Annotated in this window: 417 protein-coding genes, 9 tRNA genes, 1 other RNA gene, 19 pseudogenes and 1 CRISPR repeat array (1 of these 447 only partly in view); of the genes and pseudogenes, 212 read left to right on the top strand and 234 right to left on the bottom strand. The window is 70.6% G+C overall.

Annotated features, from left to right (window positions below; translation table 11 throughout):
- Positions 1-438 carry the 3' portion of a hydroxymethylbilane synthase gene (gene hemC, locus HUT19_RS22830; protein WP_368661702.1) on the top strand. It extends 255 nt beyond the left edge of the window, so 438 of the gene's 693 nt are visible here — the last part of the coding sequence; its start codon lies beyond the left edge, outside the window; the stop codon is at positions 436-438.
- Here hemC and HUT19_RS22825 read toward each other — a convergent pair.
- Entirely contained in the window at positions 435-1217 is a 783-nt protein-coding gene (locus tag HUT19_RS22825; protein WP_176182241.1) for a porphobilinogen synthase, read from the bottom strand. The genes hemC and HUT19_RS22825 overlap by 4 nt on opposite strands.
- A gap of 35 nt (positions 1218-1252) precedes the next feature.
- On the opposite strand from HUT19_RS22825, the gene HUT19_RS22820 reads away from it, so the two are divergent.
- The 11 genes and pseudogenes from HUT19_RS22820 to HUT19_RS22770 all read left to right on the top strand — a co-directional run bounded on the left by HUT19_RS22820 (position 1253) and on the right by HUT19_RS22770 (position 7860).
- A complete protein-coding gene (locus HUT19_RS22820; protein WP_254885723.1) occupies positions 1253-1495 on the top strand; it encodes a hypothetical protein in 243 nt (80 codons plus the stop codon).
- A 15-nt stretch (positions 1496-1510) separates the two neighbouring features.
- Positions 1511-2961, top strand: a pseudogene (locus tag HUT19_RS22815) (replication initiator).
- Positions 2954-3136 carry a helix-turn-helix domain-containing protein gene (locus HUT19_RS22810; RefSeq protein ID WP_176182240.1) on the top strand — a complete coding sequence of 61 codons (183 nt, stop codon included), beginning with the start codon at positions 2954-2956 and terminating at the stop codon, positions 3134-3136. Before HUT19_RS22815 ends, HUT19_RS22810 begins: the two are co-directional and overlap by 8 nt.
- Positions 3136-3957 (top strand): annotated as a pseudogene (gene xerC, locus HUT19_RS22805) (tyrosine recombinase XerC); the annotation flags it as partial. The gene HUT19_RS22810 and the pseudogene xerC (HUT19_RS22805), both read left to right, overlap by 1 nt.
- A gap of 401 nt (positions 3958-4358) precedes the next feature.
- Complete coding sequence (locus tag HUT19_RS22800) at positions 4359-5282, top strand: hypothetical protein (protein ID WP_176182238.1); 924 nt, start codon at positions 4359-4361, stop codon at positions 5280-5282.
- Positions 5279-5557: a hypothetical protein gene (locus tag HUT19_RS22795; RefSeq protein WP_176182237.1), complete on the top strand. Its 279-nt coding sequence runs from the start codon at positions 5279-5281 to the stop codon at positions 5555-5557. Before HUT19_RS22800 ends, HUT19_RS22795 begins: the two co-directional genes overlap by 4 nt.
- Entirely contained in the window at positions 5554-5937 is a 384-nt protein-coding gene (locus tag HUT19_RS22790) for a hypothetical protein (protein WP_176182236.1), read from the top strand. Before HUT19_RS22795 ends, HUT19_RS22790 begins: the two co-directional genes overlap by 4 nt.
- Positions 5934-6752: a hypothetical protein gene (locus HUT19_RS22785; protein WP_176182235.1), complete on the top strand. Its 819-nt coding sequence runs from the start codon at positions 5934-5936 to the stop codon at positions 6750-6752. The genes HUT19_RS22790 and HUT19_RS22785 overlap by 4 nt, the downstream gene beginning before the upstream one ends.
- A 15-nt stretch (positions 6753-6767) precedes the next feature.
- Complete coding sequence (locus HUT19_RS22780; protein ID WP_176182234.1) at positions 6768-6914, top strand: hypothetical protein; 147 nt, start codon at positions 6768-6770, stop codon at positions 6912-6914.
- Between the two features lie 8 nt (positions 6915-6922).
- On the top strand, positions 6923-7432 hold the full coding sequence (locus tag HUT19_RS22775; protein WP_176182233.1) for a hypothetical protein: 510 nt from the start codon (positions 6923-6925) through the stop codon (positions 7430-7432).
- Positions 7429-7860 (top strand): hypothetical protein, encoded by a 432-nt coding sequence (locus tag HUT19_RS22770; protein WP_176182232.1) that lies wholly within the window; start codon positions 7429-7431, stop codon positions 7858-7860. Before HUT19_RS22775 ends, HUT19_RS22770 begins: the two co-directional genes overlap by 4 nt.
- Before the next feature lie 277 nt (positions 7861-8137).
- A CRISPR array of direct repeats spans positions 8138-8348; the repeat unit is 28 nt; unit sequence CCACCGACCCTGTACGCGCGGGCGGCAC.
- 359 nt (positions 8349-8707) lie between these two features.
- Here HUT19_RS22770 and HUT19_RS22765 read toward each other — a convergent pair.
- From HUT19_RS22765 to HUT19_RS22705, 13 genes are all read right to left on the bottom strand, one after another.
- On the bottom strand, positions 8708-8914 hold the full coding sequence (locus tag HUT19_RS22765) for a DUF397 domain-containing protein (RefSeq protein ID WP_176182231.1): 207 nt from the start codon (positions 8912-8914) through the stop codon (positions 8708-8710).
- A 162-nt stretch (positions 8915-9076) separates the two neighbouring features.
- Entirely contained in the window at positions 9077-9244 is a 168-nt protein-coding gene (locus tag HUT19_RS22760; RefSeq protein ID WP_176182230.1) for a hypothetical protein, read from the bottom strand.
- A complete protein-coding gene (locus tag HUT19_RS22755; RefSeq protein ID WP_254885722.1) occupies positions 9241-9657 on the bottom strand; it encodes a hypothetical protein in 417 nt (138 codons plus the stop codon). The genes HUT19_RS22760 and HUT19_RS22755 overlap by 4 nt, the downstream gene beginning before the upstream one ends.
- A gap of 109 nt (positions 9658-9766) precedes the next feature.
- Entirely contained in the window at positions 9767-10969 is a 1203-nt protein-coding gene (locus HUT19_RS22750) for a helix-turn-helix domain-containing protein (RefSeq protein WP_254885721.1), read from the bottom strand.
- 113 nt (positions 10970-11082) lie between these two features.
- On the bottom strand, positions 11083-12285 hold the full coding sequence (locus tag HUT19_RS22745; protein WP_176182228.1) for a phage major capsid protein: 1203 nt from the start codon (positions 12283-12285) through the stop codon (positions 11083-11085).
- A 273-nt stretch (positions 12286-12558) separates the two neighbouring features.
- Positions 12559-12837 carry a hypothetical protein gene (locus HUT19_RS22740; protein ID WP_176182227.1) on the bottom strand — a complete coding sequence of 93 codons (279 nt, stop codon included), beginning with the start codon at positions 12835-12837 and terminating at the stop codon, positions 12559-12561.
- On the bottom strand, positions 12834-12998 hold the full coding sequence (locus HUT19_RS22735) for a hypothetical protein (protein ID WP_176182226.1): 165 nt from the start codon (positions 12996-12998) through the stop codon (positions 12834-12836). The genes HUT19_RS22740 and HUT19_RS22735 overlap by 4 nt, the downstream gene beginning before the upstream one ends.
- Before the next feature lie 10 nt (positions 12999-13008).
- Positions 13009-13485, bottom strand: coding sequence for a phage terminase small subunit P27 family (locus tag HUT19_RS22730; RefSeq protein WP_176182225.1), 477 nt, complete (start codon positions 13483-13485; stop codon positions 13009-13011).
- Positions 13486-13559: 74 nt separating this feature from the next.
- The gene (locus tag HUT19_RS22725) at positions 13560-14165 is read right to left on the bottom strand and encodes a hypothetical protein (protein WP_176182224.1); all 606 of its coding nucleotides are present in this window, start codon (positions 14163-14165) and stop codon (positions 13560-13562) included.
- Positions 14162-14365 (bottom strand): hypothetical protein, encoded by a 204-nt coding sequence (locus tag HUT19_RS22720; RefSeq protein ID WP_176182223.1) that lies wholly within the window; start codon positions 14363-14365, stop codon positions 14162-14164. The genes HUT19_RS22725 and HUT19_RS22720 overlap by 4 nt, the downstream gene beginning before the upstream one ends.
- Positions 14366-14375: 10 nt before the next feature.
- On the bottom strand, positions 14376-16190 hold the full coding sequence (locus HUT19_RS22715; RefSeq protein WP_217712277.1) for an ATP-binding protein: 1815 nt from the start codon (positions 16188-16190) through the stop codon (positions 14376-14378).
- The gene (locus HUT19_RS22710) at positions 16187-17152 is read right to left on the bottom strand and encodes a bifunctional DNA primase/polymerase (protein ID WP_254885720.1); all 966 of its coding nucleotides are present in this window, start codon (positions 17150-17152) and stop codon (positions 16187-16189) included. Before HUT19_RS22710 ends, HUT19_RS22715 begins: the two co-directional genes overlap by 4 nt.
- Entirely contained in the window at positions 17149-17355 is a 207-nt protein-coding gene (locus tag HUT19_RS22705) for an AlpA family transcriptional regulator (protein WP_176182222.1), read from the bottom strand. Before HUT19_RS22705 ends, HUT19_RS22710 begins: the two co-directional genes overlap by 4 nt.
- Positions 17356-17489: 134 nt before the next feature.
- Here HUT19_RS22705 and HUT19_RS22700 point away from each other — a divergent pair, with 134 nt between their 5' ends.
- Together HUT19_RS22700 and HUT19_RS22695 are read left to right on the top strand one after the other, a co-directional pair.
- A complete protein-coding gene (locus HUT19_RS22700) occupies positions 17490-18047 on the top strand; it encodes a helix-turn-helix domain-containing protein (protein WP_176182221.1) in 558 nt (185 codons plus the stop codon).
- Positions 17989-19236, top strand: coding sequence for a tyrosine-type recombinase/integrase (locus tag HUT19_RS22695; RefSeq protein WP_254885719.1), 1248 nt, complete (start codon positions 17989-17991; stop codon positions 19234-19236). The genes HUT19_RS22700 and HUT19_RS22695 overlap by 59 nt, the downstream gene beginning before the upstream one ends.
- 99 nt (positions 19237-19335) lie before the next feature.
- Here HUT19_RS22695 and HUT19_RS22690 read toward each other — a convergent pair.
- A tRNA-Thr gene (locus tag HUT19_RS22690) sits at positions 19336-19408 on the bottom strand.
- Between the two features lie 175 nt (positions 19409-19583).
- Here HUT19_RS22690 and HUT19_RS22685 point away from each other — a divergent pair.
- The 4 genes from HUT19_RS22685 (at position 19584) to HUT19_RS44005 (ending at position 22690) form a co-directional block, all read left to right on the top strand.
- Positions 19584-20720, top strand: coding sequence for an ABC transporter ATP-binding protein (locus tag HUT19_RS22685; RefSeq protein WP_176182220.1), 1137 nt, complete (start codon positions 19584-19586; stop codon positions 20718-20720).
- 286 nt (positions 20721-21006) lie between these two features.
- Positions 21007-21426 (top strand): hypothetical protein, encoded by a 420-nt coding sequence (locus HUT19_RS22680; RefSeq protein WP_176182219.1) that lies wholly within the window; start codon positions 21007-21009, stop codon positions 21424-21426.
- Between the two features lie 59 nt (positions 21427-21485).
- Positions 21486-22289 (top strand): nucleotidyltransferase family protein, encoded by an 804-nt coding sequence (locus HUT19_RS22675; protein WP_176182218.1) that lies wholly within the window; start codon positions 21486-21488, stop codon positions 22287-22289.
- Entirely contained in the window at positions 22172-22690 is a 519-nt protein-coding gene (locus HUT19_RS44005) for a zinc-binding dehydrogenase (protein ID WP_303332598.1), read from the top strand. The genes HUT19_RS22675 and HUT19_RS44005 overlap by 118 nt, the downstream gene beginning before the upstream one ends.
- Positions 22691-22798: 108 nt before the next feature.
- On the opposite strand, the gene HUT19_RS22665 is transcribed toward HUT19_RS44005, so the two are convergent.
- The 7 genes from HUT19_RS22665 to HUT19_RS22635 all read right to left on the bottom strand — a co-directional run bounded on the left by HUT19_RS22665 (position 22799) and on the right by HUT19_RS22635 (position 30049).
- The gene (locus tag HUT19_RS22665; RefSeq protein ID WP_176187161.1) at positions 22799-24367 is read right to left on the bottom strand and encodes a DoxX family protein; all 1569 of its coding nucleotides are present in this window, start codon (positions 24365-24367) and stop codon (positions 22799-22801) included.
- 302 nt (positions 24368-24669) lie between these two features.
- Positions 24670-25626 carry a 23S rRNA (guanosine(2251)-2'-O)-methyltransferase RlmB gene (gene rlmB, locus HUT19_RS22660; RefSeq protein WP_176182217.1) on the bottom strand — a complete coding sequence of 319 codons (957 nt, stop codon included), beginning with the start codon at positions 25624-25626 and terminating at the stop codon, positions 24670-24672.
- Between the two features lie 196 nt (positions 25627-25822).
- Complete coding sequence (gene cysS, locus HUT19_RS22655; protein WP_176182216.1) at positions 25823-27223, bottom strand: cysteine--tRNA ligase; 1401 nt, start codon at positions 27221-27223, stop codon at positions 25823-25825.
- A gap of 147 nt (positions 27224-27370) precedes the next feature.
- Positions 27371-27775: a PPOX class F420-dependent oxidoreductase gene (locus tag HUT19_RS22650; protein WP_176182215.1), complete on the bottom strand. Its 405-nt coding sequence runs from the start codon at positions 27773-27775 to the stop codon at positions 27371-27373.
- A gap of 114 nt (positions 27776-27889) precedes the next feature.
- Entirely contained in the window at positions 27890-28441 is a 552-nt protein-coding gene (gene ispF, locus HUT19_RS22645) for a 2-C-methyl-D-erythritol 2,4-cyclodiphosphate synthase (protein WP_176182214.1), read from the bottom strand.
- Positions 28431-29231, bottom strand: coding sequence for a 2-C-methyl-D-erythritol 4-phosphate cytidylyltransferase (gene ispD / locus HUT19_RS22640; protein ID WP_176187159.1), 801 nt, complete (start codon positions 29229-29231; stop codon positions 28431-28433). Before ispD ends, ispF begins: the two co-directional genes overlap by 11 nt.
- A gap of 335 nt (positions 29232-29566) precedes the next feature.
- Positions 29567-30049: a CarD family transcriptional regulator gene (locus HUT19_RS22635; RefSeq protein WP_009716930.1), complete on the bottom strand. Its 483-nt coding sequence runs from the start codon at positions 30047-30049 to the stop codon at positions 29567-29569.
- 535 nt (positions 30050-30584) lie between these two features.
- On the opposite strand from HUT19_RS22635, the gene HUT19_RS22630 reads away from it, so the two are divergent.
- Both HUT19_RS22630 and HUT19_RS22625 read left to right on the top strand, forming a co-directional pair.
- Positions 30585-31295 (top strand): DUF461 domain-containing protein, encoded by a 711-nt coding sequence (locus HUT19_RS22630; protein WP_176182213.1) that lies wholly within the window; start codon positions 30585-30587, stop codon positions 31293-31295.
- A 433-nt stretch (positions 31296-31728) separates the two neighbouring features.
- On the top strand, positions 31729-32769 hold the full coding sequence (locus HUT19_RS22625) for an IS30 family transposase (protein ID WP_176186644.1): 1041 nt from the start codon (positions 31729-31731) through the stop codon (positions 32767-32769).
- 75 nt (positions 32770-32844) lie between these two features.
- On the opposite strand, the gene HUT19_RS22620 is transcribed toward HUT19_RS22625, so the two are convergent.
- Both HUT19_RS22620 and HUT19_RS22615 read right to left on the bottom strand, forming a co-directional pair.
- Entirely contained in the window at positions 32845-33525 is a 681-nt protein-coding gene (locus tag HUT19_RS22620; RefSeq protein ID WP_176182212.1) for a response regulator transcription factor, read from the bottom strand.
- A complete protein-coding gene (locus HUT19_RS22615) occupies positions 33522-34802 on the bottom strand; it encodes a cell wall metabolism sensor histidine kinase WalK (RefSeq protein WP_176182211.1) in 1281 nt (426 codons plus the stop codon). The genes HUT19_RS22620 and HUT19_RS22615 overlap by 4 nt, the downstream gene beginning before the upstream one ends.
- A 410-nt stretch (positions 34803-35212) precedes the next feature.
- On the opposite strand from HUT19_RS22615, the gene phoU reads away from it, so the two are divergent.
- A complete protein-coding gene (gene phoU, locus HUT19_RS22610; RefSeq protein WP_176182210.1) occupies positions 35213-35893 on the top strand; it encodes a phosphate signaling complex protein PhoU in 681 nt (226 codons plus the stop codon).
- A gap of 670 nt (positions 35894-36563) precedes the next feature.
- Here phoU and HUT19_RS22605 read toward each other — a convergent pair.
- The 3 genes from HUT19_RS22605 to HUT19_RS22595 form a co-directional block, all read right to left on the bottom strand.
- Positions 36564-37535, bottom strand: a complete 972-nt coding sequence (locus HUT19_RS22605; protein ID WP_176182209.1) for a glycosyltransferase family A protein — start codon at positions 37533-37535, stop codon at positions 36564-36566.
- Between the two features lie 137 nt (positions 37536-37672).
- On the bottom strand, positions 37673-38143 hold the full coding sequence (locus HUT19_RS22600; protein ID WP_176182208.1) for a hypothetical protein: 471 nt from the start codon (positions 38141-38143) through the stop codon (positions 37673-37675).
- 109 nt (positions 38144-38252) lie between these two features.
- Positions 38253-40643, bottom strand: a complete 2391-nt coding sequence (locus HUT19_RS22595) for a glycosyltransferase (protein WP_254885717.1) — start codon at positions 40641-40643, stop codon at positions 38253-38255.
- Between the two features lie 310 nt (positions 40644-40953).
- Here HUT19_RS22595 and HUT19_RS22590 point away from each other — a divergent pair, with 310 nt between their 5' ends.
- From HUT19_RS22590 to HUT19_RS22570, 5 genes are all read left to right on the top strand, one after another.
- Positions 40954-42150, top strand: a complete 1197-nt coding sequence (locus HUT19_RS22590; protein ID WP_176182206.1) for a helix-turn-helix domain-containing protein — start codon at positions 40954-40956, stop codon at positions 42148-42150.
- A gap of 102 nt (positions 42151-42252) precedes the next feature.
- On the top strand, positions 42253-42669 hold the full coding sequence (locus HUT19_RS22585) for a hypothetical protein (protein WP_254885716.1): 417 nt from the start codon (positions 42253-42255) through the stop codon (positions 42667-42669).
- Positions 42670-42859: 190 nt separating this feature from the next.
- Entirely contained in the window at positions 42860-43081 is a 222-nt protein-coding gene (locus HUT19_RS22580; RefSeq protein ID WP_176182204.1) for a hypothetical protein, read from the top strand.
- 109 nt (positions 43082-43190) lie between these two features.
- A complete protein-coding gene (locus HUT19_RS22575; protein WP_176182203.1) occupies positions 43191-43646 on the top strand; it encodes a hypothetical protein in 456 nt (151 codons plus the stop codon).
- A gap of 34 nt (positions 43647-43680) precedes the next feature.
- Positions 43681-43827 (top strand): hypothetical protein, encoded by a 147-nt coding sequence (locus HUT19_RS22570; protein ID WP_176182202.1) that lies wholly within the window; start codon positions 43681-43683, stop codon positions 43825-43827.
- Between the two features lie 311 nt (positions 43828-44138).
- On the opposite strand, the gene HUT19_RS22565 is transcribed toward HUT19_RS22570, so the two are convergent.
- The gene (locus HUT19_RS22565) at positions 44139-44708 is read right to left on the bottom strand and encodes a GNAT family N-acetyltransferase (protein ID WP_176181369.1); all 570 of its coding nucleotides are present in this window, start codon (positions 44706-44708) and stop codon (positions 44139-44141) included.
- Positions 44705-45472, bottom strand: a complete 768-nt coding sequence (locus HUT19_RS22560; RefSeq protein WP_176181368.1) for a GntR family transcriptional regulator — start codon at positions 45470-45472, stop codon at positions 44705-44707. Before HUT19_RS22560 ends, HUT19_RS22565 begins: the two co-directional genes overlap by 4 nt.
- A gap of 578 nt (positions 45473-46050) precedes the next feature.
- Here HUT19_RS22560 and HUT19_RS22555 point away from each other — a divergent pair.
- The 10 genes from HUT19_RS22555 (at position 46051) to HUT19_RS22510 (ending at position 54941) form a co-directional block, all read left to right on the top strand.
- A complete protein-coding gene (locus tag HUT19_RS22555) occupies positions 46051-46308 on the top strand; it encodes a DUF6284 family protein (RefSeq protein WP_176181367.1) in 258 nt (85 codons plus the stop codon).
- Positions 46305-46601: a DUF6303 family protein gene (locus HUT19_RS22550; RefSeq protein WP_176181366.1), complete on the top strand. Its 297-nt coding sequence runs from the start codon at positions 46305-46307 to the stop codon at positions 46599-46601. The genes HUT19_RS22555 and HUT19_RS22550 overlap by 4 nt, the downstream gene beginning before the upstream one ends.
- On the top strand, positions 46598-47608 hold the full coding sequence (locus HUT19_RS22545) for a DUF2637 domain-containing protein (RefSeq protein WP_176181365.1): 1011 nt from the start codon (positions 46598-46600) through the stop codon (positions 47606-47608). Before HUT19_RS22550 ends, HUT19_RS22545 begins: the two co-directional genes overlap by 4 nt.
- Positions 47608-47949: an RRQRL motif-containing zinc-binding protein gene (locus HUT19_RS22540; RefSeq protein WP_176181364.1), complete on the top strand. Its 342-nt coding sequence runs from the start codon at positions 47608-47610 to the stop codon at positions 47947-47949. The genes HUT19_RS22545 and HUT19_RS22540 overlap by 1 nt, the downstream gene beginning before the upstream one ends.
- A 17-nt stretch (positions 47950-47966) precedes the next feature.
- The gene (locus HUT19_RS22535; RefSeq protein ID WP_176181363.1) at positions 47967-48275 is read left to right on the top strand and encodes a hypothetical protein; all 309 of its coding nucleotides are present in this window, start codon (positions 47967-47969) and stop codon (positions 48273-48275) included.
- A 371-nt stretch (positions 48276-48646) separates the two neighbouring features.
- Positions 48647-50491 carry an ATP-binding protein gene (locus HUT19_RS22530; protein WP_176181362.1) on the top strand — a complete coding sequence of 615 codons (1845 nt, stop codon included), beginning with the start codon at positions 48647-48649 and terminating at the stop codon, positions 50489-50491.
- A gap of 95 nt (positions 50492-50586) precedes the next feature.
- Positions 50587-51447, top strand: coding sequence for a bifunctional DNA primase/polymerase (locus HUT19_RS22525; RefSeq protein ID WP_176181361.1), 861 nt, complete (start codon positions 50587-50589; stop codon positions 51445-51447).
- 2 nt (positions 51448-51449) lie between these two features.
- Positions 51450-52925 carry an ATP-binding protein gene (locus HUT19_RS22520; RefSeq protein ID WP_176181360.1) on the top strand — a complete coding sequence of 492 codons (1476 nt, stop codon included), beginning with the start codon at positions 51450-51452 and terminating at the stop codon, positions 52923-52925.
- 458 nt (positions 52926-53383) lie between these two features.
- On the top strand, positions 53384-53629 hold the full coding sequence (locus HUT19_RS22515; RefSeq protein ID WP_176181359.1) for a helix-turn-helix domain-containing protein: 246 nt from the start codon (positions 53384-53386) through the stop codon (positions 53627-53629).
- Positions 53630-53705: 76 nt separating this feature from the next.
- Complete coding sequence (locus HUT19_RS22510; RefSeq protein WP_176181358.1) at positions 53706-54941, top strand: tyrosine-type recombinase/integrase; 1236 nt, start codon at positions 53706-53708, stop codon at positions 54939-54941.
- 78 nt (positions 54942-55019) lie between these two features.
- On the opposite strand, the gene HUT19_RS22505 is transcribed toward HUT19_RS22510, so the two are convergent.
- Positions 55020-55781, bottom strand: coding sequence for a phosphoglyceromutase (locus tag HUT19_RS22505; RefSeq protein ID WP_176182201.1), 762 nt, complete (start codon positions 55779-55781; stop codon positions 55020-55022).
- Positions 55782-55943: 162 nt separating this feature from the next.
- On the opposite strand from HUT19_RS22505, the gene HUT19_RS22500 reads away from it, so the two are divergent.
- Positions 55944-57323: an MFS transporter gene (locus tag HUT19_RS22500; protein ID WP_176182200.1), complete on the top strand. Its 1380-nt coding sequence runs from the start codon at positions 55944-55946 to the stop codon at positions 57321-57323.
- Positions 57324-57325: 2 nt separating this feature from the next.
- Here the strand turns inward: HUT19_RS22500 and HUT19_RS22495 are convergent, their stop codons facing one another.
- From HUT19_RS22495 to mshA, 5 genes are all read right to left on the bottom strand, one after another.
- Complete coding sequence (locus tag HUT19_RS22495) at positions 57326-59302, bottom strand: M48 family metallopeptidase (protein WP_254885715.1); 1977 nt, start codon at positions 59300-59302, stop codon at positions 57326-57328.
- Positions 59299-59994, bottom strand: coding sequence for an RNA polymerase sigma factor (locus HUT19_RS22490; protein ID WP_176182199.1), 696 nt, complete (start codon positions 59992-59994; stop codon positions 59299-59301). Before HUT19_RS22490 ends, HUT19_RS22495 begins: the two co-directional genes overlap by 4 nt.
- Positions 59991-60248 carry a hypothetical protein gene (locus tag HUT19_RS22485; protein ID WP_176182198.1) on the bottom strand — a complete coding sequence of 86 codons (258 nt, stop codon included), beginning with the start codon at positions 60246-60248 and terminating at the stop codon, positions 59991-59993. The genes HUT19_RS22490 and HUT19_RS22485 overlap by 4 nt, the downstream gene beginning before the upstream one ends.
- A 170-nt stretch (positions 60249-60418) precedes the next feature.
- Positions 60419-60967 (bottom strand): YbjN domain-containing protein, encoded by a 549-nt coding sequence (locus HUT19_RS22480; protein WP_176182197.1) that lies wholly within the window; start codon positions 60965-60967, stop codon positions 60419-60421.
- Complete coding sequence (gene mshA, locus HUT19_RS22475; protein WP_176182196.1) at positions 60960-62321, bottom strand: D-inositol-3-phosphate glycosyltransferase; 1362 nt, start codon at positions 62319-62321, stop codon at positions 60960-60962. The genes HUT19_RS22480 and mshA overlap by 8 nt, the downstream gene beginning before the upstream one ends.
- 172 nt (positions 62322-62493) lie before the next feature.
- Between mshA and HUT19_RS22470 the strand changes: the two genes are divergently transcribed.
- A complete protein-coding gene (locus HUT19_RS22470; protein ID WP_176182195.1) occupies positions 62494-63303 on the top strand; it encodes a class I SAM-dependent methyltransferase in 810 nt (269 codons plus the stop codon).
- 19 nt (positions 63304-63322) lie between these two features.
- On the opposite strand, the gene HUT19_RS22465 is transcribed toward HUT19_RS22470, so the two are convergent.
- The 4 genes from HUT19_RS22465 to mshD form a co-directional block, all read right to left on the bottom strand.
- Positions 63323-63784, bottom strand: a complete 462-nt coding sequence (locus HUT19_RS22465; RefSeq protein WP_176182194.1) for an NUDIX hydrolase — start codon at positions 63782-63784, stop codon at positions 63323-63325.
- An 85-nt stretch (positions 63785-63869) separates the two neighbouring features.
- Positions 63870-65486 (bottom strand): CHAD domain-containing protein, encoded by a 1617-nt coding sequence (locus tag HUT19_RS22460; protein WP_368661701.1) that lies wholly within the window; start codon positions 65484-65486, stop codon positions 63870-63872.
- Positions 65470-67713 (bottom strand): RNA degradosome polyphosphate kinase, encoded by a 2244-nt coding sequence (locus tag HUT19_RS22455; RefSeq protein WP_217712276.1) that lies wholly within the window; start codon positions 67711-67713, stop codon positions 65470-65472. Before HUT19_RS22455 ends, HUT19_RS22460 begins: the two co-directional genes overlap by 17 nt.
- A 313-nt stretch (positions 67714-68026) precedes the next feature.
- Positions 68027-68959, bottom strand: coding sequence for a mycothiol synthase (gene mshD, locus HUT19_RS22450; protein WP_176182192.1), 933 nt, complete (start codon positions 68957-68959; stop codon positions 68027-68029).
- Between the two features lie 234 nt (positions 68960-69193).
- On the opposite strand from mshD, the gene HUT19_RS22445 reads away from it, so the two are divergent.
- The 3 genes from HUT19_RS22445 to HUT19_RS22435 all read left to right on the top strand — a co-directional run bounded on the left by HUT19_RS22445 (position 69194) and on the right by HUT19_RS22435 (position 74197).
- Positions 69194-71011 carry a bifunctional UDP-sugar hydrolase/5'-nucleotidase gene (locus tag HUT19_RS22445; RefSeq protein ID WP_176182191.1) on the top strand — a complete coding sequence of 606 codons (1818 nt, stop codon included), beginning with the start codon at positions 69194-69196 and terminating at the stop codon, positions 71009-71011.
- Between the two features lie 105 nt (positions 71012-71116).
- Entirely contained in the window at positions 71117-71512 is a 396-nt protein-coding gene (locus tag HUT19_RS22440) for a GntR family transcriptional regulator (RefSeq protein WP_176182190.1), read from the top strand.
- A 165-nt stretch (positions 71513-71677) separates the two neighbouring features.
- The gene (locus tag HUT19_RS22435) at positions 71678-74197 is read left to right on the top strand and encodes an NACHT domain-containing NTPase (RefSeq protein ID WP_176182189.1); all 2520 of its coding nucleotides are present in this window, start codon (positions 71678-71680) and stop codon (positions 74195-74197) included.
- 145 nt (positions 74198-74342) lie between these two features.
- On the opposite strand, the gene HUT19_RS22430 is transcribed toward HUT19_RS22435, so the two are convergent.
- Positions 74343-76865, bottom strand: a complete 2523-nt coding sequence (locus HUT19_RS22430) for an ATP-dependent Clp protease ATP-binding subunit (RefSeq protein ID WP_009716899.1) — start codon at positions 76863-76865, stop codon at positions 74343-74345.
- A gap of 462 nt (positions 76866-77327) precedes the next feature.
- On the opposite strand from HUT19_RS22430, the gene HUT19_RS22425 reads away from it, so the two are divergent.
- The gene (locus HUT19_RS22425; RefSeq protein WP_254885714.1) at positions 77328-77945 is read left to right on the top strand and encodes an SCO3374 family protein; all 618 of its coding nucleotides are present in this window, start codon (positions 77328-77330) and stop codon (positions 77943-77945) included.
- 5 nt (positions 77946-77950) lie between these two features.
- On the opposite strand, the gene HUT19_RS22420 is transcribed toward HUT19_RS22425, so the two are convergent.
- The 10 genes from HUT19_RS22420 to HUT19_RS22375 all read right to left on the bottom strand — a co-directional run bounded on the left by HUT19_RS22420 (position 77951) and on the right by HUT19_RS22375 (position 86973).
- A complete protein-coding gene (locus HUT19_RS22420) occupies positions 77951-78286 on the bottom strand; it encodes an Lsr2 family protein (RefSeq protein WP_176182188.1) in 336 nt (111 codons plus the stop codon).
- Positions 78287-78506: 220 nt separating this feature from the next.
- Positions 78507-79028: an amino-acid N-acetyltransferase gene (locus HUT19_RS22415; protein ID WP_176182187.1), complete on the bottom strand. Its 522-nt coding sequence runs from the start codon at positions 79026-79028 to the stop codon at positions 78507-78509.
- Between the two features lie 22 nt (positions 79029-79050).
- Complete coding sequence (locus HUT19_RS22410) at positions 79051-79446, bottom strand: BlaI/MecI/CopY family transcriptional regulator (RefSeq protein ID WP_176182186.1); 396 nt, start codon at positions 79444-79446, stop codon at positions 79051-79053.
- Between the two features lie 136 nt (positions 79447-79582).
- Positions 79583-79762: a hypothetical protein gene (locus HUT19_RS22405; protein ID WP_176182185.1), complete on the bottom strand. Its 180-nt coding sequence runs from the start codon at positions 79760-79762 to the stop codon at positions 79583-79585.
- A gap of 123 nt (positions 79763-79885) precedes the next feature.
- Positions 79886-80674: a hypothetical protein gene (locus HUT19_RS22400; RefSeq protein WP_254885712.1), complete on the bottom strand. Its 789-nt coding sequence runs from the start codon at positions 80672-80674 to the stop codon at positions 79886-79888.
- Positions 80675-81143: 469 nt separating this feature from the next.
- The gene (locus tag HUT19_RS22395) at positions 81144-81941 is read right to left on the bottom strand and encodes a type III pantothenate kinase (protein WP_176182184.1); all 798 of its coding nucleotides are present in this window, start codon (positions 81939-81941) and stop codon (positions 81144-81146) included.
- Positions 81942-81944: 3 nt separating this feature from the next.
- Positions 81945-82952 carry a carboxylating nicotinate-nucleotide diphosphorylase gene (gene nadC / locus HUT19_RS22390; protein ID WP_254886204.1) on the bottom strand — a complete coding sequence of 336 codons (1008 nt, stop codon included), beginning with the start codon at positions 82950-82952 and terminating at the stop codon, positions 81945-81947.
- 29 nt (positions 82953-82981) lie between these two features.
- On the bottom strand, positions 82982-84790 hold the full coding sequence (locus tag HUT19_RS22385; protein ID WP_176182182.1) for an L-aspartate oxidase: 1809 nt from the start codon (positions 84788-84790) through the stop codon (positions 82982-82984).
- 141 nt (positions 84791-84931) lie between these two features.
- Positions 84932-85936 carry a pantoate--beta-alanine ligase gene (gene panC / locus HUT19_RS22380; protein ID WP_254886203.1) on the bottom strand — a complete coding sequence of 335 codons (1005 nt, stop codon included), beginning with the start codon at positions 85934-85936 and terminating at the stop codon, positions 84932-84934.
- A 95-nt stretch (positions 85937-86031) separates the two neighbouring features.
- Complete coding sequence (locus tag HUT19_RS22375; RefSeq protein WP_176182180.1) at positions 86032-86973, bottom strand: Rossmann-like and DUF2520 domain-containing protein; 942 nt, start codon at positions 86971-86973, stop codon at positions 86032-86034.
- A gap of 148 nt (positions 86974-87121) precedes the next feature.
- Here HUT19_RS22375 and HUT19_RS22370 point away from each other — a divergent pair.
- Positions 87122-88009: pseudogene (locus HUT19_RS22370) on the top strand (low specificity L-threonine aldolase); the annotation flags it as partial.
- A gap of 14 nt (positions 88010-88023) precedes the next feature.
- Positions 88024-88887: a DUF5937 family protein gene (locus tag HUT19_RS22365; protein ID WP_254886202.1), complete on the top strand. Its 864-nt coding sequence runs from the start codon at positions 88024-88026 to the stop codon at positions 88885-88887.
- A gap of 293 nt (positions 88888-89180) precedes the next feature.
- Here the strand turns inward: HUT19_RS22365 and HUT19_RS22360 are convergent.
- The 3 genes and pseudogenes from HUT19_RS22360 to HUT19_RS22350 form a co-directional block, all read right to left on the bottom strand.
- Positions 89181-89378 (bottom strand): annotated as a pseudogene (locus HUT19_RS22360) (quinone oxidoreductase); the annotation flags it as partial.
- A gap of 109 nt (positions 89379-89487) precedes the next feature.
- Positions 89488-89694: a DUF397 domain-containing protein gene (locus tag HUT19_RS22355; RefSeq protein WP_254885711.1), complete on the bottom strand. Its 207-nt coding sequence runs from the start codon at positions 89692-89694 to the stop codon at positions 89488-89490.
- Between the two features lie 15 nt (positions 89695-89709).
- Positions 89710-90573, bottom strand: a complete 864-nt coding sequence (locus HUT19_RS22350) for a helix-turn-helix transcriptional regulator (protein ID WP_176182177.1) — start codon at positions 90571-90573, stop codon at positions 89710-89712.
- Between the two features lie 211 nt (positions 90574-90784).
- Between HUT19_RS22350 and HUT19_RS22345 the strand changes: the two genes are divergently transcribed.
- The gene (locus HUT19_RS22345) at positions 90785-91237 is read left to right on the top strand and encodes an ATP-binding protein (RefSeq protein WP_176182176.1); all 453 of its coding nucleotides are present in this window, start codon (positions 90785-90787) and stop codon (positions 91235-91237) included.
- 112 nt (positions 91238-91349) lie between these two features.
- Here the strand turns inward: HUT19_RS22345 and HUT19_RS22340 are convergent, their stop codons facing one another.
- Complete coding sequence (locus HUT19_RS22340) at positions 91350-92645, bottom strand: helix-turn-helix domain-containing protein (RefSeq protein WP_176182175.1); 1296 nt, start codon at positions 92643-92645, stop codon at positions 91350-91352.
- Positions 92646-92836: 191 nt separating this feature from the next.
- Between HUT19_RS22340 and HUT19_RS22335 the strand changes: the two genes are divergently transcribed.
- Together HUT19_RS22335 and HUT19_RS22330 are read left to right on the top strand one after the other, a co-directional pair.
- Positions 92837-93277, top strand: a complete 441-nt coding sequence (locus tag HUT19_RS22335; RefSeq protein ID WP_176182174.1) for a hypothetical protein — start codon at positions 92837-92839, stop codon at positions 93275-93277.
- A gap of 156 nt (positions 93278-93433) precedes the next feature.
- Positions 93434-94108 carry a trans-aconitate 2-methyltransferase gene (locus HUT19_RS22330; RefSeq protein ID WP_176182173.1) on the top strand — a complete coding sequence of 225 codons (675 nt, stop codon included), beginning with the start codon at positions 93434-93436 and terminating at the stop codon, positions 94106-94108.
- 33 nt (positions 94109-94141) lie between these two features.
- On the opposite strand, the gene HUT19_RS22325 is transcribed toward HUT19_RS22330, so the two are convergent.
- The gene (locus HUT19_RS22325; protein WP_176182172.1) at positions 94142-95122 is read right to left on the bottom strand and encodes a zinc-binding dehydrogenase; all 981 of its coding nucleotides are present in this window, start codon (positions 95120-95122) and stop codon (positions 94142-94144) included.
- 117 nt (positions 95123-95239) lie between these two features.
- Here HUT19_RS22325 and HUT19_RS22320 point away from each other — a divergent pair, with 117 nt between their 5' ends.
- Complete coding sequence (locus HUT19_RS22320) at positions 95240-95602, top strand: helix-turn-helix transcriptional regulator (RefSeq protein ID WP_176182171.1); 363 nt, start codon at positions 95240-95242, stop codon at positions 95600-95602.
- Positions 95603-95620: 18 nt separating this feature from the next.
- Here HUT19_RS22320 and HUT19_RS22315 read toward each other — a convergent pair whose 3' ends face one another.
- Positions 95621-96322 carry a response regulator transcription factor gene (locus HUT19_RS22315; RefSeq protein ID WP_176182170.1) on the bottom strand — a complete coding sequence of 234 codons (702 nt, stop codon included), beginning with the start codon at positions 96320-96322 and terminating at the stop codon, positions 95621-95623.
- Between the two features lie 190 nt (positions 96323-96512).
- On the bottom strand, positions 96513-97709 hold the full coding sequence (locus tag HUT19_RS22310) for a sensor histidine kinase (protein ID WP_176182169.1): 1197 nt from the start codon (positions 97707-97709) through the stop codon (positions 96513-96515).
- A 133-nt stretch (positions 97710-97842) separates the two neighbouring features.
- Between HUT19_RS22310 and HUT19_RS22305 the strand changes: the two genes are divergently transcribed.
- A complete protein-coding gene (locus HUT19_RS22305) occupies positions 97843-98880 on the top strand; it encodes an SAM-dependent methyltransferase (RefSeq protein ID WP_254885710.1) in 1038 nt (345 codons plus the stop codon).
- A gap of 12 nt (positions 98881-98892) precedes the next feature.
- Positions 98893-100035: an NADH-quinone oxidoreductase subunit D gene (locus tag HUT19_RS22300; protein WP_176182168.1), complete on the top strand. Its 1143-nt coding sequence runs from the start codon at positions 98893-98895 to the stop codon at positions 100033-100035.
- Positions 100036-100101: 66 nt separating this feature from the next.
- Here HUT19_RS22300 and HUT19_RS22295 read toward each other — a convergent pair whose 3' ends face one another.
- The 4 genes from HUT19_RS22295 to HUT19_RS22280 all read right to left on the bottom strand — a co-directional run bounded on the left by HUT19_RS22295 (position 100102) and on the right by HUT19_RS22280 (position 103873).
- On the bottom strand, positions 100102-101268 hold the full coding sequence (locus HUT19_RS22295) for a hypothetical protein (protein WP_176182167.1): 1167 nt from the start codon (positions 101266-101268) through the stop codon (positions 100102-100104).
- Between the two features lie 138 nt (positions 101269-101406).
- On the bottom strand, positions 101407-102366 hold the full coding sequence (locus HUT19_RS22290) for an ABC transporter substrate-binding protein (protein WP_176182166.1): 960 nt from the start codon (positions 102364-102366) through the stop codon (positions 101407-101409).
- 86 nt (positions 102367-102452) lie between these two features.
- Positions 102453-103193, bottom strand: a complete 741-nt coding sequence (locus HUT19_RS22285; RefSeq protein WP_176182165.1) for an ABC transporter permease — start codon at positions 103191-103193, stop codon at positions 102453-102455.
- The gene (locus HUT19_RS22280; protein WP_176182164.1) at positions 103193-103873 is read right to left on the bottom strand and encodes an ABC transporter permease; all 681 of its coding nucleotides are present in this window, start codon (positions 103871-103873) and stop codon (positions 103193-103195) included. The genes HUT19_RS22285 and HUT19_RS22280 overlap by 1 nt, the downstream gene beginning before the upstream one ends.
- A 139-nt stretch (positions 103874-104012) precedes the next feature.
- On the opposite strand from HUT19_RS22280, the gene HUT19_RS22275 reads away from it, so the two are divergent.
- A complete protein-coding gene (locus tag HUT19_RS22275; RefSeq protein WP_176182163.1) occupies positions 104013-105170 on the top strand; it encodes a betaine/proline/choline family ABC transporter ATP-binding protein in 1158 nt (385 codons plus the stop codon).
- Positions 105171-105390: 220 nt separating this feature from the next.
- On the opposite strand, the gene HUT19_RS22270 is transcribed toward HUT19_RS22275, so the two are convergent.
- Complete coding sequence (locus HUT19_RS22270) at positions 105391-106521, bottom strand: esterase family protein (RefSeq protein ID WP_176182162.1); 1131 nt, start codon at positions 106519-106521, stop codon at positions 105391-105393.
- A gap of 168 nt (positions 106522-106689) precedes the next feature.
- Between HUT19_RS22270 and HUT19_RS22265 the strand changes: the two genes are divergently transcribed.
- The 6 genes from HUT19_RS22265 (at position 106690) to HUT19_RS22240 (ending at position 111676) form a co-directional block, all read left to right on the top strand.
- Positions 106690-108522: a phosphatidylglycerol lysyltransferase domain-containing protein gene (locus tag HUT19_RS22265; protein ID WP_176182161.1), complete on the top strand. Its 1833-nt coding sequence runs from the start codon at positions 106690-106692 to the stop codon at positions 108520-108522.
- 67 nt (positions 108523-108589) lie between these two features.
- Positions 108590-109468 carry a dihydropteroate synthase gene (gene folP / locus HUT19_RS22260; protein ID WP_176182160.1) on the top strand — a complete coding sequence of 293 codons (879 nt, stop codon included), beginning with the start codon at positions 108590-108592 and terminating at the stop codon, positions 109466-109468.
- The gene (locus HUT19_RS22255; RefSeq protein ID WP_176182159.1) at positions 109465-109953 is read left to right on the top strand and encodes a nuclear transport factor 2 family protein; all 489 of its coding nucleotides are present in this window, start codon (positions 109465-109467) and stop codon (positions 109951-109953) included. Before folP ends, HUT19_RS22255 begins: the two co-directional genes overlap by 4 nt.
- A 207-nt stretch (positions 109954-110160) precedes the next feature.
- Positions 110161-110520: a dihydroneopterin aldolase gene (folB, locus tag HUT19_RS22250; protein WP_368661700.1), complete on the top strand. Its 360-nt coding sequence runs from the start codon at positions 110161-110163 to the stop codon at positions 110518-110520.
- Complete coding sequence (folK, locus tag HUT19_RS22245) at positions 110517-111110, top strand: 2-amino-4-hydroxy-6-hydroxymethyldihydropteridine diphosphokinase (protein WP_176182157.1); 594 nt, start codon at positions 110517-110519, stop codon at positions 111108-111110. The genes folB and folK overlap by 4 nt, the downstream gene beginning before the upstream one ends.
- A gap of 62 nt (positions 111111-111172) precedes the next feature.
- The gene (locus HUT19_RS22240; RefSeq protein ID WP_176182156.1) at positions 111173-111676 is read left to right on the top strand and encodes a DUF3180 domain-containing protein; all 504 of its coding nucleotides are present in this window, start codon (positions 111173-111175) and stop codon (positions 111674-111676) included.
- Positions 111677-111880: 204 nt separating this feature from the next.
- On the opposite strand, the gene folE is transcribed toward HUT19_RS22240, so the two are convergent.
- The 6 genes from folE to dacB all read right to left on the bottom strand — a co-directional run bounded on the left by folE (position 111881) and on the right by dacB (position 119527).
- A complete protein-coding gene (gene folE, locus HUT19_RS22235; RefSeq protein ID WP_176182155.1) occupies positions 111881-112486 on the bottom strand; it encodes a GTP cyclohydrolase I FolE in 606 nt (201 codons plus the stop codon).
- 129 nt (positions 112487-112615) lie between these two features.
- Positions 112616-114658: an ATP-dependent zinc metalloprotease FtsH gene (ftsH, locus tag HUT19_RS22230; RefSeq protein WP_176182154.1), complete on the bottom strand. Its 2043-nt coding sequence runs from the start codon at positions 114656-114658 to the stop codon at positions 112616-112618.
- A 254-nt stretch (positions 114659-114912) separates the two neighbouring features.
- Positions 114913-115452, bottom strand: coding sequence for a hypoxanthine phosphoribosyltransferase (gene hpt, locus HUT19_RS22225; RefSeq protein WP_176187151.1), 540 nt, complete (start codon positions 115450-115452; stop codon positions 114913-114915).
- A 58-nt stretch (positions 115453-115510) separates the two neighbouring features.
- A complete protein-coding gene (gene tilS / locus HUT19_RS22220) occupies positions 115511-116590 on the bottom strand; it encodes a tRNA lysidine(34) synthetase TilS (protein WP_176182153.1) in 1080 nt (359 codons plus the stop codon).
- Positions 116591-116773: 183 nt separating this feature from the next.
- Complete coding sequence (locus HUT19_RS22215) at positions 116774-117907, bottom strand: zinc-dependent metalloprotease (RefSeq protein ID WP_176182152.1); 1134 nt, start codon at positions 117905-117907, stop codon at positions 116774-116776.
- Between the two features lie 93 nt (positions 117908-118000).
- The gene (dacB, locus tag HUT19_RS22210; RefSeq protein ID WP_176182151.1) at positions 118001-119527 is read right to left on the bottom strand and encodes a D-alanyl-D-alanine carboxypeptidase/D-alanyl-D-alanine-endopeptidase; all 1527 of its coding nucleotides are present in this window, start codon (positions 119525-119527) and stop codon (positions 118001-118003) included.
- 86 nt (positions 119528-119613) lie between these two features.
- Between dacB and HUT19_RS22205 the strand changes: the two genes are divergently transcribed.
- Positions 119614-120105, top strand: a complete 492-nt coding sequence (locus HUT19_RS22205; RefSeq protein WP_009716864.1) for an inorganic diphosphatase — start codon at positions 119614-119616, stop codon at positions 120103-120105.
- Between the two features lie 99 nt (positions 120106-120204).
- Here HUT19_RS22205 and HUT19_RS22200 read toward each other — a convergent pair whose 3' ends face one another.
- From HUT19_RS22200 to HUT19_RS22190, 3 genes are all read right to left on the bottom strand, one after another.
- Positions 120205-121914, bottom strand: coding sequence for a threonine/serine exporter ThrE family protein (locus HUT19_RS22200; protein WP_254885709.1), 1710 nt, complete (start codon positions 121912-121914; stop codon positions 120205-120207).
- A 208-nt stretch (positions 121915-122122) separates the two neighbouring features.
- The gene (locus HUT19_RS22195) at positions 122123-122848 is read right to left on the bottom strand and encodes a DedA family protein (RefSeq protein WP_176182150.1); all 726 of its coding nucleotides are present in this window, start codon (positions 122846-122848) and stop codon (positions 122123-122125) included.
- Positions 122849-123037: 189 nt separating this feature from the next.
- Positions 123038-123808, bottom strand: coding sequence for a MerR family transcriptional regulator (locus HUT19_RS22190; protein WP_176182149.1), 771 nt, complete (start codon positions 123806-123808; stop codon positions 123038-123040).
- Positions 123809-123949: 141 nt separating this feature from the next.
- On the opposite strand from HUT19_RS22190, the gene leuE reads away from it, so the two are divergent.
- A complete protein-coding gene (gene leuE / locus HUT19_RS22185; protein ID WP_176182148.1) occupies positions 123950-124630 on the top strand; it encodes a leucine efflux protein LeuE in 681 nt (226 codons plus the stop codon).
- Between the two features lie 85 nt (positions 124631-124715).
- Entirely contained in the window at positions 124716-126137 is a 1422-nt protein-coding gene (locus tag HUT19_RS22180; RefSeq protein WP_176182147.1) for a glutamate decarboxylase, read from the top strand.
- Between the two features lie 154 nt (positions 126138-126291).
- Here HUT19_RS22180 and HUT19_RS22175 read toward each other — a convergent pair whose 3' ends face one another.
- From HUT19_RS22175 to HUT19_RS22145, 7 genes are all read right to left on the bottom strand, one after another.
- Complete coding sequence (locus tag HUT19_RS22175; RefSeq protein WP_176182146.1) at positions 126292-127581, bottom strand: hypothetical protein; 1290 nt, start codon at positions 127579-127581, stop codon at positions 126292-126294.
- Between the two features lie 76 nt (positions 127582-127657).
- Entirely contained in the window at positions 127658-128482 is an 825-nt protein-coding gene (locus HUT19_RS22170) for an ABC transporter permease (RefSeq protein ID WP_176182145.1), read from the bottom strand.
- A complete protein-coding gene (locus HUT19_RS22165; protein ID WP_176182144.1) occupies positions 128479-129513 on the bottom strand; it encodes an ATP-binding cassette domain-containing protein in 1035 nt (344 codons plus the stop codon). The genes HUT19_RS22170 and HUT19_RS22165 overlap by 4 nt, the downstream gene beginning before the upstream one ends.
- Before the next feature lie 97 nt (positions 129514-129610).
- Positions 129611-130300: a PadR family transcriptional regulator gene (locus HUT19_RS22160; RefSeq protein ID WP_176182143.1), complete on the bottom strand. Its 690-nt coding sequence runs from the start codon at positions 130298-130300 to the stop codon at positions 129611-129613.
- A gap of 97 nt (positions 130301-130397) precedes the next feature.
- Positions 130398-130949, bottom strand: a complete 552-nt coding sequence (locus tag HUT19_RS22155; protein WP_176182142.1) for a DinB family protein — start codon at positions 130947-130949, stop codon at positions 130398-130400.
- Positions 130950-131089: 140 nt separating this feature from the next.
- Positions 131090-132547 carry an aldehyde dehydrogenase family protein gene (locus HUT19_RS22150; protein WP_176182141.1) on the bottom strand — a complete coding sequence of 486 codons (1458 nt, stop codon included), beginning with the start codon at positions 132545-132547 and terminating at the stop codon, positions 131090-131092.
- Positions 132548-132638: 91 nt separating this feature from the next.
- Positions 132639-133502, bottom strand: a complete 864-nt coding sequence (locus HUT19_RS22145) for a helix-turn-helix transcriptional regulator (RefSeq protein ID WP_176182140.1) — start codon at positions 133500-133502, stop codon at positions 132639-132641.
- Positions 133503-133805: 303 nt separating this feature from the next.
- Here HUT19_RS22145 and HUT19_RS22140 point away from each other — a divergent pair, with 303 nt between their 5' ends.
- Positions 133806-134306 (top strand): ATP-binding protein, encoded by a 501-nt coding sequence (locus tag HUT19_RS22140; protein ID WP_176182139.1) that lies wholly within the window; start codon positions 133806-133808, stop codon positions 134304-134306.
- Between the two features lie 59 nt (positions 134307-134365).
- Here HUT19_RS22140 and HUT19_RS22135 read toward each other — a convergent pair whose 3' ends face one another.
- Together HUT19_RS22135 and HUT19_RS22130 are read right to left on the bottom strand one after the other, a co-directional pair.
- Positions 134366-135517, bottom strand: a complete 1152-nt coding sequence (locus tag HUT19_RS22135) for a site-2 protease family protein (protein ID WP_176182138.1) — start codon at positions 135515-135517, stop codon at positions 134366-134368.
- A gap of 88 nt (positions 135518-135605) precedes the next feature.
- A complete protein-coding gene (locus tag HUT19_RS22130) occupies positions 135606-135839 on the bottom strand; it encodes a DUF397 domain-containing protein (RefSeq protein ID WP_176187147.1) in 234 nt (77 codons plus the stop codon).
- Between the two features lie 338 nt (positions 135840-136177).
- Here HUT19_RS22130 and HUT19_RS22125 point away from each other — a divergent pair, with 338 nt between their 5' ends.
- The 6 genes and pseudogenes from HUT19_RS22125 to HUT19_RS44335 all read left to right on the top strand — a co-directional run.
- The gene (locus HUT19_RS22125; protein ID WP_176182137.1) at positions 136178-137878 is read left to right on the top strand and encodes a bifunctional 3'-5' exonuclease/DNA polymerase; all 1701 of its coding nucleotides are present in this window, start codon (positions 136178-136180) and stop codon (positions 137876-137878) included.
- Between the two features lie 148 nt (positions 137879-138026).
- Positions 138027-139067: a rod shape-determining protein gene (locus tag HUT19_RS22120; protein ID WP_176182136.1), complete on the top strand. Its 1041-nt coding sequence runs from the start codon at positions 138027-138029 to the stop codon at positions 139065-139067.
- Positions 139068-139254: 187 nt separating this feature from the next.
- On the top strand, positions 139255-139851 hold the full coding sequence (locus HUT19_RS22115) for a sigma-70 family RNA polymerase sigma factor (protein WP_176182135.1): 597 nt from the start codon (positions 139255-139257) through the stop codon (positions 139849-139851).
- Entirely contained in the window at positions 139848-140663 is an 816-nt protein-coding gene (locus HUT19_RS22110; protein ID WP_176182134.1) for a zf-HC2 domain-containing protein, read from the top strand. Before HUT19_RS22115 ends, HUT19_RS22110 begins: the two co-directional genes overlap by 4 nt.
- A gap of 143 nt (positions 140664-140806) precedes the next feature.
- Positions 140807-141352 carry an RNA polymerase sigma factor gene (locus HUT19_RS22105; protein WP_176182133.1) on the top strand — a complete coding sequence of 182 codons (546 nt, stop codon included), beginning with the start codon at positions 140807-140809 and terminating at the stop codon, positions 141350-141352.
- Positions 141349-141492 (top strand): annotated as a pseudogene (locus HUT19_RS44335) (zf-HC2 domain-containing protein); the annotation flags it as partial. The gene HUT19_RS22105 and the pseudogene HUT19_RS44335, both read left to right, overlap by 4 nt.
- A gap of 37 nt (positions 141493-141529) precedes the next feature.
- On the opposite strand, the gene HUT19_RS22100 reads toward HUT19_RS44335, so the two are convergent.
- From HUT19_RS22100 to HUT19_RS22080, 5 genes are all read right to left on the bottom strand, one after another.
- Positions 141530-142312 carry a signal peptidase II gene (locus HUT19_RS22100; protein ID WP_176182132.1) on the bottom strand — a complete coding sequence of 261 codons (783 nt, stop codon included), beginning with the start codon at positions 142310-142312 and terminating at the stop codon, positions 141530-141532.
- A gap of 223 nt (positions 142313-142535) precedes the next feature.
- The gene (locus HUT19_RS22095) at positions 142536-143810 is read right to left on the bottom strand and encodes a glycoside hydrolase family 5 protein (RefSeq protein WP_254885708.1); all 1275 of its coding nucleotides are present in this window, start codon (positions 143808-143810) and stop codon (positions 142536-142538) included.
- 8 nt (positions 143811-143818) lie between these two features.
- Positions 143819-144166 (bottom strand): DNA-binding response regulator, encoded by a 348-nt coding sequence (locus HUT19_RS22090; RefSeq protein ID WP_176182130.1) that lies wholly within the window; start codon positions 144164-144166, stop codon positions 143819-143821.
- Positions 144167-144532: 366 nt separating this feature from the next.
- Positions 144533-145528, bottom strand: coding sequence for a glycoside hydrolase family 6 protein (locus HUT19_RS22085; protein WP_254885707.1), 996 nt, complete (start codon positions 145526-145528; stop codon positions 144533-144535).
- Between the two features lie 96 nt (positions 145529-145624).
- Positions 145625-146785 carry a S8 family serine peptidase gene (locus HUT19_RS22080; protein ID WP_254885706.1) on the bottom strand — a complete coding sequence of 387 codons (1161 nt, stop codon included), beginning with the start codon at positions 146783-146785 and terminating at the stop codon, positions 145625-145627.
- Between the two features lie 294 nt (positions 146786-147079).
- Between HUT19_RS22080 and HUT19_RS22075 the strand changes: the two genes are divergently transcribed.
- From HUT19_RS22075 to HUT19_RS22030, 10 genes and pseudogenes are all read left to right on the top strand, one after another.
- Entirely contained in the window at positions 147080-147580 is a 501-nt protein-coding gene (locus tag HUT19_RS22075; protein WP_176182127.1) for a GtrA family protein, read from the top strand.
- The gene (locus tag HUT19_RS22070) at positions 147577-148872 is read left to right on the top strand and encodes a glycosyltransferase (protein WP_176182126.1); all 1296 of its coding nucleotides are present in this window, start codon (positions 147577-147579) and stop codon (positions 148870-148872) included. The genes HUT19_RS22075 and HUT19_RS22070 overlap by 4 nt, the downstream gene beginning before the upstream one ends.
- Complete coding sequence (locus tag HUT19_RS22065) at positions 148862-150550, top strand: glycosyltransferase family 39 protein (RefSeq protein ID WP_254885705.1); 1689 nt, start codon at positions 148862-148864, stop codon at positions 150548-150550. The genes HUT19_RS22070 and HUT19_RS22065 overlap by 11 nt, the downstream gene beginning before the upstream one ends.
- Positions 150551-150574: 24 nt before the next feature.
- Positions 150575-152008 carry a hypothetical protein gene (locus HUT19_RS22060; protein ID WP_254885704.1) on the top strand — a complete coding sequence of 478 codons (1434 nt, stop codon included), beginning with the start codon at positions 150575-150577 and terminating at the stop codon, positions 152006-152008.
- Positions 152009-152165: 157 nt separating this feature from the next.
- Complete coding sequence (locus tag HUT19_RS22055) at positions 152166-152597, top strand: hypothetical protein (RefSeq protein WP_176182124.1); 432 nt, start codon at positions 152166-152168, stop codon at positions 152595-152597.
- Positions 152598-152599: 2 nt separating this feature from the next.
- Entirely contained in the window at positions 152600-154507 is a 1908-nt protein-coding gene (locus HUT19_RS22050; protein ID WP_176182123.1) for a PAS domain S-box protein, read from the top strand.
- Positions 154504-155196 (top strand): response regulator transcription factor, encoded by a 693-nt coding sequence (locus tag HUT19_RS22045; protein WP_176182122.1) that lies wholly within the window; start codon positions 154504-154506, stop codon positions 155194-155196. Before HUT19_RS22050 ends, HUT19_RS22045 begins: the two co-directional genes overlap by 4 nt.
- A 231-nt stretch (positions 155197-155427) precedes the next feature.
- Positions 155428-156120, top strand: coding sequence for a response regulator transcription factor (locus tag HUT19_RS22040; RefSeq protein WP_176182121.1), 693 nt, complete (start codon positions 155428-155430; stop codon positions 156118-156120).
- Positions 156108-157709: a histidine kinase gene (locus HUT19_RS22035; RefSeq protein ID WP_176182120.1), complete on the top strand. Its 1602-nt coding sequence runs from the start codon at positions 156108-156110 to the stop codon at positions 157707-157709. Before HUT19_RS22040 ends, HUT19_RS22035 begins: the two co-directional genes overlap by 13 nt.
- A 37-nt stretch (positions 157710-157746) precedes the next feature.
- Positions 157747-158756 (top strand): annotated as a pseudogene (locus tag HUT19_RS22030) (polyprenyl synthetase family protein).
- Positions 158757-158848: 92 nt separating this feature from the next.
- Here HUT19_RS22030 and HUT19_RS22025 read toward each other — a convergent pair.
- From HUT19_RS22025 to HUT19_RS22005, 5 genes are all read right to left on the bottom strand, one after another.
- Entirely contained in the window at positions 158849-159028 is a 180-nt protein-coding gene (locus HUT19_RS22025; RefSeq protein ID WP_176182119.1) for a hypothetical protein, read from the bottom strand.
- Positions 159029-159213: 185 nt separating this feature from the next.
- The gene (locus tag HUT19_RS22020) at positions 159214-160377 is read right to left on the bottom strand and encodes a glycosyl hydrolase family 8 (protein ID WP_176182118.1); all 1164 of its coding nucleotides are present in this window, start codon (positions 160375-160377) and stop codon (positions 159214-159216) included.
- Entirely contained in the window at positions 160374-160544 is a 171-nt protein-coding gene (locus HUT19_RS22015) for a hypothetical protein (RefSeq protein WP_176182117.1), read from the bottom strand. The genes HUT19_RS22020 and HUT19_RS22015 overlap by 4 nt, the downstream gene beginning before the upstream one ends.
- A gap of 41 nt (positions 160545-160585) precedes the next feature.
- A complete protein-coding gene (locus HUT19_RS22010; protein WP_176182116.1) occupies positions 160586-160939 on the bottom strand; it encodes a PRC-barrel domain-containing protein in 354 nt (117 codons plus the stop codon).
- A 212-nt stretch (positions 160940-161151) separates the two neighbouring features.
- A complete protein-coding gene (locus HUT19_RS22005; protein ID WP_176187143.1) occupies positions 161152-162000 on the bottom strand; it encodes an RNA polymerase sigma factor SigF in 849 nt (282 codons plus the stop codon).
- A gap of 390 nt (positions 162001-162390) precedes the next feature.
- Between HUT19_RS22005 and HUT19_RS22000 the strand changes: the two genes are divergently transcribed.
- The 9 genes from HUT19_RS22000 to HUT19_RS21960 all read left to right on the top strand — a co-directional run bounded on the left by HUT19_RS22000 (position 162391) and on the right by HUT19_RS21960 (position 177035).
- Positions 162391-166797, top strand: a complete 4407-nt coding sequence (locus tag HUT19_RS22000; protein WP_176182115.1) for a DUF6531 domain-containing protein — start codon at positions 162391-162393, stop codon at positions 166795-166797.
- A 2-nt stretch (positions 166798-166799) separates the two neighbouring features.
- Positions 166800-167552: a barstar family protein gene (locus tag HUT19_RS21995; RefSeq protein WP_176182114.1), complete on the top strand. Its 753-nt coding sequence runs from the start codon at positions 166800-166802 to the stop codon at positions 167550-167552.
- 142 nt (positions 167553-167694) lie between these two features.
- Positions 167695-168027: a hypothetical protein gene (locus HUT19_RS21990; RefSeq protein WP_176182113.1), complete on the top strand. Its 333-nt coding sequence runs from the start codon at positions 167695-167697 to the stop codon at positions 168025-168027.
- Between the two features lie 53 nt (positions 168028-168080).
- Positions 168081-168392 carry a pore-forming ESAT-6 family protein gene (locus HUT19_RS21985; protein WP_176182112.1) on the top strand — a complete coding sequence of 104 codons (312 nt, stop codon included), beginning with the start codon at positions 168081-168083 and terminating at the stop codon, positions 168390-168392.
- Positions 168393-168564: 172 nt separating this feature from the next.
- Positions 168565-168879 (top strand): hypothetical protein, encoded by a 315-nt coding sequence (locus HUT19_RS21980; RefSeq protein WP_176182111.1) that lies wholly within the window; start codon positions 168565-168567, stop codon positions 168877-168879.
- Positions 168880-168933: 54 nt separating this feature from the next.
- Entirely contained in the window at positions 168934-170289 is a 1356-nt protein-coding gene (eccD, locus tag HUT19_RS21975; RefSeq protein ID WP_176182110.1) for a type VII secretion integral membrane protein EccD, read from the top strand.
- 50 nt (positions 170290-170339) lie between these two features.
- Positions 170340-171488 carry a MinD/ParA family protein gene (locus HUT19_RS21970; RefSeq protein WP_176182109.1) on the top strand — a complete coding sequence of 383 codons (1149 nt, stop codon included), beginning with the start codon at positions 170340-170342 and terminating at the stop codon, positions 171486-171488.
- Positions 171489-171506: 18 nt separating this feature from the next.
- The gene (gene eccCa, locus HUT19_RS21965) at positions 171507-175493 is read left to right on the top strand and encodes a type VII secretion protein EccCa (RefSeq protein ID WP_176182108.1); all 3987 of its coding nucleotides are present in this window, start codon (positions 171507-171509) and stop codon (positions 175491-175493) included.
- Between the two features lie 123 nt (positions 175494-175616).
- Entirely contained in the window at positions 175617-177035 is a 1419-nt protein-coding gene (locus HUT19_RS21960; protein WP_176182107.1) for a DUF6177 family protein, read from the top strand.
- 15 nt (positions 177036-177050) lie between these two features.
- Here HUT19_RS21960 and HUT19_RS21955 read toward each other — a convergent pair whose 3' ends face one another.
- The 3 genes from HUT19_RS21955 to HUT19_RS21945 all read right to left on the bottom strand — a co-directional run bounded on the left by HUT19_RS21955 (position 177051) and on the right by HUT19_RS21945 (position 178003).
- Positions 177051-177293: a hypothetical protein gene (locus HUT19_RS21955; RefSeq protein ID WP_176182106.1), complete on the bottom strand. Its 243-nt coding sequence runs from the start codon at positions 177291-177293 to the stop codon at positions 177051-177053.
- A 66-nt stretch (positions 177294-177359) separates the two neighbouring features.
- Positions 177360-177752 carry a DNA-binding protein gene (locus tag HUT19_RS21950; protein WP_176182105.1) on the bottom strand — a complete coding sequence of 131 codons (393 nt, stop codon included), beginning with the start codon at positions 177750-177752 and terminating at the stop codon, positions 177360-177362.
- A complete protein-coding gene (locus HUT19_RS21945; protein ID WP_176182104.1) occupies positions 177752-178003 on the bottom strand; it encodes a hypothetical protein in 252 nt (83 codons plus the stop codon). The genes HUT19_RS21950 and HUT19_RS21945 overlap by 1 nt, the downstream gene beginning before the upstream one ends.
- Before the next feature lie 109 nt (positions 178004-178112).
- Between HUT19_RS21945 and HUT19_RS21940 the strand changes: the two genes are divergently transcribed.
- From HUT19_RS21940 to HUT19_RS21925, 4 genes are read left to right on the top strand one after another with little or no spacing between them, the layout of a single operon-like run.
- On the top strand, positions 178113-179801 hold the full coding sequence (locus HUT19_RS21940) for a TIGR02677 family protein (protein ID WP_254885703.1): 1689 nt from the start codon (positions 178113-178115) through the stop codon (positions 179799-179801).
- Complete coding sequence (locus tag HUT19_RS21935) at positions 179798-180988, top strand: TIGR02678 family protein (protein ID WP_176182102.1); 1191 nt, start codon at positions 179798-179800, stop codon at positions 180986-180988. Before HUT19_RS21940 ends, HUT19_RS21935 begins: the two co-directional genes overlap by 4 nt.
- Complete coding sequence (locus HUT19_RS21930; RefSeq protein WP_176182101.1) at positions 180985-185133, top strand: TIGR02680 family protein; 4149 nt, start codon at positions 180985-180987, stop codon at positions 185131-185133. The genes HUT19_RS21935 and HUT19_RS21930 overlap by 4 nt, the downstream gene beginning before the upstream one ends.
- Before the next feature lie 2 nt (positions 185134-185135).
- The gene (locus tag HUT19_RS21925) at positions 185136-186404 is read left to right on the top strand and encodes a TIGR02679 family protein (protein ID WP_254885702.1); all 1269 of its coding nucleotides are present in this window, start codon (positions 185136-185138) and stop codon (positions 186402-186404) included.
- 783 nt (positions 186405-187187) lie between these two features.
- On the opposite strand, the gene HUT19_RS21920 is transcribed toward HUT19_RS21925, so the two are convergent.
- The 13 genes and pseudogenes from HUT19_RS21920 to bldG all read right to left on the bottom strand — a co-directional run bounded on the left by HUT19_RS21920 (position 187188) and on the right by bldG (position 206081).
- Positions 187188-188237 carry an N-6 DNA methylase gene (locus HUT19_RS21920; RefSeq protein ID WP_254885701.1) on the bottom strand — a complete coding sequence of 350 codons (1050 nt, stop codon included), beginning with the start codon at positions 188235-188237 and terminating at the stop codon, positions 187188-187190.
- A pseudogene (locus HUT19_RS44330) lies at positions 188191-188832 on the bottom strand (N-6 DNA methylase); the annotation flags it as partial. The pseudogene HUT19_RS44330 and the gene HUT19_RS21920, both read right to left, overlap by 47 nt.
- Before the next feature lie 252 nt (positions 188833-189084).
- Positions 189085-189158: transfer RNA gene (locus HUT19_RS21910), tRNA-Thr, on the bottom strand.
- Between the two features lie 107 nt (positions 189159-189265).
- Positions 189266-190798, bottom strand: coding sequence for an alpha/beta hydrolase (locus HUT19_RS21905; RefSeq protein WP_176182099.1), 1533 nt, complete (start codon positions 190796-190798; stop codon positions 189266-189268).
- 202 nt (positions 190799-191000) lie between these two features.
- Positions 191001-192224 carry a DNA polymerase III subunit delta' gene (locus HUT19_RS21900; RefSeq protein ID WP_176182098.1) on the bottom strand — a complete coding sequence of 408 codons (1224 nt, stop codon included), beginning with the start codon at positions 192222-192224 and terminating at the stop codon, positions 191001-191003.
- A gap of 169 nt (positions 192225-192393) precedes the next feature.
- On the bottom strand, positions 192394-195660 hold the full coding sequence (tmk, locus tag HUT19_RS21895; RefSeq protein WP_176182097.1) for a dTMP kinase: 3267 nt from the start codon (positions 195658-195660) through the stop codon (positions 192394-192396).
- A 90-nt stretch (positions 195661-195750) separates the two neighbouring features.
- Positions 195751-198591, bottom strand: a complete 2841-nt coding sequence (topA, locus tag HUT19_RS21890) for a type I DNA topoisomerase (protein WP_176182096.1) — start codon at positions 198589-198591, stop codon at positions 195751-195753.
- A 211-nt stretch (positions 198592-198802) separates the two neighbouring features.
- A complete protein-coding gene (locus tag HUT19_RS21885) occupies positions 198803-199000 on the bottom strand; it encodes a hypothetical protein (RefSeq protein WP_176182095.1) in 198 nt (65 codons plus the stop codon).
- 300 nt (positions 199001-199300) lie between these two features.
- Entirely contained in the window at positions 199301-200923 is a 1623-nt protein-coding gene (locus tag HUT19_RS21880; protein WP_176182094.1) for a class I SAM-dependent methyltransferase, read from the bottom strand.
- A 227-nt stretch (positions 200924-201150) separates the two neighbouring features.
- Positions 201151-201732 carry a small secreted protein gene (locus HUT19_RS21875; protein ID WP_254885700.1) on the bottom strand — a complete coding sequence of 194 codons (582 nt, stop codon included), beginning with the start codon at positions 201730-201732 and terminating at the stop codon, positions 201151-201153.
- A 238-nt stretch (positions 201733-201970) separates the two neighbouring features.
- Entirely contained in the window at positions 201971-204418 is a 2448-nt protein-coding gene (locus HUT19_RS21870) for a sodium-translocating pyrophosphatase (RefSeq protein ID WP_176182092.1), read from the bottom strand.
- Positions 204419-205216: 798 nt separating this feature from the next.
- Positions 205217-205648, bottom strand: coding sequence for an ATP-binding protein (locus HUT19_RS21865; protein ID WP_176182091.1), 432 nt, complete (start codon positions 205646-205648; stop codon positions 205217-205219).
- A 91-nt stretch (positions 205649-205739) separates the two neighbouring features.
- Positions 205740-206081: an anti-sigma factor antagonist BldG gene (bldG, locus tag HUT19_RS21860; protein WP_009716787.1), complete on the bottom strand. Its 342-nt coding sequence runs from the start codon at positions 206079-206081 to the stop codon at positions 205740-205742.
- Positions 206082-206135: 54 nt separating this feature from the next.
- Here bldG and HUT19_RS21855 point away from each other — a divergent pair, with 54 nt between their 5' ends.
- Positions 206136-208589, top strand: a complete 2454-nt coding sequence (locus HUT19_RS21855; protein WP_176182090.1) for a DEAD/DEAH box helicase — start codon at positions 206136-206138, stop codon at positions 208587-208589.
- A gap of 84 nt (positions 208590-208673) precedes the next feature.
- Here HUT19_RS21855 and HUT19_RS21850 read toward each other — a convergent pair.
- The 7 genes and pseudogenes from HUT19_RS21850 to ssd form a co-directional block, all read right to left on the bottom strand.
- Positions 208674-209000: pseudogene (locus tag HUT19_RS21850) on the bottom strand (Rv3654c family TadE-like protein); the annotation flags it as partial.
- On the bottom strand, positions 208997-209404 hold the full coding sequence (locus tag HUT19_RS21845) for a TadE family type IV pilus minor pilin (protein ID WP_176182089.1): 408 nt from the start codon (positions 209402-209404) through the stop codon (positions 208997-208999). The gene HUT19_RS21845 and the pseudogene HUT19_RS21850, both read right to left, overlap by 4 nt.
- A gap of 52 nt (positions 209405-209456) precedes the next feature.
- Entirely contained in the window at positions 209457-209654 is a 198-nt protein-coding gene (locus HUT19_RS21840; protein ID WP_176182088.1) for a DUF4244 domain-containing protein, read from the bottom strand.
- A 139-nt stretch (positions 209655-209793) separates the two neighbouring features.
- Entirely contained in the window at positions 209794-210609 is an 816-nt protein-coding gene (locus tag HUT19_RS21835) for a type II secretion system F family protein (protein ID WP_176182087.1), read from the bottom strand.
- On the bottom strand, positions 210599-211543 hold the full coding sequence (locus HUT19_RS21830; protein WP_176182086.1) for a type II secretion system F family protein: 945 nt from the start codon (positions 211541-211543) through the stop codon (positions 210599-210601). The genes HUT19_RS21835 and HUT19_RS21830 overlap by 11 nt, the downstream gene beginning before the upstream one ends.
- On the bottom strand, positions 211540-212706 hold the full coding sequence (locus HUT19_RS21825; protein WP_176182085.1) for a TadA family conjugal transfer-associated ATPase: 1167 nt from the start codon (positions 212704-212706) through the stop codon (positions 211540-211542). The genes HUT19_RS21830 and HUT19_RS21825 overlap by 4 nt, the downstream gene beginning before the upstream one ends.
- Positions 212703-213812, bottom strand: coding sequence for a septum site-determining protein Ssd (gene ssd, locus HUT19_RS21820; RefSeq protein WP_176182084.1), 1110 nt, complete (start codon positions 213810-213812; stop codon positions 212703-212705). Before ssd ends, HUT19_RS21825 begins: the two co-directional genes overlap by 4 nt.
- 457 nt (positions 213813-214269) lie before the next feature.
- Here ssd and HUT19_RS21815 point away from each other — a divergent pair, with 457 nt between their 5' ends.
- Positions 214270-215106, top strand: a complete 837-nt coding sequence (locus tag HUT19_RS21815; RefSeq protein WP_176182083.1) for an HAD family phosphatase — start codon at positions 214270-214272, stop codon at positions 215104-215106.
- Positions 215107-215449: 343 nt separating this feature from the next.
- Here the strand turns inward: HUT19_RS21815 and HUT19_RS21810 are convergent, their stop codons facing one another.
- Positions 215450-216268, bottom strand: coding sequence for an oxidoreductase (locus HUT19_RS21810; protein WP_176182082.1), 819 nt, complete (start codon positions 216266-216268; stop codon positions 215450-215452).
- 102 nt (positions 216269-216370) lie between these two features.
- Here HUT19_RS21810 and HUT19_RS21805 point away from each other — a divergent pair, with 102 nt between their 5' ends.
- Entirely contained in the window at positions 216371-217372 is a 1002-nt protein-coding gene (locus tag HUT19_RS21805) for an ATP-binding protein (RefSeq protein WP_176182081.1), read from the top strand.
- Positions 217373-217877: 505 nt separating this feature from the next.
- On the opposite strand, the pseudogene HUT19_RS21800 reads toward HUT19_RS21805, so the two are convergent.
- Positions 217878-219137, bottom strand: a pseudogene (locus tag HUT19_RS21800) (hypothetical protein); the annotation flags it as partial.
- A gap of 590 nt (positions 219138-219727) precedes the next feature.
- Here HUT19_RS21800 and HUT19_RS21795 point away from each other — a divergent pair.
- The 7 genes and pseudogenes from HUT19_RS21795 to HUT19_RS21770 all read left to right on the top strand — a co-directional run.
- A pseudogene (locus HUT19_RS21795) lies at positions 219728-220885 on the top strand (carbonic anhydrase); the annotation flags it as partial.
- A 118-nt stretch (positions 220886-221003) separates the two neighbouring features.
- Positions 221004-222968 (top strand): acetate--CoA ligase, encoded by a 1965-nt coding sequence (gene acs, locus HUT19_RS21790; protein WP_176182080.1) that lies wholly within the window; start codon positions 221004-221006, stop codon positions 222966-222968.
- A gap of 185 nt (positions 222969-223153) precedes the next feature.
- The gene (gene nhaA, locus HUT19_RS21785; RefSeq protein WP_176182079.1) at positions 223154-224545 is read left to right on the top strand and encodes a Na+/H+ antiporter NhaA; all 1392 of its coding nucleotides are present in this window, start codon (positions 223154-223156) and stop codon (positions 224543-224545) included.
- Positions 224546-224649: 104 nt separating this feature from the next.
- Positions 224650-225141, top strand: a complete 492-nt coding sequence (locus tag HUT19_RS21780; RefSeq protein WP_176182078.1) for a phage holin family protein — start codon at positions 224650-224652, stop codon at positions 225139-225141.
- A complete protein-coding gene (locus HUT19_RS21775) occupies positions 225138-226064 on the top strand; it encodes an alpha/beta fold hydrolase (RefSeq protein ID WP_176182077.1) in 927 nt (308 codons plus the stop codon). Before HUT19_RS21780 ends, HUT19_RS21775 begins: the two co-directional genes overlap by 4 nt.
- A gap of 198 nt (positions 226065-226262) precedes the next feature.
- Positions 226263-226466, top strand: coding sequence for a hypothetical protein (locus HUT19_RS43135; RefSeq protein ID WP_254885699.1), 204 nt, complete (start codon positions 226263-226265; stop codon positions 226464-226466).
- A complete protein-coding gene (locus HUT19_RS21770; protein ID WP_176182076.1) occupies positions 226420-226626 on the top strand; it encodes a hypothetical protein in 207 nt (68 codons plus the stop codon). Before HUT19_RS43135 ends, HUT19_RS21770 begins: the two co-directional genes overlap by 47 nt.
- Positions 226627-226824: 198 nt before the next feature.
- Here HUT19_RS21770 and HUT19_RS21765 read toward each other — a convergent pair whose 3' ends face one another.
- From HUT19_RS21765 to nth, 3 genes are read right to left on the bottom strand one after another with little or no spacing between them, the layout of a single operon-like run.
- A complete protein-coding gene (locus HUT19_RS21765; protein WP_176182075.1) occupies positions 226825-228024 on the bottom strand; it encodes a MarP family serine protease in 1200 nt (399 codons plus the stop codon).
- 12 nt (positions 228025-228036) lie between these two features.
- Complete coding sequence (locus tag HUT19_RS21760; protein WP_176182074.1) at positions 228037-228720, bottom strand: CoA pyrophosphatase; 684 nt, start codon at positions 228718-228720, stop codon at positions 228037-228039.
- Complete coding sequence (nth, locus tag HUT19_RS21755; protein ID WP_176182073.1) at positions 228717-229655, bottom strand: endonuclease III; 939 nt, start codon at positions 229653-229655, stop codon at positions 228717-228719. Before nth ends, HUT19_RS21760 begins: the two co-directional genes overlap by 4 nt.
- Before the next feature lie 225 nt (positions 229656-229880).
- On the opposite strand from nth, the gene HUT19_RS21750 reads away from it, so the two are divergent.
- Positions 229881-230555 carry a Crp/Fnr family transcriptional regulator gene (locus HUT19_RS21750; protein ID WP_014061749.1) on the top strand — a complete coding sequence of 225 codons (675 nt, stop codon included), beginning with the start codon at positions 229881-229883 and terminating at the stop codon, positions 230553-230555.
- 95 nt (positions 230556-230650) lie between these two features.
- Here the strand turns inward: HUT19_RS21750 and HUT19_RS21745 are convergent, their stop codons facing one another.
- From HUT19_RS21745 to HUT19_RS21725, 5 genes are all read right to left on the bottom strand, one after another.
- Positions 230651-231865: an IS30 family transposase gene (locus tag HUT19_RS21745; RefSeq protein WP_254885586.1), complete on the bottom strand. Its 1215-nt coding sequence runs from the start codon at positions 231863-231865 to the stop codon at positions 230651-230653.
- A 318-nt stretch (positions 231866-232183) separates the two neighbouring features.
- On the bottom strand, positions 232184-233014 hold the full coding sequence (locus HUT19_RS21740) for an MBL fold metallo-hydrolase (RefSeq protein ID WP_176182072.1): 831 nt from the start codon (positions 233012-233014) through the stop codon (positions 232184-232186).
- Positions 233011-234108 carry an NUDIX hydrolase gene (locus HUT19_RS21735; RefSeq protein ID WP_176182071.1) on the bottom strand — a complete coding sequence of 366 codons (1098 nt, stop codon included), beginning with the start codon at positions 234106-234108 and terminating at the stop codon, positions 233011-233013. The genes HUT19_RS21740 and HUT19_RS21735 overlap by 4 nt, the downstream gene beginning before the upstream one ends.
- A gap of 94 nt (positions 234109-234202) precedes the next feature.
- On the bottom strand, positions 234203-234667 hold the full coding sequence (locus tag HUT19_RS21730) for a RidA family protein (protein WP_176182070.1): 465 nt from the start codon (positions 234665-234667) through the stop codon (positions 234203-234205).
- Complete coding sequence (locus tag HUT19_RS21725; protein WP_003967454.1) at positions 234664-234822, bottom strand: DUF4177 domain-containing protein; 159 nt, start codon at positions 234820-234822, stop codon at positions 234664-234666. The genes HUT19_RS21730 and HUT19_RS21725 overlap by 4 nt, the downstream gene beginning before the upstream one ends.
- A 71-nt stretch (positions 234823-234893) precedes the next feature.
- On the opposite strand from HUT19_RS21725, the gene HUT19_RS21720 reads away from it, so the two are divergent.
- Positions 234894-235871 carry an ArsA-related P-loop ATPase gene (locus tag HUT19_RS21720; RefSeq protein ID WP_176182069.1) on the top strand — a complete coding sequence of 326 codons (978 nt, stop codon included), beginning with the start codon at positions 234894-234896 and terminating at the stop codon, positions 235869-235871.
- Between the two features lie 190 nt (positions 235872-236061).
- The gene (locus tag HUT19_RS21715) at positions 236062-237489 is read left to right on the top strand and encodes an ArsA family ATPase (RefSeq protein WP_176182068.1); all 1428 of its coding nucleotides are present in this window, start codon (positions 236062-236064) and stop codon (positions 237487-237489) included.
- Between the two features lie 410 nt (positions 237490-237899).
- Here the strand turns inward: HUT19_RS21715 and HUT19_RS21710 are convergent, their stop codons facing one another.
- Positions 237900-238235 carry a WhiB family transcriptional regulator gene (locus tag HUT19_RS21710; RefSeq protein ID WP_030829787.1) on the bottom strand — a complete coding sequence of 112 codons (336 nt, stop codon included), beginning with the start codon at positions 238233-238235 and terminating at the stop codon, positions 237900-237902.
- A gap of 386 nt (positions 238236-238621) precedes the next feature.
- Here HUT19_RS21710 and HUT19_RS21705 point away from each other — a divergent pair, with 386 nt between their 5' ends.
- Positions 238622-240847 (top strand): transglycosylase domain-containing protein, encoded by a 2226-nt coding sequence (locus HUT19_RS21705; protein WP_176182067.1) that lies wholly within the window; start codon positions 238622-238624, stop codon positions 240845-240847.
- A 130-nt stretch (positions 240848-240977) separates the two neighbouring features.
- On the opposite strand, the gene HUT19_RS21700 is transcribed toward HUT19_RS21705, so the two are convergent.
- Positions 240978-241445, bottom strand: a complete 468-nt coding sequence (locus HUT19_RS21700; protein WP_176182066.1) for a GatB/YqeY domain-containing protein — start codon at positions 241443-241445, stop codon at positions 240978-240980.
- A gap of 77 nt (positions 241446-241522) precedes the next feature.
- Between HUT19_RS21700 and HUT19_RS21695 the strand changes: the two genes are divergently transcribed.
- Both HUT19_RS21695 and HUT19_RS21690 read left to right on the top strand, forming a co-directional pair.
- Entirely contained in the window at positions 241523-242452 is a 930-nt protein-coding gene (locus tag HUT19_RS21695) for a metallophosphoesterase (protein WP_176182065.1), read from the top strand.
- 88 nt (positions 242453-242540) lie between these two features.
- Positions 242541-242614: transfer RNA gene (locus tag HUT19_RS21690), tRNA-Pro, on the top strand.
- 83 nt (positions 242615-242697) lie between these two features.
- Here the strand turns inward: HUT19_RS21690 and xerC (HUT19_RS21685) are convergent.
- From xerC (HUT19_RS21685) to HUT19_RS21635, 11 genes are all read right to left on the bottom strand, one after another.
- Positions 242698-243903: a tyrosine recombinase XerC gene (xerC, locus tag HUT19_RS21685; protein ID WP_176182064.1), complete on the bottom strand. Its 1206-nt coding sequence runs from the start codon at positions 243901-243903 to the stop codon at positions 242698-242700.
- Positions 243904-243977: 74 nt separating this feature from the next.
- A complete protein-coding gene (locus HUT19_RS21680) occupies positions 243978-244190 on the bottom strand; it encodes a helix-turn-helix domain-containing protein (protein ID WP_176182063.1) in 213 nt (70 codons plus the stop codon).
- Between the two features lie 455 nt (positions 244191-244645).
- Positions 244646-246118 (bottom strand): ATP-binding protein, encoded by a 1473-nt coding sequence (locus HUT19_RS21675; RefSeq protein WP_176182062.1) that lies wholly within the window; start codon positions 246116-246118, stop codon positions 244646-244648.
- Positions 246119-246120: 2 nt separating this feature from the next.
- Complete coding sequence (locus tag HUT19_RS21670; RefSeq protein ID WP_176182061.1) at positions 246121-246969, bottom strand: bifunctional DNA primase/polymerase; 849 nt, start codon at positions 246967-246969, stop codon at positions 246121-246123.
- A 91-nt stretch (positions 246970-247060) separates the two neighbouring features.
- Positions 247061-247522 carry a hypothetical protein gene (locus HUT19_RS21665; protein ID WP_176182060.1) on the bottom strand — a complete coding sequence of 154 codons (462 nt, stop codon included), beginning with the start codon at positions 247520-247522 and terminating at the stop codon, positions 247061-247063.
- Positions 247523-247537: 15 nt separating this feature from the next.
- Complete coding sequence (locus tag HUT19_RS21660) at positions 247538-247732, bottom strand: hypothetical protein (RefSeq protein WP_176182059.1); 195 nt, start codon at positions 247730-247732, stop codon at positions 247538-247540.
- Positions 247733-247746: 14 nt separating this feature from the next.
- Positions 247747-248004: a hypothetical protein gene (locus HUT19_RS21655; protein WP_176182058.1), complete on the bottom strand. Its 258-nt coding sequence runs from the start codon at positions 248002-248004 to the stop codon at positions 247747-247749.
- A gap of 141 nt (positions 248005-248145) precedes the next feature.
- Positions 248146-250371: a cell division protein FtsK gene (locus HUT19_RS21650; RefSeq protein WP_176182057.1), complete on the bottom strand. Its 2226-nt coding sequence runs from the start codon at positions 250369-250371 to the stop codon at positions 248146-248148.
- A gap of 184 nt (positions 250372-250555) precedes the next feature.
- A complete protein-coding gene (locus HUT19_RS21645) occupies positions 250556-251410 on the bottom strand; it encodes a protein spdB (RefSeq protein WP_176182056.1) in 855 nt (284 codons plus the stop codon).
- A complete protein-coding gene (locus HUT19_RS43130) occupies positions 251407-252174 on the bottom strand; it encodes a hypothetical protein (RefSeq protein ID WP_254885698.1) in 768 nt (255 codons plus the stop codon). Before HUT19_RS43130 ends, HUT19_RS21645 begins: the two co-directional genes overlap by 4 nt.
- A complete protein-coding gene (locus HUT19_RS21635; protein ID WP_176182055.1) occupies positions 252171-252440 on the bottom strand; it encodes a DUF6284 family protein in 270 nt (89 codons plus the stop codon). Before HUT19_RS21635 ends, HUT19_RS43130 begins: the two co-directional genes overlap by 4 nt.
- A gap of 648 nt (positions 252441-253088) precedes the next feature.
- On the opposite strand from HUT19_RS21635, the gene HUT19_RS21630 reads away from it, so the two are divergent.
- From HUT19_RS21630 to HUT19_RS21615, 4 genes are all read left to right on the top strand, one after another.
- Positions 253089-253445: a winged helix-turn-helix domain-containing protein gene (locus HUT19_RS21630; protein WP_254886201.1), complete on the top strand. Its 357-nt coding sequence runs from the start codon at positions 253089-253091 to the stop codon at positions 253443-253445.
- A gap of 233 nt (positions 253446-253678) precedes the next feature.
- Positions 253679-254695, top strand: coding sequence for an AAA family ATPase (locus HUT19_RS21625; RefSeq protein ID WP_176182053.1), 1017 nt, complete (start codon positions 253679-253681; stop codon positions 254693-254695).
- Positions 254695-255279, top strand: coding sequence for a guanylate kinase (locus HUT19_RS21620; protein WP_176182052.1), 585 nt, complete (start codon positions 254695-254697; stop codon positions 255277-255279). The genes HUT19_RS21625 and HUT19_RS21620 overlap by 1 nt, the downstream gene beginning before the upstream one ends.
- The gene (locus HUT19_RS21615) at positions 255276-256127 is read left to right on the top strand and encodes an NAD(P)-dependent oxidoreductase (RefSeq protein WP_176182051.1); all 852 of its coding nucleotides are present in this window, start codon (positions 255276-255278) and stop codon (positions 256125-256127) included. Before HUT19_RS21620 ends, HUT19_RS21615 begins: the two co-directional genes overlap by 4 nt.
- Here HUT19_RS21615 and HUT19_RS21610 read toward each other — a convergent pair.
- The 4 genes from HUT19_RS21610 to HUT19_RS21595 form a co-directional block, all read right to left on the bottom strand.
- Positions 256124-256768, bottom strand: a complete 645-nt coding sequence (locus HUT19_RS21610) for an HAD family hydrolase (RefSeq protein ID WP_176182050.1) — start codon at positions 256766-256768, stop codon at positions 256124-256126. The genes HUT19_RS21615 and HUT19_RS21610 overlap by 4 nt on opposite strands.
- Positions 256769-258308: 1540 nt before the next feature.
- On the bottom strand, positions 258309-260399 hold the full coding sequence (locus HUT19_RS21605; protein WP_176182049.1) for a nuclease-related domain-containing DEAD/DEAH box helicase: 2091 nt from the start codon (positions 260397-260399) through the stop codon (positions 258309-258311).
- A gap of 104 nt (positions 260400-260503) precedes the next feature.
- A complete protein-coding gene (locus HUT19_RS21600; RefSeq protein ID WP_176182048.1) occupies positions 260504-261994 on the bottom strand; it encodes a membrane-associated oxidoreductase in 1491 nt (496 codons plus the stop codon).
- Between the two features lie 102 nt (positions 261995-262096).
- On the bottom strand, positions 262097-262510 hold the full coding sequence (locus HUT19_RS21595) for a hypothetical protein (protein ID WP_176182047.1): 414 nt from the start codon (positions 262508-262510) through the stop codon (positions 262097-262099).
- 254 nt (positions 262511-262764) lie between these two features.
- On the opposite strand from HUT19_RS21595, the gene HUT19_RS21590 reads away from it, so the two are divergent.
- Positions 262765-263178, top strand: coding sequence for a hypothetical protein (locus HUT19_RS21590; RefSeq protein WP_254885696.1), 414 nt, complete (start codon positions 262765-262767; stop codon positions 263176-263178).
- 13 nt (positions 263179-263191) lie between these two features.
- Here the strand turns inward: HUT19_RS21590 and HUT19_RS21585 are convergent, their stop codons facing one another.
- Positions 263192-263596, bottom strand: a complete 405-nt coding sequence (locus HUT19_RS21585; protein WP_176182046.1) for a MazG nucleotide pyrophosphohydrolase domain-containing protein — start codon at positions 263594-263596, stop codon at positions 263192-263194.
- A gap of 501 nt (positions 263597-264097) precedes the next feature.
- Between HUT19_RS21585 and HUT19_RS21580 the strand changes: the two genes are divergently transcribed.
- The 3 genes from HUT19_RS21580 (at position 264098) to HUT19_RS21570 (ending at position 265853) form a co-directional block, all read left to right on the top strand.
- Positions 264098-264508, top strand: a complete 411-nt coding sequence (locus HUT19_RS21580) for a hypothetical protein (RefSeq protein WP_176182045.1) — start codon at positions 264098-264100, stop codon at positions 264506-264508.
- Positions 264509-264884: 376 nt separating this feature from the next.
- Entirely contained in the window at positions 264885-265307 is a 423-nt protein-coding gene (locus HUT19_RS21575) for a molybdopterin-binding protein (RefSeq protein WP_176182044.1), read from the top strand.
- A gap of 111 nt (positions 265308-265418) precedes the next feature.
- The gene (locus tag HUT19_RS21570) at positions 265419-265853 is read left to right on the top strand and encodes a DUF1992 domain-containing protein (RefSeq protein WP_176182043.1); all 435 of its coding nucleotides are present in this window, start codon (positions 265419-265421) and stop codon (positions 265851-265853) included.
- 60 nt (positions 265854-265913) lie between these two features.
- Here the strand turns inward: HUT19_RS21570 and HUT19_RS21565 are convergent, their stop codons facing one another.
- Complete coding sequence (locus HUT19_RS21565; RefSeq protein WP_176182042.1) at positions 265914-266300, bottom strand: VOC family protein; 387 nt, start codon at positions 266298-266300, stop codon at positions 265914-265916.
- 285 nt (positions 266301-266585) lie between these two features.
- Here HUT19_RS21565 and HUT19_RS21560 point away from each other — a divergent pair, with 285 nt between their 5' ends.
- Both HUT19_RS21560 and HUT19_RS21555 read left to right on the top strand, forming a co-directional pair.
- Positions 266586-267563 carry an ATP-binding cassette domain-containing protein gene (locus tag HUT19_RS21560; protein ID WP_176182041.1) on the top strand — a complete coding sequence of 326 codons (978 nt, stop codon included), beginning with the start codon at positions 266586-266588 and terminating at the stop codon, positions 267561-267563.
- A complete protein-coding gene (locus HUT19_RS21555; RefSeq protein WP_176182040.1) occupies positions 267560-268459 on the top strand; it encodes an ABC transporter permease in 900 nt (299 codons plus the stop codon). Before HUT19_RS21560 ends, HUT19_RS21555 begins: the two co-directional genes overlap by 4 nt.
- Before the next feature lie 81 nt (positions 268460-268540).
- Here HUT19_RS21555 and HUT19_RS21550 read toward each other — a convergent pair whose 3' ends face one another.
- The gene (locus HUT19_RS21550) at positions 268541-269287 is read right to left on the bottom strand and encodes a VOC family protein (protein ID WP_176182039.1); all 747 of its coding nucleotides are present in this window, start codon (positions 269285-269287) and stop codon (positions 268541-268543) included.
- 303 nt (positions 269288-269590) lie between these two features.
- Here HUT19_RS21550 and HUT19_RS21545 point away from each other — a divergent pair, with 303 nt between their 5' ends.
- Entirely contained in the window at positions 269591-270868 is a 1278-nt protein-coding gene (locus HUT19_RS21545; RefSeq protein ID WP_176182038.1) for a cytochrome P450, read from the top strand.
- Between the two features lie 106 nt (positions 270869-270974).
- Here the strand turns inward: HUT19_RS21545 and HUT19_RS21540 are convergent, their stop codons facing one another.
- The gene (locus HUT19_RS21540) at positions 270975-271349 is read right to left on the bottom strand and encodes a nuclear transport factor 2 family protein (protein WP_176182037.1); all 375 of its coding nucleotides are present in this window, start codon (positions 271347-271349) and stop codon (positions 270975-270977) included.
- Between the two features lie 127 nt (positions 271350-271476).
- Between HUT19_RS21540 and HUT19_RS21535 the strand changes: the two genes are divergently transcribed.
- Positions 271477-273471, top strand: coding sequence for a prolyl oligopeptidase family serine peptidase (locus HUT19_RS21535; protein WP_368661747.1), 1995 nt, complete (start codon positions 271477-271479; stop codon positions 273469-273471).
- Here the strand turns inward: HUT19_RS21535 and HUT19_RS21530 are convergent.
- The 10 genes and pseudogenes from HUT19_RS21530 to ffs form a co-directional block, all read right to left on the bottom strand.
- Positions 273464-274237 (bottom strand): annotated as a pseudogene (locus HUT19_RS21530) (SURF1 family protein); the annotation flags it as partial. The gene HUT19_RS21535 and the pseudogene HUT19_RS21530 sit on opposite strands and share 8 nt — an antisense overlap.
- Before the next feature lie 196 nt (positions 274238-274433).
- Entirely contained in the window at positions 274434-275699 is a 1266-nt protein-coding gene (locus tag HUT19_RS21525; RefSeq protein WP_176182035.1) for a hypothetical protein, read from the bottom strand.
- The gene (locus tag HUT19_RS21520; RefSeq protein WP_254885695.1) at positions 275696-276271 is read right to left on the bottom strand and encodes a SigE family RNA polymerase sigma factor; all 576 of its coding nucleotides are present in this window, start codon (positions 276269-276271) and stop codon (positions 275696-275698) included. The genes HUT19_RS21525 and HUT19_RS21520 overlap by 4 nt, the downstream gene beginning before the upstream one ends.
- A 441-nt stretch (positions 276272-276712) precedes the next feature.
- Positions 276713-277792, bottom strand: a complete 1080-nt coding sequence (locus HUT19_RS21515; RefSeq protein WP_176182034.1) for an aspartate-semialdehyde dehydrogenase — start codon at positions 277790-277792, stop codon at positions 276713-276715.
- Complete coding sequence (locus tag HUT19_RS21510) at positions 277789-279069, bottom strand: aspartate kinase (protein ID WP_176182033.1); 1281 nt, start codon at positions 279067-279069, stop codon at positions 277789-277791. Before HUT19_RS21510 ends, HUT19_RS21515 begins: the two co-directional genes overlap by 4 nt.
- Before the next feature lie 330 nt (positions 279070-279399).
- Entirely contained in the window at positions 279400-280068 is a 669-nt protein-coding gene (locus HUT19_RS21505) for a DUF5063 domain-containing protein (protein WP_176182032.1), read from the bottom strand.
- Entirely contained in the window at positions 280061-280660 is a 600-nt protein-coding gene (gene recR, locus HUT19_RS21500; protein ID WP_176182031.1) for a recombination mediator RecR, read from the bottom strand. The genes HUT19_RS21505 and recR overlap by 8 nt, the downstream gene beginning before the upstream one ends.
- A gap of 142 nt (positions 280661-280802) precedes the next feature.
- Complete coding sequence (locus HUT19_RS21495; protein WP_176182030.1) at positions 280803-281138, bottom strand: YbaB/EbfC family nucleoid-associated protein; 336 nt, start codon at positions 281136-281138, stop codon at positions 280803-280805.
- A gap of 265 nt (positions 281139-281403) precedes the next feature.
- Positions 281404-283830, bottom strand: coding sequence for a DNA polymerase III subunit gamma and tau (locus HUT19_RS21490; protein ID WP_176182029.1), 2427 nt, complete (start codon positions 283828-283830; stop codon positions 281404-281406).
- A gap of 60 nt (positions 283831-283890) precedes the next feature.
- Positions 283891-283987, bottom strand: an RNA gene (ffs, locus tag HUT19_RS21485) — signal recognition particle sRNA small type.
- A 73-nt stretch (positions 283988-284060) separates the two neighbouring features.
- On the opposite strand from ffs, the gene HUT19_RS21480 reads away from it, so the two are divergent.
- Positions 284061-284145, top strand: a tRNA-Ser gene (locus HUT19_RS21480).
- A gap of 80 nt (positions 284146-284225) precedes the next feature.
- Here HUT19_RS21480 and HUT19_RS21475 read toward each other — a convergent pair.
- The 13 genes from HUT19_RS21475 to HUT19_RS21415 form a co-directional block, all read right to left on the bottom strand.
- Positions 284226-285485, bottom strand: coding sequence for a site-specific integrase (locus tag HUT19_RS21475; protein ID WP_176182028.1), 1260 nt, complete (start codon positions 285483-285485; stop codon positions 284226-284228).
- Between the two features lie 8 nt (positions 285486-285493).
- On the bottom strand, positions 285494-285760 hold the full coding sequence (locus HUT19_RS21470) for a helix-turn-helix domain-containing protein (protein WP_176182027.1): 267 nt from the start codon (positions 285758-285760) through the stop codon (positions 285494-285496).
- Between the two features lie 173 nt (positions 285761-285933).
- Positions 285934-287181, bottom strand: coding sequence for a DUF3631 domain-containing protein (locus tag HUT19_RS21465; protein WP_176182026.1), 1248 nt, complete (start codon positions 287179-287181; stop codon positions 285934-285936).
- Between the two features lie 366 nt (positions 287182-287547).
- A complete protein-coding gene (locus HUT19_RS21460) occupies positions 287548-288450 on the bottom strand; it encodes a bifunctional DNA primase/polymerase (RefSeq protein ID WP_176182025.1) in 903 nt (300 codons plus the stop codon).
- 88 nt (positions 288451-288538) lie between these two features.
- Positions 288539-289300 (bottom strand): hypothetical protein, encoded by a 762-nt coding sequence (locus HUT19_RS21455; protein WP_254885694.1) that lies wholly within the window; start codon positions 289298-289300, stop codon positions 288539-288541.
- Between the two features lie 50 nt (positions 289301-289350).
- Positions 289351-289662: a hypothetical protein gene (locus HUT19_RS21450; protein WP_176182023.1), complete on the bottom strand. Its 312-nt coding sequence runs from the start codon at positions 289660-289662 to the stop codon at positions 289351-289353.
- Positions 289663-289883: 221 nt separating this feature from the next.
- A complete protein-coding gene (locus HUT19_RS21445) occupies positions 289884-292040 on the bottom strand; it encodes an FtsK/SpoIIIE domain-containing protein (RefSeq protein ID WP_176182022.1) in 2157 nt (718 codons plus the stop codon).
- 1 nt (position 292041) lies between these two features.
- Complete coding sequence (locus HUT19_RS21440; protein WP_176182021.1) at positions 292042-293646, bottom strand: hypothetical protein; 1605 nt, start codon at positions 293644-293646, stop codon at positions 292042-292044.
- Between the two features lie 103 nt (positions 293647-293749).
- On the bottom strand, positions 293750-294004 hold the full coding sequence (locus HUT19_RS21435; protein ID WP_176182020.1) for a hypothetical protein: 255 nt from the start codon (positions 294002-294004) through the stop codon (positions 293750-293752).
- Between the two features lie 28 nt (positions 294005-294032).
- Positions 294033-294368, bottom strand: a complete 336-nt coding sequence (locus HUT19_RS21430; protein WP_176182019.1) for an RRQRL motif-containing zinc-binding protein — start codon at positions 294366-294368, stop codon at positions 294033-294035.
- 61 nt (positions 294369-294429) lie between these two features.
- Entirely contained in the window at positions 294430-295452 is a 1023-nt protein-coding gene (locus HUT19_RS21425; protein ID WP_176182018.1) for a DUF2637 domain-containing protein, read from the bottom strand.
- Positions 295449-295736 carry a DUF6303 family protein gene (locus HUT19_RS21420; RefSeq protein WP_176182017.1) on the bottom strand — a complete coding sequence of 96 codons (288 nt, stop codon included), beginning with the start codon at positions 295734-295736 and terminating at the stop codon, positions 295449-295451. Before HUT19_RS21420 ends, HUT19_RS21425 begins: the two co-directional genes overlap by 4 nt.
- On the bottom strand, positions 295736-295999 hold the full coding sequence (locus HUT19_RS21415) for a DUF6284 family protein (RefSeq protein WP_176182016.1): 264 nt from the start codon (positions 295997-295999) through the stop codon (positions 295736-295738). Before HUT19_RS21415 ends, HUT19_RS21420 begins: the two co-directional genes overlap by 1 nt.
- Before the next feature lie 454 nt (positions 296000-296453).
- Between HUT19_RS21415 and HUT19_RS21410 the strand changes: the two genes are divergently transcribed.
- The 3 genes from HUT19_RS21410 to HUT19_RS21400 all read left to right on the top strand — a co-directional run bounded on the left by HUT19_RS21410 (position 296454) and on the right by HUT19_RS21400 (position 298765).
- Positions 296454-296837 (top strand): GntR family transcriptional regulator, encoded by a 384-nt coding sequence (locus tag HUT19_RS21410; RefSeq protein ID WP_176182015.1) that lies wholly within the window; start codon positions 296454-296456, stop codon positions 296835-296837.
- 153 nt (positions 296838-296990) lie between these two features.
- Positions 296991-297776, top strand: coding sequence for an aminotransferase class IV family protein (locus HUT19_RS21405; RefSeq protein WP_176182014.1), 786 nt, complete (start codon positions 296991-296993; stop codon positions 297774-297776).
- Positions 297777-297826: 50 nt separating this feature from the next.
- Complete coding sequence (locus tag HUT19_RS21400) at positions 297827-298765, top strand: SUMF1/EgtB/PvdO family nonheme iron enzyme (RefSeq protein WP_176182013.1); 939 nt, start codon at positions 297827-297829, stop codon at positions 298763-298765.
- Between the two features lie 758 nt (positions 298766-299523).
- On the opposite strand, the gene HUT19_RS21395 is transcribed toward HUT19_RS21400, so the two are convergent.
- Positions 299524-300555, bottom strand: a complete 1032-nt coding sequence (locus HUT19_RS21395) for a DNA-directed RNA polymerase subunit alpha (RefSeq protein WP_176182012.1) — start codon at positions 300553-300555, stop codon at positions 299524-299526.
- Between the two features lie 217 nt (positions 300556-300772).
- Between HUT19_RS21395 and HUT19_RS21390 the strand changes: the two genes are divergently transcribed.
- Entirely contained in the window at positions 300773-300994 is a 222-nt protein-coding gene (locus HUT19_RS21390) for a hypothetical protein (RefSeq protein ID WP_176182011.1), read from the top strand.
- 636 nt (positions 300995-301630) lie between these two features.
- On the top strand, positions 301631-305098 hold the full coding sequence (locus HUT19_RS21385; RefSeq protein ID WP_217712274.1) for a glycosyltransferase: 3468 nt from the start codon (positions 301631-301633) through the stop codon (positions 305096-305098).
- A gap of 136 nt (positions 305099-305234) precedes the next feature.
- Here HUT19_RS21385 and HUT19_RS21380 read toward each other — a convergent pair whose 3' ends face one another.
- The 3 genes from HUT19_RS21380 to HUT19_RS21370 all read right to left on the bottom strand — a co-directional run bounded on the left by HUT19_RS21380 (position 305235) and on the right by HUT19_RS21370 (position 308630).
- Positions 305235-305951 (bottom strand): hypothetical protein, encoded by a 717-nt coding sequence (locus tag HUT19_RS21380; RefSeq protein WP_176182009.1) that lies wholly within the window; start codon positions 305949-305951, stop codon positions 305235-305237.
- A gap of 129 nt (positions 305952-306080) precedes the next feature.
- A complete protein-coding gene (locus HUT19_RS21375; RefSeq protein ID WP_176182008.1) occupies positions 306081-307034 on the bottom strand; it encodes a hypothetical protein in 954 nt (317 codons plus the stop codon).
- A 93-nt stretch (positions 307035-307127) separates the two neighbouring features.
- Positions 307128-308630 carry an amino acid permease gene (locus HUT19_RS21370; protein WP_176182007.1) on the bottom strand — a complete coding sequence of 501 codons (1503 nt, stop codon included), beginning with the start codon at positions 308628-308630 and terminating at the stop codon, positions 307128-307130.
- A 523-nt stretch (positions 308631-309153) separates the two neighbouring features.
- On the opposite strand from HUT19_RS21370, the gene HUT19_RS21365 reads away from it, so the two are divergent.
- Positions 309154-310566 carry an NAD(P)-binding protein gene (locus HUT19_RS21365; RefSeq protein ID WP_254885692.1) on the top strand — a complete coding sequence of 471 codons (1413 nt, stop codon included), beginning with the start codon at positions 309154-309156 and terminating at the stop codon, positions 310564-310566.
- Positions 310567-310955: 389 nt separating this feature from the next.
- Here HUT19_RS21365 and HUT19_RS21360 read toward each other — a convergent pair whose 3' ends face one another.
- Positions 310956-312596, bottom strand: a complete 1641-nt coding sequence (locus HUT19_RS21360) for a CdaR family transcriptional regulator (protein ID WP_254885691.1) — start codon at positions 312594-312596, stop codon at positions 310956-310958.
- 532 nt (positions 312597-313128) lie between these two features.
- Between HUT19_RS21360 and HUT19_RS21355 the strand changes: the two genes are divergently transcribed.
- Positions 313129-315456, top strand: a complete 2328-nt coding sequence (locus tag HUT19_RS21355; protein WP_176182006.1) for a hypothetical protein — start codon at positions 313129-313131, stop codon at positions 315454-315456.
- A gap of 35 nt (positions 315457-315491) precedes the next feature.
- Here HUT19_RS21355 and HUT19_RS21350 read toward each other — a convergent pair whose 3' ends face one another.
- Positions 315492-316685, bottom strand: coding sequence for an IS110 family transposase (locus HUT19_RS21350; protein ID WP_176179786.1), 1194 nt, complete (start codon positions 316683-316685; stop codon positions 315492-315494).
- A 233-nt stretch (positions 316686-316918) separates the two neighbouring features.
- On the opposite strand from HUT19_RS21350, the gene HUT19_RS21345 reads away from it, so the two are divergent.
- The 4 genes and pseudogenes from HUT19_RS21345 to HUT19_RS21330 form a co-directional block, all read left to right on the top strand.
- Positions 316919-318067, top strand: a complete 1149-nt coding sequence (locus HUT19_RS21345; RefSeq protein WP_176182005.1) for a hypothetical protein — start codon at positions 316919-316921, stop codon at positions 318065-318067.
- A gap of 21 nt (positions 318068-318088) precedes the next feature.
- Positions 318089-318934 (top strand): hypothetical protein, encoded by an 846-nt coding sequence (locus tag HUT19_RS21340; protein ID WP_176182004.1) that lies wholly within the window; start codon positions 318089-318091, stop codon positions 318932-318934.
- Positions 318910-319377 carry a hypothetical protein gene (locus HUT19_RS21335; RefSeq protein WP_176182003.1) on the top strand — a complete coding sequence of 156 codons (468 nt, stop codon included), beginning with the start codon at positions 318910-318912 and terminating at the stop codon, positions 319375-319377. The genes HUT19_RS21340 and HUT19_RS21335 overlap by 25 nt, the downstream gene beginning before the upstream one ends.
- A 122-nt stretch (positions 319378-319499) precedes the next feature.
- Positions 319500-319844, top strand: a pseudogene (locus HUT19_RS21330) (LuxR C-terminal-related transcriptional regulator); the annotation flags it as partial.
- A 22-nt stretch (positions 319845-319866) separates the two neighbouring features.
- Here HUT19_RS21330 and HUT19_RS21325 read toward each other — a convergent pair.
- The 4 genes from HUT19_RS21325 to HUT19_RS21310 form a co-directional block, all read right to left on the bottom strand.
- On the bottom strand, positions 319867-320982 hold the full coding sequence (locus HUT19_RS21325; RefSeq protein ID WP_176182002.1) for a PP2C family protein-serine/threonine phosphatase: 1116 nt from the start codon (positions 320980-320982) through the stop codon (positions 319867-319869).
- Between the two features lie 116 nt (positions 320983-321098).
- Entirely contained in the window at positions 321099-321881 is a 783-nt protein-coding gene (locus tag HUT19_RS21320; protein ID WP_176182001.1) for an IclR family transcriptional regulator, read from the bottom strand.
- Between the two features lie 75 nt (positions 321882-321956).
- The gene (locus HUT19_RS21315) at positions 321957-324221 is read right to left on the bottom strand and encodes a family 2 encapsulin nanocompartment cargo protein terpene cyclase (RefSeq protein ID WP_176182000.1); all 2265 of its coding nucleotides are present in this window, start codon (positions 324219-324221) and stop codon (positions 321957-321959) included.
- 115 nt (positions 324222-324336) lie between these two features.
- A complete protein-coding gene (locus HUT19_RS21310) occupies positions 324337-325551 on the bottom strand; it encodes an acyltransferase family protein (protein WP_254885690.1) in 1215 nt (404 codons plus the stop codon).
- A gap of 186 nt (positions 325552-325737) precedes the next feature.
- Between HUT19_RS21310 and HUT19_RS21305 the strand changes: the two genes are divergently transcribed.
- On the top strand, positions 325738-326193 hold the full coding sequence (locus HUT19_RS21305) for a tellurite resistance TerB family protein (RefSeq protein ID WP_176181998.1): 456 nt from the start codon (positions 325738-325740) through the stop codon (positions 326191-326193).
- 310 nt (positions 326194-326503) lie between these two features.
- Here the strand turns inward: HUT19_RS21305 and HUT19_RS21300 are convergent, their stop codons facing one another.
- On the bottom strand, positions 326504-326926 hold the full coding sequence (locus HUT19_RS21300) for a BlaI/MecI/CopY family transcriptional regulator (protein ID WP_176181997.1): 423 nt from the start codon (positions 326924-326926) through the stop codon (positions 326504-326506).
- 229 nt (positions 326927-327155) lie between these two features.
- Between HUT19_RS21300 and HUT19_RS21295 the strand changes: the two genes are divergently transcribed.
- Genes HUT19_RS21295 through HUT19_RS21285 form a run of 3 tightly spaced genes read left to right on the top strand, consistent with a single transcriptional unit; the run spans position 327156 to position 330065 of the window.
- Positions 327156-327410 carry a ferredoxin gene (locus tag HUT19_RS21295; protein ID WP_176181996.1) on the top strand — a complete coding sequence of 85 codons (255 nt, stop codon included), beginning with the start codon at positions 327156-327158 and terminating at the stop codon, positions 327408-327410.
- Positions 327400-328794: an NAD(P)/FAD-dependent oxidoreductase gene (locus HUT19_RS21290; RefSeq protein WP_176181995.1), complete on the top strand. Its 1395-nt coding sequence runs from the start codon at positions 327400-327402 to the stop codon at positions 328792-328794. Before HUT19_RS21295 ends, HUT19_RS21290 begins: the two co-directional genes overlap by 11 nt.
- Before the next feature lie 29 nt (positions 328795-328823).
- Positions 328824-330065 (top strand): cytochrome P450, encoded by a 1242-nt coding sequence (locus HUT19_RS21285; protein WP_176181994.1) that lies wholly within the window; start codon positions 328824-328826, stop codon positions 330063-330065.
- A gap of 115 nt (positions 330066-330180) precedes the next feature.
- Here HUT19_RS21285 and HUT19_RS21280 read toward each other — a convergent pair whose 3' ends face one another.
- A complete protein-coding gene (locus HUT19_RS21280; RefSeq protein WP_176181993.1) occupies positions 330181-331665 on the bottom strand; it encodes an SDR family oxidoreductase in 1485 nt (494 codons plus the stop codon).
- A 396-nt stretch (positions 331666-332061) separates the two neighbouring features.
- Between HUT19_RS21280 and HUT19_RS21275 the strand changes: the two genes are divergently transcribed.
- Entirely contained in the window at positions 332062-332358 is a 297-nt protein-coding gene (locus HUT19_RS21275) for a type II toxin-antitoxin system VapB family antitoxin (protein WP_003986294.1), read from the top strand.
- A 135-nt stretch (positions 332359-332493) separates the two neighbouring features.
- Positions 332494-333147: a LytR C-terminal domain-containing protein gene (locus tag HUT19_RS21270; RefSeq protein ID WP_254885689.1), complete on the top strand. Its 654-nt coding sequence runs from the start codon at positions 332494-332496 to the stop codon at positions 333145-333147.
- Between the two features lie 208 nt (positions 333148-333355).
- Here HUT19_RS21270 and upp read toward each other — a convergent pair whose 3' ends face one another.
- Positions 333356-333991, bottom strand: coding sequence for a uracil phosphoribosyltransferase (gene upp, locus HUT19_RS21265; RefSeq protein ID WP_176181992.1), 636 nt, complete (start codon positions 333989-333991; stop codon positions 333356-333358).
- 199 nt (positions 333992-334190) lie between these two features.
- Between upp and HUT19_RS21260 the strand changes: the two genes are divergently transcribed.
- From HUT19_RS21260 to HUT19_RS21245, 4 genes are all read left to right on the top strand, one after another.
- Positions 334191-334397, top strand: a complete 207-nt coding sequence (locus HUT19_RS21260; RefSeq protein ID WP_176181991.1) for a hypothetical protein — start codon at positions 334191-334193, stop codon at positions 334395-334397.
- A gap of 203 nt (positions 334398-334600) precedes the next feature.
- The gene (locus HUT19_RS21255; RefSeq protein WP_176187125.1) at positions 334601-335119 is read left to right on the top strand and encodes a hypothetical protein; all 519 of its coding nucleotides are present in this window, start codon (positions 334601-334603) and stop codon (positions 335117-335119) included.
- 52 nt (positions 335120-335171) lie between these two features.
- Positions 335172-335672 (top strand): tRNA adenosine(34) deaminase TadA, encoded by a 501-nt coding sequence (gene tadA, locus HUT19_RS21250; RefSeq protein WP_176181990.1) that lies wholly within the window; start codon positions 335172-335174, stop codon positions 335670-335672.
- A gap of 70 nt (positions 335673-335742) precedes the next feature.
- A tRNA-Ser gene (locus HUT19_RS21245) sits at positions 335743-335829 on the top strand.
- Positions 335830-335891: 62 nt separating this feature from the next.
- Here HUT19_RS21245 and HUT19_RS21240 read toward each other — a convergent pair.
- From HUT19_RS21240 to HUT19_RS21165, 16 genes are all read right to left on the bottom strand, one after another.
- Positions 335892-337187, bottom strand: a complete 1296-nt coding sequence (locus tag HUT19_RS21240) for a site-specific integrase (RefSeq protein ID WP_176181989.1) — start codon at positions 337185-337187, stop codon at positions 335892-335894.
- An 11-nt stretch (positions 337188-337198) separates the two neighbouring features.
- Positions 337199-337438 carry an excisionase family DNA-binding protein gene (locus tag HUT19_RS21235; protein WP_254886199.1) on the bottom strand — a complete coding sequence of 80 codons (240 nt, stop codon included), beginning with the start codon at positions 337436-337438 and terminating at the stop codon, positions 337199-337201.
- Positions 337439-337521: 83 nt separating this feature from the next.
- Positions 337522-338547, bottom strand: a complete 1026-nt coding sequence (locus HUT19_RS21230; RefSeq protein ID WP_176181987.1) for an AAA family ATPase — start codon at positions 338545-338547, stop codon at positions 337522-337524.
- Positions 338544-339428, bottom strand: a complete 885-nt coding sequence (locus tag HUT19_RS21225) for a bifunctional DNA primase/polymerase (RefSeq protein ID WP_176181986.1) — start codon at positions 339426-339428, stop codon at positions 338544-338546. Before HUT19_RS21225 ends, HUT19_RS21230 begins: the two co-directional genes overlap by 4 nt.
- A gap of 90 nt (positions 339429-339518) precedes the next feature.
- The gene (locus HUT19_RS21220) at positions 339519-339881 is read right to left on the bottom strand and encodes a hypothetical protein (protein WP_176181985.1); all 363 of its coding nucleotides are present in this window, start codon (positions 339879-339881) and stop codon (positions 339519-339521) included.
- Between the two features lie 24 nt (positions 339882-339905).
- Entirely contained in the window at positions 339906-340163 is a 258-nt protein-coding gene (locus HUT19_RS21215; RefSeq protein ID WP_176181984.1) for a hypothetical protein, read from the bottom strand.
- A complete protein-coding gene (locus HUT19_RS21210; protein ID WP_176181983.1) occupies positions 340160-340360 on the bottom strand; it encodes a hypothetical protein in 201 nt (66 codons plus the stop codon). The genes HUT19_RS21215 and HUT19_RS21210 overlap by 4 nt, the downstream gene beginning before the upstream one ends.
- A 20-nt stretch (positions 340361-340380) precedes the next feature.
- Positions 340381-340575 carry a hypothetical protein gene (locus HUT19_RS21205; protein WP_176181982.1) on the bottom strand — a complete coding sequence of 65 codons (195 nt, stop codon included), beginning with the start codon at positions 340573-340575 and terminating at the stop codon, positions 340381-340383.
- 27 nt (positions 340576-340602) lie between these two features.
- The gene (locus tag HUT19_RS21200; RefSeq protein WP_176181981.1) at positions 340603-340854 is read right to left on the bottom strand and encodes a hypothetical protein; all 252 of its coding nucleotides are present in this window, start codon (positions 340852-340854) and stop codon (positions 340603-340605) included.
- 141 nt (positions 340855-340995) lie between these two features.
- On the bottom strand, positions 340996-343278 hold the full coding sequence (locus tag HUT19_RS21195; protein ID WP_176181980.1) for a cell division protein FtsK: 2283 nt from the start codon (positions 343276-343278) through the stop codon (positions 340996-340998).
- A gap of 79 nt (positions 343279-343357) precedes the next feature.
- Positions 343358-343726, bottom strand: a complete 369-nt coding sequence (locus HUT19_RS21190) for an RRQRL motif-containing zinc-binding protein (protein WP_176181979.1) — start codon at positions 343724-343726, stop codon at positions 343358-343360.
- Complete coding sequence (locus HUT19_RS21185) at positions 343723-344751, bottom strand: DUF2637 domain-containing protein (RefSeq protein ID WP_254885688.1); 1029 nt, start codon at positions 344749-344751, stop codon at positions 343723-343725. Before HUT19_RS21185 ends, HUT19_RS21190 begins: the two co-directional genes overlap by 4 nt.
- On the bottom strand, positions 344751-345395 hold the full coding sequence (locus HUT19_RS21180) for a GGDEF domain-containing protein (protein WP_176181978.1): 645 nt from the start codon (positions 345393-345395) through the stop codon (positions 344751-344753). The genes HUT19_RS21185 and HUT19_RS21180 overlap by 1 nt, the downstream gene beginning before the upstream one ends.
- Positions 345392-345688, bottom strand: a complete 297-nt coding sequence (locus tag HUT19_RS21175; RefSeq protein WP_176181977.1) for a hypothetical protein — start codon at positions 345686-345688, stop codon at positions 345392-345394. The genes HUT19_RS21180 and HUT19_RS21175 overlap by 4 nt, the downstream gene beginning before the upstream one ends.
- A 115-nt stretch (positions 345689-345803) precedes the next feature.
- Entirely contained in the window at positions 345804-345989 is a 186-nt protein-coding gene (locus HUT19_RS21170) for a hypothetical protein (RefSeq protein WP_176181976.1), read from the bottom strand.
- Between the two features lie 137 nt (positions 345990-346126).
- Positions 346127-346312, bottom strand: coding sequence for a hypothetical protein (locus HUT19_RS21165; protein ID WP_176181975.1), 186 nt, complete (start codon positions 346310-346312; stop codon positions 346127-346129).
- A 393-nt stretch (positions 346313-346705) separates the two neighbouring features.
- On the opposite strand from HUT19_RS21165, the gene HUT19_RS21160 reads away from it, so the two are divergent.
- The 3 genes from HUT19_RS21160 to HUT19_RS21150 all read left to right on the top strand — a co-directional run bounded on the left by HUT19_RS21160 (position 346706) and on the right by HUT19_RS21150 (position 348984).
- Complete coding sequence (locus HUT19_RS21160; protein ID WP_176181974.1) at positions 346706-347041, top strand: winged helix-turn-helix domain-containing protein; 336 nt, start codon at positions 346706-346708, stop codon at positions 347039-347041.
- 235 nt (positions 347042-347276) lie between these two features.
- Positions 347277-348494: a helix-turn-helix domain-containing protein gene (locus tag HUT19_RS21155; protein WP_176181973.1), complete on the top strand. Its 1218-nt coding sequence runs from the start codon at positions 347277-347279 to the stop codon at positions 348492-348494.
- Positions 348495-348513: 19 nt separating this feature from the next.
- On the top strand, positions 348514-348984 hold the full coding sequence (locus HUT19_RS21150; protein WP_217712273.1) for an NUDIX hydrolase: 471 nt from the start codon (positions 348514-348516) through the stop codon (positions 348982-348984).
- A 441-nt stretch (positions 348985-349425) separates the two neighbouring features.
- On the opposite strand, the gene HUT19_RS21145 is transcribed toward HUT19_RS21150, so the two are convergent.
- On the bottom strand, positions 349426-349938 hold the full coding sequence (locus HUT19_RS21145) for a potassium channel family protein (RefSeq protein ID WP_303332595.1): 513 nt from the start codon (positions 349936-349938) through the stop codon (positions 349426-349428).
- Between the two features lie 135 nt (positions 349939-350073).
- Entirely contained in the window at positions 350074-351318 is a 1245-nt protein-coding gene (locus tag HUT19_RS21140) for a DUF6777 domain-containing protein (protein WP_176181972.1), read from the bottom strand.
- 453 nt (positions 351319-351771) lie between these two features.
- Between HUT19_RS21140 and HUT19_RS21135 the strand changes: the two genes are divergently transcribed.
- On the top strand, positions 351772-352650 hold the full coding sequence (locus HUT19_RS21135; protein ID WP_176181971.1) for a universal stress protein: 879 nt from the start codon (positions 351772-351774) through the stop codon (positions 352648-352650).
- A 43-nt stretch (positions 352651-352693) separates the two neighbouring features.
- On the opposite strand, the gene HUT19_RS21130 is transcribed toward HUT19_RS21135, so the two are convergent.
- Positions 352694-353719, bottom strand: a complete 1026-nt coding sequence (locus HUT19_RS21130) for a 6-phosphofructokinase (protein ID WP_176181970.1) — start codon at positions 353717-353719, stop codon at positions 352694-352696.
- A 208-nt stretch (positions 353720-353927) separates the two neighbouring features.
- Here HUT19_RS21130 and HUT19_RS21125 point away from each other — a divergent pair, with 208 nt between their 5' ends.
- The 5 genes from HUT19_RS21125 (at position 353928) to HUT19_RS21105 (ending at position 357490) form a co-directional block, all read left to right on the top strand.
- Entirely contained in the window at positions 353928-354092 is a 165-nt protein-coding gene (locus HUT19_RS21125) for a hypothetical protein (RefSeq protein ID WP_176181969.1), read from the top strand.
- Positions 354093-354115: 23 nt separating this feature from the next.
- Entirely contained in the window at positions 354116-354409 is a 294-nt protein-coding gene (locus HUT19_RS21120; protein ID WP_176181968.1) for a Dabb family protein, read from the top strand.
- Positions 354410-354645: 236 nt separating this feature from the next.
- The gene (locus HUT19_RS21115) at positions 354646-355479 is read left to right on the top strand and encodes an RNA polymerase sigma factor SigF (protein ID WP_176181967.1); all 834 of its coding nucleotides are present in this window, start codon (positions 354646-354648) and stop codon (positions 355477-355479) included.
- 190 nt (positions 355480-355669) lie between these two features.
- Positions 355670-356500: an RNA polymerase sigma factor SigF gene (locus HUT19_RS21110; RefSeq protein WP_176181966.1), complete on the top strand. Its 831-nt coding sequence runs from the start codon at positions 355670-355672 to the stop codon at positions 356498-356500.
- A gap of 102 nt (positions 356501-356602) precedes the next feature.
- The gene (locus tag HUT19_RS21105; protein ID WP_176181965.1) at positions 356603-357490 is read left to right on the top strand and encodes a hypothetical protein; all 888 of its coding nucleotides are present in this window, start codon (positions 356603-356605) and stop codon (positions 357488-357490) included.
- A gap of 13 nt (positions 357491-357503) precedes the next feature.
- On the opposite strand, the gene HUT19_RS21100 is transcribed toward HUT19_RS21105, so the two are convergent.
- Entirely contained in the window at positions 357504-357704 is a 201-nt protein-coding gene (locus HUT19_RS21100; protein WP_176181964.1) for a hypothetical protein, read from the bottom strand.
- A gap of 251 nt (positions 357705-357955) precedes the next feature.
- Between HUT19_RS21100 and HUT19_RS21095 the strand changes: the two genes are divergently transcribed.
- The 3 genes from HUT19_RS21095 to HUT19_RS21085 all read left to right on the top strand — a co-directional run bounded on the left by HUT19_RS21095 (position 357956) and on the right by HUT19_RS21085 (position 362210).
- Entirely contained in the window at positions 357956-358441 is a 486-nt protein-coding gene (locus HUT19_RS21095; RefSeq protein WP_176181963.1) for a MarR family winged helix-turn-helix transcriptional regulator, read from the top strand.
- A gap of 8 nt (positions 358442-358449) precedes the next feature.
- Entirely contained in the window at positions 358450-361116 is a 2667-nt protein-coding gene (locus HUT19_RS21090) for an MFS transporter (protein WP_176181962.1), read from the top strand.
- 242 nt (positions 361117-361358) lie between these two features.
- The gene (locus tag HUT19_RS21085) at positions 361359-362210 is read left to right on the top strand and encodes a YceI family protein (protein ID WP_176181961.1); all 852 of its coding nucleotides are present in this window, start codon (positions 361359-361361) and stop codon (positions 362208-362210) included.
- Positions 362211-362279: 69 nt separating this feature from the next.
- Here HUT19_RS21085 and HUT19_RS21080 read toward each other — a convergent pair whose 3' ends face one another.
- From HUT19_RS21080 to HUT19_RS21055, 6 genes are all read right to left on the bottom strand, one after another.
- Positions 362280-363206, bottom strand: a complete 927-nt coding sequence (locus HUT19_RS21080) for a TetR/AcrR family transcriptional regulator (RefSeq protein WP_176181960.1) — start codon at positions 363204-363206, stop codon at positions 362280-362282.
- An 80-nt stretch (positions 363207-363286) separates the two neighbouring features.
- A complete protein-coding gene (locus HUT19_RS21075; protein WP_176181959.1) occupies positions 363287-364813 on the bottom strand; it encodes an MFS transporter in 1527 nt (508 codons plus the stop codon).
- A 118-nt stretch (positions 364814-364931) separates the two neighbouring features.
- Positions 364932-367136 (bottom strand): glycosyltransferase family 39 protein, encoded by a 2205-nt coding sequence (locus HUT19_RS21070; protein WP_254885687.1) that lies wholly within the window; start codon positions 367134-367136, stop codon positions 364932-364934.
- Positions 367137-367240: 104 nt separating this feature from the next.
- The gene (locus HUT19_RS21065; protein WP_176181957.1) at positions 367241-368557 is read right to left on the bottom strand and encodes a bifunctional glycosyltransferase family 2/GtrA family protein; all 1317 of its coding nucleotides are present in this window, start codon (positions 368555-368557) and stop codon (positions 367241-367243) included.
- A 157-nt stretch (positions 368558-368714) separates the two neighbouring features.
- Entirely contained in the window at positions 368715-370274 is a 1560-nt protein-coding gene (locus tag HUT19_RS21060) for a HAMP domain-containing sensor histidine kinase (protein ID WP_217712272.1), read from the bottom strand.
- A gap of 4 nt (positions 370275-370278) precedes the next feature.
- Positions 370279-371016: a response regulator transcription factor gene (locus HUT19_RS21055; protein ID WP_254885685.1), complete on the bottom strand. Its 738-nt coding sequence runs from the start codon at positions 371014-371016 to the stop codon at positions 370279-370281.
- A 151-nt stretch (positions 371017-371167) separates the two neighbouring features.
- Between HUT19_RS21055 and HUT19_RS21050 the strand changes: the two genes are divergently transcribed.
- The gene (locus HUT19_RS21050; RefSeq protein WP_176181956.1) at positions 371168-372043 is read left to right on the top strand and encodes an LLM class F420-dependent oxidoreductase; all 876 of its coding nucleotides are present in this window, start codon (positions 371168-371170) and stop codon (positions 372041-372043) included.
- A gap of 94 nt (positions 372044-372137) precedes the next feature.
- On the opposite strand, the gene HUT19_RS21045 is transcribed toward HUT19_RS21050, so the two are convergent.
- Positions 372138-373016 carry an amidohydrolase family protein gene (locus HUT19_RS21045; protein WP_176181955.1) on the bottom strand — a complete coding sequence of 293 codons (879 nt, stop codon included), beginning with the start codon at positions 373014-373016 and terminating at the stop codon, positions 372138-372140.
- Positions 373017-373364: 348 nt separating this feature from the next.
- Here HUT19_RS21045 and HUT19_RS21040 point away from each other — a divergent pair, with 348 nt between their 5' ends.
- On the top strand, positions 373365-374009 hold the full coding sequence (locus tag HUT19_RS21040; RefSeq protein WP_176181954.1) for a hypothetical protein: 645 nt from the start codon (positions 373365-373367) through the stop codon (positions 374007-374009).
- A 75-nt stretch (positions 374010-374084) separates the two neighbouring features.
- Here HUT19_RS21040 and HUT19_RS21035 read toward each other — a convergent pair.
- Positions 374085-374158: transfer RNA gene (locus HUT19_RS21035), tRNA-Met, on the bottom strand.
- 216 nt (positions 374159-374374) lie between these two features.
- Between HUT19_RS21035 and HUT19_RS21030 the strand changes: the two genes are divergently transcribed.
- Complete coding sequence (locus HUT19_RS21030; RefSeq protein WP_176181953.1) at positions 374375-375079, top strand: hypothetical protein; 705 nt, start codon at positions 374375-374377, stop codon at positions 375077-375079.
- A gap of 58 nt (positions 375080-375137) precedes the next feature.
- Here HUT19_RS21030 and HUT19_RS21025 read toward each other — a convergent pair whose 3' ends face one another.
- Complete coding sequence (locus HUT19_RS21025; protein WP_176181952.1) at positions 375138-375527, bottom strand: hypothetical protein; 390 nt, start codon at positions 375525-375527, stop codon at positions 375138-375140.
- Between the two features lie 88 nt (positions 375528-375615).
- Between HUT19_RS21025 and HUT19_RS21020 the strand changes: the two genes are divergently transcribed.
- Together HUT19_RS21020 and HUT19_RS21015 are read left to right on the top strand one after the other, a co-directional pair.
- The gene (locus tag HUT19_RS21020) at positions 375616-376338 is read left to right on the top strand and encodes an alpha/beta fold hydrolase (protein ID WP_176181951.1); all 723 of its coding nucleotides are present in this window, start codon (positions 375616-375618) and stop codon (positions 376336-376338) included.
- Between the two features lie 63 nt (positions 376339-376401).
- Positions 376402-377091, top strand: a complete 690-nt coding sequence (locus HUT19_RS21015; protein ID WP_176181950.1) for a class I SAM-dependent methyltransferase — start codon at positions 376402-376404, stop codon at positions 377089-377091.
- Positions 377092-378144: 1053 nt separating this feature from the next.
- Here the strand turns inward: HUT19_RS21015 and HUT19_RS21010 are convergent.
- A pseudogene (locus tag HUT19_RS21010) lies at positions 378145-378532 on the bottom strand (NUDIX hydrolase).
- A 398-nt stretch (positions 378533-378930) separates the two neighbouring features.
- Between HUT19_RS21010 and HUT19_RS43115 the strand changes: the two are divergent.
- Positions 378931-379098 (top strand): annotated as a pseudogene (locus HUT19_RS43115) (site-specific integrase); the annotation flags it as partial.
- A gap of 86 nt (positions 379099-379184) precedes the next feature.
- Here HUT19_RS43115 and HUT19_RS21005 read toward each other — a convergent pair.
- Positions 379185-380450: an IS701 family transposase gene (locus tag HUT19_RS21005; RefSeq protein ID WP_254885683.1), complete on the bottom strand. Its 1266-nt coding sequence runs from the start codon at positions 380448-380450 to the stop codon at positions 379185-379187.
- Between the two features lie 203 nt (positions 380451-380653).
- On the opposite strand from HUT19_RS21005, the gene HUT19_RS21000 reads away from it, so the two are divergent.
- The 4 genes from HUT19_RS21000 to HUT19_RS20985 all read left to right on the top strand — a co-directional run bounded on the left by HUT19_RS21000 (position 380654) and on the right by HUT19_RS20985 (position 384251).
- Entirely contained in the window at positions 380654-381148 is a 495-nt protein-coding gene (locus tag HUT19_RS21000) for a winged helix-turn-helix domain-containing protein (protein ID WP_176178559.1), read from the top strand.
- A gap of 41 nt (positions 381149-381189) precedes the next feature.
- The gene (locus tag HUT19_RS20995; RefSeq protein WP_254886098.1) at positions 381190-381720 is read left to right on the top strand and encodes a transposase; all 531 of its coding nucleotides are present in this window, start codon (positions 381190-381192) and stop codon (positions 381718-381720) included.
- 171 nt (positions 381721-381891) lie between these two features.
- Entirely contained in the window at positions 381892-383262 is a 1371-nt protein-coding gene (locus tag HUT19_RS20990; protein ID WP_254885339.1) for an IS701 family transposase, read from the top strand.
- A 455-nt stretch (positions 383263-383717) separates the two neighbouring features.
- Positions 383718-384251, top strand: coding sequence for an NUDIX hydrolase (locus HUT19_RS20985; protein ID WP_176181949.1), 534 nt, complete (start codon positions 383718-383720; stop codon positions 384249-384251).
- On the opposite strand, the pseudogene HUT19_RS20980 reads toward HUT19_RS20985, so the two are convergent.
- Positions 384193-385589, bottom strand: a pseudogene (locus HUT19_RS20980) (hypothetical protein). The gene HUT19_RS20985 and the pseudogene HUT19_RS20980 sit on opposite strands and share 59 nt — an antisense overlap.
- Before the next feature lie 107 nt (positions 385590-385696).
- On the opposite strand from HUT19_RS20980, the gene HUT19_RS20975 reads away from it, so the two are divergent.
- Entirely contained in the window at positions 385697-386134 is a 438-nt protein-coding gene (locus HUT19_RS20975; protein WP_254885681.1) for a DUF6415 family natural product biosynthesis protein, read from the top strand.
- 326 nt (positions 386135-386460) lie between these two features.
- Complete coding sequence (locus tag HUT19_RS20970) at positions 386461-387636, top strand: methyltransferase domain-containing protein (RefSeq protein WP_176187111.1); 1176 nt, start codon at positions 386461-386463, stop codon at positions 387634-387636.
- Between the two features lie 1704 nt (positions 387637-389340).
- Here HUT19_RS20970 and HUT19_RS20965 read toward each other — a convergent pair.
- Positions 389341-389826: a GntR family transcriptional regulator gene (locus HUT19_RS20965; RefSeq protein WP_176181948.1), complete on the bottom strand. Its 486-nt coding sequence runs from the start codon at positions 389824-389826 to the stop codon at positions 389341-389343.
- A gap of 173 nt (positions 389827-389999) precedes the next feature.
- Between HUT19_RS20965 and HUT19_RS20960 the strand changes: the two genes are divergently transcribed.
- The 7 genes from HUT19_RS20960 (at position 390000) to xerC (HUT19_RS20930) (ending at position 395688) form a co-directional block, all read left to right on the top strand.
- Positions 390000-390347, top strand: a complete 348-nt coding sequence (locus HUT19_RS20960) for a hypothetical protein (protein WP_176181947.1) — start codon at positions 390000-390002, stop codon at positions 390345-390347.
- The gene (locus HUT19_RS20955) at positions 390344-390541 is read left to right on the top strand and encodes a hypothetical protein (protein ID WP_176181946.1); all 198 of its coding nucleotides are present in this window, start codon (positions 390344-390346) and stop codon (positions 390539-390541) included. The genes HUT19_RS20960 and HUT19_RS20955 overlap by 4 nt, the downstream gene beginning before the upstream one ends.
- A complete protein-coding gene (locus HUT19_RS20950; protein WP_254885680.1) occupies positions 390538-391929 on the top strand; it encodes a cell division protein FtsK in 1392 nt (463 codons plus the stop codon). The genes HUT19_RS20955 and HUT19_RS20950 overlap by 4 nt, the downstream gene beginning before the upstream one ends.
- 45 nt (positions 391930-391974) lie before the next feature.
- A complete protein-coding gene (locus tag HUT19_RS20945) occupies positions 391975-392649 on the top strand; it encodes a DUF2637 domain-containing protein (RefSeq protein ID WP_176181945.1) in 675 nt (224 codons plus the stop codon).
- Positions 392650-392783: 134 nt separating this feature from the next.
- A complete protein-coding gene (locus tag HUT19_RS20940; protein WP_176181944.1) occupies positions 392784-394235 on the top strand; it encodes a replication initiator in 1452 nt (483 codons plus the stop codon).
- The gene (locus HUT19_RS20935; RefSeq protein WP_176181943.1) at positions 394232-394414 is read left to right on the top strand and encodes a helix-turn-helix domain-containing protein; all 183 of its coding nucleotides are present in this window, start codon (positions 394232-394234) and stop codon (positions 394412-394414) included. Before HUT19_RS20940 ends, HUT19_RS20935 begins: the two co-directional genes overlap by 4 nt.
- Complete coding sequence (gene xerC, locus HUT19_RS20930; protein ID WP_176181942.1) at positions 394414-395688, top strand: tyrosine recombinase XerC; 1275 nt, start codon at positions 394414-394416, stop codon at positions 395686-395688. The genes HUT19_RS20935 and xerC (HUT19_RS20930) overlap by 1 nt, the downstream gene beginning before the upstream one ends.
- Before the next feature lie 91 nt (positions 395689-395779).
- On the opposite strand, the gene HUT19_RS20925 is transcribed toward xerC (HUT19_RS20930), so the two are convergent.
- A tRNA-Arg gene (locus tag HUT19_RS20925) sits at positions 395780-395852 on the bottom strand.
- Between the two features lie 310 nt (positions 395853-396162).
- Positions 396163-396253 (bottom strand) — tRNA-Ser (locus HUT19_RS20920).
- Between the two features lie 212 nt (positions 396254-396465).
- On the opposite strand from HUT19_RS20920, the gene HUT19_RS20915 reads away from it, so the two are divergent.
- Both HUT19_RS20915 and HUT19_RS20910 read left to right on the top strand, forming a co-directional pair.
- Positions 396466-396915: an SSI family serine proteinase inhibitor gene (locus HUT19_RS20915; protein ID WP_176181941.1), complete on the top strand. Its 450-nt coding sequence runs from the start codon at positions 396466-396468 to the stop codon at positions 396913-396915.
- Between the two features lie 234 nt (positions 396916-397149).
- Entirely contained in the window at positions 397150-401454 is a 4305-nt protein-coding gene (locus HUT19_RS20910; protein WP_176181940.1) for a PAS domain-containing protein, read from the top strand.
- A gap of 148 nt (positions 401455-401602) precedes the next feature.
- Here HUT19_RS20910 and HUT19_RS20905 read toward each other — a convergent pair whose 3' ends face one another.
- The 6 genes from HUT19_RS20905 to HUT19_RS20880 all read right to left on the bottom strand — a co-directional run bounded on the left by HUT19_RS20905 (position 401603) and on the right by HUT19_RS20880 (position 407715).
- Entirely contained in the window at positions 401603-403255 is a 1653-nt protein-coding gene (locus HUT19_RS20905) for a long-chain fatty acid--CoA ligase (RefSeq protein WP_176181939.1), read from the bottom strand.
- A gap of 126 nt (positions 403256-403381) precedes the next feature.
- A complete protein-coding gene (locus HUT19_RS20900; protein ID WP_176181938.1) occupies positions 403382-403912 on the bottom strand; it encodes a SigE family RNA polymerase sigma factor in 531 nt (176 codons plus the stop codon).
- 203 nt (positions 403913-404115) lie between these two features.
- Positions 404116-405015, bottom strand: coding sequence for a DUF1906 domain-containing protein (locus HUT19_RS20895; RefSeq protein WP_176181937.1), 900 nt, complete (start codon positions 405013-405015; stop codon positions 404116-404118).
- A 53-nt stretch (positions 405016-405068) separates the two neighbouring features.
- On the bottom strand, positions 405069-406262 hold the full coding sequence (locus HUT19_RS20890) for a lipid-transfer protein (RefSeq protein ID WP_176181936.1): 1194 nt from the start codon (positions 406260-406262) through the stop codon (positions 405069-405071).
- On the bottom strand, positions 406259-406693 hold the full coding sequence (locus HUT19_RS20885) for a MaoC family dehydratase (protein WP_176181935.1): 435 nt from the start codon (positions 406691-406693) through the stop codon (positions 406259-406261). Before HUT19_RS20885 ends, HUT19_RS20890 begins: the two co-directional genes overlap by 4 nt.
- Positions 406690-407715: a bifunctional MaoC family dehydratase N-terminal/OB-fold nucleic acid binding domain-containing protein gene (locus tag HUT19_RS20880; protein WP_176181934.1), complete on the bottom strand. Its 1026-nt coding sequence runs from the start codon at positions 407713-407715 to the stop codon at positions 406690-406692. The genes HUT19_RS20885 and HUT19_RS20880 overlap by 4 nt, the downstream gene beginning before the upstream one ends.
- A gap of 611 nt (positions 407716-408326) precedes the next feature.
- On the opposite strand from HUT19_RS20880, the gene HUT19_RS20875 reads away from it, so the two are divergent.
- A complete protein-coding gene (locus HUT19_RS20875; RefSeq protein ID WP_254885679.1) occupies positions 408327-409388 on the top strand; it encodes a bifunctional DNA primase/polymerase in 1062 nt (353 codons plus the stop codon).
- Between the two features lie 259 nt (positions 409389-409647).
- Entirely contained in the window at positions 409648-410445 is a 798-nt protein-coding gene (locus HUT19_RS20870; protein ID WP_176181932.1) for a hypothetical protein, read from the top strand.
- Positions 410446-410584: 139 nt separating this feature from the next.
- On the opposite strand, the gene HUT19_RS20865 is transcribed toward HUT19_RS20870, so the two are convergent.
- Entirely contained in the window at positions 410585-410959 is a 375-nt protein-coding gene (locus HUT19_RS20865; RefSeq protein WP_254885678.1) for a helix-turn-helix domain-containing protein, read from the bottom strand.
- Positions 410960-411429: 470 nt separating this feature from the next.
- Here HUT19_RS20865 and HUT19_RS20860 point away from each other — a divergent pair, with 470 nt between their 5' ends.
- Complete coding sequence (locus HUT19_RS20860) at positions 411430-411879, top strand: hypothetical protein (protein ID WP_176181931.1); 450 nt, start codon at positions 411430-411432, stop codon at positions 411877-411879.
- A 126-nt stretch (positions 411880-412005) separates the two neighbouring features.
- Positions 412006-412287 (top strand): hypothetical protein, encoded by a 282-nt coding sequence (locus HUT19_RS20855; protein ID WP_176181930.1) that lies wholly within the window; start codon positions 412006-412008, stop codon positions 412285-412287.
- Between the two features lie 64 nt (positions 412288-412351).
- Here HUT19_RS20855 and HUT19_RS20850 read toward each other — a convergent pair whose 3' ends face one another.
- Positions 412352-412822, bottom strand: a complete 471-nt coding sequence (locus HUT19_RS20850; RefSeq protein WP_176181929.1) for a hypothetical protein — start codon at positions 412820-412822, stop codon at positions 412352-412354.
- A 412-nt stretch (positions 412823-413234) separates the two neighbouring features.
- Here HUT19_RS20850 and HUT19_RS20845 point away from each other — a divergent pair, with 412 nt between their 5' ends.
- Both HUT19_RS20845 and HUT19_RS20840 read left to right on the top strand, forming a co-directional pair.
- Entirely contained in the window at positions 413235-413381 is a 147-nt protein-coding gene (locus HUT19_RS20845) for a hypothetical protein (protein WP_176181928.1), read from the top strand.
- A 68-nt stretch (positions 413382-413449) separates the two neighbouring features.
- Positions 413450-413662 (top strand): hypothetical protein, encoded by a 213-nt coding sequence (locus HUT19_RS20840; RefSeq protein ID WP_254885677.1) that lies wholly within the window; start codon positions 413450-413452, stop codon positions 413660-413662.
- Between the two features lie 100 nt (positions 413663-413762).
- Here HUT19_RS20840 and HUT19_RS20835 read toward each other — a convergent pair whose 3' ends face one another.
- A complete protein-coding gene (locus HUT19_RS20835; protein WP_176181926.1) occupies positions 413763-414236 on the bottom strand; it encodes an ArsI/CadI family heavy metal resistance metalloenzyme in 474 nt (157 codons plus the stop codon).
- Positions 414237-414314: 78 nt separating this feature from the next.
- On the opposite strand from HUT19_RS20835, the gene HUT19_RS20830 reads away from it, so the two are divergent.
- The 4 genes and pseudogenes from HUT19_RS20830 to HUT19_RS20815 all read left to right on the top strand — a co-directional run.
- Positions 414315-414719, top strand: coding sequence for a helix-turn-helix transcriptional regulator (locus HUT19_RS20830; RefSeq protein WP_176181925.1), 405 nt, complete (start codon positions 414315-414317; stop codon positions 414717-414719).
- Positions 414716-415840, top strand: coding sequence for an ACR3 family arsenite efflux transporter (arsB, locus tag HUT19_RS20825; RefSeq protein WP_176181924.1), 1125 nt, complete (start codon positions 414716-414718; stop codon positions 415838-415840). Before HUT19_RS20830 ends, arsB begins: the two co-directional genes overlap by 4 nt.
- A complete protein-coding gene (locus tag HUT19_RS20820; protein WP_217712271.1) occupies positions 415833-416252 on the top strand; it encodes an arsenate reductase ArsC in 420 nt (139 codons plus the stop codon). The genes arsB and HUT19_RS20820 overlap by 8 nt, the downstream gene beginning before the upstream one ends.
- Positions 416249-416368, top strand: a pseudogene (locus HUT19_RS20815) (N-acetyltransferase); the annotation flags it as partial. The gene HUT19_RS20820 and the pseudogene HUT19_RS20815, both read left to right, overlap by 4 nt.
- A 599-nt stretch (positions 416369-416967) precedes the next feature.
- Here HUT19_RS20815 and HUT19_RS43110 read toward each other — a convergent pair.
- The 3 genes and pseudogenes from HUT19_RS43110 to HUT19_RS20805 form a co-directional block, all read right to left on the bottom strand.
- Positions 416968-417257: pseudogene (locus HUT19_RS43110) on the bottom strand (hypothetical protein).
- A 268-nt stretch (positions 417258-417525) separates the two neighbouring features.
- Positions 417526-417837, bottom strand: coding sequence for a hypothetical protein (locus HUT19_RS20810; protein WP_176181923.1), 312 nt, complete (start codon positions 417835-417837; stop codon positions 417526-417528).
- Between the two features lie 13 nt (positions 417838-417850).
- Entirely contained in the window at positions 417851-418129 is a 279-nt protein-coding gene (locus HUT19_RS20805; RefSeq protein WP_176181922.1) for a hypothetical protein, read from the bottom strand.
- Between the two features lie 78 nt (positions 418130-418207).
- Between HUT19_RS20805 and HUT19_RS20800 the strand changes: the two genes are divergently transcribed.
- Together HUT19_RS20800 and HUT19_RS20795 are read left to right on the top strand one after the other, a co-directional pair.
- The gene (locus HUT19_RS20800) at positions 418208-418963 is read left to right on the top strand and encodes a GntR family transcriptional regulator (RefSeq protein ID WP_176181921.1); all 756 of its coding nucleotides are present in this window, start codon (positions 418208-418210) and stop codon (positions 418961-418963) included.
- A 695-nt stretch (positions 418964-419658) separates the two neighbouring features.
- A complete protein-coding gene (locus tag HUT19_RS20795; RefSeq protein WP_176181920.1) occupies positions 419659-420492 on the top strand; it encodes a serine protease in 834 nt (277 codons plus the stop codon).
- 96 nt (positions 420493-420588) lie between these two features.
- Here the strand turns inward: HUT19_RS20795 and HUT19_RS20790 are convergent.
- From HUT19_RS20790 to HUT19_RS20780, 3 genes and pseudogenes are all read right to left on the bottom strand, one after another.
- Positions 420589-420942, bottom strand: a pseudogene (locus tag HUT19_RS20790) (transposase); the annotation flags it as partial.
- Positions 420943-420999: 57 nt separating this feature from the next.
- Positions 421000-421359 carry a ComF family protein gene (locus tag HUT19_RS44325; protein WP_368661746.1) on the bottom strand — a complete coding sequence of 120 codons (360 nt, stop codon included), beginning with the start codon at positions 421357-421359 and terminating at the stop codon, positions 421000-421002.
- A 523-nt stretch (positions 421360-421882) separates the two neighbouring features.
- Positions 421883-422842: a DNA-processing protein DprA gene (locus tag HUT19_RS20780; RefSeq protein ID WP_176181918.1), complete on the bottom strand. Its 960-nt coding sequence runs from the start codon at positions 422840-422842 to the stop codon at positions 421883-421885.
- Positions 422843-423205: 363 nt separating this feature from the next.
- Here HUT19_RS20780 and HUT19_RS20775 point away from each other — a divergent pair, with 363 nt between their 5' ends.
- The 3 genes from HUT19_RS20775 (at position 423206) to HUT19_RS20765 (ending at position 425244) form a co-directional block, all read left to right on the top strand.
- Positions 423206-423772: an HD domain-containing protein gene (locus tag HUT19_RS20775; RefSeq protein ID WP_176181917.1), complete on the top strand. Its 567-nt coding sequence runs from the start codon at positions 423206-423208 to the stop codon at positions 423770-423772.
- 117 nt (positions 423773-423889) lie between these two features.
- On the top strand, positions 423890-424345 hold the full coding sequence (locus HUT19_RS20770; protein ID WP_176181916.1) for a GntR family transcriptional regulator: 456 nt from the start codon (positions 423890-423892) through the stop codon (positions 424343-424345).
- Positions 424342-425244, top strand: coding sequence for a phosphotransferase enzyme family protein (locus HUT19_RS20765; RefSeq protein WP_176181915.1), 903 nt, complete (start codon positions 424342-424344; stop codon positions 425242-425244). Before HUT19_RS20770 ends, HUT19_RS20765 begins: the two co-directional genes overlap by 4 nt.
- Here HUT19_RS20765 and HUT19_RS20760 read toward each other — a convergent pair.
- The gene (locus tag HUT19_RS20760) at positions 425241-426617 is read right to left on the bottom strand and encodes a hypothetical protein (protein WP_176181914.1); all 1377 of its coding nucleotides are present in this window, start codon (positions 426615-426617) and stop codon (positions 425241-425243) included. The two genes, HUT19_RS20765 and HUT19_RS20760, sit on opposite strands and share 4 nt — an antisense overlap.
- Before the next feature lie 751 nt (positions 426618-427368).
- On the opposite strand from HUT19_RS20760, the gene HUT19_RS44000 reads away from it, so the two are divergent.
- The 20 genes from HUT19_RS44000 to HUT19_RS20665 all read left to right on the top strand — a co-directional run bounded on the left by HUT19_RS44000 (position 427369) and on the right by HUT19_RS20665 (position 443734).
- Positions 427369-427497 (top strand): hypothetical protein, encoded by a 129-nt coding sequence (locus HUT19_RS44000; protein ID WP_303331995.1) that lies wholly within the window; start codon positions 427369-427371, stop codon positions 427495-427497.
- Between the two features lie 236 nt (positions 427498-427733).
- Complete coding sequence (locus tag HUT19_RS20755) at positions 427734-428507, top strand: DUF4097 family beta strand repeat-containing protein (protein WP_176181913.1); 774 nt, start codon at positions 427734-427736, stop codon at positions 428505-428507.
- A 99-nt stretch (positions 428508-428606) separates the two neighbouring features.
- The gene (locus tag HUT19_RS20750; RefSeq protein WP_176181912.1) at positions 428607-428969 is read left to right on the top strand and encodes a hypothetical protein; all 363 of its coding nucleotides are present in this window, start codon (positions 428607-428609) and stop codon (positions 428967-428969) included.
- A gap of 90 nt (positions 428970-429059) precedes the next feature.
- Entirely contained in the window at positions 429060-429377 is a 318-nt protein-coding gene (locus HUT19_RS20745; protein ID WP_176181911.1) for a hypothetical protein, read from the top strand.
- Positions 429374-430033, top strand: coding sequence for a GGDEF domain-containing protein (locus HUT19_RS20740; protein WP_176181910.1), 660 nt, complete (start codon positions 429374-429376; stop codon positions 430031-430033). The genes HUT19_RS20745 and HUT19_RS20740 overlap by 4 nt, the downstream gene beginning before the upstream one ends.
- A complete protein-coding gene (locus HUT19_RS20735; RefSeq protein ID WP_176181909.1) occupies positions 430030-430524 on the top strand; it encodes a hypothetical protein in 495 nt (164 codons plus the stop codon). Before HUT19_RS20740 ends, HUT19_RS20735 begins: the two co-directional genes overlap by 4 nt.
- An 11-nt stretch (positions 430525-430535) precedes the next feature.
- Entirely contained in the window at positions 430536-431015 is a 480-nt protein-coding gene (locus HUT19_RS20730; protein WP_176181908.1) for a Pycsar system effector family protein, read from the top strand.
- Positions 431012-432658, top strand: a complete 1647-nt coding sequence (locus HUT19_RS20725) for a hypothetical protein (protein WP_176181907.1) — start codon at positions 431012-431014, stop codon at positions 432656-432658. Before HUT19_RS20730 ends, HUT19_RS20725 begins: the two co-directional genes overlap by 4 nt.
- Entirely contained in the window at positions 432655-432990 is a 336-nt protein-coding gene (locus tag HUT19_RS20720) for an RRQRL motif-containing zinc-binding protein (protein ID WP_176181906.1), read from the top strand. The genes HUT19_RS20725 and HUT19_RS20720 overlap by 4 nt, the downstream gene beginning before the upstream one ends.
- Before the next feature lie 49 nt (positions 432991-433039).
- A complete protein-coding gene (locus tag HUT19_RS20715) occupies positions 433040-433333 on the top strand; it encodes a hypothetical protein (protein WP_176181905.1) in 294 nt (97 codons plus the stop codon).
- Between the two features lie 42 nt (positions 433334-433375).
- Positions 433376-433579 carry a hypothetical protein gene (locus HUT19_RS20710; protein WP_176181904.1) on the top strand — a complete coding sequence of 68 codons (204 nt, stop codon included), beginning with the start codon at positions 433376-433378 and terminating at the stop codon, positions 433577-433579.
- A 75-nt stretch (positions 433580-433654) separates the two neighbouring features.
- Positions 433655-435379 carry a hypothetical protein gene (locus tag HUT19_RS20705; RefSeq protein WP_176181903.1) on the top strand — a complete coding sequence of 575 codons (1725 nt, stop codon included), beginning with the start codon at positions 433655-433657 and terminating at the stop codon, positions 435377-435379.
- 81 nt (positions 435380-435460) lie between these two features.
- The gene (locus HUT19_RS20700) at positions 435461-437773 is read left to right on the top strand and encodes a hypothetical protein (protein ID WP_176181902.1); all 2313 of its coding nucleotides are present in this window, start codon (positions 435461-435463) and stop codon (positions 437771-437773) included.
- A gap of 239 nt (positions 437774-438012) precedes the next feature.
- A complete protein-coding gene (locus HUT19_RS20695) occupies positions 438013-438204 on the top strand; it encodes a hypothetical protein (RefSeq protein WP_176181901.1) in 192 nt (63 codons plus the stop codon).
- A 42-nt stretch (positions 438205-438246) separates the two neighbouring features.
- Entirely contained in the window at positions 438247-438573 is a 327-nt protein-coding gene (locus HUT19_RS20690; RefSeq protein ID WP_176181900.1) for a hypothetical protein, read from the top strand.
- Positions 438574-438586: 13 nt separating this feature from the next.
- Entirely contained in the window at positions 438587-439069 is a 483-nt protein-coding gene (locus HUT19_RS20685; RefSeq protein ID WP_176181899.1) for an AAA family ATPase, read from the top strand.
- An 86-nt stretch (positions 439070-439155) separates the two neighbouring features.
- Complete coding sequence (locus tag HUT19_RS20680) at positions 439156-440049, top strand: bifunctional DNA primase/polymerase (protein ID WP_176181898.1); 894 nt, start codon at positions 439156-439158, stop codon at positions 440047-440049.
- A gap of 2 nt (positions 440050-440051) precedes the next feature.
- Entirely contained in the window at positions 440052-441524 is a 1473-nt protein-coding gene (locus HUT19_RS20675) for an ATP-binding protein (RefSeq protein ID WP_176187103.1), read from the top strand.
- Between the two features lie 506 nt (positions 441525-442030).
- The gene (locus HUT19_RS43105; protein ID WP_254885675.1) at positions 442031-442264 is read left to right on the top strand and encodes an AlpA family transcriptional regulator; all 234 of its coding nucleotides are present in this window, start codon (positions 442031-442033) and stop codon (positions 442262-442264) included.
- Between the two features lie 66 nt (positions 442265-442330).
- Complete coding sequence (locus HUT19_RS20665) at positions 442331-443734, top strand: site-specific integrase (protein ID WP_176181897.1); 1404 nt, start codon at positions 442331-442333, stop codon at positions 443732-443734.
- Positions 443735-443885: 151 nt separating this feature from the next.
- Here the strand turns inward: HUT19_RS20665 and HUT19_RS20660 are convergent.
- Positions 443886-443972 (bottom strand) — tRNA-Ser (locus HUT19_RS20660).
- A 41-nt stretch (positions 443973-444013) separates the two neighbouring features.
- Complete coding sequence (locus tag HUT19_RS20655; RefSeq protein ID WP_176181896.1) at positions 444014-445507, bottom strand: S1C family serine protease; 1494 nt, start codon at positions 445505-445507, stop codon at positions 444014-444016.
- Between the two features lie 217 nt (positions 445508-445724).
- Here HUT19_RS20655 and HUT19_RS20650 point away from each other — a divergent pair, with 217 nt between their 5' ends.
- The 3 genes and pseudogenes from HUT19_RS20650 to HUT19_RS20640 all read left to right on the top strand — a co-directional run bounded on the left by HUT19_RS20650 (position 445725) and on the right by HUT19_RS20640 (position 448508).
- Positions 445725-446558 (top strand): glycerophosphodiester phosphodiesterase, encoded by an 834-nt coding sequence (locus tag HUT19_RS20650; RefSeq protein WP_176181895.1) that lies wholly within the window; start codon positions 445725-445727, stop codon positions 446556-446558.
- A 140-nt stretch (positions 446559-446698) separates the two neighbouring features.
- Positions 446699-447118, top strand: a pseudogene (locus tag HUT19_RS43100) (ATP-binding protein); the annotation flags it as partial.
- 421 nt (positions 447119-447539) lie between these two features.
- The gene (locus HUT19_RS20640) at positions 447540-448508 is read left to right on the top strand and encodes a DUF5926 family protein (RefSeq protein ID WP_176181894.1); all 969 of its coding nucleotides are present in this window, start codon (positions 447540-447542) and stop codon (positions 448506-448508) included.
- 522 nt (positions 448509-449030) lie between these two features.
- Here HUT19_RS20640 and HUT19_RS20635 read toward each other — a convergent pair.
- Complete coding sequence (locus HUT19_RS20635) at positions 449031-449705, bottom strand: bifunctional DNA primase/polymerase (protein WP_176181893.1); 675 nt, start codon at positions 449703-449705, stop codon at positions 449031-449033.
- A gap of 579 nt (positions 449706-450284) precedes the next feature.
- Between HUT19_RS20635 and HUT19_RS20630 the strand changes: the two genes are divergently transcribed.
- The gene (locus HUT19_RS20630; RefSeq protein WP_176181892.1) at positions 450285-451913 is read left to right on the top strand and encodes a GAF domain-containing SpoIIE family protein phosphatase; all 1629 of its coding nucleotides are present in this window, start codon (positions 450285-450287) and stop codon (positions 451911-451913) included.
- Positions 451914-452058 lie beyond the last annotated feature (145 nt).

Genomic DNA, 452058 nt, shown 5'->3' with positions numbered 1-452058 from the left:
CTGGCGGTCGCGGGGCTTCGCCGTCTCGGGCTGGATGATGCTATCGGCGAGATTCTGCCAATCGATCTCTTCCCGCCGTCGCCGGGGCAAGGAGCGCTTGGTATTCAGGTGCGTGAGGACAGCACGGCGATTCAGGACATCCTTTCCACGTCGGGAGATCTCGCGGTTGACGCTCAAGTGCGGGCTGAGCGTGCATTGCTAGCCGAGTTGCACGGCGGATGCAGCGTGCCCGTGGGGGCATATGCGGAGGTCCGCTCGGATGGATCGCTTTCGCTTTATGCGCAGGTGACGTCGCTCGATGGGATCCGTCAGGTTTCCGGCTCGCTTTCTGGGCCGTTTGGCGATCCGGAGAAGCTCGGGGAGGCCCTGGCCGGAGAGCTGATCGGCCAGGACGCGCGTTCTATCCTCGGCGACATACGGGCCGAGGCTGCGGTTTAGCCGCTGAGCTGCCGGGCGATGTCCAGCGCCGCGTACGTGACGCTGGCGTCGGCTCCGGCTCGCTTCAGCATGGTGAAGAGTTCGATGAGCCTGCGCACGTCTCGTCGGCCGGTCCTGGCGTCGAGGGACGTGAGCGCGGTGTACTCGCCGGACACCGAGAACGGGAAGAGCGGCGCCCGGGTGTGCTGCTTCAGGCGGGTCAGCACGTCGACGGTGAACATGGCGGGCTCCAGCAGGAGCATGTCGGCGCCTTCTTGGACGAGCTGGAGGGCCGCGTCGATGAACTGCTCGGGCTTGCCCGGATTGATCTGGAACTCGCGGTCGACGCCTGCCTTGGGGGTGGCGCCCATGGTGCGTCGGAAGCCGTCGTACAGGCTGCTCCAGAAGATCACGTGCGGCATGACGGAGACGTTGCCGTGCCCCTGATCGTTCAGCGCGGTGCGGGCGCCTTGCGTGGTGCCGAGCACCATGGAGGCCGGACCCACGATGTCGGCGCCTGCCGCTGCGTGTGCGACGGCCTGCCGGGCGGTGACGTCGACCGTGGCGGGGATGTCCGGGCGGCCGTGTACGTCGGTGAGGTAGCAGAGTCCGGAGTCGGTGTATGAGCAGAGGCACGTCTCCGTCATGACTGCGAGGTCGGGTTCCGCGTCCTTCGCGGCGCGGACGGCCTGGGCCATGAGTGCGTCGGGCATGAGCGAGATCTCGCCTGTGGCGCCGCGTCGGGTGGACTCGGCGAAGATCTTGACCGATCGGATGCCGTGTAATCGGGCCTCGTGCATCGTACCCCGAGGCCCCCACGCTGCCCACCGTCCACGTGCCCGGCCCGACTGCCCCGGCGGCCCAGCACCACCACGCCCCGGCCTGCGCGTGCCAGAACACCCCCGCGCCCGCTCCCCGGACACCGCTGCTCGGGCTCAACGCCGGAACCGTCGGGGCCGTGGTCACGGTCGGCATCGTCCTGACCGCGCTCCTGGCCGCCGTCGCCGTCACGGCCATCTCCGTCACCGTGGCCGCCGTCGTCATGCGCTCGCTGCTCACCAGCCAGCGCCGCCGCTGACCCACACGAGCACGACTGCCGGGGCGGCCTCGATACCGCCAAGCATCCGCCGCCCCGGCAGCCCAACCCCTCCCGACCACAGCCGAAAGAGGTGTCCCCATCATCACCCGCACCACCCCGCCACCGCTGTCCCAGCTCGGCAACCTGGCGGCGCTCGGCAACCTGCCAGCCCTGCTCCGCCAACTCTCCGGACTCGGCGGCTGCACCCACCCCATCCGCCTCGACGGCCACCGCACCGAGCACGAGGTGAACCGGGAAACCGGCGAGATCGGCCGCGTCCTCCGTCACCTGGACTCCGCCGAGCTGCCCGCCGGGCATCTGCTGGTCCGCTGCAACAACCGCCGCATCACCCGCTGCCCGGCCTGCGCCGAGACCTACCGCCGCGACACCTTCCACCTGATCACCGCCGGACTACGCGGCGGCAAAGGCACCCCGGAAGGCGTCGCCACGCACCGCGCGTCTTCGCCACCTTCACCGCGCCCAGCTTCGGCCCCGTCCACAACCGCCCCACCGGCCCCGCCGGTACCCACCGCCCATGCCGCTGCGGCACACGCCACGACCAGGAAGACGATGAGGTCGGCACCCCGCTCAACCCAGCCACCTACGACTACGAAGCCGCGGTTCTCTGGAACGCCCACGCGGGGCTGCTGTGGCGGCGGTTCTCGATCTACCTGCGGCGGGAGGTCGCCAAGCGGGTCGGGCTCACCCAACGCACGTTCCGTGACCACGCTCGGCTGTCCTTCGCCAAGGTCGCCGAGTACCAGAAGCGCGGTGCCGTCCACTTCCACGCCGTGATCCGCCTCGACGGTCCCGACGGCGGCGGCACCCCGCCCCCGGCCTGGGCCACGGCCGAGTTGCTGACCGACGCGATCCGCGCCGCCGCGACCGACACCACGACCAGGGCACAGATCACTGGCCCGGTCATCGATGGCCGGGCCCACACCTTCGCCTTCGGGGACCAGCTCGACGTACGACCCATCCGGGGCGCCGACTTCAACGGTGGCCAGGAGCTGACCGATCGGGCCGTTGCCGCGTACATCGCCAAGTACGCGACCAAGGGCGCCGAGACCGCCACCGGTGCCCTGGACAGGCCGATACGGCTCATCGCCGAGATCGCCCAGCTCGACATCACCGACCACGCCCGCCGCCTCATCCGCACCGCCTGGGCCCTCGGCGCCCGCAAGGACCTGGAACACCTCCGGCTCCGTGCCTGGGCTCACATGCTCGGCTTCCGGGGCCACTTCTCAACCAAGTCCCGTCGCTACTCCACCACCCTCGGCGCCCTCCGCGACGCCCGCGCCACTTGGCGACGTGCCCAAGCAGCCACCGAGCTGGAGAACGAGGAGACCACTCTCGTCCTCGCCCACTGGGTCTACGCAGGAACCGGCCTCACCGCCGCCGAGGAATGGCTCACCGCCACCATCACCCCCGCCCCCGGAACGGAAGGAGATCCAACACATGCATGAAGACGAGCTGTTGACCGTGCGCGAAGTGATGGCTCGGCTGCGACTCGGCCGCTCCACCGTCTACGACCTCATCCGTTCCCGCCGCCTGCCCTCACTCACCATCGGCCGCTGCCGCCGCATCCCGGCTCGGGCCGTCCGCGACTACATCGCCAACGAACTGGAGGCGGCCGCCTGATGTCTACGCAGCGCAAGCGCAATCCCAATGGCGCTGGCACGATCACTAAGCGCAAGGACGGCCGGTACCAGTGCGCGGTGTACGTGCTCCAGCCGGACGGCACCCGTGCCCGGAAGTTCGCGTACGGCAAGACCTGGACCGAGTGCGACAACAAGCGCCGGGAGCTGCTGGCCAAGGGCGACGGCGGCATCCCCGTGCCGACCCGTTCCGCCAAGCTCTCCGAATGGCTGCCGTACTGGCTGGACAACGTGATTAGGCCGAACCGGAAGCGGACCACGTACAGCAAGTACGCGATGCATATACGGCTGTACCTGCTGCCCATGCTCGGGGCCAAACGGCTGGAGTCCCTCAGTGTTCGACACCTCCGGACGTTCCTCGCCGAACTGGCGCGCAAGACGACGGCCGCCACGGCCAAGGAAGCTCACCGCGTGCTGCGTACCGCCCTCACCGCCGCCTGTCGTGAAGAACTCGTCACCCGCAACGTCGCGTCCCTCGTGGAGGCCCCGAAGGTGAACAGCCGCGAGACAACACCGTGGTCTCTGGACGAGACACTGCGGTTCCTGGAAAAGGCGCGCCGCGACCCGCTGTACGCGGCCTTCGTGCTCGCTATCGCGATGGGGCTGCGGCGCGGGGAGGTGCTGGGGCTGCGGTGGTCTGACGTGGACCTGGACAAGCGGGTGATCCGTGTTGGGAACCAGGTGCAGCGCATCGGCGGTGAGCTGTACCAGGACACCACCAAGACGGGGAAGATCCGGCCGGTGCCCCTCCCCCTGATCTGCCTGGCCGCGCTGCGCTGGCACCGGCTCCGTCTGGCCGTCGCCCCCGCGCCCAACGCGCTCGTCTCATCGGTCGCCTTGTGGCCTTGCCGCTCACCACCCCAGGGCGGCAGCTCTCTCTCGCGTTGATGTCACTTGTAGATGTCAAAAGCCCCGGACGAAAGATCGTCCGGGGCTTCGTCCCTGCTCAGACACAGAGCCGACTGTCGGGTTCGAACCGACGACCTTCGCTTTACAAGAGCGTCAGGGGTGGCTGAGCTACCAGCGGAAAGACCCTCACAGGCCGGTTGACCTGGGATTTCGCGTCCCGACGCATCCCGAGTCATCCCGGCTTATCCCGCTCTCATATGTACGGCATGTGTACGAGAACGGGGCGGCCCCGGAAGGTGGGCAAACACCTGATCCGGGGCCTACGGCCGGACCCTTCCAAGCAAGGAGTCCGCACCATGAGCATCACCGTACAGACCCCCACGCACTGCACCGCTCTGGCCCCGGCCGTGCCGCTCGGCGAACTGCTCGCCGACGCCGACGCCCGCAGGCTGTTTCCGACTCTGACCGGCTCGGCTGCGCTCGCCGACTCCCGCCAGCTCAACGCCGAGGCTGCCGAGCGGGAGACCGTGCGCCGGTCCGTTGACGCGCAGTTCCCGGTCATCGCCCAGTTCCTCGCCGACACCCCCGCCAGGGTGGAGAGCAGCCCGGTCCGGATCACCGCGCCCGGTGCCCGTGAACCCCTGATCACCGCCGAGCTGTTCACCAACGACGACCCCACCCCGCGCACGGTCGCGGCGGTCTACGCCTCGGCCAACTCAGACGTTGACACCAACTCGGCCGGGCTCCGGCAGCTCGCTTCCCGCATGCGTCACGGGGCATGCGGATTCGATCGGCTCGCCGATCAGCTCGCTGCCATCGAGCAGGGCGCGCCCGCTGCCCCGCAGCCCGCCGCGCCGCCCACCTGGACGATGCGCACGCACGACGGCGACGAGCACACGGAGACCTGCCCCACCTGGTGCACCACGACAGAGATCCACCAGCGGGAGACGGAAAGCACTATCCACCCGTCCGACATCTGGCACCAGAGCGACCACGTCGCCATGCCCCTGGTCCTCACCGAGAGCCGCGAGACGTATGAGGACCTGGTCCTCATCGCCGACGTCGCCGTGATCCCCCACGCCGACGAGGCCGAGCAGCGCATCCCGCACGTCAACATGCAGATGATCGGGGACCAGGACTTCTGGACCGGCCCCATGGGCCCGGACGAGTTCGGTGCGGTCATCGACAAGCTCGCCGCACACGTCGACCAGCTGCGTGCCGTCCACGCCCAGCTCGTCCAGGCCCGCGCCGACTGGCAGGCGAACGGTGGTGCCCAGTGAGCCACAACATCCCCGAGCCCGCGGCCGAGTTGCTGCGCGCCGTCCTCGAAGCGCTCGACATCCCGGCCCCGGCCACGGTTGGCGACGCCGAGATCCACGACCGACTGATGGCCAACCGGGCCATGCACGCGACGATCGCCCTCCGCGGCGTCCTCCAGCGCGGCGACGACCCCGGATGGTCCGCCGACTACCTGCGCGCTCGCCTCGCCGAGCACCCGCCCACCGGCTACCGCGCCTTTGGCCAGTCGCGCACCAACGCCGAGGGCCAGCAGTGAGCGCGCCCCGCACGGTCACCGTGCAGACCCGCGATCACGGCGCCGTCACCCTCACCTGCCCGCCCTGGTGCACCGCCCGCCACGAGGACGGTGGGTACCGCGTCGACCTCTTCCACGAGGGCCCCGAGACCGGCCTCACCCTCGGCACCAGCCGCGGCACGGTCTACCTCATGCCCGCCTTCCTGGAGCAGCGGCCGTTCACCGAGCAGCGGGAGCCCGGCCGCCGGCCGTTCGTCAACGTCGGGCTGGACGGCGACTTCTACCCGTCCGATCCTGCGCAGCTGCACGGCATCGCCGAGTCCCTGATCCGGCACGGCGCCCAGCTCCACGCGCTCGCCGGTCATCTCGCCGCACTTCTCCGCGAGGAGGGAGGCCGGTGAGGAACCGCCAGGGGGACCGTGACTTCCTCGGCTGGATCGCCATGGCCGCGTGCATCGCCATCTCCGCGCACGGGGAATGGTTCCTCGCCCAACGCTGCGGCTACGCCGATTTGGTGGCCGCGGGCCTGCCCGTCGCCATCGATGCGTACGCGCTGCGGGCCATGGACGTGGGCCGGGAGGTGTTCCCTCCGGTGCTACTGATGGTCGCTACGAACGCTGCGGCGCACCTGATGCAGGGCGGCATGCTCGCGGTGTCGCCGTGGCTGGTGGTGGCTGTCTCGGCGATCGCTCCGGTGGTTCTGTGGCGGGTGCACGCGCTCCGGGCGGGCCGCGGTCCGAGCGAGGTGTCCAGTTCTGGACCCCTGCCGGAACCGGTAGCGGAACCGATCTACGTCCCGCCCGTTCCGGCGGAACCGGTGCCGGAACCGATCAAGGCCCGGCCAGTTCCGGCGGCGGTCGAGACGACCCCGAGCGTGCCCGTGCTCGGCCCGTTCGTCGCCCTCGCCGAGCTGGAGCGGAACCACGGCGGAACCAGCACCGGAACCGACGCTGACCAGCCGAAGCAGCACCCCGAGGCCGAGCCGGACGAGACACCGGAACCGGCGGGCGGAACCGGCGGAACCGAGCGCGGTTCCGATCGGTCCGACGAGCCCGCCGAGGACACCGACGCGGGCCGATTCGCTCGCCACGTGCAGACCGCTCGCGGCTGGCTGGCCACGGAACCGGAACTGACCGGAACCGCCATCGGCAAGCGGCTCGACGCGTCCGACTCCTACGGCCGGCGCGTACGCCGCGCCGCCCTCGCACCCACCTGACGGAAGGCACCCGTCGTGCTGCTCGCGCTCTTCGCGGGCGGCGCGGCGGTCGCCCTCGGCCTCCTGGCCGCCGTCGACCGCCGCGCCCTGGTGCCCGTGCTCGGCACCACCGCTCTCGTTCTCTCCCTCGCCGCGGCCAGCTTCGCCGCGCTCTCGCACTGAGGAACATCATGAACTTCACGCACAACGTCGTCAGCCTCGGCGGCGTCACGGTCGGTCTGTCCATCGCCGCATGGAACGTCACCCGCTGGTGGACCGGCCACAAGAAGCGCAACCTCGCCGCGCTCAAGGACCTCGTCCCGTTCTTCATCACCGCGCTCTACGGGGTGCTGCTCATCCTGTCCGCCGGGGGAATCCTCGGCCGCGGGGCCGACGTCGGTCTGTGGGGCTCCTCCGCGATCGGCGACGCCGCACTTAAGCACGGTGTGGGCGGCGATTCCCCGAACGTCACCCGGCACTCCAACCTCGTCCTGAGCGACGGTGGGCACGCGGTGGTCATCATCGCCACGGTGGTGCTGGTGGCCGTGTGGACCCGCAAGCGCGGCTTCCGCTGGGACATCTTCTTCAACCTCGTCTGCGGCATCTCGCTGGGCCTGTCGTCCGGTGTCGCCGGAGCCGCAGGGTTCGTCCTCTCGCCAGTCGTCTCCGCGGCCGGTGACTGGACGGTGGGGCTGCTGTGAACGCCCGCGAGATGGCGGCGGCCGCGGTCGAGTGGTCCCGTACGGCCGGGCAGCGGCTCGCGCTCGGCACCGGGCTGCTACTCCACGGGGCGGGCGGCTGGCTCGCCCCCGAGGACTCCGGGAAGCGGTTCGTCGCCCGCTCGGGCGGGGCGTTGGTGGGGGTGGCGTTCTACGGCCAGCTGCTCGGCCGGGCGCCGTACTTCGTCGCCGCTGTGCCGGTCGTGTGGGCGGTCGCCGCGTGGCGCATGTCCGATTCGTCCGCCACTCCCCCACCGGACCCCGATACCCCTCTCGGCCACGAAGAGGCTGGTCAAGAGGGTGAGAGGTGGTACCCCTCTCCGATCGTAGAAGGGGTCGCGTGGTCCATACAGCCACCCGTGCAGCGGGTCGAGAAGGCACGGAAGGGAGCCTGCGATGAACGGCCATGAGTATTGCGACAAGTGCGGCTGGTGGACCAAACCGAACTGCGGCCACTGACCTCGTACGCGCGGGCGGTGCGAGTGTCTGGAATTCCAGACACGACCTCGGCGGCTCTCATCCTCGCGCACGGGCGTGCGACTGAGTCATATGACTCAGTAGCCCGTGCGACAGCTCTCGTCCCCGCGCGGGCGGTGCGAGCGCGATAGGTGGTTTTCCCAGGAAAACCACCTATCGCTTCTCACGTGCCACGGCGGCGAAGTCGGGTTTCCCAGGAAGACCGACTTGGCACTCACCCCGTGCACGTGTGCGGCACTCGTGTGAAAAATTTTGCACACCGGCGGACGCTCCACCGACCCTGTACGCGCGGGCGGCACGTCCACAATTGTTGACACCGCACTCCCCCCACCCCACCGACCCTGTACGCGCGGGCGGCACACCGGCTGGATCTTCGTCTGCCATAGCCATGTTCCACCGACCCTGTACGCGCGGGCGGCACCCTTCACCACCAGCAGCACAACGGCCCCGGAACGCGGTTCCCGCGCGCGTCCCGGGGCCGTTCGCGCGCCCGCTGCCGAGCGCGGCGGGCGGCTGGGCGGCCGAGTCCAGAGACGGCAAGGGCCCCGTCCGCGTGCCACCTGGGCGACACGCGGACGGGGCCGGTAAGCCTCCCGCTCAGTGCTCGCGCCGCCGCCATGGGGCACGGGTCACCGTATCGCGGCGCGACCACAGCCCCTTGCACTCAGGCGGCTTGAGCCCGAAGTACTCCCCGCAGCGAGCGCACCACGGCAAACCGCTCTCAGGGTCCGTAGGGCACTCATCGGAACAGCGGGGGCACTTCTCCACAGGGTCCTGCTCTCAGGCGGTCAGGTCGTACTCGCCCGCCTTGACGGCGTTGGTGAGCAGCCGCCAGGCGTCGGGCGTCATGGTAACGATCGCGTCGGGTCGCTCGCTGTCCCGGACGGCAACGACGCCGGGGACGTTGAGAGCGACCTGCGGGCAGTTGCCCACCTTCTTGTCGCGGCAGAACGCTGTGCTCACGAACTCGAACGACTGTCCGGTCATGATGCATATCCCTTCACAGTGCTACGGGGAGTCGGTCCCCGTGCCGCCTTGCAACCCATCCGGCCGTCGACCGTCACGTAAACGGCCGGATGGGGGTCGGGGAGGGCGGGCCGCCGCAGGTGCGTCCGGTACGGGGGCCCGGATCGGCAGCGGCCCGCCCGGTCATGGGGCCGCGGCGCGCGCTTCGCGCCGGACGGCGTCGTGCAGCTCGTTCCCAGCCATGCACCGTTGACTGTCGCGGCAGTCAGCGCAGCCCTCGGCGTGGCCGAGGAACCGCGCCCACGCGGTCGGCTGGTCGGGGTGGACGGCCGACTCCTGGCCGGCGGTCACCGAGCCTCCCCCTCACCGGTGTCCGGCTCGGTGAGCACGGCGTGAGCCAGGGCCTTGTACAGCCGCCACGCGTCGGTGAGGTACCAGTCCTGCGTGAACGGCACCCGCCAGAACGTCCCGGGCCGGGCCAGTCGACGAACGGGGGGCACGCCGAGGTAGGTGGCCACGCCCTCGGCATGGGAGAGGACATGGACGTTCCGAAGATTCCATGACACCGCGGCACCGGGGGTGATGAGCCAGTAGAGGGTGTTGCAACGGTCCTGGATGACGGCGCCGGAGTGGCTGCCGAGGAACGCGAGGGCTCGCTCGCCGATGGGCTCCTCCACACGGACGGCGTCCCACCACTTGCCCGCCGGTAACGCCTCGGGGCACTCCCCGGTCGGTGGTGTCCACTGCTCGGCTCTGGTCGTCATGGTCGGCTCCATGTAGCGGCGTGTTGACCGTCACATCTTGTCGACCGGACAAGCCCCTGATGTCCGCTCGTTGCGGACATCAGGGGCTTGACTCTGGGTGAGCGAGAAGCTACACGCCGCTCCACAAGGCGTACTCGCGCAGTTCTCGCGACGGCCGCGGCCGAGCCCGCAGCAGCGTGCCGACTGTCTCCCGCGTCGTCGGGTGATAGCGCGTCTGCTGCGGCGTCACCTTCCGCGCCTCCTGGAGGGAGGTGAGCGCATCATCAGGCCGAGCCGTCAGCGCCTGCGATCGTGCACGGTCCACCAAGAACTGCCCCGCCCGCAACGGCGAATAGCCCTCGGGGATGCGGACTGCCGAGGCCCGCTCCAGCGCGAGCCCGTGTTCGTCCCTGTCGCCCGCCGCTGCCACGCCGTGCTGGCCGACGTTGGTCGGGCCGAACACCATGCCGTAGTGATCGGTCTCGCCGAGGTCGCGCGCGAGCCCGTGCGCCTCCGTCAGCCAAGTGTCGGACTCGTCGCCGCGGCCTACCAGGGCGTGCAGCTGGACGCCCTTCAGCATGAGGCCACCGCGGACCGCGCGGGTCTCCGCTGTGTGGTCGTCGTCCAGATCCTCAAGGGCGCGGTTGACCAGCCGCAGACCCATCTCTATGGCCGGTCCGTTGGCGGACAACTGAGCGCGCTTCAGCCGCTCAACAGCCACTTGCCGCGGGTCCCCCGAATGTGCAGCCGCGGCCGCCATCCGAGCCAGCGCCAAGCGTGCGAGATCCAGATAGCCGAGCTTGTAGGCGACGCTGAACCCGCCGAGGGCCGCCTCAGATTGCAGCCAACAGAACCGCTCACGATCCCCGGGGCGCGCGTCGAGGACCGCGTATGACAGCTCGGCCAGCGTGCCGGGCAGCATCCGCGCCAGGTCGCCGAACCGCCCCTTGGAGCGGAGTTTGTAGACACGTTTGATCGTCGCCTCGATCTCCGTCAGCGGCCGTGGCGGCGGCACGTCACCGGCGGGCGGGATGTCCCAGTCGTCAAGGGCGTTCGACAGCGGGGCAATGAGCTGGTCGAGCTGATCCTTGCGCAGCTGCTCGATGAAGGGCTGCCCGTGGATGACGGGTACCGATACGTTTAACGCCTTGGCGACCGCGGCGATGACCTGCTCGCTCGGATGGCGTTCCCCGCGTTCGACGTCGGACAGCATGCTCTTGGAGACGTGGGCTCGTTGGGCGAGTTCCCGCAGGGAGTAGTTGCGCAGGGCGCGCAGTTCGTGGATGCGCGCGCCAACTCCCTCGGGTCGCCCGTCAGTGGCTTGTGCCATCATGGGCTCCGTTCTGCTTCGACACCAGAACGGTACCCCCGGTCGGCTCCGGGGTACGTCGATCGGCCCCCACTCAGTGGGGGCCGTCGTGCTGTTCAGGCGCAGTCGAGAGACCGCTACGACGCGGTCAGATCCACCTCCACGATCGCCGAGGGGCGCAGGATCTCGAGACCGAACCGGCCCTCGAACCGGAAGCGCAGCATGTTCCGTTCGAAGTCCGAGGCGCCGCTGCCGGCGCCCAGGGCGTTCGGGTCGTAGACGTTCTCCGACCAGTCGAGCATGCCCTCCTGGCGCACCTGGAGTTGCATCTGTGAGAAGTCGGCCAGGTACGCGGTGCCGGTTGTCGCGGACTCGGAGACGACCACCGGGGCGCCCCACAGTCGGCGGGCCGCGGGGTTCACGCTGGCCTGCGGGCCGCCGTAGTAGAACCGGGCCTCGTTGTCCGCCAGGAGTTCGATGGCCTCCCAGTCGTCCGGGGTCATCACGAACGCGGCGTTCGTCATGTAGCCGTACCGCTCCAGCTTGGTCACGGCCTTACGGGTCGTGACCAGCAGGTCCGTGGTGAACGCCTGCGCCTGCGACCCGGACACGTTCCCGATGCCGGTCATGTTCTCGCCGGTGCCGTCCCCGTTCAGGATCTGTGCCTCCAAAGCCAGATCCAGACCGAGACGCATCTCCTGGTCGATGAACTGCCGCAGCATCGCCACGTCGTCCAGATCCTGCTTCGCGATCGGCTCCGACAGGTGCGCGATCGTCCGCACCCGGTCATCGACGCGCGACAGGGTGTAGACGGAAGTCGGCTTCTTCGCGCCCGGAGCGACCGCGGCCGCGTTGTTCGTACGGGTCGTCTGACGCAGGTACGCAAAGCGGCCCGTCGTGTTGGCGACGTTCGGCATGAGCTGCCGCAGCGACAGCACCGGCACGTCCATGCGGACCGGCTCCGGGTCGAGAGGCACGCTCACCGCGATGGTCCCGCCCGCGAGGATGCCCTTGTAGCCCTGCGGGCCGCCCAGCGTCTTCAGCATGGTGTCGGCCCAGTCGGTGCCGCCGGACGCCTTCACGCGCGGGTGCACGTCCGCCTTCCGCGACGTCGGGGCCGCGATCGAGTCGCCGAGTTCAGCGAGCGTCTTGCGGAGGCTTTCCCCTTCCTGCGCGGTCTTGATCTGTGTGGTGAGCGGCTGTGCCTCGTCCAGGATCGCCCGCAGCTCCGTTGCCTCCTCCGCGGTGAAGTCGCGCTTCTCCGCGTCCGCCTTGGCCTTGATGCCCGTGGCCTTCGCGGCGAGCAGCTTGAGGCGGGCACGCATCGTTTCGAGATCCATCTCAGTCCTTCGGGAAGTCGTGGTGTCTTCCCGGCACGGCCGGAGGCACGGCCCCGCTGACGCGGTAGGCGGGCCTGCAACGGTGGGTCCCGGGCGGCGCCGAACTGAGCGGGCCGGAGAGCTGGCGGCGCCATTCCGCGGGGGTCTGCTCGGGACGGGCGACTTGGCGGCCGGACTGGCTACCGGTGGCCGCCGCCGCGCCCCTCGCATCCGCGCTCACGGAATGGTCGCTCGCGGTCCCTACTGCTGGCCGTCGATCAACCTGCGTTGATTCTACCGAGCCGGGCCGACTTCGCGGGAGATCTCGCGGCCGTCCCTGTAGGTCGTCAACTCCGCGCAGCCACACCGGCACGGCAGGAACCGGAGCCGCTGCACCGCGCGGCCGCCGTCCTCGATGAACCAGACGTCGCCCTCGGCGTCCATCAGCCGTCCCTGGGACGCCTCCGACGTCCACGCCCCCGGCGGCAACGCGGCCAGCTCCGCATGCTGCACGACGACCGCGAGCAGCCGCGCCCCGGCGGCGCGCCGTCCGTCCACCGGTTTCACCCTCATGTCCGCCTCCACAGCCTGTAGTCCCAGTCCTGCACGTCGATCGGGTCGCCCTCGGCGAACTCCTGCTGCCCGTCCACACGCGCCGGCCCCATCGGCACCCGCGCCGCTCGCGGCCGGTGCCAGTCCTGCTCGGCGGCGGGCGCCTGGTCGTCCTCGTCCATGCCTCTCTCCTCACGCAAACGGGTTGTCGTCGTCCTGGCCCTGGTCGTCGGTATCCGCCAGGCCGATCCGGACCCGGGCGTCCGTCGTCAGACCCAGTTCGCGCGCCCAGTACCGGAGCTGCTGCGACGCCTCCCGCATCGCCACCGTGGCCGGGTTCTTCACCATCCGCCCGCGGTCCATGTCAGACCGGCCCTCAACCACCGGCCCCCGATCCCGTACGTCCGCCGCGGCCGAAGCGAACGCCGACCACCACGAGCAGTAGGCCACCAACGCGGCCCGCTCGCCCTCGCGGAACCGGGTGGCGTCCATGGCGTACACCTCGGCCAACCGGTCCCACTCCGTCAGCCCGGCCTCGTCCAGCACTCCAGGGCGGTTCGACCAGTCCAACCCCAAGCCACCGATCTCGGCTTCCTTCGCGACGCGCAGCGCAGGCTTACGCTCGATGAGCTTCAACCCCTTCGGGGGGTCCGTTCGTCGTGCGGGCATGAGCCTTCCTCTCCAAAAGCGGTTCTGAACGCCGTTGGCGTGTGCCGAGTTGACCGCGGCGGGCCCCCGGGCGATCAGGGTGGTGATGCCGACACCTCTCCCCCCTGGTGGTCGCTGTGGTCGGAGCTGATTTCGTCAAGCCAGGCAAGGCCCGTGGTCTGGCCGACGCAGACAGCAGCGTGCGGGTACCAGCGGGCGACGGTGGGCGCGAGGCGGGCCAGGTGGGCGCTGAGGTGCAGCACCGCGCCGACGCTCGCGCGTTGGGCCCGGAAGGTTCCGGGCGGGTCGTCCCAGGGGCAGGCGTCTTCGATACGGCCGGCGGTGACGACCTGGCCGATGACGTCGGGGACGTACAGGACACCGTGGTGGGCACGGTCGGCGTGGTACGCGGTGCCTCCGATGACGCGCCATGCCTGAGGTGTGATGCCAGTTCGAGCAGGATGCTTTCGGATGCCGTCCAGGAGGTGCGACAGGTTGGGCATGACGCGGATGCCGCACTCACAGTCGGGCCATGGGGCGTCGTGGGGTCCGTGGTCGGTACGGCCGTGGTTGCAGACGGCGGTGACGTAGGACTGACGGGGCCAGGGCTGGCGGGCGTACGGGGTGTGGAACCCGCTGAGGCGGCCGTCGTCGGTGAGCTGCCACCATCGCCAGCCGACCGGGGTGGAAGTGTCGTTCACGGTGTCTCCTCGGGGTCGGGAGCCGGGCAGAGGGGGAGCGGCGTGCTCTGCCGCCATCCGGTCGTGCTGATGGCGGTGGAGAGCAACCGGGCGGCTTCGGAGCGGGTGATGGGCGTAAGGTCGTCGGCCCACTGCTCGGCAAGGGCGTGAGCCCGGGCGAGGGGACGTTCGTAAAGCCGGGCGTTCCGGGCGTCGTTCACGGTCGTCTCCTCAGCATCCGGGGTGTGTGGTCTGGCCGGGCTCGTAGGGGGTGAAGGGTTCACCGCACGCAACACAGGTGAGGTCATCAGAGAGTGGGCGCATTTCAGCGTCCCCAGCGTCCCCAGCGTCCCCCTCACGCCGTTCTCCCTGGTCAGGGGTGGCGCCTCGGGGGGACGCTGCGAAGAGCGCAGTGTCCCCCTCAGCGTTCCCCAGCGTCCCCCCGGTCGGCGGGGGGACGCTAGCGTCCCCCTCCCAGCGTCCCCCCTGTTCCCGCAGGCCAGCCCTGGTTTCGAGGGTGTTGGGGAACGCTGGGGACGCTGCTTCGTACCTTCTCTCTGCTGATGCCGTGAGCGTGTACAGCCGCTGCTTCTTCGGCTTGGGTCCGCGCTTGCTGTCGTCCACATCGATGCCGATGGTGCGCAGCGCCGGAGCGAGCCGCTTGAGCTGGCCACCCGCCCTCGTGGGGTCCTTCGGCCACTTCTTGGGCAGCCGGTCCGGGGTAGGAACGCGCTCCAGCAACTCCGAGGCGGTGAGGGTCAGGCCCTCGGCTCCCGCACGGTCCACGAGTGCGACGACGGCCTGAGCGAACGGCTCGCCGTCGAGCACGTCGGCCACCGCGTCCCGGGCGCTGGCCCGGTAGCTGTCCATGGTCGTCCAGCCCTGCACCTGGTCGACAGCGGCGAGGACGCGCGCGAAGTCGGCCATGCGGGGGCGTTCCGTCAGCTGGACCTCGGGGAGCACCTTGAGTACCTGGGCGAGCAGGTCGAACAGCGAGGCGAGGATGGCGGCGTGGGCGTCGGCGTACGCCGCGTCCATCTCGGCCTCTTCCCGCCGCTTGCTGTCCGGGATGGTGTGCAGCTCGATCATCAGCAGTCGCTCGGCCAGGTCCCCAGCGAGGGCCCCAGCGTCGATCGTCGTCATGGCCAGCACCCGCCGGAACTCCAGCACCACCACGTCGTCGTCGGTGTACAGGGCGCGGTCCACGATGCCGTCGCCGGTCACGGCCCGGCACAGCGCGTCGGACAGCCAGTCGGGGATGATCGAGACGTTGTCCAGGCACAGCGCCCAGGAGTTGAACGCCTGTGTGGCCCACGACTTGATGTCGCGCGGCGCGGTGCGCTTCGGGGCGCCGGAGGGATCAACGAGGCCGATCACCATCTTCGCGCTGTAGGACTTGCCGGTGCCCTGCTCGCCGCGGAACGTCAGGATCGGGTGTGGCAGGTCCGGGATGAACGCGGCGACCAGCCATGCGACGAGCAGGTGGAATCCCTCGTCGCTCATGTTCAGCAGGTCCCGCAGCTTGGCCAGCCCGTCGCCGTCGCTGACGGGAGCGGGCAGGGGCTTCATCGCCCCGGAGCGACGGAACAGCACCGGGGACCGGCTCTCGCGCCGCCAGCCGTCCGGGCCGACGACGACGCACCGGCCGTCCGACGTCGCCAGGTCGACCACGATGGTGTCGCCGTCACGGGCGACGCGCATGTGAGGCACGCGCGGGTCCTCGGCCTGGGCGGCGCCCTCCAACACGGTCATGGCGTCGGCGAGCGCGGATTGCGAGGGGGCGTTCCCGCCGTTGGCGTCGGTGTAGATCAAGGACAGCTCGGACCGCAGTCCAGCTTTGCCCCGGAGCGGACGAGCGATGTTGGGCCCGTCGCGCTTCACACCGTACGGGCGTCCGTCCTCGGACATGAACAGTTCGTAGCGCTCCCGGGCGAGGGCAACGAGCTGCGATGCCTGCGAAGGCCCGCGGCCCTTGCCCTCTTCGGCGAGCCCGGCCCGGCTCAGGATCTCCCGGGCCTGCTCGTCGAAGTCGTTCTCGTCGCTCATGCGCGGTTCCTCACGGGGGCGTTGCGGGCGCTTTTCACGGTGCGTTCGGCCGCTCGCTCGGGGTGGCCGAGGGAGACGGCCGCGTCGACCAGGGCGCGGCCGAACGCCTCGGCGTCGGCACCGGTCTCGTAACCGCGGCAGGCAGCCCAGTACAGGCGGTTGTTGAGTTCGCCCTCGGGGGCCTGGAGCACGAACTTGACCAGGCCGAGCAGCGCGGCCGAGCGGCGCGGGCCTGGCAGCGCAGGCGGCTCCGGGCGGGGGCGCCGGACCGGCGGCGGGGGCAGCATCAACGACAGCAGGGGGTCCGGCAGTTCGGCGACGTCGCGCAGCTCGGCGACGCGGTATACGCCCCTCGCGGTCCACGACCCGGGACCCACGAGGTAGCCGCCATATCCGCGGACGTCGATCCCGGGGCCGAGCTTGCTCGCGCTGTTGTGGACCGGGGCGCCGGCCGGACCCGTGAACCACAGATGCAGACCACCCGAGGGGGTGGCGATCACCATGGTGTCGGGCACGGTGAACGTGTGCTGCCTGGCGAGCGCGTCGAGGGAGACCACGCCGTCCACGCCGTTCTTCCGGTCAAGGTCGATGCCGAGCAGGGGATACGCCCCGCGCCCGCACGCAATGCCGTAGCCGGTGGCGTGCGGCGCAGCGGCGAAGAGCGCTGCGAGACGCTGAGCGTCTGTGGTGGCGTCGTGGACGCCGTGCCCGGGGCGCCCGCACGCCCCGCGGCACTGCGGGATACCGCGCGGGTCGTCGCGATGCGGGGACCGGATGGCGGGCAGCTTGGCCCGACCGATCGGAAAGACGTGCAGACCACGCCGCGCCGCGCTGGTGGCCGCGTGGAGCGCCTGCCGCCATGCGAGGCCGTGTGGCACGATGTCGACAGACCCGCCGCCCTGCTGGTCGTGTTGCGCCCCCGCCCGTGCCACCGGGTCGGGGGCGTTCTGCATGTCGGTCATGCCGCCGTGCCCCCGGTCTGAACCGTCCGGGCATCGAGCCACCGATCGATCGCGGATCGGCGGTAGTGCACTCGTGCCGACCTCGCTGGACTGGTCTTGATGTAGTCGGGCCCCATGCCCATCCACCGCCAGTTGGCGAGCGTCTGCGCATCGATGCCGTATTCGGCTTCCACGTCCTTGGGGGTCAGGAGCGGGTCGGTCATGTCTCGCGCACCTCTTGTTTCCCGGAACATGTGTTGCACGTTAGCACCATCTGTTGTTAGATAGAGCCATGAGTCAGATGGTAGTGCACACAAGCGGAATAACAAGGCGAGCCTTGTTGCATACGCTGGTGCCCATGACTGAGCAGCAGCGCGGGCGCCGCGCGATCGAGATCGGGCCCACCGGCAAGACCGTCGCGGCGAACCTTTCGCGTCTCCGCGAACGCCGCGGCATCACAACCCGACAGCTCTCCGGGATGCTGGAACGAGCTGGGCGCTCCATCCCGGCCTCGGGCATCACGCGCATGGAGAAGGGTGAGCGGGTCGTGACGAGCGACGACCTCGCCGCCCTGGCGGTAGTTCTCGGTGTGTCGCCTGCCGCGCTGCTCCTCCCCCTGACCGACTCCGACCAAGAGTCGGTTGAGGTAACGGGCATGGGCCCCACACCCGCATCGGACGCTTGGGCATGGGCCAGCACGCGCCGCCCACTGAAGATGGCCCCGGGGAACGAGCAGACCGAACTGCTGGAGTACCAGCTGTACGGCCTCCCGCCCTGGCTGCGGGACCTATGGGGGCAGATGGCGAAGGCGGGGGACGTCACCGGGCTCCCGCCGCGTCGGCTCCGCGAGCTGCTGGATGGGCTCGCCGAGGACGTCGACCGACTACGTGATCAGGCGGGGGGAGAGGATGGCTAGGGTCTGGATTGAGGACCGCGCCGGCCACGCCGACTACCAGGCAGCCATGGAGAAGTGGCAGGCCGCGAAGAAGGCGGGCAGCAAGCGGCAGCCGCCGGGCAGGTGGCGGGTGCGCTGGTACGGGCCGGATGGCAAGCCGAAAGCCAAGACGTTCCAGAAGTTGCCGCAGGCCGAGGCGGAGAAGCAGACGCTGACCGGGCGACTCGACAAGGGTTCGTACCGTGACCCGCAGTCGGGCAAGGCTGCCGTGACGGTTGTGGCCGAGGAGTGGTTCGGCAAGCTGCGCAAGCAGGGCCGCCGCACCAAAGCGGACTACCGGGAGATCCTGGACAGCTACGTCCTCCCCTACTGGGGATCGTGGCAGGTTGCGGCGATCGCCTGGGACGACGTCTCGACGTGGGTTGACGAGCTGTGCGAGAAGCCCGGCAAGTCCGGACGGAAGCTCGGCGCGGCCCGCGTGGTGAAGATCTATCGGGTGTTCTCCGCGGTGTTGAAGCACGCGGTGAAGTCGCACCGGATCGCGGCCAGTCCGGCGACGGAACACGACCTGCCGCGCCGCGATGACGACGACGATCACGTATACCTCTCGCACGAGCAGCTTGAGGCCCTGGCCAACGCGGCGGGTGAGTACCGGCTGCTGGTGCTGACGCTCGGCTACTGCGGCATCCGGTGGGGCGAGGCGATCGCGGCCAAGGGCCGGCGGCTCAACGTCGACACGCGACGGCTGCGCATCGTCCAGGCGTACAGCGACGTCAAGGGCAAGCTCGAACTCGGGCCGGTGAAGACGCACGAGAAGCGTTCGGTGCCGCTCCCCCGGTCGTTCGCCGAGGAACTGCGGCCGATAGGGGACGCGGCGGGGGCGGACGGGCTCTTGTACACCGCGCCGGAAGGCGGACCGCTCCGATACTCGAACTTCCGGGGCAGGATCTTCGACCCTGCGGTGAAGGCGGCCGGGCTCACCGAACTCGGGATCACGCCGCACAAGCTGAGGCACACCGCGGCGTCGCTCGCCATCGCGGCCGGCGCTGACGTCAAGGTGGTTCAGCTCATGCTCGGACACAAGTCCGCGGCGATGACGCTGGACGTGTACGGGCACCTGTGGCCGGATCGGCTGGACGAGGTCGCCGACGCACTCGACATCGGGCGGAATGCCGCTCTCGAAAAGCTGCGTGCGCAGCTCGCCGCCTAGGGGGCGCTGAATCCGTGTGTACAGAATGCGTACTGCGCTCACGGGCGCCCCCTGGCGGGGAAGCGTCCAACCGGTCTGTGACCAGGGTCTTCCGCTCAGAGCCGACTGTCGGGTTCGAACCGACGACCTTCGCTTTACAAGAGCGGTGCTCTACCAGCTGAGCTAAGTCGGCGTCCCCAGCAGTGTACCCATCTCCCGAGGGTGATCCGTTCGAAAATTCTCACCCTTCACCTAGAGACAGATCACCCCTCCCCGGGATAGCGTCACGCCAATCCACTTCAGTGGACTAGACCCACCTTTACTCGGATCGTCCGGCACGTTCCTGCCGGTGAAGGGATCAGATCGCCATGGCCACGGTCACGTACGACAAGGCAACCCGGGTGTACCCGGGCACCGAGAAGCCCGCCGTCGATCAACTCGACATCGCCATCGAGGACGGTGAATTCCTCGTCCTCGTCGGACCGTCCGGCTGTGGGAAGTCCACCTCGCTGCGGATGCTCGCCGGGCTCGAGGACGTCAACGGGGGCGCCATCCGGATCGGTGACCGGGATGTCACCCACCTGCCGCCGAAGGACCGGGACATCGCCATGGTGTTCCAGAACTACGCGCTGTACCCGCACATGACCGTCGCGCAGAACATGGGCTTCGCGCTCAAGATCGCGGGCGTCAACAAGACCGAGATCCGGCAGAAGGTCGAGGACGCGGCGAAGATCCTCGACCTCACCGAGTACCTGGAGCGCAAGCCCAAGGCGCTCTCCGGTGGTCAGCGGCAGCGGGTGGCGATGGGCCGCGCGATCGTGCGGGAGCCGCAGGTGTTCCTCATGGACGAGCCGCTGTCCAACCTGGACGCCAAGCTGCGTGTGCAGACCCGTACGCAGATCGCGAGCCTCCAGCGGCGCCTCGGGATCACCACCGTTTACGTCACCCACGACCAGGTCGAGGCCATGACGATGGGCGACCGGGTGGCCGTGCTGAAGGACGGGCTGCTCCAGCAGGTCGACTCGCCGCGCCACATGTACGACCGCCCCGCCAACCTCTTCGTCGCGGGCTTCATCGGCTCCCCGGCGATGAACCTGATCGAGGTGCCGATCACCGACGGCGGGGTGAAGTTCGGCAACAGCGTGGTCCCGGTCAGCCGGGAGGCGCTCAGCGCCGCCGCCGACAAGGGCGACCGTACGGTCACCGTGGGTGTCCGGCCCGAGCACTTCGACGTGGTCGAGCAGAACGGCGCCGCCGCCAAGGCCCTGACCAAGCAGTCCGAGGACGCCCCGGCCGGGCTCGCCGTCACCGTCAACGTGGTCGAGGAGCTCGGCGCCGACGGTTACGTCTACGGCACCGCCGAGGTCGGCGGCGAGGTCAGGGACCTGGTCGTGCGCGTCAACGGCCGCCAGGTGCCGGAGAAGGGCGCCCAGCTGCACGTCGTGCCGCGGCCGGGTGAGATCCACGTCTTCTCGACCTCCACCGGTGAGCGGCTCAGCGACTGAGCCCGCCCCTGAGGGAGTTCACGGCGCCGTTCGTCCGCTCGCGCGGGCGGGCGGCGCCCTTGTTGTTCTGCCGGGGTGGGCTGGGGGACGCGGCGCTCCGGGTGACGTCATCACGTTGTCGATAAATTCCCCGACAATTGCGGCATTTTGGACAGCAACGTCAACGCATCCGCCCTCAAAGGTGGCATTCCATCACCCACCTCAGTGACTGAATGTCGCCAAATCGTCGCTCCTCGCTACGATCACCGCGTACCGCAGTCCCGATCGACCCGCGAGGAACACCCCCGTGAACACCGCAGCCCGCCGCATCGGCAGAACTCTCGCCCTCGTCCTCCCCGTCGTCCTCGTCCTCTCCGGGACGCTCGCGGTCACCCGCGTCCCGTGGGCCTCGCCGAGTGCCGAGTCGCAGATCCTCACCGCGTCCGCCAACAGGGCGTCCACCCAGGCCACCCATCGCGCCCCGCACGAGCTGCTGCGCGACCGACTGCTCGCCGAGCTCCAGGAGAAGGACCCGGCGGTGGCCCTCACCCACCTCCAGGTGGCGGCCAACGAGCGGCCCTCCCTCGCCAAGCACTGTGCGTCCATCGCCCGTGCGCTCGGCCGCGCCGCGGTCGCCAAGTACGGCGGTGCGGCCCGTGCCCAGGCGTACGCTCGCCCCGTGTGCGACACCTCGTTCGCCTCCGGCATCACCCAGGCGTACCGCTGACCGCGCCCCCTCATCCAGCTCCGCCTGCGGCGGTCCCGGCACCGCATATGGTGCGGTCCATGACCGATGACGACGACCGCAGGCACGGGCACCACCCACAGGCCGCGCGCCCCACCCAAGCCGTCGTCCTGGCCGGAGGCCAGGGCTCGCGGCTGCGCCCGTACACCGACGACCGCCCCAAGCCGATGGTCGAGATCCCGGGCACCGGGACCCCGATCATCGGCCACCAGCTCGCCTGGCTGGCCGCCGAAGGCGTCACCGACGCCGTCGTCTCCTGCGGCCACCTCGCCGCCGTCCTCCAGGACTGGCTGACGTCGGCGGAGCTGCCGCTGCGGGTGACGACGGTCGTCGAGAAGGAGCCGCTGGGCCGCGGCGGCGGTCTGAAGTTCGCCGCCGCCTCGCTTCCCCACCCCGACCGGCCCTGGTACGCCACCAACGGCGACATCTGGACCCGCTTCTCGCTCCGCGACATGGCGGACTTCCACCACGAGCGCGGCGCGGTCGCCACCCTCGCGCTGGCGCGCCCGCGCATCCCGTGGGGCGTGGTGGAGACGGACGAGTTCGGTCATGTCCTCGACTTCATCGAGGCGCCGCCGTCCCCGTACCTCATCAACGCGGGGGTGTACGTCTTCGCCGCCGACTTCACGTCGCTGCTGCCGAACCGCGGCGACCACGAGCGCACCACCTTCCCGCGCCTCGCGCGCGAACGCCGTCTGGCGGGCTTTCCGCTTCCTCACGGGGCGTACTGGCGGGCGATCGACACCGCCAAGGACCTCACCGAGGCCGCCAAGGAACTGGCCGCGGGCCCGGCCCCGCACGGCCACGGTCCCCTCACCGCCACCCCGCCCGTCCCCCACACCTGAGTTCACGGCTGAGATCACGGCTGAGATCACGCCTGAGCTCGGTCCTGCGGCGGCCCGGCCGCGAGCGGGGCGCGGCCGGGCGGCGGCCCGGCACCCCGGCCGCCTCACGGCAGCGCGCCGCATCCGGCGCGGGGGTCCTCGCCGACTCCGTCGCGCCGGCCGGTGATGCGGACAAGGTCATCACCATTGCCGACCCGTCCTTCGCCGAGCACGGCGTGCGGTTCACCGGTATGGACCCGGCCGATCGCTTCCCCGAGGCCCTGCCCGTGCCGGCCGCACTGATCGCCGCCGGCACGCTGGACGTCCCCGTCTGGCGGACCTATCCGCTCGCCGAGGCCGCCCGGGCCCACGCCGATATCGAAGCCGACCGCGACCAGGGCAAGGTCGTCCTCCTGCCCTGACCCGGGCTGCCCTGCCCCTGAGACCCGGGCCACCGCCTCGCCCAACCACCGGGCGGGACCCCGGCGTTGCGCGTCGCGCGCCGCGTCCGCGCCGCGGACCGGCGGGCGTCAGCCGAGGAGGCCGCCCAGAGCGGCTTCCTCGCCGCCGCTCTCGCTGTAGCCGCCGTACCCGCCGTCCTCCTCCGCCGGGGCTTCCTCCGGGCCGCCGCCGGTCACCCCGCCTCCGGCGCCGTCGCCGAGGGACGGCGGGCTCATCGTCGTCCTCGGGGCGACGGGAGCCCGGCGCGGGGACTGCGGGGTGGTGCCGAGGCCGGGCTGCGACTGGCTCGGTCGGCCGGACCCGTCCAGCGGCCCCGTCGCGCTCGGCTGCCCCGGGACGGAGGACGACGCCGACGCGGACGGGCTCGGGCTCGTCCGCGGGCGCTCGCTCGGGGACGGGGCGCCGCTGGTGCCCACCGGGCCGCGCGTCCCGCCGCGCGGGCTCTCCATGGACTTCCGCGGCAGCGGCGAGCCCGGCACGCTGTTCGTCGGCACATCCCTCGGCTCCGGCGCCCGCACCGTCTCCGCGGACCGAACGGCACCGCCCAGCGTCGAGCCGACCAGCAGGGTCAGCCCGGCCACCACCATCGCCATCACGGTGCCCCGGCGCAGCACCCGGCGCCGCAGGTCCCACAGCTCGGCGCGCGGGCCGAGCCGCCGCCACGCCTCGCCCGCGAGGCGGGCGTCGGCCGAGTACACCGGCGCGCCCGCGATCAACAGGGGGCTCCATGCGGCGAGGTAGATGATGTCGGGGGCGTCGTAGACCGGCACCGTACGCCAGCTCACGGTGAGGATCAGCGCGGCGGACAGCAGCGCCCCGAACGCCGCCGCCAGCCGCTGCCACAGCCCCAGGACGGTGAGTACGCCGACCACGATCTGGAGGAACGCGACCGTCAGCCCGGCGCCCACCGGGTGCTCGAGCGCGAGGTCCCGCAGCGGTTCGGCGATCGGCCAGGGGTGCAGCGACCGCAGCCAGGTGACCATCGAGCCGCGTTCGCCGCCGTCGAAGTAGACGGGGTCGGAGAGCTTGCCCATCCCGGCGTAGACGGAGATGAAGCCGAGGAAGATGCGGAGCGGGAGGAGGACGATGCCCAGGTTCATCCGCCGCCCGGGGTAATAGGCCTGGCGTACGGAGTCGGAGTGGCGGCGCGGGCGCGGGACGGCGGCCTGGTGGGGCGCGCCCGGCTCCTCGTACCGGCCCTGGTCCCAGCCCTGGTCCCGGTCCCGGTCACGGTCGGGCAACTCCCCCGCTCGCGGCGGGCGTTGTCCGGGCCCGGACCGCGGTACCGTCTCGGTGCGCGGGCTGCGCGGCCCGATGACGGTGGGCTGGCCCTCGTCGATCGCGATCCGTGGCAGCACCTGGGTGGCGCCCACATCGTCGGCTCGCTCGCCGAGGCCGTCGGCCACGCCCTCCTCGGAGTACCGCACGGCCTGGAGGAGCCGGGTCGCCGCCGTGTCACCGCCGGGCCGGGTGCGGCCGCTCCACACCACGGGCGGGCGGCGCCGGGCCGGGGCCGGGACGCGGGCGAACCGGGCCGTGTCCGCCAGCGCGCTGCTCACGACCGGGGCGCTGAGCTGCACCCGGAAGCTCGGGGCGTTGACGGCGACCTGCGCCGGATCGCATGGCACCTTGGCCATGGTCAGCTGCGGCTCGTCGTCGAATCCCGGCGCGCGTCCCGCCAAGGGCGTGCGGGCTTTTCTGGTCTCCACACTCAACTAACCGAGTGACTGGCGGGAAAGACACTGGCCGTGACCGTCTTGTGCTGTCCGAGGCCCGTCAAGTCAAGATCGTCGAGCGGAACGCACCGCACAGCGCGGCGCCCGCGTTCAGGGACTCCGCGCCGCCCCGGCCCACCGCGCCCCTCCGCGGCCGGGCACGCCCGCCGACGCGCCCGCCCCTGCGCCGCGCGCCCCCGCCGGGGCGCGCGCCGTGCACGCCGCTATCCGCGCCGACGCGCCGCCTCGTACAGGACGACGCCCGCCGCGACACCCGCGTTCAGGGACTCCGCACCGCCCGGCATCGGGATCCGGACGCGCACATCGCAGGTCTCGCCGACCAGCCGCGACAGGCCCTTGCCCTCGCTGCCGACGACGATCACGACCGGGCCGTCCAGCACCTCCAGGTCCTGGAGCTCGACCTCGCCGTCGGCGGCCAGGCCGATCACGGTGAGCCCGGCCTTCTGGTAGGACTCCAGCGCACGGGTGAGGTTGGTCGCCCGGGCGACCGGAGTGCGGGCGGCGGCGCCCGCGGAGGTCTTCCAGGCGCCCGCGGTCATCCCGGCCGCGCGCCGCTCCGGCACCACCACACCATGGCCGCCGAAGGCGGACACCGAACGCACCACCGCGCCGAGGTTCCGCGGGTCGGTGACCCCGTCGAGGGCGACGATCAGCGGGTCCTCGCCCTCGTCGAAGGCGGCGGCGCTCAGGTCCTCGGGGTGGGCGTACTCGTACGGCGGGACCTGGAGCACCAGGCCCTGGTGGTTGAGTCCGTTGGTCATCCGGTCCAGCTCGGGGCGCGGGGCCTCCATCAGGTGGATGCCACCGCGGTCGGCGGCCAGCTTCAGCGCCTCGCGCACCCGGTCGTCGCTGTCGATGAACTGCTGGACGTACAGCGTGGTCGCCGGAACGCCCTCGCGCAGCGCCTCGACCACCGGGTTACGGCCCACCACCAGCTCGTTGGTGCCCTTACCGGCGCCCCGGCGCGGGGCCGGGCGCCCCGTGGCTGCCTTGCGGGCGCGGGCGTTGGCCGCGCGCTGCTTGACATGCCCCTTGCGCATCTCGGCGGGCGGCGTGGGGCCCTTGCCCTCCAGCGCCCGGCGCCGCTTGCCGCCACTGCCGACCGTCGCGCCCTTCTTGTTGGCGGTGCGGCGGTTCCTGCGCTGGCTGTTGCCGGCCATGAATGTCACCTGTCTCTTGACTGCTCAGCGCTGCTCGGCAAGCGGGCAAACGTAACGGGAAAGCGTATGCGGAAACGTAGGGGGAGCGAAAATGTGGGGAGAGACGTAGCGGGAAACGTATGTACGGTCATCAGTGTGCCGCCCGGCGGGCCGGGCGGCACAAAGACGGAGGTCAGGGAGAGGCCGGAGCGGCGCCTCAGCGGCTGCCCAGCTCCCATCGCGGCCCCGACGGAGTGTCCTCGATCACCAGACCCGACTGCTGGAGCTGATCGCGGATCGCGTCCGCCGTCGCGTAGTCCTTGCGGGTCCGCGCGGCCTGCCGCTGCTCCAGGACCAGCCGGACGAGCGAGTCGACCACACCGTGCAGATCCTCGCCCCGGTCCGAGCCGCCCGACCAGTGCTCGTCGAGCGGGTCCAGGCCCAGGACGCCCAGCATGGCCCGCACCTCGGCCAGCCGCGCGACCGCCGACTCCTTGTCGTCGGCGGTCAGGGCGGAGTTGCCCTGCCGGACGGCGGTGTGGATGACCGCGAGCGCCTGCGGCACGCCGAGGTCGTCGTCCATCGCCTCGGCGAACGCCGGCGGCACCTCGGCGGCGGGAGCGACCGCCTTCCCCGCCTTTTCTGTCACCCGCTGGACGAAGCCCTCGATCCGGGCGAACGCGGACTCCGCCTCGCGCAGGGCCTCCTCGCTGTACTCGATCGTGGACCGGTAGTGCGGGGTGCCCAGGTAGTAGCGGAGCACGATGGGGCGCCAGCGCTTGACCATCTCGGAGACCAGCACCGAGTTGCCGAGCGACTTGCTCATCTTCTCGCCGCTCATGGTCACCCACGCGTTGTGCGCCCAGTACTCGGCGAAGTCGTCGCCGAACGCCTTGGCCTGCGCGATCTCGTTCTCATGGTGCGGAAAGATCAGATCGATACCGCCGCCGTGGATGTCGAAGACCCGGCCGAGGTACTTGTGGGCCATCGCCGAGCACTCCAGGTGCCAGCCCGGCCGGCCACGGCCCCAGGGGGTCTCCCAGCTGGGCTCCCCCGGCTTCGCCGCCTTCCACATGGCGAAGTCGCGGTGGTCGCGCTTACCGGTCTCGCCCTCGCCGGAGGGCTGGCGCAGCCCGTCCAGCTCCTGGTTGGAGAGCCGGAGGTACTCCGGGAACGAGCGCACGTCGAAATAGACATTGCCCTCGGCGACATAGGCGTGGCCCCGGTCGATCAGGGTCCGCATCATCTCGATCATCTCGGGGATGTGGCCCGTGGCCCGCGGCTCGTAGGTGGCGGGCAGGCAGCCGAGGGTGTCGTACGCGCTGTTGAAGGCGCGCTCGTTCTCGTAGCCGATCGCCCACCACGGCCGGTTCTGCTCGACCGACTTGGCGATGATCTTGTCGTCGATGTCCGTGACATTGCGGATGAGGGTCACGTCGTAGCCGCGGTGCAGAAACCAGCGGCGCATGATGTCGAAGTTCAGATTGGACCGGACGTGCCCGATGTGCGGAGCGGCCTGCACGGTCGCGCCACACAGGTAGATCGAGACGCAGCCCGGCGTGAGCGGGATGAAGTCACGGATCTGCCGGGCGCTGGTGTCGTACAGCCGAATAGTCACGCATCAAGGGTAGTGGGAAGGCGGCAGTGCCCCGCGCCCGATCCGGCCGAGGGACACATAAGCGTGACACTTGGGGCGCCTCGGTCAGTCCTCCGGTCAGCCCTCCGGCGTCCTGGCCGCTCGGGGAGCGGCCAGGACGCCGGTCGCTCAGAGGGAGCCGACGATCCTCTTCGGTGTGATCCGCACCACAATCCGCTCGCTGTCCTGCGCGGACGCCGGGTTGAACTCGGCGTACTTCTTGCCCGCGTACTTCAGCGACAGCTCGTCGATCAGCGCGTTGCCGCCCTCGGTGGTGTACGACGCGGTACCGCGGATCTCGGCGTACGTGTACGGGGAGTCGGCGGGCTGGACCAGGACCGACACCCGCGCATCCCGGTCGATGTTCCGCTGCTTCTGTCGCCCCATCGTGGTCGAGAACAGCAGCTCGTCCCCGTCACGCTTCACCCACACCGGTGACATCTGCGGGCTGCCGTCGGCCTGGACGGTGCCGACGACGATGAAGACGGGGCTGTCGAGGAGGCGCTTGAGGTTCTCGGAGAGTGCGGTGGCCACGGCGGATCCTTCCCTCACGACGGGTCGTTCACGGTGGGCTGAGCTCCGCCTGGGCCGGCGAAGCGTACGGAAGCGGGTCGCGGGTACCCGTTTCCGTACGTACCCAACGCACCGTCAGAGGTCAGCACCCTCGCGGGGAACAGGGCCCGTACGGACCACGAGCGCCGTGGCGACCGCCGCCAGCCCCTCGGCCCGGCCGGTCAGCCCGAGGCCGTCCGTCGTGGTGCCGGAGACCGAGACGGGCGCGCCGACCGCGGCCGACAGCGCCTTGACCGCCTCCTCCCGGCGCTTGCCGATCTTGGGGCGGACGCCGATCACCTGGATCGCCACATTGCCGATCCCGAACCCCGCGGCGCGTACGATCCGGGCCGCCTCGGCGAGCAGGGTGACCCCGGCGGCGCCGGACCACTCGGGGCGGTCGGTGCCGAAATGGGCGCCGAGGTCGCCGAGCCCGGCGGCGGAGAAGAGCGCGTCACAGGCCGCGTGGGCGGCGACATCGCCGTCGGAGTGCCCGGCCAGGCCGTACCCCCCGTACTCCTCGGCGTCCCACAGCAGACCCGCGCACCACAGCTCGCGGCCCTGCTCGAAGGCGTGCACATCCGTGCCGATGCCCACCAGGGGCAGCGGGGGCACCTCGGCGGCGGGGCGGGGCGTCTCAGAAGCCATCGTTGGCCCTCCTGCGCGCGAGAACCGCCTCCGCCAGCACCAGGTCCAGCGGCCGGGTCACCTTGAACGCCTCCTCATGGCCGGGTACGACCACGACCTCGACGCCGAGCCGCTCGACCATCCCCGCGTCGTCCGTGGCCCCGTCGCCCTCCAGGACGATCTTCTCGTGGGCCTCGACCAGCGTGGCGCGGTCGAAGCCCTGCGGCGTCTGGACGGCGCGCAGCCGGGCGCGCTCGGGGGTGCCGACGACCGGCTCGGGCTCACCGGCCCGCTCGCCGGTGCGCGGCTCGACCTGCTTGACGGTGTCGGCCAGCGGCAGCGCGGGGACGACGGCGGGCGCCCCGTCCCGTACGGCGGCGATCACCGCGTCCACCGTGTCCTCGGGGACCAGCGGACGCGCGGCGTCGTGGACCAGCACGGTGGAGACGTCCTCGGGTACGGCGGCCAGGCCCAGCCGGACGGACTCCTGACGGGTCTCCCCGCCGGGGACGACCACCACATCGGCGCCGCGGCCGGTCAGCGGGTAGGCGTCCAGCAGCCGCTGGACCTCGTCGGCGCCGTCCGGCGGGGCGACCACGACCACAAGGGAGACGGAGCGGGATCCGGCCATCGCCCGGACGGCGTGAACCAGCATCGGCGTACCGCTCAGCGGACGCAGCGCCTTGGGCGCACCGGGGCCCAGCCGCACGCCACGGCCCGCGGCCGGGATCACGGCGGCGGTACGGGCGGGGCGCTCGGGCGCGCCGGAGCCGCCAGGACTCGTGGTTACGGACTTTGAGTTGGCGTTCAGGTTTGCTTCCTCGACCGAAATGGGTATGGCCACAGCGTGCCGGGCGCGATGCGCCGACCAGCCCCTTCCGTGACGACTGGTCGAGCCAGTGCCCAGGGCCCGGCACACCTTTCGCTCCATCTGTACCGCGATCCATCCGCACGGCGACCGCGACATCCGCACACGGCGACACCGGCACGCAGCGGCACCGGTGCGACGCCGATACGCACTGGTCCGGCACACGGTGCGGTGGACCGGGACCCCAGGGTCCCGGTACGCGCACATGCCGCAGCGCCCGGCGACAGACGGCTTAGAACAGCAAGTCTGAGTCACTCGGGCACCGCGGCAGTGATGTGTCAGGACGCGAGAACCTCATCAAGCAGGGCCTCGGCCTTGTCCTCATTGGTGCTCTCGGCGAGGGCCAGCTCGCTCACCAGAATCTGGCGGGCCTTGGCGAGCATGCGCTTCTCACCGGCGGAGAGTCCGCGCTCACGCTCTCGGCGCCACAGGTCGCGCACAACCTCGGCGACCTTGATCACGTCGCCGGAGGCGAGCTTCTCGAGATTTGCCTTGTAGCGACGGGACCAGTTAGTCGGCTCTTCCGCATAAGGTGCTCGCAGCACCTCGAAGACCCGGTCCAGCCCGTCCTGGCCAACCACATCACGCACACCGACGAACTCCGCATTGTCCGCCGGCACACGAACCGTCAGGTCACCCTGAGCGACCTTCAGCACCAAGTAGGTCTTGTCCACGCCTTTGATCTGGCGAGTTTCGATGGCCTCGATCAGCGCGGCCCCGTGATGGGGATAGACCACGGTGTCGCCAACCTTGAACGTCATGTGACAGGTACCCCTTCCGTGGCTATCCAGGGTAACACGGGAACGCCTTCTTCTGAATGGCGTTTTCGCAGGTCAGGGCATATCTCGGGGCTTGACAACAGCGGCCGGAACGTGCTGGGAGAGGTAGGCGGAACCGGGTATTCGCAGGTGGGAGCCGCTGTGAAGGCGGGCTGAAACCCGCGCGCCACCCGTCCCGAGAAGGTGCCACGAGCGGCCGTACGTCCCGTTTTGCCGGAGTCCAGTCGATGGACTTCCGCTACTCCGTTCGGGCCAGGAGGCGTCAGATCCGGCCCCGATTCACGAATTGATCACGAGAGGACCGGATCACTCCTGTGATCAATTCCAGGACATCCACGGATTCCTTACCGATAATCTCCGGGCCGGGCCGCCGAACCGATATTCAGGACGGCTCCGGAAGGGCCCCGCGGGCCCGTGCCGCGTCCAGGAGGCGGGTCGGGTGCGGCTCCAAGAGGGCGGATCGGTAACCTAAGGCCGCTGATCCAACTTTTACCTCGTCCTAGGAGATGCCGCCGCCGTGAGCAGCAGCCTTCGACGCGGCGTCCTCGCCGCCGCCGCCATCGTGGTCTCGGTCGCCCCGCTCTCCGCCTGCGCGGCCGGGAACGACGCGCAGACGCAGGAGATCAAGCCGGACAACGCCGCGACGTCCGTCGGCACCATCAAGATCCAGAACGTCAACGTGGTGACCCAGCCGGACCGCAAGGCCAAGGGCCCGGCCGTGGTCACGGGCAAGATCTTCAACAACGGTGCGCGGAACGAGACGCTCAAGGCCATCACCCTTCCGGGCACCGGCGCCCGCGCGAAGCTCTCCCCGGCCAAGAAGGGCTCGGGCCCGATCGTGGTGCCGGCCGGTGGCTCGGTGATCCTCGGCGGCAAGGGCAACCCCTCCGCGGTCCTCGCCAACGGGCGGGAGGCCGCGCGGGACGGGGACGCACAGCGCGTCGTCTTCGACCTCAACCGGACCGGCGACATCCCGATCACCGCCTTCGTCGTCCCGGCGCACAGCTACTTCAAGGGCTGGGGCCCGTCCGAGGTGCCGACCGCCACACCGGGCAAGCCGACCGGAACGCCGACCGGCACCCCGTCCGGCTCGGCGAGCCAGGACACCCGTCCAGGCGCCACCAGGCCCGGCGAGAAGCCGTCCGGTTCGGCCACCGCCAAGCCCGGTGGCACCACCAAGCCCGGCAACGGCATCGCCCCCGGCGAGCCGACGCCGAACGCCCACTGAGGCACGGACGAGGGCCCCGGAAGCAGTCCTTGGGTTCTAACGGTCCTCGCAACACCCGCGATCTGTGGGAGTTGCGAGGACCGTGGCCGTTGGACGGGATGATCTTGCGGGGTTGAGGGAGCGTTTCCTTGCGCGGCTGGATGCCGTGGGGAACGTGACCGTGGTGGCGCGTGAGCTGGGGGTGAACCGGAACACTGCCTTCGGCTGGGCCCGAAAGGCCGGACGGACCTCGGTGCGCCTGCCTCGGCGGCACCCCGGGCGCGACGAGTACGAGCGGCTTCGGGCCGCCGGTGTCGCACCTCGGGTGGCGGCCCTGCAGGTCGGGGTGAACGAGCGCACGGCCAAGGACTGGGACTGGGGCGTCAAGAAGACCGGCACCACGCGCACTTACGCTGACGGCCGCCGTGTCGACTACAGCACCGGGACCGTCACGATGTGCGGTGTGACCACGGCACCGGTGGGCCTGACGGCCCTGGAGAAGCAGCTTCACCCGCGGTTCCTAGCGCTCGCCGAGCGCGAGAAGATCCGCGATCTGCGCGCGGCGGGGCAGTCGCTGAGGGCGATCGGACGGGTCCTGGGACGGCCGGCGAGCACCATCAAGCGGGAGATCGACGCGAACTCGGGCAGCGAGGGCTACCAGCCCTACGCCGCCCACCGGGCAGCGGCAGCGCGCAGACCCCGGCCCAAGGAGCGCAAACTGCTGCGCGAGGGACGGCTGCGCCGCTTCGTCCGGGACGGACTGCGCCAGCGGTGGTCACCGGCACAGATCTGCCACGCTCTACGGAGAGAGCATCCCGACGACGAGAGCATGCGGGTGAGCGTGGAGACGGTCTACCAGGCACTGTATTTCCAGGCCCGCGGCGGCCTGAAGCGGGAAGTGCAGGCCGCCATCCGTTCCGGCCGGACCCGCCGCAAACCGCGCCGGGACTCCCAGCGGCGCACGCCCCGGTTCATCGACCCGATGGTGATGATCAGCGACCGTCCCGCCGACGTCGAGGACCGGGCCGTGCCCGGTCACTGGGAAGGCGACCTGATCATCGGCGCGGGCGGGCGCTCCGCGATCGCCACCCTGGTCGAGCGCAGCACCCGTTACACCCTGCTGGTCCATCTGCCGGGCGGGGCCCACGACGCCGAGACCGTCCGCGACGGCCTCGTTGCCACGATCCAGACCCTGCCCGCCCACCTGCGCGGCTCCCTCACCTGGGACCAGGGCAGCGAGATGGCACGCCACAAGCAGTTCAGCATGGCCACCGGCATGCCCGTCTACTTCTGCGACCCCGCCAGCCCCTGGCAACGCGGCTCGAACGAGAACACCAACGGCCTCCTGCGCCAGTACTTCCCGAAAGGCACCGACCTCAGCGTCCACAGTCCCGAAGACCTCGAACACGTCGCCCAGGAACTCAACGGCCGCCCACGCAAGACGCTCGGCTGGGATACCCCAGCCGAGCGTCTACGTGATCTACTCACCACCTGAAACCAAGTGGTGTTGCGACGACCCCTTGAATCCAAGGTCTTCCGGGGCCCTCGTCGCCTTCGGCCGCGCTCCGGCTTACGGCTCGAACTTGTAGCCCAGACCGCGCACGGTGACCAGGTACCGCGGCGTCCCCGGGTCCGGCTCGATCTTGGCGCGCAGCCGCTTCACATGGACATCCAGGGTCTTGGTGTCGCCCACGTAGTCCGCGCCCCAGACGCGGTCGATCAGCTGCATCCGGGTCAGCACCCGGCCCGCGTTCCGCAGCAACATCTCCAGCAGGTCGAACTCCTTCAGCGGCAGGTCCACCTTGCCGCCGTCGACCGTGACCACATGCCGGTCCACATCCATCCGGACCGGTCCGGCCTCCAGGGCCGCGGGGGTGACCTCCTCGGGCTCGCCGCGGCGGCGCAGCACGGCTCTGATCCGGGCGACCAGCTCGCGGGAGGAAAAAGGCTTGGTCACATAGTCATCGGCACCTATCTCCAGCCCGACGACCTTGTCGATCTCACTGTCCTTGGCGGTGACCATGATCACCGGAACGTTGGAGCGGCCGCGCAGCTGCCGGCACACCTCCGTACCGGGCAGTCCCGGCAGCATCAGGTCGAGCAGCACCAGATCGGCGCCGTTCCGCTCGAACTCATCGAGCCCCTCGGGTCCCGTAGCCGCGATCGCGACCTCGAATCCCTCCTTGCGAAGCATGTACGACAACGCGTCGCTGAACGATTCCTCGTCCTCGACGACCAGAACTCGGGTCACGGAAGGACCTCCGGGGCTGAAAGTGGTTCGTTGGAGAAGGTCTCGTACGGCCGGTCCGCTTCCTCGCCATCGAGGTCGGCCCCGGTCTCGTACGACTCGCTCGACGAGCGGTCCCGGTCCCGCGCCGCACCGGCTTCCGGGAGTCTCAGGGTGAAGGTGGAGCCTTGTCCCTCGGCGCTCCACACCGTGACCTCCCCGCCGTGCGAGGCGGCCACGTGCTTGACGATGGCGAGACCGAGCCCGGTCCCGCCGGTCTGCCGCGAGCGGGCGGGATCGACGCGGTAGAACCGCTCGAAGATCCGCTCACGGTCCTTCTCGGATATGCCGATGCCCTGGTCCGTGACGGCGATCTCGATCAGATCGCCTCCGGTCGCGGGGATACGGCGGGCGGCGATGCCGACGCGGGTCCGGGCCGGGCTGTAGTTCACCGCGTTCTCGACGAGGTTGCCGAGCGCGGCGGCCAGCTGGCCGCGGTTGCCCCAGACGTGCAGTTCGGCGGTGCCGCCGGTGGCCATGGTGATCTGTTTGGTGCCCGCCTGGTGGCGGCAGCGGTCGATGGCCTCGGCGACCAGCTCGTCGACCCGGACCGGCTCGGCGTCCTCCAGCGGGTCGTCGTTCTGCACCCGGGAGAGATCGATCAGCTCCTGGACCAGGCTGGTCAGCCGGGTCGCCTCGACCTGCATCCGCCCGGCGAAGCGGGTGACCGCCTCCGGGTCGTCGGACGCGTCCATCACGGCCTCGGACAGCAGCGACAGCGCGCCGACCGGGGTCTTGAGCTCATGGCTGACATTCGCCACGAAGTCGCGCCGGACCGCCTCGATCCGGCGGGCCTCGGTGAGGTCCTCCACCAGCAGCAGTACCAGCCGGGAGCCGAGCGGGGCCACTCTGGCCGATACGGCGAGGGCGTCGCCGCCCCGGCCGCTGCCGCGTCGCGCCAGATCGAGCTCGATCTGCCGGATCTCGCCGTCCCGCCGGGTCTCGCGGGCCATCGCCAGCATCGGCTCGACCGCCAGCTTGCCGCCGCGCACCAGGCCCAGCGCATACGCCGCCGAGCTGGCCTTCACGACCGCGTCCGCCTCGTCGAGGACGACCGCCGAGGACCGCAGGACCGAGAGAACGGTGTCCACGCCGGGCGGCAGTACCGCATCGGTGTGCAGCGAGGAGCGCGTAGGCTTCGCCTGTTCGCGCTCGCTCCAGCGGAACGCCAGCATGGCGATCACACCGGTGCAGAGCCCGGCGAGCGCCGCCACTGCGGCGATCGCCGCGTTCACGTTCATGCGTCCAGGTTATGCGGGGCACCGGACCCCTCCACAGCCCCGCAGCGATCCCCTCGAACAGACGTTGCCGAGAGTTCACCGAGGGGTCGGCACCGGTTCACTCCCGACCGTCCGCCGCGGGGGTCGGGCACGGCGACGCGAGGGGCATGTTGCCGAGAGTTCACCGAGGGGTCGGGTGTGGTTCACCCCCGATGCCGGAGCAGGACGCGTTCCGGCCGGAACGTGGGAGTGTGGGGCGCGGGCGCGAGTCCACGCCGACCGGCCGGGGAACCGGTACCGGGCGGAGATCGATCGAGATCGGTCAGAGATCAATAGAGATCAATAGAGATCTATCGAGAACGATCTGTTGAGAACGATCTGTTGAGATCCACAGAGATCCGTCAGCGAGAGTCAGTGAGAGAAGGTCAGTGATGCGGGACGCGTACCACGAGGAGCTGGATTCGATCGGGGAGGGCCTGGTCGACATGGCCCGGCTGGTCGGTTCGGCCATCGGCCGTGCCACCACCGCCATTCTGGACGCGGATCTCAAGCTCGCCGAGAGCGTCATCGCCGCCGACGAGAAGGTCGACGATCTCCAGCGCGAGCTCGAGAGCCGTGCGATAGCCCTGCTGGCCCGGCAGCAGCCGGTCGCCACCGATCTGCGGATCGTCGTCACCAGCCTGCGGATGAGCGCCGACCTCGAGCGCTCCGGCGACCTCGCCCAGCACGTCGCCAAGCTGGCCCGGCTGCGCTTCCCGAACTCCGCCGTCCCCCGCGATCTGCACGCCACCATCCTGGAGATGGGCCAGCTCGCCCAGCGGCTGATGGCCAAAGCCGGCGAGGTCATCATCACCAAGGACGTCGACCTCGCGCTCCAGCTGGAGCAGGACGACGACGCGATGGACCTGCTCCACCGCACCCTCTTCCAGCACCTGATGGACGACCGCTGGAAGCACGGCATCGAGACCGCCGTCGATGTGACCCTGCTGGGCCGCTACTACGAGCGGTTCGCCGACCACGCGGTGTCGGTCGCCAAGCGCGTCGTCTACCTGGTCACCGGTGAGCACGCGGACGAGATCGTCCAGCAGCAGGACACCGTCGAAGGGGCGTGACGCCGCCCTGCGGGTATGCCTCCGCGCGCCGTCCGTGCGCCCCTGCGCACGGACGGCGGATCGGCACCATGAGCAGCAGGTGACCCTTCTCGAGGAGGCGACACATGGCGGACCTCGCCAAGCCCAGGCCCATGCCCACCCCCGCCACCCGCCCGGCCGACCGGCGCCCCCCGCTCCCCCCGCTCGCCGCCTGCGGCTGCGGCTCGGGCTGTGGCTGCGGCTGCCAGTCCGGCGGGCCCTGCCAGTGCGGCGGCTGCTGCTGACGTAGGCGTACGTCAGCAGGGCCCGGGACCGGTGCGGTCCCGGGCCCTGCTGCGTTCAGCCGCGGCCCTGTCCGGTTCCGGTTGACGGGGATCCCGGCCGGGTGCGGCTGGTGTCCCGTTGGGCCTGGACCGCCGTGGGATCGTCAAGCCGGGCGCGGACGGCCGGATGGACATCCGTCACCTGGCGGATGACCCACGGTTACAGGAGACGTCGGGAACGCACAGCGCCCCCTGCCTGGCGGGGAAACCGCGGACAGGGGGCTTCAAGCGGGTGGGCAGCGGCCTCGGACGGCCCGGCGACGGCCCGGACGTCGCCCACCGTTTCACCTCGCCCAGTCCCATATGACCCGGCGGTGACGCCGGCCTGGTGGATCCGCCCTGCACCTCGACCGGAGCCGGCCACCGCGCTACACGGTGGACACCGCCGTCGGGGCCGGGGCCTTCTCCTGGGCGGGAGAGCCGGCCGTGCGGCGGTGGGCCGCCAGCTCCTTCGTCAGCCGCTGGATGTGGTAGTGCTGAACCCGCGCCGTGCGCTGTAGCGCCATCACCGCGGTGAGGAAATGATCCATCTCGGCGGCCCGGGTGAGGATGTCGTCGGGCACGTGTTCGTCCCGCAGGCAGGCTTCCGCGTCCTGGCCGAGCACGGCCCGCGCCCAGCCACGGGTGATCGGCTTGAACAGGCTCGGGTGATTGGCGACGATCCGCGCCCGGATGGCCAGGTCGTTCTCGGCGGCCTCCACGTGCAGTCCCGTGTCCTTGTTGCGCGCCCCGAACAGCGGCTCATGGATGTGGTGGGCATCGAAGCCGTGCTCGACGCAGCCGACCCAGAAGTCCCAGTCCTCTCCGGCCCGCATGCTCTCGTCATAGCCGCCCACGGTCCGCCACACCTCCCGGCGGTACAGCGAGCAGTAGAACATGATCAGCCTCTGGAGCATCAGTTCCCGGCTGTAGGCCGGGAGGGACATCGCCTGCGGGGGCAGATCGTCTTCGGTGAAGGTGAACACATCAGTGGAGGCGATCGCGATGTCGGGGCTGCCGTCCAGGACCGCGACGGTCTTCTCGAGCATCGTGGGAGCGATCACGTCGTCGGCGTCCAGCGGAAGGACGTAGCGGCCGGTGGCTGCCTCGATCCCGGTGTTGCGGGCGGCCGAGACGCCGCCGTTCGCCCGCTGGACGAGCCTGATGCGCCGGTCGGGGTGGCGGGCGATCAGGGACCGGGCCACCTCGGCGGTGTCGTCGGTGCTGCCGTCGTCGACGATGAGGATCTCCCAGTCCTGGAAGGTCTGGGCGAGGATGCTGGACACGGCCTCGGGCAGATAGCGGGCGTAGTCATGGCAGGGGATGACCACCGAGACCACAGGGGCGGGAGTGTGTGGCATGCGCGGTCTTTCGGTTCGGGGCGGGGGTGGGGGTGGGAGTGGGAATCGGGCGGGCCGGAAGCCGGTGTTCCGGGCACCGGCCGTCCCCCGGGGCCACTTCCGCGGGCCCACGGCCGGGCACTGCCACGGATCCTGCGCTAGCTGTGCTCGTGCTCCGCACGCTGAGGGGCGTAGGCCCCGTCCGCGTACTCGCGGTAGTGGCCGAACCCGAGCTCGCGTCCGCGGTCGTCATCGACCTCGCAGAACCACCCGTAGTCGGCGATGGTCATGTTGTTCACCGGCGGGCAGCAGTGCCCGTAGTCGGTGATGGTCATGTTGTTCACCGGCGGGCAGCAGTGCCCGTAGTCGGTGATCGTCATGTTGTTCACCGGCGGGCAGCAGTGCCCGTAGTCGGTGATGGTGACGTTGCCGATCGGCTCGCAGGGGTGACTGGTCCCGGGCGTGAGGGTCACGTCGCCGCTCATCGGCTGTCCTGGGTACCCGTACGTCGCCGTCCGCGTCTGCGTGTCCGGAGCGATGGCGGCGTAGGCCGCCTCCGCGGTGCCGAGCAGTCCGGCCGTGGCCAGCGCGGCAGGCAGGGCCAGTGAGGTCATGACACGGGATTTCACGGTGGCACCTTTCCTTTGGGTGCGGGGGAGCTGCCCCGGAATGCCGGTGTACTTCGTGGCGCGGGCAGTAAAGCCACCGTAAGTTTGGTCACTCAATGCGTCAAAACGATTACTCACTGTGTGTGACGGCCAGGGTGGCGGGTTCCGGCCGCGGTGCGCCGTGGTGCGGATGCACCACCTCCAGATCGGGCAGAGCCCAGCATGCGGTTCCCATGTCCAGGGCCATCGCGGCCAGCCCCTCGGTCTCGATGAACTGCCGGTAGGGGAAGGACGGGAAGGTGAGGCCGTCGCGGTGCAACTCCGCACGGACCAGCAACGCGGTTCCGCCGACCGAGTCGACGCGGACGAGTCCGCGGCCGCGCAATTCGTCGAGGTACGTCCGGCCGAATCCCCTGGGAGGCTGAAGGATGCCGTCGCGCAGCCACTGGGCCCAGTTGAGCGTGCCGGCTCCGGGCTTGAGGACGAAGGTGTTGAGGTCGTACGTCGGCCCGCCGGGTGCGGTGGCGCAGTGCGGGACGACGATGTCCTTGCGGGCGCCGAGCAGGCGCTGGACGAGGTCCGCCGGATAGCCGGTGACATCGACGTCGAGCCACAGCACCCATTCCTCGTCGGCCAGGGCCCGGGCGAGGAGATGGTTGCGCACCTTGGCCAGCACCGAGCGGCGCCGGCGCTGGATGCCCTGCTCCCAGCGGGGTCCGGCCAGCTGGAGGCCGAAGTCACGGTGGACGAGGGTCACCCGCCGGAACTCCCCCTCGATGCCGGGCAGGACCTGCCGGAGCAGTTCCGGGGTCGAGTCCCTGCTGTCGCCCTCCAGCAGGCCCAGCGAGATCGCCTCGCGCGGGTAGTCCAGCGTGCGCAGGCGGTCCAGATAGCCGGGCAGGAACGCGGCCGCGTCCTTGAGGGGCGTGAGCACCAGCACCGGGGGCCGCTCGCTCGCCGGTGCCGGGGCGGGCTCGGGTTCCGGTTGCGGCTTCCGCTCGTAGCTGCGCGCGGCGCCCGCGGCGGCGGTGTCGGCGTGCGCGATGTCCCCCGGTTCGAGCGGCAGCCGGGCCGCCATGGCGAGCAACTGCTCGGCGTAGGCTCCGGGTTCGGCCCACACCTGGGTCGCCACCTCGAAGTGTTCCGCGAAATGCGACGCGTCGAAGGTGTTGTTCCCGTGGCACACGTAGGTGTACAGGTCGGGCGCGTCCACCGAGACGACCCGGCAGCTTCGGACCAGCTCCTCGGCCACCGGGGTGTCCTCGCCACGGCGCTCGGCCGGATAGCGCGGGAGCCGGCCCTTCGCGCACACCATCGACCCTTCCCAGACCCGCGCGCAGGAGATGGCCAGCTTGCGGCGGGCGGGCCACCACAGCCGCTCACGGGCGAGGAAGCACGCGTCGGCACCGAGCGCCAGGATCGCCGCCATCTGGGTCTCCACCCGCTCCGGGTCGTACAGGTCGTCGTCGTCCCACTGGCACACGTACGGCCCGGTGGCCCGGTCCACCGCCTCGTTGCGCAGTTCCCCCAAGGTCCGTCGCTCCGGGGGGAGGCGGTGATGGTGGATCCGCGGGTCGTCCAGGTCACGGATGTGCCGCTCGAGCGCGTCATCGGTGCCGTCCTCCACCACGACCAGCTCCAGGTTCGGGTAGGTCTGAGCGGTGAAGCACCTGATCGCGCGGCATGCCGTCGCCGAGCGGTCCTTGGTCACCATCAGGCAGGACACGGTCGGCGCCGGCGCGCCCGAGGCCCAACGGCGGCGCTGTGCCTCCAGGTTGAGCAGGCCGTCGGCGACCGGCTGCCGCTCCTGACTGGCCCAGAACGGGAACCGTCTGCCCGCCGAGACCCTCGGCGCGGTCGCGGTGTCACAGGCCCAGCTGCCCGACCAGTGGTGCACGGCGTAGGCATGCTCGTAGTCGGCCTCCTGCGGGCCGAACAGCTCTGTCGCGTGCGGGCTCACCTCCGGGTACAGGACCTCCGGGCCGACCACCGTGATCGAGTCCGGCTCCGGGGCACTGTCGACCGCTCTGGTGAGGAAGAACGGGCCGGTCGTGTCGAGCGTGGCCGGCAGCTTGTGGGCGCCGACCAGTCGGCGGTGCACATGGGCCGCCCAGAAGGGGTGACCCGGCCGTGACGCGATGAACGCGTTGCCGACGATGCGGGTGAATCCGCGCTGCCGGGCCAGCAACAAGCGGGTGTGCGCCTCGGGTTCGCAGCCGAGGACGAGTTCGCGCCCGTCAAGGAGGTCGGAGACCGGCTTCAGGCACTCGAAATCCAGATCCACGTAGAGGCCGCCGAAATGGTCGAGCAGGAAATAGCGGATCGCGTCGGCCCGCATGATCGGTTCGGGATAGCCGTCGTAGACCGGCAGGAACCACGGATAGTGCTCCTGGAGGAAGGCGCGGTTGTCCGCATCCGTCCACAACCGATAGCCCCAGCCGGGGTGGTGCAGCCGCCAGGACTCGGCCCACTTCTGCCATGCCGGAGGGAGGTCGGCGTCTTTCCATGTCTGGTGAATCAAGGGGGGAATTGTCTTTTGTGCAGTCATTCGCACAGTATGTCGGGTTGTTTTGGCAGGCCGGATATCCGGTGATACCCGCCGCCGGAGCAATCACCCGAACGGTGGGCTCAGGGCATCGCCGGTGCGGCCCGGGACGACTGGCCCGCCGCGTGGACCGGGCGAGCTACGTGCGGGCCTCGTACCCCCACGGGGGGACGATTCGTGGGCGGCAGGACCGCGCGACGGCCCCATCAAAATGGGGTCGTCCAGCCGTACTGCCAGGTCGGCCACGGGTACCGTTCTGAGTGTCCAGGGCAGAACGGAGTTCAGCATGCCGCAGAGCAATGAGGAACATACCGGTGCACGGATCGCCCGTACTCGTCGTGAGCGTGCTCTGACCCAGCAGGGTCTGGCGATGCGCGCCAACGTCTCGAAGTCCCTGCTGTCCAAGGTCGAATGCGGTCAGAAGCCCGCCTCGCCATCGCTGGTCGCCGCCTGCGCACGGGCGCTGAGCGTCACCACCGCGGACCTTCTCGGCCAGCCCTATACCCAGGAACTGCGACGCGAGCGGCTGGATGAGGTGATACAGCCCATCCGGGTCAGCATGGAGAACTGGGACATCCCCCTCAACTGGCAGGTGCCGGCCCGTCCCGTCGCGCTGATCCGGGCCGACATGGAAAAGGTCCTGACCCAGCGGCGGCAGGCCGAGTATCTGCCGATGGCCGTCGATCTCCCCGCGCTCATCGACGAGTGCGTGCAGGCCATCCACACCACCAGCGGTGAGGAGCGGCGGCAGGGGCATGAGTGTCTGGCTTGGGCGTTCCGGTGTGTGTTCACACTGGCTTGGTCCTTCGGGTACGTGGACCTGGCCACCGTCGCCCTGCAACGTCTGGCGTGGGCGGCGCCCCGGGCCGATGAGCCGGGGCTGGCTGCCATGTACGGGTATCTGCGTGCCCAGACCACTCTGTCTTCCAGCCGGTACGACCTGGGGATGCGGGTGGTGGATGGCACGTTGCGGGACATGGCCGGACAGGACTCCCGGAACGCGACGGGTCTGGTCGCGATGACGGGCGTGCTTCAGCTGCGGGCGGCGGTGATCGCCGGACGGATGGGGGACGCCGACGCAGTGGACGCTCGCGTGTCCGAGGCCCGCGCGCTCGCTCAGCGGACCGGGGAGACCGCGGCCTATGGCGTCGGGTGGGGTCCGACCAACGTGGGAGTGCACGCTGTCGCGATCGCCTGCGATCTGGACGAGTACGGACAGGCTGTCGATCTGGCGCAGGGCGTTCGGTTCCCCAAGGGCTGGGATCGGTCCCGGGCCGGGCATCACTGGTTGGACCTGGGCAGGGCCAACGTGTGGACGGAGGACGCGGATGAGGCGCTGCGCTGTCTTCAGCGGGCTCGTCGTACTGCCCCTCAGCAGACGCGCTATCACCCCACCGTGCGGGAGGCCGTGGTGACGCTGCGGTCGCGTGACCGGTCGCGTAGCTGTGAGCTTGCCGAGTTCGCGCAGTGGATCGGCCTGTAGCAGTCGCGGTGATGGTCGGGTTGCACTGTTCTGTGCAACCCGACGCTCAGCACGGTCGACACGATGTGACGGTCAGTGAACCGTCCGTGCATGGAGTCGACCATGACGAGCAGAGCCGAGCAGTGGACCCCGCCGAACGGGCCCGATCCCGAGGCCTTACCGGCAGGCCGATGGTGGGACGCGGTCCGGGCGGCGGAGGACATCGGTGAACGCGCCCTCGGCATCCTCGGCGAGCAGTCCGGCGCCGTCATCAAAGACCGCTGCAACACCCTCTACTGGCTCATCGCGCCCGGCACGACCACGTCCTGGAATCTGCGCGGAGTCACCGTCCTCACCGAAACCGAAGGCGTCGCCACCTACCTCGGCGTGCCCCCGGCGGACCGGTTGACCCAACCCGGCTCGTATTGGCGGGTCCCGTTCACACGTCGCCGGTACCTCACCGATTCGCACCTGTCGCACAAGGCGCTGATTTGCGCCCTGCTCGCCGAAGCCGGTGAAGCTCAGGAGGGCGACCGGTGATGCCTCAGGTCTGCGCCCGCTGCCAAACGACGACCAGGCAGCCGGTCGTGGTCGCGATCGGGCACGGTGCGAGCGCTGGCGGCGGCACCATCTACGCCTGTCCGGGCCAGTGCGCCGAAAGCCTCCCGGAGCAGCGCGACCCCTTCGAGCAGACCCTCCCCGCCCGCCACGCCCCCGTCAGGTGGCAGGGATGACGGCCGCGGCCGACTACGGGACGACCCGGACGACGTACGAGACCTGGGTGTGCGAGCCCGCCTGCGGCGTACCCACCGCCCCGTCCGAGCCGACGCCCTGGGGACGGTTCCTCGACCACGCCATGGGCTGTGCCGACTGCCGGGCGGGCCAGCGGTGCGCCACCGGGCACAGGTTGCTCCACGCGGTGCGGGAGGCCCTCACCGCGGCCGCCCCATGACCGGCGGGGCTGCCACTGCCGCGACACAAAGCCCCGCCCCGGTCGCGCGCTTGGACGGCTGGCGACCGGGACGGAAACCGTGCACCACCCCATCGAGAGAGGAAGGCACATGCGAGACGTTACTGCGTTACTCGACCGGCCACAGCGGGCCGAGGTCATCGGGACCGTCCTGCGCAGCAACCCCGGCATGGACGAGGACATGGCAGGCCGGATCGTCGACGAGGCGGTGAAGTTCGTCGCCGCAGCGGCGGGGACGGCCCAGCCGCTCGCTCCATCCCGGGTCGTGGACGAAGGCTGGCACGCCCTGATCCTGCACACCCACACGTACCGCCAACTGTGCGAGGGCCTCGGCGCCTTCGTCCACCACGTCCCGGAGGCACCCGACCCACAGTGGCGAGACCCCGAGGCTCTGACGCGGACCCGACAGCGCATGGCCGAGGCGGGATTCCCCGTGGACGACGCCCTGTGGCTGGCGCCCACCGACCAGAGCATCCCGGTCGCGGCCAGTTGCCAGCACTCGGATGACAGCGGGCCGATCGTCATCATTCCCAAGCCCAAGGGCTGACCCGCGTAGGCTGCGGGCCGGAAGGAGGACACCGATGGAGTGGATCGACCCGAAGTACGCCGAGCTGGTCGCGACCATGCGACGGGCCGAGGCGGACGCCTCCGAACAGGACCCGTCCGAGGACCGGCCGGTCCGGGGGTTCATCGTCCCTGACGCCAGTCCCGGCCCGCTGCCGCGCTGAGCCGAACCCCGCCCGGTGCCGTGCGGCGCTGGGCAGGCAGACCTCTTCGCTGCCATCTTCGACGCGGCCGAAGACGGCCCCAGCTCAGCAACAAGCCCCCTACCCGCGAAGAAACCGCAGGCAGGGGGCTTGATCAGTCGGGCTTACTTCTTCTTGCCCTGGGTCTGGCGGGCCCGTTTTTCGCCCCTGGTCAGCGGGCCGCACACCTCGGCTGACCAGCGGTTGGGCCGTCGTTGTTGGTCGTTGTTGGTCGTCGGCGGTCGACCTCGGAGGGCCCAGAGAGGGCCCGGCGGTCTCGCCCCGGGCCTCACTCACGAAGAAGAGCAGCCCCCTCCCGGCTTGGGGGTGTCGTCCGTGAAACCGTGCTCAGCAGGACGTGTTGGGCGCTGAGCAAGCCAGCCAGACACCCGAGGGCCGCCGTTCACGGCCACTCCCTCAAGGACTGTCCGAACATGCTCGAAGCCTTGCCGAAGGTAGTACGCCTGAAGCCCCTCGTTAGTCGTCCACGCGTCCAGACGGAGCCACTTGGCTCCGGCCTCATAGGCCCGATCCCCCGCCCAATCGAGCAGGCGCCCCCCGACGTTCGCCCCGGCATGCGTGCGCGCCACAGTGAGCTTGTTGATGAACAGAGAGGGCTCCGCGAGTTCCTGCTCTGTCCAGAGCCCCGCTTCTGCGTCGGGAGTCAGAGTGATGGTCGCGACCGTCGCATCGCCGTCCACAACCATGAAGACAGTCCCTGCCTCGATGGTCTCCAGCAGCTTGTCAGCGGGATAGGGGCGTCGCCACTGGTCGGTGCCGAGACGGGCAAGCCAAGCTGCGGCCTCCTCCCGGAAGGCCAGCAGCTTGGCCACGTCGTGCGGCTCCGCGAGAGAGATGATCACGCGTTCTCGATTCGGGCGGACAGTTCGCCGATCTCGTAGTTCATCCGGTTCAGGTCGCCCCGAAACGTCGTGATCGTGCATCGGATGGGGCGATCCGGCGAGTAGCCCGTTCGGGTCCAGAGCATGACCGGCACACCGGCTCCAATCTCCAGTAGGCGAGCCTCCTCAGGCGTGGGCATTCGAGCCGCGATCTCGTCGAAGTACCCGACCTGTTCGATACCCCGGGAAGCGAGATAGCGTGTCGTGCCCTCAGCGATGTCGCCCGGCTCAGCCAGTCGCGGCGACTCGTCTACCAGCCACGATGGATAGTAGGTCGCTTGTGTGGACCATGGAACGTCGTCCACATAGCGATGACAGAACCGCAATACCGTCTTCGTACTCGGCTCGATCTTCAGTCGCTCAGCGATCTCCTGCGACGCAGGCAGCATCTCGACACGGAACGTCTGGTGCGGGCGGCGCCCCGCGTTCGTCACGTCCGTGTTGTACGCGTCGCCGTTCTGCGGAAATGTCAGGTTCTCGAAGCGAGACGCGTTGAGCTCGAACACCTCATGCGACTTGACCTCGTATCCGAGTCCCTGACTGGACGAGATCAGCCCCTCACTGACCAACAGACTCAGCCCATTGCGGATGGTGTTCCGCGACGCGTCGAAGCGCTGCTGTAGGTCGTTCTCAGAGGGCAGCCGCGATCCAGGCGCATGGGTGCCGTTGACGATCTCGCGGCGTAGGACGTCGGCCACTTGCCGGTACTTCGGCTGCTTGTTCATGGCCCCATCATGACGCACTCGCGCAACTTGTTGGTACATGCAGTCCCTAACCCCTTGACGCATCACTGTCCGTCGGTGCAGCATCACTGCATCGGCTTGTACCAACAAGCTGAGCAGGTGGTGTAACACCTCCAAGTGTGCCCGCCTGCGCCGAAAACTCAACAGCGTGATCCGCCACAGACACGACGGCCGTGACCAAACCAGCCGAGGTGAGCGGAGACCAGTCGGTCATCTCCCGTCAGGGACACGTGCCGACTCAAAAGAACGGATCTGCCCAAGGGCACCCACGCCGTGCGAAGAGACCGGGATGCGATTCCTCGGAGGAGCGGGACTGAGGCACAGATCCATATCGCGCAGTACGGGCCGTCACCTCCCGCAAAAGGTGTCCAGCGCGGCTCAGGCCCGCGCATCTCTGACTTCCGCCGCATCCGTGCGGCGGCCGGTTGCCTCCGCTGCTCGTCTCGTACGAGCAGCGCTGAGGGGAGCCGGATCTACCGACTTCAACGGCGCGCGGCCCCGGTGCTGGAACACCGGGGCCGCTGTTCGGGCCGTTCACCTGTGGAAGGACACACGACCCAATGGAACACATCGTTACTGTTCAGGACGCTGTTACCGCGTTCGCCGACTTCATGGAGCCGACGAACGCCGAGCTGGACGCGATCGAGGAGGAGATGCCCGCGATCCTCGCGGATGTCGACCTGTTGGACGCGCAGATCATCACCCTCGACCGCACGCCGACGGAGCTGGATATCCGGCGTATCCGCCGGGCCCGCCGCCGACTGCTCACCGCGCTGGTGAACCAGGCCACGGACGCGCACTGGGGTGGCGCGGCGTGAGCGGACAGAAGAGCGCGCGGGAGTTCACCGCGCAGATGTCCGTCCGACAGGGCCGCTGGCGTCTGTACGTGGCGCTGCTGAACACGACCGAGCAGTGGCCCGAGCATCGGTTCGGGCGCTCGGTCCCGACGTTCACGGACCGTACGGACGCGCTCAGCCTGCTCGGGTTCGAGCCGGTAGCGGGCGCTGAGTGGACGTGGACCGAGGACAGCGAGATCCCCAATGACCCCGCTTCCCCGGTCGTGCTGATCGCTGCGATCCGGGTCCGTTCACTGCCGGAGGTGAGCGCGTGAACGCCGTTCAGATCCGTTCAGCCGAGCGCGCGCTGTCGGTCGGCACGTGGTTGATCGTGGCGGGCGCGATGCTCTACTCGATCCTCACCGTCACCCCGCTCGCCGCCGCGCACACCCCCGAACGGTGGGACTGGACCGCGCCCATCCTGCCGCTTGTCGTGGATGCCGCCGTGGTCATCGTGGTCCGCCTGGACGCGGTGCTGGCCCGCCTCGGGGGCAACGGCGGACGGTGGCCCATCGTCCTGCGGTGGATGACTGGATGCATGACCCTGGCCCTGAACGTCGCGGACTCCGCGCTGCAAAAGGACCTGGTGGGCGTGGCCGTGCACGCGGTCGCGCCGCTGCTGCTGATCGTCACGGCAGAGACCGGACTCGCCTACCGGCGAGCGATCACCGCCGCCGTGCTGGCGCTGGAAGCCAAGCAGCAAACCGACCGGGACGCCCGCGAGCGGGCCGCCGCCGAGCGGCGTGACGAGGCTGCGCGGCGGGCCCGTGAGGAACGCGAGCACACGGCGGCGCTGGCCCGTGAACAGCGTGAGCACGAAGCCCGCATGGCCCGTGAACAGGCCGACCGGGAAGCCGCCGCGCGGCGTGAGGAACGCGACCGCGAGCAGGCCCGTGAGCGTGCCGAGCACGAGGAGCGTGAACGCCTTGAGCGTGAGCGTGAACAGATTCAGCGGGAGCGTGAACGCCGTGAGCGGGAAGCCGCCGAACGCGCGGAGCGGGAGCGGGCCGAGCGTCTGGAGCGTGAGCGCCGTGAACAGGCGGAGCGGGAGGAGCGGGCCGCGCGTGAACGCGCTGCTCTGCTGTCCGGCGGCCCCGCCTCGGACAAGCTGCCCGAGGACGACGCGCGCGCCATCGTGGCCGCCGCGCATGCCGAGGGCCTGTCGGTGCGGACCGCAGCCGAGCTGTGCGGCTGGTCGGTCGGGTGGGTCTCTTCCCGATATGCCGAGCTGCGCGGGCCGGTCAACGGCGTTCCGGTTGACCTGGCTAGCACGGGCCGCTGATGACCACCGCATCGGCCAGTGGCTCGCTGCCTGTGTACCGGTGGCGGCTCGCCCCGGACGGATTGGCCACCCGTCGGCAGCTCCGTGCGCTGGGGCTGCGTCCGGGTGGTCAGGACGTGGCCGCCGAACTCCAGCGCCCGCGCCGAGCGCGGGGGCCGCTGGTCGCCTATCTCTACCGCATCGACGGAGCGAAGGCCGTCCGGCCGATGACACCGGCCCGCCGGGCGGCCCTCGCCAGGGCCAACCGTGCCCGGCGGACCTGCCCCCTGTGCCGACGTGATGCCGGATACGTCATCCCCGCCGCGCTCGGGGCGTGCGTGCCCTGCGCAGCCCCCAACTGATCTGAGGGAGAGCCCTGATGGCCCACCGTGACCCGCCGGGGATCATCGCCCCGCACATACCCGCCGACGCCTACCGCCGCGCCGAAGCCACCGGGCAACCGGTTGTCATCGTCGTGCACACCACCGACCAGACCGGGCGCCCCCTGCGTCACTACCTGTTCCCCATCATCGTCGCAGGTGCGGGCGTCGTGGGGGTGTTCGGTCTAGTGGCGATGTTCGTGGCGCTGCTCGACTTCGCCGTGCACACGGCCGTCGCCATCGGCAGCGTGGCCGGACCCGTCGGCATCGGCGGGATCACCCTCCGCCTCGCACGCCCCAAGAACTGAGTCGGCAGAGCCCGCACCGTCGGCCTACGGCCCCCGCCTTCCCTGGAAAGGGGCGGAGGCCGTAGACGGCCCGCAGCGCGTCCGGCCCCCCTTCTGTGGGGGTGGAGACCCCCCGGGCCGTGAACGGCCCTTCAGGGCCCCGCGAGGGGGGTTGCACAACCAGTTATTCCGCCGCTCTACGCGCGCGTGCGCGTAGGGCCCCCACCCCTCCCCACCGCTCAACTCTGCAACGTCGCAGATCAGATGTGGTTGCAGGGGTTCAACCGGTGCTGTCGACGCAACCGACAGCACCGACCGCTGCAACTCGGGCGGGCCGGTCACGCCACGCAACGGCGCACCGGCCCTCATCCACGGTCTTGGAGGACCCTTTCGTGGACTGGAAGCAAGCATGGTCGACCACCACCAACACCACCAACGCGGCACTGGACTCGCTCGCCCCGGTGTGCGTGCCGTTCGCGGCCCGCTGGGACCTTGAGGCAGACCGGCGTGACAAGCTGCGCACCCCAGAACACCTCAAGGCGCTCATGGCGGCGCAGAAGGAGCACAACGCCGCGCGTTCCACGCACGCCACCGCCAAGTCGCAGCAACTCAGCGCGCGCGCCGCGTCGAAGAATCCGTTCGCGGCCGGTCGCCGCGCCGCACGTGTCGCGAGCAAGGCAGCCTTGAGGCACGAGCGGGACACCCGCGCCAAGCTCAAGGCCGCGCGGGTGAACTACCCCAGCACCCTCAAGGCTCGCGCGATCCAGGCGCACTCGGTGCACGCCATGCCGAGTGCTGTCGCGTCCGCGCTCATGTCCACCTCGCACCTGACCGTCTGGCCGGTCGCCACCTCGGCTGTGCTGATCGGGGCGAATGTCGCTGGTCTCGCGCTCGGGCGGCGCAGGCTGCGGGTGCCGGTGGATGAGTCGCTGTCGCTGGAAGAGCGTCAGCTCATGGAGCGGCTCGACCCGTCGTACTGGGTCGAGCACGCCCCCGACCGTGGCCTGTCGGGCACGGTCACCACGCCTCCCGCCATGGAGCCGGGCGGCATCCGGTGTGAGATCCGGCTGGATGGCACGTGGACGGTCAAGACGCTCGCGGACAAGGCCGACTCGGTCCGGGCGCTGCTGGGTGCCCGCACCGCGCTGCGCATACGGATCACCTCCGCCTCGCGCGGCGGGTGGGCCGTTCTGACCCTGGCCACCCGGTCGGCAGCCGCGGGCGTCTCCTCGCTGTGGACTCCGGACCGCATCCCGTCCGACCTGATGATGATGAGCCTCGGTCTGGACACCGAGACCGGTGATGAGGTCCTGATCCCGTTCGATGAGCGGCTGTTGGTCTCCGGCGCCTCCGGCACCGGCAAGTCCTGGTCGTTCCGTCCGCTCATGGCCACCGCCCACCTGCGCGGTGACCTGCTGCTCATCGACGGCAAGGGCGAAGAGGCCAACATCTGGGAGTCCGCGTGCCGCGTCGCCGTGGAACGCGACGACATCACGGACGCGGTGGACGAGGCGCACGCGGAGATGACCCGCCGCAAAGTCGACATGAAGAAGCGCGGCATCAGCGTGTGGGACGGCCGTCAGCTCACCGTCGTCGTGGACGAGGGACAGGTGATCCTGGCCCTGATCACCAAGGACAAGGACCGGCTACAGCGTTTGATCGAGCTGTCTTCTCTGGGTCGCTCGCGCGGTGTCGTTTTGTGGTGGGCGACGCAGTACCCGTTGACCGATGGTGGTGCGCCGGGTGTGCACAAGCTGATCGCGCCGAACCTCCTGACGCGGTTCTCGCTGCGGGTGGCCGGTACGACTCAGGCCCAGGTCGCGCTGGATGACTGCGCGCACTACGCGCCGCACCAGATCCCCGACGGCCGCGAGTACCGGGGGCACGGCTACCTCAAGGGCTACGGGCCGCGCATGCTGCGCACCTGGACCCTGGACGACGCGGGCGTGCGCGCCCTGCCCAAGTCCATCTGGACCCCCAAGCAGACCCCGGGCGATTCGTCGCCGCGAACGCCGCTGCACCTGGTCAAGGAGACGGCCGCACCGTCTGGGGCGGCGACCAACCGGGACAAGGTGCTGGCAGCCGTGCAGTCCGGTGCCCGCACCGCCAAAGACATCGCCGAGGCGACCGGCCTCAACAAGGGCACCGTCTCCCGGGAGATCAAGGCACTCACCGCTGGCGGGGCTCTGCATCGGACCGCCGACGGCCGTCTCCTGCCTGGTCAGCAGGCTGCCTGACGACTCCACGTGAACGACAACGGCGGCCCCCACTCCGCCAAGAACCGGGGCCGCCGCCAATCCAGCACGCCACTCACGAACTGGAGACCTCCAGCATGACCCAACCGACCACCATTCGGGCAGAGCACCTGCATACCGCTCTCTCTCTGGCAGCCTCCGGCGTGCCCGTGCTGCCGTTACGAGCCGGGAAGGTGCCGTTCGGTAACTGCACGCGCTGCGCGAACAACGCCTGTGGCGGCCGACCCAACATGAAGACCCCCGGCCCCTGCGCCTGCCCGGCGCCCTGCCACGCGTGGTCCGCCGCGACCACCGACCCAAACGTCGTCGGTTCTGGCGTCTGGCGGCGCGCCTGGCGGTGCGCGAGTGCGGTCGCCTACCACCCGGGCGGGGCGGGGTTGACGGTCGTGGACCTGGACGACGCCGACGCGATCGCGTGGGCCCGCGCGAACCTGCCCGCCACGCAGACCGTGCCCACCACGCGCGGCGAGCACTGGCTCTACTTCGGTGCCATGCAGTCCGCGAACGCGGTCCGGCCGGGCGTGGACATCAAGTCCACGATGGCCTACGCCCGGTGGCTCGGATTCGGCTCCGGCACGATGGCCCACCTGCCGGACGCCGTGCGCGCCCTGGCCGTCCAGAAACCCGCCACACCCCGGTCCGCGCCGCAGCCCCTCACGGTGCCCACACGGGCCAGGGGCGGGGAGTGCCCTCACCGCACGCCCACGTACCTGGACCGTGGCATCGCCATGGCGGAACAGCGCATCGCCCAGGCCACCAGTGCGGTGCACGCCACCGTCTACCGCACGTTCCTCGCCGTGCTGTCCACGCACGGCCGGTGCGGCTGCCTCACCGAAGCGCACACCGCGCGGCTCTTCACCGCCGCACAGGCCAAGGGCGAGACCGCCCGGCACTGCACCGACGCGTGGACCAACGCCCTGACCAGGTTGGGACTGTAGCCATGTCCGACGACGACAAGACCCCGGCCCGCGAGATCATCACCGACTACGCACAGGCGCACTTCCGGTACTTCCGCACCCCCGACGGCACCGTGTACGCGCAGAAGAACGGTCACCCCGTGGCCCGTCCGATCCGCTCCCAGGGCACCACGGGCAGCCACCGCCAGGAACTCATGGTCGGCCTGTTCAAGGACGGGCGCGGCGTGTTCAACGGGACCGCGTTGAAGGAGGCGTTGGACCTGATCGAAGCGCTCGCGCTGTCTGAGGACGTGCAGCCCGTCCACATCCGCGTCGCCCCCGGATTCGACGGGGCGACGTGGCTGGACCTGGGCCGCGATGACGGGAAGTCCGTCCGCATCCACCCCACCGGCTGGGACATCCTCACTCCCGACCCGCGCGAGGTGTGCTGGCGGCGCACCCAGCTCACTGGGGAACTGCCCCTGCCCGCCAAGGACACCGACGGCAAGGGCATCGACCTCCTGCTCCGCCTGTGCAACTTCGCCAACGCAGAGACCGAGTGCCTGGCTATCGCCTGGCTGGTCGGTTGCCTCGGGCCGTCCGTGCCCGTTCCCGCGCCGTTCCTCACCGGACCGCAGGGCGCGGGGAAGTCCACCGGCGGCCGGATGCTCGTGCGGATCATCGAGGGCATGAGCGGTGACCTGCGCCGCGCGCCGAAGGACGAGGAGAACCTGATCGCGGCGGTGGCGGCCGGATGGGTCACCGCCCTGGACAACCTCTCCCACATGACGCCGGACCTGTCCGACGCCATGTGCTGCATCGTCACCGGCGCCGAGAACGTCAAGCGCGCCCTCTTCACCGACGGGGACGTGTTCCGCGCTCGCTACCGCCGCCCCCTGCTCCTGACCGGGATCGATGTGGGAGTCATCCGGCCCGACCTGGCGGAACGGCTCCTGCCGCTGCGACTGGAGCGGCCCCGCGTCCGGCGCACCGAGGCAGAACTCTGGACGGAGTACGCGGAAGTTCTGCCCGTCGTTCTCGGCTCTCTCCTTGACCTCACTGTCAAGATCCGCGCGGTTGAGGCGGAAACCCCCACCGACCTGCGGATGGCAGACTTCGCGCACCTGTGCGCGCAGCTCGATGCGGCAACCGGCCTGGGGGCGCTCACCGCCTACCGGGCCAGTCTGGACGACCTGAACGACGACGTGATCGAGGGCGATCTCCTCGCGCAGACCGTTCTCAGGCATGCCGACACCATCGAGCCGGGCGGCGAGCAGCGGATGACGTCTACCGAGTGGCTGCACTGCCTCAGTCGCCTCTACAGCGGCGATGAACTGCGTGCCCTGCCCAAGGGCTGGCCGACCACGGGCAAAGTCCTCTCCGACCGGCTCAAGCGCCTCCAGCCGACGCTTGCCGCTCGTGGTGTCCTCATCGACACCGGCCGCACCAGCGAGGGCCGCTACCTCGAAATGACCCGCCCGGCCACCCCGCCCCCACACGAGCAGAAGCGGCTGGCCTGACCCGCGAACGCCGCTCGCCTGGACAAGCAAGAAGAGCACCAGGGCCGAGGCGTGCTCCTCTTGCTGTTCGGCGGAACGCCGCCCAAGGGTCGCGCCGCGAAGCGGCTCCTTCTTCACGCTTTGAGGCGCCACCGAACTACAACAGACACCCCCTCTTTTGTCCTAAGAGGGAAGACGCTGCGTCATCTGCGTCATGCGGACGAGAAAACGGCCCCTGACCTGCGGCAAGAGGCATGACGCAGACGGCGGCCTCTGCGTCATCCTGCGTCATCTGCGTCATGCGATGACACAGCTCATGACGCGCCGATGACGCACCCCCTAGCCGCTGCGTCACACAAAACCGCAGGTCAAAAGCATGAATGACGCTGATGACGCAATGACGCAGAAATCCGCACCTCGGACACACGCGGAGTCCGAGACACCCCCGAAGCCAACGCGACTCAACCTCTGAGGACCCCATGAGCCGAACCCGTTCCGCTCAACCCGACCCCCGCGCCACCCTCCGCAGCGGTGTCCTCGACCGGTACCTCACTCCCGACGACATCGCCGAGATCTTCGGCGTCCCCCTCGAAACCGTCTACCAGTGGCGCAGGAAGCGCACCGGTCCTCCCGGCTTCCGCGTCGGTAAGCACGTTCGCTACGACCCCGCCGAAGTAGGGGCCTACGTCACTCAGCTCAAGAACGTCGACCGCGTCGCGGCCTGACGCAACCTCACACACCGTCAGGGGCAGCCGTTCAACGGCTGCCCCTGCTCCATGCTGGGAAAGGACCCCGCCTCTCATGGCAGGCAGCATCCAAGACCGCTGGCTCAAGACCGAGACCAACGCCGACGGCAAGACCGTCCGAGTCAAGACCGCTCGCTACGGCCAGGGGCTGCGTTACAGGGCCCGCTACTTCGCGCCTGACGGGAAACGCAAGAGCAAGTCGTTCGCCGACGGACAGAAGCGCCTCGCCGAGCAGTGGCTGAGCAAGATGGCTGCGGACGTGGCTCGCGGTGACTACATCGACCCGAACGCGTCCCGGACGTCCTTTCAGGAGTTCGCGGAGGAGTGGCTTGCGAGCCAGAGCGGAGACCCGAACACCCGAGCGTCGATGCAGTCCCAACTCAGGCTGCACGCCTTTCCCCGCATCGGGTCACGTCCGCTCGGGTCGTTCCAGCCGAGCCACATCCGCGAGTTCGTAACGCAGCTCGAAGCGTCCGGCATGTCCGGCGCGTACGCCCGTGTGATCTTCTCCAACGTCCGCGCCGCTCTCAGCGCGGCCGTCGAGGACGGCTACCTTCGCCGGAATCCCTGCAACTCGCGCACGGTGACGCTCCCCGAGATGGGCATGCGCCGTGTCGTCCCGTGGCAGCCGGAACGCGTCTTCACCGTGCGGGCCGCCATGGTCGAGCGCTTCCGCACCATGGTCGACATGGGCGCTGGCTGCGGCCTGCGACAGGGCGAGATCCTCGGCTTGTGCGTCGATGAGCTGGACTTCGACACCAACACCCTGCACGTGGTGCAGCAACTCAAGCTGAGCCTGAGCAAGGCCGTGTTCGCGCCTCCGAAGGGCGGCAAGCTCCGTGACGTGCCTCTGCCCGATCCCGTGGCGGAGGCGCTGAAGAAGCACATCGAGCGCTTCCCGCCCGTCGAGGTCACGTTGCCGTGGATGCGGGCGAACGGCCAGCCTGTGACCAAACGCCTGATCTTCAGTGGGCCCAACGGCGGGCACGTCTGGCGTACGTCGCTGAACGAGGACCATTGGAAGCCCGCCCTCGCGAAGGTCGGCGTCATCCCGAAGGCCAAGAGCCGCGAGCACGCCGCCGCTCGCGAACACGGCATGCACGCCCTGCGGCACTTCTACGCGTCCGTTCTCTTGGACGCGGGGGAGAGCATCAAGGCCGTGAGCGAGTATCTCGGGCACTCCGACCCGGGCCTGACCCTGAAGGTGTACGCGCACCTCATGCCGAGTAGCCGGGACCGCGCCCGGAAGGCTCTCGGGCTGGCGCTCCGGCCGCAAGGCTCGGGGGACTGAGGGCCCACAGTGGGCCCGGGCCGTGAAAACGCCCCCGATCCGCGCCGTAGGCGCAGGTCGGGGGCGTGATCGCAAAGGCTACTTCTTCTTGCCCTGGTTCTTCACGGCCTCGATCGCGGCCTTCGCGGCCTCCGGGTCGAGGTAGGTGCCGCCCGGGGTGAGGGGGCGGAAGTCGGCGTCGAGCTCGTAGGAGAGCGGGATGCCGGTGGGGATGTTCAGGCCCGCGATGTCGGCGTCGGAGATGCCGTCGAGGTGCTTGACCAGGGCACGCAGGGAGTTGCCGTGGGCGGCGACCAGGACGGTGCGGCCGGTGAGGAGGTCCGGGACGATGCCGTCGAACCAGTACGGGAGCATGCGGACGACGACGTCCTTCAGGCACTCCGTCTGCGGGCGCAGCTCCGGCGGGAGCGTGGCGTAGCGCGGGTCGGAGAACTGGGAGTACTCGGCGTCGCGGGGCAGCGGGGGCGGCGGGGTGTCGTAGGAGCGGCGCCAGAGCATGAACTGCTCCTCGCCGAACTCGGCGAGGGTCTGGGCCTTGTCCTTGCCCTGGAGGGCGCCGTAGTGGCGCTCGTTGAGGCGCCAGCTGCGGTGGACCGGGATCCAGAGGCGGTCGGCCGCTTCCAGGGCGAGCTGCGCGGTGCGGATGGCGCGCTTCTGGAGGGACGTGTGGACCACGTCGGGGAGCAGGCCGGCGTCCTTCAGCAGCTCACCGCCGCGGACTGCCTCCTTCTCGCCCTTCTCGTTCAGGTTGACGTCCACCCAGCCGGTGAACAGGTTCTTCGCGTTCCACTCGCTCTCGCCGTGGCGGAGGAGGATCAGCTTGTACGGTGCGTCGGCCATGCGCTCGAGCCTACTGGACCCGTCGGAGGGGGTCAGTGGACGACCAAAGGGCGGACTCCGGTAATCCGGTAGCGGCCCGGGGAGGGGAGCTGTAAGGTGCGTTTTTCAGCAGAGCTACTTACATTGCGTGGTTGATACGCGTTGATCCACGGGGGGTCGCCGATGTCGCCGAAGGCCGTCGTCAGGCTGCGGCGGGCAGCGAAGGAGAGCGTATCGGGGCTGCCCCGGGCGTTCTGGTGGCTGTGGACCTCCACGCTGGTGAACCGGTTGGGCGGATTCGTCGCCACCTTCCTTGCCATGTACCTGACCGTCGAACGCGGCTACTCGGCGACCTTCGCCGGACTGGTCGGTGCGCTGCACGGGCTGGGCGGGGCGGTGTCGGCGGTGGTGGCCGGGGTGCTGACCGACCGGCTGGGGCGGCGGCCCACGCTGCTGGTGTCCCAGGTCTCGACGGCCGTCACGGTCGCCGTGCTCGGCTTCGTCCAGGACCCGGTCGCCATCGCGGTCGTGGCCTGCCTGGTGGGTATGACGAGCAACGCCTCCCGGCCCGCCGTGCAGGCGATGATGGCCGACATCGTGGCGCCCGAGGACCGGGTGCGGGCCTTCGCCCTCAACTACTGGGCGATCAACCTCGGCTTCGCCTTCTCGGCGATGGCGGCCGGGCTGATCGCCCGGCACGGCTATCTGACCCTGTTCCTGAGCGACGCGGCGATGACCCTGCTCTGCGCGGTCATCGTCTTCGTCAAGCTGCCGGAGTCCCGGCCGGAGCGGAGCGCCGACGGGCCCGCCACGGACGAGCCGGAGATCGGGCTCGGCACGGCGCTGCGCGACCGGCGGTTCATGGCCGTGGTCGCGCTGTCGTACCTGCTGGCGGTCCTCTTCCTCCAGGGATTCGTGGCGCTGCCGGTGGCGATGGGCGCGGACGGGCTGTCCAGCTCCGACTTCGGACTGGCCATCGCGACCAACGGCGTACTGATCGTGGCCGTGCAGATCCCGGTGACGCGCTTCATCGAGCACCGTGATCCGGCGCCGCTGCTGGTCGTCTCCGCGCTGCTCACCGGATGCGGTTTCGGGCTCACCGCCTTCGCCGGGTCGGTGGGCCTGTACGCGCTGGCCGTCGCCGTCTGGACGCTCGGCGAGATCATCAACTCCCCGACCCAGATGGGGCTGGTGGCCCGGCTCTCCCCCACCCATGGCCGCGGCCGCTACCAGGGGATGTACGTACTGTCCTGGTCCCTCGCCTCGCTGACCGGCCCGCTGGTGGGCGGAGCGGTCATCGATCGCTTCGGCGCCGACGCACTGTGGGCGGGGAGCGCCGTGGTCGGCGTCGTGGCGGCCGCGGGGTACGCGGCGCTGGGGCGCAGACTGCGGGCCCGGCCCGCCGCGGATGACGTGAACGCGGTGAACGACGTGGACGACGTGCGCGACGTGGACGACGTGCGCGACGTGGACGACGTGCGCGACGTGGACGACGTGCGCGACGTCGTCGTCGGGGAGGGCGGGACGACGCCGGTCGTTCGGGACGCCGACACCGTCGGCTGACGTTACGGCGTGCGCCGCGGCACGAGCGACTCGATATCGATGCTCGGCAGCGGCAGCGACGGCAGCGGCCGACTCGTCGGGAGCCCCGTGGGCAGCGGCCGCCCCGTCGGGAGTCCCGTCGGGAGTCCCGACGGCAGGTCGTAGGTCGGGACCGCGCCGGGGGCCGGGTCGGAGCCGTAGGGGCCGCCGGGCTGCTGGGTCCAGCGGGGCACCGGGCCCCCCGGGTACGTCGGCTCGCCCCGGTCGCTCCACAGCGCGTACCCCAGCCCCGTCAACCCCAGCAGCACCGTGAGCGCCAGCGCCCGTACCGCGCCGATCCGCCGACGGGCGGGCTCGGACACCTGGGGCGCGATGCTGACGTTCCGCACCTCGTCCCCGGGCGCGCCGTCGGACGTACCGGCCTCGGCCCGGTCCGGCAGCGGGCTGCGTTCGTCCACGCCGAGGGCGGCCAGATGCAGCCCCAGCCGCTGGGTCTGGCCGGGGAGTCGTACGGCGGTGTCGGCCCAGGCACGGATCGTCTCGGGCGCGAGGCCGTCGGGCGGGACGAGGGTGCTCGGTCCGGTCCAGTGCATCGCCCAGTACGCGCTGCCGCCCGCCACCAACTGCGCCCCGATCAGCACGGACAGCGCGGCGGCCAGCGGTTCCAGCGGCTCCCGCCCCGCCGGCCCGGCGGCGGCCAGCCGGGAGTTGAGGGCTCGGGCGAGCGGCATCCGGCGGCCGCTGTCCACCAGCCGCAGCACCCGGTGGATGGTCAGGGGGCCGGGCCGCTCCCCGCCCGCCTCCTCGTGCTCGACCGTACGCACCGCCTCCGCCAGCGGGGTCAGGATCCGGGTCGCGCGCTCGGCGGCCAGCAGCGCGAGCCAGTCGCGCCACGGCACCGTGTCCCTCGCCCCGGAGAACAGCGACCGGCCCGCCTCGGCGGCGTAGCGGGCGGGTACGCAGAGGGGTTCGAGGTCGGCGGGGTCCGGTGCGGCCGGGCCCGGGGGCATACGGAGGCGGGCCAGCCGGCGGAGGCGGACGGCCAGACCCGGGTGCGGGTCGTCGGGGTCGGCGGGCCGCCGCACCGCGTCCTCGAGCACCTCGGCCATCAGCTCCCGCAGCTCGGGCGCCTCGACCAGATCGGCGAAGATCCGGAACGGGTCGTCGGGCACACATCCGTGCGCCCGGCGCATCGGGGTGAGGAACTCCGCGATGAACTCCGGCCACAGCTGTTCCAGCACGGCCGTGGAGCGCAGCGCGCCGGCCACCGTGTCCGCCCCGGCCACCCGGGCGGCCTCGCGGTCCGCCTCCAGCTCCTGCCGCCGCCGCACCGGCCGGGTGAGCCGGCGGAAGACCCGTGCGTACAGCCCGACCAGCGCCTGCGGCCCGCCCGCGTACATCCGCACCAGGTCATTGGCGGCCGACGCGTCCCGGATCGCCTGCCGGGCGGCGTCGAGACCGGCCGAACCGCGGTGGGCGAGGGCGCCGAAGCGGTTGTGGCGGCGGGAGTAGTGGCCCAGCTCATGGGCGAGGACGGCGCGCAACTCGGCGGGCGGCAGGCCCGCCAGCAGGGGCAGCCCCAGATAGAGGGTGCGGGAGCCGGGCACCAGGCCCAGGAACGAGGCGTCCTCGGTGACGGAGGCGTTGACCTCGCTGGTCAGCCGGATGTGGTCCGGCCGCCGGGTGCCCACGGCGCGAGCAAGCTCCTCGACCACGGCCCATAACGCGGGCGCCCCGCGCCTGCTCACCCACACCGTGCCCGCGGGCGGTCCGGCGGGCCGGGCGGTACGGACCACCGCCCACACCATTCCGGCGATCACCGGGGCGAACGCGGCGCACAGCAGGAAGATGCTGGTCGGGGGCGTGGTGGCGGTCGGCTGTCCGGAGCTCCATAACGCCACCACCAGGAAGCCCACCCACAACAGCACCATCACCGCGACCAGCACGTAGAACCCCGCGAGCAGGGCCACGGCCAGCAGGGCGCGGACGGCGGCGATCACCGGTTCCCCCGGCCGTGCCCCCGGCCGTGCCCCCGGCCGGAGTCGTTCCCGGAGCCGCGCCCCGGCTCGCGTCCGCGCTGCTCCGCGCACAGCCCGTCCAGCAGCCAGGCGGCCGCGGCCGACAGCACCGCGTACAGCGGGTCGCGCGGGCTGGGGCTCATCAGCCGCTCGCCTTCGCGGTCGAAACCGGGCGGGATGCTCAGCAGCAGGGTGAGCCGGGCGCGGGCCTTGTGCAGATTGCTGCCCACACCCCGGGTGGTGATCCCGAGTTCGGCGGATATCTCCTGGTAGCTCATGCCCGAGGTGGCCATGACGATCACCTCGCGCTGCCGCGGCGGCAGGGTGGTGAGGGCGCGCAGGGTGGCCAGCGCCTCCGAGGTCTCCTCCACGGTGGCGGTCGGGGAGGCCGGAACGGTCAGCTCCACCGGCTTCCAGCGGTTCCGCCAGCGCCGTCCGTCACGCACCAGCTTGTGCCGCATGGTGGTGAGGACCCAGCCCTCCGGCGAGGGGCAGGCGCGCACCTTCGGCCAGCGCTTCATCGCCTCGATGTACGCCTCCTGGAGGGCGTCCTCGACGCCCTGCCGGTCGCGGCCGAACCGCATCAGGGCATGGGCGGTGAGCCGGCGGTTGGTGCGGGCGTAGAACGCGTCGAACTCCTCGTCGCGCGTGGTCTCCTCGGCCGTGTCGCTCATACCGGGCCCCCGCCCCGCGCGTCCGCTCCGCCCCGGCCGCTCTCCGCCTCGGGGCGGCGGATGGTCAGCGCCGCGCCGTCCGCCCGGTGGTCGGTGAGCACCGTGCCCGGGCCCGAGCCGCGTACCAGCTCCATCAGCAGCCGCGCCCGGGCCCGTTCGCCCGAGCGCGCCGCCAGCCAGCGAATGACGTCCCCCATCAGGCGCAGCACCCCCACCGTCACGACCGTTGCCACCGTGAGCCACGGATTGTCCATGAGCACCGTTGTGTCTCCCCTTCATGGTTCCCGGCTGAAGCCGGTTCACCATGAAGAGCCCGCACAGAACGGTTTTCTTCACCGCGGTATCGGAGAAATTTCGCGGCGGGCGGGGCAGTTCGCGGGCGGGGCGGGGGGTGGGGCGGTCCGGGGGCGGGGCGGCCCGGGGGTCAGCCCGCGGCGTCGCGCGTCAGGTTGGTGAACGCCTCGAGGTTCCGGGTGGACTCACCGCGCGCCGTACGCCATGCGTACTCCTTGCGGATCGCGGTGGCGAAGCCCATCTCCAGCAGGGTGTTGAAGCTGCCGTCCGCGTTCTCCAGGACGGTGCCGAGCAGCCGGTCCAGTTCGTCCGGGGTGACGGCGGCCAGCGGCAGCCGCCCGACCAGATAGATGTCGCCCAGCGGGTCGATGGCGTAACTCACCCCGTACAGCCGGGTGTTGCGCTCCAGCAGCCAGCGGTGGACGGTGTCGTGGTTCTCGTCCGGGTGGCGGATGACAAAGGCGTTGATCGAGAGGGAGTGCCTGCCGACGCGGAGCGAGCAGGTGGTCGAGAGCTTGCGGGTGCCCGGGAGCGTGACCACGTACGTCCCCTCGGACGGGCTCTCCCACTCCAGCTCGGCGTCGCGCAGCGTCCGCTCGATCACGGTCCCGGCGCTCGCTGCGCTGTCGGCGTCGGCTCCGTTACCGGACCTGTCGGCGTTGGTGTTGGCGTCACCCATGGGCCGATCGTAGGCGACGCCGCTCGCGCATCGCCTCCATGTAGACCTCCGCAGTCGCCGCGGCGGCCGTGCCCCAGCCGAAGGACTGAGCGTGCCGGGCCGCCGCCGCGCCCATCCGGTCCACGCGCCCCGCCTCGTCCGCGAAGGGCCGCAGGGCGCGGGCGTAGTCGGCCGGGTCGTGGCCGCCGACCAGGGTGCCGCTGACACCGTCCCGCACGGCCACCGGCAGGCCGCCCACCGAGGCCGCCACCACCGGGGTGCCGCATGCCTGCGCCTCGACCGCCACCAGTCCGAACGATTCGCTGTACGACGGCATGACCAGCACCGACGCCGCTCGGTACCAGTCGGCCAGCTCGTCCTGGACGACCGGGGGCCGGAACCGGACCACGTCGCAGATCCCCAGCCGCGCCGCCAGCTTGTGCAGCCGCTCCGGCTTGGCGAGCCCGCTGCCGCTCGGCCCGCCGACCACCGGCACCACGAGCCGTTCGCGCAGCGACGGGTCTTCCTCCAGGAGGTGGGCCACCGCGCGCAGCAGGATGTCGGGTGCCTTCAGCGGCTGTATGCGCCCGGCGAAGAGCGGTATCAGCGCGTCGGGCGGCAGTCCGAGCCGGGCGCGGGCCGCCGCCCGGCCGTCCGCCGGACGGAACCGCTCCAGGTTCACCCCCGGATGCACGACCGCCAGCCGGTCGCGCGCCGCGTCGTAGTGGCGCACCAGCTCGTCCGCCTCCTCGGCGGTGTTGGCGATCAGCCGGTCGGCGGCGCTGACGATCTGCTGCTCGCCGATGACGCGGGCCGCGGGCTCGGGGGTGTCACCGGCCGCGAGGGCGGCGTTCTTGACCTTGGCCATGGTGTGCATGGCGTGCACCAGCGGTACGCCCCAGCGCTGGGCGGCCAGCCAGCCGACGTGGCCGGAGAGCCAGTAGTGGGAGTGGACCAGGTCGTAGTAGCCGGGGCGGTGGCCCGCCCACTGCTGCATCACCCCGTGGGTGAACGCGCACAGCTGCGCCGGGAGGTCCTCCTTGGCCAGCCCCTCGTACGGGCCCGCGGCCACGTGCCGCACCAGCACCCCGGGCGCCAGCTCGACGGAGGGCGGGAGCACGCCGGTGGTCGCCCGGGTGAAGATCTCCACCTCGATGTCGAGGTCGGCCAGCCGCCGGGCGAGCTCGACGATATAGACGTTCATCCCGCCCGCGTCGCCGGTGCCGGGCTGGTGCAGGGGGGAGGTGTGCACGCTGAGCATCGCGATCCGCCGGGGCCGCCGCGGCACGCGCCGGAAGCGCGCGTGGGGGTGGCCGCCGAACGGCACATGGGATCGGCCTCGCAGACCGCCGAGGCGGGACGCGTGCTGGCTCACCGCGCGATACCTCCTAGCCGGGGGCGGGCTGCCCCTCCGAACCGTCAACACCGGAATCGCTCCTTCCCATTTCCGCTTTGCCAAAGTGTGACGTTCGGGGAGTGGGACGGACGCGCCGTGTGACGGCCGACCGGACGGCCGCCCCGCCCGAGGCACCCCATAAGCTCTGGCCATGCCCGCCCGCGTACCGCCGCCGACCCGCCCGGTCGGTTCGGCGACCCGCGGGACCACCCATCCGAACCGGCTTCGCCGCATGGACCGCTGGATCGCCGCCGCCCACGGACCCGCCCTGCGCCGGGCCGAGGCCCCCGTGGCGGTCGACCTGGGCTACGGGGCCGCGCCCTGGACCGCCGTCGAACTGCTGACCCGGCTGCGCACCGTACGGCCCGGGGCCCGGGTGGTCGGGGTGGAGATCGACCCGGTGCGGGTCGCCGCCGCGCGGCCGTACGAACGCGAGGGGCTCGCCTTCGCCCACGGCGGCTTCGAGGTCCCGCTGCCGGACGGCGCCCGGCCCGCGCTCATCCGGGCCGCCAATGTGCTGCGGCAGTACGAGGAGGACGAAGTCGCCGAGGTGTGGCGGCGGCTGTGCGCCCGGCTGGCCCCGGGCGGCCTGCTGGTCGAAGGGACCTGCGACGAGATCGGACGGCGGCACGTATGGGTCGCCCTCGCCCCGGACGGTCCGCGCACCGTGACCTTCGCGACCCGGCTCGGCTCCCTGGAACGCCCCTCCGACCTGGCCGAACGGCTGCCGAAGGCGCTCATCCACCGCAATGTGCCGGGCGAACCGGTGCACACCTTCCTGCGCGACTTCGACCGCGCCTGGGCGGCCGCCGCCCCGTACGCGGCGCTCAGCGCCCGGCAGCGCTGGATACGCAGCGCCCAGACGCTCCGCGCCGCGGGCTGGCCGCTCGTGGACGGGCCCCGGCGCTGGCGGCAGGGCGAACTCACGGTCCGCTGGGACGCGCTGGCGCCCCGGCCCTGACGCCCGGCGCCGCACCGCCCTACGACGGGGACACCGCGTCCAGCAGCGCGTCGATCAGCCCGCGGTCGTGGTCGTACGTCAGCCGCAGCCGGGCCGCTGAGGGCGGCAGCCAGACCAGCCGGTCGACCTCGCGGTTGGGGACGAAGGGCTCGTCGTGGACCGCCTCCGCCGCCCAGTAGCGGACCTCCTTGGGACGGCCCTTGGCCACATAGCGGAGGGTGGGCAGCGGGGCGCCGGGGGCGCATCCCATACCGGTCTCCTCCGCGACCTCCCGCACCGCGCCGCGCAGCGCGTCCTCACCGCGCTTGAGCTTGCCCTTCGGATGCGACCAGTCGTCGTAGCGGGGGCGGTGGACCACCGCGACCTCCAGCCGCCCGCCGTCGGGGGCGCGCCGCCAGAGCACACAGCCCGCCGCGAGGACGGGTCCGGTGGGCGCGCCCGCGCCGCCGTCGCCCGAGCCCTGGGAATTCCGCTGAGCCATCTGCCGTCCCGCCTCCCCGGTCGCCGCGGATCGCTGGTGCCCGCTGATGTCCGCCCGTGTGGTCTTCAGGTCGCTCTGGTGGTCTTCAGGTCGCTCTGGTCGCGATGCGCCGCCAGATCCGGCCGAACGCGAAGCGGGCCGCCTCCACCTCATGGCGCTGATCGGCGTGGAGCACACCGAGCGCGTACGCCGTGGCCGGGGCGATCCGCGGGGTGCGGGCCGCGGCCGCCGCGGCGGCCGCGGCCTCGGACGCGTCGCGGTGGCGCTCCAGCGCCTGGGCGGCGGCCAGCAGCCGTACGGACTGCGGGGGCTCCACCGGGCCGTTCACCGGGCCGTTCACCGCCCCGGCCCCGTGCCCCTCGTCCGCAGCCCTGGGCACCGTCGGCGCCTCCGCCATCTCCAACACCTCCAGTGCGTAGCGGCGCATGCGCAGCAGATGGCGCACCTGGTGCCAGGGCGCGTCCTGCTGTTCGCTGGCGGGCGGGGCGTCGGCGGCGGGGGTCGCGGCGAGCCCGTGGATCAGGGCCTCGGCGTTGTACGGATGTTCGGCGCGGCCCAGTGGCAGTACGTCGACCGCCTCGACCAGCCGCCGGTACGCCGTCTCGGCGAGCGGGATCAGCACCTGCTCGGCGGGGCGCTGGGCGGCGGGCTCCTCGAGCGGCACCTCGGAGGCGAGCAGCGCCACGGTGTCGGCGACCGCGTGGAAGCGGGAGGAGCCGAGCGCCTGGAGGGCGGCGGTGTGGGCGCGGGTCCGGGCCAGGGTGAGCTGGCGCTCCAGCAAGGCCCCGGCGCGGGCTGCCCCCACGGTCAGCCCGGCGCCCCGGCCCCCGTCCGCACCACCGGCCCGCTGGGGGGCGGTGGCCGGATGTCCTGTCGCGTCCGGTCCGTCGGCGTGCTGACCGGTGCGCTGATCCACTCGCTGGTCGGCTCGCTGGTCGGCTCGCGGGTCGGCTCGCTGGTCGGCCGCCCGTTTCCCGGACCGTTTGCCGCCGGCCGGCGCGGAGGTCTCCTCGGCCCCGTGCGCCGCCTCCGCCGGGTCCGCGCCGTCCACGGGGGCCCTGCGCGGGGCGGGCGGGGCGGGCGCCGGGTCCGGGGTGCCGGTGGCGAGGGAGACGCTGCGGCGGGCGGCCCGTGCGGGCCGGGCCGGGGCGGCCGCGCTCCCGCCGCCTCCCGCCGTCTCGCCCGCCGCCGCCCCCACGGCCGCGGCCTCCTCCGCCGCGGGCCGGTCCGGCGGCCCGCCGGTACCGGAGAGGCGGTGGAGGGCGTCACGCAGCCGGGACAGCCGCTCGGTGTACGCGTGCTCCAGGGCCAGCGTGCCCGACAGCCAGGCCAGCTCGGCGCGGAGCTCATCGGACCAGGCGGTGTCGGTGAGCGGGCGGTAGACGGACAGCGCGCCGCTGATCCGGCGGGCGGCCCGGCGCAGCAGCCGGGCGGCCTCCGCGGACTCCTCGGCGTCGGAGCCGCTCTCGCGGTGCAGCCGCAGACTCCGCAGGAAGTCTCCGGCCTGCGCGTTCAGATAGGACGCGAGCACGTCCCCGGCCGTGGGCGGGGACGCGGCAGGGGCCGGGTCCGCGATGCGCTCCGCCGTGCCGTACCCCCCGGGCCCCCCAGGGCCGCCCGGACCGGCGCCACGGGGCGGGGTGCCGGGCGGCTGACCGGTACCCGTCATCCCGACCAGCGGCAGGTCATGTCGTTGAACCACGCCGTCGCCTCCGGGCGTCTATGAGCATTTCCTGTACGTTCCGCAGCGGCTGTCCGTCCGGGTCCGTGGCGTGCCGCGTCCACTCGCCGTCCGGGCCCAGGTGCCAGGAGGCGGTGGTGTCGGACATACCGCTCTCCAGCAGGCGGTTGAGCGCCGCGCGGTGAGCGGGGTCGGTGACCCGCACCAGCGCCTCTATCCGGCGGTCCAGATTCCGGTGCATCATGTCGGCGCTGCCGAGCCACACCTCGGGCTCACCGCCGTTCCCGAACGCGAAGACGCGCGAATGCTCCAGGAAGCGCCCCAGGATGGAGCGGACCCGGATGTTCTCCGAGAGCCCGGGAACGCCCGGCCGCAGCGCACAGATGCCGCGCACCCAGACGTCGACCGGCACTCCGGCCCGCGCCGCCCCGTAGAGGGCGTCGATCACGGCCTCGTCGACCATCGAGTTGACCTTGATCCGCACCGAGGCGGGGCGGCCCGCCCGGTGGTGGGTGATCTCCTTGTTGATGCGGGTGACCAGCCCGTCGCGCAGTGACTTGGGCGCGACCAGCAGCCGCCGGTAGGTCTCCCGGCGGGAGTAGCCGCTCAACCGGTTGAACAGGTCGGACAGATCCGCGCCGACCTTGGGGTCGGCCGTGAGCAGCCCCAGGTCCTCGTAGAGCCGTGCCGTCTTGGGGTGGTAGTTGCCGGTACCGACGTGGGAGTAGCGGCGCAGGGTGTCGCCCTCCTGGCGGACCACCAGCGACAGCTTGCAGTGGGTCTTCAGCCCCACCAGGCCGTAGACCACATGGCAGCCGGCCTCCTCCAGCTTGCGCGCCCACTTGATGTTGGCCTGCTCGTCGAACCGGGCCTTGATCTCGACCAGCACCAGCACCTGCTTGCCGGACTCGGCGGCGTCGATGAGCGCGTCGACGATCGGCGACTTGCCCGAGGTGCGGTAGAGCGTCTGCTTGATCGCGAGCACGTCCGGATCGGCCGCGGCCTGCTCCAGGAACGCCTGCACGGAGGTGGAGAAGGAGTCGTACGGGTGGTGCAGCAGGACGTCCCGCTCGCGCAGCGCGGCGAAGATGTCGGGGGCCGAGGCGGACTCCACCTCGGCCAGGTCGCGATGGGTGCCCGCCACGAACTTGGCGTACTTCAGCTCCGGCCGGTCCAGCGCCGCTATCCCGAAGAGCCCGGTGAGGTCGAGCGGGCCGGGCAGCGGGTAGACCTCCGCGTCGGAGATCTTCAGCTCGCGCACCAGCAGGTCCAGGACGTACGGGTCGATGGACTCCTCGACCTCCAGCCGCACCGGGGGCCCGAAGCGGCGGCGCAGCAGCTCCTTCTCCAGGGCCTGGAGCAGGTTCTCCGTGTCGTCCTCCTCGACCTCCAGGTCCTCGTTGCGGGTCACCCGGAACATATGGTGCGCGAGCACCTCCATCCCCGGGAACAGCTCCTCCAGATGCGCCGCTATGACGTCCTCCAGCGGCACATAGCGCTGCGGCGACGCCTCCAGGAACCGGGAGAGCAGCGGCGGAACCTTCACCCGTGCGAAGTGGTCATGGCCGCTCACCGGGTTGCGCACCACGACGGCGAGGTTGAGCGAGAGCCCCGAGATGTACGGGAAGGGGTGCGCCGGGTCCACGGCCAGCGGAGTCAGCACGGGGAAGATCTGCTGCCGGAAGAGGGTGAAGAGGCGGGACTGCTCCTTCTCGGTGAGATCCGGCCAGCGGATCAGATGGATGCCCTCCTCGGCCAGCGCCGGGGCGACGTCCTGCTGGTAGCAGGCGGCGTGCCGGGCCATGAGTTCCCGGGACCGGGTCCAGATCTGCTCCAGCACCTCACGGGGCTGGAGCCCGGAGGCGGAGCGGGTGGCCACACCGGTGGCGATGCGCCGCTTCAGACCCGCGACCCGGACCATGAAGAACTCGTCCAGGTTGCCGGCGAAGATCGCGAGGAAGTTGGCCCGCTCCAGCAGCGGGGTCGCGGGGTCCTCGGCGAGCTCCAGCACCCGCTCGTTGAACCCCAGCCAGCTGCGCTCACGGTCCAGGAACCGCCCCTGGGGCAGTTCGCCGTTCTCCGCGTCCGGACCGGAGCCCTCCTCGTAGATGTCCGGATCGGCGTCGAGGTCGGGGTCGAGCGACCGCACCGGCGGAACGGCGACGGCATGCGGCCTGTGCGCCGCGATCGAACCGACCGAGGGCTGGGGCTGCGGGTGGACCGGTGCCTGACCGCTGGAGTGGCTCATGACCTCATTGTTCCGCGCCGGGACGGAAGACGGCGTGGCGGAAGCGTGTGCGACGGCGGCACGGAGTCTCCGGTTCGACGGATTCGGCACAGCGGACTGCATTCAGTGATGCTTGCAACCGAGATTGAATCGTCGGTAACGAAGACATGGCGCGTAGGAAATCGGGACCCGACCCGCAGGCGTTCCGTCCCGGCCCCGGGTCCCGGCCCCAGGTCCCGGCCCCGGCTCCGGCCCGCCGCGGCCCGGACCCTACCCCGGTCCCGGCTTCCGTAAAGCCCAGGGCCCGGCCCAGGGCCCGGCTCCCGTCTCGGGCTCAGGTCTCCGTGCGGTACATCAGGTCCGTCTCGTGCGTGACGAAGCCCAGCCGGTCGTAGACGGAGACGGCCGCGAGGTTGTCCGCGTCCACGTACAGCATCGCGGTCGGCAGCCCCTGCGCGGCCAGGTGGCGCAGGCCGATCGCGGTCAGCGCCCGGCCGAGGCCGCCGCCCTGGGCGTCCGGCCGCACGCCCACCACGTACACCTCGCCCAGCCGCTCCTCGCCGTGCACCTTGGTCCAGTGGAAGCCGACGATCTCGCCCGCGCGCTCGGCGAGGAAGAAGCCTTGCGGGTCGAACCAGACCTCCCCCATGCGGTCGTCCAGATCACGCTGGGTGAGTGAGCCCTGCTCGGGGTGGTGGGCGAAGGCCGCGGCGTTGGCCGCCAGCCAGGCGGCGTCGTCCTCACCGGGCCTGAAGGTCCGTACGGTGATCCCCTCCGGCAGCGCGGGCTCGTCGATGCCCAGCTCCGCGGGCGATCCCAGGGGCCGCCGCATCTGACGCAGCTCGCGGAACAGGGTCAGCCCCAGTACCTGGGCGAGATGGCGGGCGGAGGCATGGCCGCCGTGCGCCCACACCCGCAGCCGCTTGCCGGACTCCTTCAGCAGGGTCACCCCCAGCGCCCGGCCGTGCCCCTGGCCGCGGTGGGCCGGGTGGACGACCAGTTCGGCGGCCGGGGCCTCCACCGGATCGGTGTCCTCCAGCTGTGCGTAGCCGACCAGCTCCCCGCTCGGCTCGCGCAGCACCAGATGCCGTACCCCCGGTCGCTGCCCCCGCAGTTGCAGCCGCCCCTGCTCGGACACCGCCTGCTGACCGTCGGTGCGCGCGGATTCCGCGATCAGGCGCAGCACATCCTGGACCACAGCGGGCGTGAGCTCCTCGAGGACCTCGATACGCCGGGCGCCGGCCGTCTCGTTCACCACGTCATTCATGGTGCCGAGCCTACGACTCGGCCGCGGCGCACCGGCGTTCCCCGGCAGGGGACATTTCCCCCCAATGGGCCAACCAGCGGGTGACGGCCGGCCGCCGGCAACCAGCTCGTAACCTCATCCCCCTGCCTCGCTACGCGCGTTGACCGTATGCTTCGGCCCACCGAGCACCACGGGCACATCCGCTCGAACGCACCTGACCACGGATTCGGACCACCACGGGCAAAAGGGGACGACATGGCAGCGAGACCTCAACGGCGCGGAGCGGCCCGCCGGTTGGCCACGGGGGTCGCGGTCCTCGCGGCCACCGCCGGTGTCCTGTCCGCCGCGGACCCCGCGGGCGCGGACACCACGGCCGCGCCGGGGCACCGGCCGGACCGCACCGTCGACGTACAGCTGCTCTCCTTCAACGACCTGCACGGCAACCTGGAACCGCCGCAGGGCTCCTCGGGCAACGTCACCGAGACCCAGGCGGACGGCACCACCAAGTCCGTCCCGGCGGGCGGTGTCGAATACCTCGCCACCTCCCTGCGCAAGGCCCGCGCGGGCCATCCGTACTCGGTCACCGCGGCCGGTGGCGACATGATCGGCGCCAGCCCGCTGCTGTCCGGTCTCTTCCACGACGAGCCGACCATCGAGGCGCTCAACACGCTGGATCTGGACGTCACCTCGGTCGGCAACCACGAGTTCGACGAGGGCCGCGCCGAGCTGACGCGGATGCAGAAGGGCGGCTGCCACCCCAAGGACGGCTGCTACGAGAAGGGCAAGAAGTTCCAGGGCGCCGACTTCCCGTACCTCGCGGCCAACGTCACCGACGAGAAGACCGGCAAGCCGCTGCTCAAGCCCTACACGGTCTGGAAGCACAAGGGCGTGAAGATCGGCTTCATCGGCGTCACGCTGGAGGGCACGCCGGACGTCGTCACCGCCGACGGCGTCAAGGGACTGACGTTCCACGACGAGGTCAAGACGGTCAACAAGTACGCCAGGGAGCTGTACCGCAAGGGCGTGAAGTCGATCGTCGCGCTCATCCACGAGGGCGGGATGCCCGCCTCCTCCTCGTACAACTACGACTGCGACAGCCCGGGTGCGGGCGACGGGGTCTCCGGTCCGATCGTCGACATCGCCAAGCACCTCAGCCCGAAGGTCGACGCCCTGGTCACCGGCCACACCCACCAGGCGTACGCGTGCACCATCCCGGACCCGTCCGGCACCCCGCGCACGGTGACCTCGGCCGCCTCCTTCGGACGGCTCTACACGGACACCACGCTCACTTACGACCGCCGCACCGGCGACATCGTCCGGACGTCCGTGAAGGGCGCCGACTCGGCCAACCACGTCGTCAACCGTGAGCAGCCCAAGGCCCCGGACATGACCTCGCTGATCGGGCGCTGGAACAAGCTGGCCGCACCGATCGCGAACAAGCCGGTCGGCTATGTCTCCGCGGAGATCCCCGGACGCGGCTCCACCGCCTACGAGACCCCGCTCGGCGATGTCATCACCGACGGCCAGCTGGAGGCGCTCTCCCCCGCCGACAAGGGCGGTGCGCAGCTCACGCTGATGAACCCGGGCGGTATCCGCTCCGACCTCGCGTACAAGGCGTCGGGCAGTGAGGGGGACGGGGTCGTCACCTATGGCGAGGCGTTCACCGTGCAGCCCTTCACCAACATGATGAACGTGCTCGACCTGACCGGCGCCCAGCTGATCACCGCGCTCCAGCAGCAGGTCAGCGGGGCCAATGAGAACAGCCCGAAGATCCTCCAGGTGTCCAAGGGCTTTACCTACACCCTGGACCTCACCAAGTCCGGCAAGGACCGGATCGACACCGGCTCGGTGAAGCTGAACGGTGAGCCGATCGACCCCGCCAAGACCTACCGCGTGGCGATGAACGAGTTCCTCGCGGGCGGCGGCGACGGCTTCCCGGTCTTCAAGGAGGGCAGGAACAAGCTGGTCGGCGCCTCCGACCTGGAGGCGTTCACCGCCTACCTGGGCGCCCACTCCTCGGCGTCCTCCCCGCTGGCCCCGCCGGCCGCGGACCGCATCACCGTCAAGAATTGACCCCGGCGCGACGGCCCGGCCCCCCGGAGGACGGGGGCCGGGCCGTCGCCGTCTCCCGTCCCGCTTCTCGGTCCCCGTCTCCGACGGCGTCGATAGATTCGCCGTATGGAGCACATGCGCAGGACGCTGCGGTCCGACGACGTCGAGGCAAGGATCCGCGACGACATCGACGCGGGGACGTACCGGCCGGGCGACCGGCTGCCCGCCCCCGAGGAACTCGCCACCGAGCTGCGGAAGCTCACCAAGGCGGTGGACTCCGCCTACCGGCGGCTCGTCGAGGACGGAGTACTGGTGGAGGGGCTGCTCGAACCCGGCTTCTTCGTCGCCGATCCCGCGACCGACCCCACCGTGCGCACCCTCCTCCAAGCGGTGCGCGGCACCCAACTCCGGCTGGAGCGGCTCGAACAGCGGCTCGCTGAGCTCACCGAGCGGGTGGCCTCCGTGGAGCGCGGACTGCGGTCGGCCCGCCGTGAAGGCGGCGGCTACGACCAGCAGTTCTGACCACGGCCTCACCCCTTGGGCCACCGGTGAAACCCCCGTACAGGCGCACACACCCGTCCGCCCATGCCTCCGCCCGCCCCGTGAACCCCCCGCGCCGGACCCCCGGCCCGTCCTACCCTGGAGGCTTCGAAACGGCCGACACCGCCACGGGGGGACCGGGGCCCTATGGATCCCGCAGCGAACAGCGTCCGGCTCGCGCCGGACGTCGTCGTACCGCTGATCACACGACTCTTCGCGGCCGAGGGGCCCGGTGCGCCACCGGCCGACCGGCCGGTGCGGATATCCGCCCTGGTCGCCTTCCAGGGCGACCGGCGGACCCTCACCGAGCGCGATCTCACCCGGATCGCCGCCGCGCTGGTCGCCGAGGCACTCCGGGAAGCCGCTCCCGCCGGGGCACGGGTGGGCCACGGCGGTGAGGCGGAGCGGGCCGTCACCGACGCGCTCGCCCGCAGCCTGCACGCGCTCGGCACCGTCGACATGGACGACGTACGGGCGGTGCGGCTCGGACCCGAGGCGTTCGCCCGGCATCTGGCGGTCGCCGCGCCGGACGCCGACCGCGAACTGCCGCCCGGCGCCGCCCGGCTGCACACCGCCGTACTGCACGCGGTCTGCGACCAGATCCTGCGCTTCCTCGTCCGGCGGTCGGCGTTCGTCGCCCGCGGCCTCGCCGAGCGGGCGGCCGACACGGACGCCGCGTTCGAGGAGATCTACGCCCGCGCGATCATCGCGAGCCACGACCATCTGACGATCTACGGCATCGATCTGGCCCACTCCCCCGACACCTGGCCCCTGGACACCGCTTACCTCAGTCTGGAGACCGAGACCGACGCGGGTCCCACCGCCCCCGCGGAGCAGGCACTCGCCGGGAGCGACCGGGTGTTGCTGTGGGGTGTGGCGGGCTCGGGCAAGACCACGCTGGTGCAGTGGCTGGCGGTCTCCGTGGCCCGTGGACGGCTGCCCGGCCAGCTGGCCCGGCTGCGCGGCCGGGTGCCGTTCGTACTGCCGGTGCGGCGGTTCCGGCACGGCGGCTTCCCCCCGCCCGACCGCTTTCTGTCCGCCGTCCGCCACCCCCAGGCCGACGCCCAGCCCGACGGATGGGCCGAGCGGGTGCTGTCCGCGGGTCGCGGGCTGCTGCTGGTGGACGGCATCGACGAGGCGCCCGAGGGCGACCGTGAACAGCTGCGGGAGGCGCTGCGCGAACTTCCGGCACGCTATCCGGGGAACGTCTGGCTGGTCACTTCCCGCCCCTCCGCCGTCCGCGAGAACTGGCTGTCCTCCGAGCGCTTCGCGGAACTGAAGCTGGCCCCGCTCAGCCGCGAGGGGGTCACCGCCTTCATTCAGCGCTGGCACGCCGCGGCGCGCGAGGACGGCACCGATCTGGACCGGCTGGGCTCCTACGAGGAAACGCTGCTGGACGCCGTGCGGATAACGCGTGAACTGGGACGGCTGGCCACCAATCCGCTGATGTGCGGACTGATCTGCGCCCTGCACCGGGACCGCCGCGGCTATCTGCCGCGCGGCCGCAAAGCCCTCTATGACGCGGCCCTTTCCATGCTGCTGGAACGCCGTGACCGCGAGCGCGCCATGGTGCCGCCCGATGGAATCGACCTCCCGCAGGAACCGAAGATCAGGCTGCTCCAGAAGCTGGCGCACTGGATGCTGGTCAACGGACGGTCCGAAATGGACCGGACAGTGGCCCTCGAGACCTTCGCCCAGCACCTTCCGTCCATTCCCCATGCCTCGCGGCAGGGCGGACCGGAGGAGATCTACCGGCATCTGCTCCACCGCACCGGACTATTGCGTGAGCCCACCCCGGGGTCGGTCGATTTCGTCCACCGCACCTTCCAGGACTATCTGAGCGCGAGAGCGGTGGTGGAACGACACGATTTCGACTTCCTCATCGACCACGCCCACCTGGACGACTGGGAAGAAGTGATCAGAATGTCGGTCGCTCTCGCCCGCCCCGATGAATGCGCTTACCTCCTGGAAGGACTGCTGGCCGCCCGAAAGGGCACCCGCCCGGTCCATGCCCGCCATCGCAAACTCCTGGCGGCCGCGTGTCTGGAACACGCGACGGAGCTGGACCCCGCGGTGCGTTCCCGGGTGCACCGCTATACCCGGGATCTGGTCCGGCCGACCTCCCTGGAGGCGGCCCGGGCGCTGGGCTGGATCGGCCCTATCGCACTGGAAATGCTGCCCGATCCCACCGGCGTATCCGATGAGGAGGCCCATCGTCTGGCCGTCACCGCCAGCTCGATAGCCGACGACCGCGCCATCGACTATCTGGCCCGGCTGCGGGACCGTACGTCCTGGGCGGTGCGCTCACAGCTCGCACGGGCCTGGCGGCGCTATGACACCGACCGCTACGCGGAGGAAATCATCGCGCATCTCGATGAACGCGAACTCGACTTTCCGGTGTCCGACGCGGCCGAGCTCGGCGCGCTGCGCAGACTCGGCGGCCGCCCCTGTGTCCAGATCGCCGGGGCCTTCACCCCGGAGCAGCTCACCGAGGGCCTGGTCGCCGAGCGGCTGACCGAGCTGTGGCTCTCCTACGACCTGGGGGACGGCCTGGACCTGAGCTGGCTGTCCGCCTTCCCCCGGCTGCACACCCTGCGGCTGAGCCCCCGCAACGCGGAGGTCACCGGGGTGCCCGAGGGCGTCCAGGTCATAGTGACGGGCAGCTGAGGGCCCCGGGCAGCCCGTACGGGCGCCTGAGTGCCCGTACGGGCACCGGAACGGGCGGAACGAGCAAAGGGGCCGTGGCACCGTCCTGGACGGTGCCACGGCCCCTTTGCGAGCCCTGGAAAGGGATCTCAGGTGCCTGGAGCGCTTACGCGTCCTTGCTCAGGTTCGGGCCTCCGCCGGCGGCGGACTCGATCGGCGGGGTGTCGGGCAGCGCCGACTTCTCCTCGCCACGGAAGGTGAACTTCTTCTCCTCACCCTCGCCCTCGGTGTCCACGACCACGATGTGGCCCGGACGCAGCTCGCCGAAGAGGATCTTCTCCGACAGCACGTCCTCGATCTCGCGCTGGATGGTCCGGCGCAGCGGCCGGGCGCCCAGAACGGGGTCGTACCCGCGCTTGGCCAGCAGCTTCTTGGCGACGCCGCTGAGCTCGATGCCCATGTCGCGGTCCTTGAGCCGCTCGTCCACCTTGGTGATCATGAGGTCGACGATCTGGATGATGTCTTCCTCGGTGAGCTGGTGGAAGACGACCGTGTCATCGACACGGTTCAGGAACTCGGGCCGGAAGTGCTGCTTCAGCTCCTCGTTGACCTTGTTCTTCATCCGCTCGTAGCCGGTCTTCACATCGCCCTGGGCGGCGAAGCCCAGGTTGAAGCCCTTGGAGATGTCCCGGGTGCCGAGGTTGGTGGTCATGATGATCACCGTGTTCTTGAAGTCCACGACCCGGCCCTGGGAGTCGGTCAGCCGACCGTCCTCCAGGATCTGGAGCAGCGAGTTGAAGATGTCCGGGTGGGCCTTCTCGACCTCGTCGAAGAGGACCACGGAGAACGGCTTGCGGCGCACCTTCTCGGTGAGCTGGCCGCCCTCCTCGTAGCCCACGTATCCGGGCGGGGAGCCGAAGAGCCGCGAGACGGTGTGCTTCTCGCTGAACTCCGACATGTCGAGCGAGATCATCGCGTCCTCGTCGCCGAAGAGGAACTCGGCGAGGGTCTTGCTGAGCTCGGTCTTACCGACACCGGACGGGCCCGCGAAGATGAAGGAGCCGCCGGGGCGCTTGGGGTCCTTGAGGCCCGCACGCGTACGCCGGATGGCCTGGGAGAGCGCCTTGATGGCGTCCTTCTGGCCGATGACGCGCTTGTGCAGCTCGTCCTCCATGCGCAGCAGCCGGGAGGACTCCTCCTCGGTGAGCTTGAAGACCGGGATGCCGGTGGCCGTGGCCAGGACCTCGGCGATCAGCTCCTCGTCGACCTCGGCGACGACGTCCATGTCGCCGGCCTTCCACTCCTTCTCCCGCTTCGCCTTCGCGGCCAGGAGCTGCTTCTCCTTGTCGCGCAGGCCCGCGGCCATCTCGAAGTCCTGCGAGTCGATCGCGGACTCCTTCTCCCGGCGCACATCGGCGATCTTCTCGTCGAATTCGCGCAGGTCCGGCGGTGCGGTCATCCGGCGGATCCGCATCCGGGAACCGGCCTCGTCGATCAGGTCGATCGCCTTGTCCGGCAGGAAGCGGTCCGAGATGTAGCGGTCGGCCAGGGTGGCGGCGGCGACCAGGGCCGAGTCCGTGATCGAGACGCGGTGGTGCGCCTCGTAGCGGTCCCGCAGGCCCTTGAGGATCTCGATGGTGTGCGGCAGCGACGGCTCGGCGACCTGGATGGGCTGGAAGCGCCGCTCCAGGGCGGCGTCCTTCTCCAGGTACTTGCGGTACTCATCGAGCGTGGTCGCGCCGATGGTCTGGAGCTCACCGCGGGCCAGCATCGGCTTGAGGATGCTGGCGGCGTCGATCGCGCCCTCGGCGGCACCCGCACCCACCAGGGTGTGGAGCTCGTCGATGAACAGGATGATGTCGCCGCGGGTGCGGATCTCCTTGAGCACCTTCTTCAGGCGCTCCTCGAAGTCACCGCGGTAGCGGGAGCCGGCGACCAGGGCACCCAGGTCGAGGGTGTAGAGGTGCTTGTCCTTGAGGGTCTCGGGCACCTCGCCCTTGACGATGGCCTGGGCCAGGCCCTCGACGACCGCCGTCTTGCCGACGCCGGGCTCGCCGATGAGGACCGGGTTGTTCTTGGTGCGGCGCGAGAGCACCTGCATGACCCGCTCGATCTCCTTCTCGCGCCCGATGACCGGGTCGAGCTTGGATTCGCGGGCGGCCTGCGTGAGGTTGCGGCCGAACTGGTCCAGGACGAGCGAGGTGGAGGGAGTGCCCTCCGCCGGGCCGCCCGCGGTGGCGGCCTCCTTGCCCTGGTAGCCGGAGAGCAGCTGGATGACCTGCTGCCGCACCCGGTTCAGATCGGCGCCCAGCTTCACGAGGACCTGGGCGGCGACGCCCTCGCCCTCGCGGATCAGGCCGAGCAGGATGTGCTCCGTGCCGATGTAGTTGTGGCCGAGCTGAAGGGCCTCGCGGAGCGACAGCTCCAGGACCTTCTTGGCACGGGGGGTGAAGGGGATGTGACCGGACGGGGCCTGCTGCCCCTGGCCGATGATCTCCTCCACCTGCTGGCGGACCGCCTCGAGCGAAATCCCGAGGCTCTCCAGGGCCTTAGCGGCGACACCCTCACCCTCGTGGATCAGGCCCAGGAGGATGTGTTCGGTGCCGATGTAGTTGTGGTTGAGCATCCGGGCTTCTTCCTGAGCCAGGACGACAACCCGCCGCGCGCGGTCGGTGAACCTCTCGAACATCGTTAATCGCTCCTCAGAGCGGTCAGAAAGATCGGGGACGATCCCCTCCCTGTCCTTCCGCATGCTAGTCCCGCAACCCGGGACAGCTCATTCCAACTGCCGACAACCGTCCGGATCACCCCCGCTCGAGCGGGGCGAACAGCCACTAACGTCCTGCCCGAACAGCCGACAACTGCTCCAACCCGATGGTGCGAGACGATGTTCCCGCAGGCCAAGCCTCTACGCCCACCGCCAGTACGCCGATGGCGAACGCCGCTTCCGCCCGACACGCGGACCGCCCCTCCCACTAGGGATGTCTTACCCGCAAGGACGCGCACTCCATGCCGCGCGGGCTGGTTCCATCCGCTACGGGCGAACAACCTTGCGCCCCTTCGCCGGCCCCGCACCCCCCGGACCGCACACACAGCGCATTCGAGCACCCACGGAACGTAACCTTCATGAGGGCGGGCAGTTGCTCTGGGCATGATCTTCACCGCCAGGACCCCAGCGGTCCCGTCCGCCGCCCCGGCCACCGCCACCGCGCTCGGCCGTCCGGCCGCCCGGTCCCGGTGGTACGAGCGCGAGCTGGGCTGGCCGACGACCGGCAGCGAACCCGTCGAACTGCTCACGGGGGTGGCGTTCGACGTGCTGGAGCTGCCGGTCGCGGCCGGTTTCGCAATGCTGCGACGGGTACCGCGGACCGGTCCGGTCGCGGTGGAGGGCCCCTGGATGCGGCTGCTGGTGGCCGCGGGCAGCGCCGACGAACTGCCAGGGCTGCTCGACTGGCTGGAGTGGGGCGGGGTTCCCCTGGATCTGACCGCGCTCGGTGCGGGCGGCCGGATCACCGCTCCGTGGCCCACCTCTTCCTGGTCCCCGCCCGCGGCGCCGGGAGAACGGCGCCCGCAGGAGGCCGCCGTATGGCTGCGGCCTCCCGAGCCGGGGGGCGAAGTGGAGCCGACCCTGCCGAGGACAGGCTTCGGGGGCGATGGGGGCGCCCCCGATCTCGTGCGGCTCGTGGGTGCGGCGGCCACGGAGTGCCACCGTGCCCGGTTGCTGCGCGCCCGGCCGCTGCCCAGGCAGCGACGAGCCGGGGAAGGATGACGCGCTCAGGCGTTGGCCTTCTCGTATGCCTCGCGCACGGTCGCCGGAACGCGGCCGCGGTCGTTGACCTCGTAGCCGTTCTCCTTGGCCCAGGCGCGGATCTTCGCGGTGTCCTGACTGCCGCCGGCCGCCGCACGCGCCTTTCCGCGGCCACCGGAGGTCCGGCCACCAGTACGGCGGCCGCCCTTGGTGAACGGCTCCAGGGCGTCCCGGAGCCGGTCGGCGTTCGCGGTGGTGAGATCGATCTCGTAGCTCTTGCCGTCCAACGCGAACGTCACGGTCTCGTCCGCCTCGCCGCCGTCGAGATCGTCGACAAGAAGGACCTGAACCTTCTGTGCCATGAGGTTCCTTTCAGGGAAAGCGGGGGGTTCGGGGTGCGGCGTTGGCCGCTGATGTCTCACCCCCCAGGTAATTACACTACGAGGGAATAGCAAACCGCTTTTCCCGGAAAAACACAAACCCCCCGGGAAGGTTCGACCGATCCCACAAGCGGGAAGCCTGTAGGAAGCCGATGTTCCGGAGCTATGTGATAGGGGAGCGATTCGGACATAGGGCCCGCGATCACAGTTGCAGAAGCATCCGGCTGTTGCCAAGGGTGTTCGGCTTCACCCGTTCGAGACCCAGGAACTCGGCGACGCCCTCGTCATAGGAACGGAGGAGCTCGGTGTAGACATCCCCGTCGACCGGCGTCTCGCCGATCTCCACGAAGCCGTGGTTGGTGAAGAAGTCGACTTCGAAGGTGAGGCAGAAAATGCGCCGCACCCCCAGCCAGCGCGCTGTCTGCAACAGCTTGTCGAGCAGCAGGTGGCCTACACCACTGCCCTTGAGAGCGGGATGCACCGCGAGAGTGCGAACCTCCGCGAGGTCTTCCCACATGACGTGGAGTGCGCCGCAGCCAATGACCTCCGCGTCCTCGTCCCGCTCCGCGACCCAGAACTCCTGGATGTCCTCGTAAAGCGTCACGGTCGCTTTGTCGAGCAGGATGCGATCGTCCACGTAGGAGTCGATGAGGCGGCGCACGGCCCGCACATCGCTGGTCCGGGCTCGGCGGACGGTGACTACTTTTGATAGTGCGGAGGACATGCCCGGACGCTATCGCCCCGTGTCATCGCCCCGACTCACCGGGGCTCTCCCCGGGCTCCCCGAGTTGTGCGACGCGCATGGCGTCGCGCAGTGCATCTCGCTGCTCTTCGGACATCATCCCGAAGAACGCGACGAGGGCGGCCGCCGGGTTGTCACTGGCCGACCACGCCTCGTTCATCAGTGCGGCCGAGTAGGCGGCCCGGGTGGAGACGGCCGCATATCGATAGGCACGACCTTGAACCTCCCTGCGGAGCCAGCCCTTCTGATGGAGGTTGTCCATTACCGTCATGACCGTCGTGTAGGCGATCGAGCGTTCCCGTTGAAGGTCTTCCAGGACTTCCCGCACGGTGACCGGGCGGTTCCACTTCCACACCCGGGTCATGACCGCGTCTTCGAGCTCTCCCAATGGCCGAGGCACACCGTGAATAATAGTGGGAGATGTCCTGGATGTCGGGAGAGCCGCGCAGCAAAAGACGCACGTCCCGGGACGCGGTGCGTCCCGGGACGTGCAGGTCAGCCGTTGTGTGCGGGGTGTGGCCGCGGACCGGGTACGGTCAGGGCGCCTCGGACCCCGCGGCCCGGCGGTCCGCCTCGGCGCGCGCCAGCACCGCGTCCACCGCGGCGTCCTCCTTGGCCTTGTTGGCGCCGCCCTGGCTCTTCACCATCGTCACGATCAACGCGATGAAGGCCACGGCCATCACCACGGACGGGACCAGTGCGGAGATGTAATCCATGGCTCCCGGCCTCCTTCTGCTCGAGACCCCCAGATTACGCGGCGCGCCGCGGCCGCCCGGAGCCGGGGCGGCCGCGGCGGGGCCACGGGCGGAGGTGGATCAGCACCGGGGCTTCGGGGGCGGTCAGGCGGAAAGCACGGCGGCCGCGGGTCCGCCCTCCGCCCCGGCGACGGGTTCGGCGTCGGCGAGGAGCCGTGAGTCCTGCTCCGGCGGCGGTGAGGGGCGGCGCCGCTTGGGCGGGAAGACCTCCGCGGGCGTCGGCACGGGGCGTCCCGGACGCGGGGTGCCGCGGCCCGGCTCCTCACGTTCGGGCCCCTCGCGGTCGCCGCGGTCCGGCTCCGCGGGCTTCTTGCGCGGCTCCCGCTTGGGCTCGTCGGCGCTCCGCGCCGCGACCCCGCCCGGCAGGGCGCGCAGCCTCGCCGCCACGGGGCGGGGGCGGGGCCGCAGGGCGGTCACCGAACGCTCCGCGAGCCGGGCCCGCACACCCCGCTCGGCGACCCGCTCGCAGTGGCCCAGAAGCGCCCGCCGGCGCTCGGCCTCATCACCTCCGGCGGTCGTTCCGCACAGCGCGCGGAGGGCGGCCAGGTCCTCCGGGAGCGGCTCGTAACCGGCCGCCAGGGCGCCCTGGAGCTGCTCCAGATATCCGGCGGCGGCGCCGGGGAGGGCGGCGCGGTAGCGGGCGAGCTCGTCGAGCAGGAACGCTCGCAGCCGCCCGCCCTCGCGGACCGCTTCGTCCACTGCCTCGGCGAGGCGGAGACAGTCCTGGATCTCCTCCGTCCGGTCCGCGCCGAGGGGTCCGGGAGAGGGAGTGACGGGGTGGGGTTGGAGGGCGATGGCGAGGGCGCGTCGGAGCACACGCAGCTCATCCGCGCTGAACGCCATTCCGCCGCGAGATCCGTATGGCGTGGGCATGGGGCGACTTTAAGTGCTAAGCGGACAATTTTCGCGAAGCGCAGGGACATGCGGCGCGTTGCGGATCCGGTCCGTACCCCGGTGCGGACGATGCCGCAGGTGGGAGCGGGTACGGCACGGGGCGCGGGCCGGGGGCGCGTCCGGCGCGAGAAGGCGCGCGGCGGTGGACGGGGCCGGGAGCGGGCCCGGGATCCGGCGCCGGAGCGCGCCGGGGGACGGGCCGGGACACCCCGCGCCGGACCCTTCCGCGGGTTCCGCTTGTCAATACGGAATTCGAAGAGTTGTGTTTCCGCCGATCGTCGCTCGACGGATGGCCGAGAGCCATCGAAGCCCCGGAGAATTCGCCGGAGAGGTGCCGGACGGAGCCGGAATTCGGAATGACTCCGAGTTCGCAGGCGGCGACCGTGACGACCTATTCCACGGGCCGCCGCTCCCGGACCGGAGCCGGGGAGCGGCGCCCGTTTAGCGCTCAGCTCCGGGAGATGTTGCGCTCATAGACCAGCCTCAGGCCGATCAGAGTCAGCCAGGGCTCATGCTCGTCGATCACCGACGATTCACCGAGCACCATGGGGGCCAGCCCGCCGGTGGCGATGACCGTCACCTCCTCCGGGTCCTCCGCGAGCTCCCTCGCCATCCGCCGGACGATCCCGTCGACCTGGCCCGCGAAGCCGTAGAGGATGCCGGACTGCATCGCCTCGACCGTGTTCTTCCCGATCACGCTGCGCGGCCGGGCCAGCTCGATCTTGCGCAGCTGGGCGCCGCGCACCCCCAGCGCCTCGACCGAGATCTCGATACCCGGGGCGATCACCCCGCCCACGTACTCCCCGCGCGAGCTGACCGCGTCGAACGTGGTGGCGGTGCCGAAGTCGACCACCACGCAGGGGCCTTCGTACAGCTCGACGGCGGCCAGCGCGTTGATGATCCGGTCGGCGCCGACCTCCTTGGGGTTGTCCATCAGGATCGGCACACCGGTCTTCACCCCCGGCTCGACCAGGACGGACGGCACATCCCCGTAATAACGGCGGGTGACCTCGCGCAGTTCGTGCAGCACCGAGGGGACGGTGGCGCAGATCGAGATGCCCTCGATGCCGTCGCCCAGTTCCTCGCCCAGCAACGGATGCATCCCCATCAGGCCCTGGAGGAGCACGGCCAGTTCATCCGCGGTGCGGCGGGCATCGGTGGAGATCCGCCAGTGCTCGACGATCTCGTCACCGTCGAACAGCCCCAGCACGGTATGGGTGTTTCCGACGTCGATGGTCAGCAGCATGGGTCAGTGCACCTCGGCCTCGCGCAGGTCCAGGCCGATGTCGAGGATCGGGGACGAGTGGGTGAGCGCGCCGACCGCCAGATAGTCGACACCGGTCTCGGCGTACGTACGGGCGTTGGCGAGCGTCAGCCGGCCGGAGGACTCCAGGGCGGCGCGCCCCGCGACCAGCTCGACGGCCTGACGGGTCTGCTCCGGTGTGAAGTTGTCGAGCAGGATCAGATCCGCGCCCGCGTCGAGGACCGGCGGGATCTGGTCGAGGGTGTCGACCTCCACCTCGATCGGCAGCTCCGGGAACTCGGTGCGCACCGCGGTGAACGCCTGCGCCACCCCACCGGCGGCGACCACGTGGTTGTCCTTGACCAGCGCCGCGTCCGACAGCGACATACGGTGGTTGACCCCGCCGCCGCAGCGCACCGCGTACTTCTCCAGCGCGCGCAGCCCCGGCGTGGTCTTGCGGGTGTCGCGCACCTTCGTCTCCGTACCCTCCAGGGCGTCCGCCCAGGCGCGGGTCGCGGTCGCGACACCGGACAGACGGCACAGCAGGTTGAGCGCGCTGCGCTCGCCGGTGAGCAGATCGCGGGTACGGGTGCGCACGCTCAGCAGCTTCTGCCCGGCCTCGACCCGGTCGCCGTCCTCGACGTGCCGCTCGACCTCGAACGCGTCGGTGCAGACGACCGAGAGGATCGCCTCGGCGATCCGCAGCCCGGCGACGGTGCCCGCCTCCCGGGCGGTGAAGTCACCGGTGGCGACGGCGTCCTCGGGGATGGTGGCCACGGTCGTCACGTCCACGCCCTGGTCGAGGTCCTCCTCGATGGCCATATGGGCGATGTCCTCGACCTGGACCGGGTCGAGCCCGGCGAGGCTCAGCAGCGCGGTGAGATCGGGGTCGAGGCCGCACTCCATCGGGCCCAGCCCGTCGCGCTCGGCGGTGGCACCGTCACAGCCGCACGCGTCACCGCAGCCGGCCGCGTCCTCGTTGGCCAGGTGGAGCGGTAGCGGCGGGAGGGGCACTGGCTGTCGGCGGTCGTCGGAGGTGCTGCTCACGGCTGGGACTCCGTCTCGGTTCGAGGGGTGGGTGGGGCGACCGCGGGGCGGGCGGGAACGGGGAACGACGCGGAGTCCGTCGTACGGACGTCGAGGGAGCCGCCGGGCCGCAGGGTGACCAGCAGATGGCGGCGCCAGGCGACGTCGTCCCGCTCGGGCCGGTCCTCACGCCAGTGGCAGCCGCGGGTCTCCTCCCGGCGCAGGGCGGCGGCGACGAGTACCCGGGCGACGAGGAGGAGGTTGGTGGCCTCCCAGGTCTCGACGCCGGGCTCGGCCGTCTTGCCGTCGCGCCGCAGCTCGTCCGCGGCCTCGTCCCGGATCCGGTCCAGCCGCTCGGCGGCACGGGCCAGACTCTCGGCGGAACGGATCACCCCGGCCCCGGTGGTCATGATCCGCTGAATCGCGTACCGCGCCTCGGAGGGCAGCAGCGGCGAGGCGGTGTCCGCGGCCGGCCGCGCGGAGGCGTGCGGCCCGGACACGGTCGGCTCGGGTGGCGCGGCCGGTACGGCGGTGATGTCCGCCGCGATGCGCTCGGCGAAGACCAGGCCCTCCAGCAGGGAGTTGGAGGCCAGCCGGTTCGCGCCGTGCACTCCGGTGCAGGCGACTTCACCGCAGGCGTAGAGCCCCGGTACCGAGGTGCGCCCGCGCAGATCGGTGCGCACGCCGCCGCTCGCGTAGTGCGCGGCGGGGGCGACCGGAATGGGCTCGGTCAACGGGTCGATGCCGTGCGCGCGGCAGGCGGCGAGGATGGTCGGGAAGCGCCGCTCCCACATCCGCGCCCCGAAGTGGCGGGCGTCCAGGTACATGTGCTCGGCGCCCTGCTCGAGCATGCGCCGCAGAATGCCCTTGGCCACGATGTCGCGCGGGGCCAGCTCGGCCAGCTCGTGCTGACCGCGCATGAAGCGCACCCCGTCGGCGTCGACGAGATGCGCGCCCTCGCCCCGCACCGCCTCCGAGACCAGCGGCTGCTGGCCCTCGGCCTCCGGGCCCAGCCACAGCACCGTGGGGTGGAACTGCACGAACTCCAGGTCGGAGATCTCCGCCCCGGCCCGCAGCGCCAGCGCCACCCCGTCGCCGGTGGACACCGCCGGGTTGGTGGTCGCGGCGAAGACCTGGCCCATCCCGCCGGTCGCGAGGACGACCGCGGCCGCGCGCACCGCGCCCACGCCGTCCCGCTGGCCCTCGCCCATGACATGCAGGGTGACACCGGACGCCCGGCCGGACGCGTCCTTCAGCAGATCCAGCACCAGGGCGTTCTCGACGGTGTCGATCCCCGCCGCGCGCACCGCGTCGACCAGGGCCCGGGAGATCTCCGCACCGGTCGCGTCGCCGCCCGCGTGGGCGATCCGGGAGCGGTGGTGGCCGCCCTCGCGGGTCAGCAGGATCTCGCCGGTGCTCTCGTCGGCGTCGAAGCGGGCGCCGGTGGCGATGAGCCGGCGCACCGCGTCGGGGCCCTCGGTGACCAGGGCCCGGACCGCCTGCTCGTCGCAGAGCCCGGCGCCCGCGACGAGGGTGTCGTCGAGGTGCTGCTCGGGGGTGTCCCCCTCGCCCAGCGCCGCCGCTATGCCTCCCTGGGCCCAGCGGGTGGAGCCGTCGTCGAGCCGGGCCTTGGTGACCACGGTGACCTTCGCCCCGGCGGCGGCGCAGCGCAGTGCGACGGTCAGCCCGGCGACCCCGGAGCCGACCACCACCACATCGGCCTCGGTGGCCCAGCCGGGGGCGGGGGCGCGCAGTGCGGCGACGGACGCGGGGGCGGGGGCGCCGGGCCGCGGCGGCTCGTCGTGTCGTATGGCATCGGGCGTCATCGGGCGCTCCATGGGGCCGCGAGGACTCCGCCCGGGCACACACCGGGCGGACTCGGGCAGACAGCGGGCGGAGGGGACATCGGGCACATCATCAGGCTTGCCTCGCTGGGTCGTTCGGTACGCATCCCCCGAGCCGCCGCCTCATCGGGCGGCTCCGAACCACAGGCGGATGTTGTCGATCAGACGGGTGGTGCCGATCCTGGCGGCGACGGCCAGGACCGCTTCGCCGGTGTGGTCGTCGGGGACCTCGGAGAAGTCCACCGGGTCGATGAGCCCGACGTAGTCGAGCACGAGGGGCGGTTCGAAGCCGCTCGCCTCGTCGAGCACCGCGCGCGCCGCGGCCCGCACCGCCGCGGGCGAGGTGACAGCCGTGAGCCCGTCCGGCACGCCCGCGTACGCGGGGGCAACGGACCGCCCGGGTGCCCACGGCCCGCGCGGCCGCCGCGGAGCGCCCGGCGCATCCGGCGTCGGCGGACAGTCCTGCGCGCCGTCGGCCGCCGGAGCTTCGGTGGCCGGCGCCTCGGCGCCCGCGCCGCGGCCCGCCGCCGGCACACCCGCGTCCCGCCCGGCGAACAGCGCCCGCGACAGAGCCAGCGCGGTGCGCCGCTCCTCCGCCGAGAGGTAGCGGTTGCGGCTGGAGAGGGCGAGGCCGTCGGCCTCCCGGACGGTCGGCACACCGACCACCTCGACCGGGAAGTTGAGATCGTCCACCATCCGGCGGATCAGCGCGAGCTGCTGTGCGTCCTTCTCGCCGAAGAACGCCACATCCGGGCGGGTGAGATGGAGCAGCTTGGCGACGACGGTCAGCATCCCGTCGAAGTGGCCGGGGCGGGACGCGCCCTCGTACCGCTCGCCCAGCGGCCCCGCGGCGAGCCGGATCAGCGGCTCACCGCCCGGATACACCTCGTCCAGGCGCGGGGCGAAGACGATGTCGGCGCCCGCCGCGGCCGCGACCTCCAGATCCGCGTCGAGGGTGCGCGGATAGCGGTCGAGGTCCTCGCCCGCGCCGAACTGCAGCGGGTTCACAAAGACGGTGACGGTCACCAGGCCCTTGGAGCCGACCCGGGCGCGGGCGGCGCGGATCAGCGAGGCGTGGCCGTCGTGCAGCGCGCCCATGGTCATCACCACGGCGGTCCGCCCCGCCACGGCGAAGTGGGCGAACGCGACGTCGTAGTCGGAGCGGCGGGTGTACAGCTCGACGTCCGGCTCACCGGGTCCGGCCTTGGTCCACAGCCTCGGGCTCACGATCCCGTCCCTCCCCGGCCCGGCCCCGGTACGTCCGAGACATCCGACAGAACGCCCAGCAGGTCTTCCGCCAGCTCCGGCTTGAGCAGGCCGTGGGCGAGCGCGCGGTCCGCCGTCGTACGGGCCATCGCCAGATATCCGGCGACCGCCTGGGGGGCGTGCCGCCGCAGCTCGGCGACATGGGCCGCGACCGTGCCCGCGTCGCCGCGCGCGACCGGGCCGGTGAGTGCGGCGTCCCCGCTGCGCAGGGCGTTGTCCAGCGCGGCGCCGAGCAGCGGGCCGAGCATCCGGTCGGGGGCGCCGACCCCCGCGCCGCGCAGCAGCTCCATGGCCTGGGCGACCAGCGTGGTCAGGTGGTTGGCGCCGATGGCCAGCGCCGCGTGGTAGAGCGGGCGGGACTCCTCCTCGATCCACTCGGGCTCGCCGCCCATCTCGATCACCAGCGCCTCGGCCGCCAGCCGCAGCTCCTCGGGGGCGGTGACGCCGAAGGAGCACCCCGCGAGGCGCTGGACGTCGACCGAGGTGCCGGTGAAGGTCATCACGGGGTGCAGCGCGAGCGGCAGCGCTCCGGCCCGCAGCGCGGGCTCCAGCACCCCGACGCCGTACCGCCCCGAGGTGTGCACCAGCAGCTGGCCGGGGCGCACCGCGCCGGTCTCGGCCAGCCCGGCGACCAGCTCGGGCAGGGCGTCGTCGGGGACGGTGAGCAGCACCAGCTCGGCCCGCGCCAGCACTTCGGCGGGCGGTACGACGGGCACTCCGGGAAGCAGATCGGCGGCCCGGCGCACGGAGGCGTCGGAGACACCGGAGGCGGCGACGGGGCGGTGCCCGGCCAGGCGCAGCGAGGCGGCGAGGGCCGGGCCGACGCGGCCCGCGCCGACGACCCCTACGGTGAGCCGTGCAGGGCGGTCCTGCGGCTCGGGAAGTGGTTGTGCGTTCACGCGACAGCGGCCTTCCGTTCCAGTCCTCAGGGGGTACCGGACGATTCCCCGCCATGCTACGCGAGTGTTTCCACGCGGCCCGGCCGCGTCCCCAGCCCTGTGGAAAACCGTGTGGTCCCGGGGACGCCGGCTGCGCCATCATCGGCCCATGGCGGAGAGCGCGCGGGACGACGGCGGTGACGACGGCGGGACGGAGCGGGACGGGAGCGGCGCGGAGCGGGACACCAGCGGCGCCGAGGGGGCCGAGCGGGCGGCCCGGGACCGCAGGCGCACGGCCTGGCGCGCGTCGGAGCGGACCCTCGCCCGCGGTGCGGCGGAGGCCCGGATCGGTGAGGGGCTGGCCCGGCTGACGGCCGAGCCGCCCGCCGGATACGACCCGGACGCCTGGGTGGACCTCTACGGCGACGGGATCGTGGAGGAGCTGGAGCGGCGGGTCGCCGGAGTGCTCGGCACGGAGTCCGCGGCGTTCTTCCCCACCGGCACCATGGCCCAGCAGATCGCGCTGCGCTGCTGGGCGGGGCGCACCGGCAACCCCCTGGTGGCGGTGCATCCGCTGGCGCATCTGGAGGTGCACGAGCGGGACGCGTATCTCACCGTGAGCGGACTGCGCGCGGTGCGTCCGACGACCGAGCCGCGGCTGCCCACCGCCGAGGAGATCCGCGACCTCGACGAGCCCTTCGGCACCCTCGCCCTCGAACTGCCGCTGCGCGACGCGGGCTTCGTACTGCCCTCGTGGGACGAGCTGGTGGCCGTCGTGGAAGCCGCCCGGGAGCGGGACGCGGTGGTGCACTTCGACGGGGCCCGGCTGTGGGAGTCCACCGTCCACTTCGGCCGTACGCTGCCGGAGATCGCGGCCCTGGCGGACACGGTGTACGTGTCCTTCTACAAGTCGCTCGACGGCATCTCGGGGGCCGCGCTGGCGGGGCCCGAGAGCCTGATCGCGGAGGCGAAGGCATGGCGGCACCGGTACGGCGGCACGCTGTTCCAGCAGTGGCCCGCCGTGCTCAGCGCGCTGGCCGGGCTGGACCGCGAGGTCCGGCCCGCTGCGACCTGCTGCTCCCGGCCCGTCCCGGGGCCACGCTCGACGAGGAGCTGGACGCGCTGGACCGGATCGACGACGAGACGTATCTGACGGCGGTCTTCGAGATCACCTGCTCCAGCTCGTACACCCGGTGCAGGCAGTCGCCGCTGGTCGACGCCGGCGAACGGGCGCGGGTCCGCGAGATGGCCGCGGCCCGTGGCCCCCGGCAGGCGGCGTTCGCCGACCGGATGCTGGACGACCCGGACGGGCTGCGGGTCTGGCTGCGACGGCTGCTGGAGGACTGCCGGCAGGCGTTCTTCGCCGACACCTGGCAGCGGGTGGGGATCCAACTGGCCGCCGACGCCCGCCACAAGTCCGAGCTGCTCCAGCGCAAGGGCCTGGCGGAGGCGCTGACCGCGGCGTCGGCCGCGCTGTCGCTGTCCGAGGACGGCGACCGTGTCCTGGTCGACAAGCTGGCCGCCGGGCGGACGACGGCTTCGGACGACGGCCTCACCCTCATCCCGACCGCCTTCGGCTGGCCGCATGTGACCGTTGTGTACGCACCCGGCTGGCATCCGGTGATCCAGTACCCGGTCGCCTCGCCCGAACTCCCCGCGCCCGCGGCCCTGGAGCTCGTCCAGCGCCGGATGGAGGCCCTGTCCCACCCGATGCGGATGCGGCTGTGCCGCACCCTCGCGCGTGGACCGCACACCACCGGTGAGCTGTCCGAGGCGTACGGCATCACGCCCCCGGAGGTCTCCCGCCACATCGGCGTCCTCAAGAAGGCCGGTCTGCTCACCACCCGCCGCCGCGGCCGCTACGTCCTCCACCAACTGGAACTGACGGCGGTGTCCCGCCTGGGCACCGACTTCCTGGAATCGGTCCTCCGCTGAGGGATGCCGGAACCCGGCCGGTGGCCGGGGACGTCCGTACACGCTGACGCACACGTGTCCGCGCACGGCGGAAACAGCCCGCCGCGCGGACCAGCACCAGCCCGCAGACGCGGCGCCGCTCGCGGGCCGCCCACTACCCGTACCCCCGTGCGGGCATCCGCGCGGGGAGCATCCCCTCCCCCGGGCTGGAGCCGGGTGGCCCTGGGCACCCGCCCGAAGGCGGAGCCAAGACGCTCCCGGCACGAGCCGTCGCCACCCCACGGGGGCCGGCGCGCCCCGTTCGCCGCCCGGGGTCAGGCGTCCGCGACGCGGAGCAGGAGCTTGCCCGTGGTGGTGCGGGTTTCGATGAGGCGGTGCGCCTCGGACGCCTCGGCCAGGGGGAATTCGGCGGTGACGAGGCGGCCGAAGACGGTGAGAGCGTCCAGGGTGCGGCGGAGCGCGTCACCGCCAGCCCGGTCGAGCGCGAGGCCCACCCCGCGTCCGCCGGTGGCCGGTGGGGCATTGGCCGCGTCCGGATACCCCGCACGAGCCCCCGGCCACGAAGCGAGCTCCGGGGGCTACACCTCACGACCTTGACGTGGGGGCCGGGTAGTAATCACCTCAGGCTGAGGGGAGTTCGCCGACCTTCAGCGCCCTTATGAACGAGGCCCACGCATCCGCCTCGAACACAAGGCAGGGGCCAGCAGATGCCTTGCTGTCACGAACGGGCACAACGTCCGCGACTCCGTCGGCGACTTCGACGCACTGACCGTTGGCACTGCTGTAACTGCTCTTCCGCCACACAACCTCGGAGAAGTCGTACTGCACTACGAACACCTCCTCTCAATCTCTCATACCTGCAACCTTAGCCAGCAGATCAGCACTTTCGTTCGGTCCCACCGCCACGGCTTGCAGGTGCTCGAACATGGACTTGTAGCGCCGGATCTCCGTCTCAGACTCCAGGAAGAGATCGCCTGCTGGAGTGTCCACGTAGACCAACTCCGGGTCCGCAGGGTCCGGGAAGTCCATGTGCACGAAGCTGCCGGGCATACCTGCATGCGCTCCCTTGTCGAACGGGATCACCTGAAACGTGACATGGGGCTCTTCCATGAGCCGGAGCAGGTGCCGCGTCTGCTCCTGCATCACCTTGCGGCCGCCGACCGTGCGCCGGATGGCCGCCTCATCGACGATTGCCCAGAGTTGGAGCGGGTGCTCCTTGCTGAGCAACGCCTGTCGTTCCATCCGAGCCTGGACTCGCTGCTCCACCTGCTTGTGGCTGGCCGCCGCCCAAACACCTTTGACCACCGCGCGGGCGTAGGGCTCTGTCTGGGCAAGGCCGGGAATGAACAGCGACTCATAGTTGCGCACCGTCCGGGCCTCGGCCTCGAACCCGATGTAGGCAGCGTATTCCTCAGGCAACTCCGAGTGATACGGGCGCAGCCAGCCCTGGTCGTTGGACCCGCTCTGTACGGCCAGGAGGTCTGACCGCTGCGCCTCGGTTGCCTCATAGAGGTCCAGTAGGGCAAGCAATGTCCGCTTCTGCGGTCGGGCACGCGCCTTCTCGATGCGATACAGCGTCGCTGCGTTGATCCCCTTCTTCTCCGTGACCTCGTCGCGCGTCAGCCCGGCGGCAGAACGAAGTCGGCGCAGCTCAGCGGCCAGCCGTCGAAGTCTGACGGTTGGCGGATGGTGTCGCTTGTCCGACACGTGCGGTCCCTTCAGTGGCTCGGTGGTATCCGCGAGTGTGAGTGACCCTCAGGCCACAACTCAACCCAGTTCGAACACACGGCAGTAGTTCGCAATGCTTGCGTTCTCATGGTCTGCAAGAGCATGCTATGCCTACTACCGCTGAGCGTTCCACTTTGGTTACAGAGTGCAGCTCTTGGCTCTCCGTCATCTGAGCCCGAGGAGATGAGCCATGCCCACAAACGCCTTACCAGCAGGAACAGCGCCGCTCGCATCCACGCAGACCGTGACGCATCAGCTCCCTCGACACCGCCGCAGCGTCGGCCGCGCCCGCGAAGCTCTCCGCCATCAGCTCGCGAACTGGCACATCGGTGCCGACATCACGGAAAGCGCAACCTTGTTGCTTTCCGAGCTCACGACCAACGCCATCAACGCGAAGACGACGCGCGGCCGAGAGATCGGAGTCCGGTTCGTACTGACCGGCCTGGAGTTGCGCATTGAGGTCTCAGACACGAACGACGAGCAGCCAACCTTGAAGCACGCCGAGGACGATGATGAATCCGGCCGGGGGCTGGCTCTCGTGGACTCATTGGCCGACCGCTGGGGCGTTGAACCGCGCGATGCGGTGGGCAAAGTCGTGTGGGCTCTCTTGGTGCTGCCGGAGGGGGATACGTCACATCGATGACGCAGGAGACTCCGCTTGGAATTGCACGAGGCCGACGTGCAGGCGAAGCACCTGGCTGACCAGTTGCCCCTAGAGGAGCGCTCTCCAGCCTGGTTTCAAGAGGCAGTCGGCGTCAACTGCGACTTTGGGTCGCCGCGGCAAGCTCACGCACGCCGCTCACTCGTGAGTGTCGTGTGGATAGGTCATGGACGATCCGCCGAATGGCCGGGCGATCGCGAACTTCCCCGGGGCAGACGCGCAGGGCGGAATGCAAGGCGTTGGCCGTCTGCTCCGGCTTGCCCCACTGCCACCATGCACGGCCGAGATCGGTATACATCCGCCCCTTGCGCTCAGCAGTGGGGAACTGGTCCGGGTGCAGCGCCTGGCCTGCCTGGATGGCGGAACCAGCGTCTCCCAGCGCCCAATGAACGCTGACCTCGTAGAGGGCGACGATTGCGGGTGTGATGGGGAACAGATGTCCCGCCGGGACATGCTGGGGGAGTCCGCGCGCGGCTCGCGACGCCTCCCGGATCATGGTCAGTGCCTGATCTCGTTCACCGCCCCGCGCCGCCGTGTACGAGGTGGTACAGAGCATCTGAGCGTAGGCCGCCGACTGACTCGTCGCCGTCAGCCCCGTGGCCTCGACCCGGGCGGCAGCGCTAAGGATCAAGCGTTGCGCGGCGCCGGGCTGCTCCTGGTGACGCAGGACGATACTGAGTTCCCGCGTGGCAGCAGCGGCGGCCAGCGGGGAGCCGGAGAGTTCCGCATAGACCACGGCTCGGTCCGCGGTGAGGCGGGCCCGGTCGTAGCAACCGATCTTGATGAGGAGCTGGGCGGCCAGGCTGTAGCACGATGAGAGCTGGGCATGCGCCAAGTCCGTCCGAGCCCGGGAGACGTCATGAGCGTCGCCGAGAAGCCCTGGCAGCGCTGCCAGAAGGTCGGTGTGCCTGCCCGCGTCGAAGAGAGACCGCGCCCGCGCAAGACGGGCGTCGAGCGGTACCGCCGAGCCAGTCGGGGCTGGCGTGATCGCTAAGGCATCGTCCACGCCGGTGAGGAACTGGGCGGGGGCCACCAGCCCGGCGGCCGCGAGCAGTGTCCGGCGGCGCATGGGGTCCTCCTTGGCGCAACGTGGACCATCGGCCGCCACTCTAGTGGCTTGGAGCAGGTTCAATCCGAGCGCCGCACCCAAGACGTGCGGCGGCATGCCCACCTCTTGGGCAGCTCGTTGTAGGAGCCGTAAGTCAGCAGCGTTTCTGCCGCGTTGTTCCATCCGGGAAACCGTGGAAGCCGAGCAGCCGAGACGCGCCCCGAGGTCGGCTTGCCGCCATCCCCGAGCGACTCGGCCCACACGGATGAGCCCTCCGGGGTCGCGATGGTTGATGAGCGTTCGGGCCATGGTAGAAGTCCATAGCGGGTCCATAGTGCGCATCGCGCCTCCCACCGGCTAGGGCCGGACCGATCCACGTTAGCGAGCACTCGGAGGGGTGTCGACGGCGCATGCAGGACCTGCAAAGGGCGTGCGTCGACGGGTAGTTGATCCCTGCTCACGGTCTCCCGATGGTGTCCTCCGAGTGCGACCCGCTCTCGGCAGCAGGGCCCGAAGACACCATGGAGGCAGGCATGACAGCACCGGCGGAAACCAGGGTCCGAGACCCTAGGGACTATGTGAAGCGCGAGGTGTGGGACCGAGAGATCCAACTGCTGATGCGGGACCACCCCGTGGATGAGCTGATGGCCAACCGGCTGTTCGGTGCGGCGGTCTCATATCTGATCACGGCTATGGAGAAGTGGGGCCAGGGACTGGAGATGTGCTGCGGCCGCCTGGTCGACCTCGCAGTCCACGTCTTCATCCTGGACACCAAGAACTACCGCGAGTTCTGCGCGGACAATTTCGGCGGCAGGTTCCTGGAGCACATCCCGGAGATCGAGTTCAAGTACGACGGCTCGGTTGAGCGCACCGCACAGATCATCGCGGACGCAGGCTTCGACGTGGACTGGAAGCTCTGGGAGCGGGACTACGGCAAGTGTGGTCCATGCAGTCCGGGGGCGAACTGCCACTGATCCGACTCGGTTGGGCCCGGGGGCGTCACGGACGCTCCCGGGTCTCCTCGTGTGCCATCCGGGTGAAGTGGTGCCATCCGCCAACGCGCTGGAGCGGGCCTCGATACGGTGTCCGGCTTGAGGAACACCGGTCACTTCACCCTCCCGAGGAGCCTCATGCCCCATGCGCCGATGACAAGGGCCGAGTACTGGGACAAGTACAAGCCCTGCAAGTCCGAGGGCACCCAACCCGCGCCGCGGGCGGACCGGTTCGACTGGACGCAGTACCCCGGACACGGGCCGGGGGCCGAAGTCCTCGAAGACCCCCACCGCGCATTGGAGCTGGGTCCGGCGGAGGGCAAGGAAGCCGCCCATCTGGCCCGTCAGGGCGTCGATGTGACCGGCATCGACTTCTCCCTTGTCCAGGTCGCGCGGGCCCGGGCCTGGTGGCACGACACCCCTGGGCTGTCCTTCGTCCACGCCGAAGCCTGCGCCTACCTCGCGTCGACCCCTGCGGAGTACGACGCCATCTATTCGGTATGGGGGGCCGTATGGTTCACGGACCCGGAGGACCTGTTTCCGTACGTCTTGAAGCGATTGGCTCCCGGCGGCGTCTTCGCGTTCTCACACGCCGAACCTGTCACCGGTTCCTACGGTCCGCAGCAGATGCGCGGCAAGTGGCTTGAAGGGCGGGAGCGCGAGCTGACGGTCCTCCGCTGGCAGTACGCCCCGGAGATGTGGGCCGACATCCTCAAGCGGCACGGCTTCACCGACATCGACGCCCACGTCCTCAAGGCTCCGGAACCGGGGAGCCTGGGCACGCTCATGGTCCGTGCCCACGTTCCCGCGTAACGAGGCTCGGGACGACATCGCCCGCCCCCGGGCTCAGACGCCCGCCGCGCGGAGCAGCAGCTTGCCCGTGGTGGTGCGGGTTTCGATCAGGCGGTGGGCCTCGGGCGCCTCGGACAGGGGGAATTCGGCCGTGACGGGCAGTTCGACCTTGCCCTCCGCCACCGGGCGGAAGGCGCGCTCCGCCAGGGTGCGCAGGGCCCGCGGGTTCTCGGCCGCGAGGTTGAGGATGGACAAGCCGGAGACCGTACGGGCGCCCGTGTACAGCTCGCCCGGACCGGCCTGCCAGGGCGCCTCACCGCTCGCGTTGCCGAACGACACCAGGCGGCCGAAGACCGCGAGGGCGTCCAGGGTGCGGCGGAGGGTCTCGCCGCCGACCGGGTCGAGGGCGAGGTCCACCCCGCGCCCGTCCGTGGCCCGGCGGACATCCTCGGGGAAGCCGTCGCCGACGAACACCTCGTCGTAGCCGTACTTCAGCGCCTCCTCGGCCTTCTCCCGCCGGGAGACCACACCGTAGACCCGCCCGGCCCCGGCCAGCCGGGCCAGCTGTCCGGCCACCGTGCCGACGCCGCCCGCCGCGCCCTGGACGAGGACGGTCTCGCCCTCGCGGATCCGCCCCACCTCGTGCAGCAGGGCGTGGGCGGTGGGCACCACGGTCGGCAGGGTGGCCGCGGTGCGCAGCGAGACGCCGTCCGGCAGGGGGAATACGGTCTCGGCGGGTACGGCCACGACCTCGGCGTACGCCCCCGACTTCATGAACGCGGCGACCTCCTGGCCGACCCGCAGCCCGGTGACGCCCTCCCCCACCGCGCGGATCCGGCCGGACGCGTCGAGGCCCGGGGTGAAGGGGAAGCCGGAGACGCGGTAGCCGACGGAGCGGGCCTTGATGTCCGCGAAGTTGATGCCCGCGTAGGCGACCTCGACGGTCACCTCGCCGGGCGCGGGCGACGGTTCCGCCACCTCGACGAGGCGCAGCACCTCCGGCCCGCCGAGCTCCTCCACCACGACCGCACGCATGTCGGACCCCTCTTCCGCCTAGACTGTTCAATCAATAGCGAACAACCGAGAGTGTACGCATTTCATCGAACACTCGGCAAGGGCGCTCGCGGGAGCAGGAGACGGCAGAGGAGAGCGATGAGCCAGCGGAGCCACCGGGCCGCGCCCGAGCACACCCACCCCGACGACGTCCCCGTGCTGACCGCGCTCGCGGCGCTCGCCGATCCGGTGCGGATCCAGCTGGTCCGCGAACTGGCCGGGGCGGCCGACTGGGAGCGCACCTGCGGCACCTTCGACGTACCGGTGGGCAAGGCAGCGCTCAGCCACCACTTCTCGGTGCTGCGCGCGGCCGGGCTGATCGAGCAGCGCGACGCGGGACCGAAGCGGGTCAACCGGCTGCGGCGGCCGGAGTTCGACAAGCGCTTCCCGGGCCTGCTGGACCTGGTTCTGCGCGACCAAGCGCCCGGCCAGGCGCCCGACCGCGCGTCAGGGCCCGCCTGACCGGCGGGGAGGGCTCCGTCACGCCCGCGGGCCGCCCGCCCGGATCAGCCCCGACTCGTACGCCATCACCACCACCTGCACCCGGTCGCGCAGCTCCAGCTTGGTCAGGATGCGGCCCACATGGGTCTTCACGGTGGCCTCGGACAGCACCAGCCGCGCCGCGATCTCCCCGTTCGACAGCCCCTGCGCGACCAGCATCATCACCTCGCGCTCGCGCTCGGTCAGCCGCCCCAGCTCCGGCCGGGCCGCACCGCCCGCCCCGCCGCGTCCGCCGCCCGCGTCCCCCGCGCCCGGCAGCATCGGCGCGAAGCGGTCCAGCAGCCGCCGGGTGGTGCTGGGCGCCACGACCGCGTCCCCGCTGTGCACCGCGCGGATCGCCGCGAGCAGTTCGCCCGGCGGTACGTCTTTGAGCATGAAGCCCCCGGCCCCCGCCTTGAGCGCGGAGAAGGCGTACTCGTCGAGGTCGAAGGTGGTCAGGATGAGCACCTTCGGGGCGTCGTCCCGCTCACATATGCGCCGGGTCGCCTCCACCCCGTCCAGCTTCGGCATCCGGACGTCCATGAGGACAACGTCCACCTCCGTGGAGCGCAGCGCCTCCAGGGCCTCCACACCGTCGCCCGCCTCGGCGACGACCTCCATATCGGGCTGGGCCGCGAGCACCATCCGGAAGCCGGTGCGCAGCAGCACTTGGTCATCGACGAGCATGACGCGGATCGACATCTCCGGTCGGTCCCTTCCCTCGGGCCTGTGACACGGCACCAGCTGGTCCCGCACGGGCGAATCTATGCCGATGTGTGGTGGGTGTTCGCCTGGTCCGGCGTTCCGGCGTTCCGGCGTTGCGGCGGACCGCCCCGCGGACCGACGGCGTTCCGTGGACCCGGCCCCGGACCGTCGCCGCCCGGCGGCCCGCTCAGCCGGTCGGCTTCAGCGGCAGCAACGCGCTGACCCGGAAGCCGCCGCCCGGCCGCGGACCCGCGTCGAGCGTGCCGCCCACCATGCCGACGCGCTCCCGCATTCCGATCAGCCCGTGCCCCCGGCCGTCGGCCCCGCCGTCCTCGTACATCTCGCGCTGCGAGCCCCGTCCGTCGTCCTCGACCAGCAGACCGAGCCCGTCGTCGAAGTAGGTGATGCGCACACTCGCGCCGACGTCGGGGCCGCCGTGCTTGCGGGTGTTGGTCAGCGCCTCCTGGACGATGCGGTACGCGGTCAGCTCCACACCGCTGGGCAGCTGGCGCGGGCTGCCCACGACCTTGAAGTCCACCGGCAGCCCGGCGCCCCGCACCTGCTCCACCAGCTCGTCGATCTGCTCGACGTCCGGCTGCGGCACATAGTCGCTCTCCTCGCCCGGCTCCCCGGTGCGCAGCACCCCCAGCAGCCGCCGCATCTCGGCGAGCGCCTGGCGGCCGGTGCCCGAGATCGTCTCCAGTGCCTGCCGGGCCTGCTCGGGCGAGGCGTCGAGGACGTACGCGGCGCCGTCCGCCTGGACCACCATCACCGACACGTTGTGCGCGACGACATCGTGCAGCTCCCGGGCGATCCGGGCCCGCTCGGCGGCCACCGCCACCTTCGCCTGCGCCTCCCGCTCCTTCTCCAGCCGGGCGGCGCGCTCCTCCAGCTGGGCCCAGTAGGCGCGGCGGGTGCGCATCGAGTCGCCGAGCACCCAGGCCAGCACGAACGGAATGGTGACGAAGATCGTCGAGACGAGGGCCTGCCCTCCGGTCTGCCGCTCGTCGGGCCAGCGCAGGGCCGCCAGGGCCGTCGCGCTGAACGCCCCGGCGAGGGCGAAGCGGGAGAAGCCGCGCGACGCGTTGGCCGCCGCGTTGTAGACGATCAGCAGCAGGGCGAGATTGGCCGGGTTCGGCCCGAGGTCCAGCAGGAGCTGGACGACCCCGCAGGCGGTGGCCAGCACCAGCATCTTCTCGGGGGCGCGGCGGCGCAGCGCCACGGTCGTGCACAGGGCCAGGATCACCGGCACCCCGGCCATCCGGGGCTCGGTCCCCAGGGACGCCTCCGCGTACCAGAGCATGCCGACGCCGAAGAGGAGGACCGCCCAGAAGGTGTCCACCCCTGTCGGGTGACGGCGGAGAAAATCGTAGAGGCGCTGCACGTCACCCAGCGTAGGCACGGTGGATACCCTGACGGGTCAGACCGACGGGCGATCCGTGCCGCCGCCTCCTACTCCGGAAGGTGGACACGGCTCCGTTTCGGACTCCGTCCAGCGTGGCGTCTAGCGTGACGGTGTGGCGAACGACATGGGCGAATGGCGGGGGTGGCGCGTCGCGGCCGAAGCGGCCCTGTACGGAGCGAAAGGCTTCTTCCGGCGTGCGGAAGGACCGGCCGGGCACTTCCGGACCTCGGTGCATGCCTCGCCCCTGTACGCGCGGGCCGTCGCGGAGCTGCTGGGCCGGGTCGACGAGGCGCTGGGGCGGCCGGAGGAACTGGCGCTGGTGGACATGGGCGCGGGCCGCGGCGAGCTGCTGACCGCCGTCCTCGCCCTGGCGCCCGGGATGCCGCACGGGCGGGCGGCGCGGCTGCGGCTCTACGCGGTGGAGCGGGCGGCGCGTCCCGCCGGGCTCGACGGCCGGATCGCGTGGCACGACACCCCTCCGGAGGGGGCGACGGGGCTGCTCTTCGCCAATGAATGGCTGGACAACGTCCCGGTGGACATCGCCGAGACCGACGCCGACGGGGTACCGCGCCGGGTCGAGGTCAGCGTGGCGGACGGCACCGAACGGCTCGGCCCGCCGGTGCGCGGCGCCGACGCCGACTGGCTGGCCCGCTGGTGGCCCCTGGACGGCGCCGAACCGGGCAGCCGCGCCGAGCTCGGCCGCCCGCGCGACGAGGCGTGGGCGCGGGCCGTGGCCTCCCTGCGGGCGGGGCTCGCGGTCGCCGTCGACTACGCCCACGAACGCGCGGCCCGTCCGCCCTTCGGCACCCTCACCGGGTTCCGCGACGGCCGCGAGGTGCGGCCCGTCCCCGACGGCTCGTGCGATCTCACGGCACACGTCGCGCTGGACGCGTGCGCGGCCGCGGCGGGCGGGGAGCCGCCCCCGCGGCTGCTGTCGCAGCGGGAGGCGCTGCGCGCCCTGGGCGTCGACGGCGGCCGGCCCCCGCTCTCCCTGGCCTCCCGGGACCCGACGGCGTACGTCCGGGCGCTCAGCGCCGCGGGCGAGGCGGCGGAGCTGACCGATCCGGCGGGGCTGGGCGCCTTCGGCTGGCTGCTCCAGCCCGTGGGCCCCGCGTGCGCGGGCCCCGGCGGGCCGCTCGGGGCGAGCTGACAGACTGGTCCCATGACGGAGACGACAGTCGGCATCGGCGGCGCCGCGGAGAGCACCGACATGGTGCTCAACATCGGCCCTCAGCACCCCTCCACCCACGGAGTGCTACGGCTGCGGCTCGTCCTGGACGGGGAGCGCATCGAGCACGCCGAACCGGTGATCGGCTATATGCACCGCGGCGCCGAGAAGCTCTTCGAGGCGCGCGACTACCGCCAGATCATCATGCTCGCCAACCGCCACGACTGGCTCTCCGCCTTCTCCAACGAGCTGGGCGTCGTCCTCGCCGTGGAGCGGATGCTCGGCATGGAGGTCCCCGAGCGCGCGGTGTGGACCCGCACGCTGCTCGCCGAGCTGAACCGGATGCTCAACCATCTGATGTTCCTCGGCTCGTACCCGCTGGAGCTGGGCGGGATCACCCCGATCTTCCACGCGTTCCGGGAGCGCGAGGACCTCCAGCACGTCATGGAGGAGATCTCCGGCGGCCGGATGCACTACATGTTCAACCGGGTCGGCGGCCTCAAGGAGGACCTCCCGGCGGGCTGGCTCGGCCGGGCCCGACAGGCCGTGGCCGAGGTGCGTTCGCGGATGGACGTCTACGACCGGCTGGTGCTCGGAAATGAGATCTTCCGCGGCCGCACCCGCGGGATCGGCACCCTGAGCCGTGAGGCGGTCCACGCCTACGGGGTCAGCGGACCGATCGCGCGCGGCTCGGGCGTCGACTTCGATCTGCGGCGCGACGAGCCGTACCTGGCCTACGGGGAGCTCCAGGACACCCTGAAGGTGGTCACGCGCCAGGAGGGCGACTGCCTCGCCCGCTTCGAATGCCTGCTGGAGCAGACCCACAACTCCCTGGAGCTGGCCGACGTCTGTCTGGACCGGCTCGCCGAGCTGCCGCCGGGGCCCATCAACCAGCGGCTGCCCAAGGTGCTCAAGGCGCCCGAGGGCCACACCTACGCCTGGACCGAGAACCCGCTCGGCCTCAACGGCTACTACCTCGTCTCCAAGGGCGAGAAGACGCCGTACCGGCTGAAGCTCCGCTCGGCCTCGTACAACAACATCCAGGCTCTGACGGAGCTGCTGCCGGGCACGCTGGTCGCCGACATGGTGGCGATCCTGGGCTCGATGTTCTTCGTCGTCGGCGACATCGACAAGTAGCGGGCACGTAGCGGGCGGCCGAGGAGCGGCGCGGCCGCCACGGAGGCGGCCGCCGCCCCTCACGGATCACGAGATCGCGCTGCGCAGCTCCGCGATCTCGATCTGCTCGGTCTCGTCGTGCGCCGTCAGGTCGATGACCTCGCCCTCGGCGTCCTTCTCGGTCTCGGCCATCGTCTCCGCGCCGATCACATCGGCGAGGTCCTCCTCGTCCGCCGCGCCGGCGGCGGACGCGGCGGAGGCGGATGCGGCGGCCTCCGGCCCGGACTTCTGGGACCGCTGCTTCTTCGGGTGCTTCTTCTGGGTGCCGAAGTAGTCGAAGCCGGACTCGGTACGGGCCGCGGCCCGGCGGGCGGCGGCGTAGGGCACCACCGCCGAGGCGACCGTACGGGCGTGGCTGCGCGGCTCCGGCGGGCCGTCACGCTCGTCGGCCGCCGGGGACTTCCCCGGCGCGGCGGCACCGTCCTTGTCCCGGTTCTCGCCCCGGTCGCCCGGGCCGTCCCCGGCCCCGTCCCGCTCCGCGGTGTCCTGGTCGGCGGACGACCGCTGCCGCTCCCGCTCCTCCTGCTGGCGCCGCGCGTTGGGCACCAGCCTGCCCAGCGCCTCGTCGGCCTTGGCGTACGCCTCGGCGGTGGGCGCGGCGGTGGCGGGGGATGCGGCGGCGTCGGACGACTCGGCCGCCGCGGCCGTCTCGGCACCGCCGGACTCCGCGGACTCGCCGGACTCGCCGGAGTCGACAGGCTCGGAGGACGGTCCCGCCGCCAGCTCCGGCGCCGGGGTCGCCGCCTCCAGCGCGAGCCGTCGGCGGCCCTCCAGGGCGCTGGCGCGCTCGGTCTCGGCCGTGGCGTACCGGCGCAGCAGCTCGGCGTGCTCATTGCGCAGCCGGGCCAGTTCGGCCCGCTTGGCCCGCAACTTGGTGTTGAGCGCGGTACGGAGCTCGGCCGACTTCTCGGCGTCCGCCTCGAGGTCCGCGATCCGCTCCTCGTACTTCAGCTCCTGGCGTGCGGTCTCGCTCGCGGCCTCCGCGACCCGCCGACCGGCCGCGCGGTCCCAGCGGCGCATCAGCACCGCTCCGACGACCGCCGCGGCCGCCGCGGTCGCGACGAGCCCACGGATCACGACCGTATCGCCGACCAGCCAGGCACCGCCGGCGCAGGTTATCGAGGCGCCTGCGACCGACAGCGGAGTGAGGAGCCTGTGCAGCGGTGGGGATTGGCGGTGGCGTCCACGTGGCATGGCCCGAAACTTACCTTGCGGAGGGGTCGCTTGGGTGCCCGCCGGGCCAGATCTGTTGTCAATCCGTTGACAAATACGGCCGGACCGCCGGGCTGGGCCCGCCCGGGCGGGGGCGGCAACTCCCCGGCGGTTGTACTCCTACTTCACCAGCCCCTTGTCCTTGAGGTAGTCGTCGGCGACCTCCCCCGGCTTGAGCCGCTCGGCGTCGACCTTCTTGTTGAGTGCGGTGAGATCGGCGGTCGTCAGTACGGCGCTCAACTTGTTCAGCGTGTCGGCGATCTTCTTCGATCCCGCGGACTTCGCATTCACCACCGGAAGCACGTTGTCGGCGTTCTGGAGATTCTTGTCGTCGTCCAGCAGGACCAGACCGAACTGGTCGAGGGTGGCGTCCGTGGTGGTGGTCAGGAGCATCTCGTCCTTGCCGTCCTTGACCGCCTGCTTGGCCTGGACGCTGCCGATGTCCAACGGGTCGATACCGGCGACATCGATGCCGTAGGTCTTCTCCAGACCCGGCTGGCAGAACGGCCGCTTCGGACATTCGTCGCCCGCCGCCAGCGTCACCTTCTGCTTGGACTTCCCCAGGTCGGAAAGGGTTTTGAGATGGTGCTTCCTGGCGAAGTCCGCGGTGACGGCGAACGCGTTCTGGTCCACCGCCTTACCGGGCTCGAGCACCTTCAGCCCGCGCGGTTCGGCCAGCTTCGTCAGCGCCGCCACCGTGTCGTCGACGTCCGAGGAGGCCACCGGCTTCGCATTCGGCCCGTTCTTCTTCTGGTTGAGGAATTCGGCGAGCGTCGCCGCGTACTCCGGGACCACATCCATCTGGCCCTTCTCCAGGGCCGGTTCATAGAGCTCGCGGGTGTCGACCGTCTTGATCGTGGTGGAATACCCCGCGTCCTCCAGAAGTCCCGCGTACAACGCGGCGAGGACCTTCGATTCGGCGAACGCGGCGGTTCCGATCACCAGTGAGCCCTTGCCCGGTTTCCCGGAGCTGTCACCGCCGCCGGACTTCTCCAGGCTGTCGCCGCCGCAGGCGGTCAGACCGGCCGCCAGCGCCATGACACCCGCCGCGGCTCCCACCACCCGATAGATCTTGCTCATGGGTTCCCCATCCATTGTTTTCCGGACGTTCTCCGTCGTGGGACACCATCGGCCCACCACTGCTGCTATAGCGCCCCGGCGCGCTCTCAGCGCGTCTTGAGGACCGGCGACTTCGGCGCCTGGTCGGCGGGCGGGCGGTAGGTGGCCGGAGACGGCCGCCCCGTCCTGCGCCGCATCGGGTCCAGCACCAGCCCCAGCAGCACGAACACCCCTTCGACCAGCAGGGCGAGGGCCGCGACCAGCACCGCCCCGGCCACCACCTGAGGGGTGTCGGTGAGCCGGAAACCCGCCGTGATGATCCGGCCCAGACCGCCGCCGCCCGGCAGCGCCGCCAGCGTCGCGGTGGCCACGACCTGCACCGCCGCGGTCCGTACGCCCGTCATGATCAGCGGGAAGGCGAGCGGCAGCTCGACCCGGAGGATCAGCTGGCCGCCGGTCATCCCCATCCCCCGGGCGGCCTCGACGACCTCCCGGTCCGCCTCGCTCACCCCTACATAGGCGTTGGTGAGCACCGGCGGGATGGCGAACAGCACCAAAGCGATGATCGTGGGCCACTGGCCGTGCGTCCCCAGCGGGCTGAGCAGGAGCAGCACCAGCACCGCGAAGGTGGGCACGGCGCGGCCCGCGTTGGAGATGTTGACCGCGACCGCCCCGCCCTTGCCGAGGTGCCCGAGCAGCACGGCGACCGGCAGCGCGACGGCGCAGGCGATCGCCAGACAGACGAACGTCAGATACAGATGCTGGCCCAGCCGGTGCCACACCCCGTCGGCGCCCGACCAGTGCGACCCGGTGGCCAGCCAGGTCCACGCCTCGCCCACAACCCCCATCAGGCGGCCCTCCTCCTCTTGCGGGCCCAGGGCGTCAGCAGCCGCTGGACGCCGAGCAGGGCCACGTCCGCCACGACCGCCAGCGCCACGCACAGCACCGAGGCGGTGAGCACCTGCGCCTTGAAGAAGCTGCGCATCCCCTCGTAGATGAGGTTGCCGAGCCCGCCGTAGCCGATGATCGCGCCGACCGTGGTCAGCGAGACCGTGGAGACGGTGGTGATCCTCAGCCCCGCCATCAGCGCGGGCAGCGCGAGGGGCAGTTCGACGCCGAACAGCAGCCGCAGCGGTCCGTAGCCCATACCGCGGGCCGCCTCCCGGGCCTCCTCGGGCACCGAGGCGAGCCCGGCCATGATGTTGCGCACCAGGATGGTCAGCGAATAGAGCACCAGACCGGTGATCACGACCGCGACGGACACCCCGAACACGGGCAGCAGCAGGGAGAACATCGCCAGCGACGGCACCGTGTAGAGGATCGTGGTCATCCCCAGCACCGGCCCCGCCACCACCCGCCAGCGGCGGGCCAGCAACGCGAGCGGAAAGGCCACCAGCAGTCCGATCGCGACCGACGCGAGGGTGATCCAGACGTGCTGGAGCGTCGCGTCCGTCAGCTCCTGGCCGCGTGTGCGCACATACTCGCCGCATATCCAGTCGTTGCTGATCAGACAGTTCCGGTCCGCCATACGCTCACCTCCCCCATCAGGCCACAGCCACCTGGTCGTCACAATTCCTGGTGACCCTAACCCCGGGAGATGACAATCTCGTCCGATCGCCACACAACAGCAACAATGTCTGCCACGAATGCGGCAACAATGGGGAGCCATGATCCGTTTCGAGCATGTCACCAAGCGCTACGCCGACGGCACGACGGCCGTGGACGACCTGTCCTTCGAGGTCGCGGAGGGCGAGCTGGTCACGCTCGTCGGGCCCTCGGGCTGCGGCAAGACCACCACCATGAAGATGGTCAACCGGCTCATCGAACCGACCTCGGGCCGGATTCTGGTGGAGGACGGGGACATCGCCGAGACGGATCCGGTCCGGCTGCGCCGGCGTATCGGCTACGTCATTCAGCAGGTCGGTCTGTTTCCGCACAAGACCGTACTGGAGAACACCGCAACCGTTCCCCATCTGCTGGGCTGGCAGCGCAGGAAGGGCCGTGACCGCGCCGCCGAACTGCTCGACCTGGTCGGGCTCGACCCGTCCGTCTACGGCGACCGCTACCCCGACCAGCTCTCCGGCGGCCAGCGGCAGCGGGTCGGGGTGGCCCGGGCGCTCGCCGCGGATCCGCCGGTGCTGCTCATGGACGAACCGTTCGGAGCCGTGGACCCGGTCGTCCGCGAACACCTCCAGACCGAATTCCTTCGGCTCCAGTCACAGGTGCGTAAGACCGTGCTCTTTGTGACCCATGACATCGAGGAGGCGGTCCGGCTCGGTGATCGGATCGCGGTCTACGGCTCCGGGCGGATCGAGCAGTTCGACACCCCGGCCTCGGTGCTGGGCGCGCCCGCCACCCCGTATGTGGCCGACTTCGTCGGTGCGGACCGCGGGCTGAAGCGGCTCTCGGTCACCCCCATCGAACCCGGTGACCTGGAACAGCCCCCGGTGGTCCACCTCGACGACCCGCTGCCCAAGGCCGCCGCCCGGCTGGGCGCGGACGGGGCGCGCTGGGCCGTGGTGCTGGACGACGCCGACCGGCTGCACGGCTGGATCCCGGCGGACGCGGCCGACGGCGCCGAGGGGACCGTCCGGGACCACGCCCGCCGCATGGAGGCGTGGCTTCCGGTGGGGGCGCCGCTGAAGCAGGCGTTCAGCCAGATGCTCCAGCACGACGCGGGCTGGGTCGCGGTCCTCGACGGCGAGCGCTTCCTCGGCGTGCTCACCCCGGCCCGGTTGCACGAAGCGCTGCGCCGCTCGATCGACGCGGACGCGGGCGGGATCGCCCGCGGTGACGTGAACCTCCAGACGGTCGCGGACGCCTGAGCGCTCCGCGGGAAGTGCCGCGAGATGCCGTCCTTCGTCCGCGGCTGCGTCGTGGCCGGTCGCGCCCACGCGGCGGAGCCGCACACGACACAGCCCCGCGCCCTTCGGGGTGCGCCCCAAGGGCACCGGACGTCAGCGAGTCCGCTGGGGAGGTCCAGGAGCCGGGCGCGTACGGTGCCGGGCGCCCGGGCGGAGCCGTACGCCCCGCCCGGACCCCGGTTCACCGGTCGCTGAGCCGGCCGCCCAGCCACTCCAGCGCGGCCGGGACCTCACGCCGCCAGGTGTTGAAGTTGTGGCCGCCGGTCTCCAGGATCATCGATGAGATCCGGGTCGGCTTCCCGCGCCGGTTCAGCGTCTGCACCTTGTTCACGAACCGCATGGTGTCCTTGTAGTTCTTCTCACCGTGCTCACTGCTGGAGACCAGCAGCGAAACCGGCGGCGCGGGCTTGTGGTCCAGCCGCCACATCAGGTCGTTCTCGCGCTCCAGCTTCGTGCTGCCGCCGAACAGATCGCCCGTGGTCGCGTCGATCGGCGCCCTGTACGACGGCGAGAGGCCCACCGCGGCCGAGAACGCGTCGGGATGACGCATCGCCATCTTCAGCGCGCAGTAACCACCGGTGGAATTGCCGATGACACCCCAGTTACGGGCCTCCCGGCCCACCCGGTAGTGCTCGGACACCGCCTTCGGCAGGTCCTTGGTGAAGAACGTCTCGGCCTGCGGGCCGTGGGGAACGTCCACGCACTCGGTGTCCCGGGGCGGGGCCACCGTCGGCCGCGTCATCACCAGGATGGTCGGCTGCATCCGACCGCTCTTGACCAACTTATGGGCGTTCTGTGGGTATTTCAGACCATTGATCAGCGCTTCGGTGGTACCCGGGTAGCCGGTCAGCACCAGGGCGGCGGGAAACCTCCGCTTGGCGTACTCCGGCTTGAAGTACTCCGGCGGCAGGTAGATGTACGCGGGGCCGGCGATCCGTGACACCGGACCCTGGATGTTCACCTTCTCGATGCGTCCGGCGACCTTCGGCGACGAGCCCTCGTCCACTTTCATATGACGGGTCTCGGTGACCCGGACCCGGGTGCCCGGGGTGTCATGGTTCACCACCACACCCGGTTCGTCCTCGTTTCCGAGCAGATCCGACCAGGAACCGTAGAACCCGAAGGACTGATTGGCGAACAAACCGAAAGCCGCAAACACCGTGAACTGGGTTGCCAGTAGCATGCCGACCCGGCCGAGCACGGCGGTCACCCCGCGCCCGGCCAGCCGCGGCCACAGCCATATCGTGGCCGCGAACAGCAGCACCGCGGCGATCACAGAAATGATCACGATGTTGTTGCTCGTGAGACCCATCACTATCTTTCTGCCGGGCGGCCGGTCCCCCGTGCCGCTGGGGGCACCTCCCAGCGGTAGCTGGGGGCGGAACCCCGCCACCTCGAACTGCATCTAGAAAGATGCAAATCGTGCAGATGCTGCGTCAGAGAACCAAAGACCCTCTTGACCGAAGCGACGGGAATGCAAATGTCTGACAGCCAAGATGCCGAAACGTCCGGAGGGGTTCCCGGCCGGATACGGCGAGTGCTGCGCGGGCCAAGGCCGGAGGCGGTGCCGACCGTCGTCGGCACCGCGTGCACGCTGATCGGGCTGCTGGACCTCGTCTTCCCGCGGCTGCGCTACACCCGGGTGCACGCCTTCGCCGAGGTCCTGCCGGGGGCGGTCAGCTCCCTGGCCGCGGCGGCGTCCATCGTGGTCGGTTTGCTCCTGCTCATGCTGGCGCACGGGCTGAAGCGGCGGAAGCGACGGGCCTGGGTCGCGGCCGTGGGGCTGCTGCCCGTCGGCGCCGCCGCCCAGCTGCTCTACCGTCACTCGATCTGCGGCGCCGTTCTCTCGCTCGTCCTGCTGGGCGTGCTGCTGCGCTACCGCCGGGAGTTCGCGGCACTCCCCGACCCGCGCAGCCGCTGGCGGGCCCTGGCCAACTTCGTGGTCATGGGCGGGGTCAGCGTCGGTCTCGGACTGCTCATCGTCCGGTCGCATCCGGACACGGTCGTAGGAAAGCCGTCCTTCGGCGAACAGTTGGAGCATGTGCTGTGGGGGCTGTTCGGCTTCGAGGGGCCGGTCGGCTACCGCGAAGGGGCCGACTACACCGTCGGCTACTCCCTCGGCGCGCTCGGCCTGCTGACCGTCGCCACCACCGCCTACCTGGCCTTCCGCCCCGAGCACCCGGCCGCCCGGCTGACCGCCGACGACGAGGAGCGGCTGCGCGCCCTGCTCGCCACCCACGGCGGCCGTGACTCCCTCGGCCACTTCGCGCTCCGCCGCGACAAGGGCGCGGTCTTCTCGCCCAGCGGCAAGGCCGCCGTCTGCTACCGCGTGGTCTCCGGAGTGATGCTCGCCAGCGGTGACCCGGTCGGCGACGTCGAGGCATGGCCCGGCGCCATCGCCTGCTTCATGGACGAGGCCCGCGCCCACTCCTGGACCCCCGCCGTGATGGGGTGCAGCGAGACCGGCGGCGAGGTGTGGACCCGCGAAACCGGACTGGACGCGCTGGAGCTCGGCGACGAGGCCATCGTCGACGTCGCCGACTTCACCCTCTCCGGCCGCGCCATGCGCAACGTCCGCCAGATGGTCAAGCGCATCGAACGGGCCGGATACGAGACCCGGGTGCGCCGCGCCGCCGACCTGGACCCGGAGGAGCTGGCGACCATCCGGCGCGCCGCCGCGGACTGGCGCGGCACCGACACCGAGCGCGGCTTCTCCATGGCGCTGGGCCGGATCGGCGACCCGGCCGACAGCGACGCGGTCATCGCCACCGCCCACAAGGCCGCCGAAGAGGGCGCCGAGGACGGCCCGTACGGGGACCTCAAGGCCGTACTGCACTTCGTGCCCTGGGGCGCGGACGGGATGTCGCTGGAGCTCATGCGCCGCGACCGCAGCGCCGATCCGGGGATGAACGAGCTGCTGATCGTCGCCTCCCTCCAGGCCGCCCCGCAGCTGGGCGTGAAGCGCGTCTCGCTGAACTTCGCGATGTTCCGCTCGGCGCTCGCGCGCGGCGAGAAGCTGGGCGCGGGCCCGGTGCTGCGCGGCTGGCGCGCGCTGCTGGTGTTCCTCTCCCGCTGGTTCCAGATCGAGTCGCTGTACAAGTTCAACGCCAAGTTCCAGCCGCGCTGGGAGCCGCGCTTCGTGGTCTTCCGCAACACCCGCGATCTGCCGCGGATCGGACTGGCCGCGATGCAGGCCGAGGGCTTCGTCTCGCTGGCGCTCCCCCGGCTGCTGCGCCGCGGACGCCGCCCCGAGCGCCGGCCCTGCGCCCACCAGCACGCCGGCCGCGGCCGGGAGCTGGAGCAAGCCGCCTGAGCACGCCCCGGATGCCCGGCCCGCCCGCGTCCCCCGTCCGCCCTCCGGCTCCGTCTAGCCTGGGGTCATGACGACGTTGCGTGGGCGGGGCCGGGTGGCCGGACTTCCGGAATGGGACCGGTGTGCGGTGATGGGCGTGGTGAACGTCACGCCCGACTCCTTCTCCGACGGCGGCCAGTGGTTCGACACCGAACTGGCCGTCAAGCGCGGCCGCGACCTCATCGCCGCCGGGGCCGATCTGGTGGACGTCGGGGGCGAGTCGACCCGGCCGGGCGCGGCGCGCGTCGACGAGGCCGAGGAACTGCGCCGGGTGGTCCCGGTGGTCCGCGAGCTGGCCGCGGCCGGCGCCCTGGTCAGCGTGGACACCATGCGGGCCACGGTCGCCGAGCGGGCCGTGGAGGCCGGGGCCCGGCTGGTCAACGATGTGAGCGCCGGGGGCGCCGATCCGGCGATGGTGCCCACGGTGGCCGCGGCCGGAGTGCCCTTCGTGGTGATGCACTGGCGCGGCCAGTCGATCGACATGAACAACCGGGCGGTCTACCGGGATGTCGTCGGCGAGGTCCTCGCCGAGCTGCGCACCGGCCTGGAGCGGGCGGTCGCGGGCGGTATCGACCCGGAGCGGATCGTGATCGACCCGGGTCTCGGCTTCGCCAAGGAGGCCGAGCACGACCTGACACTGGTGGCGCATCTGTCCGCACTGCGCGAGCTGGGCCGCCCACTGCTGGTGGCGGCCTCCCGGAAGCGGTTCCTGGGGCGCGTCCTGGCCGCCGACGGCGGCACCCCGCCGCCCGCCCGGGAGCGGGACGCCGCCACCGCCGCGGTCACCGCGATCGCGGCCCACGAGGGCGCCTGGGCGGTGCGGGTCCACGAGGTACGGGCGAGCGCGGACGCGGTGCGGGTGGCGCGGGCCATCGAGGCGGCCGGGGACGCGGCGGGAGCGTTGTGACTTCCCTTACGGACAGCGAGCGCGTGGCCCAGGCGAACACCGCACTGTACGAAGCCATGGAGCAGGGGGACCACGAGGCGCTGGAGCGGCTGTGGCTGGACGCGCCGGACACCGAGGTGTCCTGTGTGCACCCCGGCTGGCCGGTGCTGCGCGGCCGGGGCGAGGTGCTGCGCTCCTATGCGCTGATCATGGCGAACACCGACTACATCCAGTTCTTCCTGACCGATGTCGAGGTGTCGGTGGTGGCCGACACCGCGCTGGTGACCTGCACCGAGAACATCCTCAGCGGCGCCCCGGCGGAGCAGGAGGGCGAGCTCGGCCCGCTGGTGGGACAGCTGGTGGTGGCCACGAACGTGTTCCGCCGGACGGACGACGGCTGGAAGGTGTGGTCACACCACGGGTCCCCGGTGCTGGCGGAGAGTGACGAGAACGGCCCCGAGGGGCCGGAGGGACCGGACGACGACGGACGGCTGATGCCGGACTGACGGTCCCCGTTCGAGCCCCGCGAGGTGCGGGTAGGGGTCTGTGGCGCGGGGAGGCGGAGCGAGCACGCCGCGACCCCGTGAGCGAGTGCCGCCGGCACCCGCAGGTAGATTCGAGGGAGGTACCCCGGCGGACGGCTGGGGACGGGTGGTGCGTACCGGGCGCGTCCGGACGTGCCCGCGTACCGACGACCAGCAGGAGTGATTCGGGTGGATCGTGTCGCGCTGCGCGGCCTGCGGGCTCGCGGACACCACGGGGTGTTCCCCCAGGAGCGCGAAGAGGGCCAGACGTTTGTCGTGGACCTGGTGCTCGGCCTGGACACTCGGCCCGCCGCGGCCGACGACGACCTGACCAAGACCATCCACTACGGGGAGATCGCGGAAGAGGTCGTGGACGTGGTGCGGGGTGAGCCGGTCGATCTGATCGAAACGCTCGCCGAGCGGATCGCGGACCGTTGCCTCGAGCACGACGTGGTACGGGAGGTCGAGGTGGTGGTGCACAAGCCACAGGCCCCGATCACCGTGCCCTTCGACGACGTGACCATCACCATCACCCGGAGCCGAGTATGAGCAGCAGCGACCCGACCGTGCAGCCCGTTCCCACCTCCGTGGTGGAGCGGGTGGACGCCGCCGATGTGACGTTGAGCAACCCCAAACGGGCGGTGATCTCGCTCGGCAGCAATCTGGGCAACCGCCTGGAGACCCTCCAGGGCGCCATCGACGCGCTGGAGGACACCCCGGGGCTGCGAGTCAAGGCCGTGTCGCCGGTGTACGAGACGGACCCGTGGGGCGTGGAGCCCGGCACCCAGTCCACGTATTTCAACGCGGTGGTGCTGGTGAAGACGACGCTGCCGCCCTCCTCGCTGCTGGAGCGCGGCCACGCCATCGAAGAGGCGTTCGAGCGGGTGCGGGACGAGCGCTGGGGCCCGCGCACCCTGGACGTGGACATCGTGTCCTACCAGGACGTGGTCTCCGACGACCCGACGCTCACCCTTCCCCACCCGCGGGCGCACCAGCGCGCCTTTGTGCTGGTGCCGTGGAACGACGTGGACCCGCAGGCCGAGTTCCCGGGCCGGGGCACGGTCTCCGGGCTGCTGACCGAGGTGGGGCAGGACGGGGTCCGGGTCCGTACGGACCTGGAACTGCGCCTGCCCGAATAGACGTTGATCTCCCGGTAGGTTCGGGAGATGTTGGCACGTACGAGGTGAGGGGCGACCGGTCGGTGAGGAATCTTCGGATCGGGGTGCTGGTCGGGCTGTTCGTCGTGGCCGGTGTGGTGTCGTGGGCGGGGGCCCGGCTGTGGGACACGCTGGGCTCGCTGCCGAGCGTGCCGGTGGCCGCGCCGATCGTGCTGGCCCTGATCGCGGTCGTCCTGACCGCGACCGCGCTGGCCCTGCGCGGCCGGCTGCGCGCCCAGCGTGAGCGCCGGCCCGGCGCCAAGGGCGTGGACCCGCTGGTGGCCGCCCGCGCGGTCGTCTTCGGCCAGGCCAGCGCCCTGGTCGCGGCGCTCGTCGCGGGCATGTACGGCGGTGTCGGCGTCTTTCTGGCAATGGAGCAGCTCGATGTCCCGGCCCGCCGGGACCAGGCCCTCTATGCCGGGTTCTCGGTCCTGGCGGGCGCGGGTGTGATCGCCGCCGCGTTCTTCCTGGAGCGCGTCTGCAAGCTGCCCGAGGACGACGACGAGAACCACAACGGCAACGGTCCCAGCGCCGCCGCCCGCGCCTGAGACGAGGGCACCGCCACGGGCACAGCGGGGCGGGCCCGGCTAGGCCCTGTCCGGTGGATCTTATCGGGCCCGCGGCGTCTGGCACGCACGCTCGCTGCGTTGTCGGGATCACCCGAGTAGGCCCACTACGAGGGCGACCCTCCGCCTTGCGATCGCACGCACCAGACGCCGCGGGCTGATCCTCAAAGATCCACCGGGCAGGGCCTAACGGGCCATGATCAGGCTCATCGCCTCGGCCCGGGTGGCGGGGTCGCGCAGCTGACCGCGGACGGCCGAGGTCAGGGTCTTGGCGCCGGGCTTGCGGACTCCGCGCATGGTCATGCACATGTGCTCGCACTCCACCACGACGATCACGCCGCGCGGTTCGAGTATCCGCATCAGGGAGTCGGCTATCTGCGTGGTCAGCCGCTCCTGGACCTGGGGGCGGCGGGCGAACACATCCACCAGCCGGGCCAGCTTGGACAGCCCGGTGATCTTGCCGTCGTGGGAGGGGATGTAGCCGACGTGGGCGACGCCCACGAAGGGGACCAGGTGGTGCTCGCACGACGACATCACTTCGATGTCCTTCACCAGCACCATTTCGTCATGGCCCAGGTCGAACGTGGTGGTGAGCACGTCCTCCGGCTGCTGGCGCAGCCCCGCGAAGATCTCCTTGTAGGCACGGGCCACCCGCCCGGGGGTCTCCCGGAGCCCTTCCCGGTCCGGGTCCTCGCCGACGGCGATGAGAAGCTCACGGATCGCGTTCTCGGCGCGCTTCTCGTCGAACTCGCCGATGCGGCCCTCGCCGTCCAGCGTCACCGGGTCGGTCATGGATTGCCTCGTTCCTTGCACACACAAAGCACACACATGCGGAATGCCGCGTCAACAGGCTAGAACCTGGCTGACACGGCATTCATTCCGGGGCCGACCAGGGGCCCGATGGGCCCCTGGCGGCCGGGATCAGTGCTCCGAGCCGGAACCCGTCTCCTCGGGACGCTCCGGGGTCTCCTCCGGGGCGGTGGCCTTCGCGAGGGAGGCCGCCGAGGTGGACTGGGCGCCGTTGGCCGGGGCCAGCTCCTTGGGGGAGAGCACCGGCGGACGGGTGGAGGGGGTACGCCGCGAGGAACCGGTCCACGCCGGACGGGCCGGACGCTTGACGATCGGGGCGAAGATCTCGGCGATCTCCTCCTTGTTCAGCGTCTCCTTCTCCAGCAGCGCCAGCACGAGGTTGTCCAGGACGTCGCGGTTCTCGACGAGGATCTCCCACGCCTCGTTGTGCGCGGCCTCGATGAGCTTCTTGACCTCCTCGTCCACCAGTGCGGCGACCTCTTCCGAGTAGTCACGCTGGTGAGCCATCTCACGCCCCAGGAACGGCTCGGAGTTGTCGGAGCCGAACTTGATCGCGCCGAGACGCTCGGTCATGCCGTACTGGGTGACCATCGCGCGGGCCGTGGCTGTCGCCTTCTCGATGTCGTTGGAGGCGCCGGTGGTCGGGTCGTGGAAGACCAGCTCCTCGGCCGCCCGGCCGCCCATCATGTAGGCGAGCTGGTCGAGCATCTCGTTGCGCGTGGTCGAGTACTTGTCCTCGTCCGGCAGGACCATGGTGTAGCCCAGGGCCCGGCCGCGGGAGAGGATCGTGACCTTGTGCACCGGGTCGCTGTTCGGAGACGCCGCCGCGACCAGGGCGTGACCGCCCTCGTGGTACGCGGTGATCTTCTTCTCCTTGTCGCTCATGATCCGGGTCCGCTTCTGCGGTCCGGCCACGACACGGTCGATCGCCTCGTCCAGGAAGTGGTTGTCGATCAGCTTCTTGTCGCTGCGGGCCGTCAGCAGGGCGGCCTCGTTCAGCACGTTCGACAGATCGGCACCGGTGAAGCCGGGGGTACGGCGGGCGACGGCCGACAGGTCGACGTCCGGCGCGACCGGCTTGCCCTTCTGGTGGACCTTGAGGATCTCCAGACGGCCCTGCATGTCCGGACGGTCGACGGCGATCTGCCGGTCGAAGCGGCCCGGGCGCAGCAGCGCCGGGTCCAGGATGTCCGGCCGGTTGGTGGCGGCGATCAGGATGACGCCGCCCTTCACGTCGAAGCCGTCCATCTCGACCAGCAACTGGTTCAGCGTCTGCTCGCGCTCGTCGTGACCGCCGCCCATGCCCGCACCGCGGTGCCGGCCGACGGCGTCGATCTCGTCGACGAAGACGATGGCCGGGGCGTTGGTCTTGGCCTGCTCGAACAGATCACGGACCCGGGAGGCACCCACACCCACGAACATCTCGACGAAGTCGGAGCCGGAGATCGAGTAGAACGGGACGCCCGCCTCGCCCGCGACGGCGCGCGCGAGCAGCGTCTTACCCGTACCGGGCGGGCCGTAGAGCAACACACCCTTGGGGATCTTGGCACCCACGGCCTGGAACTTCGCGGGCTCCTGGAGGAACTCCTTGATCTCCTGGAGTTCCTCGACCGCCTCGTCGGACCCCGCCACATCGGAGAAGGTCGTCTTCGGGGTGTCCTTGGTGATCAGCTTGGCCTTCGACTTCCCGAAGTTCATCACCCGGGAGCCGCCGCCCTGCATCTGGTTCATCAGGAACAGGAAGACCACGACGATCAGCACGAACGGGAGCAGCGAGAGCAGGATCCCGACGAAGGGGTTCTGCTTCGACGTCGAGACGTTGTACCCGTCGGGGATCCCGTTGTCCTTCTGGGCATTGGCCTGAAGAGTCCTGGCGACGTCGAGCCCCTGGTCACCGATGTAGGTGGCCTGGAGCTTGTCGCTGCCCGAGATCTTCGCGACGTTGTCCTTGAGCTTGATCTTGATCTTGTGCTCGTCGCCGGTCGTCAGTTCGGCGGACTGGACCTGGTTCCGGTTGATCGCCTTGACGACCTGGCTGGTGTCCACCGACTTGTAGCCGCCGGACGAGCCGACGACCTGCATCAACACGACCACGGCGAGGACGGCCAGCACGATCCACATGACCGGCCCACGGAAGTAGCGCTTCACGTCCATCCATACGGGGCGAAGCCGCCCCGTCCCTCCTGCCACAGTGAGGCACGGCAGCCCTGGAGGGGCGCCTGTGCGTGCGGTGTATTGCGGTGTATTTGTGGTGTATGAGCTGTGTGATCCTCAGTCTCGAAAAAGACTGACCTTCGGACGGTACCCCAGCATTGTCACCCGACGCCGCCGTGGACTGTTAACAAAACCGCCTTCCCCTGCTCCAACGGCGGGAAACCGCGACAGGTTCCCGCCGGGCGCGCCGCGGCTCAGCCGCCGTAGACGTGGGGCGCCAGGGTGCCGACGAAGCGCAGGTTGCGGTATTTCTCGGCGTAGTCCAGGCCGTATCCCACGACAAACTCGTTCGGGATGTCGAAGCCGACCCACTTCACATCGATGGCGACCTTGGCCGCCTCCGGCTTGCGCAGCAGGGTGCATACGTTCAGCGAGGCGGGCTCGCGCGAGCCGAGGTTCGACAGCAGCCAGGACAGCGTCAGACCGGAGTCGATGATGTCCTCGACGATCAGGACGTGACGGCCCTTGATGTCGGTGTCCAGGTCCTTGAGGATCCGCACCACGCCGGAGGACTGGGTACCCGCGCCGTAGGACGACACGGCCATCCAGTCCATGGTGACCGGAGAGGACAAGGCGCGCGCCAGGTCCGCCATCACCATCACCGCGCCCTTGAGGACACCGATGATGAGCAGGTCCTTGCCCGCGTATTCCGCGTCGATCTCGGCGGCCAGCTCAGCCAGCTTCGCGTTGATCTCTTCCTCGGTGATGAGGACCGACTTCAGGTCGGTGCCCATGTCCTTGTCGTCCACCCGCGCCACTCTCGTTCGGCAATCCGGCAATTCGGCGGGCGGCTCAGCCCTGCCGGATGACCAGTCTGCCACCCTCCCGGCGGACCTCTACGCGCCCGGGGAGGTTGATGGCCCGCTGGCCCCGCCAGCCGGTGATCAGCCGGTCCACCTCTTCGATGTGGCGGGCGAAGAGCGAACCGGCCGGAGCGCCCGCGGCGATGGCGGCGCGGCGCAGCACCCGGCGGCGGACGGCGGTGGGCAGCCCGTGCAGCCCCACGGTGTCCAGCTCGACCGTGCCGCCGCCCTCGGCGGGCACCTCCGCGGCGGTCACCACGTCGGCCTCGGCGCGGGCGGCCCAGGCGTCCAGGGCGTCGGCGTCGTCACGGGAGAGCTGGGCGGTGCGGGCGAGCGCCTCGACGACCCCCTTGCCGAGGGCCTTCTCCAGCACCGGCAGCGCCTCGTGACGGACGCGGGAGCGGGTGTAGCTGGGGTCCACGTTGTGCGGGTCGTCCCAGACGGGCAGCGACTGGGCCAGACATGCCTTGCGGACGGTGTGCCGGTCGAGCTGGAGGAAGGGGCGGCGGTAGCGGCCGCCCGCCCCGGAGACCCGGGCCATACCGGACAGCGAACGGATGCCGGAGCCGCGGGCGAGACCGAGCAGAACCGTCTCGGCCTGGTCGTCACGGGTGTGGCCGAGCAGGACGGCGGCGGCGCCGTGGCGCTCGGCCGCGGCGTCCAGGGCGGCGTAGCGGGCGTCGCGGGCGGCGGCCTCGGGACCTCCGTCCCGGCCGACGGCGACCGCGATCGACTCGACCGGCGCGAGGCCGAGCTCGCGCATCCGCTCGGCGACCTCGGCCGCGCGGACCTCGGAGCCCGGCTGGAGGCCGTGGTCGACGGTGATGCCGCCGGCCCGCACGCCCAGCCGGGGGGCCTCGAAGGCCAGTGCGGAGGCGAGCGCCATGGAGTCGGCGCCGCCGGAGCAGGCGGCGAGCACCAGCGGCCCGTCGCCGCGCACCGGCCGGGTGCGCAGGGCGGGGGCCGGGCGGGAGGAGGGCGGAGTCGGGGCCGAGGAGGCGACGAGAACGTCGTGGAGGACGCGGCGCACCGCCAGGCGTATCGCGGCGACCGCTGGATGGGGACCCATGTCCGTTTCCCATCTGTCAAGCGAGGGGGTGCCTCGGGGGGCGTATCGAGATTTCGTCACGCAGAGTATGTCGATGGTGACAGAAGCGAGCTGTTCCCCGAGCATCGCACGCCTACCCGTGGCTCACGGTCCCTCGGACGAGTGATTAAGGGGGGCATTCCGCCGCCGCCGAGTGTGCCGGTTCTACGACTCCGCCCTACGGTGCACCCGCGCGACCCAATCCGCCGGTTTGTTGATCTCCGACTTGGTCGGGAGCGTATTCGGGGACGTCCAGACCCGGTTGAAGCCGTCCATGCCGACCTGGTCCACCACGGCCCGTACGAACCGCTCACCGTCACGGTACTGCCGCAGCTTGGCGTCGAGCCCCAGCAGTTTGCGCAGTGCCTGGTCGAGCCGTCCGGCGCCGCTGGCGCGGCGCTTCTGGAACTTCTCCCGGATCTCCGCGACGGAGGGCACGACCTCCGGGCCCACCCCGTCCATCACATAGTCCGCATGGCCCTCCAGCAGCGACATCACCGCGGTCAGCCGGGCCAGGATCTCCCGCTGGACCGGGGTCTGGACCAGCTCGATGATGCTGGCCGCGCCGCGGTCCCCGTCGGCCTCCCGCTCGGTCCGGCCGCCGCCGAGGGACTGGACGGCCTCGCGCAGCCGCTCCAGCAGGGTGGCGGGGTCCACTTCGGTCTCGCCCAGGAACGCCTGGATCTCGGACTCGATGTGGTCGCGCAGCCAGGGCACGGCGGTGAACTGGGTGCGGTGGGTCTCCTCGTGCAGCGCCACCCACAGCCGGAAGTCGTGCGGGTGGACGTCCAGCTCGCGCTCCACATGGACGATGTTGGGGGCCACCAGCAGCAGCCGGCCGCCGCCCGCGGTCCCGGGCAGCTCACGGCCGGGGGGCGCGAAGGTCTCGTACTGGCCGAGCACCCGGGAGGCGAGGAAGGACAGCAGCATCCCCAGCTCCACACCGGTCACCTTGCCGCCGACCGTGCCCAGCACGGCCCCGCCGGGCAGTCCGCCGCGCCGGTCCTGCATCTTGCCGAGCAGCGGCGCCAGGATCTGGCGGAAGCCCGCCACGTTCGCCTTGATCCAGCCCGCGCGGTCCACCACCAGCACCGGGGTGTCGGCGTCCGGACCGCCGGACACGGCCATCCGGGTGAACGCCCGTACGTGCTCCTCCGAGGACTTGGCGTGCCGGCGCAGCTCGGCCACGACGGCGCGCGCCTCTTCCCGGCTCACCTCGGGCCCCGGGCGGACCAGCCGGGTCGCGGTCGCGACCGCGAGGTTCCAGTCGACCATCTCCACACCACCGATGCTCGTCATGGCTTCACGGTACGTGGCCCGGGTCGCATCCGGGAGGAGACGGCGGCCCGCACACGCGGTCGCCGGGGTCCGCCGTCACCTCCGCCGGCTCCGTCAGCGGCAGCCGCAATTGGCCAGGGCCGACGCCATCCGGTCCAGGGCGCGCTGGGCGCCGTCGGCGTCGGTGGTGCCGTTGGTGATGAAGGTGAAGACCAGCAGCCGTCCGTCGGCGTCGACCACCGTGCCCGCGAGGGTGTTGATCCCGGTCAGGGTGCCGGTCTTGGCGCGGACCACCCCGCGGCCCACCGAGTCCTTGGCGTAGCGGGTGCGCAGGGTGCCGTTGAATCCGGCCACCGGCAGTCCGGTGAGCACCGACCGCAGTTCGGGGCGGTCGCGGTCGGCGGAGCGCACCAGCGCCTGGGCGAGCAGGGCCGCGGAGACCCGGTCGGCGCGGTCCAGCCCGCTGCCGTCGGCGATGCGGACGCCGTCCATCGGCAACTTCAGCTTCCTCAGCCGGTCGGTCACCGCCCGCGCGCCGCCCGCGAAGCTGGCGGGCCGCCCGGCGGCGACGGCGGTCTGCCGGGCCAGGGCCTCGCCGAGGTCGTTGTCGCTGTTGGTCAGCATCCGCTCGACGAGCGCGGACAGCGGCTGGGAGCGTACGGCGGCCAGCGCCTCGGGGGTCTTCCCGGCCTCCTGGGCGCGCGGTTCTCCCCTCACCTCGATCCCGCGGTCGCGCAGCATCGACGCGAAGGAGTCGGCCGCGTCGGCGGCCGGGTCCTGGGCGCGCGGGGCCGGGCCGTGGTCGCTGTCGTCCTGCCGTCCCTCGTCGACCATGAGCGGGCTCACCGGCGCGATGTTCTCGTTGACGCCGATCGGGTGCAGCTGGGGGCCCGAGTAGAGCGAGGTGTCGTAGCCGAGCCGGACCGTGCGGGTGTCGCGCTTCTTCAGCGCGCGGGCGGTGTCGTCGGCCAGCCGTCGCAGGGAGGCGGGCTGGTCCGGGCCCTTCACCGGGCGGGCGGTGAGCGTCGGATCGCCGCCGCCGACGAGCACGATGCCGTCCTTCCCGGCCCCGACGACGGTGGTCTTGATCCGGTAGTCGGGGCCGAGCGCGGAGAGCGCGGCGGCACCGGTGGCCACCTTGATGATGGAGGCGGGCACCGCGACGCTGTCCGCCTTCGCCCCGTACACCTGCCGTCCGGTGGCCACGTCCATGACGGACACCGAGCGCCGGTCGCCCAGGGCCGGGTCGTCCAGCAGCGGTTCGAGGGTGTCGGCGAGCCCGGCGCCGGTGGGCGGCGGCACCGCGTCCTCGCCGGTGTCCGGTGTCGGCTCGGCGGTGGGCGCACCGAGGGCGGCCAGCACCGGGGAGGCGCTGGGCGCGGGCTCGTCCGCGCCGTGACGGTCGCCACCTGCCGCCGGTCCCCCGGCGGCGCGGGCGCGTTCGGCCGTACGCTGCCCGGAGTCCCACGGCCCGGCCACCAGCACCGAGCCGATCGCGACCGCGAGGCCCACCGTTGCGGAGACCACCGTCAGCCGCACGGTCTGCCGCTGTTCGCACGTGGCTTGCCGCCACTGGTTCCGCACTTCGCTCCGCGCGCGGCTCAGCCACTCCCTGACCTGCCACGATCTGGCTTCAGGCACGACCGACCAGCCCCTTTCGCCACCACACACCTGCGTGGGGGACACTTAATCACCAGACGTATGTGTTGATCATGGAGGAGCCACCCGTGGAGTTCGACGTCACCATCGAGATCCCGAAGGGTTCGCGGAACAAGTACGAGGTGGACCACGAGACGGGGCGCATCCGTCTCGACCGTCGGCTCTTCACTTCGACCAGTTACCCCGCGGACTACGGCTTCGTCGAGAACACCCTCGGCGAGGACGGTGACCCGCTGGACGCCCTGGTCATTCTCGACGAGCCGACCTTCCCCGGCTGCCTGATCAAGTGCCGTGCCATCGGCATGTTCAGGATGACCGACGAGGCGGGCGGCGACGACAAGCTGCTCTGTGTCCCGGCCTCCGACCCGCGGGTGGAGCACCTGCGTGACATTCACCACGTTTCGGAGTTCGACCGCCTGGAGATTCAGCACTTCTTCGAGGTCTACAAGGACCTGGAGCCCGGCAAGTCGGTCGAAGGGGCCAACTGGGTGGGACGCGCCGAGGCCGAGGCCGAGGTCGAGGCGTCCATCAAGCGCCTCGAGGCGTCCGGCGGCCACTGAGCCCGAACACCGCGGACGGGCCGGAGCAGATCCGGCCCGTCCGCTGTTTTTCGCTGTATTCCCGCTGTATTCCGGGGAGATCGAGCGGGCGGTCCGGGGCTAGAAGCCGCGGGTGCGCTTGGCGGCGCGGCGGCCGCCCGGCTCGATGGCGGCGCCCGGCATCTTGAGGAAGAGCCGTGCGGACTCGTTCCCCAGGTTCACTCCTATGGCAATCGCCAGGGCCAGTGCGGCCGCTTGGGTGAGATGGGCGACCCCGCGGTCCAGATTGCCCTGGGCCAGGGCGAGCAGTCCGAAGTAGGTCGCGCTACCGGGCAGCAGTGGGCCGATCGCCGCCGTGACGTACGGCAGCGCGGAGGCGAAGCGATAGCGGGACTGGAGCTGGCCGAAGAGGCCGACCAGCCCGGCGGCCACGGTGGTGGCGGCCACCGGCGGTACATCGGCGGTGTCGGCGAGCGCCGCGTAGACCACCCAGGCCACCGCGCCGTTGAGCGTGGCGAACAGCACGGTGTGACGTTCCTGCTGGAGCAGGATCGAGAACGTCAGGGCGAGCAGCATCGCCGCCAGTATCTGGATGTACGGCCGCTCCACATGGCGCAGCGCCGCCTCCGGGTTGAGCTTGGCGTCCAGCTGGAGGCCGCCGTACAGCACCGTGAGCACCCCGCACACGATGCCGACGATGAGGTAGCCGACTTCCAGGAGCCGGGCAGCGGCGGTGATGTAATAGCCGGTCAGCCCGTCCTGGACACCCGCCACCAGCGCCTGTCCCGGGATCAGGGCGAACAGTCCACCGGTGATCACCGCGGACGCCTGGAGTCCGGAGTCGGCGAGGCTGAGCCCGACGCCCATCGCGGCGGGCGGCATCGCCGCGGCCACGAACTGGTAGAACTCCGGCAGTCCGCGCCCGGAGGCCAGCCATGCCAGCCGGTCGCCGAGCATCGCGCCGACGGCCGCCGCGAAGAACACCGGCCATTCACCGCCGACCAGCATGCTCGCCGCCCCGGCCAGCCCGCCGCCCGCGACGGTGAGCGCCCAGCCGGGGTAGGGGTGGCGGTTACGGCGTATCTCGGCCAGCCGCCGGTACGCCTCCTCCAGGGTGATGTCCTCGTGCGTGGTGATGTCGTCGACCAGCCGGAAGACCGCGGAGAGCCGGGTGTAGTCGGTGCCCCGGCGGCGCACGGTGCGGCTGGCGGTGACCGGGTCGTCCACCAGCGAGGCCTGGTAGCTGACCGACAGCAGGGTGAAGGTCACCGTCGGCTCGCAGCGGTCGAGCCCGTAGGCATGGGCCACGCCGAACATGGCCGCCTCCACGTCCTCGGCCCCCTCGCCGCCCGCGAGCAGCAGCTCGCCGATGCGGAGGGTGAGGTCGAGCACACGGGGCACGGCGGGGCCGGTGTCACCCTCCGACCGTTCGACGCGCTCGGGGAGCGGGCGCTCCCCGAGCGGCATCCGCAGCATGGTGCGCATGCGGTCCTGCCAGGGCGCGTCCTTGGTCAGCCGGACGACGGGGATACCGCCGGGCGGGGTGAAGGCGGGGAAGCCGCCCGTGGTCTGGTTGCCGTTCTGCGAGGTCTTCATCCCGGCGGGCGGGGCGAAGGCGGAGCCCTCCGGCTCGGCGGCGGGCTCGGCGGCAAGCCCCTCCGGGACGGCGAACTCCGACGTCGGATGCTCGTCCTCGGGGGGCGGCGGCAGTGGTAGCCCCAGGGGCGGAGTGAAGGCGCTGTGAGCCTCGTCGGACTGCGGCTTGCCGTTCGCCGCCACGTCCGTCTCCGCGGCCCCGCCGCGCTGTCCCTGCTGTCGGTCCGACCCCACGTCTCCTCGCTCCTCGCCGGCCTCCTCGTGCATTTCCGGGCGGCCGCGCGAACCAGCGACGGCGGCCACCGCTGCCCATTGTGCGGGGCGGTGACCAGCGAACGGGAGCGGGGGCGGTGGTGGGGCCGATGTGAAGCCGGGGGAAGCGAGGCGAAAACGGGTGAAGGGGGTGTGACCGGCGCGGACGGTGGCCCTGGGGCCCCGGGGGTCAGCGCTTGGCGTGGCGTCCGCGCGGGGCCTGCGGCGGAGCTCCGGCGCCCGGCTGCCCCCCGGCCGCGTCCGAGGTGCCCCGCTCGCCGGCGGCCGCGCTCTTCTTGGCCTTGCCGCGGGCCCGCAGGAACTCGATCGCGATCGGGACGACCGACAGCAGCACGATGCCGAGCAGCATCAGCTCGATGTGCGCATGGACGAAGTCGACCTTGCCGAGCACCGCGCCCAGCAGGGTGACCCCGGTCCCCCACAGCACACCGCCGAGCACATTGAAGATGATGAAGGAGCGGTAGTTCATCCGGCTCACGCCCGCGATGATCGGCGTGAAGGTGCGGACGATGGGCACGAAGCGGGCCAGCACCAGCGACTTGGGCCCGTACTTCTCGAAGAACTCATGGGCCTTCTCCACGTTCTCCTGCTTGAAGAACTTGGAGTCGGGGCGGCGGAACAGCGACGGGCCGACCTTCCGGCCGAACAGATAGCCGACCTGGTCGCCGATGACGGCGGCGACGGTGATACCCAGGCACACCAGCCACAGATCCTGCTTGATCACATCGGTGGTGACCAGCAGACCGGTGGTGAACAGCAGGGCGTCGCCCGGCAGGAAGAAGCCGATGAGCAGGCCGGACTCCGCGAAGACGATGGCGAGGACACCGAGCAGACCGAAGGTCTCGATCAGATAGTCCGGGTCCAGCCACTGGGGGCCGAGCGCGAGGGTGGTCACGGGTGACAGGCTCCTGGGTCGAGGGGTGCAGGCTCGTGCGAGGCCCGGCCGCAGGTCGGGGCGGACTGGATGCGGTGTTCTTCGCAGTGTGCCGCCCAAAGCTATCAACGCCGGGTGCCTGTCCTTGGTTCCCACCGGCCCGGGGGTGCCCGGCGGGCCCGGAGGGGGTCTCCGGACCCGTCGGGCGGATCAGGCGCCGCGGTACCCCGCGCGGTGCGCGTTGGCGAGGATCGCGGTGCGGAGATAGGCGGCCAGACCCGGCTTCACCGCGTCGTAGGTCGCGGTGAAGCGCTCGTCCGCCACATACATCTCGCCCAGACAGGTGTGGATCTCGTAGGTGCAGTCGTAGAACCAGCCGACGATATGGTCCCGGTGCTCCTCGGCGAGGTCCATCGCGGCCTCGGACTCGGGGTCGGTCCCGGCCTCCAGGAGGGCTGCGAGGCGTGCGTTGAGGTCATCCGCCTCAGCCTTGATCCGCAGATAGTCGTCCTTGGTGTACGAGGCGGTCCGGCGCACCGACTCCCGGTACGCCTCGGTGTGGCCCCAGCGCCGCTCGACCTCCTCCGCGTAATCCTCGGGGTCTGTGTCGCCAAAGACCTCGAACTTCTCCTCCGGGGTGAGGTTGATGCCCATGCGCTGTGCCTCCATGGCGTGTTCGACGGCGGCGGCCATCTGCCGCAGCTTCTCGATCCGGCCGGTCAGCAGCTTGTGCTGACGCCGCAGATGGACTTGCGGGTCCGCGTCCGGGTCGTCGAGCAGGACCGCCACCTCGTCGAGCGGAAAGCCGAGCTCCCGGTAGAACAGGATCCGCTGGAGCCGGTCGAGGTCGGCGTCGTCGTACCGCCGGTGCCCGGCCGGGCTGCGGGCGCCGGGGCGCAGCAGCCCGATCTCGTCGTAGTGGTGCAGGGTGCGCACGGTCACACCCGCGAAACCCGCGACCTGTCCCACGGAATAGCTCATGGTTCGCTTCCGCTCTCCTGGTGTCGGTACCGGTCGTGCTCGGTACGGGTTCCACGGTGCGCCCTCACGCCGCGTGAGGTGCAAGTCCGGATGGCGGAACCCGGATGAGCCGCCTTTTCGGCCACTGGCATCCTGCCGATTGTGCTCGGGATAACGGATCTTTCGACCTATCTGGTGGGACTGGCGCTGATCATCCTTCTGCCAGGGCCGAATTCGCTCTATGTGGTGTCGGTCGCGGCCCGCCGCGGCCCTCGTGTCGCCTACCGGGCGGCGGCGGGTGTGGTGTGCGGGGACGCGGTGCTGATGGCGCTGTCGGCGGGCGGGGTGGCCTCGCTGCTGCATGCGAGCCCGCTGGTGTTCGACGTGGTGAAGTTCGCGGGCGCGGGCTATCTGACCTGGCTCGCGGTGGGCATGCTGCGCGGGGCACGGGCGCTGTGGCGGCGCGGTCCGGGGGCCGTTGGGGCGGCCGGCGGCGGCGCGGACGGCACGGGTACGGCGGGCGCCGAGGGGACGGCGGCGGAGCGGCCGTACCGCCGGGCGCTGGTCATCAGCCTGCTGAACCCCAAGGCGATCCTCTTCTTCATCTCCTTCTTCGTGCAGTTCGTGGACCCCGAGTACGCCCATCCCGCGCTGTCGTTCGTGGCGCTGGGCGCCTGGGCGCAGTTGTTCAGCATCACCTATCTGTCGGTGCTGATCTTCGGCGGCACGTACCTGGCGGCCACCTTCCGGCGGCGCAGGCGGCTGACCGCTGGTCTGTCGGCGGGTGCGGGCACGGCGTTCCTCGGCTTCGCGGCGAAGCTGTCCCTGAGCAGCGGGGCGTAGCGGCGGGGGAGCGGCGCGGGGGAGTGACACCGGGGAGCGGCGCGGGACCGAGCCTTATGCCAGATATGCCCGTATTTTCGGGAAGATGGCACTTCATCGAGGCTCCACCAGCAGGCACGGCGGAGAAGAGCGGCCCGCCTTCTCCGTCAACCCCTTCTACGGCGAGGCCGACCCGGTCAGCGGCATGGCCGCCGAACCACCGCGCCGCCGCCTCCCGGACGGGCCGATGGCGCCCGCCGCCGCGTATCAGTTCGTCCATGACGAGCTGATGCTGGACGGCAACGCCCGGCTGAACCTCGCCACCTTCGTCACCACGTGGATGGAGCCGCAGGCGGGCAGGCTGATGTCCGACTGCCGCGACAAGAACATGATCGACAAGGATGAGTACCCGCGCACGGCCGAGCTGGAGCGGCGCTGTGTGGCGATGCTCGCCCATCTGTGGCACGCCCCGGACCCGGATTCGGTCATGGGCTGCTCCACCACCGGGTCCAGTGAGGCGTGCATGCTCGCCGGGCTGGCCCTCAAACGGCGCTGGGCGAAGCGGAATCCGGTGCGCTACCCGGCCACCGCCCGGCCCAACCTGGTCATGGGCTGCAACGTCCAGGTGTGCTGGGACAAGTTCTGCAACTTCTGGGAGGTCGAGGCGCGGCAGGTGCCCATGGAGGGCGACCGCTTCCACCTCGACCCCCAGGCCGCCGCCGACCTCTGCGACGAGAACACCATCGGCGTCGTCACCGTGCTCGGCTCGACCTTCGACGGGTCCTACGAGCCGGTGGCCGAGGTGTGCGGGGCGCTGGACGACCTCCAGGAGCGCACCGGGCTGGACGTACCGGTCCATGTGGACGGGGCCTCCGGCGCGATGGTGGCACCGTTCCTCGACACCGACCTGGTGTGGGACTTCCGGCTGCCGCGCGTTTCCTCCATCAACACCTCGGGCCACAAGTACGGCCTGGTCTACCCGGGGGTGGGCTGGGCGCTGTGGCGCACCACCGAGGACCTGCCCGAGGAGCTGGTCTTCCGGGTCAACTACCTCGGCGGCGACATGCCCACCTTCGCACTCAACTTCTCCCGGCCCGGGGCCCAGGTGGCCGCCCAGTACTACACCTTCCTGCGGCTGGGGCGGGACGGCTTCCGCGCGGTCCAGCAGAACTCCCGCGACGTGGCCTGCTCGCTGGCCGACCGGATCGAGGCGCTCGGCGACTTCACCCTGCTGACCCGCGGCGACCAGCTGCCGGTCTTCGCCCTCACCACGGCGGACGGGGTGGAGAACTTCACCGTGTTCGACGTCTCACGGAGGCTGCGGGAGTGCGGCTGGCTGGTGCCCGCGTACACCTTCCCGCCCCACCGCGAGGATCTGTCGGTGCTGCGGGTGGTATGCCGCAACGGCTTCTCGATGGATCTGTCCGACCTGTTCATGGACGATCTGCGGAGCGTGATGCCGGAGCTGCGGGCACAGACGAAACCGCTGGGGCGGCCGGAGTCCGTCGCCACCGCCTTCCACCACTGACCGCTCCGCGGGAGGTGCCGCGAGGTGCCGTCATGCGTCCGCGGACGCGTCGTGGCCGGTCGCGCCCGCGCGGCGGAGCCGCACATCGACACAGCCCGCGCCCCTTGGGAGCACCCCCGACCACACCGGGCTTCAGCGAGGCCGCTTCATCTTCTCAGCCCGGCTGGGACGCGGTGTCGAGCAGCAGCTCGGCTCTGCGCCGTACCGCCTCCAGGGCCCCGGGTCTGCGGCCGGGCACCCGGCCGCGCAGCTCGATCAGCTGCGGGGCGAGGGCGCTGGCCCTGGTCCGGTCCCGGATGAACTGCCACTGGTGGTGCGCCCGGTCCACGGCCCCCTCCACCTCGGGATGCCCGGCCGGTTCCCCGTTGCCCAGCCGGGCGTCCGCCACCGCGAGCCACAGCTCACAGGCGCGGGCCGGATCGTCGGCCAGCCGGGCGAGATCGGCGCGGACCTCCAGCCAGTGGATCGCTTCGGCGGAGCGCGGACCGGCCGCGCGCAGCGCCTCCCGCTCCCACGCCGCCGCCATGGAGGCGGCCTCGCCGTGCCGTCCGTGGTGCGCGGCCTCGAAGATGGCGGCGTGCGGATCCGGCACCGGAGCGGACCCGGGAGAGGGCGGCGGCGGAGCCTGGGGCGGTGTGTCCTGGGGTGCCGTGGCGCGTACGGCGGGGTCGCGGACGCACAACGCGTCCGGCACCGCGTCCACCGGGCGCGGAGACGTTTCCCCTGACCCGTCCAGCAGCAGGGCGGGCCCACCGCCGAGCCCCGCCTCCGCGGCGGCCCGCTCGTGCAGCCGGACGTACGGCAGCGTGGCGGCGCCACCGCTCGCGGTGCCGCCCGTCGTACCGGCGGCCGCCGCACCGCGCAGCACATCGGCCAGCGCCCGGCTGTAGACCGGCGCCGCGAGCTGCCGCTTGGGCGGGGCCGGGGCCACCGCGCCGTACAGCGTCAGCCCGGACGCGAGCCGACCGGGGCCGCCCGCGGCCCCGGACAGCCCCGGCCACGCCGTCTCGTCGGCCACCAGATCGGCCAGCACCGTGGCGCTGCCGGGCGGCCGTTGGGCCAGCTCGGCCGCCAGCCAGTGCCACGGCAGCGCCGTGTACCGGGCCGTCCGCGGGGTGGTGCGCGCCAACGCCAGATGCGGTAAACGCTGTTTGGCGTCGACGGTGAGCTGGCCCGCGAGATAGATCAGCACCGGGCCCGGATGGGCGGCCGCCGTCCGCAGATGGGTCAGCACGGTCTGCGGATCGGCGGGGTCGACGAGTTGGACGACGCTGGCACCGCCGGGCGTGCCCAGCAGCGCCGCCGGAGGCACGGCGGCGAGCTGTGGCAGAGCGGCGGCCGCGTCCATCAGCCGCTGCTTCCCGGCCGGGGCGGCCGCGATCAGCAGGGCGTATCCCGGCCCCCCGGCCGTGGCCGCCCCCGTGCCCACGCTGTCGTTCCCCATACCTGCACCGTATCCGCAACCACCCACCACCGGTGACGATGTGACCGAGGCGGCATCCGGGCCCCGGGCACACCCGTCAGCGGCTGAGCCCCCGGTAACGGCCGACGGCGAGCGGGAAGAAGACCGCCACCAGAAGCAGCGGCCAGCCGACGGCGAGGAGTTGGGCGTGGTCGGCGGCCCAGGAGCCGCGCCCGGCACCCGGGATCCCGAACAGATCGCGGACCGCGGTGGCCGTCGCCGACATCGGGTTCCACTCCGCGACCGTGCCCAGCCACGCGGGCATGTTCTCGGGCGCGGTGAACGCGTTGGAGAGGAACCCGACCGGCCAGACCAGGATCTGCACGGCCTGGACGAGTTCGGGACGTCCGGCCACCATGCCCAGGTGGATACCGATCCACAGCATCGCGAAGCGCAGCCAGAGCAGCAGCCCGGCCGCCAACAGCGCGTTTCCCAGGCCGTCGTGCCAGCGCCAGCCCATGGCCAGGGAGACCCCGATGAGGACGCACAGGCTCAGGCCGGACTGGAGCATGTCCAGGACGCTGCGCCCGACCAGCACCGCCGAAGAGGCCATGGGCATGGAGCGGAAGCGGTCGATGACGCCCTTGTTGAGGTCCTGGGTGACGGCGAGCATCGTCCCCTCCAGCCCGAAGGCCATGGTGAGGGCGAGCATCCCGGGCACCAGGTACTCCTTGTAGTCGCCGCCTCCGGGGACGGTCATCCCGCCGCCCAGGAAATACGCGAACATCAGCAGCATCATCACCGGGAAGACCAGGTTGATGACCACCTGGACGGGTTGGCGCGCCCAGTGGGCCAGTCCGCGCCGGGTCATGGTCCAGGAGTCGGCGAGGGCCCAGAGCGGGCCCCCCGAGGGCCTGGCGGCGATATCCGTCGCGGTGGTCATACGTCCGCCCCTTCCTTGGTGCTGTGGTCGGTGGTGTGGTCCGTGGTGGCGTTCAAGGCGCCCTCCGCCGCCGCGCCGTCCGCGGTGCTCCTCCCGGTGAGGTGGAGGAAGACCTCGTCGAGGGTGGGGCGGCGCAGCACGATGTCCTCCGCCTCGATCCCGGCCACGGCCAGGGCCCGTACGGTCTCGGTGAGCGCGGCGACCCGGTCCTCGACCCGGGCACCGACCCGCCGCCGGTCGGCGTCGGTCTCGACCTCACCGGCGCCGGTGGCCGGGCCCACGACCGCGGCGGCGGCGCCGAGTTGGCGGCCGTCCCGCAGCACGACCTCGATGCGGTCCCCGCCGATCCGGGCCTTGAGCTGGTCGGCGGTGCCGTCGGCGATGGCCCGCCCGTGGTCCACCACGCAGATCCGGTCGGCCAGTTGGTCGGCCTCCTCCAGGTACTGGGTGGTGAGCAGCACCGTGGTGCCGCCGCCGACCAGGGAACGGACCGCGTTCCACACCTCGTTGCGGCCGCGCGGGTCGAGCCCGGTGGTCGGCTCGTCCAGGAAGAGGACCTGGGGCCGCATGATGAGGCTCGCGGCCAGGTCCAGTCTGCGCCGCATGCCTCCGCTGTACTGCCCGACGGCCTTGTGGCCGGTGCCGGCGAGACCGAACCGCTCCAACAGCTCGTCCGCGCGGGCGCCCGCCCGGCGGCCGCCCAGGTGGTAGAGGCGGCCGAACATCTCCAGGTTCTGCCGTCCGCTCAGCTCCTCGTCGACCGCGGCGTGCTGGCCGAGCAGCCCGATGCGGTAGCGGACCTGGTCGGGATGGCGCCGTACGTCGTGTCCGGCGACCTCCGCACGGCCGCCGTCGTGCCGCAGCAGGGTGGCCAGGATCCGTACGCAGGTGGTCTTGCCCGCGCCGTTGGGACCGAGCACGGCGTGCACGGTGCCCTTCGGAACGGTCAGGTCGAGTCCGGCGAGGGCCGGTTTTCCGCCGTAGGTCTTCCGCAGTCCTTCGACCACGATCGCGGGATCGCTGTCGACCAAGGTCTTCTCCTCTCGAATTGCATTAGTCAAATTTGACTAGGCGCCTCCGGAAGGTACTCTCCGATCCGGGGTTAGTCAAACTTGATTAATAGATGGATCACCCAGGGCGGTGCCCACCTAGGGTGCGCCCGTCCGGGGTGCGCCCGTCCGGGGTGTGCCCGTCCGGGGCGTGCTCCTCACCGGGTGGTCGCGCCGTCTCCGTCCATACGTCCACCGAGCGCTTCCCCTCGCCCGCCATCACATAGGCCCCGCCCTCGAGGCGCTCGATCAGCCCGCGGGTCCACTCCGCCCCGCTGTCGGCGGAGTGCAGCCAGAACTTCATGATCTCGCCGATGTGGCCCCACTCGTCGGGGGCGTCCTCCGCGGGCATCCAGTGCCGGGTCACCTCCTCCCGCCACCCCTCGAGCGTCGCCACCCGCTGCTTGAGCAGATCGATGGCCTCGGCCCGGGTGAGATCCACGATGAACCCCACCCCGGCGGTCAGCTCGTCCAGCTTCTGACCGTGTTCCAGCAGGGCCTTCCGCAGCAGCCGGAAGTACTCCTCCTCCCCGTCCCCGGTCAGCTCGTACTCGGTGCGCGGCGGGCCGCCGGCCGTGCTCGGCGCGATGTCATGGGCGCGCAGCAGCCCTTGTTTCGCCATCTGTTTGAGGGCGTGGTAGATCGATCCGGGCTTGGCGTTGGACCACTCGTGCGCGCCCCAGAACTCCAGGTCGTTACGGACCTGATAGCCGTGCGCCCGCCCGTGCTGGCGCACCGCTCCCAGCACCAGCAGCCGGATCGCTGACATCTTCCGCTCTCTCCATCCTGCCGTCGGTCCCCGCGGCCTCTCGCTGCCGTCCAGGCTAGACGCGACGGGTCGGGCGGGATGGATCGGGCGAGACGGATCAGGAGGTGGCGGAGGCGGCGCCGGTCTCGTCGATGAGAACGAAGGCGGTCTTGCCGTCGATGGTCTCCCGGATGATGTCCGCGTGACCGGCGTGCCGGGCCATCTCCTGGATCAGGGTCAGCAGCAGGAAGCGCATCGACCGCTCACTGCCCGGAGGGAACCACGGGACGCGGGGCAGCGGGAAGGTGCCGTTCAGATCCGGCAGCGAGCGGATGAACTTCTCGGTGCGGACCGCCACATCGTCCCAGAAGGCGAGCACGCTCTCGACCGTCTGGCCCTCCTCCAGCTCATAGCTGAGGTGCCAGTTGTCGTGGTTGCGCTCGATGGTGTGCGGTACGCCCTTGGCGTCCTCGACCCAGCTCTGCTCGACCTCGGCGACATGCTTGAGCAGCCCCGCGAGCGACAGTTCGCTCGCGGACGGCTTGCTGCTCGCCTGCTCGGCGGTCAGACCGTGCAGGGTCCGGCGGATGGCGCCGCGCTGCGCATCCAGGAAGCCCAGCAGGGCGCCGGCCTCGTCACCGTGGGCTTCCTGACTCACGAGAGTGGGCATGGGGTCCGCCTTCCGTCGGTTCCGCCGACCGGGGTGTCCCGGTCTGTTCATGTCTCCGACAGTAGAGAGCGATGCGGTCAGCTTCTGTCCTCATCGATCGAGAGGACTAAAAAATCCAGCGGACCCCGAACCACCGCGGATCAGAAGGGGAACTGGCTCCGTCCGTGCTGGATGGAGATCCACTTGGTGGTGGTGAAGTCCTCGATCATCGACTCGCCGTTGAGCCGCCCCAGCCCCGAGTGCTTCTCCCCGCCGAACGGGACGATCGGCTCGTCGTGCACCGTGCTGTCGTTCACATGGATCATGCCGGTGTGGATGCGTTGGGCGAACCGCACTCCGCGCTCGATGTCGGCGGTGTGCACGGCCCCACTGAGCCCGTACTCCGTGTCATTGGCGATCCGGACGGCCTCCTCCTCGCCGTCGAAGGGGATCAGCAGCACCACCGGACCGAAGATCTCCTGCCTGAGGATGGCCGAGTCCTCCGGGACCCCGCCCAGCACGCTCGGCTCCATCAGCGTGCCCTCGGTGCGCCCCCGCACCAGCGCGGTGGCGCCCTCGGCTATGGTCTGGTCGACCAGGGCGCTGAGGGCCTCGGCCTGGCCCTCGTTGATCAGCGGGCCGATGTGGGTGGTCGGATCGCCGGGGTCGCCCACCTTCAGCGACTTCACCTTGGCCACGAACTTCTCGGTGAACTCCCGCTCCACCGCCCGGTCCACCAGCACTCTGTTGGCCGCCATACAGACCTGCCCCTGGTGGACGAAGCGGCTGAACACCGCCGCGTCCACCGCGTAGTCGAGGTCCGCGTCGTCCAGGACGACCAGCGCGCTGTTGCCGCCCAGCTCCAGGATCGACCGCTTGAAGTGGGAGGCGGCGACGGTGGCCACATGGCGGCCGACCTTGTCCGACCCGGTGAACGAGATCACCTTGGGCACCGGGTGCTCGATCAGCGCGTCACCGATCTCCGCGATGTCCGTGACCACCACATTGAGCAGTCCCGTGGGCAGCCCCGCCTCCTCGAAGACCTTGGCCACCAGACCGCCACCGCAGATCGGGGTGTTCTGGTGCGGTTTGAGGACCACGGCATTGCCCAGGGCCAGCGCCGGCGCCACCGACTTCAGCGAGAGCAGGAAGGGGAAGTTGAACGGGCTGATGACGCCCACGACCCCGACCGGCAGCCGGTAGAGGCGGTTCTCCTTGCCGTCGGCCGGGGACGGGATGATCCGGCCCTCGGGCCGCAGGGCCAGCTGGATCGCCTCCCGCAGGAACTCCTTGGCCAGATGGAGTTCGAAGCCCGCCTTCACCTGGGTGCCACCGCACTCCGCGGTGATCGTCTCGGCGAGCTCCTTCTCACGGCCCTCGATGATCCGCAGCGCGCGCTCGAAGACCTGCCGCCGGACATAGGGGTTGGTGGCCCCCCACTCCGGCTGCGCCCGCTCGGCGGCCCGGTAGGCGAGATCGATCTCCTCGACGGTGGCCACGGTGATGGACGCCAGCTTCTCCCCGCTGTAGGGGTCGAAGTCGACGATGTCCCAGGAACCGTTGCCGTCGCGCCACTCACCGTCGATGTACTGAAAAGCCAACTCGGAGAAGTAGGACATGCCATCCCTATCTGGAGGACGCGGTGCCCTTCACCGAGCACCCGCGCACGCGTGGGGGGTATTCCTGACGACACGTCAACCTACTGGTGCGTCATGTGTCGCGAAGGAGGTCTTCGAGCAGTTCCCGACTCTCCTGCGGCGACAGGCTGTCCGCGCCCAGCCGCTGCAACACCCGCTCGTACTGGGCCACTTCATCGCGCTTGTCCAGGTAGAGCGCGCTGGTGAGCTGTTCCAGATAGACCACGTCGGGCAGATCGGACTCCGGGAAGCGCAGCAGGGTGAACGCCCCGCTCTCCGCCGCGTGACCGCCGAAGGAGAACGGCATCACCTGCAACGTCACATTCGGCTGCTCGGAGACGGTGATCAGATGGCGCAGCTGGGCGCGCATCACCTCGGGCCCACCGTACGGTCGGCGCAGCGCCGCCTCGTCCAGCACCGCGTGGAAGGCCGGGGCACGCTCGGAGACCAGCAGCTTCTGCCGCTCCAGCCGCAGCGCCACCCGGCGGTCCACTTCGGCGGCGGGCGCCTGGGGCTGGCCGCGGGTCACCACGGCATGGGCATAGCCCTCGGTCTGGAGCAGCCCGTGGATGAACTGGACTTCGTAGCAGGCGATGTGGGAGGCCGAGCCCTCCAGGCCGACATAGGTCTGGAACCAGCCGGGCAGCACATCGCCGTAACTGTGCCACCAGCCGGTGAGATTGGCCTCGCGGGCCAGCCCGAGCAGCGCCGCGCGCTCCGCCTCGTCCGTGACGCCGTACAGCGTCAGCAGATCCTCGATGTCGCGCGCCTTGAAGCTCACCCGGCCCAACTCCATCCGGCTGATCTTGGATTCGGAGGCGCGGATCGAATAGCCCGCCGCCTCCCGCGTGATGCCGCGGGACTCGCGCAGCCGTCTGAGCTGAGAGCCCAGGAGGATGCGGCGCACCACCGATCCGCTCGACTCGCCTGCGGTCATCTGCGCGACCCTCCCTGTACGGAATTCACCCTTCCGAGGCGACCCCGCGGCCCCTGGGGCTGAAGTCTGCCACTTCCCAGGTTCCACGCTGTGCACATGCGGTCACTCAGCAGGGCCATGTACGCATCATTGCGTAGGAAGAAAGGCGTGTAAATGCGGTCACTGTCCCTCAAACAAGCTCCGTGCACGTGCATCTGCCCTTGCATCTGCTCTACGCATTCGGAACCATAGGGTTAGCGCACGTGCAAGCTCGTACGAGATCTGGCCAGGAGTCGTCACGGCCACGGATGCAGGAGTGCTCGCATGGGGAGCGAAGGATCCACTCTGCTGGAGCCCTTGTGGCGAGGGCTCCCGCCGATCGACCCCTCCGCCGTCTCCGGTTCCGTCTCCTGCCCCTTGCCCTCCCGCTTCGAAGCGGTCCGCGGCGCCCGGCAGTTCACCGGTTCCACCCTGCGCCAATGGGGTCTGCCCGAGCTGTTCGACGACGTGGCCCTGGTCGTCTCCGAGCTGGTGACCAACGCCCTGCGGCACGGGGTGCCCGGCGGCCTCACCGGCGGCCGGGGCGACGCCGAGGCCGATCCCCAGGTGCGGCTCCATTTGATGCACTGTCCCTCCCGGCTGGTGTGCGCGGTCCGCGACCTCAGCGCGGACGGCCCGGTGGCGGGTGAGGCGGACTGGGCGGAGGAGTCCGGGCGCGGGCTCCATCTGGTGGAGTCCTTCACCGACGGCTGGGGCTGGCATCCGCTGGCCGGGACGCTGCGGGGCAAGGTCGTCTGGGCCCTGTTCCAGCTACCCCGCCCCTGACCGGGACTCAGCGGCGGCCCTCGGCGAAGACCCTCGTCACACGGGCCCCGTGACGGAACTCAGTGGTGGGCGGACTCCGGCGGCGCCGCGGTGATGCCCAGGGCGTGCAGCTGGAAGAACCGGGTCACATCGTGCATCGTGACGATCCCCTCCAGATGACCGTGGTCCACCACCAGCACCGGCATTCCGCCGCCACCCGGCCGCGCCCGCTCCAGCACCTCGGTCAGCAGCTCGTCCGACGTGGCCACCGTGCACCGTGACAGCGGTACGGCCACATCGCGCACCCGGCGGGACTCCCGCTCCCCGGCCGGCACCGTCGCGAGGGCGCGCAGCTGCACCACCCCGCTGGGCCGTCCGTCGAAGTCGAGCAGGGGCAGTACGGAATGGCGGGAATGGGCCGCCACCTCGTCGATGAACCGCTCCACGGTCAGCCAGTCGGCCCCGGTGGCCACCGGCGTGGACATCGCGTCGCCCGACCGCACACCGCGCAGCGCCGTGGCGAACCCGGCCCGCTGCCGCTCGGCGTTGGCGATGACGACCATGAACAGTCCGATCAGCGAGAGCCACAGACCGCCGCCGTTCCCGCGCAGGAAGGAGATCCAGCCGAAGGCGATGAGCAGCACGCCGAAGACCTGACCGCTGCGCCCCGCCGCCCGGTCGGCGCGCTCCCGGTCACCGGTGCGCCACCACAGCACCGCCTGCACCACCCGTCCCCCGTCCAGCGGGGCCGCGGGCAGCAGATTGAACACACCCAGCAGCAGATTGGCCCAGCCCAGCCAGACCAGGAGAGCCGCGGGCACCCCCCATCCGGCCAGCGCGTTCACCCCGATCCCCACGCCGACGGCGATCCCGCCGAGGAGCAGGCTGGTGAGCGGACCGCTGACGGCCACCAGCAGGGCGACCCCGGCGGTGCGCGGCCGTCCCATCTGGGTGACTCCACCCAGCGCCCACAACGTCACGTCCTCGACCGAGACGCCCTTGCGGAGGGCGGCCACCGCATGGGCGGCCTCGTGCAGTAGCAGGCTGACCATCAGCAGCAGCGCACCCACGAGGCTGGCGACGACGTACACCGCGGTCGTCCGCCCGGGGGTCCACGCGGGCAGTGTCTCGCGGCCGAGACCGTAGGCGAGCAGGGCGACCAGTACCGGGACGCTCCAGTGCATCCGCAGTGGCACCCCGAGTACATGTCCGACCCGGATCGAGCCCTTCATCGCCGTCGTCTCACATCAGCTGGGTCCCCCGATGTCACTACCAGTGTCGCTCACCGGCGTGGCTTCGGCGCCGCGCCCACCGGGACGGTCAGCCGAGACCGGCCGGGTCCTGTGCCAGGTGGTCGAATTCGCCGTCCTTGGCCCCGAGCAGCATCGCCTCGACCTCGGCCGGGGTGTAGATCAGCGCCGGGCCGTCCGGGAAACGGGAGTTGCGCACGGCAACGTCACCGCCGGGCAGCTTGGCGAACTCCACGCACGCCCCCTGGGAATTGCTGTGTCTGCTCTTCTGCCAGACGACCCCCTGAAGGTCCGCGGCCGCCATGCCGTTGTACGGGTGGTCGCGCACAGGGCTCTCCACTGTTCGTGCAGCTGACAACTGCCCGGATCATAGCCGCGTTCTCTTGCGAATGCATGAGCGAATACATGAGCGAATGCACTCGCGTTTGCACAGGTAGATGCATGAGCAGATGCACGTGCACCAAGCGTATCGGCCTGATCACCCGGCAATCGCGTCTCCTGCCCCGGGCAGAGCAGAACACTCGTCATCTCTTCCGCTGTGACGTAAGACGTCAGGGAGGCGTCCCGGGTTGGCCGCTCCCGCCGGGTCTCCGGACCGCCGGCCGGGGGCCGTTGTCAGTGCCCCCTGCCAGACTCACGGTCATGCGGTGGGCAGTGGCGGAGACGGACGACGGGGGTGTTCGTCTCTGCCCGCTGAACGCCGAAGGGGGAGCCGCCGGGCCGGCAGTGGAGGTCACGGCGGCTCAGGGCGGGATCGCCGAGGCGGTGCGGTCCCGCCCCGAGGCCGACCGCTGGGTGTGGCGGTCCACCGCCGAGATCCATCCGCGGCTGCTCGCCGCCGGGGTGCGGGTCGAGCGGTGCTGGGACACCGAAGCGGCCGAGGCACTGCTGCTCGGCCACGAGGGGCGTTCGGGCGCACCGCGCTCCCTGGCCGCCGCCTGGGCCCGGCTGCGCGGGCTGCCGGTGCCGCCCGATCCACCGCCGCGGACGGCGCAGAGCCAGCCGTCCCTGTTCGAGCCCGGCCCGCCGCCGCTGCCGCCGGGCACCGATCCGCTCGCCGCCCTGCTCGCGGTGTACGCGCACCAGTTGACCCGTGCCGAGGCGGCCGAGCACCCCGACCGGATGCGGCTGCTGATCACCGCCGAGTCCGCGGGCACGCTGGTCGCCGCCGAGATGAACCGCGCCGGGGTGCCCTGGCGCGCCGACCGCCACCGGGCGCTGCTGGACGAGCTGCTCGGCGAGCGCTATCCGGGCGGTCTGGAGCCCCGGCGGCTGGCCGAGCTGGCCGACGAGGTCTCGCGCGCCTTCGGCGGCGTGCGAGTGCGGCCCGATCTGCCCGCCGAGGTGGTCAAGGCGTTCGCCCGGGCGGGGATCGCACTCGGCTCGGCCCGCGCCTGGGAGCTGGAGCGGATCGACCACCCCGCCGTGGAGCCGCTGCTGCGCTACAAGAAGCTCTACCGGCTGCACACCGCCCACGGCTGGGCCTGGCTCCAGTCCTGGGTGCGCGACGGCCGCTTCCGCCCCGAGTATCTGCCCGGCGGCACCGTCTCCGGCCGCTGGACCACCCACGGCGGCGGCGCGTTGCAGATCCCCAAGGTGGTGCGGCGGGCGGTGGTGGCCGACCCGGGCTGGCGGCTGGTGGTCGCCGACGCCGACCAGATGGAGCCGCGGGTGCTCGCCGCCATCTCCCGCGACCCCGGGCTGATGGAGGTCGCGGGCAGCGGCCGCGACCTGTACGCCACCCTGTCCGACCGCGCCTTCGCGGGCCGCCGCGACCAGGCCAAACTGGCGCTGCTGGGCGCGATCTACGGACAGACCTCGGGCGACGGCCTCAAGCATCTGGCCGCCCTGCGGCGCCGCTTCCCGGCGGCCGTTGCGTATGTGGACGACGCGGCCCGCGCGGGTGTGGAGGGCAGGCTGGTGCGCACCTGGCTGGGCCGCACCTGCCCGCCCGCCGCGGGCGCCGAGGGCGAGGAGTTCGCCGACGAGGCGGGTCTGCCGCGCGACCAGGACGAGGAGCCGTCGTACGGCAGCACCGCCGGCGCCCGCGCCCGCGGCCGGTTCACCCGGAACTTCGTGGTGCAGGGCAGCGCCGCGGACTGGGCCCTGCTGGTGCTCGCGGCGCTGCGGCGGTCCCTGGCCTCGGCCGGGCTCCGCGCGGAGCTGGTCTTCTTCCAGCACGACGAGGTCATCGTGCACTGCCCGGAGGAGGAGGCCGAAGCGGTACGGGAGGCGATCGCCGCGGCGGCGGACGCGGCGGGCCGGATCGCCTTCGGTGAGACCCCGGTGCGCTTTCCGTTCACCGTGGCGGCGGTGGAGTGCTACGCGGACGCGAAGGGCTGAGCAACCACCCTCCGGGCGCGTACGGATGAGGGGACGGCCCTCGCCCAGGCGGCGCAGCCCCGCAGGCGCCCGCCCTGATCGTCCGCACACGATGATCACAGGGCCGCCGGGGCGGCGGCCCGCCACGCCGCCCACAGGGAGACCTGCCATGACCATCAGCCTCGAGCGACTGCGCCGCTGCACCATCGCCGTGGACCTCGGCGCGGCCAGGACCCGGGTCTATCTCAAGCGCTCCGGGGTCATCGTGGACGAGCCGACCGTCGCCGCCGTGAACACCCGCACCGGCGGTCTGATCGCGGTCGGGAGCCTCGCCGAGCGCATGACGGGCCGTACGCCCGCCCACATCCGGGTGGTCCGCCCCGTCTCCGGCGGCACCGTCGTCGACATCGCCATGGCCCAGCGCATGCTCCGGCTGCTGCTCGGCAACAAACTGCGCCGCGCCTGGCGCCGCCGTCCGCTGATGAGCGCCGCCGTCTGCGTCCCGCACGACGCCGATCCGCTGGCCCAGCGCGCCGCCGTGGAGACCCTCACCGGCGTCGGCGCCCGCCGGGTCGAGCTGGTCGACACCCTGATCGCCGCCGCGGTCGGCTGCGGGCTCCCGGTGGAACGGCCCGAGGCGACGATGATCGTGGTGTGCGGCGCGGCCACCACCCAGGTCGCGGTGTTGTCGCTGGGCTCGATCGTGGCCGCCGAGCGGGTGCCGGTCGGCGGCGACACCGTCGACCACGCCCTCATCCAGCATCTGCGCAACGAACACGCGCTGATGCTGCCCAGCCAGGCGGTCCGCCCGCTGCATATGGTGCTCAACGACGAAGGCCCGCTCACGAAGGGCGCCGAGCGCGTCACCGAGGTGCACGGCCGGGACGTGGCCACCGGGCTGGCCCGTTCGGTGCGGGTGGACGTCGACGGCGTACGCACCGCCATGCGCACCCCGCTCACCGGGCTGCTGGACTCGATCGGCACGGTGCTCCGCCGCTGCCCGCCCGACCTGGTGGCCGACCTCGCCGACCGCGGGATCATGCTGGCGGGCGGCAGCGCGCTGCTCCCCGGGCTGGACTCGATGCTGCGCGAGGCCACCGGGATGCCGCTGAACATCGCCGACCGCCCCGATATCTGCGCGGTGGAGGGGCTGGGCGCGATGCTGGACGGCAAGGTGCAGCCCCTGGTGCTCGAGGCCATGGTCTCCTGAGCCGTCCCGGGGGCCTCCCCGCACACCTCACCTCGCATCCTCCCGCGTCCTTCCGCGCCCTGCCCTCCGAACCTGATCGGATTTTCTTCGCGACGCGTTGAGCGGCCGCCCCCTCCCGTGCGTAGTGATGGGGGAAGAGGCCGAACGGCCGCCCAACCCCCCCGGGGCTCAGACCGGGAGTCGCCAGATGTTGTCCAACTCAGGTCAGGTCCTGGAGGTTCGTGTGCAGGACGATGCCGCCGTGGCCGATGAGCGTCCGTCGAGATCCCATCGCGGGACACCGGACGAGCAGCTCATGCGCGCGCTCTACCAGGAGCACGCCGGGCCGTTGCTCGCGTTCGTACTGCGCCTGGTGGCGGGCGATCGGCACCGTGCGGAGGATGTCGTCCAGGAGACCCTGGTACGCGCCTGGCGGAACGCGGACCAGCTGTCCCGGGCCACCGGTTCGATCCGGCCCTGGCTGGTCACGGTCGCGCGGCGGATCGTCATCGACGGCCACCGCAGCCGGCAGGCCCGGCCCCAGGAGGTCGACCCCTCCCCGTTGGAACTCATGCCGGCGGAGGACGAGATCGACAGGGCGCTGCGGCTGATGACACTGTCCGACGCGATGCACGACCTCAGCGATGCCCATCGCGAGGTGCTGGTCGAGACGTATTTCAAGGGCCGGACGGTCAACGAGGCGGCGGAGACGCTAGGCATACCCAGCGGGACGGTTCGATCCCGGGTCTTCTACGCGCTGCGCTCCATGAAGCTCGCGCTTGAGGAGAGAGGAGTGACGGCATGACAGCGCAGGCGCACCACGCGGGACATGACGCCGTTGGGGCGTATGTGCTCGGCGTGCTCGACGAGGTAGAGGCCACCGCCTTCGAAGCCCATCTGGCCGGCTGCGGTCAGTGCGGACAGCAGCTCGACGAGCTGACCGGACTGGAACCCCTGCTGGCAGACCTGGCCGCGGACATCCCGGGGATCCACAGCTCCCCCGGCCGCACCGCGCTGACGGGCCACACCCCGCATGTGTTCACCGCCACTCCCACCGCCATCGACACCCTCACCGCACGCCCCGGCCCGGCCCTGCTGAACCGTATGGTCGCGCGGGTCGCCGCGGCCCGCAGCAAGCGGCGGCGGCGCGGCCTCTACCTGGTCGCGGCGGCGGTCGCGATGATCGTCGGGGGACCGCTCGGCACCATCGCCGTCACCTCGGACTCCGGTAAGGACACCACGGTCACGGCCAGCCCGAGCCCGAAGGCCGCGTTCGTCAAGATGCCGGTCAAGGTGCACGGCACCGACCCGGTCACCAAGGTGAACGCGTCGGTCGCCCTGGAGGACAAGATGTGGGGTACCGACGCCGTTCTCCAGCTGAAGAACGTCAAGGGCCCCTTGGACTGCAGCCTGATCGCGGTCTCCAAGGACGGCGATGAGCAGGTCATGACGACCTGGTCGGTGTCGGAGTGGGGCTACGGGATGAAGAACAGCCCCCACAAGGAGGCCAGAGATCCGCTCTGGGCCCACGGCGGCGCGGGCATGAAGCTCGCCGACATCGACCACTTCGAGGTCCGCACCACCGGCGGAAAGCGCCTGGTCTCCGTGAACGCGTAGCGCATCGTGAACCCGTAGGAGATCGACGCGTCAGACCACTCGGATTGCCGAACGTGCCGTGCGGCGCTGTGAGCGGGATGTTACACAGAGTGTGATATGTCGTCTTTCGCGTCCCCGGGGGGTCCGGATCCGAGGAGGCACCTGTGGCTGACCCGGACACCCATCAGCAACGCATGTTCGCCCAGTACGTCCTGCCCGAGATCGAGGTGCTGCTGCGCGTGGCGATGTCTCTGACCGCCCAGCGTGCGGACGCCGAGGATCTCGTGCAGGACACGTTACTACGGGCGTACCGAGCAGTCGGGCGTTTTGACGGGAGACATCCACGGGCCTGGCTGCTGACGATCATGCGACATGCGGAGGTGAGCCGGCGCCGCCAGCGCCGGCCCCGACTGCTCGACGACCCCGACACCGAGCTGGAACGGCTGACCCCGGCCCTCGACGCGACACCCGAGGAGCTGGTGGTCGACACGGCGTTCGACGAGGCCGTGGACGCCGCGTTCACGGCGCTGCCGCTCCGTGACCAGCAGGTGGTGCGGCTGGTGCATGTGGACGGGCTGTCCTACGCGGAGGCCGCACAGGTGCTGGACGTGCCGAAGGGCACGGTGATGAGCAGGCTGCACCGGGCGCGCAAGCGGATCCGCAACCGGCTGTTGGCCACGGGACTGGAATCACAGCGAGGTGGGGCATGAGCAGATGGACGTGGTGGCGGGATACCGAGCGGCGCCGGACCAGACAGTGCCCGGTGGACGCGTCGATGCTCCAGTCGTATCTGGACGGCGAACTCGACGCGGAGGACGCGGGCCGGGTGCGCTCGCATGTGGCGGAGTGTCATCGCTGCGCCCGTGAGCTCTCCGTGTACCAGCGGATCAGCCGCGCGCTGGCCGCCCGGGTGGAGGCGGGCACGGACGCAGCGACGCTCGGGCGGCTCCGGGAGTACGCGGACTCCGTCGCGGAGCGGGAGCGCCAGGAGCCGGGGACGGCGCCGGGCGCGGAGGCCGACGCGGGGCAGAGCGCAGTGCACAAGGCCGGAGGCTGACGACCCCGGCGCCGGGGTCCGGCGGTGGCCCGGGCCCGAGACCCGGCCCGCGGCCCTGATCCGCGGCCGGGCCCGGGATCCGGTCCGGGTCCGGTCCGGCGGCGGAGCGGACGGCGGTCCGTTCCCGCACGGTGCCGCGCAGCAGCGCCACCGCGGTCAGCAGGGTTCCGGCGACCAGCGCGACATCGGCGAGGTTGAACACCGGGCCGCGGCCGGCCACCGTGATCCAGTCGATGACGGCCCCGCGCAGCGGGCCCGGCGGTCGCAGGGCCCGGTCCGCGCCGTTCCCGATGGCGCCACCGGCGATCAGCCCCAGCCCCAGCGCGGCCCCGCGGCTGCGGGCCCGCAGCCCCGCCCCGGCGGCGGCCAGGGTGGCCGCGGCGCCCGCGAGGGTGATCAGGGTGATCAGGACCGGCCGCCCGTGCCCCAGCCCGAAGGCCACCCCCGTGTTGTGGACCAGGAGTGCGCGGAACGGCCCCAGGGCGGTCCGCGGTCCCGGCATACCGCCCCAGGCGGCCAGCGCCAGCGCCTTGGTCACCTGGTCGGCCACGATCACCGTGAGCACGGTGACCGGGAAGAGGATCCGACCGGTGGACGGACGGGGCAGTGTCATGGGAAGGAAACCCGGTCGGCGGACGCCTCGCTTCCCTTTTCGCGCCTTCCTCCTGTCTTCCCCTGCTTTCCCCTGCTTCTCCTGCTTCTCCTGCTTTCCCCTGCGACGACAGGTGACCGCGAGGGCACACGGCGCGACGGCCCCGGACACGATGGAGGGCCCGCAGGCGGTGCCTGCGGGCCCTCGCTGTCCTATCGCCGTGATGGCGTGGTACCAGCCGGGGTCACTCCGACTTGTTCCCCTTCTTCGCCTCCAGCAGAGGCGTCTGGTACTTGGACAGCATCTTCATCTTGTTCTTGTCGACGGTCTTCCAGTCGTTGTTCAGAACACCACCGGTGTCACCCGAGTTCGGGTTCCACGACCAGTACGTGTAGCTGATCTCGTGCTTCTTCAGGTAGTCCATCAGAGCGTTCTGCCAGATGGCTTCCTTGCTCTTACCGGCGGTCTTCTTACCACCGAACTCACCCAGAAGCACCGGACCGATGTTCTGCTTCTTGATGTAGGACCAGTGCTTCTCCCAGATGCCAGGCATGTTCTTGGGGAAGTTCTTCGCCATGAACCAGCCCTGCATGTAGACGCCCGGACCGTAGTCGTGCGCCGAGTAGACGACCTTGTTGCTCTCCTTGAGCTTCACCGGGTGCTTCTTCACACCCTGGAGGTCGCCACCCCACCAGAACTGCTCGTTCTTGTGGCGGTCGGTGCCCTCGACGAAGATCAGCCAGTCCTTGTTGACCTTGTGGATCGCGTCACCGGCCTTCTGGGCCGCCAGGCGCCAGTCGGTCTTCGGGTTGCCGTCGCCCCACGTGGCCTGGCCACGCGGCTCATTGTGGAGGTCGGCGCCGATCACCCGGTCGTTGTCCTTGTACCGCTTGGCCAGCTTGACCCAGTCGGAGAGCCACTTCTTCTCGGTCAGGCTCTGCGAGTACCACAGCTCACTCTGACCCTGCTGGTCCGGACGGTGCTGGTCCAGGATCACCCGGATACCACGGTCGGTGGCACCCTTGACGATCTTGTCCATGATCTGCTGCGGCTTGAGGCCCTTCAGCTCCGGGTTCAGCTTGTAGTTCACACCGGTCGGCTTGGCCTTGGCGTCGAACATGTCGTTCGCGTACGGCAGACGCAGGGTGTTGAAGCCCTTGTCGGCCATCTGGTCCAGCATGGACTCGTAGTTACGGGCCCACAGACCGTGCGGCGCGTAGCTGCCGGTCTCGAAGCCGAACCAGTTCACACCGGTCAGGACGACCTTCTTGCCCTCGGAGTCCACGATGTCACCCTTGTGGGTGGACAGCGGACCCTCGGAACCGGCACCGGCGACCTTCTTCGACGCGGCGCTGGTGCCGGTCGAGTCGTCGGAGTTCATGGCAAAGGCGGTGACAGTGCCACCCACGGCAGCGACAGCGACGACGGCCGTCGCGATACCCACACGCAGACGGTTGGGGCGCGGAATGCGCGACGTCTTGGTGGTCTCGCCGTTGGTCGGGGCGTTGTTCTGATCCATGGGGGAATTCATTCGCTGATGCTCCTGAGGAATTCGGGTACTGCGGTCTTGAGGACGCTGGTTGTTCTTGTCGGAGATTCCAGACATTCCATTTGCGGGTCGGAGACGGCGGTCAGCCGGACAATCCGAGCGCTCGGAAGGAGTGCGCCGATCTGGCGGTCCAGCCGTTGCGCTTGCCAACTCGGCTCGTCCACGTCGATCAGCACCACATCCGGTTGCATGTATCGGGCCAGAGAAATTGCTTCACGGGCCGACCCAGCTATTCCGGATAGCTCCAGTCCGGGCTCCTCGACTACGAGGTCTGCGAGAGCACTCAGCATTTGAGCGTGGTGCTCCACGACGAGAACTCTTTGCATCGATGGAGCTCCTTCGGTTTTGTCCTTTCGCTCAACGACATTAGGGAATGAACAAGGCCCGAAGCACCGTACGCACGATTGAAATTTGGCTACTTCAATTGCAGGAATTCAGGGCACGCCAAACGGCCGAATTCCGCCTACCTCAGTTGAGGTAGAGGAATTCGGCCGTTTCGTATGGGTTATGTCCGATTTGCGGGGCTGGTTCGGGGCGCACGAGGGCCGGGGAGGGGCCCGAGGGGCGGTGCGGAGGTGCCCGGGAGAGGTCCGGGAGAGCCCCGGGAGGAGGGCACAAAAAAGCCCGGCCGGGACTCCGGCCGGGCTTGTTGCCGCAGGTCAGCGACGGGTCAACCGGTCACGCAGGGCGCGTCAACCGGTCAGGCGGTACGCATAGCCGGGGACGAAGATGCCCGCACCGGCGACACAGCCGTCCGCCTGCCCCGGATGCTTCACCCACAGGAAGGCGTCGACCCCGGGCTGCCCCGTGGCGGTGGTGGGCGCGGTGCCCAGCTTGCGGCCCGGCGGATCGCAGAAGCGGTGGTGCCGGGTGGGCCCGGCCCCGTTGCGGCTGGTGTCCACCACCATGCCCAGCCCGGGGCGGCCCAGGTCCTGGACGACGGACCGGCCGTAGCGCACCTCGTCACGGGTTTCGTTGAAGTTGGAGACGTTGAGGGCGATGCCGTCCCCGTACCGGTCGGCCCCGGCGTGCCGCAGCCGCTCGGCCATGGTGCGGGCGGGCTGCCAGCCCGAGTTACCGGCGTCGTAGTAGACCCGGGCCCGCGGGGCCCGCCGCTGGAGCACCTGACCCGCGTAGGACAGCGCCTCGAACCGCTCCGCGCGCTGCCGCCGCTTGAGACAGCCCATGTGGGCGAGCGCGTCCGGTTCCAGGATCACCAGCGCGGGGGCGTCGCCGATCCCCCGGGTGAAGGCGTCCATCCAGCGCTGGTACGCCGCCACGTCCCCGATTCCGCCGGAGCTCAGCTGCTCGCAGTCGCGCAGGGGGATGGTGTAGGGGACGAGGACCGGCAGCCGCCCCTGGGCCGCGGCCCGCCGGACCAGGCCGTGGGCCCGCTCCTCGACCAGGGACTCATTGGTCTCGGTGAACCATGCGGCCTGCGGCTGGGCGGCTATCTGTCTGCGGATCGCCGCCGCCCGCCGGTCGCGCGGATGGTCGCGCACCCACTCGGCGGCCGGGTTGTGCGGGTCGGTGTAGAAGCGGGCCGTCGCCGGGAAGAACCCTTTGGCCACCGGGAGTGACCGCGGCGGCGGCCGATCGGGGGCGGAGCCGGGCGAGAGCAGGGACTGCATGATGGCCGCGGCCATCGCCGCCTCCACCACCAGCACCATGACCGCGAGCTGCACCATGCCCCGGACCGTCCACCTGGGCGTGCGCCGACGCGTCACCGGACGGTCCCCGCCGGCCCGGCCGCGTATCGTCGCGGGCATCGCACGGCCCGCCGGTCAGCCGTTGTGGGAGTTGTTGGGCGGGGGCCTGCGGCGGCTGATCAGCACCACCGCCAAAATCGCCAGCACCACCAGCACCGCTGCCACCACCCCTATCGTGATCAGGGCTGATTCGTCTCCCGCCGGTTCCTCGGCGGAGGCGGGCTTGGTGCGCGGATGGTGCCCGGCGGCCGAGAGATCGGTGGAGGCGGGCGGCGCGGCCCGGTCCGCGAGCGCCTTGGCCGGGGCGATCCGCCCGAAGCCGTGAGCCGGGGCATGGCCCGCCGATCCCTTGCGGTCAGCGGTGTCGATCAGCTTCTGGACCACCTGGCGGGAGTTCCAGCGGGGGTGCTCCGAGCGCAGCAGGGCGGCCCCGGCGGCGACCCAGGGGGCGGCGTAGCCGGTACCGTCACCGGTCCAGTAGTTGTTGTTACGTGCCGTGGTCAGGATGGCGACCCCGGGCGCGGCCAGGGTGAGCTTCCCGCCGCGGTGGGAGGAGGTCCACACCGCGCCCTTCTTGTCGGTGGCCACCACGGCGACCACCCCGGGCAGCGCGGCCGGGTAGGTGGGGCGGTTGCCCTCCTTGCCGTTGTCGCCCGCGCCCGCCACCACCACGGCGTCCTGAGCGATGGCGTACTTCACCGCGGACCGCAGCGCGGGGGTCGGGCGCTTGAAGGAGACGCCCACGTCGATGACGCGCACCCCATGGCTCGCGGCGTGCCGGATGGCCTTCGCGGTGGCGTCGGCCAGGGGTTTTCCATCGCGGTAGACACCCAGCGGCATCACCTGTGCCTCGGGGGCCAGGCCGTACACCCCGTCGCCGCGGTAGTTGCGGCCGGTGCCGACGATGATTCCGGCCGTATGGGTGCTCTGTTCCGCCGCGCGGCCGTCATCGCGATTGCCGAAGCCGCTGGCACCGTTCGCGAAATCCTTTCCGCGCACGATGCGCCCGCGCAGATCCGGATGGGTCGCGTCGACTCCGGTGCCGATGACCGCGACGGTCACTCCGGCACCCTTGCTGAATTTCCAGGCACGCTCGGCTTTGAGCGCGGTCAGCGCCCATTCGGAATCGTGGAGCGAGCCGCTGTCGGATTCACTTGCCGCGGCCGGCGTGGCCGTAGCGAGCGTCATCAGCACGATGAACGCTCCGGCCCGGCCGGCGCATCGATGGCGTGACATCACGTGACCTGACATTACGTCACCTACTCTCCTCGCACGGGACGCAAGGCCGTCGGGCCCATTTCATCTTGGGCATCCCCCGGGGGTACTGACACCCGCGGGAGAGGGAAGAGCGGGTCCCTTCTTTGGGGGACCGCCCCGAGCGACGCGGTCCCCGCACTCCCCAATACGGGGGAGAAGAGGGGTCCGCCGAAGGTGTACCACCCGCTCCCCCGACCGCGGGTACTACCTCCTTTTCGGGTGACGCACTCTTGGACTCACTGGCCGAAAGAGCCTCCTGTCGAGGGAGTCGCGATGCAGCGTTTCCGAACGTTCAGCGAGCGCACCAGCGAGCCGGACGAACGGGCGGAGGTCACCGTCCGGAGGCGGACTGGAATGTTCTCGCGGACCCTCTCGGTGCGGATTCCGCCGACGGGCCTGTCCGGTCTCGCCGTGCGCTTCGCACTCGTCGGCGGGGGCGGCGTACTGGTGAACACCGCGGTCCTCTATGTGCTCTATCACTGGGTCGGGCTTCCGCTGCTGGCGGCGTCGTCGATCGCGGTGGAACTCGCCGTGGTCCACAACTATCTGCTGAACGACCGGTGGACCTTCGCGGCTCGCGCCCGGTCCGCCGGACGGTTCGTCAAATTCAATGTATCCGTACTGGGCGGACTCGCGGTCAACGTGTTCATCGTCTGGTCGCTGGTCCGTGCGGGAATGCATCTGCTGCTGGCGAATTGCTTCGGCATCGGAGCCGCGTTCGCGGTCAATTTCGCCACCAGTACGGGCTGGGTCTGGGGGAGGCGAAGCCGATGATTGTCGCGATCATCTATTTCGTGCTGGTGTCGGTGTCCATCCTGCTCACCGTGCAGTCGACCCATGTCCTCTATCTCATGCTCTACACCTGGGACCGGTCGGACGCCGAACGGAAGGCCAGGGCACCGAAGTCGTTTCTGTCGCCCCATCTCTCGTTCAGTGTCCTGCTGCCCGCCCGGCATGAAGAGGACGTCATCCAGAGCACCATCGAGCGCGTGGTGCGGGCCGACTACCCGCCCGAGCTGCTGGAGGTCTTCGTGATCTGTTCACAGGACGACACCGGCACGGTGAAGAAGGCGGAGGAGAAGATCGACGAGCTGAACCGCGAAGGGCTGCACAACGTGCGCGTCGTGGTGTTCGGCGACAAGCCGATCAACAAACCGCATGGGCTCAACGCGGCTCTTCCGCACACCACCAAGGACGTGGTGACGATCTTCGACGCGGAAGACGACATCCACCCGAAAATCTTCAGCCTGGTCAACACGGTGATGGTCCAAGAGCAGGTCAGGGTGGTCCAGGCCGGGGTCCAGCTGATGAACTACCAGTCCAATTGGTACTCGACGCTGAACGTCCTGGAGTACTTCTTCTGGTTCAAGAGCCGGCTGCACTACCACGCCCACTACGGCTCCATCCCGCTCGGTGGCAACACCGTCTTCTTCGCCCGTGAGCTGCTGATGCGGCTCGGCGGCTGGGACGACCGCAACCTCACCGAGGACGCCGACATGGGGCTGCGGATCTCCGCCATGGGCGAGAAGGTGCGCGTGGTCTACGACGACCGGTACGTGACCAAGGAGGAGACCCCGCCGACGCTCGGCCACTTCATCCGGCAGCGCACCCGCTGGAGCCAGGGCTTCATGCAGACCCTGAAGAAGGGCACCTGGAAGGAGATGCCCACGCGCAAACAGCGCTGGCTCGCCTTCTACGTGCTGGCCTTCCCCCGCGGACAGGCGCTGCTGGGTCTGTATCTGCCGCTGTCGCTGGGGATGATCCTGATCCTCAAGGTGCCGGTCCTGATCGCGCTGTTCTCCTATCTGCCCGTGCTGCTGCTGGCCGCGCACTTCCTGGTCCAGGTGGTCGGTCTCTACGAATTCACCGGCGCGCACGGCCTCGAAGCCTCGCCGAAGACCGTCGTCCGGATGGCCATCGCCTGGTTCCCCTTCCAGCTGGTGCTGGCCTACGCCGCGCTGCGCGCCATGCGGCGGCAGCTGATCGGCCGCCATGACTGGGAGAAGACGCAGCACGTGGGCGCCCACCGGGCGACGACCGAGGAGGCGGAGTCGCGTGTCGGATAACACCAGGTCCCCGCAGCCGGTCGAGGTCGGCGACGCTCCCCGGCGCCCCGCGCGGCGCCGGCGCCCCCGCTTCTCCGTGGAGCGCGGCTGGTTTCCCCCGCTGGGCGGCAAGGGCCGGGCCGCCCTGGTCTTCGCCCTGCTCACCGGAGCCCTCACACACGGCTACCACCTGTTCCGCTATCCGCTGTACCTCACCGACGAGGGCATCTACATGCAGCGGGCGTGGTCGCTGGTGCGGGAGACCAGCCTGTCCCCGTACACCTATGACTACGACCACGCCCCGATGGGCTGGATCACGCTGGCCGGGTGGGTCTTCCCGCTGCCGAGCCAGTTCGAGACCTTTGGGAACGCGATCAACACCGGTCGCTTCCTGATGCTGCTGGTGCATCTCGCGAGCGCCTATCTGCTTTTCGAGATCACCCGGCGGCTGTCCGGCAGTGTGCTGGCCGCGACCGTGACCACGTTCTTCTTCAACGTCTCGCCGATCGCGGTCTACTTTCAGCGCCAGGTCCTGCTGGACAACCTCATGATGTTCTGGCTGCTGCTGAGCCTGTTCGCGCTGCTGCGGCGAGAGATCACCATCAGATCGGTGTTCGGCGGCGGGCTGGCCCTGGGGATCGCGCTGATCACCAAGGAGAACGCGATCTTCTTTGTGCCCAGCTTCATGTATCTGCTCTACCGGCGGATCAAGGGATCGCCCAGCAGCCGGTTCACCAGCAGCCTGTGGCCGTTCGCCGCGGCGGCCCCGATCGGCGCCTATGTGACCTACGCGCTGCTCAAGAACGAGCTGTTCCCGAGCAGTATCGACTTCGATCTGAACAATCCGCCCGCGGACCACGTCTCACTGCTCTACACCCTGTGGTGGCAGGTCAACCGCAACCAGGGCAACCTGCTCAGCCACAACGGGCTGCTGCACACCAGCTGGCTCGTCCGGGACAGCTTCCTGCTGATCGTCGGGATGGCCGCGATGGTGATCAGTCTGTGGTGGGGGCTGCGGGACCGCAAGCGCAACCTGGGATTTCTGATCGCCGGGACACTGGCCTTCGGGTACACGTTCTACCTGTTGCGCGGCAGTGTGGTGCTGGACTTCTACGTCACCCCGCTGATCCCGATGTTCGCGATGAATATCGGAATGGTCACCGACCGGATGCTGAGAGCCGCGTACTCCAGCCGGTTCATGCGGCGGGCGCATTCCACGGTGCGGGTCGCTCTGCCTGCACTGGTGGCCCTCGTACTGCTGGCCTCACCAGCGTCCGGATACCTCGTGCACACCAATACCGAGGGCCATGTGCAGATCGCGGACCAGTATCAGTCCCGGCTGAACCTCACCGGAATGCAGCACGCTCAGATCGCATGGGTGCGCAAGCACATTCCGCCCGACGCGCGAATCATCATGGACGACGACCTATGGGGCGAATTGCATGACGTACGTCCGTTCTATCCGTATGCGCATTCCCACTGGAATGCTTCCTCGGACCCCGATCTACGGGACAAGTTGTTCAAGAAGAGGTGGCAGAACATCGACTACATCATCATGTCCAACAAGATGCGCAAGTCCATCGCGGCAAACAACGCGGATGGCCGGGAGAACTGGATACTGCAAGCGCTGCGGAATTCCGACCAGGTCTGGTCGGACACCCAGGGCAATATCAAGCTGGAAATCTACCGTGTGCAATAGCCATGGGAAGAGGAGGTGAAGGCCATGCCTGAGTACGACGACGACTGGGATGTTCCGGAGGACGAGGACAGGGATGCTCCCGAGAACGAGGGAGATTCTCCGCGGAACAGGAACAAGAAGAAGATCACCTGGAAGACGGTCCTGCTCGCTCTCGTGGTCTTCGCGATCGTCGGATCGCTCGTCCAGGTCGTCGCGCGCGGCGGCTTCGGAGGCGCCCTGAACACCACCGGCAACGGAGGTGGCGGCTCCCCGAAGAAGGAGCGGTCCGAGCAGGAGGTGCGGCCGCCGAAGCAGCCCAAGACCATCCGGCTGGGCAACCAGCGCATCCCGCAGTCCTCCGGCCCGATCATCGTGATCAACCCGGGTCTGGTGACACCGGGCAGCAAGGCCGCGGTCGAGGGCGGTGGCTTCGACAAGAAGGCCACGGTGGACATCCTGCTGAAGGCCCGGAAGTCGGACACCAAGGGCCGTCCCATCGGCAGCGTCAAAACGGACCGCTACGGCTCGATCTACGCCCGGTTCACCCTGCCGGAGTCGGTCGGCACCCGGCCCACCACCCTCGTCGCCCAGCAGCGCGGCAGCACCAAGACCGCCCAGGCCCAAGTGATCACCGGTGGTGCGGTCGGCACCGCCAGGATCAACAAGATGGTCGGGCGGCCGGGTGATGTGGTCTCGGTCAGCGCCCACGGCTTCCGCCCCGGTGAGGCGATCGACGTGTTCTGGGGACGGACCACCGGCACCCCCGTGACCACGCTGCACACCGACAGCGGCGGCAGTGTGGGCCGCGCGGACATCAAGGTGGGCGTGGCCCCGACCGGCTCCAGCACCCTGGTCCTGGTGGGCAAGCGCAGCAAGACCACGGCCACCGCGCCGTTCCAGATGCTGGCGATGTACCCCTCGATCAAGTCCTCGCCGTACGCGCTCAAGGCCGGTCAGCGGCTGACGCTGTCCGCCAAGAAGTTCGCGCCCGGTGAGCGGGTGCTGGTGTACATCAACTCCACCGGCGGCCTCCCCGCCTTCACCGCCCAGGCGAACGAGATGGGGCAGATCCGCGACGTGGCGTTCAACGTGCCGTACGGCCTCAAGGGACGGCAGACGCTGATGGCGATCGGCGACCAGAGCCGGGCCGTGGTCCGCTCGGGCTTCACGGTGCTGCCGTACACCCCGTCCGCCGAGCCCAGCGCCTTCGGCGGCAGGGCGGGCACCACGCTCAGCTTCTACGTCTCCGGCTTCGCCCCGGGCGAGACGGTGAACGCCTACGCCGGATCCGCCGCCAACAACCAGCGGAAGATCGGGACCTTCCAGGTCGACAGCCGCGGCAAGGCGTCGGCGGTGGGCTCGTACAAGATCACGCCGGGCGATGAGAACGGTGTGTCCTTCCAGCTCATCGGCCAGAGGAGCGGCGGCGTGGCGAAGGCCAGCATCAATATGTCGTCCGGCCAGGGACAGGGTCACTAGGGACGGGAACCACACCCGAACGAGAACGTGGGCCGGGCCGGACCCGGGCCGGAGGGGGCGGGGCCCACGTTCGGGAAAGCGGTCGCACGAGGGCCGCGGGACGGCTCGTCGACGGGCCGAGAGTGCCGTAGATGTACCATGCGTCCTGGAGTGTCCTATGAGTGTTATTTTCGGCCCGAACTCGCGGAGAGTCCTGCAATTCCTGACCCATATCGAGGACCTCTCACCGGAGGAAATCGACCGGGTGGCCGACCTGTGGAAGCAGACCTCCAGCCAGACCCGTGCCGAGGGATGGGCGGAGGTCCACCGCACCACGACCGATGTGGAGCGGTACCGGATCCTCGTGGCCGCCTCGGTGGCCCGCCGGGCCGCCCTGGACAAGGCGCAGCACCACCACCGGCACGACTGGGCCTTCTGGGCCGCGGTGTGGGACGCGGCGGCGGCCGTCGCCGTGTGCGACCGCATCGGAAGCCACTACAACGTGCTGGTCGCGCCGCTGGCCGCGGTCATGCCGTCACTGGCGCACTGCCGCCGCGATGAACTCGAGCCCCGCGAGCTCCAGGGTGCCGTCCTCAAGGGAGGTGGGTAGCGATGGGCGACAACCGGATCGACGTTGTGGTGGCCGATGACGACCCGGCCGTCCGGGAGGCACTCGCGGACCTCATCGACTCCCACCCGGACCTGGAACTCGTCGGGCTGGCCATCAACCACGAGCAGGCCGTGCGCGCGGCGGTCGAGCACCGCCCCAAGGTCGTGATCATGGACGTACATATGCCCAAGGGCGACGCCCCGGGCAGTGTCCGCGCCATCCGCGACCAGGTCCCCGACGCCCGGGTGGTCGCGCTGTCCGCCCACGGCGACCGCGAGACCGTCCTCAACATGCTCGCCGTCGGAGCCAGCGGCTACCTGGTCAAGGGCACCCCGGCCGAGGAGATCCTCGAAGCGATCACCCGGGCCGCGCGCGACCAGTTCAGCATGTCCGCCGAACTGCTCGCCGACTGCGCCGAACCGATGCGCCGCGCCGACCGCGCCTCCTGGCGCTTCGAGGACCTGGTGAGCAGCCGCCTCGAGGAGTCCTACCTCGAACTCCTCGGCCACGCCCCGTGCGGTGTCCTGGTCCTCGGCTCCCGCGGCCGGATCGAGTACGCCAACGCCCACGTCCGGCACATGTTCGGCTACAGCTCGGCCGAACTGCGCGACAAGCGGCTGCGGGACCTGGTCCCCGAACGCTTCCGGGCCGCCTCCGAGCAGCTGATCGGCAGGGTCTTCACCGCACCGTCCGCGATGTCCGGCCGCCGCCGGGACGGCACCGAGTTCGCCGCCCAGTTCAGCGGGGGGCACCTCCAGGGCAAGCGGCCCCGGTGCGTCGTCTTCGTCTCCGACCTCAGCCAGCTGCGGGCCGCCGAGAGCCGGTTCCGCCAGCTCATCGAGTCCTCCCCGGACGCGATGGTGATCGTGGACTCCGCCGGGCGGATCCAGGCCGCCAACAACCGCACCGAATCCCTCTTCGGCTACGACCGCGACCATCTGATCGGCCGCGCCGTCGAGGCGCTCCTCCCCGACCAGCCGCTCACCATCTCGCTGCGCGAATGGGACGACACCCTCGAGCAGCCCGTCGGCCACAGCATGGAGCTGGTGGGCCGCCGCAGCGACGCCAAACAGTTCCCGGCCGACATCAGCATCAGCCCGCTGCGCACCGAGGAGGGGCTGCTGACCGTCCTCACCGTCCGGGACATCACCGAGGTGCAGCGCGCCCAATTCGTCCTGGAACGCAGCCTGGAGCTGCTGGAGGTCACCGACCGTGACCGCCAGGCGCTGCTCAGCCATCTGGTCCACGCCCAGGAGGCCGAGCGCGGGCGGATCGCCGCCGACATCCACGACGACACCATCCAGGTGATCACCGCGGCCAGCCTCCGGCTCCAGCAGCTGCGCCGTCGGCTGCGGGACCCCGAGGAGCAGCGGGTGATGGAGAAGCTGGACGAGACCCTCAAGCTCTCGCTCAGCCGGCTGCGGCAGCTGATCTTCGATCTCCGCCCCTCCAGCCTGGAGCACGGCTGTCTGGCCGGGGCGCTGCGCGGACTGCTGGAGCAGATACGCACCGAGACCGGGGTCACCTACCGGCTGGAGGACCGGCTCACCGTCAAGCCCCCGCCGGAGACGATGGCGCTGATCTACCGGACCGCGCAGGAAGCCCTGATGAACGTGCGCAAGCACGCCCGGGCGAAGACGGTCCACGTCCAGCTGCTCGGGCTCGACGAGGGCTGTCTGGTGCGGATCGTCGACGACGGCCAGGGCTACAACCCGCTGGAGGTGGAGTCCCGCCCGGGCCATCTCGGCCTCTCGCTGATCCAGGAGCGGGCCCAGATCGCGGGCGGCTGGTGCCGTATCGAGAGCGCGCCGGGCTCGGGCACCACCGTGGAGTTCTGGGTGCCACTCGGCGAGGTCCGGCCGCCCGCCCTCGACCCCCTGGGTCCCCCGGAAGGGGACATACAGCCGTGACCGCACCGGCGGAGCTGACCAAGGTGCTGATCGTCGAGGACCACCGGGTGGTCGCCGAGGGTCTGTGGGCCCTGCTGGCCGAGTACTCGGACCTGACGGTCGTCGGCTGGGCCGACTCGGTCGCCGAGACCGTTCCCATGGCCAAGGAGCTGGGGCCCGATGTGGCGCTGGTCGACTTCCGGCTGCCGGACGGCACCGGCGCCGACGCTGCCGCCAGCATCCGGGCCCACGATCCGTCGACCGCCATCGTGATCCTCAGCGCCGACGCCAGCGATTCGGCGCTGCTGGCCGCGGTGGAGGCGGGCGCCTGCGGCTATCTGCTCAAATCGGCGAGCGGCGACGAGATCGCCGCGGCCATCCGCTCGGCCGCCGAGGGCGAGACCCTCATCCCGGCCAGCACCCTGGTGGAGGTGCTGTCCCGGCACCGGGAGACCGCCCGGTCCTCCGCGGAGCAGACCGAGCGGCTGGAGTCCCTGACCAAGCGCGAGCAGGAGATCCTCACGCTGATGAGCCAGGGCCTGGACAACCGGGCCGTCGCGGAGCACCTGAGCATCAGCTACGCCACCGTGCGCACCCATGTGCGCAAGATCCTGGAGAAGCTGGAGGCGCGCTCCCAGCTGGAGGCGGTCGCCAAGGCCACCGAGTTCGGTTTCAAGCCCGCGCAGCCCGAACGGCCCGAGTCCGGCTGACCGGCCCTGCGGGCCACCTCCCCCCACGGGGCGGTGCCACACGGGGGCCGAATGGGGGACAAAGTCCCCCGTCAGATGGAATTCCGGGCACATCGAGCCGGGTTCCCTTCCCATGCGAATCCTTATGCGGATCCGACAGCCGCCGAGCCGGGGCTCCGTCCCCCGTCCGCCCCGACGATCACGTTCGCCGCGGCGATCGCGACCGTCCCGTCCCCCGGGCAGGTGAGCCAAGTGGCGCTTCGCGTTCTCATCGCCGACGACCATGCGGTGGTCCGCCAGGGCCTGCGCATGATCCTCGGGCTCGACAACGACATCAAGGTGGTCGGCGAGACGACCAACGGCCGGGAGGCCGTACGGCTGGCCCGGGAGCTGTGCCCCGACGTCGTGCTGATGGACCTGCTGATGCCGGTGATGGACGGGGTCTCGGCCACCGCGGAGATCCGCCAGGACCTGCCCGAGGTCGAGGTGGTGGCGCTGACCAGCTCGCTCGACGACGCCATGGTGATGGGCGCGGTGCGGGCCGGGGCCATCGGCTTCCTGCTGAAGAACGCCGAGGCCGATGACCTCAGAAGCGCGGTGAAGGCCGCCGCCGCGGGCCAGATCCATGTCTCCCCCGCCGCGATCTCCCGGCTGATGGGCCAGGTCAGGGACCCCAGCGGCCCGGAACAGCTCACCGAGCGGGAGACCGAGGTGCTGACCATGCTCGCCCGCGGCAAGGCCAACAAGGAGATCGCCCGCGATCTGCGGATCGGCCAGCAGACGGTGAAGACCTACGTCAGCCACATCCTGACCAAGCTGGGCGTGCACAGCCGGACCCAGGCCGCGGTCTACGCGGTGCAGTCGGGCCTGGTCCCGGCCGGTGAGATCAACCCGCCCGAGGCGCTGGAAGCGACGTCCACGAGGGAGCAGTGGTGGTCGGCGTGATCGGCACGTACCGGATCCGGATCGCCCGGCGGCGCCGCGCGGCGGCGGCACTCGCCGAGATCACCGAACGCCTCCTGGCGGGGGAGACCGGCGACGCGGTGCTGCGGCTGATCGCCCGCGGACTGCGCGGGGCGCTCGGCGCCGACATGGCCCGGGTGATGGTGCTGGAACCCGGCGACGTGCTCGCGGTACGGGTCACCGACGGCGCCCCGGCGGTCACCCCGAGCGGGCCGCTCACCCCCGGCGGCTCCGCCCCCGCCCGCCAGGCCATCCGCGCCGGACGGTCCACCCTGTCCGGCGGCGAACGGCGCCCGCCCCGCTACCGCCGGGTCCCCCACGACACGGCCCTGACCTCGGTGCTGGACGCGCCGCTGGTGGTGCGCGGCCAGCCGGTGGGGGTGATCGAGGTGGCCAGCCGGCCCGGCGGACGCCGGCTCACCCGCGGCGATGTGCGGACCGTCGAGCGGTTCGCCCCGGCCGCCGGGCACGCGGTCGCCCGGATCCGTCACCGGGACCATCTGCGCCGTCTGGCCTCGACCGCCGCCGGACACGGTTCGGTACGGCGCACCCTGGACTCCCTGGCCGCGGGCGCGGTGGCCCGTACCGGCGCCGCGAGCTGCACCGTCTATCTGCTGGAGCCGGGCCCGGGGGTGACGCTGCGGATGGCGGGCGGCGGCCACGGCCACACCCCGCCCTCGCGCCGACCCGCGCTGGAGGCGATCGCCGGAGCCGCGCCCGTGATCCACGGCGGCAGCGGCGGCACCGCCGGTGACGGCCCCGCCCGGGGCGCGGTGGCCGCCTGGCCGCTGCTGTGCGAGAGCACCGCGATCGGGGCGATGTGCTGCCACTTCCCCGCGGGCCGCGACCCCACCGACGCCGATCTCACCGTGCTGGAGGTGATCGCCGGGCACGCGGTGTGCGCGGTGGAGCGGGACCGGCTGCGCACGGCCACCCAGGAGAAGGTGGTGCGCGAGGAACGGCAGCGGATCTCACGCGAACTGCACGACTCGGTCTCCCAGGCGCTGTACGGCATCGCGCTCGGCGCCCGTACCGCCCGTGAGCTGCTGGAGCGCGATCTCGCGGGACCGGCCGGACCGGCCGAACTCGCCGAGCCGATCGATTACATCCGGCGGCTCGCTGACGTCGCCATCGCCGAGACCCGGTCGCTGCTGTGCGAGCTGCGGCCCGAGTCACTGGAGGCCGAGGGGCTGGTCGCCGCGCTCACCCGGCATGTGGAAGCGCTGCGCGACCGGTACGGCATCGCGGCCGAGGCCCGGCTCGGGGACGAACCGGAGACCACACCGGAGGCCAAGCACGCGCTGTTCCGGATCGCCCAGGAGTCCCTGCACAACGTCGCCAAGCACTCCCGCGCCCGGAACGTCACCCTCCATCTGCTCAGTGGTCCGGGGACCGTGACGTTGACGGTCGCCGACGACGGTGTCGGCTTCGACTGCCAGGGCTCCTTCCCCGGCCATCTGGGGCTGCTCTCCATGCGGGAGCGGGCCCGCGAGGTCGGCGGCACCCTGAACGTGGACAGCCGTCCGGGCCAGGGGAGCCGGATCCGGGCCACCGTCCCGACCGGTTCGTGAGCCCGCACTCCTGACGGCATATGAGACATTTCCGTCCATGCAGCCGACCGTGCGGGACCGCACGCTGGACGCCGGGCTCAGCGCCGGGCACACGGCGGTCGAGGAGTGCCTGTTGAGCGCCACCCAGAGCGATGTGCCGTTCATCACCGAGGCCGCGCGGCGGCTGCTGCGCTCGCACGGCCCGCGGTTCCGGCCGCTGCTGGTGCTGCTGGCCGCGCGGTTCGGCGATCCGGAGGCGCCCGGGGTGGTGCCCGCGGCCGTGGTCGTCGAGCTGACCCACCGGGCGACGCACTGCCGCGACGAGGTGCGGGACGAGGCGGGCGTACGCCGCCGGGCCCCCGGCGCCGCCCGCCCCGCCCCGGACGCCCACTGGACAACACGGTGGCCGTCCTCACCGGTGATGTCCTCTTCGCCCGGGCCTCGCATCTGCTGGCCGGTCTTGGCCCGCAGGCCGTACGGCTCCAGGCCGAAGCGTTCAAACGGCTGGTCACCGGCCAGATCCTGGAGACGACCGGGCCGCCGGACGGCCGTGATCCGGTCACCCACCACCTGGAGGTGCTGACCGGCCGGTGCGGTTCACTGACCGCCGTCTCCGGACGGCTCGGCGCGATGACCGCCGGGGCCGCCCCGGACATCGCGGACACCCTCGCCCGCTTCGGCGAACGGCTGGGCGTCGCCCGTCGGGTGGCAGCCGAGGCCGACACGGCCCTGGCCCCGGCCCTGGACCGCCGCCCCACCCTGCCGCTTGTGCTGCTGCGGTCACGGGGAACGGCGGCGGACGGGGCCTCGGGCGGCGGCGCGGACCGGGAGCTGTACGACCTGCTCACCGCCGGGCCCGCCGACCGGGAACCGGACGCGGAGGCGGTGGCCCGGCTGCGGGCCCACCCGGTGGTGGCCGACGTCCGCCGGGAGGCGGTCCGCCAGGCGGACGCGGCCCGCGCGGCCCTGTCACCGCTGCCCGACGGCCCGGCGAAGTCCGCGCTGGACGGGCTGTGCCGGGCGGTGATCGAGCGGGCCGGCCCACGGCCCGCCACGCACGGGGACTGAGCGGTCGCGGCCGGTCCGGCGCCCGGCGAGGCGGGGCGCGGACGTCACGGCGGCGCCCGCGCATCCCTGGTCCACCAAGCCCGTGGCACCGTTCACGACGGCTGGTCGCCGCGCAGCAGCGCCGCGCCGAAGCGGCGCAGCCGCGCGAGCGCGTCGGGGTCCAGCGGCTCCCGGCGCCGTACCAGCGCCCGCCTGATCTCGCGCTGCCCGCCCGCCGTACCGCATCGGCACCCCTTACCGACGCCCGCGGGCCGGGCCCTTCGTCGCCTCACAGCGTGGAAACCCGCCGGACGCGAACCAGAATTCCCCCGCGAAGCGCCGGGAGCGCACCGCCAAGGGCTGTCCGGTGAATGTTGGAGGGCCGGCCCGCGGCGTCCGGTGCGGGGGGCATTTCCCAGCGGTAGCCGGGGGCGCGGTGCCAGGCGTCGCGGGCCCGATGAGATCCGCCGGACAGGGCTCACGGCTGCCAGGCGTTGTGGCTGATCACCAGCATCGACTGGAGCTGCACCCCGGCGGCGTAGGCGCGGGCCGGGTCCGGTGGGGTCGTGCACAGCCGCTCCCACAGCGCGTCCAGCCACGCCTGCGCCCCCTCGTCGGTCAGCGCGGCGACCGCGAGGGGCGCGGCGAAGGCGGGCGACCAGCCCGCCCCGTAGACCGTGCCGTCCAGGTGGTAGCCATTGCCGAGCCGGGCCGGGTCGCCGTCGGCCGCCGTCCGCGCCCACCGGCTGATCCGGCGCGCGGCCACCCGCGACCGGGGGTCGCCGCCGAGCGCCGCGTCCGCGCCGAGGCGCCACGGGACCCGGCAGGCGTTCCAGTGGTAGTCGCCGTCGTGCGGGCTCTCCAGGACCCGCGACGGTGCGGGGCGGGGGCGGCCGGTGGTGGTGTCCACGACGAAGTCGGGGAGCAGCCCGGTGTCCGGCGCGTAGCGCCGCTGCACGGTGTCGGTCAGCGTCAGCTGCGCGTCCAGCACCTCGTCCCAGAAGGGGTCGCCGGTGGCGACCCGGAACGCCCTGAGGTGGCCGGGCATCCCGTCGGACGTCCGGGAGACGCCGTCCCAGTCGCCCGAGGACCAGTCCCCCAGCTTCATCAGCCGGGTGCCGGGGTGCACCTCGCTCTCCTTGACGGCCTGGACGCGCCGCAGCGCGAGGGCGGTGTAGTCGCCGCCCCACTGGCGTCCGGCGAGCAGCAGCCCGTAGGCGATGTCCAGGTCGCCGTCGGTCGCGGAGTCGCTACCGCCGACGTCCCGTCCGCCGCTGTCCTGCTGGGCGGCGTGCAGTTCCGGGTTGTTGACGGAGGGGTGGGCGCGCACATGTCGGAGGATGCCGTCGAAGAGGCTCCGGGCCTCGGGGTCGGCGCCCGCCATCAGCGCCGTGATCACCAGGCCGTAGCCCTGGGCCTCGGCGACGTACGGATGGGCGGCGTCGGGGGTGTACACCGCGCGGCAGCCGTCCTCGCCGCCGATCCCCCGCCGGAGGAAGCACGCCTTCCAGCGCAGGTAGTGGTCGAGGACCCGGCGGTCGGCCGCCGCCGGGTCACCGGAGGGCCGCAGGGTGCCCGGCGGATACGTCCGGGCGTGGCAGCCGAAGGGGACGGCCGTCGCGACGCCCTGTCCCGCCGTCATCGCAGCCGGCGCCGCCGGGTCCGCCGCGACCAGCTCAGCAGCGAGAAGATCACGTCGGCCACGAACAGCACCACGCCGATGACCAGCAGATAGCCCAGGCCGTGCACCACGGTGCCGATGATCCCGAGCGCCATGGCCACGATCACGAGGAACAGGAACAGAGCCACGGCGCGACGTCTCCTCGGGTCAGCGGCGGGCGGACCGCGGGTCAGCGGCGGGCGAGCCGCCGTTCACCGGCGGCGGCCTGGTAGGGCTTGCCGTAGTACTGGAAGATCGTTCCCTCCTGCTCCGCGGGCAGGATGTCGTCCGTCCCGATCGACGGAGCCTTCTTCACCAGCGACCGGTCGTACGAGACCTTGACGTACCCGGGCCCGACGATCGCGTCGTCGACGGGGACGAACACCAGCCGGTGCCGGGTCGGCACGCCGGTCCGGACGGTGGCCATGGCGGGCTCGTCATTGGTCGTGGCCACGTAGATCGCCTCGAGCGAACCGATCTTGCGGCCCTGGTCGTCCACAACGGCGCGGTCGCGCCACTCACGGATATCGGCTGACTGGATCATGACATATCACCCTCTGCCCTCTGTGCTTCAAGGCTGCCTCGCCTTTCCGCGGTACGCCACGCCATCCACCCACAGGGGGGACACACACCGAGGGGACACACACACCGAAGGGCCCGGCCGGAAGATTCCGGCCGGGCCCTTCGACATTCCCACCACATACCGACAGTGGCTCCGGTGCCGCCGCCCCCACGGCGGCGGCGACCGCTCGGCTCCTACTCCGCGAGCATCCCGCGGCGCAGCCGAGTGATCGCCTTCGTGAGCAGCCGTGACACATGCATCTGGGAGACACCCAGCTCGGCGCCGATCTCCGACTGCGTCATCTCGTCCCCGAACCGCATCTGGAGGATCCGCCGGTCCCGCTCCCCGAGCTGCTCCACCAGCGGCTTGAGGGCGTGCAGGTTCTCCACGTTCTCCATGGCCGGATCGAGTTCGCCGATGCGGTCGGCGAAGGTGGTCACCCGGGTGGTGCCGTTCTCATGGTCGGCGGGGGCGTCCAGCGAGGTGGTGAGATAGCCGTTGCTGGCCACCAGTCCGTCGAGGACCTCCTCCTCACTGAGCTTCAGGTGCTCCGCCAGCTCGGCGGTGGTCGGCGACCGGTCCAGCCGCTGGAAGAGCTCCTCGTTCGCCTTGGCCAGGTCGATCCGCAGCTCCTGGAGCCGCCGGGGCACATGCACCGCCCAGCTCGTGTCACGGAAGAAGCGCTTGATCTCCCCCACGATGTAGGGGACCGCGAAGGTGGTGAACTCCACCTCACGGGTCAGATCGAACCGGTCGATCGCCTTGATCAGACCGATCGTGCCGACCTGGACGACGTCCTCCATCTCCACCGAACGGTTCCGGAACCGTCGGGCGGCATACCGGACCAGCGACAGATTCAGCTCAATCAGGGTGTTCCGCACATATTGGTACTCGTGCGTCCCCTCCTCGAGCTCCGTCAGCCGGTCCAGGAAAGTCTTGGTCAGCGCCCTGGCATCCTTCGGCGCTACCTTCGACGGGTCCGTCACCGAGGGAAGGCCAGAGAGCTCAACTCCGCTGTCCTGCTCAGCTTCGGCTGCCGTCATATCTGACGAGACCACGGGTGCCGTGCCGTTCACGTCGCACTCCCTGTATCGGCTGCATGCATAGGCTGATTGAAGACGCGTGTACCCACCCTCTACACCTTCATTCCTGGAAATCCTGATGACGCCGGAACCGGCACGGGGACCTGGCGTCCGGCCCGGCCCTGAGCGGCCACGGCTGACACCCCGTCAGCGGGGACCCACCGCGCCGCACCACGGGTCCGGACCAGGACAAAGCACCTGGTCGGGGGTGTGCCGCGGACCACCATCAGCGACGAAACCGCTCAGCCGGTGGCAGGCGTCCTGTTCCGCGATGAGCTTGGAACAATAGAGCGGCCGGTGGGCGGGTGAGTCCGACGGCGCACAGGGGGAGCGGGGGAAGGGAACCATCGCATGACGCACAAGGACGCCATCGACGGCGGCGGGACCGAGCGGATACCCCAGGGGGCGAAGCCTTCCGAGGTGATTCCGGGGTCGCCGAAGACGGTGGAGGCGCTGGCGGTCAAGCTGCGGGCTTATGCCGGGGCGTTCAAGGACGGGGAGGACCAGCTGGGTGTCCTGTCGTTGATGAACTGGACCGGTGCGGCCAACGAGGGCTTCAAGGGCGCGACGGACACGTTGCCGTTGGAGCTGGAGTCGGCGGACAAGTACTTCACCTCCGCCGCCAGTGCGCTGGATGCGTATGCGGACAAGTTGCGCTCGGTGCAGAAGCGGGTCAAGCCGATCATCGACGATGCCGATGAGGCGCGGGCGGCGTCCAAGCACTACTGGGAGCGGGTGCGGAAGTACAACGAGGCGGTGGACCGCAAGGACGAGACGCTGCCGGAGCGCCCGCCGGAGGAGGATCCGGGGCTGGCGGCGCTGAACGACTGCTACGCGCGGCTGGACAAGCTGGAGCACGAGCTCGGGCTCACGGTCACGTCGGCGAAGAAGAAGCTCGACACCGCCGCGAAGGAGGCCCCGGACAAGCCTCCGGCCCCGTCGGGATGGGACAAGTTCAAAAAGGGTGCGGGGGACTTCTTCGGTGGTGCGGGGGACACCGTCGGCGGCTGGTACGACGACTTCGACGACCTCGTCAACGGCGGCGTCGGCGGCGCCGGTCTGCGGCTCGCGGGCATGGCCGACGGCGCCGCCTACGCCGCCGATCACCCCAAGGAGTTCGCCAAGGCCGTCGTCAACTGGGACGAATGGCAGCGCAACCCCGCCCGCGCCGCCGGTCAGCTCACCCCCGAACTCCTCCTGGCGCTGGCCTCCGGGGGCTCCGGCGCCGTCCGCCGCGGCGCCTCCACCGCCAAAAGCGCGGCACAACGTCTCCTCAACCGCGAACGGGCGCTGAGCCGGGACGGGCGGGCGCGCCGGCACACGGATGAGAACCCGGGACAGTCCTGCACCCCTGGTGACAAGAAGTGCACCACCGGCGAGCCGATCGATGTGGCCACCGGCGAGATGGTCATGTCGGACACGGATGTCAGCCTGCCCGGTGCCCTGCCGCTGGTGCTGGAGCGACACTATGTCTCCGGGCACCCCTGTGGTGGCTGGTTCGGCCGCACGTGGGCGGGCACGCTGGACCAGCGGCTGGAGATCGACGACGCGGGCGTGGTCTATGTCGCGGACGACGGCATGCTGCTCACCTACCCCGTACCGGAGCGCGATGTCCCCACGTATCCGACGTCGGGTCCCCGATGGCCGCTGTGCTGGGACGGCAAGCCGGACGGCACGTTCACCGTCACCGCAGCGGAACTGAACCGGACGCTGCACTTCGCACCGCTCCCGGCGGGTGGCCGGGAGCTGGCGCTGACGGCGATCACCGATCGCACCGGTGACGGCGACCGTGTCACCATCGGCTATGACGCGCAGGGCACCCCGGCCGAGATCAACCACTCCGGCGGCTACCGCATCGCGATCGACACCGATCCGAAGCTGCTGCGGATCACCGCGCTGCGCATGCTCCACGGCGAGGACCACCAGCACAGCACCACTCTGATCTCCTACGGCTACGACGAGGCGGGGAACCTGTCGGAGGTCGTCAACTCCACGGCCAGGCCACTGCGTTACCGGTATGACGACAAGCACCGGATGACGTCGTGGACGGACCGCAACGGCACCACCTACGCCTACGTCTACGACCACCGTGGCCGGGTACTCCGTGGCATCGGACCGGACGGGATCCTGTCGGGTCGGCTGCACTACGCAGCGGACGGCCGCACCACCCGCTACACCGACTCCCTCGGCCACACCACCACCTACGTCCACAACGACGCCTACAAGGTGATCGCGGAGACCGATCCGCTGGGCAACACCACCCGCACCGCATGGGACGAACACAACCGCCACCCCATCGCCGTCACCGATCCCCTCGGCCACACCACCCGCTACCGCTACGACGACGAGGGCCGTCCGACCGCGGTCGAGCGCCCCGACGGCAGCGTGACCGTGGCCGTCTACGACCGCCACGACCTGCCCACCGAGCTCCACGAACCCGACGGCACCGTCTGGCGCCACACCTACAACGACCGCGGGGACCGCACCTCCACCACCGACCCCACCGGCGCCACCACCCACTACACCTACAACACCCTCGGCCACCTCACCTCCATCACCGACGCCCTGGGCCACACCACCACCATCAGCCCCGACGCGTTGGGCCTCCCCGCCGCCATCAGCGACCCGTCGGGCGGCACCACCCACGTCCGCCGTGGCCCGCACGGCCAGATCACGGCCGTCACGGATCCGCTGGGCCGGACCACCCGGCACGGCTGGACCATCGAGGGCAGACCCTCCTGGCGCGAAACCCCCGACGGCGCCCGCGAGGTGTGGCAGTGGGACACCGAGAGCAATCTCGCCCTCCACACCGACCTGGCGGGGAACACCACACGGTTCAGCCACACCCACTTCGACCAGACCGCTTCCCGGACCGATCCCAACGGCGCCGATTACGCCTTCGCCTACGACAGCGAGCTGCGTCTGACCACGGTCACCAACCCCCAGGGCCTCCAGTGGCGGTACGAGTACGACGCCGCGGGCCGTCTGGTCGCGGAGACCGACTTCAACGGCGCCACCACCACCTACACCCGCGATGCCGCGGGCCGCCTCACCGCCCGGACCAACGCCCTCGGGGAGACCGTGCGCTTCACGCTCGACGCGGCCGGGCGCGTGGTCACCCAGCACGACGAGGCCACGGGAGAGGAGACGGTCTACTCCTACGACGCGACCGGATCACTCTGCCGCGCGACGAACGCCCAGGCGGATCTGATCCTGGAGCGTGACCCGATGGCCCGCGTGGTCGCCGAGACCGTCAACGGCCGCACCACCACCTACGGCTACGACGCGGTGGGCAACCGTACCCGGCGCACCACGCCCTCGGGTCTGACCTCCACCTGGAGCTACGACCCGATGGGTCTGCCGACCGCCCTCACCACGGCCGAGCAGACCCTGACGTTCGCCTATGACGCCACCGGCCGCGAAACACGACGCTCCACCGGCGCCGTCACCCTCGACCAGACCTGGGACCCCTCCGGCCGTCTGGCCACCCAGAGCCTCACCAGCTCACCCCACGACGACCTGCTCCAGCACCGCTCCTACAGCTACCGCCCCGACGGCCACCTCACCGGGATCCGCGAACTGACCACCGGAACCCGTCACTTCACTCTCGACCCCCAGGGCCGCGTCACCGGCGTCCAGGCCCACGGCTGGACCGAGAAATACGCCTACGACCGTGCGGGCAACCAGACCCACGCCACCGCCCCCGACCACCTCAGTACCGGCGACCGCAGCCACACCGGCACCCTCATCCAGCACGCCGGTCCCACCACCTACCACCACGACGCCGCCGGCCGGCTCATCCGCAAGACCCGCAAACTCCTCAACGGCCAGACCCGCACCTGGACCTACACCTGGAACACCCACGGCCACCTCACCACGACCACCACCCCCGACGGCGGCGAATGGACCTACACCTACGACCCCCTCGGCCGCCGCATCGGCAAGACCGGCCCCGGCAACACCACCTTCATCTTTGATTGGGACCACACCCGTCTCGCCGAACAGACCACCCACCACGGGCTGATCACCACCTGGGACTACGCCCCCGACACCCATCAACCCCTCACCCAGAGCGACCAGGAACCCGGCACCACCCGGTTCCACACGGTCGTCACCGACCCCACCGGCACCCCCACCGAACTCATCACCCCTGACGGCACCCTCGCCTGGCAGGCCCGCACCACTCTGTGGGGAACCCCCCTCACCGCACCCCCCGACGCCACGGCCTGCCCCCTCCGCTTCCCCGGCCAGTACGCCGACCCCGAAACCGGCCTCCACTACAACCACCACCGCTACTACGACCCCGAAACCGCCCGCTATCTCACCCCCGACCCGCTCGGCCTCGCACCGGCACCCAGCCCCCACACCTACGTCCCCAACCCCCACACCTGGCAGGACCCCCTCGGCCTCAAAGGCTGCAAGGACAAGGAGAAGAGGCAGCCGCGCCTGTCCGACCCGATGCCGACGGGGCTGCCGAAGCCGTTCGTCAGGGCGTACGACGACATCAGGGAAGGCAACGGAGTCCCGCGCCTGGACGACAACGGTGACCCGAAGATATTCAAGGGCAAGAGGGCGCATGAGCGCCCGTGGAAGGGTGCGACCGAGTACGAGGTCCCGGGCGCCAAGGTGCCCGACAAGGCGCGGATCCTCGTGAAGACCCTTCCCGACGGACGTAAGGTCATGGGGTGGAGCACCGATCACTACGACACCATTCACCCCTTCACCGCCCCGCATTTCCCGGATGACGGCTGGGGTTGATCATGAACATGTATCGATTCGTCGAAGACGAGACCCAGCGGGAAATCCTGACGGCGGATGATCTGCGTGGATTCTTCGCCGATCCCTCGACCGGGGAATCGGGCCCGGTCGTCGCCGTCGGAACATCACTCGAGCCGGAGAAACTTCCCCTTTCCTTCGGGGATGTGGAGTTCCAGGTGAGGGACGTCCGGGGAAAAGAGATCGGCTCGTATTACGTAGGGGCCATCGAGGTCATCGGCGCACGCGATACCGAAGGCGGTCATGGCCGCACCGATCTCACGATCTCCTTGGGTGGATACACCCTGCCGTACCCCTATGCGGGGGAGATCTGGCGCACCTGGTCCCATGGCCCACCCGTCGCCTCCGGAGCGTGGAAGGACCTTCCCGCCGAGGCACACAGAAGCTGGCTGCACGTCGTCCAGCAGGCGTGGTTCAGTGCGGGGCACCGGGCGAGGGTCTACGGCGACGCGGACACGTACGAGATCGCCGGAGCCGACCTCGCCACCATCGACAGCTTCTACTGTGCCCTCGGCGAGGCCGTCAACGGCCCGGGCGGCTACCTCGGATCCAACCCCAGCGCACTCGACGACTGTCTGAGCAACAGCGGTGGCGGGCGCCGGAGGCTCTTCCGCCTGGTGTGGCGGGACTTCGAGGTGTCACGGCGGAACATCGACGAGGACGAACTCTCCTGGGCCGTGGAGGCGTTGCGCGACGGCGGCGTGGAGATCGACATCTCTTCCGACGGAGATCAATAACTTGCGACGGAGCATGAGAGGTTCGACACTCCCGTCACGCCTGTGTCACGGCCTGCCGTTTGTCCGTTGCGGCGATTTTGCGGAGTTGGAAGGATGGACCTGGAAACGACCTTCATGCTTATCGCTCGGCGAGGGGGGCCGGATGAAGTTCGACATGGGAGCGCAGACGCTGTCGACGCTGCAGTCGAAGTCGCGTGGGTCAAGTGATGATCTCGGTGCGCTGATTCGCCAACTGGTGCAGGCCGCGGAGCCGTTGGAGGGAAGGTTCAATGGCTCGGGCAAGGCGGCGTTCGACTCGTTCAAGGCGCGGTCGGATGAGATCTCGCGGTCCCTGCACGGCGCGTTGTCCTCGATCCTGGGTGGTCAGTCGGGGATGGACTCGGCGTTCAGCTCGGGTGACCAGGAGCAGGGTGACAACGCGCGGACGCAGATGGGCGCGGCCAACTTCGACGCGGCCCGTTTCTCCGGCCGCTGATCCGGGGCCGCCGACCGCATTTTTCCTTCGAGCTCGATGGGGAGTGAGCTTTCATGGCTGCCGGCAGTGACCGCCGCTCGTACGACACGGGGGCTTCCGCGGACGCGCAGGGCAATATCCAGGCGGTGATCGCCCGTCTGGAGGAAGTGATCACCGCGCGTGATGCCCAGGTGAAGGCGGCGATGGCCGATTTCAGGGCGGATGGTGTGGCGGATGAGTACCACGGCAAGGAGCAGCGCTGGAACCGCTCCTCGCAGGAGGTCAAGAACATCATCCAGTTGCTGAAGACGACGCTGGAGAAGAACGACGGCACCGCGCAGCACACGCTGTCGCGTGCGAAGGCCGCGGTCGACAACATCGGCTGAGCCGCACCGGCTGAAGGCATCGTTGCGGGAGATCACCAGCGGAGGGAGCTGAACTCGGCGGGGCCACCGCGAGCCGCAATCCTCAGCTCCGGCACAGCCGACCCGGACTGTACGGCCCACACATGATGGCTTACGTTGCAGAGAGGCCGTGAGGAGGAGGACTCCCAGACCAGTGGCACGGGATTACGACAGCCAGCTCCTGGAGTCGGTCGCGGTACGCCGCCGCAGAATGCGGGACGCGCTGCTGTTCGGCGCTCAGCGTGCGCGGCGTACGGCGGATGAGCGGATCGGGAAGATGTTCGCCGGAATCGCGATCGCCGCCGTCCTCTGCGCGGGGTGCGTCGGATGGTCGTTCCTCCAGCACACCCTGCAGAAGCAGAAGGACGAGCAGGAGAAGCGGCAGCGCCAGGAACAGCAGTACCAGCAGCCACCTCGGACACCTGACCCCAAGAACTCCGGCACGTCCGAGAAATCCGATAAGGGTTGACATTGTGGCCGACCGCATTCACGCTCTCGACGTCGCGACGATAGGTTCCCCCACGTGGTGAACACAGCATCGACTTCCCGGGCACAGCTCAGCCGGGTGACGCTGATCGGCGAGCGCCGCCGGGCGGATATCGTCCTGCCCTCGGACGCTCCGATCGGGCAGTTGCTGCCGGACATCCTCCAGTTGCTGGACGACCGGGCCGCATCGCGGCCGATGACCCGGCAGTTGATCACAGCCGACGGCTCCGCGCTGCCGCACGACGCCACGCTCTCCTCGGCGGAGATAGCGGACGGAGCCGTCCTGCGGCTCGTACGGGCGCATGCGGCGCCGCCCGCGCCCGTGGTGCACGACGTGACCGATCTGGTCGCGGACGACCTCGACCTCCAGACGTGGCGCTGGCGCCCGGCCGCGCGCCGGATCGGCGCGGGCGTGGCCACCGTGGTCTTCGCGGTGCTCGCCGGGCTGCTCGCCCGCCGCGAGGTCGCGCTCGACACGCTCGCCACGGCCCTCGCCGTCGTCGCGCTCCTCCTCGCCGCGGCCGGTGCGGCCGCCGCCAAGGTCGGCCGGGGAAACCGCGGGCTCGCCACGGCCCTGCTGATCGCCTCCGGCGGACTCGGCGTCCTCACCGCGTGGACCGCCGCCGACGCCCACGGCTGGTCGGGGACCGCGCGGCTCGCCGCCGTCGCGGGTGCGGCCGCCCTGACACTGGCCCTGCTCGGCTACTTCTCGCCGCTCGGCCGCGGCGGCCTCGTCGGCGCCGGGGCCACCGTCGTCCTCGCCGTCGTATGGCTGGCCGTCGCGGCCGCACAGGACGACACGGCCCGGCTCGGCGCCGTGATGGCGGTCTTCTCCATCGTCCTCCTCGGACTGCTGCCGCGGCTCGCGCTCATGGCCTCCGGCCTCACCGCGCTCGACGACCGCCGCTCCGCCGGTACATCCGTCAGCCGCCACCAGGTGAGCAACGCGCTCGCGGCCACGCACCGCGGTCTCGCCCTCGCGACGATGGTCACCGCGGTCTCCGCGGTGTCCGGCGACTGGCTGCTGACCATGGGCGACGAACCGACCGTGTGGACGGTGTCGCTCTCCTCCGTGGTGGCCCTGGTGCTGCTCTCCCGGGCGCGCGCCTTCCCGCTGATCGCCGAGGTCGTCACGCTGTTCGCTGCCGCCGCGGTGCTCGTCGTCCGTCTGGTGGTCGTGTGGATGGGGCAGGGCGGGGGCGCCGGACCGCTCGCCGTGCTGGGCGCGGCGGCCCTCCTGCCGCTGCTGGCGCTGGCGGTGCAGCCGCCCGAGCATGTACGGGTCCGGCTGCGACGGATCGCCGATCTGACCGAATCCATCGGTGTCGTGGGGCTCTTCCCGCTCGCCGTCGGTGTGTTCGGCGTCTACGGACAACTGCTCAACAAGTTCTGAATCGACGCGCGGCCCTCCGGGCAGGGTGGCAGGTGGGAAAGAGGGCCGACATGGCGAACGCGGACAACTGGCAGGGCGAGGTGCTGCGGACCCTGCGGGACGACGGCAGCACTCCCGGGCAGGAGCCCCCGGTGGACAGTCCCGTGGGCAGTCCCGTGGGCAGTCCCGTGGGCACTCCCACGGACACCCCCGTGGCGGTCCCGCCCCCGCACCCGGACCAACAGCACGCGCCACGGCCCGGCGTGCGGCCCCACCCGGTCACACCTCCTCCCCCGCACACCCCCGACTCCCGCCCCGTGCTCGACCCCTCCCTCGCCGCCGCCGCGCACCGCCCGCGCCACGGCGAGCACCTGGCCTCGCGCGCCGTGCGAATCTTGCGCCGTACCGTCTCCTCCTCGGCCGCGCGCGAGGTCGCCGAGACCACCGCCATCGCCGAGACCCTCCAGCGGCCCGTGACCACCGGCCGCCAGATCGCCGTCACCTCCATCCGCGGCGGCGCCGGGAAGTCGACCGTGACGGCGCTGCTCGGCATGGCGTACGCGCACTACCGGCAGGATCCGGTGCTCCTCGTCGAGGCCGATCCGGCACTCGGCTCGCTGCCGTCGCGGCTCGGCGCCGAGTCCGTGCGCTGGACCACCGGCGATCTGGCGGGCATCGTCGAACCGCAGATGTCCCTGCTCGACGTCACCGGCTATCTCGTCCAGCTCCCGGGCAACGCCTGGCTGCTCCCCGGCAGCCAGGGCCAGATCGGCACGATGCTCGACACCAAGGCGTACGAGCGGGTCATGGTCTCGCTGCGCCGCTACTTCGGCGTGACCGTCGTCGACTGCGAGACGCTGCCCGCCGAGGTCGCCCGCGTCGCGCTCGCCGCCGCCCAGGCCCGGGTGCTGACCGCGCCCGCCACCCTGGAGGGCATCACCAGCACCCACGCGGTGCTCCAGTGGATGCGGGGGCTGCCCCGCCACATGATCACCGGAACCGTGGTGGCGCTCACCGAACTCGTCCCGCACTCCGGCATCGACCTCGACAAGGCGGCCCAGCGGCTCACCGAGACCGGCGCGAGCGTCCGGGCGCTGCCGTACGACCGGCACCTGGCGGCCGGCGGCCCGATCCGTACCGAACGTCTCGCCCACGCGACCAGGGAAGCCGCCGCCGCACTCGCCGCGGACGCGTTCCGGCTCTCCCAGCAGCGCCGCTGATCCCGAGGACGGACGCCGATGAGTACCCGACTGATCCACCGCCCGGCCCGGACCACCCGCCCCCCGGCCCCCTCCGAGGCGCGCACCATCGAGGCTCCGCCCAACCTCCCCGAGGGGAAGTCGGGCAACGTCGCGATGTCCATGCTGCCCGTCGCCGGTGTGCTGTCGTCCGTCGTGATGATGACGGTCGTCCGCAACAGCCAGTTCGCCGGGCTCGGCGCGATCATCGTCGTCGTCACGATCATCGGTTCCCTGGGTCTCGTCTTCTCCCAGCGCGGCAAGGCCCAGCGCACCCGGCGCACCCAGCGCGAGGCGTACCTGACCTATCTGGAAGACCTCCGCGAGGAACTGGCCGGTGAGGAGCGTGAGCGCCGGGAGCGGGCCGATGTGCTCAACCCGCCGCCGGACGCCCTGTACGACATCGTGCGCGACCCCGCCCGGCTGTGGGAACGCCGCCGTCTCGACGGGGACTTCCTGCGCGTGCGCGTGGGCACCGGCGAAATGCCCGTACGCGACCTCACCGTCGCCCAGCAGGGCTCGTCCGTCCTCACCCCGCCCGACCGCTTCATGCTCAACGAGGCGTCGGCGCTGATGGCCCGCTTCCGCACCGGCACCGAACTCCCGCTCACCGTGCCCCTGGACCGTGTCGGCAACATCAGCGTCATCGGCCCGCGCGAGGACGGTCTGCGCGTGGTGCGCGCCCTGCTCGTGCAGACCGCCGCCACCCACGCACCGGACGACGCGGCGATGGCGCTCGGCGTGCCGGGTGAGCGGATGGCCGACTGGGAGTGGGTGAAGTGGCTGCCGCATCTGCTCGACACCGAGCAGTTCGACGGCCCCGTCGCCGCCCGCCGCATCGCCCCCTCACTGCCCCAGCTCGCCCGGCAGATCGGGCCCGAGCTGCGCCGCCGCGCCTCGTACGCGGCCGAGGTGCGCCGGGGTCTGTCCGGTGTGGACGCGCTGTCCATGACGTCCCGGCTCCTCGTGGTGGCCGACGGGCACGGTGAGGACGCCGTCGACCTGCCGCGCCCCGACGATGCGGTGGGGCTGCGCGAGATGGGCGTCACCGTGCTCCATCTGCTGGAGCGGCGGGTCCAGGAGCCGGGGCAGGTGAGCGTCCGGATCACGGTCGACGGCGACCAGGTCGTCATCGAGGACCTGCGCGAGCAGGAGCCGATCAGCGCCCACGGGACGGTGGACGAGGTGGGTATCCCGTTCGCCGAAGGGCTGGCCCGGATGATCGCGCCGCTGCGGCTGTCCGCCGAATCGCTCGTCGACGCCCCGCTGTCCGGCCCCGTCGACTTCGCCGAACTGCTCGGCATCGACGACGTGGCCCGGCTGGACGTGCCACGCCTGTGGGCGCCGCGAAGTGAACGCGCCTTCCTGCGCGTGCCCATCGGCATCAGCGACTCCCACGACCCGGTGCTCCTCGACCTCAAGGAGTCCTCCGAACTCGGTATGGGCCCGCACGGGCTGTGCGTGGGCGCGACCGGTTCCGGAAAGTCGGAGCTGTTGCGCACCCTCGTGCTCGCGCTCGTCGCCACGCATCCCCCCGAGGACCTCGCCCTGGTCCTGGTCGACTACAAGGGCGGCGCGACCTTCGCCCCGTTCGCCGGACTGCCGCATGTCGCGGGTGTCATCACCAACCTGGAGAACCAGGCGGGACTGGTCGAGCGCGTCCACGCCTCGCTCGCGGGCGAGGTCAAGCGCCGTCAGCAGGTCCTCAAGGACGCGGGCAACGTCGCCGACATCGGTCACTACACCGCACTGCGCGCCGAGAAGCGGCCCGACCTGGAGCCGCTGCCGCATCTCTTCGTGGTCATCGACGAGTTCGGTGAACTCCTCACCGCCAAACCGGATTTCATCGACCTGTTCCTGTCCATCGGCCGCATCGGCCGCTCCATCGGGGTGCATCTGCTGCTGTCCAGCCAGCGCATCGAAAGCGGCAAGCTCAAGGGGCTCGACACCTACCTCTCCTACCGGCTGGGCCTGCGCACGTTCTCCGCCGACGAGTCCCGTACGGTCCTGGACACGACGGACGCCTTCCACCTGCCGCCGCTGCCCGGCTTCGGCTTCCTGAAGGTCGACACCAGCCACTACGAGCGCTTCAAGGCGAGTTACGTCTCCGGCGCCTACCGCGGGCCCGTCCAGCGCGGCGAGGAGGAGGAGGACACCGGTCCGCTCGCGCTGGAGTACCCGGCGTACAACACCCTCACCGAACCGGAGGGGCCGGGCGAGCAGGAGCCCGCGATGCGGCGCCGTGAGACCGGGCCGACCGAGCTGGGCGTCATGGTGGGGCAACTCGCGGACGCCGCCGCCCCGGTGCGCCGCATCTGGCTGCCCCCGCTGCCCGATGCCATCGCGCTGGACAAGGTCGCGGGCCCGCTGGACGTCGGCACGCGCGGTACGCAGCTCGCGGGGCGCCGCGGACAGCTCCAGGTACCGCTCGGGCTGCTCGACGACCCCACCAAGCAGTGGCAGGGCCGGTGGTACCTCGACCTCACGGTGGCGGGCGGCCACGCGGCCGTCATCGGCGGCCCGCAGTCCGGCAAGACGACGCTGCTGCGCACCCTCGCCCTCTCCCTCGCCCTGACCCACACCCCGCAGGAGGTCGGCGTCTACGCCCTCGACCTGGTGGGCGGGGGGCTCCAGGCGCTGTCCGGACTGCCGCATGTCGGTGGGGTCGCGGGGCGCGCCGACCGCGAGCGCGCCGGGCGCACCGTCGAAGAGGTGCGGACCATGCTCGCGACCCGCGAGGACCTCTTCCGCCGGCACGGCATCGACTCCGTCGAGCAGTTGCGCTCCCTGCACGCGGCCGGTCAGCTGCCGGAGCTCGCCTCCGCCGAGATCGTGCTCATGATCGACGGTTTCGGGGCGCTGCGCGACGACTTCGAGGAGCTGGACGACGCGGTCGTCGACATCCTCAAGCGGGGCGGCGGCTACGGGATCCATGTCGTCGCGGCCATGCTGCGCTGGAACGACGTCCGCATCGCCACCCAGTCCAACTTCGGCACCCGTGTCGAACTGCGTCTGAACGACCCGAGCGAGTCCAGCATCGACCGCAAGCTCGCGAAGACCCTGGCGCCCGACGAGCCCGGCCGCGTCCTCACCGACGGCAAGCTCTTCGCGCAGGTCGCGCTGGCCCGTACGGACGGGCTCGCCGACACCGCGGATCTGGGCGCCGTCCTGGAGCGCACGGCCCGCACCGTCCGCGCCACATGGAACGGTGAAGTCGCCCAGCCCGTACGGGTGCTGCCGCACATGCTGGAGCCCGCACTGCTGCCGGGCCCGGCCGCCGAGCCCACGCGGGTGCCGATCGGCCTGGACCAGTCCGCGCTGGCGCCCGTGACCCTCGATCTGTTCGAGCACGACCAGCATCTGCTGGTGCTCGGCGACAGCGAATGCGGCAAGACCAACCTCCTCATGACCATCGCGCACGGTCTCATCGAGCGCTACGGCGAGGACGACCTGGTCTTCGCGGTGATGGATCCGCGGCGCGGGCTGCGCGGCGCGATACCCGAGGAGTTCCGCGGCGGGTACGCGTACAACGCCCGGATGTGCGGGGGCCTGGCCGCCGGCATCGCCACCGAACTGGAGAAGCGGCTACCCGACGAAAACGCGGACGCCGCGGACACTGAGGACCTGGAGCCGGGCAGTTGGGGCAGCGGTCCGCGGATCGTGGTCCTGGTCGACGACTACGACGTGCTGACCACCGCGGGGCAGGCACCGCTCGCGCCCTTCCTGCCGTACGTCCCCTCGGCGGTCGACCTCGGCCTCCACTTCGTACTGACGCGCCGGGTCGCGGGCGCCTCGCGCGGGATGTACGAACCGCTGGTGATGGGTCTGCGTGAATCGGGGGCCTCGGCACTGGTGATGACGGGAGACCGCGGCGAAGGGCAGCTGTTCCCGGGCGTGTACGCCGCGAAGCAGCCCGCCGGGCGTGGGGTGTTGATCCGGCGGAGCCATCCGAACCGGCTGATCCAGACGGTGTACACGGACGGCTGACGCCGGACGCGCGCGCGAGCCGGCCAGGCGTACCCCAGGCATCCCAGCCACTCAGGCCCCCGGCCACCAGACCCCCAGGCCCCCAAGGACCCCAAGGACAACGAAGGATCGGACGGGAACCCCATGACCAAGGACGTCATCACCCTCACGCAGAAGATGCCCGACCCGTTGAGCGTGCTGGCGGGCCTGCTCTCCGGAGGCCCCGACAAGCTGATGGGCACCACGGGTGAGGACGCCGTTGTCCAGCTCTGCGACCCGGAGGGGCGGCCGCTGGTCTCCGTGGAGGCGCCGGTGCTCGTACAGGTGGCGGGCGAGGCCGAGCGGCTGCTCGGGGCCACTCCGCCTCCGGTGCCGTTCTGGTGGACCGAGGCCCGTGCCGCCACCGGGGTCGAGGAGGCGGAACGGCTCGCGGGCACCTTCGCGGCCCGGCTGGCGTCCCTGACCGGTGGCTCCGCCTGGCCGCCGGAGGCCGCGCGCTCCCTGACCGTGGTGGCCTCGGAGGGGGTGGGCGTGGCGCCCACGCCCGCGGCCGCGCAGCCCGCCGTCGACGTCCTCACCGACAAGGTCGCCGTTGTCATCCAGGACCGCCCGGTGGTCGCCATGACGGCCTGGCTCGCGGACGCGCGCCGCGCCACCGCCCGCGCCGAACTCGGCCTCCAGATCGTCACCTCCACCGACGCCCGGCTCTCCCCAGCCGTCCGCAACAGCCTCGGCGGCTGGCCCTCGCGCTGGGTCGTCCAGGACGAGAAGGAGGGCTACTACGACGGCCTCTCCGGCGCCGTACTGCGCTGGCAGAACGGCCTGTTCGCCCCGGTCGAGTCCGCCGACGCCACCCCGGACGATCCCCGCACCCCGGTGGCCACCGCCTATCAGGAGTTCGCCGACACCGGTGAACGCCAACTGGCCCTCACCTTCCGCACCGTTCACCCCGCCGACGACCGCCTCGTCCTCGGCGGCGCCCTGGAGTCGGTCTGGCGCGAACTGACCGGCGACCCCCCGGCCGGCTGGGGCACCGCCGAACCCGCCAATCTCCCCTGGTCCCTGCGCCAGTTGACGGATGTTGCCCGCGACCGGGCGCCCGAACCCACCTGGCTCGTGGTCGTCGGCAGCCCCGACCGCCCCGCCCTGGCCACGGTCCGCATCAGCCGCACGACGGGGGGCGTGGAGGAGGACATCACCCTGGCCTTCGGCTACGGCCCGGACGAGGAACCCCCGTTGGGCGTGCTCCCCCGGGTCGCGGAGATCCTGGCCACCCGCCATCACCTCCAGTCCATGCTCCTCCAGCTCCGCAAGGCCCGCCGCGACCTGATGGTCCCGCCCCGCTTCGAAGGTCCCGGCGTCCCGCTGGCCTTCGTCCTCGGAGCGGAGGAGGTCCGCGAGCTCCCCGGCGACCGGGCCCGCCGCACCCCCCTCGCCGAACCGCCCCTCCAGCTCGGCCCCACGACCCGCCCCGCCCTCTACTACCCCCTCCCGGGCGACCCGGCGGATCTGTCGGGCTGGCACGACTTCGAACGCCTGATGCGCCACCTGAAAGGCGCCTGACAACGCTTTCCGTGATCACGCGGCGGTCCCCCGGCCGGTCTCGCGCTGGACGGCGTCGGCCACGGCGTCACGTACGTCGTCATGGGTGGGGGTACGGCCGGATCCCGAGAAGGTGCGAGAAAACAGGGGCTCCTCCCACACACGGTTGGCCATGGCGGCGAGATGGATGCCCTGCCGGATGATCTCGGCCTCGCTGATACCCCGGCGCTTGGCTGCCTCCTTACGCCTGGGACAAGTCAGGAGCGCTGCACAAGCCACGGCCCCTCCAGGCCGTAGGCCACAACCATGGCCTGAGCAGTACGCGATGCCGTCGGCGCCTTGTGCTCAGACCTTGGTGACCACGACGGCAGGCCCGCACAGCAAGGTGATGTCCTCGGGATCGGAAGTGAGGATGGTGACGGGGGCCGGCGCGGCCCGTGCGATGGCGGCGAGAACGGCGTCGATCGCGTACTTGTGACCGTGGAGGTGGTGGCCGCGCAGCAGCACGGCAGCCTGGTCCGCCACGCTCTTCGTGACGTCATGGACGTCGATACGGGACAGCACCCACCGGATGCGGGCCGGATGCACGCGCTCGTAATCAGCCTCCAGGGTGGTCATCGCGGTCGTGGCCACCCGTATGCCCTCCTCCAGGGCCGCCTGTACGAGGGTCACGACGACGCGGTCTTTGAGGTAGAGCTTGGACAGGCCCTCGCTGTCCAGAAGCAGTGTGCCAGGCATCAGGCCGCGGTTCCGCCCACACCGCGGTGGTCATGCCGCAGCAGGGCGCGGGCCGCTTCGACCTCGTCCCGGGAGAGCGGGTCGTTGTCGGTCTGGAAGTCGGCGACGATCTCGCGGAGCTTGTCCATGGCCACCCTGTGCTCCAGGGCTTCGGCCACATAAGCGGAGAAGCCGCCTGGTCCGACATGAGCACGTACGGTCTCCGCGAGGTCCTCGGGGAGACTGATCGAGTACTTCTTACTACCGGCCATAATCCCTATGCTACCACTGGTAGTAATCCCACGGGATCGCCCACCGTTCCGAGTGGCCGGTTTCCGATTCACGCCCGCGTTGTCAGACCTGTCTGAGAGCCTGGGGTGCGTGTCCGGGAAGTCCAGTCCGAAGTTCGGCGAGAAGTCCAGCGCTTCGCCGCCTCAGCCCTTCGCTTACCTGCAAGCGCCGAACGCGGCCCTGTACGACCGAGTCCTGGACGTTTTCGCAGAAGCCAGGGAGCGGTTCATCGTTCATCTGCGGCCCGAGGACGTCGCCGCGGAGCTGCGGTCCGAGGCGGGCGGGGCGCCGGTGCCGATCGAGGCGGTCGGCGGCGCGCTGGACCAGCTGGTCGACTGGGGCAATCTCCGTGCGGACCCCGACACCGGCCGGGTGACCTCGGTGGAGGACTTCCACCGGGCGCGCTTCCTGTACCAGCTCACCCGTCACGGCCAGGCCGCGCTGCAAGCGGTTGCGGTCTACGACGAGGCGCTGGGCCGGCGCGGCCAGCTGCAGTCGGTGGCCCTGGCGGACATCGCCGAGCAGCTGGCTGCCCTGCTCGCACTCGCCCGACAGAAGGACCCTGATCCGGCCAAGGCGCATCTCGCGCTGCTGGCGCTCGCCGACCGGTTCGGCAGCCTCGCCGACAACGCCCAGGCGTTCATGGCCTCACTGCGCCGCACCATCGACTTCCAGGACGGCGACGAGGAGGCGTTCATCGCGTACAAAGACCGGCTGGTGGAATATATCGACCGCTTCATCGCTGACCTGGCCAACCGCGGTGCGCAGATTGCAGACTTGCTCACTCAGCTGAACACAGCAGGTGTGGACCGCCTGCTGCTGTCCGCCGCACAGCGGGAGGCCGGCGACGCCGTGCCGGAGGTGGGAGCGGACGGACAGGAAGCGGAACGGGCCCGGCTGGCTGCGTCGCAGGCCGCGCTGACTGCGTGGGAGAACCGCTGGCGCGGCCTGACCGACTGGTTTCTCAGCCGGTCCAACCGACAACCGTCGCAGGCGAAGCTGCTGCGCGGTGCGGCGGTCAGCGCGATCACCAGCCTGGTCAACACGGTGGCCGCGCTCAACGAACGGCGTGGCGGTCGCTCCGATCGGTCGGCCGACTTCCGGGCGCTTGCCCGCTTCTTCGCGCAAGCCCCGGATGACGACGCAGCGCACCGGCTGTGGCGGGCGGCCTTCGCCCTCGCCCCGGCCCGCCATCTGACGGTGGACGCCGAAACCGAGGCAGCATGGCAGGACGCGGATCTGCCGGGCACCACGCCATGGGCACAGGCTCCGCCACTCGAGATCAGCCCCAGACTGCGCGAGACGGGTTCGTACGAGCGCCGCGGGCGGCCGACCCGGGTTGCCGACCGGTCCGCGGCACGGCAGGTACTGGCCGAGCAGGTCGAGCGCGAGGCCGCCCAGACCGCCGCGGCCCGTGCCCGGCTCGCTACGGGCGGCCCGGTCCTGCTGTCCGAGCTGGCCGGCGACGACGGGCTCGACCCGCATGCGTTCCGGCTGTTCCTCGCGGTGCTCGGAGACGCGCTGTCCGCTCGGGTGCCAGGTGAGCATGAGTCCTCGGCAATCACTGGCGACGGCACCATGGAGGTCCGCCTGAAGCTGGTGGACCCCGACGCCGTGGTCCGGATCCCGACGGCGGACGGTGTGCTCTCCGGTCCTGAGCATGTGATCGAGATCGTCGACCTCGTGCACGAGAGCAGCGCCGGAGGGAGCGGGCCGGCCTCAGTACGTTCGATGACGCCTCCGCTCACGACCGACGCCGTGGGAGAGACGCGCCGATGAGCACTGCTCTCGTCACCGACGCACAGGCGGAGCGCCGCCGGGCGGCCCGCGCGCTGCTGGCCTCACCACTGCTGACCAGCGGCAGTGAGGAGTTCCGGCTGGTCCGTAAGCACGGGGGTGAGCTGGCGTCCTGGTTCACCCACGAGACCGGCTGGCGACTGGTGGTCGATGCCGAGACCGCCCGGCTGTACAAGACCCCCGCGCGGTTGGACGACGCGACCAGACCGGCCCGCGCGCCGCGCACCAGGGTGCCGTTCACCCGACGCCGCTACGTTCTGCTGTGCCTGGCACTGGCGACGCTGGAGCGGGCCGACGGACAGACCACCCTGGGCCGGCTCGCCGAGGGGGTGCTGACCGGGACCGCCGACCCGGTCATCGCGGACGCGGGAATCGTTTTCCGCATGGAGCGCCGGGAAGAGCGCTCCGACCTGGTGGCGGTCGTCCGGCTGCTGTTGGAGTGGGGCGTGCTGCACCGGGTCTCCGGCGATGAGGAGGCGTATCTGTCAGAGGCGTCCAACGACGTGCTCTACGACGTGCGCCGGCGTGTCCTGGCTGCGCTGCCGGCCGCCACCCGCGGCCCGTCCACCATCGAAGCGGCGGATCCGGATCCGGACCAGCGACTCGGCGCGCTCACCTCAGAAGTCGCCCCGGACACCGAGGAGTTGCGGCTGCGAGCGCTGCGCCACCGGCTCACTCGCAGACTGTTGGACGACCCTGTGCTGTACTACGCCGAGCTGCCCGAGGACGAGCGCGCCTATCTGGTTTCCCAGCGCTACGCGATCACGCGCAGGATCACCGAACTCACGGGTCTGGTGCCGGAGGCGCGGGCGGAAGGCATCGCGATGGTGGACCCGGACGACGAACTCACCGACCTCCGCATGCCCGAACAAGGCACCGACGGGCATGTCACGCTGCTGATCGCCACCCACCTGGCCGAGGCCGACGGCCCGCGCAACGAAGAGCAACTTGTTGCGCTCGTAAAAGAGTTGGCCATACGGCACCGCTCCTACTGGCGTAAGTCCGCCGCCGAGCCCGCGGCCGCCGCCGAGCTGGCGGCCCAGGCCCTGGACCGGCTCGCCGCTCTCGGCCTTGTCAGCCGGAACGGCGAGACCGTAACGGCCAAGCCCGCCCTGGTCCGCTACGCCCTGGCCGCACCGACCATCCGAAAGGCCCGCTCCCGCGCATGACCACCGCGCCATCCGCCGCTTCCACGCCCCTGCCCGAGCCCGCCCGTAGTCGCTGGCAGCCGCTGCGCGCGGGGCTGACCGACATCTTCTACTACGACGCCGAGGAGTTCCGCTTCCACGACGGGCGGCTGCTGTTGCGCGGCAACAACGGCACGGGCAAGTCCAAAGTCCTCGCGCTCACGCTGCCGTTCCTCCTCGACGGCGAACTCGCCGCCCACCGCGTCGAGCCGGACGGCGACCGCGCCAAGCGGATGGAGTGGAACCTGCTGCTGGGCGGCAGACACCCGCACGACGAACGCACCGGTTACACCTGGCTGGAATTCGGGCGGATCGGCGAGGACGGCCGGGCTCAGTACCGAACCGTCGGCTGCGGGCTGAAGGCGGTCAAGGGGCGAGGCATCGCCAAGCACTGGTTCTTCACCACCAGCCTGCGGATAGGTCCCGACCTGCCGCTGATGTCCGCCTCCCGGGTTCCCTTCACCCGGGAACGGCTACGTGAGGCGCTGCAGGGCCACGGACTCGTCCACGACACCGCCGCCGAATACCGCAGGACCGTGGACGAACAGCTCTTCGGCCTCGGCCAGGAGCGCTACGAGGCGCTGGTCAATCTGCTCATCCAGCTGCGTCAGCCGCAACTGTCGAAGCGGCCCGACGAGAAGCTGCTGTCCAAAGCACTCACCGAGTCACTGCCACCGCTTGATCCGGTTTTGATCGGGGAGGTCGCCGAGGCGTTCCGCGGTCTGGACGACGAACGACACACGCTCGGCGCGCTCACCGAGGCATCCACGGCCGCCACCGCCTTCCTCACCCACTACCGCCGTTACGCCGAGATCGCCGCCAAGCGGCAGGCCGCCGTCCTGCGCGTCGCCCACAGCCGGTACGAACACCTTGGCCGTGGTCTCACCGAGGCCGAGACCGAACACGCAGGGGCAGAAGAGCGGTTGGTATCGGCAGAAGCCCGGCTGGAAGAGCTGGAGGACACCCGGGTGGCGCTGACCGCCACCCGGGACGCACTGCATCGCAGCCCCGAGATGGACGCCGCCCGCGAGCTGGAACAAGCCGGCAAGACAGCCGAGGCGCTGCGCGCGGTCGCCGATGACCGCGCCTCCGCCGCCCGGACCGCCCAGCGGCTCGCCGGCGACTGGCGGCGCCGGGCCGCCGACGCGCAAGCTCGCAGGGATGCCGACCAGTCGGCGTTCGCCGAAGCCAACAAAGCGGCTCAACAAGCCGGCGAGGCTGCCGGAATCGATCATGCCCCGGTGGCCGCGTCGTTGGACGGCGAGGAACCCCCGTTTCCGGAGTCCCGTAGGACGGGCGAGCGCGCCATTGAGCGGCGCCGCCAGGCCGTCACCGGTCTGACCCGGCTGCTCACCGACGCCGAACGAGCCGACGAGCGGGTGCGTACGGCACAGACCGAAGCCGCCCGTGCGGCCGCGGATGCGGAAGCCGCGCAGGAGCGTGTAGCCGAAGCCCGGCAGGCCGTCGGTGAAGAGGCAGCCGGTCTCCTCGCGGTGTGGCGCGCGTGGGCTGCGGGAGCGGTCGAACTGCGCCTGGCTGATCCCGACCGGTACATCGCAGTCTTGGAAGCGTGGACGGACACCCTGGACGGCCCGAATCCGGCCGCCGACGCCGCCGCCGAGGCCTACCGCACGGCGGTCAGCGCGCTCACCCGGCAGGAGACGGAGCTCGACGCCGAGCTCGACGCCGCACGGCATGAACTCACGGGGGTTGACGAGGAGACCGCCCGCCTGGAGTCCGGCGGCCATGAAACCCCGCGCCCGGCGTACACCCGGGATCCGCGTGCCCGCGTCGACCGTCCCGGCGCGCCGCTGTGGCGGGCCGTCGACTTCGACGACGCCGTTCCGGAGTCCGATCGCGCCGGGATCGAGGCAGCCCTGGAGGCCGCCGGACTGCTGGACGCCTGGATCGCGCCCGACGGCACCCTGCTCGACGACCGCACCCACGACGCGCTGCTGCTGCCGGGCTCCGCTGCCGCCCCGGGCACCAGCCTGACCGCCGTACTTCGCCCTGCCGTGGACCGGGCAGACCCGCAGGCCGATGTGCTGGACGACGCTGCTGTGCTTGCCGTCCTGGCCGGGATCGGCCTCGGCGGGGGCCCGGACCACCACACCTGGGTCGCCGCTGACGGGAGCTATCGGATCGGCGCCCTCACCGGGCGCTGGGCCAAGCCGGCCGCCCGCTTCATCGGTGACGGCGCCCGGGAAGCGGCCCGCCGCGCCCGCCTCACCGAACTAGCCGCCAGGCGCACTGAACTCGGATCAGTGATCGACCAGTTGGACCAGCGGCGCCGCGCCCTGCGGGAACGGGCCACGACCCTCACCGCAGAACACCGTGCCCAGCCCTCCGACCAGGCGCTGCACGAGGCGCATACCCGCGTCGACCACGAGGCCGAGGCCGCCCGCCGCCTGGCGGAGCGTCGGGCGGAGGCCGAGCAGGACGCAGCCACGCGCCGGGAAGAAGCCGAGACAGCGCGCCACGAGGCCGAGGAGTACGCCTCGGACACCGGACTGGCCGCCACCCGCGAGGCACTGGACCGGATCCGCGACGCGATCTCCGGCTACGCGGCCGCCCTCGCCGCGCTCCTTCCGGCCGCCACCGCCCGGGCGCGTTCCGCCGCCTTCGCCGCCGACGCTGCCGCGGAGGCGGAGACCGCAGCGGCTGCACAGGCCCAGGCCGACGAGGCCGCCACTGTCGCCCGCCGCAGTGCCGACGCCGCCGCCGAGCGCCACCGGGTGCTGGACGACACCGTCGGGGCGAGCGTGGCGGAGCTCCACCGCCGACTGGCCGAAACCGACACGGCGATCGCCGCACGGGAGGCCGAGGAGAAGGCGACCCAGCGTGCTCGTGATGCCGCCTTGACCGCCCGGGCCCGGGCCGAGGGCCGCCGCAGCGAGATCCGTACCCGGATCGAGGAGGCGACCGACGAACGCGACCACGCGGTGACCGCCCTGCGCTCCTTCGCGGCCACCGGCCTGCTCGCCGCCGCGCTGCCCACCATCACCGTCCCGCCGCTGGACGAACCATGGGCACCGACACCCGCCGTCGCGCTGGCCCGCACCGTCAACACCGAACTCGCCGAAACGGACGAATCCGACCGCCGCTGGGAACTGATCCAGCAACGCATCTCCACCGAACACAAGGTGCTCACCGATGCCCTCGGCCGCCACGGCCACTCCGTCGGCATGACCCTGCACGACGGCATCGTGATCGTTGACGTGGTCTTCCAGGGGCGCACCCACGACGTTCCGGCCCTCGCCGACTCCCTGCGCGAGGAGGTCGACCAGCGCGACCGGCTGCTGTCCGCCAAGGAACGCGAACTGCTGGAGAACCACCTGGTCGGCGAGGTCGCCGGAGCCTTGCAGGAACTGATCGCCGCAGCCGAGGAGCAGGTGGCTGCGATGAACCGGGACCTGGCCGCCCGTCCCACGTCGACCGGCATGACCTTGCGCCTGCAGTGGCAGCCCGCCAAGGAAGCCCCCGAGGGTCTGGAGGCCGTACGGGCCAGGCTGCTGCGGCAGTCCTCCGATGCCTGGTCGCCGGCCGACCGTGCCCAGGTGGGCACGTTCCTGCAGGCCCGCATCGCCCAGGACCGCGAGGACCACCCCGGGGACTCCTGGGCCGACCAGCTCACCCGCGCCCTGGACTACCGCACCTGGCACGCTTTCACCATCCAGCGCCGGCAGGACGGCCAGTGGAAGCCGGCAACCGGCCCCGCTTCCGGTGGCGAGCGGGTGCTCGCCGCCTCGGTCCCGCTCTTCGCCGCGGCCTCCTCGCACTACTCCTCCGGCGGCCCGCACGCCCCGCGGCTGATCGCCCTGGACGAGGCGTTCGCCGGTGTGGACGACGACTCCCGCGCCAAGTGCCTTGGCCTGCTTGCCTCGTTCGACCTCGACGTGGTGATGACCAGCGAACGCGAGTGGGCCTGTTACCCCACCGTGCCCGGCATCGGAATCGCCCAGCTGAGCCGGCGCGAGGGTATCGACGCCATCCTGGTCACCCCCTGGTGCTGGGACGGCGTCGCCCGCACCCGCCACCAGCGCCCCGCCCCTTACATCCCCATCCCCGCCCAGGCAGCCATGACTGCCGAGGCACCCGCGCAGCCGCCTCTCTTGGAGGACGAGTAATCGTGCCGGAGACCGACCGGCCACGGCTGCGCCGCCTGCTTGGCACCCCCGAAACCGCCTGGCTGCTGGAACGCGTCCGAAGCCGGATGGCCGCCGGGCGCACACTGGACACCGCCGTCACGCTGAAGGCCGCCACAGCCGAACAGCGCCGCGCGATCGAGCTGCTGCTCGGGCGGCGTCTGCGCTCGGGCGCTTCGCTCACCGTGCCGCTGACCGAGGTCGACCGTACGCTGCGCGAGTCGCTGACCTGCCCGGACGGCCTCGCGGCAGCGGTGGTGACGCTGACCGGACCCGTGCCCGACCGGCGCGCTCAGCACGCCGCCGAGGCCGCCGCCTGGCAGCAGGCACTGGCCGAGCTTGACGTCCCAGCCATCACCGAGCGAGCCGACCTGGCATCCTGGCGAGCCGAGCTGGAAGCGACCGGTCTCCTCAAACGCCTCTCCGGGGGCGACCCCGTGCTGGCCCGCACACTGGCCGCCGAGGCGGTACAGGTACTCTCCCAGCTCCCGGCAACCCATAGCATCGGCCTGCCAGTCCTCGCCGCCCGCACCCTCGGGGACGCTCACGCACTGGACGAAGGCCGTCCGGTCGCCACGCTGGTCTTCTCCGCCGTCCGTTCGCTTGCCGCCCTGCCCGCGGGTGCGGCGTCCGACACCGAAGCCCGCCGGGCCGCCTGGTCGGCCGTAGGGGTGGCCTTGGACGAACTCTCCTCGCGCGTACTCGTCCTCGGCCTGCCCGGCTCTCCCCGCAGCACCACCGGCCGCATCCTCGCCGCCGCACACGAAGGGGGCGAACCCTGCCTCCTGACGCTACGCCAGCTCACCAGGGAACCATCTGACCTCGGAGTGGCGGGACGCACGATCCGGGTCTGCGAGAACCCCGCCGTACTCGCCGCGGCCGCTGACGGGCTGGACCCCGGCTGCTGCCCACCGCTCGTCTGCGTCGAGGGCAACCTGTCCCTCGCCTCACGCGCCCTGCTCACCCAACTCACCGACCGCGGCTGCCCGATCGCCTACCACGGCGACTTCGACTGGGGCGGCGTCCGCATCGCTGCAGCCGTCCTGCGCCTGCCCGGCGCAGCACCGTGGCGCTACAATGCCCCCGCCTATCTCGCCGCCGTCGAACGCGGCCTCGGCACACCGCTCACCTCCGGCGCCCCGGCCCCGACCCCTTGGAACCCGGCACTAGGTGAGGCCATCGCCGAGCACGGCATACGAGTCGAGGAGGAGCATCTGCTGGACCAGTTGCTCGCGGACCTCAGCTCGGGGTGAACGTGGGGTACACGGTGAACGTGGGGTCACGCAGCCTGTAGGTGCCGCCCAGTGACCGCACAACGCTGCCACCGAAGAGGTGCCCGTGGCTCGGCCGAGCAGCAGTCGGCCGCGATGAGCGCCATTGCCCTACAGCTGTCCACGCTCCTTCAAAACAGTCAGCCAAATGGTCATGGAGGCGACAAACGCCCCGCCTCCTACCTTGGCAGCGTCGACGAGCCTGTCTCCTCCCCAACTCATCACGATGCCCGTCGCCAGGGCGATGGTGAGAGAGCAGAACAGAGCCACCAACAGCCACGGGGAGCGGGCGCTGGAGGGATCCGGTGTGGGTTCTGTGCTCAACTTCCCTGTCCCATCCTCGTTGTCTCGGGCCGCACCACGGACGCCGCCTGCCACATGACGCACTCAGCGAGTGCAGTCCGCGAACGCTCGGCAGCTTGGGCAAAGTCGCGGTGCGCGACGATCTGCTGGTCATAGGACCTGAACTGATCTCCGATGCGGCACTGCTCGTCCCACACCGGAAGAGGTACCGGGAGCTGGCGAAGCGACGCGACAGGATGGAACCGATTGCCGTGGTGGCCGTTGAGCAGGTCCGGATCCATTCCTCGATGGCCGGCAGAGAAAGAAGAGCCAGCAGGTAGTCCGGCAAGACCTCCCGCACCGGATCGGCCAACGGACGGATACGGAGCAGATTGCCGCCGAGGATCCAGCCCTCTTGTGAGGCATCCACCAGCGCCGAAGGGCCGGTTGTCCCCGTCCGCACACACAGGATGTCGCCCGCCATCACGCGGTACTTCTCAGTGTCCCCTCGGCGTGCTCGTGCCGCACCGACATTTGATCCGGCACCACGATTCGGCGGTCCCGCAGATGAGTCGGCTGCACCACGGGCACAATGCCGTCGTCCGAACGGGTGCGCTTGATGAGGGAGGGGGAGGGACCTGCCTGCACCTCGCAGATCGCGCCCAGTGGCCACTCCTCCCAGTCAGTGAGCTCACGGACACCGACCAGAGCATGCAGAGAGTCCAGCTCCCGCTGCACCTTTGTCATCTGCTGGTCTGCCAAAACCATGACATGCCGTGCGCGGCGGAACATCGCCGCACTGGCCTCGAGCTCCGTTTGCAGGTCGTCGGCATCGCGCCCCGCGGACACAGATTGCGCCACATAATCGGCCGGGTTGAGTGAATAGTCCCGGTCACGGACGTCGTCCAACTCGGCCGTTCCACTCAGGCCTGTGGTTCCAGCGTGCGCAACCGAGCGCTCCCGGTCGAACTGCCATGACGCCACGGCCCGCACGACTGCCGACGTGTCGTCCTCCGTGAGCAACCGCCGGGTGCGCGACTCCATCACCCCCAAGTGCCGAGCGTCGACGAACAAGATCTGCCGGCTCCGGCTCGGTGCATTCCTGAGGATCCACACGGATACAGGGATGGCCGTATCGCGGAACAGCTTTGCAGGAAGCGTGATGATGCACTCCAGCGCTCCGCGCTCCACCAGGTTTCGGCGGATGTCACGGTCCTGCCGACTGGCCGACGCAAGAGCGTTGTTGGGCATGAGCACGGCCAAGCGGCCACCGGGGTTGAGCTTGCGGAGTGCGTCCTGCACCCAGGCGAAGTAGTCGCTCCCAGGGGGTGGGGGACCGTAGGGCCACTGCTCCGGCATGCTGGTGTGCAGAACGGATCCGCGCGCGTTGAACGGAGGATTGAGAAGAATCCGATCTGCGGTCACTGACAGCCGGTCCGGCTCGTTCCACGGCGCTGCGCTGCTGGTGCCGAGGCGTGCCCCGTACGCCGTGCAGCATGAGATGCATACCGGCGAGTCGAAGGGTGTCCTCATGCGAACCAGTGCCGCACACGGTCAGCGAAGCAGCAGAACACCCGGCACCGCGCACTGTATCGACGGCTGATGTGAGCAGCTCGCCGCCGCGGAGATACGGGTCACAAAGGGTGAGCTGCTCGTCCTCTTCACGTACCAGCAGCTCTGCCATCATCCGCGTCACAGCACGGGGAGTGAAAAACTCGCTGCTCGTCAGACCAGCGTGTTCCTCGTACTGCTCGAGCAGTAGCCGGAATGCCTCGGGCCCCAGGTCATGGGAGAGGCGGATGCCGTGCTGGAGGTCCGCATACGAGCCGGGCCTGAGGCGATCGAGGGAGCGCCCGAGACCTGGCAGGATTCCCAGGCTCCGCAGAGCGTCATCGGCAGCGTCACCGACGCGCCGGAGCAGCCGTCGGGCCTCTTCCGGGCTTTGACGGGGCGGTGTGGCGCGAAGCAGGCTCGTCCATACGGCCGGTGCGCATGCCCGCAGGAACGCGCCCCCTACTGGAACCTCCACGCGCTCATGCTCCTTGTCGGACTCCAACAAGCCCTGAGCAGCCGGAGAGCGCCCTCGTTGGCCTTTCAGCAGCACTTCCGACCACGGCTTCTGCACCATCGCTGCACCGATGCGCTCCCCTCGCGCTCCCCTGGCCTGAGCAGCGCCTGGTGCTTCACCTTGAAGCGTTCGCAGAAACCACAGCTCAGAGCCCGCTTCCCCCACCGGTGGAGGCGAATCCACCACGCAGTGTGAAACCCCAGACCTACGCATCCGAATACGTAGGCCATCAGGAGCGCTGGCACCGGCCTTCCATGGCCCATGGAACGATAAAACCCCAGGTCAGAAGCCTGACCTGGGGTTTCACCTCAGAGCCGCCTAAGGGAATCGAACCCTTGACCTACGCATTACGAGTGCGTCGCTCTGGCCGACTGAGCTAAGGCGGCAGGCCGCGGTGCCAGATTGGCATCAGCAGCGCCGCCAAGTCTACACAGTTTCGAGGGGTGCTCCGTACGGGGCCGGTCGGGGGCGGTGCGGGGGGTGTTCGGGCTGGTCAGCGGCAGCGCTGCTGGGCGGCGGGAGGGCGGCCGGAGACGAGGTAGGTGTTGATCGCGTCGTCGATGCAGCGGCTGCCTCGGCCGTAGGCGGTGTGCCCGTCGCCCTCGTAGGTGAGCAGGGTGGCGGAGGAGAGCTGGCGGGCGAGGGAGCGGGCCCAGGCGTAGGGGGTGGCCGGGTCGCGGGTGGTGCCGACGACCACGATGGGAGCCGCGCCCTTGGCGGTGAGGGCACGGGGCCGGCCGGTGGCGGGCACGGGCCAGTAGGCGCAGTTCAGGGCCGACCAGGCCAGGGCCCCGCCGAAGACGGGAGATGCCTTCCGGAAGGCGGGGAGGGACTTCTCCACCTCGGCCGGGGTGCGGAAGGCGGCGGGGAGATCGAGGCAGTTGACGGCGGGGTTGGCGTACATGAGGTTGGCGTAGGAGCCGTCGGCGTCGCGCTCGTAGTAGAGGTCGGCGAGGTTCAGCAGACCGCCGCCCTCGCCGCGCAGGGCCGCGCGGAGGGCGGTGCGCAGCTGGGGCCAGGCGCTCTCGTCGTACATCGCGGCCATCACGCCGGTGGTGGCCAGGGACTCGCCCAGCCGACGGGACCCGCCGGTGGCGACGGGGCGGGAGTCCAGGCGGGTGAAGAAGGAGCCGAGGCGGTCGCGGGCGTTTGCGACGGAGCGGGTGCCGAGGGGGCAGTTGTCGCGGCGGACACAGTCCTTGGCGAAGGCGGTGAAGGCGGTCTCGAAACCGGTGGTCTGGTCGAGGTTCATCCGGCGGGAGGACAGCGCCGGGTCGAGGGCGCCGTCGAGGACGAGACGGCCGACGCGGGAGGGGTAGAGATCGGCGTAGGTGGCGCCGAGGAAGGTGCCGTAGGAGGCGCCGACGTAGGTGAGCCGGTTGTCGCCGAGCGCGGCGCGCAGCAGGTCCATGTCGCGGGCCGCCTCGACGGTCGAGACATGGGCGAGGACCTTGCCGGAGCGGTCGGCGCAGCCGCGGGCGAACTTCTTGAAGGCGGCCACGAGCCGGTCCCGCTCGGCGGGGGCGTCGGGCGTCTGGTCGGTCTGGGTGTAGGCGTCCATCTGCTGGTCGGTCAGACAGCGGACGGGTTCACTGGCGGCGACACCGCGCGGGTCCATGGCCACCATGTCGTACCGGGCGCGCACCCGCGCCGGATAGCCGACCGCGGCGTAGCTCTGGAGGTAGCCGATCGCTGAGCCGCCGGGGCCGCCCGGGTTGACCAGCAGTGAGCCCAGCCGCTGACCGGATCCGGTGGCCTTCTTCCGGGAGACCGCCAGCTTCAGCTCGCGGCCGCCGGGCCGGGCGTAGTCGAGCGGGGCCCTGAGGGTGGCGCACTGGAAGCCCGCGCCGCCGCATCCGCGCCATTGCAGGGTCTGTTCGTAGTACGGCTTGAGGGCGGCCGGGACGCTGGGCGGCGGCTGCGCGGCGGCGCTCGTCGAGGAACCGGAGGAGCAGCCGGAGAACAGCAGGGCGGCGGCCGCGAACGCGGCGCCGAGCGTGCGGAGCGTACGGCGGCTGATGTCCATCGGCGGATCCCTCGGTTCGCGGTCGCGGAGCGCGGGGATCGCCCACGGCCGACGCGACGCGGGGTGCATGACGGCCGATTCCGGGATCCCTAACGGAGCGTATCCATTCGACTACGCTCCATGCGCGTCCCGCTGAACCCGTACGAGTGACGCGGCGCGCGCACGTCGGCACGGATGCGGATACGGACGCGGGCTTCGCGGTTCAGCCCGCGCGCAGCGCCATGGTCATCGCCTCGACCGCCAGCAGCGGCGCCACATTGCGGTCCAGCGCCTGGCGGCACGCCGTGACCGCCTCGATACGGCGCAGCGTCCGCTCCGCCTTCGAACCCGACGCCACCCGCTCCAGCGCGTCCCGCACGTCGGTGTTGGCCAGCGCGACCCGGGAGCCCATCTGGAGCGCCAGCACATCCCGGTAGAAGCCGGTGAGGTCGGTCAGCGCCTGGTCGAGGCTGTCCCGCTGGGTACGAGTGGCCCGGCGCTTCTGACGGTCCTGGAGCTCCTTCATGGCTCCGGCCGTGCCGCGCGGGAGCCGTCCGCCCGTACCGGCGGCGGCGCCCAGGGCGGCGCGCAGCTCCTCGGTCTCCTTGACGTCGACCTCCTCGGCGACCTGCTTGGCGTCCTCGGCCGCCGCGTCGATCAGCTCCTGCGCCGCCTTGAGGCAGCCGCCCACGTCGTCCACGCGCAGCGGCAGTTTGAGGACCGCGGCGCGGCGGGCGCGGGCCCGCTCGTCGGTGGCCAGACGGCGGGCGCGGTCGATATGGCCCTGGGTGGCGCGGGCGACGGAGGCGGCCCGCTCGGGGTCGATGCCGTCACGGCGGACGAGGATGTCCGCGACGGCGTCCACCGGGGGCGTACGGAGGGTCAGCAGGCGGCAGCGGGAGCGGATCGTGGGCAGCACGTCCTCCAGCGAGGGCGCGCACAGCAGCCACACGGTGCGCGGTGCGGGCTCCTCGACCGCCTTGAGCAGAACGTTGCCCGCGCCCTCGGTGAGCCGGTCGGCATCCTCCAGGACGATCACCTGCCACCGGCCGCCCGCGGGCGACAGCTGGGCCCGCCGGACCAGGTCCCGGGTCTCCTTGACGCCGATGGTGAGCATATCCGTGCGCACCACCTCCACATCGGCGTGGGTGCCGACCAGGGCGGTGTGGCAGCCGTCGCAGAAACCGCAGCCCGGGGCGCCGCCCAGGGCCCGGTCGGGGCTGACGCACTGGAGGGCGGCGGCGAAGGCGCGCGCGGCGGTGGCCCGGCCGGAGCCGGGCGGACCGGTGAACAGCCAGGCGTGGGTCATCTTGGACGACGCACCCGGCTCGGCGGCCGGGGCGCCGTCCGCCGCCTGCGCCGTGACCAGGGTGTCCGCATCGCGCGCGGCAGCCGTGAGCTGGGCCGCTACTCGGTCCTGCCCGACCAGGTCGTCCCACACCACCATGGCTGCCTCCGCCCCTTGTGCTTACGCCATCCCATTGTGGGCCACCGCTCGGACACCCGGATCCCTCGGCCACCCGGAGCCACGGCCGGAGCGACCTCGAGCGAGAGGCCCATGGGACGGCTCCGGCCGTCCCATGGGCCTCTCGAACGAAGCGGTCGGACCGCCGCCGTCAGCGGCGCCGTCTGCCGTCCTCGTCGTCGTGCGGGCCGAGCAGTTCGTCGGCCAGGCTCGGCAGATCGTCCAGCGGGGTCTCCTCCGCCCACTCCGGACGGCGGCGCTTACGGCGCGAAGCCGACGACCCGCCCTGGTCCTCGGGCTGCCCCTGCCGCCCCTGGGCATCGTTCCCGCCATAACCGTGGCCGTGACCGTGGCCGTACTGGGGCATCTCGCGGGTGCGCTCGTTCCCGTGGCCCTGGCCCTCCTCGGACCGGAACATCCACGGCGGAACCCGGTCCGCCGGATCGCCGGACCGCTCGTCCCGGACGGGCGGCAGCACGGCCGTCTCGTCGGCCGCGTTCGACGGCTCCGGCGCGGCGGGCGCCTGAGGAAGGACGGTCGTCTCCTCGGCGTCCGGCCCCTGCTGGGGACGGACCGGCGGCAGCACCGCCGTCTCGTCCGCGTCCCGGGGCGGGGTGCCCCGGTCGGCCGCCGTGGTCCGCGGGTCGACGCGCGGCGTCCGAACGGTCTCCGTCGCGTCGGGCCGGGCCGCCGTACCCGCCCCGCCCGAAGCGTTCTCCGCCTCGTCCCGGCCCGGACGGGCCGGGGGCGCGGGCGGTACCGGAGGTGCCGCGGGCGGCTGCGGCGCCGGACGGTCGGGACGGGCCGGAGCCTCGGTCTCCACCGTCGGCGCGTCGGCCCCCGGAGCGTCCATCGCCGTCCGGGCCCGCTCCGCCCGCAGCAGCGCCTCCTCCGCCTTGCGCTGCTCGTCCAGGCGGCGGGCCTCCGTCTCGGCACGCTGCTGGGCCTCCGCCTCCGCCTGGACGCGGCGCCGCTCCTCCTCGGCGGCGCGGGCGCGGTCCTCCGCCTCGATACGCCTGCGGTCCTCCTCGGCCCGGCGGCGCGCGTCCTCGGCCCGCTTGCGGGCCGCCTCCGCCTGCCGCTCGGCCTCGCGCTGCCGTGCCTCCTCCAGCTCGCGGCGCTTGCGCTCCTCCTCCTCGGCGCGCGCCTTGGCCAGCGCCTCCTGGCGCTCGCGCTCCAGCCGCTCCTCCTCCGCCTTGCGGGCGGCCTCTTCCTCGGCCTTGCGGCGGGCCTGCTCCTCGGCGGCCTTCCGGGCCTCCTCCTGGGCCTTCACCTCCGCCTCGGACAGCGGCATCATCCGGTCCAGGCGGTGGCGCACCACAGAGGTGATCGCCTCGGGCAGCTGCCCGGCGTCCACGACGAGGTAGCGGGCCGGGTCCGCGGCGGCGAGAGCCAGGAATCCGGACCGTACGCGCTGGTGGAACTCGGCGGGCTCGGACTCCAGCCGGTCCGGGGCCTCGGTGAAGCGCTCGCGCGCGGCCTCCGGCGAGACGTCCAGCAGCACCGTCAGATGCGGCACCAGGCCGTTGGTCGCCCAGCGCGAGATCCGGGCGATCTCGGTCGCGGAGAGATCGCGCCCGGCGCCCTGGTAGGCGACGGACGAGTCGATGTAGCGGTCGGAGATGACCACAGCGCCGCGCTCCAGCGCCGGGCGGACCACGGAGTCGACGTGTTCGGCGCGGTCCGCCGCGTACAGCAGCGCCTCCGCGCGGTGCGAGATCCCCGCGGACGAGACGTCGAGCAGGATCGAGCGCAGCCGCTTGCCGATGGCGGTCGCGCCCGGCTCGCGGGTGACCACCACCTCGTGGCCCTTGGCCCTGACCCACTCGGCCAGCGCCTCCACCTGCGTGGACTTCCCCGCTCCGTCACCGCCCTCGACGGCGATGAAGAAGCCGGTGGCGGCCGGGGCCTCGTCCGCGCCCCCGCCGCCGCGCAGCGCCTCGCGCAGATCGCGCCGCAGCGGCACGCCCTGCCGGTCGTCGGTGCGGCCGAGGACCAGCGCGGCGACGGGCAGCAGCAGCGCGCCGACCAGCATCAGCGTGAAGGCCGCGCCGCCGTGGGCGAAGACCCAGTCGCCGCTGCCGAGCCGGTGCGGCCCGATGACGGCGGCGAGCAGCGGGGCGGCGACCGCGCCGAGCCCGACGAAGACGCGGACGACGGCGTGCAGATGCTCGGTCATCCGGGGCCGGCGGGACTCCTCGGACTCCTGGTCCAGGAGGGCGTGGCCGGTGTACGCGGCGATTCCGGCCGACAGCCCGGCGATCAGGGTGATCAGCAGGACCGTGGTGGCGTCGTGCACCAGGCCCGCCGCGAGCAGCGCCAGCCCGGTCAGCGCGATCGACAGCGCGAGCAGCCGGCGCCGGGACAGCCCCGGGAGCACATGCGGCGCCCAGCGGATGCCGAGCGCGGGACCACCGCTGAGGGCCAGCACGAGCAGCGAGTAGCCGACCGGGCCACCGCCGAGGTCCACGGCCTGGAGCGCGGCGACGCCGACGGCCGCGGCGATCGCGGCCGCCACTCCGGCGCAGGACAGCACCAGCAGCGGTACGGCGCCGGTGCGGCCCTTGTCGGCACCGCTGCCGGACGCGGCGCGCGGGCGGCGCAGCCCTTCGAGCGGCGAGCGGGTGCGGGGCGTCTGCGCGGCGGGCAGCTCGACGAAGTAGAGGATCGAGACGGAGGCGGCGAAGAGCCCCGCGCCGACGTACGAGCCCAGCGCGGCCTGGTGGTCGTGGAACCACACCACGCCGGTGCCCAGCAGCCGTGCGAAGAGCGTGACGACGAGCAGCGCGGCGGCGGCGAGCGGCAGCGTCAGGAAGGTGGTGCGCAGCGAGAGCCTGCGCAGCGCGTCGAGGTGGTCGGGCAGCGGGCGCACGGCCGCGCCCTCGACGGGCGGGGCCGGGAGCAGCGCGGGGGCAGCGTCGTCCTTGGCGACGGTCCAGAAGCGCTCGGCGACGCCGACGACAAAGGTGGTGATGAGCAGCCAGGCGACGGCGTCGCCCGGGGTCCACTCGATCCACAGCGGGGCGATGAGCAGCAGGGCCAGCCGCACCCCATCCGCGCCGATCATGGTCCAGCGGCGGTCCAGCGGTCCTGAGGGGGCCAGCAGCGAGGAGACCGGGCCGAGCAGGACCGCACCGAAGAGCACGGTCGCCAGGAGCCGGACGGCCAGCACGACGGCGACGGCGAGGGCCGCACCGCGATAGCCGCCGCCGAAGGAGCCCGTGGCGACGGAGGCCTGCAACGACAGCAGGACAAGCACCAGCACGGCGAGCGCGTCTCCGGCGCCGCCGACGAGTTGGGCACTCCACAGCCGCCGCAGCGGCGGATAGCGCAGCAGGGCCCGTACGGCACGCTCACGGGAGTCCGCGGCCAGTGCGCCGGATGTGGTGGTCACGTCCGTTGGCTGCTCTCGCGTCATCCCGCAAGCCTATCCGGATCACGTAAATTCACGTGCCCCCGGCCGAACAAACAGGCGGGGGCGCGTGGGTTGCGGCGAAATGAGCCGTGGCTACTCGGCGTTGGCCGCCGACTTCTTGGCCGCCGTGGTCTTCTTCGCGGCGGTCTTCTTGGCCGTTGTGGTGGTCTTCTTCGCCGCCGTCTTCTTGGCGGCGGTCTTCTTCGCGGCCGTCTTCTTGGCCGCCGTCTTCTTCGCGGCGGTCTTCTTCGCGGCCTTCTTGGCCGGGCCCTTGGCGCGCTTCTCCGCGAGCAGCTCGAAGCCGCGCTCGGGCGTGATGGTCTCGACGTCGTCGTCCCGGCGCAGCGTCGCGTTGGTCTCGCCGTCGGTGACGTACGGGCCGAACCGGCCGTCCTTCACCACCACCGGCTTCTCGCTGACCGGGTCGGTGCCCAGCTCCTTCAGCGGCGGCTTGGCGGCGGCCCGGCCGCGCTGCTTGGGCTGGGCGTAGATCGCCAGCGCCTCGTCGAGGGTGATGTTGAAGATCTGGTCCTCGCTGTCGAGCGACCGCGAGTCCGTGCCCTTCTTCAGGTACGGGCCGTAGCGGCCGTTCTGCGCGGTGATCTCGGTGCCCTCGGGGTCGGCGCCGACGACACGCGGCAGCGACATCAGCTTGAGGGCGTCCGCCAGGGTCACCGTGTCCAGGGACATCGACTTGAAGAGCGAGGCGGTGCGCGGCTTGACCGCGTTCTTGCCGGTCTTCGGGGTGCCCTCGGGCAGCACCTCGGTGACGTACGGGCCGTAGCGGCCGTCCTTCGCCACGATCATGCGGCCGGTGTCCGGGTCGGGGCCCAGGTCGAAGTCACCGCTCGGCTTGGCGAGCAGCTCCTCGGCGTAGCCGACGGTCAGCTCGTCCGGCGGCAGGTCGTCGGGGACGTCCGCGCGGTGGCCGGTCTGGCCCTCGGTCTGCGAGGGGCGCTCCACATACGGGCCGTAGCGGCCGACGCGCAGCACGATGCCGTCGCCGACGGGGAACGAGGAGACCTCACGGGCGTCGATCGCGCCCAGGTCGGTGACCAGCTCCTTGAGGCCACCGAGGTGGTCGCCGTCGCCGTTCCCGGCTTCGGCGGCGGCACCCGCGCGGCCGTCGGCGGTCTCACCGAAGTAGAAGCGCTTGAGCCACGGCACGGCCTGGGCCTCACCGCGTGCGATGCGGTCGAGGTCGTCCTCCATCTTGGCGGTGAAGTCGTAGTCGACCAGCCGGCCGAAGTGCTTCTCCAGCAGGTTCACCACGGCGAAGCTCAGGAAGGACGGCACCAGCGCGGTGCCCTTCTTGAAGACGTAGCCGCGGTCGAGGATGGTGCCGATGATCGAGGCATAGGTCGAGGGGCGGCCGATCTCGCGCTCTTCGAGCTCCTTGACCAGCGACGCCTCGGTGTAGCGGGCCGGGGGCTTGGTGGCGTGGCCGTCGGCGGTGATCTCCTCGGCGGCGAGCCGGTCGCCCTCGGCGACCTGCGGCAGACGGCGCTCGCGGTCGTCGAGCTCGGCGTTCGGGTCGTCCGCGCCCTCCACGTAGGCCTTCATGAAGCCGTGGAAGGTGATCGTCTTGCCGGAGGCGGAGAATTCCGCGTCCCGGCCGTCGCTCGCCCGGCCGCCGATCTTGACGGTGACCGACTGGCCGACCGCGTCCTTCATCTGGGAGGCGACGGTCCGCTTCCAGATCAGCTCGTAGAGCCGGAACTGGTCGCCGGTGAGGCCGGTCTCCGCCGGAGTGCGGAAACGGTCCCCCGAGGGGCGGATCGCCTCGTGCGCCTCCTGGGCGTTCTTGACCTTGCCCGCGTAGGAGCGCGGCTTGTCCGGCAGGTAGTCCGCACCGTACAGCTGGGTGACCTGCGCCCGCGCCGCCGCCACCGCCGTGTCCGACAGGGTGGTGGAGTCGGTACGCATATAGGTGATGAAGCCGTTCTCGTACAGCTTCTGCGCCACCTGCATGGTGGCCTTGGCACCGAAGCCCAGCTTCCGGCTGGCCTCCTGCTGGAGGGTGGTGGTGCGGAACGGGGCGTACGGCGAGCGGCGGTACGGCTTGGACTCGACGGACCGCACCGTGAAGGCGGTGTCGGCGAGGGCCGCGGCCAGGGAGCGGGCGTTCTCCTCGTCCAGGTGCAGGACGTTCGCGCCGTCCTTGAGCTGCCCGGTCGAGGTGAAGTCACGGCCCTGGGCGACCCGGCGGCCGTCGACCGTGCTCAGCCGGGCGCCGAAGGTGCCCGGATCGGTGGCGTCACCGGTCCGGCCGGTGGCGAAGGTGCCGGTGAGGTCCCAGTACTCGGCGGAGCGGAAGGCGATGCGCTCACGCTCGCGCTCGACGACAAGCCGGGTGGCCACCGACTGCACACGGCCCGCGGACAGCCCGCGCATGACCTTCTTCCACAGGACCGGCGAGACCTCGTAGCCGTAGAGGCGGTCGAGGATCCGGCGGGTCTCCTGGGCGTCGACCAGGCGCTGGTTCAGCTCGCGCGGATTGGCCACGGCCTCGCGGATCGCGTCCTGGGTGATCTCGTGGAAGACCATCCGGCGGACCGGGACCTTGGGCTTGAGGACTTCCTGGAGGTGCCAGGCGATGGCCTCGCCCTCGCGGTCCTCATCGGTGGCGAGGAACAGTTCGTCCGATTCGGCGAGCAGCTCCTTGAGCTTCTTGACCTGGCTCTTCTTGTCCGCGTTGACGACGTAGACCGGCTGGAAGTCATGCTCGACGTCCACACCGAGACGGCGCACCTCGCCGGTGTACTTGTCGGGTACCTCGGCCGCACCGTTCGGCAGGTCCCGGATGTGCCCGACGCTGGCCTCGACCACGTATCCCGGGCCGAGGTAGCCCTTGATCGTCTTCGCCTTGGCAGGCGACTCGACGATGACGAGTCGGCGGCCGCCCTGCGCGGTCTCGCTGGTGGTCGGGGACAACTTCGCTCTTCTCTCCGGTCGACGCCTCGGTGAACGGGCACTGCAGCACGGGTAACGCGTACACGGCCACCACTTCGGTGACGCTGCGGAGTGTGACGGTACCTCCCGCCCCCATGTCAAACGGAAAAAGCCCGCAACGCCACTCGAACGGTAACCCGACAAGCGTCCTGTCTGCCGCCCGGAGCGGCACAAGCCACCGCGGAAGGCCCTGTCAGGCGTAACCCAGGCACCAGATCCCGCCGCCGAGTGCGGCGAGGCCGAAGAGAAGGGAGAGCGTCGCGGAAGCGACGGGGCTCACACCGTGCGCGACCGGCTGACGCAGCCGCATTCGCGCCACCGTCCACAGCAGCAGCGCTGTGCCGAACAACACGAATGCCGCTCCGGCGAAGATCGCAGGTCCGCTCTCCATGGCCGGATCGTGGCACGCGCGGAAGGCGTCCGCGCGAACCTGGGATGAACAGCGCGCGACCGGCCTTTTCGGCCATGTTCACGGGCCCCGCAAGCGGGATACGCCCTGGCGTGTCCCGGTACGGACCGGGAGGGCCCACGGGGCGGCCCGGCGTGCCACGCGGGTGGTCCATCCGGTCACGCACCGCCAGAGATTCCGTACATTCCGTATATCGGGGCCGCTCCGTGGCCCCGTACGGCAGGTTCCTGTCATAGGGGGCACGGGGTGCGGGGCGATCACACCGGCGCACGCCGGGCACGACTACGCCCCCTGAGGTCCTTCGGGGCCCTCGGCCCCACTCCCGCCCTCGGCGCGCTCGGCCTCCTCGGCCCCGACCGGCTCCAGAAAGCCCTGCCCGACCAGGAGCCGGATGGACTCCGGAGTGCGGTCGCGCAGCACCACCGGGTCCTCCCCGAGGAGCTGGGCGATGGCGTCCAGGATCCGGCCCGCGCTGAGTGTGCCGTCGCACACACCGGCGAAGCCCGCGCCGACCGTGTCCACCTTCGTGGCGCGCCGCATACCGCGGTTCTGCCGCAGCACCACATGCTCCGGGTCCTCCGCCCCGGGCAGCCCCACCTGCTCCTGCACGACCTCCTCCGCCAGCCGGAAGCGCCCGGCCAGCAGCGCCGCGTCGTCGTGCGTCCGCAGGAAGTCCTGCCGGGCGAAGTGGGCGGCGACCGCGTCCCCGAGCGGCTGCTCGACCGGATGCGGCCACTCCTCCACCGTCACCGACGGCCGGGCCGCACCGGACTTGCGCAGGGTGATCCAGCCGAAGCCCACGCCCTTGGTGCCGCGCGCCTCGAATTCGTCCAGCCATGCGTCGTAACGCGCCGCGTACACCTCCGGCCCGGCCAGATGCTCACCCGCGTCACGCAACCACAGCTCGGTGTACTGCGTGATGTCCTGCACCTCGCGCTGCACGATCCACGCGTCACAGCCGCTCGGCACCCAGGAGGCCAGCCGCTCGCGCCAGTCCTCCCCCTCGATGTGCTGCCAGTTGGCGAGCAGCTGGCACCAGCCGCCGTCGGTGAGGTGGTCGGCGGACTGCCGCACGAGGGTCCGGCACAGATCGTCCCCGGCCATCCCGCCGTCCCGGTAGACCAGCCGGGAGTCCTCCGGGGAGCGCGGGGAGATCACGAACGGCGGATTGGACACGATCAGGTCGTACCGCTCGCCGTCCACCGGCTCGAAGAGCGAGCCCTCGCGCAGATCGGGCTCCGGCGCACCGGACAGGGCGAGGGTCAGCCGGGCGATGGCCAGGGCGCGCGGATTGCGGTCGGTGGCGGTCACCCGGGTGGCGTGGCGGCTCGCGTGCAACGCCTGGACACCGGACCCGGTGCCGAGGTCGAGGGCACGGCCGACCGGGGTGCGCAGGGTGAGCCCGGCGAGCGTGGTGGAGGCGCCGCCGACCCCGACCCCGAGCACGAGCTGGGAGCGGTCCGCGGCGCTCCGCTCGCCGCCGGGGCCGCCGATACCGCCCGCGCCGCCGACCGCGCAGCCCAGGTCGGAGACGATCCACCAGTCCTGGCCCTCGGGCCCGCCGTACGGCCGTACGTCCACGGTCGCGCGCACCTCGTCGCCGTCCCGCACCAGCCAGCCGTCGGCGAGGCAGTCCTCGGCGGGCAGGGCCGCGGCCGCCCTCCCGTACGGCTCGGGGCGCTGCAACAGGAAGAGCCGCACCAGCGTCTCCAGCGGGGAGTCACCGCGGGTGGCGCGGAGCGCCGGAACGGTCTCGCTGCGGGCCAGGGCGGCATAGGCGGACGCGCCGAGCAGATCCAGCAGACCGTCGGCGGTGAAGGAGGCGGCCGACAGCGCGTCACGGAGACGAGCGGTGCGCCCGGGGTCGGCGGTGGGGAGACGGAACGGAGGCTGGTGCGTACTCACGCCCCCATTGTCGGGGCAATCACCGACGGCCCGCGACGACCGGCGGCAACGCGCGCCACGACGGCCGGGGCCGGGGTGGGGGGAGCGTGGACGACATCACGTCGTGGATGACATCACGTCACCGACGGGGCTGACGGGCCGACAACGGGGGCGTGGTGCGGGGGCTTGCCTTCCCGGCATCCACTGCTACGAATTCACTTAGTGGATGACCTGGCGCCGGGTTCCGTTCAGGACTGCGTGGCCGCGCCGCCGCTCGGGGCCTTCGGCTTCTGGCAGCCGGGCTGCTTGGCCATCGCCGTGCCGACCTCCCCCTCCTGCAGCTTCTGGAGGGCCTTGTCACCCGACTTGCTGAGCTTGTCGAGCTCGTCGGCGACGCCCTTGAGCCCCTCGGCGAACTTCGACTTGTCCGAGGTGTCGAGCTTGTCGACGCTCGTCTTCAGGTCCTTGTACGCCACGGAGGTGGAGTTGAGCTCCTTGACGGCCTGCTTCTGGGTCGTCTCACCGTTGTCGACCGGCGGTGGGCCCGCCTTCTGCACTGCCTTGGCCAGCGCCGCGTACGACTCGGAGATCTGCTGGAACGCCTTGGAGTCGGTCTGCTGGAGCTTCTTGGAGTCCTGCTCGTCGGCGGCTGCCTGAATGGAGGCGTTGGCTCCCTGAATCTTCTTCAGCTGCGGCTGCACCTCGTCGCAGACCGACTTGGCCCAGTCGTTGACCTTCTTGTCGCCCTCGTCGCCGTTGCCGCCGCAACCAGTCAGCGCCACGACGAGTGCCGCACCGCCGGACAGCGCTGCCACTAGCTTCTTGATCACCGGATTGGTCCCTTCCATGGCTCTCGGCCCCGGAACATACACGGCGATCCGGCGATGATCGTGGGGCGGGCATCCCGTATGGATGCTTTTGAAGCCATTTGCATCAAGCTCGCTGTGCTGTCCGCCTCACTCCACGGAGGGACGTCCGGTGGCATGCGTACGGGCGGACGGTGTGCCGGTGCACACCACCCGCCCGCACGTCGTGGGGGCCCTCACGGCCCCGTGACCGACCCCGGGGTCAGGACACCACCGCCGCGTCGGCCGACTTCGCCACGCGCTCGGAGTTGCCTTCGTCACCCACGGCGATTCCGCGCCGCTTGGAGATGTAGACCGCTCCCACGATGATCACGACGGCGGCCACCGCGATGACCGCGCGCAGCCCCGGACTGGCGTCGTCCCCGTACGAGAACTTCACCACCGCCGGGGCGATCAGCAGCGCCACCAGGTTCATGACCTTCAGCAGCGGGTTGATCGCCGGGCCCGCGGTGTCCTTGAACGGGTCGCCGACCGTGTCGCCGATCACCGTGGCGGCATGGGCCTCACTGCCCTTTCCGCCGTGGTGCCCGTCCTCGACCAGCTTCTTCGCGTTGTCCCAGGCGCCGCCGGAGTTCGCGAGGAAGACGGCCATCAGGGTGCCGGTGCCGATCGCCCCGGCCAGGAAGGAGCCGAGCGCGCCGACCCCGAAGGTGAAGCCGACGGCGATGGGCGAGAGGACGGCGAGCAGACCCGGAGTGGCCAGCTCGCGCAGGGCGTCCTTGGTGCAGATGTCGACGACCCGCCCGTACTCCGGCGTCTCGCTGTAGTCCATGATCCCGGGCTTCTCACGGAACTGCCGCCGCACCTCGAAGACCACCGCACCGGCCGACCGCGACACCGCGTTGATCGCCAGTCCCGAGAAGAGGAAGACGACGGCGGCGCCGAGGACGAGCCCGACGAGGTTGTTGGGCTGCGAGATGTCCAGGCTGAGATTCATCTCACCGGCCACGGTCGCGTGCACATCGTCGATGGCCTCGGCGATGGCGTCACGGTACGAGCCGAAGAGCGCGGCCGCGGCGAGCACCGCCGTCGCGATCGCGATGCCCTTGGTGATCGCCTTGGTGGTGTTGCCGACCGCGTCGAGGTCGGTGAGCACCTGCGCACCCGCGCCCTCGACATCGCCGGACATCTCGGCGATGCCCTGCGCGTTGTCGGAGACCGGGCCGAAGGTGTCCATCGCGACGATGACGCCGACGGTGGTCAGCAGACCGGTACCGGCAAGCGCGACCGCGAACAGCGCCAGCATGATCGAGCTGCCGCCGAGCAGGAACGCGCCGTAGACGCTGAGCCCGATCAGCACCGCCGAGTAGACCGCGGACTCCAGGCCGACCGAGATACCCGAGAGCACCACGGTGGCCGGGCCGGTCAGCGAGGTCTTGCCGATGTCCCGGACGGGACGCCGGGTGGTCTCGGTGAAGTAGCCGGTGAGCTGCTGGATGAGCGCGGCCAGCACGATGCCGACCGCGACGGCCACGAGCGCGAGGACCCGCGGGTCCCCGCTGTGGCCGAGGATCTCACGGTCGGTGACCCCGTCGAGATCGGCGTAGCTGGACGGCAGATACGCGAAGACCGCGGCCGCCACCAGCACCATCGAGATCACGGCGGAGATGACGAAGCCGCGGTTGATGGCGGTCATCCCGCTGCGGTCGGAGCGGCGCGGGGCCACCGCGAAGATCCCGATCATGGCGGTGACCACGCCGATGGCCGGAACGAGCAGCGGGAAGGCGAGACCGGAGTCGCCGAACGCGGCCTTGCCGAGGATCAGCGCGGCGACCAGGGTCACGGCGTAGGACTCGAAGAGGTCCGCGGCCATGCCCGCGCAGTCGCCGACGTTGTCACCCACGTTGTCCGCGATGGTCGCGGCGTTGCGCGGGTCGTCCTCGGGAATGCCCTTCTCGACCTTGCCGACGAGGTCGGCACCGACGTCGGCGGCCTTGGTGAAGATACCGCCGCCGACCCTCATGAACATCGCGATCAGGGCGGCACCGAGACCGAAGCCCTCCAGCACCTTGGGCGCGTCGGCGGCATAGACGAGCACCACGCAGGAGGCGCCCAGCAGGCCGAGGCCCACCGTGAACATGCCGACCACACCACCCGTCCGGAAGGCGATCTTCATCGCCTTGTGCGAGACGGCCGTCAGATCCACGCCCGGCTGACCGGGCGCGGAGGAGGCGGAGTCCCCATTGACGGATGTGCCGGGTGAGGCGGACGCGGCGGGGGTGGCTTCACGGGCCGCCGCGGCGACGCGCACATTGCTGCGCACCGCGAGCCACATCCCGATATAGCCGGTGGCCGCCGAGAATCCCGCGCCGATCAGAAAGAACACCGAACGCCCGATGCGCTGCGCCCAGTCGTCCGCAGGCAACAGCATGAGCAGGAAGAACACCACCACGGCGAATCCGCCGAGGGTGCGCAGCTGCCGGGCGAGATAGGCATTCGCGCCTTCCTGCACGGCCGCGGCGATCTTCTTCATGCTGTCCGTGCCCTCGCCGGCCGCGAGGACTTGTCGTACCAGCACCACCGCGACCGCGAGTGCCGCGATCGCGACGGCGGCGATCACCAGCACGATCACACGGTTGTCATCGGTCAGTTCCGCGGCGGCCAGGGTTGGGGTTAGGTCCAGCTGATGAGGGGTGAGAGGCCCCGCCATTCGTCCTCCTTGACGTTTGGCACATGGGCGCGCAGCAGTTCTGCGACCGCAGAAGAGCCGCCACGCTCAGGCGTCCTGAGCTCGAGATGTGGACGGATTGTAGGGAGCGTCACACGATCAAAACAGGGCGCCGGAATGGGAATTCGCCTGCATCAGTGAAGATCAATAGGTTTGCGGCCCGTGAATTCCTCCGGAAGAAGGGCGTTTGACAATTGGTTGACGGGTGTCAAATGATCTCCATAAATGATCTCGGTGCACTATGAAAAGTGCTGATCAGGGCTTACTTCACTGATGATCGCGAGGCACGATGGGCGGGTGATGCGGAAGATCGCGGAGAGGCCTGGGAGCGGCCGTGGAGGGGACGACGAGCCGTGTGAAGGCGGGGCCTGAAGGTCACCAAAGGTCGTCGAAGGTCATGCCGACCTGAAACCGGAATCGGCGGGAGCGGGGCTGCGGGGGCCGGGAGGAGCGACGGCCGGGGGCCGGGAGCGACGCCAGGAGCGGCGGGACGGGGCCGGGAGCGACGCCAGGAGCGGCGGGACGGGGCCGGGAGCAGCAGAGCGGCACGAGCGCATAGCCGGACTGGCAGGCCGGGAGACAGGGATCCAGGTGGGGCCGCCACGGCTCAGGCCACCGAAGGGCAGCCGGAATCACCAGCGGAGCCTTCACGACGGCCACGCCACCGCGAAGCGGCGAGGACGCGCACACCGAAGCACGGCCGCGCGGCACAGCGGTGCCACGGCCCGGCCGACCCGACACCATGCCGGGGCGGCTGCGACAGACAGCCGGGTCCGGCGGCTACGGCACCAGGGAGTCGGGAGAGGTCGGCCAGCTCATCCGGATCACTCCACCGGTCTCGCTGGTCGTCACCTCGACATCGTCGACAAGCCCCTTGATCACGGCCAGGCCCATTTCGTCCTCGCCCTCGGCCTCGGACTCCTCGTCGCCACCGGGGGCGCCGGGTGCCAGAGCGGCCGAGGTCGGGGACTCATCGCCGATCTCGATGGAGAACTTCTTCTCCTCCTCGGTCAGCGCCACCCGTACCGGGGCGTCCACCCCATTGCTCAGGTGGAGCCCCACCGCACGGGTACATGCCTCACCGACCGCGAGCCGCACCTCGTCCAGCACGGCCTCATCCACCCCGGCCCGGCGCGCCACGGCCGCAGCGACCAGTCGGGCGGTCCTGACGTGCTCGGGTAGCGCGCTGAAGCGGAGTTCGACGGTGGCCATGCCATCCCCCTCGGGCGTATGGGCGTGCATGTCGGGGGGACCGGGCGGTGACGCCCGGGTCCCCCTTCGGTGTCTTCCTGCGACGACCGGGTCAGTCGGTCGCCGCGACAGCGTCCTCGACCGAGGTGTGAATAGGGAACACCTTGGTCAGGCCGGTGATTCGGAAGATCTTCAGAATGCGCTCCTGGTTGCACACCAGGCGCAGTGAGCCCTCATGGGCACGTACGCGCTTCAGCCCGCCGACGAGCACGCCGAGCCCGGTGGAGTCGAGAAAGTCGACGCCCTCCATGTCGACGACCAGGTGGTAGCTACCGTCGTTGACAAGCTCGACCAGCTGCTCGCGCAGCTTGGGCGCGGTGTATACATCAATCTCGCCACCGACCTCGACGACCGTGCGGTCGCCAACGGTCCGAGTCGACAGGGACAGGTCCACGGATCCTCCAGCACCTTGCATCGAGCGGTCGCCCCCCATGGATCGGCAGCCGCGATGGCATTCAATCACTTACCAGCAGGCGTGCACGACGCCTTGAGCCCATTGTCCGTCAGACCAGTGACACACTCGATGTCGATGGCCCACAACCAACTCCCGCGGCAGGCGAGCATACGCCCCTCACCTCGGGCTGTCCTCGGTCGGCTCGGCACAGGGGCAGGCCGAGGCGCGCGCATCACTCATACGGAGCACTTGCCCCCGCGTCTCGGGAGCCATGCCGACTGGCCCTCGCCGATCCGGCCGGAAGTGATCGAGGCCATCCGGGCCGCCGGAATCGACCGTCCGTGGGCTCACCAGGCGCGTACGGCCGAGCACGCGCTGCGCGGGGAATCGGTGGTGGTCGCCACCGGAACCGCCTCCGGCAAATCCCTGGCCTATCTCGCCCCCGTCCTCAGCACTCTGCTGGACGGCTCCGAGGAGCCGAGCGGGCGGGGCGCGACCGCCCTGTATCTCTCGCCCACCAAGGCGCTGGCCGCCGATCAGCGCCGTGCGGTGGCCGATCTCACCGCCCCGCTGGGGACCGCCGTCCGCGCCGCGGTCTACGACGGCGACACGCCGGTCGAGGAACGCGAATGGGTGCGCCAGTACGCGAACTACGTCCTCACCAACCCCGACATGCTGCACCGGGGCATCCTGCCGGGCCACCCCCGGTGGTCCTCCTTCCTGCGCGCGCTGCGCTACGTGGTCATCGACGAGTGCCACACCTACCGGGGTGTCTTCGGCTCCCATGTCGCCCAAGTGCTGCGCCGGCTCCGGCGTGTCTGTGCCCGCTACGGCTCCTCGCCCGTCTTCCTGCTCGCCTCGGCCACGGCCGCCGACCCCGCCGTGGCGGCGACCAGGCTGACCGGTCTGCCGGTCCTGGAGATCACCGAGGACTCCTCGCCCCGCGGCGAGGTCGTCTTCGCCCTCTGGGAGCCGCCTCTGACCGAGCTGCACGGCGAGCAGGGAGCCCCGGTCCGCCGCACGGCCACCGCCGAGACCGCGGATCTGCTCACCGATCTGGCCGTCCAGGGCGTCCGCACGGTCGCTTTCGTGCGCTCCCGGCGGGGCGCCGAGCTGATCGCGCTGATCGCCCAGGAGCGGCTGGGAGAGGTGGACCGCTCGCTGCCGGACCGGGTGGCCGCGTATCGGGGCGGCTATCTCCCCGAGGAACGCCGGGCCCTGGAGCGCGCCCTGCACTCCGGTGAACTCCTGGGGCTCGCCGCCACCACCGCCCTCGAGCTCGGCATGGACGTTGCGGGTCTGGACGCCGTTGTCCTGGCGGGCTACCCCGGCACCCGCGCGTCCCTGTGGCAGCAGGCGGGGCGGGCCGGACGCAGCGGACAAGGAGCCCTCGCGATCCTCGTGGCCCGGGACGATCCGCTGGACACCTATCTCGTCCACCACCCGGAGGCGCTGTTCCGCCGGCCGGTCGAGTCCACCGTGCTCGACCCGGACAACCCCTACGTCCTGGCACCGCATCTGTGCGCGGCCGCCGCCGAGCTGCCGCTCACTCCGGCTGATCTGGAGCTGTTCGGCCCCGCCACCGAGGAACTGGTGCCGCAGCTGGAGCAGCGCAAGCTGCTCCGCCGCCGGGCGACCGCCTGGCACTGGACCCGCCGTGAGCGCGCCGCGGACCTCACCGACATCCGCGGGGAGGGCGGCAGCCCGGTCCAGGTCGTGGAGGCGGCGACCGGGCGGCTGCTGGGCACCGTGGACGCCTCGGCCGCCCACAGCACGGTTCACGAGGGTGCAGTCCACCTCCACCAGGGCCGGAGCTATCTGGTGAAGCAGCTCGACCTCGACGAGTCGGTCGCCCTGGTGGAGGAGGCCAGCCCGCCGTACTCCACCACCGCCCGCGACACCACGGCCATCTCCATCCTGGAGACCACCACCGAGATCCCGTGGGGGGACGCCCGGCTGTGCTTCGGCTCGGTGGAGGTCACCAACCAGGTCGTCTCCTTCCTGCGCCGCAAGCTGATCACCGGTGAAGTACTCGGGGAGTCCAAGCTCGATCTCCCGCCGCGCACGCTGCGCACCCGCGCCGTGTGGTGGACGGTCACCGAGGACCAGCTCGAGGACGCACGGGTGCACCCCCAGGCGCTCGGCGGTGCCCTGCACGCCGCGGAGCACGCCTCCATCGGCATCCTGCCGCTCTTCGCGACCTGCGACCGCTGGGACATCGGCGGGGTCTCGGTGCCGCTCCACCCCGACACCCTGCTGCCGACGGTTTTCGTCTACGACGGACACCCCGGCGGGGCGGGCTTCGCCGAGCGCGCCTTCCACACGGCCGCCCGCTGGCTGACCGCCACCCGCGAGGCGATCGCCGCCTGTGAGTGCGAGGCGGGGTGCCCGTCCTGCATCCAGTCCCCCAAGTGCGGCAACGGCAATGACCCGCTCGACAAGAGGGCCGCGATCCGCCTGCTGACGACCCTGCTCACCGGAGCCCCTGAGCAGACCGCCGCCGGATGACGCGCTCCGCGCCCCGGTCCGCGACCGCATCGCGGGGATCGGGTCCGGCCGCCGCTCGGCGCCCTCGGTGACGGGCGCGGTCACGGGCCCGGCCCGTGCCCTGGCCCGGAGGGTGAACGGCCCGGTGCGCACCTCGGCCGTGAGATCGGCGATCTCACCGGTCAGGGCGCACCGCACCACTTGGGCTCCCTGGGCGGAGGCGACCCGCCGGGCGAGGCGGCACGCCGCGCCTGTCCCCTCCAGTCCGTGATCGGCGGCCGCGAGGGCGGCCAAGTCGGCGGCGGCGCCCGCACGGTGGCGGGCCACCATGGCCTGCCCGGCGGCCAGCACGGCCGCGAACACCGCGCATACGGCCGTGGCGGCCACCACGGCCCAGACCGTCGCCGACCCGCGGTCCTCCGTCCTCCTCACGGCAGCGCCCCGCGTGCCCCGGCCGCCCCCGGCGAGGTACCGACGGCGTCCTCGGCGAGGGCCACCGCCTCGCCGCGCAGGCCCACCGCGAGCGGGCCGGGACCGGCCGAGCGGGCCTCGACCCGCACCCGCACCAGATCGCCCTCCCGCCACCACTCGATCCGGGCTCCGTGCGGTGCGGCCGACCGGGCGGCGGCCACTGCGGCCGCCTTCGGCTCCGAGCGCGCCGCCGCCCTCGCCCCGGCCCGTGCCGCGTCAACGCACTGCAACTGGGCCGCCGCGGCCATCAGGCCCCAGATCAGCATCAGCGAGAACAGCGCCAGTACCGGCAGGGCGATGGCGGCCTCCGCGGTGACATAGCCGCCGTCCCGCCCCGTGCGGGGCGGCCCGGAGGTGCCCCGCACGCCGCTTCCGGTGCGCGGGCCCCTCCGACCGGCCGCCTTCGGCCGCGGCCCCTCAGAACCGCGCATCGAGCGCCTGCCCGATCACCGACTCGAGCGCACCGCTGACGCCTCCACTCGTCACCACCTTGTAGAGCACCGCGGCGAAGGCGCATGCAGCGATCGTCCCCATCGCGTACTCGGCGGTCGTCATACCCGCCTCGGCCCTGGCGAACATCGCCACATACCGCCGTGTCCACCACTGCTTCACCATGTCCGTCCCCCTTGTGATCGTTTCCGTGATTGTTGTTGTGACCGTCGTCTGCGGTCGTCGGGTCGTGCTTGTGATCGCCGTCGGCTCATCTCGCCCGTTGTTCGCCTCCCGGTGCTCCACGGCGAATCCGGGACCGTGCTCAACCGCGGCCCATCAGCCCGCCGGCCAGGCCGACCATCACCGGAGCCAGGCCGACCAGCAGATACGCGGGCAGGAAGCACACCGTGAGGGGAGCGGTGGCCCGCACAGCGGTGCGGTCGGCCCGTTTCACCGCCTCCCGGGTCTGTTGGGCGCGGCATTCGGCGGCCACCCGGGAGACCGGCTCCACCGCCGGTGCGCCGGTCGTCCCAGCGCGCTCCAAGGCGCGGGCCAGTCCTCGCGCTCCGGACAGAGCACCCATCCGCCCCCAGACATCGGCCGGTTCACCTCCCAGCCGGAGCTCCGCCGCGGTGCGGGCCAGCCGCTCACCGACGGGGCCGCCCAACGACGCGCCCACCGCCTCCGCCGCCCTGCGCGGCCCCGCGCCGGCCGCCAGGCAGGCGGTCAGCAGATCGGCCGCCAGGGGAATCTGCCGTGCCGCGGCGGCCTCGATGCGGCGGTCACGGCCGGATGGGCCACCGAGGGCCTGGCGGCGCCGCTGCCAGCGCCGGACGCCATAGGCGGCGGCGAACCCCAGCACCCACCCCGCCGGACCCTCGACCACGACCGGACCGGCCAGCAGCGCGCCGAGGGAGGCCGTCCGGGCCAGGGCCGCGCCTTCACCGGCCGCGGTGCGCCATCGCCGCCACGGGCGGGGCCGCTTCGGCGGTCCGCCCTCGACGCCCGGCAGCAGAGCCGCCAGCCGACGCCGGACGGCCCTCTCCCGGCGGAACTCGAGCGCGGCCATGACCGTGCACAGGACGGCCGCCGCGGCGGGCAGCACGATCCCCAGCCTGTGGGCAACGTCAGCGCTCATCGGCCACGGCCCCGGAGGAGACGAGCGCCGACCGCACCAGCCGACCGGTCCAGAACAGTCCGGCCCACTCCAGCAGCCCGCCCAGCACCAGACAGCCGAGACCGGCCGGAGTGTGCAGCAGTACATGCAAGGGGTCGGCACCCAGCGCGCTGCCCAGGACCAGTCCGACGAGGGGGAGCCCGGCCAGGGCCATCGCGGTGGCCCTGGGCCCCGCCAGCTTGGCGCGCAGATCGTCCCGCTGGTCGCGCTCGGCGCGGAGCGCCACGGCCACCCGGTCGAGCCCGGCCGCGAGCCCCGCGCCCTCGTCGACCGCCACCTGCCAGCAGGCGGCCACCCCGGTCAGCCCCTCGGCTCCCGGCGTCCGGGCCGCTCTGCGCAGCGCTTCGGGCACATCACCACCGAACCGGGCGGCGGCCGCCACCAGCCCCCACCGCTCCCCGAGGTCTTTCGCGGACACGGCGAGCAGTGCTTCGCCCGGCTGCCGCCCGGCGCGCAGCTCCCCCGCCACCGCCGAACACAGCTCGATGACCCCGGCGGCGCGCAGCTCGCGGACCCGCCCGCGCTCCCGGCGCCGCAGCCACCGGCCCACGACCGGCACGGCCACCACCGCGAGGAGCAGCGGCAGGACCGACGCGCCCAACAGGGCGACCACGACCCCGGCCGGGAGGCAGAACAGCTCACGGCCCATCCGCCCGCCGTACCGGACGCGCCATCGCTCCCGCACCCCGGCGGCCGCCTCCGTCAGCCTCCGTACCGGGTCCGGTGCGCCCGGTGCGGTGGATGCCGCCGATGCGACGGGGCCGCCGCCCGCGAACAGCAGCCTGGCGCGGCGCAGCTCCCGGTCCCGCTTGGCGACCAGCCACACGGCCGCTCCCGCGCATAGCACCGCGGCGCACAGCGCCATCGCTCCGCGATCCGCTCCCGCGCCCGTCATACGGCACCTCCGGCCCGTTCGCAGAGGCTCCGGAGCCGCTGCCAGCCCTCGGCCCGTTCGAAGCCGTGCGGGCCCCACAGGGCCGCGGGAACGGTGGTGACGTAGCCCGCCCGGTCCCGGTCGAGCACATGCAGCTCGGCGATCCTGCGCCGCCCGCCGCGGTCCCGCACCAGATGGACCACGACCGACAGGGCGGCGGCCAGCTGGCTGTGGAGGGCGGCGCGGTCGAGGCCCGCGGTCGAGCCGAGCGCCTCCAGCCGGGCCGGAACGTCCCCGGCGGTATTGGCGTGGACGGTGCCGCAACCGCCTTCGTGGCCCGTGTTCAGCGCGCCGAGGAGATCGGTCACCTCGGGGCCCCTCACCTCCCCGACCACCAGCCGGTCCGGACGCATCCGCAGGGCCTGGCGCACCAGATCCCGCAGGGTGACCTGGCCGCGGCCCTCCTGGTTGGCGGGGCGGGTCTCCAGCCGGACCACATGCGGATGGTCGGGCCTCAGCTCGGCCGAATCCTCGGCGAGAACGATCCGCTCATCCGGTGCGACCAGCCCCAGCAGGGTGGTGAGCAAAGTGGTCTTACCCGAGCCGGTACCGCCGCTGACCAGGAACGACAGCCGGGCGTCCAGCATCGCCCGCAGCAGATCCGCACCGCCAGGCGGCACCGTCCGGGCCGCCACCAGCTCATCGAGGGAGAACGCCCGCGGGCGCACCACCCGCAGTGACAGACAGGTGGAGCCGACGGCCACCGGCGGAAGCACGGCGTGCAGCCGCGTCCCGTCGGGCAGCCGGGCGTCCACCCATGGCCGGGCGTCGTCCAGCCGCCGCCCGGCCACCGCGGCGAGCCGCTGGGCGAGCCTGCGCACGGCGGCCGCGTCGGCGAAGGTCACGGCGGTGCGCTCCAGCCCCGAACCCCGGTCCACCCACACCTCGTCGGGGGCGGTGACCAGGACGTCCGTGACATCGGGCGCGGCGAGCAGCGGCTCCAGGGGGCCGGTGCCGACCAGTTCGGATCGCAGGGCCGCGACCACCCCGAGCACTTCGGTGTCGCCGAGCAGCCGTCCCTCCTCCCGGAGGGCCGCCGCCACCCGGGCGGGCGTGGGCTCGGCTCCGCTTTCGGCGAGCCGCAGCCGTACCGCGTCCAACAGCTCTGCCGGTGCGGCGCTCATACGGGCACACCCCCTTCACCGGCCAGGGCGCGCGCCCAGAACTCGGTGCAGAACCGGCTGAGCGGTCCGCGCGCACTGCTCCCCGGGGGCTCCCCGCTGTCCAGGGCGGCCGACAGGTCCGGCTCCGGCGGCAGTTGGCCGGCAAGCGGCAGCCCGAGCAAGCCCGCGATCTCCTCGTCGTCGAGCTCGGGTCCACACGGCCCCCGCACCACCGCGCGCAGATCGCGCAGCACCATCCCCACCGTGGACGCCACCCGGTGGGCGGCGGCCACGGCGCGCAGCTCCGCGGGGACGACCAGCAGCCCGAGATCGATCTGGGCCAGGGCCTCGGCCGTGGCGTCGTCGATCCTGCGGGGCAGGTCCACCACCACAACTCCGCCCCGCCGCCGGGCCGCGGCCAGCACGGCGCGCATCGCGGAGTCGGGAATGACAACCGCGTCCCCGCGGTCCCAGCTGAGCACCCGCAGGGAATGCAGCTCGGGCAGCGACTCCTCCAGCGCGCTTCCGGCGACCCGGCCCCTCGATTCGGCGAAGGCGGGCCATCGCAGCCCGTCCGCGGCCTCACCGCCGAGCAGCACATCGAGACCGCCGCCCAGCGGATCGCCGTCGATGAGCATGGTGCGCCGGCCGGCGCGCGCGGCGGTGACGGCCAGGGCGCAGGCGAGGGTGGAGGCACCCGCGCCACCGCGCCCGCCGATGACCCCGACGGTCAGGGCCTGCCGCCCCACTCCCTCGGCGACATCGGCGATCCGGTCCACCAGCCATGTCTCGGCATCGGGCAGAAACGCGACGTGGTCCGCGCCGAGATCGACGGCCCTCCGCCAGATGCCGTGGTCGTCGAGGTCGCGCCCGATGAGCAGAACCCCTTCCCGGCGGGCGCGGCCGCACAGCCGGGCGGCGGAGTCGTCGCCGACGAGGACCAGCGGCGCGCCCTCCCAACTGCCTCTGCGCGTGGGCGTCCCATGCGCCACTTCCGGCTCGGCTCCGGCCGCCGCGCACAACCGCAGCAGATCGTCGAGAAGTTCCTCGTCCTCGGTGACGATCAGCGGTCCGCTCCGCTGTTCTTCGGCCGCCGCCGGTCGTTCCGGTGTGATGGATGCAGCCATGATCCCCTCCCCATAAATCGTTACGCGCTCTCACTCCCGCTAACGGCGAGCGCGAACTACTCGGAGAATCACGATGCGGCGATCCAGAAAATCTTGGGGATCTTGGTCCAAAACTGTGGAGAACTCATCAGTTGTGAATATCCCAGTCACCTAAACCAGTGACTTCCGGAGAGCAGCCTAGCGATTACGTACGGTCACCGTTCAGGCTGGTGGGGAGGAAGAGCAGCCAGGACCCGCGGAAGGGGGCCACGATCCGGTGAGACCACCGAAAAAGCGTCCGGACATGCGACGACCCCCGCCGGGGGGGAGAGCGGGGGTCGTCCCCACGGCCGACTCGGGGGGGGGAGGAGTCGGGCCGGGTTAGCACGGTCGCGAACGATCCGTGACTTCCATGGTGTACCCGAGAGCCTTCTCAGGCAAACCCACGCGCCTCAGCTTACGCCGAATGGTGGGCCCTATGCTCAGCGTCGTGGAAAACCACTCCTTGCCTCGGACAGCCGCCTTCTTTGACCTGGACAAGACGGTCATTGCGAAGTCAAGCACACTCACCTTCAGCAAGTCCTTCTACCAGGGTGGCCTGATCAACCGCCGCGGCGTACTGCGCACCGCCTATGCGCAGTTCGTCTTCCTCGCCGGCGGCGCCGATCACGAGCAGATGGAGCGGATGCGCGAGTACCTCTCGGCGCTGTGCCGCGGATGGAATGTCCAGCAGGTGAAGGAGATCGTCGCGGAGACCCTGCACGATCTGATCGACCCCATCATCTACGACGAGGCCGCCTCGCTCATCGAGGCACATCACACCGCCGGACGCGATGTGGTGATCGTCAGCACCTCGGGGGCCGAAGTCGTGGAGCCGATCGGCGAGCTGCTCGGAGCGGATCGCGTGGTGGCCACCCGCATGGTCGTCGAGGACGGGGTGTTCACCGGCGAGGTGGAGTACTACGCCTACGGCCCCACCAAGGCGGAGGCGATCGCCGAGCTCGCCGAGTCCGAGGGATACGACCTCTCGCGCTGCTACGCCTACAGCGATTCGGCCACCGATCTGCCGATGCTGGAGTCGGTCGGCCACCCCCACGCGGTGAACCCGGACCGTGCCCTGCGCCGCGAGGCGGCCACCCGCGGCTGGCCGGTGCTCTCCTTCAACCGGCCGGTCCGCCTGAAGCAGCGACTCCCCTCGCTCTCCATGCCGCCGCGTCCGGTGCTGGCCGTGGCCGCCGCGGTGGGCGCGGCCGCCGCCACCGCGGGTCTGGTCTGGTACGCCAACCGACGCCGCGCGCTGTATGCCCGGATTTGAGGGCAATAGCAAAGATCTGCGGTGGGGGGTTCCACTTGGCCACTCGCAGGAGTAGAAAGGACTTGACGGCCCGCGAGACCAGGGGATCCGGGAGGAAACCCCCAGACGCACCAAGGCCCCACGGACCGAGCACGAATGTCGGGCACCCACGCGACGCCGACCCGTCGATTACGGGCCAGCCGCACCAGGTAACGGGCAAAGATCCCGGCCTGATGGGCGAATATCTGTGCACGCATGGTAACCCGACGGACGTGCCAGCGGCGGTACCCCCGTGGTGCCGCCGCAACTCTGTGTCCGGACCCAACTCCGGCCCGCCCCAGGCCCTTCGGACCGCGTCCGGGAATCAGGCCGCCCCGCGCTGCAAGGCCTCGCACACCGCCGTGCTCTCCCGCACCCCGAGCTCAACCGCCCGCCCGCAGTGCGCGATCCAGGCCGCCATCCCCTCCGGTGTCCCGGACACATAGCCCTCCAGCGCCGCCACATACCTCGCGGCCCCCTGCTCGGCGTGCCCCACCTCCGCGGGACAGATCGACTTCGGGTCCAGCCCGCTGCCGACCAGCACGATCCGCTCGGCCGCACGCGCCACCAGGCCGTTGCAGGAGACAAAGGGCCGCAGTGCGAGCAGTTCGCCGTGCACCACGGCCGCCGTCACCAGCGCGGGGGCCTCGGTCCCCGCGAGCAGCAGCCGCGCCAGTCCGTCGAGCCGCCCCGCCACCTCGTCCGCGCCCGGCGGCTCCGGACCGATCAGCGCCTCGTCCACCCGCTCGCCCGCCTGGCGGGGCCGCCCCACGGCGTCGTCCACCCCGGTCCCCCCGGCCGCGACCAGATGCAGCCGGGCCAGCACCCGCAGCGGCGACTGACGCCACACGCTCAGCAGCTGTCCCGCCTCGGCGGTCAGCCGCAGCGCAGCGCCCACCAGATGCGGTTCACCCGCGGCCCCGAAGTCGGTGCGGCGGCGCACCTCTTCCAGCGCCCAGTCGGCTCCTGCCAGCGCGGCGGAGCCACGCGCTCCGCGCAGTGCGGCCTCGGAGGTGACCTCATTGCTGCGGCGGCGCATCACACGATGGCCGTAGACCCGGTCCACAGCCGTACGTACGGCGTCCACGGACTCGGCCACACCGGGCAGGGCGGCCAGGGCGGCGAGCGGATCTGTCGTACTCATGAGTACGACCCTACGCACCCGCTCCCGGGCGCCCCTCGTTGGAGTGGTCTTCTTCACGTAAATCCCTCATCGAGAAGGATCACTCACCTACGCTAGGTGAACATGAAGATCGCTTTCGTAGGCAAGGGTGGCAGCGGGAAGACAACGCTGTCGTCGCTGTTCATCCGCCATCTCGCCGCCACCCGCGCCCCCGTCGTCGCCGTTGACGCCGACATCAACCAGCACCTGGGGACGGCGCTCGGCCTCGACGAGACGGAGGCCGCCGCGCTGCCCGCCATGGGCGCCCATCTTCCGCTGATCAAGGACTACTTGCGCGGTGAGAACCCCCGGATCGCATCCGCCGACACCATGATCAAGACGACACCGCCGGGTGAGGGATCACGGCTGCTGCGGATCGGTGAGGACAACCCCGTCTACGAGGCATGTGCCCGGACCGTCCGGCTCGGCGACGGCGAGGTGCGGCTGATGGCGACCGGCCCCTTCACCGAGTCCGACCTCGGTGTCGCCTGCTACCACTCCAAGGTGGGCGCGGTCGAGCTGTGTCTCAACCATCTCGTCGACGGACGGGGGGAGTTCGTCGTCGTCGACATGACGGCGGGCAGCGACTCGTTCGCCTCCGGGCTCTTCACCCGCTTCGACATGACATTCCTGGTCGCCGAGCCCACCCGTAAGGGGATCGCCGTCTACCGCCAGTACAAGGAGTACGCCCGCGACTTCGACGTGGCGCTGCGCGTGGTGGGCAACAAGGTCCAAGGCCCCGACGACCTCGACTTCCTGCGCGCGGAGGTGGGCGATGACCTGCTGGTCACCCTCGGCCACTCCGACTGGGTCCGGGCGATGGAGAAGGGCCGCCCGCCCCGGTTCGAGGAGCTGGAGGAGCCGAACCGCGAGGCTCTGCGGGCCCTGCACACGGCGGTGGACGCCTCCTACGAGCGACGCGACTGGCAGCGCTACACCCGCCAGATGGTCCACTTCCACCTGAAGAACGCGCAGAGTTGGGGCAACGCGAAGACGGGGGCCGACCTGGCCGCCCAGGTGGACCCCGCCTTCGCGCTGGATGAGTTCGCGAGGGGCGCGGCGGCGACTAGTCCCGCTCCCGCCTAGCCGATTCGTCCTCTTCTGACGTCCGGTCTCCGCCGTCGCCCGAGTCCTGGTCGCTACGGGAACCCCCGTAGCGCTCGGACTCCCGGTAGCCTTCCGGCTCTTCGTTCCGGCCGGACTCCCGGTAGCGCTCGGGTTCCTCATCGCGCCCGGACATCCGCTCCCGGTCGGGGACAATGCTCCGCTCGGAGTCGTCCTCCCGGCCGGACCGCTCCCGGTCCGCGTCGAGCTCGCGTCCGGAGCCGTACTCCCGCTCCGCGTCCTCCCGTTCGCGCCCGTAGCCGTTCTCCCGGCCGGGATGGTCCTCCTTGCGAGGGCCGTTTTCCCGACGCGAGCCGTCCTCCCGACGCGAGCCGTCCTCCCGCCCGGGCTCGTCCTGCCGCCTGGGCTCGTCCTCCTGGTCGTGACCGCCCTTCCGTCCGTGATTGCCCTTCTGCCCGTGATCGCCGTCCCGTCCGTGATCGCCGTCCCGCTCCCGTTCGGCCGGGGCGGCGGAGCGCGGGAAGGTCGGCTCGGCGGCGAGGTAGCGCTTCCAGCCGCCCTCCGGTCGCTGTCCGACGTCCACCGACCGCAGTTTCTCGAGGACAAGGGGGTTCTGCGCGTCCAGCCAGTCGGCCAGTTGTTTGAACGACACGCAGTAGACGCCCTTGCGCGGGCAGACCTCCTTGATGACCTCCTCGACGGCGCGCATATAGGTTCCGCCGTTCCAGGACTCGAAGTGGTTGCCGACGAAGAGCGGTGCGCGGTTGCCCTCGTACGCCCGGTCGAAGGCGGCGAGCAGGCCGTCGCGCATCTGGCGGCCCCATGCGGCGCGCTTCGACTTCTTCCCGTTGGTCGATGAACCCGACTGATTGGCCAGGAAGTTGTAGTCCATCGAGAGGGTCTCGAACGAGCGGCCCGGCACCGGGATCTGCTGGAGCGGGAAGTCCCAGATGCCGTCGATCTTGCGAGGCCATACCTGGAGACCGCCGACGGAGCTCGCGTCGTAGCGCCAGCCCATCTTCTTCGCCGCTCGCAGGAGGTTCTTCTGCCCCTCCAGGCACGGGGCACGGCCGCCGACGAGCTCCTTGCCGTAGTCGAAGGGCAGCGGTTCCTCGTCCTCAAGGCCGGTGTTGGTCTTCCAGTTCTTCACGAACGACTCGGCCTGCCGAATCTCGCTCATCCACTCGCTCGGCGTCCAGCTGCCGACGCCGTCGCCGGAACCGCAGAAGTGGCCGTTGAAGTGGGTGCCGATCTCATTGCCGTCGAGCCAGGCGCCTCGGAGCTGTTCCACGGTGTCCCGGACGCCCTTGACGTCGTTGAAGCCGATGGCCGAGGTGCCGCGCGGATGCCTCGGCGGATCGTAGAGGTCCCGCCTTTCGGTGGGCAGCATGTAGACGCCGCTGAGGAAGTACGTCATCGTCGCGCCGTACTGCTTGCCGACCTCGCGGAAGTGGGAGAACAGCTTCTGCTCGTCCTGGCCGGCGCCGTCCCACGAGAACACGACGAACTGCGGTGGCTTCTTGCCGGGTTCGAGCGTGTCGGTCCTGAACTGATGGGGCTGCGGGCCGGTGTAGGCGGTCGAGCCGTCGCCGAGCAGCCGGAACGCCTTCCCGGCGTGGTTCGGGTTCTTCGGTACGGCGGGACCCTTCTGCGGACGTTCCCTGTCGTGCGAACCTCCGCTGCCGGCGGCGTTGTGCCCGTCACCGGAGTCTCGCGAGCAGTTGGCCAGCGCCGCCAGCGCCGCCATGACGGCGAGCCATGCAGTGACGTTTCTCCTGACCCTCATACCGCCACCTCGTCCCTCTTGTCTCCCTTGCCTCGGGAGCTCCGGCCGGATGGGAGCCAACCTCGCACGGACCGAGGAGAAGACAGAGCATGACAAGGCATTTCAAATGACTATTCACCTGATAGATGGAATATCATCACAGTTCGCCTCGAAATACCTCCCGCGGACTTTACTCAGAATTACCATTCATTTACCAACGCTTGGGAGTCGGCGGCGGGGCAGGCCGCCTGCCGCGACCGCGTTGTATCCGCGACCGCGAAGCCCTGGAGAGGACGGGAATGGTGAAAGTCTTGAACCGGTTCGAGGGGGCTCGACGCCGCACGGCTCTCTCCGCCTCGATCGCTGTCTTCCTGATCGCCGCCCCTCTCTCCCTGGGTATCGCACTGGTCGCCGGAGCCCCGCTCGAGGCCGGGCTGATGGCCGCCGCCGTCGCCGGGGGCGTCGCCGTGCTGCTCTCCGAGGTGCCACTGCGCCGGGTACGCGGCGGCGGGGCCACCGTCCACGACGCGACCGCCCACGACGCGACCGCCTGTGACGGATGGGCCAGCCATGATGGACAGATCGGCCGGAATGACCGGACCAGCCGGGATGGCCGGGTGGGGCGGCCGACCGCGGAGCCGTCCGGCGCCCAGGGCTGCCGACCATGGACGCCGTGGCGCCACCACCGGTGCACCCACACCGGCTCGACGGAGGGGCCTGGCGGCAGACACAGCGGCGGCCAACTGCTCGGCGGGGTGAGCGCGTTTCAGCGCAACACCGCACCGCTGGTGCGCGAGGAGCTGGCCCGGTTGGCGCGAGAGGGGCAGCGGCCCGGGCAGCTCTTCCTCACCTGCGCGGACTCGCGCCTGGTGACCAGCATGATCACTTCCAGTGGACCCGGCGATCTGTTCACCGTGCGCAATGTGGGCAATCTGGTGCCGCCACCGGGCACCGATGATTCCTGCGACTCGGTGGGCGCGGCGATCGAGTACGCGGTGGAGGTACTGAAGGTCGGCAGCATCACGGTGTGCGGTCACTCCGGATGCGGGGCGATGCAGGCCCTGCTCGGCTCGTCGGTCCCGGACCGGCCGTCGCCGGTGCCGGACGCGCCGGAGGCCACGGACCCGCCCGAAGTCACCGGCCCTCCCGGAGCCACTGCCCCACCCGAGGCCGCCGAACCGCCCGGAGCGGCCGACGTGCCTCAGCACAGTGGTCCACCCCAGCCCACCAATGCGCCCCAGCCGACTGGCCCACCCGAAGGCGCAGCCCTGCCCGAAGGCGCAGCCCTGCCCGAAGGCGCAGCCCTGCCCGACAGCTCGGCCTCGACCGAACGCTCAGCCCCGCCCCGGGCCGGGGCCCAGGTCGAGGGTGCCGATGGGCAGACTCCGCTGGTGCGCTGGCTGCGGCATGGCCGTCCCGGGCTGGCCCGGTTGGAGCGGATCGGGCGGCTGGGCCGCGGCGAAGTCGCTCTGTCCGATCGGCCGGTGGCCGACGATGTGGAGCGGCTGGCGCTGATCAATGTGGTGCAGCAGCTCGACCATCTCCGGGCGCATCCCTGTGTCGCCCGGCGGGCGGCCGAGGGCGAGCTGACCCTGCACGGGATGTACTTCCATGTGGCAGAGGCCCAGGCGTATGTCCTGGACGCCGGTTCGGGCCGGTTCCTGGCCGTCCGGCCGGGCGACGGTGCGCCGATGCCCACCACCTGTGTGCGTGCGAACACGGACGGGCCCCACATCGATGCCGTCCCGGAGACCCTGGGAGTGGGGTGATCAACAACGCGCACTATAGGTCTAAACCAATTTTCGTCAACAGCCCTTGTCAGGGTGTGCCGCGGGCTGATGAGCTATGGCCTGGGACACAACGGACACCCTGGGAATGGGAGATGTCGTGAGCAACGAAAGCCTGGCCAACCTTCTTCGGGAGGAGCGTCGCTTCGCGCCGCCCGCCGAGCTGGCCGCCGGCGCCAATGTCACTGCTGAGGCGTATGAGCGGGCAAAGGCGGACCGCCTGGGCTTCTGGGCCGAGCAGGCCCGTCGGCTGACCTGGGCGACCGAGCCGAACGAGACACTCGACTGGTCCAATCCGCCGTTCGCGAAGTGGTTCGCCGACGGCAAGATCAATGTCGCGTACAACTGCGTCGACCGTCATGTCGAGAACGGTCTGGGCGACCGCGTCGCGCTCCACTTCGAGGGGGAGCCCGGCGACACCCGCTCCCTGACCTACGCCGACCTGCAGCGCGAGGTCTCCCAAGCGGCGCACGCCCTCACCGAGTTGGGGGTCCAGGCGGGCGACCGGGTCGCCATCTACATGCCGATGATTCCGGAGACCGTGGTCGCGATGCTGGCGTGCGCCCGTATCGGCGCCCCGCACTCCGTGGTCTTCGGCGGCTTCTCGGCCGACGCTCTCGCCACCCGCATCCAGGACGCCGACGCCCGCGTCATCATCACCGCCGACGGCGGCTACCGCCGCGGCAAACCGTCCGCGCTCAAGCCCGCCGTCGACGAGGCCCTGACCCGCCCCGGCACGGAAAACGTGCGCAGCGTGCTGGTGGTCCGGCGCACCGGCCAGGAGGACGTGGCCTGGAGCGAGGGCCGCGATGTGTGGTGGCACGAGATCGTCGACCGCCAGCCGGAGCAGCACACGCCCGAGGCGTTCGACGCCGAGCACCCGCTGTTCATCCTCTACACCTCGGGCACGACCGGTAAGCCGAAGGGCATCCTGCACACCACCGGCGGCTATCTCACCCAGGTCTCCTACACCCACCACGCCGTCTTCGACCTCAAGCCGGAGTCGGACGTCTTCTGGTGCACCGCGGACGTCGGCTGGGTCACCGGTCACTCGTACATCGTCTACGGCCCGCTCTCGAACGGCGCCACGGAGGTGCTCTACGAGGGCACCCCGGACACTCCGCACCAGGGCCGCTGGTGGGAGATCGTCCAGAAGTACGGGGTCACCATCCTGTACACCGCCCCGACCGCGATCCGCGCCTGCATGAAGTGGGGTGACGACATCCCGGCCAAGTTCGATCTGTCGTCGCTGCGGATCCTCGGGTCGGTCGGCGAGCCGATCAACCCCGAGGCATGGATCTGGTACCGCAAGAACATCGGCGCGGACCGGACGCCCGTGGTCGACACCTGGTGGCAGACCGAGACCGGCGGCATCATGATCACGCCGCTGCCGGGCGTCACCGCCACCAAGCCCGGCTCGGCGCAGGTCCCGCTCCCGGGCATCGCCGCCACCGTCGTCGACGACGAGGCGAACGAGGTGCCCAAAGGCGCCGGCGGCTATCTGGTGCTCACCGAGCCGTGGCCGTCCATGCTCCGTACGATCTGGGGCGACGACCAGCGCTACCTGGACACCTACTGGTCCCGCTTCGAGAGCCGCTACTTCGCGGGCGACGGCGCCAAGAGGGACGACGACGGCGACATCTGGCTGCTCGGCCGGGTCGACGACGTGATGCTGGTGTCCGGCCACAACATCTCCACCACCGAGGTCGAGTCGGCGCTCGTCTCGCACCCCAAGGTGGCCGAGGCCGCGGTGGTCGGGGCGACCGACCCGCAGACCACCCAGGCCATCTGCGCCTTTGTCATCCTGCGCGGTGGCGCGGCCGAGGAGGAGGGCCTGGTCGAGGAGTTGCGGGCGCATGTCGCCAAGCAGCTCGGCCCGATCGCCAAGCCCAAGCGGATCCTGCCGGTGGCCGAGCTGCCCAAGACCCGCTCCGGCAAGATCATGCGCCGTCTGCTGCGCGATGTCGCCGAGAACCGCGCCCTGGGCGATGTCACCACTCTCACCGACTCCTCCGTCATGGAGCTGATCCAGAGCAAGCTGCCGTCCGCGCCCAGCGAGGACTGAACGCCCGCAACACCCGAGGCCACGGTTGAGGGGCGCCCCCGCCCGGCGGGGGCGCCCCTCACATATCCGGGTTAGAGTTGAGATCAGTCGCGTCAGGAACGCGACAAGATGATGAGGCGCGCCGGGAAGTCTGGTCGGCACACAGGACCTGTGTATCCGTTCCCCCGACCCCAGGAGGCCCCCACGTGGCCGCGCCGTCCCGCCGCACCTTCCTTGGACGCCCGTCGCTGCCCGAGCGGACGTTCGTCACTGACGCGCTGCGCACCGAGACCGTCGGCGGCGTCATTCTGCTCGTCGCCGCGATCGCCGCGCTGATCCTCGCGAACACCCCGCTCAGCGGCTTCTACAGTGACGTCAGGGACTTCTCCTTCGGCCCCGAGGCGCTGCATCTGCATCTGTCGGTCGCCTCCTGGGCCACCGACGGCCTGCTGACCGTCTTCTTCTTCGTGGCCGGGATCGAGCTCAAGCGCGAGCTGGTCGCCGGAGAGCTGCGCGACCCCAAGGCCGCGGCGCTGCCCGTGATCGCCGCCGTCTGCGGTATGGCTGTACCCGCGCTCGTCTATGTCGCCGTCTGCGCGACCGGAGGCGGCAGTTCCCAGGGCTGGGCGGTGCCGACCGCCACCGACATCGCCTTCGCGCTGGCCGTTCTCGCCGTCATCGGCACCGCGCTGCCCGCCGCCCTGCGGGCGTTCCTGCTCACCCTCGCGGTCGTCGACGACCTCGGCGCCATCCTGATCATCGCGATCTTCTTCACCAGGGAGATCCACCTCCTCCCCCTCGTGCTGTCCTTCGCCGGACTCGCGGTCTTCTGGCTGCTGCACCGCAAGGGCGTGCGCGGCAGCTACCTCTACGTACCGCTCGCCGTGGTGATCTGGGCCCTGATGCATGCCAGCGGGGTGCACGCCACCGTGGCGGGCGTCGCGATGGGCCTGATGCTGCGCTGCACCGTGCGCGAGGGCGAGGAGCACTCCCCGGCCGAGCGCGTCGAGCACCGGGTGCGCCCGTTGTCGGCCGGACTGGCCGTGCCGCTGTTCGCCCTCTTCGCCGCCGGTGTGCCCCTGTCCAGCAACGCGGTCACGGACGTCTTCACCCGCCCCGAGACGCTCGGCGTCGTCCTCGGGCTGCTCGTGGGCAAGACCGTCGGTGTCCTCGGCGGTTCCTGGCTGGCCGCCCGCTTCACCAAGGCCGAGCTCAACGAGGACCTGGCCTGGGCGGATGTGCTCGCGGTCGCCGCGCTCGCCGGAATCGGCTTCACCGTATCCCTCCTCATCGGCGAACTCGCCTTCTCCGACGACCCGGTGCTCACCGAGGAGATCAAGGCGGCGGTGCTCATCGGCTCGCTGTGCGCCGCGCTGGTCGCGGGCATCCTCCTCAAGCTGCGCAACAACAAGTACTGGCGGCTGTGTCAGGAGGAGGACCGGGACGACGACATGGACGGCATCCCCGACGTCTATGCACTCGACAGCCCGGAATACCACCTTCGGATGGCCGCGATCCACGAGGCGAAGGCCGCCGAGCACCGGCGGCTTGCCGAAGTGGCTGCCGCTGGGGACTCCGACGACGATGGTCCGGCATGATCTGAGAGGCTTGTCACCCGCGGAACCGCGCAGCAGAGGCAGCAGGCGCGCACAACGCGGCACACGCAGGAGCGGAAGACGCACAAGAGCAGAGGGAGATGGCGATGAGCGCAGCCGATGACAGCGGCAACCGCGGACTCGGCCAGGACGACGACGGCAACCGCAGCCTCGGCCGGCTGGTGGCCACGGCGACCACCGAACTGTCCGCGCTGGTGCACGACGAAATCGCGCTGGCCAAGGCCGAGCTCCGGGTGGGTGCCAAGCGCGCCGCGGTCGGCAGCAGTGCCGGTATGGCGGCCGGGGTGCTGCTGCTGTTCTCGCTGCCGGTGCTCAGCTTCGCCCTCGCCTACGGTATGCGCTCCTGGACCGGTCTCGGCCTCGCCTGGTGCTTCCTGATCGTGGGTGGTATCTACTGGCTGATCGCCGGAATCCTGGGCCTGCTGGCGATGGTGAAGTTCAAGAAGGTCAAGCCGCCCAAGCGGTCCATCGCCTCGTCCAAGGAGACGGCCGCGGTCCTGGGGAGCGTCAAGCCGCATCCTCGTGCGTCGAGCAACGGCGGACGCTCCGCCCGGGATGTGACACGCTCGTCGGCATGACCGTCCCTGATACCTACGCATCGGTCGTACGGCTCGACGGCCCCTGGACCCACCGGGACGTCGCGGCCAACGGCGCGCGCTTCCACATCGCCGAGCTCGGCGACGGCCCGCTGGTGATGCTGCTCCACGGCTTTCCGCAGTTCTGGTGGACCTGGCGGCACCAGCTGACGGCGCTCGCCGACGCCGGCTACCGCGCGGTCGCGATGGATCTGCGCGGAGTGGGCGGCAGCGACCGTACGCCCCGTGGCTACGACCCGGCCAACCTCGCGCTCGACATCACCGGGGTGGTGCGCTCCCTCGGTGAGCCGGACGCCGCGCTCGTCGGCCATGACCTGGGCGGATATCTGGCGTGGACGGCCGCGGTGATGCGGCCGAAGCTGGTCCGGCGGCTGGCGGTGGCCTCGATGCCGCATCCGCGCCGCTGGCGTTCGGCCATGCTCGCCGATGTCCGGCAGAGCGCCGCCGGCTCCCACATCTGGGGCTTCCAGCGGCCCTGGCTGCCCGAGCGTCGGCTTGCCGCGGACGACGCGGCGGCCGTGGGGCGGCTGATCCGGGACTGGTCCGGCCCCCGGCTGCCCGAGGACGAGGCGGTGGAGATCTACCGGCGGGCGATGTCCATCCCGTCCACCGCGCACTGCTCGATCGAGCCGTACCGCTGGATGGTGCGCTCGCTGGCGCGGCCGGACGGTATCCAGTTCAACCGGCGGATGAAGCGCCCGGTGCGCGTGCCGACGCTGCATCTGCACGGATCACTCGACCCGGTGATGCGCACCCGCAGCGCGGCGGGCTCCGGCGAGTACGTGGAGGCGCCCTACCGCTGGCGGCTCTTCGACGGGCTCGGTCACTTCCCCCATGAGGAGGACCCGACGGCCTTCTCCACCGAGCTGATCAACTGGCTGAAGGACCCGGAACCGGACCGCTGAGCTTTCCCTTGAGCATCGCCGTGGTGGTCCAACGACCCCCGCTGAGCACCGCTGAGTGCGGTCCGGTGTGCGGATAGCGACCACCCCGTGGCCGCCGTGCGAACAGGTGTCTTACGAACAGCCAATTGCCTGGCGCATAGGCCAATTGCCGCAGCCGCTGGCGATTACGGACCTTGGGCCAGGGGCAGACTCCGGCGTATGGGCTGGACGCACGACTACCGTGACGCACCAAGCGGCCGCGGCCCCGAAGCCGCCGCTGCTGCCAATGCCGCGCTGAGCGTTTCCGAGCGGGGCGGCTCCGGGCCTACCCAAGGCCATGACCCCGATATCGGGATTCCTCGCATCATCCGCCGCCGTGCCCGCTGGGTATCGGCGCGGCTGCGCCATCCACGCAGCCGCTAGCACCTCCGGCACCGCCACCACCTTCGGCATCGCCACCACCAGTACCGCCACCGTCGCCGACGGCAGCTCCGGCATGTCCGGCAGCACGGGCACCCTCATCGCCACCGCGCCCCCGCAGGGCCCGGGGCTCGGGGGCGCCCGCTGGAGGGCGCGCCCCTGACCGGCTTCCTAGTGCCGCGTCAGCCAAGGTGTGCCCGGTGGCGAGGCGTCCTGGTGCGTGCGATCGCAAGGCGGCCGGAGGCCCTCGTAGTGGGCCTCCTCGGGCTTTCGGCCACCGCGGCGAGAGGGGGCACCTCCCAGCGGTAGCCGGGGGAGCGTGCCAGGGCGGCGAACGGGCCGAACCTCGGCTGACGCGGCACTAGAGGGCGCACCCCTGGCTGTCCACCGGCTGCTCGGCCGTACGTCCCTCCGCGGCGTCCCCGGCCACCTCGTCCGCCGTCAGCGCGTACCCGGTGTCGGCGTCGTCGAGGGACTTGGCGAACACCACGCCGTACACCCGGCCCTGCGGGGTGAGCAGCGGGCCGCCGGAGTTGCCCTGGCGCACGGTCGCGTACAGCGAGTACACATCGCGGTTGACAGTGCCCCGGTGGTAGATGTCCGGGCCGTTGGCGTCGATGCGGTCGCGCACCCGGGCCGCGCGCACATCGAAGGCGCCGTTCTCCGGGAAACCGGCGACGATCGCGTCATCGCCGCTGTTCGCGTCCTCCTGGGCGAACTGGAGCGCCGGTGCGCGCAGCGTGGGAACGTCGAGGACCGCGATGTCGCGCTTCCAGTCGTAGAGCACGACCTTCGCGTCGTAGAGCCGGCCCTCGCCGCCTATCTGCACGGTCGGCTCGTCGACCCCGCCGACGACATGCGCGTTGGTCATCACCCGGTTCGGGGCGTAGACGAAGCCACTGCCCTCCAGGACCTTGCCGCAGCTGGGGGCGGTGCCGACCACCTTCACGATGCTCTGCTGGGCGCGGGTGGCCACCGGGGACCGCGCGAGCGCGGGGTCCGGCTGCGGCACCGAGGTGATCGGCTCATTGGCGAAGGGCGAGAAGACCTGCGGGAAGCCGCCCTGGGCCAGCACCGAGGAGAAGTCGGTGAACCAGGTGTTCGCCTCGTCCGGGACGACGCGGGAGACCCCGAGCAGCACCTTGGAGCTGCGGACCTCCTTGCCGAGGGTGGGCAGCGAGGTACCCGCGACGGCGGAGCCGATCAGCCAGGCGACCATCAGCATCGCCAGGACGTTCACCAGGGCGCCGCCCGTGGCGTCCAGGGCGCGCGCCGGTGACCAGGTGATGTACCGGCGCAGCTTGTTCCCCAGGTGGGTGGTGGCCGCCTGCCCGACCGAGGCGCAGACGATCACCAGGGCGACCGCCATGACGGCTGCGAACGTGCCGGGGGACGCTCTGTCGGTGGTGCCGTCCCAGACGACCGGCAGCAGATAGACCGCGACCAGACCACCACCGAGGAACCCCGTCACCGACAGCACACCGACGACGAAGCCCTGGCGGTAGCCGATGATCGCGAACCAAACGGCGGCGAGCAGCAGCAAGAAGTCCAGCACGTTCACCGAGACACCGTCTCATGCACGCCAGTCGAGTGGGACGCGCTTGGCGCGGTCCCAGGGCCGCTCCCACCCCGCGAAATGCAGGATGCGATCGATCACTCCGGCGGTGAAACCCCACACCAGAGCCCCTCCGACCAGGAACGCGGGCCCTGTGTGACCGCTCGGATGCGCTGTGGTCGCCCGATTCGCCGGATCCGTGAGATCGGCCACGGGAACGGTGAAGACCCGGGCCGTCTCGGCCGGATCCACCGGCCCGACCGGGCTCGGCCGGTGCCACCAGCCCAGCACCGGTGTGACCACGAAGCCGCTCACCGGGATGTAGAGCCGCGGCAGCACGCTGAAGATCTGGACCCCCGCGGGGTCGAGCCCGGTCTCCTCCTCGGCCTCGCGCAGCGCGGCGCGCAGCGGCCCCGCGCCATCCGGATTGCCGTCCTCCGGATCGAGCGCGCCCCCGGGGAACGAGGGCTGGCCGGCGTGCGAGCGCAGCGAACCGGACCGTTCCATCAGCAGCAGCTCGGGGCCGCGCGCCCCCTCCCCGAAGAGCACCAGTACGGCGGAGGGGCGGCCTCCGGCCCGCGGCGGCAGAAACCGGCTCAGCTGGGCCGGCTCGATCGTCTCGGCCGCGCGGGCCAGGGGCAGCAGCCACTCTGGCAGCCCCTGCGCGCTGACCCGCACCTCTCCGCCGTATGTGCTCGTCACTCGGCGGCTCCCAGCGGCGCCGCCGGACGGCCCGGGTAGTCGGACGGGGGACGCAGCCGCTGGCCGGGCTGACCGCCCATCTCGTATTTCAGCAGCTTCTTCGCCTTGTCCGGATCCGTCTCGCCCTCCCCGTACGACGGGCAGAGCGGGGCGATCGGGCAGGCGCCGCAGGCCGGCTTGCGGGCGTGGCAGACCCGGCGGCCGTGGAAGATGATGCGGTGCGAGAGCATCGTCCACTCGCTCTTCGGGAAGAGCGCGGCGATCTCCGCCTCGACCTTCTCCGGATCCTCCTGGTCGGTCCACTTCCAGCGCCGTACCAGCCGCCCGAAGTGGGTGTCCACGGTCAGACCCGGTACGCCGAAGGCATTGCCGAGCACCACATTGGCCGTCTTGCGGCCGACGCCAGGCAGGGTCACCAGGTCCTCCAGCCGACCCGGCACCTCACCGCCGAAGCTGTCACGCAGCGCTGCGGACAGGCCCAGCAGCGACTTGGCCTTGGCACGGAAGAAGCCGGTGGGCCGGATCAGCTGCTCCAGGACCTCGGGGTCGGCGGCCGCCATGTCCTCGGGGGTCGGATAGGCGGCGAAGAGCGCGGGGGTGGTCTGGTTGACCCGCAGATCGGTGGTCTGGGCGGACAGGACCGTGGCGACGAGGAGCTGGAACGGGCTGTCGAAGTCCAGCTCCGGGTGGGCGTACGGATACACCTCGGCCAGCTCGCGATTGATCCGCCGGGCCCGGCGGACGAGGGCGGTACGGGACTCGGTCCTGGCGCCACCGGACGACGGCCTGGCGGCGGTCGGTTTGGCGGAGGTCTTCTTGGCGGGCGCCTTCTCGGACGCGGTCCCGGACGTGGTGGTGGGTTTGCGCGGCTTCGCCGCTTTCGCCGCCTGCGCGGGCTGCTGTTCGCCCACAGCGGAATTACGAGGTGCGGTCACCCGTCCGGCCCCCTTGCCCTGTGCTCTCACCGGCGTATTGGACACCCGGCCAGCCTAAGCCCAGCCGCCGACATCCGGCCCGGCCAGAGCGGAGAGGCCGCCCAATCGGACCCCTGCCGTTCGGTCCGGAAGACCGGTGCGTCAAACTTGTGATTGATCGCACTGTTTTACCGTCCGGCATCATGGGGACGACGGTCCCCTGTGCATGTCGACAAGGAGAGACTCGTGGACGACGTTCTGCGGCGCGCCCCGCTCTTCGCGGCGCTCGATGACGAGCAGGCCGCTGAGCTGCGCGCCTCCATGGGAGAGGTCACCCTCGCGCGGGGTGACGCGCTCTTCCACGAAGGGGACCCCGGCGACCGCCTGTACGTGGTCACCGAGGGCAAGGTGAAGCTCCACCGCACCTCTCCCGACGGCCGCGAGAACATGCTGGCCGTGCTCGGCCCCGGCGAGCTGATCGGCGAGCTGTCGCTGTTCGACCCCGGCCCGCGCACCGCCACCGCCACCGCCCTCACCGAGGTCAAGCTGCTCGGCCTCGGCCACGGGGACCTCCAGCCGTGGCTGAACGCCCGGCCCGAGGTCGCCTCCGCGCTGCTGCGCGCCGTGGCCCGCCGACTGCGCAAGACCAACGACCAGATGTCCGACCTGGTCTTCTCCGATGTCCCCGGTCGCGTCGCCCGCGCCCTGCTGGACCTCTCGCGCCGCTTCGGCGTGCAGTCGGAGGAGGGTATCCACGTCGTCCACGACCTGACCCAGGAGGAACTGGCCCAGCTGGTCGGCGCCTCCCGCGAGACCGTCAACAAGGCGCTCGCCGACTTCGCGGGTCGTGGCTGGCTGCGGCTGGAGGCACGCGCCGTGATCCTGCTCGACGTCGAGCGCCTGGCGAAGCGCTCCCGCTGACCGAAGCGCTCTTTCGTAGCGCGGAAGACATAACCGAAGGGCCCCGACCGCGGATGGCGGTTTCTAGGGGTCGTTGCAACACGTGGTCGTGTTGATCAGGCCGCGAGCAGTTTATGCAGGCGCTCGGCTGGGGTTTCCCAGCCGAGCGTTTTGCGTGGGCGGCGGTTGAGCTGGTCGGCGACGGCGGCCAGGTGCTCGGGGCCGTGGGCGGACAGGTCGGTGCCCTTGGGGAAGTACTGACGGAGCAGTCCGTTGGTGTTCTCGTTCGAGCCGCGCTGCCAGGGGCTGGCGGGGTCGCAGAAGTAGACCGGGATGTCGGTGGCGAGGGTGAACTCGCCGTGGCGGGCCATCTCGCTGCCCTGGTCCCAGGTCAGGGACCGTTTCAGCTGGGCGGGCAGGGTCTGGACTGTGGTTGTCAGCGCTCCCAGGACGGCCTCGGCGCCGTGGTCGCCGGGCAGATGCAGGAGCATGGCGTAGCGGGTCGCGCGTTCCACCAGGGTGCCGATCGCGGACTTCCCGTCCTTGCCGATGATCAGGTCGCCTTCCCAGTGGCCGGGCAGGGCCCGGTCCTCGGCCTCGGCGGGCCGTTCGCTGATCATCACCATCGGGGTGGTGAACCGCGGCTGGCGGCAGTTGGCCTGCTTCTGCGGCTTGCGGCGGGCCCGCCCCGAGCGCAGGGTGCCGGCGAGCTCGCGCCGTAGCCGGCCTCTGCCCTGGACGTAAAGGGCCTGGTAGACGGTCTCGTGGACCACGTGCATCTCCGGCCGGTCGGGGAACTGTGCCCGCAGAGCGTGGCATACCTGCTCCGGGCTCCACTTCTCGTCCAGCATCGCCTGGACGGCGGCCCGCAGCTCGGGGTTCTCGCTGATCTTCCGGCGCTTGGGGCGGGGCCGGCGGGCATCCGCGCGGGCCTGGGCCGCGTAGGGCCGGTACTGACCGCTGCCCGGGTGCCGGTTGCGGCGGATCTCCCGGCTGATCGTGGACGGACTGCGGCCCAGCTCGGCCGCGATCGCCCGGACCGTCGCCTTCTCACGCAGCCGGTCGGCGATGTGGATCCGGTCGGCCTCGCACAGGTACCGCGACGGCGCAGAAGGCGGCCCCACCGAGTTGATCGGTGGGGCCGCCTTGTTGCTGCCGGACACGCCGCGTCCGTAGCGCCAGCGTTTCCCGGTCCGCCGGTTGATCCCGACAATCCGGCACGCTTCCGTGTTGCTCACGCCCTGCTGCATGAGCCGGAAGTATGCCTCCCGCTCACGAGTGAGCTTCCTGGGTCCCTGCGGCTGCCGGTCCTCACGGATCTCGAAGTCCATGCCACCCCTTGAGCTGGGGTGTTGCAACGACTCCTAGAACCCAAGCTCCCGGCCGGGGGCCTTCGGTCCTTCGGCCTTTCGGTTCGCTTCGGCTTGTTTTCGCTGGTCCGTGACAACGGGCTCGGGAGGTGCTCAGAGCGCCCCGGGGGCACTCCCGAGCGGCCGGAGTCCCGACCCGGCCCATGACCGCGCCCCGCACGCCCCCGGACGCCTTCGCGCGGGCGTGCACAGCTGCGCAGGGGGCGCGCAACCATCAGACAAGCGCCTGCCCGACGGCCTGCGCCCGCTCCGTACACCGCGCGCCGCGCCACCGCCCCCTCAGATCAGCCCGTGCTCCCGCAGATAGTCCAGCTGCGCCCGGACCGACAGCTCCGCCGCTGGCCACAGCGACCGGTCCACGTCCGCGTACACATGCGCCACGACCTCCCCAGGCGTGTGGTAGCCGTCCTCGACGGCCGTCTCCACCTGCGCCAGCCGGTTGGCCCGGTGCGCGAGGTAGTACTCCACCGCGCCCCGCGCGTCGTTCAGCACCGGCCCGTGGCCCGGCAGCACCGTGGACACCCCGTCGTCCACCGTCAGCGAGCGCAGCCTGCGCAGCGAGTCCAGATAGTCGCCGAGCCGCCCGTCCGGGTGCGCGACCACGGTCGTACCGCGTCCCAGCACCGTGTCGCCGGTGAGGACCGCGGCGTCGGCCGGGAGGTGGAAGCACAGCGAGTCGGCCGTATGGCCGGGCGTGGGCACCACCCGCAGCTCCAGCCCGCCGGTGGTTATGACGTCCCCCAGCTCCAGCCCCTCGTCCCCCAGCCGCAGCGCCGGGTCCAGGGCGCGCACCCGCGTGCGCGTCAGCTCGGCGAAGCGCGCCGCGCCCTCAGAGTGGTCCGCGTGGCCGTGGGTGAGCAGCGTCAGCGCGACGCGCTTCCCCGCCCGCTCCACCGTGGCGACGACCTCGCCGAGGTGGGCCTCGTCCAGCGGCCCGGGGTCGATGACCACGGCGAGGTCGGAGTCCGGTTCGGCGACGATCCAGGTGTTGGTGCCGTCCAGCGTCATGGGCGAGGGGTTCGGCGCCAGAACGCAGATGGCCCGGTCGGTGGCCGGTCCGCCGATCGCGCCTCCGCGCGGCTGGCCGGGCAGCGAGGCCGCGTACGTCATGCGGAGGATCCCCCCGTCGTGCCGGTCGGGATGTGCTTGGTGAACTCCTCGTGTCCCGGCCAGCTCAGCACCAGCTCGCCGTTCTCCAGCCGCGCCTGTGCGAGGACCGGGGTCAGATCGCGGTCGGCGGCCGCGGCCAGCGCCTCGCCGACCGAGCCGTACGGTCGCAGCTGGCGCAGTGTCGCGATGGTCGGCGGCATCATCAGCAGCTCGCCGCGGTCGTAGCCGTCGGCCGCCTCACCCGGCCGGATCCACACGGTCCGGTCCGCCTCCGTGGAGGCGTTGCGGGTGCGCTGCCCCCGCGGCAGCGCAGCCACGAAGAACCAGGTGTCGTAGCGGCGCGGTTCGAACTCCGGGGTGATCCAGCGGGCCCAGCAGCCCAGCAGATCCGAGCGGAGCACCAGCCCACGGCGGTCGAGGAACTCGGCGAACGACAGGTCCCGGCCCACCAGCGCCGCACGGTCCGCCTCCCAGTCGTCGCCCGTCGTGTCCGCGACGACCGTGTGCGGGGTCGGCCCGGCGAGCAGCACACCCGCCTCCTCGAAGGTCTCGCGGACCGCCGCGCACACGATGGCCTGCGCCTGCGTCGCGTCGCTCGCGTCGAGCCCCAGCCGCTGCGCCCACTGGGCGCGCGAGGGCCCGGCCCAGGCGACCATCCGCTCGTCGCGCGGATCGACGGAGCCGCCCGGATAGGCGTACGCGCCTCCGGCGAAGGCCATGGAGGCGCGTCTGCGCAGCATGTAGACGGCGGGGCCCCCCGGGGCCTCCCGCCCGTCGCGTACGGATTCCGCGGGCCCCGCGGACGCGCCGCGCTCCCCGGTCTCGCCGCTCTTCTCGGTCTCCCGGGTCTTCCCGGTGTCTCCGGTCCCGCCGGTCGCTTCGTCGGTTCCCCCGTCGCCCCCGGCACCCTGCGCGGCACTCTCGAGCCGCTCGGGTGCGTAAACGCCGTCCCCGTCCCGCCCGTCCTGTCCGTCCCGCAGCAGCAGCACGGTGGCGGCCCGGCGCGGCGTCACCGGTGTGAGCTCACCGGCCGACAGCAGCCGGATCCGCTCTGGCCACTCGGGCGGGTACCACTGGCCATTCGTAGTGGACATGGCCGGATGCTATGCGTTTGCGGGCGGATGTTCGAGGGGCCCTCGCCGCACCGGCCGGGTACGGCGGCCGGATCCAGGTGATGCACCAGGCGGACTAGTCAGCGACCTCGACCTGGAGCTCGACCTCGACCGGCGCGTCGAGCGGCAGCACCGCCACGCCGACCGCGCTGCGCGCGTGCACACCCGCGTCGCCCAGCACCTCGCCCAGCAGCTCGCTCGTACCGTTGACGACACCGGGCTGACCGGTGAAGTCCGGTGCCGAGGCGACGAAGCCCACAACCTTCACCACACGCACGATCTTGTCGAGATCGCCGATGACCGACTTCACGGCGGCCAGTGCGTTCAGCGCGCAGGTCCGCGCCAGCTCCTTGGCCTCCTCGGGGGTCACCTCGGCACCGACCTTGCCGGTCACGCCCAGCTTGCCCTCGACCAGCGGCAGCTGACCCGCCGTATAGATGTACGAACCGGTGCGGATCGCGGGCACGTACGAGGCGAGGGGAGCCGCGACCTCCGGCAGCGTCAGACCGAGTCCGGCGAGTTTGTCCTCGACGGCGCTCATGCCTTCTCCCGCTTCAGGTAGGCCACCAGCTGCTCCGGGTTGTTCGGCCCCGGAACGACCTGGACGAGCTCCCAGCCGTCCTCGCCCCAGGTGTCCAGAATCTGCTTCGTGGCGTGCACGAGCAGCGGCACGGTCGCGTATTCCCACTTCGTCATGAGCCGACTGTAATGCCTCTCCACCGGGGCCTGGTGCGTAGCCCGTGGGGCGACTGGTTAGGCTCCCCAGTGTGAGCAGGCTCCATGTCGTCAGTGGCAAGGGCGGAACCGGCAAGACCACGGTCGCCGCGGCACTCGCGCTGGCCCTCGCGGCCGAAGGCAGACGCACGCTGCTGGTCGAGGTCGAAGGCCGCCAGGGGATCGCGCAGCTCTTCGAGACGGAGGCGCTGCCCTACGAGGAGCGGAAGATCGCGACCGCGCCGGGCGGTGGTGAGGTGCACGCCCTCGCGATCGATCCGGAGTTCGCCCTCCTCGACTACCTCCATATGTTCTACAAGCTGGGCTCGGCCGGACGCGCCCTCAAGAAGCTGGGCGCGATCGACTTCGCGACCACGATCGCCCCCGGGCTGCGCGATGTGCTGCTGACCGGCAAGGCGTGCGAGGCGGTGCGCCGCAAGGGCAAGGACGGGCGCTTCGTCTACGACTCCGTGGTCATGGACGCCCCGCCCACCGGCCGGATCACCCGCTTCCTGAACGTCAACCACGAGGTGGCGGGGCTGGCCCGGACCGGCCCGATACACAACCAGGCGCAGGCCGTGATGCGCGTGCTGAAGTCTCCCCAGACGGCGGTCCACCTGGTGACGCTGCTGGAGGAGATGCCGGTCCAGGAGACCGCGGACGGTATCGCGGAGCTGCGCGCCGACGGCCTGCCGACCGGCGCGGTCATCATCAACATGGTGCGGCCCGCGATCCTCGACCACGACGCCGTCGAGATCGCGGCGAACGGGCAGCGCGCGGCGGTCGCGAAGGCGCTCTCGCAGGCGGGTCTGGGCGGCGCGCGCCGTGGCGGTCTCGCCGAGCGCCTGGTCGATCCGCTGCTGGAGCAGGCGCGCGAGCATGCGGAGCGGGTCGCGCTGGAGCGGACGCAGCGGGCCGAACTGTCCGGTCTGGGGCTGCCGCTGCACGAGTTGGAGCTGCTCACCGACGGCGTCGACCTGGCCGGGCTCTACCGGCTGGCGGCGGATCTGCGCAAGCAGTGGCCGTCGTGAGCGCGGCCGTCCCGAGCACGGCCATCGTGAGGGCGGCCGTCCCGAGCACAGCCATCGTGAGCACGGCCGTCCCGAGCACGGCCATCGTGAGGGCTGTCCCGGGCGCGCACGGCGGAAACGGGCCGGGCCGCGCGGGCGAGGCGGTCGGCAGGGGCTTGATGGGCGGTACGAGCCGTACGCAGGAGGCGGCATGAGCATGGACGTGGCACCTCGGCTGGAGACCGACGCGCTCCTGGACGACCCGCAGACCCGCATCGTGGTGTGCTGCGGCTCCGGAGGCGTCGGCAAGACCACCACGGCCGCCGCCCTGGGCGTACGGGCCGCGGAACGCGGCCGCAAGGTCGTGGTCCTCACCATCGACCCGGCACGCCGGCTGGCCCAGTCGATGGGCATCGACGCGCTCGACAACATCCCGCGGAAGGTGGCGGGCGTCGGCGCCGAGAACGGCGGCGAACTGCACGCCATGATGCTGGACATGAAGCGGACGTTCGACGAGTTCGTCGAGGCGCACGCCGACCCCGAGCGCGCCCGCGCGATCCTGGCGAACCCGTTCTACCAGTCGCTCTCGGCCGGTTTCGCGGGCACGCAGGAATACATGGCCATGGAGAAGCTCGGCCAGCTGCGCGCCCGCGACGAGTGGGACCTGATCATCGTCGACACCCCTCCGAGCCGGTCGGCGCTGGACTTCCTGGATGCGCCGAAACGTCTCGGCTCGTTCCTGGACGGGAAGTTCATCCGGGTGCTGATGGCACCGGCGAAGGTCGGTGGCCGGGCCGGGATGAAGTTCCTGAACGTGGGCGTCTCGATGATGACCGGCACGGTCAGCAAGGTGCTGGGCGGACAGCTGATGCGCGACGTGCAGACGTTCGCTGCCGCGATGGACACGATGTTCGGCGGGTTCCGCACCCGCGCGGAGGCCACCTACCGGCTGCTCCAGGCTCCCGGTACGGCCTTCCTCGTGGTGGCCGCCCCGGAGCGGGACGCCCTGCGCGAGGCCGCGTACTTCGTCGAACGGCTGGCGGCTGACCGGATGCCGCTGGCCGGGCTGGTGCTGAACCGGGTGCACGGCAGCGGGGCCGAACAGCTTTCCGCGGAACGGGCGCTGGCGGCCGCGGAGATCCTCTCGATGGCGGAGGCCGCCACGGACCCGGCGGCGGACGCCGACATGGACCCCGAGGTGGACCCGGCAGACCCGGACGTGGATCCGGCGGATCCCGAGCCGGGCCCGGCGGCGGATGCCGACTTGGACCCCGCCGATGCGAGCGATCCGGCCAACCCTGGCGCCGGCGAAGAAAATCTTGCCGACGGCGGATTTGTCGATCGTGACTCAGGGAAGGCTCAAGCGCGGAACCCCTCGGCAGCGGACCCCGACGTCTCCCCCACGTCGGCGGACACGTCGGCGGAGCGGCTCGCCGCGGGACTGCTTCGGCTGCACGCGGAGCGTATGCAGGTGCTCGGACGCGAGCAGCGTACGCACGACCGCTTCACGGCACTGCACCCCGAGGTTCCGGTGGCCCAAGTGGCCGCGCTCCCCGGAGACGTACACGATCTGGCAGGGCTGCGGGCGATCGGCGATCGCCTGGCAATCCCGCTGGAGCGCCCCCAGCGCGCGGGCTGAACGCCCGCGGCTGAACAACCCCCAGCAAGCGGCGTACGCCCACGTGCCGGGCACAGGACAGCGCACAACTCCGCGCGTATGCGCGCCCGGTGCGTGCCGACGCGGAGGCCGAGGGCACCCCCCATGGCGCCCTCGTCACGCCCAGCACGTCGTACGCAGGTCTCAGGCGGTCCTCACGGTCCTCACAGACCTCCCGTCGCGCTCAGGGTGGGCAGACCCCCCTAGGCCGCGGGCGCCGCGGGCCGTACCGCCCGTCCATCGAGACGCGCCTCATGGCCTATGACCGAACCGGTCCATGACCGAATCGACTCAAGGCCGACCACGACCGTCCGTGGCCGCGGCCGCATTCGTCCCGGACAGAACATGCACGTACCCGTGCCCGCCCCTGAGACCGACCGCCGTCGCCACCACTATCCGACGGCGGCGAAGCGCTCGTACTCCTCGTCGTCGAAGGGCAGAATGCCCGCGCTGCGCTCGTACTCGGTGCGCGCGGTCTCCAGCAGCCTGCGCCACGAGGTCACGGTCGGCCGGCGGCGCAGCAGTGCCCGCCGCTCGCGCTCGGTCATCCCTCCCCACACACCGAACTCGACACGGTTGTCCAGGGCGTCCGCAAGGCACTCGGTGCGCACCGGGCATCCGGTGCAGACCGCTTTGGCCCTGTTCTGTGCCGCGCCCTGGACGAACAGTTCATCTGGATCAGTAGTGCGGCAGGCAGCCTGCGCACTCCAGTCGGTTACCCAGCCCATGCTGGCGCCGTCCTCTCCCGAATCGGAGCTCCCCCACGGCGACAAACGGCATATTCACCGTCGCCAGTTGAGGACGTTACGGAAGGCGAGCAGGGCGCAACACCCCCTGCGGGCCCAATCTTGGATGGCCCGAACGGACTATGGGTACGCGGCAGATCACCCAACGGAGTGAGCTGGCGACATTTGCGATCACTAGTGCAAACCCGGGCAGTTCACCCAAGGAACAAAGGGCAGCTCAGGACAGGGGGCCGCAATCCGGGCAGGTCTCATCACTCACTAGAGTGAGGGTGGGGGTGTGGCGCAGCCGTGCATCTGTGACTGGCGTGAAACAGCTTATGCGAACACGCGGTCCCCTGTCCGGCGATTCGACACGTAGGCTGCCCCCTATGGGTAACACGCGTTCGGGTGGGGGGCTGTCCACCACTCAACAGGCCGCCAAGTTCCTCGGCGTCAGCGTGCTGGCCGGTGCGGTCATGGCCGGGCTCGCGCTGCCCGCGGTCGGGGCGTTCGGCCTTGCCGCCAAGGGAACGGTCGAGGAGTTCGACGAGATTCCGGCCAATCTCAAGACTCCGCCGCTCAGCGAGCGGACCACCATCCTGGACGCCAAGGGCGGCGAGATCGCGAAGGTCTACTCACGCGACCGCAGCATCGTGAAACTCAAGGACATCTCCCCCTATATGCGTCAGGCGATCGTCGCGATCGAGGACGCGCGCTTCTACGAGCACGGGGCGATCGACCTCAAGGGCGTCCTGCGCGCCGCGAACAAGAACGCCCAGAACGGCGGCGTCTCACAGGGTGCCTCCACCCTCACCCAGCAGTACGTGAAGAACGTCTTCGTCGAGGAGGCGGGCAACGACGAGGAGAAGGTTGCCCAGGCCACCGAGCAGTCCATCGGCCGCAAGATCAAGGAACTCAAGTACGCGATCCAGGTCGAGAAGGAACTGGGCAAGAAGCGGATCCTCGAGAACTACCTGAACATCACCTTCTTCGGGCAGCAGGCGTACGGCATCGAGGCCGCCGCCCAGCGCTACTTCAGCAAGCCCGCCAAGGACCTCGAGGTGCAGCAGGCCGCGCTGCTGGCCGGTCTCGTCCAGTCACCCAGCCGCTACGACCCGGTGGCCCACCCGGAGACGGCCGAGGCCCGGCGCAACACCGTGCTCCAGCGCATGGCCGACGTGAAGAACATCAGCCAGGCGCAGGCCGACGCGGCGAAGAAGAAGCCGCTCGGTCTGAAGGTCAGCCCGCCCCGGAGCGGCTGCATCACGGCCGTCCACGGCGCGGGCTTCTTCTGTGACTACGTCCACCGGATCTTCCTCAGCGACCCGGTCTTCGGCAAGACCCGGGAGGCGCGTGCCAAGCGCTGGGCCCAGGGCGGCCTGACGATCCGCACGACCCTGGACCCGCAGGCGCAGGAGTCGGTCGAGAAGTCGGTCAAGGCTCATGTGTACCAGTCCGACCGGGTCGCCACCGCCGTCACGCTCGTCGAGCCGGGCACCGGCAAGGTGCTGGGCATGGGCCAGTCCCGGCCCTACGGCGTCGACAAGGACGAAACCCAGCTCAACCTCTCCGCGGACAAGTCGATGGGCGGTTCGAACTACGGCTTCCAGGTCGGCTCGACCTTCAAGCCGATCACCGCCGCGGCCGCCATCGAGCGGGGCACGAAGCCGTACAAGCGCTACTCCTCGCCATACAAGATGGAGTACCCGAGCCCGGTCAGCACCTGCAAGGGCTCCTGGACCAACAACGAGGGCTCGACCGTCGAGAACGAGAACGAGCACGAGGTCGGCCCGTACGGGATGAAGGAGGCGACCGCGAAGTCGGTCAACACCTACTTCGTCCAGCTGATCAGTGACATCGGGGTCTGCCCGGTGACGGAGCTGGCCGACAAGATGGGCGTGCGGCGGGCCGACGGCAAGGAGCACCACCAGGTGCCCTCCCTCACCCTCGGCACCGAGGGCTTCTCCCCGCTCACGATGGCCAACGCCTACGCGACCTTCGCCAACCGCGGTGTCTACTGCTCCCCGGTCTTCATCGAGTCGATCACCGGGCCCGGCGGCAAGGCACTCAAGGTCCCGAAGTCCACGTGCCGGCGCGCCATGTCCCAGAAGACCGCGGACACCATCAACACCCTGCTGCGCGGTGTGGTCGAGGACGGCACCGGCAAGCAGGCCGGGCTCCAGAGCCGTCCGAGCGCCGGAAAGACGGGTACGACGGACGAGCGGCGGGCCGCGTGGTTCGTCGGCTACACCCCGAACCTCGCGGGCGCGGTCTGGGTCGGCGGCCCGGGTCCGGAGGGCGTCAAGATGGAGAACATCACCATCGGGGGCGTCCCCCACGACAAGGTCTACGGCGCGGACACTCCGGGACCGATCTGGAAGGACGCGATGAGCGGCGCGCTGGAGGGCAAGCCCGCGCAGAACTTCGTCACCGTCCCGATCAAGGACCCGAACGCCCGCAAGCCGGACCACCACCGCAAGCCGGGCCGCGGCGGCAATGGCGGGCCGGATGACCCCTGGCCGGACATCTCCCTCCCCCCGGACCTGATCGGCGGGGGCAACGGGAACGGCGGCAAGGGAAACGGGGGCGGGAACGGCGGCTGGCACCTGCCGTAGTACTGGCTGCTGAACGCTGAGGGGGCCGGGCATCAGCCGCCCGGCCCCCTTCGTATATCCGTTCAGCGCTCCCCACCTGCGGAATCCCATGAATCCGGGGATCTTGGAGGACCGCCGCCGCGGCGCGGGCTCAGCCCGCTAGCCGGCGCTTCACCGCGGCGGCGACGCGGCCGCCCTCGGCCCGCCCGGCGATCTTGGGGTTCACGATCTTCATGACCGCACCCATGGCCCGCGGGCCCTCGGCCCCGGCCGCCGCGGCCTCGCGCACGGCCTCGGCCACCAGCGCGTTCAGCTCGTCGTCGGTCAGCGGCTTCGGCAGGTACTCGGCGAGCACCTCGCCCTCGGCCTGCTCCCGCTCGGCCTGCTCGGTCCGCCCGCCCTTGGCGAAGGCGTCGGCCGCCTCGCGGCGCTTCTTCGCCTCCCGCGCGATGATCTTCTCCACCTCGGCATCGGACAGCTCACGGGCGCTCTCACCCGCGACCTCTTCCTTCTGGATCGCGGTGAGGGTCAGCCGGAGAGTGGAGGAGCGCAGCTCGTCGCGCGCCTTGATCGCCGCGGTGAGGTCGTCCTGCAGCCTGGACTTGAGCGTGGTGGTCATGGCGACGAGTCTGCCAGTACTGGCCAGGAATCACCCGAAGATTTCTCCCCCACCCGCGTTCTGCGACCATGGTGACCATGCGCGCGCAATACGGAGTACCTCTGGGAATCACGGCGGTCGGCGCGGCCGGCCTCGCCTACGCGGCCGCCTTCGAAGTCCGGTCCTTCCGGCTCCGACGGATCACCGTCCCGGTGCTCCCGAGCGGGATGCGCCCCCTGCGCGTCCTCCAGATCTCGGACATCCACATGGTGAGCGGCCAGCGCAAGAAGCAGCGCTGGCTCCAGTCCCTCGCCGGGCTGCGTCCCGACGTCGTCGTCAACACCGGCGACAACCTCTCGGACCCCGAGGCCGTACCGGAGGTCCTGGACGCGCTGGGCCCGCTGATGGAGTTCCCGGGCACGTACGTCTTCGGCTCGAACGACTACTACGGACCGAAGCCGCGCAATCCCGCCCGCTACCTGATGGAAAAGGTCAGCGGCCGCCACGGTCTCAACGGCAACCCCCCGGTCGTCGGCGCGATCCACAACCCCTGGCACGAACTGCGCGACGCCTTCGACGCGGCGGGCTGGGTCGGACTCTCGAACACCCGGGGCCGGCTGAAGCTGAACGACATCGAGATCGCCCTCACCGGCCTCGACGACCCCCACATCAAGCGCGACCGCTACGCCGAGGTGGCCGGCGGCGCCGAGACCGACGCGGACCTGTCCCTGGCCGTGGTCCACGCCCCCTACCTCCGCGTCCTGGACGCCTTCACCGCCGACCGCTACCCCCTGATCCTCGCGGGCCACACCCACGGGGGCCAGCTGTGCATCCCCTTCTACGGTGCCCTGGTCACCAACTGCGACCTGGACACCCAGCGGGTCAAGGGCCTCTCCAGCCACCACGCCGAGGGCCACACCTCCTATCTCCACGTCTCCGCGGGCTGCGGCACCAACCGCTACACCCCGATCCGCTTCGCCTGCCCGCCGGAGGCCACCCTCCTCACCCTCACCCCCCAGACCCCCTGAAACCGGACACCCCCGCCCCCACCTGCGAGAGCCCCGAAACCGGATTTCGTCTCTGGCCAGCGGTCCGCTAAAGTAGAGCTCGTTGCTTCGGGGTGTAGCGCAGCTTGGCAGCGCGCTTCGTTCGGGACGAAGAGGTCGTGGGTTCAAATCCCGCCACCCCGACACAGGTCAGAGGGCCAATCGCATGAACGCGATTGGCCCTCTGTCATGCTCGGGGGGCCAAACAGGGGGCCAAACGAATTTGCTCAGGCCACCGCGTCGCCCTCTTCCTGCTCCTCCGTGTCCTCCCCTTCCTGATCTTCGGCGAAGATGTCGTCCATCGCTTCAGCTCCCTGCGTGATCACCGGACGGAGCTGCTTGCGGTAGACCGCTTCCGTGGTCGCCTGGCTGCTGTGACCGACCAACAGCGCGATCCGCTCCAACGGGATGCCGTGATCTGAGAGCAGGGACACGAAGCTGTGCCGCAGCTCCCGCGGCGTCCACTCCGGCTTCAGCCCTGCCTTCTTCACGATGGCCTTGAAGTCGCGCCGGACGTTGGCCGCGTCGAGCGGCTCGCCGCTCCTCGTCGTGAAGACACAGCCGGTTGGGCTCCACTCCATCCCACGGGATGCGCGCTCCTGCTTCTGCCACCTCACGTGCTCTTCGAGCACGTCGACGACCTGCTTCGGCAGTGCGATGGTCCGGCGGCTCTTCCTGGTCTTGGTTTCACCGTGCTTGCGCACCGAGCGCCACACGGCGACGTACGGCGGGATGCCGTCCTTCGGCTCCAGGAAGACGTGGTCCCAGGTGAGGGGCCGCGCCTCTTCCGTGCGCACGCCACTGAGGAGCGAGAGCACGAGATAGGCATACAGCCGTGACGGTCGTGCGGCGATGAGCACGGCTTTCGCCTGCTCCAGGTTCAATGCCTTGCTCGGGCGGCCGGGGCGCCCCTCCGGCGCGGTGACGAGTAGGGCGACGTTCCGCGCGGCCTTGTCCCGGCGCTGAGCGTGCGCGATGGAGCGGCGCAGGATGGCGAGCAGGTCACGCAGGCTTCGCGTCGCGAGGAATTCGGCCCTATCGTCCAACCAGTCGTCGACATCGTCCGCACTGAGTTCCTTCAGCTTGGCCTTGCCGATGAACGGGATGAGGTGCTTGTTCGCCATCGAGCGGTTCTTGCCGATGGTGCCCTTCTCGTCGCGCCCCTTCAGCCCGCGCTCCAACCAGTCGTTCACCGCGTCGGCCACGGTGTAGGTGGCCGGAGCCTTGACGCCCGTCTGCACCTCCTTCTTCAAGTCCCGGATCTTGTTGCGCACTTCGGTCTTCGTCTTGCCGTACACCTTCGGTCGACGGCGCTTCCCGTTCGGGGCGTACCCCAGGGAGACGGCCCCCACGTAGCTCTTCTTGGCAGGGTCCCAATAGATCGTGTCCGCACCGTGGCCAGCCTTTTGGGCGCGCTTCGGGGTCTCGGTCATGTTCTGTTGTGCCTCCATAGGACAGGGCCGCGCCCTGATGGACGCGGCCCTGTGGAACTGCGGTGATGAAAAGCTCAGGCGGTGGCTTCCGCCTCGCGCTTGAGGAGTTCGACGTACTGCGCGACATACTCGGGCGGCACGAGACGGCGACGGCCGATGCGGACGGTCTGGAGTCGTCCGAGGCGGATCTCTTCATAGACCAGCGAGCGGCCGATGTTCAGCGCCGCCGCGGCTTCTTCCGGTCGGTACAGGAGCCGCTCGGTAGGAGCGGCGAGCGTGACGCTCATTCCGGAGTGCCTCCTAGGCGGGAAGGTCTCGGGTGCCTCTTGTGGCCACGTGTGTGTCCTAGGTGCGGATTTCTGCGTCACAGCGTCACCTGCGTCATTCATGGAGTCTGAACGGCGGGTTTCGGGTGACGCAGAGCACCGGTGGTGCGTCACCGGTGACGCAGGCTGTTCGTCACGCGTGACGCAGGTGACGCGGCGTGACGCAGAGAACAGCCGTCTGCGTCACGCCCGTATGCGCAGGCCACCCGGCGTTTTCCGGGTGCCCGTGACGCAGGTGACGCAGCGTTCCCCACTTAGGAAAAAGAGAGAGGCATCTGTGGTGGTGCAGTGCGGCTTAGGGCGTGAAGAAGGAGCCGCTGCGCGGAGCGACCATCGGGCGGCGTTCCGCCGAACAGCAAGAGGAGCACGCTCCGCAGGTGGTGCTCCTCTTGCTCGTGCGGTCGGCACGGTGCCGGTCAGAACGCCTGTTGCTCGTACGGGGGCGTGGCCGGTGAGCGGGTCATCTCGATGTAGCGGCCCTCCCTGGTGCGGCCCGAGTCGATGAGGACGCCCCGGGCGGCCAGGGTCGGTTGTAGACGCTTGAGGCGGTCGGAGAGGACTTTGCCGGTGGTCGGCCACCCCTTGGGCAGGGGGCGGAAGTCCTCGCCGGTGTAGAGGCGGGTGAGGCAGTGCAGCCACTCCGTGGACGTCATCCGCTGCTCCGCGCCCGGTTCGACGTCGGCAGCGTGCCGCAGGACGGTCTGCGCCAACAGATCACCCTCGATCACGTCGTCATTGAGATCGTCCAGACTCGCCCGGTACGCGGTCAGCGCTCCGAAACCGGTCGCCGCGTCGAGCTGCGCGCACAGGTGCGCGAAGTCCGCCATGCGCAGGTCCGTGGGTGTCTCCGCCTCGACAGCGCGCACCTTGACCGTGAGATCCAGGAGGGACCCGAGGACCACGGGCAGAACCTCCGCGTACTCCGCCCACAGTTCCGCCTCGGTGCGCCGGATCTTCGGCCGCTCCAGACGCAGGGGTAGGAGTCGTTCGGCGAGGTCGGGGCGGATGACGCCCACGTCGATGCCGGTCAGAAGCAGGGGGCGGCGGTAGCGGGCGCGGAACACGTCTCCGTCGGTGAAGAGAGCGCGTTTGACGTTCTCGGCGCCGGTGACGATGCAGCACATGGCGTCGGACAGGTCCGGGGTCATGTGGGAAAGGTTGTCCAGGGCGGTGACCCATCCGGCGGCCACGGCCGCGATCAGGTTCTCCTCGTCCTTCGGGGCGCGGCGCAGGTCGCTGCTCATGCCCTCGATGATCCGGATGAGCATCCGCCCGGCGGTGGACTTGCCGGCGCCCTGCGGGCCGGTGAGGAACGGGGCCGGGACGGGCACGGACGGCCCGAGACTGCCGATGAGCCAGGCGAGGGCCAGGCACTCCGTCTCGGCATTGGCGAAGTTGGTCAGCCGCAACAGGAGGTCGATGCCCTTGCCGTCGGTGTCCTTGACCGGCAGGGGCAGTTCGCCGGTGAGCTGTGTGCGGCGCCAGCACACCTCATGCGGGTCGGGAATGGCGATGTCCCACCCGGTGGGGTGGATACGGACCGACCGCCCGTCGGTCCGTCCCAGGTCCAGCCACGTTGCTCCGTCGAATCCGGGGGCGACGCGGATGTAAACGGGCTGTACGTCCTCGGTCAGAGCGAGTGCTTCGATCAAGTCCAACGCCTCTTTCAATGCGGTGCCGTTGAACACGCCATGCCCGTCGCGGAAGAGGCCGACCATGAGTTCCTGGCGGTGGCTGCCTGTCGTGCCCTGGGAACGAATCGGGCGGGCCACGGGGTGGCCGTTGCGCTGCGCGTACACGGTGCCGTCGGCGGTGCGGAAGTACCGGAAGTGCGCCTGTGCGTAGTCCGCGATGACCTCACGCGCCGGGTTCTTGTCGTCGTCAGCCACGGTTACAGCCCCAACCGGGTGCGGGCGTTGGTCCACGCGTCGGCGCAGTGCCGAGACGTCTCGCCCTTGGCCTGTGCGGCGGCGAACAGCCGCTGCACGTGAGCGTCCGTGAGGCACCCGCACCGGCCGTGCGCGGACAGCACAGCCAGGAACGTCCGGTACACGGTCGCGTGGATTGCCTCGCGGGCGTCGTTGATGCGGGCTTCCGCCATGGTGATCCCGCGGTCCAGGTAGGTGGGGGTGCGGTGGCGGCACTCCCCGCCCCTGGCCAGCGCGGGCACGCTCACGACATGCGGTGCGGGCCGGACCGCGGCGGGTTCCTTCACGGCCAGCGCGCGAACGGCATCGGGCAGGGCGGCCATGGTGCCGGTACCAGGCCCGAGGTAGCGGGCGTAGGACATGGACGACTTGATGTCGACACCGGGGCGGACTGCGTTGGACGACGTCATGGTGCCTTGGTAGATCCAGTGCTCACCGCGCGTCGTCTCCACGGTCCGGGTGGCGGGCAGGGTCTCACGGGCCCATGCCACGGCCGCCGCGTCGTCCAGGTCCACCACGGTCACCCCGGCGGCGCCGGGGTGGTAGGCGACGCAGACGGCCCGGCGCCAGGCGTGGGCCCATGCGAGGGACGTGATCACTGCGGGGTCGGTGGTGGCGGCGGCCCACGCGTGGCAGACGCCGGGGCAGCGGCACGGCCCGGCGGTCTTCATGTTCGGCCGACCGCCGCACGCGTTGTTCGCGCACTGGTGGCAGTTGCCGAAGGGCGCCTTGCCCGCGCGCAGGGGCAGCACAGGGAGTCCGGCGGCGGCCAAGGTGAGTGCCACTCGCCGGAGGGGGGTCTGTTGGGTCATGCTGGGAGACCTCCAACAGGTCAGTTCACGGCAGGTTGGACAAGGGCGGCCCCGCGACTTTGGCGAGACGAAGGGGCCGCCCTTGGCGTAGCTAGCTGTGGAAGTGGTTGCGCTTGATGACGGCCTTGCGGATGTTGACGGTGGTCCCGCCCTTGTGGCCGCTCGCGCTGAAGACCTGCACGGCCACCCACCCGCCGAAGATGACGGCGGCGAGGATGACGAGCTGGGTGATGAGTGCGGTCAGGGCGGTGATGAGCGCGGTCAGCAGGAACAGCCCGCCGCACACGGCGGCGAACCCGATGCCCCCGAGCGCGATGTTCACAGCGGCGCGGGAGACGGGCGGCTTGTGCGTGACCGGCTCGGGGTGCACGGGGGTGATGGCGTAGCCGGTGACGACGCGGCCGTCGGGCAGGACGACGCTCGCCACTGTCGGGATGTCGCCGGGCTGCATGGGCACGAGCGGCGCCATGTGTGCGGGCGTGGTCGGGGTGGGGTGGTGGACGTCCAGGGCCGCCGTCTCGTACGCGGTCGGGAGGCGAGTGTGTTCGTTCACGGTCGTGGCCTCCGGTCAGTTGCCGAGTTGGGCGATGGTGTCGGCGGACGCCTGCACGAGGTTGTGGATGGGCTCATACGCGCCGGTTCCGGCGGCGAAGAACCCGAAGAGGAACAGGGCGATGGCCGCGCCGCCTCCGGCGGACTTGGTCTTGACGGCGAGGGCGGACGCGGCGCCGAACAGCAGCACGGCGGAGATGTTCAGGGTCATCGGGAGCCTTCCGGTCAGGAGGTGTGGGTACCGGCGCGGTAGATGCGGGCCCAGCGGTTGTAGAGCCAGCGGCCGACGCGTATGCGCTTGCCGGTTGCCTTGCAGCGGCGGCAGTCCTTGCCGCGCTTCATCCGGCCCTTGCGGTCGGTCTTCATGGCGAAGCCCCAGCCGTTGCACTTGCGGCAGTTGCCGAACGGCGAGGCAGCACACACGGCGACGTAACAGAGTGTTACGCCTAGAACCAGAGCGATAGCGAGCAGGACAGGGGTCATGACGGGCCCTTCCAGGCGGGTTTCAGGGGTTTCCGCAGGTGGGCCGCTATCCGCTAGCGGCCTGATCAGGAGCGGTTTGGGGCGCTAGCGGGGCCGCTAACGTTAGCGGGGTGTGCCGCTAGCGCTAGCGGCCCCGGAGCCTCAGCCCGCGTCCCGCTTTCCGTCACGCTCCGCAATCGCGGCAACGATGTGGGAGCGGTCGATGCCACGCCGGTTGACGACCTTGCCCTTCACGCGGCGGCCCACCTGGATCGTGGAGACGCCGTGCGGCTTCAGGGCCGCGGCCAGCCCCTCAGGGTCCCAGCCGTCGTAGACCTCCTCGCGCAGCTCTGCGAGCCGGGCGACGACGGTCTCGGACCACACCTTGGGCTCATCGGCCGGTACCACAGCGAGGATGTCGCGCAGCAGGTCATAAGCGGTGGTGACCGGCTCGGGTGCCTCCCCGAGCGCGTGCCCGGACAGCGTGCCCGCTTCCTCTCGCAGGCGGCGGGCGCGGGCGCCGACGTCTTCGGCGTCGCGGCCGTCGATGTAGATGGCGCGCACGATCCGGGCGTCCGACCCTTCACCGACGAAGTAGTGAATGCCCTTGTCACCCCAGGCGAACATCGTCGCCCGCACCCCGCGCTTGTAGGCGGAGGTGCCGAGCACCATGTCGTTCTCCAGCTGGCCCATGACCTTCAGGCACCAGCGGGCCGACGCGTTCGCGCTGATGCCGGTGGGCAGCGCCTTGGCGTCCGGGCGCTGCGTGGCGAGCAGCAGCACGATGCCGGTGGCCGGACCGCGCTTGACCAGGTCGGTGGCGATCTCCTCGAACTCCTTGGCGTGCTCGGGGTGCTCGAAGAGCACCTGGCACTCATCCACCCCGATCACGATCGGGTGCAGCCCAAGGGAACGCTTGTCGGCAAGAGCACTGGTCACCTTCGATTCCGGGCAGACATCCCGCGGAAGCGAACGGATCACCTTGGTGCGGCGCCGCAGTTCCTCGCGCAGCGCCCGGAAGTCGTTCAGGCAGTACTCGATGGACTCGTCATCGTCGCCCGCGGCGTGCCGGTGGGAGGCTGCGTCGCCGACCGGGTCCAGGTCGCCGGTGCCCTTCATGTCGTAGGTGTGCAGCTCCGCCCGCGGGTCCAGGGCGGCGATGAGCAGCAGCAGACGCAGCAGGAACGTCTTGCCCATCCGGGGGATGGCGCCGATGACGCCCGCGATGTACATCAGCGTCGCCACGACCCAGCGTCCGCGCTGGTCGGTGCCGTAGGCGACCGGCTTGAACAGGTCCACCGAACCCGCCTTGAGCAGCGGCCACTTGGGCTGCTTGGCGCGGGACATGTCCTGGTCCCCCACCCAGAGCACGAGGTGTCCGGTGTGCTCATCCGGTACCGCCTCGGGCCACACACACCCGAGCGGGCGGCGCAGGCCGGAGGCGAGCCGGTCGCGGCGCTCGATGACGTCGGTCACCGTGACGCCGTAGGGGAGGTTGCCCTCCGCGCGCCAGCCGGGGCCGTCGCGGGTGATGGGGGCGGTGAACTCGAACCCCTCGCGCCCCTTGGCCTGCGCCTGGTTGATGGTGGGGATGCCGAGCGCCCCGAGCGCCCGCAGCACGATGTCACTGGTGAGCTTGACCGCCTTGGGCAGTTCCACCGCCCGGTGGATGACCGGGGCATCCGCCTGCTGACCTGCGAACCCGAGCGCCATCACGACCGCGCTCACCGACACCGCCTGAAGCCAGCCGGGGGCGAGCACGTACATCGCGAGCGCGGCGCCCAGGCCGACGAACAGTGCGAGCACCGCAACGAGGGTGCGCAGTCGGACGCGTCCATCGCGCTGCCGCGACAGCTTCAGATACTCCGCAGCGTCCTCACGCCGGACCGCGGCGAGTCGGACCGGCTCGCCCTCACGGTCGGCCATCCACCGCATCGTGCCGCCCACGAATCGGGCGGTGCCGGTCGGGGCTTGCAGGGCGAGCCGGGCGGCGTAGGCCGGGGTGCGCAGCGCGTGGTACCCGGCGGCGTGGGCATAGTGGCGGGCCACCCACGCGGTGGCGGTCCGCAGTTCCGCCACCGATCGCAGCCACACGGGAACGACCGCACGGCGCTGTGCCCCGAGCAGCCGACCGAGGTAGCCCGGACCGGTGGCCGTCGGAGTCGGTTGGTCGACCATCACGGGTGCGGTCGGGTCGCCCGACTCGGCACCCGACCGAGCGGTGTCGGAGTCGGCCGACGGGTCGGCGTCCGGCCGGGCGGTCGGGTCGGCCGACTCCGAACGGGCCGACCGCGCCTTGTCGAGGTCGACTACCTCGCCCCCGGAGTCGGCCGACATCTCCGCTTCGAGTCGATTGAACAGTTCGTTCTCGTCGTCGGGGTGCTTCACTGAGGGTCCTTCCAGTGGGAGGAAAGGCGGGGCCGGTCCGTCGCTGTAGGAGGTGAGCGGAGCGACCCCGCCGGATCGTTTTGCGCAGTTCAGGCGGCACGGACGGGGAGGGCAGTGGGCGCGAGGAAGCCGAGCGCGGCCACCGTGTAACCCGTGCACACGGAGCCGATCCGCAGTGCCCCCATCACGCCACGCGCTTCCACGCGGCCCGAAGCCGGACCTCTGAGGCGGAGTAGCCAGCCGCCCTGAAACGAGTGGCCATCTCACGGTAGGACAGGGCGGGCGTCTCGCTGTTGCGGATCTCGTCGACCAGCGCGTCAAGCGCCTCATCCGTGAGCGCGGGTGCCGTCTCCAACGCGGTGACCGGCTCTGTGGGGCCCCAGACGGGGAGTTCCCAGCGGGATGTGACGCCGGGCGTGACGCGGCTCGTCACGCAGGTCAGCGCCCTGCCGGTGTCCTCGCCCTGCCGCGCCGTCTCCAGCGTCGACCACGCCCGCGAGAGGGTCTTTGCGGTCTTCGCCTGGACGCGCGCGACGCGGGCACCGGCCCCCGTCACGGCCGTCAGCCGGGTCTCCTCGGCGGTGGCGTCCGCCCGCAGCCGAGCACGGGCAACGGCTGCTTCGTCACGGGCCTCTTGCTGGATTCCCCGGATCGCACCGAGCGCGGCCGGGGTGAGGGCGGTGCGCTCCCACTGTCCGTGCACCAGCCACAGTGCCTTAGCTGCGAGGGGCAGCCAGGCCACGGCCAGCCACGCGCCGGAAGATTCTTCGGCGGTCAGTGCGTGAGCGATGAGGACGCTGGTGGCGACCAGGCCGAAGAACCAGCCCACGCCCGTCACGGTGCGGTTGTGGTCGCCCTGCGCGGCGAGTCGGCGTTCATAGGCGAGCGTGGCGAGCCATCCACCGTCGATGCCGAGACCGACGACCAGCGCGACCAGCCACGGCACCGCCGTGCCCAGCCACATCAAGACCACGGCCAGAGTGAGGACCATGGACACCGCCGTCATCGCCACGGCGGGAAGAACGGTCTTGGCGCTCATGCCGCACCTCCCTTACGGCGGTTCTCCGCCCGGCTGCGCTGGTTGGGCTGCGTCCGCGGGGCGCCCTCGTACCAGACGAACGGCGGGATTTCGTCCGCGGCGGTGAAGACACGGATGGCGGCGCCCGCCGGGGCGTGGGGCAGGGGGTAGACCTTGCCGTGCTCCAACGACGCCAGCAGCCGGGCGCCGTGGTGCTCGCAGCCGTCCGCCCCATCGTTGTAGGCGTCCAGCACGGTCACGACTGCCGGGCCGTCGCACGGGGTCGGGTCGTCGTGGTGAGCGGCCGGGCAACGGTTGGCGCCGGTCACGCCACACCCCCCGGCCACGGTCAGTTCGTCGACGAAGGGGCGGCTGCGCCGGTTGCAGCCCATGTCACCTTCGACCGCGTCCCAGTTCACGCCGACGTACTCACGGCCGTGATTCGGGTGGTCAGTGTTGGTGACGCGGCCGATGTCGACCCCGTTGACGGTCCCCATGCGCCCCTCGGCAGACATGACGCGGGTGCCCTTCGGGAGGTCGGCGGCGGTGCGGGGGGTGGTCGACCCCACAGCCGTGCCCTGGCCACGGAGTTCCGCCACCAGGGCAGAGCCCTTCTCCGTCAGTGTGCTCTCGACGGGGTGGATCAGACCCCGGGCGATCAGGGCGCGCTCCGTGCGGACACCGCACGCCACCACTTGCCCGTCCTCGCCCGTGTAGAGGGCACGAAGCATGGGCTCGCTCAGCTTGTGAGCCCTGATGATCTCGGTCACGGGTGTGGCGCTCACGCTGCACCCCCGGAAACCTTCGCACCGGCCGTCTGGTTGATCACGGCGACGCGGGCGGCCAGCGCCCGGCGGCGGGCCCGGCGGATACGCCGCTCGTCGAACTCGGTCGGGACCCGGTCAAGGGTCATGATCTGCGCGTCCAACAGGTCGACGTCCGCAAGGATCACAGGCATCTCCCGGTCGATCGCGTCCAGCTCAGCGTCCGTCGGCTCCATGAAGTCGGCGAACGCCGTGACAGCGTCCTGAAGTGTGACAACGTGGTTCATGGGTCGTGGTTCCTTCCACAGAGGAACGGCCCGAACAGAGCCCCCGGAGTTGCACCTCCGGGGGCTCACGCCGTTGAAGTCGGGGTATTCCGGCTCCCCACCACCCCGCCCGTACGGCCACCGCACACAGCGAGACCGGACAGGCGAGGGAGGCAACCGGCGCGGCGATAGCCACCGCGGGACGGAAGAAGGCGACCGGTTGTCCGCCGCACTCGAACGATGCGAGGGACCGGAGATGAAGCGGCGCCGCCGTGCCGGTCGATCACGGCCGCGCCCAACGCTTTCGTCTGATCACAGTTGCTCCTTCAACGCGATGAACAGGGACTTTGCACTGCAAGGGGGACCTTGTCCCCACTCTCCGGCCGTTGCTCGCGGTCACCGGGCCACCTCGCCAGTACGGGCCGAAGCCCTGTTCCACCTGGCCTTTAGCGGGATTGCAGCGTTCTCGCCCTGTGCATTCGTGCAGGTCAAACAGGTCGATCAAGTGCTCTGCCCTTCTGGGCTGAGCCGCTTTCTCAACTCTGCCTCAGAGTGCACTGTGAGGCAGAGTGCGTCAAGTCCTCACGCGGAACAACCAGCGTGGGAGGCTGGTTCTACCTCTGCGGCTTAGGCACTATGAGGCAGAGACCGACAACACTTGGGGTGCAGATGGTCGAGTGGACCGGCAAGCAGTTCGCCTATCAGCAGGTAGCCGATGACCTGCGACGACGCATCGCGGATAGCGAGTTCGCCGACACCGGCCAGCTCCCCTCGTACGGGGACCTCCAGAAGGCTTACGGAGTCACGGTGACCGTGGCTCGCACCGCCATCAATCAGTTGAAGGCCGACGGGCTCGTCGTCACCCATCAGGGCAAGGGCGTGTTCCTGACTGCCGACGCCAGCCGCTCCGCCGCACAGCTCGTCGATCCGGTCGCGACCGTGGCCGAGTTGCGCGACGAAGTCGACAAACTGCGGACCGAAGTTGGAAAGCTGCGCCAACGCGTCGCGGCCCTGGAAGGGAACTGACCTTCCAGCAAGCCGGGGTGGGGCGTGAACGGCCGCGCCGTGGGGCATCTGAACCTCCTCGTTCGGTGTGCCACAAGTTCACCGCCACGGCGCGAAAACCTGTATCACGTCCCGCTACCTGAGAAAGTCCAAGCAGTTTTATACATCCGCTTACACATGCGCTATCACGAATTTCCACAGCGCTAGTCGGGCCGCTACACTCGCGGCTCCGACTAGCTATCTAGGAGGGGCAGATGGCTCGGAAGCACCCGGATTGGAAGCCGGATCTCCTGCGGATGCACCGCGAGGAGATAGGGCTCACTCTGGAAGACACGGGGGAGAAGCTCCGCGAAATCGCGGAGCGGCACGGCTTCAACCTGGCCGGGAACTTCCAGACGATCTGGGGCCACGAAAAGGGTTCGGTATATCCCGGTCCGCATTACCGCCGGGCATACTGCCGCCTCTATCGTCGCAATGAGGCCCAACTCGGCTTCCGTAAAGCCCTGCCCGGAGAGGATGCCCCTGTGGAATCCGTACCGGCGCCCGCTTCTGCTGAGCGTAAGCTCCCCAACCAGCCGGACGCAGTACGCAAAGCGCTGAGCAGCATCCGCGAAGGTACCGACGATGTGGACAGCGAAGCTCTGCGCAATCGTGTGGTCAACGCATGGAGCCGCCACACAGCAGGGGCAAGCACTGACGGACCGGCCGTGATCCTGGTAGGAGGGTACGCCGGATCGGGGAAGTCGGAGTTCGCGAAGTTCCTAGGCGGGCTCACCGGTTGGCCGATCCTCGACAAGGACTCACTGACGCGCCCGCTGGTCGACCAGCTTCTTGTCTCCCTGGGCGGAGAGGCGCACGACCGGAGTTCGGAGCTTTACCGGAAGAAGGTCCGACCGCTGGAATATCGGTGCCTCATGGAAGCCGCGTGGGACAACTTGGATTGCGGAATCTCAGCAATCCTCGATGCTCCGTTCATCGCCGAATTCGCACAATCCGAATGGATGCAGCGCTTCCAGAACCGTTGCCGGTCAAAGCGGGTTTCGGTCGCGACCATATGGGTTGAGTGCGACCTAGAATCCATGCGTGAGTACATCGAATTCCGAGGTGCAGCACGCGACGCCTGGAAGATGGAAGCCTGGGAGGAATACGCGTCGGGGCTCGATCTGAAGTTCCGTCCGCAGGGCCCGCACTTCGTCGTCGACAACAGCCTTGGCGCTGCCGTCGCCTTGGTCGACGAAGCGCGCGACGTGCTGAGCGGCGGTGGGCTGTGATGCGCTCTGGCGTGATCCTTTACGGCCCGCCCGGCTCCGGCAAAGACACCATCACCAGTGAACTGACACGGCTCCGACCGGAGTTCGCGCTGTTTGAGCGGCTCAAGGCTGGTCCCGGGCGCACGACGGGATACCGGCTCACGACCGTTGACCGCATCGAAGAGCTGTCACGCGCGGGAGGACTCCTCTACCGCAACGCTCGCTACGACGCTGAGTACGCCATCGACCGGCAGGGCGTCGCGGCCCTGGTCGACGCCGACCGCATCCCCGTTCTGCACATGGGGCAGGTCGTGGGGGCCAGTGCGGTGGCTGCCTTCCCCCTGCACTGGATTCGTGTGCTCCTATGGTGCCCCCTGGACGTCACGGAGTCACGTTCCATCGACCGCGGGGACAAGGACGTACAGGCTCGGGTGAAGGTCTGGCACGAGACCCGAAAGGATCTGTTGGCCCATGAAACCGAGCCATGGACCCTCACCCTCCGAACCGACCAGCTCAGCCCCACCGAGTCCGCCAACGCCATCATCGATGCCCTCGGGGCCACCGCGTCAGCCGAGAGCCGGAATATCCGGGAGCTTGTGGGATGACGACGCTCGGTGTCCTGCACCCGGGCAGCATGGGAGCTGCCGTCGCCGCTCAAGCGCGACGTTCCGGCGCTGAGGTTCTGTGGTGTCCGGCCGGACGTAGCGCGAGTAGCAGGGAACGAGCCGAGCGATACGGCCTCACGCCGGTACACGCGCTGAGCGAGATGGTCGAGCGGGCCGACATCATCCTGAGCTTGTGCCCGCCGGCCGCCGCCAAAGACGTGGCGCGGAACGTCACGGCTTGCTCGTACACCGGAATCTACGTCGATGGAAACGCAGTCTCCCCCGCGACGATGGCCGACATCAGCGCCATCGTGCAGAGCTCCGGAGCGACCGCGGTGGACGGCTCAGTGATCGGGTCCCCGCCGTCGGATACCAAGAGCCCGCGCCTCTATCTCTCCGGACCGGCCGACACGGTACCGCTGGTCGTCCGCCTCTTCGATGGAAGCTCCGTCCAGGCACGGCCCTTGCCCGGCGGGATCGGGCAGGCATCCGCACTCAAGCTGTCGTACAGCAGCTACCAGAAGGCCAGCCGCGTTCTGGCCGCGGTTGCCTACGCTCTCGCCAGTGATCACGGGGTTGAGGCGGAACTACTCGATATTGCCCAGGGGCGGACGACCAGCTACCTGACAGAGACCGCGTACTTCCCGAAGGTCGCTGCCCGGTCATGGCGCTGGGGCCCGGAGATGAAGGAGGCGGCTCACGCCCTCGAAGAGGCATGCCTTCCCTCCAACCTTGCTGAGGCCGCAGCGGCAGTCATGGAGCGGTGGTCCGAGCTAAAGGACACGTCGCCTGATCTGGCGCTCGCACTGGATGAGCTGCACACGGGCCCACACGGCGATTCCGGCTAGCCCTTCACCTCTCGCAGTAGCTCGATGGCCTCCGCGACGCTCTGCACCACGGCGTCGGGCTCGCGGGGGCCACTGGCCCACTCACGGCCGTTGGCCACCCACACTGCCCGCAGTCCCGCCGCGCTCGCCCCACCCATGTCCGTGTCGGGGTTGTCCCCGACCATCCACCCTCCGGCGCTGAGCCGGACGCCGCACAGCGCGGCGGCAGCATCGAAGTGCTCGTACGCCGGTTTCCTGACTCCGATCTCCTCCGAGACACAGATGCCGTCGAAGTGCGATGCGAGCCCGGTCGCGGCGAGCTTGGCCCGTTGAATGTCCCCCGCCCCGTTCGTCGTGATGCCCAGCGTCCACCCCGCAGCCCGGAGTGCTTCGAGTCCTTCCCGCGCCCCTGGGAGACAGCGCGCCGACCGCGCGACGCCGTCGACGTACTCGCGCCAGAGGTCGCCCGGGTCGTCGGCGAGCCCGAATGCCTCCCGCAGATGGACGAAGTCCGCCGGATAGGCTCGCTCCCGGAGCCGTTCACAGATGACGGACTCCGAGCCCCCCGGCAGTCGCCGTGATCGGGCGAAGCCACGGGCCCAGTCCTCCAGGCCCCCGCGTCGGTCGATCAGGGTGTTGTCGAGGTCGAAGAATGCCAGCACACTGCGACGCTACGCGACCGATGGCGGGCGCCTCACAGACGCTCCAGGAAGCTCCCACGGGGGGCCAAACGGGGGGCCAAACGCAACAGCCCGCACCGGACCGTCGCGGACAACCACGGACGGAACAAGGGCCGTTGATCCTGGTCATGCACTCGCCCCACAAGGTCAACTACCCCCGAAATCGCGTTCGGGACGAAGAGGTCGTGGGTTCAAATCCCGCCACCCCGACTGAAGGAACACCAGGTGGCCGGCCTACTCGCACGAGTAGGCCGGCCACCTGCTTTAGATGCGTGCCCACCTGCGTGATGAGCACTCCGGGCCCCGCTTGAAGATGCCGCCCATGACCGCTGCACCGGTCTGGAGCACTGGGGCGGATCTCCTCCCGGGAGGACCTCCTCAGCCACGGCCGTACCGAGGTGGCCGACGAGCCGGGATGTCTTGGCGGGACGCCACGGACAGCGCCTCGCGGAAGGCGCGCCGGACGTTGGTCGCGTCGAGCGGCTTGCCGACGGTCGCGACGAAGACGAAGCGGTGTTCCGCTCCACCGCGATGTGCGGACGTTGCAGCGGATCGGCATCCAACTTGCCCTGAGGAGGGCGTAGTCCCAAGTGAGCACCCGGAGTTCCGCGGCGCCTTGAGCCGGGCCATGTCCTCTGGCACGGTGAGCAGTTCGGGCGCGGCGGTCATTCGGGGGTACCTTCCGGGTCGAGGAGTAGTGGCGAGACGTGGCGAGGAAGTGTCCGCGGAAGCCGTTGGACTGCAACCGTCGCGGCAGGGACGGCACCGAGGCCGGTTGCGAGCCACGCTGATCGACCGATCAATTCACAAATAGCGCCGCGAACGGATCTCTGCTATCAATCTGAGAGATGGGGCCGACCACCGACCGAAAGAGTCCCTGCTCGCACGCAAGATCGTGCCATTTGGTTTACGGAGCCACCACCTTCCCAGCGCGTCATGGAAATGCAGCTGGACTGCTTCTTCTTGGATGGAGGGAGCTGACCTTATCGGCAGCCCAAGAAGGACTCGGGGAGGCGTGTGCGGAACATTTGAATTCACGGTCGAATTAGGCGCCAACTCTGCGAAGTATGCCACCTTCTCGTCAGCATTCGAATCCATTATCAAGAGGTGGTAGATGGGCGCATCACTGTTGTTTCGCACATGGAGATGTGACGTCTCTTTTCCGCCCTCGCGTGCTTGATCGATCCATGTAGCTATTTTGCTTGCCTGTTCTCGTTTCTTGTCCCGAGCACTGCGCCAATATGCGAAGACCGCGAGAACCACCGATGCTGTGCTCACCCACGCGGGCACATCACCCCAGTCCCAGCCGAACCAACTGGCGGCCACGACGGTCGACAGCCAGTTCATGCCGCACCTCCACGCCACTGCCGCGCCAGAACCTCCCCATATTCCCAGCCTGCGCGGTTCCTGTCCGGGACGCATCTCCCCAGCAGGATTCGAGCGGCCGCGAAGTGGCTCCGAAGCAGAAGCTGGGCCGCCGAGGCCGGCCAACAGTCCGGCTCCACAGCTCGGACCACGTGGGTCACGCTTGGGACAGGCCGTGGATGCTGCCAAGCCAGAGGACATCGCGCGCTCGTGTCATGGCGACGAAGAGCTGGCTGCGGGACAGCTCGTTGCGCTCGCGTTCGGTCTCGGGGGTTTCCGGGCCAGAGATACGGGCGGCCGTGGCCAGGGGCCCCTGGTGGTCGGGGAGGAATACGCGCTTGAACTCCAGTCCCTTGGCGCGGCGGTAGCTGCCGAGTTTGACGGCGTCGACCGGACGACCGTCGTAGTGCTCCAGCAGACGGGCGGGGATTCCTGCGCGTTCAAGGAGGCGCTGGTAGTGGCCGATGGCGCGGGTGGAGGGGCACAGGACCGCGCAATCGGCGCGGGCTCCGGGCGGGAGGTCGCGCAGTGCCTCGAGGAGGGCTTCGTCGTGCTCGGCCCGGGTGGGCCGCGAGACGCGGATCACCTGGCCGTCGTGGTAGGTGAGGTCGACGTCCCGGCGGCCTGAGGTGGGCAGTCCGTCGATGTCCTCGAAGGTGTCCTCCTCGACGACGGCGAGTGCCGCGTCGAGGATCTCCTTGCTGTTGCGGTAGTTGATCCGCAGCACCTGCGCACGGTCGCCACGGATGTCGATACCGGCGTCGGACATACGGAAACCGCCCGGATAGACGGCCTGTTGCCCGTCGCCGACCAGGAGCAGGCCGTTGGGGGTGTCGCCGACGAGGCTGTGCAGCAGCCGGACGCCGACGAGCGTGAGGTCCTGGACCTCGTCGACGATCACGGCGGTGTGGCGGTGCTGTCCGGTGCGGCGGCGCGCCTCCTCCAGGGCGAGGGAGAGGACGTCATTGAAGTCGTGTACGCCACGTTCGGTGCGGAGCGATTCGTAAGTCTCGAACAGAGCCCATACGGCTTGCCGGTGTGTCCGTCGCAGGCTCGTACGACGGCGTCGGCGCGGCACCGTGGCGTACTCATCGAAGGAGGTGATGCCACGGCCCTTGATGACGTGGTCGATCTCCTCCCGCCAGTACCCCGGTGCCGGGTCGATCTCGGCCAGACAGCTGTCGCGGCCGACGTGCTTCCAGGCGAGGCTGAAGGCCGTCTCCGCCTTGTCGCCGTTCAGCCGGACCGGGACACCGCGGTCGCGGAGGAACTCCTGCGCCCAGGAGTGCAGGCTGCGGAAGTCGACCCGGTCGGCGACGGCGGGGGACATGACCTCAAGGAAGGTCGCCTGCACCCGGGGCAGGTTGTTGGCGAAGGTGACGTACAGGACGCGGCCGTTGGTGCGCCGGGCCAGATGGGCCGCGCGATGCAGGGCGACCACCGTCTTCCCGGTGCCGGCCGGACCGCTGATCCGTGCGGGACCGGACCAGTTGCGGCGCACCAGGGCGACCTGGTCGGGATGGAGGAAGGTCATCCACTGTTCGATCGGAGCCCTCAGTGCCTCCGCCATCGCCGCTTCGCGCAGCCTATCGAGGTCGAACAGCCCCTGCGGAGCGTCGTCTTGGGGCCGAGCCGGTTCCGGCGGCCTCTGGGGCACGGACGATCCCTCGTACTCGGGGAAGACCTGCTCCAGATGGTTGGCGATGGCGTCCACGGTGGGGGCGGCCACCCGACGGCGTTGCGCCAGCAGGGCCGGGCCGACCTCGGCCTCCCCCAGCAGCCGGATCCTGCCCAACTCGACGTCCACGCGGTGTCCAGCGAAGACCATGAGGGGCTGGACGGCGACCGGGGACATCCCCAGCGAAGCCACCGCCGATTCGGCCACCTTTGTCACGGCCAGGAGTCTGGTGGCGTGCTCGTCGCGGGGCTCACCGTCGGCGACGAGCCGTCCGTCCGGTGTCTTTGGGGGCGAGCGCCAGTTCTTGACATCGACGACGAACACACCGCCGGGGCCGACGAGCAGCATGTCCACATTGGCGGTCCGCGTTCCCGGCCATCGGCGGTCCACCAGGAGCCGCCAACCGCGCCCGGTCAGTACCAACAGCTGTGCGGCGACCCGGCGTTCGCCCTCACTGGCGGCTTCCCATCTGCGCGCCTGCTGCCGGGCCGCTTGCCACTGCTCCCTCAGTAGCCGTTCCTGTCGCCGTGCCTCCTGAGCTCGCCGCGACGCGGATCCACCAGCTGCCATGCACGCCCCCTCGTACGCAGAGTAGTGATCATAAAGCGGTCAGCGAGGACACGACAGGGCGCCGGGGGCGTGCTCCGGGCACGGGCTCGCGGCTGGGTCCGCGGCTACTGGCGGCTCAGGGAGCGGCTGATGCCCGCGGCGATGGTGGTGGCCAGGATCCAGCCGGTGACGATCAGGGTGTAGGAGAGCCACTGGTACCAGCCCTGTGGGGCGAAGGCTGACTCCTGGCCGAAGCCGATGATCGGGAGGAGGAGGTCGACAGTGTAGAAGAGCGCGTTGAACTCGGGGGCCTCGTCGGGCTTCAGGGGGTGGGGGTGGTGGAGGGCGAAGGTGAGGGCGCCGCCCAGGAGGAGTGCCAGGAGCCATCCGGCGGCGCGCATGGGGCGGAAACCGTAGCCGACGGTGAGGTCCTGGAGGTGGCCCCAGAGCCGGGCGTGTCGGGGAAGGGTGCGGCGGTGGCGGCGGAGTTTGGCGAGTTGGACGGTGCGGGCGGCCGCGTCGTCGCCCGCGGTGCGGTAGGCGGTCGTCAACTGCTCGTAGGCGTACGGGAGATAGCTGCCCTCCTCGTGCTCGAGCAGAGGCAGGCGCTGCTCCGCGGGGAGGTGCGGGGTCAGGCTCCGGTAGCTGAGGCCGTCGATCCGTACGCGGTCGGGCCACACCTCCGGTGCGATGTGGAACAGGTCGAGTTGGGCGCCGCGCAGATTCAGGACGCCCTCGATCGGGGCGGCTTCGCGCAGCCACAGCTCGCCGATGGTCGCGCTGCTGGCGCGCAGGGCCTGGCCTTCCGGATGGCAGAGCCGGACATAGGCGAAATTCAGATGGCGCGGGATCCTGGCGCCGCTCAGATTGACGCGGCCCCGGGCCCGCATGCGCATACCGCGCAGATCGGTGCCGACGGTCAGGTTCTCGGCATGCAGGGCGGTACGGCCGGGGGCCAGGAGGTGGGCGTCGTCGAAGTTCACGTCGCCGGCGACCGTGGCTCCGTTCAGCCGGATCAGACCGTGGGCGACGAGGCCGCGGGCGATGAGGTCATGGCCGATGAGGGCCTGGTTGAGTTCCAGCACGGCTTCCGGGGGCTCACCAGGATCCGGTACGGCCGGGGTGAGCGGGGATTCGAGGCGGGTTCCGTCGAGGAAGACGGCTCCGCCGACATGCGCTCCCGCGAGCCGGACCCGGTCGGTGAAACGGCAGCCGGTCATCCGCAGCGCCCCGTCCACACGAATCGCTCCGGCGGTGAGTCCGGGCAATACGGAATGGCTGAGCACCAGGGTGCGGAATTGGGCTCCGTACAGGACCGGCACGCTCTCGAATACGCAGTATCGCAAGCGGACGGCGTGCTCGACCGTTCCGTAGCGGAGGTCCAACCGGCCGGTGATATGTGCACCCAGCACCTTCAGGGCCGGTATCTCACCGTCCCGTACCGGTCCGTCGAGCAGCAAGGCCCGCAAGACTCGTGCCCGTACGGTCCGTTCGGGTCCCCATAGGGTGCCGGGCTCGGGACCGGCCTCGTCGCTGTCGCGGAAATCGACGCTTTCGCCCAGCGGGAATGCGTCCCACACCCGGCGTTCCGCGGGCGTCAGATCGGTGATCTCCATCGGCGGGATCGTGTCCCGCGCGCGATCGGAGTGTCAACTCCCCCATGGCGCAGGCGGGATGGCGGCCCCGGCCGGGGAGGTGGCCGGGGCCGGTGCGCGGGGTTACGCGGTGGGCAGCTTGCCGCTGCGGGTGTGGACCTCGCCCATGAAGTCCGAGTCATGGGAATTGAGCCGGTAGACGTTGATACGGACCTTGTGGCCGTCCTTCACGTTCACCTCGCAGCTCTTGTAGGAGCTGGTCTCGCAGGTGCCCTTCTTGCCGCCCGCGGTGGCGTCGTAGACCTCGGCATAGATGTAGTGACCGTCCTTGCTGAGGTCGTCCACGTCGACGATCTCCGGTCCGCCGGAGGAGTTCCGGGGCTCGAAGACGATCATCGCGCGCTTCTTCCCGCCCGACGAGAAGTAGTCGACCGTGTTTCCCTCGGCGTGGGCGGTGCCGACGCCTGTCGCGAGCGCGAGGCCGATGGCCACCGCCGCGGTGCCGCCTACTCGGGCGAACGAGGGAAGACGCTTCATTTCTCTCCTACTGATCTGTGCCCATCGAATGCGGATGCTCCGGGGCCGGTGTTCCGGCGTCTGGAGCGGCTGTTGCGTCAGCCGATCACATGAGCGACGCCGCTGCCAACTCCATGGTGGTGAACCTGAGTTGGAACATCGCTCCTGTTACAGAACCGGAGTTGCGGTGTAGCCGTTCCATGAATCCACACGTCCGAAAGGTGGCTGTCCCCGGCCGGAGCGCGCCGGATAGGAAAGGCGCAGCGCCTGGCCGGATGCCGACGACCGTCGGCGCGGACACCGGCGCCGACAAGGAGACCGACGTGATCCGCAGACGCATCGCCTGTCTCGCACTCCTGACCTCAGCGGTCACCGCCACCGGTATGGCGACCGCGAGCGCCGCCCCCGGTGACACCATGAACATGTGCGGCAGCCAACTGACCCCCGCCGGCTATGTGGACACCCAGTGGTGGAACAGCTGGAGCTGCGGCTCCGGCACCTTCAACCCCAACATGAAGCAGATCAAGCAGCTCACCGGCTATCCGGTGGGCACGGAGGTGAACGCATGCGCCTCCACCTGGCCGCCCGCGGGCTGGACGATCACCAGGAGCTACTACAGCGGCGCCTGCCGCTATTCGGCCGTTCCCAGCTTCGACCCCAACAGCTGGACGCTGCGCCGTACGTCCTAGGCATGGCTGGACGTCAGTCGTCCGCGGCGGTCCAGCCCTGCCGGTGCAGTACGGCCGGTACGTCCGGGGCCTGGTAGTTGTCGCCCTTCAGGACCTTGCCGTCGGCCCGGAGGGTGGGGCGGCCGTCGGGACCCAGCTTGGTCATATTGGCCCGGTGGATCTCGGCGATCACCGCGTCGAGATCGATCCCGTGGACCAGGGCGGTGCCGTACGCGACGTAGACCACATCGGCCAGCTCATGGGCGAGGTGGGCGAGGGTGCCGCCGGCGGATGCCTCGGCGACTTCGGCGACCTCCTCGGCCAGCAGGTCCTGGCGGTGGGCGGCGACTTCGGATGAGACCGCGGTGGGCGTCGTCCGGGCGTCGAGACCGAAAGCCAGATGGAATTCGCGGACCAGATCGGCGGGAGAACGTTGCACCCGCCGATCGTACGCGGCGGGGCCGGAACGGGTGCGCTTCCGCTTCCTCGGCGACCATCGGGGGCATCGGCGGTCAGCGGTCAGCGGCTGGTCATCTGCGGTCAGCCGTCCGGGCGGTGCGCGGGCATCCGGGCGGTGCACGGGCGTCCGGGGCATCCGTGCGGTACGCGCTGAGCGTGCGCTCCGCGATCGCGATGCGACCTCCTCCCGCCGTCGCGATGCGGACTTCTCATCGCCGCGCGTCTCGCGTGTAGCCGCTTCTGTCATCCTCACGGATGGTAAAGAATGGGTAATGGCAGGAAGTCGGCCAGGGACCGATGGAACGGTTCCCACCCGTGGAATCGGCCGAGGGCCACCGCGTTCCGTGGATGCCGGGGAGCGGTCGAGGCGCGGGAGTGACCGGGATGCGGGCGCGGCCGGGCCTCGGGAATGGTTGGCTGTCGAGAACGGCCGAGGGTGGCGGGAGCGGCCGGGCGGTGCGTCATGAGGAGGACGGTGACCATGATCGAGTGGAGGCAGCTCAGCTCCGGTGTACGTCCCGTCCCCGAGCCCGTCTCCACCCCGGTGATCTGGGTCGGCGCCTTCGTCGGCGCACTGCTGCTGGTGGTGGTCGTCAACTTCCTCGGTGGCCACGGCCGCCCGGGCTTCGCCCTGGTCGCGCTGTCATTGCTGGCCGCGCTGCTGGGGTTGTGCGCGCGGTTTGTGGCGGCCCCGGGCACGGCGGCGCTGTGCTGGCTGTTCCTCAACGCCTTCGCCATCCCGCCGTCGGGGGAACTCACCTGGGCGCAGGGCCGTGACACCGGGTGGCTCGCCTGTCTGTTCGCCGCGGCCGTCGCCGGAACCGCCCTCGCGCGGATCGTCAACGCGCGTGCCGGGTACCGCCGGATCACGCCGCACGGGCACGGCGCCTGATCGTCGGACTGACGCCTACTGGCCGTCGGACCGCGGCGGAGCTTCGCCCCCGCCGCGCCGCGGCCCCGCCGCCGCGAGTGCCTCCCGCCGGACGCGCGGCCCGGTGCCCGAGGGCTGTCCCGTGATCCCCAGTGGATCAGCGAGCGGCGCCGGATGCGGTCAATCGCAAGGCGGAGGGTCGTCCTCGTACCGGGCGTACTCGGGCGATCCCGACAACGCGGCAGGGGGCACCTCCCGGGCGAAGCCTGGGGGCGGCCGTAGCCGGCGTCGGGAGCCCGCTGGGGATGACGGGACAGCCCTTAGGGTGGGGACCGTCAGCGGAGATCGCCACGGAGGCTCTCCCGGCCTTCGACTCCGCTTCCGGAGTGGTGCACCCATGAGCCTCAGCATCCGCAATCAACTGCCCGCCACCGTGATCGCCGTGACCCCCGGCGAGGCCATGGCCACGGTCCAGGGCCGACTGGCCGGTGGCCAGATCGTGACGGCCGCGGTGACCCTGGGCGCCGTCGAGGAGCTCGGCATCACCGAGGGGTCGCGGGTGACCGCGTTGGCCAAGGCCACCGAGGTCGCGTTGGCCACCGGTGAGGTCTCGGGGCTGAGCATCCGCAATCGCCTGCCGGGCACGGTCGCGCGCCTCGCGCTCGGGGCGGCGATGGCCACCGTCGTCATCACGCTCGACGGAGGCGGGGAACTCACGGCCGCCATCACCCAGGACGCGGTGAAGGACCTCGAGCTCGCCGAGGGCACCCCTGTCACCGCCCTGATCAAGTCGACCGAGGTGTCGCTCGCCACCGCGTAGGCCACCCGCGGCCCCGGCCACCGACTCCGCCTCTTTCTGACAGCACCGCAACGGTCTGCGCCCGGCAGGAGCCATGGCGCATACCGGGGTGCGCGAGGGACAATTGCTGACGTGACCGAGCGCAAGCCACCAGGCATCAGCTTCGAGACATGGGCGGACCGGCAGATTCGCGAGGCGGAGGAGCGCGGCGACTTCAGCGATCTGCCGGGATTCGGAAAGCCCCTCCCCAACCTCAACCGCCCCTATGACGAGTTGTGGTGGGTCAAGGAGAAGATGAGCCGGGAGAATCTCTCTTTCCTGCCGCCCACGCTCGTGCTGCGCAAGGAGGCGGAGGACGCACTCGCGGCGGCTGCCGAAGCGCCGTCGGAGCGCGCGGTGCGGGAGTTGCTCTCGGGCGTCAACGACAGGATTCGCGAGGCGATCCGCCGACCGCCGCCGGGGCCGCCGCTCAATCTGGCGCCCATCGACATCGATGAGGTCGTCAAGGAATGGCGGAATCGGCATGCGGCCGACGAGACCGATCCGGCCGACCGGAAGACCGACTAGATCTCCGGAACCAGGTCGCCGACCGGAAGACCGACTGGACCGCGGACCTGATCGCCCGGCCTACTCCTCGTTGCCGTACGGCCGGGTCATGATTTCCATCGCATGACCGGACGGGTCCATGAAGTACAGCCCACGGCCGCCGTAGTGACGGTTGATCTCGCCCGGCTGCTTCTGATGCGGATCGGCGAAATAGGTGATGCCCAGGTCCTGGATCCGCGCGAACGCCGCGTCGAACTCCTCGTCGGAGATCAGAAACGCATAGTGCTGCATGGCGATGGACTCGGCTGGAATGGTCGCGAAGTCCAGGGTGACGCTGTTACTGGTCTGCACCGGGATGAACGGGCCCCATTCGGCCCCGACCTCGAGACCGAGGATGCTCGCCAGGAATTCGGCGGATTCCCGCTTGTCGCGGGCGTGGATGATCGTGTGGTTCAGCTCGACCGACACGGTGGAATGCCTCCGTAAGGCAGTCTCACGGGCACCTCCATGCCTCACCCAGCCGGTGACCGGCACGCGATGCCGTCACTTCGATCGTAGATGCCGTCGATCACCCGCGTCGAGGCCACCACCGCTGGTGACCGGTGCCTGCGCTCCGTGGCCCACGCCCCCACATCCCGGACCACATCCCGTCCGCCACGGCGCGTGAGCACGGGACACCCCGCCGCGTGAGCACGCCGCGCCCGGGTACTCCCGAAGAGTCCGCTTCTTCCCTTCATGCCCATGGGGAGCACCATGGCGACGACAGCGAACACCCGTCGCCCCGAGACGGTCATCCATACCGCCGGGCTGACCAAGATCTATCCCCATACGGACTTCGCCGCCGTGGACCGGCTGGATCTGGAGGTGTACCACGGCGAGATCTTCGGGCTGCTCGGGCCCAATGGAGCGGGCAAGACCACCACGGTCGGGATGCTCACCACCCGCGTCGTCCCCACGGCCGGTTCGGCCTACATCGGCGATATCGACGTGATCGCACATCCGGCGCTGGCCAAGCAGGTCATCGCGGTGGTGACCCAGCAGAACACCCTGGACCGTTCACTCACGGTCTGGGAGAACCTGTACTTCCACGGGCTGCTGTTCGGGATGCCCGGCAAGCGGTCACGCCAGGTGGCCGACCGGTTGCTGGAGCAGTTCCGGCTCTCGAAGTGGGCCTCGTCCTCGGTGTACGCGCTGTCCGGCGGGATGGCACAGCGGCTGATGGTGGCCCGGGCGATCTTCCACCGTCCGGCCGTGCTCTTCCTCGACGAACCGAGCGCCGGTCTCGATCCACAGAGCAGGCTCGCCCTGTGGGAGATCCTGGACCACCTGATCGCCGACGGTCAGACGATCCTGCTGACCACGCACAACATGGACGAGGCCGATCAACTCTGTGACCGGGTGGCCATCATCGATCATGGCCGGATCCTCGCCCTGGACACCCCCGCGGCCCTCAAGCAGAGCGTGGACGCCGACACCGTCGTCACCGTACTGGCGCGCGGTGACGCGGATGCCCTCGGCGACCTGCTGACCCGCGAGATCGCCGAGGCGGTCCGGGTCCGGCCGGTCAAGGGCGGGGTCGAACTCCAGGTCAAGGGCAATGACCGGCTGCTGCCCCGGATCGTCAACGCCGCGGAGACCGGTGGCTTCCGGCTGATCGACCTGTCCATCAGCGCGTCCACGCTGGAGACCGTGTTCATCTCGCTGACCGGGAAGGAGCTGAGGGACGCATGACCGCGGGGAGCGACCGTCCCCTCTCCACCACCGGTCCGCCGGAGGGCCGGATCGTCGTACGTCCCGCCCGGTCCGCGGCGGCGGCGAGCCGTTCCGCCCTGGCCGCGCTCATCCGGCGGGATCTGACCGTGCTGATGAAGAACTTCGGCGAGTTCGTCGGCCGCACTCTGATGCAGCCCTTCCTCCTCGTCTTTGTCTTCCTCTACGTCTTTCCCACCATCGGACAGGGCATCGGATCGGGCGGCGGCACGGCCGGGGAATCCGCGTTCGCCACCGTCCTGGTCCCCGGGGTGGTCTCGATCGCGATCATGTTCCAGGGGATTCAGTCGGTGGCGATCCAGATGTCACAGGAATTCGGCTTCACCCGGGAGATAGAGGACCGGGTGCAGGCTCCCTGCCCGATCTGGCTGGTGGCGGTCGCGCGGGTGCTCTCGGGAGCGGCCCAGGGGCTGATCTCGGCGGTCCTCGTCTTTCCGATCGCGGCGGTGGTGCACGCGCCCGGGGTGCGCGCCGATCTGAAGGTCCACTGGTGGATCGTGGTCACCCTGATCCCCCTGGCCTGTATCGCCATGACCTCGCTGGGGCTGCTGCTCGGCACCTCTTTCGAGCCGCAGAACATCGGGGTGATGTTCGGGTTCATCGTGCTGCCGCTGGTGTTCCTCGGGGGCACGTACTACCAGTGGACCAAGCTCTCCCTCGTCCACGTCGGCGGATTCCACTGGCTCCAGATCCTGGTGCTCGTCAATCCACTGATCTACATCACGGAGGGAATGCGGGCGGGACTCACTCATGCATCGCATATGCCACTCTACGTTGTCTATCCGGTCCTGGTGGGATTCTGTGTGGCCTTTCTCGGCTTCGGCCTCCGGAATTTCCGCCGCCGGGTGCTCTCGTGAACGCTCTCGTGAACGCGACGACCGAGCCGCGGAAAGACGCCGAACCGCGAGTCGGCCATCCGGGCCCGTACGCACACCGGATCAGCTGCGCGGGACCGCCGCCACACTGAAGATTCCGCCCTCCGGATCCCGTAGCGCCGCGATCCGTCCATAGGGGGTGTCGGCCGGCGGGGAGATCATGCTGCCGCCGAGTTCCAGGGTGCGAGCGGCCACCGCGTCGACGTCCACCACCTGGAAGTAGACGTTCCAACGCGGCCGGACATTCGGGTCGGGCGCGGCCTCCAGGGCACCGCCGAGCAGCCCCGCCACCGCCTTGCCGTCGATGTGCAGCACCACCCGGTCGTGCTCGAACCGCACATCGACCCGCTCCCGCTCCTGCGTGTCCCAGCCGAAGACCTGACCGTAGAAGAGCGCGGCGTCGAACGCGTCCCGGGTGCGCAGTTCCAGCCATACGGGCGCGCCCGGGCGGCGCTCGCCCCACCAGGCGGAGGTGAGATCACCCTCCCAGATACCGAAGACCGCGCCCGCCGGATCGGCCGCCCAGGCCACCCGGCCGCTGCCGAACTCCAGCGGCCCGACCGCGACCGTGCCGCCGCGCTCCTGGGCGCGCCGGGCCACCTCGTCCGCGCTGTCCGCCGCGAAGTACGTGGTCCAGGTGACCGGAAGCGTCATCCCGGCCGACGGTGACGACGCCCCGATGCCGACGGTCGGTACGCCGCCCTTGGTGTACGCGATGGTGTAGCGGCCGTGGCCCTGCCGGGTGGGCCGGAAGCCCCAGCCGAAGAGATCTCCGTAGAAGGCGTGCGCGCGGTCCAGATCCGCTGCCATGAGACTGACCCAGCACGGGGCCCCCTGGACAGCGCGGAATCTCTCCCGCAAGGCCGCTCACCTCACTTCGCTTCCCACTACGCCGATCTCCGCGGATCTCCGCCGATCCTCCGTCGTTCTCCGCGCAGCCCTGACCGCACGGGCGTCACGCCCGGTATCTCCACTTTCCTCCGGATCGCCGAAGCCCGCCACCGCGAGAGCCGCGCGGCCGGAAGGACCCGCGGGGCGCTGTGGCGTATCACACCGATGCGGGTCTGGCGCCTGGGGACGGACGCCCAGCGGAGGCAGGGCAGTATTGCGCCCATGTCGAATCTCCGCTCAAACATCATCGCCTGGTTGGGTCGCAAGTATTTTTCGAGGATTCAGAAGAACGGCTTCGACCTGTCCAAGATGTCGTTTCTCCCGGACGCCACGCTGGCACCGCTGAGGCGTGATGGACTCGACCCCGTTGCCGATCTGGCCCGAACCAGGGCAAAGGAACCTATCAGTAAGCTTCCACTCCCCTTTGGGATAAATGCCTGGCTTGTCACCGGATATGACGAGACCAAGGCCGTGCTGGGGAAGGCGAAGGGGTTCAGCTCCGATTTCACCAATCTCGCGGAGAGGAACATCGGGGTCGCCCCGCAGCAGAATCCGGGCGGTCTCGGCTTCAGCGATCCACCGGTGCATACGAGACTGCGACGCCTGCTGACGCCCGAGTTCACCATGCGGCGGCTCAGCAGGCTCACCCCGCGCATCCACGCGATCGTGGAGGAGCGCCTCGACGAGATGGCCGCCGCGGAGGGGCCCGTCGATCTGGTGGAGGCGTTCGCGCTCCCCATCCCGGCCCTGGTCATCTGCGAGTTGCTGGGCGTCCCGTACGAGGACCGGGAGGACTTCCAGCGGCACAGCACGGCGCGTTTCGATCTGTTCGGCGGGGCGAACGCCTCCTTCGGCGCAATGTCCGACCAGCTCTCGTATCTGCACGGCATCGTCCACAAGCAGCGCGAGACACCGGGTGACGGGCTGCTCGGCATGCTGGTGAAGGAGCACGGTGACGAGATCGACGACCAGGAACTCGCGGGCTTGGCGGACGGGGTGCTGACCGGCGGTCTGGAGACGACCGCGAGCATGCTGGCACTCGGCACGCTCATCCTGCTCCAGGCGCCCGACCAGTTCGCGGCGATGCGCGACCAGGACGAGGTCGTCGACCGGTTCGTGGAGGAGCTGCTGCGCTATCTCACCGTGGTGCAGGTGGCGTTCCCGCGCTTCGCCCGCGAGGACATGGAGATCGGGGGCACGAAGATATCCGCCGGCGATCTGGTGCTGTGCTCGCTCAGCGGAGCCAATCGCGACGAGAAGCTGGGCCCGGACATGGAGCGCGTCGATCCGCATCGGCCGACCCCCTCCCACCTGGCCTTCGGCTACGGCATCCACCGCTGCATAGGCGCCGAGCTGGCCCGTATGGAACTCCGGGCGGCCTACCCCGCGTTGGTGCGGCGCTTCCCGCACATGCGGCTGGCGGTCCCGGCGGAGCAGCTCTCGTTCCGGAAGCTGTCCATCGTGTACGGCGTGGACGAACTGCCGGTGCTGCTGCGGTAACCGCAGAGGTGACGAGGAGAAGCGCAGTGAGCGGGAGGGGTCGGGGGGACCGGGAGGGACCGGGAAAAGCGGAGGGGGAAGGAGGGGGACCGGGTGGGGACGGCGGTCAGAAGCGCTCGGCCATCTGCTCGCGCTCCAGCGGGGGTTCGTACGGCGCGGGCCAGAAGTCGGTGATGGTCTGGATCCGGCCGTCCGGCGCGGAGGTGAAGAAGCTGATGCCCTCGGTCTCCTCCTCGTCCACGCTGAACCGGACCCACGAGACCGCCTGAGTGCTGTCGGCGACGACGCGCTCGACCTCGAGGCTCCACTCGCCCAGATACTCGGCGTTGAAGCGGACCACGGCGTCCCGGCCGAGCACGCGCTCGCGGGTCTGCGGCAGCTCGTAGCGGACATCGTCGGCGAGCGTGGCGCCGAACGCCCGCCAGTCCCTGGCCTGGGCCGTCGCCCAGTACGTCTCGACCGTCGCGCTTATGTCGCCCATCAGTCCCCCTCCATGTGTGCAGGCCATGCGTCCCCGTCGCGAACGTTATCCACAGGCGCGGGGGGATGCCAGCGCGAGGGGCGTGGTGCGACGCAGAATGGGGGGCATGACTGAGAGCACGGAGTCCATGCCGGACTGGGAGAAGCGCTTCCGGGCGCCGCGAGTGAGCCTGCCCGACTGGGCGGAGGACGCTCCGGACCGCTCGCTGTTCGTCTCGAACGCGACAGGGACGTACGAGCTGTACGCGTGGGACCGGGCCACCGGTGCCCAGCGGCAGGTCACGGACCGGCCGAACGGGACGACGGACGGGGTGCTGACCCCGGACGGGCAGTGGATCTGGTGGTTCTCGGACACCGACGGCGATGAGTTCGGGGTGTGGCTGCGGCAGCCGTTCGACGGCGGCGCGGAGCGGGGCGCGGCGGACGCGAGGGCCGGGACCCGCGCGGTGGCCGCGAACGGCCAGGGGCGAGCCGACGAGCCCGCGGCGCCGGGGCTGAAGCCCTCCTATCCGGCCGGGCTGGCGCTGGGCCGGGACGGCACGGCGATCGTGGGCCGCTCCACCGACGAAGAGGGCTCCACGATCCATGTGGTGCGGCCGGGAGCGGAGCCGGAGGAGATCTACCGGCACCGGGAGTCGGCCGGTGTGGGCGATCTCTCTTACGACGGCTCGCTGATCGCGGTCGAGCACACCGAGCACGGTGACGCGATGCACTCGGCGATCCGGGTCCTGCGGCGGGACGGCACGGCCGTCGCCGAGCTGGACGACACCAAGGGCGGCACGGAGGAGCTCGGGCTGTCCGTGATGGGGTTCGCGCCGGTCGAGGGCGACACCCGGCTGCTGGTCGGGCACCAGCGGCGCGGCCGCTGGGAGCCCGTGCTGTGGGATCCGCTGACCGGGGTGGAGACGGCGCTGGCGATCGATCTGCCGGGGGACGTCGGGGCGGACTGGTTCCCGGACGGCTCGGCGCTGCTGGTCGACCACAGCCACCAGGCGCGCAGCGAGCTGTGGCGGTACGAGCTGGGCTCCGGTGAGCTGACCCGGATCGAGACGCCCGCGGGGACGATCTCGGGTGCCTCGGCACGGCCGGACGGCGCGGTGGAGTTCCTGTGGTCGTCGGCCGAGCAGCCGCCGCAGGTGCGCTCGACGAGCGGGCGGGCCGTGCTGGACCCGCCGGGGTTCAAGGCCCCGGTCTCCGTGGCGGTCACCGACGCGTGGGTGGACGGCCCGGGCGGGCCGGTGCACGCGCTGGTGCAGAAGCCCGGCGGCGAAGGCCCCTTCCCCACTGTCTTCGATATCCACGGCGGGCCGACCTGGCACGACAGCGACGCGTTCGCGGCCGGTCCGGCGGCCTGGGTGGACCACGGCTTCGCCGTCGTACGGGTCAACTACCGTGGTTCGACGGGTTACGGGCGGGCGTGGACCGACGCCCTCAAGCACCGGATCGGGCTGATCGAGCTGGAGGACATCGCGGCGGTCCGGGAGTGGGCGGTGGCCTCCGGGCTGGCCGACCCCGAGCGGCTGGTGCTGGCGGGCGGCTCCTGGGGCGGCTATCTGACCCTGCTCGGGCTGGGCACCCAGCCCGAGGCATGGGCGGTGGGCCTCGCCGCGGTCCCGGTCGCCGACTACGTCACGGCCTACCACGACGAGATGGAGGCCCTGAAGGCGATGGACCGCACCCTGCTCGGGGGCACCCCGGAGGAGGTGCCGGAGCGCTTCACGGCGTCCTCCCCGCTGACGTACGTCGACGCGGTGCGGGCGCCGGTCTACATCTCCGCGGGGGTGAACGACCCGCGGTGCCCGATACGGCAGATCGACAACTATGTGGAGCGGCTGGCGCGGCGCGGCGCCCCGTACGAGGTGTACCGCTATGACGCGGGACACGGCTCGCTGGTCGTCGAGGAGCGGATCAAGCAGCTGCGGCTGGAGATCGAGTTCGCCCAGCGCCATCTGGCGCCCCGGCCGGGGTCTCCGGCGGGCCCTAGCGTGCTGAGTTCTCCGCCGGGGTCTGCTCCGGCTCCGGCCGGTCCGACGGGGTCTGATCCGGCCCGTCCGGCGGGGTCCGCTCCGTCGGGGTCCGCCGCGGCCGCTCCGACGGGGACGGCGCCTGCTCCGACGGGATGAGGCCGAGCGCGAGGTCGCGGGCCGTCTCGGCCTCACGCCGGAACAGCCGGAACCACATGAAGACCACGAAGCCCGCGAAGACGAACCACTCGCCGGTGTAGCCGAGGTTCTGGAACGCCTTGAGGTCGAGCCCGGTGCCCGCCGCCACCACGGGGGGCACCGGCTTCAGGGCCCCGGTCGCCTCGGAGGAGGTGATCCACGCGTCGTACACCTGGTACGGCACCAGATTGACCAGGGAGGCCGCGCTGATCATGCCCAGCTGCCCCTTGGGGAGACCGCCGCCGGAGCCCGCCCCGCCACTGCTCTGGTGCTCGGTCGCCTGGAGCGCCCCGGTGACCGTCACCTCGCCGGTCGGAGGCGCGGGCACCTTCGCCACGGCGGCCTTGTCATCGGCGTCGCCGGGAAGCCAGCCGCGGACCACGGGCAGCGCCTTGCCCCCGTCGGTGCGCAGCAGGGTCAGCACATAGAAGCCGTCGCGGTCGTCCAGCCGCCGGTCGGGCACGAGGAGTTGGTGTTCGGTGTCGTACCGGCCGGTGGCGGTCGCCCGCCGCCCCGCGGTCTTCTCGCTGACCGGCAGCAGCTCGCCGAGCGGCCGGGCCGCGGCGTGCTCGGCGCCGGACGCCTGGTCCTGCTGCTGCTTGTGCGTGTCGACGCGCGCCTCGAAACGGCTGAGCTGCCAGCTGCCCATGAACAGGCAGAACGGGATCGCCAGCACGGTGAAGACGTTGATCACCCACCAGCGGGGCGTCAGCAGAAACCGATACACACCACCACGGTACGGGCCCGGGGGTACGCCTCCGGCGCCGCCCCCGGTACGAGGCGCCGCCGGAGCGGCCGGACGGGCCGCGCTGCCGGGCCGCCGGGCCCGCCCACGGGCCGCGCTGCCCCGGGCCGCCAGCCGCCCGCCGGCCGCCGTGGTGTGCTGCCGGGCGGGCGTGGCGTGCTGTCTGGCGGCCGTGGCGTCAGGAGGCGGCCAGCAGGCCGGTGCGGTAGATCGTCCCGGCGCAGGCGCCGCTGACGGTCACCGATCCGGCCGCCGGGTCGCCCGCCTCCGGCGTATGGCTGACCAGAACGCTCGCGGCCGGCGGCTCACCGCCGCCCGGGGTGCCCCCCGGCTCGCCCGAGCTGGGCTCGTCCTGGGGCGCACCGTCCGGACCGGAGCTCGGGTCGGGAGTCGGGGTGCTGCCTCCGCCGCTGGAGCAGCCGCTCGTACCCCCGCCCGAAGCCGGAACCCACGCGAACCGCACCTCGTACGTCTGGCCCGGCTGAAGGATCAGCGTGCCCGGCTGGGTGGCGGGGTCGGGCAGTTCGGAGGCCGCGTCGCCCGCCGTGTGGTCGACCACGAAGATGCGCGAGGAGTCCGCGGCGCCCTGAGCGCTCGCGCTGACGTCACCGCCGCCCTCCACCGAGCACGCCCGGTCCGAGACATTCGAGACGCGGAACGAGCCGTAGACCCGGCCCTCGACGTCCGCGCTCCCGGCCGTCCCCGTAGCGCTGCCGAGCTGAGTGCGGCTGCAGATGGGCGAGGTGGCGTTCAGCGTGCTCGAGGGGTCGGGCGCGGTACCGCCCGAGTCGCCCTTGGGGTCCTTGGTCGGCTGGTCCGGCTTCTCGCCGTTCCGCCGGTCGTGCTTGTCCGGCGAGACGCTGTCGGAAGGCCGGTCGGTGTACTGGCCGCCGCTGCCGCCGCCGCGCTGGCCCCCGGCGGTTCCCGGGGTGCGGTGGCTGCTGGAGGCGTTGGCCGGACGGTCGTCCGCACCACCGCCGGTGGTCGCGACATGGACCAGCGCCGGAAGCGCGGCACCGCCGAGCACCACGGCCGCCACCGCCCCCACGAGGGCCTGGCGGCGCCGGGTGCGGCGGACGGGCACGGCACGCCGCAGATGCTCCAGGGAGTCGGGCGACGGTGCGAGGTCGCCGACCGCGCGGTGCATCAGCAGCCGCAGCGCCTCCTCGTCCACGTCCACGTCACCGCTATCGACACCGGAGTCCGTACCGCCGGACCGCGCACCCTCGGTGTCCTCGTCCTCGGGCGCGAGACCGTCACGGTCGCGGCTGCCCTCGCCCCGCTGAGTCCCCTCGGCGCCATCGGGACCGACCGCGTCCGACGCGTCGTCGCGCGGCACGGTCTCGCCCGCCGTCACGCCCTCGGGTTCGGGTTCGGGTTCGGGCCCGTGGCCGTCCCGCCGGTCGGGGTTCCCCGGGCCCGGCGTCTGTGTGCTGTCGTTCATGCCGGAGCCTCCATGGCGACGCGAAGCGCCGCGATGCCACGCGAACCGTACGCCTTGACCGAGCCGAGCGATATGCCCAGCGCCTCGGCGACCTGGGCCTCGGTCATATCCGCGAAGTAGCGCAGCACGAGGACCTCGCGCTGGCGGCGCTGGAGTCCTCTCATCGCCTTGATCAGTTGGTCGCGCTCAAGCTGTTCGTACGCCCCTTCCTCGGCACTGGCCATATCGGGCATCGGCTTCGAGAGCAGCTTCAGCCCGAGGATGCGGCGGCGCAGCGCGGAGCGAGAGAGATTGACGACCGTCTGCCGCAGGTAGGCGAGGGTCTTCTCGGGATCCCGGACTCTCTTGCGCGCCGAGTGCACACGGATGAACGCCTCCTGCACGACGTCCTCGCAGGACGCGGTGTCGTCGAGCAGGAGTGCGGCGAGACCGAGCAGCGACCGGTAATGGGCGCGGTAGGTCTCGGTGAGGTGATCGACTGTGGTGCCCGCTGCCATCGCGTCGTCAGTGTCCTCGCGCCCTGTCGTGATGTGCGCGGGGCGGGCAGTCGGCCATGGCGCGATCACCGGCATACCGCCTGGAGTGCGCCGCCGCGGGGATTGTACCGCCGCGCCGCTGCGCCCAGGAACCGTTGCGATGCCGAATGCCTCTGCCACGCCTGTTGGACACGCTGCCCCCCGTCAGGGTTGTACGCGCGAGGCACCGCTTTTGACGATGCATCGAATGCCCCCATGCGCACTCACTCTTCCCCTATGCCCCAGTTTCCACAGCGCCCCGCCGAAGGGCGGCTGGAAAGACGCTCCCCGCGCACCGGGGGTTGCAGCGTGCGGGGAGCGAATTCGCCTGCCATGTCATAGACCCAGGTCATCGGAGCCCGGACCATCACATGCGCACAGGATATTCACATCTTTCCGATGGTGCGCTGCGGGAACGTCACTTTTCGCCGCCGCACCGCGACCGTGCGCGGCGGCACCACGGGCGGTACCGCACCACGGGACAACGGGACATCAGGCTCAGGCCCCGGTCAGCTCCGCCGCCACGACCTCGGCGATCTGCGCGGTGTTGAGCGCGGCGCCCTTCCGCAGGTTGTCGCCGCAGACGAACAGCTCCAGCGCCTTCGGGTCGTCCAGCGAACGCCGCACCCGGCCCACCCAGGTCGGGTCGGTGCCCACCACATCGGCCGGGGTGGGGAATTCGCCCTCCGCCGGGTTGTCGCACAGCACCACACCCGGCGCGGCCGCCAGGATCTCGTGCGCCGCCGCCACCGTCACCTCGTTCTCGAACCGCGCGTGCACGGTGAGCGAATGCGTGGTGATGACGGGAACGCGCACACAGGTCGCGGTGACCCGCAGCTCCGGCAGGCCCAGGATCTTGCGGGACTCGTTGCGCACCTTCAGCTCCTCGGAGGACCAGCCGTCCTCCTTGAGCGAGCCCGCGAACGGCACCACGTTGAGCGCCATCGGCGCGGGGAACGGGCCGGTCTCGCCGACCGCCCGCCGTACGTCCCCGGGGTGCGTCCCCAGGTCCGTGCCGGCGACCAGCGCCAGCTGCTCGCGCAGGGTGTCGACGCCTTCCTTGCCCGCACCGGAAACCGCCTGGTACGAGGAGACGATCAGCTCGCTCAGCCCGAACTCGGCGTGCAGCGCGCCCAGCGCGACGATCATCGACAGGGTGGTGCAGTTGGGGTTGGAGATGATGCCGCGCGGGCGGACCCGGGCCGCGTGCGCGTTCACCTCCGGAACGACCAGAGGTACGTCCGGATCCATCCGGAAGGCCCCGGAGTTGTCGACGGCGACCGCACCCTTGGTGGCCGCGATCGGCGCCCACTGCGCCGAGACCTCGTCCGGCACGTCGAACATCGCGACGTCGACGCCCTCGAACGCCTCCTCGCCCAGTGCGACGACCTCGACCTGCTCTCCCCGGACGGTCAGCTTCCGGCCGGCCGAGCGCGGCGAGGCGATCAGGCGGATCTCGCCCCAGACATCGGCGCGCTCGGAGAGGATCGAGAGCATGACGGTGCCGACGGCGCCGGTCGCGCCGACGACAGCGAGCGTCGGCTTCCGGGCACCGGCGGCACCGCCAGCGCGTGTCATCGGCCGGTCCCTCCGTACACGACGGCCTCGACGCTGTCACTGTCCAGGCCGAACGCGCTGTGCACGGCGACGACCGCGTCCTTCACGTCGTCGGCGCGGGTGACGACCGAAATGCGGATCTCGGACGTCGAGATCAGCTCGATGTTGACCCCGGCGTTGGACAGCGCCTCGAAGAAGGTCGCCGTGACGCCCGGGTTGGTGCGCATACCAGCACCGACCAGCGAGATCTTGGCGACCTGGTCGTCGTAGCGCAGCGAGTCGAAGCCGATCACCGGCTTCGCCTTGGTCAGCGCCTCCATCGCCCGGTGGCCGTCCGTCTTGGGCAGCGTGAAGGAGATGTCGGTCAGACCGGTCGACGCGGCGGAGACGTTCTGCACCACCATGTCGATGTTGATCTCGGCGTCGGAGATGGTGCGGAAGATGGCCGCGGCCTCACCCGGCTTGTCCGGCACCCCGACGACCGTGACCTTGGCCTCGGACGTGTCGTGCGCGACCCCGGAGATGATCGCCTGCTCCATGCCTTCTTCTCCTTCTCCCGCTTCCGGCCGATTGCGCACCCAGGTGCCGACATGACCGGAGAAAGACGACCGTACGTGGATGGGGATGTCATAGCGGCGCGCGTACTCGACGCAGCGCAGATGCAACACCTTGGAGCCGCTCGCGGCGAGCTCCAGCATGTCCTCGTACGGAATCTCGTTGATCTTGCGAGCCTTCTTCACCACACGCGGATCGGCGGTGAACACGCCGTCCACGTCGGTGTAGATCTCGCACACCTCGGCCTCCAGGGCCGCGGCCAGTGCCACCGCGGTGGTGTCCGAGCCGCCCCGGCCGAGGGTGGTGATGTCCTTGCTCTCCTGGGACACGCCCTGGAAGCCCGCGACGATCGCGACCGCGCCCAGTTCGAGCGCATCGCGGATACGGCCGGGCGTGACATCGATGATCCGTGCTTTGTTGTGGACCGCGTCGGTGATGACTCCCGCCTGGCTGCCGGTGAACGACAGCGCTTCATGACCCAGGTTTTTGATCGCCATCGCCAGCAGGGCCATGGAGATCCGCTCTCCCGCGGTCAGCAGCATGTCGAACTCGCGGCCGGTGGGGATCGGGGATACCTGCTCGGCGAGATCGATCAGCTCGTCCGTCGTGTCGCCCATGGCGGAAACCACGACAACGACCTGGTGGCCGTTCTTCTTGGCTTCCACGATTCGCTTGGCGACCCGCTTGATGCCCTCGGCATCGGCAACGGAGGAGCCTCCGTACTTCTGCACGACAAGGCCCACGTGCGCTCCTCGCAGCTCTCAATAATGCGGTCGGCTCAGTCTAACGAGCGGCCGGAATTTGCCGTTCCAATGTCACATAGCGAGACACACGCCTCACTCGGTAATCACCTGGACCAGGGGGACTCAGGAGGATCAGGCGGTACCACGTCCAGGTACCGGCGTCTCTCCCCGCATCCCACACCACTCGCTCAGCGACGAACCCTGCCCGCTTCCGGGCGATGCATACAGGAACGTAATTCAGCTCACAGGGCGGGACGGCTGGTGGGACGGCCGATGGAACGGCCGGTGGACGGTCCACCGGCCTGGGTCACGGCCTGTTTCCCGGCTGCCTCAGCGCTGGACGGAGCGGATACCGAGCGGCGTCGCGATCTCGGCCGCCATGACCCGGCCGGCCTCCTCGGCGAGCTCCTCGTCACCACCGGCGGCGCCGCTGTCCGTGTCCAGGCCGTCCAGCTCGCCGAGCGGGCTGTCGAGCCGGACGTGCGCGACGAGCGACTGGAGGGCGCGCAGCGCGGCGGAGGCCATCGTGCCCCAGTTGGACAGGTACGAGAACTGCCACCACCACAGCGCCTCGCTGATCCGCCCCTCGCGGTAGTGGGCCATACCGTGCCGCAGATCGGTGATGATCCCGGCCAGATCGTCGGAGATCCGGCTGGCGACCGGCTCGGCGCGCGGAACGTACGGGTCGAAGACCTCCGCGTAGACGTCGACCGGCTCCAGCAGCAGGGCGAACCGCTCCCGCAGCTCGTCGACATCCGGCTCCGGCCCGGCGTCGGGCTCGTACCGCTCGTCCGGGACGAAGTCCTCGTGCGCCCCGAGCCGTCCGCCCGCCAGCAGCAGCTGGGACAGCTCGAGCAGCAGGAACGGCACAGCGCTGTCCGGTTCGTCGCCCCTGGCGACTTCGGTGACCGCGACGATGAAACTCTCGATCTGGTCGGCGATCTGGACCGCGAAGTCGTCCGGATCCGGATGGGCTTCGTGCAGCGTTGCGTCAGACATCGAGAAGTCTTCTCCCTTCGAAGGCACGACCCAGCGTGACCTCGTCGGCATACTCCAGGTCCCCCCCGACTGGGAGACCACTGGCCAGGCGTGTGACCTTCAAACCCATGGGTTTGACCATGCGCGCGAGATACGTGGCGGTGGCCTCGCCCTCCAGGTTCGGGTCGGTGGCCAGGATGAGTTCGGTGACCGTCCCGTCCGCGAGCCGGGCCAGCAGCTCCCTGATCCGCAGATCGTCCGGGCCCACGCCCTCGATCGGGCTGATCGCTCCGCCCAGCACGTGGTAACGACCGCGGAACTCGCGGGTCCGCTCAATCGCCACCACGTCCTTCGGCTCCTCGACCACGCAGATGACCGCCGGGTCGCGGCGCGGGTCCTGACAGACCCGGCACTGCTCGGCCTCGGCGACGTTCCCGCACACCGCGCAGAACCGCACCTTGTCCTTGACCTCGGTCAGCGCATGAGCGAGGCGGCGGACGTCGGTCGGCTCGGACTGAAGGATGTGGAAGGCGATCCGCTGAGCGCTCTTGGGCCCGACGCCGGGCAGCCTGCCCAACTCGTCGATGAGGTCCTGGACCACGCCCTCGTACACGCCTTCATCCAATCTCGCGCCGACGCGCGGTGGCTGTACTTCACATGAATATTCGGTTGCACTGCCCGACCGGAGCCGTGAGGCTCCGAAGGCACCCCGAGACCACCCCCGAAGAAGCCCCCCGGAGCCTCAGCGACCCAGCTCAGAAGGGGAGACCCGGCATTCCGCCCAGCCCCTGGGCGAGCGGGCCGAGCTTCTGCTGCTGGAGCTCCTGCGCGGCGTGGTTCGCGTCACGGACGGCCGCGACGACGAGATCCGCGAGGGTCTCCGTGTCCTCAGGATCCACGGCCTTGGGATCAATGACCAGGCCCTGGAGCTCACCGGCCCCGGTCACCGTCGCCTTCACCAGGCCACCGCCCGAGGAACCCTCGACGGAGGTCCGGGCCAGCTCTTCCTGGGCCGCGGCAAGGTCCTGCTGCATCTTCTGAGCCTGCTGCAGCAGCTGCTGCATGTCGGGCTGGCCACCACCGGGGATCACGGGTTCGCTCCTGGCTGTCGACGGTCGTTCTGTCGTTCCTTCGATAGCCCGAGCCTACGTGCTCGGAGGGCACCTCGCTCTACGCCGTACGGAGGAGACGGGGAGTACGTCCAGTACGGGGCGGCGGGGGTCGGGGGAGGGGCGCGGTGGGCCCGCGGCGGGGTGGTGACAGGGGGCGCGCGACAGTGGGCGGGGCGCCCCGTCAGACCTCCTCCTCGCTGTACTCCCTCTGCTCGCTCTGCCCGCTCTGCTCGCTCTGCCCGCTCTACTCGTTCACGATCTCTTCGACGACCGTGGCGCCCAGCTCGCGCACGATGAGGTCATGGCCGCTCAGGGCGGTGTCGTCGAGATCCGGATCGTCCTCGGCCGGCATGTCGTCCTCGGGTGAGATGGGCGGCGGCTCGGGCTCCCGGTACGCCGATGTCTCGGCGGGCGGGCCCCCGGCAGCGGGCCGCGGGGCGGGCCCGGGCGCTGCGGGCGCGGGGGCTGGGGCGGGGGCCGGCCGGGGGGCGGACTGCTGCGGCGCCGCGGGCTGGCCGCCGCCGAAGCCGCCACCGCCGCCACCACCGCTGGTGAAGCCGCCGCCGTAGCCCCCGCCGGGGCCACCGGAGCCACCTGAGCCACCGCCGCCGAAGCCGCCGGACCCCCCTGGGCCGCTCGCTCCCCCGGGACCACCAGCACCGCCGCCGGAAGGATCGACGATGGCCTCGATCCGCCACTGCACGCCGATGGAGTCGCTGAGGGCCTGCCGCAGCACGTCCTCGCTGCCGCCGCTGACGAAACTGTCACGCGCACCGGCGTTGGAGAAGCCGATCTGGAGGGTGGTGCCGTCGAACCCGGACACCGTCGCGTTCTGACTCAGCAGGATCCAGGTGAAGCGGCGGCGGTTCTTGACCGCCTCCAGGATGTCCGGCCACATCTGGCGCACCTGCACGGCGCCCTGCGCCATGGTCGGCGCGTTCGGCGCGTTCTGCGCGGGGGCGGCGCCCTGGGGCTGCTGGGCTGGGGCCGCCGGGGCAGGGGTGGTGGGCTGTGCGGGCGGGGCGCCACCGGCCGCGGCGGCGGTGGGCCAGGCGCCGGGCTGACGGCCCGCGCCCGAGGCATCCGCGTCGGGACGGCCTCCCCCGGAACCGGGCGCCGAGGCGGTGGGCCAGGCCCCGGGCCGGGCCGCTCCGCCGCCGCCTTCGGGGGCCGCGGGGGTGGCGGCCGCGGGGGGCTGCTGGGCGCCGGAGGGCCATGCGCCGGGGCGCGACCCGCCCCCGGCGGGCCCGGAAGGCTCCACCGGTCCCGAACCAGACCCCGACCCAGAAGCCGGACCGGCGGAAGCGGGCACGCCCTGGGCAGGCCCGCCCGGGGCATCCGAAGCCGGACCCCGACCGCCCATGGCCGCACGAGCGGCGGCTGGACCGGCCGGTCCAGCCGGTCCGGACGGGCCCGCCGGAGCATGGGCGTCGGGCCCCGGTACGTACCCCATCGCGGGCGACGCGGCGCCCGTAGCACCACCGGCAGCACCACCGCCGAGGCCGCCCGCCAGGGCACCCCGCTCCAGCCGCTCCAGTCGCGACTGGACCGACCGCTCGTCGTCAAAGGCGGCGGGCAGCAGCACCCGAGCACAGATCAACTCCAGCTGGAGCCGCGGCGAGGTGGCGCCGCGCATCTCCGTGAGCCCCTCATTGACCAGATCGGCCGCGCGGCTCAGCTCGGCACCGCCGAAGACCGATGCCTGCGCCTGCATCCGCTCGACCACATCGACCGGGGCGTCGATGAGCCCCTTCTCCGCCGCGTCCGGCACGGCCGCGAGGATCACCAGATCGCGCAGCCGCTCCAGCAGGTCGGCGACAAAGCGCCGCGGGTCGTTGCCCCCCTCGATCACACGGTTGACGACCTCGAAGGCGGCCGCCCCGTCCGTCGCAGCGAAGGCGTCGACGATCGCGTCCAGCAGCGAGCCGTCCGTATAACCGAGCAGTGAGGTGGCCATGGCGTAGGTCACGCCGTCGTCGGCCGCTCCCGCGAGGAGCTGGTCCATCACCGACATCGAGTCCCGCACGGACCCCGCCCCGGCCCGCACCACCAGCGGCAGCACACCGTCCTCGACCGGGATGGCCTCCCGGCCGCAGACCTCCCCGAGGTACTCGCGGAGCGTCCCGGGCGGCACGAGCCGGAAGGGGTAGTGGTGGGTACGCGACCGGATGGTGCCGATGACCTTCTCGGGCTCCGTGGTCGCGAAGATGAACTTCAGATGCTCCGGAGGCTCCTCGACCACCTTCAGCAGGGCGTTGAACCCCGCCGAAGTGACCATGTGGGCCTCGTCGATGATGTAGATCTTGTAACGACTGGACGCGGGTCCGAAGAACGCCTTCTCGCGCAGCTCCCGCGCATCGTCCACACCACCGTGGGACGCGGCGTCGATCTCGATGACGTCGATCGACCCCGGGCCGTTCCGCGCGAGGTCCTGGCACGACTGGCACTCCCCGCACGGCTCCGGGGTGGGGCCCTTCTCACAGTTCAGACAGCGGGCCAGGATGCGCGCGCTGGTCGTCTTGCCGCAGCCCCGCGGACCGCTGAACAGATACGCGTGATTGACCCTGTTGTTGCGCAGCGCCTGCTGCAACGGGCCGGTGACATGCTCCTGCCCGATGACCTCCGCGAAGGTCTCGGGGCGGTAGCGGCGGTACAGCGCGAGGGACGACACGCTTACGACGATATCGGGGCCCACCGACAACCGAAGCCGCCCGCTCCCCCGCCCCGCCAACGCAAGGGCCCCCCACGCACCCGCCAGAGCCCACTTACCCTTGCTGCCTTCCGGCCCTGGGGGAGTTCGGTGAGATAGCGCCACGTGAGGGGCTGGCCCCCACCCTAGCGGATGGACCGGGGTGGGAACGAGTTCGCGAGCACGGCATCCGGTCTTGTATTGTTCTCGGCGGAGGATTCGCCTAGAGGCCTAGGGCGCACGCTTGGAAAGCGTGTTGGGGGCAACCCCTCACGAGTTCGAATCTCGTATCCTCCGCAACCGCCCAGCAGGGCAGATGAAGGGTCCGGACCGATCATGGTTCGGACCCTTCATCGTTCGTAGTCTCATCTGCAGTCTCAACGAGGCTTGCCGGGCCCCTTCGGGCCGCCCTCGTCGGCGTCCTTGGCCACCTCCCAGATGAGTCCCCCAACGCGCTCGGCCACGTCGCCGAGGATGCCGTCCGTCACGTGCTGGTACCGCGCCGCCATGGCGGTGGACGACCACCCCATGATCTGCATCACGACTCGCTCCGGGACGCCCAGGATGAGCAGCACCGTGGCAGCGGTGTGGCGAGCGTCGTGTAGACGTCCGTCCCGGACATCGGCATCGGCGAGCAGTCGCTTCCACACGTCGTAGTCCGTACTGGGCACCAGCGGTTCGCCGACCGGCGAGGTGAAGACGTAGCCGGTCTCCCGCCACTCCTGGGCCGCACGCAGGCGGTCGCGTTCCTGCTCCTTCCTGTGAAGTTCCAAGAGCCTGATCAGTTCGTCGGGAAGACCGATGACTCGGCGTCCAGCGCGCGACTTCGTGTTGGCGGTGTCCTCGTTCTTCCGGATGCGCTGCTTGCAGTAGCCGGGCGTTCGACCGCAGTCGCCCCCGCATCCGTGGAGGTACTTCGGCCGCAGCCGGTTCTTCCTGACGCGCAGGGTCCCGTTTCGGAGGTCGACATCAGACCAGCGCAGCCCGAGGGCTTCCCCCTGCCGGAGTCCGAGAGCGAGGGCGATGGACCACCGAGCGCTGTTGCGGAGCTTGGCGGCCTCGGTCAGCAGCCGCTGGACTTCCTTGATGTCGTAGGGCTCGATCTCCTCTTCCTCGACCCGCGGCGGCACCGCGAGAGTGGCGACGTTCCGGGTGACGTGCCCGCGTCGCATCGCGTGGTTGAGTGCCGTACGGAGCGTGCGGTGAGCCTGATGGGCGGTGGCTGCCTTGCTCCCGTTGGCCTGCATCTTCGTGTAGAAGCGCTCCAGATGCTCCGGCTCCAGCTTGTCCAGGCGATGAGCGCCGAGTCCGGGAATCAGGTGCACCCGGACGGCCACTTCGTACCCCGCGTAGGTGTTCTCGCGGACCGACGGCTTGGCGATCTCCTCCACCCAGTGCAGCAGCCACGCCTTCACGGTCCACGGCCGTCCGGGCTTGCGGACCTTCCCCGCGTCGCGCTGCTTCTCCAGCTCGCGGACCTTCTTGATGACTTCCGCTTCGCTGACCTTGCTCATGACGTGCCGCCGGTCGGGCTTGCCGTCATCACGAACTCCGACCGTGACGCGACCGTGCCAGTAGCCGTCCTTTCCGAAGTAGATCGATGAGGCGCCATCTGGGCGCTTGGGACGCTTGGTCATGAGGTTCCTTACGCGACTGCGGACTGAGAGTTCGACTGCATGCGGTCGGCCAGGTAGTCACTGAGCGCCTGCACCGGAACGCGACGGAGGCGGCCGATAGGGACGGTTCGAACGGCCCCAGCGCGGATGAGGGCGTACATGGTGGTCCGGCCGACGCTCAATCGGCGGGCGGCTTCCTCCACCGTGAGCGCGAGGAGCGTGGGGTCGAAGTCGACTTCGTCCGCGTCAGGCTCGGTGGAGGTGTCGGGGAGATCGCACGTCTGGGCAGCAGCCATTGCTGTGGCTCCTTGACGGATCAAAGGGGTCCTGACCCCCTTCTGTGGGATCCGCAACATCCGCCACGCCGCAACATTGCTGGTCAGCGGCTTGGCTTTGTGTCGGATGGCGGTTGCGTTGCGGATAGGTGCCGCCGCAGGCGGTGCGGCGGCACCTATCGGTTCTGCGCTGGTCAGCCAGCGATGCGGAGTGGGAGCGTGTCGGCTTCCGCGGGCGTGTGGCGGATGCTGGCGGAGCCATCCGCCACGGACTCACCCCCACTGACCTGGGGTGTGGCGGCGGTTGCGGATGTTGCGGACTTTCCCGGGTCCGGGGGGCAGTACCGGCTCCAGGCGTCCGCCAGGTCTTCCGCGTAGTAGCCCTTGGGGGTGCCGGAGGCAGTGCGGATGCCGCGGGGTTTGATCGGCTTGTTCGCGAGGGTGACGTACTGCTTCAGCAGCTTGGCCAGGGTGCGGGAGGTGATGGGCTTGTCGTCCAGGTCGCCCCATGGCGCGTCGTCCAGGTTCAGGAGGCATTCGAGGATCACGGCGGTGGGCATGCGGTCGGCACCGCAGAACACGTGATCGCGGAGGTCTGTGAGCAGCCGGGTACCGAGGGATGCTTCGTCGTCGTCCTGGGCGGAGTGGACCAGTTCCAGGCACGCTGCGCGGGCCCGCTCGGGCCAGTCGCCCCCGGCCGCGTCGGCGACGGCGAGCAGGGGTTCCCACACATCCGCAGGCCGGTCGGTGACGCCTTCGGGCATCTCCGGCCAGGCGTGCTCGATCTGGTCGCGCACGGTGGCGGCCCACTCAGCGAGCCGGTCGCGCAGAGCGTTTCCCTGCTTCTCGTGGATGCGCCGCCTGTAGGGCTCGGCCTTCTCGTTGGGTGCCTTCTTGCGCATGCGGATGATGACGGAGCGGGTCAGGATCGTGTCGGGCAGCGAGCCGAGACCAGCCATGGCCACCGCGCAGAACGAGGGGAAGAAGCCTGCTTTCTGGTCGGATCCGTCCCCAATGCAGCGCAGGGACTTGGCGCCGCGCCGGTAACCGGAGTTGAGGAACCCGCGGACTTCCTCGTTCCCGCCCGCCTTGGGACCGAATACGGTGTCGATCTCGTCAAAAAGGAGCGTGGGTGTGCCCTCGTCTGCGGAGACAAGCCGGAACAGGGCGTTCGCGGAGGCATTGACGGTCGTCGCAGCGCGCGGCGTGAGCGTCTCGATGATCTCCAGCGCACGCGACTTTCCGGAACCCGGTTCGGGGCTGAGGAAGGCGATGCGGGCGGTTCCGTCCAGGGCATCCATCAGGTGCGCGTGTGCGTCCCACAGGGCTACGGCGACGTAGGCGGCTTCGGTGGGGAAGACGTTGAAGCGGCGGTGGAAGGCTTCCACCTCGTTGAGCAGGGCGGCGCCGTCGATGGACGGCGCGGGCGTGGTGGGGGTCATGCGGCGGTCCTCCCTTCCTGGGGAGTGCGGAGTGGGCAGGTGGTCTTGTGGGTTTCGTGGTCGGCGATCAGGTCGAGCACCCGGCGCTTGCCGACCGCGCTGCAGTCCCGGCCGCATGCGCACCACGAGGTGGCGGTGGGCACGGCTTGCCAGTTCGGCGGGGCGGTGATGTGGAGCCACGCGGCGGGGTACCGGCCGTCGCCCTGCTGTCCGTCAGAGCGAAGAGCAGAAGAGCAGAAGGGACGGCCTCACGGCCGACGACTTTCGGCGCGCTACGGCCGTCCGGCGCTGGGGCCAATTCGGCGGCGTGCGGCCGGTCGAGGCCCATGGAGGGGCTTTTCAGCTCCCCGCGGGGCGGGGTGGGGGTCATGCCGTCTCCCGGGGCCGGGCGGTGCGGAGGCACCAGTTCAGGACGCTGCGCAGGGTCGAGCGGCACTCGGACGGCTTGAGTCCCACCGACTCCCCGGCCGCCTGAAAAGCCGCTTCTACCTCGTGGCGGGGGATGTCGCCCCACGCGACGAACCGCCCTATGGCGCGGGCGCTGAGGAACAACTGCTGCTCGCGCCCGCCCTCGGTGGCCGCGGCGACGGCGGCGGTCTCGCGCTCCAGCGCCACCTGAGCAAGGCGGGTGGAGTTTCGGGGCGCGGCCAGCCGCAGCGGTCCGGCGGGGCGGGGCGCGGGCTTGAGCGCGTCCAACAGCCAGGCAGGCAGCGGGACGGGCGCGGTAGCCTCCACGGTCTCGTACGTGCCGTCGCGGGTGGTGCTGCCCGCGGCGACGACGTTCCCACCCCACGCGCGGGTATCGATCTTCTTCGCCAGCGTGCCCTTGCTGCTGGGCAACCGGACGCCGGGCGGGGCGGTGAAGTACAGGTGCCGACCGCCGCTGGGAGTCCGCACCGTGTGAGTGGTGGGGGCGGCCTGCCCGGCGCGCTCGCAGAGCGCCTTGAAGGACGTCACGCCGGAAGGCGTGTCCGCACCGTCTTCCGGCTTGGGCATGTCCAGGTCCACCACGATCAGCCCCGACGGACCCGTCGCAATGCCGACGTTGAACGGACGCGCGCCCCACGCAGCATGGATGCGGTCGGTGTCGAGGGTGGCGCGCTGCTCCCACTTGCGGTGCCCGGCCGCGCACTCGCCGGTACGGGGGCAGGACTCCTCGCCATGGAGCGCCGGGGCTTTGCCGCCGGGCCGTAGGGGGTGGACGTGCCAGCCGCGTTCGGCGGAGTCCAGGGCTGCGCGGAGCAGCGCGGAACGTGCTTCATGGGTCATGCTGGATACCTCCAACAGGTCTGATGTGGCTGGTTGGGCCGGGGCGGTCCCGTGTCATTGGCGTGAGTGGGGGCCGCCCCGGGCGAAGTCAGGCAGCAGCGTCGAGTGCGGGCTGCTGCCACTGGGGCATGCGGTCCAGGACGCGAGTGCGCCACCGGAGCGCGTAGGGCAGGCAGTTGGCGCAGTTCCTGTGCGTGTGGCCGAGCATGGGCGGGCGGCGGCGGGCGTGGTAGCTCCATGCGGCAGAGTCGGCGGAGGCCATGAGGTGGCCGACGCGTTCCAGGCCGATGGTCTTGAAACCGAAACCGTGCAGCCGTATGCCGTATCCGGCGAGGGTGGTGACGATGGCGACTGCTTCGCGTGTGGCCTGACGTCGGCAGACGGAGCCAAGACCGACGGTGGGTTCCTTCGCTAGGTCGACTCCGGCCCGCTCGTACAGGGCCACACAGCGTTCGTAGGCTGGGAGCTCCCAGCCTTGGAGCACCGGCACGATCGGCAGGTCCGGCGCCAGTTCCCGCAGTTCCAGGTAGTTGGCCACGGTGCGTCGCTGGTGCTCTGCGATGCTCAGGTGGGTGCCGACGAAGTGCTGTCCGCCGACCGTGCCGCCGTGGATCATGATCGGCTCACACATCCAGTCCTGCGGAGCGGCCCAGTCGAACGGGCCGACGCACTCCCAGATACGGCGCAGATCATCGACGTACTGACGCTCGCTGCGGGTCCAGCAGCCGTGACGCTGGAGCTCCGAGAAACCGCCGGAGTCCACCGCGTACGGGCCCTGGGCCGGGTCCAGCCTGACCGCCTTGACGAAGTGCTCGGACTTCAGGAACAGCGGCTTGTCGGTTAAGCGCACCCAGTGACGTTTGTGGGTCGTGAGGTAGAACCGCATCGAACAGCCCCCGTCTACTTGTTCTTGGAGCCGAAGAGCTTGAGAGTGATGCCGCCGACCCCGACGGGTCCGGCGACAGCCCCAGCGATGGCCGTTGCGGTGTGGGCGGCGACGTCCATCAGCCAGCACAGGGCGGCGGCCAGTCCCCAACCCCCGGCGACGACCGCCCCGGCGATCGCGAAGGGGATCAGGACGCGTCGCCAGGGGAAGCCTGTCGGCTCGTTGTTGACAACGATGACGACCGGCTGTCCGGTGGCCTGCGCGCGCTGGTAGGCGTCGGCGGGTATGTGCGGGGCGAGGTTCCCGGGGGGTTCGTGGTGGTGCATGTGGTGCTCCCTTCCAGCGGTCCGGGACAGGGCAGGCGCCCGCCGGAAGGGTTCCGGCGGGCGCCTGCTGATAACGGTGTGTAGTTGTAGTGGTTAGTGGCTACTGCCTACTGGCTACCGGCAAAAGGCCCGGTAGAGCCCTGCGAGGGGCTGTAGGGGCCGTTCTACTGGCTACTGGCAACCTTTGCGGTAGCCAGTAGCCAGTAGCGGTGTGTGGCCGCTCAGGCGTGGTCGGGGTGGACGTAGACCGAGTGCGGTCCGTTGTCCCGGTAGACCAACTCGCCGCGCTCGGCGGCGGCTTTGAGCGCGTCCCGGACCGCCTGCCGACTGCGGCCGACGAGATCGGCAACAGCGGAGGGCTTCATGCCCGCCGCCCCCGCGGACTGGATTGCCTTGATCGCCTCGGCCAGCCATTCCGGGCCCGCGGCGGCAGTCTCGTCGGCGTCGTCGCTGTCGCGGAGCGCGGACAGGTTCAGCCCGCCCTGCGCGCGCTCAGGCCGCTGCTGCTTCGCGTCCTGCTCGGCGTCGGGGTCGGGGGTGGTGCCGAACCGTTCGTCGATCTCGCGCATGAACTGCTGCGCGAGCCGATCCGCGTCCGGATCGTCCCCGGGCCCTGCGTCGCGGCCACCGTCGCGCAGCGCCGACAAGTTCAGCCCAGCACCCGCCCCAGAACGGACGGCAGGATCACTGGTCGCGTCCGGGGTGGGTTCGGCGGGGGCGTGCTCCCGCATCCATGCAGTGCGCTCGCGATCCCACCGGTCGGCGTAGACCGCGCCCGCCGCCTGCGCGGACTTCGCGTCGAGGGTGGGGTGGCGGTCGCTGGTGGCTGCCACGATGTCGCGGATCTGGTTGGGCAGGATCCGCCACGACTTGAACAACGCCACCGGAGACTCGGGGGTGCCCATGAACCCCGACCCCTTGTACGGGGCCTGATCGGTGCGCAGGCCGCGGCTGCCGGGGAACTGCTTGGACAGGTCCATGCCTTCGGTCTCGCCGCCGGTCAGGGCGACGCGCACCTTGGCCTCACGGCGGATCATCAGGTTCCCCAGCACAGAGCCGGTGGCACCGAGGGCGGTGAGTACGGTGCGGATGCCCATGGCGCGGAACAGGCGGATGACTTCGAGGATCTTTTCCGCGAGCTTGCGCGTGTTCCGGTCGTTGCTGACCAGGATCTCGGCGCCTTCATCGATGACCAGCATGATCTGAGGAATCTGGGCGCTGATGGGCAGCAGGTCGGTATTCGCCTGCGCCATGAGGTCCTGGTAGACCGTCTTGCGGTGCCGCCCAATCCGGATCGCGGCATCCAGCATCCGCACCGCTTCCTCGTGGCTGCCCGCCAGCCAGTCGACCCCCGGCCGCACATCCTTGACGGGAGTGCCGTCAGGCTGGAGAGCGGGGCGGACCCAGGGCAGTCCGGCCGATCCGGCGTTCAGGTCGATCACCCAGGTGATCACGTCGGTGGCGCGGGCGAACCCGGCCAGGATGGTGTGGAGCATGTTGGTCTTGCCCGATCCGGTCGGCCCGACCACGAGTGCGCACTGCTCACGCAGGTAGGTCAGGACCTGCTCGGCAGTAGTGCGCACGCCCCAGGGGATGCCGGTGTGCACCGACAGCGGCCCGTAGTCGGACGGGTAACTGATCTCCTGCTCCAGCACGCTGGCCGTGGCGACATCGATCAGCACCCGGCCCTGATGGATGCCGGGCCCGGCAGCGACGGTGCAGCCGTGCGGCAGATGGGCGTCCGCGCCCAGGCGGGCGGAGTGCTTGGCGATGTGGTCATACGTGGTGCCGCCGGGCAACTCGGCGTCGATGGTGAAGCCGCACCCGGTCGCCCACATCTCCACCGCCAGCACCCGCAGCCGGATGCTGGCGATCCGCTCGATCCGCTCGGCCCACTCCGCGGCGATGCCCCGCCGCTCGGCAGACAACTCGGCCGCGACCTGCCGCTCCACCGCGGCGGCGGCCTCGTCCTCGCGGGCTTCCTCGTACAGGCCTGTGGCGCGGGCGGCGGTGCCGATCCCGATCCCGATCGTGGCCAGCGAACCGAGCGCGGTCCAGGTCAGGGGGCCGTGGGTGATGGCCCAGGTGGTCCAGCCGGAGCCCAGCAGCCAGGAGGCGGCGCGGGCGGTGATGGTCCGGCCCGCGTTGCGCCACCGCAGTCCGGCGGCGGTGTGGCCGATGGCGCCCACGCATCCGGCGGCCAGGGCCCAGCCCGGGGGCATGCCGGTGGCGGCGCCGGTGGTGGCCAGGGCGAAGGCGCCGGTGGTGGCGGACAGGGCGCCGGTCACGGGTCCGTGACCGGCCGCCCAGTCCAGCACCGGCCCACCCTGCTCGGCCTGCTGCTTCTTGCCGGTCGTGGTGCCGGTGGTGGTAGTCATCTCAGACGTTCCAGCCCTTCTCGGCCTCGGACCCGTTGCGGGGGTCCTCGTGGCGGGCGATGTCCTGCTCGTGCACGCTGCGGAACAGGGGCACGAGGGTTTCGGACGCATCGACCGCGTTCAGAAGGGTGCGGTGGATGTCGTCGAAGCCAGCGGCGACGTCCTTTTCGAAGGCGAATTCCTCATCCGAGCGTTCGGCCAGGATGCGGAAGGTGTTGGCGATCGACTGCATGGCCTGGGGAAGTCCCTCAATCATGGCCAGGACTTCCATGTTCCCGTCAGGGTCGTAGGAGCGGGCTGCGTTCTCCATCTCGGCAGCGGCCTCAGCGAACTTGAAACCGGACACGTCAATGACCTCCAGGTCAGACGGGGTGGTGGTGTTGGGCACCAGGTGGGTGGGCCGCTCGACGCGGTCCCCGATCTCGTTCGGGTCCTGCTCGGCTGCCGCGTCGGCCTCGGCCTCCTCGGCGGCCAACTGCTGGCGGATCTGCTCATCCCGCTCGTCCCGCGCCTGGTGCGCGTGGTCCATCAGCCGCCGGTACAGGCGCCGTCCGGGGTGCTGGAGCCACCGCCAACCGAGCTTGCGACCGAGCGGCGTGGTCAGCATCCCCAGCACACCGAGCGGGGCGGCCAGGGCAGCGGCCAGCAGACGACGACCGTGCATGCGGGCCGCGGACCGCCACAGTGCCGACCGGGCCCGGCGACGGGCCGGAGCATGGCGCACCGCATTCCGGGCGCCCTCCAGCCGGTCACGGGTGCGGCGGTCCCGGGCGGCCCGGGCCCGGTTGACGGCCGTGTCCCGCGCCCGCCCGGCAAGGCCCGCACCCCGCGCCGCAGCCCGGCCCAACGCGCCCCGCGATCCAGCGGTGTTGGTGCGGGCCGCGGCCTTGGCCGCGCGCCGGGCATCGGCCACATCCCGCCGCGCCTGCGTCGTCTCCCGGCGGGCAGCACCTCGCGTCGGGGCCTGATCGCGTCGAGCCTGACGCAGCGCCCGCACCTGGCCGACGCGTCCGGCACTGCCGCGGCTGCCTGCACCGAACCCGGGTCGGGCCGTGGCACCGTCGTTGTGCTTCCGGCCGGTACCGCTGGAAGGGGAAGCCTTGCGGCCCGGTCCGGCACCAGTGAAGGCAGCGGCCGAACGCCCCTGGTGGCGGGACGACTTCGACCGCCCCGGGCCACTGCGGGTGCCGGATGCCGCCCCGCCACGGCCAGAGCCGCGGCCCAGTGAGGGAATTCTGCCGGCACTTCCCGGGCGGTGGCCGCGCGCGCCGGGCTTGACCGGCGCGTTCGTGCGGCTGGTGGAGCGGGGGGCGTTGGCCTTGTCCTTCCGGCTGGTGCGGGCGGCGGCGATGCCGCCCACGAGCAGGGCACCGGCCGCAGCAGCCGCGGCGCCGACCGGGCCACCGGCCAGACCGGCGGACGCTATCGCGCCGATGGTGGTGTTCGTGCCGGTCAGCGCCAGCGGCACCACCGGCCACCCGCCCGGCGTGTGCTCCACACCAGACGCGCTCGGGGCCGGGGTCGGTGTCGGCTCGGGCGGTTTCTCGACCGGCGGCGCGACAGCGGCCTGTGGGGCCGCTACCGCTTCCGTAGTGGTCTCGGTCATGCTGGAGTCCTCCAACTCGAAGGATCGGGAAGGGGACCGGCGCGGCCCACGAGCTGCCAGGCCGCATGGGGCCGCGCCGGGTGAATCGGTTCGTGCTCGCTGCTCAGAGCTGGTTGCGCTCCAGCGAGAAGAACAGGACATTGGCCCGCTCCAGGTGCGGGTGCGCCTGCGTGATCTGTTCGCGCATCAGCTCATAGCTGTCGGCCCGGGTGTCGCCGGGACGGGGCGTGAAGGTGCCAGCGAACGTCGCCGTGACGAAGCCCTGATCGGGCTGCGGCATCTGGAGGGTCAGGACGAAGTGGTGGGTGCCCTGCTGCTGAGCGGCCGGGCCGGTGGTCTGCTGAGTCTGGGTGGTCACTGTGGTTTCTCCTTGAGGAGTGAAGTGATCAGGCAGCGAGAGCGGTGGGGTTGGCGCAGGGCACGCACATGCCGAGCTTGGGCGGGATGACGTATCCGGCGTCCGTGCGGCACTGCGGGCAGGTGCGGCGGGCCGTGTTCGCCTTGGCCAGCGCCGCCCACCGCGCCGGGGTCATCGGCCGGACCGGCTTTGCGCGGTCGATGCGGTACAGGTAGGCGACCAGCGGGCCGCGGCGGCGCCGGGGGCGCTGGAGTTCTGCGGCGACGTCCTGTCCGCCGGGGCGCAGGTCCATCGCGCGCAGTTGACGGCGGGTGGCCAGCCCGTCCGGTGCCAGGCGCCATCGGTGGACGGGCAGCGTGCCCATCAGGGTGCCAATCGGTGGTAGATGGCCCGCCACGCCATGCGGAGCAGCAGGTCAGCGGGCTTCACGCCCGGGCTCCTTCCAGAGCACGACCTGCGGGAGGTGCGCTGGGGTGTCCGACGTCGCGCAGTTCCTGGTAGCGGGTGGAGACCCAGCCGACCGACCAGCCGCACAGCTCGGCAGCGGCCCGCACCGCGAGCCCTGCTTCGAATGCGGCCTGAACGGTCGCGCGGGCCCGGTCCTCGGGGAACTTCTCCGTCGCGGGCCCGGCGGCCAGCAGCGCGGCGCGTTCACGCTCGGCCCGTTCCTCGCGCTCCCGCTGTTCACGACGCGCGGCGGCTTCCCGCTCGCGGCGCTCGTTCTCGCGGCGTTGGGCGGCCTCGCGTTCAAGGCGTTCACGCTCCCGCTCGCGCTGTTCACGCTCATGTTCACGGCGCTCACGGTCCTCGCGCTCGGCCCGTTCGCGGGCTTCGGCTCGCTCACGTTCCTCGCGGCGGGCCCGCTCCTCCCGCTCGGCTTGCTCACGGGCGAGGCGGGCTTCGTGTTCACGCTGTTCACGCGCCAGCATCGCGGCGTGCTCGCGCTCCTCACGGGCCCGGCGTTCGGCCGTCTCGCGGCGTTCGTCCGCTGCCTTCTCGCGGGCTTCCCGCTCGGCGCGCTGCTCCGCTTCCAGCGCGGTCACGGCGGCGGTGATGGCGCGCCGGTAGGCCAGCCCGGTTTCCGCGGTCACGATCAGCAGCAGCGGCGCGACCGCATGCACGGCCACGCCCACCAGGTCTTTCTGTAGCGCGGAGTCGGCGATGTTCAGGGCCAGGGTCATGCAGCCGGTCATCCACCGCAGTGCGACGGGCCACCGGCCGCCATGCCCGCCCAGCCGGGCCAGCACCGCATCCAGGCGGACCACGATCACCACCGCGGCATCTACCACCAGCGGCAGGATCGGTGCGGTCCAGTCCCACTTGTCGGGGGTGTGCTCAGCGGCGAGCGGGGTCACGGTGAGGACCGAATAGAGCATGGCGCCCGCGACGATCAGCCATGTGCCAACCGAGAGAGCGCGCTCGGCTGAACGGATCTGAACGGCGTTCACCGGCCCACCCCCATCCATGAACGCACCCGGACCGACGCGATCAGGCACACCGGCGAGGAGAGGTCATCGGGGATGTCGGGGGTCTCGCACCACTCCCACTCAGCGCCCGGCACCGACTCGTAGCCCAGCGCGGTGAGCGCCGCCGCGCGTTCGGTGAACGTCGGCACAGGAGCGGCACGGCCGAAGTCGTGCTCCGGCCAGACCTCGAAGGTGTTCAGCAACACCACGTACAGGCGCCACCCGCGAGCACTGGTGGACATCTGCGCCGTGAACTCCTGCGCCATCAGGCCACCTCCGGGAAGGTCGCCTCATCCCGGTTCGCCAGCGCCAGCCGTGCGGCCAGCACCCGGCGTCGGGCCCGCCGCAGCCGACGCGCGTCCAGCTCGGACGGTGCGCGATCCAGGGTGGCGATCTGGGCATCCAGCAGCTCCCGCTCTGCCTCGATGAGCGGCATCTCGTCCTCGATCGCGTCCAGCTCCGCGGCTGTCGGCTCACGGTCGGGCAGGGCGGCGGTAACAACCGCCTGAACAGTGCCGATGTGGTTCATGGGTCGTGGTTCCTTCCAAGGTGGAACGGCCCGAAAGCGGCTCCGGTGTTGCAGCACCGGAGCCGCGCGCCGTTGGGAAAGGTGGGCCGGGTAGTTCGGCCCTTACCGCTCGGAGCTCCGAGCGGATGGCGGACGGGGAGGGAGTTGCACCCTCGTCCCCGCGGGGACGCTCTGCGCGCCGTCCGTTGGTCTGCCACCAGCCGTGCCGTACACCTCCCGTCAGCGGTTTTGGCTGGGACCTATGGAGTTTTCAAGGAACGAGCGCTTCCTTTCACCCCCTTGTGAAGGGCTTCCGGGCGCGGTTGAGCAGGTCGAACACCCAGGTCAAAGGACCCAAGAGGCGGAGCGACCTAGGTCGCTTGCCGTTGTTGAGAAAGCTACCTAGGTCACTTATGGGCCGTCAAGTACTCGGGCGACCGGATTTCAAACGACCTAGGTCAAGTACGCTTTCGGGGTGGACTCACAGCCGAAGAGGAAGCCCAACGCTCGCGAAATCGCCGCCAGGATCAGAGATGAGATCGCCGCGGGGACGTTCGGCCCTGGTGACCGCCTCCCCGGTGGTCGGGCCTACGCCAGGAAGCTCGGCGTATCGCTGATGACCGTGCAGAACGCCTACACGCAGCTCCGGGACGAGGGCCTGGTGGAAGGCGTCGCGGGGAGCGGCACCTACGTACGCGACACTGCCCCCGGTGAGCACGGACCCCGTGAGGCGGCTCAGCGCCTGACCGACCTGCAAGCTGAGGTCGCACGCGTCTCCACCGAACTCGCCGGTCTCTCCGAGCGCGTCAGGCAGCTTGAGGCGGCCGTGAGCCCCACTGAGGGGAAATCCGGCGCCTAGCGTCTCTCGCGGTGTGGTCGTCGTCATGCAGTAAGCGTGTCCCGCCGAGCGCGCCGTGAGTACGCACTCCCGCTGCCCCCGTGCCGAACTAATCCGAACTGTCAGTTCTGAAGTGGGTGTCGGCGCAGCCGGTAGGGCTGCAACACTGGCTGCATGGCCGAACTCAACGGGAAACCCGTCACTCTCGATGACCTCCAGAGCCTTGCCCTCACGAACTACGGACACTTCACATCCATGCGGATGGAGAACGGCACCGTCCGGGGGCTGTCGCTCCATCTGGACCGCTTGGTGCGGGACTGCCGGATCGTCTTTGGTGTCGAGTTGGACCGAGAGCAGACGCTGAGCTACATCCGCAAGGCAGCCGAGGGCGTCACAGGCGTCGCTGGCCTTCGTGTCACCGTCTTCGACCCTGGGATAGACATGGGGCGCCCCAGCGACGCCAAGGACCCGCACATTCTGGTGAATCTGCGACCCGCGGGCGCCATGCCTCCGCCGCCTCTGACGGCCAAGTCCTTCCCCTTCACCCGCGACAACGCAGAGGTGAAGCACATCGGCCTTCATCCGCAGCTCCGGCTTCGCCGTGACGCTCAGCTCGCCGGATTCGACGACGCCGTGTTCGTCGAACCGGACGGCCGGATCTCCGAGGGCGGCACATGGAACCTCGGCTTCGTCGACCAGGATGGAACGGTCATCTGGCCGGACGCTCCCGTGCTCCCTGGCACGACGATGCTCTTGCTCCAGAACCTCGACGCCCCGGGGCAAACCACGGCCCCGGTGCGGCTCGCTGACGTCCCGAACATGGCCGCCGCGTTCGCCACGAACGTGACGATCGGCGTGCGTTCCGTCAGCGCGCTCGACGATGTGCAGTTCCCACAGGACCACCCCGTGCTTGCAGCGCTGCGTGACGCCTACGCCAGCATTCCCGGCGAGCGCCTGTAGACGCGTGCCGTCGTCCCTCAGTGAGGAGCGAGTCAGGACAGAGGTAGCCCATGCCACTCGTTACGAGATGGACCGGACGTGAGGTCAAGGCTCTGCGGGAAGCCGTACGCATGAGCCTCATGGAGTTCGCCGAGAAATTGGGGGTATCTGATCGCATAGTCTCCCGATGGGAAGCGGACGGCGAACAAGCTTCCCTCCGCATGGTGAACCAAGCGGCCTTGGACACCTTGCTCGCCAAGGCTGACCAGGACGCCCAAGGCCGCTTTGTTGGCATCCTCGCGGCTGACGACGTGCCCACCCGCGCAGTCATAGAGCCAGATGAGGGCCAGACGAGCAGCGGCGACTACGTGAAGCATCCCGGTGACGGCAAGCTCATGGCGCACGTCCCAGAAGGGATCTTTCTGTCAGGGGTGGACGACAACCCGGTGTGGGTGGACGAATTCCATATCGACACTTTCCCGACGACCAATGCCGACTATGCGCGGTTCTGCGCGGCCACCCGGCACCCGGAACCTGAGCACTGGGAGAACGGCCGGTGCCCTCGCAGCTTGTACGACCACCCTGTCGTGCACGTGACATGGCGAGACGCGTCCGCGTACGCAACATGGGCGGGGAAGTTACTGCCGACTGCCGAGCAGTGGGAAAAGGCAGCGCGCGGCACCACCGGCCGCACCTTCCCATGGGGTGATCAGAAGACCGCCGCAAAGTGCAACGTACGAGAGACTGGCGTGGAGCGCACGACGTCCGTCTCTCGATATCACAGCGGTGTTTCGCCCTACGGGGTCTACGACATGGTGGGGAACGTGTGGGAATGGCTGGCAACAGCGACCACGCCTGGCCGCTACGAACTTCGGGGCAGCGCCTTCACGAGTCCCCTGTTCCGGGGAGCTCCCGCCATTTCCAACGACGCCAATGACATGATGCACGACGATGACACCGGGTTCCGCTGCGTGGCGACGCCTGAGCAGATGCCCCCTCGCAAGGGATGACGGCGAGGAACACGTGCCCGGCGAGCAGCAGGTCAGAGCGATCCCCGCAGTCTCAACCGCAGTCTCATCCGCCACCGTTCGCGGTCGTTCAACCACCGGCGGCGGACCCGCAAAGTCCCGGCTCTGAACGTGCCTGAACTGTCCCGTACGGACACCGGCAGAATTGGAAAGCGTGTTGGGGGCAACCCCTCACGAGTTCGAATCTCGTATCCTCCGCCAGTGCCTTCACCGGGCACGATGTCGAAGGGCCCCACCGTTCGCGGTGGGGCCCTTCGACGTCCTGGGCTCTGCCCGCGGGGATGAGCCAGTACATCAGGCTGTAGTCGGCCATGACTGCGCCCGTCGCGTCCAGCGGCCTCAGCGCGCGCTCGCCGATGTCCGCGGAAAGCCCGTACCGCGTCCCAGTACAGCCCTACTTGGACCAGCTCCACGTCGTCGCCGTTCGGCGGCATCCACGGCAAGGCACTGGTGCCCATGCGTCTCCTTCTCCATTACGGGTAGTGAGGAGACGGCACCGTGCGTCATGCTGAACCGGCCGGCGCCGACCCGCGCCGGGCATGTCGACAGCGCGTCAGGCGGCGTTCTCGGCCGGACCTGGGGGACAGAGGGCAAGACAAGGTAGAGATGGCGGCCACCTTCGCGGCACCAGGAGGGCCTGGGCGTCTGCCTCTCCGCCGGTGGCCCCTCGGGGAGCCGGGTGCGGTCGACCGGTGCTCATCGCTGGTGGCTCTGCCTTCCTGGCTCCCCCGCGACCCGGCTCAGCGTTCAGTACTGCTCGACTGCTCGGTCGCCATATACCCCGGACTCGCGTTGTCGTCCGCGTCGAAGGCAGCGGCGGTCGGGTCGAATCCGGGCGGGCTGTCCTTGAGGGCCAAGCCCAGACCGGCCAGCTTCGCCTTGACCTCGTCGATCGACTTGGCGCCGAAGTTGCGGATGTCCAGCAGGTCCGCCTCGGAACGGGCCAGGAGCTCACCCACCGAGTGGACGCCCTCGCGCTTGAGGCAGTTGTACGAGCGGACCGTCAGCTCCAGCTCCTCGATCGGCAGCGCCATGTCGGCGGCCAGGGCGGCGTCCGTCGGGGACGGGCCCATGTCGATGCCCTCGGCGTCGACATTGAGCTCGCGGGCGAGGCCGAACAGCTCGACCATGGTCTTACCGGCCGACGCCATGGCGTCACGCGGGCGCATGGCCTGCTTGGTCTCGACGTCGACGATCAGCTTGTCGAAGTCGGTGCGCTGCTCGACACGGGTCGCCTCGACCTTGTAGGTGACCTTGAGCACCGGCGAGTAGATCGAGTCGACCGGAATCCGGCCGATCTCCTGGCCGACCTGCTTGTTCTGCACGGCGGAGACATAGCCGCGACCGCGCTCGACGGTCAGCTCCATCTCCAGCTTGCCCTTGCCGTTCAGCGTGGCCAGGACCAGGTCCGGGTTGTGCACCTCGACACCGGCCGGCGGGGCGATGTCCGCGGCGGTGACCAGGCCGGGGCCCTGCTTGCGCAGGTACATCACGACCGGCTCGTCGTGCTCCGAGGAGACGACCAGCTGCTTGATGTTGAGGATGAGATCGGTGACGTCCTCCTTGACGCCCGGCACGGTGGTGAACTCGTGCAGGACCCCGTCGAACCGGATGCTGGTGACAGCCGCACCGGGGATCGAGGAGAGGAGCGTACGACGCAGGGAGTTTCCGAGGGTGTAGCCGAAGCCCGGCTCCAGCGGCTCGATCACGAACCGGGAGCGGAACTCGTCGACGACCTCTTCGGTCAGTGACGGACGCTGAGCAATCAGCACGAGGTATTGCCTCCAGTGTTCGGCGCGTTATGTGACGCCGTAGACACCACGAAGGGTACGGGCCGTTCGGCCTCCTATGAGTCCGAACCGCCCGACCCCCGCCCGTCTGGCGGCCGGTCGGCAGGCTCAGCTCTTGCTGGGGTGGAGTCCGACGATCAGCTACTCCTGCCCCTGAGAGCCAGCGTCCAGCGCAGTTCGTAGGCGCATACTGGGGGCAATGACAAAGCCTGCTGCACCGAAGCGTCATTTGCCCACCAGCCCCTTCAAGGCCCCGGTCACCCCGGCTCCCAAGCACTTCGCCGTGGGCGACCAGGTCACACACGACATGTACGGCCTCGGCTGGGTGATCGGCATCGAGGACGGAATCGCGGCGCTCGTGGATTTCGGCTCGACACAAATGCGGATCTTGAGCCCATACGACAAGATGACCAAGCTGTAGGACCGCCGTGCCCGGTCATGGCACGCCAGGCCCCTTCAGGGACCGTAACCAAAGGGAGACCCCTCATCGAACTGACGTCGCTGTTTTCCGCCCTGGAAGGGCAACCCCGCCGTGCCGCTACAGCATCGCCGCCTCCGACGACAGACCCCTTCCAGGCCGCGGACTTCGGGGAAGACGAGACCTTCCTCAACGAGGATGTACAGGAGCCCGCCTGAGGCATGCGGGCCGCGCAGCCCAAGGCGGCCCAGCTCCCGCGTGTGCAGTGGTTCCGACAGCTGGCCGCGGGCCGTCTCCGGTGCTGCGGCAAGGAGTGCGGACGTCTCGGTTCCCCACTCATTCAGCCCCGTTCACTGTCGTTCAGCCGAGTCCGTGTGCCGGACCCTCCCCGTAGGCAAGCCGCCCACGAACGCAGGTGAACGCCCCTGCGCACACCCCAGCCCCCCAACCCCACCACCACAGTTGGCACAGCGTGGTGGGGGCAACCCCTCACGAGTTCGAATCTCGTATCCTCCGCCTCCGCCCGCCAGGGCGAACGCAGGGCCCTGCCGGTCATCGGCGGGGCCCTTCGTGATCTTCGGCCCGTGCGGTGCAGAGGTCTCCCGCCGCTCCCCGCCCGGACCGTACGATCGACACGAGGTGAGGGGGCTCGTGGACATCTCCGCGTTACGCAATCCGTACGACTACCGGAACCCGGTGCGTGATGCCGCGGTCTTCGCCGGGCGGGGCGAGGAAGTGGGCGTCATCGGGTACGAGCTCGATCAGGCGGCCGTGGACCGGCCGTCGGTGTGTGTGGTGCTGCACGGGCCGCGGGCCGCCGGGAAGACGAGTCTGCTCAATGCCACGGAGCGGATGGCCACCACACGTGGGTTTGTCACCGTGCGCGTGGAGTTGATCGAGGGGGACGGGGAACCGGCCGTCTTCTTCCGGAAGGTGTACGAGGAGCTGGTCTGCGCGATCGCCGCCGAGATCGGGCGGGACGGGGCGGAGGTGCCCTTCGACGTGGCCGCCGTGCGGCGGGTGATGGCCGGGGCGGGTGGGGCCGGGGCGGTGGCGCCGCTGGAGTTTCCGGAGGCGGTGGCGCTCGCCGGGCCGGCGGGGCGGGTGCCGGAAGCGGCGCTGAGGGCCGATCTTGGCTTCTTCGTACGGCTTCTCGGGCATCCGGTCGTTCTGCTGGTCGACGAGGCCCAGCTGATGGCGGCGGACGCCCGTGCGCTGTCGGTGCTGCGGTTCCTCACCTCACGGGTCGACGGGCTGGTGCTGGTGCTCGCCGGGACCTCGGGGCTGATCGACCGGATCGCCGATGTGCACTCGCCGATCCTCCGGCAGTTCAAGGAGATCGCGGTCCGGGGGTTCGCCGAGTGGGATGACGTGTACACCTGCATCGTGCGCCCGCTGGCGAGCGTCGGGATCCCCGGCCTCGCATCGGCCAATGTGGTGTCCGCGCTCCGGCAGCTCACCGACGGCAACCCCTATGAGATCCAGCTGTACTGCCATGAGATGTTCGCGCGCTGGCAGCGTGGTGCGGCGGACGGCATGGAGCTCACCGCGGAGGTGCTCGAGGGCATCCGCCGCCGGATGGAATCGGGGCGCGATGTGCTCGACCGTCCGCTGATCCGCGCGGTGCGCGCGATGGAACGGCGCGAGCTCATCGCGTTCAACGTGCTGTCCTCGGCGCTCGGCCACGCGACCGCGGACCAGGCGTGGTTCGCGTACAGCATGACCGGACCGTCGGAGATCACCCGTGAGGAGTACGACCAGTGCCGTCAATCGCTGGTCGCGGACGGGGTGTTCGCCGACGAGGACACCTTGCGGTTCGCGGTGCAGACCGAGCTCTTCGACGAGATCTACGCGCGGCTGTGGACGGTCGGGACGCTCGGATCGGTCCCGCACGTCCAGTTCACCAGCCGGAACAGCCTCCATGTGCTGCTGGTCGACCGACTGGTCCATCTGCTGTGCGACTTCGCCCGCGAACCCCTCCGGATCTTCCCGACCTGCTGCCACGCCATGAACGCGGAGCACATCCAGGAGATCTTCAACGCGCTGGAGACGCTGCCCGAGGCCGGGCCGGACGCCACCCCGCAGATCAACTTCCTCCATGACGCGATCCTGCGGGCGGGCGAGCCCTCCGCCCTCGACGTCACCACCGTCACCTGTGTCTACGCCGGTCATACGGTGGAGCGCTGGCTGTACGCGGCGGACACCGACAACATCGTGCTGGCCGACTCGGCCGAATTCCGGGCGGCAGCCGCCCGGGTCACCCTGCTCGGCGGCGTTCTCACCGCCGACCGGGTCCGGGTACCGCTGCGGTCGTGGCCGGCCCGCGACTGGTTCGACGCGGCGACGGGCACACTGCGGAGCGAGCTGGCGGACAACCACCTCACGGCGGCGTACGACCTGTACGGCCGTGGCGACACCGCCTCCGCGGCCGGCCATCTCCAGTCGTCGTTCGCCCTGGCCCCCGGCTGGGAACAGGCCAACAACCTGACGTATCTCAGCCTGGCCACCGGGCGCACGGACGACGCGCTCGCCTGGGCGGAGCGCGCCCTCGCGCTGGCCACCGACCCCTGGCACCAGTCGCTGAGCCGGTACAACGCGGCCATGGCCCGGCTGCTGACCGGGGACCGCGACGCGGCACGCGGCCATCTGGCGAGCGCCGCCGAGGCGCTGGAGACCCTGGCGATCCCCGACTACAGCGTCGGGTTTCTGCTGCTGCCGGACCCGGAGGACGCCACGGCCCTGCACGAGGAGGGCGACGTCAACCTGGCCGACGCGGTGCGGCGCGCCCGTACCGTCCTCGGTGTCCCCGAGGTGCCGGAGACCGCGGACGGCACCGTCGAGGCGGCGGGCCGTGCGCCGCTTCCGGCGCGCGGCCGCGACAACGCCCCTCCGCCGCCCGCCCGTCCGGCACCCGTCGTCCTGTCCGTGGCCACTGAGTGGGCGTCCTCCCACGGTGGGCTCAGCACCTTCAACCGCGATCTGTGCCGCGCGCTCGCCGCCGCCGGTGCCCGGGTCTTCTGTGTGGTGCTCACCGCCACCGCCGAGGAGGCGGTGGCCGCGGCCGAGGCGGGTGTCACCCTGCTTCCGGCCCCCGGTATGCCCGGGGCGTCCGAGGACATGCGGCTCACCAGCCGCCCCGAACTCCCCGCCGGGATCCTGCCCAACCTGGTGGTGGGGCACGGCCGGATCACCGGCCCGGCGGCGAAGAAGCTCGCCGACGACTTCTTCCCCGCCGCCCGTCGGCTGCATCTGGTGCACATGGCCCCGGACGAGATCGAGTGGTACAAGCCGGACCGGGGGACCGACGCCGGGCTGCGGGCGGAGCAGCGGACCGACATCGAACGCGCCCTGGGCAGGAGCGCCCACCGCGTGGTCACGGTCGGACCCCGGCTGCACGACCAGTTCCTGGCCGAGTTCACCGGGACCGGTGTGCTTCCGCCGCTGCGGCTCGACCCGGGCTTCGACGCGGCGGACTCCTCGGCGCCCCGCACCCCTCCGGGGGGCAACCCGTTGCGGGTGCTGCTCATCGGGCGCACCGAGGACGCCCGGCTGAAGGGGGTGGACCTCGCGGCCGCCGCCTGCGGCCGGGTGGCGGACTGGCTGCACGAGGACGGTCTGCGGCGGCTGCGCCTGCTGGTCCGCGGGGCGCCGGAAGCCGTAGCGGAGGAGCAGCGGACCCAGGTGGTGACGTGGGCCGCCGGCCCGCGGCTCGATGTGGTGGTCCGGCCGTACGCCGCCGACCAGAGCCGCGTCGGCGACGATCTGGACAGCTCCAGCCTGGTGATCGTGCCGTCCCGGTCCGAGGGGTTCGGTCTGGTCGGTGTCGAGGCGATCGCCCACGGCGTGCCCGTGCTCGTCAGCTCGGAGAGCGGCCTCGCCCAGCTGCTGCGCGAGACGCTCGGGCACGAGGCGGCCGATCCCTTCGTGGTCACCATGTCCGGGGATGACGAGAAGGACACGGACAAGTGGGCGCGGGCCATCGACCGGAAGCTGAGGGACCGCGACGGTGCGTTCCGGCAGACGGCACAGCTGCGGGCGCGGCTCGCCGAGCGGACGCCGTGGAGCCGGGCGGCCGCCGTGGTGCTCGGCGAGATCGCGGACGGGTGAGCGCTCGCCCCGGACACGCTCACCTCGGCGCACTCACCCCTGACCTGCCCGGCTCCCGCGCGCTCGCCCCTGACCTGCCCGGCTCCCGCGCGCTCGGCCCTGCCACACCGGCTCCCGCGCGCTCGCCCCGGCGCGCTCAACCCCGTCTCGCGAACGCCGCGGCGGAGACATCGCGTTCCAGTTCCGCCCGGTGGAACTCGTAGGTGTGGATACCGGACACCTTGATCACCAGGCAGTAGCGCTCCGTTGATTCGACGGCCGCGGCCGCCTCGGCGTACGCGCGCCGGAGGAAGTGGATGGCGCCCTGGTTCGCCACCGAGCTCTGGCCGCAGACCAGGATCACCGGGCGGCTGGACTCCGCCGGGGTGAACTTGGCGACGAGGGCGTACTCCTCGTTGCCACGGTCGAAGAGGTACTGCTCGCCGCCGACCGAGTAGGCCACCGAATCGGGCCGGTCGCTGTAGGGGTGGATGGTCACGCCCGGCAGATACGTGGCGAGATGGCCGCCGCTGCGGACATTGGCGTCGCCGAGCGGGCCGCCGACGCAGAACTCCGTACGGTCGCCGTTGCTGCCGCGGAAGTCGCTGGACATCACCGTGACCTGGCACCCCAGCTCCCCGGCCAGCATGGCCAGTTCCACCACGGACCGGACGTCCCGGGGGTGTGCGCTGCCCGGCTCGTGGTGTTTGCTGCCCAGCACGATGAGGCAGGTCTCCCCGGGGACGACCCCGAAGAAGCCCGCCTTGCGGTGCAGCCTCCGGGTGCGTTTGCCGCGCTCCCACAGCCAGACCAAGCCACCGCCCAGCAGACTGGTGACCAGGCCGATCACGATGTTCGCGAGCACCGACAGCATCGCGGTCCCCCTCCTCGCCGTTCGCCGGCTCTCTCCGTGCCCCGTGCCCATCCCGGGCCCCTGATCCACGAGGGCCCGGGGTCTCGCGGCCCCCGGGCCCACTCCGTACCACGCGCCCGTGGCCGCGTACTACGGGCCCGTGGCCGCCAGGCGCTCGTACTGCTGGGCGAAGCGCTCCAGCGGATCGCCCTCCGCGTTCCAGGGCCACGGGGTCGCCACGCCCGTAGTGGCGCGCAGGGCGGTTCCGGCCTCCTCCATCCGGCCGGACTTGACCAGGGCGAAGGCCAGGACGTTGAGATCGGCCAGGGCCGTCGCATGGCTGAAGAAGCCGGGGCGGGGCCAGTCCTGGGCCGCGCGGTCGAGGACCGAGGCCACCTCGGGGCGGCGCCAGTGGTCCCCGGCGCTGATCGCCGCCAGCCCGCCGGTGGCCACGGCACGCTGGTGGCCGCGGACGATCGAGGTCATCTCCAGACCGGCGGCGGGGGCGTCGGCGGGCATGCCGTAGCGGATGGAGTCGAGCAGATCGACGACCTGGACCGTGGAACCGCATTCGTCCGGGGAGAGATAGCCCAGGGCCTGGAGGTGCGCCTCGCGGTTCCAGGGATCGCGGGCCTTGATCTCCCGCCAGACCGCGGACAGTTCCTGGTAGGGCCGTCGCTCATGGCGCAGCGTGGCCAGGTACACGACCCAGGGGGTGGGGTCGGCGGGGAGCAGGTCGGCGGCCTGGCGGCAGGTGGCCCGGGCTCCGCCGAGGTCGGCCGACGAGCCCTGCCGGCCCGCCTGGACCAGCTCCGACCACGCGTGCAGCAGTAGGGCGTTCTGGTCGTTCGGCTGGTGACGCCGCCAGATCCCCGGCAGCGCCCGCCCGGCGGCCACGGCGAGCACTCCGAGCCGGTGCGCCTTGCGGTCCCAGTTCTCCCCCGCGTCCTCGACCACCCGGGACACCTGGGCGATCACCGTGGTGTCGAGTTCGCCGCGGGCCCAGCTCGCTCCGAGGCGCTGCCGGACGCGGCCGAGGGGGACGTCGTCGAGTTCGGGTACCAGCCGGGGGCGGTTGCCCTTGCGGCGTCTGAAGACGGGCATCTCGGTCGGCGACCTTCCAGTGGTGGGGAGAGGCCGGCGGTGTGCCCCCGCACACCGCCGGCCCTCGAGCGTCCACCCGGCCGCCGCACTCGGCTACCGGGCCTTGGCGGTGTCCTCCTCGGGAGCGGGGTGCACGGCGGTACGGGCGGTGGCGGGGCGGATGCGCTCGCGGACCAGTGCGACGGCGACCACCAGGGCGGCGACCAGTACGGACAGCAGCACCTGGATCCTTCCTCCGCCCTCACTGTCGTCGGTCAGCATGTAGACGAGCACAAACGAGATCATCCCGATCGTCACCCACGTCAGATACGGGAACAACCACATCCGCACCAACAGCTTCTCAGGATTCTCGCGCAGGATGATCCCCCGCATCCTCAGCTGGGAGAAGCAGATGACCAGCCACACGAACAGCGCGACGGCGCCGGAGGAGTTCAGCAGGAACTGGAAGACGGTCTCCGGCCACACATAGTTGAAGCCGACGGCGACGAAGCCGAAGACGACGGAGGCGAGGATCGCGGCCTGCGGGACACCGCGCGCGTTGGTCTTGGCGAAGCCGGCCGGGGCGTCGGCGCGCTGGCCGAGCGAGAAGGCCATCCGGGAGGCGGTGTAGAGACCGGAGTTGAGGCAGGAGAGCACCGCGGTCAGCACGATGACGTTCATGACCTGTCCGGCGTGCGGAATGCCCATCACGTCCAGGGCGGCGACGTAGCTGCCCTTGTCGGCGATCGCCTTGGAGTCCCACGGCAGGACGGACACCACGACGAGGATCGAGCCGAGGTAGAAGACGGCCACCCGCCAGATCACGCTGTTGGTGGCCTTGGTGACCGCGCGCCGCGGGTTCTCGGACTCACCGGCGGCGAGGGTGACGATCTCGCTGCCCATGAAGGAGAAGACGACCAGCAGCACTCCGTTGAGGATCGCGCTCGGCCCGTGCGGCAGGAAGCCGCCGTGCTCGGTGAGGTTGCCGAAGCCGGTCGCGGCGCCGTCGGAGCCGGGCAGCACACCGGCGATCGCCAGGGCACCCAGGATGATGAAGGCGGCGATGGCCACGACCTTGATGCCCGCGAACCAGAACTCGAACTCGCCGAAGGAGCCGACCGACGCCAGGTTGGTGGCGGTGAGCAGGACCATCACGATCAGCGCCCAGGCCCACTGCGGTACGGCCGGTACCCAGCCCTCGAGGATCACCGCGCCCGCGGTCGCCTCCACGGCCAGCACCACGACCCAGAAGAACCAGTACAGCCAGCCGATGGAGAAGCCCGCCCAGCGGCCGAGCGCCCGGTCCGCGTAGGCGGAGAAGGAACCGGAGGTGGGGTTGGCGGCCGCCATCTCGCCGAGCATCCGCATCACGAACACGACGAGCGCGCCGACCAGGGCGTACGACAGCAGGATGCCGGGGCCGACCGCGGCGATACCGGACGCCGAGCCCACGAAGAGGCCCGCGCCGATGACTCCGCCGACGGCGATCATGGACAGATGGCGGTTCTTGAGACCGCTCTGGAGCCCCGAGTCGGGCGGAGCTCCGCCGCCCGGAGGGCCGGCGGAGCCGGGGGGCGAGGAGGGAGAAGCCACGGAAGCAGGGGGACGTGTAGTCATCTCGACATCCATTGCGTGGTGGGTGAGGGTTTCGGCGGATCCGGCGGGCGGGATCGCGCTGCCGGGATCGCGTCATCAGCGGTGCGCACGAGGGGGGCTGGTGCGCATGGGGCGGTGTCGGCCGGTCGAGGGCCCACCGGGCCGGGGGCCTGAGGCTCTGGCGCGGCGCTGACCCGCGCGTCCGCAGGTCGCTCCGTCTTCCGCTCCGTCTCCTTGTGGGAGAAGTCGTGGGAGTGAACCGCAGCGACTCGGGATGAATGTGCGCAAGCGTAGGCAGGGGGGTGAGGCGGCGTATCTGTGAAGTTCGCCAACATCCCGGCCAAGAACTGTGCGGGCGGCCAATGCGGTCGCCGGAAGCCCCGGACTCCGGAGTGTGCGCCCCTCCGTCCGGCTCTCCCGGCCGGACCGGGGCAACGTCCGCCCGTACAACGCGGTGGCCGCCACCTTGGCCTGCCGCACAGCGTTCCGGGCCCCGCCCCCGACCTAGCGTGAGTGTCCCGAGCCGACCGAGGGAGCCAGCGCCATGGACACGTACGAGGGTGCGGGGGCGGGGACGGGGCGCCGCGGCGGCCGGATCGTGGTCATCGGCGCGACGACGCTGGCGAGGCGGGTCTGCGCGGCCGTCTCGGAGAACGGCCGCCCCGTCCAGCACCTCGCCGCCCCCGACGACCAGGATGTGCGGCACGCGCTCGCCGCACGGCCCGCCGGGGTCGCCGTGCTCGTCGGCGACGACCTGTCCGCGCTGCGCTACGCCCTGGCGGTACGGCATCTCTGCGACACCGTCCGGATCGTCGCCACGGTCTTCGACCGCACCGTGGCGCGGCAGCTCCAGTCGCTGCTGCGGCACTGTGTGACGGTCTCCCCCGCCGATCTGCTGGCGCCCTCGCTGGCCGGTCCGTGCGTGGAACGCGGTGTGCTGGCCGTGTGGGACGACGGACAGGGCCCGGTCGCGGTCCGCCGCGCGGACGGCCGTCTGGTGGAGACCGCCTGGCGGCCGAGCGCGGCGGCCCGGCGACGTGCCGTGTTCGGGCGGCTGCGCGGCCAGTTGCAGCCCCATGACGCGGACGCCCGGCTGCTGCTCATCGGGCTGCTCGGCATCGTCGCGGTGCTGGCGCTGGACTGGCTGTGGCTGGTCGGCGTCTTCCACAAGCCCGCCAGCACCGCCTTCCTGGAGGCCGCCCGGGTCGTCGCCGGGGTCGGGCCCGCCGTCCCGCACGGCGGCCACCCGGGATACGAGGTGATGTCCGGGGTCGCGATGCTGGTGACGGTCGGGTTCACCGCCCTGCTCACGGCGGGCATCGTGGACCGGCTGCTCGGCGCCCGGCTGGTCGGTGTGCTGGGGCGGCGGGTGCTGCCGCGCGCGGGGCACGTCATCGTCGTGGGGCTCGGGCAGGTGGGACTGCGGCTGTGCCAGACGCTGCGTCAGGTGGGGGTGCCCGTCATCGGCGTGGAACGGGAACCCACAGCCCCCAACCTCCGCCTCGCGCGCACGATGCGGATCCCCGTGGTGCTCGCCCACGGCGAGGACCGTGAGGTGCTCGCCCGGCTCGGCCTGGCCCGGGCGGACGCGCTCGCCGCGGTCGGTTCCGAGGAACTGGACAACATCGCCGTCGCCGTGGCCGCCCACGGGGTGGACCCGGAGGTCCGGGTGGTCCTGCGGGCCGGTGAGGACGAGGCCATCGCCGAGACCCGCGCGCTGCTCCCCCTGGGCCTGACCCGCGACATCACCCGCACCAGCGCCGCCTACGTAACCGCCCACCTGACCGGTTCCCCGCCGCGCCGCGTCGTCGCCGACGCGGACTGCGACTACGTCGACCTGCCCGACCAGGGCCTGGTCGCCTGGCCCCTCCCCACCCGGGACGACTGCGACCACGTCCCCACGCCGGGTCCGCCGACCCCGGCCGCCCCGGGGACCGCGCCCCTCCCCACCGGCTGACCCGGCCGCCTCCGCTCGGCCAGGGCTCCGCTCGGCGGCGGCGAGCCGCCACACCCCGGCACCCGCGGGAGCGGAACCGCCGTACGCCCGTTGCGGGCTGACGGCCCGCCCCGCCGACGGGTGCGGCACGCGCGGCGGTTGGCCCGCCCGGCGGGGCGGGGGGCGCGGCGCACTCCGTGCGGGGTAGCGGCCGGTCCGCCGCCGGGCGCAGCCGCCCGCTACCTGCTCGCGGCCCGTTCGGCGTCGGCTCGTCCGGCCACGGGCGGAGCCCAGGACCCGCCGGGACGGACCCGACGACGCCATGGAGGCCCCAGCGCGAAGGGAACGGTCCGGTAGAGCCACCCCCAGGGGCACCCCCGGTGGGCACCGCGGCCCCCCGGCGGAACCGATCAGGGGTCGGACGGCGGCAGGCGGAGTTGGAGCATGGCCAGGAGGCGTTGGTCGGCGCGGGTGAGGTCGAGACCGGTGAGTTCCTCGGCGCGGCGGATCCGGTAGCGGAGTGTGTTCGGGTGGACGTGCAACTCGGCGGCGGCCGCCCGGACGTCGCCGAACGCGTTCAGATACGCCAGGATCGACGCCGCCAGCTGCCCCCGGTGGCGGTCGTCGTGGGCGACCACGGCGGTCAGCCGGGGGTCGCGCATACCGGGGCGTTCGGCGAGCAGTCCGAGGATCTCGCTGACCAGCACCTCCGCCTGGATGTCCGGAAGGGCCGCGACCGTCGTGGCCCCTCCGGTGCGCACCATCGCGTCGAGGATGCGGTCCGCCTCGCGGCGTGAGGCCGGGACGTCGGCGAGCCCCGGGACGATACGGCCGACCGAGCCGCGCAGCGGCAGTCCCAGATGGCGGTGTGCGGCCTCGACGATCTCCTCGCCCCAGGAGCGCAGTGTGCCGAGGTCGATGCTGCGCGGAAGCTGCGGCAGCAGAACGTAGATGCGCTGGTCGAGCGGGGTGACCAGGGCGCTGCGGTGGCGGGCGGCGGTGTGGACCGAGATCAGGTTGGTGACCTCCGTCCGGGCCAGCTCCGGTCCGGTGGCCCCGGCGGTGCCGTAGGAGAAGCCGAGGACGGCGGCCGGGCGGCCCGGGTCCACGCCCACGTGGGTCGCGAGCGGCTGCGGTCCGGTGCTGCCCTCCAGGAGCCCGGCCGAGAGGGTCGCGGTGAGCGTGACGTCCGCGGACAGCTCCCGGCGGCGTCGTACCAGGTGGAGGGCGGCGACGCGGGCCGCGCCGGTGAGGGCCTGCTCGGACCGCTCGGTGAGCGGCGACGCGCCCTCCTGCACCCAGATGGTGCCCAGCTGCCGGTCGCCGGAGCGTACGGCCACCGCGAGACGGCGGCGGATGCCCAGCTCCGGGTGGCTGTCGATGGAGATCACCTCGTCGGAGGCGCGCAGCCGCTGGAACACGCCCCAGCGGCGCAGTCTGGAGAGATACGCCTCCGGACCCTGCCAGCCGAGGATGGAGAGCCGCCGCAGGTCGTCGACCTCGTCGGAGTCGGTGGAGCGGGAGTAGGCGAGGACGCGGTTGGCGGTGTCCTCGATGCTGACGATGCCGCCGGTGAGGACGGCGGTGGTCTGGGCGAGCGAGAACAGATCGCCCTCCGCCTCCTCGTATCCCTCGGCGCCGCGGTCGAGCGGCACGTCTTCCAGGGCCGCACGGGCCAGGGCGTCCACCTGCTCCCAGCGCGCGTCCCGCCGTATGGAGAGCAGGGCGACCCCGGCCTCCGCGGCGGCCTCGCTGAGGGCGGCAGCCTGGCCGGGGGCGTCCACCTTGACCGCGACGGCCGCGGCCCCGGCCCGTCCACCGGCCCGCAGCGCGGGGAGGGCGGCGCGTCCGCGGACGCCGATCGCGAGGACCAGCTCACCGGGGTGGGCGGCCGGCTCGTCCTCGGGGTCGAGCAGCGCGACACCGCGGATGGTGACGTCCAGCCCGGCGGGGGCGGCCTGGAGCTCCACCAGGGGTTCGCCGAGGGACATCAGCAGCTGGCGCAGGCTGATACCGCTGCCGGAGTGGGGCGCCTCGGCCGCTGGATCCATGATCGACGCCTCTTGCCGCTGGTCGGGGCAGCGCTCGTACCGTACTGCCGTGGGGCCACGGCTCATGGGCGCGAGGCCGTTCCCGCGCGCCGGCCCCCGCGCGGGGGAACGGCGCCCACGGTGACGCCCACAGTACTGGTGTTTCCGGCCAGGGCAACCGCCGACGACGCTCCTGCCCGCCGCAGGTCAGCGCGGGTGCGAGCGGGCCCGGCGGGCTACCGGGGAGTAGGCCGCCCACCGCGCGGACCTACCGCGTGTACACCAGACCCAGCCGGTCGCACACCTCGTGCCGGAGGGTCCGCGACCATCTGACGCGGGACCGCGGCCGGCCGAAGAGCGCGATCAAGGTGAAACCTTTCTGGGCACCGGGCAAACGCGGACTCCACTGACAACCCCCGCCCCGCGCCCGGCAGTTATCGCCGAACCCGCTCCGTGACCCCTCCCGGACCAGTACGTTGTCCGCCACATGGGGAGTGGTTTCCCGAACCCGTCCGCAAGGGTACGGAACAGGCCACAGCGTGCTGGGGGGCATATGTCAGAGATATCGAGCGCGATCGACGCACTGTTGCAACGCCGACTGCGGCAGCTGCCGGAGGTCGAACGGGAGAGCGCCCGGTGGCAGGCGCTGGGGGAGCGGCTGGACGAACTGGATCTGGCGGTGGCCGACCTCCGCGGACACACCACGATGGACGGGGAGTTGGCGGCGGCGCTGACGATGCCCCAGCTGCCGCAGATCCGGCTCGCGGTGGCGGAGGCGGCGGACGCGTTCCGGGTGATCGGCTCGCGGTTCACCCGGCCCACGGTCAACATCGGCGTCAGCGGGGCGGCCCGGATGGGCAAGAGCACGCTGCTGCAGTCCATTTCGGGCCTCGACAACAACCAGATCCCGACCGGTCACGGCATCCCCGTCACCGCCGTGCGCAGCAGGATCTTCCACTCCCCCGCCGTGCGGCGGGCCGAGTTGGAGATGCACGGACCGGAGAGCTTCCTCGCCGAGGTGGTCGCCCCGCTGCACGCGGCGCTCGAACTGACCACCGCGCCCCGCACCATCGCGGAGTTCGGCCAATGGCCGTATCCGGACTCGGTGGCCGACCCCCGGGGACGGCTGCTGCTGACCCGGCTGCGCGATCTGCGCAATGCGCTGGAGAGCTACGAACCGCTGCTCACCGGTGGGGTGCGGACGGTGCCGCTGGAGGAGATCCGCCCCTACGTCGCCTATCCGACGCATGAGGAGATCACCGAGGCGGCGGGCCGGGTGCCGCGGGTCTACGCGGCGGTGCGGGAAGCCCGTATCGAATGTGCCTTCCCGCACCCGGACGTGGCCCGCATCGGCATCGTGGACCTGCCCGGGCTCGGCGAGGTCATCGCGGACGCCGACCAGCGCCATGTGGCCGGGCTCCAGAACGAGGTCGACGCGGTGCTGCTGGTCAAGCGGTCCTCGGAGACCTCGTCGTTCTTCGACGAGACCGACACCGTCGGGCTCACCCTGCTGGAGCGGATACGCGGACAGGTGCGCAGCACCGGCGAGTTCATCTACCTCGTCCACAACCTCGATCCGGACAAGCCGCATCTCGCCGAGAACCTCCGCGGCGATCTGCTGCGCAACGTCAACAGCGGGCAGGCCGACCGCTTCTTCACCGTCCTCGAGACGGACGTCCGCGATCCGGAGCGGGTCGGCCGGGAGGTGCTCACCCCGCTGCTGAAGCGGCTGGCCGAGGGGCTCCCGGTGATGGACGCCGAGGTGATGTCCGGCACCCGGCGCCGGGCCTCCGCCGCCCGGGACCGGATCCGTCTCCAGCTCACCGATGTCCGCCGGGTCCTGGACCGGGTGGCCCGGCAGGCCGGGGTCCCGGAGGAGGTCAACGACGCCAAGGCCGCCCAGCTGCGCAGCGGAATCGCCAAGCGGCTACGGCTGCTGGTGGCCCATCTGGCCGCCGAGACACAGAGCGCCATGGCCGATCCCGGCTTCACCGACGCGGTCGCCGACGCGTACCAGGGCGTCCTGGACTGGATCGGGGACGGCTTCGGGCGGGGTGTCCGGAACTGGCAGGAGGAGGCGCTGACCTGCATGGTCACCGAGGGCCACGCGGCGGCCTTCGCGGGCCCGGAGTTCAGCAGGATCCGCGTGGAACTCAGCCGCCGCTTCGCCGCGCTGGACGACTTCTTCACCGGACGGCTGGTCGAGGCGTGGGAGCGTACGGCCGCGGTGTTCGTGATCGAGTGCGGGGCCCTCTTCGCAGAAGCGGAAACCGACGGCCTCGAAGGCGACGGCGTCCAGGGCGGCAACGTCGAGGGCGACGGCGCCGGTGACGACGAGCCGGCCGGGCCCACCGGCCGCGAGCTCCTCGAGCGTCTCGCCGAGCTGTTCGCCCGTTCCTCCCAGCCCTGCCCGGACCTGGCCGCCGCGGTGACCGACCTGCTGGACGTACGGCTGGAGTACCGCACCCTGCTCTACCCCCGGGTGCGCCCGGATCTGGCCCCGCTCAACCTCCAGGTCACCCACCCCGACACCGGCGAGCAGATGCAGCAGGTGGCGGTCCCGCTGACCGAGGAGGGCGCCGAGGAGCTGTACGGGATCTTCAATGGGCTGGCCGAGCAGGCCGCGTTCCGCATCCAGAAGTCGCTGCTCCAGGAGTCCGCGGTACCGGCCGCGGTGATCCACGCCCTGGTGGAGCAGTTCGAGGACACCCTGATCCGTTCGGGCACCTCGGTCCAGGAGTTCCGCCGGTTCGTCCGCTCCTATCGCAATGACCTGTGGCCGGAGGAGTTCCGCGGGATCGACGAGGCCAACAGCCGCTACGCACGGGTGGTCCGGGTGGCCGAGGAGATCTCCGACCTCATCGAGGAGGATTCCCAATGACGTTGTCAAGCGTCAGCGATGAGCTGTTCGGGTCCTCATGCCGCCATAGCGACGGGTGGGACCGCTTGGTAGCAGCGCCTGTCCCGCAGGAGTGCCCACAGGACGTTGACACGTCTGCGCGCGAGGGCGATGACGGCCTGCGTGTGGCGCTTCCCCTCGGCCCTCTTGCGGTCGTAGAACGCCCTGGACTCTGGGTGGCGTTGGATGCTGATCAGCGCGGAGGTGTAGAAGACACGCTGCAAGCCGCGGTGGTATCGCTGGGGTCGGCGCAGGTTGCCGCTGATGCGGCCGGAGTCGCGCGAGGCGGGAGCCAGACCGCAGAAGCCGGCAAGCCGGTCCGGGGAGCCGAAGAGCTCCATGTCACCGTTGGTGGCAGCGAGGAACTCCGCACCGAGAGTCGGGCCGATGCCGGGCATGCTGGTGATGACCTCGGCGAGTTCGTGCTCCCTGAACCGCTCGGCGATGCGACGGTCCACTGCGGCGATCTGCTCGTTGAGAGCGGTCAGTTGCTGGGCGAGCGTGTGCACCAGCTCGGCGGCGACGTCTTCCCCCGGCACGGCGGTGTGCTGCCGTTCGGCGGCCTCCAGCGCGGTCCGGGCGACCTGACCGGCGCTGCGGACCTTGCGACGGCGAAGCCATGCCTCCAGGCGGGTGCGGCCCAGCCGCCGGATAGAGGCCGGGGTCTGGTATCCGGTGAGCAGGATCAGCGGGCCCGCGTTGCTCAGGTCCAATGCCCGTTCCAGAGCGGGGAAGATGCCGTTCAGCTGGGCGCGGAGCCGGTTGATGGTGCGGGTGCGATCGCAGACCAGATCGGTGCGGCGGGCAGTGAGGAGCTTCAGTTCGGCGCTGAGGCTGTCGGGCAATCGCATCGGGGTCAGGTCGCGGCGCATGCGTGCCTGATCAGCGATGATCGCGGCGTCGCGGGCGTCGCTCTTGCTCTCGCCCCGGTATGCCTCCGAGGCACGGTTGACGGTGCGACCGGAGATGTAGAGCACCTGCTGGTCATGGGCGAGCAGGGTGGTGATGGCCAGTGCGGCGCCGCCGTCGGCGAGGTCGACGGCCCAGACCACCTCATGGCCCAGCGCAAGGACATCGGCCAGGAGTTGGAGGAGTTCCGGCTCGTCGTTGGCCACGCGGCGGGAGAGGAGTTTGTTCCCCTCGGAGTCGATTGCCACACAGTGGTGGTGGGCCTTGCCGGCGTCGATTCCGGCCCATACGCGGGGGTGCATCGCTCTCCTGATCGTCGTCGTGCCGTGTCCCACAGACGACCTCGCCGACGAGTCCCTACAAAGCGATCTTGTCGCATTTCCCAATTGGCGGCCGAGTCGTCGTGGGGCGCCGGGCGGCCAATCCTCCCGAGCCACGAGCGGCAGACCAGTGATAGCCACACCCAGCGCCCCTGGGTGAGCCAACCCTACGAATGGCTCGCTCAGCCCGATCAAGAAGGTAGGGACCAGTGACGGTGACGGACGACAACCGCCCGGTCTTCGCCTACAAGATCGGCCTGCTGGCACCCAGCCGGGTGGGGAAGAGCACCCTGATCGCCAGCCTGCTCACCGAAGGCCAGCAGATGCTGGCCCAGGACGCCTCGGTGCTGCTGCACAGCGCCGACCGGCCGACCGCCAACCGGCTCGCGGCCACGTACAACATGGTCACCGGGGCGCTGAAGGCCCGGGTCTTCATGCCCGGACTGGTGCCCAGCACCCCCGATCCCTCCTACTTCCATCTGCTGCTGGAGGCGCGGGGGCAGGATCTGAGGATCCGCTTCGACATCCTCGACTATCCGGGCGGCTGGCTGGAGGACGGTGGCGCGGGCACGGGCCATGAGCAGAGGTGGAACGAGTGCGAGGAGTTCCTCGCCGACAGCTCCGTCCTGCTGCTGCCGATCGACTCGGTGCTGGTCATGGACTCCGGTGAGGAGTACGCACCGCTGCTCAGCTCGCATCTGGCGGTGTTCCAGATCAAGCAGGTGATCCTGCGCTGGGCCAAGAACCGCCGGGAGCGGCAGGACGAACCTGCGCTGATCATCTTTTGTCCGGTCAAGTGCGAGACCTATCTGTCCGACAGCGGAAGCCTCCAGAACCAGGCCGCACAGCTCCGGGAGCGGATCACCGACCAGTTCAGCGAGGTGCTGGAGGCGGTGCGGGAGGCCGCGCCGCATGCGTCGATCCGCTATCTGCCGATCGACACCTTCGGCTGTGTGGAGCTGGTGTCGGCCCGCTGGACGCCGCATACGACCTCGCCCGGCGGTCTCGCCCTGGTGCCCAAGTACCGGGTCCGGCCGCCCGGGAGGATCGTCCGCAAGGGACTGGACGACCTGATCAGCCTGCTCTGCCGGCAACTCGTGGACACGGCGCGGACGCAGAGCGAGCGGACGACAACGTGGCGCAGGACCACCGCGGCGTACTCGCGGAACCATGCCGAGGTGCGCGAGGGCTTCTTCCGCGATCTGTGGCTCAACCTCAACGGTGAGCGGGACCGCCGCAGACGCGTCGCCGCGCAGGACGAAGGGCTGCTGGCGGAGTCGGAACGGACCACCCAGTCCCTCTTCGATGTGCTCGCCGCCCTGGCGGCACGGCAGACCGGAACCCGTCTGCACCATCTGAGCTGACCGTCGGAGGACCCTGTGCGCATGTATCTGCGGACCCGAGGGGTGCCGCGTTCACTCGACTACGGATTCCTCAACTCGGCGCCGGAGGAGCGCTGGTGGGACCGGTACGCGGACGTCACCGCCGTGGAGCGGCCCTGTCTGCTCGCCGTGGCGGAGGACGGCCGCTGGCGGGTGCTGATCAGCGGGATCCCGTCGGTCCGGACCGACTCGGTGGGTACGCTGATCTGTTACACCCTCGTCCTGGAGGGGGAGTCGGGAGGCGGTTCCGACGAGGCCGTTGCGGCGGCGCTGGCCTCCCGGTGGCTGGCCGACCTCGCCGCCGCGCCGGACGGGCGCGGCACCCTGTCCGATGTTCTCGACGGGGTCTGCCCCACCGCGGACGTCGACCGGCTGCTGGCCGCCCGCCCCCATGAACTCCTCCCCGAGCGCGAGGAGTTCACCGACCGACTGCGCGCCGCGCTGTCCGCCGTGACGGGCGCGGAACCGGAGGGCTCCGGGGAGCCGTCCGCCCGGCGCTGGATCGCCGGGCGGTCCGCCCCCGGCGCCCCGGCGGCCTTCCTCGCCCGGCTGTCCGCGCTGCTGGCCGGGAAGGAGAACGGCCAAGCCCATCTGCTCAATCTGGTGTCCGCGGCGGAGGACGTCGCCGAGCTGACCTCGGGGCGGCTGGCGGTGCTGGTCGAAGGGGGTCTGGTCGGCGACGCCGCCATGCCGCTGGAGGAACTTACCGGCCGGGCAGGGGAGTTGGCCTACGACGCCCCAAAAGCGAAGGGGCGGTCGGCGGTGGTTCCGGCCGCGCTGACCGCCCTTTTGCTGCTTCTGCTCCTGCTGCTGGCGGGGGCGCTGTGGATCTGGCCGGGGCCTTTCTGAGGAGCTGGCTCGACACGGCCGAGAGCCCTTACCCGCTCACGCTCACGATCCCGCTGGAGCGACCGCGGCGGCGGCTGGTGTTCCACTCCACGGCGTCCTTCCAGGGGGAGTGGTGGGACAAAGGCTACCGGCTGGACGTGCGCTGCGAGTTCAACGCGACCGACCCCGGCACCGGACTGCCGGTCCGCGCCCTGCTGCTGGTACGGCTGTCCGTCGTACCGGGCATGATCGGTCTCCTGCCGCCCCGGCCGGGGTTCCGGCTGGACGAGGTCCGCGACCTGGACGTCGCCGTGACACTCGACGGGGAGACCGTCTACGAGGCGCGGCGGCTCTCCCCGCTGCGGGAGGGCAACGCGCTGCTCTTCGACAACGGATCCGGCTGGGCCCGTATCTCGCAGCTGTGGCCACGGCTGGTCCATGCGGTTGAGCACCAGAGTCGCTGACGGCGGCCGACGGGATCTCCGGCCGGGCCTGTCCGCCGCGGACGCCGCTGACCAGGATCGATGGCATGAGAGAACTCCCTGTGCGGGCCGCTCGGCTGAGCGCGCGGCACCCCCTGGCGGATGCCATCGGCTATCTCCTGAAGGACACCACCCGGGACCAGCTGGCGGACGCCATCCACGCGGCGTCACGCGGCGAGACGGTGCTCGCCCCGCGCGTCGCGGAGAAGCTGGTGGCGCGGATGCGCCGCCCGGTCCAGGCCGCGCTGACCGCACGCGAGCCGGATGTGCTGGGCGCCGTCGCCGACGGTCTGTCCAACGCGGACACCGGCCGGCGGCTCTGCGTCGCGGAGGCCACGGTCAGGCCCCATCTGCCGCGGATCTTCGCCAAGCTGGACACCGACGACCGCACCCGCGCCGTGGTCATCGCCCTGGAGCGGGGACTGCTCCCCCGCTCCGGGGCGCGGTGACGCGGTGCCCCAGGGGGCCCGTTCAGTTCAGCGGAGCCTGTGCCGGGGCGGGCACACCGCTGGTGACCGGCTTGCGGAGCAGCAGCAGCGCGGCGTCGTCGTGGAGCCGTCCGCCCACGTGCTCCAGCAGATCGTCGTGGAGGGCGGCGAGCGTCCGGGACGGCTCGTCGCAGATGTGCCGCGGCACCCGCTCCATCAGGGGGAAGTACTCCCGGCCGTGGTTCCGCGCCTCGATGACCCCGTCGGTGTAGAGGAGCATCTGGTCCCCGTCGTCGAACGGCACCAGCTGGAGGCTGGGCAGTTCACCGCCCAGCGATGCCAGCCCCAGCGGCGGGGCCGGGCGGGTCGGCTCGACGGCCACCACACCGGACCGGTTGACCAGCAGCGGCGGGGCGTGACCGCAGTTGACGATCTCCATCCGGCCGGACCGGGGGTATCCGGCGACCACGGCGGTGACGAAGTCGTCGGGGGCGAGGTTGCGCGCCAGGCTGCGTTCGATCCGGCCGACGACGTCCAGCAGATCGGGCTCGTCGTAGGCGGCCTCGCGGAAGACACCGAGCACCAGGGCGGCGGTGGACACCGCGGGCAGCCCCTTGCCCCGCACATCCCCGACGATCACCCGGACCCCGTACGGGCTGGGCACCAGCGCGTAGAGATCGCCGCCGACCCGGGCCTCCGCGGCTGCGGCGCTGTAGCGGACCGCCACCTGGAACTGTCCGACGCGTGCGGGCACCGGCCTGAGCAGGGCGTTCTGGGCCGCCTCGGCGACCGAGCGGACGGCCGCCAGCACCCGTTCCCGGCGCCGCCGCAACAGGCTGGCCAGACAGCTCGCCAGGGTGACGGCGGCCACCGCGGCCAGCATGATCGCCCGGCCCCGTACCGGAGTGTCGCTCTGGGCGCTCAGGAACCCGCCGACGGCCACGGCCAGCAGCCCGATCCGCAGCACCCCCCACGGTCCGCGGAACGCGGCGGCCAGCGCCGGGCCGACGGCGAGCAGCGGCAGCCAGCTCATCCCTGATCCGGTGAGAACATCCAGCAGGGCGACCCCGCCGATGATCAGCACGGGAACCGCGGCCGCGAGTTGCGCGGGGGCAGGGGACCGGTCCGGGTCACTCCGGAGGATGGGGGCGTGGATCATGCCTGTTTCGCTGCTCTCTTTCCCACTCGGGCTCTACTCGGGGAGGGGACGGACATCCGTTTGTCCGTTTCATCCAGAGAAACAGCGATTCCATACTCGCGGCAAGGGCCACGTTTTCAGATAGTGAGCGAAAGACCCCTGGTCACCCGGTCCGCGGTGGGGAGCAGCCGCTTCCGGACCCGTTCCAGCCGCTCGTCGTCGCCACGGGTGAGCGGCGCGACCCGGTCCGCCCGCAGGGAGATCCCGAGCGAGCCGAGCCGGTCCCCGCTGTACACCGGCACCGCGAAGCAGACCGTGCCGAGCGCGTACTCCTCCACGTCCGCCACGAGCGAGGGCTGGGGCCTGACGTCGAGACGGCGCAGCAACTCGGCGGGGCGGGTGACGGTCCGGGGAGTGAGTCCGGCGAGCGGATGGCGGGAGAGGTAGTCGTGGCGGGCGTCGTCATCCAGCTCGCGCAGTACACATTTGCCCAGCGCGGTGGCGTGCCCGGCGTCCTCGAACCCCACCCACAGATCGACCCGCGGCGCCCGCGGACCGTCCGCGATCTCCGCGACCCGGATCTCGCCGTCCTCGTAGAAGGTGAGGTAGACGGCGGCCGACAGCTCGTCGCGCAGTGCGGCGAGGGCGGGGCGGACACGGGACAGCAGCGCCTGGCCCTGGGCGCCGGTCTGGAGGGAGTGCAGCTTGTCGCCGATCACAAAGCCGCCGTCGGGCAGCCGGTTCACATAGCCGTCGTGCGCCAGGGTCCGCAGCAGGTGGTAGGTGGTGGCCAGGGGCAGCCCCACCTCACGTGCCAGCAGCTTCGCCGGCGCACCGCCCTCATGTGCGCCCACGGCTTCCATCAAGCGGAAGGCTCGCTGTACGGAGGTGATGAGCGTAGGGCCCGCCTGAGCACCCATATCACCAGCTTGCGCCCCTCGCACCGGCCAGGCAAGGGTCTCCCGGGGCGGGCCCGGCCGTACCGCAGCACGGTTCTACGGACGCGCTCCGGCCGGCAACGGGATCCGGGCGGCCGAGGTGCCCAGGCCCGTCGGACCGCGCCAGGCGGGCGGCCCCGCCACCGCGCCCCCGGCCGGGAGCGCCGGCCGGTGGCGCAGCTCCTCCTCCCGGTAGCGCGGGACCTCCCGGTGCCAGTTGAGGATCCCGGTCATCCAGTGGCGCAGATCCCGGACATAGCCGTCCAGGGCCGTGCGGACCTCCCGGCCCAGGCCGAAGTCGTCGCAGAGCACGGGGAGCTCATGGGCCACGACGTGCTGGAACTGCCGCATCCGGGAGGTCATCAGGTCATGGACGATGGCCAGCCCGGTCGGGTAGTCGCAGTCGAAGAAGCTCTGCACCACCAGGACGCCGTTGTGGACCTCGCCCTCGACCTCGATCTCCTTCTGGTACGAGAAGACGTCGTTCAGCAGGGTCGCGTAGTCGATGGCGGCGTTCTCCAGGGACCGGACCGGGCCGCTGCGGTAGATCTCGTCCGGCACCCGCTGCCCGTGCGCCAGCCGGCACAGGCTCATGGTGAGCTCGGAGCCGAAGGTGTGCCGCCGCATCTCGATGTAGTCGACCGGATCGGGGATCCGGTTCTGCGCCTGGTTGGCCAGCTCCCACAGCCAGCTCTCGGTCATGTCCTCGATCGTCTTGCGGAACGTGCGGCGCGCGGTGTCCGTCATGGGCCCGGCGGTCCGGCCCCACAGGTCCGCGAGCCCCCGCTCCAGCGCGTTCGCCGGGACCGGGGTGGCGCCCGCGTCCAGCGGCATGAAGGCGCCGAGCCGGTCGTTGCTCGCCCTGGCCCCGGCCAGATCGCGGGTGCGGCCGAAGACCGCCGGGTAGTAGTCGTCCGCGTAGGTGCCCCAGGCCAGCCACCCCGACGCCAGGTCGACCTCGTCGGGCGAACCGTCCGGATGGATCCCGGCCGCGCACAGTGGGAGGTCGGCGGCGAGCAGCCGGTGCTCGTCCCAGACGTGGGAGCCGGGGACACCGGGCTGCGGCTGGAGGATGCCCATCCGGTGCGACCAGTCGGCCAGATGGCGCCGCGCCCCGTGCAGATGCGGGCTGAGCCGGAGCGTGAACGGCATGTAGATGTCGGGGATCCGGGACGGCCCGACCCTCTGGAACGGGACATGGCTGAAGCGGCGCCCGCGCGCCGCCTCGGCCCGCCCGGTGGTCAGCTTCAGATCCGCCGCCGACACCCCGAGGCCGCCGGCGCCGATACCGCTGAGTCCGAACGGGGACCGGGCCGCGGACGGGGGGCCCGCCCCGCCGCCGTTCATATAGCGGCTGGAGCGCAGGTGCCATTCATGGCCGCCGGACTGCCAGTCCTGGAGCCCCTTGACATAGGCCAGGACGCGCGAGCAGCCCTCCGGGTCCAGACCGACTTCGGCGAAGAGCGGACCCAGCTCGGTGAGCGTGGTGTTCTCGAACTGCTGGAGCCGTGAGGTGAGCAGGTCGTTGACGGCGTCCGCCGCCTGCTGGGTGGTGCAGCCGAGGAAGGTCTCCAGCACCAGGACGCCATTGCTCAGCTCCCCCTCGTCCTCGATCTCCCGCTGGTAGGAGAAGAGGTCGTTGCGCAGATGGACGCCGTCGGAGAACGCGTCCCGCAGCACCCGCAGCGGCCTGGAGCCGGCGACGGCCGCGGGGACCTCGGCGCCCGCCGCGTACTCCACAAGACCGGCCGACCAGGGCGCGCCGCCGACCTTGCGGCGCATCTCGATGTACTCGACCGGGTTGGGGATCCGGTCCGCGTTGATGTTGGACAGCTCCCAGAGCGACTCGTTGAGCAGGTTCTCCGTCGACTCCCGGAACCGCGCCCGCCACTCCCGCGACATGGCGGGCACGGTGCGCGCCCACAGATCGGCGAGGCCCGCCTCGACCGGGTTGACGGGCTCCGGGGTGTCCGTGGCGTCCATCGGCATGAAGGCGGGCAGCCGGTCCAGATACGCCTTGCCGCCCGCGCGGTCCTGGGAGCGCTTGAAAGTCTCCAGGAAGTGGTCGTCGAAGAAGAAGACCCACACGTACCAGTCCGTCACCAGCGACAGATCCGCGGCGGAGCAGTCGGGGTGGGTGCAGGCGCACAGCAGGGCGTAGTCGTGGGCGTCGAGGTCCTTACGCTCCCAGATGCCCGAGCCCTCGAGCATGCCCATTTCGCGGGCCCACCGGGTGGAGTGCGCCCGCGCCTCCTGGACATGGGGGTTCAGCCGCGCCGGATACGGAAGGTAGAAGTCGGGGAGTTGAAAGGGCTGTGTCACTGGTGGGCCGGCACCTCTCCGTACGACGGATGCCCGGGGCGTACGGCGTACGGCGCCGGGCGGAACGGCTGCGCACTACCCGGGGTCCGGATCGGATATCCGACAGCCCGATTAGTCACATGAACGGCCGGTGGTTTTCGGCCCGCTGTCCGGTCCCGGCCCGCTGTCCGGAGTCGTACCCGTGCCAGGTCCCGTAACGGTGCCAGGTCCCGGACCGCTGTGCCGTCCCGGATCCGTGGAGGGCGCCCGCTCTGCTCGCCTGGGGCGGCACCGTCCGCGCACGGGCGGGCGGCGCCTCGGGCGCGTAGGGCCGGAAGGCCCACTCCATCCTCGGCTCCATCGCGAACCGGAACAGCCGCTGCACGGGCGGTGCGCACAGCGCGGTCACCACGGCCACGGCCAGCACCGTCACCGCGATCTCCCCCGCGGGCCGGTGCACCCAGGGATGGTCGTACCAGCCCCAGAAACGGGAGCCCTTGATGAGGAAGCCGTGCAGCAGATAGCCGTACAGCGTCCCCGCGCCCAGCGCGGTGCACCACATCCGGCGGCCCGGCACCCAGGCCAGGAAGCACGCGGTGAGCAACATTGAGCAGCCGAAGAGCGCCAGTGTTATCACCGCCCCGCTCCACCAGGGCGCGCCGAGCTCCTGCGCGCTGTCGCGGCGGTAGAGCCAGGCCGCGTTCATCCGCGGCACCGCCCAGTAGGCGAAGACCAGCGCGGTGGCGACGACCGGCACCGACGCCCACCGCACCGCGGGCCGCCGCACCATCCGGAAGTGCTCGGGCCGCAACTGGAGGCCGAGGACGAAGAACGGCAGGAACTGGAGCACCCGTTGGAGGTCGAGGTCGTCACCGATGTCGGGGGAGCAGGCGGCCAGCGCGGCGATGGTGAGGGCCAGGGCCAGCGGACGGCGGGCGATCCGCCACAGCGGGGTGGTCAGCCGCCAGACGAACAGCGCGATCAGGAACCAGGTCAGATACCAGGGATCGAGCAGGCTGACCGGATGGGACGGATCGTCGTCCGCCCAGCGCTTGAAGAGGCTGTAGGCGGCCTCGAAGAGGACGTACGGCACGGCGACCCCGGTGACCAGGCGCCGCAGCCGGTCCGGCCGGAGGTCGAAACTCCGGGAGAAGTAGCCGGAGATGAGGATGAAGGCCGGCATGTGGAAGGTGTAGACGAAGAGGTAGAGGGCGGCCGCCGCTCTGCTGCCGCTCCCCAGCGGCTCCCATGCGTGACCCATCGCCACCAGCACGATCGCCGCGTACTTGGCATTGTCGAAGAACGCGTCACGGTCCCGACGTCCGGGACGTAAGGATGCGGAGTGAGGCATTCCACGGACCCTAGTGGCGCCCGTGCGCCCGCGCCCGGAATGGCTCACCTCTTGCGTACTCACTTGCGTACCGCCGTTTGCGCGTCTGCCGGCCTGTTAGCTTCTACAGTGCTGTAGATCTACAATGATGTAGATGCAACGCCGTCCGACCGACGACCCCGAACGACGAACCCCGATGGAGTGGTTATGGCCCTGTGGGACCGCATCAAGGACTCCGCCCAGACGATGCAGACTCAGCTGCTCGCCAAGAAGAACGACTTGAAGAGCGGAGCGTTCCGCGACGCGAGCATGGCGATGTGCGCGCTGGTGGCCGCGGCGGACGGCTCGGTCGACCCGGCCGAACGGCAGCGCGTCGCCCAGCTGATCGCCACCAATGAGGTGCTCCAGAACTTCCCCGCCGACGACCTCCAGCGGCGGTTCGACGCATATCTGGACCAGCTCGTCGCCGACTTCGACCTCGGCAAGGTCAGCGTCCTCCAGGAGGTGGCCAAGGCCCGGAAGAAGCCCGCCGAGGCCCGTGCCGTCGTCCAGATCGGCATCGTCATCGGCGGCGCCGACGGTGACTTCGACACGACCGAACAGGCCGTGGTCCGCGAGGCGTGCTCCGCCCTGGACCTGCCCCCGGCCGAGTTCGACCTGTAACGGCCGAGCGGCGCCCGGCTACCGCGGGGCGCGGCCCCGCCGACCGCGCGCCGTCACCCGGCCGTCCCCCGACCTCCCGGGCGGCGTCCGACCAGCCGTCCGGCAGCGGACCGGCCCGCGCCGCGAGCCGGGCGGCAGGCAGGAAGAGGTGATGGCGAGCGGTCAGATGGGCCCGCCCATGGGGCGATCAGGCGCGTCGCTCACGGGCGTCCGGACCAGCGGGTCCCCGCACCGCCCGCCGCACCCGTGCGCGGCGCAGCAGCCTGGCCGCACCGCGGCAGGTCCAGCGGGAGGAAGACGCCCCCACCGCTCAGCCCTCCTCCGGCTCCTCCGTGGCGTCGTTCAGCAGATCGCGCAGCAGCCGCCCGTCGTCGTGGCTCAGCCCCGTCACAAAGCTGGCGAGCACCGCTCCGCGGTCGTCCTGGCCGTCCAGCACCCGCCGCATCCGCAGCGCCGCGAGCCCCGCCTCGTCCGAGGCCGCCCGCCAGACGAAGGACCGCCCCGCGCGCTCACGGGTCACGGCCTGCTTGGCCCGCAGCCGGGACAGGATGGTCATCACCGTGGTGTAGGCGAGGTCGCCCTCCAGCCGTTCCTGCACCCAGGCGGCGGTCACCGGGCCCGGCGCCCGGTGCAGCGCCCCGAGCACCTGCGCCTCCAGCTCGCCCTGACCGCGTCGACGGGGGCGCCGGGGCCGGCCGGGCCCGCGCCCGCCGGTCCGGTCCTGGTCCGTCACACCGTCTCCTTCCCGCCACACCGCCCGCACCCGCCGGGCGGCGGTACATCGTACAGAGCACACCCCGGCCCCACCGGGCCCGCGCCCACCCCTTTGGCCCGGCTGTGCGCGCGGGCCCCGGCCCCGTCGCCGATGCTGGGCCGGAGGGGACGTCCCGCTGCCGGGGCCGCCCGCCGAGGGGACGCGGGACGGCGCCGACGGCCCGAGCTGTGGGAAGGGCAGAGCCCGGATGAGGATTGTCGTCGATCTCAACCGCTGTCAGGGATACGCGCAGTGCGCCTTCCTCGCCCCCGATGTCTTCACCATGCACGGTGAAGAGGCGCTGCTCTACAACCCGTACGCCGACGGCACCCAGCGGGAGAACGTGGCGCGCGCGGCGGCGGCCTGTCCGGTGCAGGCCATCCTGGTCGAGGACCTGGACACCGACGGGGCGGACCGGGCGGCCGGGCGCCCCGCGCGGGCGGAGACCACCGGTGTCCGGTAACGGATCGCTGGAGGCGCTGCGGCGTTCGGGGCGGATCGTGATCGTGGGCGCCTCACTGGCCGGGCTGCGGGCCGCGGAGACCCTGCGCGACGAGGGGTTCACCGGCTCCCTCACGCTGATCGGCGACGAACCCCACGAACCGTACGACCGGCCCCCGCTGTCCAAGCAGGTACTGCTGGGCAAGGCCACCGCCGACCGCACCGCACTGCCCCGCCGCCGCGAGCTGGACGCCGAGTGGCGGCTCGGGGTGGCCGCCACCGGCCTCGACATGACGGCCCGGCGGGTGCGGCTGGGCGACGGCGACGAGGTGCCCTACGACCGGCTGTTGATCACCACCGGGGTGCGCGCCCGGCCCTGGCCGCATCCGCTGGAGGCCGAACTCGACGGGGTCTTCGTGCTCCGCACCCGCCAGGACGCCATCGCGCTGAACCGGCGGCTGACCGCCGCACCGCACCGGGTGCTGGTCATCGGCGCGGGGTTCACCGGTTCGGAGATCGCCTCCGCCTGCCGTGAGCTGGGGCTCGAGGTGACCGTCGCCGAGCGCGGCCCGGCACCCCTGGTGGGCGCGCTCGGCGGGGTGGTGGGCCAGGTCGCCGCCGAACTCCATCGCGCCCACGGGGTGGATCTGCGCTGCGGGGTGATGGTCACCGGTCTGGAGGGCGACTCGGCCGGGCGGCTGCGCCGGGCCCATCTCTCCGACGGCACCGCCCTGGACGTGGACGTGGCGGTGGTCTCGCTCGGCGCCACCCGCAACACCGAATGGCTGGCCGGGTCCGGGCTCGGCGCCGGGCCCCGGGGGATCGCCTGCGACGCGGGCTGCCGCGCCTTCGACGTCCGCGGCATCGTCACCGACGACGTCTTCGTGGCCGGGGATGTGGCCCGGTCCCCGCATCCGCTCTTCAACTACCAGTTCCTGTCCCTGGAGCACTGGGGCAACGCGGTCTCCCAGGCCGAGACCGCCGCCCACAACATGATCAACGCCAGTGCCGACCGGCGACCGCATCTGTGGATCCCGGCGTTCTGGTCCTCGCAGTTCGGGGTGAACATCAAATCCGTCGGGGTGCCGTCCCTCGGCGAGGAGATCCTGATCGCACAGGGTTCGCTCGCCGAGGGCCGCTTCACCGGTGTCTACGGCTACCAGGGCCGGGTCATCGCCGCCGTCACCTTCGACCAGACCAAGTGGCTGGAGCACTACCAGCGGCTGATCGAGACCGCGGCCCCCTTCCCACCGCCGTGGACCACCGTGGACCGCCGCGCCGAGGGGCTCCGCCCGGTCCCGGCCGACTTCCCCGACCCCTCGCTGCCCACCCACGGGCCGACCGTCACGCTCAGCGGCTACTCGCCCACCGACCGACGGATCACCTTCACTCCCGCGCGGGCCTGACCGCGCCCGATGATCGAAGGACCTCAGCCATGACGCAAGGCTCGCTGCTGCGGAAGATCACCGACTACGCCAACCGCGCCGACCCGTACCCCGTCTACGCCGAGCTGCGCAAGACACCCGTACTGCACGACGAGGCGGGCCCGTACATCGTCAGCACCTACTGGGAGATCCACGGGCTGCTGCACGATCCGCGGATCAGCTCCGACGCGCGCAATCTCAACCCGCAGGCCGCCGAGACCCTCGCCGATGAGGAGGACCCCGCGCTGCCGCCCGCCTTCCTGCGGCTCGACCCGCCCGAGCACGACCGGCTGCGGCGGCTGGCGATGACCCCGTTCGGCCCGCCGCACACCCCGCGCCGGATCCACGCCATGCGCGGTGAACTCACCCGCATCATCGGCGAGCTGATCGACGGCTTCGCGGACCGCGACCGGATCGATCTGGTCGACCACTTCTCGTACCCCTTCCCGGTGACCGTGATCTGCCGGTTGCTGGGCGTACCGCGCGAGGACGAACCGCGCTTCCACCACTGGGCCGAGACCCTCGCGGCCGGTCTGGACCCCGACCCGGACGAGGACGCCGCCGAACGCCGCCGCGTCACCCAGCGGGCGCGTAGCGAACTCGGGCTGTACCTGGCCGAGCTGATCGAGGAGCGGCGCCGCGCCCCCGGGGACGACATGCTCTCCGCCCTGGCCGCCGGACACGGCCCGGAGGGGCAGATGACCCAGGCGGAGCTGCTGAGCACCGCGGCGCTGCTGCTGGTCGCGGGCCATGAGACCACCGTCAACCTGATCACCAACGGGATGCTGACCCTGCTGCGCAACCCGGACGTCCTGACCCAGTTGCGGACACGTCCCCATCTGGCCGTCCCGCTGGTGGAGGAATTGCTGCGGTTCGAGCCCCCGGTACAGCTGCTGCCCCAGCGCACCCCGCTCGCGGACATCGACATCGCGGGCGTCACCATCCCCAAGGGCGCGTCGGTCTGGCTCGTACTGGCCTCCGGCAACCGCGACCCGCAGCGCTTCCTGGAGCCGGACCGGTTCGATCCGCAGCGCAGGGACAACCAGCACCTGGGCTTCGGCAGCGGTATCCACAGCTGCTTCGGCGCCCCGCTGGCCCGGCTGGAGGCACAGCTCGCGCTGACCGCGCTGGCCCGGCGGCTCGACAATCCGCGGCTGCTGGAGGACCCGCCGGAGTACCGCCGCAACGCGGTGCTGCGCGGGCCGCGCCATCTGCCCCTGGCGTTCGACGGACTGCGCGAGCCGGGCGACTGAGGGGGCGCGGCACGTCAGCCGGGCGACTGCCGGGGCGCGGGCGACTGCCGGGGCGCGGGCGGCTTCCGGAGCGCGGGCGGACGCATGAGGGAGGGACGAAGCAGGAACGGGCGCGTCAGCCGGCCGGGGCCGTCCCGTCCGCCTCCGCCTTGGCGGCGATGTTCCGGGCCATCCCGCCGAAGACCAGCGCGTGCCAGGGCGAGATGCCCCACCAGTACAGATGTCCGGCCAGCCCGCGCGGATGGAACATCGCGCGCTGCCGGTAGACCGTTCCGCCCGCCGGGTCCCGGTCCACCCGCATCTCCAGCCAGGCCAGGCCCGGCAGCCGCATCTCGGCCCGCAGCCGCAGCAGCCGCGGCGGCCGGATCTCCTCCACCCGCCAGAAGTCGAGGCTGTCCCCGACCCGCAGCCGGGTCGCGTCCCGGCGGCCCCGGCGCAGCCCGACACCGCCCATCAGGGTGTCGATCCAGCCGCGCAGCGCCCAGGCGACCGGCAGCGAGTACCAGCCGTTCTCCCCGCCGATGCCCTCCACCACCCGCCATACGTCCTGCGGGGCGGCGGCCACGGGACGCTCACGGTGGTCGGTGTAGAGGCTGCCGCCCGCCCAGTCCGGGTCGGTCGGCAGCGGATCGCTGGGCGCGCCGGGGGTGGCGGCGGAGGACCAGCGGGTGGCCACGTCCGCGTCGCGGATCCGGCGCAGTGCCAGCTCCAGCGCCCGGTCCAGCCCGATCGGACCGCCCGGCGGGTCGGGTACGTACCGTGTGATGTCCCGCTCGGCGCACACCACTTCATGCCGCAGCGACTCCACCAGGGGACGCGCGATGGCGCCCGGCACGGGGGTGACCAGACCGACCCACAGGCTGGACAGCCGAGGGGTGAGGACCGGCACCGGCAGGATGAGCCGTCTGGGCAGTCCGGCGACGGTGGCGTACCGCAGCATCATGTCCCGGTAGGTGAGGACGTCCGGACCGCCGATGTCGAAGCTGCGGTGCACCTCGTCCGGCAGGTCCGCGCACCCCACGAGCAGTCGCAGTACATCGCGGACGGCGATCGGCTGGGTGCGGGTGCGCACCCAGCGCGGCGCCACCATGACCGGCAGCCGTTCGGAGAGGTAGCGCAGCATCTCGAACGAGGCCGAGCCGGACCCGATGATCACCCCGGCGCGCAGCACCGCGGTCGGCACCCCGGACTCCAGCAGCACCCGGCCCACCTCGGCCCGGGAGCGCAGATGCGGGGAGAGCGCGCTCTCGGGGACCCCGGCCGGGGTCAGCCCGCCCAGATAGACGATCCGCCGGACCCCGGCGGCGCGGGCCCGTTCCCCGAAGATCCGGGCCGCGCGGCGGTCGGTCTCCTCGAAGCCGGGCCCGGTGCCGAGCGCGTGCACCAGGTAGTAGGCGATGTCCACGCCCTCCATCGCCGCGTCCAGGGACGGCGCGTCGGTCACATCACCGCGGGCGGTCTCCACCTGCCGGACCCATGGATGATCGCGCAGCTTCCCGGGCGAGCGGGCGAGACAGCGCACCTCGTGACCCGCGGCCAGCAGCTCGGGCACCAGCCGCCCGCCGATGTAGCCGGTGGCTCCGGTGACCAGACAGCTCATGCAGCCATGCTTGGACGCGAAGAAGCCCGGCGCAAACGGACGCGGCGGGCGCGTCCGGGCCGGGCAGGACAAAACCTACGAGGTGGGCTCCCTTCGGCGGCATTGTCCGTATCAGGTAGTGGAGGTCGCCTTCCGGTCTCCCCGACCTTCAGGCCTCTCAGCCAGACCATCTAGAGGACGTTCCGGAGAACCAAAGTCCTCTGTCCTGAACGTCCCTCCGGTCGAGCTCCCTCGCTCGCCCCGCAGGCTGTTATTTACGTTACTCCTGGCCCCCCTGAGCGCCTAGTCCCTTTTCAAGAATTTTTTCCTATTTTCTTCCTGGCATGCGGAGGGCCCGCCCCCGGCACTCCGGCGCCTTGGCTGCGCCGGGAGCCGCTTGCCCGGTAGGCTTTCCGTGTGATCTTCAAGCGCATCGGAAACGGTCGGCCCTATCCCGACCACGGACGGGAAAGCACCCGCCAGTGGGCGGATGTCGCCCCACGCCCGGTACGTCTTGACCAACTGGTCACGACGAAGCAGCAGCTCGACCTGGAGACGCTGCTCGCGGAGGACTCGACGTTCTACGGCGACCTCTTCGCCCATGTCGTGAAGTGGCAGGGCGACCTCTATCTGGAGGACGGGCTGCACCGCGCGGTCCGCGCCGCGCTCCAGCAGCGCCAGGTCCTGCACGCACGCGTTCTCGAGCTGGGCTGACCACCCCGGCCCGGGCTCGGACGCCCCCCGTCCCGCCTCGCCGCGGCCTCCCGTGTTGGCCCTTTCGGGTTGGCCTGAGCACTAACCATTGATCATTTAGTAGGCATCGCCACCAGGCCGCACTACGCTGCGCACATGAGCATGCTGACCCCTCCCGGGATGGGCGGTAAGTACCGCATCACGGGCGACCGCTACCCGCGTATGAGGCGACCGCGCGGCCGTCGTCGGCTGGCGTTCGCCGCCCTCGGCTCGGCGGTGGTACTCGGCCTGGTCGGCTGGGGAACGCTCCAGCTCATCGATGTCTTCTCGGGCGGTGACGGCGATACCGTGCGCACCGCGCGGGGCAGCGCCGACTGCAAGCGCGACCAGCGCCACGACGAGAACCCGCGGACCGGCCGTACCGCGGGCTCACCGCCGAAGCCCGCCGAGATCACCGTCAACGTCTACAACGCGACCCCGCGCTCCGGTCTCGCCAAGGACACCGCGGACGAGCTCAAGAAGCGCGGCTTCAAGATCGGCAAGGTGGGCAACGCCCCGTCCGAGTACGACAAGAAGATCAAGGCCCCCGGAATACTGCTCGGCGCCCCGGGCGCCACCAAGGGCGCGTTCAATGTGCTCGGCACCCAGCTCGCCGGGGCGAAGACCAAGAACGACACACGCAAGGGCAAGGACGTCGACCTGATCATCGGCAGCGGTTTCAAGGACCTGGTGAAACAGAAGGACGCCGACAAGGCCCTGGCCGCACTGACCGAGCCCACGCCGGCGCCCTCGGGTTCACCGTGCCGCTGACGGCGAGGCGGCTCCGGCCGCCCGCCGCCCCGAGTCCGGCCCAGTGCCGCGTCGGTCAAGGTTTGCCCGGTAGCGAGGCGGTCCTGGTGCGTGCGATCGCAAGGCGGCCGGAAGCCCTCGTAATGGGCCTGCTCGGGCTTCCGGCCAACGCAGCGAACGTGCGTGCCGGGGCGGCGAGCGGGGCGAACCTTGGCTGACGCGGCACTAGCTAGCCGGCGGCCCCGTACATCCGGTCGCCCGCGTCTCCGAGCCCGGGGACGATATAGCCCTGTCCGTTGAGCCCCTCGTCGAGGGACGAGGTGACGACCCGCACCGGCGCGCCCGCCAGCTCGCGCTCCATGACCGCCACGCCCTCCGGCGCGGCCAGCAGACACAGCGCGGTCACATCGTCCGCGCCCCGCGACATCAGTTCCTTGATCGCCGCGACCAGCGTCCCGCCCGTCGCGAGCATCGGGTCCACGACGTAGACCTGACGGCCGGAGAGGTCGCTGGGCATCCGGGTGGAGTAGGTGGACGCCTTGAGCGTCTCCTCGTCGCGGACCATGCCGAGGAAGCCGACCTCGGCCGTCGGCAGCAGCCGCATCATGCCGTCGAGCATGCCCAGACCGGCCCGCAGGATCGGCACGACCAGCGGGCGCGGATGCGACAGCCGCACCCCGGTCGTCGGCTTCACGGGGGTCTCGATGTCGACCGGCTCGATGCGCACATCGCGCGTGCCCTCGTACGCGAGCAGGGTCACCAGCTCATCGGCGAGCCGCCGGAAGGTGGGGGAGTCGGTGCGCTTGTCGCGCAGCGTGGTGAGTTTGTGCGCCACCAGCGGGTGGTCGACGACATGGATCCGCATGGCGTCGACACTAACCGAGCCACGGCCCCCGCCCACCCCCGGTGACCCTCCGATCGCGTCCGGCCTCGCCCCTACCTGACCGTCGCCTCATCAACCGTCTGTCGCGGTAGTGGCATCAAACCGCCGATTCGGGGGAAAGTGGGCAGGAGTGCCCGGTCGCTGTCCGGGCGCGGACTCGGCCCGAGGGGTGATGTGGCCCATGGCAGACCGGAACAGCCGGACCGGAGCGGCGGCCGACGCCGCGCCCCGGGAGAAGAAGGAGAGCACCGCCGAGCGGCACCGCCGCCGTGACCGCTTCCTGCGGGCGCTCAACGAGGCCCGGGCGATAAGGAACCAGGTCCGCCCGCAGCGGACCCGCTCGGCCCGGATGCGCCAGGCGATACACATGCGGACCTTCGGCTGGTGAAGCCTGAATGAGTGCTCGCACCCCACCGGAGGCAGCCTCCGGGCCGGTTCACCCCCGGTCCGCGTGAGCGACATCTCTTTGGACTGGTGCACGACGCAGCGCGGAAGACCTCTCGCGAAGCGACGGTTTCTGCCACGATTCCGATTGGGGCGGGACACTGTCCCGCCCGCCCCGGCACGCCTATGACCAGTGGGAGAGTCACGGTGTACTTCGCCGCATTGCTCGCGCGCACCGCAGAAGGGTGGGAAGCGAGCGACACAGAGCTCGATGACGTGGAGACCCTGACCGATCTGATCGAACTGGCCCGTGGAGCCTCCAAGGACGACGACACGGTTCTGGCCTTTCTCGAGCACGAAGACGCGTGGTTCGGCGTCGTCCGCGTGGACGGCGAGGACGACCCGCACATCTATGTATCCGACGCGGCCGCGGCCGCCCGCACCTCGTACGGTTCGATGCTCACCGACGAGTTGCTCGGCCGTGACCCCGACGACGACCTGGACAGCCTCGTCGACCTCGACGGCACCGAGGACGGCGAGCCGGACCGGGACGACGAAGACGCCGACCCCGACGCACCGGTCCCGGTGGGCCCGCTCGGCGACGGCGACATCCTGGCCGACCTCGGCATGGACGAGAAGGAGCTGAAGGCCCTGGAAGGGGACGCGCTCGAATCGATCGCCGACATGCTGGGCTGCAGCATGGAGGGGCTGGAGGCGGTGCGCTGACCGCGCTCCGCGGCCCCCCCTCTCCCGTCGCCCAGTCGCCGACACTGGTGTCATGACCGATCCGCTGACCGGCAGCCCGCCGGGCCCCGACCCCGACCCCCTGCGCGAACCCTGGCGCATCCCGATGCGCCTCGCGCTGGAGGAGGCCGTACGGGCCCCGGAAACGGGGGACGTGCCGGTCGGCGCCGTCGTACTGGGCCCGGACGGCTCGGTCCTCGGCCGCGGCCGCAACGAGCGCGAGGCCCACGGCGACCCCACGGCCCACGCCGAGGTCCTCGCCCTCCGCGCCGCCGCCCGCCGCCTCGGCGGCTGGCGCCTGACCGGCTGCACCCTGGTGGTGACCCTGGAGCCGTGCACCATGTGCGCGGGGGCGATCGTCCTGTCCCGCGTGGACCGGCTGGTCTACGGCGCGGCCGACGAGAAGGCCGGTGCGGCCGGCTCCCTCTGGGACGTCGTTCGCGACCGCCGCCTCAACCACCGCCCCGAGGTCATCGCCGGGGTCCTCCCCACCGAATGCGCGGCCCCCCTCAGCGCCTTCTTCCGCGCCCCCTGACCCACCCCGCCCCCATCCCCGCCCGGAACCGATTTCGGTTCCCGGCCACCCGTCCGCTAGGCTCTCCCTCGGTAGCGTGTCCGAGCGGCCTAAGGAGCACGCCTCGAAAGCGTGTGAGGGGGCAACTCCTCCGTGGGTTCAAATCCCACCGCTACCGCTGTGAAGTGCAAAGACAAGGGCCCCGACCTGATCAGGTCGGGGCCCTTGTCGCGCTCCGTCTCAGTTTCCGTCTCGTTTGGGGTCCGCGGGGCCGTTCTCAGGCGCTTCCGGAGTGCTGCCCGGCTCACCCTCCGGCCGCTGCCACAGAAGGCCATCCACGCGCTTCGCCACGTCGTACCGGATGGTGTCCGTCACGTGCTGGTATCGCGCGGCCATCGCCGACGACGACCACCCCATGATGGACATCACGGTCCGCTCAGGGACCCCGAGGATCAGCAGCACCGTAGAGGCGGTGTGCCGGGCGTCGTGCAGTCGGCCGTCCCGCACTCCCGCCGCGCTCAGCAGTTCCTTCCACTCGTCGTAGTCCGTCCGGGGGTTGATCGGCTCACCCGTCTCGGTGGTGAAGACCCATCCGCCTTCCTGCCACCGGCTTCCGGCCGCCTCCCGCTCCTTGGCCTGCTGCTCGCGGTGCAGCTTGAGCAGTTGGGCCAGTTGTTCCGGCAAGCCGATGATCCGCTTCCCGGCCCGCGACTTGGTGTCGTCGGTGTCCTCGTTCGCCTGGAGGCGCTGCGGGCAGTACCCGGGGTACTTCCTGCCGCAGTCGCCAGCGCACCCGTGTGCGTACTTCGGCCGGAGGCGGCTGCGCCGGACGCGGAGCGCCTGGCCCTCGAAGTCCACGTCCGCCCACTGGAGCCCGAGGGATTCCCCCTGCCGCAGCCCGAGGGCGAGTGCGATGGCCCAGCGGACACTGTTCCGACGCTTCCCCGCCTCCTCCAAGAGGTGCTGAACCTCCTTGACCGAGTACGGATCAACCTCCTCCTCGGTGATGCGGGGTGCCTTGGCCAGGGTCGCCACATTGCGGCCGACGTGCCCGCGCCGCAACGCTTCGCCGAGCGCGACCCGCACCGTCCGGTGCGCCTGGTGAGCCGTGGCGGGCTTGAGGCCCCCGCGCTGCATCTTGGCGTACAGCCGCTCCAGGTGTTCCGGCTCAAGCTTGTCGAGGCGGTGGCCACCCAGGCCGGGAACGAGGTGCTTGGTGACCGCGACGCGGTAGCTGGAGTAGGTGGAGGGCTTCACCACGGGCGGCGCGGTGATGTTCTCCAACCAGTGGGTCAGCCATCCCTTGAGAGTCCAGGGCTTGCCCGGCTTCCGGACGGTGCCCGCGTCCCGCTCCTTCTCCAGCTTGCGGACTGCCTTGATGACCTCAGTTTCCGTCTTGCGCTCGACATGCCGCCGGTCCGGGGTCCCGTCGTCCCTCACACCAACGGTGACGCGGCCGTGCCACTTACCGTCCTTGCCCTCGTAGATGCTGGAAGCCCCGTTCGGCCTCCGCGTGCGCTTCTTCTCGTCTGCCATGACTCGGCTCCTCAAGCGGCGGTGCGGTTGCGGTTGGACTTCCGGAGCCGTGCGGCGTACTCGGGCACGGCATCGACCGGGACCCTGCGCAGACGGCCGACAGGCACGGACTCAAGCTCTCCCGTCCTGATGAGGCGGTAGCAGTAGGTACGGCCGATACGGAGGCGCCGGGCGGCTTCCTCGACGGTGAGCAGGACCAATGTGGGATCGAACTCAGGCTCTGGGTTGGTGGCCTCGTCCGGCCGGGACAGCCAGGACAGCTCCGATTCAGCGCTGTCCCGGCTGTTCTCGCAGGTCACATGCGGAGGCAGGACAGAGTGACAGCCGGGACACTTCATGCCTGCCCCTCCTCTGTCCCGGCTCCGGGGGCGAAGTAGGCCCCGCCCGAGTCACGCCTGAGCTGGCAGTCGTCGGCCATGCGGGTGCAGGTCTTGCGGACAAGACCGATCTCAACGCCGGTCGCCTCCGCGATCTCCTTGGGCTTGGCGCCGGGGTTGGCGCGGACCGCTCGGAGGATGCTGGCGCGGGTGTCGCCGATGGTGTGGTCGGTGACGGGCCCGTCCAGCAGGTGCCAGGCGCCGGAGGCGGGTTGGAAGGAGAGCGCGTATTCGGCTTCGTCCACGTCGCGGCCGGTGACGTGCAGAACTCCGTCTGCCTGCCCTCGGGCGCGCTTGAGCACGAGCGTGGCGTCTGCCGCCCCCGCAAGGCCGTTGGTCCCGGAGACTTCGGTCAGAAAGTCGTCGGAGCCTGCCTTGCGGACGTGGTGCACCAAGACGACGGCCACGCCGTAATGGTCCGCGAGCCGCTTGGCATGGCCGACAGCGGCGTAATCGGCGTCATACGCGGAGGCTCCGGGAACGGAGGCGCCGCGCATCTTGGCGAACACGTCGATGACAACCATGCGGGCGTCCGGGTTGCGGTCGAGCCATCCAGCGATGGCCTCGTTCCCGCCCTGGGGAAGCGGCGGGCACTCGGTGACCAGAGTCAGCCCAGCCGGGGCGGGCTGACCGCCCAGCAGCTTGCCCATACGGGTCTGGAGGCGACGCGGGGTGTCCTCCAGGGCGAGGTAGAGCACGGGGCCGCCGTCGACGGGCACGCTGTCGAACGCCTTGCCTCCGGCGGCGACGGACAGGCCCAAACCGAGGGACATCCAGGACTTGCCCACCTTCGGCGGTCCGGCGAGGAGGTTCACGCCCTCGGAGAGAATGCCGGGCACGGCCCACCGGGGTTCGGGGAACTCGGTTGCCATGAGTTGATCGGCGGTCCACGCGGTGCGCGGCCTTGGCAGCGGGGGCGGCTGGTCGGGGGCGGGCTCGCGGGGGACGGAGTACAGGTGAAGCGGCGGGATGGGGTTGGTCATGCCGCCACCTGCCGGGGCCGCTTGGCACCGGCCCGCAGACCGGACGCGATGGTGCGCCGTGCCTCGCGGTCGCTCTGGCCGACTTGGGCGGCAGCCGCAGCGAGCCATTCGGTCACGTCGTGCTCCGCCAGCTCGCCTCCGGCGACGAGCTGCCCGAGAGCGACGGACGCGAGGTACAGCGCGGTGTTGTGGCCGTCGTCTGGGGAGCGGGTGACCCTGGCCAGTTCGTCCTTGACCGCGCGGCGGAGGTAGGCACCGTGGCGGTCGGTCGCGAGCGGGACGGTAACGGGCTGCTGCGGGGGCAGCGGGGCCGGGCGCAGCAGCTCCGCCAGCCAGCGCGGGAGCGGGGCCGCCGAGGCGTCATGGATGACGGTGTACGCGCGGCCGTTGACGATGCTGCCCGCACCGACGACGTAGCCGCCCGCCGCGCGGGTGTCCACCTTCCAGCCGAGCTTGCCCGCCGTGTTCCGCATCTCCGCCCCGGCCGGGGCGGTCAGGTACAGATGGGTGCCGCCACGCCCGGTGCGGACGGTGTGCGTCTGGTGCGGGTAGGGCTGCGCGTGCTGCTCGCACACGACGCTCAGCACGTCTTCCCCAGTCGCGATACCCGGGGCCGCCCATTCGGCCGGCGGGGTGTCCTGCTCCCCCTTGGGGGTGTCGAGGTCGAGCACGACCAGCCCGGACGGGCCGGTGGCAATGCCGACGTTGTAGGGGGCGTGCTCCCAGCAGCGTTCGATGCGCGCGGTGTCGGTGGTCGCGCGTTCCTCCCACGCGCGCACCGCCGGGCGCTTGTCACCAGGAATGACCGGGAAAACGTGCCAACCGCGGGCGGCGGCGTCCAGCGCCGAGGCCATCTGTGCGGGACGTGCGGGTTGGGGCATGCTTGGGGTTCTCCTGTCTGTCTTCGGACGGATTGGGGTAGGGCCGGGGCGGTCGCGGTCTTTGGCGAGAGAGCGACCGCCCCGGTGCAGCTATGCGGTGTAGCCGATGGGGCTCAGCGCGGAGTGCGCGCTGTCGAGGGATCCGGCGAGGTTCCGGGCATCGTCCGCCGCCCAGTCGAGGGCAGCCTTGACGGCTGCCATGTCGTCATCCGCGTTCGGGTCCCGGTCGCTGCGCAGGTGACCGCCGTCGTGTAGGTCGGCGAGGAAGGCAAGGATCTGCTCGAAGGTCTGCGGGAGGCGCTGCACAAGGGTCTTGAGGTTGGCGACGGTGCTGTACGCGTCGCCCGGGTACTCCAAGCCGCTGCCCCACTTGAGGGTGGCGTGGTTGAGCTGGCGGATGGCTTCGGCAGCCGCCTCGGAGAGTTCGGCGGCGGGCATGGTCTGCTGCGGCATGGTGGCCACTCCTGTGGACTGTGTTCAGGCCGCGTTGCGGCGGTTGGTGGGGAAGTCGATGACCTGGGCGAGCCGGACTGGCGCGGCTTGGGGCTTGCCCTTCATGCGGCCCTTGGGCGGGGGCTCGGGGCCCTCGTCGGGCGGGCCGGGCCGGTAGGCGGCGCACACCGCGGCTTCGACGGCGTCTCGGCGGCGGGCGCGGCGGTGTCCGGCGAGGCACACCGGCCCGAGGATCGCGCCGGGCGCCAGCAGCGCGGCGGCAGTGATCAGTTCGGGGGTCACGGGGTTTCTCCTCGGAGAGCGGCGAGGATGTCGGGGAGGTTGCCGCCGAGGGAGGCAAGGCGGCGTTCGATGGCCTGCCAGGACTCGGGGTCGATGCTCATCAGCGCACCGAGGGTCGCGGGCACGTCGCCGCGTTGGTGGGCGGCGAGGGCGTCGCGGAGTTCACCAGCGGCCATGAGCGTGATGCACTCGTTCACGTGGACCGGCCCCCTGGTAGTCAGTTGCCGATGTCGGCGATGGCGTCCGTGATGGACGTGACGGTCTTGTTCACGGTCGGGGCGGCGTCGGTGTTGCCGAGGTAGAAGCCGAACAGCACGGCGGTGACGGCGGCCCCGGTGCGCAGGTGCCCGCCCTTGAGCAGGGCGCCCAGGCCGAGGGCGAGAAGCAGCACGAGGGAGACGGTGACGGTCATGGGCACGGGCCCCTTTCTGGGAGCGGGTCAGCGGGTGCCGTCGCGGTGGATGCGGGCGGCGCGGTTGTAGAGCCAGCGACCGGCGCGTATGCGCTTGCCGTGGCCCTTGCAGCGGCGGCAGTCCTTACCGCGCTTGGGACGTCCCTTGCGGTCGGTAGTCGTGGCGAAGCCGAAGCCGTTGCACTTGCGGCAGGTCCCGAACGGGCTTGCCGCACACACCGACGCGTAACCGAGCGTGATGGCCAGCAGGCAGGTGATAGTGAGGAGGGTCGGGGTCACGAAGTGCCTCCGAGGGCGGGTTCGAGGGGTTTCCGCAGGTGGGCCGCTATCGGCTAGCGGCCTGATCAGCCCCTATATGGGGCGCTAGCGGGGTCTCTAGCGCTAGAAGGTTCGCCCCCTAGCGCTAGAGACCCTTCACGGTCAGCCCGCGTCGCGGTTTCGGTCACGCTCCGCAATCGCGGTGATGATGTGGGCGCGCTCGAAGCCGGTCCGGTTGACGGTCTTGCCGTTGATCCGCCGGGCCACCTGTCCGGTGGCCACGCCGTACGGCTTGAGCGCGGTGGTCAGCTGCCGCGCCTTGTCCGCCGGGGCCATCTCGCCCCATGCGCCGTACTTCTCCGGCCTCAGCTCGGCGAGCCGGTCGACGGTGACGTCGTTCCACGGCTTGGCCTCATCCGCCGGGACGACGGCGAGGATGTCCTCAAGCAGCGGATCCACAGCCTCGCGCCGCTCGGGAGTCTCCCCTGCGGCGATGCCGCGCAGCGTGCCCGCGTCGATACGGGCCTTGCGGGCGCGCTCGCAGATGGCGTCAGCGGCCGGGTTGTCGAGGTAGTAGCCGCGCACGATCTGCGGGTCGTCGGCCGCGCCGACCAGGTAGCCGATGCCCTTGTCGGACCTGGTGAACGAGGTGGCGCGGATGCCGTTCTTGTACATCGAGGTGCCCAGGATCATGTCGTTCTCGATCTGGCCCATGACTCGCAGGCAGAACCGCGTGCCCACGTTCGCGCTGATGGCCGGGGGCAGCGATTCCTTGTCCGGGCGCTGTGTGGCCAGCAGCAGGATCACCCCGAGCGCCCGGCCGCGCTTGATGATGGCCGTGCACAGCGACCCGGCCTCTTTGCCGTACTTCTCGTGGCTGAACAGCTCCTGGCACTCGTCAATCGCGAGCACCAGCGGGTGCAGCCCGAGGGAGCGGTTCGCGGCCAGGGACGGGATGACCTTGTTCTCCGGGCACTTGTCCTTGGGCAGAGAGCTGATGACCTTGGCCCGGCGCTCCAGGTCCTTGTAGACGTAGCGGATCGAATCCAGCGCCGCCGCGGCGGTGTCGTCGTCCGGGCCGGAGCCGTAGTCGGCTGCCACCTTCTTCAGCGGGTCCAGGTCACCGGTGCCCTTCAGTTCCCAGATCAGCAGCTCAGCAATGGGATCCAGGGCGGCGGCAAGCAGCGGGGTCCGCAGGGAGAACGTCTTGCCCATGCCGGGCATGGCGCCGATCAGGACGTTGTCGTACATCAGCGTCAGGTCGACGTTCCGGCCGCGCTGATCGGTGCCGAACGGCAGCGGCTTGAACAGCGACGCAGCGCCCGACTTGGCCAGGGGCCACGGCGGCGAGGGCACCTTGTTCAGCGCCCGGTCGCCCACCCACAGCATCATCCGCCCGGCGTGCTCGTCGGCGACCGGCTCCGGCCACACGCACCCCAGCGGGCGGCGCAGGCCGGACGCGAGCTTTTCGCGCCGGTCGAGGATGTCGGGGACGGTCACGCCGTACGGCAAGTCGACATCCGCGCGCCAGCCGGGGCCATCCCGGGTGATCGGGGCGGGAAACTTGATGCCCTCCCCGCCCTTGGCGAGTGCCTTGTTGATCTCGGCAATGCCCAGGGCTCCCAGGGCACGTTCCACGATGCCGGAGGTGAGTCGTTCCACCTCGGTCGTCACCACCGCGCGGGAGATGACGGGCTTGTCGGAGGGGGCGCCCAGGAAGCCGAATCCGGCTGTCAGCAGTGCCAGCGCCAGCACCTCCAGCCAGGTGGGGGCGAGTACGAACAGCACGATGGCGAGCACCGGGCCGACGATCAGGCCGAGCAGCAGGAGGATGCCGCGCAGCTTGACCCGGTGGTCGCGCTGCCGCGAGAGCTTCAGGTACTCCTCGACGTTCTCGCGTCGGGCGGCGACCTGACGCAGCGGCTCCCCCTCGGTGTCGGCGACCCACCGCAGGGTGCCGCCGACGAACTTCGCCAGCCCGGCCGGGGCCCGGAAAGCGAGTCGGATGGAGTACCAGGGCAGGCGCACCGCGTGGAAGGCGGTGGTGTGCCAGGCGTAGCCACCGAGCCAGCCGATGGCGTTGACGAACTCCGGCTTGGATGTCGCCCACGCCGGGATCACCTCGCGCCGCTGCCCGGCCCTGAGCCGGTCCATCAGGCCCGGACCGGCCGGGGCCGGGCTGTCGACCATCACGGCCGACGCATCGTCTGACTCACCGTCTCGCGAGTCGCCCGACCGGTCGGCGTCCGGAGTAGTCGACTCGGTCGGCTCGGAGTCGGGCGACGCGTCGGCGTCGGGTCGGGTGGCGGGGTTGGCCGACTCGGCACGGGCCGATCGGGCCTTGCTGAAGTCGACTACCTCACCCCCAGAGTCGGGTGAGGAGTCGGCGGCTATCTCGGCTTCGAGTCGGTCGAAGAATTCGTTCTCGTCGTCAGGGTGGTTCACTGAGATTCCTTCCAACTGGGAGGGATAGCGGGGCCCGGTGCATCGCTTTGGTCGGTTGAAGACCGGGCCCCGCGTGGGGTTATGCGGCGAGTGCTTGAGCAGCAGCGCACGGCGCGCAGACCCCAAGTGAGGTGGGGAGGGTGTAGCCCGCGTCGCGCTGACACTGCGGGCAGAAGCGGCGGGCGGCGTTCGCCATGGCCAGCGCGGCCCATTTCGCCGCTGTCATGGGCCGTACGGGCTTGGCGAGGTCGAGGCGGTACAGGTACGCGGTTCGCACCCGACGGCCGTAGCTGCGGGAGGACCACATGAGTTGCGCGGCGATCCCTTGTCCGCCCGGCCGCAGCCCCCTGGCGCGCAATTGCCGACGGGTGGCCAGACCATCGGGCGCGAGGCCCCATGGGTAGGTGGGGACGCCGTACCGCTTGCCGGTGGGGTCGTACAACCTCAAGCGGCTTCACCCTCGGTCTGGCCGGTGTCCTCCTCCGGCTCGTCCACGGCATGCAGCGGACGGTCATCGGCGCGTTCGGCCTTCAGCGCGTCGCGCAGCGAGCGGGCGTGCTGGGCGCCGCAGTGGAGCACCTGGCGGAGGGGTTCGGCCTTCAGCCGCTCCTCGGGCCAGTCGGCCGTGACCGTGCGCGCCTCCCTCAGCAGCTCCTCGAAGCCACGTGCCGTCCGACTGGTCTTAGCCGCGGGCTTGCCCGGCCGCCGTCGCGGCTTCGACTTCGCTTCGGACTCGTCGGCCGTGGGCGGCTGCGCCTCGTCCGTCGGAAGTGCCGGCACCGGGTCCGGCTCGGCTTCGCTGGCGGGGGCGAGGTCGCCGAGCCTGAGCAGCACGCGTTCCCGGTGCGGGGTCTTCGAGCGCCACCGCCGCCCATGCCGCTCACGGAGGTCGGCGCGGGCGAGCTGCCGTTCGCGCTCGCGGCCGAGGGCGTCGGCATAGGAGGTGATCTCCCACAGGGTCATGCGGCGCCACAGAGCGAACGTCGACAGCGGGGCGAGCAGCCAGCGGGAACGCCGGATGCGCTCCATGCGGCGACCGGTCACCGCGCCGATCCGCACTGCGTAGACGTGCGCGGCCACCTCGGAGAGCACCACCCACAGCAGCGGCATCGTGCCGTGCGCCACCTTCGCCGACAGCGAGTGTCCGGCCGCGATGTTCAGCCAGCAGGTGACCAGCGTCAGCACCCAGGGCACGAACCGCACCCAGGCGAGCGGCATGTTCATCCGGATCAGCAGCAGGTTGGCCACGGTGAACACCGGAACCGCGGCGTCGATGCCGACGGGCAGCATCCACGGATACCGGAACCCCCACCGAGCCCCGGCCGCGGATACCGCGTCGAACGATGCGGCGAACCCCAATCCGCCCACGCCGATGCCCGCAGCACCGACCAGACCCAGCAGCCACAACTCCGCGCGGGACAGCGACGGAACCTGCGGGGCAGCCACCGGGCCGGTCTCGGTCTGGGCAGCCACTATGAGCCCCCTTCCGTGGCGGTGCCGCGGCGACCGTCGCGACGGCCGTTGACCGTGCGGTAGTCCGGGCTGATGGTGTGCTTGATGGTCCAGCCGCCGCCGGTCTGCTTGACCCCGTACATGGCCTCATCCGCGGCCCGTAGCGCGCTCGCCAGATCAGCGGCCGGGCCATCGGGGGTGTGGGCGTAGGCACCGATGGAGGCGCCCAGGGGCAGCGGCAGCCCGTCGTACGTGACGACGGAGCACAGCCACTGGTGCAGGTGCGTCAGCTCGCCACTCAGGGTGTCGGTGTCCGGGCAGCAGATCGCGGCGGCGAACTCATCCCCGCCCAGCCGTGCCACGGTGCCCAGCGGCTCGGCCCATTGGGCAAGGCGCTGGCCGGTCTCGCGGATCGCGGTGTCACCTGCTGCGTGCCCGTGGACGTCGTTGATCTGCTTGAACCCGTCCAGGTCGATGACCAGTACCGCACACCGATCCTTGCGCAGCAGCTGCGCGGCGTGCTTCTCGAACGCGGCCCGGGTGGGCAGGTCGGTGAGCGGGTCGCGGCGGGCGCGGTTGAGGCGGTGGCGGAACCACAGCCCATGCATGGCCCATCCGGTGGCCAGTGGGGCAGCGGCGGATACGGCGGTCAGAGCGTGGCTCATGCCGCCACCTCCGGCCCACAGGCCCGGGACCGGCGCCGGGCCGGGCGGGTCAGGGGGACGACGTTCAGCAGTGCCGGGGCGTGTACGGCGATGGCCTCCGCGGCGAGCCGGGACACGGCGTCGACCAGCTGTGGGTCGTCGGCGAGGATGTCGCGGGCCGCGTCCTGCCGCGCTGCGCGCTCTTCCTCGGTCTCTCCCGGCACCCCGAGCCACAGTTCCGGCGGTGTACCGAGGGCGAGTTCGATGAACTCCGAGGCGCTGACGGCCTCTTGATCTCCTATGTAGGTGCGCATAGTCAGTCTCCTGCTGCCTGATCAGGCAGGGGTAGGGCCCGGGGCGGTCGCGGTCTTGTGGCGAGAGACGACCGCCCCGGGCGCAGATGGGTGGAACCAGGAATGCCGCGTGCGGCTACTTGCGGCGGCCCCAGCAGCCGCCCGAGACGTTGCCGTCGGTGCGGGCCTGCCCGGACTGCTCACGGGCCGCGGCCTGGTTCTCCGCGCTGTTGTGCTGCTGGTAGTCCCGGCGCGCGTCAGCGTGCAGCTGCGCGACCGTCTCGGACTGTGCGTCGGTGCGAGAGCGGAATATGCTCACCATCGATCCCTTCGCGGGGTCATGGGGCGCGCCCGGTGCTGTCCAGGCGGAGGGCGCGCCCCGCTCTATGTCGGTGATCGGAACCGTGCTGTCCGGCTCCCCTCACCGCCCGGCACGCGGCCGGGCGGATCGGGCAACTGTCAGCTGAGCTGTATGTCGGTCGCGGTGAGGTTGCGGCCCGGCACGGTGTTCGCCCACGCCTCGATGTCGGTGCGCGCTCGCGCCTGGGTGTACGTGTCGTCGCCCTCGACCTTGCCCTGCGCGGTTCCGGTCTCACCGGTCCGCACATCGCGCACGGTCGCCTTGAAAGAGAACTTCTTGCCCATGGGGGCTCCTCTCGGATCAGTGGTGCGGGACGGTCTGTCCCGGCTCCCTCAGCGCTCGGCCATGGGCCGAGCGGAGAGCGGACGGCGAGGGAGTCGCACCCTCGTCCCCTCGGGGACGCACTACGCGCCGTCCGGTGGTCTGCCTCCAGCCGTGCCGTACACCTCCCATCAGCGGCGTCGGCTGGGACCTATGCAGTTCTCAAGCAACACGCGATCACTTCGGCCCGTTGACCTGCGGGGATCCCCACAGGTCCCGGTCTCCTCCGGCCGTGGCACTGTTCTAGCACAAGCGGTACAGCTAGCACAATCAACTGTGCTGTCACTGCTGGTTGAACTCAAGAAGGGCTGGCTACCATCGACGTCATGACGTCAACTGGTGATGAGTCGCGCCGCGTGAACGAGAAGATCGCTGCTGACCTGCGGGAAGAGATCACGGCGGGCAAGCACAAGCCGGGCGACAAAATGCCGTCAGTCCGCGAGATCGCCGACCGCTTCGCCGTTTCCGCCGGTACCGCCAGCAAGGCGCTTCAGCTGCTGAGCAAGTGGGGTGTCGTTCATCCCGACTCGACCCGCGGCTACTTCGTGAGTGCTCAGTCCGAACCAACAGACGAGCAAGCACCGAGCCCCGAGTTCCTTGCCCTCATGCAGGAGATCAAGGCGATCCGGGACGACGTGACCGGCCTGAAAGACCGCCTCCGCCATCTGGAAGAGCGGATCGAGTCTGAATGACGCGGTGTGCTACTCGGTCACACCGATCGGCCAGCCCTCGCACTTCCGCAGACAGGTCCCTTAGGGCCACCATCAGTTGATGCCGCTCCCGAGCCGTCAAGTACACGTCCAGCCCACCCCCTTGGATGTCTCGTTGCCGAACGCTCTCGACGCTATGGCGAACCTCTCTTATGACCCCGGAAAAACCTTCCGGGGTCGCTTCGTAACCTGACGTGAGGCTGGGTTCATGCGAGGAATGACACAGCACCTGACCATCGGTGAACGCGTCGCGTGGTACCGCCGCCGTCGCGGCATGTCTCAGGAGGTGCTGGCCGGGCTGGTCGGCCGCACCACGGATTGGCTCAGCAAGGCGGAGAACAACCGCATTGAACTCGACCGACTGTCAGTGATCAGGACACTCGCCGATGCACTGGATGTGTCCCTCGGCGACCTGCTCGCGGAACCGACGCTCATGGAGTGGTCCAACGAGAGCGGGCATCGCACGGTCCCCGCGCTCCGTGAGGCGCTGATGGACTACAGGCTCTTGACCCCCTTGCTGGGGACACTCGCGACCGACAGCGAACCGCCGGCACTCGCCGACCTGCGTGCCGACGTCGGTGAGGTTTGGGACGCGTACCAGAACTCGCGCTACGGCTTCGCCACCCGGCAGCTTCCGCTGTTGCTGGCTGACGCACTGGTCGCTGCGCGGTCGTACAGCGGGACCGACCGCGAAGAAGCCCACGCACTGCTCGCGATGACCTACCAGGGCGCGGCGATGGTGCTCGGGAAGCTCGGAGAGAACGAGCTTGCGTGGATCGCGGCGGACCGGGGGCTCACCGCCGCGCAGCAGAGCGGGAACGACGTGGTCACTGGGTCACTCTTCCGGTCCGTTACGCACTGTCTCCTGTCAACCGGACGCTTCGAGACAGCGGTGAAACTGGTGAACGACGCGGCTGGGGTCCTCCAGCCCCGTCTTGGCCAGGCTTCCCCTGCCTACCTCTCCGTGTACGGAACGCTCTTCCTCACGGGCTCGATGGCGGCGGCCCGAGCCGAGGACCGCGCCACGGCGCAGACCTTCCTCCGCGAAGCCGAGGAGTCGGCTGGGCGACTCGGTGCAGACGCGAATCACATGTGGACGGCGTTCGGCCCCACCAACGTGGCGATTCACCGGGTGGCCACGGCGGGGGAGCTCGGAGACATGCAGATCGCGGCGGAAGTCGGCCAACAGCTCGACACGAGCGGCCTGCCGACCGAGCGGCGCGTGCGGCACAACCTTGAGGTGGCCCGGGCTCTGAGCGCCTGGAATCGGACTGATGACGCGCTCTCCATGGTGCTCGAAGCCGAGCAGATTGCCCCTGAGCAGGTACGGCACCACTACATGAGCCGTGAACTCGTGCTCGGCTGGGTCCGCGGTACCCGTGGACGACCTTCCCGGTCGGTCGCCGACCTGGCCGAGAGGCTTCGGGTCGTCTGAGCTGGTTAGGCTCGTACGCGTGACTGAGAACGAGCACGAAGCGAAGATGGCGCGCCCGCGCGTTGCAGCGGGCGCGCTGTTCTTTGACGAGCAAGGACAGGTGCTCCTGGTGGAGCCGACGTACAAGGACTACCAGGAGATTCCCGGGGGCTACGTCGAAACTGGCGAGTCCCCGCGGCAGGCATGTGTGCGCGAGGTCCAGGAAGAGCTAGGCATCACGCCTGCCATCGGTCGCCTACTCGTCGTGGACTGGGCGCCGAACCCTGCCGAGGGCGACAAGATCCTTTACATCTTCGACGGTGGCGTTCTTTCGAGCGAGCTGCGGGCACAGATCCGCCTCCAGGTCGCAGAGCTGCGCGCTTACGGCTTCCACCACGTCGAGGATGTCGACAGCCTGACCATCCCGCGCCTCGCCCGGCGCATCCGCGCAGCAGCGCGAGCTCGGGACAACGCCAACATCGGGTACCTGGAGCACGGAGAGCTCCCGTAGAAGCGGTACGGAGAGGCTGGAACATTGGAGTGTCTTCCCTGTCTCTCTGTCTCGGTGTCTCCCTGACCTGCTCAAACAGCCGGGACAGCGGCAAACGGACCTGTCCCGGCTGTCCCCCCCGATGTTGCAGCCCCAGGACCCCACGTCCGTCTCAGTTTCCGTCTCGTTCGCCTCCGTTCACCCGCGTTCACGGCCGTACGGCCAGACGCTCCAGCCCAGGTCAGAAGCAGCCCGTGAACTGTGGTGAACGGAGGTGAACGGCGCCGCTCAGGGTCGCCGACCACGGGTGTGGAACTCGAAAGCGTGTGAGGGGGCAACTCCTCCGTGGGTTCAAATCCCACCGCTACCGCTCGAAGAACGAAGGGCCCGGCTCTCAGGAGCCGGGCCCTTCGTCGTGTGCGGGCGGAGCGGGCAACGGGCCGCGTGGGGCCGGTAGTTGGATCAGGGCGCGGGGTCGTCGCCGTCGGTGCGGCGGGAGCCGCCCGTGGCGATCAGGCCCTCGAGCCGGTCGAAGCGCTCGTACAGGGCCTCGGCGTCGGCGGACAGCCGGCGCTCGCCGCCGAGGGCGCGGTCGTGGACGGCCTCGGCCAGCCGGTGCCGGCGCGTCTGCTCGCGGCCCACGAACCAGGCGGCGATGGCCGCGGTGATCATGCCGTAGGTGGTGATGCCCACGAACATCACCACGCAGGCGATCAGCCGTCCCCAGAGGGTGACCGGGTAGAAGTCGCCGTAGCCGACGGTGGTCGCCGTCTCGGCCGACCACCACAGGGCCTTGGGATAGCTGGTGAGGTTCGCCGAGGAGGCGTCGCGCTCGGCCGCCACCACGGCGTAGGAGCCCAGCAGCATGACCGCGCCCAGGACGAGCGTGGCCACGGCGGCGGCCTGGGTGTGCAGCGGCCGGTCCTCGCGGCCGAGCAGCAGTTTGATCGTCCTGGTCAGGAATCCGGGCAGCACCATGGGCACCATGCTGCCGCCCGGGGCGGCCGGGGAGCGGCCGGGGCACGCGGCCGGCGTCCGCGGATCGCACCGAACGGACGCCGGTCGGGGGAGTGCTCCTCGCTCAGGGACGTTGCCTCTGCGGTCGGGGCCTCACGGGCCGGAAGGCGGGGGCTGCTGCGGGGGCTGGGTCTGGTTCGGATCCGGCTGCGGCTGCTGGTTCTGGTCCGGCGGCTGCTGCGGAGGCGGCTGGTTGGGAGGAGGCTGGTTCGGCGGGGGCTGGTTGGGAGGCGGTTGGTTCGGCGGCGGCTGGTTCGGTGGGGGCGGCGGCTGCGGCTGGGTCTGGTTCGGATCCGGCTGCGGCTGCGAGGGCGGCTGGGTCTGGTTCGGGTCCGAGGGCTGCTGCTGGGGCTGCTGGCCCGGGTCGGTCGGCTGCTGGCCCGGGTCCGTCGGCTGGTCCGAGGTCTGCGCCTCCGGCATCCCGCCGGACGGCGAACCGGACGGGCGCTTGGTCTCCAGCGGAGTGATGGTGTCGGCCGGTGTCTCCCCCGGCTTCGGCGCCTCCGGCAGGTCCGGTGCGCCCTGCTCGCCCGGCATCGCCAGGTACGGCGGGTAGTCGGCCTTCGCCAGGACCGTATCCTCGGACGAGTCCCCGCCCGTACCGCCGTCACCGAGCGGACGCTTGAAGAGCTCGGACTTGCCGGCCACCCCCAGCATCACGACACGCTTGGCGGCCTTCGGGGCCGACTGGATCTCGGTGACCGTGCTCTTGGAGAAGCCGGTCCACTCGGGTCCGGTGAACGTCGGCCGGGTGTCCCGCGGCGGCGCCGCCATCCGCACCGGGCTGCCGCAGTTGCACTTCACCACGGGCACCCCGCGCTGGTTGACGAGGACCGCCGTACCCGCCTGGAGGACGGCGGACGAGGGCTTCGTCCCGGGGCGGGAGCCGTAGACCTTCGCATAGGTGTCGGACCGCAGGACGGCGCCGGTCAGCCGGTCGACGTAGTCAGGGATGGCGTTCGCCGAGCCGATGTGCTGGATACGGCTCCAAGTGGCCGCCTTCTTCGGGTCGGCCTGGAGGCCGCGGATCAGGTCCCCGCGGTCACAGGGCTGCCGGTCGGACGACCCGGCGTACAGACCCGGGGTGTTGCCCAGGAAGGCCCGGCCGCCGTTGGAAGGCGACTCCAGATCGTTCCGGTCCTGACCGAAGGACCGGGTGAACGCCGGAACGGAGGTCTTTCCGACCGGTTCCCTGCGGAATTCGGCCGCCACCGCCTGCCCGGACGCCTTTCCGGAGGGGGAGACCATTCCGACGACCACTATGGCGGCCACCACGGCGACAAGTCCGACGACGAGAGCTGAGCGACGCGAGGTGAGATGCCAGGTGCTCGAGCGCATTTCCCACTCCTTCCGTTCCTCGGCCCCATGCTGCGCCCGCGCGACACGCCCCCGCGTCCCCCGAATCCTTGACATCCCACCCCACCTTCGGGGGAGTTGGCCGCCCGGCCCCGCCGACCGCCGTGCCGACCCGACCGGCCGGGTGCCGGAGCGCGCCGGAAACGCAGAACCGCCCCCGGACCGATCGCTCGGTCCGAGGGCGGTCGCCGCCCCTCGCGGTCTGGTACGCCGGTCCTGGTGACCGGCGGGGATGGATGAGGGGACGGGTCCGGCGGGTCGTTCGCTTCCCCCGGTTCCTTCAGTTCACCACGGATGGGCCGCTCGCGCGCGTCGAACCCGGTGGCCCCGGTCGCCCGGCCGCGAGCGGCGCCCGTACCTAGACTGAACGGACGGAACACCCTCCGGCGGCCGAGCGGACGCAGCACGGCCGCCTAACAACTTACGGAGGACCCGATGAGCGGCCCTGTCGTAGCGGGGGTCGACGGATCGCGGCGCAGCCTCGCGGCGGCGGAGTGGGCCGCCCGGGAAGCGGTGCACCGCGGGGTCGCGCTACTGCTGGTGCACGCCTGTCCGCCGCTGCCGCGCCGGGTCTCCCCGGTCCCCGGTGTGGACGCCTGGCAGCATGCGGGCGGGCAGATGCTGGAGCAGGCCGTGGCCGGGTTCGCGGCCCGCCACCCGGATCTCGAGGTGTCCGGCCGGCACACCGACGCCGAACCGGACGAGGCGCTGCTCGCGGCCGCCGCGGATGCCGGACTGCTGGTCGTGGGGGCGCGGGGCTGGGGCGGTTTCGACGGGCTGGCGGTGGGTTCGGTCGCGCTGCGGGCGGCGGCGGCCGCCGACTGCCCGGTGGTGACCGTGCCCGGCGATTCCCGTCAGGCGGATCCGGCCCGTAGCGGCAACCGCGAGGTGCAGCTCGGTTTCAACGCCCACGCCCCGGCGGAGGCCACGGCCGACTTCGCCTTCCGCGCTGCCCTGGAGCGGGACGCCCTGCTGCGGGTGGTGCACGCGTGGGCGCTGCCCCCGGCGTCGCCGTCCGCCTGGATGCTGAGCGTGCTGGAGGAGGACCGCGGGATGTGGGAGGACCAGGAGAGCCAGGTGGTCTCGGACGCCCTGCGCGGCTGGCGGAACCGCTATCCACAGGTATCGGTGCTGCCCGATGTGGTGCTGCTCAGTCCGGCCCAGGCGCTGGTGAGGACGTCGGGGCGGGCGCGGCTGCTCGTCCTCGGGCGTCGTACGAGCCCCCGGGTGGCGGAACGGCGGCTGGGGCCGGTCGCCCACGCCGTACTGCACCACGCCCGCTGTCCGGTGGCGGTCGTACCGCACCCCGCCTGAGGCGCCCCGGCCCCGGGGTCCGTTGGCTCGGCCGAGGAGACTCTCAGCCGAAGAACACGCCGAACTCGGAGTACAGCGAAGGGTCCACGGTCCGGGTGCCCGCCGCGGCCTCGGCGAGCGGGATGCGCACGATGCCGGTGCCGCGCAGCGCCACCATCGTCCCGAAGTCCCGCTCCTTCACCGTGTCGATGGCGCGCAGCCCGAAGCGGGTGGCCAGCCAGCGGTCGAAAGCGCTCGGTGTACCGCCGCGCTGGATGTGCCCGAGGACCGTGGTACGGGCCTCCTTGCCGGTGCGGTCGGAGATCTCGCGGGCCAGCCACTCCCCGATCCCGGACAGCCGCACATGGCCGAACTCGTCGAGCGTGGAGTCCTTGACCACCATCTGCCCGGCCTTGGGGACCGCTCCCTCCGCGACGACCACGATCGGCGCGTACCTGATCTTGAAACGGTCCTCCACCCAGCCGCAGACCTGGCCGACGTCGAAGGGCTGCTCGGGGATGAGGATGACGTTGGCGCCGCCCGCGATGCCCGAGTGCAGGGCGATCCAGCCCGCGTGGCGCCCCATCACCTCGACGACCAGGGTGCGGGTGTGGGACTCGGCGGTGGTGTGCAGCCGGTCGATGGCCTCGGTGGCGATGTTGACGGCGGTGTCGAAGCCGAAGGTGTAGTCGGTGCCCGCCACGTCGTTGTCGATGGTCTTGGGGACGCCGACCACTCCGATCCCCTGGTCGGCCAGTTCGGCGGCGACGCCGAGGGTGTCCTCGCCACCGATCGCGATCAGCGCGTCCACCGCGTGCTCGGTGAGCGTCCGCCGGATCCGGTCCACTCCGTCCTCGCTGGCCAGGGGGTTGGTCCGGGAGGAGCCGAGGATCGTTCCGCCGCGCGGCAGGATGCCGCGCACGGCCTGGACGTCCAGCGGCACGATGCCGCCGTCGAGCGCACCGCGCCAGCCGTCCCGCACCCCGACGAAGTCGAAGCCGTGCACCTCCACGCCCTTGCGGACGATGGCGCGGATCGCCGCGTTGAGGCCGGGGCAGTCGCCTCCGCCGGTCAGCACACCGACACGCATGTCCGCTCCCTCCTCCACCGCTGCCGTACTCCGTCGCTGCCGCCCCTCCCCACATCCCAGAATCCACCCATTTAGTCGAGGACGCCCACCTCGGTGAGCACGATCCACAGCGATGCCGCTCCGACGATCGGACTGGTACGACTGATGTTCCAGGGGTGTGGATAGACTCACGCAACGCCAGAGGAGACGCCGGGGAGGGCAGCAGGGGATGGCACAGGCGAAGAAAATCGCGCTCTACATGCTCATCGTCTTCGTGCTCTACACGATCATCAAGACCCCGGCGCGGGCGGCCGACCTGGTCCAGATAGGGTTCGAGGGCATATCGGACGCCGCCAAGAGCGTCGGCGAGTTCATGACCGAACTGGTCCAGTGACACCCCCGCCCGTGGAGGCCCCCGTGATTCGCCACCTGGTCCTTTTCAAGCTCAATGACGGTGTGACGCGCGATGAGCCGCGGGTGCGGGCCGGGGTCCGGGCGTTCGAGGAGCTCGGCGGCACCATCCCCGAGCTGGAGCACTGGGAGTGCGCCTGGAACATCACGGACCGGCCGATCGCCTATGACTACGCGATCAACTCCGTGGTGGCCGACCTCGACGCCCTGAAGCGCTATATCGAGCACCCGGCCCATCAGGCGGCGGCCGCGCAATGGCGGGAGTTCGCCACCTGGGTGATCGCGGACTACCCCGTCTGATCCGGTTCCGGCCCCCTTACGGTTCTGTTCCGCACGCCTTCCAAGCGCCTTCTGAGCGGCTTCTGAACCCCTTCTGATCCTGTTTCCGCCCCCTTCTGCACAGCTTCGTGATCAGATTTGCCCCACTACGTGGCAATTTCGCCATCAACACGGAGTAAAGCGGTGCTTGCACACAGTGCACATGTCTTGTGATGCTATGACCGCTTTGCCGGGTGAGTACATCGTGAAGGGGTGGCGTGACCGTGTCGGCCCGTACCGCGCCCAGAACCCCTCCCCAGGGCGATGGCGGCAGCGAGAGCGGCAGAAGCCGGGGGGCTGACGCCAGAGCGCTCACCCAGGTGCTCTTCGCCGAGCTCTCCGGCCTCGCCCCCGGAACCCCCGAGCACGCCCGGGTGCGTGCCGCGCTCATCGAGGCCAATCTGCCGCTGGTCCGCTATGCCGCGGCCCGCTTCCGCAGCCGCAACGAACCGATGGAGGATGTGATCCAGGTCGGCACGATCGGCCTGATCAACGCGATCGACCGGTTCGACCCGGAGCGCGGGGTGCAGTTCCCGACCTTCGCGATGCCCACCGTCGTCGGCGAGATCAAGCGCTACTTCCGCGACAACGTCCGCACCGTCCATGTGCCGCGCCGACTGCATGAGCTGTGGGTGCAGGTCAACGGCGCGACCGAGGATCTGACGGTGCTGCACGGCCGCTCCCCCACCACGGCCGAGATCGCCGAGCGGCTCAAGCTCAGCGAGGAAGAGGTGCTCGCCTGCATCGAGGCCGGGCGTTCGTATCACGCCACATCACTGGAGGCCGCCCAGGAGGGCGACGGACTGCCCGGACTGGTCGACCGGCTCGGTTACGAGGACCCCGCACTGGCCGGGGTCGAGCACCGTGACCTGGTGCGTCATCTGCTCGTACAGCTGCCCGAGCGCGAGCAGCGCATCCTTTTGCTCCGTTACTACAGCAACTTGACCCAGTCTCAGATCAGCGCGGAGCTCGGCGTCTCCCAGATGCATGTGTCCCGGCTGCTGTCCCGGAGCTTCGCCAGGCTGAGATCCGCAAATCGGATCGAGTCCTAATCACGACGGGCGATGCCCGCCCCCGTGGATCGGGGCACTAATGTCGACTTGGCGCTACAGCGTGTTGCCGACATGTGACATTCTGCTGGAACCGCGTTTGCCGCGGCTCGACCTCCGGTATTCAGGGGGAGGCTGCGCTGGACGCGCGCTGCGCGCAGCTGGGATCCGTCCGCGACCTCAAGGGGGTGGCATGTCCGTAGAACTGGGCAGCTCGAAGGTGCTCACCAATGACGCACCGCACGCGCTTGACGACTGCGACACCATCGACACCCGCACCCTCTCCCGCTCCCTGTTCCTGCGGCTCGCCGCACTCGACCGGGACAGCGTGGAGGCCACCTACGTACGTGACACCCTCATCGAACTGAACCTCCCTCTGGTCCGTTACGCGGCCGCCCGGTTCCGCAGCCGGAACGAGCCGATGGAAGACATCGTGCAGGTCGGCACCATCGGCCTGATCAAGGCGATCGACCGGTTCGACTGCGAACGCGGTGTGGAGTTCCCGACCTTCGCGATGCCCACCGTGGTGGGTGAGATCAAGCGCTTCTTCCGGGACACCAGCTGGTCGGTGCGGGTGCCGCGGCGGCTCCAGGAGCTGCGGCTGGCGCTGACGAAGGCAAGTGACGAGCTGTCACAGAAGCTGGACCGCTCCCCGACCGTCACCGAACTCGCCACGGCGCTCGGTGTCTCGGAGGAGGACGTGGTCGACGGGCTGGCGGTGGGCAACGCCTACACGGCGAGCTCGCTGGACTCCCCCTCCCCCGAGGACGACGGTGGCGAGGGGTCGCTCGCGGACCGCCTCGGGTACGAGGACAGCGCGCTGGAGGGCGTGGAGTACCGCGAGTCGCTCAAGCCGCTGCTCGCCAAACTGCCCCCGCGCGAGCGGCAGATCATCATGCTCCGCTTCTTTGCCAATATGACGCAGTCGCAAATCGGCGAAGAGGTCGGGATCTCCCAGATGCATGTCTCCCGGCTGCTCACCCGGACCTTGGCCCAGCTGCGCGAAGGGCTCATCGCGGACTGAGTCCTGAGGCCATCGACCCGTCCGGATACGGGTGTCGGCCGCCGCCGTACGGCCGCCGACGCGCATCTGTACTCCTGACGGGTCGTCAGCCAGACTGGCCCGATGCGACACGCAGCGAGCCGGACAACGGACCGCCGGGGCACGGCGATCGCCGCCTCGGCGGTCGCACTGTGCCTGGGGGCACTGCTCAGCGGCTGCGGCGGTGGTGGCGGCGGCTATGTCGCGGCCGGGGCGGCCGGGCCCGACGGTGAGCGGACGGCGAAGGCCGTACCGCCGAAGGGCGGCGTCAAGCTGACGCCGCTGGACCCGGACGACGAGCGTGGCGGCCGGGACCGCCCCGGCGACAGTCGCGACGGCCGCGGCAAGGGGCCGGCGGACCGGGGCGGTACGCCCTCCTCCACGGCCCCCGGTGAACGCGCGGGAGGCGGCGGGTCGGGCCAGGGCGCGGACGGATCGGACCCGGCGGGCGACGACCGCGGACGAGACGGCTCCGGCAACCACGGCCGCCCGGACGGCAGTGGGCCCGGCCCATCCGAACCCGGCGGTGGTTCGGGCTCCGGCTCCGGTGGCGGCTCAGGCTCCGGCTCCGGTGGCGGTGGCGGCTCGACGCCCCCCGCACCCTCCACGCCCAACCCCCCCGAGCCTCCCACCACCCCCTCGCCACCGTCCGGTCCAGCCGCGCTCGAAGTGGTCGGCGCCCCGGAGCGGGCAGCGGCGGACCAGCGCTGGTGCGAGAAGGTGACCGTGCGGTTCCGCAACACCGGCGGTGCGCCGGTGACCTCGGGCACGGTCACCTTCGCTACGCACATCATCGACTCGATCGGCATCGACTGGGCGACACGGGAGTCGAAGGAAAAGCTGCCCGCGCCGATCGGCGCGGGTCAGAAGAAGGAGAAGACCTGGACGGTGTGCGTGGACGCCTGGCGAGTGCCGCTGGGCATGCACATCGAGACGCGGGACGTCTCGGTCACCTGGAAACCCGAGCCGTAGCCGCGGGCCCCGCTCAGGAGAGCGCCAGCCAGGCCACCGCGCCGATGACGGCGATCGCGACGATCACGCCGACGATCACTCCGATACGCGACCCACCACTCGACGCGGTGGTCGGCTGCGGCTGCCGTCCGCCATCGTCGACGAAGGCGCGGAACATCTGCGTGGAGCCGGCCGGGTCTTGATTGCCGTTGGGGCCCTGGGGGTTGTTCGCCATGGCCCCCGACCCTAGCGAACGAGCGGAATCCCGCCCACCCCCGGGGCCCCACGGTCCCTGTGACCCCATACGCCTCAGCCACCCCAGCCGCCTCGGCCGCACGGTGGCCATCGCACGTCCTTTAACAAGCTGCCCGAGTCTTTAACGGCTATTTACCATCCAGATCGTCATTTCATTTGCCTGTAGCAACTAACTTCTTCTATGGTTGCCTCAAGCAACTGATCGCAACTGATCACCATCCGGGAGGTGCCATGGCCGAGCAGAGCCAGTACGAGGAGCTGGCCCGGCAGCTCAGCGCCATCGGCGCCGTCAAACGCGGCCTCGGCCGGGTGCTGCCGGCCGACTGCCCGGCGGGCTCCGCCACGGTCCTGATGCTGCTCGACCGCTACGGCGAGATGCGCATGAGCAAACTCGCCGAGCTGCTCGACATCGATATGTCGGTGACCAGCCGACATGTCGCGCATATCGCGGACCGCGGCTGGGTGGACCGCACACTCGATCCACTGGACCGGCGATCACGGCTGCTGAGCATTAACGCTCATGGAAAAGAACTGCTCAAACAGGTCTCCGAGCGCTACACAGAGGCTCTCTCGCACTGTCTGAGCGACTGGTCCGACGACGACGTCGGCCGCCTCAATGAACTTCTCGCCCGGTTGCGGGCCGGCTTCGGGGACACCCGCTGCCGGGCCCTGCCCCATCAGGGCGAGTCCACAACCCGTACACCTTCGCAAAGGTAAGGAACTTCATGGCAACGACCACACCGGACGGCGGTGTGCGGGGACCCGCGGGGCACCCCGCCCACGCCAAGCACGGCAGAGGGGGGCACCGGGCGCACCACGGCCACGGCTCCGACCCCTCGGCACCGATGACCCACCGGCAGATCATGGAGGCCCTGTCCGGGCTGCTGCTCGGGATGTTCGTGGCGATCCTGTCGTCGACGATCGTCTCGAACGCGCTCCCCGAGATCATCGCCGACCTCCACGGCAGCCAGTCCTCGTACACCTGGGTCGTCACCGCCGCTCTGCTGTCCATGACGGCCGCCACCCCGCTGTGGGGCAAGCTCTCCGATCTCTTCAGCAAGAAGCTGCTGGTCCAGACGGCCCTGCTGATCTATGTAGCGGGTTCGGTGGTGGCCGGTCTGTCGCAGAACACCGGGATGCTGATCGCCTGCCGGGTGGTCCAGGGCATCGGTGTCGGCGGACTGTCCGCCCTTGCCCAGATCGTCATGGCGGCGATGATCTCCCCGCGCGAGCGCGGCCGGTACAGCGGCTACCTCGGCGCGACCTTCGCCGTGGCGACCGTCGGCGGTCCGCTGCTGGGCGGCGTGATCACCGACACCGACTGGCTCGGCTGGCGCTGGTGCTTCTACGTCGGTGTGCCGTTCGCCATCATCGCGCTGTTCGTGCTCCAGAAGACCCTGAAGCTCCCGGTCGTGAAGCGGGACGTCAAGGTCGACTGGGCCGGTGCCTTCTTCGTCAGCGCCGCGGTCTCCCTGCTGCTGATCTGGGTGACCTTCGGCGGCGACAAGTACGACTGGATCTCCTGGCAGACCTGCGCGATGGTGGGCGGTTCGCTCGTCCTCACGCTGATCTTCGCTCTCGTCGAGTCCAAGGCGAGCGAGCCGATCATCCCGCTGCGGCTGTTCCGCAACAAGACGATCACCCTCACCGCGCTGGCGTCGCTCTTCGTGGGTGTCGCGATGTTCGCCGGGACCGTCTTCTTCAGCCAGTACTTCCAGTTGGCGCGCGGTGAGTCGCCGACCATGTCCGGCGTGATGACGATCCCGATGATCGGCGGTCTGTTCATCTCCTCGACCGTCTCCGGCCAAATCATCACCAAGACCGGCCGCTGGAAGGCATGGCTGGTCAGCGGTGGTGTGCTGGTGGCCGCGGGGCTCGGACTGCTCGGCACCATCCGGTACGACACCCCGTACTGGCACCTTGCCGCCTACATGGCGCTCATGGGCCTGGGCATCGGCATGATGATGCAGAACCTGGTGCTGGCCACTCAGAACCAGGTGGCCCCGCGGGACCTCGGCGCTGCCAGCGCCGTCGTCACCTTCTTCCGCTCTTTGGGCGGTGCGGTCGGTGTCTCCGCGCTCGGCGCGGTACTCGCCAACCGGGTCACCCACTACGTCAAGGACGGCCTGGCCGACCTCGGCCCCAAGGGCGCTGCGCTGGCTCACGCGGGTACCGGCGGCGGTGGCATCCCCGACCTGGACGAGCTGCCGCAGCCGCTGCGGACCATCATGGAGAGCTCCTACGGCCACGGTGTCGGGGACGTCTTCCTCTACGCCGCACCGTCCGCGCTGCTCGCCTTCCTGCTGACCCTGTTCATCAAGGAGGTCGCGCTGAAGACGAGTTCGGGCTCCCAGGAGGCGGGTGCACACGCCCCGGCCGGGTCCACCGCCCCGGCGGCGACCGAGGCCATGACGAGCGAAGCCCTGACGGCCGAAGACCTGACGGCCGAGGACATGACGGCCGCATCCGCCGGTGCTCAGGTCGCGGACCTCGAGCCCGCGCTGGTGGGCGCGCCCGCCGCGGAGCTGCCGCAGCCGGGCTCCGACGGGGCGCCGGCCGCCAAGGCCGCCCCGCAGCGCCTGGCCGCGTTCGCCGCCGCCCGGGGCGGCGGCGCGGGCCAGCCGCCGAGGCAGGGTGTGCACGGCTTCGTACGGAACGGGGAGGGCGGCGCCGTACCGCGGGCGGCGGTGACGCTGATCTCGTTGGCCGGACGGCAGTTGGGCCGCTCGGTGGCGCACGCCGACGGCTCGTACGCCCTGGACACACCGGGCTCCGGCTCCTACGTCCTGATCGCGGCGGCCGACGGTCACCAGCCGCAGGCGTCCACGGTCATGGTCGGTGACGAACCGCTCGGCTTCGACATCGTGCTGTCGGCCACCAGCGGTCTGGTGGGCACCGTGCGCGGCGCCGCCGACGGCCGCGCGGTGGACGGCGCGATGGTCGTGGTCACCGATGTCCGCGGTGAGGTGCTGGCCACCGGAAAGACCGGCGAGCAGGGCGACTTCGGCTTCGAGGAGCTGATCGCCGGAACGTTCACGATCGCGGTGAACGCGCCCGGCTTCCGGCCCGCCGCCCTGCCGGTCGAGGTCGGCACCCAGGGGCTGACCCGGGTGGAGATAGCCCTCCACGCGGGCGCCCGGGTGCAGGGCACCGTACGGGCCGGGGCCGGACAGCGGCCGCTCGCGGACGCCCGGGTCACGCTGGTGGACGCCACCGGGAACGTGGTCGCCACGGCCACCACCGGGTCGGACGGCGCCTACGCCTTCACCGACCTGGACGCGGGCGACTACACCGTGATCGCGAGCGGATATCCGCCGGTCGCGGGCGCGCTGGCGGTCTCCGGCGAGGGCATCGACGGACACGACGTCGACCTCGCCCACCCCGGCGACTGAGGACCCCGGGCCGGCGCGTGGACGAGCGGAGACGCGCCCCGGCCCGGACCGGGACGGCGGGATCGTCCGCCGTGACCCGGAACCCGGATCCGGGCGGCGGTGTACTAAAGGCAGGGGACGGCCTCACACCGGCGCCTGGATCCGGCGCATGAAGACCACCGGCGCGCACGCAGGGCATCGGCGCACCAAGACCACCGGCGCACGACAGGGCAGAAACACGGGAGCGGGAGCGAGAGGCGGGCATGACGACCACGGAAGCGGGCACAGGCGGGGCAGCGGGGCTGCGGGCCCGGATCCGCACACGGGACGGCTGGGCGGTGCAGCACGCGGTGCTGACCGTCACGGATATGACGGGTGCGCAGGTGCTGCGCGCCCAGGCCACCGAGGACGGCTCGGTGCGCACGGAGGAGCCGCTCGCGGCCGGTCCGTACACGGTCATCGCCACCGCCGTCGGCTATGCGCCCGTCGCCTCGACGGCCATCGTCACCGCCTCCGGGCGGGCCGATGTGGGCACAGTGGTGCTGGCGCGGCAGGGCGGGGTGGAGCTGCCGCCGCCGGGTGCGTGGACGCTGGACCCGGTGCATTCCACGGTGGCCGCCACGGCGCAGCATCTGGGGATATCCAGTGTGCACGGCCGGTTCACGGAGTTCGGCGGGCGGATCGAAATCGCCGAGGACATCGAGAAGTCCAGTGTGGAGGCGGTGATCCAGGCGGGCAGTATCGACACCGGAAACGGGATGCGGGACGGCCATCTCAAGTCGCCCGACTTCCTCAATGTGGACCAGTATCCGGTGCTGACGTACCGGGGCACGCATCTGAGCGCGGCGGGCGCGGATCGCTGGACGGTGCACGGCGAGCTGTCGATGCACGGCATCGTCCGGGAAGTGGATCTCGACCTGACCTATCTGGGCACCGGTCCGGACCCATGGGGCGGGGTGCGGGCGGCCTTCCGGGCCACCGCGGAGCTGCGCCGCGAGGACTTCGCGATGAACTACAACCAGGTGGTCGCGGCGGGTATCGCGGCGATCGGCACCACACTGCGGGTGGAGCTGGACATACAGGCGGTGCAGGGCGAGGAGCTGCCGGTGGCGTGAGGGCGTCCCCGGCGGGGGACGGGGCTCGGGCGGGGGCCGGGGCAGGCGAGAGCCGCCCGGGCCCGGGGCTCAACCCTCGCGGGACCCTGGACCGGCCTCACGCGGGGCAGCGCCCTGCGGGACCGCGTCACGCGGGTCACGCGGGGCCGCGTCGCGCAGGGCCTCGATACCGGCGATCGCGATGTCCAGCGCGAAGGTGAAGTCCTGGTCCCGCATCTCCTCGACGTCGATGTCGCCCTGGGCCGCGAACATCTCCCGGGTGCCGTCGAATTCGGGCCGGTCCTTGACCGTGGTCATCACCTCCTGGAACAGCTCGTCCTGGGCGATCCCCTCCTCCCGGCAGCGGACGGCGAACCGGCCCTCGATGCTGCTGAAGCCATAGACGAACTGGGTGACGAGCGCGAGGGCGCTGGACACCTTGTCCATCGGCAGCCCGCTGTTGCGCATCACCCCCTGCGCGGCATTGGTGAAGGCCATCGCGTTGGGCCCGATATTGAGGTACTCGCCCATCAGCGGGGAGAGCCAGGGGTGGCGGACCAGTACCTTCCGTGATTCCTCGGCGAGTTGGCGCAGCTGCTCACGCCAGTCCCGCGGCTCGGCGGGTAGGTACTCCTGTATGTCCGCCGGTTGCTGTCCCGCCGGTGGTGCCTCCGCCGCTTGCGCCGCCGGTGGGGACACCGGGGTGGCCTTCTCCGGTGCGACGGCCTCGATGGGGAGCACGATCTCGCCCATGGTGGCGTCGAGGGCGAGTTCCAGCAGATGATCCTTGGTGTCCACGTACCAGTAGACGGACATGGCGGTGACCCCGAGCTCCGCCGCGAGCCGCCGCATCGAGAAGCCCCCGAGCCCCTCGGCGTCCAGCAGTCGGACGGTCGCCGCGACGATCTTCAAACGGTCGAGCCCGACCGGCTGCTGATCTCCCCTGCGCCTGGGGGTTTTGCGTTCGGAGAGCCATACGCTGGACCGCGGACGGATGGCACGGCTGTCGGTTGCCATGGCGCGCTCTCCTTCTCCGATGCGCTGTCGCCGCACGTCCGGGGAGCCCAGGACGCGCAGCGGGTCATACATGTCCGATGCTATGCCGCCGGGGCGGTCCGTGAAGATCGTTCGGCCCGCCCGAGCAACAGTGCGGCCAGCACCCCGCCCGCCAGCACCGCCACCGCCCCGACCAGCTGACTGGTCTCGACACCGGAGGCGAAGGCATCGGCCACCGACGCCCGCTCCCCGCCGGTCCGGGCGGCGGCCGCTGCGGCCGGGAGCGACCCCGCCCCGGCGGCGGCCGCGGGCAGCAGCGACGCGAAGCGGGAGTTCAGGACGGCGCCGAGCACGGCGACCCCCAGACCGTTGCCGAACTCGGTGAGCGTGCCATTGACACCGGCGCCCACCCCCGCCTTCTCCGGTGGAATGGCCGACATGATCGCCGTGGCCATCGCGGGCATGGCCACCGCGATACCGAAGCCCATCACCACCAGTCCGAGGAGCATCCCGCCGTAGCCGTCCGTACCCAGCACCGCCACGGCGGCGAGACCGGCCGCCAGCAGCCCCATGCCGATGATGACGGTCAGCGGAGTGCCGAGCACGGGCAGCAGCCGGGCGCCCAGACCGGACAGATTGACCACCACCACCGCGAGGGCCAGTGGCGCGGTGCGCAGCCCGGCGTCCAACGCGTCGTAACCCAGCACGAACTGCAGATGCTGGGTGAGCAGGAAGAGCGAACCAGCCATTCCGAAGGCCACCAGGATGCCCCCGGCGACGGCACCCACAAAGCGCCGGTTGCGGAAGAAGTGCATATCCAGCATGGGATACGGGATATGGCGCTCCCACAGCGCGAACCCGGTCAGCACACTGACGCCGACGAAGACCGAGCAGAGCACCCGGTTCGAGGTCCAGCCGTGTTCCGGCCCGGAGATGATCGCGAAGACCACACCGGTCATGCCCACGGTGGAGAGCAGCGCGCCGAGCAGATCGGGCCGGTCACCGGTGGGGTTCCGGGACTCGGGCACCAACCGCACGACGGCGACCAGACCGAGCAGCGCCACGGGGAGGTTGATGAGGAAGATCGAGCCCCACCAGAAGTGCTCCAGCAGCGAGCCGCCGATCAGTGGTCCGGCCGCGAAGCCGAGCGAGCTCACCGCGCCCCAGATCCCGATCGCCTTGGCGCGTTCGGCCTCGTCGAAGATCTGCACCACAACGGCGAGCGTGGTGGTCATCAGCAGCGCCCCGCCGATCCCCATCCCGGCCCGGGCGGCGACCAGTTGACCCGGACCCTGCGCCAGGGAGGCGGTCAGCGACCCCATACCGAACAGCGCCAGCCCGGCGACCAGCATCTTCTTACGCCCGTAGCGGTCGGCGGCGCTGCCCGCTGTGAGCAGCAGGCCGGACTGGACCAGCGAATAGGCGTTGATCATCCACTGGACGTCGGCGGTGGTGGCGTGCATCTCCTCGGTGAGGGAAGGGACCGCGACATTGAGGACGGTGTTGTCCAGCAACACGGTGAGCTGGGCCAGACAGATCACGCCGAGGATCAGCCAGCGCCGCGGATGGCCGCCGGAGGGTCTGTCCGGCGGGGCGGCGGGTGCGGTGTCGGCGGTCGAGGCGGTCATGGGGGCATCTCCCGGGAGCGCGCTTGTACGGTGTATGACAGGTTTGCCATACACCGTACAGGGAGTTGCTGTACGCCGTACAGGGGATGACGCCCGGCCGTCGGCGCGGCCTCCGGTGTCAGGACGACGAGGACGACGAGGACGATGGCGATGAAGCCGTCGAAGCCGTCGAGGTCAGGTCGTAGAGGGTGGTGTCGCCCACGGTGACCTCCTTGAAGGTGCTCTCGACCCACGAGGTGATCTTGGAAGAGGTACCCGAGCTGCCACCCCCGGGGCCGCCACCCCTTCCAGTGGCGGAGGCGACGAAGTAGTGGATCTTGCCCTGCTTCACATACTCCTTGAACTGGGCGAGACTCGGGGAGGGATCACTGCCGTTGAAGCCGCCGATGGCCATCACCGGCTTCTCGGTGGCGAGTTGGTAGCTCGCGGCGTTCTGTGAGCCGATCGCCGCCGCGGCCCAGATGTAGTCGTCGGCGTCCTTCGTCAGCGCCGCCTTCACCTGGGAGCCGACCTCGCGGCCACCGAGCAGACCGCCCATGCCGCCCTTCGTGCCGCCGCCCGGACCACCCCTCATGCCCTTGCCATTGCCGCGCGGCAGTCCCTGACCGCCCAGGCCGCCCCGCTGTCCGTTCGGGCCCGGGGCGCCCCCGTCGCCGTCGGCGTTGCCGTTCTGCTGGGGCCCGCCACCGCCCGGGACGCCGCCGGGCAACGCCCCGTTCCGGCCGCCCGGTTGACCGCCCTGGCCACCGCCCTGACCGCCCTGGTTCTGGCCCTGCTGACCGCCCGGCATGCCGGGCATCCCGGGCGGGCCGCCCGGCCCGCCCCCGCCCGGACGACCGCCACCCCCGGGTCCGCCCATGCCGCCCGACACCGCGGGACCGGCCGTCACGATCGAGCCGCTGTGCGGAGTGTCGACAGTGTCCAGCGTGTACGCCACCGGCCCGGCAAGCGCCGCCGCAAGCCCCAGCCCGGCCACCCCCAGCGCCGCTCTACGGCCGAGCCGCGTCACCAACAGCAGCCCGGTGCCCGCCAGCAGCCCGCCGATCAGTACCGCCCAGCGCAGCCACGGATACCAGTCCGCGGACCGCCCCAGCAGGACGTACGACCAGACGGCCGTGACCGCCACCGTGACGGCGAGCACCGCCGGAGCCGCCGCCCCCGAGGACCGCCGCTCCCACAGCAGCACCGCCCCCATGCCGACGATCGCCGCGATGTACGGCGCGAGCGCGACGTTGTAGTACTGGTGGAAGATCCCGGACATAAAGCTGAAGGTGGCGAACGTCATCAGCAGCGCGCCGCCCCACACCAGGAACGCCGCCCGCCGCGGATCCGTGCGCCCGGCCCGCCGGGTCAGCCAGACCCCCGCGACCAGCAGGATGAACGCCGCGGGCAGCAGCCAGGCGATCTGGCCGCCCATGTCGGAGTCGAAGAGCCGGCCGATACCGGTCTCGCCCCACATACCGCCCCCACCGCCACCGCCTGGACCGCGTCCGCCGCCGCCGACACTGCCGGTCTCATTGCCGTTGATCCGCCCCAGGCCGTTGTAGCCGAAGGTCAGCTCCAGGAAGCTGTTGTGCTGCGAACCGCCGATGTACGGCCGCGAGGACGCGGGCCACAGCTCCACGATCGCGACCCACCACCCGCCGGAGAGCACCATCGCGCCCCCCGCCAGCAGCAGTTGCCGGATTCTCCGGCCGAGCCCGGTCGGGGCGCACACCGCGTACACCAGCGCCAGCGGCGGCAGGATCAGCCACGCCTGGAGCGTCTTGGTCAGAAAGCCGAGCCCGAGGCAGACACCGCCCAGCAGCAGCCACTTCGTCCCGGCGTCCTCCAGTGCGCGCAGGACGCACCACACCGCCGCAACCATCAGCAGACACAGCAGCGCGTCGGGGTTGTTGAAGCGGAACATCAGCGCCGCGACCGGGGTGACGGCGAGCACCGCGCCCGCGATGAGTCCGGCCACCGCACCGAACCGGCGCCGTACGGCCGCGTACAGCACCCCGACCGTCGCCACGCCCATCAGCGCCTCGGGTACGAGGATCGCCCAGGAGCTCAGCCCGAAGAGCCGCACCGACAGCGCCATCGGCCACAGCGCGGCCGGGGGCTTGTCGACGGTGATGGAGTTCGCGGCGTCGGAGGAGCCGAAGAAGAACGCCTTCCAGCTCTCGCTGCCCGCCTGCGCGGCGGCCGAGTAGAACTGGTTGGCGTAGCCGGAGGCACCCAGGCTCCACAGATAGAGCGCGGCGGTCACCGCCAGCAGCCCCCACAGCGCGGGCCGCGCCCACCGCGGATCCCCCGTACGCGGGGTCACCGGAGACGGCACGGCGGCATGCCCGGCATCGCCGGCAGGCCCAGCATCACCGGCGTGACCGGCGTGACCGGCGCGACCGGCGCGACCGGCGCGACCGGCGTGGTCGTAGGTGGTTGTCATCGGTGGTCCCCCGGGTTGTGGTCGGTGATGACGGCGGCGGCGGTCCCTCGGTCACGCTCCGAGGGGAACACCCAGGCCCGGAAGAGCAGGAACCGCAGCACGGTCGCGGCGAGGTTCGCCGTGATCAGCACGGCCAGTTCGGTGCCGTGCGAGGGGGTGCCGGGCGCGGCGGTGAGCGCGGCCAGCGAACCGCTGGTCAGCGCGAGACCGATGCCGAACACCGCCAGCCCCTGCGCCTGGTGGCGCACCGCCCGGTCCCGTCCACGCACCCCGAAGGTGAGCCTCCGGTTGGCCGCGGTGTTGCCGAGCGCGGACAGCAGCAGCGCCAGCGCATTGGCCGTCTGCGGGCCGGTGCCGAGCCGGAAGGCGGAGTACAGCAGCAGATAGACCAGTGTGCTGAGCGCGCCCACCACACAGAACCCGACGAGTTGCCGGGGCAGTCCGCCCGGCACCCCGCTCAGCTCGCGGTCGCGCGGATCGTCCCCGAAGGGACGGCGCACCCGGTCCAGCGGCAGTGCACCGGTGGCCAGCGCGCGCCCCACCCGCCAGACGCCCTTGAGGTCGTCAGTGGCGGTGCGCACCAGACGCACCGTGCTGTTCGGGTCGTCGACCCAGTCCACCGGCACCTCGTGGATTCGCAACCCGGCCCGCTCCGCCAGCACCAGCATCTCGGTGTCGAAGAACCATCCGGAGTCCTCGACCAGCGGCAGCAGCCGCTCCGCGACGTCCTTCCGGATCGCCTTGAAGCCGCACTGCGCGTCCGAGAAGCGGGCGGCCAGACTGCCGCGCAGGATCAGGTTGTACGCACGCGAGATGAACTCCCGCTTGGGCCCGCGCACCACCCGTGAACTGCGCGTCAGCCGCGAACCGATCGCCAGGTCGGAGTGGCCGGAGATCAGCGGGGCGACCAGCGGCAGCAGCGCGTTGAGGTCGGTGGACAGATCGACGTCCATATAGGCCAGGACGGGCGCCGCGGACAGCGACCACACGGTGCGCAGCGCCCGCCCCCGCCCCTTCTGTTCCAGCCGGACCGCCGTGACCTCCTCGAGCGTGTCGTCGAGGCGGGCCGCGATCTCGGGGGTGCGGTCCGTACTGGCGTTGTCGGCGATGGTGATCCGGAAGCCGTAGGGGAAAGTGCGGGCCAGGTGGTCGTACAGCCGCCGTACGCACCGCTCGAGATCGGCCTCCTCGTTGTGGACGGGGACGACGACGTCGAGCACCGGTAGGCCGCCGCCGACCGTCACCGGGCGGCGGGCGGGCAAGGTCGCGAGGGGTGTGCCGGGCAATGCCCCGGGAGGAGTGTCGATTCGCATGAGCCGACCCTCGCGAGCGGCGCTGTCACGGCTGTGTGGTCGACCTGTGGCCCGCCTGTGAGTCCGCGACGCGTCCCGTACGTCTCACCCGCGCCTCGCCTGCGTCTCACGAAGACGCCTACCGACGATGCCTCACGAAGACGCCTCACGAAGACGCCTACCGAAGACGACGGTCACCGTCCTGATCAGCGATCCGCCGAGGAGCCGAATGTACGGGCAGATGGACGCCGAACACCGTGCGCCCCGGGGTGCTCTCCACCGTCACCGTTCCACCGTGCGCCACCACCACCGCGTGCACGATGGCGAGCCCCAGCCCCGTACTGCCCGCGGCCCGTGAACGCGAGGCGTCACCGCGCGCGAAGCGTTCGAAGACATGCGGCAGCAGATCGGGCGGGATACCCGGCCCGTCGTCCTCGATCTCCAGCGAGACGTACGGAGGTGGGATCGGCCCGGGCGAGAACCCGGCCCCGCGGTCCCCGCACAGCACCCGCGCCGTGACCGTCGTCCCGGCCGGAGTGTGCGTACGGGCGTTGCCCAGCAGATTGACGAGCACCTGGTGCAGCCGGGCGGCGTCGCCGTGGACGACCGCCGGTTCGTCGGGCAGTGCCAGCCGCCACGCGTGGTGGGACCCAACCGCGCGGGCGTCGCTGACGGCGTCGACCACCAGCGGCGACAGATCAACCTCCGCGCACTCCAGCGGACGGCCGGCGTCGAGCCGGGCGAGCAGCAACAGATCCTCGACGAGGACGGTCATCCGCCCGGCCTCGGACTCGACCCTGCCCAGGGCGTGCCGGGTGTCCGGTCCGATCTCCTCCCGGCCGCGTCTGGTCAGCTCGGCGTAGCCGCGGATCGAGGCGAGCGGCGTCCGCAGCTCGTGGCTGGCGTCGGCGACGAACTGCCGTACCCGTGTCTCGCTCTCCTGACGCGCCGCGAGCGCCGACTCCACATGCCCGAGCATGCGGTTGAGCGCCGCGCCCACCTGGCCGACCTCGGTCCGCGGATCGGCCTCGGACGGCGGAACCCGTTCGTGGAGCGCCACCTCACCCCTGTGCAGGGGGAGTTCGGAGACCCGGGTGGCGGTCGCGGCCACCCGGCGCAGCGGGCGCAGCGAGATGCCGACCATCGCGGCACCGGCGATCCCCGCCGCGACCAGCCCGGCGGCGGTCACACAGACCTCGACGACGATGAGGGTGTTGACGGTCTGCCGCGTCTGGCCGAGGGGGTAGGCCAGGAGGAGCCCGTTCTCCACCTGCTCCGGATTGGCGATCACGCGATAGTCGCCGAGGTCGGGCAGCCCGACGGTACGGATCCGTCCGTCCCGCGCGACGGACCGAAGCGCCTTCAGCTGCCCGCCGGTCAGGGGGTCCACCCGGCCCTCGAGGTCCTCCAGATCGGCGGTCATGGGCTTGTCATTGCTCCGGCCCGCCTGGACGATGGTGCCGCGCTCGCCGAACCGCACCCCGACGGTGCCGATGGGCTGGCCGGTGGAGGCGACGAACAGCACGTCGTGATGGGGCGGTTGGCCGGGCCGGTCCATGAAGCGCCCGGCCGAGGCCCGCAGATCGTCGTCCACCTGGCCCTGGAGATAGGACCGCAGGGCGATGGTGGTGACCGAGCCGATCACCGCGCTGACAACCGCGATCAGCGCGATCGCCGAGACCACCAGACGGGTGCGCAGCGACCAGGTACGGCGTACTGCGCGCCGGGAACGGACCACGGCCCTACTCCCCGGGCTTGAGCAGATATCCGGCTCCCCGCCGGGTGTGGATCATCGGGCTGCGCCCCGCGTCGATCTTCCGCCGCAGATAGGAGATGTAGAGCTCGACAACATTGGCCTGCCCGCCGAAGTCGTAACTCCAGACCCGGTCGAGGATCTGCGCCTTGCTGAGCACCCGCCGCGGATTGCGCATGAGATAGCGCAGCAGCTCGAACTCGGTCGCGGTCAGGTGGATCTCCTGGCCCCCGCGCCACACCTCGTGGCTGTCCTCGTCCAGCACCAGGTCGCCCACGGCGAGCACCGACTCGGCGCGTGCCGCGGCCGCCCCCGACCTGCGCAGCAGACCGCGCAGCCGGGCGACGACCTCCTCGAGGCTGAAGGGCTTGGTCACGTAGTCGTCGCCGCCCGCCGTCAGCCCGGCGATCCGGTCCTCGACCGCGTCCCGCGCGGTCAGGAACAGCACCGGGACATCGGGCAGCTCACGGCGCAGCCGCCCCAGCACGGCCAGCCCGTCCATGTCCGGCAGCATGATGTCCAGGACGACGGCGTCGGGCCGCAGCTCGCGGGTGGTCCGTATCGCCTCGGCGCCGTCGCCCGCCGTGCGCACCTCCCAGCCCTCGTAGCGCAGGGCCATCGCCAGCAGATCGGCGAGGGCCGACTCGTCGTCCACCACCAGCACCCGCACGGGGCTTCCGTCGGGACGCAGCAGCTCGGTACGCCCTGGGGGCGGGGTCGCCATCATGGCCGTAGCCTCCGATACCCGTCTGAGAGATACCTATCGGCAACCTGTGAAGAGTCTGAGAATTCGGTGAGGGCGGCGGGCGGACTCCGGAACGCCGGTCCGAACGGGTCACCGGGGGAATTTCCGGAGACGATCACCGGGTTCCTCGTGCATGGCATCTCATCCCGCACTCGGCACCATCGGCATCTGGACCGGCGCCCTGCACTCCACCGACCCCGCGAAACACGCGCAGGTCAGGGAGGCGGCGGCCGAAGTGGACGACCTCGGCTACGGCGCGCTCTGGCTCGGCGGCAGCCCCGGCCCTGACGAGGCCGCCTTCCTGCTGGACGCGACCTCCCGCATCACCGTGGCCACCGGCATCCTCAACATCTGGGACCACGAGCCCGCCTATGTGGCCGAACGGTACGCCGCCATCGACGCCACCCACCAGGGCCGCTTCCTGCTGGGTCTCGGGGTGAGCCACGGCCAGCTGGTCGAGCGGTACGCCCGCCCGTACTCCGCGATGCAGGACTACCTCACGGCGCTGGACTCGGCGCCGACACCGGTCCCCGCCTCCCGCCGTGTCCTGGCCGCCCTGGGCCCGAAGATGCTGGAGCTGTCCCGCGACCGCGCGGCCGGAGCGCATCCGTACCTCGTCACCCCCGAATTCACCGCCTCGGCGCGGGAGATCCTGGGGAACGAGGCACTGCTCGCGCCCGAGCTCAAGGTCGTCCTGGACCCGGATCTCGAAAACGCCCGCGCCACCGCCCGCAACTACCTCTCCTTCTACCTGGGGCTCCCCAACTACACCAACAACCTGCTCCGGCTGGGCTTCTCGGAGAAGGACTTCGCGGACGGCGGCAGCGACCACCTCATCGGCTCCCTCTTCGCCCTGGGCGACGCCGAGGCGGTCCGCCGCCGGGTGGACGAGTTCCTGACCGCGGGTGCGGACCATCTGGCGGTCCAGGTGGTGACGGCCAAGGCGTTCGAGGACATCCCGCGGGCGGAGTGGCGCACCCTGGCCGAGGCGCTGCCGCTGCGCGGATGAGCTGACGCGGAAGAAGAGGGCGAGGCCGTGGGGGCCGTCCGAGTGGGCGGCCCCCACGGCCCCCGCACCCCAAGGGCCTCAGGGCCTCAGGTCCTCAGATCCCGAACAGCCGGGCCGCGTTGCCGTAGCAGACCGCGCGCAGCCACTCCTCGTCCTGGTCGAGCCGGGTCAGGACCTCCAGCGCATGCCCGTACGGATACGGAATGTTGGGGAAGTCGCTGCCGAACAGCACCCGGTCGCCGAGGGCCGCGAGCCGCTCCCGCTCCGCCGGGGGGAAGGGCCAGCGGGTCTCGATGAAGTCGGTGAAGGCCATGGTGGTGTCCAGGTGGACCCCGTCGTACCGTTCGGCCAGCGCCATGAAGTCCGTGTACTCCGGCAGCCCCATGTGCGCGATGATCAACCGCAGCCGGGGGTGGCGGGCGAGCACGGCGGCCACCGGCTCGGGACCGGTGTACTTGCCCGGCGCCGGGCCCGAGCCGCAGTGGATGACAACGGGCGTACCCGTCTCGGCGAGCAGCCCCCACACCGGGTCGAGCAGCGGGTCGCCCGGGTCGTAACCGCCCACCTGCACATGCGCCTTGAAGACGCGGGCACCGTTCTCCAGCGCCTCGCGCACATAGCCCTCGGCGCCCGGCTCGGGGAAGAAGGTCGCGGTGTGCAGACAGTCGGGCGTTCGTTCCGCGAACTCGACCGCCCACTGGTTCAGCCACGCCGCCATGTCCGGCTTGTGTGGATAGAGCATCGACGTGAAGGCCCGCACCCCGAACCCGCGCAGCACCGCCAGCCGTTCGTCCTCCTCCTCGCGGTACTTGACCGGCCAGGGGATGCCGACGAGCGGTTCGATCCCGTCGAAGTACGCCCAGACCTTGTCCAGTACGCGCTGGGGCATGAAGTGCGTGTGTACGTCGATGAGTCCGGGCAGCCCGAGCCCCTGCCAGAATCGCTGTACCGACACCACGTCCGGATCACTCATACGGGTCACCGTACGGCGCCCGTGCGATGCTCGGTCTCCGGCCCCGATGGCCGGTGTGCTACAGCCGCGTTGCAGCCGCGCTGTGGGTTTATGACAGCCGTGACCAGGGATTTGGCCAAGCGCATGATGGATTGGGATACAAGGTCCCTGGAGTACGGGATCCGCTCGGGATCCATGGGCGGGCGCCGACCCGCCCCGCCACCGACCAGCGGCGCCACCGCCGCCACTGCCACAACCGCCACAACCGCCCGAGGCACCGTCGCCCAACGGCCCACCGCATGAGGGCAGCACAGCCCGCTCCGACTCTGACCACAACGGGGGACATCCATGCACCACATACCGGTCCGCATGCGTACCGCAACCGCAGTCGCCTGCGCGATCGGCGCCCTCGGCGTCGCCTTCCTGACCACCGGCTGCGCCGACGGCGACCTGGCCGAGCGGGCGCAGCCCGCGGGTTCCGCGCACCAGGCGGCCAACGGTGGCGGTGACGGCAGCGGCAGCGGCAGCAGGACGCTCGCCCTCGGCACCCCGACGTCCGTCACCTACAAGCGCGGCTCGGACCATCAGCGCGGCGCGCTGGAGGTGACGGCGGTGAGCGTACGGAAGGGCGCGCGGGGCGATCTGCGGAAGGCGGGGACCGAGACACGGACGGCGCAGCCGTACTACGTCACCATGCGCTTCGAGAACACCGGCGGCCACTCCCTCCACTACCCCTTCCTCAACGCCCCCACCGGGCTGGAGGACAGCAGCGGTACGGACGACCAGCCGCTCGTCACCGAGAGCGAGATGGCGGCGTGCCCGGGGAAAGACCCGGACGACTTCGCGGTGGGCGCGCGGATCACCCTGTGCAAGGTGTTCCTGGTGCCGAACGGGATGAAGCCGACCGCGGTGACGTACAGCACAGGCGATGCGGCCGGGCGACCGGTGCGCTGGAAGGCCACGGGGACACTCGCCGCGGACAGGGCGGGCGCGGCGGAGACGGTGAGGGGCTGACGGCCCCGGCCTCGGTCAGGTGCGCACATGGCCGAGGGCCCGGCACAGAGACTGTGCCGGGCCCTCGGTCTGCAGTAGCGGGGACAGGATTTGAACCTGCGACCTCTGGGTTATGAGCCCAGCGAGCTACCGAGCTGCTCCACCCCGCGTCGGTGAAGACAACACTACGTCATTGTTTCCGCGCAGGGAAATCCGTTCAGAACGGCCGGTTACTTTGCAACGGCCACGTCCCAGCCCCGCTCCGAACGGGTGCCCCAGGCTGACCTGCGCGTTTGTCACGGTCATGATGTTGCCCGGCATCACACGCCACCACCGCAACACCCTCACCACGACATAGCTCACACTTCACAACGGGGAACCGAACCATGCACAACCGATCCATACGGCGTACGCGCCGCACCGCCGCCGCACTCCTCTGCGCCGCCGGTCTCGCGCTCGGCGCCACCGCCTGCAACGAGGACACCGCCCAGGACGCGGGCAGCAGCGAATCCCCCGCCAAGGACAAGAAGCCGACCGCGCCGGCGAGCAAGGGGTCGGACACGGGGAACAACGGCGGCAGCGGCAGTGACCAGGACTCCGGCGGCACGGGCGGCACGGACGACAAGGCCGTCGACGCGGATGCCAACAAGACCATCCCCCTCGGTCAGAAGTCCGCCCTCACCTACAAGCGCTCCAAGAAGGTGGCCACCCTCGAGGTCGCCGCCCAGAGCGTGGCCAAGGGCTCCCAGGCCGACCTGTCCGGGCTGCGCCTGGAATCCGAGGCCAAGTCGCTCCAGCCGTACTACGTCACGATGACCTTCAAGAACATCGGCGACAACTCCCTCAAGTACCCCTTCCTCAACACCCCCACCAGCCTCCGCGACGGCAAGGGCAACGGAGCCAAGACCCTGATCACCTCGGACGACGCGGTGAAGTCCTGCCCGGGCAAGGACCCGGACGACTTCGGCCCCGGCGCGAACGCCACGATCTGCAAGATCTTCCTGCTCCCCAAGGGCGAGACCCCATCCGTCGTCTACTACACCGGCGACTTCGACAAGGGCCCGGTCTACTGGAAGGCCACCAAGGACTGACCCCGCCCGCACCCGCGCCGTGGCCGGTCCCCGCACAGGAACCGGCCACATCGCCGCTTCAGTCCCCGTAGGGCACCACCACGATCTGATCCGCGTCCTCGTAGACGACCCGCCCCGGATCCACCGACCGCACCATCCGGCACTCCACTCCGTGCGCGGCCAGGATCTCCAGATAGCCGTCCACCCGCTCGATCAGATGCCGCGCCGAGGATTTGAACCACGCCGCCGCCCGCGGATTCACCTCCCGGTCGTACACGCTCGGGTCGGTGTGACTGGGGTCGGCATAGGCGGCGTTGTACCAGTCGTTGTTGACCCGCCGGAACCGCTCCTGCTCCTCACTCAGATGGCCCTCCCGCGCCAATCCGTTGATCAGCCCGAACACCCCGCTGTACGTCCCCCGCCCGTTCCGCACCGTGCTCTGGAACCGCACATAGGACACCTCGTCCATCACCCCACCCACCCCGGCCTATAGGCTCCGTTGACGCGCATTCACACACGTTCACACACCGTGTCGAGCTGGGGGAACTCCGACCGCAATGGAATCGACGCCGATCGTCCTGGTCCACGGGACACGCTTCAGCGCGGGGCAGTGGAGCTGTCAACTCGACTCACTCGCGGCCGACTTCCCGGTCACGGCCCCCGATCTGCCTGGCCACGGCACCCGTTCCGCCGAACCCTGGAGCCTGAGCGCCGCCACGGAGGTCGTCGCGGCCGCCGTGGACTCCCTCGACCGCGGACCGGCCCTGGTCGTCGGGCATTCGCTGGGCGGTTACGTCGCGCTGGAATGCGCACGGCGCTTCCCGGAGCGGCTGCGCGGCCTGGTCCTCGCCGCGGCCAGCGTCACCACCCGCGGCCCGCTGACCATCCCCTACCGCTTGGTCGCCGGCCTCGTCCCCCGCATCCCGGCCGCCCGGCTGACCCGCTGGAACGACCGGTTCCTGCGCCGTCTCCATCCCCCGGAGGTGGTGGGTGCCACCATCCGCTCCGGCTACGCCTTCCACACCCTCCCGGCCGCCTGGGGCGAGGTCCTCGGCCGCTTCGACGCGAGCGCGATGCGCCACGTCCCGGCCCCCGTGCTCATTCTCAACGGCGAGAAGGACCGCCTCTTCCGCTCCGGCGAGCGCGAGTTCGCCCGCGCCCACCCCAACGCCCGCATCGAACTGATCCCCCGCGCCCGCCACCTCGCGAACTTCGACGCCCCGGCCGCCTTCACCGACGCCATCCGCCGCTTCGCCCGCGAACTCCCCACGGACTCATGAAACCCCGGCCGTCGAAGCCCTCCCTGCCCCCTGCCCCCCCCTGCCCTCCCCTGGATTCGCCGCGTGACTGAGCCCTCCTACCTCATCGCCGTCCGGGAGTCGTACAACACCGTCGCCGCCGACTACACCGAACGCGTACCGGCCCCCGCCGAGCTGGATCCCTTGTCCCGCGCGATGCTGACCGCCTTCGCCGAACTCGTGCGGACCGCCGACCGCGGCCCGGTCGCCGACCTCGGCTGCGGCCCCGGCAAGGTAACGGCCCACCTGGCCGATCTCGGCGTCCCGGCCTTCGGCATCGATCTGTCGCCAAAGATGATCGGCCTGGCCCGTGACGCCTATCCGCACCTCCACTTCACGGTGGGTTCCATGACCGCCCTGGAGATCGAGAGCGACCACCTCGGCGGCGTCCTCGCCTACTACTCCACCCACCACACCCCGCCGGAACTACTGCCCGCCGTGTTCGCCGAGTTCCACCGCGCCCTGGCGCCCGGCGGCCATCTGATGCTGTGCGGCTACGTAGGAAACGGCGAGCACCTGCGCCCCACCCGCGCCTACGGCGACCACCCCGTCTCCTACGAGTCCCACCTCCTCCCGCCCCAACGCCTCGCCGACCTCCTGGCCCAGGCGGGATTCGCCCTCACCGCCCAACTGATCCAAGCCCCCACCGAAGGCAGGAAGAGAACGGTCGCCAGCTTCCTGGCCCACAAACAGCCAGCCCTCACACTGGCGACCCACACACCGCCACCCGGCTAAGAGCCACCGTCGGCGCTGCCAGCCACAGCGCGCGGGCTCCGCACGGCGGAGTCAGCACCGGCCGTGGCGGCACGGCCGCACCGACCGCCACCCCGGGAACGCCGACCGGCGCCTGGGGCGTTGCCCCGAGGTCCGGCTCGGTGGCCTCGCCACCGAGCCGGACTTGCGGAAGACCCGGCCGGAGCGGGACAACTTCCCTGCCACTTCAAGGCCCGCGCACGGCGCGGGCGCGCGCCGCCTCTGTGGCTGAGGCCGTGCGGCACGTGACGGCGCGCCCCCTCTTGCCGAGGGCTCTGTTCACCGTGTGACATCGCTTCGCCCAGCGTTGACCGCGTCGGGCATCTGCGCAAGCTCAGCGCCGAGTGCCCGGCGCGCCGCGGCGACGAAATCACCGTTCATAGCAAACCGAGCCTGGAGCGCTTGCGCTCGGGCAGACGGATCGAGCTCAGCGGCGCAGTCCGCCTCATCTGGATGAGAGCCCACAATACGTGCATGCAGTCGGAATTCGTCACCTATGCTACGCACTACCGCGGCCCCCAGCTCTGCGACGTTCTCCGGTCCCACCAGGCGAACTCGAATGTAAGCCTCATCCAGTGCCCTGCGCGCAGCGAATCCTGCTTCCCCATGCGGTGGCTCGGTGAACGGCCTTGCCATCCATCCGCTATCCAGCACTCGGTAAGCAGCATCAGCCTGAGACAGGAATCGCTCGTACGACTCGCGCCGCATCTCTCTGTAGGCGTTCGCGCGCTGCTCGGCCCGTTCCTCCCCTGCCAGTAGAGCCTGATGCCGTAGTTGCCTACTGTTTGTCCAAGCGGAGACCGAGCCCGCCAACCCCGCAGCCGTCAGCGTTGACAAAGAGGTAACCAAGGCAACCGCGACCGTTTCATCCACGGCCGCTATTGTCTCGTACCTGGACGTCCTACGTCCCTGTTTTGGCCGCCGCTTCGAACTGGGCCGGGCTGACATCCGAGCCTGACATCAACGAGCTCACCGACTGGCTCTGGCCGCGGGGTGAGTCTCTCCTCAATGGAGTGGTGCGAGGCCCTACGGTTATCAACCCAGGTAAGGGCGTTCGCGGTGCTCCAGGAAATGACGAAGGCGGAGCCGCTGTGTGTGGTGCATGGGTAGCTCGTCCAACTCCCCCTGTGACACGAAACGCAGCTCCGTGGGCTCGTCCGAAATTGCCAACCGCCCGCCGATCACCGGCCGTGAAGCAGACATTGAACTGTCGGCGTACCTCGCCATCCGTGTACGCGATGACGTGACGCGGGTCGGTGTAGGTGCCGACGAGACCCGTGGTCCCGACGCCCAGACCCGTCTCTTCCTTGACCTCGCGGACCGCCGTACCCGGCAACGAGTGGGACATCTCCATGCCACCACCGGGGAGCGCCCATAGATCATTGTCTCGGCGACGCACCACTCCCGGGGCGGCGGCGGACACCGCACCGTCCGCCGCCTCCGCTCCGCCCCGGCCGGCCACTCAGCTGAGGCGCGACCGGTCAGCGGACCGCTACGAAAGCGGGCGCCGCGCCACGGGTCCACTCGGTTCGTTCGGCCGCTGAGGTGATCGGTGGCTTGGCCGCGTTGCGGCTGAGCTGGGTTGCTGGCAACAGGGGCCTGTAGGTGCTGCTGCGTCGGTGCGGCCGCCGGCTCCGGCGGGAGATGGCACGGCGCGACGCCTCGGTTTCCTACTGCATCTGGTGGTGCGCTGATGCGACCTGGCGCGCTGAGTGGCACGGGGGCGCCGCCGAGCGGGGCGGCAGACAGGAGCGGGCGGCGGCCACGGGCCGCCGGCGCGCGGCGCGCGCAAGCGGGCTGCCTTGATCCAGTACAGAGCCGCGGCACCGCTTCGTCTCTCTGCTGTCGGACAGTGGCGTACCGCTGGAGGAGATCTCCCGACCCGTCGGTCACTCCGGAACAGCCGTGACGGAGGAGGTCTACCGGAAGCAGATTCGCCCGGTGATCCAGACCGGCGCGGTTGCCATGGACCGCATCTTCGAGGGCTGATCTCGGGGCCATAGTCACGCAGTTACCGGTAGTTCGTTAAATCCGGCGGTAGAGGTCAATGCCGTGTCCGGTGGTGACCGCGTCGATCAGGGCCTGGAGCTCTGAGGGTGGGTCTGTGTCCGTCCAGGCTCGCCACCACCGGGTGAGGGTGATGGCGGGGGTGAGCCAGGACCGGATGGCCCGTAAGGCCCTGGGCCAGCAGGGCTGTTGGGGCTGGTGGGGTTCGGTTGATCCCCCTCTCTGGCCCGTCGTCGGGGCATGGGTCCGGCGCGGTGGCATCCAGGGGTCCCGGTGGGGCGAACCACTGGTCCCAGCAGGCCGAGTTCGTCCTTGATCTGTTTGTAGCTCTGCTCGATCCAGGGCCGCAGTCCGTAGAGGTGGACGATCTCGGCGAGGCCCGCCGGCGGGTGCGGGCCGGTGGCAGCGTGGGGTGTGTCGGGGTGGGGCAGGCTGGTGGCCAGGTACCAGGTGGCCTTCTCCGGCAGGCTGCCCGGATCGGTGGTGGCCACGACCAGCCGGCAGGGAGAGTCGGGGCCGTAGCCGCCCAGGCGGGCATCAGCCGCCCACCAGGTCTCGGTGTGCCCGTCACGGAAGTGACGTTCCACGGGCATCCAGTCGCCTGGATGCCTGGCATCGCGCCAGGCCAGTGAGTGTGCGGCTTCGATGGGGGTGTGCGGCTGGTCGGCCGGAGCCCAGGTGCCGCGGTGCGGCTTGAGCGCGACCACGTAGGCCAGGCCGGCCTCGCGCAGTGCGAGGTACCAGTCGTCGCTGACCGAGTAGGCGCAGTCGGCGACCACCGCCCGGCAGCCGAAGCCGGCCTCCTTCCCTCGGGCCGCGAGGGCAGCGGCCAGCTGTGGTTTCGTGCGGAAGTCCGGGTCGGAGCGGCTGCGGGTGAAGTGGTGGGCGGGGGTGTAGGGAGCCGCGTGCAGCGGGTAGTACACACGGCCGTCGGTCCACACCGTGGTCACCGTGACGATGCCGTTGTCCGTCTTGCCGTACCGGCCCAGCCACTGTCGGCCCACGTGCGCGGTGGCCGTGCCGTCCTTACGGTCCCCGGAATCGTCGATCACGATGACCCCGCCGTCGTGCGGAGCCGTCGCCGACTGCTCACGCAGCAGCTCAAGCCGCCGGTCGTTGACCTGCTCGGCCTCCCAAGGGGACTCGGACAGGAAGAACTGCAGCCGCTGCACCCCCGCCGTCCCCGCACCCGCCACCGGCTCCGCCCCTGCCAGGCATGTGATCGTCTTGTTCCGCTCCCGTGGTGCCAGCAGTCCCGTCAGGTACTCGCGAAACCCCCGCCGCTGAGCCAGACTGAAGAAGAGGTCGTCGAACCGCGCCGCATAGTCCTCCAACGGCCCCGGCGCAGGCGGACACGGACGGCGAGCGGTCATCTTCAGCCCCCAGCCAGGTAGTTGACTCCTACCACCGGCCTACGACCAACCCGGCCTGCCGTCAACCCGCACCACCGCCGGATTTAACGAACTACCGTTACTGAGGTTGAACTCGTGGTGTCGTAGGGGCTGACGGCTCGTCGTCTGTGCGGTATCACCAGGACATGCGGTATCCACAAGGGGGCGGGCTGACCGCCGAACGGCAGCAGTTCCGCGAGGAGTTACGGCTGAAGGCGGCTGAGAGGTTCGCCCAGGGTGAGGCGAGCTCGGTGATCGCCAAGGACTTGCGCGTCAGCGTCCGCTCGGTACAGCGGTGGCGGCAGGTGTGGGACGAGGGCGGTCCGCGGGCTCTGCGGTCGCAGGGGCCGGCGTCGCTGCCGCGACTGAGCGATAAGCAGTTCGCCCAGTTGGAGGCAGAGCTGGCCAAAGGGGCGGCCGCTCACGGCTGGGAAGACCAGCGGTGGACCCTGAGCCGCGTGAAGACGGTGATCGGCCGCCGCTTCCACCTGACCTACACGGTCCAGGGCGTGCGCAAGCTGCTGGTCCGTAACGGATGGTCCTGCCAGGTCCCGGCCCGACGGGCGATGGAGCGGGACGACGATGCGGTGGCCGGGTGGGTCAAGGAGGTGTGGCCCTGCGCGGAAGGCTCGCGGCGGTGAGTGGAGCCTGGCTGGTCTTTGAGGACGAAGCCGGATTCTCCATGACGCCGCCGCAGGCGAAAACCTGGTCCCAGCGCGGCCGGACCCCGGTGGTGCGGGTCCGCGGCCGTTCGCGCAGACGGATATCGATCGCTGCGCTGACCTGCTACAAACCCGGCCACCGGTCCCGGCTGATCTACCGGCCGCGCCGGGACGACGGCCCGCGCGACGGACGCAAAAGCTTCTCCTGGCGCGACTACCGGGACCTGCTGATCGCCGCCCACCAGCAGCTCGGCGGCCCGATCGTTCTCGTCTGGGACAACCTGAACGTCCACAAAGCCGCCGACCTGCGGGAATGGGCGGCAGTCCGGGACTGGCTGACCATTTACTACCTGCCGCCCTACGCACCCGACCTCAACCCCGTCGAAGGGATCTGGTCACTGCTGCGGCGCGGTTGGCTTTCCAACGTCGCCTTCAGCACTCCCGAACACCTCGTCCACCGCATCCGACGCGGCTTACGGCACATCCAGTACCGCAGCGACCTCATAGACGGCTGCCTCGCCGAGACCGGCCTGACCATCCGACCCGCCTGAGCACCCCAGCGACATCACGAGTTCAACCTCAGTAGCGGTAGTTCGTTAAATCCGGCGGTGGTGCGGGTTGACGGCAGGCCGGGTTGGTCGTAGGCCGGTGGTAGGAGTCAACTACCTGGCTGGGGGCTGAAGATGACCGCTCGCCGTCCGTGTCCGCCTGCGCCGGGGCCGTTGGAGGACTATGCGGCGCGGTTCGACGACCTCTTCTTCAGTCTGGCTCAGCGGCGGGGGTTTCGCGAGTACCTGACGGGACTGCTGGCACCACGGGAGCGGAACAAGACGATCACATGCCTGGCAGGGGCGGAGCCGGTGGCGGGTGCGGGGACGGCGGGGGTGCAGCGGCTGCAGTTCTTCCTGTCCGAGTCCCCTTGGGAGGCCGAGCAGGTCAACGACCGGCGGCTTGAGCTGCTGCGTGAGCAGTCGGCGACGGCTCCGCACGACGGCGGGGTCATCGTGATCGACGATTCCGGGGACCGTAAGGACGGCACGGCCACCGCGCACGTGGGCCGACAGTGGCTGGGCCGGTACGGCAAGACGGACAACGGCATCGTCACGGTGACCACGGTGTGGACCGACGGCCGTGTGTACTACCCGCTGCACGCGGCTCCCTACACCCCCGCCCACCACTTCACCCGCAGCCGCTCCGACCCGGACTTCCGCACGAAACCACAGCTGGCCGCTGCCCTCGCGGCCCGAGGGAAGGAGGCCGGCTTCGGCTGCCGGGCGGTGGTCGCCGACTGCGCCTACTCGGTCAGCGACGACTGGTACCTCGCACTGCGCGAGGCCGGCCTGGCCTACGTGGTCGCGCTCAAGCCGCACCGCGGCACCTGGGCTCCGGCCGACCAGCCGCACACCCCCATCGAAGCCGCACACTCACTGGCCTGGCGCGATGCCAGGCATCCAGGCGACTGGATGCCCGTGGAACGTCACTTCCGTGACGGGCACACCGAGACCTGGTGGGCGGCTGATGCCCGCCTGGGCGGCTACGGCCCCGACTCTCCCTGCCGGCTGGTCGTGGCCACCACCGATCCGGGCAGCCTGCCGGAGAAGGCCACCTGGTACCTGGCCACCAGCCTGCCCCACCCCGACACACCCCACGCTGCCACCGGCCCGCACCCGCCGGCGGGCCTCGCCGAGATCGTCCACCTCTACGGACTGCGGCCCTGGATCGAGCAGAGCTACAAACAGATCAAGGACGAACTCGGCTGGGCCGACTTCCAAGTCCGCTCCGACCGCGCCATCCGCCGCCACCAGACCCTGGTCAACTGCGCCTTCTCCTTCTGCTGGGACCAGTGGTTCGCCCCACCGGGACCCCTGGATGCCACCGCGCCGGACCCATGCCCCGACGACGGGCCAGAGAGGGGGATCAACCGAACCCCACCAGCCCCAACAGCCCTGCTGGCCCAGGGCCTTACGGGCCATCCGGTCCTGGCTCACCCCCGCCATCACCCTCACCCGGTGGTGGCGAGCCTGGACGGACACAGACCCACCCTCAGAGCTCCAGGCCCTGATCGACGCGGTCACCACCGGACACGGCATTGACCTCTACCGCCGGATTTAACGAACTACCGGTAGTCACGCAGCAACGCAAGAGGCCCCCTTCCATCTCTGGAAGGGGGCCTCTGAGCTGCTGCGCGCTCGGCAGGATTCGAACCTGCAACCTCTTGATCCGTAGGTTCGGGCAGGGTGCTGCCATGGGCTTCGGCGGCGGCCTGAGCTAGTGCCCGGGGAGGGCCGCTGATGGGCGCCGTGTGCCGTCGTTGCCGTCAGCGTTGCCGTCACGCCGATCGCGAACGATCAATCCCTGCGCACTGCGTGCTGCGGCTCAGGCACCGCACCCACAACCTGAAGCGGCCGCGGGCTCCTCCGGGCTGGGCTCGTACAGCAGGTGTCGGCGGCTGGTGAAGCACAGGACCTGATAGCGGGACTGGCGTCACCCTCGGTGGGCCCCCGGTCATCTGGGATGCTTGATGCCACATGCGAGAGGGGCGGCATCCATGCAGTGGAAGACCTACGGTGAGCGGCAGATCTACACCAACCCATGGGTGAACCTATGCCTTGTCGATGTTGAGCAGCCGGACGGCCGACGCTGGGAACACCACGTCGTCCGGCTACGGCACCTTGCCGTTGCGGCCGTGGTGAACGAACAGCGGGAAGTCCTCATGATGTGGCGGCATCGCTTCATCACGGACGCATGGGCCTGGGAACTGCCTATGGGGCTGATCGAGGAAGGCGAGTCGCCCGAGGCCGCAGCTGCCCGCGAAGTGGAAGAGGAGACTGGCTGGCGCCCCGGTCCGATGAAGCCGTTGGTCTACGGGGAGCCTGCGAACGGGATCACCGACTCCCAGCACTACGTCTTCCGGGCCGATGGAGCAATACACATCGGAGACCCGACGGAGAAGAACGAGTCCGACCGCATCGAGTGGATCGCCTTGGACCGCATCCGAGGCATGATCGACCGACGCGAGATCGTCAGCAGTGGATCCCTGGTGGGCCTGTTGTACGTGCTGATGGACGAATCGATCCGCTGACCATCAGTGCAGCATCGCCCGCAGCCGTGCCTCGAACGTGATGGCTGCGGGCTCCTTGTTGAACGAGGCTAGGCGCTGGTGGAACTCACGCAGGTGCCCCGTGATGCGCTCGGAGCCGACGACCGTAGCGGTTTCCAGTGCCGCGGTGGCGGTATAGCACGCCTCCTCAACCTTGCCTTGTTGTAGCTGCGCGGTAGCAAGCCAGAAGGAGTGGAACGCTCGGCCCCGCTGGTTACCTACGGGCTCCCGTCGCAACGCATCAGCGATCAAGGGTTCGGCTGCGGTGGCCTCGCCGAGCTGAGCGCGGGCAATGCCGGTGTCCACGAGCAACTTGGGTTCATCGAAGTACGTCACCCATGCCGGGTCCGGGTCGGCATCCGAGATCCGTTCGAACTGTCGGTGCGCCTCGGCCAGCGCTGTATGCGTTTCCCTGCGGTTGCTCATCGAAGCGTGTGCGAAAGCCTCGCGCATCGACAGCATGGCCATCACTCGGGGGGTGCCGCAGCGCCTGCGGACGTTGTCCTGCGCTGCTGTCGAAAGTGCTACGGCGTCGGCCGGTCGGTCTTCATAAGTGCCTTGGAGGCTCATGCAGGCCAGGACGTTCGCCATGAATTGGTGGTCGTCAATGGCCTTGGCGAGCTGCAAGGCTTCGGCGAAGTAGACGCGGGCCTGGCTGTACTGGCGTGCGTCGAAGTACGTCCAGCCGGTGAGCCTGGCTAGTTCGGCGGCAATGCTGTGCAGGCTACGCCGAAACTCGCCTTCGGATGCTTCCTTGATCATCCCTAGGACATAGCGGAGCTGCCCGACAACGGCCGGGCGTAGGGCCTCGCCTCCGTGTTCGTCATCGCGACGCCAGTAGTCCTCGATCGACGAGTGGAGGGCGCGCAGGGTGGACGGACTGAGTCGCGGCCCTGTAGCGACTGCAAGGATGCTGTCCAGATCGACGCTCGGAACCGTGCTGCCTGGTTCGGAACTCTGTTTGGCTACGAACGGAGGGGAGTTCGGCGGCGCTACGGCGCCAGCCTGCAACGTCTTTGGCGTCTCCCACTGTCGCTGAGCGAGTCCGAGCATGTGACCGGGGATGCGAAGCCCATCAGATACGCGCTCGATGACGAGCATGTCCCTGATGGCTCGTTGGCCGGATAGAACCTCCCCGACCCGGCTGGGCGTCAGCTCGCAGCGGCGTGCGATCAGTGACGGATAGAAGCCACCCCGACTCTTCGCCAGCATGAAGATCTTGGAGAAGTCGCGTTCTCGGCACGCGTCGATCATCTCGGTGCTGCTCAACAAGCGGGCGGGGAGCCCATCGGGCTCCTGGTACTTGGTCACGAGCGGCACTCCGTGGGTGCGTGGTGCTTGGTCGGGAGGCTACCGGCGATTTTACCCACGGTGGGTAATCACGTGGATATCGATTGCGGGGGTCGTCCACCGTGATGCTGTTACCCATGCAGCCGCAGACAGGCATGAAGGGGCATGAGGTGGGGGGAAGTTGGCCCCCAGACAATGAGGTACTGGCGCTCACGACTGAAGGGGGCCGTCAGCCAGTAGATATCGATGGCCTCAAGACGGTGATCAGCAAAGCCTTGGCGGAGCGGTCGGCGTTGCCCCCGTACGCAGACCTGTGCGAGTTGCATGGGGCTCTGCTACAGCACATCCAGGCGCTGATGCCACTGGCCACGAAGCAGATTGACGGCATGTGGCGCGGCTCGGTGGAGTGGTACCAGAGGCGCAGCAAGCTGGACACCATTCCACACGAGATGGCCCAAGGGCTCGGCGCCGGATTGCAGTCCGCCGCGTGGCGTGTGAAGACCTTGGGCTACACCTGTAGATGGCTCCTGGAGGTCTCAGGGCTGTTGAACTCCGCAGAAGCGGGGGGTTCGTGATGCGGCTTGTCGACTTTGTGTGCCGCTTCGCTGGCCCGCTCTACGTCTTCATGATCGCCGTCAGTATCGGCCTGGTCTTGGCCCTGGCGGCTGCCCAATGACCCTCGTCTCTGGTCGCTGTTGCGACTGGGGGCCGGGCGAGTTGTTCCACCACAGCAGTGACACCACAACCGAGGGAGCAGTCATGGCATGGGGCACTGGCAAGGGTGACAGCGGGGGCGACGGGAAGCATGCGGGGAAGAAGGACCCGGGGACGTCGGCGCCGTCGCCAGACACGGCGCAGCCCAAGCAGCCGCCGAAGCACGGGAAGTAGAGCGCGCCCGGTGATGGTGAACAACGGAGCTGAGCAGATCGCCATGCGCGGTCTGCTCGGCACTCTCAACGAAGCGCTGTCCGGGGCGATCGCGCCGGAGTGGGAACGGGCATTCTGGGCCGCTCCCCGGCACGCGTTCCTGCCCGAGAAGGTATGGGTGGGGGATGACTTGGCTGTCTGCACCCGGAGTGCGGATCCGTCGGCCTGGCTCCACACGGCCTACGCGGACGGCCCGGTGGTGACACAGATCAACGATGGTGCCGATCCGAGCAATGGCGAGCGTTGGCCCTCGTCGTCGGCGTCCGCACCATCCATCGTCATTCGCATGCTCACCATGCTGAGCGTGGCGAACGGGCATCGCGTGCTGGAGATCGGGACGGGCACGGGCTGGAACGCTGGCCTCTTGTCGCATCGCCTGGGTGCGGGCTTGGTGACCACGGTAGAGGTGGATCCCGCTCTTGCCGCGCAGGCTGCGGCCAGCCTCAAGGCTGTGGGTTTGGAACCGCAGGTAGTCACCGGTGACGGCGCGGCTGGATACGCGGCAGGCGCTCCGTATGACCGGGTGATTGCTACCTGTTCGGTGCGGCAGGTGCCCCGTGCCTGGGTGGAACAGACGAAGCCAGGCGGGGTGATCTTGACCCCGTGGGAGTCGCCGTGGTTCTGCTACGGCCTGTTGCGGCTGACGGTGGACGGGCAGGGGCTGGCATCGGGGTGGTTCTCTCCGCACTCGGCGTTCATGCTCATGCGCAACCAACGCACCGACCTGCGGATCTACCGGGACGTGGTACGGGATGAGCACCTACCCACCGAGTCGATCACCCGCCTGTCGCCATGGGCAGTGACTGGGGATGATTGGGCGGCTCAGTTCGCCATCGGGCTCCAGCTGCGGAACGTCTGGCGGACCTGGCACAACGACCCCGACGTGGACGGGGTGGCTTCCCGGCTGTGGCTGGCCACCACCGATGCCGCGTCCTGGGCGGCCGTCGACTGGGACGGTCGGACCGACGATCGGTTCACTGTCTGGGAGCACGGCCCCCGTCGCCTGTGGGCCGCGGTCGAGGTTGCTTATCAATGGTGGCGGTCCATGGGCAGACCTGGGCCGGACCGCTTCGGCATGACGATCACACCCGAAGGTGAGCACGTGGCCTGGCTCGACAGGCCAGAGCAGAGGGTGCCCGACCTGAGCTGACCCGCTTTCAAGGCGGGAAGTCACCTCCGGTTGCCGCGGAAGGGCCTGGCAGCTGAGCGCATTCCAACGCCCCTCGCATGGGGCCGGGCTGCGCCGAAACAACCTCAGATATCAAGACCGGACCACCCCTACGCCTGGACAGCTACCGGGGTGGTCCGGTTGAGAGTCCCTGATCAGGACCCCGGTACCCGATGGTACCGGGGTGGTTGTCGTGCTCGCGCACGCTGCCTCGGCTGGCCTGTACGCCGCGATGTGGAAGGGGACGTGAGCGGGTGCGCATGACAGGGGAAGCAATCGATGTGGGTTTCGCGGAGGTGTGGTTGCGGACGGAGGTGCACCGAGAGGGCGGTACCACTGGGTCGGGTCGGTCCCCGTTCCAGCTTGATTGGAGTGTTGAGGGGGCTGGCACTGATGCCTCAGGTAGGGAAAGTCAGCCACGACGGCGGGAGAGCCGACAGAGCACCCGCACGTATGGGCCTCAATCACCCACCGGGATCAACCACTCTGCCATGTTCTTGATCTTTGACCCGCAGCCGCCTCCGCTCCGCCCCGGCCGGCCAATCAGCGATGGCGCGACCGGTCCGCAGACCGCGACGAAAGCGGGCGCCGCGCCACGGGCCTACTCGGTCCGTCCGGCTGCTGAGGTGATCGGTGACCCGTGCGCGTTCCGGCTGAGCTGGGTTGCTGGGAACAGGGGCCTGGGCATGCTGCTGCGTCGGTGCGGCCGTCGGGTTCGGCAGGAGGCGGCATGGCATGGCGGTTCAGGTTCCTACTGCATCTGGTGGTGCGCTGTTGCGGCCTGGCGCGCTGAGTGGGGCGCGGTCGCCGCTGAGCGGGGCGGCAGACAGGAGCGGGCGGCGGCCACGGGCCGCCAGCGCGCACGGCCCGCGCCAGCGGGCCGTCTTGATCCAGTAAAGAAACTCTGAACAGCTCCGCTGTGCTGCCTCCTGGCCGGTCGCGCGGTCATGAGCTGGTCGCGCAGTCATGCATCGCTCCTGATCCACGACGACCATGCGAGTCAGAACCGGTAAGTCCGATCTGGGGCTATCTGTTCTGGTGATCGGCGAAGTTTATCCACAGGAGGGACCTTGCAGGGTGGGGCTGTGGATACCGCAACGGCCATACGCCAGTCGGTAGGACTTCGCATTCGTGGAGGTGCCCGCGTGGTGTGCGTGATGGTCAGTGACGTGTGCCTACAACTCGACAAACTTCCAGAGGAGTTATGCCTCCGTGACCTTGCTGCCCGCGCATGGTCACCCCTGGCATGGTCAACCGTGTGGTCAAGGTCGGGTGATGTGCTGGGCTTGCGGGTTGCCAGGGCCCGTGACGTGGGTCATGGGCTCACCCGTCACACGCACGTGGTTTCCGACACCTGTAGGAAGTGAAGCGCTGATCAACGGAAGGGCAAACGGCGTGAGCACTCAGAGACATAGCCCCGTGTGGCGGGACGGGAAGAGAAGTATTCCTCCGCCTGGCGGGAGCGTGGCACCGCAGGTCTCGAACTTAGCTGGTTCGACCGGTAGACACAGCTCAACAGCGGTGATCGGGGAGAAATGACCGAGTGGATAGGCGCCCTGGAAAGGGAGGTGGCCAGCATGTGCAGCCGGGAGGCGGCGGAGGCGGAGGCACTGGTGCGGGAAATGACTGCCACGGTGGCGAGACTCAACCGTGAGGCGACACAGATGCGGGAAGAGCTCGCGCAACTCAGGACTGGGACTGCTGTGCCTTCTTCAGCTCCTCGACTTCCCGGCGCAGCGCCTGGTGCTCGGCGCTGAGTGCTCTGAGTTCATCGCGCAACGCGGTGAGCATGGCGGTGAGGGTGGATCCGGCAGCCGCGCCGCTGTCGGCTCCGATCTTCTCGGCGGCGCCCTCGCTCGACTCCGCGTCGGCGGCCTTGCTGTCGTTGGCGAGGTACCAGGCGGGCGGGGTGTAGTCGATACCGCTGCCCTCGTAGTCGGCCACGAAGCTGCCGCGGCCCTGAATGGTGTAGATCAACCCTTCGTCCCGTAGGACGTTCAGCGCGGAACGTGCGGTCATGTTGGCCACGCCGAAGCGCTCTTGCAGCTCCCGATAGGGCGGGAGTTGATCACCAGGCTTGTACCGACCTGCTTTGATCTCGCGCCGAAGCTCGTCGGCTGCATGCTGATAGGGCGGCCGACGGTCGTGTTTGGCGGAGCTGGCAGGCGTCATGTCTACCAGGGTAGCCAGGTCTAGCAGCCCTAGCACACCCATCTGACAAGCGCATGCCCTTAACCCACGGAACCTAGCTAACCTCGTGCACTTGACATTGCTAGGTGAGCGAGCTTCTATTGATCGCACCCCGCCGCCCGGCGGAACAGCACAACCGAAAGGACGTAACTCCCATGGCTATGACCCGTATCCGCGTGGGGCTGCTGCCCTCCACGCAGTTCATCGCAGGCACGCTGCCGATGCCGAAGGTGAAGGACCCCGAGACGGGGGTTCTCGCCACGGACCGCGACACGGGGGAGACCCTGCACACCCTGACCGTCTTCCTCATGGAAGAGGGTCGCGCCGAGCAGATGAAGATCACCGTTCCGGAGAGCGGTCTGCCGGACGGCATCCAGCCGGGTGTGCCGGTGCGGGTGACGGACCTGTTCGCCACCCCGTGGGCGCGTGTCTTCAACGGGCAGCTGTCCGACGGCGTGGCCTACCGGGCGGCGAAGCTCGAACTCGCGGCGGTGGGCAAGTGACGGCCGCCGCCCCCAAACGGGTCTACCCGGTCGCGCCGGACAGCGGGGATACCGATTCGCGGTTCACCAATGGCCTGCTCTTCGACGTGGTCAAGGTGATCGAGTCGCACGGCTACCCGAAGTTCACCTCCGGCCGTGACCTGCTGGAACTCCGCATGTCCCTCTTCCGATTCCTCTACAAGGACGCACCGTGAGTGTAGGCGAAATCATCGGGTCTGCCCCGGCTCTGGCCGGGGCGGCCCTGGCCCCGATCGTCATCTGGGCCGTGTGGTGGCTGGTCCGCTACGTACGTTCCGACGCGATGACGCGGGTCAGCATCCGGCAGGCGATACGTGTGCGCTGGGGCTGGCGTCGGCTGGCTCCGATGGCCGGGCTGTCGGTGACCGACAAGACCCCTCCCGCCGTGATCGTGGCGCCGGACGGGAAGGTGCCCAAGCCTCGCGTTCTGATCCCGAAGATCCGGGTCGCATCTGACCGGTACGGGGTGCTGGTCCGCGCCGGGTGTCTGCCCAAGGTGAGCTTGGCCGAGTTCCAGAAAGCTGCGCCGTATCTGGCGGACGCCTGGCGGTGTACCCGGGTCTCGGTCCTCCCCGACAAGCCGGGTCAGCTGGTGATCCGTGGCGTGCGGATGGACCCGCTGACCGTCCCGACCGAGCACACCCCCACCGGGTCGGTGCCGGAGGAACTGACAGCGTGGGACATGGGGTTGGACGAGTACGCGCAGCCGGTGAGTGTCAGCCTGGCCAACGTGCCCGGTGTCACGGTGGCCGGGCTGCCGGGCTTCGGCAAGACGTCGCTGGTCAACAAGTTCATCTGTGACACGGCGCCCTCGCCTGCGATTCAGTACGCGGTGGCCGACGGCAAGGTGACCTCGTCCCATGAGGGCGACTACGCGGACCTGGTGCAGCGGACGTTCGCGTTCGCCGGTGACGACCTGGCGGAGGCGAACCAACTCTTCAAGGAGTTGGTGACGCTGCGGCGGAACCGCTCGGCATCCGTCCGTGCCCTGCTGGGCGTCAAGAACATGTGGCACGTCGGGCCCTCGGCCGCATGGCCGTTGACCGTGCTGATCATCGACGAAGCCCACACGTATTTCCGCGACCACAAGGGGTCGGACGCGCAGTCCAAGAAGCTGGCGGCCCTGGCGGCTGAGAACGCGCGGCTGGTGGAGGATCTGGTGAAGAAGGGGCGCAGCGTCGGCATCCTGGTGATCATCGCGACCCAGAAGGGGACCGGCGACGCCATACCCACCTTCATCCGGGACGTGTGCCCGGTGGGTCTGTCCTTCGCGCAGAAGACCGCCGACGCCTCCGTTGCAGCCCTGGGCGAGGACATCCGGAACTGGCCGGACGCCAACCCCACGGCACTCCAGGACCCCGCCTACGTCGGCGTGGCCTCCATGGCCCACCAGGGACGCCCCGGCTTCACCCGCATCCGTACTCCCTACGTCGCCGATGCCGACGCTGCCCGTATCGCCATCGACACCGCCCAGCTGACCCGCGCCCCGGCCGAGCTGCTGGAACAGCTCGCGGTCTCCACCCTCGGCCGGAACGACCCGCTCACGATGATGGTCGCGGTCTGAACCTGCCCATATGCCCGTCACGGCATCAAAAGGAGGTGACTCGCTTTGTCCGAGGACCGGATCACTCAGCGCACCGTGACCGTGATCATGGGCATCATCGCGGCCCTGGCCTTCGTCTTCTCCTTCGGCAACGTCTGGGCCCTGGCCCTGCGCCTGGGCGTCCCAGGACCGATCGCGCCGCTGATCGCACCGATGGTGGACCTGTCCGTTGTCGGCCTCCTGGTGGCCCTGCGCTACCTGTCCCTGCGGGGCGTGGCCGCCGAGCACATCAAGGGCGCCACCCGGCTCATGCACCTGTCCGGGCTGCTGACCCTGGCCCTCAACGTCGCAGAACCGATCGCCGCCCGGCACTACGGCCGCGCCGCCGTGGACGCGGTCGCCCCGCTCCTCCTCCTGGGCTGGGGAGCAGTCGGACCCCAACTCCTGCGCCACTTCCACACCGTGGCCCACACCGCACCGGTCCCGGCCCCGGTCGAGAAGGAACCGGTCTCCCAGCCTGAGCTTGCCCCGCTCCCCGAACCGGTGGCACGACCGGTCACGCCACAGCCGGATCCTGTCCCGGCGGTCTCCGTGCCCGCGCCGCTGCTGAACGCGGCCCGCACCATCGCCGCCACGCACCAGGCCGAGCACGGCGAACGCATCAGCCCGGCTCAGCTCCGGGCCCGCCTCGGCATCGCGCTGCCCCTGGCCGCCGCCGCGCACGCCCAGCTCTCCGCCTGAACATCCGGCCGGCCGTTCCGGCAATCCAGATTCCCCAGCCCCACCCGGGCCCCATCCGCCATGCCCCGGGGCCAGCACTCGCACCCTCGCCCAGTGCTGCCCCGGGCCCTGGGACAGCAGAAAGGACACCCCCCGTGAAAGCCCCCCTGGACCTCCGCCACGTGGCGAGCCTGGCCCTGCGGGACCTCATCCACCTCGCCCAACTCCCCGACTTCGACCGCGTCCAAGACCAGATCGGCCAAGTCCGCGGCTGCACCCGGCCCGTGCAACTCGTCGGCTCCACCGAAACCCGCGACACCACGACGGACACCGTGCTCCGCTCATACAGCACCGCCGACGAACCCACCGGACGGCTGCTCACCACCTGCGGCAACCGCCGCTCCTCCCGCTGCCCAGCCTGCTCACGCCTCTACGCAGCCGACACCTACCACCTCATCCGGGCCGGACTCTCCGGCGGCAAGACCGTGCCCGACACCGTCCGCACCCACCCGCGCCTGTTCGTCACCCTCACCGCCCCCTCCTTCGGGCCAGTCCACAACCGCCGCACCACCGACGCGGGCGAGACCCTGGCCTGCCGCTGCGGCGACCGCCACCGCACCGATGACCCCGCCCTGGGCACCCCGCTCTCCCCGACCACCTACGACTACACCGGAGCGGTGCTGTGGAACGCCCACGCCGGAGCACTGTGGGCACGCTTCACCACCTACCTCCGCCGCGAACTGGCCGCCCACCTCGGCCTGACACAGAAAGCACTGCACGCGGCGCTGCGCGTCTCCTTCGCCAAAGTCGCCGAGTATCAGCGGCGCGGCCTGGTCCACTTCCACGCCGTGATCCGCCTCGACGGCCCCGAAGGAAGCAACGAGCCTCCACCCAGGTGGGCCACCACCGACGCACTCACCCACGCGGTCAAAGCCGCTGCTGAACGCGCCGTACTCACCGTGACCTCCGACGCCATCGGCGAACGCCAACTCACCTGGGGCGAGCAACTCGACATCCGCGAAATCGCGGCCCTGGGAGACGGCGAACTCACCGACCAGAAAGTTGCCGCCTACGTCGCCAAGTACGCCACCAAAAGCGCCGAGGACTCCGGCACCGTAGACCGCTCCCTGCGCTGCCCCCACTGCACCGGACGCGGCTACCAGCACGGCCCGGACGGCTTCCGGGACCTGTGCGGCCCGTGCGACGGCACCGGCCAGTCCGAACCCATCGCCGACCTGCCCGTGCACAGCCACGTCCGCCAGATGATCCGCACCGCCTGGGACCTCGGCCACCTGCCCGAGTTCGCCGAACTCAAGCTCTGGAAGTGGGCCCACATGCTCGGCTTCCGAGGCCACTTCTCCAGCAAATCCCGCCGCTACTCCACCACCCTCGGCGCCCTCCGCGACACCCGCCGCACATGGCGCACCGAACGTGCCCGCGCCGCCGACGACCGGCCCGAGCTGCCCGAGGAAACCACCCTCGTCGTCTCCCACTGGCAGTACTTGGCCTCCGGCTACAGCCCCGGCGAAGAACTCCTCGCTGCCCAGGTACGCCACGAAATCGCCCTTACCGACCGCCACAAGACAGAAGGGGACCTCTGGCTGTGACTCCGGGACTGCTCAACGTGGACCAAGTCGCCGCCCACCTCCAGGTGAGCCGCTGGACGGTCTACAACCTCATCCGCTCACGCGAGCTGGCTTCCCTGACCGTCGGCCGCTGCCGCCGCATCACTGAATCCGCCCTGCACGACTACATCACCCGCCAGACCGAAGGAGAGGCCGCCTGATGGGCAAGAAGAACTCGAACGGCGAGGGAAGCATCTACCAGCGCAGGGACGGACGCTGGGAGGGCATCGCGTACGTCCTGACGGCCGACGGCACGCACAAGCGGCGCAGCGTTTACGGGAAGACGTGGGATGAAGCCCACTACAAGCTGACCAGGCTCAAGGCCGACTCCAACCATGGGCTGCCCGTCGCCACGAGCAAACAGAGCCTGGCTGACTTCCTGACGTATTGGCTGGCCAACGTCGCGCGCATCAAGGTCCGTCCGGCCACGTACGCCGCTTATGACTCGCTCGTGAGGAACTACCTCGCCCCAGGCCTCGGCAAGAAGAAGCTGACGCGACTCACCGCGCGGGACATCCGGGCCTTCCTCGCGGCCACTGCTCGTACCTGCCAGTGCTGCGCTCAGGGGAAGGACAAGGCTCGTCCGGAGCGGAAGCGACGCTGCTGCGCCCTGGGCAAGTGCTGTAAGTCGTATCCGTCCGACCGAACCGTGCGGTTCCTCCTGGTGCTGCTGCGGGCTGCACTGGAGCACGCGGTTCGGGAGGACGAGTTGCCTCGCAACGTGGCCAAGAACGTTGAGCTGGGCATGGGCACGAAGCGCGAGATAGAGCCGCTTACGGTGCACGAGGGACGGCAGCTCTTGGCGGCGGCGCGTGGCAATCGGCTCTGGGCAGTGTACGAACTGGCCGTACGGATCGGTCTGCGCCGCGGGGAAGTCCTCGGCCTTCGGTGGAAGGACGTCGACCTGGTGGACGGCTCGGTCACCATCCGCCAGACACTCCAGCGCGTTAGTGGGGAACTACTGATCTCCGCCCCGAAGACTCAGCGCTCAGCTCGCCGGGTGGCCCTGCCCGCCGAGTGCGTGACGGCGCTCCGGGCCCGCCGGGCCCAACAGCGCGGGGACAGGTTGGCGGCCGGTGGCAAGTGGAAAGGCGGCGGCAGCGATCTTGTCTTCACCACCAAGAACGGAACACCCATCGAACCGCGCAATCTGAACCGTGCCTTCACCCTCCTGTGCGACAAGGCAGGGGTGCGGTGCGTCCGCTTCCATGACCTCCGGCACACGTGCGCGTCTCTGCTTCACGAGCAGGGAGCCGACGCCCGGATGATCATGGAAGTACTCGGGCACAGTTCGATCCGCGTGACGATGGACATCTACACCTTCGTCCGCCTGGACTCTCAGCGCTCCGCCTTCGACCGCGTCGGCGATGCCCTGCGTGACGGCAACGGGACGGACGATGGTGACGGCTCGGGTGGCGCCCTGGTCGCCGTCTGATCGGAACGCTCGGCGGTTGCCGTCAATGACCGCCGTCAACTGCCAACGCAAGAGGCCCCTTCCATCACTGGAAGGGGCCTCTGATCTGCTGCGCGCTCGGCAGGATTCGAACCTGCAACCTCTTGATCCGTAGTCAAGTGCTCTATCCGTTAAGCTACGAGCGCTTGGCTTCCCGGCGGTTTTTCTTGCCGGTCGGCGTTGCGGGGACAACATTACATGACCTGCGGCGTCACGCGAAATCCGTTTCCCACACCACGCCTGACCTGCGGAAACTCCATTTTTTGGGGTCAGCGCGACCGGCGTTCCGGCGCGCCCGGGAGGCGAGGCGTGGCGCAGGCCGGGGCCATGATCACGGCGAGGAGGATTACGTAGAGCGCTTGCGTGAACACTGAAGGTGACGCCGGTCGGCGGGCGGCGACAGAAGGGCCCAAACACAGGAGCCCCGGCCGATTTCGGCCGGGGCTCCTGGAGAAGCGGAGGCTGAGGGATTTGAACCCTCGATGGGCTTTAAGACCCAAACCGCATTAGCAGTGCGGCGCCATAGACCAGACTAGGCGAAGCCTCCAGCACACCGATTCATCGCGCGAGCACGATGTGGTGTGTGCAGATGATGTCACAGCCCGGCGGGATGTCACCAATCGCGCCCTACGGTACTCGGCGGGCGGGCACCACCGCAAAGGCCTATTGCCCTATTGGCGGAGCAACGCGCGCGGCGGCGGCGCGTTAGAGGGGGCAGGGGCAGCGCGCCCCGGTATTGATCACACCAGGAGTGCCCCCATGCCCCCGCTGCACCGCCTCGCCGTCACCGCGGCCGTCACGGCCGCCGCCTCCGTCGCCGCGCTGGCTCCCGCGTGGGGGACGCCGCTGCCGCTTCCGATGCCGATCGACGGGGAGAGCGCCGACCGTCTGGTGATCACCGTGAGTGAGACGGGGGACCCCATGGATGCCGCGCGCTATGTGCTGTCCTGCCATCCGACGGGCGGCACGCATCCGCGGGCGCGGGCCGCCTGTGCGCAGCTGGACTCGCAGACGGAGTGGGGGCGGGACCCCTTTGCTCCGGTGCCGCCCGGGGCGATGTGCACGGGGATGTACGGGGGGCCGGCCACCGCGCGGGTGAGCGGGCATTGGGCGGGGCGGCCCGTCAACGCGCGCTTCGACCGCACCAACGGGTGTGAAATCGCCCGATGGGATCGTTTCTCCGTGGTTTTGCGCATGCCTGGCAGCTGATGGGTGGTGATGGCAGCTGACCGGGGGATTGGCCCAGGACGGAGAAGGGCCGTCCCCCGGAGGGGTTTGTCCGGGCGTGCGTCGAGACGCGTACGTCGTGCTGCGAGCTCCCTCTCATCTACCGTCGCGCCCGCCGCCGGTGCCCGTAGACTCCCCTAGAGACACTCCGCAGACGGGGCGGCAGAATGACCGCGAGTGTCGGCAAGGTGAGGTAGTCAGGGAGGAAGCGTCGTCGTGAGCAGCAGGCCATCCCGAGGCGCTGCTCGCCTCGCAGCGATACTCGACGCCCTTCCGGACGCACTGCTCCTCGTCAACTGCAACGGCACGGTCGTCAACGCCAACCACATCGCACTCGAGTCCTTCGAGGCGCCGGGGACCGCGCTCGTCGGTCGTGGTCTGCTCGATCTGCTCCCCTCCTTCGATCCCAATCGCATTCCCGGGTCGATGCGGCGCCCCACGGACACGGAGCGGAGGAGCGGCACCAAGCCGACCCGGATGATGGCCCGGCGCACCGACGGGGCGCAGTTCCCCGTCGAGGTGACCAGCGCCAATCTGGAGGACGGCCGGACCCCCTACGCCGATCAGTACGGCTACACCGGCGATGAGCTGCTGATGCTCATCGTGCGCGACCTGACCGGGACGCTCGACACCGAGGCCGAACTCGCCCGCCAGCAGCGCCAGACCGAGATGATTCTGCGCGCGGCGGCGGAGGGCGTGGTCGGCGTGGACACCGAGGGCAAGGTGGTCCTCGTCAACCCGTCCGCGGCGCAGATCCTCGGCTATCGGGCCAGTGACCTGGGCGGTCAGGAGCTTCACTCTCTTGTACACCACTCGCGCCCGGACGGTTCCCCCTTCCCGTACGAGGAATCGCCGCTCGCCGACACCCTGCGCTCCGGCCGCAAGCACCGGGTGCGCGGCCAGGTGCTGTGGGCCAAGGACGGCAGCCAGGTTCCGGTCGATCTGACGACCGCGCCCGTACGGGACGGCGAGCAACTCGTCGGCGCCGTGATGACCTTCACCGACCGGCGGGCCGAGCGAGACCTGGTCGCGGCCCACACCGAGGAGGTGGCGGGCCTCACCTCCCAGCACGCCGAAGAGCTGGAGAGCCTCGCCGCCAAGCACGCGGCCGAACTGGAGGAGCTCACCGCCCAGCACACCCAGGCGCTGGAGGACCTCCGGGCGCAGCTGGCCGGGGAGCGCGAGCGGTACACGGAGCAGGTGGAGTCCCTCACCGCCCGGAACACCCAGCTGCTGGCCGTACTCGACCAGTCGTTGCGCGGACCGCTGCTGGAACTGCGGGGCGAGCTGGGTGTCCTCGCCGACGACCCGGCCGGGCAGCTGTGGCCGGAGGCCAACCAGATCCTGCACCACCTCGCCGCCGGGTACACCCGGATGACCACGCTCGTCGACAACGTCCTGAGCTATCAGCGGATGGACGCGGGCGGCGAGGAGCCGGCCCGGCGCGCGGTCTCCATGGACGAGGTCGTGGCGGCCGGTGTCGAGGGCGCGGTCGAGCTGATCGGCCCGGGCCGGGCGCAGTTCGCCGTGCACGCGCCGCCGATCGAGGCCGAGGTGGACGCGGAGCGGCTGGCCCAGGCGCTCGCCCATCTCGTCGCGGACGTGGCCGGGGTCGACTCGACCGGCAAGGCGACGGCGGGCGGCGCGGCGGCCGGGGACTCGACGATCGTCGTCGCGGCGGCGCAGCGCGGGAACGTCATAAGGATCGAGGTCCGCGGGCCCTACGCGGGCGGCGACCCGGTGCACGAGCCCATCGTGCGCGGGATCGTGCGCCGGCACGGGGGCGTACTCCAGACCCATGAGATGCCGGGCATGGGCGGGCACGCCTATGTCCTGGAGGTACCGATCTCGGCCGCCGCCGCGGACCAGGAGCGCGCGAACACCGCGTCGAGCGCGGGGCAGGCCGACGGTACGCAGGGACAGGGCACTTCCGGCGGTACGTCCGGTGGTGGTACGTCCGGTGGTGGTACGCCGGGCGGTGGCACGGCCGGTGGTGCTACGTCGGGTGGCGGCACCTCCGGCGGCGGTACGGCCGGGGACGGCACCGGCCACACGCCGACCGGGCGCCGCCGAGCCCGTCCGCACCCCGACGAGACCCCGGCACCCGGCACCGCCGCCCCGGACACCGACGGCAGCGGGACGCAGAACGGCGAGCAGGGCGCGGGCACGGCCGAACAGCCCGCCGCGAGTGGCGGCGACACCGGCGCGCACCAGAACGAGCCCCGGCCGACCGGGCGCCGCCGAGCCCGTCCGCACCCCGACGAGACCCCGGCACCCGGCACCGCCGCCCCGGACACCGATGGCAGCGGGACCGGCCACCACCGCCACGCCCGCGCCGACGACGCACCGGAGACGCCAGGTCCGGAGACGGCAGGTCCGGAGGCAGCCGGTCCGGAGGCAGCCGGTCCGCAGCCGGTCGGCCCCGCCGGTATGGGCGTTGTGCCGCCTCAGGGCATCGCCGCCCAGGGGCAGGCCCCCGGGGGTCGGCGCGCCCGGCGCGGCGCCCCGGCCCAGGAGAACAGCGCGGCCCCCCGGTCCGCCCTCGCACTGCCCCCGGCGGCGGCCGACGCCACTGCCCCGGCACCGCAGCAGCAGGTTCAGCCGGGCGCCCTGCCCGCGCTGCCCGCCGCCCGCGGCCCCGAGCACGAACAGCAGCCGCCGCACGAACAGCAGCAGGCGCAGTGGGGCCCGCCGCCGCAGGACACCAACGGCGGCCAGCCGCAGCAGGCTTCCACGCCCACGGGACGGCGCCGGGCGCGCCGGGCACTGGCCGAGGCCCCGGAACGGCCGTTGTCCGACCAGGAGCAGGCCCAGGGTCAGGGTCAGGGCCGGCCCCAGGGCCAGCCCGCGGAGGAGCCCGGCGCCGCCCGGGGCCCCTTCGCGCTGCCGCCCGCCGCGGCCGACCGGCCCCAGGAGCCCGGTGGGCTGCCGCCGGAGCTGGGCCCGGCCGGGCTGGTCCCCGCACAGCACGGTCCCCGCGGCGCCGCCCAGCCGCAGGGCGGTGGCGGTCTGACCGTACGCGGCGAGCCCGTACCCTCCAACGGCGCCCCGGGGCAGGGCGGGTCGGCCATGGCCGCGCTGCCCGCCGCCCGCGGCCCCGAGCACGGACAGCAGCCGCCGCACGAACAGCAGTCCGAGCCGACCGGGCGCCGCCGGGCGCGTCGGCCGCTCTCCGACGAGCAGCCGGGCCCCGCCGCCCAGCCACCTCAGCAGAACGGCCCGCCGTCGGGTCAGTGGTCGGGGGCGCCCGCGCGGCCCGGCTCCCAGCCGCTGCCCGCCGAGGCGCCGCCGGGCGCGGACACCACGCAGGGGCGCGCGATCAGCGTGCGGACGCTCGGGCAGGGCGTGCCGTTCGCCCAGCAGGTCGGCGAACACGGCACGGGGCAGCATCCGACGGGACAGCACCCCGTTGGTCAGCACCCCACCGGTCAGCACCCCACCGGACTTCAGCGGCCGGGCCAGCCGCAGGGCGGCCGTCCGCAGGGGCAGCAGCCACCGGCGCAGCCTCAGTCCCAGACGCCCTCCGGCGGTACCGCCGCGACGGGGTCGGGCCGACGGCGCAAGCTGGCCGCCCGTCCCGAGGTGCCGGGAGCGGACCAGGGCGGGCCCGCCCGCGACGCCGCGGCGGCCGCAGGCCGAACGCCGCAGCCGCAACGCGCACCGGGTCCGCAGAGCTCGGGCCGGGCGTTCGCGATCGGCGCGCCGGACGAGGGCGCCGAGGGCCCGGAACCCCTGGACGGGCCGAACGGCGCGATCGAGGTCGTCGACGACCGCACTCCGCCCCTGGACGACGAACTGCCGCCGGAGCCGCTGGACAACCCGCGCCGCCTCCTCGTGTGGCCCGCGCCGGACATGTCCACGCAGCAGGCGCTGAGCGACCGCGGCTACCGCCCGGTGATCGTCAATTCCCGTGAGGAGGTGGACGCGCAGATCGCCGCGTACCCGGCGGCGCTCTTCGTCGACCCGCTGACCGGGCCGATCACCCGTACCGCGTTGCAGTCGCTGCGTACGGCGGCGGTCGCCGCCGAGGTGCCGGTGCTGGTGACCGCGGGGCTCGGCCAGGCGACGCGGGAGGCGGCGTACGGTGCCGACCCGGCCGTCCTGCTCAAGGCGCTCGCCCCGCGCGACAGCGAGCAGCATCCGCCTCGCGTGCTGCTGATCGAGGAGCACGAGCCGATCGCGGCGGCGCTGACGGCGACGCTGGAGCGGCGCGGGATGCAGGTCGCCCGCGCGGCGACGGACGCCGACGCGGTGACGCTCGCGGGCCAGATGCGGCCGAACCTGGTGGTGATGGACCTGATGCAGGTACGCCGGCGCCGGGCCGGGATCGTGGACTGGCTCCGCGGCAACGGTCTGCTCAACCGCACCCCGCTGGTCGTCTACACCTCGGCCGATATCGACCCGGGGCAGCTGCCCCGGCTGACCTCGGGCGAGACCGTGCTGTTCCTCGCGGAGCGCTCGACGAGCGCGGAGGTTCAGGCCCGGATCGTGGACCTGTTGGCGAAGATCGGCACCAACTGACGCGGTCCGCCGACGGGCGGGAGCGGGGGCGAAACCCGAGCCGCCCGCCCCCGGGACTGCCCATGCGGCCGACCCGCCCCGCCGACGGAGAAACCGGCGGACCGGTCCACGCCACCGTCCCGCTCCCGGGTCCCGCCCCGGGCCCGGCTCAGCCGAGCTCGGTCACGTCCAGCTCCCCGTCCGCGTACTGCTGCCGCAGCAGCTTCTTGTCGAACTTGCCCACGCTCGTCTTCGGCACCACCGGGATCAGCGCCCAGCGCTCGGGGAGCTGCCAGCGCGCGATCCGCTCGGCGAGGAAGGACTGGAGGCCCTCGTAGTCGACGGTGGCGCCCTCCTTCAGCACCACGGTGGCGAGCGGGCGCTCGCCCCACGTGGCGTCCGGGACGGCCACGACCGCCGCCTCCGCGACCTCCGGGTGGCCCATGAGCTGGTTCTCCAGCTCGACCGAGGAGATCCACTCGCCACCGGACTTGATGACGTCCTTGGCACGGTCGGTCAGCGTCAGATAGCCGTCGGGCGTGATGGTGCCGACGTCACCGGTCTTCAGCCAGCCGTCCTCGGTGAACTTGTCGTCGGGGCGGAACGGCTCGCCCGCCGCGCCTCCGTAGTACGCCCCGGCGATCCACGGGCCACGCACCTCCAGCTCGCCCGCCGTCACCCCGTCCCACGGCACCCGGCCGCCGTCGGGCGAGGTCAGCCGGGCCTCCACGGAGGCCGGGAAACGGCCCTGGCTCACGCGGTACGGCCAGGCGTCCTCGGCCGAGACCCCGGCGGGCGGCTGGGCTATGGTGCCCAGCGGTGAGGTCTCCGTCATGCCCCAGGCGTGCACCACACAGATGCCGTGGCGCTCCTCGAACGCCTTCATCAGGGAGGGCGGACAGGCCGAACCGCCGATATAGACATTGCGCAGGGAGGCCACGTCCCGCGGCTTGGCGTCCAGCTCGGCGAGCAGCCCGTGCCAGATGGTCGGCACAGCGGCGGCGAGGGTGGGGCGCACGCTCTCGATCATCTCGGCGAGCGGCTCGGGCTGGAGGAAGCGGTCGGGCATCAGCATCGAGGCGCCCGCCATGAAAGCGGCGTGCGGGGTGCCCCACGCGTTCGCGTGGAACATCGGCACCACCGGCAGCAGGGTGTCGCGCCCGGAGATCGCGAACGACTCGGCGCTGTTGACCTGCATCGAGTGCAGATAGATCGAACGGTGGCTGTAGGCCACGCCCTTGGGGTCCCCGGTCGTCCCCGAGGTGTAGCAGAGCGCGGCGGCCTCGCGCTCGTCGAGCTCCGGCCAGTCGTAGTGGGCGGGGCGGCCCGCGATCAGCTCCTCGTACTCGTGGACCCGCGCCCGGCATCCGTCCAGGAGAGAACGGTCGCCCGGGCCGGTGACCACGATGTGCTCCACGGAGCCGAGGCCGGGGAGGAGCGGGGCGAGCAGCGGCAGCAGCGAGCCGCTGACGATGATCACGCGGTCGGCGGCGTGGTTCACGATCCAGGTGAGCTGCTCGGTGGGCAGCCGGAGGTTGAGGGTGTGCAGCACGGCGCCCATGGACGGCACCGCGAGATAGCACTCCAGATGCTCGCAGTTGTTCCACAGGAGGGTGCCCACGGGCTCACCGCGCTCGACCCCGAGCTCATCGCGCAGCGCATGGGCGAGCGCGGCGGAACGCGCGCCGACCTCACGGAAGGTACGGCGCCGGGGCGCACCCTCGCCGGTCCAGGTGGTCACATGGGCCGCGCCGTGCACGACCGAACCATGCATGAGGATGCGGGTCACGGTCAGCGGTACGTCCTGCATCGTGCTGAGCACCGGGGCCTCCAGGGTTCCGGTTACGCGCGGGTAGAGATGCCGCTGATTTTGCTGCCGACCGGCTGGTGTGTCATCCCCCTGTGGATAACCCCACTGTGGCCGGACCCGTGAGTCCGGGAAGGCCCGTCAGGCCGCGCGGGAGAGGTCCGGGTCCTCGCGCAGCTTGCCGAGGGCGCGCGAGACCGCGCTCTTGACCGTGCCGACGGACACCCCGAGCACCTCGGCGGTCTGGGCCTCGCTCAGGTCCTCGTAGTACCTGAGTACGACCATGGCCCGCTGGCGGTCCGGCAGCCGCAGCACCGCCCGCCACATGGCGTCGCGGAGCACCTGATGCTCGGCGGGGTCGGGAGCGGGGACCGGGTCCGGCTCGGGCAGTTCCTCGCACACGAACTCGTCGACCTTGCGCTTGCGCCACTGCGAGGTGCGGGTGTTCAGCAGCGCGCGTCGCACATAGCCGTCCAGCGCCTTGTGGTCCTCGATGCGCTCCCACGCCAGGTATGTCTTCGCCAGCGCGGTCTGGAGCAGGTCCTCGGCGTCGAAGGCGTTGGAGGTCAGCGAGCGGGCGGTGCGCAGCAGAACCGGCCCCCGCGCCCTGACGTACGAGGAGAACGACGGGAACGCGGCGGTGGATGCGCCCGTGCACACGGTCGTGGTCATGGCTCAACGCTATGAGCGAGCAGGTCATCGCGGATCGGCCCCAGGTGCCGAAGCCGGGTCAGTCTCAGGTTGTAGGGGTGGTGCCGGCAGCACCTCCTGAGGGGGGAGGGGGCGGGGAGCGGGTCGGGGATCCGCCGGAGGGGTACGGGGCCATTCGACGGGGTTCCGCCGGGGTTCCGCCGGGGTCCCGCCGGGGCGCGAGGTCAATCGACGATCGCGACCGGTGCGTCCACCTTGTTGCGGTCGATCCACAGCGTCCGGCCGCCGTGTGTCACTTCGACATTGCCCACGTACTGGTGGATGCGGCGGTGCGGCCGCCAGGCGGTCTTGGCCAGGGCCGGTTCCCCGTACAGCGACGACTTCCCGCTCCAGCGGGCGAACCACATGATGGACGGAAGGTCGTCGACTCCGGCCTTCCGGGCCTCTTCCAGATGGCGCACCCCGGACTCGGCGCTGCTGTAGAAGCCGGGGAAGAAGCCCTGTGCGCCGACTTCGCGGTTCCAGGCACGGATGAAGGAGAGCGTGGTGGCGGCGCAGCCCGTCCGGGACCGGTCGTACGCCTCCATGTCGAGGTAGAGCGCGCTGCGCTCCTTCATGCCCAGCGCCCTGGCGCGGGCCACCGCGTCCCGCCCCTCCGCGCGCCCCTGCGACCAGGGGGTGCTGCCGATCGGTACATGCGTCTTGTCGATGTTGCGCACGCACGGCGACTGGGAGCCGACGTAGACGGGCAGCACATGCCATCCCAGGGTCGCGGCCCCGCGCATCCAGGAGGCGGTGAGGTGGGGCTGGCTCGGACAGGCCCGGCCGCGGCCGCCGAAGTAGACGCCGAGGGCGCGGTAGCGGGAGGCCTGCCAGGCGCGCAGGGTGCTGAGGGGCGGGGTGTGGCAGGTGTCGAAGGCCCAGCCCGTGAAGACCTCGGCGCCCAGCGCGCGGGGGTCGGGGAGGGCGGCCGTCGCCGAGGAGGAGGCTCTGGCCTCGGACGACGCGGAGAGCACGGCCTCGGAGGAGGCAGGGGCGGCAGCGGCGACCGAGGCTGCCAGCGCCGTGGCCACACCTGCGGTCCAGCCCGTGATCGTCCAGCCGCTCTGCTTTCTTCGTTTCATATGAAGAATGAAGGGGGATGCGGGACGGCCGAGGCCGCAGACACGCGCGCGGTTCAGCCGTCTGCGCCGAGGAGAAGCCCGGATGTCGGTACCCCGGCACCCGCGGTGACCAGGACGTGCGAAGCCTGCCGGACCTGGTTGACCGAGGTGCCGCGGATCTGCCGTACGCCCTCCGCGATGCCGTTCATCCCGTGCAGATACGCCTCGCCGAGCTGGCCCCCGTGGGTGTTGAGCGGCAGCGCGTCCTCGGCGACGAATCCGGCCGCCTCGCCGCGTCCGCAGAAGCCGAACTCCTCCAGCTGCATCAGCACACATGGGGTGAAGTGGTCGTAGAGGATGCCCACGTCGATCTCGGCCGGGGTGAGACCGCTGTCGCGCCACAGCCGCCGCGCCACCACGGCCATCTCCGGCAGACCGGTGAGCTCGTCGCGGTAGAAGCTGGTCATCTGCTCCTGTCCGCGCCCCGCCCCCTGCGCCGCAGCCGTGATCACCGCGGGCGGATGACGGAGGCCGCGGGCCCGCTCGACGCTGGTGACCACGACGGCCTGGCCGCCGTCCGTCTCCTGGCAGCAGTCGAGCAGCCGCAGCGGTTCGACGATCCAGCGGGAGGCGGCGTGCTCGGCGAGGGTGATCGGCTGACCGTGAAAGTACGCCGCCGGGTTGGTGGCGGCGTACCGCCGGTCGGTGACGGCCACATGGCCGAAGACCTCCGGGGTCAATCCGTAGACGTGCAGATAGCGCTGCGCGGCCATGGCCACCCAGGACGCCGGGGTGAGCAGGCCGAAGGGCAGCACCCAGCCGAGCGCGGTCCCCTCGGCCGAGGGTTCGCGGTGCTGCACCCCGGCTCCGAAGCGGCGCCCGGAACGCTCGTTGAACGCGCGGTAGCAGACGACGACCTCGGCCACCCCGGTCGCGACGGCGAGCGCGGCCTGCTGCACGGTGGCGCAGGCGGCGCCCCCGCCGTAGTGGACGCGCGAGAAGAACGACAGCTCGCCGATGCCGCACGCCTGGGCGACGGTGATCTCGGGGCTGGTGTCCATGGTGAAGGTGACGAGCCCGTCCACGTCGGCGGGGGTGAGCCCGGCGTCGTCCAGGGCGGCCCGGACGGCCTCGGCCGCGAGCCTCAGCTCACTGCGGCCGGAGTCCTTGGTGAAGGCGGTGGCACCGATGCCCACGACGGCCGCGGCGCCACCCAGGGTGCCGGGTCGCCGGGCGCTCTTGGGGGGTTTTGTCGGGCGCGCGCTCATCGGGGGTCCCCCGTCGGCCCGTCGGGCCCCACCGGGGCGTCGACGGCGGGGAGTTGGACGACGACCGTGCCGGTCACATGGTTGCCGAAGCCGTTCGCGCCGGTCACCGCGACCTCCGCCGTACCGTCGGCGACCGAGGTGACCTCGCCCCTCAACACCATCTCGTCACCCGGATAGTTGGGCGCGCCGAGCCGGATCGCGACCTTCCGCAACCGTGCCAGCGGGCCGAAGTGGTCGGTGATGTAGCGCCCGACGAGCCCGTTGGTGGTCAGGATGTTCATGAAGATGTCCGGGGAGCCCTTCTCCTTGGCCGCCTCGGCGTCGTGGTGCACATCCTGGTAGTCCCGGGAGGCGAGGGCGCCGGAGACGATGAGGGTCCGGGTGATCGGGATACGCAGCGGTGGCAGGGCGTCGCCCGCGCGGGCGGTCATCCGGCCTCCTCCGCCGTCGCCCGGAAGACGGGGAGCTCCATGGCCCCCTTGGCGTCGTCGACCCGGAGAAACTCCAGTTCGACGGGCATGCCGATACTCACCTTGCCGTACGGCACACCTGTAATGCCGCTGACCATCCGTACTCCCTCGGCGAGCTCGACCAGCCCCACGGCGTAGGGCGGATCGAAGGCGGGGAAAGGCGGGTGGTGCATGACCACATGGCTGAACACCGTGCCGCGGCCGGATGCCTCGGCCGTCTCCCACTCCGGTGAGCCGCAACGGCCGCAGCCGGGCAGCCAGGGGAAGCGGAGGGTGCCGCAGGCGGTGCAGCGCTGGAGAAGCAGCCGGTGCGCGGCGACGCCCTCCCAGAAACCGGCGTTGTCCCGGTTGACGACGGGGCGGGGGCGCGCCGCTTCTGCCGCGGGCTCGGGATGTACCGGCTTCGCTTTCGCTTCCGGTTTCGCTTCCGGATTCGGTTCCGGTTTCGGATTCGGTTTCGCTTTCCCACCCCGGCGGGCGGGGGCGTACTTGAGAACGCGGAACCGGTGTGTTCCGACCAGTTCACCGCCCACATGGATGTCCATCCGGGTGGTGACGAAGTGCCCGGACCCCAGGGCGGTGGCCTTGCGTGGGGAGACCGACTCGATCACCGCGTCGAAGCGGACGCGGTCCCCGGGCCGGAGCGGGCGCAGATACTCCTGCTCGCAGTCGGTGGCGACGATCGAGGTGCAGCCCGCGTCGTCGAGCAGGGCGAACAGCTCGTCGTACGCCCGCGTCCGGGTCGAACCGGCCGGGTGGCCCGCCAGTCCGCCCATCGTCCACGCCTGGAGCATCGTGGGCGGTGCGATGTCCGGATAGGCGGGGCTGGCGTCGCCCATCGCCTCGCACCAGTGCCTGATCATGGGCTCGTTGACGGGGTCCCGGCCCTCGCCGCCCTGTACGGCCGTCCGCCCCTCGAACGCCCTGAGCCGCTGGTACAGCTCGTCGGGCACGGGTTTCCCGGGCGTCCTCTCACCGGTCATGGGCAGTGAACCCCCCTTGACAGGGCCTCGACGGGAAAAGCTTTCTGACTATCCGTCAGAAAAATTGGCGCTGTCAAGCACGGCGGCCACGTGCGGTCGCGCGGCGGCGCCGAGGCACCACCGCGCGACCGTACGACCTCACCCGTCCCCTTGAGTCAATGAATCACCACTGTTCGCTCTCGTCGGTCCAACACCGCACCCGCCCCAGCACGCCCCCGGCGCCCCCATCCCCTCGCTACATCCCGCTCCCTGGTGGCGATCTGCCTCCGTGCGACCGGAACACCGTTACGGACCTCCACCCGATGGGGATGGTGCGGAACTCCGCCATCTCGCTTCCTCCGACGCTCGGGAACCATCGCGGAAGCAGAGTTGCCCCACCGCATCCCGGAACAAGCGCACCGGACACCTCAATTACCACGGAAGCATGAGAAACCAGAGTTAAACGTGCCGAGCGCCCCCGCGCCTTGAGGGCGCGCCCATGCGCCGCCCGCCCTGTGGCGAACCGCGCCGCGCGAGAGCTACGGAGAACCGGTTCCGCACAGTTTCGGCCATCCTCACCACGTTCCTCGACCTCCTTCCCATTACCGAACACTTGTCCGAAAATGGGAGTCATGGCGACCACCGCACTCGCCCACGCTCTCGCCGCCGCGGCGCACGGCTTCCGCGTGATCCCACTGACCCGCGCGAAGCTGCCCGCCGTGCGCTCCCCACACCACCGCGACCCCGAATCCCCGCCCTGCCGCGGCGCATGCGGCCGGTTGGGCCATGGCATCCATGACGCCTCCGCGGACCCGGAGACGGTTCGCGCGCTGTTCGCGGCCGCCCCCTGGGCCACCGCGTACGGCATCGCGTGCGGATGCGCCCCGCACCACCTCATCGGCGTCGACCTCGACGTCCGGCCGCACGGCCCCACGACCGCACAGAGCAACCCCAGGGACCCGCAGGACGCCCGAGAACCGCAGAACCTCCAGGATCCGCGGGACTCCCAGGACCTCACCGGCGCGAGCGGGACGAGCGGCGCGAGCGGGACGAGCGGCGCGAGGGGGACGAGCGGCGCGAGGGGGACGAACGGTCCCGTCGCCCTCGCCCGGCTGGCCCGCGAACACGGCTTCGCCGTCCCCCGCACCGTCACCGTGCTCACCCCCGGCGGCGGCCGGCACCTGTGGCTGAGCGGCCCGCCCGGCCTCACCGTCCCCAACTCCGCAGGCCGCCTCGCCCCCGGGGTCGATATCCGCGGATCGGGCGGCTATCTCGTCGGACCCGGTTCGGCCGCCGCACACGGCCGGTACCGCCTCGCTCCCGGCTCCCCCGTCTGGACCCCCGCCCCGGCCCCGCCCGCGCTGCTCCGACTGCTGCGGCTGCCGTCCCCGGCCCGGCCGCGCACACCGTACGGCCGCCGCCCGTCCGAGCGGCATCCCGCCGCGCTCACCGCCCTCGTACGGTTCGTCCGCGAGTCCCGCGAGGGCCAGCGCAACGACCGGCTGTTCTGGGCCGCCTGTCGCGCCTACGAGACGGGCGCGGGCGCGCAGCTCGCCGCCGATCTGGTCCAGGCCGCCGTCGACGCCGGGCTGACCTGCCGCGAGGCCCGTGCCACGGTCGCCTCCGCGGCCCGCAGCGCCGCACGCCATCTCCAGCCCCCGGCCGCTTGGCCGCCGCCCCTGGGCCACGGCTGAGGGACGGTGCGGGTATGGCCGAGAGGGCGGCGCGGGTGGCGGCTGAGGGCGGCGCGATCCGGAGGTAAGCGGAACGTCAACCGTGCGCTACGCGTTCGAGGGGCACTATCGTGACCACGCGACGAGGCGCCCTGTGCACGCACCGCGCACACTCGCCGGTCCTTCCACCTCCGGGCGGACAGTGATGGGACTCCCGCTCTCCCCGTGACCGGCCGCTCGCCTCCGGCGCACCGGCAGCGAGGCGCGAGCAGGGGGAGCATTGCACGAGCTCTATGGACACGAGTGGTTCGCGCAGGTTGCGTTACCCCTCGGCGCCTGCGCGCTGGTCACCTGGATCTCGCTGATCCACCGTTTCGCCGACAAGGGCAGGCTGCTGGGGACCGCGCGGTCGACGGCGCTGTGCGCCGCGATCACCGGATGCACCTGTGCGGCGGCGCTGATCACCATCACGCTGCTGCTGCCGCACGCGGCCGATGTGCCGCCCGCCGTGGCCGCGGCCGCCGCGGGCGGAGCCCTGGCCCCGCGCGTCCGTCAGCAGCAGAACCAGCAGTCCACACCGCCGTTCGTCGCGGTGATCACGTTGGGCATCGCGGTGCTGCTGGACCGGTTGGAGCGGCGGCTCGCTCATGACATGTACTGCCACTGCCACCGGCTGGTCCAGGACTTCGGGACCGTGCCCCAGCTGCGGATGTTCGCCTTCGACGCCCGCGCGTATCTGCGCGGCAGCAGCCCCCTGACCAAGGAGCGGACGGCGATCAACACCTTGTACGAGGAGGTGGATCAGTACCTGGACGACGCCGCCAAGGTCGAGGCCGATATCGAGGCGAGCTGTCGGCAGCGTGAGCTCCAGGACTTCCCGGCGGAACTGCATCGCGCCACCCGGGAGGAGGCGGAGGACCGCCGTCAGGCGCTGGCCATGGCCAAGGAAGCCTGTGTGAAGATGCTGGAGTTCGGCTACCGGACGGGCAAGCGGAGCGCGGACCGCGACCTCGTACGGCTGCGGGATCAGGCGCTGGCCGAAGAGCCGCTGGCGGCGGCGGGGGCGCCGCACCCCTGACCGCGCACCCTTGAGGGCCATCGAGGACCCACGGGCAGGGCCCACAGGGCGCCTCAGGGCCCACAGAGCGCCGCCAGGGCCCACAGAGCGCCATCAGGGCCCACAGGGCGTATCAGGGCCCACAGGGCGTATCAGGGACTCACGGGGCGTAGACGAAGGCGTCGTCACCGCGCCCGAGGGCACGCCGGCCGCCGTCGTCCTTGGGCTCAACAAAGCTGATCTTCACGTCCAGTTCCAGCGCTTCGGCCACGGCGGCCAGGCTTCGTAGGGTCAGATTCTCGTCACCGGACAGTATTTGGCTGACCCGCCCCGGGCTGACGTCCATGAGCCTGGCGAGATCCGCTCTGCTCATGTCCCGCTTGCCCAGCAACCCTGCTACTTCCACGGTGGCTTGACGGGCCAGCCGGGCCCCCGCGTGCTCCGCGGCCTCCCCCTTCAGCCCCTTGCCCTTCCACGGCATGCTCATCACTCCCAGCCGCACGCTGTCGACGAAGCTCGTTCGTCCTTCAGCCACAGGTTCCCACCTTTAGCTACAACTAAAAGCCCACTTTCCCGTGTCCCGCATCCCAACTGCCCGCCAGTCGGCCGATCCCCCCGCTCTGACCTGCGCCAACGACCCACACCATAGGTTTTCGGCCAGATCGCCGCCCAGCTTGGCGCCGGTCCCGTGGACGTCAGGCCGGGCGGCGACGGTCAGCGGGGGCTCACCGCGGCGTCACTCCGATGGCCTTCCGGATCCGGGTGTCCGGACGTCCGGGGTCGGCCCCCACGTCCAACGCGCCACAGCCTCTTGCTCCCCGTTCGACGCTGCCTCGGATCCCTCGGACCCTCTCGGAGAGCCGGTCGAGCGGGAGCGGACGATCGAAATCCGGAATTCCGGCACCGCTGCGAAAATTCCCTCCGCGTTCAAGGAACCCCCCGGGACCGGCCACTCGTTCAGAATTCACTCAGCCACGCTCCGCCATACCCACGTCCAGAGGCGTCATGGGAATTCTGCGTGCGATCGGTCACTTCTTCACCTCAATCGGCACGGGGATAGGCCACGCTTTCATGTGGCTCGTCCATCACACATACAACAATGCCCTCACCCCTGTCGGGCACTTCTTCTCCTGGCTGGGCAGCGGCCTGGCCCACGGCTTCATGTGGCTGGTCCACGCCCTCTACGACCATGTCCTCACCCCCATCGGACACTTCTTCTCGTGGTTCGGCACCGGCACCCGAGACCATGTCCTCTCGCCCGTGGGCGAGGGAGTCAGCTGGCTTGCGCAAGTGGTGTGGAACGACGGCGTCCTCTGGTCGATTCACTTCATCTTCAGCGAGGAGATGGCCAAGGAAATCGTGTCGGCTGTCCTGTTGAGCGGAATCGCGGAATTGGTGATTCGACGGCCGCGCAAAAGGAGGGTCAGCAGCCGCGAGGACTATTGGGGCGCATGAGGCCGATTCCCTTCACACTCAGGCCGGTTGTGAGTGGAAGTCAAGTGACCACGGATAGCCATGAGCCGGAAGGCGGTTGGCGTCTTCTCCGGAACGTGATTGTGCAGGAGGTACATGATGCGTCGGATGGGAATGGCGGTAGCGTCGATGTTCGGTGCTCTGGCCCTCGCCCTGTTGTCCGCGGGAACGGCCACGGCCGCCCAGGGCACCCTGATCGTCAGCGGCACGCCGTACTCCGACCCCAGCGGCTGTTACAACACGGAGCAGTACCCGCTGCGGGTCGACAACCACACCGACGAGTTGGCCATCGTCTTCTCCGGCCCGGAGTGTCAGGGAGCCGTGACCGCCACGGTCCCGCCGGGCGAGCGCGGCGTCTTCGAGTTCGGTGAGAGCGTCTACATCCGCTGACACCTGGACCGTGCTCCGCGCACCAAGGGTGCCCCTCAACCAGGGCACCCACGCGTAGTTGCCCCTATGAGGAAGCCAGCGTTCTACGCGCAGCGGCCATGAACGCCGACTTCCCCGCCTCGAGGTGCTCGTTCACCTCGAGGTCACCGATCTCCCGCCACACGGCCTGATTGAGTGCATGGCCGTAGACCCGGACGGGCTCGTGCAACGCCTCGTCGCACAGCAGCATCACGTTCCCCGATGCGGTCCACAGCGCGGTCATGGCCTCCCCCGCCCGCGCCGTCCAGTCCTCGTCGTCGCCCCACTCCTCAGGACGGCTGTACGCGGCCCGTTCGGCCGTCTGCGCCCTCGCGATGAACTCCTTCAGTGCCTCGAGCTGTTCCGCCCGACGGCTCTCCGCGGCGGCCACCACCTGGCGGCGTTCCTCGGCCCGCTCCGCGGACCGCTGGGTGGCGTGCTGGGCGAACGCCGTCAGCCCACCCCCGAGCGCAACACCAGCCAGCGACAGAACCGATGCCCAGACCTCGCCGGCCACCCCGATACCCCCTCCGCGAAAGAAGTCCCGCCACGTACAAGGGCCATGGTGCCGCACTCCTTCACGGAACATGCGTGGAAGGAGGGCCCCTGGACGACCGCGCCAACAGACCGCCGCGCACCGCGAATGGACTGGCGGCCCCGAAGTCGTGGAACGTACGCTCGCCCTGATTCTCTTCAGGCCGGAACCGACGAACGGGGGGCAAGCCGATGGACGTCTTGCGGGGTGGACGGTGGTCGGGGGGCAAGGTCGGTGTCGTGAAGGCGGACGGGTCCGTCTGGCGGGGCCGCCGCCTGACAGGCACCAAAGTCGGCTTCGTTGAGGCGGACGGAACGGTCTGGCGAGGCCGCCGTCTGACAGGTGACAAGGTCGGCGTGGTCCAGGCAAAGGAACCATCCTGCGCGGTGGCCGCATGACAGGCGACAAGGTCGGCGTGGTGCAAGCGAACGGGACCGTCCTGCGCGGTGGCCGGATGACGGGTGACAAAGTCGGCACGATCGAGAACATGACCGACATCCAGAAAGCCGGCGGGGCCGCCCTGCTTCTGCTCCTGAGCTGATCGATATTCGGAGCTGCTCCGGCTTTCGCATGCGTACCCGGGGCGGCCGCGTGGGCAGGCATGGCCCCATGTCGACGTACGTGCCCTCTCCTGACGAAGTCACCGCCGCCCAGACTCCGAAGGGCGGCTGGACGAAGAGGCAACTCGCCGAATGGGGCGTGCCGTGGCCGCCGCCGCAGGGTTGGCGCAAGCACCTTGAGGCGAAGTGGCGAGGCGAGGACGTGCCGCCGCTGGAGAATCCGGAGACGCCGGAGATACCTGACCAGGACACCTTGTTCTGAGTCAGCGTTCTGAGTCAGGGCCCCGACGACCCCGCGTCAGGGAACTTGGCCGCACACACTGGTCCACAGCGTCAGGCGAGCGGCTCAGCGGGCGGGCGGCTCAGGTTCCGCACCCGCAACCAGAGGCAGTCGCGGTCTCCTCCGGACTGGGCCGGCTCGCGCAGCAGGTGCCTTCGGCGTCCGGGGCCGCCCCCTTGCCCAGGTTGTCCGCGTCGCCCTTCACCACGTAGACCTCCCAGGGCTCCTTGCCGGGGCCGTGGACCCACACCTTGTCCTGGAGGGCGTAGCAGCACGAGGTGTCGTTCTCCTCAAAAGTGGCGAGTCCTGCGTCCTTGAGGCGCTCGGTGGCGGCGTTGACCTGGTCGGTGGAGGTGACCTCCACGCCGAGGTGATCGAGCCGGGTTTCCTGGCCCGCCTCGCCTTCGATCAGGACGAGCTTCAGCGGCGGCTCGGTGATCGCGAAGTTGGCGTATCCGGGGCGGCGCTTGGCGGGCTCGGCGCCGAAGAGCTTGGAGTAGAACGCCACTGAGGCATCAAGGTCAGGGACATTCAGGGCGAGCTGTACACGGGACATGGCGGTCTCCCATCGGGCTGTATCGATGTCCTTCAATGCAAGGTTGCATCTTGGATCGAAGAACGTCAACATAGAAGAATGTCGAAACAAGACCTTGTGGTGCTCGGCCAGGATGGCGTTGGCGGCTGCTGCCCCGGGCTGCTGACCGCTCCGCTGGACGAAGCCCAGTCCGTCGAGCTGGCGAAGGTGTTCAAAGCGCTGGGCGACCCGATCCGGCTCCGGCTGCTGTCGATGATCGCTTCCCGGGCCGGGGGCGAGGTCTGTGTATGTGACCTGACCCCCGCCTTCGACCTCTCGCAGCCGACGATCTCCCATCACCTGAAACTGCTTCGGCAAGCTGGGCTGATCGACTGCGAGCGCCGTGGCACCTGGGTCTACTACTGGCTGCTGCCGGAGATGACCGACCGGCTTGCCGGGATCCTCACCCGCCCCGCCGGTCAGCCGCTGCCCGAGCGCGTCGGCACCGCGGGGGACGCCCCGTGACCGCCGACCCCACGGCCGCGTCCTCCAGTGCTCCGGTGGCCGCGCGCCTGTCGTTCGTGGACCGCTTCCTCGCGGTGTGGATCCTGCTGGCCATGGCCGCCGGCCTCGGCCTGGGCCGCCTCGTTCCCGGTCTCGGTGACGCCCTGGCGCAGGTGACGGTCACCGGCGTCTCCCTGCCGATCGCGCTCGGCCTGCTGGTGATGATGTACCCGGTGCTGGCCAAGGTCCGCTATGACCGCCTCGACACGGTCACCCGGGACCGCCGCCTGCTGATCCCCTCGCTCGTACTGAACTGGGTCCTCGGCCCAGCGATCATGTTCGCGCTGGCCTGGCTCCTCCTCCCGGACCTGCCGGAGTACCGCACCGGCCTGATCATCGTCGGCCTGGCCCGCTGTATCGCCATGGTCATCATCTGGAACGACCTGGCCTGCGGCGACCGGGAAGCCGCCGCCGTCCTCGTCGCCCTCAACTCCGTCTTCCAGGTGATCGCCTTCTCAGCGCTCGGCTGGTTCTACCTCGCCGTGCTGCCCGGCCGGCTCGGCCTGGAACAGACCGCTCTCGACGTCAGCGTGTGGGAGATCGCCCGCAGTGTGCTCATCTTCCTCGGCATCCCGCTGGTGGCCGGGTTCCTCACCCGGCGTCTGGGCGAGAAGGCCAGGGGGCGGGCCTGGTACGAGACGCAGCTGATTCCGCGGGTCGGCCCGTTCGCCCTGTACGGGCTGCTGTTCACCATCGTCGTGCTGTTCGCGCTCCAGGGTGACGCCATCATCTCCCAGCCGATGGACGTAGCAAGGATCGCTGTGCCGCTGCTGGTGTACTTCGCCGTGATGTGGGCCGGGTCCATGGCGCTGGGCAAGGCCGTGGGCCTGGACTATCCGCGCTCCACCACGCTGGCGTTCACAGCGGCGGGCAACAACTTCGAGCTTGCCATCGCCGTCACCATCGCCACCTTCGGCGCCTCCTCCGGACAGGCCCTGGCCGGAGTCGTCGGTCCGCTCATCGAGGTCCCCGTACTGATCGGCCTCGTCTACGTCGCCCTGGCCGCGCGCCGCTACTTCCCACACCCGTCCCCCGAGGCCGTCGAGCCCACGCCCGCCCAGGAAGGCTCCGCCCGTGTCTGAACCCAAGACTCCGTCCGTGCTGTTCGTCTGCGTCCACAACGCGGGCCGCTCCCAGATGGCGGCCGCGTTCCTCACCCACCTCGCGGGCGACCGCGTCGAAGTCCGCTCCGCGGGCTCGGCACCCGCCGAGCACGTCAACCCCGCCGTCGCGGAAGCGATGGCGGAAGTCGGAATCGACATCTCGGCAGAGACCCCGAAGGTGCTGACCGCCGAAGCCGTGCAGGACTCGGACGTCGTCATCACCATGGGCTGCGGCGACGCCTGCCCTTACTTCCCCGGAAAGACCTACCTGGACTGGAAGCTGGAGGACCCGGCGGGTCAGGGCGTCGCGGCGGTTCGGCCCATCCGCGACGAGATCCGAGCCCGCATCGAGAACCTGATCAGCGAACTCACCTCGGGAGACCACGGGTGACCCTTCGCGCCCAGGCGATCCGGATCACCAGCCTGACGGCCGACCACGCCGACGAGGTCCTGGCCATCCACCAACTCGGCATCGACGAAGGCAACGCGACCTTCGAGACCACCGCGTCCTGACGACGCCTGGCCGGCTGGCTACGATGGTCCCGTGTTGGAAGACGATGGTGGTCTGGCCGCTTGGCTCGAGTCGAAGCGGCTACTCACCAGCCCTGAATGTCACATCGACACGTTGCGGTGCCTGCTTGCCGAGGACGACGACGCACTCCTGATGCACGACTACGACCTAATCAGTGATCCGCAGACAGTCGCCATCGTGAGAGCTCAGCAGCGCGCAGCGGGGCAGCGCCATCGTAGGCTTCGACGACTGGCGACGCGCCGACGCTCCGCGAAGTGACATCAGCGGATGACATCAACGCCCCCGGACGGCAACGGGCTGGAACAGCCACAGGGGCACCGGGAACCCTCAGCGTCATGAGCACGGAGCAGGCCGCATGGCCCAGTGGCCGAACTTCTAAAGTGGATGTCAGCCCATCTGGCCCGGCTCGAACGGGCTGACCCTCTCCACCATGGGTTTATCCTGCGGGCGACCGTGCGTCGCTAAGAGAAGGCAGGGAGGTCTCGGAGCGTATCCGAGGCTCCCTGCTGTACTGCACATGGCTGCTAGCCAGAACCCGCGATGGCAAGTCGACCAGACGTTCCCCTGAGTGGGGCTATTCAGGCGTTACCAGACGGTGCCCGCGGCTGGTCGCCACACGCAGCACGTCCCGCAGTGAACCTGCCAACTGCGCGGCGAGGAGCCTCAGTTTCTCTAGATCTGCGGTCTCGTTGTCGAGTGCCTGAAGCGCCTGCCCCAGCAGCTCGGACGCCATCCCGAGTGCACCGACTCGATATGGTCCGCCAAGCGGGACATGTAGCCCTCCCGGTCATCGGTGTCCAGGTAGCACGGCTTGCCCTCAGGCCCCGCCCACGGGAGAAGCCTCAGTTCGTGCTGTGCCGTCATCCCAGCGTCCGCCTCTCGATGGATCTCGCTGGTGGATGCCGACGCGCCGCCAGGTGCCCATTCGCTCATTGCTTCACCCCTGCTGGCCGGGCCTGTCCGGACTCCGAGTGACAGGGGCAGTCACATGCCTCGTAGATCAACGGCACGTCGACCGGTGCCGGAGCCGGAGAGGACTCCGCGCAAGCCTGGTGCGTGCCGATCCGGCAGGCGGGCGAGCGGTACGGGATGGCCGGGGCGTGCGGGCTGTGGGTCTGCCGTCGAGAGGGCATCAGCAGGCCCCCAGAAGGGCCGACCGGGCCTCGGTCGGCAGATGGGGAGCGACGACAACCGTCGGGTGCTGTCGTGCGCGCCTTCCCCAGGGCCAGTACGGACGGACGAGCGCGGTTTCCTCGGCCGTGAGCGTGTAGCGGTGCCTCGCCCAGTCGGAAGCCCGGCCCAGGCCGAGCGTCGGTTCGTCGGCGGGCGCGGAGGCGGTGGGAGCGGTCGGCGGTGGGGAGGGCGTTAAGGGGCGGCGGTGCCTGCCCTTGGAGAAGTGGCGCGCCCTGGTGAGGGAGACGGCGCGGCGGATACGGTTGAGCACGCTGAATCAGCTCCTATCGCTGATGGCTCGGTCCCCCGACATCGCCTGTCGTGGGGACCGGTTTGTGTACGACCGCCCGGAGAGTGCGGCCGTTCAGGCTGGTGGCGAGGAGCCCGAACCGATCGGCCTCGGCCACCGCCTCCAGGACCTCCTTCCATGACTCGATGGAGAGCGATTCCGGCACGTCCGCTTCGACCGATGTGAACCGGGCGTACTCCTCCACGCGCGCGGGGAGCCCGACGGCGGACAGCCGGGCGGCGATGGTCGCCGCGCTAACTCGCGAAGCGGGCACAGGGCAGCCTCCGTCACCGGCGATCACTTTCAGTGAAGCTAGTTAACTAGATTAGAGCTAGTGGACTAGATTTTCCATATGCCTGAGCAGCCGCCCTATCTCCGCGTCGCCACCGAACTCCGGCGGCGGATCACGGAGCACGCATGGGAGCCCGGGGACCGCCTGCCCTCCCGCGCCCAGATCGGCCAGGAGTACGGGGTGGGTGAGAACGTGGTCCGCCGGGCGCAGGAGCTGCTGATCTCCCAGGGCGTGCTGGAGGGCCGAGCCGGATCGGGCACCTACGTCGCCGAACCCCGGCAACGGGTGCGGGTCGTCCGGTCGTCGGCGCGCGAGCAGCCCGAAGGGTCGCCGTTCCGCGCGGACATGAGGGCAGTCGGCAAGCACGGCGACTGGGAGAGCCGGACCGACGCCAAGGTGCCGGCCCCGGCGGAGATCGCGGCGCGACTGGGCATCGCCGAGGGCGAGTTGTGCGTCCGGACGTCGTACGAGTTCCTGGCCGACAGCAGGCCGGTGCAGCTGTCGACGAGTTGGGAACCGTACGACCTCACCGCAGGCACGCTGATCGTCCTCCCCGAGGGAGGGCCGCACGCCGGGGCGGGCGTCGTGAATCGCATGGCCGCTATCGGAATCACCGTCAGCCATGCCGTGGAGCGGCCGGAGCCGAGGCAGGCGACCGCTGAGGAGGCATCACTTCTCGGCATCCAGAAGGCCGCGCTCGTCACGCACATCCGGCGGACGTACTACAGCGACCAGGGACAGCCGGTGGAGACGGCGGACATCGTCGTACCCGCCGCTCACTGCGAGATCGTGTACGAGATTCCGATCAATCGGTAGTCGGCGGGGGCCCGCTCAGCAGGTGTCCGGCCGTGCCCCTGCCGTGCCCGATCGGTCGGGGAATCGTGGGGAACGGCGGTGTCCTGCGGGTGGCACGCATGGCGACGGCCCCCGACCGTCTTACCTGGTCAGGGGCCGTAACACTGCGGAGGCTGAGGGATTTGAACCCTCGGTGACATCGCTGCCACGACGGTTTTCAAGACCGGTCGCTTCCCGGCACTGGTATCGGTTGTGACCTGGGCGTCAGCCGCTTGCTCTAGCGGTCGCGCGGCCACCCTGGCCACAGGTTGGCCACAAGCACCGAACGACGCCTTGCTCGGCGCTGGGTACGGAGACGGGCTTCCGGGCAACCTAAGCATCAACCTTCGCTAACTGATCGTTTCAGAATGATCCGCGGAGCAGGCAGGGGTAGGTGATGCTGGCACCGACGTCCACAAGGGTGAACGGCAGCCGATTCTCGGCCATGAACGGCAACCGAGTGCAGTGTGCCGCCCTTGCCCTACGCTCAGTGAGAGAAGTGGATCGGGCATTGGAGGTGTTCGAGACCGCCATCGCGCTCCACTCGGCCGGCGCTGTGAGCGCCATGACCAACCAGCGGCTACGCATCCCCGACCCTTCCTGCGCCCCAGGCATCTGTCTTCAACCATGCCCGGCAAGCGCACATTTGACGCGGCACCACCGGATAGAATGTCCGCATGCCAAATGGGACCGGGTCGCAGCTTGACTTCTTTTCGCGTTTCGCCCCGTGCCTCGTGTGCGTTGAGAGTCGCGGCATAGACGGCGAGCTGGGTGTTGGAACCGCATTCCATATCGGTGATGGATGCCTTGTCACTGCCAGGCACGTGATCGAAGGTCGCGAGCTGGTCAGCTTGACCCCGTATGAGAGTTCAGCGGAGATCTCGCTAGAGTCAGTGGAGGTGATCTATCCCAGCGATGAAACCGTTGATATCGCACTACTCAGGACAGATTTTTCACTCGACCTCTACATGAAGTCGAACATTATTCTCACCAATGGCTCCGTCAATAATAAGGTCGACCACATCGAAATAGGTGGACATCTTGATGACTGGATCAACAACTCCCTCGTCCTGATGGAAGTGATCGTCATGGGGTACCCCCCCATTCCGACCTCGCCCGAGCCGGTACTGGTTGCAACCCGGGGCGAGGTAAATGCGATCATTGACCCGTACGTGGGATCAAATCACCCGCTTTTTGTCCTCTCACCCATGGCCCGCGGAGGCTTCAGCGGCGGCCCCGCACTGACCGGCAACGGGTTCCTGCTTGGCATTATCACAAGCTCGCTGCTCACTAACTATGCCGCACCGGAACTCGGCTATGGAGTGGCGTTGACAGTCGAGCCACTCTGGAACCTTCTACTTGAGAATAACATCTATCCGGGAAGCGAAAACCGACAAATGATGGGCGCGCTCTTCGACCTTCCCGATAATCTCCCGGCGCCCATCCGGAGGCCGTACAGTCCGAAGCCGGATCATTTCGGCGAGGGCTGTACCAGCGAGCCCCCATTCTGAATTCTACGCAAGCTGCACCCCGGAAATCTGCAGGCGCTGATAGCTAGCGAAGCCCGTCGTCGACTGCCCGACCACGAGGTGCGTCGCTTTACTGTTTCAGAATGAGGCCCTGAGGCGGCGGAGGCAGATGATGTTGCAGGCCAGGTCGAGCAGGCCTGGGTGGAGGTCGGCGCGTCGCTCGTAGCGGACGCGGAGGCGCTTGAACTGGTGGAGCCACGCGAAGGCGCGTTCAACGACCCAGCACACCTTGCCCAGTGCGGATCCGTGGGCGGTCCCGCGTCGGGTGATCACCGGCTTGATGCCTCACCACAGCAGGCGGCGGTGCTTGTCGTAGTCGTAGCCCCGGTCGGAGTACAGGCGCCGGGGCCTGCGGAGTGGACGCCCCCGCAAGCCCCGGATCGATGGGATGGCGTCCAGCAGCGGCAGGAACTGGGTGACGCCGTGACGGTGGCCGCGTCCGGAACTCCTGGCACCGCGGCGCTGAGTCCCCTCGGCGCCCAGGCGCACCTAACCGGAAGCAAGCCGACTCCACGGAACGCGAACCCCCGACTCATGAACTGCGCACTGACTCAGGTCAAGAGTTCGACGTGGGAGGTCATCGATTATCCGACGGCTGTCCTCCCACTCATCCCCGAGCTGCCGCCCAAACGTGAGCCCAACAACTCGTGTTGCCCCCCGGACTTTTAACGCGTGAGCGGCACTCGCCAAAGTCCCCCCCGAAGTATAGGTATCGTCCAGCAGGAGTACTCTCGCACCCTTCACTACATCAGATGCGCTGAAGGCATCCGGGGTAATTTTACGTCGCCGCTCGTTAGCCTTCTTCGTGCTGTTCTTCACCAGAATGCCGTGCGACCACTCCGCACCCATGTCGGGAATGCGTTCCAGAATGAGATCTAAGTGATTTTGGACTCGAATTTCTGGATGCGACGGCACCGTTAGCCGAAGATCGAATGGCCCGCCATAGGCCTGCTCTATGCACCGAAGATGCTTGCTCAAATACTCCCAAAGCAGCGAAGCAAGCGGAACCCTCAGCCACTCAGCACTGTCCCAGTTTTTGGAGTGCCAGATCAGACTTTCGAGCCCATCTCGCACTGAATAACATATGGGCACGAAGCCATCGAGAACGGTGGAATAGTGCTTCTGGCATAAGAAACAGCGAGTGAAGTACCCGCCGTACTGATCCACCTTTGTGGGGGCACGACACAGGGAGCAAACGCCCTCTTCGTTGGCAGTAACCGAAGGCACGACGCCTTGCTCTTGCAGCCACTCCACCCAGTGTTCGGTTTCCCAGTCCTCGCTGTTACGCGGACGCATAAAACGATGGCGGTACCGCACGCCGCCTCCCCCCTGCATCAGGCCCTAACGTTGATCGCATTCTGACATCAGGCGATCACCCTACGTCAAAGCTGAGCTGTCCGGTATCCCCTGGATGGACTGGCTTCGCCCGCACCGCCCCAGAGTTGAGGAGTTCGATCACTTGTTCGGTATTGGTGACACAGAAGGCCTTGCCACCATCGACCATGCGGCGAGCCCACTCTTGCCGCTCCACCAAGGACTGAAGGAGAAGCACTGGACGCCCCTGTTCACTGGCAACGCGAGCTTGCATCTTCGCCCCCGAGGTACCCGAAGCCTCAATGACGACGCTCCCCAAGCTCACTGCCGAGGTGACATGGTTTCGCCGGGGGAAGGTGTCGCGACCTGGAGGACGAGATGGCCAAAACTGAGACAGTATGGCCCCCCTGTCGGCGATTTCCTCAGATAGTTCCCGGTTTTCCTTGGGGTAGCAGCGAGTAATGCCCGTACCGATAACCGCAATGGTGCGCCGCCGAAAATTTAGCGCTGTTTGGTGAGCGGCAGTATCAATGCCACGAGCCAGACCTGAGGTGATTGTGAACCCCGCTTCACCCAGTTCTCGCGCAACTCTCTTCGCCCGCGAAATCCCTATGTCTGATGCATCACGGGTTCCAACCACTGCAACTGAACGTGCATCTTCATCTGCGCTTAGGTGACCCCTATAGAAAATAAAAGGGGGAAGATCACGAACATTGCGCAGGTTGGACGGATAGTCGGCGTCTAGGACCGTAGTAAGCCTGGCACCGACCTTCTGGGCCAGCGTGAGCTCTTCTTCGATTCGCGAGTAGTGCGAGTCTAGGGGTTGCCGCAACCCCTCCCGAAGTATCGGGAGCGATTTGGTGGCTGCCTGCGACGTCTCAGGGATATGGCCGCCACAGAGGCTTTCGATTTCTCCCTTTAAGGCGCACCTTGCGATCAAGGACCAGTCGACGCTTTTGTTGTCAACGCGAATTGAACACAGGGCTAGTAACCTCAGCTGGGCGTCACTGATCATCATTAATTCTCCTTCTACTGAAGATCTCTGTTCGAAGGTAGTAGCTCCGTTCAGCACAAACGCTCTACTATACCGTATCTCGTGCGCACCGATGCCACTACGTCCCTGCAGAGATTTTCACTCGCTCGTGACACAGCCCTGGTTGCGTTGCCGTAGTGGTTTCAGTCCGCTCTGAGAGCCACACTGACCGTTGCTTCGCAGGTGTGTGCAGCACCAGCCCGACAGCAGCGACCTCGCCAGCAGGCAGTCTTTCGCAGAAGAGCGAGGCCGAGCAGCGCCACACGCAACAAGTGACGGACGCCTGATCGCAACGCCCCTGACCAGGACCTCTCTGTCCAAGTCTTCCCTGCTTCTACGCTGGTCGGCATGGCATTGATCGAGCAGGCATACGATCTCTCCGAATCTCTTTTGGCCAACCCGTTGCCGCGTCGCTGGGCACATTCACTTGGGGTTGCGAAACGTGCCGCATCTCTGCGCCCGATCCTCGGCCGCGATGCCGGCCTCATCGAGGCCGCCGCAGTTCTCCACGACATCGGGTACTCGCCATCGATAGCCACCACCGGCTTCCACCCCCTCGACGGCGCGCGGTTCCTGCGGGACCAGGACCACGTGGATGAACGCATCGTTCGGCTCGTGGCCCACCACTCCTGCGCGCTCCTGGAGGCCGAGGGCAGAGGACTGCGCGAGGAACTGGAGGGCGAGTTCCCCATGGAGCGGCCCGAGCTGGTGGACGCACTGATCTTCTGCGACATGACGACGACCCCGGACGGCCGCCACACGACGCTGGCCGCGCGGCTCGACGAGATCGTGCAGCGCTACGGTCCAGATACGATCGTCGGCCGATTCATCCTGCGCGCGGCCCCCGAGATCCACGCCGCAGCTGCGCGGGTCGAGACGCGAATGGCTAAGGCAGGATCCGGTCAGCCAAGGTAGGACCCGGTCCAAGGTGAGGAGCTCCGCGTCCCAGTACCTGTGTACTCCGACGTGCGAAGCTGGACCGGAAGCTCCCGATGGGAGGCGTCCCATGAGGTCGAAGAAGGGATGGGGCACGTGCCGCAGGCCAGCCCGCGAGGTACGTACTTGCAGATCTCGGAATCTCTGCGCCAGAAGATCGAGAACCGCGAGATCACGGAAGCTCTGCCGTCCCAAGCGGTGCTGATGCGCGACTACGGGGTAAGCCGCAGCACGATCGAGCGCGCGCTCGTGGAGCTTCGACAGGAAGGCGTCGTTGTCTCCGTTCAGGGGTCGGGCTGGTATGTGGCGGGTACGGGTGACCGGCGGCCGTTGGTGGAGCGGGTGACCGATCTACTTCGAGCTGAAGGCGTCAAGGTCGGCGATCCGTTCCCCACGGAGAAGGCACTGTGTGACCAGTTCGGCGCCTCGCGGACGGCGGTGCGTTCTGCCATCGCGCAGATGGAAGGGAAGGGTCTCATCGGCAAGGGGGCCGCGCGCGGTCGGGAAGTCCGCGCCCTGCCCGCTCGACAGGAAGGCCAGACCACCACATGACGACGAGCGAGCAGATAGCGTTCGACCACGCCGCAGCAGAGAGCATCCTGCGCCGAGCCTGTGCTCTCTCCAACGTAGAGCCGAATGGCATCGAGCTGCTGCGTTTCGGCGACCATGCGGTCTTTCGCATCAGCGGCGGTCGGATTGTCGCCCGCGTTGGCCGCAGCCCCGACCGCTTGCCCTCAGTCACCAGGGAGGTCGCCATCGCGCGGTGGCTTGCGGCCGCGGAGTACCCGGCGGCCCGGCTCGTCACGGAGGCCGAGCAGCCTGTCGTTGTCGACGGCCACCCCGTGACCTTCTGGGAAGGGCTGGCCGACGGGGATACGTACGCCAGTACTCGGGAGATGGGCGAGCTGCTGCGGCTGCTGCACGAGCTGAATCCGCCGGCCTTTCCCCTGCCCCCGCTCCGGCCCTTCGACAAGGTCGAGCAGCGCTTGGCCGTGGCCGTGATCCCCTCCGACACCCACGCGTACCTCGCTGCCCTGGCACAGGATCTCGCGTCCGAGTACGAGGGCTTGCAGTTCGCGCTCCCGTCGGGGCCGCTGCATGGAGACTTCAACGTCGGCAACGTCCTACGCGATGGCACGGAAAGCCCAAAGGTGATCGACCTGGACGGCTTCGTCAGCGGCCCACGCGAGTGGGATCTCATGCAGACAGCGATGTACTACGACAGCTTCGGCTGGCACACGGAGGACGAGTACGCCGATTTCGTGGACGGCTACGGCTTCGACGTCCGGCGATGGCCCGGGTACCCCGTGCTCCGCAGCATCCGCGAGCTGCTGATGGTCACCTGGCTTTCTCAGAACGCCGGCACGAATCCGCGGGCCGCTGAGGAAGTCGAGAAGCGTGTCGAGACGCTGCGTTCCGGAGGATCGCGGCGCGACTGGGCGCCGTTCTAGAGGTTCACCTGCTGCCAGAGGCGGAAGCCGCGGGCCTGTTCCGTGAAGTCGCGGAACTCCGCGGTCCGCCGCATACCGTCGCTGATGCGCTCCTGGAACTCCTGCACGTACTGCCCGCAGCGTGCTGACTTCAGGCCCTCGCCGAGCCGTAGCGCGCTCAGTGCAATGTCGCATCCTTGGGCAATCTCGCCCTGATTGATGTACGCCTCTGCCTGCACCATCGTCGCGAAGAAGTCACTGCGGTTGTTCAGGCCGTCACCGAAGATGGAACCTGCGCCGCGCTCAACGGCCTGCACGGAGCGTCCGAGGTCGCGGAAGCAGTGCCCCAACTCGGCCGCCAACTCGACCTGGTCGAAGTAGGCGATGTACTCAGGATCGCTGTCCGCCGTACGAAGACTGAGTTGGCGTTCGGCCTCGACTAGAGCCAGTTCGCAGCCGAGGGGGTCGTTCATGCGGGCGAGCGCTCGCGCCTCCATCGCGCGGAACTGTGCGGCCATCGTGGGCGTGAGGCTCCCGGCCGGCCCCGTGAGCGCGGCGCGAGCCAGGGTCGCTGCCTCCCGGTGTCGGCCAAGGAAATTGGCTTGGTGGCTCATGGCGGAGAGGATGCTGCCGCCGAGCAGCCTGTCACCGGCCGCCTGCGTCATGCGCAGGGCCTGGATGAAGTAGCGCTGCGCGACGCCGTGCAAGCCACTGTCATACGACATCCACCCGGCGAGCCTGAGGGCTTCGGCTACCGCCGCGTGCAGTTGCTTGCCCACAACGTCGGAGTACTTACCATCAAGCAGCGGGCGCACGTCCGAGTGCAGATACTGGATCAACGCGCGACGCGCATGGCCTCCGCCGAACTTATGGTCGAGCATGCTGAACGAGTCCGCGGTGGAGCGCACCATTTCCACGTCCACGGCTCCGACTGCCCTGTCGCCCAACCGGGCGAGTTCACCATCTGGCGGGGCGACGAGCCACCGGACGGATGCTTCGTTCCAGGCCGCGGAGTCCGGGAGCGCCTTGACCACCGACTCGGCTTCGGCGAGATCCGCTCGCCAGAGGTCGGCCACGGTAACGGTGGCGATCTCCGGGCGGTCGGCGAAGTCAAGGCCGAGGTTCGGCTGTACGGCGGAGACAGCTGCGTCGCCCATCCCGATGTCATCAATCGTAAGGGTGCGCCCTAGCTTGCGCCCCACTGCATCAGCGATGAAGCGGGGCATATCGCCCCTGGGGATTGAGCCCTTGAGCCACCGACTGACGTAGGTGTGATCACAGGTGATGCCGTCGCCTACGCGAGCAGCAGCGGCGATCACCGCGCGCGCGAGCGACTTGTGCGACAAGCCGCCTTCCTTCATGAGCGCGGCCAGTCTCGCGTTCCGTTCTGCCATGGATCCCCCAGGGACACTCGAAGTCCCAGTTTGACGCACAGCCACTCTACGCAGGTCAGAGCCGGGTTGCAGGGGGTTTGCACGTCCGAGTGCACGACTGCACCCCCAAGTACACGCTCCCGACGCCGCTTCCCTTTGGCGATAGTCGAGTCACCGCCGCAAGGCAGGTCGGCGGTTCCGAGTTCGAAAGCCACGCGCTTGACGGCCCGGAATCGATCTGCCAGCGTGAGTGGTAGGTAATACACACCACGCACTGCGGGGTGAGTGCCACCCGTGCGCCCAGAGGGCCCCGTGAAACGGGCCCGAAGGAAGCGCTCGTTGCTTGAGAACTGAACAGCGTGCCGACCCAGCCACATGCACATGTGTGGTCGATGGGTGTGGGTCACCACCCCGACCGCCCACGTCGGGCCGGGTGACCTGCCCGGAGCCGTCTCTCGAGGCGGTGCCGGCATATGCGTGATCTGAAGACCGCAGAACCTTTGCCCGGGGCGAATGGCCCGGGCTGAGCACCAGTGCTCACAGTCCCCGACAACCGCGTTCCGCGACGGATGCCGGGCGGCTGTGGCCACTCGTGACGAGAGGCCAAACCAGAGCGGTCCCCCGGGTTGCCCCCCGGAGGACCGCGTACAGGCACCTGTCTGGAGGAACCTGTGATCACCAGCATGGCACGCGGCGTCCTCGCCGCGAACCCGGGCGACAGCGACCCGGACATGGACGAGGCCCTGCGGCGCGTCCGGTCGGGAGGCTCCCGATGAGGCAGCCCACCCGGATCCCCGGCGCCGTCGTCCAGCTCACCGAGGCGGAGCGGGCGGAACTGGCCCGCAAGAACCACGAGCAGAACCAGCGCAGCGAGTCCAGCGCCAAGATCAAGCGCGGCTGAAGGGGGCAGAGCGATGGCGAGTAATGACACCAAGACGCCGCCCCCGCCGCTGCCGGTCCGCGACCCCGGCGCGTCGAACCCGCCGACCCCGAAGCCGCAGGGCTTCCAGGTCTTCAACGGGAGCAAGAAGTAACCGACCGCGCACCCCGCCGACAGGGCGGCCGCTCCCCCGGTAACGGGCCTGTGGCCGCCCTGTCGGCTGTCTGATCGATTCATCCTCAAGGGAGATACGAACAGTGGTTGAGCACGCCTTCAATGCCGACAGCGCCGGGTCCGTGGTCCTGAACCTCACCCTCCCGCTGGGCCGGGCCACCGTGACCGTGGACCGCGAACTGGAGCGGGCCCGCGTGATCCTGCGGACCGAGGACACCACCGGGCCGGGCGCCGATGCGGTCCGCCGGGCGACCATCCAGCACAGCGGGCGGCAGATGTCCGTCCAGGTCCCCGAGATCCCCGGCGCCGTGATGATGAGCAGCGGCGGCCCCCGCGTCACCCAGACCGTCGGCACCATCGGCTTCGGCAATGTCGTCACCGGGCTGACCTTCGTCAACGGGCAGCTCGTCACCGCCGGCACCAGCATGCCGACGATCCGGCCGATCGAGGCGATCGTCATGCTGCCCGCGCAGTCGAGCCTGTCGGTCGTCACCACCGCGGCCGACACCACCGTCCGGGGCAAGCTCGCTCGCCTCACGGTCCACTCGGTATCCGGCGACGTGACCGCCATGACGGCGCACGTCCTGGAAGCCCACACCACCTCCGGCGACATCGAGGCCGAGACCGTGACGGGCGAGCTGCTCGCGCGCAGCGTCTCCGGTGATGTGCGGGTCCTGTCCTACCGGGGCGACACCGCCAACGCCACGACCACCAGCGGCGACATTCGCCTGACCGCCACCCCGGAGGCCACGGGCTTCATCACCGCCTCCTCCGTCTCCGGCGATGTCCAGGTCACCGGCGCCCGGCACCTCAACCCCCGGGCCCGCAGCGTCAGCGGCGACGTCCTGACCCGCTGACCCTTCCCCGCACCACCCGCCGGGGCGGCGGCCTCCGACCAACGACAGCCCGCCGCCCCGGCCTTCCCCTGCCCATCTCACGAGACTGAGGAGCGAGGTATGACCCGCGAGAACATGGCCGCCGTTGAGCTCTCCGACGCGGCGGCCGAAGCCGTCCGCCAGCTCAACCACGCCACCCGCGCAACTGGCGACGGCCTGGAGTACCCGGGCGACGCGTACACCACCGTCGCCAACCTCAAGACACTCGCGCAGCGGCTCCCACAGGCCCTGGAGCAGATTGAAGCCTTCATCACCGGCCTGCATGCCGACGGTCATCTCACCAGCGACCGGGGGCGCCCCATCGAGGACGAGGTCGACGCGGTCGAGGCGTCCCTGAAATGGGCAGCCGGAGACGCGGAGTTGCTGGCCGAACGGCTCGACCAGGCGCACTCCGCGCTCAGCCCGCTCGGCTACGCCGAATAGCACCACCCGCTGGGGCGGCGGCCTCCGACCAACGACAGCCCGCCGCCCCGGCCTTCCCCTGCCCATCCCGACGACTTCGGAGCTTTCGTCATGCGTACGTTCATAGGAGATCAGGAGGCCGTCAGCGCCTCCGAGTTCGAGGAACTGGCCCTCGGGTTCGAGACCAGCCCGATCGGCCTGGACCACGAACTGTTCGTCGGCCCGCCGCACCCGGAGTCGGTCAAGGACCGGCAGGCGCGGCGAGCGGTCGCCCGGGAGGTACTGCGCGAGCTGCACGAGGCCGCCGCCGGGGGCGACGAGGTCGCCGCCTGGGACGCCCTCTACGCCAAGAACCTGACCAGGACGATCCCCTTGACGCAGCCGACCGCCCACGGGCACCGCGCCGCGCTGAGGAGGGCAGCAGCATGAGTCACACCCTCGCCGCCCTGTCGGCCGCCGCTCCGCTGGCCGCCGGATGGACCGTTCACGGGCTCTGGCAGCGCCGGCTGATAGACCGCGCCGGACGCGACGCCCTGACCGGGCTGCCCCGCCGGGACGCGTTCGAGCACAGCGCAGCCCGGATGCTGCGCAAGACGCAGCACCGCGTGCTGGCGGTCCTGGTCATCGACCTGAACGGCTTCAAGCAGGTCAACGACGTCTACGGGCACGCGGCCGGTGACGCGACGATCCGCGAGACCGGCCGGCGCCTGGCCCAGTGGGCCGAACCGCTGGGTACCGTGGCACGGCTCGGCGGGGACGAGTTCGCCGCCGCGATCCGCTGCCCGGACACCGAGACCCTGCGCGGGGAGCTGACCCACCTGCACCAGTGGCTGTGCTCCACGGTCACCTACGACGGACTGCCGCTGCCCCTGGGCGCTTCCATCGGCGTCTACCACCACGCCACCGGCCGCCCGGTCGAGCTGTCGGCGGCGCTGCGCGTGGCGGATGAGGCCATGTACAGGGTCAAGCAGACCGGCGGCGGCTGGTCCCTCACCCGCAGCCTCGCCCCCGCATACCGGACCGTCAACGGCCGCCGTGACGGCCGCCGAGGCACCGCCCACGGCATTCTTCAGGGGGACTCATGACCGGCATCCTGCCTCAGAACCCGTACATCACTGCGGTGAGCGACGCGCTCACCGCGGCCGGATTCCCGGTCGCCGACGACTGGACGTCGGAGGCCGAGACCTTCGGCGTGTACTGCCACCTCAACGCCGTGATCACGCTCGACCCGGACATCACGGGCCTTGATGAGGACGAGTGGCCGCATGGGCTGATCCTCCTGTGGGAGTGGCACACCGGTCGTGAGGAGCAGTACGAGCGCGGTCCGTCCTGGCAGTGGGCCGAGCTGCTCGACCACGGCCGGAACGCAGACCTCGACCCCCTGCCGGTGCACGGGTACGCCGCGCCCTCGGCGATCGTCACGGCGGTCCGTGCGGTGATCGAGTCAGGGAAGGCCGGGCCCCCAGTGCTCGGCGAGTGGGACCAGGCCGCCGAGCTGACCGCGGCCGTTGAGCGCTGGGACGCGACCGACCACGAGGGCCGCCCCGGCATCGACACCGAGGGAGGCGCGAGGTGACTCCGGGCACGATGACACCTGCCGTCGCTGACGACGTCGCGGTGGCTGCCGCGCTGGCGGAGGTGAAGGCGGAGATCGCCCGTACCGACAGCAAGGCGTCGGTGCTGCTGGCCTTCAACGGCGCGCTGATGGCGGGGGTGTGGACCGTCGCCACCAGCCTCCGCCTTCCCCCGGCGGCGCTGGCCGTGGGTGCGGTGGGCGTGGGCCTGCTGGTGGCCGCTGCCGCCGTGCTGCTGGCCGCGGCCCGCCCGAACCTGGGCGGCGCCCAGCCCAAGGGCTTCCCGCTGTGGGCAACGCTGCCCGCCGATCAGCTCCGGGCGGCACTGGCCGGAGATGACCTGGCGGAGCGCGTCACGCGCCTGTCTCAGCTGGCCGTGGGCAAGTTCGCCCGGCTGCAACGCGCGGTGGACTACACCCGCGCCGCCGGAGCCGCGTTCATCACCGCCGCGCTGGTCGCGGCGGTGCTGGCCATGGCGGGAGGTGCCCGATGATGTCCTGGCTGTCCGGCCTGTTCCCGGCCGCGCCGGGCTGGTTGTCCTGGGCCGCTCCGCTGGCCGGCGCCCTGCTGGTGCTCGCGCTCGCGGTGTGGGCGGTGGGGCGGCTGCGGAAGTCGGCGTGGCTGTCCGGCATCGGCCCCCAGGCCGTCGTCGCGCTCGGCGGCGTCGCCGTCTCCGTCCATGGCCTGTGGGGATTCGCCACCGGCACCGCGGGACTGCCCGAGGTGCTGGCGGTGGCGTTCATCGCCGTGTTCGACGCGGCCGAGATGACGCTGCTGGTCATGATGTACCGGGCGGCCGACCATCGGGTGGGGTGGACGCCGGAGCTGCGGCTGATGCACCGCACCGCATGGCTCCTGGTGGGCTTCTCCGCCGCCATGAACGCCGTACACGCCCCGAACTGGTGGGCCCGCCCGGTCCTGGCTGCCATCCCCGGCCTGGCCGCCTGGCTGATCGAGCTGCAACTGCGCAGCAAGCTGCACCACGAGCGCCCCGACGAGGACGAGACGGGCGGCCGACCGGGTCCGGTTCGACTGGTGGTGCTGCTGTGGCAGCACGCATGGGCCGCGGTCTTTGCTCTGCTGGGGCTGGACGCGCGGACGTCGTCCTCGGCGATCGCTCGTGCCGCTCTGGCTCAGCGAGCCGCGCTGCGGGTCTACCGCCTGCGGCTGGCTCTGGAAGCCAAAGAGGCCGTGACCCGGCCGCGTTCGGTGCGCCGGTCGCGTCGGCAGGTCGAGCGGCTGCGCGGGCGGGCGCAGAAGGCGTTGGCGCGGGCGGATGTGGCGACCGACAGCGGGCAGTCGCTCGCGCTGGGGCGGCGGATGGCCGAACTGACCCGGGTAGAGGACGTGGCCCGGCTCGACTACTCCGACGCGCCCGCCGTGGTGGCGTTCATGGAGGACCTGGCGGTCACTCCGGGGGTGGAGCGCTTGGAAGCCTCCGCGCTCGCCGAGCAAGCGCAAGGCGCGCGGCAGGAAGCCGAAGCCGCACAGCGGCGTGCGGATGCTGCGCGGAAGCGCGCGGAAGACGCCCTCAGCGCCGCGCAGCGCGACCTCGAAGCGGTCCGTGCCGAGCACGCCGGACTGCTTGAGCAGCGGCAGGGTGTGGACGGTGCGGTGGAGGCTGCGCGGCAGCGCGCGGAGGACGCGCGGCAGGCCGAGCAGGCCGCGCGGAAGCGCGCGGACGATCTGATCACTGCCGCGCAGCAGCAGGCCGACCACATCCGCACCACCGTGGACGGCGAGCAGCAGCGGCTCAACAAACTGACTGTCAGCACCGACGCGCTCCAGCGGGCACACAGCGAGGCGCAGGACGCGTTGCAGCACGTCAGGGAGCAGATCGAGGAAGCTTCCGCGCTGCGGGACCGGCTGCTGAGGGACATCGCCGAGCATGCGGGCAGTGACCCGGACCCGGTGTTCAAGTCCGAGGCGAAGCAGTCCGGATGGCAGCTTTACCTCGACTCGGTCACCGGCGGGGACGGGGGCGAGCCGAGCGCGGCGGACCTGGCCGCGCGGTGCTCGGTGGATCCGGGGAACGCGCGGAACTGGCTGCGTGACTTCCGTGCCGCGCGCGCCGCGCAGCTCACCGCGCACCAGCCGCGCGCCCTGACAGGCGTCAACGGCACCGACCGCTCATGACCGCTCTGCCGGTCTACCCCTGGCGCCTAGCGCCAGACGGACTGGCCACCCGCCGCCAGCTCCGCGCGATGAACCTGCGCCCCGGCGGCCAGGACGTCGTCGCCGAACTCCAGCGGCCCCGCCGCAAGCGCGGGCCGCTCGTCGCGTACCTCTTCCGCATCGACCGCGCGAAGCCGGTCCGGCCGATGACGCCGGCGCGGTGGGCGGCGCTGGCCAAGGCGAACTCCGCCCGCCGCCTCTGCCCGCAGTGCCGCACCGACGCCGGGTACGTCATCCCGCCCACGCTCGGGATGTGCGTGCCCTGCGCGTATCCGCTCGGCCTCGCTGCCTGACCCGCAACCACCCGATTCCAAAGCTCTGTTCATGCCTATGGGAGGCACCGTGAAGCAGCGTCTCTTCCCCCTGCTCGCCGAGGCCATCGCCGCAGCGATGGCCGCCAATCTGGGGTACCAGCTCACCGACTACGACGTGCCGCTGGCCCTCGTCCTGGCCTGCGCTCTGGCGCTGTACATCGCTTTCCGCGAGACCCTGCGCCAGCTCGCGCAGGCGCGCTACACGGTCACCCACCGCTGCACGGTCCCCGGGTGCACCTTCACCGTCCGGCTGACCCGCGCTGACGCGGTCGAGAACCGGCGGTGGCAGGAGATCGCCGCCGCCCACCCCAGTCACACCTGATCCCACGTCCCACCGGCTTTTCGCCCCTTGAAAGGACTGCCCGTGATTGCCCGGCTGTTTTCCGGCCGTACATCGGTCCGCGAGTTGAAGCGTCTGCGGCCGGATGAGCTGGCCGCCCAGGCGTACGACCACATCCAGCAGGCACAGATCGCTCACCAGAACCACGACCCCGCCACGCTGACCACCGAAACGCAGTTGGCGACCGCGCTCCTGGCCCTGGCGGCCTACCTCAACGACTCGAAGTGACGCACCAGGCGGCCCCAGCCCGCTGTCCAGGCCCGGCCGGGGCCTCCTGCTTGCTCCTGGAAAGGAGTGTGATCAGTGTCCGACACCATCCTGACCCCCGACGAGACCGCCACCGATGACGACCAGGTCCCCGACGCCCCTTCCACCCCGGACCACAAATCGGCGGCCGAGCCGGACGGCTCGGGTGGTGGGCTGGCGCATACGCCGGGCGGTCTTCCTGCTGTTCCGCTGACGGTCATCGGTGCCAACAGCACGCTCGCCGCGGTATCCGCCTCCGTCCTCACCGCCGGCGGACCCGTCACGGGTCTGGCGGCTGCGGGCATCGCGGCGACCGCAGCCGGTGCCGCAGCGCTGCGCCGCCGGTCGACGGCCAAGCAGACCACCGCCAGTACCCACGGCGGCGGGCGCCCCGGCGGTGGAAAGACCAGTCCCCGTGCCGGTCGTACGTACTCTGCCTTGGGCGGCGCCCGCAGCCGACGCGGCTCCACCGCAGCCCATGGCGGTACCGGGCGAGCAGGAGGCGCGCCCCGGGGCCGAGGCGGCGGTGCCCGTACGGCTCCGGGCGGTGCGGGCCGGAACGGGGCCAGGTCACTGCGCGCTGCGGGCCAGGCAGCCAAGCTCCGGGCCGCCGGGACCGGCCGGGACGGGAAGGGCGCCAAGGGCGCCCTGGGCGCGGTCAAGCAGGCCCGCGCGGAACGTCGGGCTGCTGCCCCCACGCGTGCGGATCGGCGCCGTCAGGACACCGCTGGCCAGCGGAGCCTGAGCGACGCCCGGCGCGCGGCCAAGGCCGCTCGGAAGGCCGAGAAGCGGGCCACCAAGGGCCCTGGCCGAGGTGGCTTGGCGTCCGGCGGGAAGCGGCTGAACCTGTCGAAGACTCCGAAGTCCGATCCGGCTGGCGGCCGTGGGCCCCACGACAAACGCGGGCGCAGGGATGCCGCGGATCGAAAGGCCGGCGCCGGGAAGCTCTCGGCTCGGGAACGAGCGCGGCAGGCCAAGCGGCGGCTACGGTCCAACGTCCGCGCCGCGAAAGACGAACGGACCGCGCGGCGGCTGGCCGGGATGCGGGAGCTGCGCAAACGGGCGCGGGCGCGGTGGCAGCTGTGGCGGCGGCTGACCGTCTCCGCGCTGCGCTGCTACGGCCGCAAGATGCTGGCCGCCGGGATCAGCATCCCGTTCTTCGCGATCGGGATGATCACCCACCCGATCGGCGAGCGGCTCGGCTGGCGGTGGCTGATGTGGCCCGGCCAGCGCGTGTACGCGCGGCTGGCCGGAGCGGCGAACCGCGCACGAGCGGCCCGTGACGCCGCGATCCGCGACGAGTACGAGACCGCCGTCCAGGCCGCCGCCGACGATGACGACCCGGTTTCGGCGACGGTCCGCCGCGCTCCCCGCAACCACCACGCCCACGCAGGTACGAGCACCGGAGGTTCCACCACCATGTCCACCCCCGCCGGACCCGGCTTCCTGTTCGATGAGACCGCTTCCGAGATGGAAGCCGCGGCCAAGAGCTACAACCCCGACGGCATGATGCACGTCCACGACACGATCAAGGGCTTCCCCAACGCGCTGGAGTCCGTGGCCAACACCTTCGCGATCCTCGCGGAGAAGGCGGACAACGAAATGCCCCTGGAGCCGGAAGTCGGCGCCGCCCTGGACGAGATCTACAAGGCACTCCAGCAGGCCATCGACGAGGCCGAGGAAGCGTTCAACACCTTCCGTGTGGTCCACGAGCAGGACATCAAGCGGCACGAGGACCCCCGCAACGGAGACGAAACGGGCTGGGACACCACCAACAACTAGCCCACGCGCGCCATCGCCCTGTCCGGGCCCGCACACCCCCAGGTGTGCGGGCCCGGCGCCTTTCCCCGCCTGGAGCTGGATGTGACACCGAAGACGACAACCCGAGACCGCCGAAGCCCCAAGGAACTCAACCTCAACAGCACGAAAAACAAGCGGACGGCGGACAGCACGCTGCCGCCACTGGACTGGGCCCGGGGCCACGGCCCGATCACCGGCGCCCTGTCCGCGACCACCGGCGCCGCAGCCGCCGCGCTGCTGGGAGCCGCGACCGGGATGCCCGAGGGCTGGCCGCTGCTGATCGGCGCGGCCGGCGCCGCCGGACACGGCATCGGCCACACCATCCGCCGCAAGCTCACCCTCCGCACCGCCGTCGCCCGCGCCGCCTCCTGGCTGGTCGCCGGGGGCTGGACCACCTGGGCCATGGCCCACGGCCCCCTCTCCTGGGCCGCCGCCGGATCACTGGCCGCAATCGGGGTGGGCACCTGGGCGGCCGCCTCCCACACCGCTGCCTGGGAGGAAGTCGCCGAGGAAGAGCGATTCACCGCCGCAGCCCGCGCGGCGGCTGCCGAGATGGACTCCCGCCGCAAATCCCTGGCCCACGAGTGGCAGGACCGCATCGCACGGGTCTGCGCCGTGGACGTGAAGGTCATCGCGGTGCAGTTCTGGGACACCGGCGCCGGATTCTCCATCGAGGCAGAACTGCCCGGGGGCGGGGTGACCTGGGACCGCATCAGCTCCCGCTCCCGCCCGCTGGCCGCCGACGCCCGCCTGCCGCTGGGCTGCACCGTGCACGTGGAGGAAGGCGCCGCGCAGGGCCTGGTCGTCCTCGACGTCATGACCAAGAACATCATGAGCGATGACAAGACATACCCCGAGGACTACAGCCCCCTGTCCCTCCTGACCGGTATCCCCTGGTGCCTGCGGCCCAACGGCGAGGAAATCCGCGTCTTCCTCCGCGAGGCATGCGCGCTGCTCCTGGGCCCGCCCGGATCGGGTAAGTCCACGTTCCTGGACGTGATCCTCACCGGGTTCGCCCGCTGCACCGACGTGCTCACCTTCGTCATCGACCTGAAGAAGGGCGCGGTCGGCATCCCCTGGGTCACCCCCTGGCTGGAGGCGCAGGGGCTCATCGAGCCGGACGAGGAAGACAACCGGGCGCCCGCCGGCACCCGGCCCGGAGTCGACTGGCTCGCCTCCACCGCCAAGGAAGCGATCCGGATGCTCAAGGCGGTGCTGCGGATCAACGACGCGCGCCAGTTGCAGTATCAGAAGCTGATGCGCCAGCACGACACGAACCTGCTGCCCATCAGCCCGTCGCTGCCGCAGATCGAAATCGTCATGGACGAGGGCGCCGAAGCACTCGCGCACGCCAACAACCGCCGCGAGCCGGAGAAGCGCGAGCTGGCCCAGCTCACCAAGCAGGTCATGCGCACCACCCGCGCCATGGGCATCCGGATGGTCCTCACCGCCGTGGACGGCAACGTGAGCACGATCGGGGACACCGAGGTCAAGCGGTTCTCCCCGCTGTCCGCCGCGCTGACCTCCGGGGAGAACTCCGGCCACAACGTCGGCAAGCTGTTCCCGAGGGTGAAGATCGACAGTGCCCAGCTCAACGAGAAGGGCGCCGGAATCATCGGGGACAACGGCGCCGACGGCTTCGCCCCTACCGAGTTCAAGGGCTGGAAGTCCCTGCCGTCCATGGTCCGTCGGGTGGTGCTCGCCACCAACGACCGCCGTCCCGAGCTGGACAAGATCTCGGCGGACGCGGCCGGGGCGGACTACCGCGAGCGGTGGAGCCCGGAGCGGGCGGGCTGGCTGGCCACCGCAACCACCAGGAGCGGCGACGACGAGACACCGGGCACGGCCGGAACGGCGACGACCGTCCTGGACAAGCCCGAACCCCCTGCCACTGGCGACGAGGACAGCGGACGGCACCGGAAGTCGCTGAACCTGTCCTACCGGCGGCGGGCCGAGGAAGACCCCGACGCCCTCGCCGCCAAGCTCCTGGCCGACATCGACAAGACCTACGGCACCACCGAGGAACCCGACCGCACGCCCCGCCCGGACCGCGAGCGGCCCCGCGGCCTCAACCTCTCCTACAACCGCGCCGAAACCCCGGAGCCCGATCGCGACTCCGACCGCGTACCGCCTCTGCTCCAGCGCGCGTACGACGCGGTAACGGCTGCGGGCGGGCGCATGCACACCGCGGACCTCGCCGAGCAACTCGGCCTCGGCGCCACCGAGCTGGGCACAGAGCTGGGCCGCATCCTGCGCGCCGTCGGCGTCGAACGCCCCGGCAAGGGCACCGTCCGCGTCGGCAAGAGCGAGCCGCGCACCGGCTACCTCGCCGAGACCCTCGCTGAGGCACTCCGCCGCTACCGCAACGCACGGTAACCGGCGCCCCTCCCACGCACGGCCTCCCACACCTCCCACAAAGCCCCCCACGCGCTCTGTGGGGGTCCCACGGGGTGTGGGGGCCTGTGACCTGCATGTGGGGGCTGTGGGAGTCCCACACGGCCACCCACCGAAACCGCCCCTCAGGCGCTTCGGGGTGGCCTCAACGCACCTTCCCCGAGCCCGTGGGACTCCCACACCCTCGCATCCTCACTCATCACTTTCAGTAAGGAGCTGCCGTGATCGTCTCCCTGTCCACCGTCCTCCTCCTCGGCGCCGTCCTGGCCCTTATGCTCCGCAACCGCGTCCTCGGCACCGGCGGCGCGATCGTCGCCGCGCTCTTCGGCTTCTGCCTCGCCTCGACCGGCGCGGCCCCCACGATCAACGACGCCCTGCAGTCCCTCGCGGACTCGCTGAGCGGCATCGGCTGACACGCCTCGCCCCTCCCGCACCAACCGGCCCCGGAGGCAGCTATGCAGCAGCCCGACCCGCACACCAACATCCCCGGCGACCTCGCCCCACACATCCCCACCGACGTCTACCAGCGCGCACAGGCCACCGGACAGCCGGTCGTCATCGTCGTCCACGACACCAACCCGACCGGCTTCCCTTGGCGGCGCATCCTGTTCCCCTTCGCGATTGCTGGCGCAGTCGTCGCCGGGGGCTGGGGACTGGCCGCCGCCCTGTGCTGGCTGATGGACACCGCCGCCCACACCGCAACGGCCATCGCCGGAGCCGTCGCCGGACCCCTCGGGGTGGGCGGCATCACCCTCAAGCTCTTCCATCCCAAGAACAAGTGAGGAACGCCCACCTATGGAAGCTCCGTACACCTCAGGAAGCCTCATCGTCCTGGTCGGCCCGCCCGGAGCGGGCAAGTCCTCCTATGCCCGCCGTCGCTTCCCGACCGGCCGTCTGTGCCTGGACGACTTCCGGGAGATGGCCACGGACGACGCCGCCGACCAGTCCGCCACACCCACAGCAGCCCAGATCCAGAACCTCCTGCTGGACGCTCGGCTCGCCCGCGGCCTGACCACTGTCGTGGACAGCACCAACGTGCTGCCGCACGTCCGCGCCGGACTCCTCGCCCGCGCCCGCTACTACCAGCGCCCCGCCGTGGCTGTTCTCTTCGACCTGCCGCTGGACGTCTGCGAGGCGCGCAACGCCGCCCGCGCCCGCCAGGTCCCCCGGGACGTGGTGCGCGAGCTCCACCAGATGATCCCCACGGCCGAGCAGTTGGCCGCCGAAGGCTTCATCAGCATCCGCACCGTCGACCTCTGCGAACCTGCTCGACGCTGACGCCCGGGGAGGCGGCCTCCGACCAAGGACAGCCCGCCTCCCCGGCTTCCCCTGCCCATCCACAACGGAACAGGAGCACCCCAAGCATGGCCCAACCCAACCCCATCCGGCGAGACCACCCCGCCCCCGACCTCCCACGAACCGCGCTCAATCTGGCCAAGACCGGGGTGCCGGTGCTGCCTCTGCGTGCGGGCAAGGTCCCGTTCGGGAACTGCCGCACCTGCGCGAAGGACGCCCGGGGCGGCGAGGCCGCCTGTGGCGGGCGGCCGAATATGAAGGACGCGGGCGCCTGCCAGTGCCCCTCCGTCTGCCATGGCTGGGCTGCTGCCACCACCGACCCTGCCGTCATCACCTCCCCCCTCTGGGTTCGCGCCTGGCGCCAGGCCGTGGCCGTCGCGTACCACCCCGCCGGGGCCGGGCTGACCGTCGTGGACCTCGACAACCCGGCGGCCGTCGCATGGGCCCACCAGACCCTCCCGCCCACCAGGACCGTGCCTACCACCCGTGGTGAGCACTGGATCTACCAGGGCGTCATGCGCTCGGTGAACGGCGTCCGTGAGGGTGTCGACCTCAAGTCCACGATGGCCTACGCGCGGTGGCGTGGTCCCGGCACCGGCACCATGACGGCCCTGCCGGACGTCGTGCGCGCGCTGGCAGAGAAGCGCCCCACCACGGTCCAGGCGGCACCGTGCGCCGTCACCGTGTCCGCACCGGCCGGGGGCGGGGAGTGTCGCCACCGCACGCCCGCCTACCTGGAGCGTGGCATCTCGATGGCGGAGCAGCGCATCACCGAGGCCCGCAGCGCGGTCCACGCCACCGTCTACCGGACGTTCCTCGCCGTCCTGGCCACCCATGGCCGGTGCGGCTGCCTCACCGAGGCCCACATCGCGCGGCTGTTCACCGCCGCTCAGGCCAAGGGCGAATCGCCCCGGCACTGCACCGACGCCTGGACCAACGCCCGCGCCAAATTGGGACTGTGACCATGCCCGACGACGAGAAGAATCCCGCCCGCGAGGTCATCACGGACTACGCGCAGGCGCACTTCCGGTACTTCCGCACCGCCGACGGGACCGTGTACGCGCAGAAGAACGGCCACCCCGTGGCCCGCCCCATCCGCTCCCAGGGCACGACCGGCAGCCACCGCCAGGAACTCATGGTCGGCCTGTTCAAGGACGGGCGCGGCGTGTTCAACGGAACCGCCCTCAAGGAGGCATTGGACTTGATCGAAGCACTCGCGCTGGACGAAGACGTGCAGCCCGTCCACATCCGCGTCGCGCCCGGATTCGACGGGGCGACCTGGTTGGACCTGGGCCGCAGCGACGGGCAGTCCGTCCGCATCCACCCCACCGGCTGGGACATCGCCATCCCCGACCCGCGCGAGGTGTGCTGGCGGCGCACTCAGCTCACCGGGGAACTGCCCCTGCCTGCCAAGGACACCGACGGCAAGGGCATCGACCTGCTGCTGAGGCTGTGCAACTTCGCCAACGCGGAGACTGAGTGCCTGGCCATCGCCTGGCTGATCGGCTGCCTCGGCCCGTCCGTGCCCGTCCCCGCGCCCTTCCTTACCGGCCCACAGGGGGCTGGCAAGTCCACCGCGGGGCGAATGCTCCTGCGGATCATCGAGGGCATGAGCAGCGACCTGCGCCGGGCTCCGAAGGACGAGGAGAACCTGACCGCGGCCGTGGCGGCCGGATGGGTCACTGCCCTGGACAACCTCTCCTACATGACCCCGGACCTGTCGGACGCCATGTGCTGCATCGTCACCGGCGCCGAGACCGTCAAGCGCGCCCTGTTCACCGACGGGGACGTCTTCCGCGCCCGCTACCGCCGCCCCCTGCTCCTGACCGGTATCGATGTGGGAGTCATCCGGCCCGACCTCGCCGAACGGCTCCTGCCCCTGCGTCTGGAGCGGCCCCGCGTCCGGCGCACCGAGGCCGAGCTGTGGGCCGAGTACGCGGAAGTTCTGCCCGTCATTCTCGGGTCTCTCCTGGACCTCACGGTCAAGGTCCGTGCGGCTGAGGCGGAGACCCCCACAGACCTGCGGATGGCGGACTTCGCGCACCTGTGCGCGCAGCTCGACGCAGCGACTGGTCTCGGGGCGCTCACCGCCTACCGGGCCAGTCTGGACGACCTCAACGACGACGTCATTGAAGGCGACCTGCTGGCGCAGACCGTCCTCAGGCACGCCGCAGACATCGAACCGGGCGCAGAGCAGCGGATGACCTCCACGGAGTGGCTGCACTGCCTCACCCGCCTCTACACGGGCGAGGACTTCCGCCCCCTGCCCAAGGGGTGGCCGACCACCGGCAAAGTCCTCTCCGACCGGCTCAAGCGTCTACAGCCGACCCTGGCCGCCCGAGGCGTCCTCATCGACTCGGGCCGCACCAGGGAGGGCCGCTACCTCGAAATGAGCCGCCCGCCCGCTCCGCCCCCACACGAGCAGCAGGCGTTCTGACGGCACGGCACGAGCAAGAGGAGCACCAGCCCCCGCGTGCTCCTCTTGCTGTTCGGCGGCGGCGCCGCCCTGCGATGGACGCGCCGCGAAGCGGCTCCATCTTCACGCCTGAACCGCACTGCACCACCACAGACACCCCCCTCTTTTTCCTAAGTGGGGAACGCTGCGTCACCTGCGTCACGGTGGCCCGGAAAACGGCGGGTGACCTGCGCAGACGGCCGTGACGCAGACAGCCGTCTGCTGCGTCACGCCGCGTCACCCGCGTCACCGATGACGGACAGCCTGCGTCACCGGTGACGCACCCCCAACGCTCTGCGTCACCAAAAACCCGCAGGTCAGAAGCCTGAATGACGCACGTGACGCGGTGACGCAGAATCCCGCGCTTCGGACAGACGCGGCGACTGCAAAACCGGCATCACTCTCGACCTCAGGGCAGCGGCCCCCGACCAAGGACAGCCCGCCGCCCTGTTCGCCCATCCCGACACCACTCCTACAGGAGGACCCCTGTGCGCAAGAGCACCAGGAGCACGGCCACGACGTCGGCCGCGGCCAAGAACGGCAACCAGAGGCTCAAGCTCCCCGAGGTTCTGGCAGAGATCGACATGTCCCGGTCGGCCTTCTACCGGATGAGGGCCCGGGGCACCGCGCCCAAGTGCGTCAAGCTCCCCAACGGGCAGATCAGGATCCGCCGGGCGGACCTCGACGCCTGGTGGGAAGCGAACGAGGAAGCGTCCGTCTGACCCCGAGTCCGTTCGAAGGGGCGCGCCGTCACGGCGCGCCCCTTCCGCCTGTTCAGGAGACACAGCGTGTTGACCTACGACGTACGGATCTGGGGCATCCGGAAGCGCAACAGCAAGAGCGCTCCCTTCCAGCTCCGGTGGCTGGTGGGCGGCGAGACGCATCAGCAGCCGTTCCAGAGCCAGCCGCTCGCCGATGGACGCCGGGCCGAACTCATGTCGGCCATACGGAAGGGCGAGCAGTTCGACGTGGAGACGGGCCTGCCCGCATCCGAGCTGCGCGAACTCAACTCCCCGACCTGGTACGAACACGCCTGCGACTACGCCCTCATGAAGTGGCCCAACGTCGCGGCGAAGCACCGCGCCGGCATCGCCGAGGCGCTGACCAACATGATGCCCGTGCTGCTCTCCGGGCCGAAGAAGGGGTCGCCGGACCCCGAGGTTCTGCGCCTGGCGCTGCGCGTATGGGCCTTCCAGTGCGTCCGTGATGACGAGGGCGAGTTCGCGGCCCGGAAGGATGTGGAGGACCCGCCCGAGGAGATCGCCGCCGCGCTGGCATGGGTGGCGAAGCACTCGGTCAAGGTCGTGGACATGGACGACTCGGATCGGATCCGCCGCGCTCTTCGTGCCCTCTCCACCAAGCTGGACGGCACGGCATCGGCGGACAACACGTTCCGGCGCAAGCGCACCGTCCTGAGCAACGCTCTGCGCTACGCGATCGAGCGGGGCCTGCTCACCGTCAATCCGCTGAGCCGGATCGACTGGGACCCGCCGGAGACGGACGACGAGGTGGACTTCCGCTACGTTCCCGGCCCGGAGCTGATGCGGGAGCTGCTGGAGGCCGTGAGGGCTCGGGGGCCGCGCGGGGAGCACCTTCACGCGTTCTTCGGGTGCTTGTACTACGCGGGGATGCGCCCTTCCGAGGCGGCCGCACTGACGAAGCGGGACTGCAAGCTGCCGGAGTCCGGTTGGGGCGAACTGATCCTCGCGGGGAGCCGACCGGAGGTCGGGACCGGGTGGACGGACGATGGCAAGTCGTACGAGGTGCGCGGGCTGAAGCGGCGGGCCCGGAAGACCACCCGGCCGGTGCCCATTCCGCCGGTGCTCGTGCAGCTGCTCCGCCGGCACCTGGACGAGTACGGGACCGCCCCGGACGGTCGGCTGTTCCGCGCCGTGCGCGGTGGTCGGGTGCGCTCGACGGAGTACACGGAGGTCTGGCAGGAGGCCCGGCGGAAGGCGCTTCCGGCCGCCGAGGTCCATACGCCGCTCGCCGAGGTGCCGTACGCGTCACGGCATGCGGGTATCTCGCTGTGGATCAAGGCGGGTGTGGATCCGGTGGAGGTCGCCCGGCGGGCCGGGCACAGCATCGCGGTGCTCTGGAAGTTCTACGCGAAGCTGCTGCGGGGGCAGCAGCACCGGGCGAACCAGTTGATCGATGACGCGCTCAACACCACGTCTGACGAGGACGGATGACGGAGCGCAGCGGCTCGCCGCTTGGCCGCAGCTTGGCCGCACGCGCTGGTCAACGCTGGGATTCAGGTGGGACAGGGTGAGACAGGAAGCGCGTGAGAGGGGGCTCCGGATTCTCCGGAGCCCCCTCTCACCTGCGCTTTTCTTACCTGCGCGGAGGCTGAGGGATTTGAACCCTCGGTGACATCGCTGCCACGACGGTTTTCAAGACCGTTCCCTTAGGCCGCTCGGGCAAGCCTCCCCGCGTCGCCCTCTGGGGGACGCGGGGATCAGCCTAGCGCGTCAACTGTCACCCTTGCGCTTCCCCAGGGTGACATCGACCGTGGACTGCTTGCCGTCACGCTTGTAGGTGAGGGTGACCTTGTCGCCGGGCTTGTGGGTCCAGATCTCGCTGATCAGGGTGGGTCCACTGTCGATCACCGTGTCGTCCAGCTTGGTGATCACATCGCCCGACTTGAGGCCCGCCTTGTCGGCCGGGCCGCCGGGGACGACGGCCGGGCTGCCGCCGGCGCCGTTGGAGGCGATGGTGGCGCCCGCGCCGGTGTCCTTCATGTTCACCGTGGCCTCGATCACCGGGTAGACCGGCTGACCGGTTTTGATCAGCTGCTGGGCGACGTTCTTCGCCTGGTTGATCGGGATGGCGAAGCCCAGGCCGATGCTGCCGGACTGCTGCGACTCGCCGAGGCCGTTGCCGCTGCCGGCCGACTGGATGGCGGAGTTGATGCCGATGACGCCGCCGTCGGCGTTCAGCAGGGGGCCGCCGGAGTTACCCGGGTTGATGGAGGCGTCCGTCTGGAGGGCGGACATGTAGGAGGCGTTGCCCCCGCCGCCGTCGCTGGAGGCGACCGGGCGGTTCTTGGCGCTCACGATGCCGGTGGTGACGGTGCCGGACAGGCCGAAGGGGGCGCCGATGGCGACTGTGGCGTCGCCCACGGCGACCTTGTCGGAGTTACCGAGGGGCAGCGGGTTCAGCTTGGCGCCCGGGGCGTTCTTCAGCTTGAGCACGGCGACGTCGTAGCCCTCGGCCCGGCCGACGACCTGGGCGGCGTACCGCTTGCCGTTGGAGAAGGTGGCGGTGAGCTTGCCGCGCTCCGCGGCGGAGGCGACGACGTGGTTGTTGGTGAGGATGTGGCCCTGCTTGTCGTAGACGAAGCCGGTGCCGGTGCCGCCCTCGCCATCGCTGCCCTGGGCCTCGATGGTGACCACGCTGGGCAGGGTCTTGCCCGCGATGTTCGACACCGAGCCCGGCGCGCGGCTCTCGGACTTGGGGTTGCCGAAGGCGGAGACGGTGCTGGTGTCGCTGTCGTCGTGGTCGGCGGCCAGATAGCCGATACCCCCGCCGATACCGCCCGCGACCAGCACGGCGGCCAGTGCGGCGGCGATCAGGCCGCGGGGCTTGCGCCCGGGTGCCCCGGACGGCGGTACCGGGGCGGTCCCCCACGGCCCGCCGCCCGAGCCGTCCTGCGGCTGACCGCCGCCGGCGGTCCACCACGAGGCGGTCTGCCCCGCGCTGGTGTCTCCACCAGGGCCGGAGCCCGGAGCGCCGGGGGTCCCGCTGCCCGGCCCGGCGCCCTCGCCCGCACCGCCGGAGGCGGACGTGGCGGGGGGCTGGGCCGGGGGCGCGGATATCGGTGCGTCCTGGGGTGCCGGGGCCGCGCCCGCGGTGGGCTCGAACTCCGGCGCGGGAGGCACCGCGGGCTCATGTTGCGGCGCCGGAGGGGCCGGGTGCGGCCCGGCCGCAGGCGGTACGGCAGCGCCCTCGTTCTCGGTGCTCACAGCTGTCTCCTCAGGTGCACGACAGTTTTTCCATGACGGCCCACGCGTACGTATTACCGTCGTCAGCTTTTCCCACGGCGCGTCAGACCGCCGTAAGGAGCGGCGGCCCCGTGGACTACCACCCTTTATCCCGGACAAATCGCCCCGCCGCCATTCCGGGCAACGATCGGCGGGGCCGCGTCCAGCGGCGAACACCGGGCGGTGGCACCATAACGCGGTGACCTATGCGCGCCCTGCCCGGGACATCCGCCCCGGCCCGCACACCGTGTCCGTCATCGCCCACCGCGGGTCCTCCGAGGACGCTCCGGAGCACACGCTGGCCGCGTACCGCAGAGCGGTCGAGGACGGCGCCGACGCCCTCGAGTGCGACGTCCGGCTGACCGCCGACGGCCATCTCGTCTGCGTCCACGACCGCCGCGTCAACCGCACCTCCAACGGCCGGGGCGCGGTTTCCGCGCTCGAACTCTCCGATCTCGCCGCGCTGGACTTCGGCTCCTGGAAGGGGCAGGCCACCGACAAGGAGGCGCCGGACCGGGACCACACCGACTCCACTTCCGTGCTCACCCTGGACCGGCTGCTGGCGCTGGTCCGGGATGCCGGACGCCCGGTCGAACTGGCGATCGAGACCAAGCATCCCACCCGGTGGGCCGGTCAGGTCGAGGAGCGGCTGCTCGCCCTGCTGCGCCGGTACGGCCTGGACGCACCGCCGCCCGAGGGACCCTCGCCCGTGCGGGTGATGAGCTTCTCGGCGCGCTCGCTGCACCGGGTGCGGGCGGCGGCCCCCACCCTGCCCACCGTCTTCCTGATGCAGTTCATGCTGCCGCGCCACCGGGACGGGCAGTTGCCGCCGGGGGTGCGGATCGCGGGGCCGAGCATCCGGATCGTACGGAACCACCCGGGCTTTGTGGCACGGTTGCAGCGCGCGGGGCACCGAGTGCACGTCTGGACCGTCGACCAGCCCGAGGACGTGGACCTGTGCGTCCGCCTCGGGGTCGACGCGGTGATTACCAATCGCCCCAAACAGGTACTGTCCCAACTCGGACGCACATAGTGGGCATTACACGGCGTGCACCGGCGCGTTCGGTACGCATTCGATCGTGACGAGTGCGTCACACGATGCCACTTGGCCTGTTTCCGCTCCAGCCCATTGGGGCATCCATCCCGTGGCGTGGGGCGAAGGAGGTCTCGGGGGTGGCGTTGGTGGTGGCACGGCAGGTGCCGACGTCGTCGACCATGACCGTACCCCATGGTCCTGCGGGTGTCCGCGCGGCAAGGCAGTGGTTGCGTGGCGATTTGGGCAGGACTGGGGTATCGGAATCGGTCATAGACGACGCTGTATTGATCCTTTCGGAATTGCTCAGCAATGCATGGCGTCATGGCCGCCCATGGCGTTCCGACCATGGTGACGACACGGTCCGGGCGGCATGGAGCGTTGACGAGGACAAGCGGCTGACAGTCGAGGTCACGGACGGCGGCGGACCCACAAGACCCCTTCCGGCCAAACCCTCTGTCACCGCCCGCGGTGGCCGGGGGCTCAACATCATCCGATCGCTGGCCGACGACTGGGGCGTCCGGAACGGCGTCGGGGAAGTCACTGTATGGGCGCTTCTTCCGGCTGGTGACGGTTTTATGAAGCGGCTCACGATCCCGGCCGATGTGGATCCGGGACTGACCGCGGGCCTGGAGCGCGGTCTCGGCCCTGAACTCACTCCCGAGCTCGCTCCGGAGATCGCTTCCGAGATCGCTCCGGAGATCGGCCGGGCGGAAAGGGGCCGGGTCGAGGCCGGCCGGGCCGCCGACACGGATATCGCTCCGCGGACCGACCTCGCTCCGCCACCGGCCCCGGGAGCACCGAAACCCGACACGAACATCGATCCCGATTTCGACCGCGAGCTGGACTTCGCCGATCTGGACGAGCTCGCGTAACCGACGCGGCCCATCGCACCGACTCGCACCGACGAGGTTCGGCCAAAGGGCTAGGCTCGCGCCCGTACGAGCAAGCCCTGCCGCACGATCGGGAGACAGCCACGCCATGGCCAAGAAGCGCCGCCCCCAGACGAAGGCCGCAGCCCCCCGGGCCATGACGGGCGACATCCCCGTGGTGGGTGCGCGCGAGCCCTGCCCGTGCGGCTCGGGCCGTCGCTACAAAGCCTGTCACGGCAGGGAAGCCGCCCACGCCGTCACCGAACTGGTGCAGCGCCCCTTCGAAGGGCTCCCCGGCGAATGCGACTGGGTGGCCCTGCGCGAGCTGGTGCCCGCCGCCACCGTCGCACTGCCCCTGGCCGAAGGGCTGCCCGAGGGCGTGCCGTCGGTCACCCTCGCGACCGTGCTGCCCATGGCCTGGCCCGCGCTGCGCCGCGACAACGGCGCGGTGCTGATCGGCCTCCAGAACGACACCCCCTCCGGTGACATCAGCCGAGACCTCGCCGACACCCTGCGGCGCGCACTGACCGCCGAACCCGGCACTCCGGTCTCCGCCGAGCGGGCGCCCGGCGACGGGCCGCGGCTTCAGGATCTGCTCGACCCGAAGGGCGCTTTCACGCCGACCCTGCACGAGGGCTTCGAGTTCTGGCTCGAGGACGCCGCGAACGCGAGCGGGGAGGTCGCCGCGTCCCTGGAGCGGGCCAACGCGGCCGCGATCCCGACCGCCCGGCTCTCCGGCGTGGACGCCGCGTACTGGTGCGAGACCCCGGAGAAGAACCACCTGCGCTGGGTGATGGCGCACCCGGAGGAGGAGCTGCTCGACGCGCTCGCCCGGCTGCACGCCGCGGGCGCCTCCTCGCTCGGCGAGAACACCCGGCTGGTGGGGTCCTTCCGGGCCCACGGGCTCACCGTCCCGGTATGGGACCTGCCCAGCGGGATGCGCGCCGAGGACACCGAGAAGCCCGCCCAGGAGCTGGCCGAGCGGCTCGGCGAGGCGCTCGCCTCCGACGCCCCGCTGACGCCCGAGCAGCGGCGTGCCCGCGGCGGTCTCACCAACCGTCAGGTCACGCTGAGCTGACGCTCACGGCCGGGCGTTCCACCCCCGCCCGGCGCACGTGACCCTGCTCACAACTCACCGTTACGGCCTGGAAATACGCGTCCGGAAATCCGCGATCGAATTTGCTAACGGCCGATCTCTTGTTACGGTTCTAAAAGCCCGGTCGCTGGTGCATCCCCCGTCGCCAGCGACCGGGCGCTTCCATGTCCGGAGCCGGACGCGACGGCGGACGCTACGACGGACACGACGCGCGGCGGCGCGGACCGCGGGCGACCCGATGCGATCCGACGGGTGATCAACGAGTCACGGATCCACGGGAGTTGCCCCCACACGGCAGCCCGGCCCCAGGGCTCACAGCGCCCCGTCCGGCCCCTCGGGCGCATGAGGGACACGGGCCGTGAGCACGTGAGCACGTGACGGCATGAGCGCACAACAGCGACGCGGTGGGGCAGCTGCCCCACCGCGTCCGTCCCTCTGCGTATGTGCGGATGTGCATACGTGCGTCAGCGAACGCACCCGCCGACGGCGACCGCCGGACCGGCCTCAGTAGGCCAGTCGGCTGCCTCCGTCGGGCGCGCTGCTGCTCGCCTCCACCAGGGCGTCCACCACCGCGGACACCTCCGGCAGCCACGGCTGTCCGCCACGCCGCAGCGGTGCGCGCTCCCAGCGCACCCGCCCCAGGCCGGTCTGGGACGGCGGCAGCACCAGATAGCCGCCCTCGCCGTGGAACCGCAGCGAGCTGGGCACCCAGTCCTGGCGGTTCAGCAGCTCGCCGAGCTCTTCGAGGGAGTACGGAGCCACCAGCAGCGACCAGCGGGTGGGTGTGGCGACCACCGGGCCGAGCCGCACCCCCGCCCGGTCGAACGCGGCCAGCGCCCGCGCCCCGGCCACCGCCGGCAGACTCACCGCGCAAGGGCCGCGGCCCCCGGTGGCCAGGAGCAGAGGAGCGCTCGGGCGGTTGGTCCACCACCAGCGCACCATGCGCGGGTCGGTGGTGGCGGCGAGGAGCACCGGGTCGAAGGGGTGGCCGCCCGGCACCGCGCAGTCCGGGTCGGGACAGCCGCACACCCGTATCCGTCCGCCGCCGGGCTGGAGGCCGATGCCCGGGAGTACGGGCCACTGCCACTCGGTGGCGCAGGTGAGCGCCGCGCGGAGCAGCGGCGATCGTGCGCCGCGCCGAAGCGAGAACTTGCGTCGCCTTCCGAGGATCTCGCGCATGAGCGCTCGTTCCTTTCCGTTAACGCCGAGGGCTGTATCCGTCGCACTTCGCACTACATGGCACTTCACAAGGCACTACGTGGCGCTGAACGGCATCGTTCGACCCGTCACAGCACGTGGATCACAAGTCACTGCGCGTACGAGGCAGCGCATCACGCCGCAGGCCGAGCGTGGAACGTGGCGAGGGGTGGCGCGCGCCTGGCGCTTGCCGTCCTGGTGGTGCGTTTCCTCGCCACTCGGGGATGGGCGCGGCCCTTGTGGTCTATGACGCCTGGACCGGCCGCGGGGTTCCGGGGCGATACGAACTGCCCCCGGCCCCTCTCCGATGTGTACCCGCCGCGGTGGAGACGACGCGCTGTCGATTGACGTCAGTCGACCCCAAATTGACAGCCTAACGACTTCTTTTCAGCCAAGTTCAATTCCCCCCAGACACTAACAAGACCACCGGGACAATGCTGGACATCGCCTCTTGGGTGCGTGTACATCTGGAGACAGTAGCGGCACAGTAGCGGCGCAGCACGACAGGGGGTTTGCGATGCTATTGAGCAAGCCGGACGCGGCGGGCGAAAGCAGCGGGCCATGAACCCGCCCCACCTGCCGAAAGTGGCTGGAATCGATTCTTCCCTCCCGGCGCCCACGCAAACTGCCGACCCCGTTACGCCGCCTGCCGCCCCTCCGGACCCCGGCCCGGACCCGGATCCTGGCGTTCAGGACCGTCTCGCCGGCTGGGTGTCGGACCTCACCACCCTCCATGAGCTGACCGAGCGGCTGACCCGCACCGACACGCTCGACGACGCGCTGCACGAACTGCTGCGCGCGGGTGCCGCCCTGGTCGGTGCCCAGCGCGGGCTGGTGGCGCTCGAACCGGCCGACGGGCTCGGCCCGGTGACCACCGTCGGCCTCGGCCTCGGCCATGCCGACCTCGGCCAGATCGAGACGATCCCGCGCGGTTCCGCCTCCGCCGGTCATCTGCTCGACGGGCTGCCCGAGCCGGACGGCGAGCGGCGGGCCGACGTCACCCACCCCGACATCGCGAGCGAGGCGGATCTCGACCCCCGCCATCGTGAGGTGGCGGCCCGGCTCGGCTTCGCCGCCAGCTACGCCGTACCGCTGGACACCTTCCCTGCTCCTGAAGACCCGGGCGCCGCCACCCCGCCGGGCCCCGCCGTGCCCTCCCCCGGCCCCGACGCGGACACCGTGGCGGGTACGGTCGCCACCGCGGACCGAGCGGTTCCGGGCGACCCCACGGCGAGCGGCACCGACCCCGTCCGCGGCGGCCCCGTCCGCACCGGCCCGGCCCGTACCGCCGAGGGCGTACCGGGCATCGCGGCCGCCGTGGGCGCCACCCGCCCCGCCGGACGGCTGGGCGCTGCCGCCTGGCTCTACGACGAGCCCGCCGAACCCGGGGAGCGCCAGCGCCATCTGGTGGGCCTGTACTGCCGTTACGCCGCCGCCCACCTCGTCCGTCTCCTCGAACTCCGCCGGGCCCGCGCCGCCATTGGCACCGTCCAGGAGGAGCTGCTGCCCGCCCGGCTGCCCCGGGTCCCCGGGGTCCGGCTGGCCGTCCGCCACCACCCCGGTCCGTCCGGCGGCGGGGACTGGTACGACGCGTTGCCGCTGCCCGACGGCGCGCTCGGGCTCTCCGTCGGCGGGGTGACCGGGTCCGGGCCGAGCGCCGTGGTCGCGATGGGCCGGCTGCGGGCCTCCCTGCGCGCGTACGCGGTGATGGAGGGCGAGGATCCGGTCGCCGTCCTCTCCGATCTCGAACTGCTGCTGCGCCTGACCGAACCCGCCCGCTCCGCGACCGCCCTGTTCGCCTACTGCGAGCCCGGTCCGCGCCGGGTGGTGCTGGCCGGGGCCGGACACTGCCCGCCGCTGATCACCGGGGAGCGGCGCACCGAGTTCGTGGAGACCACACTGTCCGCGCCGCTGGGGATGCTCTCCTGCTGGGAGGCGCCGAGTGTGGAGGTGGAGCCCGCCTGTGGAGAAACGCTCCTCTTCTACAGCGACGGGCTGCTGCACCGCACCGGGGGGCCCATGGACCGCGCCTTCACCCGGCTCCAGGCGGCGGCCGCGAGCGCGCCCAAGGCGGTCCGCGGCGACCCGGACGCGCTGCTGGACCATGTGCTGCGCACCGTGCTGCCCGGTGGCGTGGACACCGGGGACGGCACCGAGGACCTGGTCCTGCTCGCCGCCCGCTTCGACTGAGTCGCCCGCTCCGGCTGAGCCGCCCGCTGCGACTGAGTCGCCCGCTCCGGCTGAGCCGCCCGCTGCGACGTGGCGCCCGGGATGGCCCGGTGACGCCCGGTGGCACCGGTGCGACATGGCCCTCTCCGCCCTCCCTGCCGCCGTA

Origin of the sequence: Streptomyces sp. NA02950 (assembly GCF_013364155.1) — a bacterium.
Classification (GTDB): Bacteria; Actinomycetota; Actinomycetes; order Streptomycetales; family Streptomycetaceae; genus Streptomyces.
Note: the sequence above shows the minus strand (reverse complement) of the source record. Positions and strands in the feature narration are given on the sequence as shown.

What these genes read in the sequence shown, in the direction of transcription:
- HUT19_RS21560 (WP_176182041.1), top strand. Translation starts at nt 266,586, where the DNA reads ATGGCGACGACAGCGAACACCCGTCGCCCCGAGACGGTCATCCATACC.
- HUT19_RS22320 (WP_176182171.1), top strand. Translation starts at nt 95,240, where the DNA reads ATGAGCCAGCGGAGCCACCGGGCCGCGCCCGAGCACACCCACCCCGAC.
- HUT19_RS20875 (WP_254885679.1), top strand. Translation starts at nt 408,327, where the DNA reads ATGGCGACCACCGCACTCGCCCACGCTCTCGCCGCCGCGGCGCACGGC.
- HUT19_RS22430 (WP_009716899.1), bottom strand. Translation starts at nt 76,865, where the DNA reads ATGTTCGAGAGGTTCACCGACCGCGCGCGGCGGGTTGTCGTCCTGGCT.
- HUT19_RS22825 (WP_176182241.1), bottom strand. Translation starts at nt 1,217, where the DNA reads ATGCACGAGGCCCGATTACACGGCATCCGATCGGTCAAGATCTTCGCC.
- HUT19_RS21095 (WP_176181963.1), top strand. Translation starts at nt 357,956, where the DNA reads ATGGCCGAGCAGAGCCAGTACGAGGAGCTGGCCCGGCAGCTCAGCGCC.
- HUT19_RS21030 (WP_176181953.1), top strand. Translation starts at nt 374,375, where the DNA reads ATGCACAACCGATCCATACGGCGTACGCGCCGCACCGCCGCCGCACTC.
- HUT19_RS21830 (WP_176182086.1), bottom strand. Translation starts at nt 211,543, where the DNA reads ATGACGGGCGCGGGAGCGGATCGCGGAGCGATGGCGCTGTGCGCCGCG.
- HUT19_RS21075 (WP_176181959.1), bottom strand. Translation starts at nt 364,813, where the DNA reads ATGACCGCCTCGACCGCCGACACCGCACCCGCCGCCCCGCCGGACAGA.
- HUT19_RS20845 (WP_176181928.1), top strand. Translation starts at nt 413,235, where the DNA reads ATGACAGGCGACAAGGTCGGCGTGGTGCAAGCGAACGGGACCGTCCTG.
- HUT19_RS22285 (WP_176182165.1), bottom strand. Translation starts at nt 103,193, where the DNA reads ATGGGGGTTGTGGGCGAGGCGTGGACCTGGCTGGCCACCGGGTCGCAC.
- HUT19_RS20750 (WP_176181912.1), top strand. Translation starts at nt 428,607, where the DNA reads ATGACCCGCGAGAACATGGCCGCCGTTGAGCTCTCCGACGCGGCGGCC.
- HUT19_RS20630 (WP_176181892.1), top strand. Translation starts at nt 450,285, where the DNA reads ATGAACCCGCCCCACCTGCCGAAAGTGGCTGGAATCGATTCTTCCCTC.
- HUT19_RS21615 (WP_176182051.1), top strand. Translation starts at nt 255,276, where the DNA reads ATGACGACGCTCGGTGTCCTGCACCCGGGCAGCATGGGAGCTGCCGTC.
- HUT19_RS21055 (WP_254885685.1), bottom strand. Translation starts at nt 371,016, where the DNA reads ATGATGGCGACCCCGCCCCCAGGGCGTACCGAGCTGCTGCGTCCCGAC.
- HUT19_RS21080 (WP_176181960.1), bottom strand. Translation starts at nt 363,206, where the DNA reads ATGGCAACCGACAGCCGTGCCATCCGTCCGCGGTCCAGCGTATGGCTC.
- HUT19_RS22180 (WP_176182147.1), top strand. Translation starts at nt 124,716, where the DNA reads ATGGCACTTCATCGAGGCTCCACCAGCAGGCACGGCGGAGAAGAGCGG.
- HUT19_RS22140 (WP_176182139.1), top strand. Translation starts at nt 133,806, where the DNA reads ATGGGGAGCGAAGGATCCACTCTGCTGGAGCCCTTGTGGCGAGGGCTC.
- HUT19_RS20890 (WP_176181936.1), bottom strand. Translation starts at nt 406,262, where the DNA reads ATGAGCGCGCGCCCGACAAAACCCCCCAAGAGCGCCCGGCGACCCGGC.
- HUT19_RS21465 (WP_176182026.1), bottom strand. Translation starts at nt 287,181, where the DNA reads ATGACCCCCACCACGCCCGCGCCGTCCATCGACGGCGCCGCCCTGCTC.
- HUT19_RS22005 (WP_176187143.1), bottom strand. Translation starts at nt 162,000, where the DNA reads ATGACGGCAGCCGAAGCTGAGCAGGACAGCGGAGTTGAGCTCTCTGGC.
- HUT19_RS22765 (WP_176182231.1), bottom strand. Translation starts at nt 8,914, where the DNA reads ATGACCGGACAGTCGTTCGAGTTCGTGAGCACAGCGTTCTGCCGCGAC.
- HUT19_RS20725 (WP_176181907.1), top strand. Translation starts at nt 431,012, where the DNA reads ATGATGTCCTGGCTGTCCGGCCTGTTCCCGGCCGCGCCGGGCTGGTTG.
- HUT19_RS22490 (WP_176182199.1), bottom strand. Translation starts at nt 59,994, where the DNA reads ATGAGCGACACGGCCGAGGAGACCACGCGCGACGAGGAGTTCGACGCG.
- HUT19_RS21625 (WP_176182053.1), top strand. Translation starts at nt 253,679, where the DNA reads ATGGCTCGGAAGCACCCGGATTGGAAGCCGGATCTCCTGCGGATGCAC.
- HUT19_RS22400 (WP_254885712.1), bottom strand. Translation starts at nt 80,674, where the DNA reads ATGCCCACGCCATACGGATCTCGCGGCGGAATGGCGTTCAGCGCGGAT.
- HUT19_RS22440 (WP_176182190.1), top strand. Translation starts at nt 71,117, where the DNA reads ATGGAGCACATGCGCAGGACGCTGCGGTCCGACGACGTCGAGGCAAGG.
- HUT19_RS22155 (WP_176182142.1), bottom strand. Translation starts at nt 130,949, where the DNA reads ATGCCCACTCTCGTGAGTCAGGAAGCCCACGGTGACGAGGCCGGCGCC.
- HUT19_RS21370 (WP_176182007.1), bottom strand. Translation starts at nt 308,630, where the DNA reads ATGACTACACGTCCCCCTGCTTCCGTGGCTTCTCCCTCCTCGCCCCCC.
- HUT19_RS22335 (WP_176182174.1), top strand. Translation starts at nt 92,837, where the DNA reads ATGACAGCACCGGCGGAAACCAGGGTCCGAGACCCTAGGGACTATGTG.
- folK (WP_176182157.1), top strand. Translation starts at nt 110,517, where the DNA reads ATGAGCAGCAGCGACCCGACCGTGCAGCCCGTTCCCACCTCCGTGGTG.
- HUT19_RS21960 (WP_176182107.1), top strand. Translation starts at nt 175,617, where the DNA reads ATGACCAAGGACGTCATCACCCTCACGCAGAAGATGCCCGACCCGTTG.
- HUT19_RS22425 (WP_254885714.1), top strand. Translation starts at nt 77,328, where the DNA reads ATGATCTTCACCGCCAGGACCCCAGCGGTCCCGTCCGCCGCCCCGGCC.
- HUT19_RS22585 (WP_254885716.1), top strand. Translation starts at nt 42,253, where the DNA reads ATGACGAGCAGAGCCGAGCAGTGGACCCCGCCGAACGGGCCCGATCCC.
- HUT19_RS21450 (WP_176182023.1), bottom strand. Translation starts at nt 289,662, where the DNA reads ATGCACCACCACGAACCCCCCGGGAACCTCGCCCCGCACATACCCGCC.
- HUT19_RS22340 (WP_176182175.1), bottom strand. Translation starts at nt 92,645, where the DNA reads ATGCGCACTATGGACCCGCTATGGACTTCTACCATGGCCCGAACGCTC.
- HUT19_RS20675 (WP_176187103.1), top strand. Translation starts at nt 440,052, where the DNA reads ATGCCCGACGACGAGAAGAATCCCGCCCGCGAGGTCATCACGGACTAC.
- HUT19_RS44325 (WP_368661746.1), bottom strand. Translation starts at nt 421,359, where the DNA reads ATGGGTGCGGAGTGGTCGCACGGCATTCTGGTGAAGAACAGCACGAAG.
- HUT19_RS22265 (WP_176182161.1), top strand. Translation starts at nt 106,690, where the DNA reads ATGTCTGACAGCCAAGATGCCGAAACGTCCGGAGGGGTTCCCGGCCGG.
- HUT19_RS22295 (WP_176182167.1), bottom strand. Translation starts at nt 101,268, where the DNA reads ATGCCACGTGGACGCCACCGCCAATCCCCACCGCTGCACAGGCTCCTC.
- HUT19_RS22515 (WP_176181359.1), top strand. Translation starts at nt 53,384, where the DNA reads ATGAGCCGAACCCGTTCCGCTCAACCCGACCCCCGCGCCACCCTCCGC.
- HUT19_RS22525 (WP_176181361.1), top strand. Translation starts at nt 50,587, where the DNA reads ATGACCCAACCGACCACCATTCGGGCAGAGCACCTGCATACCGCTCTC.
- HUT19_RS21475 (WP_176182028.1), bottom strand. Translation starts at nt 285,485, where the DNA reads ATGACCAAGCGTCCCAAGCGCCCAGATGGCGCCTCATCGATCTACTTC.
- HUT19_RS21380 (WP_176182009.1), bottom strand. Translation starts at nt 305,951, where the DNA reads ATGCTGTCGGTGCTCGCGAACATCGTGATCGGCCTGGTCACCAGTCTG.
- HUT19_RS22675 (WP_176182218.1), top strand. Translation starts at nt 21,486, where the DNA reads ATGACCGATGACGACGACCGCAGGCACGGGCACCACCCACAGGCCGCG.
- HUT19_RS21065 (WP_176181957.1), bottom strand. Translation starts at nt 368,557, where the DNA reads ATGCGAATCGACACTCCTCCCGGGGCATTGCCCGGCACACCCCTCGCG.
- HUT19_RS21470 (WP_176182027.1), bottom strand. Translation starts at nt 285,760, where the DNA reads ATGGCTGCTGCCCAGACGTGCGATCTCCCCGACACCTCCACCGAGCCT.
- HUT19_RS22055 (WP_176182124.1), top strand. Translation starts at nt 152,166, where the DNA reads ATGAGTGTTATTTTCGGCCCGAACTCGCGGAGAGTCCTGCAATTCCTG.
- HUT19_RS21540 (WP_176182037.1), bottom strand. Translation starts at nt 271,349, where the DNA reads ATGGGCGACATAAGCGCGACGGTCGAGACGTACTGGGCGACGGCCCAG.
- HUT19_RS21835 (WP_176182087.1), bottom strand. Translation starts at nt 210,609, where the DNA reads ATGAGCGCTGACGTTGCCCACAGGCTGGGGATCGTGCTGCCCGCCGCG.
- HUT19_RS21950 (WP_176182105.1), bottom strand. Translation starts at nt 177,752, where the DNA reads ATGCCTGGCACACTGCTTCTGGACAGCGAGGGCCTGTCCAAGCTCTAC.
- HUT19_RS21505 (WP_176182032.1), bottom strand. Translation starts at nt 280,068, where the DNA reads ATGTCTGACGCAACGCTGCACGAAGCCCATCCGGATCCGGACGACTTC.
- HUT19_RS21205 (WP_176181982.1), bottom strand. Translation starts at nt 340,575, where the DNA reads ATGACCGTCACCGTCTCCCTCGTGCTGCTTCTCGCCCTCGGCCTGGGC.
- mshD (WP_176182192.1), bottom strand. Translation starts at nt 68,959, where the DNA reads ATGAATGACGTGGTGAACGAGACGGCCGGCGCCCGGCGTATCGAGGTC.
- HUT19_RS22800 (WP_176182238.1), top strand. Translation starts at nt 4,359, where the DNA reads ATGAGCATCACCGTACAGACCCCCACGCACTGCACCGCTCTGGCCCCG.
- HUT19_RS20740 (WP_176181910.1), top strand. Translation starts at nt 429,374, where the DNA reads ATGAGTCACACCCTCGCCGCCCTGTCGGCCGCCGCTCCGCTGGCCGCC.
- tmk (WP_176182097.1), bottom strand. Translation starts at nt 195,660, where the DNA reads ATGACGCGAGAGCAGCCAACGGACGTGACCACCACATCCGGCGCACTG.
- HUT19_RS20720 (WP_176181906.1), top strand. Translation starts at nt 432,655, where the DNA reads ATGACCGCTCTGCCGGTCTACCCCTGGCGCCTAGCGCCAGACGGACTG.
- HUT19_RS22730 (WP_176182225.1), bottom strand. Translation starts at nt 13,485, where the DNA reads ATGCCCGCACGACGAACGGACCCCCCGAAGGGGTTGAAGCTCATCGAG.
- HUT19_RS22520 (WP_176181360.1), top strand. Translation starts at nt 51,450, where the DNA reads ATGTCCGACGACGACAAGACCCCGGCCCGCGAGATCATCACCGACTAC.
- HUT19_RS21280 (WP_176181993.1), bottom strand. Translation starts at nt 331,665, where the DNA reads ATGAGCTGTCTGGTCACCGGAGCCACCGGCTACATCGGCGGGCGGCTG.
- HUT19_RS21885 (WP_176182095.1), bottom strand. Translation starts at nt 199,000, where the DNA reads ATGGAGAGCGGACCTGCGATCTTCGCCGGAGCGGCATTCGTGTTGTTC.
- hpt (WP_176187151.1), bottom strand. Translation starts at nt 115,452, where the DNA reads ATGGGCACCGACCTGAAGTCGGTCCTCATCACCGAGGAAGAGATCAAC.
- HUT19_RS21905 (WP_176182099.1), bottom strand. Translation starts at nt 190,798, where the DNA reads ATGGACATCAGCCGCCGTACGCTCCGCACGCTCGGCGCCGCGTTCGCG.
- HUT19_RS21130 (WP_176181970.1), bottom strand. Translation starts at nt 353,719, where the DNA reads ATGCGTGTCGGTGTGCTGACCGGCGGAGGCGACTGCCCCGGCCTCAAC.
- HUT19_RS21865 (WP_176182091.1), bottom strand. Translation starts at nt 205,648, where the DNA reads ATGGCCACCGTCGAACTCCGCTTCAGCGCGCTACCCGAGCACGTCAGG.
- HUT19_RS21325 (WP_176182002.1), bottom strand. Translation starts at nt 320,982, where the DNA reads ATGATCCACGCCCCCATCCTCCGGAGTGACCCGGACCGGTCCCCTGCC.
- ispF (WP_176182214.1), bottom strand. Translation starts at nt 28,441, where the DNA reads ATGGCTTCTGAGACGCCCCGCCCCGCCGCCGAGGTGCCCCCGCTGCCC.
- HUT19_RS43135 (WP_254885699.1), top strand. Translation starts at nt 226,263, where the DNA reads ATGGGCTGGACGCACGACTACCGTGACGCACCAAGCGGCCGCGGCCCC.
- HUT19_RS21085 (WP_176181961.1), top strand. Translation starts at nt 361,359, where the DNA reads ATGACGACCACGGAAGCGGGCACAGGCGGGGCAGCGGGGCTGCGGGCC.
- HUT19_RS22120 (WP_176182136.1), top strand. Translation starts at nt 138,027, where the DNA reads ATGACCATCAGCCTCGAGCGACTGCGCCGCTGCACCATCGCCGTGGAC.
- phoU (WP_176182210.1), top strand. Translation starts at nt 35,213, where the DNA reads ATGCGGGACGCGTACCACGAGGAGCTGGATTCGATCGGGGAGGGCCTG.
- HUT19_RS21375 (WP_176182008.1), bottom strand. Translation starts at nt 307,034, where the DNA reads ATGCCCGTCTTCAGACGCCGCAAGGGCAACCGCCCCCGGCTGGTACCC.
- HUT19_RS21110 (WP_176181966.1), top strand. Translation starts at nt 355,670, where the DNA reads ATGTCCGTAGAACTGGGCAGCTCGAAGGTGCTCACCAATGACGCACCG.
- HUT19_RS22535 (WP_176181363.1), top strand. Translation starts at nt 47,967, where the DNA reads ATGGCCCACCGTGACCCGCCGGGGATCATCGCCCCGCACATACCCGCC.
- HUT19_RS20885 (WP_176181935.1), bottom strand. Translation starts at nt 406,693, where the DNA reads ATGACCGCCCGCGCGGGCGACGCCCTGCCACCGCTGCGTATCCCGATC.
- HUT19_RS21155 (WP_176181973.1), top strand. Translation starts at nt 347,277, where the DNA reads ATGACACAGCACCTGACCATCGGTGAACGCGTCGCGTGGTACCGCCGC.
- HUT19_RS22605 (WP_176182209.1), bottom strand. Translation starts at nt 37,535, where the DNA reads ATGCCACACACTCCCGCCCCTGTGGTCTCGGTGGTCATCCCCTGCCAT.
- HUT19_RS21710 (WP_030829787.1), bottom strand. Translation starts at nt 238,235, where the DNA reads ATGGGCTGGGTAACCGACTGGAGTGCGCAGGCTGCCTGCCGCACTACT.
- HUT19_RS21715 (WP_176182068.1), top strand. Translation starts at nt 236,062, where the DNA reads ATGAGCATGGACGTGGCACCTCGGCTGGAGACCGACGCGCTCCTGGAC.
- HUT19_RS22695 (WP_254885719.1), top strand. Translation starts at nt 17,989, where the DNA reads ATGGGCTCGCCGAGGACGTCGACCGACTACGTGATCAGGCGGGGGGAG.
- HUT19_RS20960 (WP_176181947.1), top strand. Translation starts at nt 390,000, where the DNA reads ATGGCTATGACCCGTATCCGCGTGGGGCTGCTGCCCTCCACGCAGTTC.
- HUT19_RS20830 (WP_176181925.1), top strand. Translation starts at nt 414,315, where the DNA reads ATGTCGAAACAAGACCTTGTGGTGCTCGGCCAGGATGGCGTTGGCGGC.
- HUT19_RS21050 (WP_176181956.1), top strand. Translation starts at nt 371,168, where the DNA reads ATGGCATCTCATCCCGCACTCGGCACCATCGGCATCTGGACCGGCGCC.
- HUT19_RS22500 (WP_176182200.1), top strand. Translation starts at nt 55,944, where the DNA reads ATGTCGCCGAAGGCCGTCGTCAGGCTGCGGCGGGCAGCGAAGGAGAGC.
- HUT19_RS21670 (WP_176182061.1), bottom strand. Translation starts at nt 246,969, where the DNA reads ATGACCCAACAGACCCCCCTCCGGCGAGTGGCACTCACCTTGGCCGCC.
- HUT19_RS20635 (WP_176181893.1), bottom strand. Translation starts at nt 449,705, where the DNA reads ATGCGCGAGATCCTCGGAAGGCGACGCAAGTTCTCGCTTCGGCGCGGC.
- HUT19_RS21320 (WP_176182001.1), bottom strand. Translation starts at nt 321,881, where the DNA reads ATGGGTGCTCAGGCGGGCCCTACGCTCATCACCTCCGTACAGCGAGCC.
- HUT19_RS21100 (WP_176181964.1), bottom strand. Translation starts at nt 357,704, where the DNA reads ATGGCGAACAACCCCCAGGGCCCCAACGGCAATCAAGACCCGGCCGGC.
- HUT19_RS21045 (WP_176181955.1), bottom strand. Translation starts at nt 373,016, where the DNA reads ATGAGTGATCCGGACGTGGTGTCGGTACAGCGATTCTGGCAGGGGCTC.
- HUT19_RS21040 (WP_176181954.1), top strand. Translation starts at nt 373,365, where the DNA reads ATGCGTACCGCAACCGCAGTCGCCTGCGCGATCGGCGCCCTCGGCGTC.
- HUT19_RS21680 (WP_176182063.1), bottom strand. Translation starts at nt 244,190, where the DNA reads ATGAGCGTCACGCTCGCCGCTCCTACCGAGCGGCTCCTGTACCGACCG.
- HUT19_RS22615 (WP_176182211.1), bottom strand. Translation starts at nt 34,802, where the DNA reads ATGAACGTGAACGCGGCGATCGCCGCAGTGGCGGCGCTCGCCGGGCTC.
- HUT19_RS21595 (WP_176182047.1), bottom strand. Translation starts at nt 262,510, where the DNA reads ATGAAGCGTCTTCCCTCGTTCGCCCGAGTAGGCGGCACCGCGGCGGTG.
- HUT19_RS21935 (WP_176182102.1), top strand. Translation starts at nt 179,798, where the DNA reads ATGAGCACTGCTCTCGTCACCGACGCACAGGCGGAGCGCCGCCGGGCG.
- HUT19_RS21985 (WP_176182112.1), top strand. Translation starts at nt 168,081, where the DNA reads ATGGCTGCCGGCAGTGACCGCCGCTCGTACGACACGGGGGCTTCCGCG.
- HUT19_RS21855 (WP_176182090.1), top strand. Translation starts at nt 206,136, where the DNA reads ATGGCATTCAATCACTTACCAGCAGGCGTGCACGACGCCTTGAGCCCA.
- HUT19_RS21105 (WP_176181965.1), top strand. Translation starts at nt 356,603, where the DNA reads ATGCGACACGCAGCGAGCCGGACAACGGACCGCCGGGGCACGGCGATC.
- HUT19_RS22125 (WP_176182137.1), top strand. Translation starts at nt 136,178, where the DNA reads ATGCGGTGGGCAGTGGCGGAGACGGACGACGGGGGTGTTCGTCTCTGC.
- HUT19_RS20855 (WP_176181930.1), top strand. Translation starts at nt 412,006, where the DNA reads ATGGGAATGGCGGTAGCGTCGATGTTCGGTGCTCTGGCCCTCGCCCTG.
- HUT19_RS21140 (WP_176181972.1), bottom strand. Translation starts at nt 351,318, where the DNA reads ATGCGCTCGAGCACCTGGCATCTCACCTCGCGTCGCTCAGCTCTCGTC.
- HUT19_RS20975 (WP_254885681.1), top strand. Translation starts at nt 385,697, where the DNA reads ATGCAGCCGCAGACAGGCATGAAGGGGCATGAGGTGGGGGGAAGTTGG.
- HUT19_RS22070 (WP_176182126.1), top strand. Translation starts at nt 147,577, where the DNA reads ATGATTGTCGCGATCATCTATTTCGTGCTGGTGTCGGTGTCCATCCTG.
- HUT19_RS21735 (WP_176182071.1), bottom strand. Translation starts at nt 234,108, where the DNA reads ATGTCCACTACGAATGGCCAGTGGTACCCGCCCGAGTGGCCAGAGCGG.
- HUT19_RS21630 (WP_254886201.1), top strand. Translation starts at nt 253,089, where the DNA reads ATGGTCGAGTGGACCGGCAAGCAGTTCGCCTATCAGCAGGTAGCCGAT.
- HUT19_RS21125 (WP_176181969.1), top strand. Translation starts at nt 353,928, where the DNA reads ATGGCACAGGCGAAGAAAATCGCGCTCTACATGCTCATCGTCTTCGTG.
- HUT19_RS21340 (WP_176182004.1), top strand. Translation starts at nt 318,089, where the DNA reads ATGTATCTGCGGACCCGAGGGGTGCCGCGTTCACTCGACTACGGATTC.
- folP (WP_176182160.1), top strand. Translation starts at nt 108,590, where the DNA reads ATGACGACGTTGCGTGGGCGGGGCCGGGTGGCCGGACTTCCGGAATGG.
- HUT19_RS22300 (WP_176182168.1), top strand. Translation starts at nt 98,893, where the DNA reads ATGACGGAGACGACAGTCGGCATCGGCGGCGCCGCGGAGAGCACCGAC.
- HUT19_RS22625 (WP_176186644.1), top strand. Translation starts at nt 31,729, where the DNA reads ATGTGCGGTGTGACCACGGCACCGGTGGGCCTGACGGCCCTGGAGAAG.
- HUT19_RS22750 (WP_254885721.1), bottom strand. Translation starts at nt 10,969, where the DNA reads ATGATGGCACAAGCCACTGACGGGCGACCCGAGGGAGTTGGCGCGCGC.
- HUT19_RS21310 (WP_254885690.1), bottom strand. Translation starts at nt 325,551, where the DNA reads ATGCCTCACTCCGCATCCTTACGTCCCGGACGTCGGGACCGTGACGCG.
- HUT19_RS22175 (WP_176182146.1), bottom strand. Translation starts at nt 127,581, where the DNA reads ATGGGGAACGACAGCGTGGGCACGGGGGCGGCCACGGCCGGGGGGCCG.
- HUT19_RS22020 (WP_176182118.1), bottom strand. Translation starts at nt 160,377, where the DNA reads ATGACGGCGGGACAGGGCGTCGCGACGGCCGTCCCCTTCGGCTGCCAC.
- HUT19_RS21525 (WP_176182035.1), bottom strand. Translation starts at nt 275,699, where the DNA reads ATGAACGACAGCACACAGACGCCGGGCCCGGGGAACCCCGACCGGCGG.
- HUT19_RS20965 (WP_176181948.1), bottom strand. Translation starts at nt 389,826, where the DNA reads ATGACGCCTGCCAGCTCCGCCAAACACGACCGTCGGCCGCCCTATCAG.
- HUT19_RS20840 (WP_254885677.1), top strand. Translation starts at nt 413,450, where the DNA reads ATGTCGACGTACGTGCCCTCTCCTGACGAAGTCACCGCCGCCCAGACT.
- HUT19_RS20640 (WP_176181894.1), top strand. Translation starts at nt 447,540, where the DNA reads ATGGCCAAGAAGCGCCGCCCCCAGACGAAGGCCGCAGCCCCCCGGGCC.
- HUT19_RS22290 (WP_176182166.1), bottom strand. Translation starts at nt 102,366, where the DNA reads ATGAGCAAGATCTATCGGGTGGTGGGAGCCGCGGCGGGTGTCATGGCG.
- HUT19_RS22325 (WP_176182172.1), bottom strand. Translation starts at nt 95,122, where the DNA reads ATGCGTGCGGTCGTGGTGGAGGAGCTCGGCGGGCCGGAGGTGCTGCGC.
- HUT19_RS22810 (WP_176182240.1), top strand. Translation starts at nt 2,954, where the DNA reads ATGCATGAAGACGAGCTGTTGACCGTGCGCGAAGTGATGGCTCGGCTG.
- HUT19_RS20780 (WP_176181918.1), bottom strand. Translation starts at nt 422,842, where the DNA reads ATGATGATCAGTGACGCCCAGCTGAGGTTACTAGCCCTGTGTTCAATT.
- HUT19_RS22435 (WP_176182189.1), top strand. Translation starts at nt 71,678, where the DNA reads ATGGATCCCGCAGCGAACAGCGTCCGGCTCGCGCCGGACGTCGTCGTA.
- HUT19_RS20915 (WP_176181941.1), top strand. Translation starts at nt 396,466, where the DNA reads ATGCCCCCGCTGCACCGCCTCGCCGTCACCGCGGCCGTCACGGCCGCC.
- HUT19_RS21740 (WP_176182072.1), bottom strand. Translation starts at nt 233,014, where the DNA reads ATGACGTACGCGGCCTCGCTGCCCGGCCAGCCGCGCGGAGGCGCGATC.
- HUT19_RS20760 (WP_176181914.1), bottom strand. Translation starts at nt 426,617, where the DNA reads ATGGCAGAACGGAACGCGAGACTGGCCGCGCTCATGAAGGAAGGCGGC.
- HUT19_RS21400 (WP_176182013.1), top strand. Translation starts at nt 297,827, where the DNA reads ATGCCACTCGTTACGAGATGGACCGGACGTGAGGTCAAGGCTCTGCGG.
- HUT19_RS22580 (WP_176182204.1), top strand. Translation starts at nt 42,860, where the DNA reads ATGACGGCCGCGGCCGACTACGGGACGACCCGGACGACGTACGAGACC.
- HUT19_RS21655 (WP_176182058.1), bottom strand. Translation starts at nt 248,004, where the DNA reads ATGACCCCTGTCCTGCTCGCTATCGCTCTGGTTCTAGGCGTAACACTC.
- HUT19_RS21725 (WP_003967454.1), bottom strand. Translation starts at nt 234,822, where the DNA reads ATGACGAAGTGGGAATACGCGACCGTGCCGCTGCTCGTGCACGCCACG.
- HUT19_RS21810 (WP_176182082.1), bottom strand. Translation starts at nt 216,268, where the DNA reads ATGAGTACGACAGATCCGCTCGCCGCCCTGGCCGCCCTGCCCGGTGTG.
- HUT19_RS22270 (WP_176182162.1), bottom strand. Translation starts at nt 106,521, where the DNA reads ATGGGTCTCACGAGCAACAACATCGTGATCATTTCTGTGATCGCCGCG.
- HUT19_RS21390 (WP_176182011.1), top strand. Translation starts at nt 300,773, where the DNA reads ATGACAAAGCCTGCTGCACCGAAGCGTCATTTGCCCACCAGCCCCTTC.
- HUT19_RS21220 (WP_176181985.1), bottom strand. Translation starts at nt 339,881, where the DNA reads ATGCCGCAGCAGACCATGCCCGCCGCCGAACTCTCCGAGGCGGCTGCC.
- HUT19_RS20685 (WP_176181899.1), top strand. Translation starts at nt 438,587, where the DNA reads ATGGAAGCTCCGTACACCTCAGGAAGCCTCATCGTCCTGGTCGGCCCG.
- HUT19_RS22095 (WP_254885708.1), bottom strand. Translation starts at nt 143,810, where the DNA reads ATGGATCAGAACAACGCCCCGACCAACGGCGAGACCACCAAGACGTCG.
- HUT19_RS21175 (WP_176181977.1), bottom strand. Translation starts at nt 345,688, where the DNA reads ATGCGCACCTACATAGGAGATCAAGAGGCCGTCAGCGCCTCGGAGTTC.
- HUT19_RS22190 (WP_176182149.1), bottom strand. Translation starts at nt 123,808, where the DNA reads ATGAGCTATTCCGTGGGACAGGTCGCGGGTTTCGCGGGTGTGACCGTG.
- HUT19_RS22385 (WP_176182182.1), bottom strand. Translation starts at nt 84,790, where the DNA reads ATGACGCCCGATGCCATACGACACGACGAGCCGCCGCGGCCCGGCGCC.
- HUT19_RS21535 (WP_368661747.1), top strand. Translation starts at nt 271,477, where the DNA reads ATGCCGGACTGGGAGAAGCGCTTCCGGGCGCCGCGAGTGAGCCTGCCC.
- tadA (WP_176181990.1), top strand. Translation starts at nt 335,172, where the DNA reads ATGACCGATCCGCTGACCGGCAGCCCGCCGGGCCCCGACCCCGACCCC.
- HUT19_RS20860 (WP_176181931.1), top strand. Translation starts at nt 411,430, where the DNA reads ATGGGAATTCTGCGTGCGATCGGTCACTTCTTCACCTCAATCGGCACG.
- HUT19_RS22540 (WP_176181364.1), top strand. Translation starts at nt 47,608, where the DNA reads ATGACCACCGCATCGGCCAGTGGCTCGCTGCCTGTGTACCGGTGGCGG.
- HUT19_RS44000 (WP_303331995.1), top strand. Translation starts at nt 427,369, where the DNA reads ATGAGGCAGCCCACCCGGATCCCCGGCGCCGTCGTCCAGCTCACCGAG.
- HUT19_RS22555 (WP_176181367.1), top strand. Translation starts at nt 46,051, where the DNA reads ATGGAACACATCGTTACTGTTCAGGACGCTGTTACCGCGTTCGCCGAC.
- HUT19_RS20690 (WP_176181900.1), top strand. Translation starts at nt 438,247, where the DNA reads ATGCAGCAGCCCGACCCGCACACCAACATCCCCGGCGACCTCGCCCCA.
- HUT19_RS22420 (WP_176182188.1), bottom strand. Translation starts at nt 78,286, where the DNA reads ATGGCACAGAAGGTTCAGGTCCTTCTTGTCGACGATCTCGACGGCGGC.
- HUT19_RS22330 (WP_176182173.1), top strand. Translation starts at nt 93,434, where the DNA reads ATGCCCCATGCGCCGATGACAAGGGCCGAGTACTGGGACAAGTACAAG.
- HUT19_RS21970 (WP_176182109.1), top strand. Translation starts at nt 170,340, where the DNA reads ATGGCGAACGCGGACAACTGGCAGGGCGAGGTGCTGCGGACCCTGCGG.
- HUT19_RS21645 (WP_176182056.1), bottom strand. Translation starts at nt 251,410, where the DNA reads ATGAGCGCCAAGACCGTTCTTCCCGCCGTGGCGATGACGGCGGTGTCC.
- HUT19_RS21270 (WP_254885689.1), top strand. Translation starts at nt 332,494, where the DNA reads ATGAGCATGCTGACCCCTCCCGGGATGGGCGGTAAGTACCGCATCACG.
- HUT19_RS22130 (WP_176187147.1), bottom strand. Translation starts at nt 135,839, where the DNA reads ATGGCGGCCGCGGACCTTCAGGGGGTCGTCTGGCAGAAGAGCAGACAC.
- HUT19_RS21930 (WP_176182101.1), top strand. Translation starts at nt 180,985, where the DNA reads ATGACCACCGCGCCATCCGCCGCTTCCACGCCCCTGCCCGAGCCCGCC.
- HUT19_RS22060 (WP_254885704.1), top strand. Translation starts at nt 150,575, where the DNA reads ATGCCTGAGTACGACGACGACTGGGATGTTCCGGAGGACGAGGACAGG.
- HUT19_RS20895 (WP_176181937.1), bottom strand. Translation starts at nt 405,015, where the DNA reads ATGAAACGAAGAAAGCAGAGCGGCTGGACGATCACGGGCTGGACCGCA.
- HUT19_RS20880 (WP_176181934.1), bottom strand. Translation starts at nt 407,715, where the DNA reads ATGACCGGTGAGAGGACGCCCGGGAAACCCGTGCCCGACGAGCTGTAC.
- HUT19_RS22710 (WP_254885720.1), bottom strand. Translation starts at nt 17,152, where the DNA reads ATGACCGACATGCAGAACGCCCCCGACCCGGTGGCACGGGCGGGGGCG.
- HUT19_RS21730 (WP_176182070.1), bottom strand. Translation starts at nt 234,667, where the DNA reads ATGAGCGCCGTCGAGGACAAACTCGCCGGACTCGGTCTGACGCTGCCG.
- HUT19_RS21805 (WP_176182081.1), top strand. Translation starts at nt 216,371, where the DNA reads ATGAAGATCGCTTTCGTAGGCAAGGGTGGCAGCGGGAAGACAACGCTG.
- HUT19_RS22745 (WP_176182228.1), bottom strand. Translation starts at nt 12,285, where the DNA reads ATGGATCTCGAAACGATGCGTGCCCGCCTCAAGCTGCTCGCCGCGAAG.
- HUT19_RS21355 (WP_176182006.1), top strand. Translation starts at nt 313,129, where the DNA reads ATGTCAGAGATATCGAGCGCGATCGACGCACTGTTGCAACGCCGACTG.
- HUT19_RS22755 (WP_254885722.1), bottom strand. Translation starts at nt 9,657, where the DNA reads ATGACGACCAGAGCCGAGCAGTGGACACCACCGACCGGGGAGTGCCCC.
- HUT19_RS21660 (WP_176182059.1), bottom strand. Translation starts at nt 247,732, where the DNA reads ATGACCCTGAACATCTCCGCCGTGCTGCTGTTCGGCGCCGCGTCCGCC.
- HUT19_RS22075 (WP_176182127.1), top strand. Translation starts at nt 147,080, where the DNA reads ATGCAGCGTTTCCGAACGTTCAGCGAGCGCACCAGCGAGCCGGACGAA.
- HUT19_RS21870 (WP_176182092.1), bottom strand. Translation starts at nt 204,418, where the DNA reads ATGGCGGGGCCTCTCACCCCTCATCAGCTGGACCTAACCCCAACCCTG.
- HUT19_RS20765 (WP_176181915.1), top strand. Translation starts at nt 424,342, where the DNA reads ATGACGACGAGCGAGCAGATAGCGTTCGACCACGCCGCAGCAGAGAGC.
- HUT19_RS21445 (WP_176182022.1), bottom strand. Translation starts at nt 292,040, where the DNA reads ATGACTACCACCACCGGCACCACGACCGGCAAGAAGCAGCAGGCCGAG.
- HUT19_RS21555 (WP_176182040.1), top strand. Translation starts at nt 267,560, where the DNA reads ATGACCGCGGGGAGCGACCGTCCCCTCTCCACCACCGGTCCGCCGGAG.
- HUT19_RS20795 (WP_176181920.1), top strand. Translation starts at nt 419,659, where the DNA reads ATGCCAAATGGGACCGGGTCGCAGCTTGACTTCTTTTCGCGTTTCGCC.
- HUT19_RS21420 (WP_176182017.1), bottom strand. Translation starts at nt 295,736, where the DNA reads ATGGCGCAGGAGTTCACGGCGCAGATGTCCACCAGTGCTCGCGGGTGG.
- HUT19_RS22115 (WP_176182135.1), top strand. Translation starts at nt 139,255, where the DNA reads ATGTTGTCCAACTCAGGTCAGGTCCTGGAGGTTCGTGTGCAGGACGAT.
- HUT19_RS21900 (WP_176182098.1), bottom strand. Translation starts at nt 192,224, where the DNA reads ATGGTGGTGTGGGACGACCTGGTCGGGCAGGACCGAGTAGCGGCCCAG.
- HUT19_RS21415 (WP_176182016.1), bottom strand. Translation starts at nt 295,999, where the DNA reads ATGAACCACATCGGCACTGTTCAGGCGGTTGTTACCGCCGCCCTGCCC.
- HUT19_RS21825 (WP_176182085.1), bottom strand. Translation starts at nt 212,706, where the DNA reads ATGAGCGCCGCACCGGCAGAGCTGTTGGACGCGGTACGGCTGCGGCTC.
- xerC (WP_176182064.1), bottom strand. Translation starts at nt 243,903, where the DNA reads ATGACCGAGACCCCGAAGCGCGCCCAAAAGGCTGGCCACGGTGCGGAC.
- HUT19_RS21285 (WP_176181994.1), top strand. Translation starts at nt 328,824, where the DNA reads ATGACGCAAGGCTCGCTGCTGCGGAAGATCACCGACTACGCCAACCGC.
- ftsH (WP_176182154.1), bottom strand. Translation starts at nt 114,658, where the DNA reads ATGGACGTGAAGCGCTACTTCCGTGGGCCGGTCATGTGGATCGTGCTG.
- folE (WP_176182155.1), bottom strand. Translation starts at nt 112,486, where the DNA reads ATGACCGACCCGGTGACGCTGGACGGCGAGGGCCGCATCGGCGAGTTC.
- HUT19_RS21090 (WP_176181962.1), top strand. Translation starts at nt 358,450, where the DNA reads ATGGCAACGACCACACCGGACGGCGGTGTGCGGGGACCCGCGGGGCAC.
- HUT19_RS20745 (WP_176181911.1), top strand. Translation starts at nt 429,060, where the DNA reads ATGCGTACGTTCATAGGAGATCAGGAGGCCGTCAGCGCCTCCGAGTTC.
- HUT19_RS22665 (WP_176187161.1), bottom strand. Translation starts at nt 24,367, where the DNA reads ATGGCCAAGGTGCCATGCGATCCGGCGCAGGTCGCCGTCAACGCCCCG.
- HUT19_RS22405 (WP_176182185.1), bottom strand. Translation starts at nt 79,762, where the DNA reads ATGGATTACATCTCCGCACTGGTCCCGTCCGTGGTGATGGCCGTGGCC.
- HUT19_RS21240 (WP_176181989.1), bottom strand. Translation starts at nt 337,187, where the DNA reads ATGGCAGACGAGAAGAAGCGCACGCGGAGGCCGAACGGGGCTTCCAGC.
- HUT19_RS22135 (WP_176182138.1), bottom strand. Translation starts at nt 135,517, where the DNA reads ATGAAGGGCTCGATCCGGGTCGGACATGTACTCGGGGTGCCACTGCGG.
- HUT19_RS22110 (WP_176182134.1), top strand. Translation starts at nt 139,848, where the DNA reads ATGACAGCGCAGGCGCACCACGCGGGACATGACGCCGTTGGGGCGTAT.
- HUT19_RS21225 (WP_176181986.1), bottom strand. Translation starts at nt 339,428, where the DNA reads ATGCCCCAACCCGCACGTCCCGCACAGATGGCCTCGGCGCTGGACGCC.
- HUT19_RS22080 (WP_254885706.1), bottom strand. Translation starts at nt 146,785, where the DNA reads ATGTCACGCCATCGATGCGCCGGCCGGGCCGGAGCGTTCATCGTGCTG.
- HUT19_RS22685 (WP_176182220.1), top strand. Translation starts at nt 19,584, where the DNA reads ATGGCCACGGTCACGTACGACAAGGCAACCCGGGTGTACCCGGGCACC.
- HUT19_RS21775 (WP_176182077.1), top strand. Translation starts at nt 225,138, where the DNA reads ATGACCGTCCCTGATACCTACGCATCGGTCGTACGGCTCGACGGCCCC.
- HUT19_RS21350 (WP_176179786.1), bottom strand. Translation starts at nt 316,685, where the DNA reads ATGCACCCCCGCGTATGGGCCGGAATCGACGCCGGCAAGGCCCACCAC.
- HUT19_RS21705 (WP_176182067.1), top strand. Translation starts at nt 238,622, where the DNA reads ATGGGTAACACGCGTTCGGGTGGGGGGCTGTCCACCACTCAACAGGCC.
- HUT19_RS20970 (WP_176187111.1), top strand. Translation starts at nt 386,461, where the DNA reads ATGGTGAACAACGGAGCTGAGCAGATCGCCATGCGCGGTCTGCTCGGC.
- HUT19_RS21135 (WP_176181971.1), top strand. Translation starts at nt 351,772, where the DNA reads ATGAGCGGCCCTGTCGTAGCGGGGGTCGACGGATCGCGGCGCAGCCTC.
- HUT19_RS21840 (WP_176182088.1), bottom strand. Translation starts at nt 209,654, where the DNA reads ATGGTGAAGCAGTGGTGGACACGGCGGTATGTGGCGATGTTCGCCAGG.
- HUT19_RS21460 (WP_176182025.1), bottom strand. Translation starts at nt 288,450, where the DNA reads ATGACCCATGAAGCACGTTCCGCGCTGCTCCGCGCAGCCCTGGACTCC.
- HUT19_RS22775 (WP_176182233.1), top strand. Translation starts at nt 6,923, where the DNA reads ATGAACTTCACGCACAACGTCGTCAGCCTCGGCGGCGTCACGGTCGGT.
- HUT19_RS22090 (WP_176182130.1), bottom strand. Translation starts at nt 144,166, where the DNA reads ATGCAAAGAGTTCTCGTCGTGGAGCACCACGCTCAAATGCTGAGTGCT.
- HUT19_RS21575 (WP_176182044.1), top strand. Translation starts at nt 264,885, where the DNA reads ATGAGCCTCAGCATCCGCAATCAACTGCCCGCCACCGTGATCGCCGTG.
- HUT19_RS21305 (WP_176181998.1), top strand. Translation starts at nt 325,738, where the DNA reads ATGGCCCTGTGGGACCGCATCAAGGACTCCGCCCAGACGATGCAGACT.
- HUT19_RS22280 (WP_176182164.1), bottom strand. Translation starts at nt 103,873, where the DNA reads ATGGCGGACCGGAACTGTCTGATCAGCAACGACTGGATATGCGGCGAG.
- HUT19_RS21365 (WP_254885692.1), top strand. Translation starts at nt 309,154, where the DNA reads ATGGACACGTACGAGGGTGCGGGGGCGGGGACGGGGCGCCGCGGCGGC.
- HUT19_RS22470 (WP_176182195.1), top strand. Translation starts at nt 62,494, where the DNA reads ATGCCCGCCCGCGTACCGCCGCCGACCCGCCCGGTCGGTTCGGCGACC.
- HUT19_RS21920 (WP_254885701.1), bottom strand. Translation starts at nt 188,237, where the DNA reads ATGAGGACACCCTTCGACTCGCCGGTATGCATCTCATGCTGCACGGCG.
- HUT19_RS21000 (WP_176178559.1), top strand. Translation starts at nt 380,654, where the DNA reads ATGCGGTATCCACAAGGGGGCGGGCTGACCGCCGAACGGCAGCAGTTC.
- HUT19_RS20800 (WP_176181921.1), top strand. Translation starts at nt 418,208, where the DNA reads ATGCCTGAGCAGCCGCCCTATCTCCGCGTCGCCACCGAACTCCGGCGG.
- HUT19_RS21990 (WP_176182113.1), top strand. Translation starts at nt 167,695, where the DNA reads ATGAAGTTCGACATGGGAGCGCAGACGCTGTCGACGCTGCAGTCGAAG.
- HUT19_RS21605 (WP_176182049.1), bottom strand. Translation starts at nt 260,399, where the DNA reads ATGGCAGCTGGTGGATCCGCGTCGCGGCGAGCTCAGGAGGCACGGCGA.
- HUT19_RS22415 (WP_176182187.1), bottom strand. Translation starts at nt 79,028, where the DNA reads ATGTCCTCCGCACTATCAAAAGTAGTCACCGTCCGCCGAGCCCGGACC.
- HUT19_RS21405 (WP_176182014.1), top strand. Translation starts at nt 296,991, where the DNA reads ATGGCCGAACTCAACGGGAAACCCGTCACTCTCGATGACCTCCAGAGC.
- upp (WP_176181992.1), bottom strand. Translation starts at nt 333,991, where the DNA reads ATGCGGATCCATGTCGTCGACCACCCGCTGGTGGCGCACAAACTCACC.
- HUT19_RS21600 (WP_176182048.1), bottom strand. Translation starts at nt 261,994, where the DNA reads ATGGAGATCACCGATCTGACGCCCGCGGAACGCCGGGTGTGGGACGCA.
- HUT19_RS22145 (WP_176182140.1), bottom strand. Translation starts at nt 133,502, where the DNA reads ATGACCGCAGGCGAGTCGAGCGGATCGGTGGTGCGCCGCATCCTCCTG.
- HUT19_RS20735 (WP_176181909.1), top strand. Translation starts at nt 430,030, where the DNA reads ATGACCGGCATCCTGCCTCAGAACCCGTACATCACTGCGGTGAGCGAC.
- HUT19_RS22275 (WP_176182163.1), top strand. Translation starts at nt 104,013, where the DNA reads ATGATCCGTTTCGAGCATGTCACCAAGCGCTACGCCGACGGCACGACG.
- ssd (WP_176182084.1), bottom strand. Translation starts at nt 213,812, where the DNA reads ATGGCTGCATCCATCACACCGGAACGACCGGCGGCGGCCGAAGAACAG.
- HUT19_RS21635 (WP_176182055.1), bottom strand. Translation starts at nt 252,440, where the DNA reads ATGAACCACGTTGTCACACTTCAGGACGCTGTCACGGCGTTCGCCGAC.
- HUT19_RS20730 (WP_176181908.1), top strand. Translation starts at nt 430,536, where the DNA reads ATGACACCTGCCGTCGCTGACGACGTCGCGGTGGCTGCCGCGCTGGCG.
- HUT19_RS22575 (WP_176182203.1), top strand. Translation starts at nt 43,191, where the DNA reads ATGCGAGACGTTACTGCGTTACTCGACCGGCCACAGCGGGCCGAGGTC.
- HUT19_RS22455 (WP_217712276.1), bottom strand. Translation starts at nt 67,713, where the DNA reads ATGAGCCACTCCAGCGGTCAGGCACCGGTCCACCCGCAGCCCCAGCCC.
- HUT19_RS22010 (WP_176182116.1), bottom strand. Translation starts at nt 160,939, where the DNA reads ATGATCCAGTCAGCCGATATCCGTGAGTGGCGCGACCGCGCCGTTGTG.
- HUT19_RS20835 (WP_176181926.1), bottom strand. Translation starts at nt 414,236, where the DNA reads ATGTCCCGTGTACAGCTCGCCCTGAATGTCCCTGACCTTGATGCCTCA.
- HUT19_RS22590 (WP_176182206.1), top strand. Translation starts at nt 40,954, where the DNA reads ATGCCGCAGAGCAATGAGGAACATACCGGTGCACGGATCGCCCGTACT.
- HUT19_RS21230 (WP_176181987.1), bottom strand. Translation starts at nt 338,547, where the DNA reads ATGACCAACCCCATCCCGCCGCTTCACCTGTACTCCGTCCCCCGCGAG.
- HUT19_RS22715 (WP_217712277.1), bottom strand. Translation starts at nt 16,190, where the DNA reads ATGAGCGACGAGAACGACTTCGACGAGCAGGCCCGGGAGATCCTGAGC.
- HUT19_RS21815 (WP_176182083.1), top strand. Translation starts at nt 214,270, where the DNA reads ATGCTCAGCGTCGTGGAAAACCACTCCTTGCCTCGGACAGCCGCCTTC.
- HUT19_RS22700 (WP_176182221.1), top strand. Translation starts at nt 17,490, where the DNA reads ATGACTGAGCAGCAGCGCGGGCGCCGCGCGATCGAGATCGGGCCCACC.
- HUT19_RS21945 (WP_176182104.1), bottom strand. Translation starts at nt 178,003, where the DNA reads ATGGCCGGTAGTAAGAAGTACTCGATCAGTCTCCCCGAGGACCTCGCG.
- HUT19_RS22085 (WP_254885707.1), bottom strand. Translation starts at nt 145,528, where the DNA reads ATGGTGCAGCTCGCGGTCATGGTGCTGGTGGTGGAGGCGGCGATGGCC.
- HUT19_RS22445 (WP_176182191.1), top strand. Translation starts at nt 69,194, where the DNA reads ATGGCAGCGAGACCTCAACGGCGCGGAGCGGCCCGCCGGTTGGCCACG.
- xerC (WP_176181942.1), top strand. Translation starts at nt 394,414, where the DNA reads ATGGGCAAGAAGAACTCGAACGGCGAGGGAAGCATCTACCAGCGCAGG.
- HUT19_RS21780 (WP_176182078.1), top strand. Translation starts at nt 224,650, where the DNA reads ATGAGCGCAGCCGATGACAGCGGCAACCGCGGACTCGGCCAGGACGAC.
- HUT19_RS22150 (WP_176182141.1), bottom strand. Translation starts at nt 132,547, where the DNA reads ATGTCCTACTTCTCCGAGTTGGCTTTTCAGTACATCGACGGTGAGTGG.
- HUT19_RS21020 (WP_176181951.1), top strand. Translation starts at nt 375,616, where the DNA reads ATGGAATCGACGCCGATCGTCCTGGTCCACGGGACACGCTTCAGCGCG.
- HUT19_RS22215 (WP_176182152.1), bottom strand. Translation starts at nt 117,907, where the DNA reads ATGACGAGCATCGGTGGTGTGGAGATGGTCGACTGGAACCTCGCGGTC.
- HUT19_RS21360 (WP_254885691.1), bottom strand. Translation starts at nt 312,596, where the DNA reads ATGGATCCAGCGGCCGAGGCGCCCCACTCCGGCAGCGGTATCAGCCTG.
- HUT19_RS22345 (WP_176182176.1), top strand. Translation starts at nt 90,785, where the DNA reads ATGCCCACAAACGCCTTACCAGCAGGAACAGCGCCGCTCGCATCCACG.
- HUT19_RS20775 (WP_176181917.1), top strand. Translation starts at nt 423,206, where the DNA reads ATGGCATTGATCGAGCAGGCATACGATCTCTCCGAATCTCTTTTGGCC.
- HUT19_RS20680 (WP_176181898.1), top strand. Translation starts at nt 439,156, where the DNA reads ATGGCCCAACCCAACCCCATCCGGCGAGACCACCCCGCCCCCGACCTC.
- HUT19_RS21515 (WP_176182034.1), bottom strand. Translation starts at nt 277,792, where the DNA reads ATGACACGCGCTGGCGGTGCCGCCGGTGCCCGGAAGCCGACGCTCGCT.
- HUT19_RS21580 (WP_176182045.1), top strand. Translation starts at nt 264,098, where the DNA reads ATGATCGAGTGGAGGCAGCTCAGCTCCGGTGTACGTCCCGTCCCCGAG.
- HUT19_RS20995 (WP_254886098.1), top strand. Translation starts at nt 381,190, where the DNA reads ATGACGCCGCCGCAGGCGAAAACCTGGTCCCAGCGCGGCCGGACCCCG.
- HUT19_RS21620 (WP_176182052.1), top strand. Translation starts at nt 254,695, where the DNA reads ATGCGCTCTGGCGTGATCCTTTACGGCCCGCCCGGCTCCGGCAAAGAC.
- HUT19_RS22315 (WP_176182170.1), bottom strand. Translation starts at nt 96,322, where the DNA reads ATGTCGATCCGCGTCATGCTCGTCGATGACCAAGTGCTGCTGCGCACC.
- tilS (WP_176182153.1), bottom strand. Translation starts at nt 116,590, where the DNA reads ATGGGTCCCCATCCAGCGGTCGCCGCGATACGCCTGGCGGTGCGCCGC.
- HUT19_RS22170 (WP_176182145.1), bottom strand. Translation starts at nt 128,482, where the DNA reads ATGACCACCGCGACGGATATCGCCGCCAGGCCCTCGGGGGGCCCGCTC.
- HUT19_RS22635 (WP_009716930.1), bottom strand. Translation starts at nt 30,049, where the DNA reads ATGACGTTCAAGGTTGGCGACACCGTGGTCTATCCCCATCACGGGGCC.
- HUT19_RS22740 (WP_176182227.1), bottom strand. Translation starts at nt 12,837, where the DNA reads ATGAGGGTGAAACCGGTGGACGGACGGCGCGCCGCCGGGGCGCGGCTG.
- HUT19_RS21295 (WP_176181996.1), top strand. Translation starts at nt 327,156, where the DNA reads ATGAGGATTGTCGTCGATCTCAACCGCTGTCAGGGATACGCGCAGTGC.
- HUT19_RS22570 (WP_176182202.1), top strand. Translation starts at nt 43,681, where the DNA reads ATGGAGTGGATCGACCCGAAGTACGCCGAGCTGGTCGCGACCATGCGA.
- HUT19_RS20900 (WP_176181938.1), bottom strand. Translation starts at nt 403,912, where the DNA reads ATGACCACGACCGTGTGCACGGGCGCATCCACCGCCGCGTTCCCGTCG.
- eccCa (WP_176182108.1), top strand. Translation starts at nt 171,507, where the DNA reads ATGAGTACCCGACTGATCCACCGCCCGGCCCGGACCACCCGCCCCCCG.
- rlmB (WP_176182217.1), bottom strand. Translation starts at nt 25,626, where the DNA reads ATGGCCGGCAACAGCCAGCGCAGGAACCGCCGCACCGCCAACAAGAAG.
- HUT19_RS22510 (WP_176181358.1), top strand. Translation starts at nt 53,706, where the DNA reads ATGGCAGGCAGCATCCAAGACCGCTGGCTCAAGACCGAGACCAACGCC.
- HUT19_RS21700 (WP_176182066.1), bottom strand. Translation starts at nt 241,445, where the DNA reads ATGACCACCACGCTCAAGTCCAGGCTGCAGGACGACCTCACCGCGGCG.
- HUT19_RS21025 (WP_176181952.1), bottom strand. Translation starts at nt 375,527, where the DNA reads ATGGACGAGGTGTCCTATGTGCGGTTCCAGAGCACGGTGCGGAACGGG.
- HUT19_RS21170 (WP_176181976.1), bottom strand. Translation starts at nt 345,989, where the DNA reads ATGGTGAGCATATTCCGCTCTCGCACCGACGCACAGTCCGAGACGGTC.
- HUT19_RS22735 (WP_176182226.1), bottom strand. Translation starts at nt 12,998, where the DNA reads ATGGACGAGGACGACCAGGCGCCCGCCGCCGAGCAGGACTGGCACCGG.
- HUT19_RS22395 (WP_176182184.1), bottom strand. Translation starts at nt 81,941, where the DNA reads ATGCTGCTGACCATCGACGTCGGAAACACCCATACCGTGCTGGGGCTG.
- HUT19_RS22560 (WP_176181368.1), bottom strand. Translation starts at nt 45,472, where the DNA reads ATGAACAAGCAGCCGAAGTACCGGCAAGTGGCCGACGTCCTACGCCGC.
- HUT19_RS21165 (WP_176181975.1), bottom strand. Translation starts at nt 346,312, where the DNA reads ATGGGCAAGAAGTTCTCTTTCAAGGCGACCGTGCGCGATGTGCGGACC.
- HUT19_RS22050 (WP_176182123.1), top strand. Translation starts at nt 152,600, where the DNA reads ATGGGCGACAACCGGATCGACGTTGTGGTGGCCGATGACGACCCGGCC.
- HUT19_RS20985 (WP_176181949.1), top strand. Translation starts at nt 383,718, where the DNA reads ATGCAGTGGAAGACCTACGGTGAGCGGCAGATCTACACCAACCCATGG.
- HUT19_RS21995 (WP_176182114.1), top strand. Translation starts at nt 166,800, where the DNA reads ATGAACATGTATCGATTCGTCGAAGACGAGACCCAGCGGGAAATCCTG.
- HUT19_RS21695 (WP_176182065.1), top strand. Translation starts at nt 241,523, where the DNA reads ATGCGCGCGCAATACGGAGTACCTCTGGGAATCACGGCGGTCGGCGCG.
- HUT19_RS22100 (WP_176182132.1), bottom strand. Translation starts at nt 142,312, where the DNA reads ATGACACTGCCCCGTCCGTCCACCGGTCGGATCCTCTTCCCGGTCACC.
- HUT19_RS21550 (WP_176182039.1), bottom strand. Translation starts at nt 269,287, where the DNA reads ATGGCAGCGGATCTGGACCGCGCGCACGCCTTCTACGGAGATCTCTTC.
- HUT19_RS22480 (WP_176182197.1), bottom strand. Translation starts at nt 60,967, where the DNA reads ATGGGTGACGCCAACACCAACGCCGACAGGTCCGGTAACGGAGCCGAC.
- HUT19_RS21180 (WP_176181978.1), bottom strand. Translation starts at nt 345,395, where the DNA reads ATGAGCCACGCTCTGACCGCCGTATCCGCCGCTGCCCCACTGGCCACC.
- HUT19_RS22505 (WP_176182201.1), bottom strand. Translation starts at nt 55,781, where the DNA reads ATGGCCGACGCACCGTACAAGCTGATCCTCCTCCGCCACGGCGAGAGC.
- HUT19_RS22465 (WP_176182194.1), bottom strand. Translation starts at nt 63,784, where the DNA reads ATGGCTCAGCGGAATTCCCAGGGCTCGGGCGACGGCGGCGCGGGCGCG.
- HUT19_RS21520 (WP_254885695.1), bottom strand. Translation starts at nt 276,271, where the DNA reads ATGCCGGTGATCGCGCCATGGCCGACTGCCCGCCCCGCGCACATCACG.
- HUT19_RS22000 (WP_176182115.1), top strand. Translation starts at nt 162,391, where the DNA reads ATGACGCACAAGGACGCCATCGACGGCGGCGGGACCGAGCGGATACCC.
- HUT19_RS22160 (WP_176182143.1), bottom strand. Translation starts at nt 130,300, where the DNA reads ATGTCAGCGATCCGGCTGCTGGTGCTGGGAGCGGTGCGCCAGCACGGG.
- HUT19_RS21430 (WP_176182019.1), bottom strand. Translation starts at nt 294,368, where the DNA reads ATGGGCACGCTGCCCGTCCACCGATGGCGCCTGGCACCGGACGGGCTG.
- HUT19_RS21745 (WP_254885586.1), bottom strand. Translation starts at nt 231,865, where the DNA reads ATGGACTTCGAGATCCGTGAGGACCGGCAGCCGCAGGGACCCAGGAAG.
- HUT19_RS21590 (WP_254885696.1), top strand. Translation starts at nt 262,765, where the DNA reads ATGCCGACGACCGTCGGCGCGGACACCGGCGCCGACAAGGAGACCGAC.
- HUT19_RS21545 (WP_176182038.1), top strand. Translation starts at nt 269,591, where the DNA reads ATGTCGAATCTCCGCTCAAACATCATCGCCTGGTTGGGTCGCAAGTAT.
- HUT19_RS22705 (WP_176182222.1), bottom strand. Translation starts at nt 17,355, where the DNA reads ATGACCGACCCGCTCCTGACCCCCAAGGACGTGGAAGCCGAATACGGC.
- HUT19_RS22485 (WP_176182198.1), bottom strand. Translation starts at nt 60,248, where the DNA reads ATGGACAATCCGTGGCTCACGGTGGCAACGGTCGTGACGGTGGGGGTG.
- HUT19_RS21440 (WP_176182021.1), bottom strand. Translation starts at nt 293,646, where the DNA reads ATGACCGAGACCACTACGGAAGCGGTAGCGGCCCCACAGGCCGCTGTC.
- HUT19_RS21260 (WP_176181991.1), top strand. Translation starts at nt 334,191, where the DNA reads ATGGCAGACCGGAACAGCCGGACCGGAGCGGCGGCCGACGCCGCGCCC.